401 protein-coding genes, 5 tRNA genes, 7 pseudogenes and 1 riboswitch (2 of these 414 only partly in view) are annotated in these 461373 nt (G+C 61.2%); of the genes and pseudogenes, 237 read left to right on the forward strand and 176 right to left on the reverse strand.

Features of this window, described 5'->3' with window-relative positions:
• From PDR5_RS00720 to PDR5_RS00760, 9 genes are all read left to right on the forward strand, one after another.
• On the forward strand, positions 1-577 hold the 3' portion of the coding sequence (locus tag PDR5_RS00720; protein WP_064592579.1) for a TauD/TfdA dioxygenase family protein. Its footprint begins 320 nt before the window's first position; only the last 577 of its 897 coding nucleotides appear in the window; the start codon falls outside the window, past its left edge; it ends in the stop codon at positions 575-577.
• 18 nt (positions 578-595) lie between these two features.
• Positions 596-1621, forward strand: a complete 1026-nt coding sequence (locus PDR5_RS00725; RefSeq protein WP_007957722.1) for an ABC transporter substrate-binding protein — start codon at positions 596-598, stop codon at positions 1619-1621.
• Between the two features lie 5 nt (positions 1622-1626).
• Positions 1627-2487: an ABC transporter ATP-binding protein gene (locus tag PDR5_RS00730; RefSeq protein ID WP_007957720.1), complete on the forward strand. Its 861-nt coding sequence runs from the start codon at positions 1627-1629 to the stop codon at positions 2485-2487.
• A gap of 20 nt (positions 2488-2507) precedes the next feature.
• A complete protein-coding gene (locus PDR5_RS00735) occupies positions 2508-3374 on the forward strand; it encodes an ABC transporter permease (RefSeq protein ID WP_064592581.1) in 867 nt (288 codons plus the stop codon).
• Between the two features lie 58 nt (positions 3375-3432).
• Positions 3433-4350, forward strand: a complete 918-nt coding sequence (locus PDR5_RS00740; protein ID WP_064592583.1) for a LysR family transcriptional regulator — start codon at positions 3433-3435, stop codon at positions 4348-4350.
• Between the two features lie 102 nt (positions 4351-4452).
• Positions 4453-5988: an MFS transporter gene (locus PDR5_RS00745; RefSeq protein WP_064592585.1), complete on the forward strand. Its 1536-nt coding sequence runs from the start codon at positions 4453-4455 to the stop codon at positions 5986-5988.
• Positions 5989-6006: 18 nt separating this feature from the next.
• Positions 6007-7077, forward strand: coding sequence for an HlyD family secretion protein (locus PDR5_RS00750; protein WP_064592587.1), 1071 nt, complete (start codon positions 6007-6009; stop codon positions 7075-7077).
• The gene (locus PDR5_RS00755) at positions 7074-8585 is read left to right on the forward strand and encodes an efflux transporter outer membrane subunit (RefSeq protein ID WP_237233774.1); all 1512 of its coding nucleotides are present in this window, start codon (positions 7074-7076) and stop codon (positions 8583-8585) included. Before PDR5_RS00750 ends, PDR5_RS00755 begins: the two co-directional genes overlap by 4 nt.
• A 55-nt stretch (positions 8586-8640) precedes the next feature.
• Complete coding sequence (locus tag PDR5_RS00760; protein ID WP_064592589.1) at positions 8641-10221, forward strand: glycosyltransferase family 39 protein; 1581 nt, start codon at positions 8641-8643, stop codon at positions 10219-10221.
• A 44-nt stretch (positions 10222-10265) separates the two neighbouring features.
• On the opposite strand, the gene PDR5_RS00765 is transcribed toward PDR5_RS00760, so the two are convergent.
• Together PDR5_RS00765 and PDR5_RS00770 are read right to left on the reverse strand one after the other, a co-directional pair.
• A complete protein-coding gene (locus PDR5_RS00765; protein ID WP_039773021.1) occupies positions 10266-11024 on the reverse strand; it encodes a slipin family protein in 759 nt (252 codons plus the stop codon).
• 2 nt (positions 11025-11026) lie between these two features.
• Positions 11027-11554 carry an NfeD family protein gene (locus PDR5_RS00770; protein WP_064592591.1) on the reverse strand — a complete coding sequence of 176 codons (528 nt, stop codon included), beginning with the start codon at positions 11552-11554 and terminating at the stop codon, positions 11027-11029.
• Between the two features lie 197 nt (positions 11555-11751).
• Between PDR5_RS00770 and PDR5_RS00775 the strand changes: the two genes are divergently transcribed.
• Together PDR5_RS00775 and PDR5_RS00780 are read left to right on the forward strand one after the other, a co-directional pair.
• Positions 11752-12213 (forward strand): aminoacyl-tRNA deacylase, encoded by a 462-nt coding sequence (locus tag PDR5_RS00775; RefSeq protein ID WP_007957669.1) that lies wholly within the window; start codon positions 11752-11754, stop codon positions 12211-12213.
• Between the two features lie 129 nt (positions 12214-12342).
• Positions 12343-12588 (forward strand): DUF2789 domain-containing protein, encoded by a 246-nt coding sequence (locus PDR5_RS00780; RefSeq protein WP_064592592.1) that lies wholly within the window; start codon positions 12343-12345, stop codon positions 12586-12588.
• A 3-nt stretch (positions 12589-12591) separates the two neighbouring features.
• Here PDR5_RS00780 and PDR5_RS00785 read toward each other — a convergent pair whose 3' ends face one another.
• Both PDR5_RS00785 and PDR5_RS00790 read right to left on the reverse strand, forming a co-directional pair.
• Positions 12592-12873: a type II toxin-antitoxin system RelE/ParE family toxin gene (locus PDR5_RS00785; RefSeq protein WP_064592594.1), complete on the reverse strand. Its 282-nt coding sequence runs from the start codon at positions 12871-12873 to the stop codon at positions 12592-12594.
• Positions 12870-13148 carry a hypothetical protein gene (locus tag PDR5_RS00790; RefSeq protein WP_007957667.1) on the reverse strand — a complete coding sequence of 93 codons (279 nt, stop codon included), beginning with the start codon at positions 13146-13148 and terminating at the stop codon, positions 12870-12872. Before PDR5_RS00790 ends, PDR5_RS00785 begins: the two co-directional genes overlap by 4 nt.
• Before the next feature lie 203 nt (positions 13149-13351).
• Here PDR5_RS00790 and PDR5_RS00795 point away from each other — a divergent pair, with 203 nt between their 5' ends.
• The 11 genes from PDR5_RS00795 to pgaD all read left to right on the forward strand — a co-directional run bounded on the left by PDR5_RS00795 (position 13352) and on the right by pgaD (position 27437).
• The gene (locus PDR5_RS00795; protein ID WP_011331882.1) at positions 13352-13780 is read left to right on the forward strand and encodes a MarR family winged helix-turn-helix transcriptional regulator; all 429 of its coding nucleotides are present in this window, start codon (positions 13352-13354) and stop codon (positions 13778-13780) included.
• Positions 13777-15840 carry an FUSC family protein gene (locus PDR5_RS00800; RefSeq protein ID WP_064592596.1) on the forward strand — a complete coding sequence of 688 codons (2064 nt, stop codon included), beginning with the start codon at positions 13777-13779 and terminating at the stop codon, positions 15838-15840. Before PDR5_RS00795 ends, PDR5_RS00800 begins: the two co-directional genes overlap by 4 nt.
• Positions 15837-16046: a DUF1656 domain-containing protein gene (locus PDR5_RS00805; protein WP_064592598.1), complete on the forward strand. Its 210-nt coding sequence runs from the start codon at positions 15837-15839 to the stop codon at positions 16044-16046. The genes PDR5_RS00800 and PDR5_RS00805 overlap by 4 nt, the downstream gene beginning before the upstream one ends.
• Entirely contained in the window at positions 16043-16930 is an 888-nt protein-coding gene (locus PDR5_RS00810) for an efflux RND transporter periplasmic adaptor subunit (RefSeq protein ID WP_064592600.1), read from the forward strand. Before PDR5_RS00805 ends, PDR5_RS00810 begins: the two co-directional genes overlap by 4 nt.
• The gene (locus PDR5_RS00815; protein ID WP_064382679.1) at positions 16927-18369 is read left to right on the forward strand and encodes an efflux transporter outer membrane subunit; all 1443 of its coding nucleotides are present in this window, start codon (positions 16927-16929) and stop codon (positions 18367-18369) included. Before PDR5_RS00810 ends, PDR5_RS00815 begins: the two co-directional genes overlap by 4 nt.
• Positions 18370-18462: 93 nt before the next feature.
• The gene (locus PDR5_RS00820) at positions 18463-19098 is read left to right on the forward strand and encodes a hypothetical protein (RefSeq protein WP_011331886.1); all 636 of its coding nucleotides are present in this window, start codon (positions 18463-18465) and stop codon (positions 19096-19098) included.
• Positions 19099-19297: 199 nt separating this feature from the next.
• On the forward strand, positions 19298-20803 hold the full coding sequence (locus PDR5_RS00825; RefSeq protein ID WP_064592602.1) for a YdgA family protein: 1506 nt from the start codon (positions 19298-19300) through the stop codon (positions 20801-20803).
• A gap of 256 nt (positions 20804-21059) precedes the next feature.
• A complete protein-coding gene (gene pgaA / locus PDR5_RS00830; RefSeq protein WP_064592604.1) occupies positions 21060-23540 on the forward strand; it encodes a poly-beta-1,6 N-acetyl-D-glucosamine export porin PgaA in 2481 nt (826 codons plus the stop codon).
• 12 nt (positions 23541-23552) lie between these two features.
• Complete coding sequence (gene pgaB, locus PDR5_RS00835; RefSeq protein ID WP_064592605.1) at positions 23553-25550, forward strand: poly-beta-1,6-N-acetyl-D-glucosamine N-deacetylase PgaB; 1998 nt, start codon at positions 23553-23555, stop codon at positions 25548-25550.
• A 1-nt stretch (position 25551) separates the two neighbouring features.
• The gene (gene pgaC, locus PDR5_RS00840; RefSeq protein ID WP_064592607.1) at positions 25552-26907 is read left to right on the forward strand and encodes a poly-beta-1,6-N-acetyl-D-glucosamine synthase; all 1356 of its coding nucleotides are present in this window, start codon (positions 25552-25554) and stop codon (positions 26905-26907) included.
• Positions 26904-27437, forward strand: a complete 534-nt coding sequence (pgaD, locus tag PDR5_RS00845) for a poly-beta-1,6-N-acetyl-D-glucosamine biosynthesis protein PgaD (RefSeq protein ID WP_039772993.1) — start codon at positions 26904-26906, stop codon at positions 27435-27437. The genes pgaC and pgaD overlap by 4 nt, the downstream gene beginning before the upstream one ends.
• Here the strand turns inward: pgaD and PDR5_RS00850 are convergent.
• Positions 27430-28959 carry an FAD-dependent oxidoreductase gene (locus PDR5_RS00850; protein WP_064592609.1) on the reverse strand — a complete coding sequence of 510 codons (1530 nt, stop codon included), beginning with the start codon at positions 28957-28959 and terminating at the stop codon, positions 27430-27432. The genes pgaD and PDR5_RS00850 overlap by 8 nt on opposite strands.
• A 139-nt stretch (positions 28960-29098) precedes the next feature.
• Here PDR5_RS00850 and PDR5_RS00855 point away from each other — a divergent pair, with 139 nt between their 5' ends.
• The 5 genes from PDR5_RS00855 to PDR5_RS00875 all read left to right on the forward strand — a co-directional run bounded on the left by PDR5_RS00855 (position 29099) and on the right by PDR5_RS00875 (position 32939).
• Positions 29099-29659, forward strand: a complete 561-nt coding sequence (locus tag PDR5_RS00855) for a YbhB/YbcL family Raf kinase inhibitor-like protein (protein ID WP_064592611.1) — start codon at positions 29099-29101, stop codon at positions 29657-29659.
• An 88-nt stretch (positions 29660-29747) separates the two neighbouring features.
• Entirely contained in the window at positions 29748-31439 is a 1692-nt protein-coding gene (locus tag PDR5_RS00860; protein WP_064592613.1) for a vWA domain-containing protein, read from the forward strand.
• 29 nt (positions 31440-31468) lie between these two features.
• Positions 31469-32050: an RNA polymerase sigma factor gene (locus PDR5_RS00865; protein WP_237233850.1), complete on the forward strand. Its 582-nt coding sequence runs from the start codon at positions 31469-31471 to the stop codon at positions 32048-32050.
• Positions 32047-32649 carry a hypothetical protein gene (locus PDR5_RS00870; protein ID WP_064592617.1) on the forward strand — a complete coding sequence of 201 codons (603 nt, stop codon included), beginning with the start codon at positions 32047-32049 and terminating at the stop codon, positions 32647-32649. The genes PDR5_RS00865 and PDR5_RS00870 overlap by 4 nt, the downstream gene beginning before the upstream one ends.
• A 20-nt stretch (positions 32650-32669) precedes the next feature.
• The gene (locus tag PDR5_RS00875; protein ID WP_232253888.1) at positions 32670-32939 is read left to right on the forward strand and encodes a hypothetical protein; all 270 of its coding nucleotides are present in this window, start codon (positions 32670-32672) and stop codon (positions 32937-32939) included.
• A 67-nt stretch (positions 32940-33006) separates the two neighbouring features.
• On the opposite strand, the gene PDR5_RS00880 is transcribed toward PDR5_RS00875, so the two are convergent.
• Positions 33007-33083: transfer RNA gene (locus PDR5_RS00880), tRNA-Arg, on the reverse strand.
• A 443-nt stretch (positions 33084-33526) separates the two neighbouring features.
• On the opposite strand from PDR5_RS00880, the gene gabD reads away from it, so the two are divergent.
• From gabD to PDR5_RS00895, 3 genes are all read left to right on the forward strand, one after another.
• On the forward strand, positions 33527-34969 hold the full coding sequence (gene gabD / locus PDR5_RS00885; protein WP_064592619.1) for an NADP-dependent succinate-semialdehyde dehydrogenase: 1443 nt from the start codon (positions 33527-33529) through the stop codon (positions 34967-34969).
• Between the two features lie 186 nt (positions 34970-35155).
• A complete protein-coding gene (gene gabT / locus PDR5_RS00890) occupies positions 35156-36433 on the forward strand; it encodes a 4-aminobutyrate--2-oxoglutarate transaminase (RefSeq protein WP_007957613.1) in 1278 nt (425 codons plus the stop codon).
• 141 nt (positions 36434-36574) lie between these two features.
• Positions 36575-37786, forward strand: a complete 1212-nt coding sequence (locus PDR5_RS00895) for a response regulator (RefSeq protein ID WP_064592621.1) — start codon at positions 36575-36577, stop codon at positions 37784-37786.
• A 27-nt stretch (positions 37787-37813) separates the two neighbouring features.
• Here the strand turns inward: PDR5_RS00895 and PDR5_RS00900 are convergent, their stop codons facing one another.
• Together PDR5_RS00900 and desA are read right to left on the reverse strand one after the other, a co-directional pair.
• Positions 37814-38803, reverse strand: coding sequence for a GGDEF domain-containing protein (locus tag PDR5_RS00900; RefSeq protein WP_064592624.1), 990 nt, complete (start codon positions 38801-38803; stop codon positions 37814-37816).
• Between the two features lie 145 nt (positions 38804-38948).
• On the reverse strand, positions 38949-40133 hold the full coding sequence (gene desA / locus PDR5_RS00905) for a delta-9 fatty acid desaturase DesA (protein ID WP_064592625.1): 1185 nt from the start codon (positions 40131-40133) through the stop codon (positions 38949-38951).
• 146 nt (positions 40134-40279) lie between these two features.
• Between desA and dibA the strand changes: the two genes are divergently transcribed.
• From dibA to PDR5_RS00950, 9 genes are all read left to right on the forward strand, one after another.
• Positions 40280-42199 (forward strand): phosphodiesterase DibA, encoded by a 1920-nt coding sequence (gene dibA / locus PDR5_RS00910; RefSeq protein ID WP_064592627.1) that lies wholly within the window; start codon positions 40280-40282, stop codon positions 42197-42199.
• Positions 42200-42389: 190 nt separating this feature from the next.
• On the forward strand, positions 42390-42572 hold the full coding sequence (gene oscA / locus PDR5_RS00915) for a sulfur starvation response protein OscA (protein ID WP_039772974.1): 183 nt from the start codon (positions 42390-42392) through the stop codon (positions 42570-42572).
• A 139-nt stretch (positions 42573-42711) separates the two neighbouring features.
• Complete coding sequence (locus PDR5_RS00920) at positions 42712-43725, forward strand: sulfate ABC transporter substrate-binding protein (protein ID WP_011331904.1); 1014 nt, start codon at positions 42712-42714, stop codon at positions 43723-43725.
• A gap of 155 nt (positions 43726-43880) precedes the next feature.
• A complete protein-coding gene (cysT, locus tag PDR5_RS00925; protein WP_007952818.1) occupies positions 43881-44699 on the forward strand; it encodes a sulfate ABC transporter permease subunit CysT in 819 nt (272 codons plus the stop codon).
• Positions 44700-44712: 13 nt separating this feature from the next.
• Positions 44713-45585: a sulfate ABC transporter permease subunit CysW gene (cysW, locus tag PDR5_RS00930; protein ID WP_011331905.1), complete on the forward strand. Its 873-nt coding sequence runs from the start codon at positions 44713-44715 to the stop codon at positions 45583-45585.
• A 3-nt stretch (positions 45586-45588) separates the two neighbouring features.
• Positions 45589-46578, forward strand: coding sequence for a sulfate/molybdate ABC transporter ATP-binding protein (locus PDR5_RS00935; RefSeq protein WP_064592629.1), 990 nt, complete (start codon positions 45589-45591; stop codon positions 46576-46578).
• A gap of 221 nt (positions 46579-46799) precedes the next feature.
• On the forward strand, positions 46800-48167 hold the full coding sequence (locus tag PDR5_RS00940; RefSeq protein ID WP_442963849.1) for a cytochrome C: 1368 nt from the start codon (positions 46800-46802) through the stop codon (positions 48165-48167).
• Positions 48164-48676, forward strand: a complete 513-nt coding sequence (locus PDR5_RS00945) for a hypothetical protein (protein WP_064592634.1) — start codon at positions 48164-48166, stop codon at positions 48674-48676. Before PDR5_RS00940 ends, PDR5_RS00945 begins: the two co-directional genes overlap by 4 nt.
• On the forward strand, positions 48673-50883 hold the full coding sequence (locus PDR5_RS00950; protein WP_064592636.1) for a GMC family oxidoreductase: 2211 nt from the start codon (positions 48673-48675) through the stop codon (positions 50881-50883). The genes PDR5_RS00945 and PDR5_RS00950 overlap by 4 nt, the downstream gene beginning before the upstream one ends.
• 44 nt (positions 50884-50927) lie before the next feature.
• On the opposite strand, the gene PDR5_RS00955 is transcribed toward PDR5_RS00950, so the two are convergent.
• Positions 50928-51452 carry an Mpo1 family 2-hydroxy fatty acid dioxygenase gene (locus PDR5_RS00955; RefSeq protein WP_064592638.1) on the reverse strand — a complete coding sequence of 175 codons (525 nt, stop codon included), beginning with the start codon at positions 51450-51452 and terminating at the stop codon, positions 50928-50930.
• An 85-nt stretch (positions 51453-51537) separates the two neighbouring features.
• Between PDR5_RS00955 and PDR5_RS00960 the strand changes: the two genes are divergently transcribed.
• Together PDR5_RS00960 and PDR5_RS00965 are read left to right on the forward strand one after the other, a co-directional pair.
• Positions 51538-52221: a Crp/Fnr family transcriptional regulator gene (locus PDR5_RS00960; RefSeq protein WP_064592639.1), complete on the forward strand. Its 684-nt coding sequence runs from the start codon at positions 51538-51540 to the stop codon at positions 52219-52221.
• Between the two features lie 300 nt (positions 52222-52521).
• The gene (locus PDR5_RS00965; RefSeq protein ID WP_064592646.1) at positions 52522-53484 is read left to right on the forward strand and encodes an IS110 family transposase; all 963 of its coding nucleotides are present in this window, start codon (positions 52522-52524) and stop codon (positions 53482-53484) included.
• A gap of 28 nt (positions 53485-53512) precedes the next feature.
• On the opposite strand, the gene uraH is transcribed toward PDR5_RS00965, so the two are convergent.
• Both uraH and PDR5_RS00975 read right to left on the reverse strand, forming a co-directional pair.
• Entirely contained in the window at positions 53513-53923 is a 411-nt protein-coding gene (gene uraH, locus PDR5_RS00970; protein WP_064592647.1) for a hydroxyisourate hydrolase, read from the reverse strand.
• A 16-nt stretch (positions 53924-53939) separates the two neighbouring features.
• Complete coding sequence (locus tag PDR5_RS00975) at positions 53940-54422, reverse strand: GlcG/HbpS family heme-binding protein (protein WP_064592649.1); 483 nt, start codon at positions 54420-54422, stop codon at positions 53940-53942.
• Positions 54423-54558: 136 nt separating this feature from the next.
• On the opposite strand from PDR5_RS00975, the gene PDR5_RS00980 reads away from it, so the two are divergent.
• Genes PDR5_RS00980 through PDR5_RS00990 form a run of 3 tightly spaced genes read left to right on the forward strand, consistent with a single transcriptional unit; the run spans position 54559 to position 57857 of the window.
• Entirely contained in the window at positions 54559-55239 is a 681-nt protein-coding gene (locus tag PDR5_RS00980; RefSeq protein ID WP_011331911.1) for a heavy metal response regulator transcription factor, read from the forward strand.
• On the forward strand, positions 55229-56641 hold the full coding sequence (locus PDR5_RS00985) for a heavy metal sensor histidine kinase (RefSeq protein ID WP_064592651.1): 1413 nt from the start codon (positions 55229-55231) through the stop codon (positions 56639-56641). The genes PDR5_RS00980 and PDR5_RS00985 overlap by 11 nt, the downstream gene beginning before the upstream one ends.
• Positions 56634-57857 carry a type II toxin-antitoxin system HipA family toxin gene (locus PDR5_RS00990; RefSeq protein ID WP_064592653.1) on the forward strand — a complete coding sequence of 408 codons (1224 nt, stop codon included), beginning with the start codon at positions 56634-56636 and terminating at the stop codon, positions 57855-57857. Before PDR5_RS00985 ends, PDR5_RS00990 begins: the two co-directional genes overlap by 8 nt.
• A 15-nt stretch (positions 57858-57872) precedes the next feature.
• Here PDR5_RS00990 and PDR5_RS00995 read toward each other — a convergent pair whose 3' ends face one another.
• On the reverse strand, positions 57873-58877 hold the full coding sequence (locus tag PDR5_RS00995) for an AraC family transcriptional regulator (RefSeq protein WP_064592655.1): 1005 nt from the start codon (positions 58875-58877) through the stop codon (positions 57873-57875).
• 100 nt (positions 58878-58977) lie between these two features.
• On the opposite strand from PDR5_RS00995, the gene PDR5_RS01000 reads away from it, so the two are divergent.
• Positions 58978-60051, forward strand: a complete 1074-nt coding sequence (locus tag PDR5_RS01000) for a fatty acid desaturase (protein ID WP_064592657.1) — start codon at positions 58978-58980, stop codon at positions 60049-60051.
• 236 nt (positions 60052-60287) lie between these two features.
• Here the strand turns inward: PDR5_RS01000 and PDR5_RS01005 are convergent, their stop codons facing one another.
• Genes PDR5_RS01005 through PDR5_RS01015 form a run of 3 tightly spaced genes read right to left on the reverse strand, consistent with a single transcriptional unit; the run spans position 60288 to position 64323 of the window.
• The gene (locus tag PDR5_RS01005) at positions 60288-61898 is read right to left on the reverse strand and encodes an arylsulfatase (RefSeq protein ID WP_064592659.1); all 1611 of its coding nucleotides are present in this window, start codon (positions 61896-61898) and stop codon (positions 60288-60290) included.
• 14 nt (positions 61899-61912) lie between these two features.
• Entirely contained in the window at positions 61913-62728 is an 816-nt protein-coding gene (locus PDR5_RS01010; RefSeq protein ID WP_064592661.1) for an ABC transporter ATP-binding protein, read from the reverse strand.
• A complete protein-coding gene (locus PDR5_RS01015; protein WP_064592663.1) occupies positions 62725-64323 on the reverse strand; it encodes an ABC transporter permease in 1599 nt (532 codons plus the stop codon). Before PDR5_RS01015 ends, PDR5_RS01010 begins: the two co-directional genes overlap by 4 nt.
• A gap of 310 nt (positions 64324-64633) precedes the next feature.
• Here PDR5_RS01015 and PDR5_RS01020 point away from each other — a divergent pair, with 310 nt between their 5' ends.
• Positions 64634-65647: an ABC transporter substrate-binding protein gene (locus PDR5_RS01020; protein ID WP_064592665.1), complete on the forward strand. Its 1014-nt coding sequence runs from the start codon at positions 64634-64636 to the stop codon at positions 65645-65647.
• Positions 65648-65686: 39 nt separating this feature from the next.
• Here PDR5_RS01020 and PDR5_RS01025 read toward each other — a convergent pair whose 3' ends face one another.
• A complete protein-coding gene (locus tag PDR5_RS01025; RefSeq protein ID WP_041475105.1) occupies positions 65687-66607 on the reverse strand; it encodes a LysR family transcriptional regulator in 921 nt (306 codons plus the stop codon).
• A gap of 180 nt (positions 66608-66787) precedes the next feature.
• Between PDR5_RS01025 and PDR5_RS01030 the strand changes: the two genes are divergently transcribed.
• Positions 66788-67696: a TauD/TfdA dioxygenase family protein gene (locus PDR5_RS01030; protein ID WP_064592668.1), complete on the forward strand. Its 909-nt coding sequence runs from the start codon at positions 66788-66790 to the stop codon at positions 67694-67696.
• A gap of 188 nt (positions 67697-67884) precedes the next feature.
• Here the strand turns inward: PDR5_RS01030 and PDR5_RS01035 are convergent, their stop codons facing one another.
• The 3 genes from PDR5_RS01035 to PDR5_RS01045 all read right to left on the reverse strand — a co-directional run bounded on the left by PDR5_RS01035 (position 67885) and on the right by PDR5_RS01045 (position 71799).
• Complete coding sequence (locus PDR5_RS01035; RefSeq protein WP_064592671.1) at positions 67885-69495, reverse strand: alkaline phosphatase family protein; 1611 nt, start codon at positions 69493-69495, stop codon at positions 67885-67887.
• A gap of 168 nt (positions 69496-69663) precedes the next feature.
• The gene (locus tag PDR5_RS01040) at positions 69664-70626 is read right to left on the reverse strand and encodes an IS110 family transposase (protein ID WP_064592530.1); all 963 of its coding nucleotides are present in this window, start codon (positions 70624-70626) and stop codon (positions 69664-69666) included.
• A gap of 228 nt (positions 70627-70854) precedes the next feature.
• Entirely contained in the window at positions 70855-71799 is a 945-nt protein-coding gene (locus PDR5_RS01045) for a LysR family transcriptional regulator (RefSeq protein ID WP_064592673.1), read from the reverse strand.
• 165 nt (positions 71800-71964) lie between these two features.
• Between PDR5_RS01045 and PDR5_RS01050 the strand changes: the two genes are divergently transcribed.
• The 13 genes from PDR5_RS01050 to PDR5_RS01110 all read left to right on the forward strand — a co-directional run bounded on the left by PDR5_RS01050 (position 71965) and on the right by PDR5_RS01110 (position 84895).
• Complete coding sequence (locus PDR5_RS01050; protein WP_064592676.1) at positions 71965-74325, forward strand: TonB-dependent receptor; 2361 nt, start codon at positions 71965-71967, stop codon at positions 74323-74325.
• A 23-nt stretch (positions 74326-74348) separates the two neighbouring features.
• Positions 74349-75692, forward strand: a complete 1344-nt coding sequence (locus tag PDR5_RS01055; protein WP_064592679.1) for an aryl-sulfate sulfotransferase — start codon at positions 74349-74351, stop codon at positions 75690-75692.
• A 181-nt stretch (positions 75693-75873) separates the two neighbouring features.
• The gene (locus tag PDR5_RS01060) at positions 75874-76200 is read left to right on the forward strand and encodes a hypothetical protein (RefSeq protein WP_039764506.1); all 327 of its coding nucleotides are present in this window, start codon (positions 75874-75876) and stop codon (positions 76198-76200) included.
• 380 nt (positions 76201-76580) lie between these two features.
• Complete coding sequence (locus PDR5_RS01065; protein ID WP_041475106.1) at positions 76581-77393, forward strand: energy transducer TonB; 813 nt, start codon at positions 76581-76583, stop codon at positions 77391-77393.
• 45 nt (positions 77394-77438) lie between these two features.
• Complete coding sequence (locus PDR5_RS01070; RefSeq protein ID WP_011331927.1) at positions 77439-78164, forward strand: MotA/TolQ/ExbB proton channel family protein; 726 nt, start codon at positions 77439-77441, stop codon at positions 78162-78164.
• 1 nt (position 78165) lies between these two features.
• Entirely contained in the window at positions 78166-78567 is a 402-nt protein-coding gene (locus tag PDR5_RS01075) for an ExbD/TolR family protein (protein WP_003220570.1), read from the forward strand.
• Between the two features lie 169 nt (positions 78568-78736).
• Positions 78737-79318: an alpha/beta hydrolase gene (locus tag PDR5_RS01080; protein WP_007952774.1), complete on the forward strand. Its 582-nt coding sequence runs from the start codon at positions 78737-78739 to the stop codon at positions 79316-79318.
• A 56-nt stretch (positions 79319-79374) separates the two neighbouring features.
• Entirely contained in the window at positions 79375-80307 is a 933-nt protein-coding gene (locus PDR5_RS01085; protein ID WP_064592681.1) for a sigma 54-interacting transcriptional regulator, read from the forward strand.
• A 164-nt stretch (positions 80308-80471) separates the two neighbouring features.
• Positions 80472-81269, forward strand: coding sequence for a MetQ/NlpA family ABC transporter substrate-binding protein (locus PDR5_RS01090; RefSeq protein ID WP_011331930.1), 798 nt, complete (start codon positions 80472-80474; stop codon positions 81267-81269).
• Positions 81270-81920: 651 nt separating this feature from the next.
• Positions 81921-82586, forward strand: coding sequence for an amino acid ABC transporter permease (locus tag PDR5_RS01095; protein WP_007918712.1), 666 nt, complete (start codon positions 81921-81923; stop codon positions 82584-82586).
• A complete protein-coding gene (locus tag PDR5_RS01100) occupies positions 82567-83226 on the forward strand; it encodes an amino acid ABC transporter permease (protein WP_007952770.1) in 660 nt (219 codons plus the stop codon). The genes PDR5_RS01095 and PDR5_RS01100 overlap by 20 nt, the downstream gene beginning before the upstream one ends.
• The gene (locus PDR5_RS01105; protein WP_064592683.1) at positions 83223-84020 is read left to right on the forward strand and encodes an amino acid ABC transporter ATP-binding protein; all 798 of its coding nucleotides are present in this window, start codon (positions 83223-83225) and stop codon (positions 84018-84020) included. Before PDR5_RS01100 ends, PDR5_RS01105 begins: the two co-directional genes overlap by 4 nt.
• Positions 84017-84895 (forward strand): transporter substrate-binding domain-containing protein, encoded by an 879-nt coding sequence (locus PDR5_RS01110; RefSeq protein ID WP_064592685.1) that lies wholly within the window; start codon positions 84017-84019, stop codon positions 84893-84895. Before PDR5_RS01105 ends, PDR5_RS01110 begins: the two co-directional genes overlap by 4 nt.
• Positions 84896-85155: 260 nt before the next feature.
• Here the strand turns inward: PDR5_RS01110 and PDR5_RS01115 are convergent, their stop codons facing one another.
• On the reverse strand, positions 85156-86316 hold the full coding sequence (locus tag PDR5_RS01115; RefSeq protein ID WP_064592687.1) for an AAA family ATPase: 1161 nt from the start codon (positions 86314-86316) through the stop codon (positions 85156-85158).
• A gap of 144 nt (positions 86317-86460) precedes the next feature.
• Between PDR5_RS01115 and PDR5_RS01120 the strand changes: the two genes are divergently transcribed.
• From PDR5_RS01120 to PDR5_RS01130, 3 genes are read left to right on the forward strand one after another with little or no spacing between them, the layout of a single operon-like run.
• A complete protein-coding gene (locus PDR5_RS01120; RefSeq protein WP_011331936.1) occupies positions 86461-87564 on the forward strand; it encodes an efflux RND transporter periplasmic adaptor subunit in 1104 nt (367 codons plus the stop codon).
• Positions 87561-88625, forward strand: a complete 1065-nt coding sequence (locus PDR5_RS01125; RefSeq protein WP_064592689.1) for an efflux RND transporter periplasmic adaptor subunit — start codon at positions 87561-87563, stop codon at positions 88623-88625. The genes PDR5_RS01120 and PDR5_RS01125 overlap by 4 nt, the downstream gene beginning before the upstream one ends.
• On the forward strand, positions 88622-91675 hold the full coding sequence (locus tag PDR5_RS01130; RefSeq protein WP_064592691.1) for an efflux RND transporter permease subunit: 3054 nt from the start codon (positions 88622-88624) through the stop codon (positions 91673-91675). Before PDR5_RS01125 ends, PDR5_RS01130 begins: the two co-directional genes overlap by 4 nt.
• Positions 91676-91701: 26 nt before the next feature.
• On the opposite strand, the gene PDR5_RS01135 is transcribed toward PDR5_RS01130, so the two are convergent.
• Complete coding sequence (locus tag PDR5_RS01135; protein WP_064592693.1) at positions 91702-92331, reverse strand: class I SAM-dependent methyltransferase; 630 nt, start codon at positions 92329-92331, stop codon at positions 91702-91704.
• A 169-nt stretch (positions 92332-92500) separates the two neighbouring features.
• On the opposite strand from PDR5_RS01135, the gene PDR5_RS01140 reads away from it, so the two are divergent.
• The gene (locus tag PDR5_RS01140) at positions 92501-93952 is read left to right on the forward strand and encodes a hypothetical protein (RefSeq protein WP_237233776.1); all 1452 of its coding nucleotides are present in this window, start codon (positions 92501-92503) and stop codon (positions 93950-93952) included.
• A gap of 30 nt (positions 93953-93982) precedes the next feature.
• On the opposite strand, the gene PDR5_RS01145 is transcribed toward PDR5_RS01140, so the two are convergent.
• The 11 genes from PDR5_RS01145 to PDR5_RS01195 form a co-directional block, all read right to left on the reverse strand.
• Positions 93983-94627 carry a methionine ABC transporter permease gene (locus tag PDR5_RS01145; RefSeq protein ID WP_064592698.1) on the reverse strand — a complete coding sequence of 215 codons (645 nt, stop codon included), beginning with the start codon at positions 94625-94627 and terminating at the stop codon, positions 93983-93985.
• Positions 94617-95741, reverse strand: coding sequence for a methionine ABC transporter ATP-binding protein (locus PDR5_RS01150; RefSeq protein ID WP_064592699.1), 1125 nt, complete (start codon positions 95739-95741; stop codon positions 94617-94619). The genes PDR5_RS01145 and PDR5_RS01150 overlap by 11 nt, the downstream gene beginning before the upstream one ends.
• Before the next feature lie 2 nt (positions 95742-95743).
• Complete coding sequence (locus PDR5_RS01155) at positions 95744-96553, reverse strand: MetQ/NlpA family ABC transporter substrate-binding protein (protein WP_064592701.1); 810 nt, start codon at positions 96551-96553, stop codon at positions 95744-95746.
• A 67-nt stretch (positions 96554-96620) separates the two neighbouring features.
• Complete coding sequence (locus PDR5_RS01160; RefSeq protein WP_064592703.1) at positions 96621-97973, reverse strand: LLM class flavin-dependent oxidoreductase; 1353 nt, start codon at positions 97971-97973, stop codon at positions 96621-96623.
• The gene (locus PDR5_RS01165; protein ID WP_064592705.1) at positions 97973-99166 is read right to left on the reverse strand and encodes an SfnB family sulfur acquisition oxidoreductase; all 1194 of its coding nucleotides are present in this window, start codon (positions 99164-99166) and stop codon (positions 97973-97975) included. The genes PDR5_RS01160 and PDR5_RS01165 overlap by 1 nt, the downstream gene beginning before the upstream one ends.
• 38 nt (positions 99167-99204) lie before the next feature.
• A complete protein-coding gene (locus tag PDR5_RS01170; protein ID WP_039764545.1) occupies positions 99205-100446 on the reverse strand; it encodes an SfnB family sulfur acquisition oxidoreductase in 1242 nt (413 codons plus the stop codon).
• A 266-nt stretch (positions 100447-100712) separates the two neighbouring features.
• Complete coding sequence (locus PDR5_RS01175; protein WP_064592706.1) at positions 100713-101477, reverse strand: hypothetical protein; 765 nt, start codon at positions 101475-101477, stop codon at positions 100713-100715.
• Between the two features lie 456 nt (positions 101478-101933).
• Positions 101934-102683: an L-cystine ABC transporter ATP-binding protein TcyN gene (gene tcyN / locus PDR5_RS01180; protein WP_064592708.1), complete on the reverse strand. Its 750-nt coding sequence runs from the start codon at positions 102681-102683 to the stop codon at positions 101934-101936.
• 4 nt (positions 102684-102687) lie between these two features.
• The gene (tcyL, locus tag PDR5_RS01185; protein WP_007952735.1) at positions 102688-103353 is read right to left on the reverse strand and encodes a cystine ABC transporter permease; all 666 of its coding nucleotides are present in this window, start codon (positions 103351-103353) and stop codon (positions 102688-102690) included.
• The gene (gene tcyJ / locus PDR5_RS01190; RefSeq protein WP_064592710.1) at positions 103353-104153 is read right to left on the reverse strand and encodes a cystine ABC transporter substrate-binding protein; all 801 of its coding nucleotides are present in this window, start codon (positions 104151-104153) and stop codon (positions 103353-103355) included. The genes tcyL and tcyJ overlap by 1 nt, the downstream gene beginning before the upstream one ends.
• Before the next feature lie 245 nt (positions 104154-104398).
• Positions 104399-105403 carry a D-cysteine desulfhydrase gene (locus tag PDR5_RS01195; protein ID WP_064592712.1) on the reverse strand — a complete coding sequence of 335 codons (1005 nt, stop codon included), beginning with the start codon at positions 105401-105403 and terminating at the stop codon, positions 104399-104401.
• 190 nt (positions 105404-105593) lie between these two features.
• Here PDR5_RS01195 and epsC point away from each other — a divergent pair, with 190 nt between their 5' ends.
• The gene (gene epsC, locus PDR5_RS01200; RefSeq protein ID WP_007952730.1) at positions 105594-106520 is read left to right on the forward strand and encodes a serine O-acetyltransferase EpsC; all 927 of its coding nucleotides are present in this window, start codon (positions 105594-105596) and stop codon (positions 106518-106520) included.
• A 471-nt stretch (positions 106521-106991) separates the two neighbouring features.
• Positions 106992-108953 (forward strand): choline transporter BetT, encoded by a 1962-nt coding sequence (gene betT / locus PDR5_RS01205; RefSeq protein ID WP_172829513.1) that lies wholly within the window; start codon positions 106992-106994, stop codon positions 108951-108953.
• Positions 108954-108976: 23 nt separating this feature from the next.
• On the opposite strand, the gene PDR5_RS01210 is transcribed toward betT, so the two are convergent.
• Positions 108977-109237, reverse strand: coding sequence for a hypothetical protein (locus PDR5_RS01210; RefSeq protein ID WP_007952727.1), 261 nt, complete (start codon positions 109235-109237; stop codon positions 108977-108979).
• 87 nt (positions 109238-109324) lie between these two features.
• Positions 109325-110362 carry a LacI family DNA-binding transcriptional regulator gene (locus PDR5_RS01215; RefSeq protein WP_064592716.1) on the reverse strand — a complete coding sequence of 346 codons (1038 nt, stop codon included), beginning with the start codon at positions 110360-110362 and terminating at the stop codon, positions 109325-109327.
• 206 nt (positions 110363-110568) lie between these two features.
• Here PDR5_RS01215 and PDR5_RS01220 point away from each other — a divergent pair, with 206 nt between their 5' ends.
• From PDR5_RS01220 to mgrA, 3 genes are read left to right on the forward strand one after another with little or no spacing between them, the layout of a single operon-like run.
• Positions 110569-112794 (forward strand): TonB-dependent receptor, encoded by a 2226-nt coding sequence (locus tag PDR5_RS01220; RefSeq protein WP_064592718.1) that lies wholly within the window; start codon positions 110569-110571, stop codon positions 112792-112794.
• 1 nt (position 112795) lies between these two features.
• On the forward strand, positions 112796-114115 hold the full coding sequence (locus PDR5_RS01225) for an LLM class flavin-dependent oxidoreductase (protein WP_064592720.1): 1320 nt from the start codon (positions 112796-112798) through the stop codon (positions 114113-114115).
• Positions 114116-114154: 39 nt separating this feature from the next.
• Positions 114155-115192 carry an L-glyceraldehyde 3-phosphate reductase gene (gene mgrA, locus PDR5_RS01230; RefSeq protein WP_008087334.1) on the forward strand — a complete coding sequence of 346 codons (1038 nt, stop codon included), beginning with the start codon at positions 114155-114157 and terminating at the stop codon, positions 115190-115192.
• Between the two features lie 268 nt (positions 115193-115460).
• Here the strand turns inward: mgrA and tauD are convergent, their stop codons facing one another.
• The 7 genes from tauD to PDR5_RS01265 form a co-directional block, all read right to left on the reverse strand.
• Positions 115461-116303 (reverse strand): taurine dioxygenase, encoded by an 843-nt coding sequence (gene tauD / locus PDR5_RS01235; RefSeq protein WP_064592722.1) that lies wholly within the window; start codon positions 116301-116303, stop codon positions 115461-115463.
• A gap of 57 nt (positions 116304-116360) precedes the next feature.
• Positions 116361-117200: a taurine ABC transporter permease TauC gene (gene tauC, locus PDR5_RS01240; protein ID WP_064592724.1), complete on the reverse strand. Its 840-nt coding sequence runs from the start codon at positions 117198-117200 to the stop codon at positions 116361-116363.
• On the reverse strand, positions 117197-117991 hold the full coding sequence (gene tauB / locus PDR5_RS01245) for a taurine ABC transporter ATP-binding subunit (RefSeq protein ID WP_011331959.1): 795 nt from the start codon (positions 117989-117991) through the stop codon (positions 117197-117199). The genes tauC and tauB overlap by 4 nt, the downstream gene beginning before the upstream one ends.
• A gap of 16 nt (positions 117992-118007) precedes the next feature.
• A complete protein-coding gene (gene tauA, locus PDR5_RS01250) occupies positions 118008-118985 on the reverse strand; it encodes a taurine ABC transporter substrate-binding protein (protein ID WP_007952702.1) in 978 nt (325 codons plus the stop codon).
• Positions 118986-119347: 362 nt separating this feature from the next.
• Complete coding sequence (gshA, locus tag PDR5_RS01255; protein WP_064592726.1) at positions 119348-120931, reverse strand: glutamate--cysteine ligase; 1584 nt, start codon at positions 120929-120931, stop codon at positions 119348-119350.
• A 317-nt stretch (positions 120932-121248) separates the two neighbouring features.
• Complete coding sequence (locus tag PDR5_RS01260) at positions 121249-121632, reverse strand: PaaI family thioesterase (RefSeq protein WP_064592728.1); 384 nt, start codon at positions 121630-121632, stop codon at positions 121249-121251.
• Positions 121632-123956, reverse strand: a complete 2325-nt coding sequence (locus PDR5_RS01265) for a Tex family protein (protein ID WP_064592730.1) — start codon at positions 123954-123956, stop codon at positions 121632-121634. Before PDR5_RS01265 ends, PDR5_RS01260 begins: the two co-directional genes overlap by 1 nt.
• Before the next feature lie 360 nt (positions 123957-124316).
• On the opposite strand from PDR5_RS01265, the gene ompR reads away from it, so the two are divergent.
• Both ompR and PDR5_RS01275 read left to right on the forward strand, forming a co-directional pair.
• Positions 124317-125057 (forward strand): osmolarity response regulator transcription factor OmpR, encoded by a 741-nt coding sequence (gene ompR / locus PDR5_RS01270; protein WP_007952694.1) that lies wholly within the window; start codon positions 124317-124319, stop codon positions 125055-125057.
• A gap of 114 nt (positions 125058-125171) precedes the next feature.
• Positions 125172-126485, forward strand: coding sequence for an ATP-binding protein (locus tag PDR5_RS01275; protein ID WP_039764576.1), 1314 nt, complete (start codon positions 125172-125174; stop codon positions 126483-126485).
• A gap of 69 nt (positions 126486-126554) precedes the next feature.
• Here the strand turns inward: PDR5_RS01275 and rimK are convergent, their stop codons facing one another.
• The 3 genes from rimK to rimA are packed head-to-tail and all read right to left on the reverse strand — an operon-like array spanning position 126555 to position 128732.
• Positions 126555-127460, reverse strand: a complete 906-nt coding sequence (gene rimK / locus PDR5_RS01280; RefSeq protein WP_007949201.1) for a 30S ribosomal protein S6--L-glutamate ligase — start codon at positions 127458-127460, stop codon at positions 126555-126557.
• Positions 127457-127936, reverse strand: a complete 480-nt coding sequence (gene rimB / locus PDR5_RS01285; RefSeq protein WP_064592732.1) for a retropepsin-like aspartic endopeptidase RimB — start codon at positions 127934-127936, stop codon at positions 127457-127459. The genes rimK and rimB overlap by 4 nt, the downstream gene beginning before the upstream one ends.
• A 16-nt stretch (positions 127937-127952) precedes the next feature.
• Positions 127953-128732, reverse strand: a complete 780-nt coding sequence (gene rimA / locus PDR5_RS01290) for a S6 modification regulatory phosphodiesterase RimA (RefSeq protein WP_064592736.1) — start codon at positions 128730-128732, stop codon at positions 127953-127955.
• A 116-nt stretch (positions 128733-128848) separates the two neighbouring features.
• Between rimA and PDR5_RS01295 the strand changes: the two genes are divergently transcribed.
• Positions 128849-129256 (forward strand): RNA-binding S4 domain-containing protein, encoded by a 408-nt coding sequence (locus PDR5_RS01295; protein ID WP_011331966.1) that lies wholly within the window; start codon positions 128849-128851, stop codon positions 129254-129256.
• Between the two features lie 66 nt (positions 129257-129322).
• Here the strand turns inward: PDR5_RS01295 and PDR5_RS01300 are convergent, their stop codons facing one another.
• Positions 129323-130123 (reverse strand): phosphatase PAP2 family protein, encoded by an 801-nt coding sequence (locus PDR5_RS01300; protein ID WP_064592738.1) that lies wholly within the window; start codon positions 130121-130123, stop codon positions 129323-129325.
• A 104-nt stretch (positions 130124-130227) separates the two neighbouring features.
• Here PDR5_RS01300 and hslO point away from each other — a divergent pair, with 104 nt between their 5' ends.
• The gene (gene hslO / locus PDR5_RS01305) at positions 130228-131130 is read left to right on the forward strand and encodes an Hsp33 family molecular chaperone HslO (RefSeq protein ID WP_011331968.1); all 903 of its coding nucleotides are present in this window, start codon (positions 130228-130230) and stop codon (positions 131128-131130) included.
• Between the two features lie 181 nt (positions 131131-131311).
• Positions 131312-132853 carry a phosphoenolpyruvate carboxykinase gene (locus PDR5_RS01310; RefSeq protein WP_007952682.1) on the forward strand — a complete coding sequence of 514 codons (1542 nt, stop codon included), beginning with the start codon at positions 131312-131314 and terminating at the stop codon, positions 132851-132853.
• A gap of 77 nt (positions 132854-132930) precedes the next feature.
• Here PDR5_RS01310 and PDR5_RS01315 read toward each other — a convergent pair whose 3' ends face one another.
• The 6 genes from PDR5_RS01315 to PDR5_RS01335 form a co-directional block, all read right to left on the reverse strand.
• Entirely contained in the window at positions 132931-134202 is a 1272-nt protein-coding gene (locus tag PDR5_RS01315; RefSeq protein ID WP_064592740.1) for a type II toxin-antitoxin system HipA family toxin, read from the reverse strand.
• Entirely contained in the window at positions 134199-134675 is a 477-nt protein-coding gene (locus tag PDR5_RS01320) for a helix-turn-helix domain-containing protein (RefSeq protein ID WP_064592741.1), read from the reverse strand. The genes PDR5_RS01315 and PDR5_RS01320 overlap by 4 nt, the downstream gene beginning before the upstream one ends.
• A gap of 149 nt (positions 134676-134824) precedes the next feature.
• Positions 134825-134989: a hypothetical protein gene (locus PDR5_RS29595; protein ID WP_156669305.1), complete on the reverse strand. Its 165-nt coding sequence runs from the start codon at positions 134987-134989 to the stop codon at positions 134825-134827.
• Between the two features lie 75 nt (positions 134990-135064).
• Positions 135065-135364 carry a hypothetical protein gene (locus PDR5_RS01325; RefSeq protein WP_064592743.1) on the reverse strand — a complete coding sequence of 100 codons (300 nt, stop codon included), beginning with the start codon at positions 135362-135364 and terminating at the stop codon, positions 135065-135067.
• 343 nt (positions 135365-135707) lie between these two features.
• Complete coding sequence (locus tag PDR5_RS01330) at positions 135708-136835, reverse strand: hypothetical protein (protein WP_064592745.1); 1128 nt, start codon at positions 136833-136835, stop codon at positions 135708-135710.
• Positions 136836-136937: 102 nt separating this feature from the next.
• A complete protein-coding gene (locus tag PDR5_RS01335) occupies positions 136938-137219 on the reverse strand; it encodes a hypothetical protein (RefSeq protein ID WP_064592747.1) in 282 nt (93 codons plus the stop codon).
• Positions 137220-137523: 304 nt separating this feature from the next.
• Here PDR5_RS01335 and PDR5_RS01340 point away from each other — a divergent pair, with 304 nt between their 5' ends.
• Positions 137524-138027, forward strand: coding sequence for a hypothetical protein (locus PDR5_RS01340; RefSeq protein WP_064592749.1), 504 nt, complete (start codon positions 137524-137526; stop codon positions 138025-138027).
• A 17-nt stretch (positions 138028-138044) separates the two neighbouring features.
• Here the strand turns inward: PDR5_RS01340 and PDR5_RS30275 are convergent, their stop codons facing one another.
• Positions 138045-138179: a hypothetical protein gene (locus PDR5_RS30275; RefSeq protein ID WP_257784437.1), complete on the reverse strand. Its 135-nt coding sequence runs from the start codon at positions 138177-138179 to the stop codon at positions 138045-138047.
• A 233-nt stretch (positions 138180-138412) separates the two neighbouring features.
• Between PDR5_RS30275 and PDR5_RS01345 the strand changes: the two genes are divergently transcribed.
• The 3 genes from PDR5_RS01345 to PDR5_RS01355 all read left to right on the forward strand — a co-directional run bounded on the left by PDR5_RS01345 (position 138413) and on the right by PDR5_RS01355 (position 142137).
• Positions 138413-140341 carry a RecQ family ATP-dependent DNA helicase gene (locus PDR5_RS01345; protein ID WP_064592751.1) on the forward strand — a complete coding sequence of 643 codons (1929 nt, stop codon included), beginning with the start codon at positions 138413-138415 and terminating at the stop codon, positions 140339-140341.
• Positions 140342-140450: 109 nt separating this feature from the next.
• Positions 140451-141674 (forward strand): 3-hydroxyacyl-CoA dehydrogenase, encoded by a 1224-nt coding sequence (locus PDR5_RS01350; RefSeq protein ID WP_064592753.1) that lies wholly within the window; start codon positions 140451-140453, stop codon positions 141672-141674.
• 31 nt (positions 141675-141705) lie between these two features.
• Complete coding sequence (locus PDR5_RS01355; protein ID WP_039764604.1) at positions 141706-142137, forward strand: acyl-CoA thioesterase; 432 nt, start codon at positions 141706-141708, stop codon at positions 142135-142137.
• Between the two features lie 65 nt (positions 142138-142202).
• On the opposite strand, the gene PDR5_RS01360 is transcribed toward PDR5_RS01355, so the two are convergent.
• The 4 genes from PDR5_RS01360 to PDR5_RS01375 all read right to left on the reverse strand — a co-directional run bounded on the left by PDR5_RS01360 (position 142203) and on the right by PDR5_RS01375 (position 147082).
• Complete coding sequence (locus PDR5_RS01360) at positions 142203-142682, reverse strand: YMGG-like glycine zipper-containing protein (protein WP_011331978.1); 480 nt, start codon at positions 142680-142682, stop codon at positions 142203-142205.
• 235 nt (positions 142683-142917) lie between these two features.
• Complete coding sequence (locus PDR5_RS01365) at positions 142918-145266, reverse strand: FdhF/YdeP family oxidoreductase (protein ID WP_064592755.1); 2349 nt, start codon at positions 145264-145266, stop codon at positions 142918-142920.
• Positions 145263-146102: a formate dehydrogenase accessory sulfurtransferase FdhD gene (gene fdhD, locus PDR5_RS01370; RefSeq protein WP_064592757.1), complete on the reverse strand. Its 840-nt coding sequence runs from the start codon at positions 146100-146102 to the stop codon at positions 145263-145265. Before fdhD ends, PDR5_RS01365 begins: the two co-directional genes overlap by 4 nt.
• A 92-nt stretch (positions 146103-146194) precedes the next feature.
• Positions 146195-147082 (reverse strand): LysR family transcriptional regulator, encoded by an 888-nt coding sequence (locus PDR5_RS01375; protein WP_064592759.1) that lies wholly within the window; start codon positions 147080-147082, stop codon positions 146195-146197.
• Between the two features lie 137 nt (positions 147083-147219).
• Here PDR5_RS01375 and lysM point away from each other — a divergent pair, with 137 nt between their 5' ends.
• Positions 147220-147660 carry a peptidoglycan-binding protein LysM gene (lysM, locus tag PDR5_RS01380; protein WP_039764611.1) on the forward strand — a complete coding sequence of 147 codons (441 nt, stop codon included), beginning with the start codon at positions 147220-147222 and terminating at the stop codon, positions 147658-147660.
• Between the two features lie 93 nt (positions 147661-147753).
• On the opposite strand, the gene yrfG is transcribed toward lysM, so the two are convergent.
• On the reverse strand, positions 147754-148416 hold the full coding sequence (gene yrfG / locus PDR5_RS01385) for a GMP/IMP nucleotidase (RefSeq protein WP_064592761.1): 663 nt from the start codon (positions 148414-148416) through the stop codon (positions 147754-147756).
• 88 nt (positions 148417-148504) lie between these two features.
• Here yrfG and nudE point away from each other — a divergent pair, with 88 nt between their 5' ends.
• Together nudE and cysQ are read left to right on the forward strand one after the other, a co-directional pair.
• Positions 148505-149074 (forward strand): ADP compounds hydrolase NudE, encoded by a 570-nt coding sequence (gene nudE, locus PDR5_RS01390; protein ID WP_064592763.1) that lies wholly within the window; start codon positions 148505-148507, stop codon positions 149072-149074.
• 1 nt (position 149075) lies between these two features.
• Positions 149076-149909, forward strand: a complete 834-nt coding sequence (cysQ, locus tag PDR5_RS01395) for a 3'(2'),5'-bisphosphate nucleotidase CysQ (RefSeq protein ID WP_064600651.1) — start codon at positions 149076-149078, stop codon at positions 149907-149909.
• 13 nt (positions 149910-149922) lie between these two features.
• Here the strand turns inward: cysQ and PDR5_RS01400 are convergent, their stop codons facing one another.
• The 4 genes from PDR5_RS01400 to rfbC all read right to left on the reverse strand — a co-directional run bounded on the left by PDR5_RS01400 (position 149923) and on the right by rfbC (position 154264).
• Positions 149923-150378 (reverse strand): YiiD C-terminal domain-containing protein, encoded by a 456-nt coding sequence (locus tag PDR5_RS01400; protein ID WP_064592765.1) that lies wholly within the window; start codon positions 150376-150378, stop codon positions 149923-149925.
• A 40-nt stretch (positions 150379-150418) separates the two neighbouring features.
• Positions 150419-151807, reverse strand: a complete 1389-nt coding sequence (locus PDR5_RS01405) for a sigma-54-dependent transcriptional regulator (protein WP_064592767.1) — start codon at positions 151805-151807, stop codon at positions 150419-150421.
• Complete coding sequence (locus tag PDR5_RS01410; RefSeq protein WP_064600652.1) at positions 151804-153612, reverse strand: sensor histidine kinase; 1809 nt, start codon at positions 153610-153612, stop codon at positions 151804-151806. Before PDR5_RS01410 ends, PDR5_RS01405 begins: the two co-directional genes overlap by 4 nt.
• A 106-nt stretch (positions 153613-153718) precedes the next feature.
• Positions 153719-154264, reverse strand: coding sequence for a dTDP-4-dehydrorhamnose 3,5-epimerase (gene rfbC, locus PDR5_RS01415; protein ID WP_064592770.1), 546 nt, complete (start codon positions 154262-154264; stop codon positions 153719-153721).
• A gap of 180 nt (positions 154265-154444) precedes the next feature.
• Here rfbC and PDR5_RS01420 point away from each other — a divergent pair, with 180 nt between their 5' ends.
• The 9 genes from PDR5_RS01420 (at position 154445) to PDR5_RS01460 (ending at position 164044) form a co-directional block, all read left to right on the forward strand.
• The gene (locus tag PDR5_RS01420) at positions 154445-157357 is read left to right on the forward strand and encodes an aminotransferase (protein WP_064592772.1); all 2913 of its coding nucleotides are present in this window, start codon (positions 154445-154447) and stop codon (positions 157355-157357) included.
• 178 nt (positions 157358-157535) lie between these two features.
• Entirely contained in the window at positions 157536-158642 is a 1107-nt protein-coding gene (gene aguA / locus PDR5_RS01425) for an agmatine deiminase (protein WP_007952634.1), read from the forward strand.
• A 245-nt stretch (positions 158643-158887) separates the two neighbouring features.
• Positions 158888-159100 (forward strand): hypothetical protein, encoded by a 213-nt coding sequence (locus PDR5_RS01430; protein ID WP_007952633.1) that lies wholly within the window; start codon positions 158888-158890, stop codon positions 159098-159100.
• 244 nt (positions 159101-159344) lie between these two features.
• A complete protein-coding gene (locus PDR5_RS01435) occupies positions 159345-160013 on the forward strand; it encodes a DsbA family protein (protein ID WP_064592774.1) in 669 nt (222 codons plus the stop codon).
• Positions 160014-160312: 299 nt separating this feature from the next.
• Positions 160313-161599, forward strand: a complete 1287-nt coding sequence (locus PDR5_RS01440; RefSeq protein WP_064592776.1) for an OprD family porin — start codon at positions 160313-160315, stop codon at positions 161597-161599.
• Between the two features lie 232 nt (positions 161600-161831).
• A complete protein-coding gene (locus tag PDR5_RS01445) occupies positions 161832-162578 on the forward strand; it encodes a 2OG-Fe dioxygenase family protein (RefSeq protein WP_011331995.1) in 747 nt (248 codons plus the stop codon).
• Between the two features lie 79 nt (positions 162579-162657).
• The gene (locus PDR5_RS01450; RefSeq protein ID WP_007952618.1) at positions 162658-163035 is read left to right on the forward strand and encodes a GNAT family N-acetyltransferase; all 378 of its coding nucleotides are present in this window, start codon (positions 162658-162660) and stop codon (positions 163033-163035) included.
• Positions 163032-163748, forward strand: a complete 717-nt coding sequence (locus tag PDR5_RS01455; RefSeq protein WP_011331997.1) for an AzlC family ABC transporter permease — start codon at positions 163032-163034, stop codon at positions 163746-163748. Before PDR5_RS01450 ends, PDR5_RS01455 begins: the two co-directional genes overlap by 4 nt.
• On the forward strand, positions 163727-164044 hold the full coding sequence (locus tag PDR5_RS01460; RefSeq protein ID WP_007952614.1) for an AzlD domain-containing protein: 318 nt from the start codon (positions 163727-163729) through the stop codon (positions 164042-164044). The genes PDR5_RS01455 and PDR5_RS01460 overlap by 22 nt, the downstream gene beginning before the upstream one ends.
• Here PDR5_RS01460 and PDR5_RS01465 read toward each other — a convergent pair.
• The gene (locus tag PDR5_RS01465; RefSeq protein WP_064592778.1) at positions 163961-164887 is read right to left on the reverse strand and encodes a LysR family transcriptional regulator; all 927 of its coding nucleotides are present in this window, start codon (positions 164885-164887) and stop codon (positions 163961-163963) included. The two genes, PDR5_RS01460 and PDR5_RS01465, sit on opposite strands and share 84 nt — an antisense overlap.
• Before the next feature lie 628 nt (positions 164888-165515).
• Between PDR5_RS01465 and PDR5_RS01470 the strand changes: the two genes are divergently transcribed.
• Genes PDR5_RS01470 through PDR5_RS01480 form a run of 3 tightly spaced genes read left to right on the forward strand, consistent with a single transcriptional unit; the run spans position 165516 to position 167119 of the window.
• Positions 165516-165734: a tautomerase family protein gene (locus PDR5_RS01470; protein WP_007952610.1), complete on the forward strand. Its 219-nt coding sequence runs from the start codon at positions 165516-165518 to the stop codon at positions 165732-165734.
• Complete coding sequence (locus PDR5_RS01475) at positions 165731-166375, forward strand: DsbA family oxidoreductase (RefSeq protein ID WP_064592780.1); 645 nt, start codon at positions 165731-165733, stop codon at positions 166373-166375. Before PDR5_RS01470 ends, PDR5_RS01475 begins: the two co-directional genes overlap by 4 nt.
• 33 nt (positions 166376-166408) lie before the next feature.
• Positions 166409-167119, forward strand: a complete 711-nt coding sequence (locus PDR5_RS01480) for an SDR family NAD(P)-dependent oxidoreductase (protein WP_064592782.1) — start codon at positions 166409-166411, stop codon at positions 167117-167119.
• Between the two features lie 58 nt (positions 167120-167177).
• On the opposite strand, the gene PDR5_RS01485 is transcribed toward PDR5_RS01480, so the two are convergent.
• Positions 167178-167444, reverse strand: coding sequence for a DUF3077 domain-containing protein (locus tag PDR5_RS01485; protein ID WP_064592784.1), 267 nt, complete (start codon positions 167442-167444; stop codon positions 167178-167180).
• Between the two features lie 455 nt (positions 167445-167899).
• Here PDR5_RS01485 and PDR5_RS01490 point away from each other — a divergent pair, with 455 nt between their 5' ends.
• Complete coding sequence (locus tag PDR5_RS01490; protein WP_064384144.1) at positions 167900-168082, forward strand: type II toxin-antitoxin system HicA family toxin; 183 nt, start codon at positions 167900-167902, stop codon at positions 168080-168082.
• Between the two features lie 31 nt (positions 168083-168113).
• The gene (locus tag PDR5_RS01495; RefSeq protein ID WP_064592786.1) at positions 168114-168539 is read left to right on the forward strand and encodes a type II toxin-antitoxin system HicB family antitoxin; all 426 of its coding nucleotides are present in this window, start codon (positions 168114-168116) and stop codon (positions 168537-168539) included.
• 292 nt (positions 168540-168831) lie between these two features.
• Here PDR5_RS01495 and PDR5_RS01500 read toward each other — a convergent pair whose 3' ends face one another.
• Together PDR5_RS01500 and PDR5_RS29600 are read right to left on the reverse strand one after the other, a co-directional pair.
• Positions 168832-170550, reverse strand: coding sequence for an anti-phage dCTP deaminase (locus tag PDR5_RS01500; RefSeq protein ID WP_064592788.1), 1719 nt, complete (start codon positions 170548-170550; stop codon positions 168832-168834).
• 37 nt (positions 170551-170587) lie between these two features.
• A complete protein-coding gene (locus PDR5_RS29600) occupies positions 170588-170737 on the reverse strand; it encodes a hypothetical protein (RefSeq protein WP_156669306.1) in 150 nt (49 codons plus the stop codon).
• A 169-nt stretch (positions 170738-170906) separates the two neighbouring features.
• On the opposite strand from PDR5_RS29600, the pseudogene PDR5_RS29025 reads away from it, so the two are divergent.
• The 6 genes and pseudogenes from PDR5_RS29025 to PDR5_RS29040 form a co-directional block, all read left to right on the forward strand.
• Positions 170907-171438 (forward strand): annotated as a pseudogene (locus PDR5_RS29025) (magnesium chelatase domain-containing protein); the annotation flags it as partial.
• A gap of 112 nt (positions 171439-171550) precedes the next feature.
• A complete protein-coding gene (locus PDR5_RS30365; RefSeq protein WP_082934348.1) occupies positions 171551-171946 on the forward strand; it encodes a recombinase family protein in 396 nt (131 codons plus the stop codon).
• Between the two features lie 146 nt (positions 171947-172092).
• Positions 172093-172338, forward strand: a complete 246-nt coding sequence (locus PDR5_RS30370) for a hypothetical protein (protein WP_442963857.1) — start codon at positions 172093-172095, stop codon at positions 172336-172338.
• Positions 172339-172503: 165 nt separating this feature from the next.
• On the forward strand, positions 172504-172740 hold the full coding sequence (locus tag PDR5_RS01520) for a hypothetical protein (RefSeq protein ID WP_064592796.1): 237 nt from the start codon (positions 172504-172506) through the stop codon (positions 172738-172740).
• 232 nt (positions 172741-172972) lie between these two features.
• Complete coding sequence (locus PDR5_RS01525; RefSeq protein WP_064592798.1) at positions 172973-175102, forward strand: hypothetical protein; 2130 nt, start codon at positions 172973-172975, stop codon at positions 175100-175102.
• 105 nt (positions 175103-175207) lie between these two features.
• A pseudogene (locus PDR5_RS29040) lies at positions 175208-175420 on the forward strand (ATP-binding protein); the annotation flags it as partial.
• Between the two features lie 22 nt (positions 175421-175442).
• On the opposite strand, the pseudogene PDR5_RS01530 reads toward PDR5_RS29040, so the two are convergent.
• The 9 genes and pseudogenes from PDR5_RS01530 to PDR5_RS01575 form a co-directional block, all read right to left on the reverse strand.
• Positions 175443-175779: pseudogene (locus tag PDR5_RS01530) on the reverse strand (nucleotidyltransferase family protein); the annotation flags it as partial.
• Positions 175780-176690: 911 nt separating this feature from the next.
• Positions 176691-178013: a tyrosine-type recombinase/integrase gene (locus PDR5_RS01540; protein WP_064592802.1), complete on the reverse strand. Its 1323-nt coding sequence runs from the start codon at positions 178011-178013 to the stop codon at positions 176691-176693.
• Positions 178014-178185: 172 nt separating this feature from the next.
• A tRNA-Thr gene (locus PDR5_RS01545) sits at positions 178186-178261 on the reverse strand.
• A gap of 76 nt (positions 178262-178337) precedes the next feature.
• Positions 178338-179153 (reverse strand): FkbM family methyltransferase, encoded by an 816-nt coding sequence (locus PDR5_RS01550; protein WP_064592804.1) that lies wholly within the window; start codon positions 179151-179153, stop codon positions 178338-178340.
• Between the two features lie 344 nt (positions 179154-179497).
• Positions 179498-180733: a methyltransferase gene (locus PDR5_RS01555; protein WP_064592807.1), complete on the reverse strand. Its 1236-nt coding sequence runs from the start codon at positions 180731-180733 to the stop codon at positions 179498-179500.
• Positions 180714-181403, reverse strand: coding sequence for an ABC transporter permease (locus PDR5_RS01560; RefSeq protein WP_007952568.1), 690 nt, complete (start codon positions 181401-181403; stop codon positions 180714-180716). Before PDR5_RS01560 ends, PDR5_RS01555 begins: the two co-directional genes overlap by 20 nt.
• Complete coding sequence (locus tag PDR5_RS01565; protein WP_064592809.1) at positions 181400-182095, reverse strand: ABC transporter permease; 696 nt, start codon at positions 182093-182095, stop codon at positions 181400-181402. Before PDR5_RS01565 ends, PDR5_RS01560 begins: the two co-directional genes overlap by 4 nt.
• A 78-nt stretch (positions 182096-182173) precedes the next feature.
• Positions 182174-182920, reverse strand: coding sequence for an ABC transporter substrate-binding protein (locus tag PDR5_RS01570; protein ID WP_064592811.1), 747 nt, complete (start codon positions 182918-182920; stop codon positions 182174-182176).
• A 13-nt stretch (positions 182921-182933) separates the two neighbouring features.
• Positions 182934-183707: an ABC transporter ATP-binding protein gene (locus PDR5_RS01575; protein WP_007897462.1), complete on the reverse strand. Its 774-nt coding sequence runs from the start codon at positions 183705-183707 to the stop codon at positions 182934-182936.
• Between the two features lie 552 nt (positions 183708-184259).
• Here PDR5_RS01575 and gabP point away from each other — a divergent pair.
• Positions 184260-185651, forward strand: a complete 1392-nt coding sequence (gene gabP / locus PDR5_RS01580) for a GABA permease (protein WP_007952562.1) — start codon at positions 184260-184262, stop codon at positions 185649-185651.
• 70 nt (positions 185652-185721) lie between these two features.
• Here the strand turns inward: gabP and PDR5_RS01585 are convergent, their stop codons facing one another.
• The 4 genes from PDR5_RS01585 to PDR5_RS01600 form a co-directional block, all read right to left on the reverse strand.
• Positions 185722-186174, reverse strand: a complete 453-nt coding sequence (locus PDR5_RS01585; RefSeq protein ID WP_039764661.1) for a hypothetical protein — start codon at positions 186172-186174, stop codon at positions 185722-185724.
• A gap of 6 nt (positions 186175-186180) precedes the next feature.
• Positions 186181-186594, reverse strand: coding sequence for a hypothetical protein (locus tag PDR5_RS01590; protein WP_064592813.1), 414 nt, complete (start codon positions 186592-186594; stop codon positions 186181-186183).
• 20 nt (positions 186595-186614) lie between these two features.
• On the reverse strand, positions 186615-187586 hold the full coding sequence (locus PDR5_RS01595; protein WP_064592815.1) for an alpha/beta hydrolase family protein: 972 nt from the start codon (positions 187584-187586) through the stop codon (positions 186615-186617).
• 69 nt (positions 187587-187655) lie between these two features.
• Positions 187656-188714: a PDDEXK nuclease domain-containing protein gene (locus PDR5_RS01600; RefSeq protein WP_064592817.1), complete on the reverse strand. Its 1059-nt coding sequence runs from the start codon at positions 188712-188714 to the stop codon at positions 187656-187658.
• A 260-nt stretch (positions 188715-188974) separates the two neighbouring features.
• On the opposite strand from PDR5_RS01600, the gene PDR5_RS01605 reads away from it, so the two are divergent.
• The gene (locus PDR5_RS01605; protein WP_064592819.1) at positions 188975-189424 is read left to right on the forward strand and encodes a hypothetical protein; all 450 of its coding nucleotides are present in this window, start codon (positions 188975-188977) and stop codon (positions 189422-189424) included.
• Here PDR5_RS01605 and PDR5_RS01610 read toward each other — a convergent pair.
• The 5 genes from PDR5_RS01610 to PDR5_RS01630 form a co-directional block, all read right to left on the reverse strand.
• A complete protein-coding gene (locus tag PDR5_RS01610; protein WP_064592821.1) occupies positions 189421-189759 on the reverse strand; it encodes a hypothetical protein in 339 nt (112 codons plus the stop codon). The genes PDR5_RS01605 and PDR5_RS01610 overlap by 4 nt on opposite strands.
• Positions 189760-189895: 136 nt before the next feature.
• Positions 189896-189971 (reverse strand) — tRNA-Phe (locus PDR5_RS01615).
• Positions 189972-190075: 104 nt separating this feature from the next.
• A complete protein-coding gene (locus tag PDR5_RS01620) occupies positions 190076-190348 on the reverse strand; it encodes an oxidative damage protection protein (protein ID WP_007952551.1) in 273 nt (90 codons plus the stop codon).
• The gene (mutY, locus tag PDR5_RS01625; protein WP_064592823.1) at positions 190345-191412 is read right to left on the reverse strand and encodes an A/G-specific adenine glycosylase; all 1068 of its coding nucleotides are present in this window, start codon (positions 191410-191412) and stop codon (positions 190345-190347) included. Before mutY ends, PDR5_RS01620 begins: the two co-directional genes overlap by 4 nt.
• A complete protein-coding gene (locus tag PDR5_RS01630) occupies positions 191409-193631 on the reverse strand; it encodes an AsmA family protein (RefSeq protein WP_064592825.1) in 2223 nt (740 codons plus the stop codon). The genes mutY and PDR5_RS01630 overlap by 4 nt, the downstream gene beginning before the upstream one ends.
• Before the next feature lie 354 nt (positions 193632-193985).
• Between PDR5_RS01630 and PDR5_RS01635 the strand changes: the two genes are divergently transcribed.
• From PDR5_RS01635 to PDR5_RS01665, 7 genes are all read left to right on the forward strand, one after another.
• Positions 193986-195650, forward strand: coding sequence for an OFA family MFS transporter (locus PDR5_RS01635; protein ID WP_039764668.1), 1665 nt, complete (start codon positions 193986-193988; stop codon positions 195648-195650).
• Between the two features lie 291 nt (positions 195651-195941).
• Positions 195942-196535 carry an imidazoleglycerol-phosphate dehydratase HisB gene (gene hisB / locus PDR5_RS01640; RefSeq protein WP_039764670.1) on the forward strand — a complete coding sequence of 198 codons (594 nt, stop codon included), beginning with the start codon at positions 195942-195944 and terminating at the stop codon, positions 196533-196535.
• Positions 196535-197173 (forward strand): imidazole glycerol phosphate synthase subunit HisH, encoded by a 639-nt coding sequence (hisH, locus tag PDR5_RS01645; protein ID WP_007952546.1) that lies wholly within the window; start codon positions 196535-196537, stop codon positions 197171-197173. Before hisB ends, hisH begins: the two co-directional genes overlap by 1 nt.
• Positions 197174-197434 carry a DUF2164 domain-containing protein gene (locus PDR5_RS01650; RefSeq protein ID WP_011332018.1) on the forward strand — a complete coding sequence of 87 codons (261 nt, stop codon included), beginning with the start codon at positions 197174-197176 and terminating at the stop codon, positions 197432-197434.
• A 42-nt stretch (positions 197435-197476) separates the two neighbouring features.
• Positions 197477-198214: a 1-(5-phosphoribosyl)-5-[(5-phosphoribosylamino)methylideneamino]imidazole-4-carboxamide isomerase gene (hisA, locus tag PDR5_RS01655; RefSeq protein ID WP_064363356.1), complete on the forward strand. Its 738-nt coding sequence runs from the start codon at positions 197477-197479 to the stop codon at positions 198212-198214.
• 9 nt (positions 198215-198223) lie between these two features.
• Entirely contained in the window at positions 198224-198994 is a 771-nt protein-coding gene (hisF, locus tag PDR5_RS01660) for an imidazole glycerol phosphate synthase subunit HisF (protein ID WP_011332020.1), read from the forward strand.
• Positions 198995-199067: 73 nt separating this feature from the next.
• Positions 199068-199823, forward strand: a complete 756-nt coding sequence (locus PDR5_RS01665; RefSeq protein WP_064592827.1) for a substrate-binding periplasmic protein — start codon at positions 199068-199070, stop codon at positions 199821-199823.
• On the opposite strand, the gene PDR5_RS01670 is transcribed toward PDR5_RS01665, so the two are convergent.
• The 5 genes from PDR5_RS01670 to gpmI all read right to left on the reverse strand — a co-directional run bounded on the left by PDR5_RS01670 (position 199804) and on the right by gpmI (position 206373).
• Positions 199804-201177: a Vps62-related protein gene (locus tag PDR5_RS01670; protein WP_082934350.1), complete on the reverse strand. Its 1374-nt coding sequence runs from the start codon at positions 201175-201177 to the stop codon at positions 199804-199806. The genes PDR5_RS01665 and PDR5_RS01670 overlap by 20 nt on opposite strands.
• 116 nt (positions 201178-201293) lie before the next feature.
• Entirely contained in the window at positions 201294-202070 is a 777-nt protein-coding gene (locus PDR5_RS01675; RefSeq protein WP_064592831.1) for a divergent polysaccharide deacetylase family protein, read from the reverse strand.
• A gap of 2 nt (positions 202071-202072) precedes the next feature.
• On the reverse strand, positions 202073-203392 hold the full coding sequence (locus PDR5_RS01680) for a S41 family peptidase (RefSeq protein ID WP_011332024.1): 1320 nt from the start codon (positions 203390-203392) through the stop codon (positions 202073-202075).
• A 31-nt stretch (positions 203393-203423) separates the two neighbouring features.
• Positions 203424-204710 (reverse strand): murein hydrolase activator EnvC family protein, encoded by a 1287-nt coding sequence (locus PDR5_RS01685; RefSeq protein ID WP_039764683.1) that lies wholly within the window; start codon positions 204708-204710, stop codon positions 203424-203426.
• Positions 204711-204846: 136 nt separating this feature from the next.
• Positions 204847-206373 carry a 2,3-bisphosphoglycerate-independent phosphoglycerate mutase gene (gpmI, locus tag PDR5_RS01690; protein ID WP_064592833.1) on the reverse strand — a complete coding sequence of 509 codons (1527 nt, stop codon included), beginning with the start codon at positions 206371-206373 and terminating at the stop codon, positions 204847-204849.
• Positions 206374-206525: 152 nt separating this feature from the next.
• Here gpmI and PDR5_RS01695 point away from each other — a divergent pair, with 152 nt between their 5' ends.
• The 3 genes from PDR5_RS01695 to secB are packed head-to-tail and all read left to right on the forward strand — an operon-like array spanning position 206526 to position 207734.
• Positions 206526-206939 (forward strand): rhodanese-like domain-containing protein, encoded by a 414-nt coding sequence (locus tag PDR5_RS01695; RefSeq protein ID WP_064592835.1) that lies wholly within the window; start codon positions 206526-206528, stop codon positions 206937-206939.
• A 1-nt stretch (position 206940) separates the two neighbouring features.
• Positions 206941-207195, forward strand: a complete 255-nt coding sequence (gene grxC / locus PDR5_RS01700) for a glutaredoxin 3 (RefSeq protein WP_007952522.1) — start codon at positions 206941-206943, stop codon at positions 207193-207195.
• A gap of 53 nt (positions 207196-207248) precedes the next feature.
• The gene (gene secB / locus PDR5_RS01705) at positions 207249-207734 is read left to right on the forward strand and encodes a protein-export chaperone SecB (RefSeq protein ID WP_007909233.1); all 486 of its coding nucleotides are present in this window, start codon (positions 207249-207251) and stop codon (positions 207732-207734) included.
• 131 nt (positions 207735-207865) lie between these two features.
• On the opposite strand, the gene PDR5_RS01710 is transcribed toward secB, so the two are convergent.
• A complete protein-coding gene (locus PDR5_RS01710) occupies positions 207866-208321 on the reverse strand; it encodes a tRNA (cytidine(34)-2'-O)-methyltransferase (protein WP_007952520.1) in 456 nt (151 codons plus the stop codon).
• Here PDR5_RS01710 and PDR5_RS01715 point away from each other — a divergent pair.
• The gene (locus PDR5_RS01715; RefSeq protein ID WP_064592837.1) at positions 208320-208760 is read left to right on the forward strand and encodes a hypothetical protein; all 441 of its coding nucleotides are present in this window, start codon (positions 208320-208322) and stop codon (positions 208758-208760) included. The two genes, PDR5_RS01710 and PDR5_RS01715, sit on opposite strands and share 2 nt — an antisense overlap.
• A 410-nt stretch (positions 208761-209170) precedes the next feature.
• Here PDR5_RS01715 and ntrC read toward each other — a convergent pair whose 3' ends face one another.
• From ntrC to glnA, 5 genes are all read right to left on the reverse strand, one after another.
• Positions 209171-210607, reverse strand: a complete 1437-nt coding sequence (gene ntrC, locus PDR5_RS01720; protein WP_007952518.1) for a nitrogen regulation protein NR(I) — start codon at positions 210605-210607, stop codon at positions 209171-209173.
• Positions 210604-211689 carry a nitrogen regulation protein NR(II) gene (gene glnL / locus PDR5_RS01725; protein WP_007952516.1) on the reverse strand — a complete coding sequence of 362 codons (1086 nt, stop codon included), beginning with the start codon at positions 211687-211689 and terminating at the stop codon, positions 210604-210606. The genes ntrC and glnL overlap by 4 nt, the downstream gene beginning before the upstream one ends.
• A 230-nt stretch (positions 211690-211919) precedes the next feature.
• Positions 211920-212543 (reverse strand): DUF4124 domain-containing protein, encoded by a 624-nt coding sequence (locus tag PDR5_RS01730; protein WP_064592839.1) that lies wholly within the window; start codon positions 212541-212543, stop codon positions 211920-211922.
• The gene (locus PDR5_RS01735; protein ID WP_064592841.1) at positions 212540-213049 is read right to left on the reverse strand and encodes a DUF4124 domain-containing protein; all 510 of its coding nucleotides are present in this window, start codon (positions 213047-213049) and stop codon (positions 212540-212542) included. The genes PDR5_RS01730 and PDR5_RS01735 overlap by 4 nt, the downstream gene beginning before the upstream one ends.
• A 286-nt stretch (positions 213050-213335) precedes the next feature.
• The gene (glnA, locus tag PDR5_RS01740; RefSeq protein WP_011332032.1) at positions 213336-214742 is read right to left on the reverse strand and encodes a glutamate--ammonia ligase; all 1407 of its coding nucleotides are present in this window, start codon (positions 214740-214742) and stop codon (positions 213336-213338) included.
• A 327-nt stretch (positions 214743-215069) separates the two neighbouring features.
• Between glnA and thiI the strand changes: the two genes are divergently transcribed.
• From thiI to PDR5_RS01755, 3 genes are all read left to right on the forward strand, one after another.
• Positions 215070-216524 (forward strand): tRNA uracil 4-sulfurtransferase ThiI, encoded by a 1455-nt coding sequence (gene thiI, locus PDR5_RS01745; protein WP_011332034.1) that lies wholly within the window; start codon positions 215070-215072, stop codon positions 216522-216524.
• A 139-nt stretch (positions 216525-216663) separates the two neighbouring features.
• Positions 216664-218484, forward strand: coding sequence for a translational GTPase TypA (gene typA / locus PDR5_RS01750; RefSeq protein WP_007952502.1), 1821 nt, complete (start codon positions 216664-216666; stop codon positions 218482-218484).
• 351 nt (positions 218485-218835) lie between these two features.
• A complete protein-coding gene (locus PDR5_RS01755) occupies positions 218836-219987 on the forward strand; it encodes an integrase core domain-containing protein (RefSeq protein WP_064592843.1) in 1152 nt (383 codons plus the stop codon).
• Positions 219988-220081: 94 nt separating this feature from the next.
• Here the strand turns inward: PDR5_RS01755 and PDR5_RS01760 are convergent, their stop codons facing one another.
• Positions 220082-220519 carry a YkgJ family cysteine cluster protein gene (locus PDR5_RS01760; protein WP_007952500.1) on the reverse strand — a complete coding sequence of 146 codons (438 nt, stop codon included), beginning with the start codon at positions 220517-220519 and terminating at the stop codon, positions 220082-220084.
• Positions 220520-220777: 258 nt separating this feature from the next.
• On the opposite strand from PDR5_RS01760, the gene PDR5_RS01765 reads away from it, so the two are divergent.
• The 5 genes from PDR5_RS01765 to PDR5_RS01785 all read left to right on the forward strand — a co-directional run bounded on the left by PDR5_RS01765 (position 220778) and on the right by PDR5_RS01785 (position 230099).
• Positions 220778-223228, forward strand: coding sequence for a glycogen/starch/alpha-glucan phosphorylase (locus PDR5_RS01765; RefSeq protein ID WP_039764697.1), 2451 nt, complete (start codon positions 220778-220780; stop codon positions 223226-223228).
• Between the two features lie 102 nt (positions 223229-223330).
• Positions 223331-226927, forward strand: a complete 3597-nt coding sequence (locus tag PDR5_RS01770; protein ID WP_064592845.1) for a DUF2339 domain-containing protein — start codon at positions 223331-223333, stop codon at positions 226925-226927.
• Complete coding sequence (locus PDR5_RS01775) at positions 226924-228288, forward strand: DUF3999 domain-containing protein (RefSeq protein ID WP_064592847.1); 1365 nt, start codon at positions 226924-226926, stop codon at positions 228286-228288. The genes PDR5_RS01770 and PDR5_RS01775 overlap by 4 nt, the downstream gene beginning before the upstream one ends.
• A gap of 194 nt (positions 228289-228482) precedes the next feature.
• Positions 228483-229493 carry a class 1 fructose-bisphosphatase gene (locus tag PDR5_RS01780; protein ID WP_007952492.1) on the forward strand — a complete coding sequence of 337 codons (1011 nt, stop codon included), beginning with the start codon at positions 228483-228485 and terminating at the stop codon, positions 229491-229493.
• 3 nt (positions 229494-229496) lie between these two features.
• Positions 229497-230099, forward strand: coding sequence for a DUF924 family protein (locus PDR5_RS01785; RefSeq protein WP_064592849.1), 603 nt, complete (start codon positions 229497-229499; stop codon positions 230097-230099).
• Positions 230100-230314: 215 nt separating this feature from the next.
• Here the strand turns inward: PDR5_RS01785 and PDR5_RS01790 are convergent, their stop codons facing one another.
• Positions 230315-232207, reverse strand: coding sequence for a methyl-accepting chemotaxis protein (locus PDR5_RS01790; RefSeq protein WP_218188770.1), 1893 nt, complete (start codon positions 232205-232207; stop codon positions 230315-230317).
• Between the two features lie 282 nt (positions 232208-232489).
• Here PDR5_RS01790 and PDR5_RS01795 point away from each other — a divergent pair, with 282 nt between their 5' ends.
• Positions 232490-232744 (forward strand): hypothetical protein, encoded by a 255-nt coding sequence (locus tag PDR5_RS01795; RefSeq protein ID WP_016772095.1) that lies wholly within the window; start codon positions 232490-232492, stop codon positions 232742-232744.
• Positions 232745-232775: 31 nt separating this feature from the next.
• The gene (locus tag PDR5_RS01800; protein ID WP_064592853.1) at positions 232776-233345 is read left to right on the forward strand and encodes a lipocalin family protein; all 570 of its coding nucleotides are present in this window, start codon (positions 232776-232778) and stop codon (positions 233343-233345) included.
• A gap of 48 nt (positions 233346-233393) precedes the next feature.
• Here PDR5_RS01800 and PDR5_RS01805 read toward each other — a convergent pair whose 3' ends face one another.
• On the reverse strand, positions 233394-234758 hold the full coding sequence (locus tag PDR5_RS01805) for a formimidoylglutamate deiminase (RefSeq protein WP_064592855.1): 1365 nt from the start codon (positions 234756-234758) through the stop codon (positions 233394-233396).
• Positions 234759-234903: 145 nt separating this feature from the next.
• Here PDR5_RS01805 and hutC point away from each other — a divergent pair, with 145 nt between their 5' ends.
• The 21 genes from hutC to PDR5_RS01910 all read left to right on the forward strand — a co-directional run bounded on the left by hutC (position 234904) and on the right by PDR5_RS01910 (position 260814).
• Positions 234904-235614: a histidine utilization repressor gene (hutC, locus tag PDR5_RS01810; protein WP_170844914.1), complete on the forward strand. Its 711-nt coding sequence runs from the start codon at positions 234904-234906 to the stop codon at positions 235612-235614.
• The gene (locus PDR5_RS01815) at positions 235611-236180 is read left to right on the forward strand and encodes a HutD/Ves family protein (protein WP_007952479.1); all 570 of its coding nucleotides are present in this window, start codon (positions 235611-235613) and stop codon (positions 236178-236180) included. The genes hutC and PDR5_RS01815 overlap by 4 nt, the downstream gene beginning before the upstream one ends.
• Before the next feature lie 420 nt (positions 236181-236600).
• The gene (hutU, locus tag PDR5_RS01820; protein ID WP_064382814.1) at positions 236601-238283 is read left to right on the forward strand and encodes a urocanate hydratase; all 1683 of its coding nucleotides are present in this window, start codon (positions 236601-236603) and stop codon (positions 238281-238283) included.
• Positions 238284-238432: 149 nt separating this feature from the next.
• On the forward strand, positions 238433-239905 hold the full coding sequence (locus PDR5_RS01825) for a purine-cytosine permease family protein (RefSeq protein WP_064592857.1): 1473 nt from the start codon (positions 238433-238435) through the stop codon (positions 239903-239905).
• Between the two features lie 70 nt (positions 239906-239975).
• Entirely contained in the window at positions 239976-240944 is a 969-nt protein-coding gene (locus PDR5_RS01830; RefSeq protein ID WP_064592859.1) for an ABC transporter substrate-binding protein, read from the forward strand.
• An 84-nt stretch (positions 240945-241028) separates the two neighbouring features.
• Positions 241029-241880: an ABC transporter permease gene (locus PDR5_RS01835; protein WP_007952475.1), complete on the forward strand. Its 852-nt coding sequence runs from the start codon at positions 241029-241031 to the stop codon at positions 241878-241880.
• Positions 241877-242707, forward strand: a complete 831-nt coding sequence (locus PDR5_RS01840) for a quaternary amine ABC transporter ATP-binding protein (RefSeq protein ID WP_011332047.1) — start codon at positions 241877-241879, stop codon at positions 242705-242707. The genes PDR5_RS01835 and PDR5_RS01840 overlap by 4 nt, the downstream gene beginning before the upstream one ends.
• A gap of 148 nt (positions 242708-242855) precedes the next feature.
• The gene (hutH, locus tag PDR5_RS01845; protein ID WP_064592861.1) at positions 242856-244379 is read left to right on the forward strand and encodes a histidine ammonia-lyase; all 1524 of its coding nucleotides are present in this window, start codon (positions 242856-242858) and stop codon (positions 244377-244379) included.
• A 117-nt stretch (positions 244380-244496) separates the two neighbouring features.
• A complete protein-coding gene (gene hutH, locus PDR5_RS01850) occupies positions 244497-246029 on the forward strand; it encodes a histidine ammonia-lyase (protein ID WP_064592863.1) in 1533 nt (510 codons plus the stop codon).
• 260 nt (positions 246030-246289) lie between these two features.
• Positions 246290-247495: an imidazolonepropionase gene (gene hutI / locus PDR5_RS01855; RefSeq protein ID WP_064592865.1), complete on the forward strand. Its 1206-nt coding sequence runs from the start codon at positions 246290-246292 to the stop codon at positions 247493-247495.
• A 10-nt stretch (positions 247496-247505) separates the two neighbouring features.
• The gene (gene hutG, locus PDR5_RS01860) at positions 247506-248309 is read left to right on the forward strand and encodes an N-formylglutamate deformylase (protein ID WP_064592867.1); all 804 of its coding nucleotides are present in this window, start codon (positions 247506-247508) and stop codon (positions 248307-248309) included.
• A 302-nt stretch (positions 248310-248611) separates the two neighbouring features.
• Positions 248612-249574, forward strand: coding sequence for an IS110 family transposase (locus PDR5_RS01865; protein WP_064592530.1), 963 nt, complete (start codon positions 248612-248614; stop codon positions 249572-249574).
• A 174-nt stretch (positions 249575-249748) separates the two neighbouring features.
• On the forward strand, positions 249749-250696 hold the full coding sequence (locus PDR5_RS01870) for a choline ABC transporter substrate-binding protein (protein WP_064592869.1): 948 nt from the start codon (positions 249749-249751) through the stop codon (positions 250694-250696).
• On the forward strand, positions 250696-251613 hold the full coding sequence (locus PDR5_RS01875) for an alpha/beta hydrolase (RefSeq protein ID WP_064592871.1): 918 nt from the start codon (positions 250696-250698) through the stop codon (positions 251611-251613). The genes PDR5_RS01870 and PDR5_RS01875 overlap by 1 nt, the downstream gene beginning before the upstream one ends.
• Positions 251614-251717: 104 nt before the next feature.
• Positions 251718-252689, forward strand: coding sequence for a prolyl aminopeptidase (pip, locus tag PDR5_RS01880; protein ID WP_007952436.1), 972 nt, complete (start codon positions 251718-251720; stop codon positions 252687-252689).
• Entirely contained in the window at positions 252686-253123 is a 438-nt protein-coding gene (gene dtd, locus PDR5_RS01885; RefSeq protein ID WP_064592873.1) for a D-aminoacyl-tRNA deacylase, read from the forward strand. Before pip ends, dtd begins: the two co-directional genes overlap by 4 nt.
• Before the next feature lie 321 nt (positions 253124-253444).
• Complete coding sequence (locus PDR5_RS01890; protein ID WP_011332055.1) at positions 253445-255259, forward strand: glucan biosynthesis protein G; 1815 nt, start codon at positions 253445-253447, stop codon at positions 255257-255259.
• Entirely contained in the window at positions 255252-257822 is a 2571-nt protein-coding gene (gene mdoH / locus PDR5_RS01895) for a glucans biosynthesis glucosyltransferase MdoH (RefSeq protein WP_064592875.1), read from the forward strand. Before PDR5_RS01890 ends, mdoH begins: the two co-directional genes overlap by 8 nt.
• 358 nt (positions 257823-258180) lie before the next feature.
• Complete coding sequence (locus tag PDR5_RS01900; RefSeq protein ID WP_039772466.1) at positions 258181-258978, forward strand: transporter substrate-binding domain-containing protein; 798 nt, start codon at positions 258181-258183, stop codon at positions 258976-258978.
• A gap of 149 nt (positions 258979-259127) precedes the next feature.
• A complete protein-coding gene (locus PDR5_RS01905; protein ID WP_007952431.1) occupies positions 259128-260087 on the forward strand; it encodes an amino acid ABC transporter permease in 960 nt (319 codons plus the stop codon).
• Positions 260080-260814: an amino acid ABC transporter ATP-binding protein gene (locus PDR5_RS01910; RefSeq protein ID WP_064592877.1), complete on the forward strand. Its 735-nt coding sequence runs from the start codon at positions 260080-260082 to the stop codon at positions 260812-260814. Before PDR5_RS01905 ends, PDR5_RS01910 begins: the two co-directional genes overlap by 8 nt.
• Positions 260815-260868: 54 nt before the next feature.
• Here the strand turns inward: PDR5_RS01910 and PDR5_RS30375 are convergent, their stop codons facing one another.
• The 11 genes and pseudogenes from PDR5_RS30375 to ubiE form a co-directional block, all read right to left on the reverse strand.
• Entirely contained in the window at positions 260869-261741 is an 873-nt protein-coding gene (locus PDR5_RS30375; protein WP_371850981.1) for a methyl-accepting chemotaxis protein, read from the reverse strand.
• Positions 261724-262785, reverse strand: a pseudogene (locus PDR5_RS30380) (methyl-accepting chemotaxis protein); the annotation flags it as partial. The gene PDR5_RS30375 and the pseudogene PDR5_RS30380, both read right to left, overlap by 18 nt.
• 92 nt (positions 262786-262877) lie before the next feature.
• Positions 262878-263585 (reverse strand): 16S rRNA (uracil(1498)-N(3))-methyltransferase, encoded by a 708-nt coding sequence (locus PDR5_RS01920; protein WP_039772460.1) that lies wholly within the window; start codon positions 263583-263585, stop codon positions 262878-262880.
• The gene (gene tatC, locus PDR5_RS01925; protein ID WP_007952425.1) at positions 263582-264370 is read right to left on the reverse strand and encodes a twin-arginine translocase subunit TatC; all 789 of its coding nucleotides are present in this window, start codon (positions 264368-264370) and stop codon (positions 263582-263584) included. The genes PDR5_RS01920 and tatC overlap by 4 nt, the downstream gene beginning before the upstream one ends.
• Positions 264367-264831 (reverse strand): Sec-independent protein translocase protein TatB, encoded by a 465-nt coding sequence (gene tatB, locus PDR5_RS01930; RefSeq protein WP_064592882.1) that lies wholly within the window; start codon positions 264829-264831, stop codon positions 264367-264369. Before tatB ends, tatC begins: the two co-directional genes overlap by 4 nt.
• A gap of 10 nt (positions 264832-264841) precedes the next feature.
• On the reverse strand, positions 264842-265120 hold the full coding sequence (locus PDR5_RS01935) for a twin-arginine translocase TatA/TatE family subunit (protein ID WP_007952423.1): 279 nt from the start codon (positions 265118-265120) through the stop codon (positions 264842-264844).
• A 25-nt stretch (positions 265121-265145) separates the two neighbouring features.
• Positions 265146-265478 (reverse strand): phosphoribosyl-ATP diphosphatase, encoded by a 333-nt coding sequence (locus PDR5_RS01940; protein ID WP_007952422.1) that lies wholly within the window; start codon positions 265476-265478, stop codon positions 265146-265148.
• Positions 265471-265872 (reverse strand): phosphoribosyl-AMP cyclohydrolase, encoded by a 402-nt coding sequence (gene hisI, locus PDR5_RS01945; RefSeq protein WP_007909357.1) that lies wholly within the window; start codon positions 265870-265872, stop codon positions 265471-265473. Before hisI ends, PDR5_RS01940 begins: the two co-directional genes overlap by 8 nt.
• An 80-nt stretch (positions 265873-265952) precedes the next feature.
• On the reverse strand, positions 265953-267557 hold the full coding sequence (gene ubiB / locus PDR5_RS01950) for a ubiquinone biosynthesis regulatory protein kinase UbiB (RefSeq protein ID WP_039772455.1): 1605 nt from the start codon (positions 267555-267557) through the stop codon (positions 265953-265955).
• On the reverse strand, positions 267554-268177 hold the full coding sequence (locus PDR5_RS01955; protein WP_064592884.1) for a ubiquinone biosynthesis accessory factor UbiJ: 624 nt from the start codon (positions 268175-268177) through the stop codon (positions 267554-267556). The genes ubiB and PDR5_RS01955 overlap by 4 nt, the downstream gene beginning before the upstream one ends.
• The gene (ubiE, locus tag PDR5_RS01960) at positions 268177-268947 is read right to left on the reverse strand and encodes a bifunctional demethylmenaquinone methyltransferase/2-methoxy-6-polyprenyl-1,4-benzoquinol methylase UbiE (protein ID WP_064592886.1); all 771 of its coding nucleotides are present in this window, start codon (positions 268945-268947) and stop codon (positions 268177-268179) included. The genes PDR5_RS01955 and ubiE overlap by 1 nt, the downstream gene beginning before the upstream one ends.
• A 165-nt stretch (positions 268948-269112) precedes the next feature.
• Here ubiE and PDR5_RS01965 point away from each other — a divergent pair, with 165 nt between their 5' ends.
• The 3 genes from PDR5_RS01965 (at position 269113) to PDR5_RS01975 (ending at position 270860) form a co-directional block, all read left to right on the forward strand.
• Positions 269113-269388, forward strand: a complete 276-nt coding sequence (locus PDR5_RS01965; protein WP_007952417.1) for a polyhydroxyalkanoic acid system family protein — start codon at positions 269113-269115, stop codon at positions 269386-269388.
• 160 nt (positions 269389-269548) lie between these two features.
• Complete coding sequence (locus PDR5_RS01970; protein WP_039772451.1) at positions 269549-269971, forward strand: phasin family protein; 423 nt, start codon at positions 269549-269551, stop codon at positions 269969-269971.
• Between the two features lie 10 nt (positions 269972-269981).
• Entirely contained in the window at positions 269982-270860 is an 879-nt protein-coding gene (locus PDR5_RS01975; protein WP_064592887.1) for a phasin family protein, read from the forward strand.
• Positions 270861-270930: 70 nt separating this feature from the next.
• Here PDR5_RS01975 and PDR5_RS01980 read toward each other — a convergent pair whose 3' ends face one another.
• From PDR5_RS01980 to PDR5_RS02025, 10 genes are all read right to left on the reverse strand, one after another.
• Positions 270931-271551 (reverse strand): TetR/AcrR family transcriptional regulator, encoded by a 621-nt coding sequence (locus tag PDR5_RS01980; RefSeq protein WP_007952414.1) that lies wholly within the window; start codon positions 271549-271551, stop codon positions 270931-270933.
• A 28-nt stretch (positions 271552-271579) separates the two neighbouring features.
• Positions 271580-273262, reverse strand: a complete 1683-nt coding sequence (gene phaC / locus PDR5_RS01985) for a class II poly(R)-hydroxyalkanoic acid synthase (protein ID WP_064592889.1) — start codon at positions 273260-273262, stop codon at positions 271580-271582.
• A 151-nt stretch (positions 273263-273413) separates the two neighbouring features.
• Positions 273414-274268 carry a poly(3-hydroxyalkanoate) depolymerase gene (gene phaZ, locus PDR5_RS01990; RefSeq protein ID WP_007952412.1) on the reverse strand — a complete coding sequence of 285 codons (855 nt, stop codon included), beginning with the start codon at positions 274266-274268 and terminating at the stop codon, positions 273414-273416.
• A gap of 156 nt (positions 274269-274424) precedes the next feature.
• Entirely contained in the window at positions 274425-276104 is a 1680-nt protein-coding gene (phaC, locus tag PDR5_RS01995) for a class II poly(R)-hydroxyalkanoic acid synthase (RefSeq protein WP_039772445.1), read from the reverse strand.
• A gap of 258 nt (positions 276105-276362) precedes the next feature.
• On the reverse strand, positions 276363-276740 hold the full coding sequence (locus PDR5_RS02000; protein ID WP_011332068.1) for a gamma-butyrobetaine hydroxylase-like domain-containing protein: 378 nt from the start codon (positions 276738-276740) through the stop codon (positions 276363-276365).
• A gap of 76 nt (positions 276741-276816) precedes the next feature.
• The gene (hslU, locus tag PDR5_RS02005; protein ID WP_064592891.1) at positions 276817-278154 is read right to left on the reverse strand and encodes an ATP-dependent protease ATPase subunit HslU; all 1338 of its coding nucleotides are present in this window, start codon (positions 278152-278154) and stop codon (positions 276817-276819) included.
• Positions 278155-278209: 55 nt separating this feature from the next.
• Positions 278210-278740 carry an ATP-dependent protease subunit HslV gene (gene hslV / locus PDR5_RS02010; RefSeq protein ID WP_003196958.1) on the reverse strand — a complete coding sequence of 177 codons (531 nt, stop codon included), beginning with the start codon at positions 278738-278740 and terminating at the stop codon, positions 278210-278212.
• 155 nt (positions 278741-278895) lie between these two features.
• Positions 278896-279612 (reverse strand): SPOR domain-containing protein, encoded by a 717-nt coding sequence (locus PDR5_RS02015; protein WP_007952404.1) that lies wholly within the window; start codon positions 279610-279612, stop codon positions 278896-278898.
• A gap of 1 nt (position 279613) precedes the next feature.
• Entirely contained in the window at positions 279614-281350 is a 1737-nt protein-coding gene (gene argS, locus PDR5_RS02020; RefSeq protein ID WP_064592893.1) for an arginine--tRNA ligase, read from the reverse strand.
• Positions 281351-281560: 210 nt separating this feature from the next.
• Positions 281561-283780, reverse strand: a complete 2220-nt coding sequence (locus tag PDR5_RS02025) for a primosomal protein N' (RefSeq protein ID WP_007952400.1) — start codon at positions 283778-283780, stop codon at positions 281561-281563.
• Between the two features lie 180 nt (positions 283781-283960).
• Between PDR5_RS02025 and rpmE the strand changes: the two genes are divergently transcribed.
• From rpmE to PDR5_RS02040, 3 genes are all read left to right on the forward strand, one after another.
• Entirely contained in the window at positions 283961-284179 is a 219-nt protein-coding gene (gene rpmE, locus PDR5_RS02030; RefSeq protein ID WP_064592895.1) for a 50S ribosomal protein L31, read from the forward strand.
• A 41-nt stretch (positions 284180-284220) separates the two neighbouring features.
• Positions 284221-285003, forward strand: a complete 783-nt coding sequence (locus tag PDR5_RS02035; RefSeq protein WP_064592897.1) for a thermonuclease family protein — start codon at positions 284221-284223, stop codon at positions 285001-285003.
• Between the two features lie 184 nt (positions 285004-285187).
• Positions 285188-286456 (forward strand): malic enzyme-like NAD(P)-binding protein, encoded by a 1269-nt coding sequence (locus tag PDR5_RS02040; RefSeq protein WP_007952395.1) that lies wholly within the window; start codon positions 285188-285190, stop codon positions 286454-286456.
• A gap of 145 nt (positions 286457-286601) precedes the next feature.
• Here the strand turns inward: PDR5_RS02040 and PDR5_RS02045 are convergent, their stop codons facing one another.
• Positions 286602-287753, reverse strand: coding sequence for an integrase core domain-containing protein (locus PDR5_RS02045; protein WP_064592843.1), 1152 nt, complete (start codon positions 287751-287753; stop codon positions 286602-286604).
• Positions 287754-288097: 344 nt separating this feature from the next.
• Complete coding sequence (locus tag PDR5_RS02050) at positions 288098-290542, reverse strand: penicillin-binding protein 1A (protein WP_371857896.1); 2445 nt, start codon at positions 290540-290542, stop codon at positions 288098-288100.
• A 220-nt stretch (positions 290543-290762) separates the two neighbouring features.
• Between PDR5_RS02050 and PDR5_RS02055 the strand changes: the two genes are divergently transcribed.
• The 11 genes from PDR5_RS02055 (at position 290763) to hemE (ending at position 306576) form a co-directional block, all read left to right on the forward strand.
• A complete protein-coding gene (locus tag PDR5_RS02055; RefSeq protein WP_064592901.1) occupies positions 290763-291827 on the forward strand; it encodes a pilus assembly protein PilM in 1065 nt (354 codons plus the stop codon).
• Positions 291827-292393 carry a PilN domain-containing protein gene (locus PDR5_RS02060; protein ID WP_064592903.1) on the forward strand — a complete coding sequence of 189 codons (567 nt, stop codon included), beginning with the start codon at positions 291827-291829 and terminating at the stop codon, positions 292391-292393. The genes PDR5_RS02055 and PDR5_RS02060 overlap by 1 nt, the downstream gene beginning before the upstream one ends.
• The gene (gene pilO / locus PDR5_RS02065; RefSeq protein ID WP_064592905.1) at positions 292390-293013 is read left to right on the forward strand and encodes a type 4a pilus biogenesis protein PilO; all 624 of its coding nucleotides are present in this window, start codon (positions 292390-292392) and stop codon (positions 293011-293013) included. Before PDR5_RS02060 ends, pilO begins: the two co-directional genes overlap by 4 nt.
• Positions 293010-293534 (forward strand): pilus assembly protein PilP, encoded by a 525-nt coding sequence (locus PDR5_RS02070; RefSeq protein ID WP_039766425.1) that lies wholly within the window; start codon positions 293010-293012, stop codon positions 293532-293534. The genes pilO and PDR5_RS02070 overlap by 4 nt, the downstream gene beginning before the upstream one ends.
• A gap of 14 nt (positions 293535-293548) precedes the next feature.
• Positions 293549-295627 carry a type IV pilus secretin PilQ gene (pilQ, locus tag PDR5_RS02075; RefSeq protein WP_039766429.1) on the forward strand — a complete coding sequence of 693 codons (2079 nt, stop codon included), beginning with the start codon at positions 293549-293551 and terminating at the stop codon, positions 295625-295627.
• Between the two features lie 4 nt (positions 295628-295631).
• A complete protein-coding gene (gene aroK, locus PDR5_RS02080) occupies positions 295632-296150 on the forward strand; it encodes a shikimate kinase AroK (protein WP_011332081.1) in 519 nt (172 codons plus the stop codon).
• A gap of 151 nt (positions 296151-296301) precedes the next feature.
• A complete protein-coding gene (gene aroB, locus PDR5_RS02085; RefSeq protein ID WP_064592907.1) occupies positions 296302-297402 on the forward strand; it encodes a 3-dehydroquinate synthase in 1101 nt (366 codons plus the stop codon).
• Positions 297403-297412: 10 nt separating this feature from the next.
• The gene (locus PDR5_RS02090; protein ID WP_064592909.1) at positions 297413-299014 is read left to right on the forward strand and encodes an AAA family ATPase; all 1602 of its coding nucleotides are present in this window, start codon (positions 297413-297415) and stop codon (positions 299012-299014) included.
• 350 nt (positions 299015-299364) lie between these two features.
• The gene (gltB, locus tag PDR5_RS02095; protein ID WP_064592911.1) at positions 299365-303810 is read left to right on the forward strand and encodes a glutamate synthase large subunit; all 4446 of its coding nucleotides are present in this window, start codon (positions 299365-299367) and stop codon (positions 303808-303810) included.
• Positions 303811-303843: 33 nt separating this feature from the next.
• Positions 303844-305262, forward strand: a complete 1419-nt coding sequence (locus PDR5_RS02100) for an FAD-dependent oxidoreductase (protein WP_007909438.1) — start codon at positions 303844-303846, stop codon at positions 305260-305262.
• 246 nt (positions 305263-305508) lie between these two features.
• Positions 305509-306576, forward strand: a complete 1068-nt coding sequence (gene hemE / locus PDR5_RS02105) for a uroporphyrinogen decarboxylase (RefSeq protein WP_007968321.1) — start codon at positions 305509-305511, stop codon at positions 306574-306576.
• A gap of 71 nt (positions 306577-306647) precedes the next feature.
• On the opposite strand, the gene PDR5_RS02110 is transcribed toward hemE, so the two are convergent.
• The gene (locus tag PDR5_RS02110; protein ID WP_064592913.1) at positions 306648-307922 is read right to left on the reverse strand and encodes an MFS transporter; all 1275 of its coding nucleotides are present in this window, start codon (positions 307920-307922) and stop codon (positions 306648-306650) included.
• A gap of 118 nt (positions 307923-308040) precedes the next feature.
• On the opposite strand from PDR5_RS02110, the gene PDR5_RS02115 reads away from it, so the two are divergent.
• Entirely contained in the window at positions 308041-308937 is an 897-nt protein-coding gene (locus tag PDR5_RS02115; RefSeq protein ID WP_039766450.1) for a LysR family transcriptional regulator, read from the forward strand.
• Here PDR5_RS02115 and PDR5_RS02120 read toward each other — a convergent pair whose 3' ends face one another.
• Entirely contained in the window at positions 308938-309375 is a 438-nt protein-coding gene (locus tag PDR5_RS02120; protein ID WP_064592915.1) for a hypothetical protein, read from the reverse strand.
• A 118-nt stretch (positions 309376-309493) separates the two neighbouring features.
• Between PDR5_RS02120 and PDR5_RS02125 the strand changes: the two genes are divergently transcribed.
• Positions 309494-309799, forward strand: coding sequence for a type II toxin-antitoxin system RelE/ParE family toxin (locus PDR5_RS02125; protein WP_039766452.1), 306 nt, complete (start codon positions 309494-309496; stop codon positions 309797-309799).
• Positions 309796-310083 (forward strand): addiction module antidote protein, encoded by a 288-nt coding sequence (locus tag PDR5_RS02130; protein WP_011332089.1) that lies wholly within the window; start codon positions 309796-309798, stop codon positions 310081-310083. Before PDR5_RS02125 ends, PDR5_RS02130 begins: the two co-directional genes overlap by 4 nt.
• A 48-nt stretch (positions 310084-310131) precedes the next feature.
• On the opposite strand, the gene PDR5_RS02135 is transcribed toward PDR5_RS02130, so the two are convergent.
• The 21 genes from PDR5_RS02135 to PDR5_RS02235 are packed head-to-tail and all read right to left on the reverse strand — an operon-like array spanning position 310132 to position 328582.
• On the reverse strand, positions 310132-310572 hold the full coding sequence (locus tag PDR5_RS02135; RefSeq protein WP_064592917.1) for a hypothetical protein: 441 nt from the start codon (positions 310570-310572) through the stop codon (positions 310132-310134).
• Positions 310573-310592: 20 nt separating this feature from the next.
• Positions 310593-311828, reverse strand: a complete 1236-nt coding sequence (locus PDR5_RS02140) for a beta-ketoacyl-ACP synthase (RefSeq protein WP_064592919.1) — start codon at positions 311826-311828, stop codon at positions 310593-310595.
• Positions 311828-312556, reverse strand: coding sequence for a 3-oxoacyl-ACP reductase FabG (fabG, locus tag PDR5_RS02145; protein WP_039766460.1), 729 nt, complete (start codon positions 312554-312556; stop codon positions 311828-311830). The genes PDR5_RS02140 and fabG overlap by 1 nt, the downstream gene beginning before the upstream one ends.
• Positions 312549-313028 carry a hotdog family protein gene (locus PDR5_RS02150; RefSeq protein WP_064592921.1) on the reverse strand — a complete coding sequence of 160 codons (480 nt, stop codon included), beginning with the start codon at positions 313026-313028 and terminating at the stop codon, positions 312549-312551. Before PDR5_RS02150 ends, fabG begins: the two co-directional genes overlap by 8 nt.
• Complete coding sequence (locus PDR5_RS02155; protein WP_064592923.1) at positions 313025-314221, reverse strand: beta-ketoacyl-[acyl-carrier-protein] synthase family protein; 1197 nt, start codon at positions 314219-314221, stop codon at positions 313025-313027. Before PDR5_RS02155 ends, PDR5_RS02150 begins: the two co-directional genes overlap by 4 nt.
• Entirely contained in the window at positions 314218-314700 is a 483-nt protein-coding gene (locus PDR5_RS02160) for a hypothetical protein (RefSeq protein WP_064592925.1), read from the reverse strand. The genes PDR5_RS02155 and PDR5_RS02160 overlap by 4 nt, the downstream gene beginning before the upstream one ends.
• Positions 314700-315425 carry a class I SAM-dependent methyltransferase gene (locus PDR5_RS02165; RefSeq protein ID WP_007952357.1) on the reverse strand — a complete coding sequence of 242 codons (726 nt, stop codon included), beginning with the start codon at positions 315423-315425 and terminating at the stop codon, positions 314700-314702. The genes PDR5_RS02160 and PDR5_RS02165 overlap by 1 nt, the downstream gene beginning before the upstream one ends.
• Complete coding sequence (locus PDR5_RS02170) at positions 315422-316669, reverse strand: NAD(P)/FAD-dependent oxidoreductase (RefSeq protein ID WP_064592927.1); 1248 nt, start codon at positions 316667-316669, stop codon at positions 315422-315424. The genes PDR5_RS02165 and PDR5_RS02170 overlap by 4 nt, the downstream gene beginning before the upstream one ends.
• Complete coding sequence (locus tag PDR5_RS02175; protein WP_064592929.1) at positions 316656-317816, reverse strand: hypothetical protein; 1161 nt, start codon at positions 317814-317816, stop codon at positions 316656-316658. Before PDR5_RS02175 ends, PDR5_RS02170 begins: the two co-directional genes overlap by 14 nt.
• Entirely contained in the window at positions 317813-320152 is a 2340-nt protein-coding gene (locus PDR5_RS02180) for an MMPL family transporter (RefSeq protein WP_064592931.1), read from the reverse strand. Before PDR5_RS02180 ends, PDR5_RS02175 begins: the two co-directional genes overlap by 4 nt.
• Entirely contained in the window at positions 320136-320738 is a 603-nt protein-coding gene (locus PDR5_RS02185) for an outer membrane lipoprotein carrier protein LolA (RefSeq protein WP_064592934.1), read from the reverse strand. Before PDR5_RS02185 ends, PDR5_RS02180 begins: the two co-directional genes overlap by 17 nt.
• On the reverse strand, positions 320735-321160 hold the full coding sequence (locus tag PDR5_RS02190; RefSeq protein WP_064592936.1) for an acyl-CoA thioesterase: 426 nt from the start codon (positions 321158-321160) through the stop codon (positions 320735-320737). Before PDR5_RS02190 ends, PDR5_RS02185 begins: the two co-directional genes overlap by 4 nt.
• Positions 321153-322697 (reverse strand): HAL/PAL/TAL family ammonia-lyase, encoded by a 1545-nt coding sequence (locus PDR5_RS02195; RefSeq protein ID WP_064592941.1) that lies wholly within the window; start codon positions 322695-322697, stop codon positions 321153-321155. Before PDR5_RS02195 ends, PDR5_RS02190 begins: the two co-directional genes overlap by 8 nt.
• On the reverse strand, positions 322678-323625 hold the full coding sequence (locus PDR5_RS02200; RefSeq protein WP_064592942.1) for an LpxL/LpxP family acyltransferase: 948 nt from the start codon (positions 323623-323625) through the stop codon (positions 322678-322680). The genes PDR5_RS02195 and PDR5_RS02200 overlap by 20 nt, the downstream gene beginning before the upstream one ends.
• Complete coding sequence (locus PDR5_RS02205; RefSeq protein WP_064592944.1) at positions 323622-324356, reverse strand: glycosyltransferase family 2 protein; 735 nt, start codon at positions 324354-324356, stop codon at positions 323622-323624. Before PDR5_RS02205 ends, PDR5_RS02200 begins: the two co-directional genes overlap by 4 nt.
• Positions 324349-326028, reverse strand: a complete 1680-nt coding sequence (locus PDR5_RS02210; protein ID WP_064592946.1) for an acyl-CoA synthetase family protein — start codon at positions 326026-326028, stop codon at positions 324349-324351. The genes PDR5_RS02205 and PDR5_RS02210 overlap by 8 nt, the downstream gene beginning before the upstream one ends.
• A complete protein-coding gene (locus PDR5_RS02215) occupies positions 326025-326570 on the reverse strand; it encodes a membrane protein (RefSeq protein ID WP_011332105.1) in 546 nt (181 codons plus the stop codon). Before PDR5_RS02215 ends, PDR5_RS02210 begins: the two co-directional genes overlap by 4 nt.
• Positions 326567-326821: an acyl carrier protein gene (locus PDR5_RS02220; protein WP_007947135.1), complete on the reverse strand. Its 255-nt coding sequence runs from the start codon at positions 326819-326821 to the stop codon at positions 326567-326569. The genes PDR5_RS02215 and PDR5_RS02220 overlap by 4 nt, the downstream gene beginning before the upstream one ends.
• A 9-nt stretch (positions 326822-326830) precedes the next feature.
• Positions 326831-327091 carry a phosphopantetheine-binding protein gene (locus PDR5_RS02225; protein WP_064592948.1) on the reverse strand — a complete coding sequence of 87 codons (261 nt, stop codon included), beginning with the start codon at positions 327089-327091 and terminating at the stop codon, positions 326831-326833.
• Positions 327072-327881: a lysophospholipid acyltransferase family protein gene (locus PDR5_RS02230; RefSeq protein WP_064592950.1), complete on the reverse strand. Its 810-nt coding sequence runs from the start codon at positions 327879-327881 to the stop codon at positions 327072-327074. Before PDR5_RS02230 ends, PDR5_RS02225 begins: the two co-directional genes overlap by 20 nt.
• Positions 327857-328582 carry a beta-ketoacyl synthase chain length factor gene (locus tag PDR5_RS02235; RefSeq protein WP_064592952.1) on the reverse strand — a complete coding sequence of 242 codons (726 nt, stop codon included), beginning with the start codon at positions 328580-328582 and terminating at the stop codon, positions 327857-327859. The genes PDR5_RS02230 and PDR5_RS02235 overlap by 25 nt, the downstream gene beginning before the upstream one ends.
• Positions 328583-328951: 369 nt before the next feature.
• Here PDR5_RS02235 and PDR5_RS02240 point away from each other — a divergent pair, with 369 nt between their 5' ends.
• Positions 328952-329722: a ParA family protein gene (locus tag PDR5_RS02240; RefSeq protein WP_007952339.1), complete on the forward strand. Its 771-nt coding sequence runs from the start codon at positions 328952-328954 to the stop codon at positions 329720-329722.
• Positions 329723-329729: 7 nt separating this feature from the next.
• Here the strand turns inward: PDR5_RS02240 and trxC are convergent, their stop codons facing one another.
• The 6 genes and pseudogenes from trxC to PDR5_RS30390 form a co-directional block, all read right to left on the reverse strand.
• The gene (gene trxC, locus PDR5_RS02245; RefSeq protein ID WP_064592954.1) at positions 329730-330164 is read right to left on the reverse strand and encodes a thioredoxin TrxC; all 435 of its coding nucleotides are present in this window, start codon (positions 330162-330164) and stop codon (positions 329730-329732) included.
• An 81-nt stretch (positions 330165-330245) separates the two neighbouring features.
• A complete protein-coding gene (selO, locus tag PDR5_RS02250; RefSeq protein WP_064592957.1) occupies positions 330246-331709 on the reverse strand; it encodes a protein adenylyltransferase SelO in 1464 nt (487 codons plus the stop codon).
• Between the two features lie 48 nt (positions 331710-331757).
• A complete protein-coding gene (gene mscK / locus PDR5_RS02255) occupies positions 331758-335111 on the reverse strand; it encodes a mechanosensitive channel MscK (RefSeq protein ID WP_064592959.1) in 3354 nt (1117 codons plus the stop codon).
• A 34-nt stretch (positions 335112-335145) separates the two neighbouring features.
• Complete coding sequence (locus tag PDR5_RS02260) at positions 335146-336888, reverse strand: potassium/proton antiporter (protein WP_064592961.1); 1743 nt, start codon at positions 336886-336888, stop codon at positions 335146-335148.
• Between the two features lie 344 nt (positions 336889-337232).
• Positions 337233-338105, reverse strand: a complete 873-nt coding sequence (locus PDR5_RS30385; protein ID WP_371857897.1) for a methyl-accepting chemotaxis protein — start codon at positions 338103-338105, stop codon at positions 337233-337235.
• Positions 338088-338966, reverse strand: a pseudogene (locus tag PDR5_RS30390) (MCP four helix bundle domain-containing protein); the annotation flags it as partial. The pseudogene PDR5_RS30390 and the gene PDR5_RS30385, both read right to left, overlap by 18 nt.
• Positions 338967-339137: 171 nt before the next feature.
• On the opposite strand from PDR5_RS30390, the gene PDR5_RS02270 reads away from it, so the two are divergent.
• From PDR5_RS02270 to PDR5_RS30400, 4 genes and pseudogenes are all read left to right on the forward strand, one after another.
• The gene (locus PDR5_RS02270) at positions 339138-339368 is read left to right on the forward strand and encodes a hypothetical protein (protein ID WP_064592964.1); all 231 of its coding nucleotides are present in this window, start codon (positions 339138-339140) and stop codon (positions 339366-339368) included.
• Complete coding sequence (locus PDR5_RS02275) at positions 339365-339667, forward strand: cell division protein ZapA (RefSeq protein ID WP_064592966.1); 303 nt, start codon at positions 339365-339367, stop codon at positions 339665-339667. Before PDR5_RS02270 ends, PDR5_RS02275 begins: the two co-directional genes overlap by 4 nt.
• 144 nt (positions 339668-339811) lie before the next feature.
• A pseudogene (locus PDR5_RS30395) lies at positions 339812-340837 on the forward strand (cache domain-containing sensor histidine kinase); the annotation flags it as partial.
• A 135-nt stretch (positions 340838-340972) separates the two neighbouring features.
• Complete coding sequence (locus PDR5_RS30400; RefSeq protein WP_442963858.1) at positions 340973-341704, forward strand: methyl-accepting chemotaxis protein; 732 nt, start codon at positions 340973-340975, stop codon at positions 341702-341704.
• 222 nt (positions 341705-341926) lie between these two features.
• On the opposite strand, the gene PDR5_RS02285 is transcribed toward PDR5_RS30400, so the two are convergent.
• Both PDR5_RS02285 and putA read right to left on the reverse strand, forming a co-directional pair.
• A complete protein-coding gene (locus PDR5_RS02285; protein ID WP_064592970.1) occupies positions 341927-343729 on the reverse strand; it encodes an acyl-CoA dehydrogenase in 1803 nt (600 codons plus the stop codon).
• A gap of 143 nt (positions 343730-343872) precedes the next feature.
• Complete coding sequence (gene putA / locus PDR5_RS02290) at positions 343873-347826, reverse strand: trifunctional transcriptional regulator/proline dehydrogenase/L-glutamate gamma-semialdehyde dehydrogenase (RefSeq protein ID WP_064592972.1); 3954 nt, start codon at positions 347824-347826, stop codon at positions 343873-343875.
• Positions 347827-348282: 456 nt separating this feature from the next.
• Between putA and putP the strand changes: the two genes are divergently transcribed.
• The 5 genes from putP to PDR5_RS02315 all read left to right on the forward strand — a co-directional run bounded on the left by putP (position 348283) and on the right by PDR5_RS02315 (position 354487).
• On the forward strand, positions 348283-349767 hold the full coding sequence (putP, locus tag PDR5_RS02295; RefSeq protein ID WP_064592974.1) for a sodium/proline symporter PutP: 1485 nt from the start codon (positions 348283-348285) through the stop codon (positions 349765-349767).
• A 227-nt stretch (positions 349768-349994) separates the two neighbouring features.
• A complete protein-coding gene (locus PDR5_RS02300) occupies positions 349995-352010 on the forward strand; it encodes a type VI secretion system Vgr family protein (protein ID WP_064592976.1) in 2016 nt (671 codons plus the stop codon).
• Complete coding sequence (locus tag PDR5_RS02305) at positions 351955-352707, forward strand: DUF4123 domain-containing protein (protein WP_156669364.1); 753 nt, start codon at positions 351955-351957, stop codon at positions 352705-352707. Before PDR5_RS02300 ends, PDR5_RS02305 begins: the two co-directional genes overlap by 56 nt.
• 319 nt (positions 352708-353026) lie before the next feature.
• Positions 353027-353344 (forward strand): hypothetical protein, encoded by a 318-nt coding sequence (locus PDR5_RS02310; RefSeq protein ID WP_064592980.1) that lies wholly within the window; start codon positions 353027-353029, stop codon positions 353342-353344.
• 303 nt (positions 353345-353647) lie between these two features.
• Complete coding sequence (locus PDR5_RS02315) at positions 353648-354487, forward strand: 23S rRNA (adenine(2030)-N(6))-methyltransferase RlmJ (protein WP_064592982.1); 840 nt, start codon at positions 353648-353650, stop codon at positions 354485-354487.
• 49 nt (positions 354488-354536) lie between these two features.
• On the opposite strand, the gene msrA is transcribed toward PDR5_RS02315, so the two are convergent.
• The 5 genes from msrA to aceE all read right to left on the reverse strand — a co-directional run bounded on the left by msrA (position 354537) and on the right by aceE (position 364548).
• On the reverse strand, positions 354537-355202 hold the full coding sequence (gene msrA, locus PDR5_RS02320; protein WP_039766523.1) for a peptide-methionine (S)-S-oxide reductase MsrA: 666 nt from the start codon (positions 355200-355202) through the stop codon (positions 354537-354539).
• A gap of 104 nt (positions 355203-355306) precedes the next feature.
• Positions 355307-358003: a putative bifunctional diguanylate cyclase/phosphodiesterase gene (locus PDR5_RS02325; RefSeq protein ID WP_064592984.1), complete on the reverse strand. Its 2697-nt coding sequence runs from the start codon at positions 358001-358003 to the stop codon at positions 355307-355309.
• Positions 358004-358241: 238 nt separating this feature from the next.
• Positions 358242-359639 carry an alkaline phosphatase D family protein gene (locus PDR5_RS02330; protein ID WP_064592992.1) on the reverse strand — a complete coding sequence of 466 codons (1398 nt, stop codon included), beginning with the start codon at positions 359637-359639 and terminating at the stop codon, positions 358242-358244.
• A 278-nt stretch (positions 359640-359917) separates the two neighbouring features.
• Positions 359918-361891 carry a dihydrolipoyllysine-residue acetyltransferase gene (gene aceF / locus PDR5_RS02335; RefSeq protein ID WP_064592994.1) on the reverse strand — a complete coding sequence of 658 codons (1974 nt, stop codon included), beginning with the start codon at positions 361889-361891 and terminating at the stop codon, positions 359918-359920.
• An 11-nt stretch (positions 361892-361902) separates the two neighbouring features.
• Entirely contained in the window at positions 361903-364548 is a 2646-nt protein-coding gene (aceE, locus tag PDR5_RS02340; RefSeq protein ID WP_064592997.1) for a pyruvate dehydrogenase (acetyl-transferring), homodimeric type, read from the reverse strand.
• A gap of 262 nt (positions 364549-364810) precedes the next feature.
• Here aceE and PDR5_RS30280 point away from each other — a divergent pair, with 262 nt between their 5' ends.
• The 17 genes from PDR5_RS30280 to PDR5_RS02420 all read left to right on the forward strand — a co-directional run bounded on the left by PDR5_RS30280 (position 364811) and on the right by PDR5_RS02420 (position 383690).
• Positions 364811-364936, forward strand: coding sequence for a hypothetical protein (locus tag PDR5_RS30280; protein WP_256574488.1), 126 nt, complete (start codon positions 364811-364813; stop codon positions 364934-364936).
• A complete protein-coding gene (gene glnE / locus PDR5_RS02345) occupies positions 364933-367872 on the forward strand; it encodes a bifunctional [glutamate--ammonia ligase]-adenylyl-L-tyrosine phosphorylase/[glutamate--ammonia-ligase] adenylyltransferase (protein WP_064592999.1) in 2940 nt (979 codons plus the stop codon). The genes PDR5_RS30280 and glnE overlap by 4 nt, the downstream gene beginning before the upstream one ends.
• Positions 367873-367923: 51 nt before the next feature.
• Entirely contained in the window at positions 367924-368958 is a 1035-nt protein-coding gene (gene waaF, locus PDR5_RS02350; protein WP_039766536.1) for a lipopolysaccharide heptosyltransferase II, read from the forward strand.
• 1 nt (position 368959) lies between these two features.
• The gene (waaC, locus tag PDR5_RS02355; protein WP_064593001.1) at positions 368960-370021 is read left to right on the forward strand and encodes a lipopolysaccharide heptosyltransferase I; all 1062 of its coding nucleotides are present in this window, start codon (positions 368960-368962) and stop codon (positions 370019-370021) included.
• Positions 370021-371142, forward strand: a complete 1122-nt coding sequence (locus PDR5_RS02360; protein WP_064593003.1) for a glycosyltransferase family 4 protein — start codon at positions 370021-370023, stop codon at positions 371140-371142. Before waaC ends, PDR5_RS02360 begins: the two co-directional genes overlap by 1 nt.
• Positions 371143-371949, forward strand: a complete 807-nt coding sequence (gene rfaP / locus PDR5_RS02365; protein ID WP_064593004.1) for a lipopolysaccharide core heptose(I) kinase RfaP — start codon at positions 371143-371145, stop codon at positions 371947-371949.
• Positions 371949-372683, forward strand: coding sequence for a lipopolysaccharide kinase InaA family protein (locus PDR5_RS02370; protein WP_064593006.1), 735 nt, complete (start codon positions 371949-371951; stop codon positions 372681-372683). Before rfaP ends, PDR5_RS02370 begins: the two co-directional genes overlap by 1 nt.
• Entirely contained in the window at positions 372680-373432 is a 753-nt protein-coding gene (locus PDR5_RS02375; protein ID WP_064593014.1) for a lipopolysaccharide kinase InaA family protein, read from the forward strand. The genes PDR5_RS02370 and PDR5_RS02375 overlap by 4 nt, the downstream gene beginning before the upstream one ends.
• Positions 373432-374883, forward strand: a complete 1452-nt coding sequence (locus PDR5_RS02380; protein WP_064593016.1) for a lipopolysaccharide kinase InaA family protein — start codon at positions 373432-373434, stop codon at positions 374881-374883. The genes PDR5_RS02375 and PDR5_RS02380 overlap by 1 nt, the downstream gene beginning before the upstream one ends.
• A gap of 159 nt (positions 374884-375042) precedes the next feature.
• Positions 375043-375378 (forward strand): YceK/YidQ family lipoprotein, encoded by a 336-nt coding sequence (locus PDR5_RS02385; protein WP_064593018.1) that lies wholly within the window; start codon positions 375043-375045, stop codon positions 375376-375378.
• Positions 375357-376175, forward strand: coding sequence for a DUF3800 domain-containing protein (locus tag PDR5_RS02390; RefSeq protein ID WP_064593020.1), 819 nt, complete (start codon positions 375357-375359; stop codon positions 376173-376175). Before PDR5_RS02385 ends, PDR5_RS02390 begins: the two co-directional genes overlap by 22 nt.
• A 225-nt stretch (positions 376176-376400) precedes the next feature.
• Positions 376401-378158 carry a carbamoyltransferase family protein gene (locus PDR5_RS02395; protein WP_007952261.1) on the forward strand — a complete coding sequence of 586 codons (1758 nt, stop codon included), beginning with the start codon at positions 376401-376403 and terminating at the stop codon, positions 378156-378158.
• Positions 378142-379272 carry a glycosyltransferase gene (locus PDR5_RS02400; protein ID WP_064593022.1) on the forward strand — a complete coding sequence of 377 codons (1131 nt, stop codon included), beginning with the start codon at positions 378142-378144 and terminating at the stop codon, positions 379270-379272. Before PDR5_RS02395 ends, PDR5_RS02400 begins: the two co-directional genes overlap by 17 nt.
• On the forward strand, positions 379272-380168 hold the full coding sequence (locus PDR5_RS02405) for an antimicrobial resistance protein Mig-14 (RefSeq protein ID WP_064593024.1): 897 nt from the start codon (positions 379272-379274) through the stop codon (positions 380166-380168). Before PDR5_RS02400 ends, PDR5_RS02405 begins: the two co-directional genes overlap by 1 nt.
• A gap of 8 nt (positions 380169-380176) precedes the next feature.
• On the forward strand, positions 380177-381622 hold the full coding sequence (locus PDR5_RS02410) for a PIG-L family deacetylase (protein WP_064593033.1): 1446 nt from the start codon (positions 380177-380179) through the stop codon (positions 381620-381622).
• Positions 381619-382773, forward strand: a complete 1155-nt coding sequence (locus PDR5_RS02415) for a glycosyltransferase (RefSeq protein ID WP_064593035.1) — start codon at positions 381619-381621, stop codon at positions 382771-382773. The genes PDR5_RS02410 and PDR5_RS02415 overlap by 4 nt, the downstream gene beginning before the upstream one ends.
• A 32-nt stretch (positions 382774-382805) precedes the next feature.
• The gene (locus tag PDR5_RS02420) at positions 382806-383690 is read left to right on the forward strand and encodes a glycosyltransferase (protein ID WP_064600654.1); all 885 of its coding nucleotides are present in this window, start codon (positions 382806-382808) and stop codon (positions 383688-383690) included.
• 49 nt (positions 383691-383739) lie between these two features.
• Here the strand turns inward: PDR5_RS02420 and PDR5_RS30005 are convergent.
• A pseudogene (locus PDR5_RS30005) lies at positions 383740-383868 on the reverse strand (acyltransferase family protein); the annotation flags it as partial.
• Positions 383869-383926: 58 nt separating this feature from the next.
• The gene (locus PDR5_RS02425; RefSeq protein WP_064593037.1) at positions 383927-385789 is read right to left on the reverse strand and encodes a bifunctional O-antigen ligase/aminoglycoside phosphotransferase family protein; all 1863 of its coding nucleotides are present in this window, start codon (positions 385787-385789) and stop codon (positions 383927-383929) included.
• 154 nt (positions 385790-385943) lie between these two features.
• Between PDR5_RS02425 and msbA the strand changes: the two genes are divergently transcribed.
• From msbA to PDR5_RS02450, 5 genes are all read left to right on the forward strand, one after another.
• Positions 385944-387746 carry a lipid A export permease/ATP-binding protein MsbA gene (gene msbA / locus PDR5_RS02430; protein WP_064593039.1) on the forward strand — a complete coding sequence of 601 codons (1803 nt, stop codon included), beginning with the start codon at positions 385944-385946 and terminating at the stop codon, positions 387744-387746.
• 200 nt (positions 387747-387946) lie between these two features.
• The gene (hldE, locus tag PDR5_RS02435) at positions 387947-389368 is read left to right on the forward strand and encodes a bifunctional D-glycero-beta-D-manno-heptose-7-phosphate kinase/D-glycero-beta-D-manno-heptose 1-phosphate adenylyltransferase HldE (protein WP_064593041.1); all 1422 of its coding nucleotides are present in this window, start codon (positions 387947-387949) and stop codon (positions 389366-389368) included.
• Positions 389369-389497: 129 nt separating this feature from the next.
• The gene (locus PDR5_RS02440) at positions 389498-390472 is read left to right on the forward strand and encodes a glycosyltransferase family protein (protein ID WP_064593047.1); all 975 of its coding nucleotides are present in this window, start codon (positions 389498-389500) and stop codon (positions 390470-390472) included.
• Positions 390473-390487: 15 nt separating this feature from the next.
• On the forward strand, positions 390488-391159 hold the full coding sequence (locus PDR5_RS02445) for a hypothetical protein (RefSeq protein ID WP_236188600.1): 672 nt from the start codon (positions 390488-390490) through the stop codon (positions 391157-391159).
• 13 nt (positions 391160-391172) lie between these two features.
• Positions 391173-391973 carry a hypothetical protein gene (locus PDR5_RS02450; RefSeq protein WP_064593051.1) on the forward strand — a complete coding sequence of 267 codons (801 nt, stop codon included), beginning with the start codon at positions 391173-391175 and terminating at the stop codon, positions 391971-391973.
• 4 nt (positions 391974-391977) lie between these two features.
• Here the strand turns inward: PDR5_RS02450 and PDR5_RS02455 are convergent, their stop codons facing one another.
• The 4 genes from PDR5_RS02455 to PDR5_RS02470 form a co-directional block, all read right to left on the reverse strand.
• Positions 391978-392943, reverse strand: coding sequence for a hypothetical protein (locus PDR5_RS02455; protein ID WP_064593054.1), 966 nt, complete (start codon positions 392941-392943; stop codon positions 391978-391980).
• A gap of 31 nt (positions 392944-392974) precedes the next feature.
• Positions 392975-393787 (reverse strand): aldo/keto reductase, encoded by an 813-nt coding sequence (locus PDR5_RS02460; protein ID WP_064593056.1) that lies wholly within the window; start codon positions 393785-393787, stop codon positions 392975-392977.
• Positions 393784-394959, reverse strand: coding sequence for an NAD(P)/FAD-dependent oxidoreductase (locus PDR5_RS02465; RefSeq protein ID WP_064593058.1), 1176 nt, complete (start codon positions 394957-394959; stop codon positions 393784-393786). The genes PDR5_RS02460 and PDR5_RS02465 overlap by 4 nt, the downstream gene beginning before the upstream one ends.
• Positions 394960-395163: 204 nt before the next feature.
• Positions 395164-395496: a DMT family transporter gene (locus PDR5_RS02470; protein WP_064593060.1), complete on the reverse strand. Its 333-nt coding sequence runs from the start codon at positions 395494-395496 to the stop codon at positions 395164-395166.
• A 102-nt stretch (positions 395497-395598) separates the two neighbouring features.
• On the opposite strand from PDR5_RS02470, the gene PDR5_RS02475 reads away from it, so the two are divergent.
• Positions 395599-396501, forward strand: a complete 903-nt coding sequence (locus PDR5_RS02475) for a LysR family transcriptional regulator (protein ID WP_064593062.1) — start codon at positions 395599-395601, stop codon at positions 396499-396501.
• Positions 396502-396512: 11 nt separating this feature from the next.
• Positions 396513-397793 carry a lipid IV(A) 3-deoxy-D-manno-octulosonic acid transferase gene (gene waaA / locus PDR5_RS02480; RefSeq protein ID WP_064593064.1) on the forward strand — a complete coding sequence of 427 codons (1281 nt, stop codon included), beginning with the start codon at positions 396513-396515 and terminating at the stop codon, positions 397791-397793.
• 31 nt (positions 397794-397824) lie between these two features.
• On the opposite strand, the gene PDR5_RS02485 is transcribed toward waaA, so the two are convergent.
• Positions 397825-399258 carry a TolC family outer membrane protein gene (locus tag PDR5_RS02485; protein WP_039766588.1) on the reverse strand — a complete coding sequence of 478 codons (1434 nt, stop codon included), beginning with the start codon at positions 399256-399258 and terminating at the stop codon, positions 397825-397827.
• A 196-nt stretch (positions 399259-399454) separates the two neighbouring features.
• Positions 399455-399560, forward strand: a riboswitch (TPP riboswitch).
• A gap of 146 nt (positions 399561-399706) precedes the next feature.
• Between PDR5_RS02485 and thiC the strand changes: the two genes are divergently transcribed.
• Positions 399707-401596 carry a phosphomethylpyrimidine synthase ThiC gene (gene thiC, locus PDR5_RS02490; protein WP_064593066.1) on the forward strand — a complete coding sequence of 630 codons (1890 nt, stop codon included), beginning with the start codon at positions 399707-399709 and terminating at the stop codon, positions 401594-401596.
• A 171-nt stretch (positions 401597-401767) separates the two neighbouring features.
• Complete coding sequence (gene cytX, locus PDR5_RS02495; RefSeq protein ID WP_064593068.1) at positions 401768-403060, forward strand: putative hydroxymethylpyrimidine transporter CytX; 1293 nt, start codon at positions 401768-401770, stop codon at positions 403058-403060.
• Here cytX and PDR5_RS02500 read toward each other — a convergent pair.
• A complete protein-coding gene (locus PDR5_RS02500) occupies positions 403029-403775 on the reverse strand; it encodes an RsiV family protein (RefSeq protein ID WP_064382905.1) in 747 nt (248 codons plus the stop codon). The genes cytX and PDR5_RS02500 overlap by 32 nt on opposite strands.
• A gap of 221 nt (positions 403776-403996) precedes the next feature.
• On the opposite strand from PDR5_RS02500, the gene PDR5_RS02505 reads away from it, so the two are divergent.
• From PDR5_RS02505 to PDR5_RS02545, 9 genes are all read left to right on the forward strand, one after another.
• Positions 403997-404614, forward strand: a complete 618-nt coding sequence (locus PDR5_RS02505) for an NUDIX domain-containing protein (RefSeq protein ID WP_064593070.1) — start codon at positions 403997-403999, stop codon at positions 404612-404614.
• Positions 404605-405057, forward strand: a complete 453-nt coding sequence (locus PDR5_RS02510; RefSeq protein ID WP_039766596.1) for a DUF1249 domain-containing protein — start codon at positions 404605-404607, stop codon at positions 405055-405057. The genes PDR5_RS02505 and PDR5_RS02510 overlap by 10 nt, the downstream gene beginning before the upstream one ends.
• A gap of 105 nt (positions 405058-405162) precedes the next feature.
• Positions 405163-405978 carry a 3',5'-cyclic-AMP phosphodiesterase gene (cpdA, locus tag PDR5_RS02515; RefSeq protein WP_064593072.1) on the forward strand — a complete coding sequence of 272 codons (816 nt, stop codon included), beginning with the start codon at positions 405163-405165 and terminating at the stop codon, positions 405976-405978.
• A gap of 168 nt (positions 405979-406146) precedes the next feature.
• On the forward strand, positions 406147-406755 hold the full coding sequence (locus PDR5_RS02520) for a YqiA/YcfP family alpha/beta fold hydrolase (protein ID WP_064382909.1): 609 nt from the start codon (positions 406147-406149) through the stop codon (positions 406753-406755).
• 42 nt (positions 406756-406797) lie between these two features.
• Positions 406798-408705 carry a DNA topoisomerase IV subunit B gene (gene parE, locus PDR5_RS02525; protein ID WP_039766602.1) on the forward strand — a complete coding sequence of 636 codons (1908 nt, stop codon included), beginning with the start codon at positions 406798-406800 and terminating at the stop codon, positions 408703-408705.
• Entirely contained in the window at positions 408705-409694 is a 990-nt protein-coding gene (locus tag PDR5_RS02530) for an esterase-like activity of phytase family protein (protein WP_064593073.1), read from the forward strand. Before parE ends, PDR5_RS02530 begins: the two co-directional genes overlap by 1 nt.
• Positions 409691-410215 (forward strand): retropepsin-like aspartic protease family protein, encoded by a 525-nt coding sequence (locus PDR5_RS02535; protein WP_007952204.1) that lies wholly within the window; start codon positions 409691-409693, stop codon positions 410213-410215. The genes PDR5_RS02530 and PDR5_RS02535 overlap by 4 nt, the downstream gene beginning before the upstream one ends.
• Positions 410216-410222: 7 nt before the next feature.
• A complete protein-coding gene (gene parC, locus PDR5_RS02540; protein ID WP_064593075.1) occupies positions 410223-412487 on the forward strand; it encodes a DNA topoisomerase IV subunit A in 2265 nt (754 codons plus the stop codon).
• Between the two features lie 231 nt (positions 412488-412718).
• A complete protein-coding gene (locus PDR5_RS02545; RefSeq protein ID WP_064593079.1) occupies positions 412719-413429 on the forward strand; it encodes a PqiC family protein in 711 nt (236 codons plus the stop codon).
• A 374-nt stretch (positions 413430-413803) separates the two neighbouring features.
• Here PDR5_RS02545 and PDR5_RS02550 read toward each other — a convergent pair whose 3' ends face one another.
• A complete protein-coding gene (locus PDR5_RS02550; RefSeq protein WP_064593082.1) occupies positions 413804-415312 on the reverse strand; it encodes an AhpA/YtjB family protein in 1509 nt (502 codons plus the stop codon).
• Positions 415313-415446: 134 nt separating this feature from the next.
• Here PDR5_RS02550 and serB point away from each other — a divergent pair, with 134 nt between their 5' ends.
• A complete protein-coding gene (gene serB, locus PDR5_RS02555) occupies positions 415447-416661 on the forward strand; it encodes a phosphoserine phosphatase SerB (RefSeq protein ID WP_039766615.1) in 1215 nt (404 codons plus the stop codon).
• Between the two features lie 118 nt (positions 416662-416779).
• Here serB and PDR5_RS02560 read toward each other — a convergent pair whose 3' ends face one another.
• Positions 416780-418534: a hypothetical protein gene (locus tag PDR5_RS02560; RefSeq protein ID WP_064593083.1), complete on the reverse strand. Its 1755-nt coding sequence runs from the start codon at positions 418532-418534 to the stop codon at positions 416780-416782.
• Between the two features lie 222 nt (positions 418535-418756).
• Here PDR5_RS02560 and PDR5_RS02565 point away from each other — a divergent pair, with 222 nt between their 5' ends.
• On the forward strand, positions 418757-419158 hold the full coding sequence (locus tag PDR5_RS02565; RefSeq protein WP_039766619.1) for a lectin OAA family protein: 402 nt from the start codon (positions 418757-418759) through the stop codon (positions 419156-419158).
• Between the two features lie 60 nt (positions 419159-419218).
• Here PDR5_RS02565 and asd read toward each other — a convergent pair whose 3' ends face one another.
• From asd to PDR5_RS02580, 3 genes are read right to left on the reverse strand one after another with little or no spacing between them, the layout of a single operon-like run.
• A complete protein-coding gene (asd, locus tag PDR5_RS02570) occupies positions 419219-420079 on the reverse strand; it encodes an archaetidylserine decarboxylase (RefSeq protein ID WP_064593085.1) in 861 nt (286 codons plus the stop codon).
• A gap of 18 nt (positions 420080-420097) precedes the next feature.
• Positions 420098-420913: a rhodanese-like domain-containing protein gene (locus tag PDR5_RS02575; protein WP_064593087.1), complete on the reverse strand. Its 816-nt coding sequence runs from the start codon at positions 420911-420913 to the stop codon at positions 420098-420100.
• 39 nt (positions 420914-420952) lie between these two features.
• Positions 420953-422491, reverse strand: coding sequence for an HDOD domain-containing protein (locus PDR5_RS02580; RefSeq protein WP_064593088.1), 1539 nt, complete (start codon positions 422489-422491; stop codon positions 420953-420955).
• 167 nt (positions 422492-422658) lie between these two features.
• On the opposite strand from PDR5_RS02580, the gene motA reads away from it, so the two are divergent.
• Positions 422659-423510: a flagellar motor stator protein MotA gene (gene motA / locus PDR5_RS02585; protein WP_007952169.1), complete on the forward strand. Its 852-nt coding sequence runs from the start codon at positions 422659-422661 to the stop codon at positions 423508-423510.
• A 3-nt stretch (positions 423511-423513) separates the two neighbouring features.
• A complete protein-coding gene (gene motB / locus PDR5_RS02590) occupies positions 423514-424578 on the forward strand; it encodes a flagellar motor protein MotB (RefSeq protein ID WP_064593090.1) in 1065 nt (354 codons plus the stop codon).
• Between the two features lie 56 nt (positions 424579-424634).
• Here motB and rsgA read toward each other — a convergent pair whose 3' ends face one another.
• Positions 424635-425666, reverse strand: coding sequence for a small ribosomal subunit biogenesis GTPase RsgA (rsgA, locus tag PDR5_RS02595; protein WP_039766628.1), 1032 nt, complete (start codon positions 425664-425666; stop codon positions 424635-424637).
• Positions 425667-425773: 107 nt separating this feature from the next.
• On the opposite strand from rsgA, the gene orn reads away from it, so the two are divergent.
• Positions 425774-426316 (forward strand): oligoribonuclease, encoded by a 543-nt coding sequence (gene orn, locus PDR5_RS02600; protein WP_064593092.1) that lies wholly within the window; start codon positions 425774-425776, stop codon positions 426314-426316.
• A gap of 83 nt (positions 426317-426399) precedes the next feature.
• A complete protein-coding gene (locus PDR5_RS02605) occupies positions 426400-427011 on the forward strand; it encodes a trimeric intracellular cation channel family protein (protein ID WP_064593093.1) in 612 nt (203 codons plus the stop codon).
• On the opposite strand, the gene queG is transcribed toward PDR5_RS02605, so the two are convergent.
• Positions 426993-428072 carry a tRNA epoxyqueuosine(34) reductase QueG gene (gene queG / locus PDR5_RS02610; protein ID WP_064593095.1) on the reverse strand — a complete coding sequence of 360 codons (1080 nt, stop codon included), beginning with the start codon at positions 428070-428072 and terminating at the stop codon, positions 426993-426995. The genes PDR5_RS02605 and queG overlap by 19 nt on opposite strands.
• Before the next feature lie 63 nt (positions 428073-428135).
• Here queG and PDR5_RS02615 point away from each other — a divergent pair, with 63 nt between their 5' ends.
• From PDR5_RS02615 to PDR5_RS02670, 12 genes are all read left to right on the forward strand, one after another.
• Positions 428136-429635, forward strand: a complete 1500-nt coding sequence (locus PDR5_RS02615) for a bifunctional ADP-dependent NAD(P)H-hydrate dehydratase/NAD(P)H-hydrate epimerase (protein ID WP_064593097.1) — start codon at positions 428136-428138, stop codon at positions 429633-429635.
• The gene (tsaE, locus tag PDR5_RS02620) at positions 429623-430093 is read left to right on the forward strand and encodes a tRNA (adenosine(37)-N6)-threonylcarbamoyltransferase complex ATPase subunit type 1 TsaE (protein WP_007950729.1); all 471 of its coding nucleotides are present in this window, start codon (positions 429623-429625) and stop codon (positions 430091-430093) included. The genes PDR5_RS02615 and tsaE overlap by 13 nt, the downstream gene beginning before the upstream one ends.
• A 51-nt stretch (positions 430094-430144) precedes the next feature.
• A complete protein-coding gene (locus PDR5_RS02625) occupies positions 430145-431524 on the forward strand; it encodes an N-acetylmuramoyl-L-alanine amidase (RefSeq protein ID WP_371857703.1) in 1380 nt (459 codons plus the stop codon).
• The gene (gene mutL / locus PDR5_RS02630; RefSeq protein WP_039766643.1) at positions 431521-433428 is read left to right on the forward strand and encodes a DNA mismatch repair endonuclease MutL; all 1908 of its coding nucleotides are present in this window, start codon (positions 431521-431523) and stop codon (positions 433426-433428) included. The genes PDR5_RS02625 and mutL overlap by 4 nt, the downstream gene beginning before the upstream one ends.
• A complete protein-coding gene (gene miaA / locus PDR5_RS02635) occupies positions 433428-434399 on the forward strand; it encodes a tRNA (adenosine(37)-N6)-dimethylallyltransferase MiaA (RefSeq protein WP_064593101.1) in 972 nt (323 codons plus the stop codon). The genes mutL and miaA overlap by 1 nt, the downstream gene beginning before the upstream one ends.
• A gap of 93 nt (positions 434400-434492) precedes the next feature.
• On the forward strand, positions 434493-434753 hold the full coding sequence (gene hfq / locus PDR5_RS02640; protein ID WP_007902656.1) for an RNA chaperone Hfq: 261 nt from the start codon (positions 434493-434495) through the stop codon (positions 434751-434753).
• A gap of 12 nt (positions 434754-434765) precedes the next feature.
• The gene (hflX, locus tag PDR5_RS02645) at positions 434766-436067 is read left to right on the forward strand and encodes a ribosome rescue GTPase HflX (protein ID WP_064593103.1); all 1302 of its coding nucleotides are present in this window, start codon (positions 434766-434768) and stop codon (positions 436065-436067) included.
• A 96-nt stretch (positions 436068-436163) separates the two neighbouring features.
• A complete protein-coding gene (gene hflK / locus PDR5_RS02650; RefSeq protein ID WP_039766653.1) occupies positions 436164-437333 on the forward strand; it encodes an FtsH protease activity modulator HflK in 1170 nt (389 codons plus the stop codon).
• Positions 437333-438202, forward strand: coding sequence for a protease modulator HflC (hflC, locus tag PDR5_RS02655; protein ID WP_007950723.1), 870 nt, complete (start codon positions 437333-437335; stop codon positions 438200-438202). The genes hflK and hflC overlap by 1 nt, the downstream gene beginning before the upstream one ends.
• A 313-nt stretch (positions 438203-438515) precedes the next feature.
• On the forward strand, positions 438516-439703 hold the full coding sequence (locus PDR5_RS02660; protein WP_011332186.1) for an ATP phosphoribosyltransferase regulatory subunit: 1188 nt from the start codon (positions 438516-438518) through the stop codon (positions 439701-439703).
• Positions 439704-439757: 54 nt separating this feature from the next.
• Positions 439758-441047 (forward strand): adenylosuccinate synthase, encoded by a 1290-nt coding sequence (locus tag PDR5_RS02665; protein ID WP_007950715.1) that lies wholly within the window; start codon positions 439758-439760, stop codon positions 441045-441047.
• A 141-nt stretch (positions 441048-441188) separates the two neighbouring features.
• The gene (locus PDR5_RS02670; RefSeq protein ID WP_039766777.1) at positions 441189-443123 is read left to right on the forward strand and encodes a methyl-accepting chemotaxis protein; all 1935 of its coding nucleotides are present in this window, start codon (positions 441189-441191) and stop codon (positions 443121-443123) included.
• A gap of 41 nt (positions 443124-443164) precedes the next feature.
• On the opposite strand, the gene PDR5_RS02675 is transcribed toward PDR5_RS02670, so the two are convergent.
• The 4 genes from PDR5_RS02675 to PDR5_RS02690 all read right to left on the reverse strand — a co-directional run bounded on the left by PDR5_RS02675 (position 443165) and on the right by PDR5_RS02690 (position 446285).
• On the reverse strand, positions 443165-444730 hold the full coding sequence (locus PDR5_RS02675) for an ABC transporter permease (protein ID WP_064593105.1): 1566 nt from the start codon (positions 444728-444730) through the stop codon (positions 443165-443167).
• Positions 444730-445740, reverse strand: a complete 1011-nt coding sequence (locus PDR5_RS02680; RefSeq protein ID WP_064593107.1) for an extracellular solute-binding protein — start codon at positions 445738-445740, stop codon at positions 444730-444732. Before PDR5_RS02680 ends, PDR5_RS02675 begins: the two co-directional genes overlap by 1 nt.
• A gap of 191 nt (positions 445741-445931) precedes the next feature.
• A tRNA-Leu gene (locus PDR5_RS02685) sits at positions 445932-446018 on the reverse strand.
• Positions 446019-446198: 180 nt separating this feature from the next.
• Positions 446199-446285, reverse strand: a tRNA-Leu gene (locus tag PDR5_RS02690).
• 224 nt (positions 446286-446509) lie between these two features.
• Here PDR5_RS02690 and rnr point away from each other — a divergent pair.
• The 7 genes from rnr (at position 446510) to dnaB (ending at position 453810) form a co-directional block, all read left to right on the forward strand.
• Entirely contained in the window at positions 446510-449140 is a 2631-nt protein-coding gene (gene rnr, locus PDR5_RS02695; protein ID WP_064593109.1) for a ribonuclease R, read from the forward strand.
• Positions 449137-449904, forward strand: a complete 768-nt coding sequence (rlmB, locus tag PDR5_RS02700) for a 23S rRNA (guanosine(2251)-2'-O)-methyltransferase RlmB (RefSeq protein WP_007950704.1) — start codon at positions 449137-449139, stop codon at positions 449902-449904. Before rnr ends, rlmB begins: the two co-directional genes overlap by 4 nt.
• 307 nt (positions 449905-450211) lie before the next feature.
• On the forward strand, positions 450212-450640 hold the full coding sequence (rpsF, locus tag PDR5_RS02710) for a 30S ribosomal protein S6 (protein ID WP_007950702.1): 429 nt from the start codon (positions 450212-450214) through the stop codon (positions 450638-450640).
• A gap of 28 nt (positions 450641-450668) precedes the next feature.
• The gene (gene rpsR, locus PDR5_RS02715; protein ID WP_002551829.1) at positions 450669-450899 is read left to right on the forward strand and encodes a 30S ribosomal protein S18; all 231 of its coding nucleotides are present in this window, start codon (positions 450669-450671) and stop codon (positions 450897-450899) included.
• A gap of 36 nt (positions 450900-450935) precedes the next feature.
• On the forward strand, positions 450936-451826 hold the full coding sequence (locus PDR5_RS02720; RefSeq protein ID WP_064593113.1) for a hypothetical protein: 891 nt from the start codon (positions 450936-450938) through the stop codon (positions 451824-451826).
• A 19-nt stretch (positions 451827-451845) separates the two neighbouring features.
• Positions 451846-452292 carry a 50S ribosomal protein L9 gene (rplI, locus tag PDR5_RS02725; protein WP_003186385.1) on the forward strand — a complete coding sequence of 149 codons (447 nt, stop codon included), beginning with the start codon at positions 451846-451848 and terminating at the stop codon, positions 452290-452292.
• Between the two features lie 120 nt (positions 452293-452412).
• Positions 452413-453810, forward strand: coding sequence for a replicative DNA helicase (gene dnaB / locus PDR5_RS02730; protein WP_011332193.1), 1398 nt, complete (start codon positions 452413-452415; stop codon positions 453808-453810).
• 9 nt (positions 453811-453819) lie between these two features.
• On the opposite strand, the gene PDR5_RS02735 is transcribed toward dnaB, so the two are convergent.
• The gene (locus PDR5_RS02735; protein ID WP_156669307.1) at positions 453820-456201 is read right to left on the reverse strand and encodes a hypothetical protein; all 2382 of its coding nucleotides are present in this window, start codon (positions 456199-456201) and stop codon (positions 453820-453822) included.
• A 357-nt stretch (positions 456202-456558) separates the two neighbouring features.
• On the opposite strand from PDR5_RS02735, the gene PDR5_RS02740 reads away from it, so the two are divergent.
• On the forward strand, positions 456559-458862 hold the full coding sequence (locus PDR5_RS02740) for a YgiQ family radical SAM protein (RefSeq protein WP_064593115.1): 2304 nt from the start codon (positions 456559-456561) through the stop codon (positions 458860-458862).
• 211 nt (positions 458863-459073) lie between these two features.
• A protein-coding gene (locus PDR5_RS02745; protein WP_064593117.1) for a transglutaminase family protein crosses the window boundary here: on the forward strand, positions 459074-461373 show its 5' portion. It continues 976 nt past the right edge of the window; only the first 2300 of its 3276 coding nucleotides appear in the window; its start codon is at positions 459074-459076; the stop codon falls past the right edge of the window.

Here is a 461373-nt window from a genome sequence, read left to right on the forward strand (position 1 = left end):
GAACATCGGCCTCGGCGATGCCGGCAAGTTCTGGCACTCGGACCTTTCCTATAAAGAACTGCCGAGCCTCGGCTCGATGCTGCACGCCCAGGAACTACCGTCCGAAGGCGGCGACACCCTGTTCGCCGACATGCACAAAGCCTGGGACAGCCTGCCCGACGCGCTGCGCAAAGCCGTTGAAGGCCGCTCGGCTGCGCATTCCTACACCGCGCGCTACAGCGAAACCAAATTCGAAGGCAACTGGCGCCCGACCCTGACCCCGGAGCAACTGGCCCAGGTCGCCGAGGTCGTGCACCCGGTGGTCCGCACCCATCCGGAAAACGGCCGCAAGGCGTTGTTCGTCAGCGAAGGCTTCACCACCCGCATCGTCGGCCTGCCGGAAGACGAGAGCAAACAGCTGCTCGACGAGCTCTACGCCCACAGCGTGCTGCCGCAGAACATCTATCGCCATCAATGGCAGCCCCACGACATGGTGTTCTGGGACAACCGCTCGCTGATCCACCTTGCCGCCGGTTGCCCTGCGCACCTGCGCCGCAAGTTGTATCGCACCACCATTCAGGGCGATGCGCCTTTCTGATTTGCCGGAGATCCGATCATGTCCAAACGTCTTCCATTCGCACCGCTGGCGGCGGCCATCGGCCTCGGTTTCAGCCTGATCGCCGGCAGCCTGGTGGCGCCGACCGTGGCCCACGCCGAAGGTGAGATCCGCATCGCCGAGCAGTTCGGCATTGTTTATCTGTTGCTCAACGTGGTGCGCGATCAGGGACTGATCGAGAAGTACGGCAAGCAGGAAGGGCTCGACATCAAGGTCGACTGGACCCAGCTGTCCGGCGGCGCGGCGGTCAACGATGCGTTGCTCTCCGGCTCCATCGACATTGCCGGCGCCGGTGTCGGGCCGTTGCTGACGATCTGGGATCGCACCCACGGCAAGCAGAACGTCAAAGCCGTGGCCTCGCTGGGCAACTTCCCGTACTACCTGGTGAGCAACAATCCCAAGGTCAAAACCATCGCCGACTTCACCGAGAAGGACCGCATCGCGGTGCCGGCGGTGGGCGTTTCCGTGCAGTCGCGCTTCCTGCAATACGCGGCGGCCAAACAGTGGGGCGACAAGGAATTCAATCGCCTCGACAAGTACACCATCGCCGTTCCGCACCCGGACGCCACCGCCGCGTTGATTGCCGGCGGCACCGAGCTGACCGGGCATTTCTCCAACCCGCCGTTCCAGGATCAGGCGCTGGAGAATCCGAACGTCCACGTTGTGCTTAACTCCTATGACGTACTCGGCCCGAATTCGCCGACCGTGCTGTTCGCCACCGAGAAATTCCGCAACGAGAACCCGAAAACCTACAAAGCATTCGTCGAAGCGCTGACCGAAGCCGCGCAATTTGCGCAGAACGATAAAGGCGCGGCGGCCGATACATACATCCGTGTGACCAAGGCCAAGATCGACCGCGCAGCGTTGCTGAAAATCATCGACAACCCGCAATTCGAATTCAGCGTCACGCCGAAAAACACCTACCCGCTCGCCGAATTCCTCTACCGCGTCGGCGCGATCAAGAACAAACCCGAATCGTGGAAGGACTACTTCTTCCAGGACGCCAAACCGTTGCAGGGGAGCTGATCGACATGAACGCCCCTTTGCAAGGCCACGCGGCCAGCAACCCGATCGCCACTGCGCAAGCGCTGTTGGCGGTCGATCAGGTCAGCCTCGAATACCGCACGCCGCAGCGCGTCGTGCGGGCCACCCACCAGGTCAGTTTCGAAGTCGATCAACAGGATCGCTTCGTGCTGCTCGGTCCTTCCGGCTGCGGTAAATCCACCTTGCTCAAAGCCGTCGCCGGGTTCATTGCACCGTGCGAGGGCGAGATCCGTCTGCAGGGCCAGCGGGTCGACGCGCCGGGACCGGACCGGATCGTGGTGTTTCAGGAGTTCGATCAACTGCCACCGTGGAAAACCGTCAAACAGAACGTGATGTTTCCGCTGCTGGCTTCGCGCACGCTGAAGAAAAAGGAAGCTGAAGAGCGTGCGCTGCATTATCTGGAGAAAGTCGGTCTGGCGGCGTTCGCCGATGCCTACCCGCACACCTTGTCCGGGGGCATGAAAGCGCGGGTGGCGATTGCCCGGGCGCTGGCGATGCAGCCGAAAATCCTGCTGATGGACGAGCCGTTCGCCGCGCTGGACGCCCTGACCCGGCGCAAGATGCAGGAGGAATTGCTGCTGCTCTGGGAGGAGGTGCGGTTCACCTTGCTGTTCGTCACCCACTCGATTGAAGAAGCGCTGGTGGTCGGCAATCGGATCCTGCTGTTGTCGCCGCATCCGGGGCGGGTGAGGGCGGAAGTGCACAGTCATCAATACGATTTGCACAGCCTCGGCGGTGTGGCGTTTCAGGAATCGGCGCGGCGCATTCACCGGTTGCTGTTCGATGAAGGCCAGTCGCCGGAAACCGAGCGCGAACTGGATTTCACCGATATCCGCATCGCTTATTGAGCCGCCTGGAGGATTGCCCGATGAGCCATTCATCATCCGTACGTCAAGAATTCGAAAACGATCTGCAACCGCTGACCAGCGTCCCGGTGGAGCGCGAGCTGGCGCTGGGCCAGCGCTTGTGGCAACAGGGCTGGTTGCGCAAAAGCGTGATTCTGATTTTGCTCGCAGTGCTCTGGGAGGTGGTCGCCCGGGTGCAGAACAACGATCTGCTGCTGCCGAGCTTTTTGCAGACCAGTCATGCGCTTTACGACGGCCTGCTCAGTGGCGAACTGTTGGGCAAGGTGTGGATCTCGCTGGTGGTGCTGATCAAGGGTTACCTGATCGGCATTGTCCTGGCCTTCGCCCTGACCACGCTGGCGGTTTCGACCCAGGTTGGTCGGGACTTGCTCAGCACCCTGACCTCGATGTTCAACCCGCTGCCGGCGATTGCCCTGTTGCCGCTGGCGTTGCTGTGGTTCGGGCTGGGCCAGAACAGCCTGATTTTCGTGCTGGTGCATTCGGTGCTGTGGGCGCTGGCGTTGAACACTTACGCCGGGTTTCTCGGCGTCTCGGAAACCCTGCGCATGGCCGGGCGCAACTACGGTTTGAAGGGCATGCGCTTCGTGCTGTTCATCCTGATTCCGGCGGCGCTGCCATCGATCCTCGCCGGACTGAAAATCGGCTGGGCCTTCGCCTGGCGTACCCTGATCGCCGCCGAGCTGGTGTTCGGTGCCACCAGCGGTAAGGGTGGTTTGGGCTGGTACATCTTCCAGAACCGCAATGAGTTGTACACCGACAAGGTGTTTGCCGGTCTGGCGGTGGTGATCCTCATCGGTTTGCTGGTGGAGAACCTGGTGTTCGACACGCTGGAGCGGGTGACGGTGAAGCGCTGGGGGATGCAGCGCTGATTTGTCGATCTGCTAGCATTGCGTGCGAATCAATCCTGATCGGTCACGAGTGCTCAGCATGCAACTCCCGGACATGAACCTGTTGGTCGCCCTCGACGCTTTGCTCGACGAGGGCAGCGTGGTCGGCGCCGCGCGGCGGATGAACCTCAGCCCGGCGGCCATGAGCCGCACGCTGACGCGGATCCGCGAAGCCATTGGCGATCCGATTCTGGTGCGCGCCGGTCGCGGCCTGGTGCCGACGCCCAAGGCCCTGGAGCTGCGCGAGCAGGTGCGCGATGTGGTCGAGCAGGCGGCGTTGCTGTTTCGCTCGGCCGATGCCGTGGAGCTGGGCACGTTGCGCCGGCGCTTCAGCATTCGTGCCAACGATTTTTTCGTCGGGGTGTACGGCGGCAAGCTGTTCGATACTCTCGATCAATTGGCGCCGCACTGTGAACTGCGCTTCGTGCCCGAAGGTGACGGTGACGATGAAGCCCTGCGCGAAGGGCGGATCGATCTGAGCGTGAGCAACACCCGCCCGGTGATGCCGGAAGTCAAAGTGCAGAACCTGTTTTCCACCCACTTTGTCGGTCTGGTGCGCGAGGATCATCCGCTGCTGGATGGCGAGATCACGGCCGAACGTTACGCCGGTTTTTCCCACATCAGCATGTCCCGCCGGGGCATCGCCCGTGGGCCCATCGACACCGCTTTGAATGCCCTGGGGCTGGAGCGGCGGGTGGCAGTGATTGCGCCGAGTTTCCACGCGGCGATGTTCGCCCTGCCAGACTCTGACCTGATCCTGCCAGTGCCCAAGGAAGCGCTGCTCAGCGTGCGGCGGCTGGGCTTGAAGCTGCGCTCGTTCAATCTGCCGGTCCCGTTGCCGACCCTGATGCTCACCCAGGCCTGGCACCCGCGCTTCGATAAGGATCCGGCCCACCGCTGGCTGCGTGAAACCCTCAAGACCTGCTGCGACGAAACCTGGCTGGCGGCACAGCCCTGACGATTGCATCTGGCGCACTTATAAGCTGCCAATAAGTCAATTTTCGTCAGCACTAAGCCCTACTAACATGCTCCGGTATTTTTCCCTCCGGAGTTTGCTTGCATGACATCCCTGACGGTCACGGCGCCGATTGCCGCTGCCGCTCCGATGGCAGCCGCGCCACCGGTGTTCGGGGCGCGAATCATCATCGGTCTGGTCGGTGTGCTGCTGGCGGTGCTGGTGTCGGGTCTCAACGAGATGGTGACCAAGGTCGCCCTGGCCGACATTCGCGGCGCCCTGAGCATCGGCTACGACGAAGGCACCTGGCTGGTCGCCGGCTACACCGCGACCTCGGTGGCGGCCATGGCGTTCGCGCCGTGGTGCTCGGTGACCTTTTCCCTGCGTCGCTTCACCCTGTGCGCCATCGGCGTGTTCACCCTGCTTGGGGTGCTCTGTCCGTTCGCCCCGAACTACGAAAGCCTGTTGCTGATGCGCATCCTGCAAGGCCTGGCTGGCGGCGCGTTGCCGCCGATGCTGATGACCGTCGCGCTGCGATTCCTGCCGGCCAACATCAAGCTTTACGGTCTGGCCGGTTACGCCCTGACCGCGACGTTCGGCCCCGGTCTCGGCACGCCGCTGGCGGGGTTGTGGACCGAGTACGTCGGCTGGCAATGGACGTTCTGGCAAATCATCGTGCCGTGCCTGATTGCCATGGCGATGGTTGCCTGGGGCATTCCACAGGATCCGCTGCGCCTGGAGCGCCTCAAGTCGTTCAACTGGAAAGGCCTGCTGCTGGGCTTTCCGGCGATCTGCATGCTGGTGATCGGCCTGTTGCAGGGCAATCGCCTGGACTGGTTCGAATCCAACCTGATCTGCGCTTTGCTCGGCGCCGGTTCGCTGTTGCTGGTGGCGTTTCTGATCAATGAATGGTCGCAGCCAATCCCGTTTTTCAAGTTGCAGATGCTCGGCATCCGCAACCTGTCGTTCGCGCTGATGACATTGGCCGGCGTGCTGGTGGTGCTGCTGGCGGTGGTGCTGATTCCATCGAGTTATCTGGCTCAGGTGCAGGGTTACCGGCCGGTACAGACTGCGCCGATCATGCTGATCGCGGCGTTGCCGCAGTTGATCGCGCTGCCGCTGGTGGCGGCGCTGTGCAACCTGCGCTGGGTCGATTGCCGCTGGGTGCTCGGCATCGGTTTGAGCATGTTGACCCTGTCGTGCCTGGGCGGCTCGCAACTGACCTCGGAATGGATTCGCGACGATTTCTACGTCCTGCAATGGCTGCAGATTTTCGGCCAGCCGATGGCGGTGCTGCCGCTGTTGATGTTGTCGACCGGCAGCATCCAGCCCCAGGACGGGCCGTTCGCCTCGGCCTGGTTCAACACCGTGAAAGGCTTGGCGGCGGTGGTCGCCACCGGCGTGATCGAAGCGCTGACTACTTCGCGCCTGCATTTTCATTCGACGATGCTGGTCGATCGCCTCGGCAACTCACCGCTGGCCGCAAGCAATGACCCCGGCCTCGCCCATCGTCTGCACGAACAGGCGGTGGTGCTGACTTCCTCGGATCTTTATCTGTGCATGGCCGGCGTCGCGGTGGCGCTGATCCTGCTGATTTTCTGGCTGCCGACGCGGATCTTTCCGCCGCGCGCGCCGACCTGACTGGAACAGAAGGTTTTTATGACGACTCAAGCAAAGCAAAAACTCGCGGTGGCCGTAGCCGCTGCGCTGGCGGTTGGTGTGCTGGTGTATCTGGCGATGCCCGGCCTGTTCGGCAAACGCACCCAGCAGAACACCAACGATGCATTCGTTTCTGCCGACTTCACCCTGGTGGTGCCGCGTGTGGCCGGATTCATCAAAGAGGTGCTGGTGGAAGACAACCAGCAGGTCAAGGCCGGGCAATTGCTGGCGCTGATCGATGACCGCGACCTGCGCGCCGCCGCCGAAGCCGCCGATGCGCAAACCCTGGTGGCCCGCGCTCAATTGCAGAACGCCAAGGCCACGCTGGAGCGCCAAACTTCGGTGATCGCTCAGGCGCAGGCGTCGGTGGTCTCGGCCAAGGCTGAAATGGCTTTCGCCCAGCAGGAATTGAACCGTTACAACCACTTGGCCGGCGTCGGTGCCGGCACCGTGCAGAACGCGCAGCAGGCGCGCACCCGGATTGATCAGGCTTCTGCGCGGCTGGACACGGCCACCGCGAAACTGGCGGCGGAACGTAAGCAGGTCGAGATTCTGACGGCGCAGCGCGATGCCGCCGAAGGCAGTTTGAAGCACGCTCAGGCCGCGCTGGAAATCGCCAGTTTCGAGCTGTCCTACACGCGCATCACCGCGCCCCAGGACGGCATGATCGGCGAGCGCGCCGTGCGGGTCGGCGCCTATGTGACGCCGGGCAGCAAACTGCTGGCGGTGGTGCCGCTGAAACAGGCCTATGTGGTCGCCAACTTCCAGGAAACCCAGCTCACCGACGTGCAGCCGGGGCAGGACGTGGTCGTGCGGGTCGACAGCCTCGGCGGCGAAGCCCTCACCGGCCGTGTCGAAAGCATCGCCCCGGCTACCGGCGTGACCTTCGCGGCGGTCAAACCGGACAACGCCACCGGCAACTTCACCAAAGTCGTGCAGCGGATTCCGGTGAAGGTCCTGCTGGATCCGGGCCAGCCGCTGGCCGAACGGCTGCGAGTGGGGATGTCGGTAGAGGCGAGCATCGACACCGAAAGCTCGGTCACCTCGGTGCGTGAGGTGCCGCAGCGATGAAGCGCTTTCAGTCCATGACGGTTGTCCTGAGTCTGTCGGCGTTGGCGGCGTGCACCGTCGGCCCGGACTTCCAGAAACCCGAAACCACCCGGATTGCCGAGTGGGCAAAACCGGCAAAAACCGCCGTCAGCCAGGCCGTCAGCGAACCGTTGAACGAGCGCTGGTGGGAAGTCTTTCACGACGCACAGCTCTCGGCCCTGACTCAGCGCGCCTTGCGCAGCAACCTCGATCTGCAACTGGCCAGCAGCCGTCTGCAACAAAGCCGCGCTGCCCGTCAGGTGATCAGCGCCGACCGCTATCCGACGACCGCCGCCACCGGCAGCTACGCCCGCAAACGCAACAGCGGCGAAGGCTTGAACGACCCATCCGGGCACAACGGCGATTCCGCCTTCAACCTGTGGGATGCCGGTTTCTTCGCCTCTTGGGAACTGGATTTCTGGGGCCGTGTGCGCCGGGAAACCGAAGCGGCCGATGCCAATCTCGAAGTCGCGGAAAACGACCGTCGCGGTGTGCTGCTGGCGGTGCTCGCGGACACCGCGCAGAACTACATCCAGCTGCGTGGTGTGCAGAACACCCGCGCGGTCACCGAGCAGAACCTCGACGTGGCGCGGCACAGCCTGAAGCTCTCGCAACTGCGCCTCAACGATGGCGTGGCCACCGATCTCGACGTCGCCGAAGCCGCCGCGCAAGTGGCGGCCATCGAATCGCGCCTGCCGGCGCTGGAGCAACGTCAGGCGCAACTGATCAACGCCATCAGCCTGTTGATGGGCGAACCGCCACAGGCCTTGGCTCAAGAGTTATCCACAGACGCGCCGGTGCCGCAGTCGCCATTGACCGTCGCCATCGGCCTGCCGTCGCAACTGGCCGAACGCCGCCCGGACATTCGCCAGGCCGAAGCCCGGTTGCATGCCGCCACCGCCAACATCGGCGTGGCCAAGGGCGATTTCTATCCGCGCATCACCCTGTCCGGCAACCTCGGCTCGCAAGCCATGCAACTCAGCGATTTCGGTTCCTGGGGCTCTCGCGCCTTCGGCATCGGCCCGCAGTTCAGCCTGCCGCTGTTCGACGGCGGCCGCTTGCGCGGCATGCTGCAACTGCGCGAAGCCCAGCAGCAGGAAGCGGCGATCGGTTATCAACAGACCGTCCTGCGCGCCTGGCACGAAATCGACGACCAGTTGACCGCCTACAACGCCAGCCAGCGCCGCCGCGACAGCCTCGCCGAAGCCGTGCGCCAGAACCAGATCGCCCTGCGCACTGCGCAACAGCAATACGTCGAAGGCGTGGTCGACTTCGTCAACGTCCTCACCTTGCAAGGCGCACTGCTCGCCACCCAGGAACAATGGGTGGAAAGCTCCACCGGCGTTTCACTGGCGATGGTCGGGCTGTACCGGGCGCTGGGTGGGGGATGGGAGTCGGTGTACCCAGACGAGAACCGGGCCGCCGTGTTGCCGGGTGTCGCGAAAGCGCCAGCCGGCGTCGACGGTTCTGCTGTGGCTGACCTAAAGTGATGAGCAGGTTGGCGCGTCATACTCTCGTGGCGCAACGGCGCGGCAAGAGGAAACAATGGCGGTTAACAGAGTCACGCCAATGGGCGACACGCAAGATCCCTTTGCCGCACCCGGCTCCTGGTTCGGCAGTCTGCGCTGGGTGCGCTGGGTAAAACACCATTGGCTGTGGCCGATCCTCGCGCTGGCGGCGTTCGTGCGTTTTTATGACCTGACGGCGGCGGCGATCTGGGGCGATGAAGGGTCCAGTCTGCTGTTGGCGCGCTATCCGTTGAGCGAAATCTGGAAGCACGCAGCCTTCGATGTGCATCCGCCGCTGTACTTCATACTGCTGCATGGCTGGATCGAGCTGTTCGGTGACGGCATCTTCGCGATCCGCTGCCTGAGTGCGCTGGCCGGCATCGCGGCGGTCGGGTTGGGCGTCTGGCTGGTGGATCGCCTGGCCACACGCCGGGCCGCCTTCATCGCCGGTCTGTTGCTGGCGCTGCTGCCGACAGCGGTGCGCTACAGCCAGGAAGTGCGCATGTACGCGTTGCTCGGAGGACTGTTGCTCGCCGCGAGCCTGGCGCTGGTTTACTGGATCAGGCGCCCCCAGCGAAACCGCTATCTGGTGATTTACGCGTTGTTGATGAGCGCGGCCTTCTACACCCACTACTTCGCCGTTCTCGCGGTTCTGTGTCACTGGCTCTACCTGATCGCGATCCGCGTACAGCGCGGTTATCGATTCCGCCATATCCAGCGCTGGAACTGGTGGCTGGCGAACCTGACCATCGTCGTGCTGTACCTGCCCTGGCTGCCCAATCTGCTCGACTTGATGCAGCACATGGAACAGCTCAGGGCCGGCGGCGATGTCGGCTGGGAGCCGGCCGTCACCTTGAGTTCGCTGCCGTCGATGATCTGGTCGTGGTTGATCCAGGACGATGGCGATACGTTACCGCTGCTGACGTTCGCAGCGTTGCCCCTGGCATTGCTGGCACTGGCGGCTGTCGCGGTGATGCGCGATCGCAGCGTGTCGCGCGGCAGTATGCTGTTGGCGCTGTACACCGGACTGCCGCTGCTGCTGGTATTTGCGGTGTCATTCATCACGCCGGTCTTCGTCGAGCGCTATTTGACGGCGTACGCCCTGGGGTTGCCGATGCTGGCGGCGTTGGCCGTTGACCGTTTGTACAGCCACGCACGGTTGCTCGCTTTGGCGGTGTTGTTCTCACTGATCGGCGTGGAACTGCTCGGCGTGAACAACAACGCCACCGTCGACAGCGATGATCAGTTCGACCGCGTGGTGAATTACGTCAATCAGCATTTCCTGCCGGGCGATCGTATCGTCACCAGCGACATGCTCTGGTACTTGAGCTACGTCTATTACGACCGCAGCGGTGCGCAGGTGCGCCTCTTTACTCCGCCGACAGCAGACGGCCGTTCGACACAACCGAATGAGTACGGCTTCGGCACACTGGTGAGCCGCGAGGTCTATCTGGACAGCCTCGCACAATTGCCGGGGCATGGACGGGTCTGGCTGGTCGGGACGTTCGGCGCTGCGGAAGAATTCTCACCCTTACCCGCCACCTGGCAGCCCGGCGCCGAAATCCATGCCGGCGGCGCCAACGCACGCCTGTTCATCCCCCAGCCACCACTCGACTAAAGCCGCACCTCTATAGACGCCGCTGCCGACTGCGAGCTTTTGCCTCAGGATTTACCTGACAAATCTGCCATGCCCTTGAGCAGTTCGATCGGCAACGGAAAGACGATGGTCGAGCTCTTGTCGCCGGCAATCGAACTCAAGGTCTGCATGTAGCGCAGTTGCATGGCGCCGGGCTGGCGACCGAGCATTTCGGCGGCCTGCATGAGTTTTTCCGAGGCCTGCAATTCGCCTTCGGCGTGGATCACCTTGGCGCGCCGTTCCCGCTCGGCTTCGGCCTGCTTGGCGATGGCGCGCACCATCGATTCGTTGAGATCGACGTGCTTGATCTCGACATTGGCGACCTTGATTCCCCAGGCGTCGGTCTGGGCGTCGAGCACTTGCTGGATGTCGATGTTCAGGCGTTCGCGTTCGGCCAGCAGTTCGTCCAGCTCATGTTTGCCGAGCACCGCGCGCAGGGTGGTCTGGGCCAGTTGGCTGGTGGCCATGAGGAAGTCTTCGACCTGGATGATCGCTTTCTGTGGATCGAGCACGCGGAAGTACAGCACCGCGTTGACCTTCACCGACACGTTGTCGCGGGTGATCACGTCCTGCGGCGGCACGTCGAGGACGATGGTGCGCAGATCGACCCGGACCATTTGCTGCACCACCGGAATCAGCAGGATCAGCCCCGGCCCTTTGACCTGCCAGAAGCGTCCGAGCTGGAACACCACGCCGCGTTCGTATTCGCGCAGGATGCGGAACGTCGAGCCGGCCAGGGCGATCAGCAACAGCAGCAGCGCGACAAAACCGATTTGCAGGCCCATGATCACTCTCCGAGCGGTGCCGCGTCAGTCGCGGCCACTTGCAGCAACAGGCCCTTGCGTCCGACCACCCGCACCGGTTGCCCGGTGTGCAGCGGCGTGGCGCTCAGTACCTGCCAGCGTTCTCCTTGTAATTGCACCCAGCCGTTGCGGCTGTCTTCCGGTTGCACCACCGTCACCGCCGTGACACTGCCGAGCAGGCCGGCATCGCCGCTGACCGGTTGGCGCGGTCGGGTTTTCAGGGCGCGGACCAGCAGCGCGATCAGCAACAGGGCGCTGACCAGCCCGAGGCCGATCATCATCGGTACCGGCAGTTCGGCGTTGCTCAGGATCAGCGCGCCGATCACAAACATGACGATGCCGCCGAGGCCGATCACCCCGTAGTTGGGCAGCGCGGCTTCGGCGATCAGAAACGCGATGCCCAGGGTGATCAGCCACAGACCGACCGGGCTGACAGCGGTAAACGGGGTGTCTGCCGCAACCACCGATCCACTCAGCAGCAACAGGGCAAACGCACAGCAACGGATGTTCACGTGACCCTCCGCGAGAGTCAGGGGTTGTTCTTACAGTCTAGTTGAGGCTGTGGCTGGATGAATTTTGATCAATTCTCTCCGCCCCGTCAGTGGGCGGATTTCCCGGTGTGCGCGGCCGACGGGACTAGACTTTGAAGGACAGCCACAGCGTTTCATTACCGTCCGCCGCGCAGCGTCGGCGGGCACCGAGGTGCATCATGCGTATGGCCAAGAAAGTGCAGAGCAGCCTCAACCGGGCGCAATGCGAATATGACATCGTCACCCACCCGCACTCGTCCAGCAGCCTGGAAACGGCGCGGGTCTCCGGGATTGCCGCAGAACGGGTGGCCAAATCGGTGATCCTGGACGACCGTCACGGGCACTACCTGATGGCGGTGCTGCCCGCCAGCCGACACCTGGACTTGAGCAAGGTGCGCAGCAGCGGCGAATGGCAAATCACCCGCGAAAGCAATCTGGCGCACATTTTCGACGACTGCGAACGCGGCGCCGTACCGCCACTGGGCGATTCCTATGGCCTGGACATGGTCATCGACCCGCTGCTGACCCGGCAGAAAGACATCTACCTGGAAGCCGGCAACCACAACAACCTGCTGCACATGAGCATGCCCGAGTTCCTGAAAATGGTGCCGCATGCGCAGGTGCGGGAGTTGAGTCAGTAGCTTTTTTAGCGTCTGTGCCGACGCCAATCGCGAGCAGGCTCGCTCCCACAGGTTCTGCGCTAAACCTGTGGGAGCGGGCTTGCTCGCGAAAAATCTTTCACACCCTACAAATCTCGCAGGAGTTCCGACATGGAAAACCCGACGCACAGCCTCCCATCCCTGTTCAAGCAACTCGGCCTGGACTACGACCCGGTCAGCATTGACCAGTTCATCGCCACCCATTCCCCGCTCAAACCCGAACTGCACCTGTGCGACGCGTTTTTCTGGAGCGAGAGCCAGGCGGATTTCCTGCGGGACGAAATTCTCGATGATGCGGATTGGGCGGAGGTGGTGGATCAGCTGGATGTGATGTTGAGGAAGGGGCGGGCGGGGTAGTAGTCATCGCGGTAGCGGCCATAACCGAGCTGTATGAACCAGCGCCAGGATCCAGGCTGCGTCGCCTTCCAATTGGTATACGAGCCGATAGCTTTGATGTGGAATGACTTCTCGCGTGCCGGCAATGATACCGGCTGGGCCGATTTCCGGATTCTGGGAAATTCGGATAACCGCTTCGCTGAAGCGGTTATCCATATCTACAGCGGCTTTTGGGTTTACGGAGTGAAGATAATCCCAAATCTTTTCACGTTCCTTTGTGGCGGTTTTCGTCCAGATAATCTTCATTCTTGATTGTCTGCCCGCCTGCGCCTTGCGGCGAATTCTGCTTCTACTTCTTCATTCGACAAGCCATCACCGTCGCGTATAGCGGCTCGTGCGATATCTACTTTCCGCTGTAGAAACGCCTCGTACTCGCGAGCCTCGCGTTGAGTCTGGACAAAGTGGCGCATCATTTCCCGAACGATTTGCGAGGCAGGGCGATGCGTTGCTTCAGCTTCAGCCATGAATTGCTCACGCAACTCAGGCTCCAGCTTCATCGTAAAAACGGCTTGTTTTGACATGTGAAACTCCTTCAAATGAGGCTTGGTACTGAAAAGGTATATACATCGTAAGTTCCAAAAATGGAACCAAGTGAACGATCCAGCGACAAGTGGGCAAAGTTGTTTCAAAACTTGACTGAATTTCCCCTCCAATGCGATATTGATAGTTAGCAAACTAACAGTGTGTGCATTCCCTCGTGCCGAATAACCTCGACGCTCTCCAGATGAACATCAGCAGTGCCATGGTGGTGGCCGCCAGGCATTGGCGGAAGATCTGCCAGACCACGCTGGTCAATTATGGAATTTCCGAAGCCTGCGCCGTCCCGTTGTTGATGATCGGGCGGTTGGGCGAGGGTGTGCGCCAGGTGCAGGTGGCGCAGGCGGCGGGGATGGAGTCGCCGTCGCTGGTGCGCCTGCTCGATCAGTTGTGTCACGCCGGGTTTGTCTGCCGCACCGAAGATGCCCAGGACCGTCGCGCCAAATGCCTGAGCCTGACCGACACCGGTCGTGAGCTGGTGCAAGCGGTGGAGGCGCAACTGGTGCGTCTGCGTCATGAAGTGCTCGAAGGCATCGACCAGCGCGATCTGGAGGCTACGCTTCGAGTACTGAGAGCTTTTGAGGCGGCCACTCCGCCAACGGTGATCAATCCGTGAACGGGTTCTTTTCCGGCATGCCCCCGGCGCGGGACTGGTTCTACGGGGTCCGCACGTTTGCGGCTTCGATGACCGCGCTGTACATCGCCTTGCTCATGCAGATGCCGCGTCCGTACTGGGCGATGGCCACGGTGTACATCGTTTCCAGCCCTTTCCTCGGCCCGACCAGTTCCAAGGCGTTGTATCGGGCGATCGGCACGTTTCTCGGTGCGGCGGCGGCGGTGTTGTTCGTGCCGATGTTCGTTCAGAGCCCTTATGTGCTGGTGGTGGTCATCGCCTTGTGGACGGGGATTCTGCTGTTCCTGTCCCTGCACCTGCGCACCGCCAACAACTACGCGCTGATGCTGGCCGGCTACACCTTGCCGCTGATCGCCCTGCCGGTGGTGGATAACCCGCTGGCGGTGTGGGACGTGGCCGAGTCGCGGACCGAGGAAATCTTTCTCGGTATCGCCGTGGCGGCGGTGGTCGGCGCGATGTTCTGGCCACGGCGCCTGGCGCCGGTGTTCAACGACGCCGTGGGCAAATGGTTCGCCGACGCCACGACCTACAGCCTGAAATTCCTCAGCCGCGACGTGCAGCCCGAAGAGGTCGCAGCCCTGCGCATGGCCATGGTCGGCAGTTTCAACAGCCTGGAGTTGATGATCGGCCAGTTGCCGCACGAAGGTGCGCGGCCGCAAACCGTACGCAACACCAAGGAACTGCGCGGCCGGATGATTCACCTGCTGCCGGTGATCGATGCCCTCGAAGATTCGCTTTACGCCCTCGAACGGCGCACGCCCGAGCTGGTGGAAAAGTTCGCACCACTGCTCACCGCGACTCGCGAATGGCTCAGCCACAAAGACGCCGATCTGGAACGCTGGCAAGCCCTGCGGGATCAGCTCGAAGCGCTGCAACCGAGCGCCGAAGCCCTGGAAGATCGCAGACAGTTGCTGTTTTCCAACGCGCTGTATCGCCTCGGCGAGTTCATCGATCTTTGGCAGGACTGCCGCAGTCTGCAGGACGCAATCCTGTGCGAGCGCCAGGACAGCTGGCGCGCGGTGTATCGTCACTGGCGCCTCGGTCGCCTGACGCCATTCATCGACCGCGGGCTGATGCTGTATTCGGTGGCCTCGACCATTCTGGCGATCATCGTTGCCTCGGTGTTGTGGATCCTGCTGGGCTGGACCGACGGTGGCAGCGCGGTGATTCTGGCGGCGGTGTCGTGCAGCTTCTTCGCCTCGATGGACGACCCGGCGCCGCAGATTTACCGGTTCTTTTTCTGGACCGGAATGTCGGTGCTGTTTGCCAGTCTGTACCTGTTTCTGGTGCTGCCGAACCTGCATGACTTTCCGATGCTGGTGCTGGCGTTCGCGGTGCCGTTCATCTGTGTCGGCACCCTGACGGTGCAGCCACGCTTCTACCTCGGCATGCTGCTGACGCTGGTCAACACCTCGTCGTTCATCAGCATTTCCGGTGCTTACGACGCGGACTTCTTTGCCTTCGTCAATTCCAACCTGGCGGGCCCGATTGGGTTGTTGTTCGCGTTTATCTGGACCCTGATCGCCCGGCCGTTCGGCGCCGAACTGGCGGCCAAGCGCCTGACCCGTTTCAGCTGGAAAGACATCGTCAGCATGACCGAACCGGCGAACCTCGCCGAACACCGACAGCTTGGCGTGCAACTGCTTGACCGTCTGATGCAGCACCTGCCGCGTCTGGCGTTGACCGGGCAGGACACCGGCATCGCCATGCGCGAAGTGCGCGTGGGGCTGAACCTGCTCGACTTGCTCGCCTACACACCGCGAGTGACGGGCGCGCCGAACGCGTTGCTCAAGCAAGTGGTGGCAGAGGTTGGCGAGTATTTCCGGGCCTGCCTCAAGGCCGGCGAACGCCTGCCAGCGCCAAGCGCCTTGCTGATGACCATGGATCGCACCCGCCGTGCGCTCAACGGCCACGGCGATGAAGAAACCCGGCTCAACCTGTTGCACGCCTTGAGCGGTTTGCGCCTGGCGCTGTTGCCCGGCGTGGAGTTCGTTTCCAACGCAGAGCCCGAAGAACCGCTGCCCGAAGGAGCGCCCCTATGATCGGTGATCTGGATATCAGCGGCATTTTCCTGCCGACCCTGCTGGTGTTGATGGGCATCACTTATGTGCTGTTTGTTTTGGTACACGGCGTGCTCACACGCCTGCATTTCTACCGTCTGGTCTGGCACCGGGCATTGTTCAACGTGGCTCTCTACGCCTTGATGCTGTACGGCGTGGATTCACTCAGTCGATACCTGATGACATGAAAAAACCGTTTCTGACCCTCGGTCGCGTCGTCCTGACGCTGCTGATCGTGACTTTCGCCGTCGTCGTGGTCTGGCGCATGGTGATGTATTACATGTTCGCGCCCTGGACCCGCGACGGCCACATTCGCGCCGACATCGTGCAGATCGCCCCGGACGTGTCCGGGCTGATCCAGCAGGTCGAAGTGAAGGACAACCAGTTGGTGAAACGCGGCCAGGTGCTGTTCAGCATCGACCAGGACCGTTTCAAACTGGCGTTGCGCCAGGCCAGGGCGGCGGTCGCTGATCGCGAAGAAACCCTGGCTCAGGCGCAGCGTGAAGCCAAGCGTAACCGTGGTCTGGGCAATCTGGTGCCGGCCGAACAGCTGGAAGAAAGCCTGTCGAAAGTGGCCCGCGCGCAATCGGCCCTGGCCGAAGCGCTGGTGGCGGTGGACAGTGCTCAGCTCAACCTCGATCGCTCGGTGATCCGCAGTCCGGTGGACGGCTACGTCAACGACCGTGCGCCACGCTCGCAGGAATTCGTCACCGCCGGGCGTCCGGTGTTGTCGGTGGTCGACAGCAATTCGTTCCACATCGACGGCTATTTCGAAGAAACCAAACTCGACGGCATCCACATTGGGCAATCGGTGGATATCCGCGTGATCGGCGACCGCGCCCGCCTGCGCGGACATGTCGAAAGCATCGTCGCCGGTATCGAAGACCGCGACCGTTCGAGCGGCAGCAACCTGCTGCCCAACGTCAATCCGGCGTTCAGCTGGGTGCGCCTGGCGCAACGGATTCCGGTGCGCATTGCCTTCGACGATGTGCCGGATGACTTCCGCATGATCGCCGGGCGTACCGCGACCGTGTCGATCATCGACGATCAACCGCAGGAGCCCGCCAAATGAGCAGGGCTCTGATGATCGCCGGTTTGGGCATGATGCTGTCGGCCTGCTCGATGGTCGGGCCGGACTACCACGTGCCCGAAGACGCGGCGATCCAGCGCAAGGATTTCCAGGGCGACCTGGCGGTGGCCGGCAAACCGGTGGTGTCGGCCCCGGTGCCGGCGGACTGGTGGCGGCTGTACCAGGATCCGCGTCTGGATCAACTGGTGCAGCAGGCCATGGCGTCCAACACCGATCTGCGAGTGGCGGCGGCGAACCTGTCGCGGGCCCGTGCGCAGGTCGATGAAGCCGAGGCAGCCGGTGGCTGGAGCGGCGGCGTGAAGATGGGCGCGCAACGCTTGCAGGAATCCGGCGAGGCGTTCCTGCTGCCGGAGAAAGTGCCAGTGGCCAACATTGGCGATATCGGCATCAGCGCGTCCTACCAGTTCGACTTGTGGGGCACCCTGCAACGCGGGATTGAAGCGGCAAAGGCCAACGCCGATGCGACTCAGGCCGCTGCCGACACCGCACGCATCACTCTGGTCGCCGACGTGGTGCGGGCCTACACCCAGGTCTGCGCGGCGAACGAGGAACGGGAAATCGCCCAGCATTCCCTCGACCTGCAATCCCAGAGCACCACCCTGATCCAGCGCCTGCGCGATGCCGGGCGTGGCGACGAAACCCAGGTCACCCGTTCGCAGACCCAATTCAAATCCCTGCGCGCCGACATGCCGCGTTATGAGGCGGCGCGGCAGGCCGGGTTGTTCCGGCTGTCGATGCTGCTGGCCAAGCCTGTCGATCAATTGCCGGCCGGCACCGCGACCTGTGCCGAGCTGCCGAAAATCGCGCAACTGGTGCCAGTCGGTGACGGCGCCGCGCTGCTCAAGCGTCGGCCGGACATCCGCCAGGCCGAGCGGCGTCTGGCGGCCGCGACCGCCGGGATCGGCATCGCCACCGGCGAGCTGTACCCGGACATCAGTTTCGGCGCGACAATCGGCACCGTCGGCATTCTCGACAACCTTGGCAAACCCTCCACCAACCGCTGGGGCTTCGGCCCGTCGCTGAGCTGGAGCGTGCCGACCAACGGCGCCCGGGCCCGCATCCGTGAAGCCGAAGCCACGACCCAGGGCGCGCTGGCGCATTTCGACGGCGTGGTGCTCAACGCCATCCGCGAAACCCAGACCGGCCTGTCCCAGTACTCCGCGCTGCTGCAACGCCGCGATGCACTGGCCGATGCCGAGCAGTCGGCGAAACTGGCGGCGGACCAGACGCACCGCTTCTTCCAGGCCGGCCGCGAGTCGTTCCTTGCCGACCTGCAGGCCACCCGCACTTACACCGACGTCACCGCGCAACTGGCCGCGGCCAACACCCAGGTTGCCATGAGCCAGATCGATTTGTTCCTCGCCCTGGGCGGCGGTTGGGAAAGCGGACGAACGCAAGCCTCGAGCGCCAGCAAACCCTGAGGCCGTTGCTATGCTTTGAAGTATTGAAAGGGCGCCCCGAACCAGGCGCCTTTTCAGTGCACATCGCTAGCGCAGGTCTAGGGGAAACCAATAATGAAAAACCCTTACGCTCTTGGCTTCTGGTGCGCCCTGGTAGCCCTGGTGCTGCTGTCGGCCACCTATTTCTACGGCATCATGCTGGCCCACCAGATCGACAAGGCAATGGTCTTTCTCGACAGCACCGTGGCGCTGATCGCGGTCATGGCGATCGTGGTCGTGGCGTCGGCGCTGGTGCAGACCCAGCGACTCAAGAAACGCCAGCTTGAGCAAAGCAAGACGCTGCTGCTGATCTGGGACACCAAGGTCGCGCTGCGCAAAGTCGAAACCGTATTCGACCGCTACTTCTGGGGCGGCTACTGGCAGCCGGGGCGTACCTTCGCCGAAGTCATGGGCGAGCTCACCGGCACGCCGCTGGAAAAAAGCCTCGAAGCCCTGAAAAAACAATGTCTGGCCCTCGACCGACAAGTCGCCGGCGACGGCTGGCACTGGCTCAACAACGCCCGCGAACTGTCGGACGTCGCCACAGCCATGGCCCGCGAGCGTTATCAACTGGATTTCTGCGACCCGCGCAGCGACGGGCCGGGCGGAGCGGTGATCGACCGGGATTTCGAAGTGCTGGTGTACACCTGGACCGCGCGGCTGAAAAGCTTCGACCATCAGCTGGACGAGATCGAGGTTCAATACTCCTGAGCCCGAAAAGATCGCCGAACCCGGCGATCTTTTTGTTTGTCCATGTCTTGTCGACATTCTTTAACCTTTAAACATTGGGCTGCCAGGCGCGCCCGGTGCTAATCTCCACCGCTAAATTCAGCGGAGTCGCGCCACGGCCCGGTCACGGGTTCAGGGAAGACGACCACACTTTCAGCCACGGAAATCGATCAGGTCATTCATGAATAAATCAGCAGGCGTGCTTCTCGGAATTGTTGTGGCCATTGGCGCCATCAGCGTAGGCGGGGCCTGGTACACCGGCACCAAAATCGAAGGCGTGCTGAACAACGCCGTCGCCAATGCCAACAGCGAGTTGCAGACCGCCATGGCCGGCTCCAACGGCAGTGCGTCGCTGGAACTGGTGTCGCTGGAGCGCAACACCTTCAGCAGCACCGCGCACTATCGCCTCAAGGGCGAGGGTGAAATGTTCGGCGAAGCGCCGGTCGAGCTGCTGTTCGTCGACCGCATCGAACATGGCCCGCTGCCGTTCTCGCGTCTGGTTTCGCTGAAATGGCTGCCGGTCATGGCCACCAGTCACTTTGAGCTGGAAAAGACCCCGATCACCGAAAAATGGTTTGCCGCCACCAAGGGCGCGGCGCCGCTCAAAGGTGTGGTCAACATCGGCTACGACCAGTCCACCACCGGCAACCTCGAACTGCTGCCACTGGAAACCGCGCTGGATGACAAGTCGAACCTGAAGTTTTCCGGCTTGAACATGGATATTTCCGCCAGCGCCCAGGCCCAGAAGGTCAAGGCCGACGGCTACATGGACAGCCTGCGCCTGACCACGGTCGCCGAAGACCAGACGCCGGTGCAGATCGAACTCAATGGCCTGACCCTGGCCAGCAACCTCGCCAAGAGTACCTACGGCTATTACACCGGCGAGAACACCCTGGAACTGACCAGCAGCAAGACCACCTTCGGCGCCAAGCAGTCAGTGCTGGGCGTGAAGAACTTCGAGATGAAGAACCGCACTGAAGAGAACGGCAGCAACGCCTCCGGCCGTGCCGACTACAAGGTCGCTGAAGTGACCCTCAACGACAAGAAGATCGGTTCGGCCAATCTGGCCATGAGCCTGAAAAACCTCGACATTCCGTCGGCGATGTCGCTGATGCAGATCTACCAGACCAAGCTGCAGCCTTACGAAAAAGCCGCTGCCGAAGCCACCGCCGCCGGCCTGCCGGCACCGGAGCTGAACCTGACCGAGGCCGAGTCGAACCAGGTCAAGGCCGACCTGCAGAAACTGCTGGCGGCCGGGCCGCAACTGGCGCTGGAAGACCTGTCGCTGAAAACCGCCAACGGCGAAAGCCGGGCGAATCTGGTGCTTGATCTGACCAAGCCTGCGTCGATGGACCTGCCACCGGATCAACTGGGCAAACAGTTGATCGCGCTGCTGGACATCAATGTGTTGGTGTCCAAGCCGATGCTGGTCGACCTGCTCAGCGTGCAGGCGCAAATCGATGGCCAGACCGATGCCAAGGCCATCGTCGACCAGGCCAGCGCTGGCGCCGACATGTTCGCCGGCATGGCCGTCGGTTCGCAGCTGGCGACCCTGGATGGCACCAACGTTGTCACCAAGCTGCATTACGCCGCTAATCAGGTGGAGTTCAACGGCCAGAAGATGACCGTCGAGCAGTTCGTGGGCTTTCTGATGAGCAAGTTCGGCAGTATCGAACAGCCTCAGTAAACGCCTCGCGCGTCACCGAAACGCCCGGCCTCTGCACCCGCAGACGCCGGGCGTTTTGCTGTCTGGCATCCGGGTCAACGGTCAGCCGGGGCCAGTCATCGTCACGAATCTGAACAATTATTGTGTTCTGAATATTGATCTACGCTTGCGTGCAAGACTGCTTGGATAGCTTGGCCAGGTGATCTACTTGGCCTCCGTTACGAAATGGGCAAGGGGGGGCACTGCTACCCGGCTGGCCATGTAAGGATGCTGACGAATGCCGCGTATTGATGGTCCTGTATTACATCGTGGTTTACGCCCTTTGTTTCGAGTCGCGCTGTGCAGCCAGTTGCTCTGGCCGGCGTTCGCGTTCGCCGCCACGGCCTACGATCAAATGGTGCTCGACGCCCGGGCCGGGCATTACACGCCCGCGCTGACCGTCTTGCGTCAGGTGCCGCCGGCCCAGGCCACCACCGGCCAGGTCAGCGATCACCTGCAAATCGCCGGTTGGGCCGGGCTCGACGCCGAAGTGGTGCAGGTCTACGAGACCCAGGGTCGTGGCCGCGCACTGCCGGTTCAGGCGCTGACCGCCACCGCCCGGGCCTACCGTAACCTCAAACGCTGGGATCAGGCGATCCAGGTCTACAACAAGGCCCTGACCCTGGAGCCGGATAACGCCGACCTGCAACTCGGTCTCGCGCTGACCCAGGCCGATTCCAGCAAGCCTGACGAAGGGGTGATCCGCGCCCGTTCGCTGGTCGCCGCCAAACCCGATGATCCTTCCCGCCGACTCGCGCTGGGCTACGCCCTGAATCGCGCGGGCAAGCCATACGACGCGCTGTTCGAATACGACCAGGCCTTCATGCGCGCCGGCAACAAACCCGAGGTCGCCCGCGAATACGTGGTCGCCCTGCAAAAGGCGCGTCTGCCGGAGCCGGCGCTGCGGCTTGCCAGGCTGCGTCCGGGGTTGATCGATCCGGTCACCTTGCGGCGTCTGGAAGGTGATCTGGCCGCCGAACGCGTGCGCCTGGCCGAACTGGCCACCCGCAGCGAAAAAGAACGCTACGTGATCGCCGACCGCGCCCTGGCCGACTACGACCAGTTGCTCGCCACCTGGACCCCGGACGCCAGCGCCCACGATGACGTGACCCGCTGGCGCATCGACCGCATGGGCGCACTCAAGGCCCGGGCGCGCACCGCCGAAGTCATCAGCGAATACCAGAAGCTGCAAGCCGAAGGCGTGAAGATCCCGACCTACGCCCTGCGCTGGGTGGCGGCGTCCTATCTGGATCAGCGCCAGCCGGAAATCGCCACCGATCTTTACCGTCAGGTGCTGGCGGCGCCGGACGCCGATGTCGGCGACCGACTCGAAGACACCACGGCGCTGTATTACTCGCTGCTGGAAAGCGACCGCGCCGAAGAGGCGCGCAAGGTTGCTGAGGATCAGGCCAAGGCGCAGAAGCCGCGTGTCGAACTCAAGGGCTTGCCGATCGGCAACCCCAACGACGAATGGATGGACGCCCAGCAACTGGCGGCACAGGCCGGCACCTATGGCTCCGACCTGCCTCACGGTGAAGAGCGTTTGCAGACTCTGGTGGATCAGGCACCGGGCAACATCGGCCTGCGCCTGGCCCAGGCAGACCTGTACCTGGCCCGCAACTGGCCGCGCCGCGCGGAAAACCAGCTCAAGGAAACCGAGAGCATCGCGCCGCGCGACATGGGCCTGGAAGTCGCGCAGGCCCGCACCGCCATGGACTTGCAGGAATGGCGGCAGATGGATGCGCTGACTGATGATGTGGTGGCGCGCTTCCCTGACAACCGTCAGGTCCAGCGTCTGGCCCGTGAACGCGAAGTGCACGACATGTCCGAGCTGCGCGTCGAGGCCTACGGCGGCAAGGCCAACGGCGGCAGCGGTGGCGATGCCGGCGCGGTCTCCGGCAGCCGGGATTTCGGTATCCAGACCACCCTTTACAGCCCGCCGATCGATGAGGACTGGCGAGTGTTCGCCGGGGCCGGATACGCCACTGGCGATTTTGCCGAGGGCACCGGCCACCACCGCTTCCAGCGTGTCGGCCTGGAGCGTCGCACCCGCGACATGACCCTCGAAGCCGAAGTATCGAATCATTCCTACGGTTTCGGCGACAAGCAGGGCGGGCGTCTGGCGATTGCCCGGGATATCAACGACCACTGGCAATACGGCGGCAGCCTCGAATACCTGTCGGCCGAGACCCCGCTACGGGCACTCAACAGCGACATCAAGGCCAACGGCGGCAGCGGTTTCATCCGCTGGCGCGCCAATGAGAGCCGCGAGTGGCGGCTGGCGGTCAGCCCGTCGCACTTCAGCGACGGCAACAATCGCGTCGAAGCCTTGCTGACCGGCAAAGAGGGCGTCTACAGCGCGCCGAACCTGCAAGTCGATGCGGGCCTGGAAGTGGGCACCAGCCACAACTCAAAGTCCGATGACGTGCCGTACTTCAACCCGAAGTCGGACTTCAGCGTCATGCCGCTGCTGAACGTCAATCACGTGCTGTACCACCGCTACGAAACCGCCTGGAGCCAGCAGTTCCAGGCCGGAGCGGGCACTTACAGCCAGCGTGATCACGGCACCGGCGGCATGGCATTGCTCGGTTACGGCCAGCGCTACGCCTGGAACGACGTGTTCGAGGTGGGCGGTTTGTTCAGCGTGATCAACCGGCCCTACGACGGTGACCGGGAAACCGATCTGCGTCTGCTCGTCGACCTCACTTTCCGCTTCTAGAAGAGTTTGAAGATGCCTTTGATTTCGCGTTTCTTCCTTCTGCTGGGAGTGCTGCTGGTCAGCGCCTGCGCCCAGCAAGCCCCGGCCTTCGTGCCGCCGTCCGAGCGACCGCTGGCAGCCAATGAAAAGCCCTGGCCGAAAAACCACGTGCTGGGCATTGCCTACCACGACGTCGAAGACCGAGACCCCGATCAGGCGGTAGTGGCGGTGCGCACCGAGCGCCTGCTCGAACAGCTCGCCTGGCTGCGGGAGAACAACTACAAACCGGTGACGGTCGACCAGATCATGGCCGCGCGCCAAGGCGGGCCGGAACTGCCGCCCAAGGCAATCCTGCTCAGCTTCGACGACGGTTACTCAAGCTTCTACACCCGAGTGTTGCCGGTATTGCGCGCCTACAACTGGCATGCGCTGCTGGCGCCGGTCGGTACCTGGATCGATACGCCGCTGAACCAACCGGTGGATTTCGCCGGCACGCCGCGTCCGCGCTCGGACTTCCTGACCTGGGCTCAGGTGCGGGAAATCTCGCAATCGGGCCTGGTGGAAATCGCCGCCCACACCGACGCCAGCCACAAAGGCATCCTCGCCAACCCGCAAGGCAACCTGCAGCCGGCGGCCGCGACCCGACGCTACGATCCGGTGAGCAAGCGCTACGAATCCGAAGCCGATTTCCAGGCGCGGATCCGCGCCGACGTGCAAGCGATCTCGGAGAAAATCCGCAAGAACACCGGTAAGAAACCGCGCGTCTGGGTCTGGCCTTACGGCACGGCGGACGGCACGTCGCTGACCGTGGTCAGCGAAGAGGGCTATGAAATGGCCCTGACCCTCGATGACGGCCTCGATGCCCTCGACAACCTGATGAGCGGGCCGCGTTTCCTGGTGGCTTCCGACCCTGACGGCGAGCACTTCGCCAACAGCGTGGTCGGCGTGCAATCGGATTTCACCATGCGCGTGGTCCACGTCGATCTGGACAACGTCTACGACCCGGACCCGGCGCAGCAGGAAATCAACCTCGGCAAACTGATCCAGCGCATGGCCGACATGGGCGCCAACACCGTGTTCCTGCAAGCCTTCGCCGATCCGAAGGGCGATGGGCTGGTGCATTCGCTGTACTTCCCCAACCGTCATCTGCCGATGCGCGCCGACCTGTTCGACCGCGTCGCCTGGCAATTGCGCACCCGGGCTCACGTGAAGGTTTTCGCGTGGATGCCGGTGCTGAGTTTCGAGCTGGATTCGAAGCTGCCACGGGTGACGCGCTGGGATCCGAAGACTGGCACGACCGCGGTCGACCCGGATCAATACAAACGCCTGTCGCCGTTCGATCCCGAAGTGCGACGAATCATCGGCGAGATCTACGAAGACGTGGCACGCCTAACTTCGGTCGACGGCATTCTCTACCACGACGACGCGGTGCTTTCGGACTTCGAAGACGCCAGCCCGCAGGCGCTGAAGGCCTATGCCGCCAACGGCTTGCCGGGCTCGATCGCCGCTCTGCGTGACGATCCGGCAGCGATGCAGCGCTGGACGCGCTTCAAGAGCCGTTACCTGATCGACTTCACCAACGAACTCACCGCCAAGGTGCGCGCGATTCGTGGCCCGCAAGTGCTCACCGCACGCAACATCTTCGCCGAGCCGGTGCTCAATCCGCACAGCGAAGCGTGGTTCGCGCAGAACCTCGACGACTTCCTCGTGACCTACGACTGGACGGCGCCGATGGCCATGCCGCTCATGGAAAAACAGACGTATGCGCAGTCCGGCCCGTGGCTCGAAGAACTGGTGGCGAAGATCAAACAGCGCCCCGGTGCGCTGAATCGCACGGTGTTCGAATTGCAGGCCCGGGACTGGACGAAAAAGGACCAGACCGACATTGACGGCGCGCAACTGGCCGACTGGATGAGCCGCCTCAAGCGTCAGGGCGCCACCAGTTTCGGCTACTACCCGGACAACTTTCTCGAGAACCTGCCGGACCTGAAAACCGTGCGGCCTGCGCTCTCCAACAAATGGAACCCATGACATGCTGGATAGACTGCTGGCCCTGCTTGTTCTGGCGATCGTCCTCGGCGTCCCGCTGGGGCTGATCTTCCTGGTCACCGGGCAATTCCTGATGGACTTCGTGTTCTTCTACCCGCTGTTCATGTCCGGGTTGTGGATTTCCGGTGGCCTGTATTTCTGGCTGCACTGGGAACGGCACTGGCCGTGGAAGGACGACACCCTGCCGCCACCGCTGGAAGGCGAACCGCTGATTTCGATCCTGATCCCTTGCTACAACGAGGGCGACAACGCCGCCGACACCATCCACGCGGCGCTGGCGCAGCACTACCCGAACATCGAAGTCATCGCGATCAACGACGGCTCCAAGGACAACACCGCGCAAGTGCTGGATGCGCTGGCCAAGGAAGATCCACGGCTGCGGGTGCTGCACCTGGCGGAAAACCAGGGCAAGGCCGTGGCCCTGCGCATGGGCGCCATCGCTGCGCGCAGCGAATATCTGGTGTGCATCGACGGTGACGCGCTGCTGGCGCCGAACACCGCCGCTTACCTTGTGGCGCCGATGCTCGACAACGCACGACTGGGTGCGGTGACCGGCAACCCACGAATCCGCACGCGTTCGACCCTGGTCGGTCGGGTTCAGGTCGGCGAGTTCTCGTCGATCATCGGGCTGATCAAGCGCACCCAGCGGGTGTTCGGGCGGATCTTTACGGTGTCGGGTGTGATCGTCGCGTTCCGCCGCACGGCGCTGAACCGGGTTGGCTACTGGAGCCCGGACATGATCACCGAAGACATCGACATCAGCTGGAAGCTGCAACTGGATCACTGGAGCATCTTCTACGAGCCCCGTGCCCTGTGCTGGATCCTGATGCCGGAAACCCTGCGCGGTCTGTGGAAACAGCGTCTGCGCTGGGCCCAGGGCGGCGCCGAAGTGCTGTTCAAGAACATTCGCGGGATCTGGCAGTACCGTCACCGTTACCTGTGGCCGCTGCTGTTCGAATACTGCCTGTCGACCGGTTGGGCGTTCACCTTCCTGTTGTCGGTGATCTTCTGGGCCGTCGGCAAGTTCGTGGTCATGCCTGAAGCGATTGCGGTCGATCACCTGATGCCCCCGGCGTTCACCGGTCTGCTGCTGGCGTTTGTCTGTCTGGTGCAGTTCGCGGTCAGCATCATCATTGACCGTCGTTACGAGCCGGGCCTGGGCAAGACCATGTTCTGGGTGGTCTGGTATCCGATTGCGTTTTGGTTCGTCAGCCTGCTGACCACGCTGGTCAGTTTCCCCAAAGTCTTGTTCGGCCAACACCAGAAGCGTGCGCGCTGGGTCAGTCCCGACCGGGGTATCAAGCCGCTCGGGGACGATGAAGAGGAGGTTATCAAATGAAAATCATCCGAACCCGCCAACGGCCGTTTCTGGTGGTGGTCGATGCGTTCTTCACCGTGCTGGCCTGGATCGGCCTGCTGTATCTGCTGGCGCGCGGTTTATGGCCGCTGATCGAGACCCACGAAGGCGGGCCGCGCATCGACAATTCGGCGTTCGAAGCCCTTGGCACCTTGCAGATTTACCTGTGGGTGGCGCTGGTCAACGCGGTGATCCTGATCGGCTGGGCGCGCTATCAGCAACGCAAGAGCCGAAGCTTCGCCCAGCGCCGCCTGCCGTCCCCGGTGGTCGACGATGAAGGGCTGAGCCGCAGCTTCAAATTGTGCGACGAGCGCTTTCAGAAACTGCGCGGGCCGGGCGTGATGACCATCCACAACGATCAGGACGGCGACGTCAGCCAAGTGGTGCCGCATCTGTGGCCGGTCCAGCCGCAGGAACTGCCGCCACCGCTGGCGCCTCTGGAACATCCTCGGGTGATATTTCTGCACGCCGAGGACGACGACAACCGCGAGCCGCTGAACCGGATCACCTGACGGCGCGAATCAGCCGCCAGGCTTCATCCATCGGCAGTGGTTGTTTCATGCGTTCGGCCAGCAGCGCCATCGCTCGCTCCTCTTCGCAGGCCACCGCCGCCACCACCACGCCCTTGCTCCCGAACAGCCCGATAAATGGCGGCTGTTCGGGTTCGCCGATAAATTCGACCGCATCCCACGCCTCGGCGTGACCGAGATAGTCGTAGTTGCGGCCGAAATGCCAGGTCCAGAAATACGGCACGTCGAGGTAATGCTCGTCGCCACCGAGCAGGTTGGCGGCGGCGATCCGCGCGTGCTGCTGGGCCAGGCGCCAGTGTTCGATGCGTTGTGGTTTGCCGTTCAACGGGAAGGTGGCGATATCGCCAATCGCCCACAGGCCGTCAGCCACGCGCAGGCTGGCATCGACCAACAGTGATTGATCCTCCTCGCGCGGCAGGTCGCCGAAGGCTTCGGTGGCCGGATGTACGCCGATTCCCGCCAACACCAGATCCGCCGACAGGCGCAGACCGTTGTCGAGCAACACCGCCTCGACCTTGCCGTCGCCGGTGATCTCCCTGGCTTCGTGATCGGTGATGAATTTCACGCCGTGTTCTTCATGCAGTGCCCGGATCGCCTTGCCCACGGCTTCACCGAATTGCGCCGCGAAGGGAATCTCGTGACGCGCCAGCACCGTCACCTCGAGACCGTGCTGGCGCAGGGCCGAGGCGCATTCGAGCGCAATGAAACTGTCACCGATGATCACCGCGCGCTGGCCTGGCTGGGCGGCGTCCATGATGGATTGCGCCTGGGCTTTGCAGCGCAGGACAAACACCTGGGGCAGGTCGGCGCCGGGTAACTCCAATGCGTTGGGCGTCGCGCCGGTGGCCAGCACCGCCGCGCTGTAATGCAGTGTGCGGCCATCGCTCAGGTGAAGGGTTTTGGTATCGGCATCGAGCCCTGTGACCTCGCCTGAAACCCGGTTGATGTGCTGTTCGCGGTAAAAATCGTCATCGCGCAGCGGCGGGGTTTCCGCCGACGGCATTTCCCCGGACAGCACGAATTTGCTCAGCACCGTGCGGTCGTAGCCGGCGTCCGGCTCGCGGTCGATCAGCACGATTCGCCCGCCGAAGCCTTTTTCCCGCAGGGCGGCGGCGCAGGCCGTTCCCCCGGCACCGGCGCCGACGATGACAAAGGTGCGCGGATCGTCCTGCGGCGGGGTGTGCGGATCCGGCAGCGGCTGGTCATCGACCCACACCTCGTCGCCGCGCAGTTCCAGCGGATAGCGCTTGAGGCTGTCCAGCGCCGGCGGCTCGCACAGCGCGCCATCTTCGGCACGAAAAGCTGCCTTGTGCCACGGGCAGATCAGCCGGCCGTGGCATAACGCACCTTCCGCCAGCGGCGCGCCGGCGTGCGGGCATTCGCCCTGAAAGGCGCGCAACTGGCCGGCGGCGCGCAGCAGGACGATCTTGCAGTCGCCGATCTGCACCTCCAGCCCACGGTCTTCAGGCACATCGGCGAAACGGGCGACACGGTGCAGGGTCATGGTCGTGCTCCTCACAGGCATTTCTCATACGAGTTTGGGCCGCATTGCGAGGTTCAGCCATTTGCCACTGCCACGGCACGAACGGTACGGCTATAGTTTGCAGGCCGACGAAGGCCCAACTGCACAAGGTGCTCCCGGAATGACCCGATTGACCTCTCTCAACCCTTGGCTGGCGGCCGTTGCCGTCGCCCTTTGCGTGCAGTTTCCGGCGCAGGCCCAGGAGCGTTTCACCCTCAGCATTCCCGGCGTGTCGGATAACCGCCTGTTCACCTCGGCGGCGGCCAGCGATGCGGCCGGCTGCGGCGGTAAGAACCAGTCGCCGGCCCTGAGCTGGAATGCCGGCCCGAGCGGAACCCTGAGCTACGCCATCGTCATGCACGATCCGGACGGCCAGAAAGGCGCGGGTGTCGATCACTGGATTCACTACGGCATCAAGGCCACGACCCGGCAGATTGCCGCCGGCGTTGGCGCCAAATCGGCCCTTGAAGGCGTCGGTGGCACCAACAGCAAAGGCACCACCAGCTACGTCGGCCCGTGCCCACCGGTTGGCGACAGCGCGCACCACTACATCATCCAGATCTACGCCCTGGATCTGGCCCCGGACGCCTTGCCCGCCGGCCTGACCCGCGCCCAGCTGATGGAAAAAATCAAAGGCCACGTGCTGCGCAACAGCAGTGCGGTGCGGCGTTATCACCGCTGAAAAAATTTTTGGCGAGGTTTAACCCGAACGCAAAGGGCTGCCCGTCTCAGGGGATGAATGGATCAATTCTTCCCCGAGGTCAGCCCCCATGTCCCTTCCTTCCACGCTTCTGCGCCCCCTTGCTGCCAGTGTGTTGCTGGTGGTTGCCGGTTGCGGTGTTTCCTCCAGCCCGGAAACCACCGTCGCGCCGCCGCCGGCGCAGACCGAACTGAAATCTTCCGTGCAGCCTGAAGCGGTCATGGCCGACAGCGCGATGGCCAAACGCAGTGTACGGGCAGCGCCGATTGCCAGTTTTGCACCGCTGCCGGCCGCTGAAAGTTATCCACAGGGCTATCGCGACGAGCAGCGCGAGCAGTACGCCAAGCTGGCCGACAACCCGATCCACAGCGTCGCCGAAACCCCGGTCTCGACCTTTAGCGCCGATGTCGACACTGGCGCCTATGCCAACGTGCGACGGCTGCTCAATCAAGGTCGACTGCCGCCGGAAGGCGCGGTGCGGCTGGAGGAGATGGTCAATTACTTTCCCTACGACTACGCGCTGCCGAGCGATGGCTCGCCCTTCGGCGTGACCACCGAACTCGCCGCCTCACCGTGGAACCCGCACACCCGCTTGCTGCGCATCGGCATCAAGGCCTCCGACCGCGCGGTGGCGGAACTGGACCCGGTCAATCTGGTATTTCTGGTGGATGTGTCCGGCTCGATGGACCGCCCCGAAGGCTTGCCGCGGGTCAAAAGCACCCTGAAGTTGCTGGTCGATCAATTGCGCGAGCAGGATCGGGTTTCGCTGGTGGTGTATGCCGGCGAATCCAGAGTGGTGCTGGAGCCGACTTCCGGACGGGAAAAAACGAAAATTCGCACAGCCATCGAGCAATTGACCGCCGGCGGCTCGACTGCGGGCGCTTCAGGCATCGAGTTGGCTTATCAGATGGCGCAGCAGGCGTTCGTCCCCAACGGCATCAACCGCATCCTGTTGGCCACCGATGGCGACTTCAACGTCGGCATCAGCGACTTCGACAGCCTGAAACAAATGGCTGTGGATAAACGCAAGACCGGCATTTCCCTGACCACCCTGGGTTTCGGTGTGGATAACTACAATGAACACCTGATGGAGCAACTGGCTGATGCCGGTGATGGCAACTACGCCTACATCGACAACCTGCGTGAAGCGCGCAAGGTGCTGGTGGATCAACTCGGTTCGACCCTCGCCGTGGTGGCGAAAAACGTCAAGTTGCAGGTCGAGTTCAACCCGGCGCAGGTCAGCGAATACCGGCTGCTCGGTTACGAGAACCGCGCGTTGAAGCGTGAGGATTTCAGCAATGACAAGGTCGATGCCGGTGAAATCGGTGCGGGCCATACGGTGACGGCGCTGTATGAAATTGTCCCGGCAGGCGAGAAGGGCTGGCTGGAACCGCTGCGCTATGGAAAAACCGATGCAGTGGTTTCCGAGAAGAAAGGAGAATTGGCAATGTTGCGCGTGCGATATCAAAAGCCTGAGGGTGGGAAAAGTCTGCTGATCGAGCGGCCGATTGCCAGTCAGGTTGCGTCCGCCAGTGAAGACCTGCGTTTCGCTGCCGCGGTCGCTGCGTTTTCCCAGCAACTCAAGGACGGCCGCTACACCGGCGAATTCAGCCTCAAGGACACCGAAGCCCTGGCCCGAGGTGCACGCGGCGATGACCGCTTCGGCCTGCGCAACGAGTTCGTGCAACTGGTGGAACTGGCGCAGAGCCTGCGTACGTCCACGGCCTCCAACACAATGTCCACCGAGCGACGGATTGAATAGTGAGCCGCCTCAAAGGCTTCATCACCCAGCTGTTTGCTTCTGCAGACAGCCTTGAGGCTAGCAGCGACGAATCGCTGCTGGCCCGTTATCGCGAGGGTGACGGCAAGGCGTTCGAGATCCTGTACGCCCGTCATCGCCAGAGCCTTTACCGGTTTCTGCTCGGTTTGAGCGGCAAACCGGAACTGGCCGACGAGGTGTTCCAGGTGACCTGGCTGAGCCTGATCCGCAGCGCCAGTCAGCCACAAGGCCGGGCGACCTTTCGTACATGGTTGTTCCAGATTGCCCGCAATCGCCTGATCGACCACTGGCGCAAACACGGCGCCCGGCAACCGCTGCATGACAGCTACGACGAGCAATTCCACGCCGTCAGCGACGACGCCTCCGATCCCGAACAACTGCTCAACCTCAGCCGCGACAGCCAGCGCCTGGAGAGCGCCCTGCAATCCTTGCCCGCCGACCAGCGCGAAGTGTTCCTGCTGCGCGCCCATGGCGACCTCGACCTGGCGCAAATCGCCAGCCTCACCGAAACACCGCTGGAAACCGTCAAGAGCCGCTTGCGCTACGCCCAGCAAAAACTGCGTCGGCTGCTGGCCGAGGAGGTACTGACATGACGGATACCCGCCTGACACCCGAAGAGCAAGTGCTCAAGCATGTGCGCGAACAGCACAACGCCGAGCCGCCGGCGCATCTCGATGCGCTGATCCTAAACGCCGCCCACCGTGAAACCACGGCGCCAAGGCAGAGCCTGTGGCAACGCTGGCTCAAGGCCTGCCAGAAGCCGCGCCACCAAGTGGCTTTTGCCAGTCTGGTCGGCATCGCGCTGATGCTGTCGCTGGTGCAGCGTGCGCCGGAACCCGTGGCTCAATTCGATTTCGCCCCTGCTGCCAAACCGGCTGCGCCTGGGGGCCGCCAGGAGGCCCGATCGCTGTCGGCTCCTGCCGGCGCACTTTCCGCACCAGCTCCCGCGCCGATTGCGGAAATGGCCGCGCCGATGCAGAGCGAATCGATCAGCGCCGACACGGCGGACGAAGCCAAGGTCAGCAAGCGCGCCGCCGCCCCGGTCAACGGTCTCGACGCGCAGTTGCGCGAAGTTCTGCGCCTGCGCGAGTCCGGCCAGTCGCAAGCGGCCGACAGCCTGTTCAACAACCTGCACAAGCGCTACCCGAACGTAAATCTCGACCTGCGACTGGAAAAAATCCGCAAGAACTGACTGTATCAGCCATCCGCCATTTGGCATTGACCCGCAAAAACGCGCACTATCGGGTCATTGCCGATGCGCTGGAGGATGCCGTGGCCCAAAAAATCGACCGCATCGCCCAAATGCTCAACTGCCCGGTCAAGGGTGAGGAACTGCGGCGGGCAGTGACGGAGAGTCGCAAGGAGTTTCTTCTGGCCAAGCAGGCAGAAGAGGATCTGGAGGACGACGTTCTCGATGATGACTTGATCGAGGACGAGGAAGACGATGATGAATATGACGAGTTTGACTGGACGACGGAGTGAGTCGCCCGTCAGCAGGCACAAAAAAGCCCCGGACCATCACAGTCCGGGGCTTTCTCGTTTAAATCAATGGCGCACCAGGCGGGATTCGAACCCACGACCCCTGCCTTCGGAGGGCAGTACTCTATCCAGCTGAGCTACTGGTGCAGCGGGCGACATCATACCTAGGTCGGCTCGGGGCGTCCATGCCGGGTTTTGGCGTGGTTTGTCAGTGCAAGTGTCGGTTTGAAAACCCTGCATTCCATAAAGCTGTAACGTCCTGCAAAAGGCTCGCTTGGCGCTTTGGGGAGGCTGTTCTATGGTTTCCCTGCGATCGGGGCTGTGGGTACGTTGATCTGAAATGTTCAGCAATTGCGGCGTTTTTGTTCTTTTTTTCGAACGCCCTATTGTCCTTCAACCCCTTTGAACCTAGGATTCGTTTGAGATTTCAAACGCTCCTGATCCAGGTGCTGAGCCGCACGCGTTTCGAGTCGTGCGCTATTCATGTGCCAGCCCGGTGAATGATTTCCCTGACGGCAGCCTTGCGAGGCGCCTTTCTACAATCATAATTTTGCTCCGCGCCTTGCGCGGTGCTGTTAAGGAAAGCCGACATGCAGCTTAAAGACACCCAGTTGTTCCGCCAGCAAGCCTTCATCGATGGCGCATGGGTCGACGCGGACAACGGTCAGACGATCAAGGTCAACAACCCGGCCACTGGCGAGATTCTGGGCACCGTGCCGAAAATGGGCGCTGCCGAAACCCGCCGCGCCATCGAAGCCGCCGACAAGGCGCTTCCGGCCTGGCGTGCACTGACCGCCAAGGAGCGTGCAGGCAAACTGCGTCGCTGGTTCGAACTGATGATCGAGCACCAGGACGACCTCGCTCGCCTGATGACCCTCGAGCAAGGCAAACCGCTGGCCGAAGCCAAGGGCGAAATCGTTTACGCCGCTTCGTTCATCGAGTGGTTCGCCGAAGAAGCCAAGCGCATTTACGGCGACGTGATTCCGGGCCACCAGCCGGACAAGCGCCTGATCGTGATCAAACAACCGATCGGCGTGACCGCTGCCATCACCCCGTGGAACTTCCCGGCGGCGATGATCACTCGTAAGGCAGGTCCTGCGCTGGCCGCCGGTTGCACCATGGTGCTCAAGCCGGCTTCGCAAACTCCGTTTTCCGCATTCGCTCTGGCCGAACTGGCCCAGCGCGCCGGCATCCCTAAAGGTGTGTTCAGCGTGGTCTCCGGCAGCGCCGGCGACATCGGCAGCGAGCTGACCAGCAACCCGATCGTGCGCAAACTGTCCTTCACCGGCTCGACCGAAATCGGTCGTCAGCTGATGTCGGAATGCGCCAAGGACATCAAGAAAGTCTCCCTGGAACTGGGCGGCAACGCGCCGTTCATCGTGTTCGACGACGCGGACCTGGATAAGGCCGTCGAAGGCGCGATCATTTCCAAGTACCGCAACAACGGCCAGACCTGCGTCTGCGCCAACCGTCTGTACATTCAGGATTCGGTCTACGACGCGTTCGCCGAGAAGCTGAAAGTGGCAGTCGCCAAGCTGAAGATCGGCAACGGTCTGGAAGAAGGCACCACCACTGGCCCGCTGATCGACGAGAAAGCCGTGGCCAAGGTGCAAGAGCACATCGCTGACGCGGTGAGCAAAGGCGCAACCGTTCTGGCCGGTGGCAAGCCGATGGAAGGCAACTTCTTCGAGCCGACCATCCTGACCAACGTGCCGAAAGACGCGGCGGTGGCCAAGGAAGAAACCTTCGGTCCGCTGGCGCCGCTGTTCCGCTTCAAAGACGAAGCCGAAGTGATCGCGATGTCGAACGACACCGAGTTCGGTCTGGCCTCGTACTTCTACGCTCGCGACCTGGGCCGTGTGTTCCGTGTGGCTGAAGCCCTGGAATACGGCATGGTCGGCGTCAACACCGGGCTGATCTCCAACGAAGTCGCACCGTTCGGCGGCATCAAGGCCTCGGGCCTGGGCCGTGAAGGCTCCAAGTACGGCATCGAAGATTACCTGGAAATCAAATACCTCTGCCTGGGCATCTAAGCCTCGGTAGAAGATCGCTGTAAACGCAAAGGGCACGAGAGCGCTGTCCCTTTGCGTCGTTTCAAACCGGAATTTTCTCTGCGGCCGGGAACGCCGTGGCAGTCGATCATCGCATGCTGCCACCGCCGATTCCTCCCGCTTTATCCTTGAACCACGCCGCCCGATGAGCGGCGAATGAGGACTGTAATGAGCAAGACTAACGCTGAACTGATGGCCCGTCGTACCGCAGCTGTTCCACGTGGTGTTGGCCAGATTCACCCGATCTTCGCCGAGTCCGCGAAGAACGCGACAGTGACCGACGTTGAAGGTCGTGAATTCATCGACTTCGCCGGCGGTATCGCCGTACTGAACACCGGCCACGTGCACCCGAAAATCATCGCCGCCGTGACCGAGCAGCTGAACAAGCTGACCCACACCTGCTTCCAGGTTCTGGCTTACGAGCCGTACGTCGAGCTGTGCGAGAAAATCAACGCTCGCGTACCGGGCGACTTCGCCAAGAAAACCCTGCTGGTGACCACCGGTTCCGAAGCCGTTGAAAACGCCGTCAAGATCGCCCGTGCCGCCACTGGCCGCGCTGGCGTGATCGCCTTCACCGGCGCTTACCACGGTCGCACCATGATGACCCTGGGCCTGACCGGTAAAGTCGTGCCTTACTCGGCCGGCATGGGCCTGATGCCAGGCGGCATCTTCCGCGCGCTGTACCCGAACGAACTGCACGGCGTGAGCATCGACGACTCGATCGCTTCCATCGAGCGCATCTTCAAGAACGACGCAGAGCCGAAAGACATCGCCGCGATCATCATCGAGCCTGTGCAGGGTGAAGGTGGTTTCTACGTCGCGCCGAAAGAATTCATGAAGCGTCTGCGCGCCCTGTGCGACCAACACGGCATCCTGCTGATCGCTGACGAAGTGCAGACCGGCGCTGGCCGTACCGGCACCTTCTTCGCCATGGAACAGATGGGCGTTGCTGCCGATCTGACCACCTTCGCCAAGTCCATCGCTGGCGGCTTCCCGCTGGCCGGTGTCTGCGGCAAGGCCGAATACATGGACGCCATCGCGCCAGGTGGCCTGGGTGGCACCTACGCCGGTAGCCCGATCGCTTGCGCCGCGGCCCTGGCCGTGATGGAAGTGTTCGAAGAAGAAAAACTGCTGGACCGCTGCAAGGCTGTCGGCGAGCGTCTGGTTACCGGCCTGAAAGCCATCCAGGCCAAGTACCCGGTGATCGGCGAAGTCCGTGCCCTGGGCGCCATGATCGCGGTCGAGCTGTTCGAAAACGGCGACAGCCACAAGCCAAACCCGACTGCCGTCGCGGCTGTCGTGGCCAAGGCGCGTGACAAGGGCCTGATCCTGCTGTCCTGCGGCACCTACGGCAACGTGCTGCGCGTCCTGGTACCGCTGACCTCGCCGGACGAGCAACTGGACAAAGGCCTGGCGATCATCGAAGAGTGCTTCTCGGAGCTGTAATCCGTAGCACCGTGTGATCGGATCGACAAAAAACCCGCTTCGGCGGGTTTTTTCATGCCGGGAGAAACACCTGTGCGGTTTTCAGGTTGTACCGAAACGCCAGCATTGGCTAAGGTTCAAGCATTGCAAGGGAGGGCGAGCATGACGGCCGTTGATTTACCCGCTGTACCGAGAGTCCTGATTGCCGAGGCCGACCCGTGGTCTCGTGACCTGCTCAAACAAGTGTTGCTGAATGTGCGCTGCGATGCGCGGCTGGATCTGTGCGCCGATGGCCAGGAGGCAATGACGCTGCTCAGCGAAGTGCCCTATGACCTGGCGATCGTCGACTGGGAGTTGCCCGGCGTCGATGGCTTGAACGTATTGCGCAGCGTGCGCCAGCGCAGACGCAATCCGCCGCTGCCGTTCATTCTGATGAGCAGCCGCAACGACAGCGCCAGCGTGCGCGAAGCCTTGCCGCTGGCACCGACCGCCTACCTGGCCAAACCCCTGAACATGGAAAGCCTGACCGAACGTTTGCAGGGACTGCTGCTGAACGCCGGCGAAGAAGTGTTCTGTGAAGTACCGGCGCTGGCGCCGGGCATGACATTGTCGGTGTTCCTCGAACGCCGCCGCGAGCAGGCCGACGGCGCGCCGCTGATGACCGACGTGCAGGTGGCGGTCAAGCGCAGCCTCAATCCCAACGGCCTGGATCTGAAGCTGCTGGAAGAGGAAATTCGCACCGACCCGCAGATCACCGCCGTGTTGATCGCCGCCGCCAACAGCGCCGCCCAGCACCACGGTGCGCCAGTGCAGACTCTGGCCCAGGCGCTGCATCGTCTGGGCACCGGTCAAAGCATGAACCTGATCCTTGGTTTGGCACTCAAGCGCAGCGCCCGGCTCAGCGACCCGTGTCTGGCCGACTACGCCGAGCGCTATTGGGGCCTGTCGCTGCACACCGCCGAGTACGCCCGCACGCTGGCGCGGCTGCTCGATCTGGATCAGGAGCGCTGCTATTGCGCCGGGATGCTCCATCGCCTCGGTGATCTGGCGTTGCTGCGTTGTCTGCAGGAGTGGAAGCAGGCCGGCGGCGAGCTGGATGAGCTGGAGGAAGTCGGCGATGCGCTGGCCGAATTCGGTGCGGCGTATGGCTCGGCGCTGCGCACTCGCTGGCGTTTGCCGTTGGAACTGCGCGAGCTGATTGCCTCGGTCTACCAGCTCGGTGGCGGGGTGTATTCCCGCGAGGCACTGGTGATGAACATGGCGGCGCAGATGGCGCGGCTGACCGAGCATGAAGGCGTCGAGGAACTGGCGAAGAGCCGCACGGCGCGCTTGCTCAAAATCGGCTTGCCGGAGCTGATACGGATGCGCAAATAGCGGTTTGATTGCGCATCCAGTCTTGAATCAGGCGGAAATGATCCGGTTCTTGCCCTGGCGCTTGGCCTCGTACATCGCCGCGTCTGCGCGGGCGAACAGGGTGTCGAGGCTTTCATCTTCCGGGGTGAGGCTGGTCAGGCCCTGGCTGACGGTGATACCGAACGTCTGTTCACCATGGTTGAAACTCAGCCGCTGGATTTCCCGTTGCAGCCGTTCGGCCACCTGCATCGCCATGTCCGGCGCACAGCCCGGGAAAACCGCAGCGAATTCCTCACCGCCAATCCGTCCGAACAGGTCTCCCCGGCGCAATGATGCTCGCCCGCATTCGGCGATCCGTTGCAGCACGTTGTCGCCCTCCGGGTGGCCGTAGGTGTCGTTGATCACTTTGAAGTCATCGATGTCCAGCAGCAGGAACGCCATTTGCGCGCCTTGCAGGCGGGCTTGTTCAAATTCCCGGTGGGCACATTCGAAGAAGTGTCGGCGATTGCTGCTCTGGGTCAGTACGTCGGTGGTGGCCAGGCGTTGCAACTCGGTTTCCATTTGCTTCTTGTCGGTGATGTCTTCGGCGATGCCGACGATGATCACCGGTTGCCCCGGTTCGTCCTGACGATTGATGAAGCACTTGTCGCTGACCCAGCGAACCTGGCCGTCGGCGGCGATGATCCGGTATTCGCGGTCTTCCACGGCGCCTTTGTGCAGCACTTCGGCGAGGCTGCGTTCGGCGTATTCCAGATCATCCGGGTAGATGCTGTCGCGCCACTGGTTGTAGTCGGCCAGCAACAGGCCGGCGGAACGACCGAAGATCCGCTCGTAAGCGGGGCTGACGTACAACACCTGACGGGTTTCCCAGTTGAAGGCCCAAAGCACGGCGTTGACGCTGACCAGCAGCGAACTGAACAGCTGCTCGCGTTCGCTGAGCCGGGCGACTTCGCCCTGGGCGTGCATCAATGCCATCAGGGTTTGCGCGGCCTCGGGCCACTGGGGAGGGGATGAGTCTTTTTGATTGTTGTTGACCATCGACACGAATCTCAAAGGGCGTGCCGATCAATCGACAACGGCCACGGGAAAACCCGCCGGGGGTGGCGAAGTGTCTTTGAGATAGGGGATCGACGGTGAAGTTCCGAAGGGTGCGCCCGGGAATGGGGCGCACCGATCAACGGCATCAGACGGCTGTTGGGCGCAGCGAGTAGGTTTTCAACTGGTCGGCGAATTCACGCAAGGACTGGATGCCGCTGGCCTCGGCCTCGTGTACCCATTCCTTGATGGCGGCGAGCATGTCGTGGCCATTTGCGCTGGTCTTGACCCAGATCTGCTGCAGGGCCAGACGTTTCTCGTAGATTACCTTCAGCGCCTGGCTGTGCTCGAGCATGTTCTGGATGCGCGCGTGGTGGCGATCTTCCAGCAGGCTGGTTTCCCGCGAGAGCAGGCGTTTGGCCCGGTGGAACTGGTGGCGTACCGAATGATCGACCTTGGCCAGTTCCTGCTTGACCAGCGGCCCGATCACCAGCTTGCGGTACTGGGCCATGATCTGGAAGCGGTTGTTGAGGATCGCCATGGCGGTGTCCATGTCCAGGCTGCCCTTGCCTTCGACGCGGTGGGCGATCGGCGCGACCCGCTGCACTTTGGCCAGTCGCAGGAAGCTGAAGACCTGGATCCACGCCCAACCGAGGTCGAACTCCCACTTCCTGACCGACAGCTTGGCCGAATTGGGGTAGGTGTGATGGTTGTTGTGCAGTTCTTCGCCGCCGATCAGGATGCCCCACGGCACCAGATTGGTCGCCGCGTCGCGGCATTCGAAGTTGCGGTAGCCAACGGCATGGCCCAGACCGTTGACCACACCGGCCGCCCAGACCGGAATCCACATCATCTGGATCGCCCAGATGGTGATGCCGATGGTGCCGAACAGCAGCAGGTCGACGACGGCCATGATCGCCACGCCCAGCAGCCGGTAGCGGCTGTAGAGGTTGCGCTCGATCCAGTCTTCGGGGCAGTTCTTGCCGTAGATGCGCAGGGTTTCCGGGTTCTGCGCTTCTTCGCGGTACAGCTCGGCACCTTTGCGCAGGACGGTGGACAGACCCTTGACGACCGGGCTGTGCGGGTCGTCTTCGGTTTCGCATTTGGCGTGGTGTTTGCGGTGGATGGCGGTCCACTCGCGGGTGTTCTGCGCCGTGGTCAGCCACAGCCAGAAACGGAAGAAATGCTTCAGGCCGGCATTCAGCTCCAGGGAGCGATGGGCCGAGTAGCGGTGCAAGTAGACCGTGACGGCAACGATCGTCACGTGGGTCATCACCAGGGTGACGGCGACCAGCGACCAGGCCGACAAGCCAAGAAAACCTTCGTACCACATAGGCTATAGGGCCCTCGATAAAGAAAAAACAGCCGTTGCATTATCACCAAGCACACAGATAAAACCAGTCGCCCTTTCAGATAAGAGATGGCTGGATGTTTCTTGACCTATAATCCCGACATTTTTGTAGGGACATGGACGGCCGAATGTCTGCCACATACCGCGATGCCTTGCGTGCAGCGCTGCTTTACCTGGTCCTTGCCGTGGTCTGGCTGCAAGGTACTGGTTATTTATTGAACAGTTTCTTCGATAGCTCTGACGAGTTGCTGCGCTGGCAACTGATCAACGGCTACCTGTTCGTGGCGCTCAGCGCCGGGTTGATCTTCCTGGCCCGGGCGCGGCTGTTCGAATGCCTGGGCATCGGCGCCCGATTGCGTGAACGCCAGGCAGATCGCGAACGCCTGCGTCAGGCCGCTGCGGTTTTCGATTGCACCCGCGAAGGCGTGCTGGTCACGGACCGGCAGGGGCTGATCGTGCACGTCAATCGCGCGTTCATGGAAATCACCGGTTATCAGCGCGATGAAGTCATCGGCCAGCAGCCCAGCCTGTTCAAGTCCGGGCATCATCCGCCGGGGTTCTATCAAGCGATGTTCGCTTCTTTACAGGCGCGGGACGAATGGAGCGGCGAGATCTGGAACCGGCGCAAGAGCGGTGAAATCTACCCGCAATGGCAGACGATCCGGGTCATTCGTGACGATGACAACCGGCTCAGCCATTACGTCGCGGTGTTTTCCGACATCAGCGCGATCAAGGATTCCGAGCACGAACTCAAGCACCTGGCCCACCACGATCCGCTGACCGACCTGCCCAACCGCCTGCTGTTCAGCGACCGCGCCGAACAGGCGCTGGCGTCGGCGCAGACCCACAAGCGCGGCTGCGCGCTGCTGATGATCGATCTGGACCATTTCAAACTGATCAACGACAGCCTCGGCCACACCATCGGTGACCGTTTGCTCAAGGCCGTCGCCGCGCGTTTGCAGGGGTTGTTCGGGCCGGGCATCACCCTGGCGCGGCTGGGCGGCGATGAATTCGCGGTTCTGCTGGAAAGTTGTCCACAGCCGGCACAGGCGGCAGCGCTGGCTCAGCGTATTCTCGATGCGCTCAAGGAGCCGTTCTGCCTCGACGGCCATGAACTGTTCATCAACGCCAGCCTCGGCATCAGCCTGTTTCCCAGCGATGCACTGAGCGCCGAACAGCTGTTGCGCAACGCCGATGCGGCGCTGTTCAAGGCCAAGAGCAGCGGCCGCAATGGCTACGCGCTGTACACCGAAGAGCTCACGGCTCACGCCCAGCAGCGGGTCGAAATCGCCTTCGAGTTGCGCCGCGCGCTGGAGCAGCAGGAACTGCGGGTCTACTACCAACCGGTGCACGACCTGCAAACCAGTCGCCTGATCGGCGTCGAGGCGCTGGTGCGCTGGGAGCATCCGCAGCGAGGCCTGGTGTCGCCGGCGGAGTTCATCCCGATTGCCGAGCGCACCGGGCTGATCTCGGAAATCGACGCCTGGGTCATGCAGCAGGCCTGCCGGCAGATGTGCCAATGGCAGCAGGCCGGGGTGGTGCTGTCGTTTGTCGCGGTGAACGTGTCCTCGCGGTTATTCGCTCGCCGCGAGTTGTATCAGCAGGTGGCGCAGGTGCTGCACGAGACCGGCCTGGATCCGGCCTATCTTGAGCTGGAAGTCACCGAAAGCGCGGTGATGGACGATCCGGAAGTCGCGCTGGAACAGATGCATCGTTTGCGCGAGCTGGGCATTCGTCTGGCCATCGATGACTTCGGCACCGGTTATTCGTCGTTGCTGCGGCTCAAGCGCCTGCCGGTGCAGAAGCTCAAGATCGATCAGGGTTTCGTCGCCGGCCTGCCGTGGGACGAGGACGATGCGGCGATCGTCCGGGTGATCATCGCCCTGGCCCGCAGCATGGGCATGCAGGTGCATGCCGAGGGCATCGAGCAGGTGGAACAGGCCGCGTTCCTACTGGAGCAGGCCTGTGATCTGGGGCAGGGCTACTGGTTTGGGCGGCCGGTCCCGGAAGCGCAAGTCGACTGGAACCGGGCGCCCTTGATCGGTTGATGACGGCGTACGGCGGGTTTGCCGGCGGGCAAATCCGCCGCAAACCCTTGCTGCATCACATAATGTTTTCCAGTTATATAAACATTCTTAAATAGTCTTTTTAAGAATATCCGCGCCTCTCTTATATTGCTCCCACGCCGAACGCAGTGCCGCCCACTGCCAGGCATATCCCATACAAAGGAGCAGCACCATGAGCGCATCCCTGCGTAGCGTTGACGGTCAGGACGAAAGCACCATCCTGCGTGAAATCCAGAGCGCCTTGCGCGACCTGCGTTTCGGCGCGGTGGAAATCACTGTGCATAACGCCCAAGTGGTCCAGATCGAACGCAAAGAGAAATTCCGCTTGCAGCAACCGGGCAACAAACCGAGCTGAACCCAGAAAGATTCCAGCCTGCGCCCGCTCTTGCCGGGGATCAATGCAAGAGTGGGCGCAGGCGGTGATCTTTACAGGCAACCCGATTTTCGCAATCCATAAGAAAAAGCCACCACCAAGAATTCCAGGAGCTTTCACCATGTCGTCGATTCGCCGTTACGCTTTGGCCGCCCTGGCCAGTGCTGTGTTTGCCGGTTCCGCGGTTGCCAAGGATTACGAACTGCTCAACGTGTCGTATGACCCGACACGCGAGCTGTATCAGGATTACAACGCCGAGTTCGTGAAGTACTGGCAGTCGGAGCACGCCGGCGACACCGTGAAAATCCAGCAATCCCACGGCGGTTCGGGCAAGCAGGGCCGTGCGGTGATCGACGGTCTGCGCGCCGACGTCGTGACCCTGGCCCTGGCCGGCGACATCGACGAAATCGCCAAGCTCGGCAAGACCCTGCCGGCCGACTGGCAGAAGCGTCTGCCGGACGCCAGCACTCCTTACACCTCGACCATCGTGTTTCTGGTGCGTAAGGGCAACCCGAAAGGCATCAAGGACTGGGGCGATCTGATCAAGAATGACGTCTCGGTGATCACCCCGAACCCGAAAACCTCCGGCGGTGCACGCTGGAACTTCCTCGCCGCGTGGGCCTACGGCCTGAAAGCCAACGGCGGCAACGAAGCCAAAGCCAAGGAATACGTACAAACCCTGTTCAAACACGTACCGGTTCTGGACACCGGCGCCCGTGGCTCGACCATCACCTTCGTCAACAACGGTCAGGGTGACGTGTTGCTGGCCTGGGAAAACGAAGCCTTCCTGGCGCTGAAAGAAGACGGCGGCAAGGACAAGTTCGACATCGTTGTGCCTTCGCTGTCGATCCTCGCCGAACCACCGGTGGCTGTGGTCGACAAGAACGCCGAGAAGAAGGGCAACGAGCAGATCGCCGAGGCCTATCTCAAGCACCTGTACAGCCCGGCCGGTCAGGAAATCGCGGCGAAGAACTTCTACCGCCCGCGTGACAAGGACGTGGCAGCCAAGTACGCCCAGCAGTTCCCGAAACTGGAACTGGTGACCATTGACAAGGACTTCGGCGGCTGGAAAACCGCACAGCCGAAATTCTTCAACGACGGAGGCGTGTTCGACCAGATCTATCAGGCGCAGTAATCTCAAATGAAACGAGCCTGATGCTCAGGCACGAAACATGTGGGAGCGGGCTTGCTCGCGAAGACGGTGTGTCAGACGACGTAAATGTTGAATGATAGGGCCCATTCGCGAGCAAGCCCGCTCCCACATTGATGCGTTTTTAACCAAGGACTTTTATGTCGCGTCGTATCTCCCCCGTCATACCCGGCTTCGGGCTGACGCTGGGCTACACCTTGGTGTACCTCAGCCTGATTGTGCTAATCCCGCTGGCGGCGATGTTCGTCCACGCCGCCCAACTCACCTGGGATCAGTTCTGGACGATCATCTCCGCGCCCCGCGTGCTCGCCGCATTGAAGCTGAGCTTCGGCACGGCGCTGTGCGCCGCGATCATCAACGGCATCATCGGCACGTTGCTGGCCTGGGTGCTGGTGCGCTACACGTTCCCGGGGCGCAAGGTGATCGACGCGATGATCGATCTGCCGTTCGCCCTGCCGACCGCGGTGGCCGGTATTGCGCTGACGGCGCTGTACACCCCGACCGGACTGGTCGGGCAGTTCGCCGCCGACCTCGGTTTCAAGATCGCCTACACCCCGCTCGGAATCACCCTGGCGCTGACCTTCGTGACCCTGCCGTTCGTGGTGCGCACGGTGCAGCCGGTGCTGGCGGACATTCCGCGTGAGGTCGAAGAAGCGGCGGCGTGCCTCGGTGCCAAACCGTTGCAGGTGTTTCGCCACATTCTGCTGCCGGCGCTGTTGCCGGCCTGGCTGACCGGTTTCGCCCTGGCGTTCGCCCGGGGCGTCGGCGAGTACGGTTCGGTGATATTCATCGCCGGCAACATGCCGATGAAAACCGAGATCCTGCCGCTGCTGATCATGGTCAAGCTCGACCAGTACGATTACACCGGCGCTACCTCCATCGGCGTGTTGATGCTGGTGGTTTCCTTCGTCCTGTTGCTGCTGATCAACTTGCTGCAGCGGCGCATCGAAACCCCATAAGGAGGCGCGAACCATGTCCCAATCGTCTATTGCGGCCGCGTCCTCGGCCAACGCCGCCCGCCGTGGCAGCGCCACTTCGCGCAGAATCCTGATCGGCCTCGGCTGGCTGATTTTCTTCCTGTTTCTGCTGCTGCCACTGTTCATCGTGGTGTCGCAGGGTTTGAAGAACGGCCTCGGCGCGTTCTTCACCGCGATCTTTGAACCGGATGCCTTGTCAGCCCTGAAACTCACCGTGATCGCGGTGCTGGTGTCGGTGCCGTTGAACCTGGTGTTCGGTGTCAGCGCCGCGTGGTGCGTGAGCAAATACTCGTTCCGTGGCAAGAGCATGCTGGTGACGCTGATCGACCTGCCGTTTTCGGTATCGCCGGTGATCGCAGGTTTAGTCTACGTGCTGATGTTCGGCGCCCAGGGCCTGTTCGGGCCGTGGCTGCAGGATCACGACATCCAGATCGTCTTCGCCCTGCCGGGCATCGTGCTGGCGACGATCTTCGTCACCGTGCCGTTCGTGGCCCGTGAGCTGATCCCGCTGATGCAGGAACAAGGCACTCAGGAAGAGGAAGCCGCGCGCCTGCTCGGCGCCAATGGCTGGCAGATGTTCTGGCACGTGACCGTCCCCAACATCAAATGGGGCCTGATCTATGGCGTGGTGCTGTGTACCGCGCGGGCCATGGGTGAGTTCGGTGCGGTGTCGGTGGTTTCCGGGCACATTCGCGGGGTGACCAACACCTTGCCGCTGCACGTCGAGATCCTCTACAACGAATACAACCACGTGGCCGCGTTCGCCGTGGCGAGCCTGTTGCTGATCCTGGCGCTCTTCATCCTGCTGCTCAAGCAGTGGAGCGAAAACCGTATCAACCGCCTGCGCGCCAGCGCCGCGGAGGAATAATTCATGTCGATCGAAGTGCGTAACGTCAGCAAGAATTTCAATGCGTTCAAGGCGCTGGACAACATCAGCCTGGACATCCACAGCGGTGAACTGGTGGCGCTGCTCGGCCCGTCCGGCTGCGGCAAGACCACCTTGCTGCGCATCATTGCCGGTCTGGAAACCCCGGATAACGGCAACATCGTGTTCCACGGCGAAGATGTGTCCGGCCACGACGTGCGGGATCGCAACGTCGGTTTCGTGTTCCAGCACTACGCCCTGTTCCGCCACATGACGGTGTTCGACAACGTCGCGTTCGGCCTGCGCATGAAACCAAAAAACCAGCGCCCGAACGAAAGCCAGATCGCGACCAAGGTTCACGAGCTGCTGAACATGGTGCAACTGGACTGGCTGTCGGATCGTTATCCGGAGCAACTGTCCGGCGGCCAGCGTCAGCGTATCGCCCTGGCCCGTGCCCTGGCGGTAGAGCCGAAAGTGCTGCTGCTCGATGAGCCGTTCGGCGCCCTCGATGCCAAGGTGCGTAAAGAGCTGCGCCGCTGGCTGGCGCGCCTGCACGAAGACATCAACCTGACCTCGGTGTTCGTGACCCACGACCAGGAAGAGGCGATGGAAGTGGCCGACCGCATCGTGGTGATGAACAAGGGCGTGATCGAGCAGATCGGCTCACCGGGCGACGTCTACGAAAACCCGGCCAGCGATTTCGTCTATCACTTCCTCGGCGACTCGAACCGTCTGCATCTGGGCGATGACAACCACGTGCTGTTCCGCCCGCACGAAGTGTCGCTGTCGCGGCATGAACTGGAGGATCACCACGCCGCCGAAGTCCGCGATATCCGGCCGCTGGGTGCGACCACGCGGGTGACGTTGAAGGTTGAGGGGCAGGCTGATCTGATCGAGGCGGAAGTGGTGAAAGACCACGATAGCCTGACCGGGTTGGCCAAGGGTGAGACGTTGTTCTTCAAGCCGAAGGTCTGGCAGAAAGTCGCCAGCCTTTGATGGCAAACACTTTGTTCCCCGCACTGTCGATGTCGACAGTGCGGGGGAGTTCTCAGGCTTAAAATAATGGCTAATCGCTATATTCTTTAGCCCGATTTGATCTAGCGCTTGCCCTGACGGTATTGATTTCTTACCTAATCTCCAAGCTGTGCCAGGAGGCGCAGTGAAGAGTCCATGACGGACCGGCGTATCTCCTGGACCCTGATGCCAAGGAGATAACGATGAGAATGGAAATCCTGCGGCCCGTGCCGTGGCTCGGTTGTGCGTTGTTCGGCGCAATACTGAGCCCGCTGGCATACTCCGCCCCCACGCTGTCGACGCAAATACCCTTCGATGTCACGGCTACCCCGCCATTTTCCCTGATCAGCCTGCAACAGAACTTCGATGAAATGTCGTGGCAGACTTTTATCGCGTTGAACTGGCCGGCGCTGGACAGCGGTGCCCCGAACACGGGTACGCAGATCGGCAAACAGGACGGCGCGACCGTCTGGGAGAGCTGGAAGGAGAGTTATCAAATCTTCCTGGCAAAAGGACAGAAGCCTAACCCCTGGGGCACAGCGGCGACTGTTCCCCCGGCCTGTGAGGGGCTGGGGTCAGGGCGCTTGTTGCAACAAATGGGCAAAGTGCCTGATGTGCTCGATGAATTTATCCAACCTTTCCAGAGCGGGCCGCTGGTGGATCAGAGCGGGGTTTATACGCGCAACGAAATCGTGGTGAACCAGCCAATGTTTGACGACATCGTCAACAACGGTCTGTACAGCATTCAGGGCCAGCAGGCTTTTTTTGCGGCGGATCCGAAGAATACGGTGGCGTTCAGTTGCGGCAATAACGACACCAGTCAGGTCGGTTCGCTGATGGTCAAGGCGTCGTGGAAAGTGCTCGATGGCAATGACCGACGGGAGAACTTCCACACCGTCGATGCGCTGGTCTACACCCCGGGCAACAGTGATCCGAGCAAAGGGCCGGTCGTGCCGGAATCATGCAAGGCCGAACCGGTAGGGCTGGTCGGTCTGCACATCGTGCACAAAACCAGCAGTGCGCCGCAGTGGGTCTGGTCGACTTTCGAGCACGTCGACAACGTGCCGGAGAAGTCCACCCCTGTGGCCGAGCGCAAAGGCCCCTATCTGTTTTACAACGCTAACAGCCAGGCAGAGATCAATCAGCCACCGCCGCGGCCGTGGAACCCGGCAGTGAAGGCCGAACCTTCACAGATTGTTCGCGAGGAGCCTCTGACAGCGGCCACGAAAACGATCAATGGCACTTATCAAACCCTGTTGCGTACGGTGAATCCGAACAGCGTCTGGGCCAATTATCAGTTGATCAGCACGCAGTGGCCGACGCTGACGCCGCAGCCACCGTGCCAGATTTCGAAAACCGAGCCTTTGGGCAGACCGGCACCGACGTTCCTCGCCAACGCGACACTCGAAACCTATATCCAGGGGACGGTGCCGCAAGCTTCTTCCAGCTGCATCGCTTGTCACGGCAATGCCGCGACCCATGTGACCCAGTCGCCGCGCACCAGTTTCGCGGACTTCACCTATCTGCTCGAACGCGCCCAGTCGACTGGCGCGACAAGGAGTCAGCCATGAGCACCGATCTGGACAATTTCGCCGGCCTGTCATCGGCCTTGACCGGCATCCCGCAAACGTTGCTGGCACCTGAAGTCGACCCGGTCGACCTGCCGACGCAGTTCCTGGCCTTCATTGAACCGCGTATCACTTCCTCGGTGTTGCAGGCGTTGTTGAACCAATACGCGACATTGCTGGCCGACAAAGTACCGCCGGATCAAATCGCCCAAGCCGTGCTGATGAACGGCGCGCAACCTGCCGCCACGCAAACGGCCCGGGCAGCCCGTTCGATCATGAAACTGTGGCTGCTGGGTGTCTGGTATCAACCTTATGACGTTGGCAGCAACAAGCAGGGAGATCAGGTGGTGGTCTCCGATCAGGCCTACATCCAGAGCTGGGCGTGGAAAATCGCCCAGGCCCATCCCATGGGTTACAGCGAGTTTTTCTTCGGTTACTGGAACAGCGAACCGCCCAGCCTCGAAGACTTCACCGGCGTCCCTGCCAGCGGACAACAAGGAGTGTCGTCATGAGTACCGAACAAGCAGATGTGGTCATCGTCGGTGCCGGTCTGGCCGGCAGCATCATTGCCTACCAGTTGGGTCTGGCCGGGGTGAAAGTGCTGGTGCTGGAATCCGGTCCGGAAATTCCCGCCAACCGTAATCAATATCTGGAGCGCTTCTATACCGCGACGTTGAAAACACCGGAATCGCCGTACCCGCCGGTCAGCACGCTGGATGCGCCGCGCAATCCGGCAGAACAAAATGCGCCACGCGCAACCATCGCCGATCTGATTCTGGGCTGGGATAAACCTGAAGTCAGCTATCTGGTGCAAAAAGGTCCACTGCCGTTTACCAGTACCTACGAGCGCGTTGGCGGCGGCACCACCTGGCATTGGGTGGCGACGTGCTTGCGCATGGTGCCCAACGATTTTCGCATCAAGACCCTGTATGGCGTGGGTGTCGACTGGCCGATCAGCTACAACGATCTGCAAAGCGCATATTGCCGTGCCGAAGCAGAGATTGGCGTCGCCGCGAATGTTGCGGATCAGGCGTATCTGGGCATGACGTTTCCGCAGAACTATCAATTCCCGATGGCCAGCATTCCGCTGTCGCTGGTCGATGGCAGCTTTGTCGCGGCGGTAAAGGGGCAGACGTTCGACGGATTGCCGCTGGTGGTCAGTCCTACACCGGCGGGGCGCAATTCGCAGCCGTATGCAGGGCGTCGAGTGTGTGCCGGCAACACCAACTGCACGCCGATCTGCCCGATCCAGGCCAAATACGATGCCACCGTCACGCTTAATAACGCCTTGAACACCGGCAATGTTCGGGTGCTCTACAAAGCCGTGGCAAGCAAGGTCACGGTGGCGGCGGACAAGTCCATCAGCGGCATCGAGTTCATTCAGTACCAATTGGGCGACGGTCCGCCGACCGGGACAGGTGTTGCGGTGGGCCAGCGTTATGTCATCGCGGCCCATGCCATTGAAACGCCAAAGTTGCTGCTCAACTCCACCAGCCCCGCGTGGCCCAACGGTGTGGCCAACAGCAGCGGACAGGTCGGGAAAAGTCTGGCCGATCACCCGATCTATCTGGCTTGGGGTTTGATGCCGGAAGGCAAGGCGGTGTTTCCATATCGCGGACCGGTGTCCACGGCGGGCATCGAAAGTCTGCGCGACGGTGCTTTCCGCAGCCAGCGCGCGGCGTGGCGGATCGAGATCGGTAACGAAGGGTTCAACTGGCCGGTCGGCGATCCCTACACCACCGTTGAGGATCTGATCGATGGCACCAACAAAAGCGCTACCAATCCGTTGCCACCGGCCAAAGGGCCGCAACAGGTGTTGTATGGCACGGCGCTGGTGCAAAAACTCAATGACTTGCTGACTCGCCAGTTCCGTATCGGTTTTCTGGTGGAACAGGTGGAGGACGATCCGGATAAAGCCAGGTGTTCCATCGTGCCGTCAAAGCAATACAAGGATCGGTTGGGTATCCCCCGTCCGGAAATTCACTACGACTTGTCCGACTACACCAAGGAGGGTTTCAGGCAGGCGAAGATTCTCGCCACGCACATCATCAAGGACCTGTTGGGCGCGACCGAGCTGACCAAGCCGCTGCCACCGGGCCTGTTCAATTACAAGGGCGTGGATTACAGCTATCAGGGCGCCGGTCATTTGATGGGCACCTACCGCATGGGCGACAACCCGAAAACCTCGGTGGTCGACAAGGATCAGCGCAGTTGGGACCACAAAAACCTGTTTCTGGTCGGTGACGGTGTGTTCCCGAGCACCGGTACTTCAAACCCGAGTCTGACTATCGCGGCGCTGTCGATTCAGGCCGGCGATACCCTGGCCAACGACCTGAAAGCCGTTACGGTGCAGGTTCAGGCCAATCAGCCGTGGCAGGGCACTGGTGTGCAGATCAACGGGCCGAGTCCGCGGCTGGTGCGTTATCTCAGCGGTCGTTGGTTAGCCAGTCCAGTGGGAGGCATGGTCGACGGCAATGGCAGTGCGGGGCTGATTGCCAAGCCCGGCTACACCTTGCCCGGCGCCAATGAGGGCGCTTTGATCGGTCGGATAGGCAGCACTGGCGCGCCGTTTCTGATCGGTGATCTGGCGCAGATTCCATCCGGGCAGCAAGGTGAGTTGCAGCTGTGTATCAACGATGACCTGGAGGGGCGCTACGGAGTCGGACTTGCCGATAATCAGGGATCACTGACGGTGCAGGTGACGTTCGGCGCGCTGTGAACCAAGCCGGGCGGCGTGCGAGAAGGGCACGTCGCCCGGTGTGCTCAGTGGACGGTTTTGTGTTCGCGCAAAACCACAGGCCCCGAGCGCTGTTCGATGGCTCGTTTCAATTCCTGGCGCATCCCGAGCAGGAACGCCAGTTCGGCCACCACAAACAGCGGCCCGACAATCAGTCCGCTCACGTCATCGACGAACGCCGGTTTGCGCCCCTCGTAATGGTGCCCGACAAACTGGATCACCCAGCCGATCACGAACATCGCCAGACCTGCACTCAGCCAGACCATGGTGCTCTGCTGCGCCAATACATGCCCGGCCCAGACCGACAGCCCCATCAACACGGTCATCAGAACACCCAGCTTCAGTTCCAGGCGCAGGTAAAACCACGCCGAAGCAAGGGCGGCAATCACCGCCGGGGAAATCCACAAACTGCCCACCGACCATTCCGGCCGCGACAACAGCACGGCCACCGCCACCACAATCAGCGGAATCCCGATAAAGTGGCTGGCGATGTTGCGCGGGTCACGGTGGTAAGCGGCGTATTGACTCAAATGATCGACGAGGCTTTTCATTGTTGTTCCTCCTGTAGGGTGATCGAATCATGCCCCGGGTTCACGGCTCGCTCTGTCAGGCAGGCGACAATCTTTCGGAGAACGCATGGATAAGGTCTGGCGCGAGCGCCTGCTGACCGGGCAATGGTTCAGTCATCTGCCCTCGTCCTTTCAGGATAGTCTGCTGGCGGCGGCCCGGGAGCGGCGGCTGACGACGGGGCAGCGGCTGTTCCAGCGCGGCGATGCGCCGTGCGGGCTGTACGCGGTGCTCGACGGCGCGGTACGCATCGGCGCGGTCAGCGAGCAGGGCAAGGAGGCGTTGCTGAGTCTGGTGGAGGCGCCGCACTGGTTCGGCGAAATCTGCCTGTTCGACGGCCAGCCGCGCACCCACGATGCCTACGCGGTCGGGCCCTGCACGCTGCTGAACATTCCCCAGGCCACACTGCTGCAACTGCTCGATGAGCGCCCCGTTTACTGGCGACATCTGGCGTTGTTGATGAGCCACAAACTGCGCCTGACCTTCATCAACCTCGAACAGCTGAGCCTGCTGCCGGCCCCGGCACGTCTGGCTCATCGCTTGCTGATGATCGCTGAAGGCTATGGCGAACTGGACCCGCCGCGCCGCGTGCTGCAACTGCCTCAGGAGCAGTTGGCGTCGATGCTGTCGCTATCGCGGCAGACCACCAACCAGATCCTCAAGGAGTTGCAGGGGCAGGGGATTATCGGCTTGAGTTATGGCGAGATCGAAATCCTCGACGCTGTGCGACTGCGCGCGCTGGCGACCCTCTGAAGAACACGGGTTCCCCTGTGGGAGCGGGCTTGCTCGCGAAGGCGGTGGGTCAGCTGACACATCATGAACTGACACACCGCCTTCGCGAGCAAGCCCGCTTGTATGTTTAGACTTGAAGGGGTGGGCGGGACTAAAAGCTCGATTCCGACTCTAGCCAGTACGGACCGTGGGAGACTTCTCGTCCCGCCCTTTCTACCTAAAGCGCCGATAAGGAATTCATCGGTAAAACCGACGATAGAGGCAAGCCAGCGCTACGGTAGACCCCGACAAGCTCTTAAACCCTAGCTCCGAGGATTCGTCATGACAATCCTTACCTCGCCAACGGTGATTGGTGTCGATGTGGCCAATGCCGAAATCGTCGCTTATCGCGAAGATCTGAAAAACATTCAGGTCATCAACAACGACCGTACGTCTATAGGTCGTTGGCTGAAGACCCTGCCCGCACAAAGCTCGATTTCCCTGGAAGCCACTAATCTCTACCACCTGGATACGGCCGAACTGGCCCATGGTATGGGGCATCGGGTTTACGTCGTGGACCCTTACCGGGTGAGCCATTACCGCGAAAGCATCGGTCAGCGTGCAAAAACCGACCCTTGTGATGCACGTCTTCTGGCGCGTTATCTAACCAGTGAACAGCACCGGCTGCGGGTCTGGAGCCCACCACCACGGCACTACACGGTGTTGAAAAGTCTGCTTAACAAGCGTGCGCAGCTGATGAAGGCCCGAGTCAGTATCATGCTGAGCTGGTCAAACGAACCTCTCCTTGAAGATCTTTTGGCCCATGGGTTGGAGCATTTCAAACAGCTTGATCAGGCCATTCAGGAATTACTTCGCAAAGTCAGCCAAGAGGCCGGCATTAGCGAAAACATCAGACGCTGCAAAGCGATTGAAGGGATTGGTGAACTCACGGCAACGGGACTGGCAACTACGTACATGCGAGGTGAGTTCGCCAGCGCCGATGCGTTCATCGCCTTTCTGGGAATGGATTTGAAGGCAAAGGACTCAGGCAAGAAACACAGTCCTCGCCACTTGAGCAAAAAAGGTGACGGGGAATTACGGCGTCTTGCACACAATGCAGCTATGGCAGCTTGTCGGTCCCCTGTTTGGAAACCGTTCTATGAATCCTATCTGGCAAGAGGTCTAGCCAGAACCCAGGCCTTGGTCATCCTCGCCCGTAAGCTTTGCCGGGTGGCATTCGCCCTCATGAAAAATCAGAGCGAATACCAACCCAATTTAAGGTTGCAGGGTTCCCCTGCAACATAGAATCTCCCACATTGGATCGATGTTGTTTTTACGAACCGCGATACGTCGAGAAGCCATAAGGGCTGAGCAGCAGCGGAATGTGATAGTGCTGGTCCGTCTGCTTCACTTTAAAGATCACCGGAATCTCCGGGAAAAACGTCTCGTGCTTCGCCTTCTCGAAGTACTCGCCAGTCTTGAACACCACCCGATACTCACCGGCCTCGAACGGCTTGTTCGCCGGGAACAGTTCGGCGATCCGTCCCTGTTCATTGGTGGTGCCCTGCGCCAGCGGCTGCCAGTCCTGGCCGACATGACGTTCCAGCGTCACGTTGATGCCCGGCGACGGCAGGCCGTTTTCCAGATTGAGTACGTGTACGCTCAGCGGGTTGCCGGCGGCCAGCGCCAGGCTCGAAAAGGCGCTCAATCCAAGCGCGGTGAAAGTCATGCGCAGTGGGGTCATGGTGATGTTCCTCGGTTCAAGTACGGTTGATGGACAGGCCGACGATTTCGGCGGCCTTGATTGCGCAGGTTTCGTCCTGTTCGCCACCGCCGGAACCGGCCACGCCCATGGCGCCGACCAGTTCTTTCCCGGCAAACAACGGGATGCCGCCGCCGAGTAACAGCAACTCATCAAGGGTGTTGAGGTTGGCGGTTTCCGGGTTGTTGCGGGCGCGCTCGGCGAACAGTCGAGTCGGGGTTTTCGTCGATAGTGCGGTGTAGGCCTTGCGTTGGCTGGCGGCGGTGTTGTGCGGGCCGATACCGTCGCCGCGCAAGGTCACCAGCAGGTTGCCGCCACGGTCGAGCACCGATACCGTGCCGGTGCAGTTTTCCAGTGCTGCGTCGGTCAGCAGCCGTGCGGTTTTCAGATCGAGATCGGCGTGACGGGGCAGCTCAGGCGTGGCGTGCGCCGCGCCGCTGAGGCCGATCGCGAGGCTGGCAAGCAGGTATTTGACGGTCATGGGCAGGCTCCAAAAGCGAAGGCCACCACCTTATCCGCCGGTCCCCGTCGAAACCTCGTCAGTCGGATTACAAGTTTGTAATGGGCAACACGGTCGAAGGAGCCTAGCCTGTGTCTCTGATCAATCGAGGTGTGCCATGCGTTTGCTGGTCGTAGAAGATGAAGCCAAAACCGCGAACTTCATCGCCAAAGGGCTGGGAGAGTCGGGTTTTGCCGTGGACGTGGCGCTGAATGGCCTCGACGGTCGCTACTTTATTGAGCAGCAGGAATATGACCTGATCATCCTCGACGTGATGCTGCCGGGCCTCAACGGCTGGCAACTGCTGCAGCTGATCCGCCAGCGCGGCGCCACGCCGGTGCTGTTCCTGACGGCGAAGGACGCCATCGAAGACCGCGTGCGCGGCCTCGAACTGGGGGCCGATGACTATTTGCTCAAGCCGTTCGCCTTCGCCGAATTGCTGGCGCGGGTGCGCACGTTGTTGCGGCGCGGCCCCCTGCGTGAAGCCGAGTCGTACAACATCGCCGATCTGGAAATCGACGTGCTGCGCCGCCGGGTCAGCCGGGGCGGCCAGCGCATCGCCCTGACCAACAAGGAATTCGCCCTGCTGCATCTGCTCGCCAGCCGTCAGGGTGAAGTGCTGTCGCGCACGCTGATCGCCTCGCAGGTGTGGAACCTGAATTTCGACAGCGACACCAACATGGTCGAAGTCGCGGTGCGCCGGCTGCGTTCGAAAGTCGATGATCCGTACATGCCCAAGCTGATCCATACCGTGCGCGGGGTCGGCTATCAACTCGAAGCGCCCGACGATGCGCGCTAGATCCATCGCCTGGCGCCTGGCCCTGGCGTTCGCCGCCGTCTGTGCGTTGGTACTCAGCGCGATTGGCGTGTTTCTGTATCGCTCGCTGGCCTCGGAAATCGCCTGGCGCGACGACATGGCGTTGCTCGGTCGTCTGGAACAGGTGCGCGCGCTGCTCGCCGACAGCGACAGCCTCGACGCCTTGCAGGCGCGGCCACGGCTGTACCAGAACATGCTGGGCAACCTCGACAGTCTGCTGCTGGTGCAACGCGCGGACGGCTCGAATGTGATCACGATCAACCCTCGCCAACGCGCACTGCCGCCCGTGCAGGCCATCCCCCGGGATCAACCGCCGCAACGCCGCGATGTGCTGACCTGGCAGGCGGCGGACGGTGTCGAGCTGGCCCTGTTGTCAGGTCAGGCCCAAGGGCCGAACGGTGAAGCGCTGATCGTGATCGCCGGCAAGGTCTTGAGCGAACGCGAGCAGATGCTCGGCAGCTATCGCCTGCGCTTGTATCTGGCCGTCGGACTGGGTGCCGTGCTCGCCTTCACGCTGGGCCTGGTGCTGTTGCGCCGAGGTTTGCGGCCTCTGCGCAAGCTGAGTGAAGCACTGCGCGGCATCGACCTGCGCAGCCTCGACCAACGCGTTCCCACCGCCGGCACGCCGGCGGAATTGCTGGAGCCGGTACACGCGTTGAACGGCATGCTCGTACGGCTGGACGACGGCTTCCAGCGCCTCTCACAGTTTTCCGCCGACCTCGCCCACGAAATCCGCACGCCCCTGCACACTTTGCTCGCGAGCAACGGCCAGGCACTGAATTACCCGCGCAGCAGCGCCGAGTATCAGGAAGTGCTGGCGTCGAACATGGAAGAATTCGAACGGCTCAAGCGCATGGCCGAGAACCTGATGTTTCTCGCCCGCGCCGAGCAGGCTGAGCGAGCGCTCGATCTGCGCACGCTGGAGCTGCACCAAATCGGCGAAGAGTTATGCGACTACTTCGAAGCCCTGGCCGACGACCGCGGAATCCGTCTGGAAAACACGTTCAGCGGAGAATTGCTGGCGGATCAGCAACTGCTGCAACGCGCCTTGGGCAACCTGTTGGCCAACGCCGTACGCCATGCTGATGCCGGCTCGGTCATCAGCCTGCGCCGACGCGATGAGCCAGGCCTGTGCTGGCTGCAAGTGCACAACCTCGGCCCGGTGATCGCGGATGAGCATCTGGGCAAACTGTTCGACCGCTTCTACCGCGTCGACCCGTCCCGCGCGGAGCGGGGAGACTCCGGCGGATTGGGACTGGCAATCGTGCAGTCGATCATGCAATTGCATGGTGGGCGGGTGCGGGTGAGTAGTGAAGTTGAGGGAACAGTTTTTGAGCTTGGTTTCCCTCTTGAGGTACCGAGGAGGGTGAATTCTCATGATTGATTTGATTCGGAGTTTGGAAATCACCGTCGCCGGTAGCTCCGTAGGGACACTCGTTCGTGGGCAGTCCGGCATGGAGAGCGTGTTCAGATACTGTGAGGGCGTGAACGCTGAGAATGCTGTTTCGCTAACGATGTCAGCTCGGATGGAAAACTACGGCTGGGAGCGAGGTGTTCATCCGATTTTCGAGATGAATTTGCCAGAAGGGGTATTGCGCGATGAATTGATTCGACGCTTCGGCGAAGCAGTTCGTGACTTCGATGCTTTTGCGTTGCTGGCAATAGTGGGTTCAAGTCAGCTAGGACGGCTGGCAGTAGCCTGCGAATCGGTCACAGATCATCAGCCCGAAACGTTATTGTCCGATCTTTTGATACATGACGGCGTTCATGGCTTGTTTGACAATCTGTTGCACAAACATGGCCAGTATTCCGGTGTTTCAGGCGTGCAGCCTAAGGTGTTGGTACGCGATGGTGTGACAGCCGCTCTTTACCCGATTCACCGAGGCTCCACACATCTGGTCAAAGCCTTCCGTCCCGAAGAGTTTCCTGAGCTGGCGACCAACGAGTACTTCTGTATGCGCGCCGCAGCGCTTAGCGGACTTGAAGTGCCAAAGTTTGAATTGAGTGAGCAGGGCAAGTTTCTGGTGGTCGAGCGTTTTGACCTGACTGAGCATGGCTATCTGGGTTTCGAGGACTTTTGCGTACTCAATGGCTGGCCTTCCAGAGCCAAATACGATGGTTCTTACGAAGGCGCTGCCCGACAGATCAAAGCCTTTGTTTCTCCTGCGCTGTTGAGTCAGGCGCTGGAAGCTTTTTTCAAGATCGTGGCGCTGTCAGCGGGACTGAAAAACGGCGATGCGCATCTGAAGAACTTCGGTGTGCTGTATGACCATTGCGGCGCGCAGGCTTCGATCCGGCTAGCCCCGGCTTACGACATCATCACCACATCGGTTTACATCAGGAACGACAGCCTGGCCTTGCTGTTGGGCGGGTCGAAGGCATGGCCCAAGTACAAGGCGCTGATGCGCTTCGGTCGTACGGCGTGCAATCTCACTGAAGGTCGCTGCAATGAACTACTGCAGCAGGTTGTTCATGGCATGCAGACGGCGATGGCGGAAATGCTTGAGCATTGCCGAACCCATCAGTCATTCGCCGAGGTGGGTACGGCAATGATCGAGCAGTGGGAGTCCGGGATTGAACGCAGTCTGACCAAGGGTTGAGCGACCCATTTGCGCTCAGCGCAACTGATCCCGAAACTGCCCCGGCGTCATCCCGGTCCAGCGTTTGAACGCACGGCTGAAGCTGCTGGTATCGGCAAATCCCAACAGGTAACTGACCTCGCTCAGCGAGCATTGCGGATCGCGCAGGTGCAGCAGCGCGAGGTTTTCGCGGCTTTCATTCAGCAGGGTGTCGAAGCGGCAACCCTCGTCCGCCAGATGCCGTTGCAGGCTGCGCAGGCTCAGGTGCAGGGCCTGGGCGATGCGTTCGGCGCTGGGTTCGCCTTCGGGCAGTTGTTCTTCGATGGCGTCGCGTACCTTGCGCTCCCAGGTCAGCGGTTTGAGCTGGGCGAGGGTGCGTTTGAGCACGGCTTCGTTGTGTTCGGCCAGCTCCGGGTTGGCGTCGTCGAGGTGACTGTCGAAGTCGGTGAGGGCGAATTCGATCCGGTCTTCTTCGGCGGAAAAGTGCACCGGCGAGCGGAACACCTTGTGCCATTGATGCGCATCGACCGGTTCCGGGCGACGCAGGTACACCGCCAATGGTGCGTAGTCGCGGCCCAGACGATTGCGGCAGGTGCGTACGTAGATGGCGGCAAAGGCGTCGATGGCTTCGAAGGCGGGTGCCGGATTGCCGGCCGGGATTTTCAGGCGAAAGCGGTAGCGGTCCTCGGTGCGGGTCAGCTCCAGTTCCAGCGCGTCGCTGACCACCTGGTGATAACGCACGATCCGCTCGAACACTTCCCGCAGGCTGCCGCTGGCCACCAACGCATAGCCCAGTGCGTGAAAGGTCGTGGGGCTGACGAACCGCGACACCCGCAAACCAATCGCCGGATCGCCGCTGACCTGCACCGCGATTTCCCACAGGCGCGTGGTGGCGGACAACGGATAGCGGGCGTTCGGGTCATCCATCAGTTGCGGATCGAGCCCGGCCTGCCGGCACAGGGCAGTGCTGTCCAGCCCCAGCGCGTCGAGTTGCTTGCGCAGGGCACGGGTCCAGCTGGCGAGAGAAGTCGGTTCCTTCATGCTGATTGGCGCTTCCGGTCAACAGGTTGGCGTTCTCGGCTACCGCGTTTGGAGTCCGCGCGAGGCAGGATGCGAACATCAATAACCAGAGGATGGAAGCATGGACCGTACTTCTGCAAGTCCCCAGCGACACAATGCTGCCCAGCGATCAGCGCATATTCGCGAAGTGGTGCTGGCCAAGGGCGTGGAGCTGCGCGAGCGCTACCCGATTCTCAAGCATCAGGATGCACTCGGCGCCGGGATTCTCGCCTTTGCCCTGGCCGGAATGATCGGTTCGGCGGCGCTGTATATCAGCGGGCACATGGCGTGGTGGGCGTGTCTGCTACTCAACGCGTTTTTCGCTTCGCTGACCCATGAGCTAGAGCACGACCTGATCCACAGCATGTATTTCCGCAAACAGCGCGTGCTGCACAACCTGATGATGGGCCTGGTGTGGCTGGCGCGGCCGAGCACGATCAACCCTTGGATCCGCCGTCATTTGCACCTCAATCATCACAAGGTGTCCGGCACCGAAACCGACATGGAAGAACGGGCGATCACCAACGGCGAGCCATGGGGTTTTGCGCGATTGCTGATGGTCGGCGACAACGTGATGTCGGCGTTCATCCGCATGCTCCGGGCCAGGACCTGGGCGCACAAGTTCAGCATCATCAAGCGCACGTTGAAGGTCTACGCGCCGCTGGCGCTGGTGCATTGGGGGGCGTGGTATGTGTTTCTCGGATTCCATGCGGCCAATGGCGTCGCTTACTTGATGGGCTCGCCGATTGAATGGTCGGCGACCACGCTTTCAGTGATGCAGGTGATCGACATTACCGCCGTGGTGATCATTGGCCCGAACGTGTTGCGTACGTTTTGCCTGCACTTCATCAGCTCCAACATGCATTACTACGGGGATGTGGAACCGGGCAATGTGCTGCAGCAATGTCAGGTGCTGAATCCTTGGTGGCTGTGGCCGTTGCAGGCGTTCTGCTTCAATTTCGGCAGCAGTCACGGGATTCATCATTTTGTGGTGAAGGAGCCGTTTTACATCCGTCAGCTGACGGTGCCGGTGGCGCATAAGGTGATGCGGGAGATGGGGGTTCGGTTTAATGATTTCGGGACGTTCGGGCGGGCGAACCGGTTTGTTCGCAAGGAGAATGAAGGGTTGGCGGGTAAGGCGATCGAGGTGAACTGACTTTGTGTTTTCGGCTGGATATCCAGCCCTCACCCTAACCCTCTCCCGGAGGGAGAGGGGACTGATTGGGGGATATTCGGGAGATACACCGACTTGAAAGTGCTTTACCGAATCCACAATCAACTCGGTTTCTCAGGTCGATGTATAGCGAAAGACACCTCGGTCAGCTCCCTCTCCCTCTGGGCGGTCCGACGTTTCGGGAGGGCTGGGGTGAGGGAGAGCTTTTGATCCTGCCCTCAATCCGGCTGAAACGGCGACTCACTCAAAATCACGCCGGTCTCCTCCACATACCGCTGCCAATGCTCGATCAGCGCTTCAAGCTTCTGCGGCTGACTCGACGCCAGGTCATGAATCTCCCCCGGATCACTCCCGAGATCGTAAAGCTGCCAGGTCGCCGGCCCCACCGGCCCGGGAATCCACACCGCCTTCCACTGACCCTGCCGAATCGCCCGGCGCCCGAACAATTCCCAACCGGTGACGGTGTGTTCGTCATGCACCTGCGCTGTCTCGCCGGACAAAAAGCCCAGCCACGATTTCCCGCGCAACGGCGCCACCGGTTTGCCGTGCCATTGCTTGCCCGGATGGCGCACGCCGGCCAGATCGAGGATGGTCGGCGTGATGTCCATCACCGTGCCGAAACCATGGCTGATCTGTCCCTTCAGCGGCAGTTGCGGATAGTGCAGCAGCGCCGGAACGCGAATGCCGCCCTCGGTGGTGAACGCCTTGAACAGGCGTGACGGCGCGGTCGCCACCTGCGCCCAGTTCGGCCCGTACCAGACATAGGAATTGGCGCGGCCGATGTTGTCGAGGCTGTTGTCGTAATGCTGGCTCAGATACGTCATCAGCTCCGGGCCGAATTTCGGAAAGGCTTCCAGCAGCGCACCTTCGGCACCGTTGTCGGACATGAACAGGATGAAGGTGTTGTCGAGCTGGCCCTGCTGACGCAGGTAGTCGACGACGCGGCCGATGTTCCAGTCCATGCGCTCGACCATCGCGGCGTAGACTTCCATCGCCCGGGCGGAAATGCGTTTTTGTTCATCGCTCAGCGCGTCCCATTGCGCGGTCAGCTGGATCAGCGGGTGCGGTTCGACATCCGGTTCGATCAGTCCCAGCGACTTGAGCTTTTCCAGACGCTCGAGGCGCAAGACTTCGGGGCCCGCGTCGTAGCGGCCACGGTATTTTTCGACGATGTCGGCGGGCGCCTGCAACGGCCAGTGCGGCGCGGAAAACGGCAGGTAGGCGAAGAACGGTCGGCTCTGATCGCGCTCCTTGAGGTACTGCAACAGCTTGTCGCCGAAGGCGTCGGAGGAATAGAAATCCTTGGGCAATTCGTCGATGAACGTGTCGTCCTCGATGTACAGCGCCGGGGTGGATTTCAGCAGGCCGGGTGTGTGTTCATCGTAGGTCGGTTCGAAGCCGTAGTGGTTGGCCGCGCCGGGCAGCAGCGAGAATGAACGCTCGAAACCACGGGCGTGGGGCGCCAGTTCGGCGGTCAGGCCCAGGTGCCATTTGCCGCTCATCAAGGTCTGGTAACCCGCTTCGCGCAGCAACTCCGGCAGCGCGACGACCCGATCGTTGAGGTAACCCTCGTAACCCGGTTTGCCGATCAGCTCCGGGGTCAGTGCTTCGGCCATGGTGCCGATGCCGGCGATGTGGTGATCGGTGCCGGTGAGCAGCATCGAGCGGGTCGGCGAGCAGGTCGGCGCAGTGTGAAAATCGGTCAGGCGCAGGCCATTGTTGGCCAGGGCATCGAGGTTCGGCGTGGCGATTTCGCCGCCGAACGCGCCGATGTCGGAGAAGCCGAGGTCATCGGCCAGAATCACCAGAAAGTTGGGACGTTGCGGCATCGACAGGCTCCTGTTCAGCAGGCAATGAACGACAGCGGCAGATCGCGGATCTGCACCGGTGCGCTCGGTTGGTAATGGTCGTCACTGGTCAGTTCATGCAGCAGTTCTTCGCGCAGCTGATGGAAGTCGAAACTGCTGCGCTGGCGCGGATGGGGCAGGGCGATGTCCACCACTCGCTTGATCCGGCCGGGGCGCGGTTCCATCACCACCACGCGGTCGGCGAGGAAAATCGCTTCCTCGACATCGTGGGTGACCAGAATCGTGGTGATCTTTGCCCGCTCGCGAATCGCCAGCAGTTCGTCCTGCATCTGCTGGCGGGTGAGCGCGTCGAGGGCGCCGAAGGGTTCGTCGAGCAGCAGGATTCGCGGGCTCGCCACCAACCCGCGAGCAATCGCCACGCGCTGGGCCATGCCGCCGGAGAGCTGATGCGGGTAGGCGCGGGTGAAGTCGCGCAGGCCTACCAGTTCGATGAAGTCGTTGATGCGTTGCTGCTTTTCGGAGGCAGCCAGCGGCTCGTTGACCAGGCCCAGGCCGATGTTGTCGGCCACCGTCAGCCACGGGAACAAACGGTGCTCCTGAAACACGATGCCGCGCTCGCCGCCGATGCCGCTGACGGCTTTGCCATCGACGCTGATCTGCCCGCGAAACTGCGTATCGAGGCCCACCAGCAAGCGCAGCAAAGTGGATTTGCCACAGCCGCTGGAACCGACAATGGCGACGAATTCGCCCTCGGCGATGTCGAGGTTGAATTCGCGAATCGCTTCCAGTTCGAAACCGTCGACGTCGAAGGATTTGCCTACATGGTTGAAGCTGACAATCGGTGCGTTCATGCGTGTCTCCAGCGGGTGGCGCGGATTTCCAGGCGTTGGCCAATGAGGTTGAGCAGGGCGCCGGTGAGGCCGACCAGCAGCATCCCGGCCATGATCAGGTCCATGCGCAGCAGTTGTTGGGCGCCGATCATCTGGCTGCCGATGCCGCCGTTGGACGGCATGAAGTATTCGGCGCCGATGGTGCCGAGCCAGGCGTAGATCAGGCTCAGGCGCAAACCGGCGAAAATTCCCGGCGCAGCGCCCGGCAGGACCAGTCGGCGCAGGCGCTGAGTGAGGCTCAGGCGCAGGACCTGCGCGGCTTCGTTGAGTTGCGGCGAGAGGTTGGCGACGCTGCGTTGAGTCGCGACAAACAATGGAAAGAACGCGGCGAGGGCGACGAACACCCATTTCGCCAGTTCACCTAGCCCGAACCACGCGGTGAGCAGCGGCACCCAGGCGAAAATCGCGATCTGGCGCAGGGCGGCGAGGGTCGGGCCGAGCACGCGTTCGCTGGTGCGTGACAGACCCAGCAGCAAACCCAGCACGAGGCCGAGGCCGCCGCCAATCAACAAGCCGCCGAGGGTGCGGCCCAGGCTCAGTGCCATGCCGGAGATCAACGTGCCGTCGAGCAATCCGTTTTTGGTTGCCTCAAGCACAACCCATGGGCTGACCAGAATGTTGGCATCGATCCATTGCTGGTCGACCGCCAGTTGCCACAACGCAAACAGCGCCAGTGGCAGCAGCCATGGCTGCACGCGCTGCCAGCCTTCGTAGCGTGGGCCGCGACGAATTTCCGCCGTGGCCGGGTGCGGCCAGTGCACCAGTTTTTTGTCCAGCAAACCGATGCCGCGATCCATCGCCACGCCGATCAGGCCGATTACGACGATGCACACGAAGACGATGTCGAGCATGAACAGCTGTCGCGCCCAGACCATCAGGTAACCGATGCCTTCGCTGGAGGCCAGCAGCTCGACGGCGAGCAACGAGGTCCAGCCAGCGGCCAGCGCCAGACGCACGCCAGCCATGAACGCCGGGAGGGCGGCGGGCAGCACCAGTCGGCGGATCAACAGTCGTGGAGGCAAACGTAAAACAGCGGCGGCTTCGCGCAGCTTGGGTTGCGCATCGCGCACGCCGACCAGCGTATGCAAGGTCACCGGCACCACGATGGCTTTGACCAGCACCACCAGTTTCAGCGTTTCGCCGATGCCGAAAAACACCATGAACAACGGAATCCACGCCAGCGTCGGCACCTGGGCCAGGCCGGCGAATGTCGGGAAGATCAGGCGCTCGAGGCGGCGGCTGAAGCCCAGCGCCGCACCGAGCACTGCGCCGGCGCTAACACCCGCCAGCAGTCCCCAGAACAACCGTTGCAGGCTGATCCACAAATGACTCCACAACTCGCCCTGGGACAATTCGATCGCGCTGCTCCACACCAGTGACGGCGCGGGCAGGATCTGTTCGCTCATCCATTGATTGCGCGCCGCCAGCCACCACATGGCGAACAGGGAGAGGGGCAGCAGCCACGGCAGCACACGCTGGCCAAGGCTTGGCCATGAGCGCAGTGCTTTCAGCGGTGGTGCGGGCAGCGGCAGGCTGAGCAGGGATTGTCGGGCCATGGGTGACCTCCGTTGTCGGGTTGCAGGCAGGCCTGCCTTCATGGAAGTGCGGTATGCAAATTGGATATATAAAAATTCAATTCAATTCTATTAGGAGATAAGCCAGACCATTTAAGGCCTCCAGCCCATGCGCATCCAATGCATTCGGAGAATATTTTCGATGCTCTGCATGCATATCGATCTACAGGCCCTGTGCACTCTGGCTTAGCGTTTAAAGCTATAAAAATGTGCTTTTTAAGTATTTAAACGTTAATGCGGAATGTGCCTACTTTCGGCTCCTCAACGCCCGTCGTGATCAGGAGCCGTACCCATGAACCTTCCCTTCAAACGTGTCATCAGTCTGTTTGCCGTGCCGGCGCTGGCAGGGCTGCTGGCGTTCTCTGCCCAGGCCGACGAGCTCAAGGAAATCAGGATTGCCGTGCCTGATCTGAGCGCGGGTACTCAACACAGCGGCGGGGGCATCGTGGACGTGCTGCGCGATCAGCAGATCTTCGAAAAGGCCTTCGCCGATCAAGGCATCAAGATTCAGTGGAGCTTCTTCAAGGGCGCTGGACCGGTGATCAACGAAGCGTTCGCCAACGGCCAGGTGGATCTGGCCTATCTCGGAGATCTGGCGGCCATCATCGGCAAGTCCAACGGTCTGGATACGCGCCTGCTCAGCGCCAGCGCCCGGGGCGTGAAGCAATACCTGGGCGTGGTGCCGGGTTCGGGGATCAAGACGCTGCAGGATCTCAAAGGCAAGCGCGTAGCGATCTTCCGCGGCACTGCGACCCAGTTGTCGTTCGATGCCGCGCTGGCCAGCGTGGGTTTGAGCGAGAAGGACGTGAAGGTGATCAACCTCGATTTCAACGCAGCGGTAGCGGCGCTGGCGGCGAAGCAGATCGATGCGTCGTGGGGCAGTTCCGGGCTGACCGCGTTGCAGGCCAAAGGCCTGGCCGAGTTGCCTCTGAATACCAAGGATCTCGGTGGCGCCGGCAGTGTGCAGTCGGTGCTGGTGGGCACCGGCAAGTTTGTCGACGGGCATCCGGAAGCCGTGGCGAAGCTGCTCAAGGCGCAGCAACAGGCAGTGCAGTGGTTGACGCAGGACAGCAACAAGGACGCCTATGTGCAGCTTGTGTCGGGGCTGGCGAGCTATCCACCGGTGATCCTCACCCAGGATCTGAAGGATCAGAACCTGAGCGAAGTGTTCCCGTCGACACTGGATCCGCTGTTCCTTCAGAACCTGCAGGGCAAGGTGGACCTGGCAGCGCAGCAGAAGCTGATTCGCAAGCCGTTCAAAGTGAACGAGTGGGTGGCGCCAGAGCTGGCGGCTGCAAAGCTATGAGTCATGTGGTCATTCCCGCGCAAGGCGTGGGAATGACCCTCAAACCGCGACGCTGATCGCCTGTTTATCCACCGCCACCAACGTCTCAATCATCGCCCGCGCTGCCGGCGACAGCCGGAATCCCGTCCGGCTGACAATCCCGCACCGCGCATTCATGCTCTCCAGGTTCTGCGGCAGATTGCGCCAGTGCAGCAGCGCCAGCGAGCCCTGGGCGATGTCCTCGACGAACGCCTCTTCAGTACCGACGCCGATCGCGTTGGATTGCAGCACCACTTTCACCAGCGCCGGAAAGTGCTCGGTCTCGATGGTCGGCGAAAAGTCGATCCGTCCGCTGAGATTCGCCAGCAGTTTGCGAATGCCTGGCGGGATCAGCGTGGTCGCCAGCGGATAGTCGAACATGTCGTTGGTCGACAGGCTTTCCTTGGCCAGCAGCGGATGCCCCGGCCGGCAGAAAAACACCCCGCGCTTGGGCGTCAGCGGCTGGGTCTGGAAGTTCGGGTCGGATTCGAAATGGCGAATGTCGGCGATAAAGAATTCGATCTCCTCGCGGCTCAGGGCGCGGCTGAGCTTTTCCCAGTTATCCACCTGAAAGCAGGTACGTACTTTCGGGTGCGCATTGATGAATTGCGCCACCGCGTCCGGCACCAGTTTCACCGCCGGCGCCGGGCCGCAACCGAAGTGCAGTTCGCCGGCATCGAGCTTGGTCATCTGCGTCACCTCGGCGCTGAGCAATGCCGCGCCTTGCACCAGGGTCAGGGCGTGTTGCAGCACCACCTGGCCTTCGGGCGTGGGGCGCAGATCCTTGTTGCCGCGATCCACCAGCACGCAGCCGAACTCCTGCTCCAGCCCTTGAATGCTGCGGCTGAACGCCGGTTGAGTGATGCCCATGGCGTCGGCCGCTCGGACAAAACTGCGGTGTTCGTTGAGGGCGATGAAGTAGCGCAACTGGCGAAGATCCATATGCTTTTCCGGCATCCTAAAAATAGCTCGAAGGCATTTGCGACGAGGTTGCTTGAGGTTTTAAATGCAAGCTCTTATTCCGTCAACGAAGCATGTGAATATCTATTAGATGTAAATGGAATATAGATAGAGCGTTGTTTCGCTGCCGTCCAACCGCAAGCAGTCGATGAGGGTCTACCCATGAGCAATGCCGCACTCGCTGTAAAACCCGCTGTCCACACGCTGGACATTCATCCGGTGGCCGGCCGTATCGGCGCCGAAATCCGTGGCGTGCAGCTGTCCGGTGAGCTGGATGCCGCGACGGTTGAAGCCATTCAACAGGCGCTGGTCCAGTACAAGGTGGTGTTCTTCCGTGAGCAGACCCAGCTCGACGATCAGCGCCAGGAAGCCTTCGCGCATCTGCTCGGCGAGCCCGTAGCGCATCCGACCGTGCCGTCCCGCGAGGGCACCCGTTATCTGCTGGAACTCGACGGCGCCGAAGGGCAGCGCGCCAACTCCTGGCACACCGACGTGACCTTCGTCGATGCCTACCCGAAAGCCTCGATCCTGCGCTCGGTGGTGGCCCCGGCGTTCGGCGGCGACACCCTGTGGGCGAACACCGCGACCGCGTACAACGAATTGCCGACCGAGTTGCGCGAGCTGGCGGACAAACTGGTGGCTGTGCACAGCAACGAATACGACTACGCCGCCGTGAAGCCGGACGTGTCGGCGGAGAAGCTCGAGCGCTATCGCAAGATCTTCACCTCGACCGTCTACGAGACCGAGCACCCGGTGGTGCGTGTGCACCCGATCAGCGGCGAAAAGAGCCTGCTGCTGGGGCATTTCGTCAAACGCATCAAGGGCTATTCCCAGGCCGATTCGGCGCACCTGTTCGGCTTGCTGCAGAGCCATGTGATCCGCCAGGAGAACGTCGTGCGCTGGCGCTGGAAGGCCGGTGATGTGGCGATCTGGGATAACCGTTCGACGCAGCATTATGCGATTGATGATTACGGCACTCAGGATCGGGTGGTGCGTCGGGTGACGCTCAAAGGCGAAGTGCCGGTCGGGGCGAATGGGCAGCGTAGCCAGACCATCAAAGGGCGCGATTAAGATCAAAAGCAACCCTCACCCCCCGCCCTCTCCCGGAGGGAGAGGGAGCCGATTGGGGGCTTTTTGAGCCTGAGTTCAACCCTGATATTTCAGGTCGGCGTCCTTCTAAAAAACAGCTCGGTCAGTCCCCTCTCCCTCCGGGAGAGGGTTAGGGTGAGGGGGCTCTTGCTCTTGCCTTCGCTTGATCTCTACCAAACGCCAATCTGAACGAGCTTCTCGGTCTCGGGTTCGCCATAGCGAAACCGCTGCCCGCGCAAATCAATCTCCTGATGACTGATCGTCGTGCGGCGCTTCAACCCGCGCACCCATTCGAACAGATACCCCGCATGCTCCTCGCGCACCGCCGCATACGCCGGGTCCGCGCCCAGATCCTGCAGCTCCTGCGGGTCATTCAACAGATCAAAAAGCTGCGGTCGGAAGCCGTCATACGCCAGGTATTTCCAGCGCTCGCTGCGCACCATGGTCATGCGGCAACGGTCGATCGGCTGGCCCAGCCGCTCCCGCGCCGGAGCCTGAAAGGCGTAGTCGTATTCGCTGATCGCATAGCGGCGCCAGTCAGGGTTTTCACCGTGCAGCAGCGGAATCAACGAGCGACCTTCCAGGCGATGCTCCGCCCCCGTCACGCCCAGCGCGTCGAGAAAGGTCGGCACGCCGTCGATGGTTTCCGCCAGGCGTTCATCGACCGTGCCCCGTGTGACATCCGCTGCCGCACGCGGGTCGCGCACGATCAATGGCACGCCCACCGCTTGTTCCAGCAAAAACTCCTTCTCACCCAGCCAGTGATCGCCCAGAAAGTCGCCGTGATCGCTGGTGAACACGATCAGCGTGTCCTCCCAGCGGCCGTTGCTTTGCAGGAAATCGAACAGCCGCCCCAACTGATCATCGACCTGTTTGACCAGGCCCATGTACGTCGGGATCACGTTCAGTCGTACCGGATCTTTGGAGAAATTCAGGCTTTCCTCATGCTGGCAAAAGGCCTGATAGACCGGGTGGTCGCTTGGAGAGGCATTACGTACCGGTTTGAGAATCGATTTCGTACTGTACAAGGTGTGGTACGGCGCCGGTACGATGTAGGGCCAGTGGGGTTTGATATAGGACAGGTGCAAAAACCACGGTTTTTCACCTTGCTCACCGATGAAGTCGATGGCCCGATTTGTAGTGTAGACAGTCTCTGAATGTTGCTCGGGAATTCGCGCTGGCAAATGGGCATTACGCATTTTCCAGCCGCTGAGGATTTCTCCGTTGTCCCCTTCGGCCGCGTTGGCCCAGTCATGCCAGGGGTTACGCCCTTCGAAACCCTGCTCGCGCAGGTAGTGGGTGTATGGCGCGGATTCGCGTTTGTCATCGAACAGCGGGTCGTCGGGGAAGATGCCGTCGTGACGAAAGTACGGCTCGAAGCCGACTTCGTTGAGCACTTCGGCCTGGGCGCTTTCAGGGTTGATCGCCAACCGCTGCAAGGCATCCACGTTGGCCGTGGCGTGGGTCTTGCCGACCAGCGCAGTGCGAATGCCGTGGGGTCTCAGATAATCGCCGATGGTCAGTTCTTCCAGCGGCAGCGGCACGGCGTTCCACGCCACTTGATGACTGCTGACATAGCGCCCGGTGTAGGCCGACATCCGCGACGGCCCACAAATCGTGCCTTGGGTGTAGGCACGGCTAAAGCGCACGCCGGCCGCAGCCAGGCGATCGATGTTCGGGGTGTGCAGGTGCGGGTGGCCGTAGCAGGACAGGTAATCGCGGCGCAGTTGATCGCACATGATGTACAGCACATTGCGCACAGGGTTTTGCGGGTTGGACATGGGGTTCACCAGTCAGGAAGACAGGCGAGGTTTTTCGCTTTCGGCGAGGGTGTTCGGCAAGTGCATTCGGGGAATGCTTTATATGCAGGAAATGCATCGGCGCCTGTACTGACGTCATCGCTGGCAAGCCAGCTCCCACAGGAGTACGCGTTTCAAATGTGGGAGATTCTATGTTGCAGGGGAACCCTGCAACCTTAAATTGGGTTGGTATTCGCTCTGATTTTTCATGAGGGCGAATGCCACCCGGCAAAGCTTACGGGCGAGGATGACCAAGGCCTGGGTTCTGGCTAGACCTCTTGCCAGATAGGATTCATAGAACGGTTTCCAAACAGGGGACCGACAAGCTGCCATAGCTGCATTGTGTGCAAGACGCCGTAATTCCCCGTCACCTTTTTTGCTCAAGTGGCGAGGACTGTGTTTCTTGCCTGAGTCCTTTGCCTTCAAATCCATTCCCAGAAAGGCGATGAACGCATCGGCGCTGGCGAACTCACCTCGCATGTACGTAGTTGCCAGTCCCGTTGCCGTGAGTTCACCAATCCCTTCAATCGCTTTGCAGCGTCTGATGTTTTCGCTAATGCCGGCCTCTTGGCTGACTTTGCGAAGTAATTCCTGAATGGCCTGATCAAGCTGTTTGAAATGCTCCAACCCATGGGCCAAAAGATCTTCAAGGAGAGGTTCGTTTGACCAGCTCAGCATGATACTGACTCGGGCCTTCATCAGCTGCGCACGCTTGTTAAGCAGACTTTTCAACACCGTGTAGTGCCGTGGTGGTGGGCTCCAGACCCGCAGCCGGTGCTGTTCACTGGTTAGATAACGCGCCAGAAGACGTGCATCACAAGGGTCGGTTTTTGCACGCTGACCGATGCTTTCGCGGTAATGGCTCACCCGGTAAGGGTCCACGACGTAAACCCGATGCCCCATACCATGGGCCAGTTCGGCCGTATCCAGGTGGTAGAGATTAGTGGCTTCCAGGGAAATCGAGCTTTGTGCGGGCAGGGTCTTCAGCCAACGACCTATAGACGTACGGTCGTTGTTGATGACCTGAATGTTTTTCAGATCTTCGCGATAAGCGACGATTTCGGCTTTGGCCACATCGACACCAATCACCGTTGGCGAGGTAAGGATTGTCATGACGAATCCTCGGAGCTAGGGTTTAAGAGCTTGTCGGGGTCTACCGTAGCGCTGGCTTGCCTCTATCGTCGGTTTTACCGATGAATTCCTTATCGGCGCTTTAGGTAGAAAGGGCGGGACGAGAAGTCTCCCACGGTCCGTACTGGCTAGAGTCGGAATCGAGCTTTTAGTCCCGCCCACCCCTTCAAGTCTAAACATACAAGCGGGCTTGCTCGCGAAGGCGGAGTGTCAGACGGCAAAATTCTCCAGTGAACACACTTCTTCATCCACCGCATCAATCGCCTTGATCTGCTCGATCATCGCCTCGGCCAACGGTGACAACCGATACCCGGCGCGGCTGACGATTCCATAACGGGTGTAAAGCTTCTCCAGATCATCCGCCAACCCTTCGACCTTCAAGCACACCAACTCACCCCGGGCTTGATGCAGTGCATCCGAATAGGCACCGACGATGCCGATCGCATCGGAGCGCAACACCACGCCGAGCAGGCTGGCGCTGTTCTCGCACTCCACGTTCGGAATGAAATCCGGGCGGCCACTGAGGTCGACGATGACCTTGCGCAGATTCGGCGGGCGAATGCTGACGGCCAGTGGATAACTCATCAATTGCTCGGCCGTGACCCGATCCGATGCGGCCAGCGGATGCCCGGCGCGGCAGCAGAAATGCCATTTGCGTGGTCGCAAGCGGTGGGTCAGATAATCCGGGTCCGCCTCGAAGTGCCGAGTGTCGGCGACGAAGAATTCGAACTCTTCGCTCAGCAGTCGTTTGCTCAGGCTTTGCCAGTCATCAACCTGGTAATGCACCCGCGCTTTCGGGTAGCGGCCGATGAAGCTACCGATGGCGCGCGGGATCAATCCTGCCGCCGGCGCCGGGCCGCAACCGAAGCGTAACTCTCCTGCCTCCAGCCCGTTGAACTGGCTGATCTCGTTGGCCATCTGCTGCGCACCGCTGACCAGTCGCCGCGCATGTTCAAGCAGCACCTGGCCCTGTTTGGTCGGCGGCAATTCCTTGCGCCCGCGATCCACCAACTGGCAACCGACGCTGTGCTCCAGCGCCTGAATGCTGCGGCTGAACGCCGACTGCGACAGGTTCACCGCCTGCGCGCCGGCGACGAAGCTGCGTTGTTCGGCAAGGGCGATGAAGTGTCTGAGTTGGCGCAAGTCGATATGCATTTTTCACATAAAAAATATCCGGGAAATGCATTGGATATGCATTAGGTCGACTCCTTATAAAGGCAATCTCTTATGCAGTAAATCTTTGTAAAAACATAAATAAATAACTTAAAAGAATATGCGGCACGGAAGATGTCTGCGTGTTTTTTGACCAGGAGCAGTCCCATGAGTCCGTTGAACCTCGCTTCACCGCCGCCGCCACGACGGCTCAAACGTCTGCCTCTGGCCCTGTTGCTGGCGGGGAGTGCCAGCTGGACCCACGGCTACGCTGCGGAAACGGAAACCCCTGTTTCGGCACCGGCAGGCAAGACAGCGACCGCCACTTCGCAACTGGAAACCGTGACCGTCACCACCCGCCGTCGCGAAGAAAGATCTCAGGACGTGCCGACGCCCATGAGCGTGGTCAGCGGCCAGACTCTGGAGACGCAGCGCGTCTACCGGATTCAGGATCTGCAGCAACTGGTGCCCAGCGTCAACGTCGCCTACATGCATGCACGCCAGTCCAGCGTGTCGATCCGGGGCCTGGGCAACAACCCGGCCAGCGACGGTCTGGAAGGGAGCGTCGGGCTGTACATCGACAACGTTTATCTGGGTCGCCCGGGGATGGCGGTGTTCGACCTGATGGACATCGAGCAGTTGGAAGTCCTGCGCGGGCCGCAAGGGACGTTGTTCGGCAAGAACACCACCGCCGGGGTGATCAACATCAGTACCCGCGCGCCGAGTTTTACCCCGGAGCGCAGCATCGAGACGTCGGTCGGCGAGGACGGTTACTTCCAGACCAAGGGCACGCTTTCCGGGCCGCTCAACGATCAGTTGGCCGGACGCATCTCTGCCTATCGCACCCGCAGCGACGGTGACATCAAGAACGAATTCAACGGGCATGACCTGAACGGCGGCTCCCGCGACGGCTTCCGGGCGCAACTGCTGTTCAAGCCCAACGAGAATTTCAACCTGCGCTGGATCGGTGACTACAACGAAGAGGATTCCAGCGCCGGCACCCGCGTGTTGTACAACACCGGGCCGACCATCAATGGCGTCAATCTCTACTCGGCCCGCGCCGCCGCTGCCGGCGCGACGCTGGTCAACGGCTCGCACCGCAAGGTCAATCTGGACAACGACCAGCACGTCACCGTCCATCAGGGCGGCACGTCGGTGGAGGCCAACTGGACCTTGCCGAGCGACTTCACCCTGACCTCGGTCAGCTCCTACCGCTTCTGGAATTTCACTCCGCGCAACGACGATGGCCTCAATGTGCCGGCGACCTACAACGCCGGGGTGTCGGTGGAAGACAAGCAGTACTCCCAGGAATTTCGCCTCGCATCGCCCAAGGGCGAGTTCTTCGATTACGTCCTCGGCGCCTACTATTTCGGCTCGGACCTGGACAACAAATCCTTCGCCTATTACGGCCCGCAGGCAGACATCTGGAACGGCACGCCACGGGGCGCGCTGGCCAACGTCAACAGCGTCGGCCGTGGCCATATCAAGACCGACAGCTTCGCGCTGTTCGCCCAAGGCACCTGGCACCTGACCCCACGTCTGGATTTCACCGCCGGGGTGCGTGGCACTTATGAAGAGAAGAACGCCTGGGTCAATCGTGATGCGCCGGTGGGTGGCGCCGCTGTCTCGGGTGCCGCCGCCACCGCGCGACGCGGCCGCACCGGCGCCTACGATTCCGGCGACCTGAATCAGTACAGCTCCAGCCCGTCCGGATTGCTCAACCTCAGCTATCGCTTCACCGATGATCTGCTCGGCTACGCCACGTTGTCTCACGGCGAAAAATCCGGCGGGGTCAACCTTGTGGTCGGCTCGGCACCGACCGCCGGCGCCGACTCTTTGCTGATCGGCACCGAGCGTGCCAACAACGCCGAACTCGGCTTCAAGAGCACGCTGTGGGATCGGCGTTTGCAGCTCAACGCCAACGTGTTCTGGACTCAGGTCAACGCCTACCAGACCAACGCCTACGACGACGTCAACCGTGTGCAATACCTGACCAACGCCGGTTCAGTGCGCTCGCGCGGCGTGGAGTTCGAAAGCACCCTGATCCCGCTGCGCGGCCTGACGCTGAACTTCAACGGCTCATACAACGACGTCAGTTACCTCTCGTACAAGGACGCGCCGTGCCCGCCGGAAGTCAGCCAGGCACCCGGTGCTCCGGCCTCTTGCGACCTCAGCGGCCATCAGGTGGTCGGCGCCTCGAAATGGATCGGCAATGCCAACGGCAAGTACGAATGGAATCTGGATAACGGTTTGCAACCTTACGTCACCGGCAGCTACGCATTCCGCTCCAAAGCGGTGGGCACGGTCGAAGATTCCGATTACGGCCAGATCCCGAGTTACGCGGTGGTCAATCTCTCCACCGGCCTGCGCGGCGATTTCAATCAGGGTCAGTGGGACGTCTCGCTGTGGCTGAAAAACGCCTTCGACAAAACCTACTACACGACCCTGTGGACCGGCGGCAACGGCGGCTATGAAGGTCTGCTCGGTACGCCGCGCACCCTCGGCGTCACCGGTCGCTATGACTTCTGATCGACCCTTCAAGGAGCTGCATCATGTTGCGCATCAAAACCGCTTTACCGGTGTTGTTGTCCGGCGCAGTGCTCAGTGCCGGGGCGCTCGCCGCGCCCAGCGTCTACCCCACCGGCGTCACCCGATACGATCCGGCCAAGGCCTTCAATCAATATGTGATCTTCAGCGGTGCCGACAAGCAGACGCACCTGATCGACATGAACGGCAACGAGGTGAAGAGCTGGCCACAGTCGGGTTTCCCGTCGGCGATCATCGACCCGCAACTGGTCGGTGGCGAGCGTGGCCATGTGTTGTTGCAACTGAGCGAAAAGGATCCGGGCAAGCTCGGCTCCGCCGGTAACGGCCTCGGCAATCAGAGCGTCGGCGAGCTGGACTGGAATGGCAAAGTCGTCTGGCAGTGGGGCGACAAGGCGCCCGGTGGCGCCGCGCAACAACATCACGATCAGCGTCGCCTGAGCAACGGCAACACCGTGGTGCTGGCGAACAAGGTGCACAAGGTCAAAGGCTTCAAAGTGCCCGAGGTGATTGACGATGCGATCTATGAAGTCAGCCCCGCCGGCGAGGTGAAATGGCAGTGGCTGGCGTCGGATCACTTGAACGAATTCGGCTTCACCGCCGAGCAGTTGAAGCTGGTTCGCGCCAGTGAAAATCCGGATTACCTGCACATCAACAACCTCAGCCTGGTCGGGCCGAACAAGTGGTTCGATGCCGGCGATAAGCGCTTCAACCCGGACAACCTGCTGATTGATTCGCGCAACGCCAACTTCATCGCGATCATCGACAAACACAGCGGCAAGGTGGTCTGGCGTCTGGGGCCGAATCTGCCACTGGCCAATCCGAAAACCGCGCAGAAAATCCCGCGCCCGGTGGACCAGTTCGTCGGCCAGCATGACGCGCACATCATCCCGGCCGGACTGCCCGGCGCGGGCAATTTGCTGGTGTTCGACAACCAGGGTTCGGCGGGGTACCCGAACGTCACGCTGGGGCTGATTTCCGGTTCGCGGGTGCTGGAGATCGACCCGGTGAAAAATGAAATCGTCTGGCAGTACAGCGCGGCGAATTCAAAGCAGCCGGGGTGGGCGTTCTACAGCTCGTTCATCAGCAGCGCGCGGCGCTTGCCCAACGGCAATACGCTGATCGACGAAGGCATGAACGGGCGGTTTTTCCAGGTGACGGCCAGCGGTGAAAATGTCTGGGAATACGTCAGCCCTTATCTGGGCAAGGCACCGGGCAGCGACGCGATCAGCAACTGGGTCTATCGGGCCCTTCCTGTGAGTTATGACTGGGTGCCGGCAGGAACGCCGCGCTCGGAAACGGCAGTGGTTGCGCCGGCCATTGGTGTGCAACAAATCAATGCCAGTCGTTAGTTATTAAGAGTCTTCCGAATCGAAATAAGTTATGAGCGACATGAATAGTGCATATAGCAATTTCGTTGAAAAGTCGCGTGGACAATAAATGAATGTCCAACCATCCTGAGTGTCGTGAGTTTCCAGGAGGAAACTTGCTCTCATCGGAAGACACTTATCCAACGATAAAGGAAATCTCGTTATGTCGAGCATTAATGGCACTTATGTAAATGCCAACTCTGGCGCCAAGCTGGTTATCACCGACGGTAATGATTCCAATGGCAGCTTCAGCGGCACCCTCAGCCAGGGTGGCGTGAATTACGACATCCGTTACGGGAACTATCACTTCCAGAACAGTACCGGCAACCCGACCACAATCGCGGTGCTGGCTCAGAACGGAAATAGTGGTTATCAGACCTGGACGCTGTTTTCGCCTGATCACAACTACGCGAAACTCCGGGCTACCGGCTCCCGCGTGAACTTCGATGGTGAAGTTGTGAACTTGGGTGGTGAGTTTCTGAAGCAATAAGAAATTCCGTAAATCGAAGGCCGATGCATTAAACATGCATCGGCCTTTTTGTTTGCCTTTTAAAAAGTCCGTCAACTATCACCTTGGAATTAGTTGTCACTGGATCCCGGGTCATCGATAACCCGATGCCTTGGATGAATACTTTTTATGCCGGGAAAGCATGTCGATTTCGGTGAATCGCTGGAAGCCTTGCGGGCCGTGGCTTTGGCGGAAATGACTGTTTCACATATTCCATAAACGTCTATTCATAACATGAAAGATTACTTTCGGAGATAAGCCGCTGGCCCAATGATTGACCCATCGATCACGCCGTGGGGGATTCAACAAGCGGCGAATCGGCTAAGCGAAAAAAACGCAAAGAGACCGCAGGGAGTAAATCAATGGGCAATGTCCAGACCGCCGCCAGCGCACAGGAGGTGCTGTGGCGCCAGGCGCCGAGCGGCGAGTTGGTCGATCTCGGCCGGCCCCATCGCGTGCCGTTGGGGCAGCTGCGTTTGCAGCGCGCGCCCAAGGGCATTCTGAGCCGCCGCGAAACGATTCTGCTCGGCGTTCTGGCGCTGGTGGTGCACGGCGCGGTGATCTACTGGATCAACCAGCATCCGACGCCGGCGCTGCCGATCGTGCCGCCGGAAATTCCACCGATGACCATCGAGTTTTCGCGCCCGGCGCCACCGGCACCACCTGTAGTTGTGCCGCCGCCACCGGCACCTGTGGTTGAGCCTCCGCCCCCGGTGGAGGACGAATTGGCAACCAAGCCGCCACCGAAGCCGAAGCCGATCCCCAAACCGAAACCGGTGGCCAAACCCGTACCAAAACCGGCGCCGAAAGCGGTCGAGCAACCACCGGCTCCGCCACAACCGGCCGCCCCGGTCGCCGCGCCCGCGCCACCTGCACCACCGGCGCCTGCTCCGGTGACGCCGGCCTCAGCCAACGCGGCGTACCTGAAGAACCCGGCGCCGGAATATCCGTCGCTGGCCCAGCGTCGCGGTTGGGAAGGCACGGTGTTGCTGCGGGTGCACGTGTTGGCCAGCGGCAAACCGGGCGAGATCCAGATTCAGAAAAGCAGTGGCCGGCAACAACTCGACGACGCGGCGCTGGACGCCGTGAAGCGCTGGAGCTTCGTGCCGGCCAAGCAGGGTGATGTCGCCCAGGACGGCTGGGTCAGCGTACCCATCGATTTCAAGATTCATTAAACCGAAACCAATTTCGCGCTAAACGTTTACACGAGGGAACACATCATGACGTTACTGGCATCTCCACTGGAATCCATCGAAAGCGCGGTGATCTGGCTGCTGGTGGTCTTCTCTGTCGCTACCTGGGGCCTGGCATTGCTCAAGGCTGTGCAGTTCGGCCGGTTGAAGGCGCAGGACCGCAAATTTCACAAGCGCTTCTGGGCGGCGTCGAGTCTGGACTCCGCCGCCGAGTTGAGCGAAACCCAACCCGGCGCCGCAGCGCGGGTGGCACAGGCCGGTTATGCGGCGATACAAGTGGGCGAGGCGCCGCAGGCCAATGACCTGAGCCAGGCGATCAACCATCAGGATCGCCTCGAACGTGCCTTGCGTCAGCAGATCGTTCGCGAGCGGCGTTCGCTGGAAACCGGTCTGGCGGTGGTCGCGAGTATTGGCAGCACCTCGCCGTTCATTGGTCTGTTCGGCACGGTGTGGGGAATCATGGAAGCGCTCAAAGGCATCAGCGCGGCGGGCTCGGCGAGCCTGGAAACGGTCGCAGGACCGATCGGTGCAGCGCTGGTCGCCACTGGTGTGGGGATCGCGGTCGCGGTGCCGGCGGTGCTGGTTTACAACTACTTTTTGCGTCGTCTGAAACTGACGGCGGCGGACCTGGACGACTTTGCCCACGACTTCTACAGCCTGGCGCAAAAAAGCTCGTTCCGCGTGCTGATCCACCCGACCGCGCACAAGGCTGCGGCCCAGGGCAACGCAACAAAAGTGAAGGAGGCGTCCTGATATGGCCTTCTCCACGCAAGACAGCGACGAGGTGCTGAGCGAGATCAACGTGACGCCGCTGGTGGACGTGATGCTGGTGCTGCTGGTGGTGTTCATCGTCACCGCGCCGCTTTTGACCAACGCGATACCGATCAACCTGCCGAAGACCGAAGCAGTGGCGCCGGTCGAGCAGAAAGACCCGTTGGTGGTGAGCATCGACGGTGCGGGAAAACTGTTTATCAACAAGGACGAAATCCAGCCGGATCTGCTGGAGTTCAACCTCAAATCGGCCAAGGCCAAGGACCCGGAAGTGCGCGTGCAATTGCAGGCCGACGACGGGGTGAATTACGGCGAAGTGGCGAGAGCCATGGCTTCGATTGAGCGGGCGGGCATCACCAAGCTGTCGGTGATCACTGCACGATAAGGGTTTCACGTTTTTCCGGGGCCGTCTCCTTGGCAGGGTGCGGCCCCTTTTTTTGCCCAATACTTAATATTCTTTTCGGGTCTTAATAAATAGCTTCTTATTCCTTAACGAATATAAATCCCATCCCTATACTCGTTCAGGAACAGACACGACGCAGGAGAGCTCCCCCATGCGCAACGAATCAATCCGCTATCTGATTGTGCCGGGCTGGCAAGGATCGCCAGAAGATCATTGGCAAACCCACTGGCAGAACAGCCTGCCCAACAGCGCGCGGGTGGAGCAGGCCGACTGGCTGACACCGCGTCGTGAAGACTGGGTCGCTGCGCTGGCCGAGGCGATTGCCGCTGACAGCTCGCCGGTGATTCTGATCGCGCACAGCCTGGGTTGCATCACCGTGGCGCACTGGGCGGCTACCGCGCCGCTGCATCACTTGCGTCAGGTGCGCGGGGCGCTGCTGGTTGCGCCGGCGGATGTCGAGCGCCCGGCCTGCGTGCCGGCGCTGCGCAATTTCGCGCCGATCCCGACCGATCTGTTGCCCTTCCCGAGCCAGGTCGTCAGCTCCGACAACGACGCCGCCGTCAGTGCGCCGCGTGCGCTGGAGCTCGCGCGCAACTGGGGCGCCGAGGCGGGGATTCTCGCCGGCGCCGGCCATATCAACGTGAAGTCCGGACATCAACGCTGGGAGCAGGGATTCGCTTATCTGTATCGCCTGCAAAACCGCATGGAACACCACGCCCGGCGCCGTGCCTGATCACTTTTATTTTTTCAACGCCCCCGTCTCCCGGCGATTTGGGGCGGGAGTCTGCCATGAGTTTTGAAACCTTTGGCCAGCCGTTGCTGACCTTTCCCGATGCGGAAAAAAGTCCCCTGAGCATCCGCGCCAAGGCGCTGGTGTTCGTCGATCCACGCTCGCGCCAGTTGCGCGAGGAAATGGCCCAACTCGCACCGCGCTCGATCTCGGTGTTGATTCGCGGCGAGACCGGCACCGGCAAGGAATTGCTCGCCCGCCACATTCACCGCGCCAGTGATCGCAGCGGGCTGTTTGTCTCGGTCAATTGCGGGGCGATCAGCCCGACCTACGCCGATGCGGAGTTGTTCGGCTACGCCGCCGGCAGCTACAGCGGATCGGCCAGCAGTCGCGCCGGCTGGTTCGGCTCGGCCAACGGCGGCACCTTGTACCTGGACGAGATCGGCGACCTGCCGCTGCCGATCCAGATCAAATTGCTTTCCGCCCTGGAAAACCACGAAGTCACCCGCGTCGGTGCGCATCAACCAAGCCCGGTGGACGTGCGCCTGGTGGCGGCGACCAGCATCGATCTGGCCCAAGCGGTGGCGGCGGGGAAATTCCACGAGCGGCTTTATCACTATCTCAGCGAAGGGCATCTGGAACTGCCGGCATTGCGTGCGCGGGTCGGCGACATTCTGTCGCTGGCCGAGTACTTCCTCGGCATCTACAGCCAGCGTCTGGATCTGCCGGTGCCGCTGATCAGCGAAGCGGCGCAGCAGGTGCTGGAACAACACAGCTGGCCGGGCAATACCCGGGAGCTGGAAAACGTCATTCACTTTGCGCTGCTGGTGAGCACCGGCGACGAAATCCTGCCGGAGCACCTGAACCTGCCCGAGGTGTCTGGGCCGCTGGTTCAGATCGAACGTCAGGTGGCGAGCGTGAGCCTCAACGGCACTGCCGACGAACGTAAGGCATTGAAAGAATTGCTGTTGAGCCTGAGCGAGGCGTTGTAACCATTTTGTTCAACATGAACAAAATGGAATATGAAGCTGAATAAACGTTATTGTCCGGGAATAAAAAATCCCGGTATTGTCCGCTTCACGCCAGCAGTAGCACATCGCTGGCACACGTATTAATGCCGTCGTCGATGACGACCGATTTTCGATAAGGACACTGCATGAAAAAGGTTCTGTTGTTTACCGCATTGGCGGCTGCTCTGACTGCTTCCCTGGCCCAGGCCGGCGAGAAACTGGTGGTTGCCGCGACGCCGGTGCCGCACGCCGAAATCCTCGAGCTGATCAAGCCGACCCTCGCCAAAGAAGGCGTGGATCTGGAAATCAAGGTCTTCACCGACTACGTACAGCCGAACGTACAGGTTGGCGAGAAGCGTCTGGACGCCAACTACTTCCAGACCAAGCCTTACCTGGACAGCTTCAACGCCGGCAAATACAAGGATGACAAGGCCAAGTACCTGGTGACCGTGCAAGGCGTGCACGTTGAACCGTTCGGTGGCTACTCGAGCAAGTACAAGACCCTGGCTGAACTGCCGGATGGCGCTACCATCGCCATTCCGAACGAAGGCAGCAACAGCGGTCGCGCTCTGATCCTGCTGCAGAAGGCTGGCCTGATCGAACTGAAAGATCCGAAGAACGCCCTGGCCACGCCGAAAGACATCGCCAAGAACCCACACAACTTCAAGTTCAAGGAACTGGAGTCGGCCCTGCTGCCGCGTGTTCTGAAAGAAGTCGACCTGGACATGATCAACACCAACTACGCGCTGGAAGCCAAGCTGAACCCGACCAAGGACGCCCTGGTGATCGAAGGCGCGGATTCGCCTTACGTGAACTTCCTGGTTGCCCGTGAAGACAACAAGAACAGCGACGCCATCAAGAAACTGGCCGCTGCCCTGACCAGCCCTGAAGTCAAAGCGTTCATCGAGAAGAAGTACAACGGCGCGGTACTGCCGGCGTTCTGATCCGACGCAGCAGCAACCCCCTTCAAGGTTGAAAAAAAACGCCGATGACCAGCGATGGTCATCGGCGTTTTTGTGTGTGCTTCAAAAGCCCCCTCACCCTAACCCTCTCCCGGGGGGAGAGGGGACTGACCGTGGGATGCTTGGGAATTACGCCGACCTGAAAGTGTTGTACCGAATCCATAATCGACGCGAACTTTCAGGTCGATGTATAACGCGAGACACCTCGGTCGGCTCCCTCTCCCTCCGGGAGAGGGCTGGGGTGAGGGGGCTCTTGATCTCAGGCCATTCCGGTTTTCAGCGCCCTGCGCAAAGCCACCAGCCATTTCACGAAATCCTGCGGGTCCGGTCGCTGCGGCACTTTTACGTCCATGTTCTCTTCCTTGTTATGGGTTTGGCCGGGGGAGTCTGGCCAAAAGCTGTTCGTCCTTGGAGGGCTTTTACGAAAAAAAGATCCGTCCTACAGCGAAAGGAAAAATAGCCTTCTTATTCTGTCGGGGCAAACCCGCAGGATAGTTTTTTGCGTGATATCAATATGCTTTAACGGTATTTAAATTCTTTTTCTTATACCTTTAAAGTCGGTGCCTGCCGGACAGTTACCCGCTGTCCATGGACTGCACCACCGCCGCTTACCGAGCGGCGTCAGGATGTTTCATGACCTTCGATTACGCATTTATCCTCAGCACCCTGCCGGCGTTTCTCAAGGCCGTGGGCGTGACGCTGCAGGTCGGTTTGATCGCCATTGGCACCTCACTGCTGGTGGCGCTGCTCAATGCGACGATTCTGGTATTCCGCACGCCTTACCTGCAAAAACTGGTCGGGCTGTATGTGGAGCTGGCGCGCAACACACCGCTGCTGATCCAGCTGTTCTTCGTCTACTTCGCGCTGCCGGCACTGGGGATCAAGGTTTCCGGTTTCACTGCGGCGATCATCACCATGACTTTTCTTGGCGGTGCCTACCTCACCGAAGTGCTGCGTGCCGGCGTCGATGCGGTGCCTCAGGCGCAACTGGAGTCCGGGCGCTCCATCGGTTTGTCCCACGGCCAGTTGCTGCGTTACGTGATCCTGCCGCAAGCCGGAATCCTCAGCCTGCCGTCGCTGTTCGCCAATTTCATTTTCCTGCTCAAGGAGACCACCGTGGTCTCGGCCGTGGCGGTGCCGGAAATTCTCTACACCACCAAGAGCTACATCGCGCTCTACTACAAGACCTACGAAATGCTCGCCGTGCTGACGCTGATCTGCGTGCTGCTGTTCCTGCCGCTTTCGCTGCTGTTGAGCCGTCTGGAAAGGAGGCTCCAGCATGGCCAGTTCGGGTCTTGAACTGCTCTGGGTGTCGTTGCCGCAACTGGCCAAAGGCGCCGGGCAAACCCTGTCGATCTCGTTCCTCAGCATCGCCATCAGCACCGTCGGCGGCGTGCTTTACGGTGTGCTGCGCACGCTCAACGTGACGTGGCTGAACGCGCTGCTGCGGATCTATCTGGAGCTGTTCCGGGCGATCCCGGTGCTGGTCTGGTTGTACCTGCTGTTTTTCGGCTTGCCGATTTTCTTCGGCCTGAGCCTGCCGAGCTTCTGGTGCGCGGTGCTGGTGCTGTCGCTGTGGGGCGCCAGCGAGGTCGGCGAAGTGGCGCGCGGTGCGCTGCATTCGTTGCCGCGCGGGCAGCGTGAAGCGGGGCTGTCGATCGGCCTGAACGCGGCGCAGCTCTACGGCTACGTGCTGTTGCCCCAGGCGCTGAAACGCATGACGCCGCCGACCATCAACGTCTACACGCGGATCATCAAGACCAGTTCGCTGGCGGTGCTGATTGGCGTGGTGGATGTGATCAAGGTCGGTCAGCAGATCATCGAGCGCACCTACGAATCGGTACTGATCTACGGCGCGCTGTTCCTGTTTTTCTTTTTCATCTGCTACCCGCTGTCGGCCGCCTCGCGCGTGCTGGAGCGGCGCTGGACGCAAGCATGAGCGCATTGATCGAGTTTCAGGGTTTCAACAAATTCTTCGGCGAACAGCAGGTGCTCAAGGGCATCGACCTGCAAGTGAAATCCGGCGAAGTCATCGTCATCCTCGGCCCCAGCGGCTGCGGCAAAAGCACCTTGCTGCGCTGCCTCAACGGTCTGGAAACCGCCCACAGCGGTCACCTGAAATTCGCCGGCCGTGAATTGCTGGACAAGGCCACCGACTGGCGCGAAGTGCGTCAGCAGATCGGCATGGTGTTCCAGAGTTATCACCTGTTCCCGCACATGAGCGTGCTCGACAACCTGCTGCTCGGCCCGCTGAAAGTGCAAAAACGCGAACGCCGCGAAGCACAGCAACAAGCCGAAGCGTTGCTCGCGCGCGTCGGCCTGGCGGACAAGCGCGACGCCTTCCCGCGCCAGCTTTCCGGCGGCCAGCAGCAACGCATCGCCATCGTCCGCTCGTTGTGCATGAACCCGCGGGTCATGCTCTTCGACGAAGTCACCGCCGCCCTTGATCCGGAGATGGTCAAGGAAGTGCTGGAAGTGATTCAGGGCCTGGCCCGCGAAGGCATGACCCTGTTGATCGTCACCCACGAAATGGCCTTCGCCCGCGCGGTGGCCGATCGCATCGTGTTCATGGATGGCGGGCGCATCCTTGAACAGAACCCGCCCGAGCTTTTCTTTACGAACCCGCAAACCGCACGCGCGCAGCAGTTCCTGGAGAAGTTCTCCTACGTCGAAGCGCTGACTTCAACGACTTCGCCCACAACGTCTCAAACCAAGGAACTGGAACTGCCATGAAAACTGCCAAAGCCTTATTCGCACTACCGCTGATCAGCCTCGCGCTGCTGGCCGGCTGCAACAAGACCGAAGAACCGGCCAAGCCGAAAGTCGCCAGCGAAAGCACCGCGCCGGCCGGTTACCTGGACAAGATCAAGGCCCGCGACAAACTGATCGTCGGCGTATTCACCGACAAGCCGCCGTTCGGTTTCGTCAACGAAGCGGGGCGTTACGTCGGCTTCGATACCGACATCGGCCGGCAATTCGCCAAGGATCTGCTGGGCGACGAAAACAAGGTCGAGTTCGTGGCCGTGGAGCCGGCGAGCCGCATTCCGTTCCTGCAAAGCGACAAGGTCGACCTGATCCTCGCCAACATGACCGTGACCCCGGAGCGCAAGGAAGCGGTGGAATTCACCAACCCAAACCTCAAGGTCGCGGTGCAGGCGCTGGTGCCGCAGGGCAGTGAAGTGAAGAAACTGGATGACCTGGCGAGCCGCACCACCATCGTCACCACCGGCACTACCGCCGATATCTGGCTGACCAAAAACCATCCGGACTGGAAACTGCTGAAGTTCGAGAAAAACTCCGAGTCCCTACAAGCCCTGGCCAACGGCCGCGGCGATGCCTACGCGCAGGACAATCTGGTGCTGTTCAGCTGGGCCAAGCAGAACCCGGGCTACCGTGTGCTGGACGAAAAACTTGGCGCCGAAGCGCCGATTGCGCCGGCGGTTAAGAAGGGCAACATCGAATTGCGCGATTGGGTGAACGCGGAGTTGGCCAAGCTGGGGGAAGAGAAATACCTGCTCAAGCTGTATGACCAATATGTGCGTAAAGAGCTGAGTGATGACACCAAGCCTGAGAGCGTGATTGTTGAGGGTGGGAAGTGGCAGGGCTGATTGCCTGACAGGTCGGCGGTGAGGATGCAGAGCAACCCCTCACCCCAGCCCTCCCGAAACGTCGGACCGCCCGGAGGGAGAGGGAGCCGACCGAGGTGTTTTGAGAGTTACATCGACCTGAGACACCGAGTCGATTATGGATTCACAGAAGCACTTTCAGGTCGGCGTAACTCTTGAGCATCCCCCGATCGGTTCCCTCTCCCTCCGGGCGGTCCGACGTTTCGGGAGGGTTAGGGTGAGGGGCTCTCCAACTGACACACCTAATCAGGCCAATTCCACGCAGGCTCATCCAAAACCCTCTGCCCGACGATCTCCGTCTGGCCGAGGGTTTTTTCCAGCACGATGCAATTGCATTCCGGGTCTTCCTGCAACGCCGAAATCAATCGTCGGGCGTGGGACACCACCCACACCTGACACTGCTCCGACACCCGGATGATCAGGCGCGCCAGCGCCGGCAGCAGATCTGGGTGCAGGCTGGTTTCCGGTTCGTTCAGCACCATCAGCGACGGCGGGCGTGGCGTCAGCAGCGCGGCGACCAGCAGCAGATAACGCAACGTGCCATCCGACAGTTCCGCTGCCGACAACGGCCGCAACAACCCTTCCTGAAAGAACTCGATGGCGAAGCGGCCGCCCGCCAGCGGTGCGATGTTCAGCCGTGCGCCGGGAAAGGCGTCGCTGATCGCCGCCTGCAACGCCTCGGGATCGCCGATCTCGCGGATGGTCTGCAACGCAGCCGCCAGATCGCGGCCATCGTGATGCAGCACCGGCGTGCGCGTGCCCAGTTGCGGCTGGCGCACCGGGGCGTCGGCGTCACTGCGAAAGTGATCGTAGAAGCGCCAGCGGCGGATGAACTCACGCATCTGGAACACTTCCGGCGAGGTGCGCAGGCTGCCGACCTGATCGAACAGACTGTCGAAGTTCGGCGTGTGCTGGGCCAACACATCCCAGCTGCGACCCTCACGGGTGCGGATCATCGGCCCGTCGCGATCCACCAGCAGACTGGCCGGACGATAGAGCGGCCCGGCCCAGATGCATTCCTTTTTGATTTCCGGGTCGAGGGAAAAGAACGAGAGGCTTGGCTCCGGCAAGCCCAAGGCGATCGAATAGCTGAAATCTTCCCCGGCAAAGCCCAGGCGCAGGCGTTTGACGCCCTGGCGCACGGTGGACTGGATCGGCACCTCGCCGTTGCGCATGCGCCGGCTGATGGTTTCCGGCCCGGCCCAGAACGTCGAGTCGAGCCCGCCCTCACGGGCCAGCGCATTGACTACGCCGCCCTGAGCGGTTTCCGCCAACAGCCGCAGCGCCCGGTACAGGTTGGATTTGCCGCTGCCGTTGGGGCCGGTGATCAGGTTCAGACGGCCCAGCGGAATCACCAATTTATTGATCGAGCGGTAATTGGCCACCGCGAGGGTCTTGAGCATGAAAATCCTTCCTGGGTGCCCCGAAATCCGGGTCAGGATACTCCCTGCACAGAAATGCATATATCGGCCGGACGAAGGTTGAACCCTGTTCTAAGCTCACAGTCGTATCGTCACTTGCACGTTCGTACACAGGAAGGAGTCTGCATGGCGAGTCCCGGATTGAAAACAGCGGTCATGCTGAGTCTGTTCGCTTTGTTGAGCGCGTGCGGCGAGAAAAAGGCCCCCGCCGAATACCTGCCCCGGGTCTTCGTGCAGGAGGTGAACCCCGCCAATTACGCCGCCGCCGTGACCCTCACCGGCGATGTTCAGGCCCGCGTGCAGACCGAACTGTCGTTCCGGGTCGGCGGCAAGATCATCCAGCGCATGGTCGATGTCGGTGACCGCGTCTCGGCCAAGCAAGTGCTGGCCAAGCTCGATCCGAAGGATTTGCAGACCAACGTCGATTCCGCCCAGGCTCAGGTAGTGGCCGAGCAGGCGCGGGTCAAACAGAGCGCCGCCGCGTTCGTCCGCCAGCAGAAACTGTTGCCCAAGGGCTACACCAGCCAGAGCGAATACGATTCGGCGCAGGCCGCATTGCGCAGCAGCCAGAGTGCCTTGAGCGCAGCGCAGGCGCAGTTGGCCAACGCCAAGGATCAATTGAGCTACACCGCGCTGATCGCCGATGCGCCCGGCGTCATCACCGAGCGTCAGGCCGAAGTCGGCCAGGTGGTTCAGGCCACGGCGCCGATATTCAGTCTGGCCCGGGACGGTGACCGCGACGCCGTGTTCAACGTTTACGAATCCCTGCTGGCCGAACGGCCGGCGGAGCGTTCGATTGTCGTCAGCCTGCTCGACAACCCCGCCATCAAGACCACCGGCACCGTGCGTGAAATCACCCCGGCGGTGTCCGCGCAGTCCGGCACGGTGCAGGTCAAGGTCAGCCTCGACAGCCTGCCGCAGGGGATGCAGCTGGGCTCGGTGGTGAGCGCCACGGCCAAGGGCACCGGCAAGTCGGCCGTTGAATTACCGTGGTCGGCGCTGACCAAGAACGTCAGCGATCCGGCGGTGTGGATGGTCGACGACAAAGGTGAAGCGCAGTTGCACAACGTCACCGTCAGCCGCTACCTGATCGGCAAGGTCATCATCAGCGAGGGCCTCAAGGGCGGGGAAAAAGTCATTGTCGCGGGTGGGCAGTTGCTGCATCCGGGCATGAAGGTCGAAATTGCCGAAAACACCTACAAGGATCTGCAGCCGGGAGCACAGCCATGAAGCGTCTGGCGCTGTTATCCATTGGCGTGTTGCTGGCCGCCTGTTCGAAAAGCGAGCCACCGCCGGAGCCGGTACGGCCGGTGTTGTCGGTCAAGGTCGAAGCGTTGAGCGAGGAAAACCTCGGGCGTTTCGCCGGCAGCATTCAGGCGCGCTATGAAAGCAACACCGGTTTTCGTGTCGGCGGGCGCATTGCCAGCCGCAACGTCGATGTCGGCACCGAAGTGCAGAAGGGCACGCTGCTCGCCACCCTCGATCCGTCCGATCAGCAGAACCAGCTGCGTTCGGCCCAGGGCGACCTGGCCAGGGTTCAGGCACAGCTGATCAACGCCCAGGCCAATGCCCGCCGTCAGCAAGCGCTGTTCGACCGGGGCGTGGGTGCGCAGGCGCAACTGGACATTGCGATGACGGACCTGAAAACCACCCAAGCCTCGCTGGATCAGGCGCGGGCGGCGGTCAACCAGAGCAAGGATCAACTCGATTACACCCAGCTACGCTCGGACCACAAGGCGGTGGTCACCGCGTGGAATGCCGAGGCCGGGCAAGTGGTGACGGCGGGCCAGCAGGTGGTGACCCTGGCGCAACCGGACATCAAGGAAGCCGTGATCGATCTGCCGGACACCCTGGTCGATGAGATCCCGTCCGACGTGGTGTTTCTGGTGGCCGGGCAGCTCGACCCGAGCATCAACACCACGGCCACCCTGCGCGAGATCGAACCCCAGGCACAAAGTGCGACGCGCACCCGCCGCGCACGATTGACCCTGGCCAATACGCCCGACGGCTTCCGCCTCGGCACGGCGATCAGCGTCACCCTCAGCTCGGCGATCAAACCGCGTATCGAATTGCCCGTCACAGCGTTGCAAGAGGTCGATGGCAAGCTGCGGATCTGGGTCATCGACACCCAAAGCAAAACCGTCAACCCGCGCGACGTCAGCGTGATCAGCCGTAACGACAGCAGTGTGGTGCTCGCGGGGGGCGTGAAGAACGGCGAGCGCGTGGTCAGCGCCGGCGTCAACAGTCTCAAACCCGGACAATCCGTGAAACTTGACGAGGACAGTCAATGAAAGGCTCTTTCAATCTCTCCGAATGGGCCCTCAAGCATCAGTCTTTCGTCTGGTATCTGATGTTCGTCGCATTGCTCATGGGGGTGTTCTCCTACTTCAATCTGGGGCGCGAGGAAGACCCGTCGTTCACCATCAAGACCATGGTGATCCAGACCAAATGGCCGGGCGCGACCCAGGAAGAAACCCTCAAGCAGGTCACCGACCGCATCGAGAAAAAACTCGAAGAACTCGATTCCCTCGACTATGTGAAAAGCTACACGCGCCCCGGCGAATCGACGGTCTACGTGTACCTGCGCGATACCACCAGCGCCAAGGACATTCCGGAAATCTGGTACCAGGTGCGCAAGAAGATCGACGACATTCGCGGGCAGTTTCCTCAAGGTATTCAGGGGCCGGGATTCAACGACGAGTTCGGTGACGTGTTCGGCTCGGTGTACGCCTTCACTGCCGACGGCCTGACCATGCGCCAGTTGCGCGATTACGTGGAACAGGCGCGGGCCGAGATCCGCAATGTCCCGGGGCTGGGCAAGATCGAAATGATCGGCCAGCAGGACGAAGTGATTTACCTGAACTTCTCCACCCGCAAACTGGCGGCGCTGGGCATCGATCAGCGTCAGGTGGTGCAGAGCCTGCAATCGCAGAACGCCGTGACTCCGGCCGGTGTGATCGAGGCGGGCCCGGAGCGGATTTCTGTGCGGACTTCGGGCCAGTTCGCTTCGGAGAGAGACCTGGCCGAGGTCAATCTCAAGCTCAACGACCGCTTCTATCGCCTGGCGGATGTTGCCGACATCACTCGCGGTTACACCGATCCGGCCACGCCGGAATTCCGCTTCGACGGCAAGCCGGCGATCGGTCTGGCGATTGCCATGCAGAAGGGCGGCAACGTTCAGGAATTCGGCAAAGCACTGCACAAGCGCATCGATGAACTGACCGCGGATCTGCCGGTTGGCGTGGGTGTGCACACGGTGTCCGATCAGGCCGTGGTGGTGGAGGAGGCCGTTGGCGGCTTCACCAGTGCCTTGTTCGAAGCGGTGGTGATCGTGCTGGTGGTCAGCTTCATCAGTCTCGGCGTGCGCGCCGGGCTGGTGGTGGCGTGCTCGATCCCGCTGGTGCTGGCGATGGTATTTGTGTTCATGGAATACAGCGGCATCACCATGCAGCGGATTTCCCTCGGCGCTCTGATCATTGCCCTCGGCCTGTTGGTGGACGATGCGATGATCACCGTGGAAATGATGGTCACGCGCCTGGAAATGGGCGAGAGCAAGGAGGAGGCTGCGACGTTCGCCTACACCTCGACCGCGTTCCCGATGCTCACCGGTACGCTGGTGACGGTCGCCGGTTTCGTCCCCATCGGCCTCAACGCCAGTTCTGCCGGCGAGTACACCTACACGCTGTTCGCGGTGATTGCCGTGGCGATGATCGTGTCCTGGATCGTGGCGGTGTTCTTCGCCCCGGTGATCGGTGTGCACATTCTCAGCACCAACGTGAAAGCCCATGAGGCTGAACCGGGGCGCGTTGGCCGCGCATTCAACGGCGGTTTGCTGTGGTGCATGCGCAATCGCTGGTGGGCCATCGGCATCACCGTGCTGTTGTTTGTGCTGGCGGTGTTCTGCATGCGTTTTGTGCAGAATCAGTTCTTCCCGTCCTCGGATCGACCGGAAATCCTGGTCGACCTCAACCTGCCGCAAAACGCCTCGATCGACGAGACCCGCAAGGCCGTCGACAAGCTCGAGGCCACGCTCAAGGGCGACGCGGACATCGTGCGCTGGAGCACCTACATCGGTCAGGGCGCGATCCGTTTCTACCTGCCACTCGACCAGCAATTGCAGAACCCGTACTACGCGCAACTGGTGATCGTCAGCAAAGACTTTGAAGCCCGCGAGGCCTTGAGCCAACGCCTGCGCGAACGGCTGCACAAGGATTTCGTCGGCATCGGCAGCTACGTGCAGGCGCTGGAAATGGGCCCGCCGGTAGGGCGTCCGATACAGTACCGGATCAGCGGCAAGGACATCGACCAGGTGCGCAAGCACGCCATCGACCTGGCGACTGAACTGGACAAGAACGAGCACATCGGCGAGATCATTTACGACTGGAACGAGCCAGGCAAAGTCCTGCGAATCGACATCGCCCAAGACAAGGCGCGCCAGCTCGGGCTGTCGTCAGAAGACGTGGCGAACCTGATGAACAGCATCGTCAGTGGCGCGCCGCTGACCCAGGTCAACGACGACATCTACCTGATCAACGTGGTCGGTCGCGCGGTGAGTTCGGAACGCGGTACGCCGGAAACCCTGCAGAACCTGCAGATCGTCACGCCCAACGGCACGTCGATCCCCTTGCTGGCCTTCGCCACGGTTCGTTATGAGCTGGAGCAGCCGCTGGTGTGGCGCCGTGACCGCTTGCCGACCATCACCATCAAGGCGTCGGTGCGTGACGAGATTCAGCCGACCGATCTGGTGAAACTGTTGAAGCCGTCCATCGACGCGTTCGCCGAAAAACTGCCCGTTGGCTACAAGGTCGCCACCGGCGGTACGGTCGAGGAGAGTGGCAAGGCCCAGGGGCCGATTGCGAAAGTGCTGCCGTTGATGCTGTTTTTGATGGCGACGTTCCTGATGATCCAGCTGCACAGCGTGCAGAAGCTGTTTCTGGTGGCCAGTGTCGCGCCGCTGGGACTGATCGGCGTGGTGCTGGCGCTGGTGCCAACCGGCACGCCAATGGGCTTCGTGGCGATCCTCGGGATCCTGGCGTTGATCGGCATCATCATCCGCAACTCGGTGATTCTCGTGACCCAGATCGACGAGTTCGAGCGCAAAGGCTATGCGCCGTGGGATGCGGTGGTGGAAGCCACCGAGCATCGACGGCGCCCGATCCTGCTGACCGCCGCCGCGGCGAGCATGGGCATGATCCCGATCGCCCGGGAAGTGTTCTGGGGGCCGATGGCCTACGCGATGATCGGCGGGATCGTGATTGCAACCCTGCTGACGCTGCTGTTTCTGCCGGCGCTGTATGTCGCCTGGTACAAGATTCGCGAGCCGAAGAAAGAGGCGCAGTAAGGCGAGCGCCTTGCGCTCATCGCCAACTACACGGTTTTGCGCCAGACACTCGCCAGCCAGGGCTGCTGCTCACGCGGCAGCCCCGCCGGCCGGTAGTAATGCTCAAGTTCCACGAACCCGGCAGCGGTCAACAACCCGCGCCAGGCTTCAAGATCGTGATACGAGCCGTAACGCGGTCCGTTCCAGCCCTCACGGTTATCCCCGTGCGGGTTGGAGCTGAACAACACGCCGCCCGGCTTCAATGTCCCGTGCAGCTGCTTCAGGACCCTTGGCAACTCCTGCAACGGCACATGAAACAGCACCGCATTGGCGAAGATGCCGTCGAAGCGTTCTGCCGGCAGATCCAGCTTCAGAAAGTCCTGGCACCACACTTCACAGCCACTGTCTTCCCGCGCCATCTGCGCGAATTTTTCCGCGCCATCAAGGCCGACGGCGACGTGTCCCATCCGGGTGAATGTCTGCAAATCCCGCCCCGGCCCGCAGCCGAAATCGAGAATGGAAAACGGCGCCTCACCCTGGATGTGCCGCAGCAGGGCGTCGATGTTCTGGCTGACATCGTGATCGCGGGTGCCTTCACGAAAACCCTCGGCCACCGAGTTGTAGTGGCCGAGGGTGGTAGAGGTGATCTGTTCAAGATCGGTGGGGGTCTGCTTCATGGTCGTCATGGGCTGAAAGGAAGATCGGCAGACTATAAGCGCTTTCGCGGTTCAGAGGATCCAGATCCGGACAAAGCACAAAACGCCGGCTCAAGTGCAATACATATTTACCGCACCTGACCGTTCCCGATCGGTTGCAATAGCGCCCACGCGATAGACGACTAGCGCGATGTCTGCCCGATTTTTTCAGGGGGATTTACTCAACAAGGATTTTTTCATGGGCAATACTCGAAAAACCTCCACCACGTCCTCCAGCCATAGCCTGGCAGACGCCATTGCACTGCGTAAAAGAACCGGTGCTGACTTTCCCGAGTACGAACCTGCGCACAAGAGTTTTCGGGACATGGATCAAACGGATGTGGAGGCCGTTCGCCAACCGGATATGCCAGACGCCGCAGTCATTGTTTCATCCCTGCCGACCGCCGAGATCCTGTCCGGTCGTTTCGGGGGCAGGACGCTTGCGGACTATCGCCTGAAAGCGCCGGCCACCCTGCCTGCGCCTGATGCCCTGGGGTTGAGGGTTATCAAGGGACGCACGTTCGTCGATGTCGCCCCCGGCGAGATTGTCCAGGTTCGGCAAACCGCAGCAGATGGTGAATATCGCGCGACCTTGATGTCCGAGTGGACGGCTTCGGGACCGGTCCTGTTCTTCGATCCGCACAGCAAGATATGGTCGCCGGAACGGGCTCGGTCATCCGGCGACGCAGGCAATGTCATCGATATCGACATCGATGAGCTCATCCGCAATATCAGGAAAGATTCGGAAAAGCACAGTCGGGTCCATACCGGTATTGATGACGCGATCGAGCACGAGACAGCAAAGGAAGCCACGCTGACTGCACGGGGGCTGAAGCAGTTTCCACTGGATCAGGCTGCGATGGTCCGCACTGAGTTGCGAGTGGTCGAAAGCGTTTTCGCTGATGCCGTTCACGCCATTGGCATGAAATACGACGGTGCGAGCGCGGTTTACGAAAGTTTTTTTGGGGCAGGGCACCAGGCCGTGGCGCAGCAGTTTTCTGACTCGGTGGCGCGAGGTCTTGCGCTTTCCAGGGAGTACCAAGGGACCTGGGGCGAGGAAAAATTCTTCGCAGTGGAGACTGAAAACAACAGCGCCGCCTGGATGTACAAGAAGGATTTTCATGGCCGGTTCTTCCTCAACCGCAAGTACATGCAGCAGGAGATTCTAGGCATGTCCCTGGGCCATGAAATGCTGCACACCAACCGCATCGACCGCTTCAGGACCATCGGTCCCAACGCCGCGGATTTCTTCTATCTGGGTGACAGCCAGCGTGGTTTGCTGAGTCTGGAGCCGCTGACCGTCTACGACATTCCGGAGCGCAGCGTTTCCGAAGTGATCATGCGCGGTGGATTGACAGTCGAGTACGTGAACGCTTTTACGGACGATCACGACAACCTGCTGTTCGGGATCAGTGATTATCTGGGGATCGGCGACGATCTGGATCTTCAGACGGCGGTCAGCCTGTTCAATGCAAATCCGGCGCTGCGCGCGCATTTGGCCGCGAACAACGCCGACAGCATTGTTTACGCGGCAAAAAGCATGCAGGCGCTGCATCGAAGCAAAACGGAATACGCGTGGCTCGACAGCCTGATCGATGATTGATGCCGGGGAGGGCAGCGCTCATCGATTGTTCTAGCGCTTGTTCAACCCACGTGCCAGACGATCGCCGCCCAGCTGAATCAGCGCCACCAGTGCCACCAGCAGCACGATCACGGTCAGCATGATCTGGCTGTCGAAGCGCTGATAGCCGTAGCGATAGGCGATGTCACCCAGACCGCCGGCGCCAATCGCTCCGGCCATCGCCGATGAGTTGATCATCGTCACCAGGGTGATGGTGAAGCCACCGACAATCCCCGGCAGCGCCTCGGGCAACAGCACATGCCAGACGATGTGCCAGCGCCGGCAGCCCATGGCCTGCGCGGCTTCGATCAGGCCGTAGTCGACTTCACGCAGGCTCACCTCGGCGATACGCGCGAAGAACGGCGTGGCCGCAATGGTCAACGGCACGACCGCCGCCCACACGCCGTAGGTGGTACCGACGATCAGTCGGGTGAACGGAATCAGCGCGACCATCAGGATCAGGAACGGGATCGAGCGAAACAGGTTCACGAACGCACCCAATGCGCGATTGAGCGCTGGCGCTTCGTAAATGCCGCCCTTGTCGCTGGTGACCAGAATCACTGCCATCGGAATACCCGCCAGCAATGCGATCAGCGACGACACTCCGACCATCAGAAACGTGTCGATAAAACCCTGCAGCAAGCGATCAAACCACATAACCCAGCACCTCCGTGCGTTGTGCCCATTGCCCGGCGCGCTCACGCAATTGCTCGGCATTCAGCTGCGAACCCGCGACCGCCAGCAACAGTTGCCCGAGCGCGTGGCCCTGAATCCGTTCCACGCCGCCCTGGAGCAATTTCACCCGGCCACCGAGCGCGGCAAACAGCGCGGCCAGATCCGGTTCGTCCTGTTGGCTGCCAGTGAACTGCAAGCGCAGCACCACGGCCGCATCGGACGACGACGGTTGTGCCTGCAAACGGCTTTGTAATTCTTCGGGCAAGGCGTGTTGCAGCGGCGCGAGCAAGGTCTGGCTGACCTCGTGCTGTGGGTTGCCGAACACTTCCCAGACCGGGCCTTGCTCGACGATGCGGCCATGTTCGAGCACGACGACGCGATCGCAGATTTCCCGGATCACCGCCATCTCGTGGGTGATCAGCACGATGGTCAGGCCCAGGCGTTTGTTGATTTCGCGCAGCAGGCCGAGGATCGATTGAGTGGTTTCCGGATCGAGGGCTGATGTGGCTTCATCGCAGAGCAGAATGTCCGGGTCATGCACCAGCGCGCGGGCGATGCCGACACGCTGCTTCTGCCCGCCGGACAGCTGCGCCGGATACGCCTTGTGCTTGGCTTGCAGGCCCACCAGTTCCAGCAGTTCGCGCACCTTGTTCTCCCGCTGTTCCTTCGGGACGCCGGCGACTTTCAGCGGCAGTTCGACGTTCTGCCACACCGTTTTCGCCGACATCAGGTTGAAGTGCTGGAAGATCATGCCGATCCGCCGGCGCAGGGCGACGAGGCGATCCTCGTCGTACTCGCCGATGTCCACCTGATCGATCAGCACCCGGCCCGAGGTCGGTTGTTCGAGGCGGTTGATGGTGCGGATCAGCGACGACTTGCCGGCGCCGCTGCGGCCGATGATGCCGAACACTTCACCGCGCTGGATCGCCAGGTCGATGCCTTGCAGGGCGGCGACCGGGCCTTGTTTGCCGTCGTAGGTCTTGCCGAGCCCGACGAAGCGCACATGAGCGCGGTTCAGTTCGGGATGCAGTTCGGTGCGCTGTGCCAGCGCGGGTGGCTCTGGAAGATCCAGTCGCCGTTGGATGGCCGCGGTCATCCTCAGCTTTCCCAACCGGCCTGGTACAGCTTGCCGTGGGCCTTATCCAGTGCGGCGCGCACGGCCGGCGAATGCTGGTAGATGTCGACGAACTTGATCAGGCGCGGGTCGGTCTTGCTCTTCGGCTGGATCACGAACTGGATCACGTATTCCTTGTGATCGAGGCCGTCGAACAGCAACGCGGAGCCGGCGTCGAAAGTCTTCGCCAGACGGATGTAGGCCGGGTAGCCCTGGACCAGATCGGCGTCATCGTAGGCGCGCACCAGTTGCACGGCTTCGACCTGGAGGATCTTGATCTTCTTCGGGTTGGCGACGATATCGTCTTCGGTGGCCTTGTAGCCGACGCCCGGTTTCAGGGAGATCAAACCGGCTTTGGCCAGCAGTTGCAGACCGCGTCCGCTGTTGATCGGGTCGTTGGCGATGGCGACGCTGGCGCCTTCCGGCAGCTCGTCGAAGCTTTTGTATTTCTTCGAGTACAGGCCGACATTGTTGATGATCCCCGGCGCGAACGGCACGAGGTCGAAACCGGAGGCAGCCTTGGCGTTTTCCAGGAACGGGATGTGCTGGAAGTAGTTCACGTCAATGTCACCGGCGGCGAGGCTGACGTTCGGTGCGATCCAGTCGGTGAATTCCACCAGCTCGACTTTCAGGCCCTGTTTGGAGGCCTCTTCGACGGCGGCTTCCAGCGGAATCGCGAAGGCGGCGGTGGTGCCGATTTTCAACGGGGCATCTGCGGCGAACACCGCCGAGCTGAACAGGCCGAAGGCCAGGGCCAGTGCTTTGACTGGGTGGGACAGGAGCTTCTTGGTCATGGTGGTTTTCCAGTCAGTGAAATTAGCCTGATTCCCAGGCCGAGCGTGGGAACGATGAGTGCCGGGGTTAGTGTCGGTAGTGGGCGCCGGTGTGTTGCGGCGGCAGGTGCGCTTCGCCGTGAAACAGTTTTTCCCGCAGGCTGCCGGTGTCGTACGCGGTCTTGTACGAGCCGCGCCGTTGCAGTTCCGGAATCACCAGATCGATGAAATCCACATAGCTTTCCGGGGTGACGATGCGGGTCAGGTTGAAGCCGTCGAGGCCGGTTTCGGCGATCCACGATTCCAGTTCATCTGCCACTTGTTGCGGCGAGCCGACCACCGTGATGTAGCGCCCGCCCAGAGCGTGCTGATCGAGCAACTTGCGCCGGGTCCAGTCGTTGTTCTGCAGGTTTTTGGTGGCGGACTGGATCGCGTTGCTCTTCACGTACTGGATCGGTTCGTCGATTTCGTACTGGGAAAAATCGATGCCAGTGGACGCCGAAAAATGCGCCACGCCCGCTTCGGCGCTGGCGTAGCTCAGGTATTCGGCATGCTTGGCCCAGGCCACTTCCTCGGTCTCGCCGACGATCACATTGAGGCCCATGAACACCTTGATGTCCTCAGGATTGCGACCCGCTTCGACGGCGCTGGCGCGGACCTTGTCCACCTGCACCTTGGTCGACGGTTTGTTCTGGCCGCTGATGAACACGCACTCGGCATGACGCCCAGCGAACAGCAAACCGCGATCCGAACTGCCGGCCTGGAACAGCACCGGCGTGCGCTGCGGCGACGGCTCGCACAGGTGATAACCCTCGACCTGATAGAACTCGCCCTTGTGTTCGACCTTGTGCACCTTGTCTGGCTGCGCGTAGATCCGCTGCTGTGGATCGTTGAGCACCGCACCGTTTTCCCAGCTGCCTTCCCAGAGTTTGTAGAGCACTTCGAGGTACTCGTCGGCCTGGTCGTAACGCCGGTCATGTTCGACCTGTTCACTGAGGCCCATGGCCTTGGCGGCGCTGTCCAGATAACCGGTGACGATGTTCCAGCCCACCCGCCCGCGGCTCAGGTGATCGAGTGTCGACATGCGTCGGGCGAACAGATACGGCGGCTCGTAGGTGAGGTTGGCGGTCAGGCCGAAACCGAGGTTTTTGGTCACCGCAGACATGGCCGATACCAGCAGCAGCGGGTCGTTGACCGGCAGCTGGATCGACTCTTTCAGGGTGACGTCCACCGAGTTTTGATAAACGTCGTACACGCCGACGATGTCAGCGATGAACAGCCCGTCGAACAGCCCCCGCTCCAGCAGTTGCGCCAGTTCGGTCCAGTATTCGATGGTCTTGTATCGGGTCGAGGTGTCGCGGGGATGCGTCCACAACCCGTGGTTGATGTGGCCGATGCAATTCATGTTGAACGCATTGAGCAGGATCTTTTTCTTGCTCATCAGATGGTCCCTCGCAGCGGAGGGTTTTCATCGTTGAGGTAGTAATTGCCGACCGCGTGATATTTCCAGCGCACCGGGTCATGCAGCGTATGTACCCGGGCGTTGCGCCAGTGGCGGTCGAGGCCATGCTCGCTCAGGGTGGCCTGGCTGCCGGCCAGTTCGAACAGGGTGCTGCCGGCGGCCAAGGAGATTTCGGTGCTGATCGCCCGTGCTTCGGCGACCGCAATCGAAGCCGCTGCCACCGTCTCGGCGTTGGTCTCGGCCTGGGCCGCGTCGAGGAATTCGCCGGCGCGTTCGAGCAGCGCTTCGGTGGCGTGCAGGCGAATACTCAGGTGGCCGAAGCTCTTGAGGGTCAGCGGGTCTTCGGTGGCCTTGTCGTTGCCCGAATCGATCCATGGGCGGGTCTTGCTGCGCACGAAGTGCAGCGCATCTTCGTAGGCGGCGCGGGCGATGCCGGTGTCGATGGCGGCGTGAAGGATCTGCGCCAGCGGGCCGACCGGGGTCGGGCGCTCGAAAGCGCTCTGGAACGGGATGACATCTTCGGCGGCGACATACACGTCTTCGAACACCACCGAACCGCTGCCGGTGGTGCGCTGGCCGAACCCGCTCCAGTCGTCGATCACGGTCAGGCCTTTGCTGTCGCGGGGGACGAAGGCCAGTTGCTGCACGCCGTTTTCATCGACCACGGACGTTGGAATGCGTTGGGCGTAAATCGCACCGGTCGCATAGAACTTGCGGCCGTTGATGCGATAACCGCTGCCGTCGCGTTCGAGGCGGGTGACCCGGTCGTGGGCGGTCCTGGTGCCCAGTTCTGCCAGGGCATTGCCGAAGCGCTGGCCGGCGAGGACTTCGGCGTACAGGCGTTGTTTCTGCTCGTGGCTGCCGTTCACCCGAAGCACTTCGAGGGCATAGAAATGGTTCTGTGGAATCTGCCCGAGCGAGCCATCGGCCCTGGCGATCAAAGCGATGACTTTGGCCAGGGTCACGTTGGACACACCGGCGCCACCGTACTCCTTGGGCACGCTGATGCCCCACAGGCCGGAGCGGGAAAACACGTCGAGTTCCGGCAGCGGCAGGCGGCGTTCGCGGTCGCGCAGGTTGCTGTCGCGCTGGAAATCTTCGGCCAGGTCGCTGGCGACGATCAGGGCTTGCTCGTCGCTGGTGATGAGCGCGACGGGATGGGAAAGAGTCATGTGTTTCTCCAGAGATCTGGTCAAAAGTGTTCGGGTCGTCAGATCCAAGAATGGCGAGCCGGCAACTTGCCGTTGAGGCGATAGGCGCCGACCGCGTGATACTTCCAGCGCACCGGGTCGTGCAGGGTGTGCACCCGGGCGTTGCGCCAGTGACGGTCGAGGTTGAATTCGGCGAGGGTGGCGCGGCTGCCGGCCAGTTCGAAGAGTTTTTCGCTGGCCAGCAGTGAGATCTCGGTGGTCAGCACCTTGGCTTCGGCCACGGCAATCGACGCGCGGGCGGCGGATTCGGCGGTCAGTGGCGCGGCGTGCACCTGATCCAGCACCTGACCGGCCTTGCGCAACAGCGCTTCGGCAGCGTGCAGTTCGATTTTCAGTTTGCCGATGTCGGCGATCACGTAGAGGTCATCGCTGGCCCGTTCGACGTTGGCGTCGATCCACGGCCGGGCGCGGGTCTTGACGAATTCGATGGCGTCATCGATGGCGCCACGGGCGATCCCGGCGTCGATCGCTGCCTGAATCAGCTGCGACACCGCGCCCTGGGTGTTGGGCTTTTCGTTGATCTTCCAGTTGTCCACCACGAGGCCGGCATCGACCCGCACGTTGTTCAACAGGATCGTGCCGCTGGCGGTGGTGCGCTGGCCGAAACCCGACCAGTCATCGACGATGCGCAATCCCGGCGTGCCGCGCCGGACGAAAGCCAGGACTTGCTTGCCGTCATCGTTGAGCGCCTTGACTGCGACCCAGTGGGCGAACAGGGCGCCGGTGGAGTAGAACTTCTGGCCATTGATCACGTAGTCATCGCCGTCGGCGGTGATGCGCGCCTTCAGTTCCAGGGTGTCCTTGGTGCCGCGTTCAGGCCCGGCGTTACCGATGCGCCAGCCTTCGAGCACGCTCTGCAGCAGATGCTTTTTCTGCTGCTCGGTGGCGCTGCCGAGGATCAGGTTGATGATGCCGAACTGGTTCTGCGGGATTTGTCCCAGCGCCGGGTCGGCGGCAGAAATGATCGCGAACACCTCGGCCAGGGTGACGAAGGAAACCTGCGGGCCGCCGTACTCGCGCGGAATCGCGATGCTGCCGAGGCCACTGCGGGTGAACTGTTCGATTTCCGACCATGGCAGCTTGCGCTGGCGATCACGTTTGGCGGCCTGCACGCGGGCGACCTGCGCCAGCTCATGGGCGGCCTTGATGGCTTGAGCGTCGTTGCGCAGCACTTGTGCGGGCAACAACAGCGGGGCGATGTCCAGGTCACTCTGGACGTTTGCGTCTGCCAGACTGGACATCAGTGCCGCTCCTTGGCTGCACGCAATGCCCTGGCGATCTGCACTGGGGTGATTGTGTTCCGGACCATGCTACCTACCTCACATCTCATGAAAAACGCCGCAAAGGTGCGGCGAACGAAAGAATGTCCGGTGGTCCGGTGTATATACCCTAAGCGCGTATAAAATTTAAATAAACTAACTTTTAGGAATATGTATAGAAGGGGGCGTGGTCTGGCTGGTTAAGCGTGCGGCGACGAGGGACGGCGTCCCTCATCGACCGTTTTGGCTCATTTCTTTTGTGGCTCTGCCGCCTTCAGCGTTTCCTTGAGCGGCACCTTGAGGTAGGGATTCACGCAACCGATCTTCAGCGTTCGCGGCGGTGCCCAACGCGAGTTGTTGCCGACCCGGTCGAGGATGCAATAGGTCACGTCCAGCCGCAGATCCTCGCCGGCCTCGGTGATGACTGCCGGCGGCACCCAGACCTGAATCGGCTTGCCGATATCGGCAGGGGTGATGCGTGCCAGATCCATCCGTACATCGCCCCAGCGCAAGGTGATGGCATCGCCTTCGGCCATGTTCAGATACGGCTCGATAGTCAGTGGCACGCCGCGTCTGATCTGGTTTGCGTTGACGCCCTGACGGCGAATGGTCTCGGGCAGGGTCACAGGAGCCAGTTGCTGGTTTTCGTCGCCACACAGCGCTGGAGGCTGTCCTCCGGGGCAGTCGAGCTTGACCGTGACCCGCGCCGCCGCCGACAGCGATGGCCCGTGCCCCACCCGCATGACCCGATAGTGGATGCGAGACGAGCCGCTGGCGATGAAGCTTTCCGGCACTCGCAGGCTGACTGGGGTTGCGACGTCCTGTGCTGTCAGCACGTGAGAGGCGACGTAGCAGTTGTTCCAGAACAGTTCGATCAGATCGCCGGTGTCCATGTCCGGATAAGGCGGCACATCGACCAGCAGATGAGCTGCTGCCGCGAGGTTGATGCCGTTGTTTCGGGATGGCGCCAGGCTCGGCGCGGCCAGTTCGGGAATGTGCGAAGTGCGGGTCATGAAATCCTCTCCTTGAAGCCTTGCAGCGAAATCCGTTTCTGAAAGTTCAAATGGCGTGAATTGCCCGGTAATAAAAACAGGGTCGTTCGGCCATTCGTTATCGGGTCTTGGTAATGTTGTGGGGCGCGATGAGTGACTAGATAAAAGTTCGCTGAATGGCGTGTCAACGGACAGGGTTAGTTAATTGGAGAATTACGGATTTATCAGAAGCTTCCTACGCAGATAAGGCACTCTACCTATTCTGCATGGCGAATCGAGCCACAGCTTTTGCCGGATTTTATCGTTCTGTCGTCGGTCGGTTTGTACAGCTGGAAATTTGGAGGGGGCGAACTTTAATCGCGGCGAGACTGTTGCAGGACATATATATGTAATGCAGTCACTTGATTAATTTTTTAGTGGGGAGGACGTAAGCGAAACTTCCATCCATGGAAGTTTGTATTCCGGAAAGTTTACAGGTCAGCTGTTGTTTCTGAACTTACTGAGGAACTGTCGAGTGCGTTCTTCTTTCGGATTGGCGAACAACGCTTTCGCTTCACCTTGTTCGACGATCACGCCTTTATCGAAAAACACCACGCGGTTGGCCACGTCACGGGCGAACGCCATTTCGTGGGTGACGATCACCATGGTGCGTTTCTCCTCGGCGAGGCCGCGGATGGTCGCCAGCACTTCACCCACCAGTTCCGGATCGAGGGCCGAGGTCGGCTCGTCGAACAGGATCACTTCCGGCTCCATCGCCAGCGCCCGGGCAATCGCCACGCGCTGTTGCTGGCCACCAGACAGGCGCCGTGGGTAGGCGTCTTCCTTGCCCGCCAGGCCAACCTTGGCCAGCAGCTTCTTGCCCAGGGCAATGGCTGCATCGCGAGGCGTCTTCTTGACCACGATCGGGCCTTCGATGACGTTTTCCAGGGCGGTGCGGTGCGGGAACAGGTTGAAGTTCTGGAACACGAAGCCCACATGCTGGCGCAGGTTGCGCACCAGGCTCTGCTGCTGGTTCAGCGGGCGGCTGGTATCGATCTCGATCTCGCCGACCTTGATCCGGCCGCTGGTGGGTTCCTCGAGGAAGTTCAGGCAACGCAGGAACGTGGTCTTGCCCGAGCCGCTGGGGCCGATGATTGCCACGACCTCGCCTTCCTTCACCTCCAGATCAATGCCGTTGAGCACGACTTGACCCTTGAACTGCTTTGTCAGTTTTTCCACGACAATCATGGGGTCAGGACTCCTGGTCGTGCCGATTGACCCGCTCTTCCAACTTGTTCTGGAAGTGCGACAGCACCGTGGCCAGAATCCAGTAGATCAGCGCGGCGGCAAGATACATGGTGAAGACTTCGAAAGTTCGGGCGGTAATCAGCTGCGCCTGACGGAACAGCTCCGGCACCTGGATGGTGGCGGCCAGCGCGGTGTCCTTGACCAGCGAAATGAAGCTGTTGCCCAGCGGCGGCAACGCCGTGCGCATCGCCTGCGGCAGGATGGCCCGGCGCAGGGTCTGCGCGCGGGTCATGCCGATGCTCGCAGCGGCTTCCCACTGGCCGCGTTCAATCGAGCCGATCGCGGACCGCAGGATTTCACAGGCGTAGGCGGCCATGTTCAGCGAGAAGCCGATCAGCGCCGCCGGCAGCGGGTCGAGTTCCATGCCCAATTGCGGCAAGCCGTAATAGATCACGAACAGTTGCACCAGCAACGGCGTGCCGCGAAAGAACGACACGTAGATGCGGGCCAGCCAGCTGACCGACTTGAAGCGCGACAGGCGCATCAACGCCAGGCCAAAGCCCAGCAGCAGGCCGAAGAACATGCCGCCCAGGCTAAGGATTACCGTGTAGTACGCGCCCTTCAACAGGAAGGGCGCGGAGTCCAGTGCGAGTTGGAAAGCTTCTTCCATTATTGGGTGACGTCAGCGTTGAAGTATTTCGTGGACAGCTTCTCAAGGGTGCCGTCGGCACGCAGTTCGTCGAGGGCCTTGTTCACGGCGGCCAGCAGTTCAGGCTCGCCTTTGCGCAGGGCAATACCGGCTTCCTGACGCGAGAAGGCTTCACCGGCGGCGACGGTTTTCGGCGCTTTCTTGGCGTATTCCAGCGCAGCCAGACGGTCGATCAGGATCGCGTCGGTACGGCCGTTGTTCAGGTCGGCGAACTTGGTCGGATCATCGTCGTAGGTGCGCACGTCGGCACCCGGCACGTTGGCGCGGACCCACTGTTCGTAGTTGGTGCCCAGGCCCACGCCGACTTTCTTGCCGGACAGGTCAGCGGCGGATTTGATGTTCAGCGCGGCGGCCTTGTCTTTCAGTACCAGCGCCTGAATCCCGGAAACGGTGTACGGCTCGGAGAAGTCATACTTCTTCTTGCGCTCGTCGGAGATGGTCACCTGATTGACCACGACGTCCAGACGCTTGGATTCCAGGGCCGCGAGGATGCCGTCCCATTTGGTCGGCTGAATCTTGGCCTTCACGCCCAGCTTCTTGGCCAGGGCTTCGGACAGTTCGACTTCGAAACCCGACAGCTTGCCGTCGGCATCGACGAAGCTGAACGGTGGGTAAGTGCCTTCCAGGCCGACGTTTATAACGCCTTTGTCCTTGATCTGTTGCAGTTGTTCACCGGCAACGGCGCTGCTGATCAGACCGGCGCTCAGTGCCAGGCCCAGCGAACCTACCAGCAGATTTCGACGTAGTGCGGAAAGAATCATGACAAGCCCCTGTGTTTTCTTATGGAAGACGCTTAAGGAAAGTTGGCGAATCCGGGAATTGGACGACAGCGCTATCCTGCCTTAAAGCAGCTTATGCGTCTCTCGCGAAATTCGCCTGCGGCGAGACTATATGACGGTTCTTTTAGAATGGAAAATAATGAATTTTCTGTTTGTTATTCATCTGTGGAATATGTGTTTTTCGTATTCCGGGATGCATTCCCACGCAGAGCGTGGGAACGAGCGCGTCAGAGAAAATCCTTGTACGCAAACAACGCCGGGGCGCCGCCGGTGTGCAGGAAGATGATCGGGCCGTCGTCGAAACGCCCGCGACCGATGCCGTCGAGCAGCCCGGCCATGGCCTTGCCGGTGTAGACCGGATCGAGCAGCACGGCGTCCTGACTCGCCAGCAGTTTCACCGCCGCCAGTGTCCCGGCATTCGGCTCGCCGTAGCGCGGGCCGAAGTATTCGTCCCACAACTCGACCTTGAAGCTGTCCGGCAGCGCCACGCCCAGCAGGTCGGCGGTGCGTTCGGCCAGGCTCTGGACTTTCGGGCGCTGATCTTCTTCGCTGCGCGACACCGTCACGCCGATCACCGGCAGTTGCGGCAGGGCTTCGCTCAACGCCAGCGCCAGACCGCTGTGAGTGCCGGCACTCCCCGAGGCCAAAACGACGGCGGAAAATTGCAGCCCGGTGTCCTTGATCTGTTCCGCCAGCTCCAGACCGGCGCGCACGTAACCCAGCGCGCCGAGGGCGTTGGAGCCGCCGATCGGCACCAGATACGGCTTCTTGCCGTTGCTGCGCAGGCGCACGGCGAGGGCGGCCAGTTGTTCGTCGGCGTTGTCGAGGTTGTCGACCAGCTCGACCTTGGTGTCGAACAGGTCCAGCAGCAGGCGGTTGCCGTTGCCGGTGTAGTTGCTGTCGTCGGTGCCCAGCGGGTTTTCCAGCAGCGCTACGCAACCCAGGCCCAGTTTGGCGGCCAGCGCGGCGGTCTGGCGAACGTGGTTCGATTGCAGTGCACCGGCGGTGATCAGGGTATCGGCGCCTTGGGCGAGGGCGTCGGCGGCGAGGTACTCGAGCTTGCGCAGCTTGTTGCCGCCCATGGCCAGCGGCGTCAGGTCATCGCGTTTGATGTAGACATCGCGGCCGAGCCAGGTGGACAGACGCTCGAGCTTTTCCAGTGGGGTCGGTTGGCCGAGCAGGTCGAGGCGGTTGAAGCGTTGCAGCTGTTGTTTGATCGGTTGTGTGGACATGGTTCCGTACTGGCGGAGGAAGATCACCGGACTATAGGCACGCCGATTTACCGGGGCAACCGTCAATCGCTTATATCCAAACGTGCTTAGGCCAGCACTATCGGTTCTTAATTCGCGCCCGTGGGCTTGCCGTAAAGTAGTCGCCGTTGACGCGGCCAGACAGTCCGGCCGCCCCTGAGGAGTCTTTACCGTGAGCGAGCGTTCCAGCCATTGGCAATTGCAGACCATCGTCAGCCAGCTGCGTACCGCGCGGGATCAGTGGCGTGCACAGAATGGCCGCGCGTCCGGCGAGCAGGGCGGGCGCGAATTGCCGTCCCGCGATGCGATGGCGCAGATCCTTGAAGCCCTGTGCGGCGCACTGTTTCCGATGCGGCTGGGGCCGGTGGATCTGCGTGAAGAGAGCGAGGATTTTTACGTCGGTCATACCCTCGATGTCGCGCTGAATGCGTTGCTGGCCCAGGCACGACTCGAGTTGCGTTACGTCGCCCGTCACAGTGCTCAGGCAGACACTGAAGTCGAGGCTCAGGCGATCAGGATCATCCAGGATTTCGCCCTCGCACTGCCGGGCCTGCGCAGCCTGCTCGACACCGATGTGCTGGCCGCCTACCACGGCGACCCGGCGGCGCGCAGCGTCGATGAAGTGCTGCTGTGCTATCCGGGGATTCTGGCGGTGATTCACCATCGTCTGGCTCACCATTTGTATCGCGCAGGCCTGCCGCTGCTGGCGCGGATCAGCTCGGAAATCGCCCACTCGGCGACCGGCATCGATATTCATCCGGGCGCGCAGATCGGCCGCAGTTTCTTCATCGACCACGGGACAGGTGTGGTGATCGGCGAGACCGCGATCATCGGCGAGCGCGTCAGGATTTATCAGGCGGTGACCCTCGGCGCCAAACGCTTCCCGGCGGATGAGGACGGCCAGTTGCAGAAGGGCCATCCACGCCATCCGATCGTCGAGGACGACGTAGTGATTTACGCCGGGGCGACGATTCTCGGGCGGATCACCATCGGCAAGGGTTCGACCATCGGCGGCAACGTGTGGCTGACCCGCAGCGTGCCGGCCGGGTGTAACCTGACCCAGGCCAACCTGCAGCATGATGACGGGACGCAGAAGTAAAACATCAAAAGCCACCCTCACCCCAGCCCTCTCCCGGAGGGAGAGGGAGCCGACCGAGGTGTCTGGCGCTGTACATCGACCTGAAACACCGAGTCGATTATGGATTCAGCGAAGCACTTTCACGTCGGCGTATCTCATGAATATCCCCCAATCAGTCCCCTCTCCCCCCGGGAGAGGGTTAGGGTGAGGGCGCTTTTGACTTTGATTTTTCCACTGAACGAATCCGCCCAAACCCCCGTCATACCCAACCTTGAGCTAGCGTACGAAAAGTACCGCTGAGCCCTGCGATTAGTCCTTGGCGCGCTATCCATGTTTAACTTGAACGTTCATTCAAGTTAAACCGGCGGTTCGCTGCCCGCTCACAACAGGAGGCTTGCCTTTGCTGAGTCCGATCATTTCAGCCATTTCCCAACGCCTTGAGGTGCACCGTTCATGAGTGCATCGTCCACCCCCGCCAGCGGTCTGGTGCGCATGAATCCGCCGGTGTTCTGGTTCGCCGCGACGGTGATTCTGCTGTTCGGCCTGACCGTCATCGCCATGCCGGAACAGGCCGGCGCCTGGCTTCTCGAAGCGCAAAACTGGGCGGCCAACACGGTCGGCTGGTACTACATGCTCGCCATGACCCTGTATCTGATCTTCGTGGTGGTTACCGCGTTGTCGGGCTACGGCAAGATCAAACTCGGTGCCGACCACGACGAACCCGAATTCAGTTACCTGTCCTGGGCCGGCATGCTGTTCGCAGCCGGGATCAGCATCACGCTGTTTTTCTTCTGCGTGTCCGAACCGCTGACCCACATGCTTCAGCCGCCGCAAGGCGAGGCCGGCACGGCGGACGCGGCGCGTCAGGCGATGCAGATTCTGTTTCTGCACTGGGGTCTGCACGGCTGGGGCGTGTTCGCTTTTGTCGGCATGGCGCTGGCGTATTTCGCGTATCGGCATAACCTGCCGCTGGCCCTGCGTTCGGCGCTGTACCCGCTGATCGGCAAGCGCATCAACGGTCCCATCGGCTACGCGGTGGACGGCTTCGGCATCATCGCCACGGTGTTCGGCCTCGGTGCGGACATGGGCTTCGGCGTGCTCCATCTCAACTCCGGTCTGGACTATCTGTTCGGCATCGCCCACACCCAGTGGATTCAGGTAGGCCTGATCACGCTGATGATGGGCGCGGCGATCATCGTCGCCGTCTCCGGTGTGGATAAAGGCGTGCGGGTGATGTCCGACATCAACATGCTGCTGGCCTGTGCGTTGCTGCTGTTCGTGTTGTTCGCCGGCCCCACCCAGCATTTGCTCAACACCCTGATCCAGAACCTCGGTGACTACCTCGGCGCTTTGCCGATGAAGAGTTTCGATCTCTATGCCTACGACAAACCGAGTGACTGGCTCGGCGGCTGGACGGTGTTCTACTGGGCCTGGTGGATTGCATGGTCGCCGTTCGTGGGCCTGTTCATCGCACGGATTTCCCGTGGCCGGACCATCCGCGAATTCGTCTTCGGCGTGCTGCTGATTCCACTGGGTTTCACCCTGGCGTGGATGTCGATCTTCGGCAACAGCGCCATCGACCAGGTGCTCAATCACGGTATGACGGCATTGGGCATGTCGGCCCTCGACAACCCGTCGATGACCCTTTACCTGCTGCTGGAAACCTACCCGTGGAGCAAAACCGTCATCGCGGTAACGGTGTTCATCAGCTTCGTGTTCTTCGTCACCTCCGCCGACTCCGGCACCGTGGTGCTCTCGACCCTGTCGGCCAAGGGTGGCAACCCGGATGAAGACGGGCCGAAATGGCTGCGGGTGTTCTGGGGCGCGATGACCGCGCTGGTGACCAGCGCACTGTTGTTCTCCGGCAGCATCGATGCGTTGAAGTCGGCGGTGGTGCTGACCTCGCTGCCGTTCTCGATGATCTTGCTGCTGATGATGTGGGGCCTGCACAAGGCGTTCTACCTGGAGTCGCAGAAGCAGATCGCGCAACTGCATTCCCTGGCGCCGGTGTCCGGTTCACGGCGTGGCAAGGGCGGCTGGCGTCAGCGTTTGAGCCAGGCTGTGCACTTCCCGTCGCGCGACGAGGTGTACCGCTTCATGGACACCACGGTGAAACCGGCCATCGAAGAAGTGACGGCCGTGTTCGCCGAGAAAGGCCTGAACGTGGTCACCCAACCGGACCCGGCACACGACAGCGTCAGCCTGGAAATCGGTCACGGCGAGCAGCATCCGTTCATCTATCAGGTGCAGATGCGCGGCTACTTCACGCCGTCGTTCGCCCGTGGCGGCATGGGTTCCAAGCAGCTCAACAATCGCCGCTACTACCGTGCCGAGGTGCACTTGAGCGAGGGCAGTCAGGACTACGATCTGGTCGGTTACACGAAAGAGCAGATCATCAACGACATCCTCGACCAGTACGAACGGCACATGCAGTTCCTGCATCTGGTACGTTGATCGGGGCAGGGCGCCGGGACGATTCAGGTCTCGGCGCTCAGCACCATGAACAACACCATCGCCGCCAGCGGCACACCATACACGGCGCTGCCGATCGCAATCTCCGACCCCAACGGCTGCCCGGCGTGGACCACGCCGACCGCACCATTGATCACCGTCAACGCCAGCCACAACGCCGCGAAACCATAGGCCAGCGTCTGCCGACTGAAGCCGATGCGCTCGCCGATGTAAAACATCAGCGCCAGCAGGATCAGGCCGAAGAAGATGATGATTGCGGTGTGCATGGGGAGGCCTGCGGCATAGTCGGTGTTTGGTCGGGCGCCTTCGCGGTTTCATTTAGAGCATAGCCAAACCAGCCCACGCCATATTCGTCAGGTACTTTCCCGCTCAATGACCGTGCACTGCAGCAGATTCAACCGCTGTACCTCATCGCTCGGCAACACGCCAAGGCTTTCCAGCACCCGCGTCGCTGCCAGTACGCCAATCTCCAGCGCCGGCGGTTTGATGGTGCTCAGGCTCGGCAGCAGCATCTCGGCGAACGGGTAGTCGCCGAAGCCGAGGACGGCGCAGTCTTCGGGGATTTTGAGGCCGGCGCGTTGTCCGGCCAGCAGGCCGCCAGCGGCGAGGTTGTCGTTGGCGAAGAGGATGGCGTCGGGGCGTGGGGAGGCGTTCATCAGCGCTTGCATCGCTTGTTTGCCGGCCTCGAACGGCGCGCGATCGGCGTCCGGTGCGAATACCCAGGGCTCCAGGCCCAACTCGCGGACGGTCGCCGCATAGCCGTCGCGGCGTTCCAGTGCGCTGAAGTCGCCGGGTGCGCTGTTCTGCACGAACGCGATGCGTCGATAGCCTTTGTTGTGCAGATAGCGAGCGGCGCTGACACCCACTTCAAAGTGCGAAAAACCGATCTGCATCGGCTCGCGATCCGGCTGGTAATCCCAGGTTTCGATCACCGGGATATCCGCTTCGGCAAGCATCTTTTCTGTGCCCGCGCTGTGGAAGTGACTGGTCACCACCAGCGCCGCCGGCGACCAGCCGAGGAAGGCCCGCACGGCGTTTTCTTCCTGTTCAGTGCTGAAGTAACTCGAGGCCAGAAGTAGCTGATAGCCGTGACGGCTAAGGGTGTCGCTGAAGCCCTGAATGGTGTTGGCGAAGATCGGCCCGGAAATGTTCGGGATCACCATGCCAACGATTTTTCCCCGTGCCGAGGCGAGTCCGCCGGCCACCAGATTCGGCACATAACCCAGCTCCGCGACTACCGCCGCGATCCGTTCGCGGCGTTCGGGCGAGACCTGTTCCGGCTGGTTGAAGTAGCGCGACACGGTGATCGCCGAAACACCGGCCTGGCGCGCCACCGCGTTGAGGGTCACGCGACCGGCGCCACGGCGTTTGCGGGGCTTTTCTTCGCTCAAGGCTCGATCCTTCTTGAAAACCAAAACGCATATAAAAGTAATTTTTCAGTATTGGACGATCTATGTCCGGTTTGCCAATACTGGTGATGTTAGCGCTAACAAAGCGCGTTGTCTGCTACTCGCTCGAGCGAATGCCCAAGACACCGAGACAGGCGCTGTCGTCGCAGAACGGCAGCGGTTCAGGGCAACTTTTCGAGCGGGCAAACATGCACAACATTCCTGGGGCGACACACAAACTGGCGCAATCGATCCGCGCTGCGGGCTGGCTACTCACCGGGCTAGCCGCGCTGCCGCTGCCCGTCGCGTTCGCCGCCGACAGCACCGATCAGGAGCCGACCCTCAAATCCGTCACGGTCACCGCCACCCGCCGCGAAGAGTCGCTGCAAAAAGTGCCGGTGGCGGTATCGGTGATCGACGGCGAGCAGCTGGAACGCGACAACCGCAACAGCGTGGCGAGCATCGTCCAGCAAGTGCCGTCGCTGAATTTCCGCACCGGCGCGTCGAACAAGGACACCTCGCTGTTCGTGCGTGGCGTGGGGACGATTTCCACCTCGCCAGGCGTCGAGCCGACCGTGGCCACGGTGATTGATGGCGTGGTCTACGCCCGTCCCGGCCAGTCGACCCTCGATCTGCTGGACCTGGAACGCGTCGAAGTTCTGCGCGGCCCGCAAGGCACGCTGTTCGGCAAGAACGCCTCGGCCGGCGTGCTGAACATCACCAGCAAGGCGCCGACCGCCGCGACCCACGGCTACATCGATCAGTCGTATTACAGCGGCAACGAAAGCCGCACCCGTTTCGGCATCGGCGGCAGCCTGATTCCGGACACGCTCAAGGGTTCGATCAGCACCTTGTTCGGCACTTACGACGGCAACGTCGACAACCAGCACAACGGTCAGGAGGTCAACGGCTACAACCATCGCGGCGTGCGCGGCAAACTGGAATTCACCCCGAACGACGACGTCACCTTTACCCTGATCGCCGACTACATGCAGTCCCACGATGACGGCCCCAACGGCGTCGTGACCAAGTCGTTGACCCCGGCCTTCGCCAATGCGTTGAGCCCGGTCAGTGCCACCAGCCACAATCGCGACATCAACACTGACACCCGCTCCCACGTCGAGGACACCAACAAGGGCCTGTCCGGCCAGCTCGACTGGCAACTGGGCGATTACACCCTGACGTCGATCACCGCGTGGCGTGGCTGGGACAACACCCAGTATCAGGACGGCGACCGTCTCGGCACGGTGACGGCGGCGTTCCCCGGCACGGCGGACAAGGGCGATCTGGCCTTCGACCAGTACTCGCAGGAGCTGCGTCTGGCCTCGCCGAAAGGCGAGTTCCTCGAATACGTCGGCGGCCTGTTCTACATGCACGGCAAGGATGACGAGACTTATCAGCGCACGCTAACTACAACAACCAGCATCAACCGTGGCGTCGCCGATTACAGCACCACCAGCGACAGCTATGCGGTGTTCGGCGAGAGCACGCTGAATTTCACCTCGGACTTGCGTGGCATCGCCGGCCTGCGCTACACCCACGACGATCTGGAATACGATCACCGTCGCGTTTCCACTTCCGCCACCACCGTCAGCGGCATTCAACCGGCCACCCGCAGTTCCGGGTCGGTGGATGAGGACGGCTGGTCCGGTCGGCTCGGTTTGCAGTACGACCTGAGCGATACCGTCACCACTTATCTGACCTATTCGCGTGGCTACAAAGGCCCGGCCTACAACGTGTTTTTCAACATGCAGCCGCGCGACACCGAAGCGCTGAAACCGGAAACCTCCAACACCTGGGAGGCGGGGATCAAGGCTTCGTCCTGGAACAATCGCCTGACCACCAACCTCGCGGTTTTCCACAGCGACTACGACAACTACCAGGCGAATTTTTTCGACACCGTCGCCGGGCAAGTCGTAACGCGCCTGATCAACGCCGGCAGCGTCAGCACCGAGGGTGTGGAACTTGATTTCGCCCTGCAGGCGACCCAGCAACTGAAGTTCTCCGGCGCGCTGGCCTACACCCGCGCCCGCATCGACGAGTTCGCCTGCCCGGCGGGCGCGGCGGCGTCGTGCAACGTCAACGGTAAACCGCTGCCGTTCAGCCCGGACTGGAAAAGCTATGTGCGGGCCGACTACACCATCCCGCTGGATAACGGCCTGGATATCGAACTCGGCACCGACTACAGCTGGCAGAGCGAAGTGCAGTACGACATCAGCCAGAACGCCGATACCAAACAAGGCGCCTACGGCCTCTGGAACGCCAGCGTGGCCCTGGCCGATTACACCAACGGCTGGCGCGTGGCATTGCTCGGCAAGAACCTCACCGACAAGTCGTATTCGCCATTGCTCGCCAGCGGGGGCAATTACATCTACCGCGCCGTGCCTCGCGACGACGAGCGCTACTTCGGCGTGCAACTGCGCAAGGACTTCTGAGATGAGCAGACAGCTGAAACTCGGCGCGTTCCTCATGGCCACCGGGCACCACGTCGCCGCGTGGCGTCATCCGGACGTGCCGGCCAACGCGGGACTGGATTTCGCCCATTACAAACGCCTGGCGCAGATTGCCGAGGCAGCGAAGTTCGACACCCTGTTCGTCGCCGACAGCGTCGCCGCGCCGACCCAGGACATCGCCAGCCGCATGGCCCGCTCCGATCATTTCGAGCCGCTGACCTTGCTCTCGGCATTGAGCGCAGTGACCGAACACATCGGCCTGATCGCCACCGCGACCACCAGTTACAACGAGCCGTACCACGTGGCGCGTAAATTCGCTTCGCTCGATCACCTGTCCGGCGGGCGAGCGGGGTGGAACCTGGTGACCTCGGACAATGCCGCCGAAGCGCAGAATTTCGGCCGCGACGAACACATCGGCCATGCCGAACGCTACAGCCGCGCCCGGGAGTTTCATCAGGTCGTCACCGGGCTCTGGGACAGTTGGCAGGACGACGCCTTCATTCGCGACAAGGCCAGCGGCGCGTATTACGACCCGGAAAAACTGCACGTGCTGAATCACGTTGGCGAGCACTTCCGGGTCAAAGGCCCGCTGAATGTCGCGCGTTCGCCACAGGGTCAGCCCGTGATCGTGCAGGCCGGCTCGTCGGAAACCGGACGTGAACTGGCTGCACAGACCGCCGAAGTGGTGTTCACCGCGCAGACTTCACTGGCCAGCGCCCAGGCGTTTTACGCCGACCTCAAGGGGCGCTTGCCGAAGTACGGACGCAGTGCCGATTCGCTGAAAATCATGCCCGGCGTGTTTGTCGTGGTCGGCCAGACGGAAGCCGAAGCACAGGAAAAATGTGAAACGTTTCAGCAATTGGTCGAACCCGAGGTGGGCATCGCTCTGCTTGGGCGTATGCTGGGCAACTTCGATCTGTCGAAGTACCCGCTGGACGGGCCGCTGCCGGAATTACCGCTGACCGACAGCGGCCAGCAGAGCCGACAGAAACTGCTGACCGAACTGGCCGGCCGCGAGCATCTGACCCTGGCCGAACTGGGGCGCAGAATCGCCGGCGGTCGCGGACATTACAGCGTCGTCGGCACTCCGGCGCAGATTGCCGACCGTTTGCAGGAATGGTTCGAGCAGGGCGCGGCGGACGGTTTCAACGTGCTGGTGCCACATCTGCCCGGCGGGCTCGAAGACTTCGCCAATGGCGTGGTCCCGGAACTGCAACGGCGTGGGCTGTTCAGAACCGAATACGAGGGCCGGACCTTGCGCCAGAACCTTGGCCTTGACCGGCCCGGCAACAGATTTGCGTAGCAATCGACACCCGATTCAAGACCGACAAGAGAGGATTCGATGACTTACACCGCTGCCGAAAACCGCTATGACTCCATCCCTTACCGCCGCGTCGGACGCAGCGGTCTGGTGCTGCCGGCGCTGTCCCTGGGCCTGTGGCACAACTTCGGCGACAGCACGCCGATCGACACACAGCGCTCGTTGCTGCGCACGGCGTTCGACTTGGGCATCAACCACTTCGACCTGGCCAACAACTATGGCCCGCCCTACGGCAGCGCCGAGATCAACTTCGGCCGTCTGCTGCGCGAAGACTTCAAGCAGTACCGCGATGAACTGATCATCTCCAGCAAGGCCGGCTGGGACATGTGGCCCGGCCCTTACGGTCAGGGCGGCGGCTCGCGCAAATACGTGCTGGCCAGCCTCGACCAGAGCCTGCAACGCCTGGGCCTGGACTATGTGGATATCTTCTATTCGCACCGCTTCGACCCGGACACCCCGCTGGAAGAAACCGCCAGCGCCCTCGCCACGGCGGTGCAGCAGGGCAAGGCGTTGTACATCGGCATCTCGTCGTACTCCGGGGTGAAAACCCGCGAGATCGCCGCACTGCTCAAAGAGTGGAAAGTGCCGCTGCTGATTCACCAGCCGGCGTACAACCTGCTCAACCGCTGGGTGGAAAAGGACCTGCTCGACACCACCGACGAACTCGGCACCGGCGTGATTGCGTTCACCCCGCTGGCGCAAGGTCTGCTGACCGATAAATACCTCAACGGCGTGCCGGCGGATGCGCGGGTCAATCGTCCGGGCGGTGGTTCGTTGCAGGCTTCGCACTTGTCCGAGGCCAACATCGCTCACGTGCGGGCGCTGAACGAGATCGCCAAGCGTCGTGGCCAGAGCCTGGCACAACTGGCATTGGCGTGGACGCTGCGCGATCCTCGAGTGACTTCGGCGCTGATCGGTGCGAGCCGGCCAGAGCAGATTATCGAGAACGTCGGGGCGTTGAAGAATCTGAGTTTCAGTGCGGAAGAGCTGGCGGAGATTGACCGGTTTGCTCAGGAGGGCGGGATTAATCTTTGGGAGAAGCCTTCGACGGCGGAGTGATCGAAATTGGGGTGGGTCAGATAGATCCACCCCCTCACCCCAGCCCTCCCGAAACGTCGGACCGCCCGTAGGGAGAGGGAGCCTACCGAGGTGTCTTGCGTCATACATCGACCTGAAAAATCCGGTCGATTATGGATTCAGCAAAGTACGATCAGGTCGGTGCATCTTTAAAGCATCCCCCAATCAGTCCCCTCTCCCTACGGGCGGTCCGACGTTTCGGGAGGGTTAGGGTGAGGGGGGCTCTTGATTTTGCTCTGGCGTTAAAGGCTCAACGAAAAAACGGCACATCCCCCAACACCGTAGCCCGCTGCATCACCCGCCGTGCCGGCCGGTAATCATCCACCGCGTAATGCTGCGTCACGCGGTTGTCCCAGAACGCAATGTCATCCTTCTGCCAGCGCCAGCGAATGGTGAATTCCGGCCGCGTCGCATGCGCGAACAAGAACTTCAATACCGCTTCGCTCTCGGTCTCCGACAGCTCATTGATCTTCGACGTAAACCCTTCACTGACGAACAGCGAACGCCGTCCGCTCACCGGATGCGTACGAATCACCGGGTGCGACAGCGGTGGGTTCTTGCGTCTCGCCGCCTCCCACTGGGCCAGCGCTTGTGGCGTGTTGCCGTAGCGCTCCAGCGGAAAAGAACGGGTGAAATCGTGAGTCGCGGTCAGCCCTTCGAGCAGCGCTTTCATCGGCGCCGACAGCGCCTCATATGCTGCAATCCCGCTGGCCCACAACGTGTCGCCACCGAACTCCGGCAACAGCTTGGCGCTGAGCACCGCGCCCATGGCCGGGGTCGGCAGGAAGGTCACGTCGGTGTGCCAGATCGCGTTGTCGCGCACGTCGGTGACGGCGGTGTCGAGGATCAGCACTTCCGGTTGTTCCGGTACGTTCGGGTAGATCGGGTGAATGTGCAGATCGCCGAAGTAGGCGGCGAAGCGCGCCTGTTGCGAAGGCTCGATCGGCTGATTGCGGAAGAACAGCACCTGGTATTTGAGCAGCGCCTGCTCGATGGCGTCGCGCTGCTCCAGGTTCAGCGGTTGGCTGATGTCGACGCCGCTGATCTGTGCGCCGAGGGCCGAGCTTAACGGGGTGATGTTCAGGCTGCTCATGGTGGTTCTCTTCAATTCTGGAGCCCCGAAACTGTCGGGGTAGTCAGTGCTGAAAAATCAGTGGGCCTGGCCGTGCCACGGCACCAGTTTGCGTTGCAGGGCGCGCAGGCCCATCTCCATAGCGAAGGCGATCAGGGCGATGACCAGAATCCCCAGCACCACCACATCGGTGACCAGGAACTGCGCAGCCGACTGCACCATGAAGCCCAGGCCGCTGGTGGCCGCGATCAATTCGGCAGCGACCAGGGTCGACCAACCCACACCCAGGCCAATGCGCACACCGGTCAGAATGTCCGGCAGCGCACTTGGCAAAATCACATGGCGGATCAGTTGTGCGCGGGTGGCGCCCAGCGACTGCGCGGCGCGCAATTTGGCCGGGTCGACGGTGCGCACACCGGTGGCGGTAGCAATCGCGATCGGAGCGAAAATCGCCAGGTAGATCAGCAGCACTTTCGACAACTCGCCGATGCCGCACCAGATCACGATCAGCGGCAAATAGGCCAGTGGCGGAATCGGGCGATAGAACTCGATCAGCGGATCGAGCACGCCACGGGCGATGCGGTTGGCGCCGATGGCAATGCCCACCGGCACCGCGGTCAGAATCGCAAAACCCAGGCCCAGGCCGATTCGGCTGAGGCTCGCGCCCAGGTGCTGCCACAACGTCGAATCCATGTAGCCCGTAGTCGCCAGCAACCAGCCTTTTTGCAGCACGGCGGACGGTGGTGGCAGGAACAGCGGTTCGATCAGGCCGGTAGCCGTGACGGCCCACCAGATCACCAGCAAGGCGAACAAGGTCAGCAGGCTGATCCAGCGGGTGCTGAGACGGCGGCGCACGGGAGTCGCCACTGACGTGGCGGCGGGTTTCACGGCGGTGGCGGAAACGTTGTAACTGCTCATGCGCGCTCCTGCCGCTGAACGGCACTGCGTTGCGAGAACACTTTAGCCAGCACGTGTTCGCGGGTTTCGATGAAGCGCGGATCGGACTTGATCGCCCGCGCCGATTCGCCGGCGGCGTAGCGCTGGCCGAAGTCGAGATGCAGACGCTCGACGATCTGCCCCGGATTCGGCGCCAGCAGAATCAGGTCAGTGGCGAGGAACACCGCTTCTTCAATGTCGTGGGTAATCAGGAACACCGGTTTGGCGGTGCGTTGCCAGACTTGCAGCAACAGCTCCTGCATCTGTTCGCGGGTGAAGGCATCGAGGGCGCCGAATGGCTCGTCCATCAGCAGCACGCGCGGGTCGGCGGCGAGGGCGCGGGCCAAGCCGACGCGCTGTTTCTGGCCGCCGGAAAGCTGCCAGATGCGACGGTGTTCAAAACCGGAAAGGTCGACCAGCGCGAGCATTTCCCGGGCGCGCTGTTCGCGTTTGTCCTTGGCCACTCCGGCCAGTTCGAGACCGAAAGCCACGTTGGCCAGCACGTCCTGCCAGGGCAACAGGGCGTCGTCCTGGAACACCACGCCGCGCTCGGCGCTCGGGCCTTTGACCGGCACGTTGTCGAGGGTGATGCGGCCGGCGCTCGGTTCGACGAAACCGGCAATCAGGTTCAACAGCGAAGTCTTGCCACTGCCGGACGGGCCGAGGGCTACCAGCAATTGCTGAGGGCCGAGGGTCAGGGAAATGTCGGACAGTACCGGTTCCGGGCTGCCGGGATACTGTGCGCTGATGCGCTCCAGCTGTAGCAAGGCCATCGCAATTAACTCCCGATCAGTTGGTGATGTACTTGGCGCTGACGTACGGCGCGTAGTCCGGCAGTACCGCTTCGACCTTGCCTTGCTCCTTGAGGAACGCAGCGGTGTCGGTGATGGCTTTGGTGGTCGGTGCGCCGAGGTCGCTGACCTGATCCGCCGCCAGTGGGTAGACGTTGCCTTGCAGCAGCAATGGGATGTCGCTGGCCTTGGCGCCGGACAGTTTCACCAGCTTGTCGACGTTGCTCTGATTGGCCAGCCAGGCTTTCGGATCCTTGCGATAGTCGGCGTAGGCGTCGAGGGTAACCTTGGCGAAGGCGGTGACGATTTCCGGGTGCTTCTCGGCGAAGTCCTTGCGCACGATCCAGGCATCGAAGGTCGGCGCGCCGAACTTGGCCAGTTCACCGGAAGTGATCAGCACTTTGCCGTTTTCCTTGGCCACACCCAGCGCCGGATCCCAAACGTAGGTGGCGTCGATGTCACCGCGTTTCCACGCGGCAATGATTGCCGGCGGGGCGAGGTTGAGCACGGTGACTTTCGAAGGATCGATGTTCCAGTGCTTCAGCGCGGCCAGCAGGCTGTAGTGACCGGTGGACACGAACGGCACGGCGATTTTCTTGCCGACCAGATCCTGCGGCGTTTTGATACCGGAGCCGTCACGGGCGACCAGTGCTTCGGCGGCGCCGATCTGGGTGGCGATGAGGAAGGTTTCCACCGGGACTTTGCGGGTGATTGCAGCGGTCAGCGGGCTGGAACCGAGGTAGCCGATCTGCACGTCGCCGGAGGCGATGGCGGCGATGATGTCGGCACCGTTATCGAATTTGCGCCAGTTGATGTCGGCCTTGGTGGCTTTTTCATAGGCGCCGTCGGCCTGGGCGACTTTCGCCGGGTCAACGGTGGTCTGGTAGGCGACGGTGAGGTCGGCGGCCTGAGCCAGAAAACTCGCAGCAGCCAGAGAGGCCACGGCCAGCAGGCGAAGCGGGAAATTCAGTTTCATTCAAGAGCTCCATATCAGGCGACCGAGCGTCGGCGTGAATGGAGACTAAATGATCTAAGAATCTAAAAATAAATAACTTTTTAGAATGAGCTTATGAGCGGAAAAATCTAAGGCTCGCTGGTGTTGGGGGCGTTTGAGTTTTGGGTATGGCTTGAGATTTTTTCCCCCTCACCCCCAACCCTCTCCCCCAGGGGGGCGAGGGGGAAAGGGAGCTGATCGCGGGCTTTTCAGATCCTGAGTTCGACTCGGTATTTCACGTCGACGTAGCTCTGATAAACACTGCGGTCAGTCCCCTCTCCCTCTGGGCGGTCCGACGTTTCGGGAGGGTTAGGGTGAGGGGGCTGCGATCCAACGCCGATCAATCAGTTACTGATCGCCAGAATGCTCGCCTGATACGACCCGACAAACACGTCGAAATCGCCCACCTCGTTCTGCTCCAGCTCCGCCTGTTGCGCCAGCGAAGACCGCGCCAGTTCTTCGAACTTCGCTTGCTCGTCAGCCGCCAACGGCTCGCTGCGGAAGAACTCGGCGTGAGCCTGGCTCTGGCGCAGGGAGAATTGCGCGAAGCTTTCCTTGTGCGTGGCCATCGCCGCCAGCACCTGGGCCGAAGGCGTCAGAGATGAATCCTTGACCTTCGCCAGCTGCGCATCGAGCGCCTTGCTATGGGCATCGCCGCCATGGCTTTGATCCAGCAATGCCGCCAGCGGAGCGATTTTTTCCAGCAGTTCGGCAGCCCATTCCTTCAGCTCGACCGGTTGGCCATCGCGCTGCAATTGCAGGCCCGGACGGCGACCTTCCTTGACCACGCTGAGGAAGTTGGAGGTGGCGTTGCCGCAGGAGTTGTTGGTCAGCAGCGGGCTTTCGTTCAGCGCGCAGTACAGCAGGAATGCGTCGAGGAAGCGCGACTCGGTGAGGTCGATGCCCATCGGCAGGAACGGGTTGATGTCCAGGCAGCGCACTTCGACATACTGGATGCCACGGGCCATCAAGGCCTGGATCGGCCGCTCGCCGGTGTAGGTCACGCGTTTCGGGCGGATGTTCGAGTAGTACTCGTTTTCGATCTGCAGGATGTTGGTGTTCAGTTGCACCCACTCGCCATTCTGGTGCGTACCGATTTCAACGTACGGCGCGTACGGCGTGGCCACCGCTTGGCGCAGGCTGTCGGTGTAGCTCGCCAGATCGTTGTAGCACGGGGTCAGGCCCGCCTGGGCGTTGCTCTGGTAACCGAGGTCGCTCATGCGCAGGCTGGTGGCGTAGGGCAGGTACAGGGTGTCCGGATCCAGTTGTTCCAACTGGTGCGAACGACCGCGCAGGAAACCCGCGTCCAGCGCCGGCGAAGCGCCGAACAGGTACATCAGCAGCCAGCTGTAGCGGCGGAAGTTACGGATCAGCGCGATATAGGACGACGATTGGAAATCCCGGTCAGTGCCAACGAAGCCTTCGGCTTCTTTCAGCAACGGCCAGAGCTTTTCCGGCAGGGAGAAGTTGTAGTGAATCCCGGCGATGCACTGCATGGTCTTGCCGTAACGCAGGGCCAGGCCCTTGCGGTAGACGTACTTGAGCTGACCGATGTTGGAGGTGCCGTAATAGGCGATCGGGATGTCTTCCTCGGCCGGCAACGGGCACGGCATCGATGGACTCCACAGGTACTCGTTGCCGAGCTTGCTGTAGGCGAAGCGATGAATCTTGTCCAGGCTGGCCAGGGTATCGGCCGGGTCCGGCAGGGCGGGCGTGATGAACTCCAGCAGCGACTCGGAATAGTCGGTGGTGATCTGTTCGTTGGTCAGCGCGGAACCCAGGGCTTCAGGGTGCGGCGTCTGGGCCAGGCGGCCTTCGCCGGTCACCCGCAGGCATTCACGTTCGATACCGTGAAGGCACTGCTCAAGCAGAGAGAGGTTAGCGCGCTCGCCGAGCAGAGCCAGGCGGCGGTTGAGAAGTTCGCTCAATTTGGATTCCTTCACGCGTCATTCGCCCCAATATGGGGGTGGGCAGGACGGTCTACAAGGGTGAAGTTGAAACTGGCGTTTTCGCCTGGTTTGTCGGGCTCTGAAGCCCCCGTTGAAACGCCAACTTCACTCCCTGAATCTGGCCGATGCACGCGAAGATTACGCGGTTCCTGTGGGAGCGGGCTTGCCCGCGAAGGCGTCGTGTCAGGCGAACTGATGCTGCCTGACACTCCCTCTTCGCGGGCAAGCCCGCTCCCCCAGAAACGCTCGACGCTGCGATCACAGCGCCGAAATTAACTCAAAATGATGAACAACATCTACAGGACAGCGAACGTGCCTTGCGCTTTTGCGACCAGTTTGTCGCCCTGCATCACGTCGGCTTCGACCACCAGCGTGCGCCGGCCCGGGTGGATCACCCGCGCCGTGCACAGCACCTCGCCATCAGAGACGGCGCGGATGTAGTTGATCTTGCACTCGATGGTCGCGCTCTGCTGGTCGAAGCCGTGGGTGCTGGAGCAGGCCAGCCCCATGGCGATATCGACCAGACTGAACAGCGCGCCGCCGTGCAGCTTGCCGCCGCGATTGCGCAGTTCGGGTTCCAGTGCCAGGGCGACTTGCGCCACCCCGGTTTCCAGGCTGTGCAGACGGCAGCCCAACAGCTTGAAAAACGCGCTCTCGACAAGCCCGGCCGGCATTTCCATCAGCGTTTCTTCAACTGCTTGGCGTTGGCGAACAGCGAGGCCATTGCGTTATTGACCGGAGCCGCCGGGGTGCTTTCCTTGCGCGGCGCCGAACCTTGCGACTGGCGTGGCGCCGAGCCCGGACGCGAGCCACGGGCACCGTCGATCTTCTCGCCCGGGGTGTCGCTCATGCGCATCGACAGGCCGACGCGTTTGCGCGGGATGTCGACTTCCATGACCTTCACCTTCACCACGTCACCGGCCTTCACCGCTTCGCGCGGATCCTTGATGAATTTCTCCGACAGCGCCGAAATGTGCACCAGACCGTCCTGATGCACGCCGATGTCGACAAACGCACCGAACGCGGTCACGTTGGTCACCACGCCTTCGAGGATCATCCCCAGTTGCAGGTCCTTCAGGTCCTCGACGCCTTCCTGGAACTCGGCGGTCTTGAACTCCGGACGCGGGTCACGGCCCGGTTTTTCCAGCTCCTGCAGGATGTCGGTGACGGTTGGCAGACCGAAAGTCTCGTCGGTGAATTTCTTCGGATCCAGACGCTTGAGGAACGCCGCATCGCCAATCAGCGAGCGGATGTCACGGTCGGTTTCAGCGGCGATGCGCTGCACCAGCGGATAGGCTTCCGGGTGAACGGCCGAGGAATCCAGCGGGTTGTCGCCATTCATCACGCGCAGGAAGCCGGCGGCCTGTTCGAAGGTTTTCTCGCCCAGACGCGCGACTTTCTTCAGCGCCGCGCGGGTCTTGAACGCGCCGTGCTCGTCACGGTGGGCCACGATGTTCTGCGCCAGAGTCGCGTTGAGGCCGGAGATCCGCGCCAGCAGTGCCACGGAGGCGGTATTCACGTCCACGCCCACGGCGTTCACGCAGTCCTCGACCACGGCGTCCAGACCGCGCGCCAGTTTCAGTTGCGACACGTCGTGCTGGTACTGACCGACACCGATGGATTTCGGGTCGATCTTCACCAGTTCGGCCAGTGGATCCTGCAGACGACGGGCGATCGAGACCGCGCCACGGATCGACACGTCCAGATCCGGGAATTCCTTGGCCGCCAGTTCCGAGGCCGAGTACACCGATGCGCCGGCTTCGGACACCATGACCTTGGTCATTTTCATCGCTGGATATTTTTTGATCAGTTCGATGGCCAGCTTGTCGGTTTCACGGCTGGCGGTGCCGTTGCCGATGGCGATCAGGTCGACCGAGTGCTTGGCGCACAGGGCGGCCAGGATGGCGATGGTCTGATCCCATTTGTTGTGCGGCACGTGCGGGTAAACCGTGGCGTGATCCAGCAGTTTGCCGGTGGAGTCGACCACCGCTACCTTGCAGCCGGTACGCAGGCCCGGGTCGAGACCCAGGGTGGCGCGCGGGCCGGCCGGGGCAGCCAGCAGCAGGTCGTGCAGGTTGTGGGCGAACACGTTGATCGCTTCGGTTTCGGCGCCGTCGCGCAGCTCGCCCAGCAGGTCGGTTTCCAGGTGGGTGTAGAGCTTGACCTTCCAGGTCCAGCGCACCACTTCGCTCAGCCATTTGTCGGCCGGACGGTTCTGGTTCTGGATGCCGACGTGCTGACCGATCATGCCCTCGCATGGGTGCAGGGTGCCCGGCAGTTCTTCGCCGACTTTCAGTGCAGAGCTGAGAATGCCTTCGTTGCGGCCACGGAAAATCGCCAGCGCGCGGTGCGACGGCATGCTTTTCAGCGGTTCGTCGTGTTCGAAGTAATCACGGAACTTCGCGCCTTCCTCTTCCTTGCCGGCGATTACGCGGGCACTGAGAGTGGCTTCCTGCTTCAGGTAGGTGCGCAGTTTTTCCAGCAGGTTGGCGTCTTCGGCGAAGCGCTCCATGAGGATGTACTTGGCGCCTTCCAGTGCTGCCTTGGCGTCGGCCACGCCTTTTTCGGCGTCGATGAAGCGTGCGGCTTCGGCTTCCGGGGTCAGCGACGGGTCGTTGAACAGATCGTCGGCCAGTTCGCCGAGGCCGGCTTCCAGGGCGATCTGGCCCTTGGTGCGGCGCTTCTGCTTGTACGGCAGGTACAAGTCTTCGAGGCGGGTCTTGGTGTCGGCGAGTTTGATTTCGCGCTCCAGCTCAGGGGTGAGTTTGCCCTGCTCCTGGATGCTGGAAAGAATGCTGATGCGCCGTTCGTCGAGTTCTCGCAGGTAGCGCAGACGCTCTTCCAGATGACGCAGTTGGGTGTCATCGAGGCTGCCGGTCACTTCTTTCCGGTAACGGGCGATGAAGGGAACGGTAGAGCCTTCATCGAGTAGCGCGACGGCCGCTTCGACCTGTTGTGGGCGTACGCCGAGTTCCTCGGCGATGCGGCTGTTGATGCTGTCCATAAAACCACCTGACAAATTGTGAAAGCAGGCTCGCAGGCGCGTAAATGAAGGCCCGGAGTCTGGTGGGGCGGCTTGATGCTGGCCGCTGCCTGGGTCAAAAGGCATCCCATTGACCCGTGAAATCGAACAATTACTGCGGCGCCCATGAAAATAAGGGACGGCCACCTGCGGTAACGATTCAGACGTTGCCTGACACAAAAGGCCGCGCATTATAACCAGCGTTCTGTCATTCGGGGGCGACACAGTCTGTAGGCACAAGCCCCGGTTTTCTGGCAGTGAAGGAAAAATCTGCTAACAATGCACACGGTGCGTATAACGGCAGCTACGCCATAATGCGCGCCGAGCTAAAAGGAGCATCCAATGAGCAGCACTGCACAAACTGCTGAAGGCGAAAAAATTCTCATCGTTGACGACGATCCGGGGCTGAGCAGCCTGCTGGAACGCTTTTTCGTCAGCAAGGGCTACCGTGCCCGCGCCGTGCCGAACACCGAGCAGATGGATCGTCTGCTGTCGCGTGAAGTGTTCAACCTGGTCGTCCTCGACCTGATGCTGCCCGGCGAAGACGGCCTGACTGCTTGCCGCCGCCTGCGTGGCGCGAACAATCAGATTCCGATCATCATGCTGACCGCCAAGGGTGACGAACTGAGCCGTATCAAGGGCCTGGAACTGGGGGCCGACGACTACCTGGCCAAGCCGTTCAACCCGGACGAGCTGATGGCCCGCGTCAAGGCCGTACTGCGCCGTCAGGCCGCACCGGTGCCGGGAGCACCGGGCAGTGAAGAAGAAAACGTCACGTTTGGCGATTACGTGCTGTCCCTGGCCACCCGCGAACTCAAACGCGGCGACGAAGTGCACATGCTCACCACCGGTGAGTTTGCGGTGCTCAAGGCCCTGGTGATGAATGCCCGTCAGCCGCTGACCCGCGACAAGTTGATGAACCTGGCCCGTGGCCGGGAGTGGGATGCCCTGGAGCGTTCCATCGACGTGCAGATTTCCCGTCTGCGCCGGATGATCGAACCCGATCCGTCCAAGCCGCGTTACATCCAGACCGTCTGGGGTGTCGGCTACGTGTTCGTGCCGGATGGCAACTCCACCAAGTGATGGGTGATTTGTAGGAGCGAGTCTGCGGGGAACGGTCGGAAACGCCGTCCACGCAGACTCGCAATCCGCAATATGCGAGCATTGCTCGCTCCTGCAAGTGTGTAGCGGTTATCCATGAAAACCCCCGTCTGGTTCCCCCAAAGTTTCTTCTCCCGCACCCTGTGGCTGGTGCTCATCGTCGTATTGTTTTCCAAGGCATTGACCCTGGTTTATCTGTTGATGAACGAGGACGTGCTGGTGGACCGCCAATACAGCCACGGCGTCGCCCTGACGCTGCGTGCCTACTGGGCCGCCGATGAAGAAAACCGCGCGAAAATCGCCGATGCCGCGACCTTGATCCGGGTGGTCGGCGCCGGTGTGCCGGAAGGCGAACAGCATTGGCCCTACAGTGAAATCTACCAGCGGCAGATGCAGGCGGAGCTGGGCGCCGACACCGAAGTGCGCTTGCGCATGCATTCGCCGCCAGCGTTGTGGGTGCGCGCACCTAGCCTCGGTGATGGCTGGCTGAAAGTGCCGTTGTACCCGCACCCTTTGCGCGGCCAGAAAATCTGGAACGTACTCGGCTGGTTCCTGGCCATCGGGTTGCTGTCCACGGCATCTGCCTGGATTTTCGTCAGCCAGCTCAATCAGCCATTGAAACGTCTGGTCTATGCCGCCCGGCAACTCGGCCAGGGCCGCAGCGTACGCCTGCCGATCAGTGACACCCCCAGCGAAATGGCCGAGGTTTATCGCGCCTTCAACCAGATGGCCGAAGACGTCGAGCAGGCCGGTCGCGAGCGTGAGCTGATGCTGGCGGGGGTCTCGCATGACTTGCGTACGCCGCTGACCCGTTTGCGGCTGTCGCTGGAGTTGATGGGGGACCGCACGGATCTGACCAACGATATGGTGCGCGACATCGAAGACATGGACGCCATCCTCGACCAGTTCCTCGCGTTCATTCGTGATGGTCGGGACGAGTCGGTGGAGGAAGTGGATCTCAGTGATCTGGTGCGTGAAGTCGCGGCACCGTACAACCAGAGTGAAGAGAAAGTGCGCCTGCGCCTGGAGCCGATCCAGCCGTTCCCGTTGCGGCGGGTGTCGATGAAGCGTTTGCTGAACAACCTGATTGGCAACGCGTTGAATCATGCCGGAGGGAGCGTGGACGTCGCGGCCTATGTATCCGGGGACACGAGTGCGCCGTACGTGGTGCTGAGCGTAATGGATCGTGGGGCGGGAATCGCCCCGTCGGAACTTGAGGCGATTTTCAACCCGTTCACCCGAGGTGATCGGGCGCGGGGCGGAAAAGGTACCGGCCTGGGGCTGGCGATCGTCAAGCGGATTGCTTCGATGCACGGCGGCAATGTTGAACTGCGCAACCGCTCCGGTGGCGGGCTGGAGGCGCGGGTTCGATTGCCGCTGGGGTTGATGCTGCCAAGAGATGCCGTTTAACGGCAGCTACAAGCTACAAGCCAAAGCTGCTTTCACTCGCCGCTTGCAGCTCGTAGCTCGTAGCTGCCCCTATCCCTTGCCTTTTGTGCGGGTCATGTTCGGCCCGCCATTCTTCTCAAGGTGTTCGATGATGATCCCCGCCACGTTCTTGCCCGTGGTGGTTTCGATCCCTTCCAGGCCCGGTGACGAGTTCACCTCCATCACCAGCGGCCCGTGGTTGGAGCGCAGGATATCCACACCCGCTACCGCCAGGCCCATGACCTTGGCCGCGCGCAACGCAGTCATGCGTTCTTCCGGAGTGATCTTGATCAGGCTGGCACTGCCGCCACGGTGCAGGTTGGAGCGGAACTCGCCGGGCTTGGCCTGACGCTTCATGGCCGCGATCACCTTGTCGCCGACCACGAAGCAGCGGATGTCGGCGCCGCCAGCCTCCTTGATGTATTCCTGCACCATGATGTTCTGCTTCAGGCCCATGAACGCCTCGATCACCGACTCCGCAGCCGTTGCGGTTTCGCACAGCACCACGCCGATGCCCTGGGTGCCTTCGAGCACTTTGATCACCAGCGGCGCGCCGTTGACCATGTCGATCAGATCGGGAATGTCGTCCGGCGAATGGGCGAAGCCGGTCACTGGCAAACCGATGCCCCGGCGCGACAGCAACTGCAGCGAACGCAGCTTGTCCCGCGAACGGGCGATGGCCACCGATTCGTTGAGCGGAAACACCCCCATCATTTCGAACTGACGCAACACCGCGCAGCCATAAAACGTCACCGACGCGCCGATCCGCGGGATCACTGCGTCAAAACCCTCCAGCGGCTTGCCGCGGTAGTGGATCTGCGGCTTGTGGCTGGCAATGTTCATGTAGGCGCGCAAGGTGTCGATCACCACCATTTCATGCCCGCGCTCGGTTCCGGCTTCGACCAGACGGCGGGTGGAATACAGACGCGGGTTCCGCGACAGCACAGCGATCTTCATGCAACACCTGTGGAGGAGGTAGATACCGGGAACACCGGCTTGTCTTGTACATATTTGATGCCCGGATTGACCACCAGATGGCCGTCGATCAGGGCTTTGGAACCTAGCAGCAGGCGATAGCGCATGGACTTGCGGCAGGCGAGGGTGAACTCGATCGGCCAGACCCGATCACCCAGGGCCAGGGTGGTGCTGATCACGTAGCGCACCTGGGCCTGGCCATTCGAACTCTTGATGGTCTTGCGGGCGACCAGCGGCGCTTCGCAGCGTCGATGGCGCAGCTGCACAACGGTGCCCAGGTGCGCGGTGAAGCGCACCCACTTCTCGCCGTCTCGTTCGAACGGCTCGATGTCGGTGGCATGCAGGCTGGAGGTGCTGGCGCCGGTGTCGATTTTTGCCCGAAGGCCGGCGACTCCCAGATCCGGAAGCGCCACCCACTCGCGCAAACCGATAACGGTCAAATGGTCAAATGTCTTCAATGGAAAAAACCAACAATTAACGCGTCCACGCTTCAGGGGATACCTGGGCCAACGCTTTGAATGCGGGCCTGGCGAACCAGTAACCCTGCATCAGAAATATTCCGCAGTCCGCCAGGAAATCCCGCTCACCAGCGCTCTCGATGCCTTCGGCGATGACTGTAACGTCCAACTCCGCACAGATTGTGACAATCCCCCGAACGATAGCCTGACGAACACGGTCATGGTCGATATCGCGAATCAGCGCCATATCGAGTTTGATCAGGTCCGGTTGGAAATCGGCCAGCAGATTGAGCCCCGAATAGCCGGCACCGAAATCGTCGATGGCCGTCTTGAAGCCGAATTCGCGGTATTCACGCAGAATATTGGTCAAATGGCGATAGTTATCTACATGCTCGCTTTCCAGTGTTTCGAAAATCAGCCGGTCGATCGGAAAATTGTGTTTCCTGGCGGCCTCCAGGGTGCTGCGAATGCACAACTCTGGACGATAGACGGCGTTGGGCATGAAGTTGATCGACAAGTGTGTCTGCATATTAAGTTCGGCCGCGCCTTCGATGGCGCGAGTCCGGCAGAGCTGGTCGAAACGGTAGCGGTTATCTTCTGTAACCTGATCCAGCACGATTAATGCGCCTTCACCGGCCACACCACGGACCAGTGCCTCGTAGGCGTACACCGACTTGTCACGCAGATCCACGATGGGCTGATACGCGAAGGAAAAGTCGAAGCCCAGCGGCTCACTTTGCTGGCAGCCCAGGCACCCGGATTTGGGCGAGGTCAATGAAGACGGAAATTTGGTCACTCGATCACTCCATGCCGTTGAACCGGCGAAGATCACAGTTTATCTGGAGGGCCGAGTTCTTGCGCCCGACAGAATCGGTAGTACAGTTCCGACTACTGGCTGAACGAGGAATTCATATGGCACAAAAAAGCGAAGAGGACGACAAGGTTCGTCTCGATAAGTGGCTGTGGGCCGCGCGTTTTTTCAAGACTCGCGCCTTGGCCAAAGCCGCCATCGAGAGTGGCAAGGTGCATTGTCGGGGAGAGCGCTGCAAGCCTGGCAAAGAACCACGCATTGGCGATGAATTCGAGATTCGCGCCGGCTTCGACGAGAAGACCGTTGTGGTTCAGGCCCTGTCGATCGTGCGTCGCGGCGCACCTGAGGCGCAGACGCTGTATGCCGAGACCGAGGCCAGCATTGCCAAGCGTGAAGCGGCTGCGGCGATGCGCAAGGCGGGCGCTCTGGGTGTCACCACCGACGGTAAACCGAGCAAGAAGCAGCGTCGGGATCTGTTTAAATTTCGTGGGAACAGTAGCGGCGAATAAAAAACGCAGCCTGCCGGCCTGGGTTCAAGACCCGCCGCCGGCTGCGTTTTTTTCAGTAACCGTTGATTACTGCGCGGACACTACACTCATCCGCGAAACCACCGGCAGCTTGCCCAGCAACCGGAAGACCGGTGCCGTGACCTTCAACCAGAAGTTCGCCGCGTGATAAGCAAACGGCGTGTAGTAACCCCAGCCCAGTGCCCACACCGCCAGCAGCATGCCGCCGATGTAATCGTCCTGGCCCCAATGAGCACCGGCGACCAGACGCGGCAGCATGAACAGCAGCGCCAGACCCCAGATCACCAGAAACTGACCAGCCGTACGGCTGAACACGCCCATGAACAGCGCCCAGATCAGCAGCACCGAGGCGTGGTCACCGGGGAAGCTCTGGCTCGAGCGATCTTTTAGCTCCCAGGTCTTCTCCAGATGCGGGAAGTAATCGCTGATATGCACGGCACCTTCGAGCACCATCGACGGGCTGCTGTGCTGCCAGCCCATGTGATCGGAGAACTTGGAAAACAGCGCGCGGATCACCACCATCAGCAGCAGGATCGAGAAAAAACCGAAAAAGGCGCGGCGCACGTCAATCGCCCTGAACACCCAGTCGCCCTTGATCAGCAGTGTCAGCAGAATCAGGCCGACGACGATGTCGAACGGTCGCAGACTTGCAATTGCCCAGATGTGGAGCCATATGGGGTTGCTGGCCAGCGGTGCGTTGAGTGAGCGGAACAGCCACTCGTCGAAAATCACACACAGCATCTGACCTGTAGGCCATAACCAGAAAGCCAGTAGTGCCAATGGCACAACGTTGCACAGAACCAGCCGGCCGAGGTTCCACCTTGATTGGAACAAACCCGGATTGTTCATAAAATGCCTCCCGTGGCTGAACATCGGCATCAAAAAGGATGCCAGAAGCGCGGGATTTTCATTCTTTGTAACCATTTTGTCATCACATTCAGATACCCAGACCTATGACCGATTTCCTCGATACCGATTACACCCAACGCTTCATCTTCGATGACAGCGACACGCGCGGCGAACTGGTGTCGCTGGAGCGCAGCTACGCCGAAGTGCTCGCCAAGCACCCGTACCCGGAACCGGTTGCGCAATTGCTGGGCGAACTGATGGCTGCCGCCTCGTTGCTGGTGGGCACCCTGAAATTCGATGGCTTGCTGATTCTTCAGGCCCGTTCCGAAGGCCCGATCCCGCTGTTGATGATCGAGTGCTCCAGCGAGCGCGAAATCCGCGGCCTGGCGCGCTATCACGCCGAGCAGATTCCTGCCGACGCGACCCTCGGCGACCTGATGCCGAACGGTGTCCTTGCCTTGACCGTCGACCCGATCGCTGGCCAGCGTTATCAGGGCATCGTTGATCTCGACGGCGAAACCCTGTCCGACTGCTTCACCAACTATTTCGTCATGTCCCAGCAGGTCGGCACTCGCTTCAAGCTGTGCGCCGACGGCCGTCGTGCCCGTGGTCTGTTGCTGCAGCAATTGCCGGCCGATCGCCTGAAAGACGAAGAAGAACGCGCCGCCAGCTGGCAGCACATCACCGCGCTGGGCAACACCCTGACCGCTGATGAACTGTTGAGCCTGGACAACGAAACGGTTCTGCACCGCCTCTACCACGAAGAGCAGGTTCGTCTGTTCGATGTGCAGAAACTGCGCTTCCACTGCAGCTGCTCCCGCGAGCGTTCGGGTAACGCACTGGTCAGCCTGGGTCTGGAAGATGCGCAGGCACTGGTGGCCGAGCAAGGTGGCCAAGTCGAGATCGATTGCCAGTTCTGCAACCAGCGCTACCTGTTCGATGCGGCAGATATCGCTCAATTGTTCGCTGGCGCGGGCGTCGAGACGCCGTCAGATACCCGGCACTAAAACGGTTCAGCGCAGGTAAATTCACTGCTCAACGACGGAATTACGCCGTTACGACGGGAGGGCCCTACTCTTTTTGGGCTTTTCTGGCATAATCCGGCCCACTTTTTTCGCGGTAGTAGTGCACGACTTTCTACTACAAAACGTTTGGAGCACACTCGGCCACTGGCCGACGGGGAACCTCATGACGCAAGCCAATAACGCCGTGTACACCGATCTGAGTGTTGATGATCTGGTAAAAGAAGCCCTGAACCGCGGTGAAGGCGAGCTTGCCGATACCGGCGCTCTGGTAGTTCGCACCGGTCACCGCACCGGCCGTTCGCCAGTCGACCGTTTCATCGTTGAAGAGCCTTCCACCCAGGCTGCCATTGCCTGGGGCCCGATCAACCGCAAGTTCCCGGCCGACAAATTCGACGCGCTGTGGGCTCGTGTTGAAGCATTCAACAACGCGCAAGAGCATTTCGTTTCCCACGTGCATGTAGGCGCGGCCGAAGATCACTACCTGGCCGTGAAAATGACCACCCAGACTGCCTGGCAGAACCTGTTCGGTCGTTGCCTGTTCATCAACCCGGCTCAGTACAACCCGGCCGGTCGCGAAGAGTGGCAAGTGCTGAACGTCGCCAACTTCGAGTGCGTGCCAGAGCGTGACGGCACCAACTCCGACGGTTGCGTGATCATCAACTTCGCCCAGAAGAAAGTGCTGATCGCCGGCATGCGTTACGCCGGTGAAATGAAGAAAGCCATGTTCTCCGTGCAGAACTTCCTGCTGCCGGCCGCTGACGTGCTGCCAATGCACTGCGCTGCCAACATCGGCGAAGAAGGCGACGTGACTCTGTTCTTCGGTCTGTCGGGCACCGGCAAGACCACCCTGTCCGCCGACGAAAGCCGTTACCTGATCGGTGACGACGAACACGGCTGGGGCGAAGGCGTTGTCTTCAACATCGAAGGCGGCTGCTACGCCAAGTGCATCGACTTGTCCGAGAAGAACGAGCCGGTCATCTGGAAAGCCATCAAGCACGGCGCGGTGCTGGAAAACGTCGTGATCGACGACGCTAAACACGCCGACTACGCCGATGTCAGCCTGACCCAGAACAGCCGCGCGGCCTACCCGCTGGAGCACGTTGCCAAGCGTTCCGAGAAGAACCTGGGCGGCGAGCCGAACGCTGTGATCTTCCTGACCTGCGACCTGACCGGCGTGCTGCCGCCAGTGTCGATCCTCAACGAAGAACAAGCGGCCTACCACTTCCTGTCCGGCTACACCGCTCTGGTGGGCTCGACTGAAATGGGTTCGGGCAGCGGCATCAAGTCGACCTTCTCCACCTGCTTCGGCGCACCGTTCTTCCCGCGTCCGGCCGGCGAATACGCTGAACTGCTGATCAAGCGCATCCGCGGCTTCGGCTCCAAGGTCTACCTGGTCAACACCGGCTGGACCGGCGGCGGCTACGGCGTCGGCAAACGCTTCAACATCCCGACCACCCGTGCGGTGATCGCAGCGATCCAGAGCGGCGCGCTGATCGGTGCAGCCACCGAGCACCTGGACACCATCAACCTGGACGTGCCACTGGCCGTACCGGGCGTCGAAACCAACCTGCTCAACCCACGCAACACCTGGGCTGACAAGGCTGCGTACGACGAAGCTGCCAAAGCACTGGCCGGTCTGTTCATCGAGAACTTCAAGAAGTTCGAAGTGAGCGATGCGATCAAGGCTGCCGGGCCTAAGTTGTAAGACTTAGTTCTGGTGAATGAAAAAGCCGCCTCTTGAGGGCGGCTTTTTTGTGGGTGATGGATTAGTTGCGGTCGCTGTTAATATGCCGACAGCTGGAATGCGGGGGCCATTCTTTCCTGTTCACGTCTCGGAATGCCGAGCGCACCAGCCAATTCCGGCCACTGCGTTAGGGTCTCTTTGAAGTCGTTGATGATTTTATCGGCATCCTCTCGGTCAAGCCGGAAGTTAATCGCCACTTCCCGAGCAAGGTCCAGATCCAGGGCGTTATCAGAGTCCGTGATGTTCAGTTTCAACCCATCCGCGTTCGCCACCGGATTCATGTCGTAAGCCTCAGACAACCTCCACCCGCGACCAGGATCGAGAAGGAATCCGTGGTTGCGCAAGTGGTCGTCGGTGTTCGAAACGAGGATGTTGAAAACGATTCGCGACCACAGCTCGCGCAGGTCGGTGTCGACTTCAGAGCCGTGTTCAATGATTACTCGAGCCAGTTCGATGTAGCTGGCGTCGTTCGAGGCATCGTCACCGTCGACGCGGTCGGTCATGGTCATGGCTGAGGCGAAGTGGAAGCGGCCACCGGATTTGCTTCGGTCAAAGCGCTTAACCATGAAGCAGTGGTGCTGGCTTGCGTAACGTTGAGCGGTGCCAGTCGCTACTCTTAACCCGCAGTGCTTGGCCAGAGCATTCACCACCATTTCCCAGGCACCGACGTCGTAGTCATCTCGAATGCTCGGAAACTTGGCGATCCACAGATGGCCGTGCCGATCTGCGACGCTGGCCTTGGGTCTTGCGCCACCCAGCGAGCCGCCGGGTGCGATCAGCATTTTCAACCACTCGCGTCCTTCAAGTGCTGTGTTGTCCGGATCGTTTTCCAGCGCGCGGCTCGCTTGCTCCAGTGCGCGCAACTCCAGAAACGGCGGGGCGGCTATGCCGTCGCGGTCATCAAGAAAGCTGCCTTCATCGTTGAGCTTGTAGCGCAGGCCTCCAACGCGAAAGAGGTCATGTACACCCAGTAGGCAGTCGGATTCGTAAAGCTTGCTGCCGCTTGGCAACAGCCCGTCGCGAATGTCTCGCTCCAGACGCCGTTTCATCAGTAAACGTCCCCAACGATCGGGGCTTGAGTCTGCAAACGCGCCGAACTGGGTTTGGTGCCCGCCGGGAAACTGGTGCCCTTCGAAAAGGTTGATACGGGGATCGAGCTTCATGAAGCTCAGTTCTGGATCGGCCAGTGCGGCTGGATCGTACTCAAACTCGAACACTTCGTTGGCACGGGCCTTTCTGGCATGCAGGAATCCGAGGCGTCTTGCACCATTCAAGGATTCCCAATCTGCATAAACCGCAATTCGCGTCATTCTTCACCTGTTTTGGAGCCGCTTTTTTTCTTGTTCAACAGTTCTGAAAGCGAGTGGGTGTTGAGAGGAAAGTCTTCGGTCAGGCTGGCGATGTAGGCGCTGTCCTCTACTCGTGTGCTTTTTTCGCCGACCAGAGGCGATTTCTTGATCCTGGAGGTTCCGCGTACTCGCTGGGGTTTTGCTCCAGGCAGCAATTGCGCGTCCTGCAATCGGCGCCCCATCTCATCGGCTTCGGCCAGTTTATTCAGATCCTTTTCCAGCCCGAGTACCTGCATGACTGACAGATAGGCACCGATGGTTACCCCCGAGCCTCCGGACTCCAGAGAGCGCAACGTTGTCAGCGACATGCCTGATCGTTCTGCGACTTGCTTGGCCGTCAGTTTGCGGCGCAGGCGAGCCAGCTTCAGGCGCTCGCCAAACTCGGAAAGCATTCTGGAAGTCGCGGGCAAGAGCGATGCTGTCTTATTAGCCATATGCCAATATTCCTTCATTTTTAAGCTTTAACTACCAGAATAGTAGCACTTAAGACTGAGAAGAATATTCGGTAAGACAAATGGAGGCAGAAATGCCTAATTGGAATTATTCCAGCTGTTTTTATGGCTAAATAGCAGAATTTTGGTACTTATTTGTCTTGGTCATTGTCAGGAAGCGGCGCGTTTTGGAGATGTTCTTCGATTTTCAGCGGCATCTTTGGAGCATGTTTCGAGTTGAGGTCTCCGTGCTCGCGGCGAAAGATTTCATCCGCCTGTTTGACGCTCTCCATCAGCTCATCAAAAAATTTGCTCACGAGAATCTCCATTGTTTGATTGCGTTTTTTCCATCGCTCTCAGGTAGCGCCTGAGAGCGATTCGTTCACTCAGCCTCAGGCCGGCGCTTTCCAGTTGAGCATTCGCTGCTGGGCGACCTGGAGCAGGTCATAGCCGTCTTTGGTGAGAAGGTAGAGCGCGTGGGTGATGTGCGGGATGTCTTCGACGTCGGCGTGTTTGAAGCAGAGGCAGTAGAGGGTTTGCAGCAGGTCGCTTGAGGCGCGCAGGCGCTGGACGGCGCATTCGAGGATGTCTTGCGGGTTGGCTTCGGTGTCGATGACCAGGGGCTTGGTGTCGGTGAGGTTGGAGTCGAGTGGACGGTAGCGATTGGGGTGGAGCTCGTTCCATGATTTCATTTTTTCTATCTCTGTAGGCATCAATGAACCGCTGCTACCGTGACCAAGCGGTGGAGGCGGACTGTGTTCAAGTTGGTCAAACCGGCAGAGATAACCCGGTACGCCGAAGCGTCCCAAACACAGCCCGCCATAAAGCGTGCCGACAGAAATAGGTCGGCAGCATACAAGGGCATGCATCAGTTATCTCTGTTTTTCAGGTGACCAAACCTGAATCGCTGATTGGGTAGCGATGCTCACAACTATAGATTTGGGCTAACAGGCGCCGATAGAAGACAAGGCGCCGCTGCGTGTAGGAACGGGATGCAGATTCGGGCAGTCCGTTCCTACAGATCAATCACGGTTTTCAACGAATAGCCCGATACCCCTCAACATCCAGCACACTCGTCGTCAGCCCGGTCGCCGGGGTGTAGATCGCGCCTTTCACCGTCGAGAACGGAACGCCTTTGCTGCCCAGCGATACGTAGCGTTCGCCTTGATCCAGTTCGGTGAACCAGGTGTAGGAACACTTTTCCATGGCCTTGTATTTCGCTGCCGCGTTGACGATGGCGGCGGTGTGGTTGCGAAGATCGGTGTCGCTGAGGTTGAGGTTCTTGTCGAGGACGGTGCCCCAGCGTTTCAGGCAGACCTCGGCAAAGTGACGGACGATGAGGCCGGGTTCGGCCAGCACTTTTGGACCACTGTTGCCGTCGGCGGAGGCGTTGCCGACCAGGGTGGCGTGACGGCCGGGCATGGGGAAGATGCTGGTCTTGGTGCCGGTCGCGGTTTGCGGAATGACACAACTGAAACCCTTGGAGCGCTCATCCCGCGCATAGAAACCCACATATTCTTTTACGTTGCTATTGAGCTTTACCCGGTGTTCCTGAAAGTTACCGATGCCCGGCACCGGGTCGATGGCAAAGATATTCACTGGAATGTTTTTCAGTGCACTGTCGTTAAACATGGCATTGGCCAGCATATGACAACTGATACCGCCACGGCTCCAGCCCACCAGATTGACTTTTGTTGGGATAACACCGTCCTTGCGAAAGGTTTTGATAATTTGCTCCTGTAACTTCTGTTGCGTGACGCTGCGATCGCCATAGTTATATTTACGCCACAGCCAGGAACCTTCGACTTTTACATCTTCAATCGGAATGCCGGCGGCTTTGAGGCGGTTGTATTCCGCTTCGGTCAGTTGTTCGCGCTGCCAGTCACATTGGCCTTTGATGATGTTCATCGCGTGCTGGACGTTTTCCTCCCAGCCCTTGCCGAACAAGGTGCCACTGAGGCCGTAGTCCTTGGACTGGGTGAACAGTTCATCGGCTTGCAGGTTGCTGGTGCCGGGGCCGTCGACCACGATCCAGTCGGCGAACTCGCGCCCGGTGTGGTGAGCGGCCAGTGTGGAGACCAATTCCCCATTCCAATAGTTAACGTGTGCATTATCAAACTTTGTAGAACCTGTACCGCAGAAGAAAATAGTTAACGTAGTCATGTTGTTGCTCTCGGTTGATATAAGAGCAATCAGGCTAGTTGTAAACTTTGTAGTAATGGAAGCGAAGGGTTGTTGCGAACTTTGTAAATGAGGCTGGCGGCGTTAGTTGTTTATTCGTTGTTTGGCAACTTCCAACAAGTCACAACCGTCTTGGGTCAATAAATAAAGCGCATTGACGATGTTGGGAATGTCTTTCACATCGGCCTGTTTGAAACACAAGCAGTAAAGAGTTTCCAGCAGATCGCTGGCCGCGCGCAGACGTTGATCGGCGGCATTGAGCAGGTCACCCGCTGTTGCAGCGGTGTCGATGACCATTACCGGGTTGTCGCCGTCGCAGGTCTTGAGAGGGCGAAAACGAGTATTCAGCGGTGTGAACATGTTCATGATTGAGGCGTGTCCTTTACGAAGTCGCTTCGGTGGGCCGACACAGTGTTTTCAGTCGCGCCGGCCACTATAGAAGGACGCCGTCGAGTGGGACAAGACGGCCGCAATGGACAGATTTCGTAAGGGTTTTTTCCACGATATGGGCATTTGCCCTACATGTTTTTTCGGTTTTTCAAAGCCAAACCCTTATTGGCGAATTTTCCGACGTGATTATCAGGCGTTTCAAAGTAAACCTCTGTATGGTGCGCGCCAGAATCCGTAGGGCGTTTCCAAATGTCCGACACACGCTTAAAGGGAATTAGGTATGCAGTGGCTACGAATGGCCTCGATCGTTTTGCTGTGGGTGAGTGGCTGTCGTTTGGCGTTGGCCTCCGACACGGGCAACGGGTTGCTGCTTGCCAACCTGGAGCGCACCGGTTGGCCCGACGCGCTTGCCACGCAGGCCGACATCGACACAGCTGCCCGTGCTGAAGTGCTGGTTTTCGGCAAGGCTCTGCTGGCGAGCGAAGCCCTGGACGAACCGGGACTCACGCAACGACTGGGCGTGCAGCCAATGCAGCTCAAGTCGATCAGACAAGTACGCGACGGTCTGTGGGATCGCTTGCTCAACACCTACCGCAATGCCAGCACTCACTGCGACGAGAAAGCATTTTGCCCCCGGGTGCGCAGCGTTGCCGACTTGCGTCAACTGGCGGCAGCCTTCACCGGCGATATCAGCCCGGCTCATGCACGATGGGCGAGCCAGAGCCTCGATGTGCATGAACGGGTACTGGATGAGCAATTGCGGGTAGCCGTATTGCGGCCCTGACACAGCGCTTGCGGGGGTTAAGTCGAGGGCGCTGCGGTGACGGTCACGGCGCTGGCCAGGATCGGCGGAAAGTCGTCGGGAGAGGGGGTGCAGCCTCCCAGCAGCAGGGAGGCAAAGATCAGGGCGAGGGGCAGTTTCAAGTTGTTCGACATGTTCACTCCTTGGTAAAAATCCATGCGCATGGGCCGTCCTGCTCAAGGCGTGACGGACATTACCCTCGGATCGCTTCACCCGGCGATGAACAAAGTGTTTCATTTGTTTGATCCCTTGACCGTGCCGTCGACGCTGTATCATCCCGTATCGATTTGACCCCCGACCTATTCTCGACGCGCTGCGATCGCCCGCTAGGCTGTTGGCATCACAGCGGTCAACGGAGTGACAGCGAATGCACAACACCCTGGAACAGGTTTTCGGTTATCCACAGTTTCGACCCGGGCAGGAGGACGCGATCAGCGCTGTTCTCGCCGGGCGCTCGGCAGCCGCGATATTTCCCACGGGCTCCGGCAAATCCCTTTGTTACCAGGTCCCGGCACTCTTGCTGCCGCACCTGACGCTGGTGGTCTCACCGTTGCTGGCGCTGATGCAGGATCAGCTCGAGTTCTTGCGCCGGCACGGGATATCCGCAGGCAGCATCGATTCGGCGCAGAGCCGCGAAGACGCCAACGATGTGATGGCCCGCGCCCGTTCGGGCGAACTGAAGATCCTGATGATTTCCGTGGAGCGTTTGAAGAACGAGCGCTTTCGCAACTTTTTGCAGCAGGTGCCGATCTCGCTGCTGGTGGTGGACGAGGCGCACTGCATCTCCGAGTGGGGCCACAACTTCCGCCCCGACTACCTCAAGCTGCCGGACTACCAGCGCCAGTTCAACATCCCGCAAACCCTGCTGCTGACCGCCACTGCAACGCCAAAAGTCATCGCCGACATGCAGGCGAAATTCGCCATCGCGGCAGACGATGTGGTGACCACCGGTTTCTATCGGCCCAACCTCAATCTGCTGGTCGAGCCGGTGCGTGGGCAGGACAAGCGCCGGCGTCTGGTGGAGTGGATGAACGAGCGCGCAGGTCAGCCGAGCATCGTCTACGTGACCCTGCAGAAAACCGCCGAGCAGATTGCTGAACATCTGGAGCGCAATGGCATTCAGGCCGAGGCTTATCACGCCGGTTTGCCCCATGAGCAACGGGACGCGATCCAGAAGCGCTTCATGGGCGGGCAGTCCGATTGCATCGTCGCCACCATCGCCTTCGGTATGGGCATCGACAAGAGCGACATCCGCAACGTGGTGCATTTCGACCTGCCCAAATCCATCGAAAACTACAGCCAGGAAATCGGCCGTGCAGGGCGTGACGGGCAACCGTCTGATTGTCTGGTACTGGCCAACCGCGACAGCCTCAACGTGCTGGAAAACTTCGTGTATGGCGACACGCCGGAACAGGAGGGCATTCGTCATGTGCTGGACGAGCTGCAGGCCGCCGCGCCGGAAGGCCAATGGGAGTTTCTGCTCGGGCCGCTGGCGGATCAGAGCAACATTCGCGCGTTGCCTTTGAAGACGTTGTTGGTGCAGTTGGAGCTGCGAGGACTGATTGCCCCGCGCTACGCGTACTACGCCGAGTACCGTTTCAAATACCTGCTGGAGCCCGAGGCGTTGCTCGAGCGTTTTGAAGGTGAACGCAGGGATTTCGTCACCGCGATCATCCAGACCTCAAGCCGCGCGCGTACCTGGGCCACGGTGAATTTCCAGGCGATGTACGAGCAGTATTCCGCCGAGCGCAACCGCGTGGTGAAGGCGCTGGATTATTTCCAGGAAAAGGGCTGGGTCGAGCTTGAGAGCAAGCAGATGACCGAGGTCTACAACGTCCTGCGCGGCGATTTCGACAGCCAGGCCCTGAGCGCTGACCTGCACGACTATTTCACCCGCCATGAGCAAACCGAAGTGGCGCGGATTCACGCCATGCTCGAGCTGTTCGCCACCGAGCGATGCCTCGGATATCGGCTGGCGGAATATTTTGGCGATCACAATGCGCCGCAGCAGTGCGGACATTGCTCGGTGTGTCACGGGCACATCGCCCGGCTCCCGGCGCCTCCGGAATTGCCGGCGCTTGTGGATAAAAATTTTGCGGCGTTGTGTGGCGATTTTATCCACAGGCATCAGCAGCACGCTGGCAGCGCTCCGTCGGCCGAGCGGCTGACCCGGTTCCTCTGCGGAATCAGTGTGCCGCTGTTTACCAAACTCAAGGCGCGGGCCATTTCCGGGTTTGCAGCGCTGGAGGAATATCCCTACGCCGAGGTCCGGGCCTGGGCTCAGACGCATCTTTGAGATTCCGAATCCATCTGCTGAATGTCGATCATCACGGCAATGAACTTCAAAAATGCCCGGTGGCTGACTATGGTGATGGCTGTCTTCGGATCGCCAACAAGAGAACAACATGAGCCAGACATCCTTCGCTATTCAGCAGGCCGCCGTGATCGGCGCCGGCACCATGGGCCGCGGCATTGTCATGTGCCTGGCCAACGCCGGTGTGTCAGTGCAGTGGGTCGATAACAATCCACAGATGCTTGAGCAGGCGCTGTCCACCGTGGCCGAGACCTACGCGCACAACGTGCGACAGGGGCGGATCGATCAGGCCGAAGCCGATGCGCGGATTGCCCGTGTCAGCGCGGCGGCGGACTATGTGGCAATCCGCAACGTCGACCTGGTGATCGAAGCGGTGTACGAGAACCTCGAGCTCAAGCAGAAGATCTTCCGTGAACTCGATGGCGTGTTGAAACCCGAGGCGCTGCTGGCGAGCAATACTTCGGCGCTGGATATCGACGCCATTGCCGCCGCGACACGGCGACCGGCTCAAGTGCTGGGCCTGCATTTCTTCAGCCCGGCGCACATCATGAAGTTGCTGGAAATAGTCCGTGGCGCACAAACTTCTCCGGCTGTGCTTGAAGCCGCTCTGGAGCTGGGCAAGCGCATGGGCAAGGTCAGTGTGGTGTCGGGCAACTGCCACGGTTTTATCGGCAACCGCATGCTGCATCCGTATGTGCTCGAAGCGCGCAAGATGTTGCTTGAAGGGGCGTACCCACATCAGGTCGATGCGGCGTTGCAGAGTTTCGGTTTTGCCATGGGGCCGTTTCGCATGTACGACGTGGTCGGCATCGATCTCGAGTGGCGTGCCCGTGAACTGGCGGGCAAGGGGCAGGATGCACCGGAGGTTCAAGTGGATAACCGTCTGTGCGAGTTGGGCCGGTTCGGTCAGAAGTCCGGCAACGGTTATTACCACTACGAGCCGGGCAGTCGACAGGCCGAGCATGATCCCGAGGTCGATGCGCTGGTGTTGAACGTCAGCGAAGGCCTGGGGTTTCATCGCCGGGATATTGGCTCGGAGGAGATCCTTGAGCGGTGCCTGCTGGCGTTGGTCAACGAGGGCGCGAAGATCCTGCAGGAAGGGATTGCCGAGTCGGCGTATGACATCGATCAGGTTTATCTGAATGGCTACGGCTTCCCGGCAGAGAGAGGCGGGCCGATGGCCTGGGCGGATGATCAGGGGCTGGCCGACATTCACAAGCGATTGCTGGCACTGGAGACCCGGCAGGGTGATCACTGGCGGCCGGCGCCATTGATTGGCGAGCTGGCGGCGCGCGGCAAGGGTTTTTATCTTTAGACTGAGCAGATCACTCCAGGAATCGACACTGATGTCCAACCCGATGCCGCAACGCAGCGATTACCCGCACTTCCAGCCGATCACCACGCGCTGGCATGACAACGACGCCTACGGTCACGTCAACAACGTCACCTATTACAGCTTCTTCGACACGGCGGTGAACACCTATCTGATTCAGGTCGGGGGGCTGGATATCCATGACGGCGAGGTGGTGGGGTTTGTGGTGAGTTCGTCCTGCGACTACTTCGCCTCGATCGCTTTTCCGGATCGAATCGAGATCGGCTTGCGGGTTGGCAAGCTGGGTAATAGTTCGGTGCAATACGAACTGGCGGTGTTCAAGGCCGAAGAAGACGAGGCCTGTGCCGCCGGGCGCTTCGTGCATGTGTTTGTCGACCGGGCGTCCAATCAGCCGGTGTCGATTCCAACCCGATTGCGCGAAGCGCTGGAACGCCTGGCGATGTGACAGGCAAAAAAAATCGCAGCCCGGGGGAGCTGCGATCTGGATGTATCGGCTAAAGAGGCCAGGCCTCAGTCGCGATAGTAGCGGTGATGCTTGCGATGGCCATAGGCATGGCCACGACCTGGGTGACGGTCACGGTAGTAGCGACGATCATCGTGGCGACGATCGTAATGACGATCATCGTCATCGCTCTTGTTGCCCATGTAGTTGCCCAGCGCGCCACCCGCGCCACCGCCGGCTGCTGCGCCGATCAGGCTGCCGGTGGTGCCGCCCATGCTGCGGCCTACCACGTTGCCGCCGGCTGCGCCCAGCGCACCGCCAATGGCTGCTTCACCACGGCTGCGCTTGTCGGCGCCCACCGCACTACCACCCGCGCCGCCCAGGGCTGCGCCGATGGTTGAACCTGTACTGCCGCCTAACGATTGACCGACGACCGAGCCAAGAACCCCGCCCAATGCGCCGCCCACACCTGCTTCGGTGGTGCCTCCGGCAGAAGCGAAGCCACTGACCAGGCCAAGGGACAACAAGAGAATCGAGGAGAACTTCATAGAGGAGCCTCAAAGGGATGACGGCGCGATCCTGAGGCTCTGGAATGGGCGTGACAATCGAAATCCGACGAATAGCACGACCTGTATACAATTCTGCAAGTTGCTGATTTTTGGGCGGAACTTAACTGATTTTCGCCGGTCTTTAACTACTTCGGACAGGCCGCTTTGATCACAAAGCGGCCTTTTTTGTGGGCGTTCGAAAAGTGCTCGCGAAGGCGCCCGTTCAGGCGCCGTATCAGGCCGATCTGGCCATGATCAGCCCCGTTTCGCTCGCCGCTTCCAGGCGAATGGCAATGAACTTCGACGTCGGCGTATGGCTGCCATCGCCGGTGCTCTCCAACGGCACCAATGGATTCACCTCAGGGTAATAAGCCGCTGCCTGCCCTGCAGGAATATCGAACGCCAAGAGCGTGAAGCCCTTCACCCGACGCTCACGACCATCGTCCCACAGCGACACGATGTCAGCCTTCTGCCCCGGCTTGAAGCCCAGACGGATGATGTCGGCTTCGTTGGCGAACAACACATCGCGCTGTCCCTTCACCCCGCGATAACGATCGTCGAGACCATAAATCGTGGTGTTGTACTGATCGTGAGAGCGCATCGATTGCAGGATCAGATCCGGCAGTTTGCCGGTGGCGCGGGTGCGTTCGTGGATCAGGTCCTTGGGCAGCATGTTCGGCTTGAAGTTGGCCCGACCGGATGTGGTGTTCCACTTGCGCGCGCCGGCGCTGTTGCCGAGGTAGAAGCCGCCCGGGTTCTTGACCTTCTCGTTGAAGTCCTTGAAGCCCGGAATGGTGTCGGCGATCAACTCGCGGATGCGCCGGTAGTCGGCCACCAGCCAGTTCCAGTCCACCGGTTTGCTGCCCAAGGTCGCGGCGGCAATGCCGGCGATGATCGACGGCTCCGAGCGCATCTGGTTCGACAGCGGCTGCAACTGACCGTTGGAGGCGTGCACCATGCTGAACGAGTCTTCCACGGTGACGGCTTGCGGGCCTTCGGTCTGGATATCGATGTCGGTACGACCCAGGCACGGCAGGATCAGCGCGTCCTTGCCGTGGGCCAGGTGGCTGCGATTAAGCTTGGTGCTGATCTGCACCGTCAGGTCACAGTTGCTCAGGGCCTGGAAGGTGCGCGGGCTGTCCGGCGTGGCCTGGGCGAAGTTGCCGCCCAGACCGATGAACACCTTGGCGCGACCTTCGGCCATCGCGTGAATCGCCTCGACCACATTGTGCCCGTTGTGACGTGGCACCTTGAACTGGAAGCGGCGCTCAAGGGAATCAAGGAACGCCACCGGCGGACGTTCGTTGATGCCCATGGTGCGGTCGCCCTGCACGTTACTGTGGCCGCGCACCGGGCACAGACCGGCGCCGGGTTTGCCAATGTTGCCGCGCAGCAGCATCAGGTTGGCGATCTCCTGGATGGTCGGCACCGAGTGGCGATGCTGGGTGATGCCCATCGCCCAGCACATGATCACGTTCTTGCCTTTGGCGTACATGCGCGCCGCTTGCTCGATTTCCACCAGGGTCAGGCCGGACTGAGTGACGATCTGCTCCCAAGGGGTATCGTCGACGACACCAATGTACTCGAGCACATTGACGCTGTGCTCATTGAGGAAATCGTGATCGAACACGGCCGGTGCGCCAGCCTTCTGCGCATCGCGCTCCCATTGCAGCAGGAACTTGGCCATGCCGCGCAGCACCGCCATGTCGCCGCCCAGCGCCGGGCGGAAATACGCGGTGTTGGTCGGCTTGTCGCCGTTGGTGAGCATTTCCAGCGGATGCTGCGGATGCTGGAAGCGTTCCAGGCCGCGTTCTTTCAGCGGGTTGACGCACACCACCTGGGCACCGCGTTTCACCGCTTCACGCAGCGGCTCGAGCATGCGCGGGTGGTTGGTGCCGGGGTTCTGGCCCCAGACAAAAATCGCATCGGCATGTTCGAAGTCGTCGAAGGTCACGGTGCCTTTGCCGACGCCGACACTTTGCGCCAGGGCCACGCCGCTGGCCTCGTGGCACATGTTCGAGCAGTCGGGGAAGTTGTTGGTGCCGAAGGCGCGCACGAACAGTTGATACAGGTACGCCGCTTCGTTGCTGGCGCGGCCCGAGGTGTAGAACTCGGCCTGATCCGGGCTCGACAGCGCTTGCAAGTGTTTGCCGATCAGCGCGTAGGCATCGTCCCAGCTGATGGGTTTGTAGCGGTCGGTTTCGGCGTCATACACCAGCGGTTCGGTCAGACGACCTTGATATTCAAGCCAGTAGTCGCTCTGCTCCAGCAACGAGGTGACGCTGTGTTTGGCGAAGAACTTGCCGTCGACCCGACGCTTGGTCGCTTCCCAGTTCACCGCTTTGGCGCCGTTCTCGCAGAATTTGACCATGCCGCTTTCCGGCGAGTCGCCCCAGGCGCAGCCCGGGCAGTCGAAGCCGCCGTTCTGGTTGGTCTTGAGCATCATGCGCAGGTTTTTCAGCGCGTTGTCGCTGGTCAACCAGGCCTGGGCCACGCTGATCAGGGCGCCCCAGCCACCGGCCGGGCCCTTGTAAGGCTTGTAGCGCGGAACGGGTTTCTGGTCGGCTTGATGATGTTGGCTCACGGGTGTTTCTCCATTTCTGGGCTATACACCCGCGGCGCGTTTTTCTGCGGCAGGTGAATGAGATTGAGGTTATGGCGTCGGGCCCATTGCACGGCGAGGCCGGTGGGCGCGGACAGGCTGACCAGGGTCTGAATCCCGGCCCGCAGGACTTTCTGGATCAATTCGAGGCTGCAACGGCTGGTGACAATTGCCAGGCCGCCGGCTGTGGATATCTTTTGCCGGATCAGACCGCCAATCAGCTTGTCGAGGGCGTTGTGCCGGCCGATGTCTTCGCGGCCCAGCAGCAATTCACCGCTGGCGTTCATGAACACCGCCGCGTGCACTGCGCCGCAATGCTGACCCAGCGGTTGGAATGCGCCGATACGCTGGCGCAAACCATCGAGCCATTCGGCGGGCGGCAAAGGTGCGCCGGGCAAGACCTTGAGGTCAGGCAGCGCCTGCTCCACCGCTTCCACGCCGCACAGTCCGCAACCGCTGGTGCCGGCCAGTTGCCGCCGCTGCTGCTTGAGGTTCCAGAAGGCGCGGTTGGCGATGGTCACTTGCGCGTATTGCGCCGAGCCCGAACCGCTCAGTTGCAGGTCGTAGATGTCCGAGGCGTCTTCGATGATGCCGCTGCCGAGGCTGAAGCCGACGATGAAGTCTTCAAGGTCGGTCGGCGTCACCAGCATCACGGCCTGACTGATGCCGTTGTAGGCAATCGCCAACGCGACTTCTTCGGCCAGCGCGGTGCTGGCCGATTCCGCGAGGGGGAGATTGCTGTAGCTGTAGGTCTGACTGGCGGCTGGCGCGGGCGTTTCGAGAGCAGGCGCCGCGCAGGCCGGGCGCTTGGCGTTCATGGCATCACCGACGGATTGATCAACGTTAAGACTAGGCGCGGCAAGATGTCGCGTCTAATCGCTAGTGTCGATCCTTCGATAGATGCCGTCGATCAAGTGTCCGTGGGTGATTTTTGATAGAGCGCGAAACAGGCCTCGGCCAGCGCCGAGCGTGGGGCGCCGCGACGCATGATCAGGCCCAGTCGGGCGAGGGTCTGGGCGTTTTCGATGGGTTGCAGGCGCAGGTTATCCGTGAGGTTTTCCAGGCCGCCGTCCAGTGGCATCACCGCGCAGCAAAGGCCGCCGTGCACAGCCTGCAACAATTGGTGAACGGCATCGGTTTGCAGCAAGGGTTGTGGGGTCAGGCCACGACTGTGAAAGTTATGGTCGATGGACTGGCGAAAGTGCATGCCGCTGGTGAGCATGCCCAGGGGCAGTTCGATCAGGGATTCCCAACTCAGCGGTGCCTCACCAAAGTTGAAGAACCGCTGGTCGTAGAGCAGGCCCATCTGCGTTTCGCTGAAGGCCAGGGATTCAAACCGCTCGCCGTCGAGGCGGTCCAGATAAGACACGCCAATGTCGATGCGGTTGTTCGCCAGTTGCTCCAGAACCTGTTCGGAGCTCAGCGAGGACAGTTCGAAGCGCAGGTTTGGATGTTGTGCGTGCAGGCGTTGCATCAACGGCAGTGCATCGAAACTCGACAACGGCACCACGCCCAGGCGCAGGGTGCCGATCAGATTGCCGCGACAGGCCGCCGCTTCCGCCTGCAAGCCGTCGTAGGCCGCCAGTACCGTGCGTGCCCAGGCCAGCACCCGTTCCCCCGGCGCGGTGAACCCTTCGAAGCGCTGGCCACGGTTGACCAGTGGCAGGTCGAGTTCTTCTTCGAGGCTGCGCAGGCGCATCGACAGGGTGGGCTGGGTGATGTGGCAGCGGGCGGCGGCCTGGCCGAAGTGGCGGGTTTCGTCGAGGGCGATGAGGAATTTCAGCTGCTTGATGTCCATCTTCGCTCCGGGGCGCTGGCAGGGGTGGGCGATTCTACCGCTTGAGTGACGGCAGGGTCATTGGTCGGCTTGGAACCGGGTTTGTCCGGGGTGGTCTAGGCTTGGGCGTCTGGAACCCAAATCAAGGAGTGTGCGCCATGAGTCTTTTGAGCTTTGTGAAAGAAGCGGGTGAGAAACTGCTCGACCTGCTGACCCCCGGCAACGCCAATGCCAGCGAGCAATTGAAGGAACACATCAGCAAGGTCGGGCTGGGTAACCCGAATGTCCAGGCAACCGTGGACGGGGACAAGGTGACCGTTACCGGTGAAGTGGCGAGTCAGGAAGAGAAAGAGAAGATTCTTCTGGCAGTGGGCAACATTGCCGGTGTCGGCAGCGTCGATGACCAGATCACCGTGACCGGGCCGGTTGTGGCGGCGGCGCGTTTTGTGGTCGTGAAGAAGGGCGACACCCTCAGCGCGATTTCCCTGGCGGTGTATGGCAACGCCAACCAGTACAACAAGATCTTCGAGGCCAACAAGCCGCTGTTGTCACATCCGGACAAGATTTATCCGGGGCAGACGCTGCGTATTCCCGAGTAACCGCATATACCGCTATCGCGAGCAGGCTCGCTCCCACATTGGAATACATTTCAGTTGTGGGAGCGAGCCTGCTCGCGATGGGGACGATGCGGTCTACAGGCCCGCAATCAAATCCCGATAATCCTCGACCGCCGCGAACTCCCCGGTGTCCTTCGGCCCTTTGCGGCTGTCCGGCTCTTTCACGGCCAACAGATGCGCCACGCCGAAATTCCGTGCACTGCGCAGGATCGGCAAGGTGTCGTCGATGAACAGACTACGCGCCGGGTCAAAACCGATGTCGGCCTGCAAGGCGTCCCAGAATTGCGGGTTCTCCTTGGGAAAGCCGTAGTCGTGGGAGCTGATCAGCCGTTCGAAGTACGGCGCCAGTTCGATGCGTTCCAGTTTCAGCGACAGTGAATCGCGGTGGGCGTTGGTGATCATCACCACGCGTTTGCCGGCGCGTTTGATCGCCTCAAGAAAAGTGTCGGCGTCCGGGCGCAGGGCGATCAGGTGGGCGGTTTCCCGTTTCAGTTCACGCACCGACAGCTTCAGCTCCGCGCTCCAGAAGTCCAGGCAGTACCACTGCAACTGACCGGAATGGCGCTCGAACAACGGCTGCAATTCCATTTCCGCCATGGCCCGGCTCACGCCATGCAGTTCGGCGTAGCGCTGCGGCAGGTGTTCGAGCCAGAAGTGGTTGTCGAAGTGCAGGTCCAGCAACGTGCCGTCCATGTCGAGCAGAACGGTGTCGATGTCGGACCAGGGTAATGAAGGCATGGCAACGTCTCGAGCGGTAGAAGGATATCCGACGCAAACAATCGGAAAAGCCGCGTTATAGTAGCGCGTTCACGCCAAGGAGCTTTGCATGCGCCAGAAACCCACCGTACTTGCCCGCGAGATCGTCGCCACCAGCCGGCTGTTCTGCGTCGAAGAGCTGAAGCTGCGTTTCTCCAATGGCGTGGAACGCACCTACGAGCGACTGGTCGGCAAGGGCGCCGGCTATGGAGCGGTGATGATCGTGGCAATGCTCGATGCCGAGCACGCGGTGCTGGTCGAAGAATACTGCGGCGGTACCGACGAATATGAACTGTCGCTGCCCAAAGGCCTGATCGAGCCTGGCGAAGATGTGCTGGCTGCCGCCGAACGCGAGCTCAAGGAAGAAGCCGGTTATGGCGCGCGACAGCTGGAGCATCTGACCGAGTTGTCGTTGTCCCCCGGTTACATGAGCCAGAAAATCCAGGTGGTGCTGGCCACCGACCTGTACGAAGAGCGTCTCGAAGGCGACGAACCCGAGCCGATGCGTGTAGACAAAGTCAATCTGCGACAGCTGTCGGCACTGGCGCAGAATCCGAATTTCAGTGAGGGCCGCGCCCTGGCGGCGCTGTACCTGACCCGCGATCTGCTGACCCAGCGCGGATTTTTCAGTCATGAGTGAGATATCGATGAATTTTCCCCATCCGTTGATGGCGCCGGTGGTTGAACTGGCCCTGCGGGCCGGCGAGGCGATCCTGCCATTCTGGCGTGCCGATGTGGCGGTCACCGCCAAGTCCGATGATTCGCCGGTGACGGCGGCGGACATGGCCGCTCACCACGTGATCGTGGCGGGCCTGACGGCGCTGGACCCGAGCATTCCGGTGCTGTCCGAAGAGGACGCCAACATCCCGCAAAGCGTGCGCGCAGGCTGGCAGCGCTGGTGGTTGGTGGACCCGCTGGATGGCACCAAGGAGTTCATCAGCGGCAGTGAGGAATTCACCGTCAACATTGCGTTGATCGAAAACGGCCGGGTGGTGTTCGGTGTGGTGTCGATGCCGACCACTGGGCGGTTCTACGTCGGCGGTGCGGGACTCGGTGCCTGGCGCGGCGACACGGGCGGCACACCGGTGGCGATTCAGGTTCGTGACGTACCGGGGCCTGGCGAAGCGTTCACCGTGGTTGCCAGCCGCCGTCATTCGAGTCCGGAGCAGGAACGCTTGCTGGCCGGTTTGAGCGCCAGCCTTGGCGAGTTGCAGCTGGCCAACATCGGCAGTTCGCTGAAGTTCTGTCTGCTGGCCGAAGGTGCGGCGGATTGTTACCCGCGACTGGCGCCGACTTCGCAATGGGACACGGCGGCGGCGCAGGGCGTTCTGGAAGGGGCGGGCGGTGAAGTGCTCGACCTGAGTGGCGCAGCGTTCTGTTACCCAGCTCGGGAGTCTTTGTTGAACAGTTTCTTCCTGGCGTTGCCGGCGAAAGCCGCATGGCGGGCGAAGCTGCTCGAACTTGCCCGCTCGTAAGCGTGTTCAGTCTTCAGCGGTGCAGGACGTACTGCCCGCTGAACGTCACTGCATCTTCATTGCTCCCGGCATTGACGATCCGCGTGTGCAGCGTCAGTCGCGCCCGCCCGTAGCGCTGATACATTGTCAGAAATTTCTTCCACTGCGCTGCGCTCGGTGACGGGCAAATCGCAATGGCATCACCGGTCACCGGCAGTGGATAACTGATCTGCCCCTCCTGGATCACGATGTGGCCGTCGGTGATGCCTTCTTCCTTCAATCGCAGATGCAGCCAGCCCCAACCGGCCAGCACCGCGCCGCAATACAGGCTGCCGCCGAACATGGTGCTCTTGTGATTGACGTTGGCGTCCAGCGGCAAGTGCAGGCGTAGTTGCTGTTCCTGCCAGTCGAGCACCTTGAGGCCCATGTCCCGGGTCAGCGGGATGTCGTGGTGAAGAACGGATTCCAGATAGCGACTGTCGTGCTTCATGCCCGGACCTCTTGCGGCAGAAAAGTGAATTGAGCGTGCTTCATTCGGATTCGTCGGAATGGCCGCCGCTGCCAGCGAAATTCAGCCCGTGCTTGCGCAGTTTGTCGTGCAGGGTCTTGCGCGGAATGCCCAGGGCTTCGGCGAGACTGCGCACGGAACCGTGAGAGCGGGCCAGTTCGGCGGCGATCAGGGATTTCTCGAAATTTTCCACTTGTTCGCTGAGCCCGCCCGCCGTGATCTCGACGGTGGTGCCGGGGCTGCCATCGGGCTGCGTGTTGTCCAGGGCCAGCTCCAGGCCGAGGGCAAAGCGCTCTGCCGCGTTCTGCAATTCCCGCACGTTGCCCGGCCATGAATGGCGCAGCAGCAACGCCCGTTGCGCCGGTTGCAGTTCGTGAGGTGGCAGTCCGTGGCGGGCACTGGCTTCGTCGGCGTAATGCTGGAACAGCATCAACGCGTCTTCGCCTCGTTCGCGCAACGGCGGAATGCGCAGCGGTGCCACGTTGAGGCGGTAATACAGGTCGGCACGGAAACGTCCCTGATCGGCGGCCTGGCGCAGGTCTTCCTTGGTGGCGGCGATGACGCGGATGTCCAGCGGGATCAACTGATTGCCGCCCAGACGCTCGACCACTCGCTCCTGCAACATGCGCAGCAGTTTGACCTGGACGTCCATGCTCATGCTCTCGATTTCGTCGAGGAACAGCGTGCCGCCATTGGCGAATTCGAATTTGCCGATCCGGCGCTTTTGCGCGCCGGTGAAGGCGCCGGGTTCGTGGCCGAACAATTCGCTCTCGACCACCGACTCGGCCAGCGCCCCGGCGTTGATCGCCACGAACGGGCCGTTACGCCGGCTCGACAGGTCATGCAGGGCGCGGGCGACGACTTCCTTGCCGGCACCGGTTTCGCCGAGGATCAAGACATCGGCCTTGGTCGCCGCCAGCGCGCCGATTTGCTCGCGCAGGCGCGACATCGGTGCAGACTGACCGACCAGCCGTGCGCTCAACTCGTTGCGATCACTCAGGGCCATGCGCAGGCTGCGGTTGTCCAGCACCAGGCGCCGCAGGGCCAGGGCGCGGCGCACGCTGTCGAGCAGGGCGTCGCTGGCGAAGGGCTTTTCCAGAAAGTCGTAGGCACCCGCGCGCATGGCTTGTACGGCCAGCGGCACATCGCCGTGGCCAGTGATCAGCAGCACCGGCAACTCGGGATCCTGAGCGTGCAACTCGCTCAACAGTTCCAGGCCATCAATGCCGGGCATGCGGATGTCGCTGACCACCACGCCCGGCCAGTCGCGCTCCAGTTGCGCGGCCAGACCCTTGGCCTCGGACAGCGGAAGAATTTTCAGGCCGGCCAGATCCAGAGTCTGGCCAAGGGCCTGACGCAGGTGCGGATCGTCGTCGATCAGCACCACCTGAATGCGGTTGTCGATGGTCATGCGCTTCGATCCTCGGACGGTTGCAGGCTGACCCCGGGCGCGCCGGCGCGCAGCCGCAGGGTGATCAAGGCGCCACCTTGCTTGTGGTTGGCGAACGACAGTTCACCGCCGAAGGCGCGCATCAGGGTTTCGCAAATGGCCAACCCCAGACCCAGACCCTGGGTGCGGGTCTTGGTCGTGTAAAACGGTTCGCTGGCACGGCCCAGGGCTTCCATGCAGAAACCCGGGCCATTGTCGCGAATGTACAGATTGACGCCTTCGTCGGTGGATTCGGCACTCAGCCACAATTTGCGCGGCGGGCCTTTTTCAGTCAGAGCGTCGAGGGCGTTGGCCAGCAGGTTGCCCAGCACCTGGCGCAGACGGGTTTCCCCGGCCTCGACCCAAAGGGTGGCGGCCGGCAGGTCGCGGATCAGTTCGACATCCATGCTCCGGCGACGTTTGGCCAGCAAGGCAAGTGCGTCGTCCAGCGCCGGTTGCAGGGCCACGCTTTCCGGGGCGTGGCGGTCACGGCGGGCGAAGGCGCGCAGGTGGGCGATGATCGAGGCCATGCGCCCGGTCAGCTCGCTGATCAGTTTGAGGTTGCCTCGTGCGTCTTCGGTGCGTTCATGGTCGAGCAGCACTTCGGCGTTTTCGGCGTAGCTGCGGATCGCCGCCAGCGGCTGGTTGAGTTCGTGGCTGATGCTCGCCGACATCGTCCCCAGCGCCGAGAGTTTGCCGGCCTGCACCAGATCGTCCTGGGCGCGCACCAGTTCCTGCTGGGCCTGTTCGCGTTCCAGCACTTCCTGTTTCAGGCGGCGGTTGAGGCCTTCGAGATCGCTGGTACGTTCGGCAACCCGGCCTTCGAGTTCCCGTCGGGCCTTGGCTTCGAAGGCGATCCGTTCCAGGTAATGACGACGACGCTGCATCATCAGGCCGAGCAACAGCATCACCACCAGCAAGGTGGCGCCGCCGATCGCCACCACCGTGCGCACAGGTCGGTCGATCAACGTACGCGGGGCGAGGATGCTGACGCTCCAGCCGGTTTCCGCGATCTCCTGAGTCTGTGGCAGCCACGCGGTCGGGCTCAGGTTCAGCGGGCGTGGCTCGCGGGTCGGGTAGGGCTGGATTGCGGTGATCGCCGCGCGCTCGGTATCACTCAGGGTGCGCGTTGCGCGAAAACGCCATTCCGGGCGGGAGGTGAGGATGACCACACCGTTGTGGTCGGTCACCAGCAGTTGTTCCGGGGTTTTGCCCCACAGGCTTTCGGTGTGGTCGAGGTCAACCTTGATCACCAGCACGCCGATGATTTTTTCGCCGTTGCGCACGGCGGCGGCGAAGAAGTAGCCGCGCTTGGCAGAGGTAGTGCCCAACCCGAAGAAGCGCCCGAGGCGTCCGGCCATGGCTTCGCTGAAGTACGGCCGGAATGAGAAATTACGCCCGACGAAACTGTCGTGCTTGTCCCAGTTCGACGCTGCGAGCGTCTGGCCGTTGGTGTCCATCAGGTACATGACTTCGGCGCCGGTCTGCGCGGCGATGTTTTTCAACAGGCGGTTGGCGTTGCCCTGGGTCACGCCATCGTCCGGCGCCCCGAGTACAGCGCGCAGGGCGGGCAGGTCGCCGAGGATTTGCGGCAGCACTTCATAGCGATGCAGCGTGCCCAACAGGTTGGCGACGTAGAGGTCGAGGGTCTGGCGGTTCTGACCGGCCAGTTCGCTGCGGTAATAGCGCTCGGCCAGGTGTTCCAGCGGCCACAGCAACGGCGCCAGGCACAGGGCCAGCAGGGCAAGACTGCGCCAGCGGGGGCGACGGGGAAGGGTCGGAGTCATGAGCATCGAGCGCCTGTGGGTACAGGCGCATTATGCCTAGGCTTGCCGGCGCAGTCTGCGCACCCGTGGCCGGGTATGCAGCGGCGCTGAAGATTCACACAGGACTTCAGGAAAAGACGTCAGCGTCCTTGAGGAAAGCGGCTGCCTGATCCTTGGCCGACAGTTTCGGCGCTTCGTCCAGCTGCCAGTCGATGCCCAGGTCCGGGTCATTCCAAAGAATGCTGCGCTCGGACGACGGGTTGTAGTAGTCGGTGGTCTTGTAGAGGAATTCGGCGAACTCGCTCAGCACCACGAAACCGTGGGCAAAACCTTCCGGTACCCACAGTTGGCGATGATTGTCGGCGGACAGGCGCACCGCCACCCACTTGCCGAAATGCGGCGAGCTGCGGCGGATATCCACGGCGACATCGAGGACTTCGCCGGCGGTGACGCGGACCAGTTTGCCCTGGGTATTTTCCAGCTGGTAATGCAGCCCGCGCAGCACGCCTTTCTGCGAGCGCGAGTGGTTGTCCTGCACAAACTGCGTGTCGAGGCCGGTGGCGTCCTGAAAGGCCTTGGCATTGAAACTTTCGTAAAAGAACCCGCGCTCATCACCAAACACCTTGGGTTCGATGATCAGGACGCCAGGCAGGTCAGTGGGGATTACATTCATGGGGATATTCCAGTGGCAGGTTTGAATGGCCGACATTCTTGCGCAAAGTGCCGGTGGGTGCGAGAGGGGCATGCAAATCCCCCTGCTTCGCAACCTGTCAGGGGACGGATGGTCTGGGGGTTGCTTATCGCCTGAAGCAATGGCGATATAGGCGCCTAATAAAATTTCAGGGGTCGCTCCATGTCGTTCGCCACGTTGATTCATCGCGCCAGTTTGCCCAGCCCTCAGGTTTCGCTGGAGCAGGCACGGCATCTGCTGGCGCAGCATTACGGCTTGAACGGCACGTTGCAGGCCCTGGGCAGCCAGCAGGATCTCAATTACCGGGTCGACAGCGAGCGTGGGCGGTTCGTGCTGAAGATCTGCCGGGGCGATTATTCGCTGGTCGAGCTGCAAGCCCAGCATGCGGGCCTTAAGTACCTGGCCGAGCACGGCGCGGTGAAGGTGCCTCGGGTGATTGCGGCCAGTAACGGTGCTGACCTGCTGACCCTGGACGTCGAGGGCGAATCGGTGCATGTGCGGCTGCTCGATTACATCGAGGGCCAGCCACTGACGGCTCTCGATCATCTTGGCCACGAAGTTGTTGCCGGGTTCGGCCGGCTCTGCGGCGAAATGGATCTGGCCCTGGCCGGGTTCGACCATCCGGGACTCGAGCGCACGCTGCAATGGGACGCGCGCCACGCCAGCGCACTGATCGAGCACCTGCTGCCGGTCATCGAAGACGAACGCCAGCGCGCGCTGATCGCCGAGGCTGCCGAACAGGCCAGACTTCGTTTGCAGCCGCTGGTGGAGAAGCTGCCGGTGCAGGCGATCCACATGGACATCACCGACGACAACGTGGTCTGGCAACGGGATGCCCGGCGGCACTGGCAGTTGCAGGGCGTTATTGATTTCGGCGACCTGGTGCGCACCTGGCGCATCACCGATCTGTCGGTCACCTGCGCCGCGCTGCTGCATCACGCCGCAGGCGATCCGTTGGTGATTCTGCCGGCCGTGCAGGCCTATCACGCGGTCAATCCGCTGCAGCACGAAGAACTGCTGGCGCTGTGGCCGCTGATCGTGGCGCGGGCGGCGGTGCTGGTGCTCAGCGGCGAGCAACAGGTCAGCATCGATCCGGGCAACACCTACAGCCGCGACAACCTGACCCACGAATGGGAAATCTTCCGGGTCGCCACCTCGGTGCCGCTGGCATTGATGGAGGCGGCGATTCTTACGGCGGTCGGCCAGACATTGCCGGCCATCGACAGTGAAGGTTTTGCGCCGCTGTTGCCCGATCTGGTCGGGCGCGAATTCGCGTTGATCGATCTGGGTGTGTTGAGCGCGCACTTCGAAGCAGGGAACTGGGAGCAGCCTGGCATCGATCAGCGTCTGTTGAACGAGGCCGCTGTCATCCATGGTCTGGCGGCCAGTCGCTATGGACAATACCGTCTGTCCCGCACTCGGCCCGACAGCGCCGATGAGCCAGAGACTTTCCCGCTGCACGTCGAATTGCATGTCCCCCAAGGTTCGACGGTGGAGGCGCCGTTCGCTGGCGTACTGCACCTGTCGGCCGACGGCGCACTGCGACTCGACGGCCCGCAACTGAGCCTGCGTCTGTGGGGCGTGAAACCTTCGTTGCACAGCGGCGCTGCGCTGGTGAAAGGTCAGGTGCTGGGTTCGGTGGACGGTCCGTTGATCGTGCAATTGATTCGCGGCGCACAGCTTGAGGCGCCGCTGTTCTGCACGCCGAGCCGTGCGGCTGCTTGGCAAGCACTTTCCCCATCACCGGCCGCGCTGCTGGGCCTGGCCTGTGACGCCGAACCCGAGCTGGACGCAGCAACCCTGCTGGCGCGTCGCGACGCCAGTTTCGCCCGCACCCAGAAACACTATTACGTCGACCCGCCGCGCATCGAGCGCGGCTGGCGCAATCACCTGATCGACATGCAGGGCCGTTCCTACCTCGACATGCTCAACAACGTCGCGGTGCTCGGCCACGGTCACCCGCGCATGGCGGCGGTGGCGAGCCGGCAGTGGTCGCTGCTCAACACCAACTCGCGGTTCAACTACGCGGCCGTCGCCGAGTTCTCCGAGCGCTTGCTGAAACTGGCGCCGGAGGGCATGGATCGGGTGTTCCTGGTCAACAGCGGCAGCGAGGCCAACGATCTGGCGATCCGCCTGGCGTGGGCCGCCAGCGGTGGCCGCGACATGATCAGCGTGCTGGAGGCTTATCACGGCTGGACGGTCGGCGCGGACGCGGTCTCGACCTCTATTGCCGATAACCCGCAGGCCCTGAGCAGTCGCCCGGACTGGGTGCATGCGGTCACCGCTCCAAACACCTATCGCGGCGAATTTCGCGGCCCGGATTCGGCGCCGGATTATGTGCGCAGCGTCGAGCATCATCTGGCGAAGATCGATGAGCAGAAGCGGCAACTGGCCGGGTTCATCTGCGAGCCGGTCTACGGCAATGCGGGCGGGATTTCGCTGCCGCCGGGCTACCTGAAAAGGGTCTATGAATTGGTGCGCGCCCGTGGCGGCGTGTGCATCGCCGATGAGGTGCAGGTCGGTTACGGCCGTATGGGCCATTTCTTCTGGGGTTTCGAAGAGCAAGGCGTGGTGCCGGACATCATCACCATGGCCAAAGGCATGGGCAACGGCCAGCCGCTGGGCGCGGTGATCACCCGCCGGGAAATCGCCGAGGCGCTGGAGGCCGAGGGCTATTTCTTCTCGTCCGCCGGCGGCAGTCCGGTGAGCTGCCAGATCGGCATGGCGGTGCTCGATGTCATGGAAGAAGAAAAGCTCTGGGAAAACGCCCAGGTGGTCGGCGCCCACTTCAAGGCGCGACTGGAAGCGCTGATCGATCAATATCCGTTGGTCGGCGCAGTGCACGGTTCGGGGTTCTATCTGGGGGTCGAGCTGATCCGCAATCGGGAAACCCTGGAGCCGGCAACCGAGGAAACCACGCTGTTGTGTGATCGCCTGCGCGAGCTGGGGATCTTCATGCAGCCGACCGGCGATTACCTGAACGTTCTGAAGATCAAACCGCCGATGGTCACCTCGCGTCAGAGCGTGGATTTCTTTGTCGACATGCTGGCGAAGGTGCTTGAAGAAGGGCTTTGAGGCGATCCGCAACCTTCAAATACCGATTTGTATCGGTATTTGAAGGGGTTAATTCAGATTGTTTTTCATTGTTGGCTTCTAAAGCCGATATTTATCGTTTATAAAGTCGCCATAGTCCGTCGTCCAACCCTGTACGGCGTGTTGAAAACCCTCGACGGTTCCCTGGAGTCTGATCGACATGACCACATTGAAAAGTACACCACGCGCCGATGGCTTCTACATGCCGGCCGAATGGGCACCGCAAACCCAGACCTGGATGATCTGGCCCGAACGTCCGGACAACTGGCGTCTGGGCGGCAAGCCAGCGCAGGCCGCTCACGCCGCCGTGGCCAAGGCCATCGCGCGTTTCGAACCGGTAACCGTGGCGGTGTCCGCCGGCCAGTACGAAAACGCTCGCGCTCGCCTCGACGTGCCGAATATCCGCGTGGTCGAGATGTCCAGCGATGACGCCTGGGTTCGCGACAGCGGCCCGACTTTCGTGATCAACAACAGCGGCGAAGTGCGCGGTGTGAACTGGGATTTCAACGCCTGGGGCGGTTTTGACGGTGGCCTGTATTCGCCGTGGAATCGCGACTCCCAGGTCGGCGGCAAGATCCTCGAAATCGAGCGCAGCCCGCGTTATCGCACCGAAGGCTTCGTGCTCGAAGGCGGCTCGATTCACGTCGACGGCGAAGGCACCCTGATTACCACCGAAGAATGCCTGCTCAACCGCAATCGCAACCCGCACCTGGGGCGCGAGGAAATCGAAGCGGTGCTCAGTGAAAACCTGTCGGTGGACAAAATCATCTGGCTGCCGGATGGCCTGTTCAACGACGAAACCGACGGCCATGTGGATAACTTCTGCTGCTACGTGCGTCCGGGCGAAGTGCTGCTGGCCTGGACTGACGATCCGCAGGATCCGAACTACCCGCGCTGCCAGGCCGCGATGAAAGTGCTGGAAAGCAGCACCGACGCCAAGGGCCGCCCATTCACGGTGCACAAGATGCCGATTCCGGGGCCGCTGTTTGCCACCGAAGAAGAATGCGCGGGTGTGGACCCGGTGGACGGTACTCAGGAGCGCAACCCGAGCGTGCGCCTGGCCGGTTCCTACGTGAACTTCCTGATCGTCAACGGCGGGATCATCGCGCCAAGCTTCGACGACCCGATGGACGCTCCGGCTCGGGAGATACTGCAGAACCTGTTCCCGCAACACGAAGTGGTGATGGTGCCGGGGCGCGAACTGTTACTGGGCGGCGGCAATATTCACTGCCTTACCCAACAGCAGCCCGCGCCGCACAAAGAGTGAGTGCGGATGTAACAGCTTGAGTTGATTGGGAAATCGACCGGGCAGTCGTTTGTTGCCCACGCTTGAAGAGAAACCCGCAACCCGTCAGGACTGCGGGTTTCTTTATGTCCGCTGGTCGACAATTGCCAGACATTGGCATAGCTCTTGTATCGCTCATGGTGCACTAGGGAGGGGGGAGAACTTCAACAGTTCTGTCATAAACCTTGGATAACGTAGCCGCTCATGAACGGGGAGAGAGCGCTGAAATGAACGCCGAAGTGAACGTAATCAGCGAGCGGACGTTGCATCCCATGGCTGTAAATAGTGAGTCGCTCCAGATTGTCGCGCACTGGTTGAAGTCCAATGGAACGCGTCAGATCAGGGAACCTGATCCGCGCCGGATGATGATCGAGCGTTACCCCGCTGGCCTGTTCAGCGAGGCCGAACTGGAAGCACTCTGGGATGTGATGGAAGGATAAGAAGAACAAACAGGGATTGTAAAAAGCGCTGCCGGGATGGCAGCGCTTTTTTTATGGGCGCGATATCAGAAGCTGCAGGTGCCAATGCCCACCAGGTTGTCTGCCTGATCTGGAAGTGGCGGCTGCCGGTCTCGATTTGACCGATTGCCGAAACACACTGAAAGGCATTCCGGCGTTTTTCTGCAACGACCGAGGGACTAATGTGCCGACATCATTTTTCCCACCTTCCAGCCGGAGTTTTCCGATGACTCTTCATTACATCTACGACCCGCTGTGCGGCTGGTGCTATGGCGCCAAACCGCTGGTGCACGCCGCACAGCAAGTGCTGCCGGTGATCGCCCACGCCGGCGGCATGATGACCGGTGCCAACCGCCAGAACGTTTCACCGCAACTGCGCAATTATGTGATGCCTCATGACCGACGCATTGCCGAATACACCGGTCAGCCGTTTGGCGAAGCCTATTTCGAAGGCCTGTTGCGCGATCACACCGCGGTGTTTGATTCGGCACCGCCGATTGCCGCTGTGCTGGCAGCGGAGAAAATCGACGGCCGTGGCCTGGAGCTGCTGGGGCGTTTGCAGACGGCGCACTATGTCGAGGGGCGCCGAATTGCCGACGAAAGTGTGCTGTTGGAATACGCGGTGCAGCAGGGTTACGACGCCGCTACTTTCTTGAACGCCAAGCAGTCCGTCGACACCGAGCAACATATGAAGAACAGCCGCGCTCTGTTGGCGAAACTCGGCGGGCAGGGTTTTCCGACTCTCGCACTGGAGCAGGATGGTCAGTTCACAGTGGTGGATATCGGCCCGTGGCTCGGTAAACCGCAGGCCTTCGCTCAATGGTTGAGTGAGTCGTTTACGCCTGCGACAGCGGCGCATGCCTTGCCGGTCTGTGGCCTCGACGGATGTGCGTGACTCGGCATTAAAATCCCTGATTACAGGCGTTTCCCTGCACGAAGCCACCGCAAAATTTACTTTTTTTAGACGTTTTTCGCCTATTTAAAGACGATTCTTGAAATTGACACATTGTTGAGGGCGCGGCTACGATTCGGCCCAACGCCTGTGGCTAACCGCCATGACTCAAAATCAGGAGCAGGCCCGCCATGACATTGTCTTGAGCGGGTCTTTTTGTTTCGGGGTGAATAAAAGAGTGCAATAAGCGCCGTTTCAGCCGTTCGACACAGCGCGTTTCAACCCGTAATAAGGAAAACAAAATGTTGAACAAGCGAATCAGTTTGATCGCACTGGGGATGTTGAGTGCCACTTCGGCCATGGCTAACGACCAGGCCGAGTCCAAGGGTTTTGTTGAAGACAGCAGCCTCAAAGTGCTGCTGCGCAATGCCTACATCAATCGTGACTACAAAGATGGCAACCAGGACAAAGCCGAATGGGGCCAAGCGGCCATCGGTACGTTCTCGTCCGGTTTCACTCAAGGCACCGTGGGTGTGGGTGTGGATGCCTTCGGTCTGTACGCACTGCGCCTGGACGGCGGCAAGGGCCGCAGCGGTGCCGGTGGTATCGACTTCTTCAAACAGGGTGACAGCGGCAACGCGGCTGACGACCTGTCGAAGGGTGGCGCAGCGGTAAAATTCCGTATCTCCAACACCGTACTGACTTACGGTGACCAGATGCCGGCCCTGCCGGTGCTGAGCTATGACAACGTGCGTCTGCTGCCGGAAAGCTACACCGGTACTTTGATCACTTCCAAAGAGATCAAAGGCCTGGAGCTGAACGCCGGCCGTTTCACCGCCGAATCGCGCAAGAGCGCTGAAGGCCGTGACAGCGGTGGTCTGAAGTCGATCAACGTGTTGGGCGGTAGCTACCAGTTCACCGAACAGTTCAAGGCAGCGCTGTACGCTTCCGACGTCGAAGACGTGCTGAAGAAACAATACGTGAACGCCAACTACGTGTTCCCGATCGACAAGGATCAGTCCCTGACCCTGGATTTCAACGGTTACCGCACCAAGCTGGACAACTCCTACGTCCGCGAAAACGGTGTAACCGGCGACGACAACAAGATCTGGAGCCTGGCAGCGACCTTCGCCACCGGCCCGCACTCGTTCACCGTGGCGCACCAGCGCTCCACCGGCGACAGCAACCTGGGTTACGCCTACGGCGGTTATCAGAAAGGTCAGGGTCGCGTGGGTGACGGTGGCAACACCATTTACCTGGCCAACTCCTACTGGTCCGACTTCAACGCTGAAGACGAGCGCAGCTGGCAGTTGGGCTACGGCCTGGACTTCAGCGCATTCGGCGTACCGGGTCTGAGCTACAACTTCGCGTACGTGCGTGGCGACAACATCACCACGTCCACCAGCGAAGGCGGCACCGAGCGTGAGATCTTCAACCAGTTCAAGTACGTCGTGCAAAGTGGCCCGGCCAAAGACCTGAGCATCAAGCTGCGTAGCTCGATCCTGCGTGTTTCGCAGAAATCCAGCGAATACAACGTCAGCGGCAACGAACTGCGTGTATTCGTGGATTACCCGATCAATATCTTCTGATGATCGGTTGACCCGCAAAACGCGACAGAAAAACCCCGACTGGTTCGGGGTTTTTTTTTGACGCTTTTTGAAAAAACAGCATAAAAACCCGTGTTTTTGTCATTTGAAATGCACTTTCAAGCCGTTTCAAATCGCGTTTCAAACAGGGCTTTAAATGCCTGAAATTCTTTCTCATGGACGCAAATTCTCCACCTAATAGATTAGGCCGCTCAATGCAGCGGAGAATTTGGTAATGATCGTTTTAACCAGAGAAGTGGGCGAATCGCTACGGCGCGACAAGTACGCCAATGTGCAGGGTGCTGACTTCAATCTCTACGGTCATTTCGCCGACTTCGTCAGACTGACCAAAAGTTGGGAAAACATGGAGCCTGACAGTTACTACGGTCAGGCCGAAGCCGGCATGCGTTACCGTCGTTACAGCGACTTTGAGTACAACCCCAAGACTCGCGAACTGAAGCAACTGGAACATCGCGCGTACGTGCAGTCCAAGGCCAACAACAGCTATGTGGGCGGTGTGGTTCGGCACTTCCAGGACTTCTCGGACGAAGTCATCAGCTCGCCGGTGATGCGCAGCCTGATCGACACCGATTTCGAAGTGTACAAAAGCGTGTTGCCGGAAGAGCTGCACGATGAAATCTGGCAGTGCCAGATCCATCAGATCCGCATCGAGATCAAGCCCGGCAAACAACTGGAAATCACTCCGGAAGGGATTCACTGCGACGGTTACCCGTTCAGCGGCGTGCACTTCTGGGGGCGCAACAATGTCGAGGGCGCCGAAAGCCGCCTGTACGACATCCATGAGCAGCAACTGGCGTCGACCACTTACCAGGAAATCCTCGACACCACCTATTTCCTCGACCGTGACATGCGTCACTACGTGACACCGGCACGCAACACCCACTCCCACGCCATGGCGTACCGGCAGATCCTGGCGATTTCCTTCTCGCGGCCCGGGACCGCTTTCGACATTGTTCGCTAATCAGATCACCCCAATCGACGGCGTCGAATGCTCGACGCCGGTGGTGCTGCGGCGCGCGACGGCCAAGGACGCGCAGCGCATGGAGCGCTTCTTCCGCCAGTTCGACGAAGTGTCGTTCTGTGAATGGCAGGACGCCAAATGCCTGCGCGGCGTGTTGATCCAGAAAACCACCACGGCCTATCTGGCGTTCGACGTCGAAGGCGAGATCGTCGGCGCGGTGCTGGGCGGCATGCTCGGCAGCCGTGGCACGATCAACCATCTGGCGGTCAGCCTGCGCTATCGCAGCCAGGGCGTGGGCCAGCGGCTGGTGGAAGCGGCGTCGGCCGACATGAAACGGGTCGGAGTGCTGCGGATGTTCCTGTTCGTCGATGATGCTAACCTCGCGGGCAAGCGTTTCTGGACGGCCCAGGGTTTTTGCGAACCTCACGGCGAGCGGACATTTGAGAGGGATCTATGAATGAAACATCCGGCAGTGCGCCGCTGATGGTCGACCGTCAGCCATCGCGCACCTTTGCCGAAGCCAGCCCGGTGGTCGCTGGTTACTTTACCGTGTCGTTCGTGTTCGGGCTGATGGCGGTCAATGCCGGGCTGCCACTGTGGCTGCCGGTGGCGATGTGTCTGTTCGTGTATGCCGGGGCTTCGCAGTTTGCGGCGCTGGCGCTGATCAGCAGCGGTGCGTCACTGACCACCATCGTGCTGACCACATTTCTGATCAACGCGCGGCACATGTTGATGTCGGTCTACATGGCGAAAGCCCTGCGAGCGCTGGGCCTGAGCCGCATGGAGCGCTGGTGCTATGCCGGCGGGCTGACCGATGAGTCGTTCGCCTTTCACAGCGTCAAACTGGGCACCGGGGCACCGGTGAACGTTCGCTATCTGATCGGCTTCAACCTGTTCTGCCACACCTCCTGGGTGATCGGCGGATTGCTCGGCGCCCTCTGCGCGCAGTACGCCTCGCACCTGATCAAATACCAGCTCGACTACGCGCTGACCGCGATGATGCTCTACGTGCTGGTCTCGCTCTGCAACACCCGCAATAAACTCATCGCCGCTTTGGCCGCAGTCGTCTGCATGGGCGCACTGAGCCTGGTGGGCAGCTCGCCATTCAACGTTTTCATCGCCACGTTTGTGGGCTGCGGAGTGGGTGTATGCCTGACCAAACGTTCCTGATCCTGGTGGTCGCGCTGATGATGGCCGTGACCTTCCTGCCACGGGCCTTGCCGCTGCAGGTCAACACCGAGCACTGGCCGCCCTTCGTCGCCCGCGCGCTGGAGTACCTGCCGGTGGCGATCGTCGCTGCGATCAGCCTGACACCCTTGTTGATCAAGGATCAGCACATACAGCTCGATCGCCCGGAATTCTATGCAGCGATTCCGACGCTGTTATGTGCGTATTTCAGCAAAAACCTCTTTCTCAGTGTGGCGGTTGGGACGGCTGCGTACATTGCGCTCGGCTCGTTCATGTAGCGGCAGATCGACCACGTCGTTCAACGCCTGGCCGGACAGATCCGGATTGTTCACCGCCAGGCGCACTTCGAGGAAATCCTCGAACCCGGGGAAGATCGTCAGGCCGTTCTTCTGCGCGGCCTCGCGGGAGACCATGCCGACCGCATCCATTTGGGTGATGAGCGACAGGGTCAGCGTTTCGCTGCAGGAATAAATCGTGCGCTGACTGTTCTCGTGATTGCCCAGCCCGGCGTCGAGAAAACGCAAAAAGCTGTGGGAATACGGACAATCTTCTGCGGGACGCACCTGAAACTTGTTGCCAAGCAAGGTCAGCGGATCGTTCTCCTGACCACAGTGCGCGCCGACCACCTGCACCTGTACTTCAGGCAGGACAATGCTCGGCAGACCCGGACGCTGCGGACCGATCAGCACCGCAAGGTCAAAGTCCTCGTTCTTCAGCTTGCTGAGGTTTTCCATCGACTCGGCGTAGCTGAATTCCATCTGGTAATCAGGAAACACCTCGATCAGGCGCCCGATCAGTCGCCGGTTGAAATCCGGGTCCAGCGTGGTGTTCAACGCCACTTTCAACGTGCGCTGTCCCGGCACCTTCAACGCTTCGACTTTCGCTTCCATCTGCCGCGTGGCGATCAGCACTCTGTCCATATAGGGCGTCAGCTCGGTGCCTTGCGGCGTCAGCGTCAGCCCCTTGTTGGATCGTCTAAACAAGCGGAAACCGAACTGCTCTTCGACCTTGTTCAACTGTGCGGCCAGGGCCTGCACGGTCAGGCACGAATGCTCGGCTGCGGCCGACAACGAGCCGGTCTGCACGATGCGCATGAGGTTGCGTAAGGTTCTGCTATCCATGGGTAATGCCCTCTGAAGTGGGCTGGGTATTGTTGTGTACGTGACGGCCTGAACGGCGCCATTTGCCGGCTATATTCCTGTACCTGAGCATAGTTGTCGCGCAATTAGTAGCGAATCGATGTCTCCGCCGATGGCTGGAGGCTGACACAGGATCGGGTTTTTTGGTGACGTGGGGGTGATTGGGGTCAAAAAAAGTGCACGGTTTGGGTGCGTCTGCGGAGATTTTTCAAGGGAAACGACTGACAGGGTAAGCGCGTTATGCCAGCAATTGAGCAGGCGTATCTCAAAGGAAGTTCAAATAACGCTCATAAAAAAGCCGACATAACTGTCGGCTTTTTTGTCGAAATCACTCGAAATTGTGCTCCCTCAAGCAGGGGAGAAGAGGTCTCACCCGAACGCTAATTTTCAGGTCATCAACGGGGTTCCTAACGCCGACTATCGCCACCTGATGGCAGCCGGTTTCGCGCTCTTGGAGGGATTCTCTGTCACTGAACCTCGGCTTGTCAATTCATTACACCACCTCACAAATGAAGTACCCCACCCCTACTTTTTCCCCTCCCGGCACACGCCTAAATTGAGCTCCAACACCTGACCATCATCCCGAGGGCAGGTCACTGGAGTAGTCGTCATGCCATTTGTCAGCGTACGCATCACCCGCGACGGCGTTACCCGTGAGCAGAAAGCTCAGGTGATCGCCGAAATCACCGAAACCCTGGAGCGCGTCCTCAACAAACGCCCGGACCTGACCCACATCGTGATCGAAGAAGTCGACACCGATAACTGGGGCTACGCCGGCATCACTACCACCGAGTACCGCCGACAGCTGGCGGAACGGGGTCAGTCATGACCCCGACCGTGACCATCGATTTCATTTCCGACGTGGTGTGCCCCTGGTGCGCACTCGGGGCGACAGCGCTGGAGCAGGCGATCGGCAATCTGGCCGGCGAGATTTCGGTGAAGCTGACTTACAAGCCCTTCGAACTCAACCCGGACATGCCCGCCGAAGGCGAACCGGCCGTGCAGCACCTGATGCGCAAATACGGCCGCACCGCCGAAGACGTCGCCGCCGGCAAGAAGATGCAGATCGAACGCGGCAAGGCCATCGGTTTCGAGTTCGACCTGGAGAAACGCACGCACTTTCACAACACCTTCGATGCCCATCGCTTGCTGATGTGGGCGGCGCAGGAAGGGCGGCAGATCGCGCTGAAAAAGATCCTGCTGCGCGCTTACTTCCGCGACGGCGACAACCCCAACGATCACCCGACGCTTATACGTCTGGCGACCGAAGCAGGACTGGATGCGGCGAGGGCCCGCAAGGTGCTGGCCAACGATGAATTCGCCAGCGAAGTGCGGCAACTGCAGGCGTTCTACCGGCAGCACGGGATCAACTCGGTGCCCGCGCTGATCCTGAACGGCAAGCACCTGGTGTCCGGTTCGCAATCGGTCGAGTACTACGAACAAATGCTGAAACAACTGGCTAGCGCCTGATTCAACACCCACTTATTGATTGAGGATTTCATCATGAGCAATTCGAAAAAAACTGTCGTTATCACCGGAGCTTCCCAAGGTCTGGGCGAAGGCATGGTCAAGGCCTTCCGCGAACTGGGCTACAACATCGTCGCCACCTCGCGCTCGATCAAACCGTCGAACGACCCGCAGATCCTGACCATCGCCGGCGACATCGGCGACCCGGCCACCGCACAACGCGTGATCAGCGAAGGCGTGGCCCGCTTCGGTCGCATCGACACCCTGGTCAACAACGCCGGCATCTTCGTCGCCAAACCGTTCACCGCCTACACCCCGGAAGACTACGCCGCAATGCTGTCGGTCAACCTCAATGGCTTCTTCTACATCACCCAACTGGCCATCGCCGAGATGGAAAAACAGGGCAAGGGCCACGTGGTCAACATCACCACCAGCCTGGTCGACCACGCCATCGACGGCGTACCCTCGGTCCTCGCGTCGCTGACCAAGGGCGGCCTCAACGCCGCGACCAAATCCCTGGCCATCGAATACGCCAAACGCGGAATCCGGGTGAACGCGGTATCGCCGGGCATCATCAAGACACCGATGCACGGCGAGGAAACCCACGCGGCACTGGGCGCGCTGCATCCGGTTGGACACATGGGCGAGATCGACGACATTGCGCAGGCGGTGGTGTATCTCGATAACGCGAATTTTGTGACCGGCGAGATTCTGCATGTGGATGGTGGGCAGAGCGCTGGGCATTGATTGATGCGGTAACACAAAGCCCTTGCAGCGATGCGAGGGCTTTTTTGTGGGCGACGATTTACGGATCCGGACTCAACACTTTGACCGCGTCATCGACCAGCGCCTTGCTCAGCTCCTGCAAATATTGCGAGGCGCAGGCGTGGAGTTCTGGATCGTTGGCGGCAGAGGTATCTGATGTGAGCAGTTTGGAAATGTGCAGCAGGTGGGAGGCGTGGGAGAGGGCGGTGGCGACCGGGACGCCGGGGGTGGTGCGAAAGAGTGCGTGGTTGGACTGGAAGGAAAAATGGGTGAGACCGAGGGTTTTTAGGTCGTGGGGGTTGGTCATGGCTTCACCTACCGTTGGCTGGTTGGTGGAAAGGGCAGACTTTGGACGGATCGATGCTAATCATTTGTGAAACTCCCTGTATCAAATGAGGCTGCCAATTCGTTCTCAGGCGAAAGGGTGGCAGCTATGCGCAGGCTGAGAAACCGGAGATACAGGAACCCGGCAGGCTCGAAAGCCTCCCACGCACAGCCGCCATTGCACGGAAATGCAGGCACAAAAAAACGCCGGCAAACGTGGGTTGGGGCGCTGGTGCGCCTGCATCTTACGCGGGTTCTCAGGCCCGGTCGCTGGATTGGCAGCGACGGGTTTGACGGTAGCGTGGAGGAGGATTGAGCGCAATCGTGGCCAGGTGGTGGCGGAGGCTAGCGATGTTCCAGATGTGTGGTGCAACAGTTATGTTGCATGCGTAACAGATATGTTGCACATTCGCTCTACCGAAACAGCGAGTGATGCACATGAAGTACAGCGAGTTTCGGCGATGGTTGAAAGCCCAAGGCGTTGAGTTCCAAACCGGCAAGGGCAGCCATTTCAAGGTTTCCTTGAATGGCCGATCAACTGTCTTTCCCGACCACGGAGCCAAGGAGATGGGCGAAGGGTTGAGAAAATCGATAATCAAACAGCTGGGCCTCAAGGATTGAGGCCCAGCTGTACCCCATGAGAGGAAACGTGATGTTCGAATATGCGTTGGAAGTCCACGAGGAGCCGAGCAGTGTCTGGTTGTCCTGCGCAGAAATTCCAGAGATGCACGCCGCTGGCGACACCCTCAAGGAAGCGCTCGACGGCGCCATAGATGCAATGGAGACGGCCTTGTCGATTTACGTTGATGATCGTCGGTTGATTCCGACAGGTGATGCGGGAGAGCAGGAAAGTGACGCTGTTTTGCGTCTGCCTGCACTGACTGCCGCAAAGGTCGGGTTGTGGAATACCCTTCTCGAGTCTGGGGTGAGCAAGGCTGAACTGGCACGGCGCTTGGGTGTGCAACGACCCCAGGTAGATCGGTTAGTCGATTTCCTGCATCACTCCAAGATAGAGAATGTCGAGCGTGCATTGCAGCAGCTTGGACGGCGGATTTTGCTTTCGGTTGAGGCTGCTTAAGATTGGAGAAAAGCCCCCGACAGCGATCGCTGTCGGTGGCTTTTCATTTGGGGTGGAAAAAACCAATCCCAGAAACAACAAAGCCCCTGCATTTCTGCAGGGGCTTCGTTTTGTATGGTGCCGGCACCAGGAGTCGAATTCTCGGCTAATACATTCTTAAAAAAGAAATTTAATCGTTTTGTAAAGTATCTCTATCTCAAAGATTACCCTTTATGTGTAAATCTGCGTTGAGGGTCAGTTCTAGGTGAGCTTGTGAACGATAAAAAAGCACCGCAATCTGTGAGGCTTTTCTTCACGCCGCTGGTTCTGGGTCGGGCGGCTCTATTAGAGCCGGTGGTGGTTGCGGTCCGTTCGCCGATTGATGCCCCGTAGGGAAAGCATTAGATGGCCCAACGAGGCCGCCGGGTGTGTTCCAAGCAGGTGAGGCCGGTGGAACTCCTCCGGGACCTGATGGTGGCGGTGGAGTAAACGCGCCTACCTTGGTCAACAAGTCCTGAACAACCTTTCCTTCGATAGTCTGGTATGGGTCCAGATACTGAGTTCCGATATGCAAGGCATCCGTCTTGATGATGTCCACGGCCTGACCAGTCTTATCCTTTTTATCGCCTCTAGACATAAAGAAAGCTGCGTATTTGCTCGGCGGAACACCAGAAAACGTCTCAAATAATGTCTTATCTGGAGTCCAGGCATCGGTGGTGATGGCGTCCTCGTGCAGATCCAGCGCCAGGCTTTTTTCATACGGTTCGATGTAGACAACTCGCTTAATTCCGGCAGCGATGATGTGCCGAGCGCAGTTATGGCAAGGAAATGTTGTTGTGTACAAGACGCAAGAGTCGGTCGAGTTCCCGTGAGAGCGCGCTAATCCGAGAATAGCTTCCATCTCCGCATGGATGGCGCGGGAGAACTCGATGATTGACCCTGCTCTGGTTTCTTTCTGGATCAGCCGGGCAAGCTCGTCTTTGGTCTCTTGTGTGACAGTCACTTTTTTGCTGACGATATTCACAATATCTTCAATGAGATGAGATTTGTGTATGTCGTTGTAGCATTTGCCACCATGAAAAATGCACCGCTGATCGTTGGTACTGTCCGACGTGTATAGGCCGCCACCAAATTTCGGAACATCGTTCCAGCCAAGAGAAATAACATTCCCTTCTTTGTTGACGATGGCTGCACCTACTTGCCTGCTAAGGCATGCGGACTTCAGCGAAGCGGAATACGCGGCGTACATTCCCGACTCATCGGCGGTCGGTGTAATTCCATTTTTACCATGGACCAACGCAGCAAATCGCTGACAGGGAGCGGTGAGGTTGGAGACCGAGTCCTGATTGTTTCGAATGAAGAAGTCAGCAAGCTGTAGTGTTTTCTCTAGCTTCTGCCCGTGGGTTGCATTCAGTTCGTTCCGGTCACGGTCAATGAGGTATTGCGCTTCGTGCTTAGGAATTCTTTCTGTGCGAGTCAGATAGTTGAATCTGATTTTTTCAGGGCTGAGGACGCCTATCAGATAAAAAATATCTCCATAGACGAGCTTGAAGAGTTCTACCTCTTCTGGATGTTTGAGCTGGTCGATGATGTAAACAGTTTTGGGGGCCTTGCTATCTTGGCCTTTTGCGATGGTGCGCTTGACTGCAATTTCCTGCATGGCCAAAGCTGCAAGAATCGGAGGATCAAACTTTTTTCTGAGCTCGTTGCCTAGGTCCTGAAGTGTTGTGTAGCGGTCCTTGCCTAAGGACACATCCAATGAGAGAGCCTTCAACTCGGGCGGCAGTCCATGAGTTCTAAAGTGCCCCCTGATGATATCGCTGACCTTCACATGTTCAGTGATATATCCGTATTCCTCGAACTGAAGACGGATAGAGCGAATAACGTCTGCCAAATTGCAGCCGACCGGGCCACAAAAAGCAATGATGATCTCATCGGTGCGTCGACCTTCGATTCGTTGACGCATGCTCGTTGTGGAGGATTTTGCATCCGCACTTTTAGCAATTCGTTCCTTGGGGGCGGGCGCGGCCATCTTCAGTTCCTTGAAGCATTATTGAAATATTTCGGAGCTACCAATCGGCCTTTTGAGCGTTAGCAACAACCATCTCCAGAGCCTTTCTGTACTCCTCAGTTGCCTGCCGTTCCTTGAACTGAGCGAAGCCGATCACGTTCGAGCGCTGATCCATGGCGCCCTTGGCGAGCTTCGCGGATTGCTGCACGTTTGACTCCTCAGTTTTTTTCATCTCGGCTTCATCCCCTGGTGGTGACGGTCAAAAACAGGCCCGCATTCTACAGGCGCGCATGCTCAAGTTAAACCTCAGATTGGGGATTAGCATAGCCCTATTTGCGAAGACGACAAGCGGTATAAAAGCCTGTGGTTGTGGCTACGGACTCGCGCTACGCGCGGTGAAAGAGAGCAAGGATCGGGTGCGCAATGCGATTCTCAATTGTCGGCTGAAGTTTCCGGCGCGCCGCATCACATTGAATCTGGCGCCCGCTGATCTGCCCTAAGACGGCGTTCGATCTGGCGATTGCTTGGGCTACTGGCGGCCAGTGTGCAGGTTCCTGCATTGACGCTGGAGGGTATCGAGTGTCTGGGCGAGCTGGCGTTGTCGGGTGCGTTCGGCCAGTCCAGGGCGAGTTACCAGGAGATTTGGCGGCCCGGGAGACTGGGCATACGCTGATTGTGCCGGCAGCGAATGCCGAGGAGGCCTGTCTGGCGTCGGGGTTGAAGGTGATTGCGGTGAATCACCTGCTGGAGCTGGTCTCGCACCTGAATGGGCACGCCGTGATTGAACCGTTCAAATCTAATGGTTTGATTTTGCAGACCTGGCCTTATCCTGATCTCGATGAGGTACAGGACCAGACCGCCGCCAAGCGTGCATTGCTGATGGCGGCGGCTGGCGCGCATAACCTGCTTAGATTGTGTGGTAATGCACCAAAAGCATGACGGCGCGACCGATGAAGCCTAAAGCGTACAGCTATATCCGCTTCAGCAGCCCCGAACAGGCGAAGGGGGTAGCTACCGACGGCTGCGAACGGCGGCTCTTAAGTACTGTGCGGAAAATGGTCTGGAGCTGGCGGATACCAAGGAGTACCGGTTCTTCGATTCGGGCAGGTCTGCTTACACGGGTAAGCGCATCAGTGACGAAGGCGAGTTCGGCCGCTTCCTGAGCTTGGTTAACGACGCTCAGATCAAAACCGGCTCGTACCTGCTTGTCGAGTCACTGGACCGCCTGTCCGGTGACAGGGTGAACATTGCCCTTGCGCAGCTCCTGAATCTCTTAAGGACCGGCATCAAGGTCGTAACCCTCTCGGATGAGCGAACCTATTCAAACGACTCACCCGACTTTGCCACCGAATTGATCGTCAGCATCGCGGTGATGGTGCGGGCACACAATGAGTCCAGCGGAAAAGCAAACGGGTAGCAGATGCTTGGCGGGAGAAGCGTGGACTTGCCCGCAGCGAGAAGAAGGTTCCCCTTGGTGCAGCCTGCACATACTGGTTGAAGCTAGTGAATGGCGCCTACGTTGAAATAGTCGAACGCGTCGAAGTAGAACGCCGCATCTTCGATATGACAATCGCAGGTTACGGCCCAGCGGTCATTCCACGCCGCCTGAACGAAGATGGTGTACCCGTCTTTGGCAGCACGCGGTCGACAAAGGAAAAACTGAGGAACAAAAGCGGGTTGTGGGGCTTCAGCTCCGTACAGAAGATTCTGCATACACCTACCTGCAATGTTACTCGACCAATAAGGGCAAGTGCGGCAACGGCAGCATTCGGATCGAGCAGACAAAAGCCTTCTTCAAGGAAATCCTAACCAACATGGAAAGCATGTCGCTGATTCTCGGCAAGAGTGCAGAGATTCGCAAGAGCCTTGAGGTTGCAGAAGGCCACTTCCGGGTCGTAGCCGATAAGCTGCAACAGGGCCACTGAGGTTTACACGGCCGTCGCTACGCTTGCTGTCGCCAAGCGGATACAAGAGTTGGAAAGCGAACACGCCCAATGCCTTGCCACAAGGGACGAACTCAGGGGGCAGCTTGCATCGCATCGCGTGATCAATAAAGAAGACTATCTCAAGCAGCTGGACCTTGTGACCTACGAAGGTAGAGCTGCCGCCAACAGTCTGCTAAAACGACTGGGCATACAGGTCCAGTTCAAGCGAGACAACCCGAGTCGTTTTCAAGTTCTCGATGAGAACGCTCAGAGCGATATCAGTTGAGTAACGGTTTCTAGCTGGGGAATCAGCAGCTGCGGAACTGAGGTAGGTGGCTACAGGTATGTGGGGATGACGCATTATCGGTTAGAGTAGACGATCAAAAGTGGCTAATGGCCGCCACTCAAGTCAATACCGATCTGGTTAGAGCAGGGCGGGAAACTTGAAATCAAGTAAAAATCGCATACCAAGATTCCCATCTGTCACCCCCCCAAAAAAATCAAGAAGGAGCTTGTAATTGATTTCTGAAGCTGAAATTCATGTAGAAGTCGAAAGAATTATCCGCAGTGGCGATCTCACGTCTCGCATAAGCAAAGATGATTTGGATTTCCTAGAACACACGATCTCCATAAACCCCGACCTTCTACCTGCATTTTCTATAGATGAGTATGTTAGAACCCGCTTTGCGGAATCAGCGTCGACTGTAATCGGCTCACTCAAGTCAGTCGAAGTACTAACCTCAAACAACAATATATCGATCACAAAAAACGAAATCCTCAAGCCAGACCTTGTATGCATCAACCCCGAAACTAACCAGCTGATAATATTCGAACTTAAAAAGTCCAACCAAACCGGACGCCAGGCCCTTACTGAACTTCTTGCTTACGAGCATGAGTTAAAGAACCACTTACCTTTCCTTTCGAACTACGACGCTACGTTTGTCTTAATCTCCACAGAGTGGTCAACACTTCTAGAGCATGCGGCCACTAGCGCAGTTATGTGGTCAAACAAGAACCTGCTATGCCTGCATTTAGAGCCCACACCTAATAACTACCAATTCAAGGTCCACAAGCCGTCCACTTGGAATATTACAGGCACACCTTTCTTTCCGGATGACAGTGTATCAACAATAACAATTTCATTCGAAATCCCTTCAACTATGGATGACGAAGAAGCAGATCACTGCCTTTACAATGCGTTGAGTTTCTACGCCAGAGAAGCAGAGCAGACGGGCCTACATGGATTCGGCTTGTTGAGCAAAAACTTAAACAAGGAAAGCTCTCGCGAAATAACCCTTTGCGCTGCTAGCCCATTCGCATTTTTTGATGCAATGTTAACCAAAGGTAAAATCGATACAGATAAAGGGCATCTAGCTTCAAAGCTCATCAGTCATATAGAAAGCAAAGGCAAGAACTCTGGCATACACACCCTACTAAGGCTTAAGTCAAAAGTACTGGACCCTAGATTAAAAGGCTTCGAGAACATTGAGGTCGGCAAGGTCTCAAACTGGAACATCGTACGCAATGAAATCCAAGAGTCCCGCTTTCCGTTCATGACGGAGTTCTGGGGGCTTCCGGGGGGGTACGCTAGGAGCTACATATCAAACCCTGCAGTACAGAAAGCTCGTTCAAGCATTTTCCCAGCTGGAACTTCGCACTGGCACGACCCGAATGTCGGAATCTGGTTGATCAGAAATCTTTTTGAACAGAAATTCACAAGCGACGGGTTTGTCCGTCCATCGGACTCGCTGAGACTGGGAGTAGCGATTGGACGCCATCTATTCCTGACTGATTTAGCTCGGAAATCTACACAAAAACCAAAGAACCTGTACGCGTTGATGTTCTGGAACTTCGCAAGTTTGGCTGGTTTCATTGATGAAATATTCATTCTAGCGAGAACGGCTAATGATGTCGAACCGCCTACTTCGAGGTTCGATTTCTCGGCTCATGGCAACGAGCCGTTCGATCCAGAACCAGTAGTTAAGTGGATAAAAAGCCAGATACTTCATGACACACCGTTCCATACTGCAACATTTGATTTAGGCTTTAAATTAGCACCCGCGATCACCCCCGAAGACCTAAGCAGGTCTCAATTCAGCAGCATCTATAAATCCGACATGGCACTCATCCATGAGACTGCCGGATACCTTGCAAGCATTATCAAACATGCCATTACTGAAACAGCCTATTGCGAAGATCACAAAAAAGAATTGATCGCTGAAATCAGCAATAAGCTGTGCATCCCTTTAATTAAAAAATCAACAGACTTACGAGCATTTGAAAATCGCTCAATTGATACGCTCTGCGACTTGCTTGCCGTTACTATGCAGCTAGCCAACTCAGTAGTGCCGGCCGTAACGCATCTCTATGACGACCTTCCCCCTATGGTTATTGATTGGGATAATCTCAAGCGTGGGGTAGATGGAATGTATCAGGATGGCAAAAAACGCCCTGCGGTATATATACTGGCCAACGGCATGATTGGGACAGCATCATACGACGACAACTTATATGCCAAATTCATTATGGATATTAAAAACCGTGATGAAGAAGTTTACTTAATGGATGTTTCTAGAGGAATTGAAATGTTCCGAATAGTAAAATGGGAAGAGCTCCGGAACGGATCGGTAATACCACTACCAAAGTAGAGAAGTAGTAAAGCTTGGAGGGCGGTGATTTATCTGTGCGATCAATGCATCTCACGCTGCCCTAAAGGCCACTTAGAAAAATCCTGCAAATTTGGTGTAAGAGATCACAACCTGCTGTTCAGCGGGCATCCGGGCACCGGTAAGACATTGCTTGCCAGCCGTCTGCCTGGTTTGTTACCGCCACTGGATGAGCGTGAAGCGCTGGAGGCGGCGGCGATTCAATCGGTGGCCAGCCATTCGCCGCTAACTAGCTGGCCGCAGCGCCCGTTTCGGCAGCCGCATCATTCGGCGTCAAGTCCGGCGTTGTTCGGCGGTGGCTGTGACATTTCACAATAGATGCAACATACGGATCACCACGAAGCGCTGCCATGGTTCGGTTGACGCCGGACAATCGGTTTTGCGCAGTCGCGATGGCAAGCTCACCGTGTTTCAACCTGCTAGTGCAGGTATCAGGCGTAGTCCAGCAAGGTCTGCCGATTGATCTTCCTCGCATCGTTGAATCCCGGCCCACCTTCGGACCGACACCAGCGCACAAAAGCTTGCCAGCGATCAGTATGGGCTTTGACAGTCCCGTCATTCCCACCGCCAAACAGGTCGAGGAGGGCCAGCGGCCCGGCATAGCTCAATTGCCAACCATAGCCAAAATTGCGCCCATCTCGTCTACCGACAAATGCCATGATCAATCTCCTCTCGAAGCCAAAACCTTTGAAACTTTCCCCACGTCATCCCGCCAAGAATGCTGAGTGTTATCAGGGATCAAGGCCCCTGCGACCTGTGAGGGTTGTCCACTAACGCGGGACTGGCGGCTCTTTACGACCGGGAGCTTGGGCATCTCATGATCTGGCCTCCTGAACACTTCCGAGGAAGTGGGCGGGTGGTGGCTGCATCGGCTGACGAATCCAACGCCGCGAGATCCTGAGTCAGGTAAAAGCAGTGATGCGATGACCGGGGCATGCCTGACTGTCAGTCAGGTGCAGTCCATTCCCTGGGCTGCGGCACCATCATCTGCGTCGCTGTTGCTGGTGACTTCGGTTTTTGTCACGCCGATTGTCACGAGGGGAAATGCCGCAATGCCTTGTACGAGTTGGGCTGCAGCAGCGGTAGGAGCGCCCGTCTCTTTCCGGAAGAAAGAGACGGGCGCAGGTTGGCGCAAGGAAATGGCCAAGCGGATAGGTTGCTGCAGGGCAGCTATGAAAGGGAATGAGTTGCCGCAGTGGGCACGCTGGTAAAAGTAGGCATCCATCACATCGCTGTGACCGTGCGAGCCGCCGGACGCTAATCGCACTTTGGGAGAACCACCACGGTGTGGCGTAGCCTTAAAGGTTCTGGCTACCTGGGTTGCTGTCAACGACAGCGCTTTGCCCGATCTTTTCTACGCCTGTGGATAATTCGGGTCAAGGCACGAATTTTCGGGAGTTCTGCGGCTGTGGATGAAATTATCCACCGGTGGAAATCCGTGGTTTTCCACAGACAGTTGCGTGGGCTTTAGATTTTTTAAGTGAGGTCCATCCAAGCAGGGCGGCTTTGCAGCCCTGTTTGGATGGACCCGCGTGGACAAGCGGATCACTGAAATATGAAGACCGAGCGCTTACTCAGTTGCGCCGCGTTTTGCTTTTAAGCGAGTGACGTTCGGTCCGGTCTGATTCGCGAATTCGTGTGGAGTGACATGCTCCTGCCGGTTGGCCTCCAGGTACCGGTTCCACCAGTTCATGATCAGCCTGCGCTCCTCGATGAACTCGGCCTTGTGGATGTAAGCGGCGCGGACGTTGTTGCGCTCCTTGTGGCTCATCTGCCGTTCAATGGCTGTCTCCGACCACAATCCTGACTCGATCAGTGCGCTGCAGGCCATCGAACGAAATCCATGCCCGCAGATATCGGTTTTGGTGTCGTATCCCATCGTCCGAAGCGCGTTGTTCACGGTATTTTCGGACATGGGCTTCCAGGGTTTGGCATCCCCTGCGAAGACCAATGCGAATTTGCCTGTGAGTGCATGGATTTTTTCGAGTAGCGCCACTGCTTGCGGCGATAAGGGTACTAAATGGATATCCCCTGCCATCTTCGTACCCCTTGTGGAAAAGGGTACTCCCTCCAACGCTGGCCGAGTGTCCGGGATTTCCCAGACGCCGCGCTTGAGGTCGAACTCGCTCCAGCGGGCGAAGCGCAGCTCGCTGGAGCGTACAAACACATGCAGCGACAGCATCACCGTCAGACGGGTAAGTGCCCGGCCTTTATAGGTGTCGATCCGCTCCTGCAGTTCCGGCAGTCGCGATAAGGGTAGAGCGGGGCGATGGACCACCCGCGGGGCCTTGATCGAGCCCTCGAGATCGTAAGCAGGGTTTATGGTGATAAGCCGGAGGCGCTTTGCCTCGCGCATGATGCTCTGCAGGTAGTTTTGTACCCTTAAAGCAACGTCGATCGTTCCGCGCTTCTTGATCGCTTCCAAGGGCTGCATGAGGTCATGGGTGTCGAGGTCGACAATGGCGCGGGCGCCGATCAGCGGGAATACGTGGGTTTTGAGGCGACTCATCACAGTCTTGGAATGGCCTGGTGCCCACTTGGCCGACATTTCCGTATGCCAGTCGAGCGCAACGCTTTCAAAGGTTCTGCCTTTGATCACGGCTTCCGCCTTGGCTTGGTGCTTGGTCTCTATGGGATCAATGCCATCCGCCAGCATTCGCTTGACCTCCAAGCGCTTGCGGCGCGCATCGGCGAGGCCGATGACGGGGTAGTTGCCGAACGAGGTCAGTCCTTCGCGTCCGTCAGGTTTGACGTAACGGAGCCGCCAGCCTTTGCGGCCATTGGGTTGGACTAGGAGGTAGAGGCCATCGCCGTCGAAAAGCTTGTAGGCGCGGTCTGTAGGTTTTGCCAAGCGGCAAGCTGCGTCGGAGAGCGGAGCTGTGGTGCGCGACATAAGGGTACTCCCTTTTATCGAAGTGACCTGTATCCCAAACTCTACCCCTAAAACGGATGGAATCCACCAGTTTCTGACGGAAACCGACGGAACGCCAAAACGAAAAAACCCGCCAGAAGGCGGGTTTTTCGGGGGTTCCAGAGATTTTTAAAGCCTTCTCTGGAACCTTGTATGGTGCCGGCACCAGGAATCGAACCCGGGACCTACTGATTACAAGTCAGTTGCTCTACCATCTGAGCTATACCGGCGTGTGGGCGACGATTATAGCGACTCGGGTGCTTCTGTAAACCCCTGAATTCAGACTATTTTTGCGCCCTCTGCGAATCACGCCCGGCGCAGGACGTTGCGCAGTTTTTGTACAGCGCGCCAGGCGCGGCTGTTTTGCATGGCGCGCAGTTGGGCTTCGGCTTGTTCGGCGCGTTGCAGGGCGGTTTCCAGTGCAGGGTTTACCGGGTGGGCGAGGTTGTGGCCTTTGCACAGCTGGAAGTTGTCGAGGTTGCACGGTGGCAGGTCGAACGCGGGTTTGAGGTTGATGTGTTCGTTGGCGAGGAAGAAGCTGTTGAGGCCGTCGAACAGGACGTTGGTATAGCCGGCGTCGGTCACCAGGTGTTCCCAGGTGTGGTCGCGCTCCCATGGGGTTTCGATGAGGATGATCCAGGGGCGGAAGCGGCTGAAGTCCATGCCGCGCAGGACGGTTTCTTCGTGGCCCTCGACGTCGATTTTCAGGAAGTGGATTGGCCGCTCGGCGGCGTGCTCTTCGCAGATCGAGGTCAGTGTGCGTGCGTTGACAGTGAAGCTTTGCACGTCCATGCCGAGGTTTTTGCGTTCTTGCGCAACGACCGGGTCAGCGGTGGACAGGCCGGTGTCGGCAATGCCGTAGAAAGTCAGTTCGCCCGGCTGGTCGCTGGCCACGCATTGCAGCGTGGTGTCGCGGGGGCGATGCTGGTGGAGTGCGTCGTAGTAGTTCTGCATCGGTTCGACGTTGATGCCTTGCCAGCCGCGATCATAAAAGGCCTTGGTGACCGAGTCGTGGATCGGGTCATTGGCGCCGACGTCGATATAAAAACCGTTTTCAAAATACTGCAGGGCGCGCCAGAGGCGAACGTCCTCGAAATTCTGTGCGTAAGAAATGAACGTCACGGTCGCTTCCTGTCGGTCAGATTTTTCTTGTTCGGGCGTGCGCTACCTGCACGGCACAGGTCTGTATAGCAAGGGCAGATGGCCGGTGCAATTGTCCATTGCCGGCGTTCGCGATTCGGCGGTTATGTCCTTTTGGTCGAGGGCTTATGCACAACAGGCTTTGAAGAGGACGGGCTTAGAGGGGATTTTGTGGACGGGTTCTCATTTGAATCGCAAATCCCTGTTTTGCCAGTTTTTTATTCATATGAACAAAAAATGACCAGCGCTGTTAGTGGCCTGAAACAGCCGTGGATATTGGATCCACGATAATTCCATCAACAGAGTTATCCACAGGCTGTGGAAGATTAAACGCGTTCGGCCAGCAACAGGAAATTGCGCGGTGTGAGCGGCGCTTCGCAGAAGGTGCCGAGACGTACGACGTATCCCTGTTCGTTGAGGAAAAGTGCCCGATCCAGATTCAGCCAAAGCTCCAGCGGCCGTCGGAACAGTCCACGCAGCAGTTCCAGGTTGCGAACTTCGGCTAACCGCTGCCAACCGGCAGCTTCCAGTGCTACCCAATCTGGCGCGCCAACTGTGGATAACTCTTTCAACGCTGCCAGATCGCGGCAGTAATCAGCGAACGGTTTGTCCAGCCAGGCGCTCGGCAGGGACGGCGTCGGCAAGTATTCGTCGACGCCACGCACTTGCCGTTGCAACAGATCGAAAGCCAGTCGGCGGGCCATGGAGGTGTCACGCTGACGTCGGACGCGGGCACCGGCGGTGACGGTTTCGCTCATCGGCAGGGACAGATCTTCCAGCGAGAGCTGTAGGGCGGAGGATGAACCTGCGGAGGACAACGCCTGATATTCAGTGCGACTGATCCGGTTGTAACAGCACGGTGCAATTGCCAGTTGTCGACAGCCAGCGGCGGAGGCCAATTGCATCAGGCGTACATGCAGATCGCCACAAGCATGCAGGGCGACAGGCGTGTGCTCGGCGTGCAGCAATGACGCGGTATTCGCCGCGAGCACATCCTGCTCGACATGCAGCGCATGCAGGTGATGACGCTGACTCAGTGCCTGGCCGCTGGCGACCAACGCCGAGTCGTATTCCAGACAGGTGAGTTGCTGGCCAGTGCCGAGCAGGCGCCGGCCCAAATGGCCTTTGCCCGAACACCAATCCAGCCAGTGCTTCGGTTGCGAGGCAAACGACAAGCGGCTGGCAAAGGCCTCGATCTGCTGCCATTTGCGCCCCGGCACATCGACATTCAAACGATGCCCGGCGGCTTCCAGTGAATGCGCAGGCAATTCACCCACCGCACTCAACTCAAGCGACAGCGCCGCCAATGAAGCAAACGGCTCCGGCGCATCCAGGAGTTCGGCAGGTTGGTTGTGGGCGTTTTCCGCATCTTCCAGCGACCGCCCGCGTAGCCACGAGGCCAGTTCCGGGTAGGACGCTTCCCAGGGAAGTTGCAGATGAATGAACGGGCGGGGCTTCCATAGCGCCTGATGCGCTGTGAGAAATGTATCCAGTGCCGTGAAACGGGCGAGCAGGGCCTCGCCCGTCAACACGTCGGAAGAATCAGCGCCCCTGGCACGCATCGACGCGCAGCCAGCGTTCCAGCAGCTTGAAGCCGCGAACCAGCACGTAGGCCATCACCAGATAGAACACGCCAGCGGCGAAGAAAATCTCCACCGGCAGGTAGGTGCGGGCAATGATCGTGCGCGCCATGCCGGTCAGTTCCAGCAGGGTCACGGTGCTGGCCAGGGCGCTGGCCTTGAGCATCAGGATCACTTCGTTGCTGTAGGCTGGCAGGCCGATACGCGCGGCACGCGGCAGGATGATGTAGAACAGCGCTTTCGGCCGGGACATGCCCAGCGCCCGCGCCGCTTCGATCTCGCCCGGCGGAATCGCCTGGATCGCCCCGCGCAGGATCTCGGCGATGTACGCCGCGGTGTGCAGGGTCATGGTCGCAGTGGCGCACCAGAATGGATCGCGCAGGTACGGCCACATCGAGCTGTTACGCACCGCGTCGAACTGCGCCAGACCGTAATAGACCAGGAACAGTTGAACCAGCAACGGCGTGCCACGGAAAAAGAAGATGTAGGCGTAGGGCAAAGCGCGCACGTACCACAGCTTCGAAGAGCGGGCGATGCCCAGCGGAATCGCCAGCAACAAACCGGCGATCACGGCGATGGCCACCAGTTCCAGGGTCAGCGTTGCGCCTTGGGCCAGTTTCGGCAGCCACTTGATGATGACTTCCCAATTCATTGAGCGCTCCTCGCGAAGCCGCGTGCGGCGCGTTTCTCCAGCAGGTGCATGCCGATCATCGCCAGTACTGTCAGGCACAGGTACATGAGCGCCGCCACCATATAGAAGGTGAATGGCTGCTTGGACACGGTCACGCCGATCTGCGCGTGACGCATGATCTCTTCCAGGCCGATGACCGACACCAGCGCGGTGTCTTTCATCAGGATCATGAACAGGTTGCCCAGGCCGGGCAGGGCGATGCGCCACATCTGCGGCATGATCAGTTTGGTGAAGATCCGCCATTTCGACAGGCCCAGGGCCACGCCAGCCTCGCGGTGGCCTTTGGGAATGGCGAGGATCGCGCCGCGAAACACTTCCGTGGCGTAGGCGCCGAAGCACAGGCCCAGCGCAATGACGCCGGCGGCGAAGGCGCTGAGTTCCAGTCCGGGATTGCCGAAAAACTCACCGAGCGCGCGCATGGCGTTGACCGTACCGAAGTAGATCAACAGCACCCAGAGCAATTCCGGGACGCCGCGCACCAGGGTCGAATAGGTTCCGCCAAGCCATTGCAGCGGCTTGTACGGGGAAGTCTTGGCCAAGGCGCCGAGCAGACCGAGCACCAGCCCCAGGCACAGGGCCGAAAGTGCCAGTTTGACGGTCATCAGCGCGCCGGCGAAGAGCGCCGGGCCGAATCCGTAGAGGTCGATAATCATGGATTTCTTTTCAAATCGCGGCAGGCAAGGCCGGGGATCGGCACCGTCATGTGACGGCGCCGATCCGGCAGGTCAGGATCAGTAGATGCTGAACGGGAAGTACTTGTCGTTGATCTTCTTGTAGGTGCCGTCGGCAACGATTTCCTTCAGCGCAGCGTTCAGCTTCTCGCGGATCGGGTCGCCTTTACGTACAGCGATACCGATCTTGTCGCTTTCTTCCACCGGATCGCCCTTGAATTCATAGGCTTTGCCGGCGTCGCTTTTCAGCCACTCGTAGTTGACGTATTTGTCGGCGAGGATGCCGTCCAGACGACCGGAAGTCAGGTCGAGGTAGGCGTTTTCCTGGGTGTCGTAGAGTTTCACTTCGACGCCCGGCATGTTGTCTTCCATGAAGGTGCCGGCGAGGGTCGCGCGCTGGGCGCCGATCACTTTGCCTTTGAGGGAGTCCTTGTCGGTCTTGAACTCTTTATCCTTCGGCGCGATGAATTGCAGCTTGTTGGAGTAGTACGGGTCGGTGAAGTCCACCGCTTGCTTGCGCTCGTCGGTAATGGACATCGAGGAGATCAGGAAGTCGAACTTCTTGGCGTTCAGGGCCGGGATGATGCCGTCCCAGTCCGAAGTGACGACGGAGCATTCAACTTTCATCTTGGCGCACAGGGCGTCGCCGATGTCTTTGTCGAAGCCGACGACGTTACCGCTGGCGTCTTTGTTGTTGAACGGCGGGTAAGCCGCTTCGATGCCCATCTTCAGGGTCTCGGCCATGGCACCGGCGCTGAACGCGAGGGTGACGGCGGCGGCCAGGAAGACCTTTTTGTAGTTCTGCATGCGGGTAGCTCCGTTAGCGGTTGCTGGACATGAATTGTTTGCAGCGCGCCGAAAGCGGGTTTTCGAACACCTGCTGTGGCGATCCTTGCTCTTCTACCAGGCCCTGGTGGAGGAACACCACTTCGCTGGAGACCTGACGGGCAAAGCCCATCTCGTGGGTCACGAGCAACATGGTGCGGCCTTCTTCGGCCAATGCGCGGATGACATTAAGTACTTCCTGGACCATTTCCGGGTCAAGGGCGGAGGTGGGCTCGTCGAACAGGATCACCTTGGGCTGCATCGCCAGCGTGCGGGCAATCGCCGCGCGCTGTTGCTGGCCGCCGGACAGTTGCGCCGGATAGGCGTGGCGCTTGTCGGCGATGCCGACCTTGGCCAGCAGCGCTTCGGCGACTTCGATGGCTTCGGCCTTGCTCTGGCCGAGCACGCGGCGCGGGGCTTCGATGATGTTGTCGAGCACGCTCATGTGCGGCCACAGATTAAAGTTTTGAAACACAAAACCAATCTCGGAGCGCAGGCGGTTGATCTGCTTGCCGTCTGCGGCAACCAGTTCGCCATTCTTGGCGGCCTTGAGCTTGAGTTCTTCCCCGGCCACCAGGATCTGGCCCTGATGCGGGTTTTCCAACAGGTTGATGCAACGCAGGAACGTGGACTTGCCGGAACCGGAGGAACCCAGGATCGAGATCACATCGCCGTCGCGGGCGGTCAGCGAGATGCCTTTGAGCACCTCAAGCTGTCCGTAGCGTTTGTGCAAGTTGCGGATTTCAAGCGCGGGCGTGGCCTCAGCCATGTGCGTTCCTCATATATGTTGCGCTCCTGCTGTTGGTTGGCCTTCCTGGCGAGGCGGCCAAGCTAGCATAGCGTTTCAATGGCAGCCAACAGCGCTACGAGCGGTAAACGGATGGCGTGTGGCAGGTTGTCGCATCGGCGCAGCAGACTGTCGCCCCATCAACAACCGAACGGGTGTTTGAACGTTGATTCCCGTGGGTGTCGCGTAAAAAAAGGCGCGATGTTGCCACCTTTGGCGGGGTGTTGGAAGCGCTATCCGGCCGATCGTTCCTCATTCGCCCTTTTATTGTGCATCCCGCACTTTTTCAGTGTGTTTCTGGTGCGCTCGTTCGTTTGAAAAGTGAGTCGCAGGGTAACGCTTTGGCGAAAGGCCATTATTCTCAAGGACTTGCGATGACTGTCCGGTCGCGCGGAAAACCGCAGAGCAGAAGAGTTTGAAACATTTTGGCGCATTTATTGCGTGCAGAATCCGGAACGCCCCGTTGGATTCTTTTTACGAGAAGGAACGCCAGACGGGCCGGACGCAATCGCTTTCCTCGCAAAGGTAGTTCCAATGAGCAGTACCCAAAGCTCCAATGGCCTCGAACAGGGGCTCAAACCGCGTCATGTGACCATGCTGTCGATCGCCGGGGTGATCGGTGCAGGTCTGTTCGTCGGCTCCGGCCACGCCATCGCCGCTGCCGGTCCCGCTGTTCTGCTGGCTTACGCCGCTGCTGGCGCGCTGGTTGTGTTGGTGATGCGCATGCTCGGCGAAATGGCGGTTGCCTCGCCTGACACTGGCTCGTTCTCGACTTACGCCGACCGCGCTATCGGTCACTGGGCCGGTTTCACCATCGGCTGGCTGTACTGGTGGTTCTGGGTTTTGGTGATTCCGCTGGAAGCCAACGCCGCCGCAACCATCCTGCATGCGTGGTTCCCGGGTGTGGATATCTGGGCGTTCGCGCTGATCATCACCATGCTGCTGACGGTGACCAACCTGTTCAGCGTGAAAAACTACGGTGAGTTTGAATTCTGGTTCGCCCTGCTCAAAGTCGTGGCGATCATCGGTTTCATCATTCTTGGCGTCGCGGCCATTTTCGGCTTCCTGCCGAACAGCCAGGTCAGCGGCGTGTCGCACATCTTCGACACCCAGGGCTTCCTGCCGAACGGCATGGGCGCAGTGCTGGGCGCGATCCTGACCACCATGTTCTCCTTCATGGGTACCGAGATCGTGACCATTGCGGCCGCGGAATCGAAGAACCCGGGCAAGCAGATCTCCAAGGCCACCAACTCGGTGATCTGGCGAATCGGCCTGTTCTACCTCGTTTCGATCTTCATCGTTGTGGCCCTGGTGCCATGGAACGACCCGGTTCTGGCCAGCGTCGGTTCCTACCAGACCGTACTTGAGCGCATGGGCATCCCGAACGCCAAGATGATCGTCGACATCGTGGTTCTGGTCGCTGTAACCAGCTGCCTGAACTCGGCGCTGTACACCTCTTCGCGCATGCTGTTCTCCCTCGGCAAGCGCGGCGATGCCCCGGCCATGGCGACCCGCACCAACAAAAGCGGCACCCCTTACTGGGCGGTAATGCTGTCCACTGGCGCGGCGTTCCTGTGCACCTTCGCCAACTACGTAGCCCCGGCGGCGGTGTTCGAGTTCCTGCTGGCCAGCTCCGGCGCGATCGCGCTGCTGGTGTACCTGGTGATCGCGATTTCGCAACTGCGCATGCGTAAACAACGCATGGCTCGCGGCGAGAAAATCGTCTTCAGCATGTGGCTGTTCCCGGGCCTGACCTACGCGGTGATCGTGTTCATCGTGGCGGCCCTGACCATCATGCTGTTCCAGGATGCCCATCGCGTGGAAATCCTCGCGACCGGCCTGCTCAGCCTGCTGGTGGTCGCGGCCGGTCTGCTGGTGGCTCGCCGCCGCAATCTGGAAAAGCGTGGCGCCGCGGTGCTGAACTGATCCGCAACGTGTAACGCAAAACGGCCGCTGTCAGTGATGACAAGCGGCCGTTTTTGTTACTGCGAGCGGTTTATTCGCTCTTCTCTTCCTGCGCTTCCACCGACTGACCGTAGGTGTCCAGCGCAATCCCGAAATCGCTGATGAACTGCGGTTCGCTCAGCCACGCCTGGGCGGTCTCGCGATCCATGCCATCGGCCCACATGCGGTAGTCGATCAGCATGTCGGCGGCCAGGTGAGTGGCGGCCATGCCTTCGTTCTCGGCGTTTTCCATGTCCAGCAGTTCAGGATGGTCGACGATGATGAACGCCAGTTCACGCAGCAGCGTCAGGAGCATTTCGTTGCGGCTGACGGCTTCGGCGTCGCGCATCTTGCTGAACATCGCCAGGGTGTATTCCGGGATCGGCTCGGCGAGGTGGCCGAGGTCATCGTCCTGCGCCAGGGGTTTGCGACCGACCATGCGGATCTGCTTGGCTTTGGCCTTGGCGCGTTTGGCGCGTTTCTGTTGCTTGTTCAGGGATGCCATGGGAACTCAGTTTTTCTGTTGGGTTTGTGCGGCGATTGCGTCGGACGCGGCCACATAGTCTTTCTGGAAATCCGGCGATTCGATCCACGCCAGAGCGCCAGCCTCGTCAGTCTCGGTGGCCCACTGGCGGTACTCGATCAGCGCGGCGAGGATGAAATCCATCGCGCCTTCTTCGCCTTCCTGCTCGTACACCAGCTCCAGCAGCGGGTCTTCGAGGAACGCGGTGCACAGGGCCTGCTGGCTGATCTTCTCGGCGTCGATCATTTTCTTGAACAGTTCGGTCAGGTCCACCGATTCGAAATCGATGCGGTCGTCGTTCGGGTCCAGCTCGACCGGCGCCTCGGCACGTTTAGTGCGGTTCTGCTTGGCCTTGGTCTTGGCCCGGGCGGCGCGTTTTTGCTGTTTGTTGGCGGAAGCCATGGTGTGTGTTCCGTGGTGCGTTAAAGGGCTTGGCTGCGTGGGATTTCGCACCCCGGTGTGTCGGAGGCCAGTTCGCCGGTCTGCAGCCAGGTCAGAGCGATGGGCCATAGTGTGGCTTGGTATGCGCTGCGAAAAAAGGCGAAATGTCCGACTTGCTGTTCGCCGATGTCCTGCGGCTCGATTCGCAGGTGGGTCTTTTGTGCATTGTGGAAGTAAGCCAGCAGGCGTTCGATGGCGGGAATCGTGCCGTAGGGATCGTCACTGATGCTGATTGCCAAGGCTTTGGCCCGGACGTTGGCGAAGGGCAGGTTGCGGATCGTTCTACCGCTCGGACGCCGCTCATAACGTGCGGCAGGTGTGCTCCAGTCGCGCACCACGCCGGCGGGCGTGTCTTCCAGCCAGCCAAGTCGCTTGCCCGGAAAATATCCACAGAACAGCGTGACCAGCGGCATCAGCAGATGCCATTTGCCGAACATCCGCCAGCGATGCCCGGGCGCGTAATCGCGCCAGTAAGCGAACTGCGCGCCAACCGTCACCAGTCGTCGGATTACCTGTCCGGACGCCCCCAGGCCTGCTGCGCAGCCGCCGAAGCTGTGCCCGACCACATCGATCGGCTGACCGGGAAACTCCCGCTGTGCGCGTTTTAGCATCGCCTCGAAATCCAGCGCGCCCCAATCCGTCCACGAAGCCTGCAAATGCCTCATCGACTTTGGCCGCGACTCGCCAATGCCGCGGTAGTCGAAAATGATCACGTCAAAGCCTTTGGCGAACAGGTACGCCGCGAAGCGCGAGTAGTGGCGGCAACGCACGGATGTGGCGGCGTTGATGATGACCACCGGGCGCTGTAGGTCCGGCGAAGGGTGACGCCAGGTGAAACCGCCGAGCAGATAGCCGTCGGCGGCGGGCTCGTGGAAGGGTGCGTCCTGAACATCGCTGGCGAGCGCGGTTCTGTTTTGGGGATCTTCCAGTGCGTGCGTCTCTTGAAAACCCATGGCTCTCGACCTTCGCGGAGTAGCTGCCAACGATAGTCCCAGCCAGCTCGGTGAACAATCCGTCGACGGTCAATCAGCCGTCTGTTCGCTCAAGCGCTCTTCCAGCCGCGTGTGTTCACGGTTCAACTCCGCGCGTAACTCCTCTTCGCTCGGCAGCACCAGTTTGTAGCTGCTGGCGAACAGTTGTTCATTGCCCTTGAGGATCGTGTAGCGCGCAACCGATTCATTTTGCTGTGCGCAGAGGATGATCCCCACCGTTGGCCCGTCGCCCTCGCTGCGTTTGAGGTCGTCGTACATGCGGATGTACATATCCATCTGGCCCACGTCGCGGGCGCTGAGTTTGCCGCGCTTCAAATCGAGGATGACGAAGCATTTGAGCAGGTAGTTATAGAACACGAGGTCGATGTAAAAGTCATCGTCGCCAGCGCTGATGCGTTGCTGGCGACCGACAAAAGCGAAGCCTTTGCCCAGCTCAAGGAGAAATCCCTGGAGCTGGTCGATCAAGGCCTGTTCCAGTTCGGATTCCTGAAGTTTGCCCGGTGATGGCAGGCCGAGAAACTCCAGAAGGACGGGGTCGCGGATGAATTCCCGGGGATTGCTTTTCATCGCGGCAATGTTGGTCGCGGCCTCTGCATAGACGTCGGTTTTGTCTCGGCTCAGCAACAGGCGTTCGTAGTAGAGCGTGTTGATCTGGCGATCAAGGGCGCGGCTTGACCAGTTTTGTGCAGCGGCTTCGTTCATGTACCACTGCCGGGCCGGTTCGCTTTCGACCTGCAATATCCTGCGGTAATGGGTCCAGCTCAATTCGAGACGCAGTGCGTCTCGAATTGGAAAGAGCTGATAAAACTGCCGCATTTTTCGAAGATTGGTAACGTCGAAGCCTTTCCCAAAGTCCGCAGTCAGTTCCTTTGCCAACGTAGCCAGAAGCTGTTTTCCATACCCCGCGCGCCGGGCACCCTGTTGCTCGAACTCGACAATGTGTCGCCCGATCTGCCAGCAGGTCTGGACCTGAATCGTGTCGACCGTTCGCAGCACTTTCTGCCGCGCCTCTCGTATCAGTTCGCCCAGGTTGCCCAGCAGCGAATCAATTTTTGGATCTTGCGTGTCAGCAGGTTGTAGTTGGCTCATCAAGTCTTCCGGCTCAGGGGGAACAGAAGCAAGAGCATGCCAATTGCCTTGGCCTGGGGATGCCGGCCGCATCTGATGCCACTGAAGGAACAGTGGGCGGGTTTTGCGAGATCAGGCTGACGAAGTCTGCGAACGAGGAGTACGGCGTGTAGTCCTTTTCGTATCAACCGCAACTCCCAATCGTTCTAAAACCCACCCCGCAAGACAAAATCTAAACAGAGGTAACGATTGGGTTCCGCGAGAACCCGGGAGTCGTCCTCATGAAACGCGTTCTTTCATTCGTGCTGCCCGTCGCCGCTGCGGCGATATTGCTGTTTCCGCTCATGGCGCAGGCTGCGAGTCTGGAGCCGATCAACAATTCCGCTGTGCAGGTTCAGCAGCAAGAGCAAAACGGTGTTCGTTATCTGGCCGGCGGGATTGGTGAAGATGAGTCGAAAGCCATTCAGCAATCCGCGGGCTACAACCTGCACATGACCTTCGCTGTCGGTACGCAAAACGAATACACCGCCGATGTCGACGTGATGATTCAGAAAGCCCCCGGCCAGACCGTGCTGACGCTGAATCAGACCGGGCCATTGGTCTACGTGCAGTTACCGCCCGGCAAATACACGGTCGTCGCGACCCGCAATGGTGAAACGCGCCGGGATGCGGCGGAAATTGGCGGCGGTGCTGCGCGTAATCTGGTGTTCCACTGGAACGACAACAGCTAGGGACGTTGCCGGTCGCGCCGGGATGGCGCGACCGTTGCCGTGCGGCCCAGCCAGATCAATAACCACGCGGCGCCCGACAGGAAGAGGGCGAGGAGGCAATGCGTGGCGACGGCGAACCAGAAATTCACCGGTTGTGCGGCCAGCGAATACACGGCGAAGCGTTTGCCGCGTGCCATGTTGCCGATGCGGCCCTGAATCAGGCCGTTCACCGTTTCATAAGTGATCAGGCCTACGCAGAGGGTCAGTACGATGCCGAGAGCGATCATCAGCCAGTCGGTGCGTTTTACGGGTGGCGCAGGATGGGGCAGGGGGACGCGGGTTCTTTTCTGGTTCATCGCGGTGATGACCCTCTTCCGTAAGGGTTGAGCAACGTATCGCCAATTCCGGCCTGCAAGAAGGGCGGAATCGGGCCGTGATCAAATCGCAGGCATAAAAAAACCCTGAATCTTGCGATTCAGGGTTTTCGGTATTTGGTGCCCAGAGACGGAATCGAACCGCCGACACGGGGATTTTCAATCCCCTGCTCTACCGACTGAGCTATCTGGGCAACGGGGCGCATTAAAAGGGTTTTTCGGATTTACGTCAAACACTTTTTTAAAATTTCTTAAATTAATTCCGTCGCTTACGATCCGACCCCCGATTTCGCGGGGTTTACTCTGCAGGCGGAACGTAGCCTTCGGCCTGAGCGTATTCCTCGCCGGAGAAGTACTTGTCCATTTCGCCCTGAAGAAATTTGCGGTCTTCGGCGTTCATCATGTTCAGGCGTTTTTCGTTGATCAGCAGGGTCTGGTGTTTCTGCCAGTCGGCCCAGGCCTTGGCCGAGACGTGTTCGAAAATATCCTGGCCCTTGGCGCCCGGGTACGGTGGGCGCTCCAGACCTTCGAGTTGTTCTTTGTACTTGCGGCACATTACGGTGCGGGTCATGTCGACTCTCCTGCATTCAAGACGGTGGCCGCGCGTTCGAGCAAGGTCTTGACCGGGGCGGCGAGGCCCAGGCGCGGCGGGGTGGCGAGGTTATACCAGAGCCAGTCGGCCTCGGCCACGTGACCGCCGGCCTCCTGCACCTGAACCAGCCAGGGTTCTATGGACAGCTGGAAGTGGCTGAAGGTGTGGACAAGGCTCGGCAGTGCCTGCTGCTCGCCCAGTTCCAGTGAGTGCTGCGCGGCGAGGTGTTGCAGATCGTCGAGGTCGTCGAGTTCCGGCAGACTCCACAAACCACCCCACAATCCGCTGGACGGGCGGCGATAAAGCAGAATCGCGCCGTCCTCGTTGGCCAACATCGGCATCAGCGTGCGTTTCTGCGGAATGGCTTTGCGCGGCTTGGGGATCGGGTAGCGCGTTTCCAGCCCCAGCATGTGCGCTTCACAGCCCTTTTTCAGCGGACACAGCAGGCAGCTCGGTTTGCTGCGGGTGCAGAGCGTGGCGCCCAGGTCCATCATCGCCTGGGTGTAGGCGTTGACCCGATCCTGCGGCGTGAAGCGCTCGGCGTTGGCCCACAGTTGCTTGGCGACCTTCGGCTCGCCGGGGTAACCCTCCTGCGCGGTAAAACGCGCCAGCACCCGTTTGACGTTGCCGTCGAGGATCGGCGCGCGCAGGCCCATGCTGATGCTGGCGATCGCACCGGCGGTGGACAGGCCGATGCCCGGCAAGTCCGTGAGTTTCTCGACATCCCGGGGAAACTCGCCACCGTACTGGCTGACGACGATCTTCGCGGTCTTCTGCAGATTGCGCGCGCGGGTGTAGTAACCGAGCCCGGTCCACAGGTGCAGCACTTCGTCTTCCGGCGCTTCGGCCAGGGCTTCGACCGTCGGCAGGGCGGCCATGAAGCGGTCGAAGTAATTGAGCACGGTGCTGACCTGGGTCTGCTGCAACATGATCTCGGACACCCACACCCGATATGGGTTGATGTTCTGTTGCCAGGGCAAGTCATGGCGACCGTGGCGGTCGAACCATTCCAGTACCGCCGTGGAAAACTGCTCTGCTCTCATCGCTTGAACAGCCCCTTCAATGCGTTTTTCAGTTCCGGGCTGACTTTGTCGCCCAGTTTTTCGTCGATTTTTTCGCTGAGCTTGTCGCCGGCCAGTTTGCTCGCGACCTGGCCCATGCGTTCGTTGTCCACGCGGCAGGCCTTGGCGCCCAGTTCCAGTGGGCCACGGCAACGCAGCGGCCATTCGATGCCGACGAATTTGTCGCCGACCTGGCAGGCCGGATCCGGCATGGCACTGGTGTCGCCTTCGACGATGATGCCGACGCGGTAGTCCATGCCCAGCACCTTGAGGTCGATATCGCCGTCACCGTTAACGCTCATGCCGGGGATGCGCACTTTCAGGTCCGGGTTGCTGGCCACCCCGTTGCGGAACGTGAGGTTGCCCTTGAGCTCCTGGAACGGTGTGTCCTTGCCACGCGGTTCGCCGCTCAGGGATTTACGGTTGAGGGTGGCGATGCCTTTGCACAGTTGCTGCTCAAGGTTGGCGTTGAGCAGCACGCCGTTGTTGATCACGAAACTGGCGTTGCCGTTGAGGGTTTCGATCAGCGCCTGCTGGCTGTTGCCGCTGCCGGTGACCGTGCTGGTGAGATTGACCAGACCTTTGACCGGAGGATTCTTGCCCTGGCTTTCGAGGATTTTCTCCACCGGCACCCGGTTGATCCGGGTTTGCAGGTTCAGCACCGGCGCGGTCTGGCGCACATCCAGCGTGCCCTTGGCTTCGAAGTCGCCGTTGTACAGCTCGCCGCGCAGGTTCTCCAGGGTCAGCAGGCCGCCCTGGCCGGTGGCTTTCAGTGCGGCGTTCTGGATCGGTAACTTGTCGAGGGTCAGCTGGCCGAAGGTCAGGTCGGCGTTGACGTCGAGCTTGCTAAGGCGCTCGACAGGGAACAGGCGCTCGGTGCTCCAGGCGCTTTTGCTCGGTTTTTCCGGCAGCGGGGTGCTGCCGGCCCCGGCCATCGCATCGGCTTCGGTGCTGGCGACTTCGGCCTGACGGACCTGGGTAGCGGTGTTGGCTTTTTCCGATTTCGGCGGCAGGTAGCGGTCGACGTTGAAGGTGTCTGCCTTGAGGACCGCCCGCAGCGATTGTTTGGCGAAATCTTCGACGGCGATACGGCCGCTGAAGCTGCTGTCGTCGAGTTTCAGGTTGATGTTGTCCAGCGCCAGGCTGGTCGGCGTCGCGGCGACACGGCTGACCAGTTCAACCTTGCTCAAGCTGCCTTCAGCCATGGCCGGCAAAGTCTGGCCGATGCTGTCGACGAATTTCGCCAGGTCGAACTGGGCAATGGAAATTCCGCCGCTGATCTGTGGCGTCTTGTCCAGATCGTTGACCTTCAACTCGCCCAGAGCACGCAATTGGTTCACCGAAAGCTTGATGCCGGTCCATTCGGCGACGTTGGCGGCTTTGTCCAGCAACAATTGCCCTTGCGCGGCGAAGGTCACGGTCTTGCCTTGCAGCGGATCGCCGGCGACTTCGCCGGAAAGCTTCAGGTCTTCGAACTTGTAGCGTTGCAGGGCGCGCTCGAAGCGCAGCTCGCCGTTGAGCTCGGTGCGCACCCGCAGCACTGGCTGGTTGGTGCCGAGGAACGCGGTGGCCTTGACCGGGATGTTGGTCGAATCGTGAACCGCGCCGGTGCTCAACTGGATGCTTTCGGCGCTGAATTGCTTGCCGGTCAGCTCGTCGTTGTACTCCACGCGGGCGTTGTTGACGGTCAGGCTGTCGATGTCGAGGCGAATCGGCTGGGCCGGTTTTTCCACCGGGGCCGGTGTTGCTGGAGAGGCTTCCCCGGCGGTCGCAGGCGGTGTGCTTCCGGCGGGAGCCGGCACCTTGCCGATGTCTTCCCAGTTGCCGTGACCATTCTTGTCACGGTTCAGGCGCAGGTTCAGGCCTTCGACGCGCACGTCGCTCATTTGCACCTCGCGGCGCAGCAGCGGCAGCACGCGCACGGACAGGCCGAGCATCTGCAGGTCGGCGAACGGTTCGGCAGGCTTGGCCAGGGTCGCGACGCTGGCCTCGTGCAGTTCCAGGCCCAGCCACGGGAACAGGCTCCAGCCAATGTCGCCATTGAGCGTCAGCTCGATGTGGGCCTTGTCGCGGGCTATCTGGCGGATCTCGTCCTTGTAGTCGTTGGGATCAAACAGGTGGGTCAGGGCGAAGCCCGCCGCCACAATGATCAGCAACAGCCCGAGAAGTACCAGACCCAGGATTTTGCCGAACGCTTTCATGGGCGAGTCCTTGTAAGTAGTCGAATTCGTAATTTAGCCGGGGAGTATAGCGCTGCATCAACCCTCGCTGTCGCGGTGCCCCGTCAAGGCTGTTGAACCGCGATATACAGCGCTTCGACAACGATCGGCATCGGGGTTCCCGGGCGTCCTGAGATCAGATGACATGAAAAAGGTGATATCAGTTTGGTTTTTCTGTCACGTGCAAATGGTAACCTTCGCCCGTTCGTCCGCCCATCTGCGACTTAACGTCGCGCTTTCAAGGAGCTTCACCCGCAAAAAACGGTCATGCCTGCGTGCATAAAGGCCGGGGTGGGCAGTGGCTGGCGAACCATACTAATAATTGGGGGATACACAATGAGCACGACCATTACGGCGGACGGCTTCAAAGCCGATCAGCCCGGGTTCCTGTCCAAGGAACGCATCATCGCCAAGCCCGGTTTCAACCGTTGGCTGGTCCCGCCGGCCGCTCTGGCCATTCACCTGTGCATCGGCATGGCCTACGGCTTCTCGGTGTTCTGGTTGCCGCTGTCCAAGGCGCTGGGCGTCACTGCTCCGGTGGCTTGCGCACCGGACATGAGCTTCATCGCACAAGTCTTCTCGTCGCAATGCGACTGGCCGATCTCCATGCTCGGCTGGATCTACACCCTGTTCTTCATCTTCCTCGGCTGCTCGGCAGCGATCTGGGGCGGCTGGCTCGAACATGCAGGTCCTCGCAAGGCCGGTGTTGTATCGGCACTTTGCTGGTGCGGCGGTCTGCTGATTTCTGCGCTGGGTATTTATACCCACCAGATCTGGCTGATGTGGATCGGCTCCGGCGTGATCGGCGGTATCGGTCTGGGCCTGGGCTACATCTCGCCAGTGTCGACCCTGATCAAGTGGTTCCCGGACAAGCGCGGCATGGCGACCGGCATGGCGATCATGGGTTTTGGCGGTGGCGCGATGGTCGGTGCGCCACTGGCGACCGCTCTGATGAGTCATTTCGCTTCGCCAACCGGTGTCGGCGTGTGGCAGAGCTTCGTGGCCATGGCCGCGATCTACTTCGTGTTCATGATCGGTGGCGCGCTGGCGTACCGCGTACCGCCAACCGGCTGGAAGCCTGAAGGCTGGACCGCTCCGGCGAAGAAAGCGTCGAATGCGATGATCACCCACCGTCACGTTCACGTGAATGTGGCTTGGAAAACTCCGCAATTCCGTCTGGTGTGGCTGGTGCTGTGCCTGAACGTGTCCGCCGGTATCGGCATCCTCGGCATGGCTTCGCCACTGTTGCAGGAAGTGTTCGGCGGCAAGCTGCTGGGTAACGATCTGCCGTTCGGTCAGTTGGACGCCGGTCAACTGGCTTCGATCGCTGCAATTGCGGCCGGTTTCACCGGTCTGCTGAGCCTGTTCAACATCGGCGGCCGTTTCTTCTGGGCCTCGTTCTCGGACTACCTGGGCCGCAAGAACACTTACTTCGTGTTCTTCGCACTGGGTTTTGCGTTGTACGCGCTGATCCCGAACCTCGGTCACCTGGGCAACGTTGCGCTGTTCGTGGCGGCGTTCTGCATCATCCTGTCGATGTACGGCGGTGGTTTCGCCACCGTTCCGGCGTATCTGGCCGACCTGTTCGGTACGCAAATGGTCGGCGCGATCCACGGTCGTCTGCTGACGGCCTGGGCTGCCGCTGGCGTGCTGGGTCCGGTGCTGGTGAACTACCTGCGTGAGTATCAGCTGAGCATCGGCGTTGAACGCGCCGCCGCTTACGACATCACCCTGTACATCCTCGCCGGCCTGCTGGTGCTGGGTTTCCTGTGCAACCTGCTGGTGCGCCCGGTGGCCGACAAGTACTTCATGACCGACGCTGAACTGGCGGCCGAACAGGCGCTGGGCCACGACAAGGGTGCTGACGGCAGCACCGTGCTGGAGTGGAAAGCCGCGCCGGGCAGCAAGCCGTTGGCGATCGCTGCGTGGCTGGTGGTGGGGATTCCGTTGGCGTGGGGTGTGTGGGTGACCCTGCAGAAGACGGCGGTTCTGTTCCACTAAGTAGCCAAGCGCTGGCCTGAAAATCTTCAGGTCAGCGCCAAATCCTGTGGGAGCGAGCCTGCTCGCGATAGCGGTCTGACAGTCGACAGTGATGTTGAATGTACGACCCTCATCGCGAGCAGGCTCGCTCCCACAGTTGTTTTGGGCTGTCCGAAATGGCTTGTATGGACATGTCTATCCCCGACAGCACGGGGTTCTATCCGTCAGTCATTCCACCTATCGTGTTTCTGTTTCGGCCCCGCGCCCCTATAATGGCTGCCTTTTTCGCCCAATGATTTTGCGGAGCTGGTGATGGCCGAACGTAAGGCGTCTGTCGAGCGCGACACTCTGGAAACCCAGATCAAAGCCTCGATCAACCTTGATGGCACCGGAAAGGCCCGATTCGATATCGGTGTTCCTTTTCTTGAGCACATGCTGGATCAGATCGCCCGTCACGGGCTGATCGACCTGGATATCCAATGCAAGGGCGATCTGCATATCGACGACCACCACACGGTGGAAGACGTCGGTATCACCCTCGGCCAGGCCTTCGCGCAAGCCATTGGCGACAAGAAAGGCATCCGTCGCTACGGCCACGCCTACGTGCCGCTCGATGAAGCGCTGTCGCGCGTGGTGATCGACTTCTCCGGCCGTCCGGGTCTGCAGATGCACGTGCCGTACACCCGCGCCACCGTTGGCGGCTTCGACGTCGACCTGTTCCAGGAATTCTTCCAGGGCTTCGTCAACCACGCGCTGGTCAGCCTGCACATCGACAACCTGCGCGGCACCAACACTCACCACCAGATCGAAACCGTGTTCAAGGCTTTCGGCCGCGCGTTGCGCATGGCCGTAGAGCTGGACGAGCGCATGGCCGGCCAGATGCCTTCGACCAAAGGCGTCCTGTAATGCAGACGGTTGCAGTTATCGATTACGGCATGGGCAACCTGCACTCGGTGGCCAAGGCCCTCGAGCACGTCGGTGCCGGCAAGGTGCTGATCACCAGCGATGCGGCAGTGATCCGCGAAGCTGACCGCGTGGTGTTCCCCGGTGTCGGTGCGATTCGCGATTGCATGGCGGAGATCCGTCGCCTCGGTTTCGATTCGCTGGTGCGTGAAGTCAGCCAGGACCGTCCGTTCCTCGGCATCTGCGTCGGCATGCAAGCGTTGCTCGACTCCAGCGAAGAAAACGACGGCGTCGACTGCATCGGCCTGTTCCCGGGCGCGGTGAAGTTCTTCGGCAAAGACCTGCATGAAGACGGCGAGCACCTGAAAGTCCCGCACATGGGCTGGAACGAAGTGAAGCAGGCGGTGGATCACCCGCTGTGGCACAACATTCCGGACCTGGCGCGTTTCTACTTCGTGCACAGCTACTACATCGCCGCCGGCAACCCGCGGCAGGTGGTCGGCAGCGGTCATTACGGCGTCGATTTCGCTGCGGCACTGGCCGAAGGTTCGCGTTTCGCCGTGCAGTTCCACCCGGAGAAGAGCCATACCCATGGCCTGCAATTGCTGCAGAACTTCGCGGCGTGGGACGGTCGCTGGTAAATGGCCGTCAAGAAATCCAAGCCGCCGATTCTGACCCTCACTCCCGAGCAGGAGAGCGAGGCCAACCGCAAGATTCAGCGGTTCATGGAGGATCGTTTCGAACTGGACCTGGGTTCGTTCGAGGCGGCGGAAATTCTTGAGCTGTTTACCCGCGAAATTGCTCCGCACTATTACAACAGGGCGATTTTCGATGTGCAGACCCACCTCAAGGAGCGGTTTGAAAGCATCGAAAGCGACCTGTGGGCGCTCGAGAAAAACTGATTTCCGAGCCAAGCTGAACATTCAAATTTGAAGGTTTGCCAGATGCTGATTATTCCCGCTATCGATCTCAAAGACGGTGCCTGCGTACGTCTGCGCCAGGGCCGCATGGAAGATTCCACAGTGTTCTCCGATGACCCGGTGAGCATGGCTGCCAAGTGGGTGGAGGGCGGCTGCCGTCGTCTGCATCTGGTCGATCTGAACGGTGCTTTCGAAGGCCAGCCGGTCAACGGCGAAGTGGTGACCGCGATCGCCAAGCGCTACCCGACTCTGCCGATCCAGATCGGCGGCGGCATCCGTTCGCTGGAAACCATCGAGCATTACGTCAAGGCTGGCGTCAGCTACGTGATCATCGGCACCAAAGCGGTGAAGGATCCGGCGTTCGTTGCTGAAGCCTGCCGTGCGTTTCCGGGCAAGATCATCGTTGGTCTGGATGCCAAAGACGGTTTTGTCGCCACCGATGGCTGGGCTGAAATCAGCACCGTGCAAGTCATCGACCTGGCCAGGCAGTTCGAAGCCGACGGCGTGTCCTCGATCGTTTATACCGACATCGCCAAAGACGGCATGATGCAGGGCTGCAACGTGCCGTTCACCGCTGCGCTGGCTGCTGCCACGAAGATCCCGGTGATCGCATCCGGCGGCATTCACAACCTGGGTGACATCAAGTCGCTGCTCGACGCCAAGGCACCGGGCATCATCGGTGCCATCACCGGCCGGGCGATTTACGAAGGCACTCTCGACGTCGCTGAAGCGCAAGCTTTCTGCGACTCGTACCAAGGCTGAGGACTGACCATGGCGCTGGCCAAACGCATCATCCCTTGCCTGGACGTGGACAACGGCCGGGTCGTCAAAGGTGTGAAGTTCGAGAACATCCGTGACGCCGGCGATCCGGTGGAAATCGCCCGTCGCTACGACGAGCAGGGTGCCGACGAGATTACCTTTCTCGACATCACCGCCAGCGTCGATGGCCGTGACACCACCCTGCACACCGTCGAGCGCATGGCCAGCCAGGTGTTCATCCCGCTGACCGTCGGCGGCGGCGTGCGGACCGTGCAGGATATCCGCAACCTGCTCAACGCCGGTGCGGACAAGGTGTCGATCAACACCGCTGCCGTGTTCAACCCGGAATTCGTCGGCGAAGCGGCGCAGCATTTCGGCTCGCAATGCATCGTCGTCGCCATCGACGCCAAGAAGGTTTCGGGCCCGGGCGAAACCCCGCGCTGGGAGATCTTCACCCACGGCGGCCGCAAGCCGACCGGCCTCGACGCGGTCGAGTGGGCGAAAAAAATGGAAGGCCTGGGTGCCGGTGAAATCCTCCTGACCAGCATGGATCAGGACGGCATGAAAAACGGCTTCGACCTCGGTGTGACCCGCGCCATCAGCGATGCGCTGGGCATTCCGGTGATCGCTTCCGGTGGCGTCGGCAACCTGCAGCATCTGGCTGACGGCATCCTTGAAGGCCACGCCAGCGCGGTGCTGGCGGCGAGTATTTTCCACTTCGGCGAATACACCGTTCAGGAAGCCAAGGCTTACATGTCTAAACGCGGCATCGTGATGCGTTAAACAATACAGGCCAGTGGACAGCATGGCGTACCCAAGGCACTCTTGGGCACGCCATGGATTTCGGTAGCCCGACATGATCAAACGCCTGCTTCTCGCCCTCGCCAGTGCCTCCGTGTTGTTGATCAACAACGGCCACGCCGAAGAAAGTCCCGACACCGATCTGGTGCTCCTCACCGAAAACTTCCCGCCGTACAACATGGCGAAGAACGGCAAGAATTTCGCCCAGGAAGAAAACATCAACGGCATCGCCACGGACATCGTGCGCGAGATGTTCAAGCGTGCCGGCATCACTTACAGCCTGACCCTGCGTTTCCCCTGGGAGCGGGTCTACAAGCTGGCACTGGAGAATCCCGGTTACGGTGCGTTCGTCATGGCGCGTCTGCCGGACCGCGAAAAACTCTTCAAATGGGTCGGCCCGATCGGCCCGGACGACTGGGTCATGCTGGCCAAGGCCGACAGCAAGATCACCCTCGAAACCCTCAACGACGCGCGCAAATACAAGATTGGCGCCTACAAGGGCGATGCGATTGCCGAGACCCTGACCAAGCAGGGGCTGAAGCCGGCAGTGGTCCTGCGCGATCAGGACAACGCCAGAAAACTGGTCAGCGGCCAGATCGACCTGTGGGCCACCGGCGACCCGGCCGGACGCTATCTGGCGCGCCAGGAAGGGGTAGCCGGGCTCAAAACCGTGTTGCGTTTCAACAGTGCCGAGCTTTATCTGGCGCTGAACAAGGACGTGCCGGACGAAGCCGTTGCCAAGCTTCAAGCCGCGCTCGATCAGATGCGCAAGGAAGGCGTGGTCGACGAAATCATGGGGCGCTATCTGTAGCAGTCGACGAGCCCGGCGACGACTGCGCAACAACGCCGGCGCCGCTCGTGATGGTTTCTGTCGATGGGTTTGCCGCCATGACAGGCATTGGGGTTGCTGTCTCGACGGCTTCTGGCGGGTATTCACTCATGACCAGGCGGGTGTCATCGGTGTAACCAAGCGGGACGGTGACTTCAGTGCCATCCTCCCGGACCAGCTCGTAGTGACTTTCCATCTGATACACCGCGACCGATTTGAGTTTCGCCGCCATGGCGATGACGACCCGAGAGCCTGATTCGCTCCACTCGCTGGAGGACGTTTCGGTGTGAGTGAAATCCCGCGGCAGGCACGCCGAGAACTTTGTTGCCCGGATATCACTGGGCATCGCAGCCGGCCAGGCTTTGGTGAATTCCACGGCGGTATGGCGATTGAATAGCCGCATGGCCGCGGCATTTTGCGCCCTTGGCGCTTTCCATTTGATCGACTGAGCCTGCTCCGTGGCATTTCGGCCGTACCCGACCAGCACATATTGGTCGGTTCTTTTCAGATCGTAGTAACGCGAATGGTGAAATCCATCATTGGGTTGAGCGTAATCCCTGACTGCAAACCACGGCAGGCGGGCAGTCTGCGTGACCCTCGCCACTGCACTTTCGGGATTCATGTGTGCAGTCAGTACCGGAGCTTCTGCAGGTACGCTGACTTGAACCGGAATCGGTATCCGTAATGCATACGCGAAAGGGCCGGTTGCCGGTTTGTTGTGGCTCGGGGCGCCGATGAAGGTGCCGGGCGCAAAGCAGATTTCGCCCGCCGCGGCGGTCGGGGGATCAATGCTCCAGGCGCTGAAGTTCAGCTTTGCACCACTGCCTTTGTCATCCCAGAGCAGATCGCCGAGGTCGGCAGCAACGACCAGATCGGCCCTGACGCAACGGATGGCGTTGAGTGAGGGTTTGCCGTGATCGCTGGAGCAGGTCATACCCAGCGCGACATAGCCTTGCGGCGCGATCGGGCGCCAGATCGAAGTGCGCGTGGCGGCTCCCGATCCGGATTCTTTCCAGACAAGTTCGAAGTCGGTGGGGCGGCTGAGTGCTTTGCCCCTGATGTTACCGTCGTCTTGTAACGTTGCCTCGCAGACCACTGCGGCGACAATTTCGCCGTTGATGGAGGTGGTGTTGGGGATGAGGATGTCTCCCAGCGGAAAGTATCCCGGCAGAAGATCGGGGGCCGGCGCAGGGCGCCAGAAGGTGGCGGGCCTGGCCCGTGTGCCGTTGCTGTTCCAGATACGGTTGAATTCGCTGGTGAAGTTGATCAGCAGGTTGTCGAGCCTGATCGGCTCCATTGGCCTGTCTCGCAATGAAGCATTGTCGTTGGTAGTCATAGTCAATCCTGATAATTGAATGGCAGCTCGAAAGAGTTGCGACCTGTGGCAGGTCTGACTATCCGGAAAGAGGGCAGGCGTCAGGCGGTAACTATTTATGGGCGTGTGTCGGTTTGTTACCGATAAATCCCGTCTTTGCCATGCGCGGCCGTGGCGCGATTGCTGCGCACACTGATCATCTGCTTGATGTCGATCCACTCGATGCCTTGGGCTTTCAGCTTCGGCAGTTCCCGCTCCAGCACTGCCAGCGTCTGTGGATAAGGGTGCCCGATCATCACGGCCGAACCCTGTTTGTGCGCCAGACTGATCGCTGTCTGCAATTGAGTCAGGATCGCCGCTTCTGTGCGCTCGTCATCGAGAAACACATCCCGCGAAACACTCGCCAGATCGATCTTTTGCGCTTGCTGCGCTGCCACAGTCTGCGCGCTGGTGCGGCTGTCGACGAAGAACTTGTGGCGGCGCTGCAACTCGCCCATCAACCACGCCATGGCCACCGGCTGTGCGGTCATGCGACTGCCCATGTGGTTGTTGATACCGGCGGTGTAGGGGACCATTTTGAACGCGGCATTCAGCCTTTTTTCGAGTTCTTCGATGGGCAGTTCGGGATGCCAGGCGAACGGGCCGGTGGCCGGGTCCATCGGCATGTGCAGGATCACGACCTTGCCGGCGCGATGGGCTTCGCGGGCGAATTCGGTGGCGTGCGGGGTGTCGGGCATGATCGCTGTGGTGACCGGGCCGGGCAGGGCCAGCACGCGGCGATCCCGGGGCAGGTTCTGCCCCAGGTCGTCGATGATCAGCGTCAGGTAGGCTTTTTGAGGTGTGGTTCCGGCAGGTTCTGCGTGAGCAGCACCCGCCAGACAGCACAGCAGGACAAAGAGGAAACGCAAAGACATCCTCAACGGCCGGACGTGATGCTCAGGCCTTTGAGCAGGCTCAGGGCCTGGGCCAACTGGTAGTCGTCATCCTGCGGCATCGCCTTGGCCTTGCCGCCAGAGCCGGTCGGTTTGTCCGCGCCGCCGTTACCGTTGCCCAGATGACCTTGCAGGTCGGCTTCCTTGAAGTAGTCGCTGTCCGCCTCGTTGGTGATCTTGGCGCGGCGCACTTCGATGTCCGGGACGATGCCCTGGGCCTGGATCGAGCGGCCGTTCGGCGTGAAGTACAGCGCCGTGGTGATCTTCAGCGCGCGGTCGTTGTTCAGCGGCAGCACGGTCTGCACCGAGCCCTTGCCGAAACTGGTGGTACCCATGACCACGGCGCGTTTCTGATCCTGCAGGGCGCCGGCGACGATTTCCGAAGCCGAGGCACTGCCACCGTTGATCAGCACGACCATCGGCACCGCTTCGCTTTCATCCTTGCCGGTGGCGGAGAAGCGCAGTTCGGAATTGGCGATTCGGCCCTTGGTGTAGACGATCAGGCCTTTGGTGATGAAGTGATCGACCACTTCCACCGCCGCTTGCAGCACACCACCCGGGTTGTTGCGCAGGTCGAGGATGATGCCGTTGAGCTTCTTGCCGTTGTCCTTGCGCAGCTTGGCCAGGGCCTTGGAGACCTCCTCGCCGGTCTTGACCTGGAACTGGGTGATGCGGATCAGGCCGTAACCCGATTCCAGCAGTTGCGCCTTGACGCTCTTCACCTGAATCACCGCGCGGGCCAGGGTCACGTCGAACGGCGTGCCGCCGTCGCGCACCAGGGTCAGGGTGATCTTCTGGCCGATCTTGCCGCGCATCTTGTCCACGGCTTCGGTCATGGTCTGGCCGCGGGTCGGCGCCCCGTTGATCTTGACGATGAAGTCGCCGGCCTGGATGCCGGCCTTCGACGCCGGGGTGTCGTCGATTGGCGACACGACCTTGATGAAGCCGTCTTCGGCGCCGACCTCGATGCCCAGACCACCGAACTCACCGCTGGTGCTTTCCTGCAACTCGGCGAAGTCTTCAGGGCCCAGGTAGGCGGAGTGCGGATCAAGGTTGCTGAGCATGCCCTTGATCGCGTTTTCCAGCAGGGTCTTGTCGTCCACCGGTTCGACGTAGGCGGCCTTGATCCGGTCCATGACCTCGGCAAAGGTGCGCAGCTCTTCCAGCGGCAACGGCGCCTTGGAAGTCGCGGCAGTACCTGCCGGAGCGACGGCCGGAGCCGGTTGAGCGGCAAACGCCAGAGGCGCGCCGATCACCAGGGCGATCGTCAGGGCCAGCGAGGTAAGGCGGGACAAATGCAGCATGTCGAACGAACTCCTGAATTAGATGGCGTGCTTATCCTTGCGCACGGCACCATTGCGCCGGATCACTCGGGTGACCCTGCTGACGAATTGCGAAATACAGCGCTGGTGTGTCCTGGCCGCCACTGTTACCCACAGTGGAGATGGACTCACCGGCTTTTACCACGTCACCTGCCGACTTCAGTAGCGTCTGGTTGTGACCGTAAAGACTCAGAAAACCGTTGCCGTGATCGAGGATCACCAGCAGCCCGGCGCCGCGCAGCCAGTCGGCAAACACCACGCGCCCGCCGTGTACGGCATGCACCTGGCTGCCGGCGGAGGCGCTGATCATCACGCCGTCCCACTTGGTGCGGGCATCGTCGCCACGGGTTTCGCCGAAGCGTGCCAGCAGTCGACCATCAACCGGCCATGGAAGTTTTCCCCGACTTGATGCAAAAGGGCCACCGAAGGTCTCGCCGCCGCTGGATACCAAGGCGCCGGGTGTCGATCTGACCGGCTTGCGTGGGGCGTCGGAGTTTTCCGCCTCGGCCTCACGCAAGCGCTTTTTTTCGGCTTCCTGCTGGGCGATGAGCGCTTTCTGCCGCGCTTCTTCTGCCTCACGAGCCTGGCGGGCCAGGGTTTCTTCAATGGTTTTAAGGACTTTAGACAGGTCTGCCTGATCCTGCTCGCGGGCGGCCAGTTTCTGGTCTCGGGCTTTCACGTCGTCATTGAGCTTGGCAAGGGCCTGCTGGCGCTCCTTGCGGACCTTGTCGAGCGCTTCGCGCCGAGTGTCGAGATCGCTTTGCTGCGCCAGCAACTGCGCCTGCTGCACGCCGATGTCCTTTTCGACATTGGCCAATTGGCGCAAGGTTTCGTTGAAGCTCTTCAGCTGTTCCAGGCGAGCCTGGCTCAGGTAGTCGTAATAGGTGAGGGTGCGGGCGAATTTCTCGGGATTCTGCTGGTTGAGCAGCAGTTTGAGGTATTCCTGGCGACCGTTCTGGTAGGCGGCGCGGGCCTGGATGGCGATCAGTCGCTGCTGTTCAGTGCGCGCGCTCTGGAGTTTTTTTTTCTCCGCATCGAGCCGCTGCAGCTCAGACTCGCTCTTCTTGAGCTCTTTCTGCAGGGCTTCGACCTGCTTCTCGAGCTTGCCCATTTCGGTTTCGGTGCCCTTGAGCTCCTTTTGTACCCCGGATTTTTCCTCCTGGAGCTTGCCCAGCAGTTTTTTCAGCTCGGCAATGTCCTGGCGCGTGGCGTCCAGTTGCTGTTGGGTTTGCGCGCGCTCATCCGCGAAGGCCGGTTGGAGCAGGCATGTCAGAGCGAGGGCGATCAGGACGCGAAGCATAGAGGCGGGCGGCACCAGGGTAAGGGACGGCCTAGTATGCCCGCCCGACGCGGCAAAAAAAACGCCTCAAAGCCAACTGCTTTGAGGCGTTCGTCATAAAAAGCCGTTTCAGGCTGATTACAGGGCGTTTTTGATATCAGACCAGAATCGAAGTGCCAGTCATTTCCGCCGGTTTTTCCAGGCCCAGCAGTTTCAGCATGGTCGGCGCCACGTCCGCCAGCACGCCGCCTTCGCGGACTTTCAGGTCACGCTTGCCGACATAGATGAACGGCACCGGTTCGGTGGTGTGCGCGGTATGCGCTTGCCCGGTGGATTCGTCGGCCATCTGCTCGACGTTACCGTGGTCGGCGGTGATCAGCGCTTCGCCGCCGACTTTTTCCAGGGCTTCGACGATGCGGCCGACGCAGGTGTCCAGGCATTCCACGGCTTTCACTGCGGCTTCGAACACGCCGCTATGGCCGACCATGTCGCCGTTGGCGTAGTTGACCACGATCACGTCGTAGCGCTGGTTCTCGATGGCCTCGACGATGCGATCAGTGACTTCCGGTGCGCTCATTTCCGGCTGCAAGTCGTAGGTAGCGACTTTCGGCGACGGGATCAGGATGCGTTCTTCGCCCGGGAACGGTTCTTCGCGACCGCCGGAGAAGAAGAAGGTCACGTGGGCGTACTTCTCGGTTTCGGCGATGCGCAGCTGGGTCTTGCCGTTTTTTGCCAGATAGTCGCCGAGCACGTTTTCCAGGCTGCCGGGGGCAAAGGCTGCGGGGGCCGGGATGCTGGCGGCGTACTGGGTCAGGCCCACGTACTGCACTTTTGGCTGGCGTGCGCGCTCGAATTCCTTGAAACCGTCTTCGACAAACACGCGGCTCAGCTCGCGGGCGCGATCGGCGCGGAAGTTCATGAACACCACGGCATCGCCGTCTTCGACTTTCACCGGCTCACCGATGCTGGTGGCTTTGACGAATTCGTCGCTCTCGCCACGGGCGTAAGCGGCTTCCAGCCCTTCCTGGGCGGTGGCGGCGTTGAATTCGCCCTTGCCGTCAACGATCAGATTGTAGGCCTGGGCCACGCGATCCCAGCGGTTGTCGCGGTCCATGGCGTAATAGCGGCCGATCAGGCTGGCGATGCGTCCCTTGCCGAGGGCCTGGAAGGTCGCGTCGAGCAGTTCGATCGACGAGGCGGCGCTTTTCGGCGGCGTGTCACGGCCGTCGAGGAAGGCGTGCAGGTAGATCTTTTCGGCGCCGCGCTTGAAGGCCAGTTCGGCCATGGCGATCAGGTGATCCTGGTGGCTGTGAACGCCGCCATCCGACAGCAGGCCCATGAAGTGCACGGCCTTGCCGGCGGCCACGGCCTTGTCCACGGCGGCGCAGATAGTCGGGTTCTCGAAGAACTCGCCGTCGCGGATCGCTTTGGTCACACGGGTGAAGTCCTGATACACCACGCGGCCGGCGCCGAGGTTCATGTGGCCGACTTCAGAGTTGCCCATCTGGCCGTCCGGCAGACCGACGTCCATTCCGCTGCCCGAGATCAAGCCGTTCGGCACGGTGGCCCACAGGCGATCCAGCACAGGCTTTTTGGCCGCATAGACGGCGTTGGATTCGGGGCTGTCGCTGTGACCGAAGCCGTCGAGAATCATCAGGACCAAAGGTTTAGGCGTGGTAGTCATGGAATCCACTCGTGGCTAATAAGAAGAGGGCGATGGAAAAGGGAGTTGGAGTTTAAAGCGAAGTTCCGGCGGCGTCACCGCCGGACGGGGTTTGGCCGACCATAGTGGCTGTGTATACTGGCCGACATTTTAACGCCCTGGAACCTCCTTCGATGGTTGCTCACCTGATTGAATTTGCCACTAACCACTACATTCTTGTCGGTATCTTCGTCGTACTGCTGGCTTTGCTGCTGGCGCATACGGTGCAGGGCGGCGGTAAAAGCCTGAGCACGGGCGAGCTGACCGCACTGGTCAACAAGGAAGCCGGCGTGGTGGTGGACATCCGTCCGAGCAAGGACTACGCCGCCGGTCACATCGTTGGCGCGGTGAACATTCCCCAGGACAAACTGGCCGCCCGCATCGGCGAGCTGGAAAAACACAAGTCCAAGACCATCATTCTGGTCGACGCCCTGGGCCAGACCGCCGGCACCCACGCCCGCGAGCTGATGAAGGCCGGCTTCACCGCCGCCAAGCTGTCCGGCGGGATTTCCAGCTGGAAAGGCGACAACCTGCCGTTGGTGAAGTGACATGAGCGACGTCATCGTCTACTCCAGCGATTACTGCCCTTACTGCTCGCGCGCCAAGTACCTGCTCGCGAACAAAGGCGTGGCCTTCGAAGAGATCAAGGTCGATGGCAAGCCGCAGGTGCGCGCCGCCATGGCCCAGAAGGCCGGACGCACGTCCGTGCCGCAGATCTGGATCGGCGACACCCACGTCGGCGGATGTGATGATTTGTATGCCCTGGAGCGCGCCGGCAAGCTCGACGCGCTGCTCAAGGCCTGACCTGCTGCACACGTAAAGAACCCTAAAAGACCCAAGATCAGAAAGGATCTGAGATGACTGACCAACAGAACACTGCAGCCAGCGAAGAAGAAACCGCACCGCAATTCTCCTTGCAGCGCATCTACGTACGCGACCTGTCCTTCGAAGCCCCGAAAAGCCCGGCGATCTTCCGCCAGCAGTGGGACCCGGCGGTCGCTCTGGATCTGAACACCCGCCAGAAAGCCCTGGAAGGTGATTTCTACGAAGTCGTGCTGACCCTGTCCGTCACCGTGAAAAACGGTGAAGAAGTGGCCTTCATCGCTGAAGTGCAACAGGCCGGTATCTTCCTGATCAAAAACCTGGACGCGGCTTCCATGAGCCACACCCTGGGTGCGTTCTGCCCGAACATCCTGTTCCCGTACGCTCGCGAAACCCTGGACAGCCTGGTGACCCGTGGTTCGTTCCCGGCCCTGATGCTGGCCCCGGTGAACTTCGACGCCCTGTACGCGCAAGAGCTGCAGCGCATGCAGGAATCCGGCGAGACCCCTACCGTTCAGTAAATGATCTGAGCGTTGACGCAAGTCCAATGTGGGAGCGGGCTTGCTCGCGAAAGCGGTGTGTCAGGTGGCATAAATGTCATCTGATGCGGCCCCTTCGCGAGCAAGCCCGCTCCCACATTTGTTATGCGGTGTTATTTGAAGTCGTTCTGCCGCCACGCTTCGTAAACGGCCACTGCCACGGTGTTGGACAGGTTCAGGCTGCGGCAGCCTTCGCGCATCGGCAGGCGCAGGCGCTGTTCGCCGGGCAAGGCGTCGAGCACTTCCGGCGGCAGGCCACGGCTTTCCGGGCCGAAAATGAATGCATCGCCGGGGACGAACGCGGCATCGTGAAACGGCCGCGAACCCTTGGTGGTGAAGGCGAACAGCCGTGGATGACCGAGGCTTTCCAGGCAACTGGCGAGGTCGGCATGGCGCTGCAAGGTGGCATACTCGTGGTAGTCGAGACCGGCGCGGCGCAAGCGCTTGTCGTCCATCTCGAAACCCAGCGGTTCGATCAAATGCAGGTGGCAGCCGCTGTTGGCGCACAGCCTGATAACGTTGCCGGTGTTCGGCGGAATTTCCGGTTGAAAAAGGATGACGTGAAACATGCACGGCTCCGAAGGTAAAGATGACGCGCATTCTACGCCGCAAGCGGATCCGCGTTCGAAACTATTCCCGCGGGTGATGGCCTCACTGGCGATCGTCGGTGTGATGGTCGGGATGATGATCGGCCGTTTGACCACGCCTGACCCGACCGTTTTGCAGCAGGTCGAGGTGATCGATGGCGGGCTGGCGGTCTGGTTCAACAACGAGCCGAAGCTGCATGGCGAGATCGTCGATGGCAGCGTTGCGCTGTTGTTCGAGGCCGAAGGCCAGGCGCAGAAAGGCCAGCTCAAGTTCAACGGCAAGGACGTGAACTGGCGGACGCGGTTGAGTGACGGGGGATTGTTGCTGACGCTGGTGGCGGCGCGGCCGCTGCAGGGCGACTGGGCCGGCCAGGCGGTCGATGACCGCTGGCGGCTGGAGATCCATCTCCGGGAGCAATAAAAGAGGGAATCCCCGGCCTGCCTGTACCAAGGTTCCCGAAACGGGCGGGCTCATCGCATCGCGTTCTGAGCCGGTGTAAAGAAGGAACCCCTGACCTGCCTGTATCAAGGGCCCCAAAAGGGTGGACTCGATGAGTCCGGTGTAAAGAGGGGAATCCCCGGCCTGCCTGTACCAAGGCCCCCGAAAGGGTGGGTGAATCGAATCACCTGATGGAGTTATTGCAGGGGGCGTGCCAGTTTTTCTCGTTTTGAAACAAAAAATCCCGACACAACGACGAAGGCCCCGTAATACGGGGCCTTCGTCTTTTCACAGGATAGGATTTTCAGCTGTTTACAGTGCAAGCCTGGGCCAATGATCGTGCCCGATTAAGGGTCACGGTGCCTTGCAGCGGTGCAGGCTGGCGCTGAATCTCAGCCTTCATCACCCTCATCGTCATCCCCGCCATCGACCTTCATGCCGAGTTCCTTGATCTTGCGGGTCAGGGTGTTCCGGCCCCAGCCCAGCAGCACGGCAGCGTCGCGACGACGCCCGGCGGTGTGCTTCAGAGCCGTTTCGATCATGATTCGCTCGAACGCCGGCACCGCGCTGTCGAGCAGGCTCGACTGCCCGCGTGCCAGGGCCTGATCGGCCCATTGGCGCAGCGCCTGTTCCCAGTTGGTCACCGGCGCCGAGTCCTGCGGCAGGCTCAGCAGTTCCGGCGGCAGGTCGCTGATATGCACCTCGCGCCCGGACGCCATCACGGTGATCCAGCGGCAGGTGTTTTCCAGCTGGCGCACGTTGCCAGGCCACGGCAGGTTCTTCAGGTATTCCTCGGTCTCGCTTTTCAGCAGCTTCGGCTCCACCGCCAGTTCTTGCGCGGCGCGGCTGAGGAAGTGCTTGGCCAGGGTCGGGATGTCTTCGCGACGGTCCGACAGGCGCGGGATGTGGATGCGGATCACGTTGAGGCGGTGGAACAAGTCCTCACGGAATTTCCCGGCGTGAACCAGGGTTTCCAGATTCTGGTGGGTCGCCGCGATGATCCGCACATCGACTTTGACCGGTACATGCCCGCCGACGCGATAAAACTCGCCATCGGCCAGCACCCGCAGCAGTCGGGTCTGGGTGTCCGCCGGCATGTCGCCGATTTCATCGAGGAACAGCGTGCCGCCGTCGGCCTGTTCGAAACGGCCGCGACGCAGGTTGGCCGCACCGGTGAACGCGCCTTTTTCGTGGCCGAACAGTTCGGATTCCATCAGGTCTTTTGGGATCGCCGCCATGTTCAGCGCGATGAACGGCGAGGCCGCACGCGGGCTGTGGCGGTGCAGGGCATGGGCCACCAGTTCTTTGCCGGTGCCGGATTCGCCGTTGATCAGCACGGTGATGTTGGAGTGGCTCAAGCGCCCGATGGCGCGAAACACTTCCTGCATCGCCGGCGCTTCGCCGATGATTTCCGGGGTGCGAGTCAGGGTCGGGGCGACTTCCAGGCCCTGTTGTTCCTGAGCATGCTGATTGGCGCGTTTGACCAGCGAAACCGCCTCGTCAACGTCGAACGGCTTGGGCAGGTATTCGAACGCGCCACCCTGATAGGAGGCGACAGCGCTGTCCAGATCGGAATGAGCGGTCATGATGATCACCGGCAGCCGCGGGTGCTGCTCGCGGATCCGTGCCAGCAGGTCCAGGCCGCTGGCACCCGGCATGCGGATGTCGGAGATGATCACGTCCGGCTGCTGGCGCGCGAGGCGGCTCATCACGCCATCGGCGCTGTCGAAGCTCTGGGTGGTCATGCCTTCCTGTTGCAGGGCTTTTTCCAGAACCCAACGGATAGAACGGTCGTCATCGACGATCCACACGGTTTCACTACGGCTCATGTCGATGTGGCTCCTTGTTCCAGTGGCAGAAAGATCGAGAACGTGGTGTGGCCTGGATGGCTGTCACACTCGATCAGGCCCTGGTGCTGGCTGATGATGTTCTGGGTGATGGCCAGGCCGAGCCCGGTACCGTCCGGACGGCCGCTGACCATGGGAAAGAAGATGGTTTCCTGCAGTTCCGCCGGAATGCCCGGACCGTTGTCGATGATCTCGATCTTGGTCACCAGGCGATGACGGACGTGGCCGATGGTGAACTGGCGCATGGCGCGGGTGCGCAGGCTGATGCGGCCCAGGCGCAGCTCGTTCTGGCTGCTGATGGCCTGCATCGCGTTGCGCACGATGTTCAGCACCGCCTGAATCATTTGTTCACGATCGATCAGGACATCGGGGATGCTCGGGTCGTAATCGCGCACCAGTGTGATGCAACCCTGGCTTTCGGCCTCGACCAGTTGGCAGACCCGCTCCAGCACTTCGTGGACGTTGCACAGGGCCAGCGACGGCAATTTGTTCGAGCCGAGCATGCGGTCGACCAGATTGCGCAGGCGGTCGGCCTCTTCGATGATCACGTTGGTGTAGTCGCGCAGGCTGTCTTCCGGCAGTTCCCGGGCCAGCAGTTGCGCAGCGCCACGAATGCCGCCGAGCGGGTTCTTGATCTCGTGGGCCAGGCCGCGCACCAGCATCTTGCTGGTTTCCTGCTTCGACAACTGCGCCTCTTCCTTGGTGATCCGTAGCAGACGGTCACGGGGATGGACTTCCAGCAGGAGCAGGGTCGCGCCGTTGCTGAGGATCGGCGTTACCGCGTAATCCACGGTCAGGGTCTGGCCGGTGAGGGCGGTGAGCATCGCTTCGCGCTTGGTGAACGGGTGCGCCTGCTCCACCGCCTGACGCAACGAGTTGAGCGCCTCGGTGGACTCGGTGAACAGCTCGCTGATGAACTGCCCATGGCTGCGCTGACCGCTGATGGCCAGCAGCATCTCCGCCGCCGGGTTCATGTACTCGAGGCGCAATTCGCTGTCGAGCAGGATGGTGGCGGTGGTCAGGTTGTCGAGTAGCAAGCGATGCAGTGCGTCACTGATGGTCATGAGGACCTCTTTTGGAGCATGGCGCGCGCAGGGATACAGCGCTGATGCGAGGAAAATGCAAAAACCAAACCAAGGCTCCGAAAAGAAGCGTTCAACCCCTGAAACGGGCGTTTGACGCTCGTTTGCGTGGCAGTCAAACCGCTCTGGCGGGTACTTTCGAACCAAAATGGGTTGGAATGTGAGTACGGTGCAGCGTATTGCACCAATATAGTGCGCAAAGCTGAACGGCGTCAGAAGAAACGCAGGAAAGGATTTTTCGGTTCGGCGGGTTTGTCTTTCAGCGGGCATTCCGGGCGAACGCCGTAGTCGGCGCTGACGCAGGGTTTGACCTGACGCTTCTGTGCCAGGGAAATGCGCTGCATGTGGAACGGCTGGTTGGCGGTTTTCTCCACCGTTCGACCCTGAGCATCCAGGATCTCCACCGACAGGTTGTGGCTGCCACGATCGATGTTGCTCAGCGGGAACACCGGGCTCAGGCCGGGTTCGCCGACGGCCTGGCCATCCAGCAGCAGGCGATACCGATGACCTTTTTGCAGGCCCGGCTCGCTGGTGACGCTGACGATCAGCTCTCCGGCGCTGCTGCGAATGGTCGCGTCCGGCTCGGGGATCAGCACCCGCAGCATGTCGTAGTGGAACAGCGGCGGCTCTGCTGATTGCTTCGACGGCGTGACCGGTGCAGCGGCGGTCGGGTTCGAAGCCATGCGATTACTGGTGGCCAGCGGCACACGCTTGGCGTTGCCCCGTGGTTGATCGGTGTAGACCCGATTGCCCTGTGCGTCGACGTAAGTGAACACCTCGGCCGATGCGCCAAACGCGATCAGCGACAGGCACAAGGCAATCAATCCTCGCATCATGGCCTGTGCACCCGCTGCACGGTGAACACCACCGCCGGACTCTGCTGAATGATCGCCTCGCCATTGATTACCTGCACCGCGAGCCGATGCTCGCCCCGGTCAACGTTCACCAGTTGCAGGATCGGCACATTGCTCGGTTGGCCATAAGGCGCGTCGTCCAGCAGCAGGCGCAATTGATGCGGCGGTTGCAGGCGCGGCTTGATCAGCACGCTGACCGTGAAGGTACCGTTGTTGGCGCGCAGGGCCTCTTCGGTGGGCAGGCCGGTCAGCTCAAGCACTTCATAGGCATTGCGTGCTGGCGCAGGGCTGGGGGGGTCTGAAGAGGGCGGGCTCGGTGCCTGGGGCTGAACGCTGTTGAGCGGCGGCAACTCCACCGGCTGCGCCTGTACGCCGTCCGGTGCGTGATCGCTGTACACCGTGTTGCCGCTGGCATCGGTGTACTTGTAGATCTGCGCGGCGGCGGGCAGGGCGATCAGCAGCAAAATACAGAGAAGGGTGCGACCCATGAAATCGACCGGAAACGAAAACGATGGGTTGCAGCATAGGCCAGTCGCGGCGGTTGGCCCAACTTGCTGCACATCCAGAAATGTATTCAAGCACCACAAGTCCCTTTGGGAGCAGGCTTGCTCGCGAAAGCGGCGGATCATTGGAGATGATGCTGACTGATACGACGCCTTCGCGAGCAAGCCCGCTCCCACAGGGTGGTGCATCGCCAACAAATTCCGGCCAATAAAAAAGGCCTCCCGAAGGAGGCCTCTCTTTTGTCACGCCGCGTAGCGCGGCGCTACCGGATCAGCAGCTGTAGTACAGCTCATATTCCAGTGGGTGTACGAAGGTGCGGACCTTGATTTCTTCTTCGGATTTCAGCGCGATGTAAGCGTCGATGAAGTCGTCGGAGAACACGCCGCCCTTGGTCAGGAACGCACGGCCCTTGTCCAGCTCTTCCAGGGCTTCTTTCAGGCTGCCGCAAACTTGCGGGATCTCTTTCGCCTCTTCAGGCGGCAGGTCGTACAGGTTCTTGTCGGCAGCATCGCCTGGGTGGATCTTGTTCTGGATACCGTCCAGACCTGCCATCAGCAGCGCTGCGAAAGCCAGGTACGGGTTGGCAGCCGGATCCGGGAAGCGGGCTTCGATACGACGGCCTTTAGGGCTGTTGACGTAAGGAATACGGATCGAGGCGGAACGGTTGCGAGCCGAGTAGGCCAGCATCACTGGAGCTTCGAAGCCTGGCACCAGACGCTTGTAGGAGTTGGTGGCCGGGTTGGTGAAGCCGTTCAGGGCCTTACCGTGCTTGATGATGCCGCCGATGAAGTACAGGGCGGTGTCGGACAGGCCGGCATAACCTTCACCCGCGAAGGTGTTCTTGCCATCTTTGGAGATGGACATGTGAACGTGCATGCCCGAACCGTTGTCGCCGTACAGAGGCTTCGGCATGAAGGTTGCGGTACGGCCGTAGGCGTCGGCAACGTTGTGCACAACGTACTTCAGGGTCTGGGTTTCGTCGGCTTTCTTCACCAGGGTGTTGAACTTGACGCCGATTTCGTTCTGGCCGGCAGTTGCCACTTCGTGGTGGTGAACTTCAACGGTCAGGCCCATTTCTTCCAGTGCGTTGCACATGGAGGTACGGATTTCGTGGTCGTGGTCGAACGGCGGAACCGGGAAGTAGCCGCCTTTCACGCCTGGACGGTGGCCTTTGTTGCCGCCTTCCACGTCCTGGTCGGACATCCACGAGCCTTGCTCGGAGTAGATCTTGAACATCGAACCGGAGATGTCGGACTTGAACTTCACTTCGTCGAAGATGAAGAACTCAGGCTCTGGACCGGCGAATACGGTGTCACCGATACCGGTGGTCTTCAGGTATTCCTCGGCGCGGCGGGCGATGGCGCGCGGGTCGCGATCGTAACCTTGCATGGTCGAAGGTTCGATGATGTCGCAGACCAGGATCAGGGTCGGCTCTTCGGTGAACGGGTCCAGAACGGCGGTTTCGTCGTCCGGCAGCAGGATCATGTCGGAGGCTTCGATGCCTTTCCAGCCAGCGATGGAGGAACCGTCGAACATCTTGCCAACTTCGAAGAAGTCGTCTTCCAGCGCATCGCGAGCCGGCATGGTCACGTGGTGCTGAGTGCCTTTGGTGTCCGTGAAGCGCAGATCAATCCACTTGACGTCATGATCTTTGATGAGTTGAACCGACTTCGACATAGTGTCCTCCGGGTGAATTAGGGCGGGTAGTGGATGCCCTTAATAGTGGTGATGCCGGCGCGAATACTCTGCCAAGGCAACCTGCCTCACAAGGGAGCAAATTACATGCCAGTGCCCCAGCATGGGTTTTTTGCCCCAAATTCACGCTTCTAAAGGTCGAAAGTGCCTTAAAGGCGAAAATCTCGCCCTTTAATGTAGCGCTCAAATCGAAAAATGATCCGTTTTGGTGCGTGCAAAACCTTCTGCACATTAACTGGTTAAACCTTGAGCAATTTCCGCTATAATCCGCGCCCCCCTTTTTCGGCTGGCCCAGCGCGCGCTGTTTTCATGAAACTAATCGTAAAAGTCTTCCCCGAGATCACCATCAAAAGCCGACCTGTCCGGACGAAATTCATCCGCCAGTTGGCCAAGAACATCCGCACCGTGCTCCGCGACCTGGACCCGGCCGTGGTGGTGAACGGTGTGTGGGACAACCTCGAGCTGGAAACCCGCGTCACCGACCCCAAGGCCCTGAAAGAGATGGGCGAGCGCCTGACCTGCATGCCGGGCATCGCGCACTTTCTGCAGATCGACGAGTACCCGCTGGGCGACTTCGACGACATCACCGAAAAGTGCAAGCAGCACTACGGCGATGCGCTGGCCGGGAAGATTTTCTCGGTGCGCTGCAAGCGTGCGGGCAAGCATGCGTTCAGCTCGATGGACGTCGAAAAATACGTCGGCAGCAAGCTGCGCCGTGAGTGCGGCGCTGCCGGAATCGACCTGAAACAGCCGGAAATCGAAGTCCGCATCGAGGTTCGCGACAAACGGTTGTTCGTGATTCACAGCCAGCACAATGGCATCGGCGGCTACCCGCTCGGTGCGCTGGAGCAGACGCTGGTACTGATGTCCGGTGGCTTTGACTCGACGGTTGCCGCGTACCAGATCCTTCGTCGCGGCCTGATGACGCACTTCTGCTTCTTCAATCTGGGCGGTCGTGCCCACGAATTGGGCGTAATGGAAGTCGCGCATTTCATCTGGAAGAAGTACGGCAGCTCGCAACGCGTGCTATTTGTCAGTGTTCCATTCGAAGAAGTCTTGGGCGAAATTCTCGGCAAGGTCGACGACAGTCATATGGGCGTCGTATTGAAGCGTATGATGTTGCGCGCAGCGTCGAGCATTGCCGAACGCCTGCACATCGATGCGCTGGTCACCGGCGAAGCGATTTCCCAGGTATCGAGCCAGACGTTGCCGAACCTGTCGGTCATCGATTGCGTCACCGACAAACTGGTCCTGCGGCCGCTGATCGTCGCCCACAAGCAGGACATCATCGACACGGCCGACCAGATCGGTACCGGTGATTTCGCCCGGCACATGCCGGAATACTGCGGCGTCATCTCGGTCAACCCGAAGACCGCCGCCAAGCGTGGCCGGGTCGAGCACGAAGAGCAGGAATTCGACATGGCGGTGCTTGAGCGTGCGCTCGCAAACGCCAGACTGGTGCCGATCGATCGGGTGATCGACGAATTGGGCCAGGATTTGCAGATCGAAGAAGTCAGCGAAGCGCTGGCCGGTCAGATCGTCATCGACATCCGTCACCCGGATGCCGCCGAGGATGACCCGCTGGAACTCGCCGGCATAGAGGTACAGACGATGCCGTTCTACGCAGTGAACGCTCGTTTCAAGGAACTGGACCCTACTCGCCAGTACCTGCTGTATTGCGACAAAGGCGTGATGAGTCGCCTGCATGCCCACCATTTGCTCAGTGAGGGGCATGCCAATGTGCGCGTTTATCGACCGAGCTAAGTGCCCGGGGCTGTTTGCCTGTGGCCTGCGTCACCGGCCCCCCGACACCGCCGTCAAGCTGTAACGGCCATGCCGGACACTACTGTCAATCGCTGCCAAGACTTGTCAGCAAACCGAATCCTCTGATCGAGATACACAAGTGATCGAAAATCTACGCAACATCGCCATCATTGCCCACGTTGACCATGGTAAGACCACCCTGGTAGACAAACTCCTGCGTCAATCCGGCACCCTGGAGCGCAACGAGCTCAACGACGAGCGCGTGATGGACTCCAACGACCAGGAAAAAGAGCGCGGCATTACCATTCTGGCGAAAAACACCGCCATCAACTGGAACGGCTACCACATCAACATCGTGGACACCCCGGGCCACGCCGACTTCGGCGGCGAAGTTGAACGTGTAATGTCCATGGTTGACTCCGTGCTGCTGCTGGTCGACGCCCAGGACGGCCCTATGCCGCAAACCCGTTTCGTGACCAAGAAGGCTTTCGAAGCCGGCCTGCGTCCAATCGTGGTCATCAACAAGGTTGACCGTCCGGGCGCGCGTCCTGACTGGGTTCTGGACCAGATCTTCGATCTGTTCGACAACCTGGGCGCCACCGAAGAACAACTGGACTTCCAGGTTGTTTACGCTTCGGCCCTGAACGGCATCGCCGGTCTGGACCACACCGCCATGGGCGAAGACATGACCGCGCTGTACCAGGCGGTAGTCGACCACGTTCCGCCTCCGGCTGTTGACCGTGACGGTCCGTTCCAGATGCAGATCTCTGCTCTGGACTACAACAGCTTCCTGGGTGTTATCGGTGTTGGCCGTATCGCTCGTGGTCGCGTCAAGCCGAACACTCCGGTTGTCGCTATCAGCGCCGACGGCAAGCGCCGCAACGGTCGTATCCTGAAGCTGATGGGTCACCACGGTCTGCACCGCGTTGACGTTGAAGAAGCAGCGGCCGGCGACATCGTCTGCATCAGCGGTTTCGACGAGCTGTTCATCTCCGACACCCTGTGCGACATCAACAACGTCGAGGCGATGAAGCCACTGACCGTTGACGAGCCAACCGTTTCCATGACCTTCCAGGTAAACGACTCGCCATTCTGCGGTAAAGAAGGCAAGTTCGTGACCTCCCGTAACATCAAGGATCGTCTGGACAAAGAGCTGCTGTACAACGTTGCACTGCGCGTTGAAGAAGGCGACTCGGCTGACAAGTTCAAGGTTTCCGGCCGTGGTGAGCTGCACCTCTCGGTACTGATCGAAACCATGCGTCGCGAAGGCTTCGAGCTGGCCCTGGGCCGTCCTGAAGTGATCATCCGTGAAGTTGACGGCGTGAAGCAGGAACCGTTCGAAAACGTGACCATCGACATCCCTGAAGAATCCCAGGGCAAGGTCATGGAAGAGATGGGTCTGCGTAAAGGCGACCTGAGCAACATGGTGCCGGATGGCAAGGGCCGTGTTCGTCTGGAATACAACATCCCTGCTCGCGGTCTGATCGGTTTCCGTAACCAGTTCCTGACCCTGACCAACGGTGCTGGCATCCTGACCTCGATCTTCGACCGTTACGCTCCAGTGAAGTCGGGCCACATGTCCGGCCGTCAGAACGGCGTTCTGGTTTCGGTTGAAACCGGCAAGGCACTGACCTACTCCCTGGAAACCCTGCAGGCTCGTGGCAAGCTGTTCGTAGAACACGGCCAGGAGATCTACAACGGTCAGATCGTTGGTCAGAACTCCCGCGACAACGACCTGGGTGTGAACCCGACCAAAGGCAAGAAGCTCGACAACATGCGTGCTTCGGGTAAAGACGAAACCATCGCTCTGGTCCCACCTGTTCGCTTCACCCTGGAGCAGGCTCTGGAATACATCCAGGAAGACGAGCTGTGCGAAGTCACTCCTAAGTCCATCCGTCTTCGCAAGAAGATCCTGGACGAAAGCGAGCGTACCCGCGCTGCCAAGAAAGCCAAGGCGTAAGATTTAGCCAAGGCTGAAAAAAACGCCCCCGGTCGAGAGACCGGGGGCGTTTTTGTTTGTCTGGGGAAAATGTGGAATAGGCCTTGAAGATCAAGAGCCCCTCACCCTAGCCCTCTCCCGGAGGGAGAGGGAACCGATCGGGGGATGCTCAAGAGATACGCCGACCTGATCGGGCTGTGCCGAATCCATAATCGACTGGTTGTTTCAGGTCGATGGATGACGCAAGACACCTCGGTCGGCTCCCTCTCCCTCCGGGAGAGGGCTGGGGTGGGTAAAGACCGGGTACATCCTTTACGTTTGAGACCGGGGACATGGTTTACAGGTATCAATCATGGTCAGGAGGTGCTGACCATGCCCTGGAATCAAGAGTCCCCGATGGATCAACGAGTGAAATTAGTCAGTGACTGGCTCAGTGGCAGCTACACCAAGAGCCAATTGAGCCGGCGTTATGGGGTCAGCCGGCCAACCGTCGATAAATGGCTGGATCGGTATGCAGCGCTCGGTGTGGATGGCTTGAAAGAGCAATCCCGCAAGCCTTTGAACTGCCCTCATCAAACCCCGGATGAAATCATCGCCACATTGCTGGCCAGGAAAAACGAGCATCCCGATCGAGGCCCCAAACAGATCATTGATCGCCTGCGAAAGTCCGATCCACAGATCCCATGGCCGGCCGCGAGCACTGCTGGTGAGTGGTTGAAGAAGGCTGGCTTGGTCATTGCGCGGCGCCCTTATCCTTTGCGCCCGCGTGCTCCGACGCATTTACGCCCGGCCGATGAACCCAACCAGACCTGGTGTGCCGACTTCAAAGGGCAGTTCAGGATGCAGGACGGCAATTGGTGCTATCCGCTGACCATTACCGATCAGATGAGTCGCTATCTGCTGCTCTGCCGGGCGCTGCCCGGCACGCACAGCGAGCCGACGCGACAGGGATTCGAATGGGCTTTCCGGGAGTTTGGATTGCCGGACGTAATCCGCACAGATAACGGGGCGCCTTTCGCATCGACCGGTTTGTCGCGGCTGTCGAAGCTGTCCGTCTGGTTCATCAGGCATGGCATCCATATCGAGACAATCACACCAGGGCGTCCTGACCAGAACGGTCGACACGAACGGATGCACCGCACCCTCAAAGCAGCGGTACTGCGAACACCGGCGGAAAATCTCGTACGCCAACAGCTGGCCTTTGAAGAGTTCGTTCAGGACTTCAACCATGATCGACCACACACCGCACTGGGCATGAAACCGCCGGCTTCCGTCTACAGACCTTCGTTGCGCCCGTATCCGGGCTACTTGCCCGCGGTCGAATATGGCCCTGAGGTTGAGGTACGCAAGGTTCGCTCGAACGGCGAGTTCAAGTGGAAGGGGCAACGAATGTTTTTGGGCGAGGCGCTGATCGGCGAGGACATCGCGCTGAAGGAAGTGGCTGATGACGTGTGGGAGCTGTACCTTTGCAACTTCTGTTTAGGCAGGCTTGAGCGCGGTGCCAACCGCGTATCAAGCCTGTAAAAGGTGTAAACGATGTCCCCGGTCTAATGTGTAAAGGATGTACCGGTCTCTACAGTGAGGGGCGAGGTTCGAGGGTTGGAGTGAGGGTCGGCTTTTAGAAGCGCTCGATCGACCGCGAATTCTGCACCCGCTCCACTTCCTTCGGCTTGTACGCGCAATAACCCGGGCGCGGGCCGATCTTCGGGTGGTTGCGGCAGGTGTCCGGGCGCTTGTCATAAATGGTGCACAGGCGGCTCTTACGATCCAGGTAGTAGCAATCGTTGTTGCTCATGCGCTGCAGGGTGAAAATCCCCGACTTCTGGTTGAAGCGCTCGACCAGACCTTCCTTTTGCAGGCGCTTGGCGATGTTCTTCGGCGGGTCGCCCAGTTCGAACTCGTCGACCACACCGATGCGCACCAGATCCTTGATCTTGACCTCGACCGGCAGCGTGCAGCAGCTGGAAACGCACGAGCCGCACATCGGGGCCGAATATTTGGCCCAGGTATCGAGACGGTCGATCTCGGCTGCGGCGATCAGGTTGGGCTTCATCATCGGTGGTTACCAGGCGTGTGCGTCAGGGCGCGCGATCATACCGGGACTGGTGGATTTTTGAACAACCTTTCGCCAGATTTTTTCTTCATGCACCCGCATCGTCCGACAATTCGGCACGGCCCCTGCATTCATTGAGGCATTCGCCAGAGTATTGCCGGTCGATCTCACACTCTCGGTAAAAACTGCCGAACCAGAGCCCTTACCGTCGGTCAGACCGTCTAGGCTCTGACAACTCCCCGCTCGCTCGAGGTCCTATCGATGACTCAAGAACCACTAGTTCGCGAAGCAGAGGTGGCCGCATTCCGCGACGCCGTCCTGACCAAACTCACCTATGCGGTGGGCAAAGACCCGGATCACGCCTTCGACCATGACTGGTTCGAAGCCATCGCCCTGGCGGCGCGCGATCACATGGTCGAGCACTGGATGGACCACACCCGGCAGATTTACCGCAAAGGCCAGAAGCGGGTGTATTACCTCTCGCTGGAATTTCTCATCGGCCGTTTGCTGTACGACAGCCTGAGCAACCTCGGTTTGCTGGACGTCGCCCGTGAAGCCTTGACCGAACTGGGCGTCGATCTGGAGCGCATTCGCATCCTGGAGCCGGACGCGGCGCTGGGCAACGGTGGCCTCGGACGATTGGCGGCGTGCTTCATGGAAAGCATGTCGACCCTCGGTATTGCCGGCCACGGCTACGGCATTCGTTATGAGCACGGGTTATTCCGTCAGGCCATCGTCGATGGCTGGCAACAGGAGCAGACCGAGCACTGGCTGGATTTCGGCAACCCCTGGGAGTTCGAGCGGCCGGAGGTGGTCTATCCGATCGGCTTTGGCGGCAGCGTCGAGACCGTCACCGACGCCAGCGGCAAGTCCCGGCAAGTCTGGCACCCGGCGGAAACCGTCCGGGCCATTGCCTACGACACCCCGGTGGTCGGCTGGCGCGGGGCGAGCGTCAACACCTTGCGCCTGTGGCGGGCGCGGGCGATGGAAGACCTGCACCTGGAGCGCTTCAACGCCGGTGACCACCTGGGCGCCGTCGCCGAAGTAGCCCGGGCCGAAAGTATCTCCCGCGTCCTCTATCCGGCGGACAGCACCGAGGCCGGGCAGGAACTGCGCCTTCGTCAGGAATACTTCTTCGTCGCTGCGTCGCTTCAGGACTTGCTGCGCCGTCATCGCAACATGCACACCTCGGTGCTGACCCTCGGCGATCACGCGGCGATCCAGCTCAACGACACCCACCCTTCGATTGCCGTTGCCGAATTGATGCGTCAACTGGTCGACGTCTACGACGTGGCCTGGGACGCGGCGTGGCAAGTCACCGTCGACACGCTGTCGTACACCAACCACACGCTGTTGCCCGAAGCCCTGGAGACCTGGCCGGTGGGTTTGATGGAGCGCATGCTGCCGCGGCACATGCAGATCATTTACCTGATCAACGCCCAGCACATCGATTCGTTGCGGGCCAAGGGCATCCACGATTTCGACGTGCTGCGCGCGGTGTCGCTGATCGAGGAAGACAACGGCCGTCGGGTGCGCATGGGTAACCTCGCGTTCCTCGGCTCGCACAGCGTCAACGGCGTGTCCGGGCTGCACACGCAGCTGATGCGCAAAACCGTATTTGCCGAACTGCACAAGCTGTATCCGGAGCGGATCAACAACAAAACCAACGGCATCACCTTCCGTCGCTGGCTGTACCAGGCCAATCCGGAGCTGACATCGATGTTGGTCGATGCCCTTGGCGCCGACGTGCTGGACAACCCTGAAGAGCGTCTGCTCGATCTTGAGCCGTTCGCCGAAAAACCCGCCTTCCGCAAAGCCTTCGCCGAGCAGCGGCTGCACAGCAAAAAAGCCCTGGCTTACCTGATCCATGAACGGCTGGGGATCGCGGTCAACCCGGCGGCGATGTTCGACGTGCAGGTCAAACGGATCCATGAATACAAACGTCAGTTGCTCAATTTGATGCACACCGTCGCGCTGTATCAGGCGATCCGCGCCGAGCCGGAAATCGACTGGGTGCCACGCGTGAAAATCTTCGCCGGCAAAGCCGCGGCCAGTTATCACCAGGCCAAGCTGATCATCAAGCTGACCAACGACATCGCCCGGGTGGTGAATAACGACCCGACCGTGCGTGGCCTGCTCAAAGTGGTGTTCCTGCCCAACTACAACGTCAGCCTGGCGGAGAGCATCATTCCGGCGGCGGACCTGTCGGAGCAGATCTCCACCGCCGGTTTCGAAGCCTCGGGCACCAGCAACATGAAGTTCGGCCTGAACGGCGCGCTGACCATCGGCACCCTCGACGGCGCCAACGTGGAAATGTGCGAGAGCATCGGCGCCGAGCACATGTTTATCTTTGGCCTGAGCGCTCAACAGGTCGAAGCGCGCAAGCAGAACCACGAGTTCAGCGCGGTGCCGGACATTGCCGCGTCCCATCGCCTCAATGATGTGTTGCAGGCGATTCGCAGCGGGGTGTTCTCGCCGGACGACACGTCGCGCTACACCGGGCTGATCGATTCGCTGGTGGATTACGACCGGTTCTTCGTCTGCGCCGATTTCGACTCCTACTGGGAGGCGCAGATGCGCGTCGATGCGCTCTGGCACGACGCCAATAACTGGTGGCGTTCGGCGGTGCTGAATACTTCGCGCATGGGCTGGTTCTCCTCCGACCGGACGATCCGCGAGTACGCCACGGATATCTGGAAGGCACTGGAGTAACTTTTAGCGACAAATGTGCGCCCGGCCCCACGATTGTTGGGCCGGGCCGATATACTGAGCCTTGGTTCCGCCCCGCCACGGGGCTGCTCAGGGATATCGACCATGCAATGGATGTTCATGTTGATCGGGCTGCTGCTCGGCTGGCTGCTCGACGAGTCGTTCAGCGATGCGCTGTTGGGCGCCTTGCTCGGGCTCGCCATCGGCCAGGCGATGCGTATCGCGCGGCTCGGTTCACAGGCTGCCGAGCAACAGCGTCAGCTGGATCACGCGAAGATCGCGTTGCAGGGCGTCGAACAGCGACTGTTTCTGCTGGAGGGTGCTCCGGCGTATTCGCCAGCGCCGCCGAGTGTCGCCCCGGCCAGCGCAACGGTCGTTGAGCCCGTCACGGTAGTTGAACAACCCTCTGCCGCAGAACCCGAGCTGGTCTGGGAACTGCCACCCGAACTCGAACCTGTTGCCGTCGCCGCCAGCGAATCCAGCCAGCCGCTGCCGGTCGATGTCTGGCGTCTGGACGCCGTTACGCCTGAACCTGAACCCCGACAACCCGCCGAGCCCCGTGGCCCGAACCTCATCGAGCGCGGTATCAGCGCTGCGCGAAACTGGCTGTTCGGGGGCAACACTGTGCTGCGGGTCGGCGTGGTGCTGTTGTTCTTCGGTCTGGCGTTCCTGCTGCGCTACGCCACCGAAGGCATGGTGGTGCCGATCGAATTGCGTTACGCCGGAGTTGCGGCAGCAGCGTTGGGCTTGCTGGCGCTGGGCTGGTGGTTGCGCCATCGCAACAACAGCTACGCCTTGATGCTCCAAGGCACGGGGATCGCGGTGCTGTACCTGACGGTGTTTGCGGCGATGCGTCTGCATCCGCTGCTCGATCCGTCTGCCGCGCTGGGCTTGCTGGTGGCGGTGACGGTGTTTTCGGCCATTCTGGCCATCACCCAGGATTCCCTGGCCCTGGCCTGCGTCGCCGCACTGGGCGGTTTCGCCGCGCCGATCCTGACCTCCACCGGGGCCGGCAACCACGTCGCGCTGTTCAGTTATTTCGCGCTGCTCAACGCCGGCATTCTGGCCATCGCCTGGTTCAAGGCCTGGCGCCTGCTCAACCTGATCGGCTTCGTGGGCACCTTCGGCATCGGTTTCGCCTGGGGCCTGCGTTCGTACACGCCGGAACTGCTGTGGAGCACCGAGCCGTTCCTGATTCTTTTCTTCCTGATGTACCTGGCCATCGGTCTGCTGTTCGCCCGGCGCAAGTTGCTGGACATGCCGGACGCCCCGGCGGACGACGATCGCGAGGCGCTGCTGCACTGGTCGGCGCGCAAGGGCGACTACGTCGACGGGACGATGCTGTTCGGTCCGCCGCTGGTGGGTTTCGGCCTGCAATTCGCGCTGGTCCAGCATCTGGAATTCGCTGCCGCGTTCAGTGCGCTGGCGCTGGGCATGATCTACATGGCCCTGGCCAAAGTGCTGATGGGCGGTCGGGCGATGTTGCTGGGCGAGACTTGCCTGGCGCTCGGGGTGATTTTCGCCAGCCTGGCTATCCCGCTGGGGCTGGATGCACGCTGGACGTCCGCGGCCTGGGCGGTGGAGGGCGCGGGGATTTTCTGGCTGGGTTTGCGTCAGCAACGACCGTTGGCCCGGGCCTTCGCATTGCTGCTGCAACTGGGTTCGGCGCTGGCGTTTCTCAGTCAGTTGCGCGTTGGCGAAAGCAGCCTGCTCGACGCTGCGCCGCTGGGCGCATTGATGCTCGGCGCGGCCTTGTTGTTCAGCTTCTATCAATTGCGCAAGGCGTCGCCGGAGCAAACCTCGCTGTGGGAGCGTCAGGGCTTGCCGGTGCTGGCGTGCCTGGGGCTGACCTTCCTGTATTTGCTGGCGCCGCTGTTCTTCTTCATCCAGGGCACGGCGATCAGTTGGGCATTGGCCGGGCTGGCGACCTTGTTCGTCGGCTTGCGCCTGCAATCGCGCACGTTCCTGTTCACCGCGTTTGCCGTGCAACTGCTCGGCGGAGCGTTGTTCCTGTTGCGCCTGCAAGGGGCGGGCGAGGATTCGGCGGCCGTGTTCAGCGCTGGCTGGAGCGGTTTGCTCAGCGCCTCGTTGATCGGTCTGGCGCTGATCGCCGGCATGCTGCTGGCGGCGCGCGACGAGATGGTGCGCAGCGATGTTCGCCTGCTGCGCGGGTTGTCGGTGGTGCTGCTGGCGGGTCTGGTGCTGATCAATCTGGCGGTGTTGTTTGTGCTGCCGTGGCAGACCGCGAGCGCAGTGTGGGCGGCCAGTGGCTTGCTGATCATCTGGCTCAGTCTGTACCTCAAGCAGCGCGTGAGTTTTGTGTTCGGTCTGCTGTTGCAACTGATCGGCGGCGCGGCGTTTCTGCTCGCCGGCCCCGAGTTGCTCGGGCCGTTGTCCAGCGAGGGGCTGCGACCGCTGGCCCATGGCGGATTCTGGACGCCGCTGGTGCTGGGTCTGGCGGCGATGATCGGGGCGTGGCGCCTGCAATTGGGCAATCACGCTTCGGCGTTCGATGTTCTGAGCCTGCAGCGACTGTCCGAGGTGTTGCTGGTGTGGGGCGCCGGTTGGTGGGCGCTGGCGTGGGTCAGCGAAGTGCTGCGGTTTGCGCCGCTGAATCTGCAGGGGCCACTGTTGCTGCTGGTCGCTGCGCTGAGCGCCGCGTTGTGGGCACTGCTGGCCTCGCGCCTGAAATGGCCGTCGCTCGGGTTGCTCTGCACCTTGCTGATTCCGGCGGCCGGGCTGGTGTTGCTGGCCGCGTGGCATTCGCGTTATCACCCGGCGGCGGATTTCGGCTGGCTGGCGTGGGCGGCGGTGTTCGTTGTGCATTTCATCTGCCTGCGACGTCTGGCACCGATGCTGTCGGCGCGGGCCCTGAGCACGGCCCATGTGCTCGGTTGCTGGCTGCTGATCGGCGTGCTGGCGCTGGAGTTGCGCTACGGCCTGCTGCTGTTGTCCGAGCAATACAACGCCTGGCGCTGGCTGGGCTGGGCGATTCTGCCGAGCGTGTATCTATTGCTGATGGCCGCACCGCGTCAGTGGCCATGGCCGGTGGCAGCGTTCCCTCGTGAATATCGCCTGTACGCGGCGGCGCCGCTGGCGGTGCTGATGCTGGTCTGGTTCTGGCTGGCCAATGGCATCAGCGATGGCAATGCCGAGCCGCTGCCTTATGTGCCGCTGCTCAACCCGCTGGAATTGGGTCTGCTGTTTGCGCTGTTCGGTGTCTACGTCTGGTCGCGCAGCGCCGTTGCCGAGCTGTCGATCCGCCAGGATTACGCGGCATACGCGACGCAACTGATTGCCGGCGTTTCCCTGTTCGCGTTCTGCACCGCGCTGGTGACCCGCGCCGCGCACCATTGGGCGGGCATTCCGTTCGAGCTGGATCTGTTGCTCGACTCGATGCTGGTGCAGGCCGGCTTGTCCATCGTCTGGACGCTGATGGCGCTCGGGCTGATGATCGGCGGGCACCTGCGCCATCGCCGCGAAGTGTGGCTGATCGGCGCGGCGCTGATTGCGCTGGTGGTGGCCAAACTGATTTTTGTCGAATTGAGCAACCGTGGCGGACTGGCCCGGATCGTCTCGTTCATCGGCGTCGGCGTGTTGCTGCTGGTGGTGGGCTACTTTGCGCCGCTGCCGCCCAAACGCGTTGAAGCTGCACCGGCGGCGGACCAACCGGCCCCGGAAACCGAAGGAGTGTCGTCTTGAGTCGCAAGCTTAATCTCGGGTGGCTGTTGCTGGGCGTGGCCATGGCGGCCGGCGCCCAGGAAAAACCGGCGGACTTCGCCGCGCAGGTGCCGTTGTCGGTCAGCGGTTCCGGCCCGTGGTATCGCCTCGAACTGCCGCTGAGCGTGCAGTTGCAGGCGCGCCAGACTGATCTCAGCGATCTGCGAGTGTTCAACGCCGCCGGAGAACCGCAGGCCTATGCGCTGGCCCGGGAATCAGCGCAGACCCGCGACGACGGCCAATTGCATGAGGTGAAGTGGTTCCCGCTGTACAACTCGGCGGATGCCACCGAGCGCGCGCCGAGTGTGCGCGTGCAATCCACCACCACCGGTACGCTGGTGGAAGTGCAGCCGTCCAGCCAGCTCGAAGCCGGTGAAGAAGTGCTGCGCGGTTGGCTGCTCGACGCCAGCGCGATCAAGGCGCCGTTGCAGCAGTTGATTCTCGACTGGACCAGCGAGCGCGACGGCTTCCAGCGTTTCAGCATCGAGGCCAGCGACGACTTGCAGCACTGGCAGGCCTGGGGCGAAGGTCAGGTGGCGCGCCTGACCTTTGCCGACGAACGGGTCGAGCAGCATGAAGTGGCGCTGCCCGGGCAATCGGCGCGCTATCTGCGTCTGCTGTGGGATTCGCCGGCCTCGGCGCCGGTCCTGACGTCGGCGCAACTGAAAAGCAGCGACCCGCGCAACCTGCCGCTGCCATTGGTCTGGTCGCCGGCACTGGCCGGCAGCAGCGGCAAGGCCGGGGAATACACCTGGCAGTTGCCGATGGGGCTGAACATCGAGCGGGTGCAGGTCGAACTGAAACAGGCAAACAGCCTCGCGCCGGTGACGTTGTCGGGGCGTCGCGAAAGCAGCCTGCCGTGGCAACCGCTGAGCAGCGGCTTGCTCTATCGTCTGACCCAGAACGGCCAGGACGTGGTGCAGAACGAATTGCAGCTCTACGGCCAGACCGTGCAGCAGTTGAAACTCATGGTCGACGAACGCGGCGGCGGTCTCGGCGAACAGGCGCCGAGCGTGAAATACGCGGTGCGCGCCACGCAGGTGATCTTCCTCGCGCGCGGCGACGGGCCTTACAGCCTGGCACTGGGCAATCCGACCGTGAAAACGGCGAACCTGCCGCTGACCACGCTGATCCCGGATTTCAAACCGGAGAAACTGGCCACGCTGGGCAAGGCCACGGTGCAGGGGGAAGCGCTGGCGACTCAGACCTCGACGGCCACCACGGCTGCGACCACCGATATCAACTGGAAGAAATTCGGCCTGTGGGCGGTGTTGCTGCTCAGTGTGCTGTTTCTGGCAGCGATGGCCTTCAGTCTGCTGCGCAAGCCGTCGGCCAAGTCGTGAATATAACGGGTGTGACCTCCACACCCGTCGGGTTTGCATCTACGCTGAATCCGGTGCCTGAACTCTCTCGGTTCGATCACGTCTGATAGCAGGAATTGCCCCCGACGCACGTTACCGGCGTCATTGCTCGCTACGGTTTCAGACTCCCTGTAAACTGCGCGGGTTTTTAGCCCCCCATTCCACCGGAGCCGTCCATGTCCCGCGTTACCCTGAGTCGCTATTTGATTGAGCAGACCCGCAGCAACAACACTCCTGCCGATCTGCGTTTCCTGATCGAAGTGGTGGCGCGCGCCTGTAAAGAGATCAGCCACGCCGTGTCCAAAGGCGCCCTGGGCGGTGTTCTGGGCAGCATGGGCACGGAAAACGTGCAAGGCGAAGTGCAGAAGAAGCTCGACGTGCTGTCGAACGAAATCCTGCTCGAAGCCAACGAGTGGGGCGGTCACCTGGCCGGCATGGCGTCCGAAGAAATGGACAATGCCTACCAGATCCCGGGCAAATACCCGAAAGGCGCCTACCTGCTGGTATTCGACCCGCTGGACGGTTCGTCGAACATCGACATCAACGCCCCGGTCGGCACCATCTTCTCCGTGCTGCGTTGCCCGAACGAATACCTGAGCCAGAACGAAGCGCTGGATGAAAAGGCCTTCCTGCAGCCAGGCACTCAGCAGGTTGCCGCCGGTTATGCGATCTACGGCCCGCAAACCATGCTGGTGCTGACCCTGGGCCACGGCGTCAAAGGCTTCACCCTGGACCGCGAAATGGGCAGCTTCGTCCTGACTCACGAAGACATCACCATTCCTGAATCCACTCAGGAATTCGCCATCAACATGTCCAACCAGCGTCACTGGGAAGCTCCGGTACAGCGCTACGTTTCGGAACTGCTGGCCGGCGAAGAAGGCCCGCTGAAAAAGAACTACAACATGCGTTGGGTCGCGGCGATGGTTGCCGACGTGCACCGCATCCTGACCCGTGGCGGTCTGTTCATGTACCCGCGCGACAGCCGCGAGCCGTCCAAACCGGGCAAACTGCGCCTGATGTACGAAGCCAACCCGATGTCGTTCCTGGTGGAACAGGCGGGCGGCGCTTCCACCGACGGCCACCAGCGCATTCTCGACATCAAGCCTGAAGGCCTGCACCAGCGCGTAGCGGTGTTCCTCGGCTCGAAAGAAGAAGTCGCCCGCGCCACGGCTTACCACAAGGAATAAACCATGACCGCGCCCTGGCAGCCGTTGCTCGATTGGTGGTTCGGTCATGCCGAATCAGCCACTGAAGTTTCGGCGCAACAGGGCAAGTTGTGGTTCGGCAAGAAAGACAGCCAGGACCTCGAAGCGCGTGAGCGTTTCGGGGTTTTTGTCGATCAGGCCCTCGCTGGCGAATTGACCGAGTGGACGCAACATCCCGAAGGTTGGCTGGCGCTGGTGCTGCTGCTCGACCAACTCCCGCGAATGATCTTTCGCGATACGCCCAAGGCTTTTTCCGGCGATCTACGGGCACAGAAACTGGTGGCTCAGGGGATTGCTGCAGACTTCGATCGGCAGTTGAAACCGATCCAGCGACTCTTCATTTACCTCGTCTTCGAACACTGCGAAAACCTCGCGGTGCAGAATGAAGCGGTCTCACGATTCATCGAACTGGTGGCTGAACAGCCGGAGGCGGAGCGCGGAGTGTTTGCCGACAATCTGGATTATGCCGAGCGGCATCAGAAGGTGATTGCGCGGTTTGGACGGTTTCCGCATCGCAATGTGGTGTTGGGGCGGGAGTCTACGGTTGAGGAGTTGGCGTTTTTGAGAGAGCCGGGTTCGCGTTTTTAGGGCGATTTTCGGCAATCTCAAAAACCAGCCCTCACCCTAACCCTCTCCCGGAGGGAGAGGGGACTGACCGAGTTGGATGTTCGAGTTACGCTGACTTGAAATACCGAGTTGAACTCAGGTCTGGAAAGCGACAGAGATCGGCTCCCTTTCCCCTCGCCCCCTTGGGGGAGAGGGATGGGCGGGCGGCGTTCCGATGAGGGGGTTGCTCTTGATCTTCAGATTCTGAAGCTACCCACCAACTGCTTCAACCGCGCCGCCTGCTGCTCAAGATCCGCACAAGCCCGCAAAGTAGCCTGCAAGTTCTCCACGCCTTCCTGGTTCAGCGTGTTGATCTCGTTGATATCAACGTTGATCGACTCGACCACTGCCGTCTGCTCTTCCGTTGCCGTCGCCACCGACTGGTTCATGCCGTCGATCTCGCCGATGCGCTGGGTCACGCTGCCCAGGCGTTCGCCGGCCTGGTTGGCGATGCCGACGCTGCTTTCGCTCTCACGCTGGCTCTCGGTCATGATGCCGACCGCCTGACGTGCGCCGACTTGCAGCTCTTCGATCATCTTCTGCACTTGCTGCGCCGAATCCTGGGTGCGGTGCGCCAGGTTGCGGACTTCGTCGGCGACCACGGCGAAACCACGACCGGCCTCACCGGCACGGGCCGCTTCGATCGCGGCGTTGAGCGCCAGCAGGTTGGTCTGCTGGGAGATGCTGGTGATCACTTCCAGAATCTGCCCGATGTTCACGGTGTTGCTGTTCAGGGTTTCGATGTTGCCGCAGGAGTCGCTGATCTTCGCCGACAGTTGCTGCATCGCGTGGATGGTTTTATCCACAACCTGCTGGCCGTCTTCGGCCAGGCTTCGCGCGTCGCTTGAGTGCTGGGAGGCGAGGGCGGCGTTCTGGGCGATTTCCTGGGCGGCGGCGCCGAGCTGGTTGATCGCGGCGGCCACGCTGTTGGTGCGCGAAGCCTGCTGGTCGGAGTTGAACATCGACGAGTTCGACGCCGCGACCACGCGCAGCGCGACTTCGTTGACTTGCCCGGTGGCGGACGATACTTCGCGGATCGAAGTGTGGATGCGCTCGACGAAACGGTTGAACGACAGCCCCAGCGCACCGAATTCATCGTGGCCGTGGATGGTCAGGCGTTTGGTCAGGTCGCCTTCGCCTTCGGCGATGTCATGCATGGCGCGGCCCATGGTCAGCAGCGGCTGCATCAGGACGCGGATCAGCATGCCGAGCAGGGCGATGATGATCACCACGGCGATGACCATGGCGATCAGCGCCGAGGTGCGGAATTCGCTGAGCATCGAGAACGCGGTGTCCTTGTCCAGCACCAGCGCCACGTACCAGTCGGCCGACGGCACGCCGTTGACGCGGGTGAAGGAGATCAATTGGGTCTTGCCGTCGAACTCGACTTCTTTCAGACCCGGGCTGACTTTCGGCGCGCCGTTGGGGTAGGCCTCGGCCAGGGTCTTGAGCACCAGCTTGCTGTCCGGGTGGATCAGGATCTTGCCGTCGGCGCTGACGATGAACGCATGGCCGTGACCGCCGAAGTTCAGCGAGTTGATGATCGCGCTGACGCTGGACAGATCAATGTCGGCACCGGCTACACCAATCATCTGGCCCTGGCGCTGCACCGGGGTGGCGACCGTGATCACCAGCTTGCCCGATGACGCGGCGATGTACGGTTCGGTGACGATGGTCTGTTGCGCAGCGTTGGCGGCCTTGTACCAGCCACGGGCGCGCGGGTCGTAATCCGGCGCGCGGTTGCCGGCCGGGACCGAGAACATCACGCCGTCGGCGCCGCCGAAGTAGCTGAGCTGGAAATTGCCGGTGTAGGCGGGCAGGTCGATGATGCGTTTCAGGCTGGTCGGGGCGGTGCCGTCGGCGACAACCTGCTGCGCCATCGATTGCAGCAACTGGATGCGGCTTTCCAGCCAGGTCTGGATATTGCTGGTGGTCAGGCTGCCCAGTTCCTGCATCGACGCTTCGGTGCTGCTTTGAAGGGCTTCGCGCTGGCGATAGTCGTTGAACAAAATGAAACAGGCGAATGCAACGGCCACCACGAGGGCGGCAGCCAACAAGATCTTGTGGCTGAATTTCATGTTTCTGGTCATTAAGTGAGCTACCGCGAAGGGGCTGGTCAAGAAAGGGCGGCAATTTGCCACACTATCGGGCTTTGCGCTGCTCTTATTTCGACCGTGGCGCGCCAAAGATTAGGCGGCTTTTGTGAAAGTCGACGAAATGCTCAATAGCCCCACAAAGTGTCTGATTTACCGACGAATGCCGGACGAGCGGGCGAACAAATAGCCGGTCTGTCAGGGAACCAGACAGGGGTTTTCTCTTCTAAGCTTCTGGTTGGCGCCATGCCATCCCCCTTCCGCTCCAGGAGTTACACCATGTCGCTGCGATCTATCGCCCTGCTGTCGTTTTGCGTGCTGTTGGCCGCATGCAGCAAGGTCAATCAGGAAAACTATTCGAAGCTCTCGGCCGGCATGGCCAAGTCCGAAGTCGAGACGCTGCTCGGCAAGCCCACCGATTGCTCGGGTGCGCTGGGCATGTCCAGTTGCACCTGGGGCGACAAGAACAGCTTTATCAGCGTGCAGTACGCCGGTGACAAAGTGCTGATGTTTTCCGGCCAAGGCCTGAAGTAAACCGGGGCTACGCGCCCACGGGAGAAAAACAATGAAGCGGTTATTGCTTGTCCTTTTGGCCGGCCTGGTATTGGCCGGCTGCGCCACGTCCGGTGAAGATCCGCTGGCGCCGAAGACGGTCAACAGTGTCAATCTCAAGCGTTACCAGGGCACCTGGTACGAGCTGGCCCGTCTGCCGATGTATTTCCAGCGCAATTGCGCGCAATCCGAAGCCCGTTACTCGCTCAAGCCCGACGGCAATATCGCGGTGTACAACCGCTGTCTGACGGCAGACTGGAAGTGGGAAGAGGTCAAAGGCACGGCTTATCCACAGGTGCCGGGCAAGACCGACAAGCTGTGGGTCGAGTTCGATACCTGGTTCTCGCGCCTGATTCCGGGTGTGGCGAAGGGTCAATACTGGGTGCTGTACGTCAGCGATGACTACAAGACCGCCCTCGTGGGCGACCCGAGTCGTCGCTATCTGTGGCTGTTGTCCCGCACGCCGACCGTCAACGGTGTGGTGCGTGAGGAACTGCTGAGCAAGGCGCGCCAGCAGGGTTACGACACCACGCGCCTGATCTGGCGGGCGTCGGATCAGCAGATGGCCAAGACGTCCAACTGACGCGCAACAAAAAACCTGTGGAGGTCGCCCTCCACAGGTTTTTTTATGTCAGCCCAAAAGCTCTCGCAGAACCTGGGTGAAGGCGCGATTGCTGTCCTCTTCCCCGGCATGTCGCCCCTCCCGCACGACCCACTGACCATTGACCAGCACATCGCGCACCTGACGGTCGCCGCCGGCAAACAGCCAGCGATTGAGAATCCCGTCACCGCTGGCCGTGGCCAGGTACGGATCGCTGCCATCGAGCACAATCCAGTCGGCACGCTTGCCGACTTCCAGCGCACCGATCGGCTGGCCCAGCGCCTGAGCGCCACCGTCCAGCGCCGCGTCATACAACGTGCGGCCAACCATCGGCTGATCCGCGCCATACAAGCGGTTGCGCCGCTGATCCCGCAGACGCTGGCCGTATTCCAGCCAGCGCAGTTCTTCCACCACGCTCAACGACACATGGCTGTCGGAGCCGATCCCCATGCGCCCGCCCTGAGCGAGGAAATCCACCGCCGGGAAAATCCCGTCGCCGAGGTTGGCCTCGGTGGTCAGGCACAGGCCGGCGATGGCGCGACTCTTGGCCATCAGCGTGACTTCTTCCGGATTGGCGTGAGTCGCGTGCACCAGGCACCAACGCTGATCGACTTCGGTGTTTTCGTACAGCCATTGCAGCGGGCGACGTCCGCTCCAGCTCAGGCAGTCATCGACTTCCTTCTGCTGCTCGGCGATGTGGATGTGCACCGGGCATTGCTGGTCGCTGGCCGCCAGTACTTCGCTGATCTGCTGCGGTGTGACCGCGCGCAACGAGTGGAAGCACAGGCCCAGCGACTGCGCCTTTTGCTGCGCCAGCAGGGGTTGCAGGCGCGATTGCAGCTTCAGGTAACTTTCGGTGCTGTTGATGAAACGGCGCTGGCCTTCGTTCGGGGTCTGGCCGCCGAAACCGCTGTGGCTGTAGAGCACGGGCAGCAAGGTCAGGCCGATGCCGGCCGAGCTGGCCGCCTGGCTGATGCGTAACGCCAGCTCGGCCGGGTCGGCGTAAGGCTGGCCGTTGTTATCGTGGTGGACGTAATGGAATTCGGCGACCGAGGTGTAACCGGCCTTGAGCATTTCGATGTACAGCTGACGGGCAATCACACCGAGCTGGTCGGGGCTGATTTTTCCGACGAGCCGGTACATCAGATCGCGCCAGGTCCAGAAACTGTCGTTGGGATTGCCGGCCACTTCCGCCAGTCCCGCCATCGCTCGCTGGAACGCGTGGGAGTGCAGATTCGGCATCCCCGGCAGCAGCGGACCGCTCAGCCGTTCGGCGCCGTCTGCAGTGGAATCGGCCTGGATTCGGGTCAAAACGCCATCGGCGCTGACCTCGAGACGTACATTGTTGGCCCATCCGTTAGGCAGCAGCGCGCGTTCGGCAAAGAAGGCGGACATGGTTCAGCACCCCATCGTGTGTTATTTGTATATACATATACAGACGTTTGCCTGCCCGGTAAACTCCGGCAAGCTAGCCACTTTCACCAATGAACAGGGATCCACCGTGCCGACTCCGCCTCCAGTCTCCCCGTTGGCCGCGAACATGGGCGACAGTCCGGCGCCCTTGTACGCCCGTGTCAAACAGATGATCACCCAGCAGATCGACAGCGGTAACTGGCCGCCGCATTACCGCGTGCCGTCGGAAAGCGAGCTGGTCAGCCAGCTGGGTTTCAGCCGCATGACCATCAACCGCGCGCTGCGGGAAATGACCGCCGACGGTCTGCTGGTGCGCATGCAAGGCGTCGGCACTTTCGTTGCTGAACCGAAGAGCCAGTCCGCGCTGTTCGAAGTGCACAACATCGCCGACGAAATCGCCTCCCGTGGCCATCGCCACACCTGCCAGGTGATCACCCTGGAAGAGGAGGCCGCCGGTTCCGAGCGCGCGCTGGCGCTGGACATGCGCGAAGGGCAGAAGGTCTTTCACTCGCTGATCGTGCATTACGAAAACGACATTCCGGTGCAAATCGAAGACCGCTTCGTCAATGCGCTGGTCGCCCCGGAATACCTCAAGCAGGACTTCACCCTGCAGACGCCTTACGCCTATCTGAACCAGGTCGCGCCGCTGACCGAAGGTGAGCACGTGGTCGAAGCGATCCTTGCCGAAGCGTCCGAATGCAAATTGCTGCAGATCGAAAAAGGCGAGCCTTGCCTGCTGATCCGCCGCCGCACGTGGTCGGGTCGTCAGCCGGTGACGGCGGCGCGCCTGATTCACCCCGGTTCTCGTCATCGTCTGGAAGGTCGGTTTCATAAATGAAAGAGTTGAAGGTATTACGCGCCGAAGGCTACCCGCGCATGCCGTGGAAAAACGGCGGCGGCAGCACCGAGGAAATCACCCGTGACGCCGGCGCCGGCCTCGACGGTTTCGGCTGGCGTCTGTCGATTGCCGACATCGCCGAATCCGGCGGCTTTTCGACCTTCGCCGGTTACCAGCGGGTCATCACGGTGTTGCAGGGCGACGGCATGACTCTGTGTGTCGACGGCGACGATACCCGGCCGTTGTTACCTCTCGACCCGTTTGCCTTCAGCGGCGAAAGCCAGGTGTCCTGCACCTTGCTCGGCGGCGCGATCCGCGACTTCAACCTGATCTACTCGCCCCAGCGTTACAGCGCACGCCTGCAATGGCTGGACGGCGAGCAGCGGTTTTTCAGTTCGGCGAGCACCGTGCTGGTCTTCAGCGTCAGCGAGCTGCTGGAGGTCACGGTCGGTGACAGCGCCTCGCAACTCGGCCGCCATGACTGCCTGCAACTGGACGGTAACACCGGGCTGACCGAGATCGCCGTGAATGCCGGCTGCTGCGTGATCGAACTGTCCCCGCGCTGATCCTTCACACGTTCTTCGTGGGAAACGATCAAAAACCGCTGCTTTGAAAGCAGCGGTTTTTTTTCGTCCCGACGTTCCCGAAATGCGCACCAACTTGTTACCGAACGCCCCAGCGTGGCGCAGAACCACGTTTCCGTAACAACCTCTCGCCACCCTCTATCCACCCCGCGAAAAATTTCATGGACGCCAGAGCCCTTGATTCAGGCGCTCTGCAGCCCTGTTCGGAATTTTTATTGAACAGCCCTCCAACAAGTTGGCCGCTCGATTGCATATGCTTGTATGTACAAGTAAAGACGTATGCGTATGAGTCGATCGAGACTCTCCGCAGCGTCCACTGATTCGCTTGTCGCGCACTGAGGCGCACAGGCTGCTTGCCCACTGCCAGGGTTGGTTTGAATTGATCGCTGAGGAGTCTTTTTCGTGACTGACAACAACCGCACTAAATTCCGTGACGTCGAAATCCGTGCCGCCCGCGGCAACAAGCTGACCGCCAAGAGCTGGCTGACCGAAGCGCCGCTGCGCATGTTGATGAACAACCTCGACCCGGAAGTCGCCGAGAACCCGAAAGAGCTGGTGGTCTACGGTGGCATCGGTCGCGCTGCGCGTAACTGGGAGTGCTACGACAAGATCGTCGAGAGCCTGACCAACCTCAACGAAGACGAAACCCTGCTGGTGCAATCGGGCAAGCCGGTCGGCGTGTTCAAGACCCACAGCAACGCCCCGCGCGTACTGATCGCCAACTCCAACCTGGTGCCGCACTGGGCGACCTGGGAACACTTCAACGAACTCGACGCCAAAGGCCTGGCCATGTACGGCCAGATGACCGCCGGCAGCTGGATCTACATCGGCAGCCAGGGCATCGTCCAAGGCACCTACGAAACCTTCGTTGAAGCCGGTCGCCAGCACTACAACGACAACCTCACCGGCAAGTGGGTCCTGACCGCCGGCCTCGGCGGCATGGGCGGTGCCCAGCCACTGGCCGCAACCCTCGCCGGTGCCTGCTCGCTGAACATCGAATGCCAGCAGATCAGCATCGATTTCCGCCTCAAGACCCGCTACGTCGACGAGCAGGCCAAAGACCTCGACGACGCGCTGGCCCGCATCGCCAAATACACCTCCGAAGGCAAGGCTGTTTCCATCGCCCTGTGCGGCAACGCCGCTGAAATCCTCCCGGAACTGGTCAAGCGCGGCGTGCGCCCGGACATGGTCACCGACCAGACCAGCGCCCACGATCCGCTCAACGGTTACCTGCCGGCCGGCTGGACCTGGGACGAATACCGCGCCCGCGCCAAGACCGAGCCAGCCGCTGTGGTCAAGGCCGCCAAGCAATCGATGGCCGTGCACGTCAAAGCCATGCTCGACTTCCAGAAAATGGGCGTGCCGACCTTCGACTACGGCAACAACATCCGTCAGATGGCTCAGGAAGAAGGCGTCGAAAACGCATTCGATTTCCCTGGCTTCGTACCGGCCTACATCCGTCCGCTGTTCTGCCGTGGCATCGGCCCGTTCCGCTGGGCTGCGCTGTCGGGTGATCCGCAGGACATCTACAAGACCGACGCCAAGGTCAAAGAGCTGATCCCGGACGACGCGCACCTGCACAACTGGCTGGACATGGCCCGCGAGCGCATCAGCTTCCAGGGTCTGCCGGCGCGTATCTGCTGGGTCGGCCTGGGCCTGCGCGCCAAGCTCGGTCTGGCGTTCAACGAAATGGTGCGCAGCGGCGAGCTGTCGGCGCCGATCGTGATCGGTCGCGACCACCTCGACTCCGGCTCGGTCTCCAGTCCGAACCGTGAAACCGAGTCGATGCAGGATGGCTCCGATGCCGTCTCCGACTGGCCGCTGCTCAACGCGCTGCTGAACACCGCGAGCGGTGCGACCTGGGTGTCCCTGCACCACGGCGGCGGCGTCGGCATGGGCTTCTCCCAGCACTCGGGCATGGTGATTGTCTGCGACGGTACTGACGAAGCGGCCGAGCGTATCGCTCGCGTGCTGCACAACGACCCGGGCACCGGGGTCATGCGTCACGCCGATGCCGGTTACCAGATCGCCATCGACTGCGCCAAGGAACAAGGGCTGAACCTGCCGATGATTACCGGCAAATAAAGAATCTATGGGAGCTGGCTTGCCAGCGATGGCGGCGGCACTGCCGGAATTGATGTTGCAGGTGCCGACGTCATCGCGGGCAAGCTCCGCTCCCACAGGAATCGCGTAAACCGTACAGAGCAATTAAAACAATCCACAGAGGTTGAATCATGGCGGGCAACACCGATCGTGCAGGCAGTAAACCGTTGATCGAAAGGCGTTCGATCGACTACATCCCGGAAGCGGAAAGACACGGTCGTCTGTTCAGTCAGTTCACCCTGTGGATGGGTGCCAACCTGCAAATCACCGCGATTGTCACCGGGGCCCTGGCCGTGGTGCTGGGCGGCGATGTGTTCTGGTCGTTGATCGGTCTGCTGATCGGTCAACTGCTGGGCGGCGGGGTGATGGCGCTGCACGCGGCGCAAGGGCCCAAGCTTGGCCTGCCGCAGATGATTTCCAGCCGGGTGCAGTTCGGCGTCTACGGCGCGGCGATTCCGATCGTGCTGGTGTGCCTGATGTACCTCGGCTTCACCGCCACCGGAACGGTGTTGTCGGGTCAGGCGCTGGGCCAGTTGTTCGGGGTCAGCGACACCGTCGGCATCCTGCTTTTCGCCAGCGTCATCGTCGTGGTCACGGTGCTCGGCTATCGGGTGATTCACTGGATCGGCCGCATCGCCAGTGTCATTGGCGTGATTGCTTTCGTGTACCTGTTCAGCCGTCTGATGAGTCAGGTGGACGTCGGCGCACTTCTGGAAATCCGCCACTTCAGCTGGAGCAGTTTCCTGCTGGCGGTGTCGCTCGCGGCCTCCTGGCAGATCGCTTTCGGCCCTTACGTGGCGGATTACTCGCGTTACCTGCCAAGCAAGGTGTCTTCGGTGAAAACCTTCTTCGCCGCAGGCGCCGGTTCGGTAATCGGTGCGCAGGTGGCGATGATCCTCGGTGTGTTCGCGGCCGCTTCGGCCAACGGGCAATTCGCCGGTCATGAAGTCGCCTACATCGTCGGTCTGGGCGGGACCGGTGCCACCGCCGCGCTGCTGTATTTCAGCATCGCGTTCGGCAAGGTCACCATCTCCACCCTGAACTCCTACGGCAGCTTCATGTGCATCGCGACCATCATCAGCGGCTTCCGTGGCCACCTGACGGTTACCCGCATGCAGCGTCTGGTGTTCGTGCTGGGGATCGTCGGCGCGGCGACCCTGATCGCGCTGCTCGGCCAGCACTCGTTCCTCGGTGCGTTCAAGTCCTTCATCCTGTTCCTGCTGGCGTTCTTCACGCCGTGGAGCGCGATCAACCTGGTGGACTACTACTGCATCACCCGCGAGCGCTATGACGTACCGGCGCTGGCGGATCCGAACGGTCGCTACGGCCGCTGGAACATCCTCGGTATCAGCGTTTACGTGTTCGGGGTGCTGGTGCAACTGCCGTTCATTTCCACCAAGTTCTATACCGGTCCATTGGTAGCAGCTCTGGGGGATGTGGATATTTCCTGGATCATCGGTCTCGTGCTGCCCGCAGCGCTGTACTACGTCTGCGCGAAAAAATGGCACGGCACCGTACCCGATCGACTGATTCTGCCCGTCGAGCAGGACAGCGTTGTACAACCTAAAACAAGCGGGGCCGGTCGCGCTGCGGCGCAGGCCTGATTTGGACGTGGACAGGGCTGGATGCCTCTTGACTGCCGTAAGCCAATTCATGATTAGGAGCGTCACAACAATGAAATCGAACAAGACCCTGCTGACCACATTGCTTTCCATGGGCCTGCTGGCCAGCGCCGGCGCGACCCAGGCCGCCGGCTGGTGCGAGTCCGGCAAACCGGTGAAATTCGCCGGCCTGAACTGGGAAAGCGGCATGCTGCTGACCGACCTTCTGCAAGTGGTGCTGGAAAAAGGTTACGACTGCAAGACCGACAGCCTGCCGGGCAACTCCATCACCATGGAAAACGCCCTGAGCAGCAACGACATCCAGATCTTCGCCGAAGAATGGGTTGGCCGCAGCGAGGTCTGGAACAAGGCCGAGAAGGCCGGCAAGGTCGTCGGTGTCGGCGCGCCGGTGGTCGGTGCGGTGGAAGGCTGGTACGTGCCGCGCTATGTGATCGAAGGCGATGCCAAGCGCAAGATCGAAGCGAAGGCACCGGACCTGAAAAACATCGCCGATCTGGGCAAATACGCCGCCGTCTTCAAAGACGCCGAAGAGCCTTCCAAGGGCCGCTTCTACAACTGCCCGGCCGGCTGGACCTGCGAGCTGGACAACAGCGAAATGCTGAAAAGCTACGGCCTGGAAAACAGCTACACCAACTTCCGCCCGGGCACTGGTCCGGCGTTGGATGCGGCCGTGCTGTCGAGTTACAAACGTGGCGAGCCGATCCTGTTCTACTACTGGACGCCAACCCCGCTGATGGGCCAGATCGACGCAGTCAAACTGGATGAGAAACCGGGCGTCGACAAGACCGTGACCATCAAGGTCGGTCTGTCCAAGACCTTCCACGAACAAGCGCCGGAGCTGGTGGCCGTGCTGGAAAAGGTCAACCTGCCGATCGACCTGCTGAACCAGAACCTGGGCCGCATGGCGAAGGAACGTATCGAGTCGCCAAAACTGGCGAAAATCTTCCTCAAGGAACATCCTGAGGTCTGGCATGCGTGGGTCAGTGAAGACGCTGCCAAGAAAATCGACGCGGCGCTGTAGGTCGAATTCCTCCCGGCCAACCGAGAGGCTGGCCGGGGTGTTCGCCGCAATCGCTTGATTGAGTTTCCTGATTGAGAGCCGCTTATGTTTCCCGAAAGCTTTACCTTTTCCATCGCCGACTGGGTCAACGGTTGGGTCGATGCGCTGGTCACCAACTATGGCGATGTGTTCCGCCACATCTCCGACACCCTGCTGTGGGCCATCGTCAATCTTGAAGGCCTGCTGCGCGCCGCACCGTGGTGGTTGATGCTGGCCATCGTCGGCGTCGTGGCCTGGCATGCAACGCGCAAAGTCGTGACCACCGCCGTGATCGTCGGTCTGTTGTTCCTGGTCGGCGCCGTCGGTCTGTGGGACAAGTTGATGCAGACCCTCGCGCTGATGATGGTGGCAACGGTCATTTCGGTGCTGATCGGCGTACCGCTGGGGATTCTCTCGGCGCGCAGCAATCGCCTGCGTTCGGTGCTGATGCCGCTGCTCGACATCATGCAGACCATGCCGAGCTTCGTGTACCTGATTCCGGTGCTGATGCTGTTCGGCCTGGGCAAGGTGCCGGCGATTTTCGCCACCGTGATCTACGCCGCGCCGCCGCTGATCCGCCTGACCGATCTGGGCATCCGCCAGGTCGACGGCGAAGTGATGGAAGCCATCAACGCCTTCGGCGCCAACCGCTGGCAGCAACTGTTCGGCGTGCAACTGCCGCTGGCCCTGCCGAGCATCATGGCCGGGATCAACCAGACCACCATGATGGCCCTGTCGATGGTGGTAATCGCCTCGATGATCGGCGCCCGTGGCCTGGGTGAAGATGTGCTGGTGGGCATTCAGACCCTCAACGTCGGACGCGGCCTGGAAGCCGGTCTGGCGATCGTGATTCTCGCAGTGGTCATCGACCGCATTACCCAGGCGTATGGTCGGCCACGGCATGAGGTGAGCAAATGAGCAACGCAACCGTGAGCAAGATCGAAGTCAAAAACGTCTTCAAGATTTTCGGCAACCGCGCCAAGGACGCTCTGGCGATGGTCGGCCAGGGCAAGACTAAGGATCAGGTGCTGAACGAAACCGGTTGCGTGGTCGGGGTCAACGACTTGTCCCTGAGCATCGGCACCGGCGAGATCTTCGTGATCATGGGCCTGTCCGGCTCCGGCAAATCGACCCTGGTGCGCCACTTCAACCGCCTGATCGACCCGACCAGCGGCGCGATCCTGGTGGACGGCGTGGACATCCTGCAATACGACATGGACGCCTTGCGCGAATTTCGTCGGCACAAGATCAGCATGGTGTTCCAGAGCTTCGGCCTGCTGCCGCACAAGACCGTGCTCGACAACGTCGCCTACGGCCTGAAAGTGCGCGGCGAGAGCAAGCAACTGTGCGCCGAACGCGCGCTGCACTGGATCAACACCGTGGGCCTCAAGGGCTACGAAAACAAATACCCGCACCAGCTCTCCGGCGGCATGCGCCAGCGTGTAGGTCTGGCCCGGGCATTGGCGGCGGACACCGACATCATCCTGATGGACGAAGCGTTCAGCGCGCTGGATCCGCTGATCCGCGCCGAGATGCAGGACCAGTTGCTGGAGCTGCAAAAGACCCTGCACAAGACCATCGTCTTCATCACCCACGACCTCGACGAGGCCGTGCGCATCGGCAACCGCATCGCGATCCTCAAGGACGGCCGCCTGATCCAGGTCGGCACGCCGAAAGAGATCCTGCATTCGCCGGCGGACGAATATGTCGACCGCTTCGTGCAGCGGCGGGCGGCGGTGGTTTAAACAGATTTGTGTTGGCTGGGCCGGCCCCATCGCGAGCAGGCTCGCTCCCACAGTTGGAATGCGGTCTCCTGTGGGAGCGAGCTTGCTCCGGGCGGCGATCCGACGATAGCGTCGGCAAAGCTGGATCAATGTTCGGGTGAGGTTTTAGATGTCCCAGGCTGAAAAAATCGTTATCGCCGACGCCCCGATGCGTTGGCAGGATGTGGTCGCAGTCGCTCGTCATGGCGCGCAGCTCGAGCTGTCGGCCCAGACCTGGGCGCGCATTGAAAACGCGCAGGGCATCGTCCAGCGCATCGTCGCCAGCGGTGAGCGCGCCTATGGCGTGAACACCGGGCTCGGTGCGCTGTGCAACGTCTCGCTGAAAGACGAACAGCTCAGTCAGCTTTCGCGCAACACCTTGCTCAGCCATGCGTGCGGCGTCGGTCCGGTGCTGGCCGATGAGCAGACCCGCGCCATCCTGTGCGCTGCGATCCGCAACTACAGCCACGGCAAATCCGGCATTCATCGCCGGGTGGTCGAAGCGCTGCTGGCGCTGCTCAATCGCGGTATCACCCCACAAGTACCGTCCCAGGGTTCGGTGGGTTACCTGACCCACATGGCGCACATCGGCATCGCGCTGCTGGGCGTGGGCAATGTCAGCTATCGCGGGCAGATCGTGTCTGCACAGCAGGCGCTGGCCGAAGAGGGCCTGCAACCGGTGCAGCTCGGGGCGAAGGACGGTCTGTGTCTGGTCAACGGCACGCCGTGCATGACCGGCCTCGGTTGCCTGGCGATTGCCGACGCCACGCGTCTGCTGCAATGGGCCGACGTGATCGGCGCCATGAGTTTCGAAGCCCAGCGCGGTCAGATCGCCGCGTTCGATGCCGAGATCATTGCGCTCAAACCGCATCCGGGCATGCAGCAGGTCGGCGTCAATCTGCGCGCCTTGCTCGATGGCAGCGAAGTGATCGCCGCGAGCAAAGGCATTCGCACCCAGGATGCCTTGAGCATCCGCTCGATCCCGCAGGTGCACGGTGCCGCCCGCGATCAACTGGAACACGCGATCAAACAGATCGAAACCGAACTCAATGGCTGCACCGACAACCCGTTGCTGCTGGGCACACCGGACGACTTCCGGGTGATGTCCCAGGCCAACCCGCACGGGCAATCAGTGGCGCTGGCGGCGGATCTGCTGGCGATTGCGATGGCCGAAATCGGCTCGATTGCCGAGCGGCGTCTGGATCGCCTGATCAACCCGCACGTCAGCGGCCTGCCGGCGTTTCTGGTGGCCAATCCGGGGGTGAACTCCGGGATGATGATCGTGCAATACGTCGCCGCGTCGCTGTGCGCGGAAAACCGCCAGTTGGCGCAGCCGGCGGTGCTCGACAACTACGTCACCTCGGGCTTGCAGGAAGACCATCTGAGCATGGGCACCAACGCCGCGCTGAAGCTGCACCGCGCGCTGGAAAACTGCACGCAGATCCTCGCCATCGAGTACCTGCTGGCGGCCCAGGCGTTTGAATTTCTCAAGGAACAGCGCTTCGGCGCGGGCACCGATACCGCTTGGCGACTGCTGCGCGAAAAGATCCCGGCCTACGATCAGGACCGCTGGCTGGCGCCGGATATCGCCGCTGCCGCAAGCGTTCTGAAAGACCCGGATCTGCTGCACAACGCATTACCGAATTTGCACTGAAAAACTACCCACGCCAGCGTGCCAAGGCGCGGCTCCCCAAAAGGGCAGACGCGACGGACAACGGACATCTCCGGAGCGTCTGGCGAGTTAACAATAAACTCTCAAAAGGAGCACAAAATGACTGCGCTGAACCTGATCCCCGGCCAACTGAGCCTGGCCCAACTGCGTGACGTTTATCAGAACCCGGTCAAGCTGACCCTCGACAACAGCGCCAGCGCGCAGATCGAGGCCAGCGTGGCCTGCGTCGAGCAGATCCTTGCGGAAAACCGCACCGCCTACGGCATCAACACCGGTTTCGGCCTGCTGGCCTCGACCCGCATCGCCAGCGAAGACCTGGAAAACCTCCAGCGTTCGCTGGTGCTGTCCCACGCCGCCGGTGTCGGCCAGCCGATCAGCGATGAGCTGGTGCGCCTGATCATGGTGCTGAAGGTCAACAGCCTCAGCCGTGGTTTCTCTGGCATCCGTCGCGTGGTGATCGATGCGCTGATCGCGCTGATCAACGCCGAGGTCTATCCGCACATTCCGCTGAAAGGCTCGGTCGGTGCATCCGGTGACCTGGCACCGCTGGCGCACATGTCGCTGGTGCTGCTGGGCGAGGGCAAGGCGCGCTACAAGGGCGAGTGGATGGAAGCGACCGAAGCGCTGAAAGTCGCCGGTCTGACCCCGCTGACCCTGGCGGCGAAAGAAGGTCTGGCGCTGCTCAACGGTACTCAGGTTTCCACCGCATTCGCGCTGCGCGGCCTGTTCGAAGGTGAAGACCTGTTCGCCGGCGCGCTGGCGCTGGGCGGTCTGACGGTGGAAGCGGTGCTCGGTTCGCGTTCGCCATTCGATGCGCGCATCCACGCCGCCCGTGGCCAGAAAGGCCAGATCGACGCCGCTGCCGCTTACCGCGATCTGCTGGGCGAGCGCAGCGAAGTCTCCGACTCGCACCAGAACTGCGAAAAGGTTCAGGACCCGTACTCGCTGCGTTGCCAGCCGCAAGTCATGGGCGCGTGCCTGACCCAGTTCCGTCAGGCCGCCGAAGTGCTAGCCATCGAAGCCAACGCCGTGTCCGACAACCCGCTGGTGTTCGCGGCCGAAGGCGACGTGATTTCCGGCGGCAACTTCCACGCCGAACCTGTGGCCATGGCCGCTGACAACATGGCGCTGGCCATTGCCGAAATCGGTTCCCTGAGCGAGCGCCGCATCTCGTTGATGATGGACAAGCACATGTCGCAGCTGCCGCCGTTCCTCGTCGCCAACGGAGGCGTGAACTCCGGCTTCATGATCGCCCAAGTGACCGCTGCGGCCCTGGCCAGCGAGAACAAGGCGCTGTCCCATCCGCATTCGGTGGACAGCCTGCCGACTTCTGCCAACCAGGAAGACCACGTGTCGATGGCCCCGGCTGCCGGCAAGCGTCTCTGGGAAATGGCCGATAACACGCGCGGGATTCTCGCGGTGGAATGGCTGGCGGCGGTGCAGGGCCTGGACCTGCGCAACGGCCTGAAGACCTCGACCAAACTGGAACAGGCCCGCGGGATTCTGCGTCGCGAAGTGCCGTTCTACGAGAAGGACCGCTTCTTCGCACCGGACATCAATGCGGCGACCGAACTGCTGGCTTCGCGGGTGCTGACTGAACTGGTTCCGGCGAAGTTGCTGCCTAGTTTGTAAGCGTTTTTTCAGGGGGATTTTTGTCGTCCGGGAAACCGTTCCCCCTCACCCCAGCCCTCTCCCCCAGGGGGAGAGGGGAAAGGGAGCCGATCTTCATCGTTTTCAGAACCTGAGTTCGACTCAGGAATTTCAGGTCGATGTACCTCGAAAGAACAACGCGGTCAGTCCCCTCTCCCTCCGGGAGAGGGTTAGGCGGGCGGCGTTCCGATGAGGGGGCTTTTGAAGGCTGCCCACCGAACAGAATCCAACGGAGGCTCACAGTGAAAACCCTCTGGCAACACTGCCACGTCGCAACCATGGCGCAAGGCGTCTACTCGATCATCGAGGATGCGGCCATCGTGACGTCCGGTGCACTCATCGAGTGGATCGGCCCGCGCAGCCACTTGCCGTCAGGCGAATACCCGGCGGTCAATGACCTGCAAGGCGCGTGGGTCACTCCCGGCCTGATCGACTGCCACACCCACACCGTGTTCGGCGGCAACCGCAGCGGCGAGTTCGAGAAGCGCCTGCAAGGCGTCAGCTATGCCGAAATCGCAGCGGCCGGCGGCGGCATCGCCAGCACTGTGCGGGCCACGCGCGAAGCCTCGGAAGACGAGCTGTTCGCCAGCGCCACCAAACGCCTGAAAAGCCTGATGCGCGACGGCGTGACCACGGTCGAAATGAAATCCGGCTACGGCCTCGATCTGGCCAGCGAGCGCAAGATTCTGCGGGTCATCCGTCGCCTCGCCGCCGAGCTGCCGATCAGCGTGCGCAGCACCTGTCTGGCTGCCCACGCCTTGCCGCCGGAATACCAGGACCGCGCCGACGATTACATCGATCACATCTGCGCCGAGATGCTCCCGGCGCTGGCCGCCGAAGGCCTGGTGGATGCGGTGGATGCCTTCTGCGAATACCTGGCGTTTTCGCCGGAGCAGGTCGAGCGGGTGTTCATCGCCGCGCAAAAACTCGGTCTGCCGGTGAAGCTGCACGCCGAGCAATTGTCGTCGCTGCACGGCTCCAGCCTCGCTGCGCGCTACCACGCACTTTCCGCCGATCACTTGGAGTTCATGGACGAAGCCGACGCCATCGCCATGGCCGAGTCCGACACCGTCGCGGTGTTGTTGCCGGGCGCGTTCTACTTCCTGCGCGAAACCCAGTTGCCGCCGATGGAAGCCCTGCGCAAACACAAAGTGAAAATCGCCATCGCCAGCGACCTCAACCCCGGCACCTCGCCGGCGCTGTCTTTGCGCCTGATGCTGAACATGGCCTGCACCTGTTTCCGCATGACCCCGGAAGAAGCCTTGGCCGGCGCCACGATTCACGCGGCGCAAGCCTTGGGCATGGCCGAGACCCACGGTTCGCTGGAAGTCGGCAAGGTCGCCGATTTTGTCGCCTGGCAGATCGACCGCCCGGCGGACCTGGCGTACTGGCTCGGTGGTGAACTGGACAAACGCGTCGTGCGTCACGGCGTTGAATCAAGTCTGTAGGAGAGTGGTTGTGGATAAGGTTCTGAACTTCAAACAAGGTCGCGTGCCGCTGCTGATCAGCATGCCCCACGCCGGTGTGCGCCTGACCCCGGCGGTCGAGGCCGGGTTGATCCCGGACGCGAAAAGCCTGCCGGACACCGACTGGCATATTCCGCAGCTCTACGATTTCGCCGCCGAACTGGGCGCCAGCACCCTGGCGGCCGAGTACTCGCGATTTGTCATCGACCTGAACCGGCCGTCCGACGACAAACCGCTGTACGCCGGCGCCACCACCGGGCTGTACCCGGCGACGCTGTTCGATGGCATTCCGTTGTTCAAGGAAGGTCAGGAGCCTTCGAAAGCAGAACGTGCGATCTATCTGGAGCAGATCTGGACGCCGTATCACCGCACCTTGCGGGAAGAGCTGGCGCGGCTGAAAGCCGAGTTCGGTTACGCACTGCTGTTCGATGCGCATTCGATCCGCTCGATCATCCCGCACCTGTTCGATGGCAAGCTGCCGGACTTCAATCTCGGCACTTTCAACGGCGCCAGTTGCGATCCGCAGTTGGCCACGCAACTGGAAGCGATCTGCGCACGCCATGGCGATTACAGCCATGTGCTGAACGGACGCTTCAAGGGCGGCCACATTACCCGTCACTACGGTAACCCGGCCGAGAACATCCACGCCGTGCAACTGGAACTGGGCCAGTGCACCTACATGGAAGAGTTCGAACCGTTCCGCTATCGCGCCGATCTGGCGGAGCCGACGCGGGTGGTGCTCAAGGAGTTGCTGCAGGGGCTGCTCGCCTGGGGCGCGACTCGCTACAAATCCTGAATACACACCAGGAACCCTGTGGGAGCGAGCTTGCTCGCGATGGCGTCGTGTCAGTCGACATCAATAGTGACTGAACCACCGCCATCGCGAGCAAGCTCGCTTGTATGTTTAGACTTGAAGGGGTGGGCGGGACTAAAAGCTCGATTCCGACTCTAGCCAGTACGGACCGTGGGAGACTTCTCGTCCCGCCCTTTCTACCTAAAGCGCCGATAAGGAATTCATCGGTAAAACCGACGATAGAGGCAAGCCAGCGCTACGGTAGACCCCGACAAGCTCTTAAACCCTAGCTCCGAGGATTCGTCATGACAATCCTTACCTCGCCAACGGTGATTGGTGTCGATGTGGCCAAAGCCGAAATCGTCGCTTATCGCGAAGATCTGAAAAACATTCAGGTCATCAACAACGACCGTACGTCTATAGGTCGTTGGCTGAAGACCCTGCCCGCACAAAGCTCGATTTCCCTGGAAGCCACTAATCTCTACCACCTGGATACGGCCGAACTGGCCCATGGTATGGGGCATCGGGTTTACGTCGTGGACCCTTACCGGGTGAGCCATTACCGCGAAAGCATCGGTCAGCGTGCAAAAACCGACCCTTGTGATGCACGTCTTCTGGCGCGTTATCTAACCAGTGAACAGCACCGGCTGCGGGTCTGGAGCCCACCACCACGGCACTACACGGTGTTGAAAAGTCTGCTTAACAAGCGTGCGCAGCTGATGAAGGCCCGAGTCAGTATCATGCTGAGCTGGTCAAACGAACCTCTCCTTGAAGATCTTTTGGCCCATGGGTTGGAGCATTTCAAACAGCTTGATCAGGCCATTCAGGAATTACTTCGCAAAGTCAGCCAAGAGGCCGGCATTAGCGAAAACATCAGACGCTGCAAAGCGATTGAAGGGATTGGTGAACTCACGGCAACGGGACTGGCAACTACGTACATGCGAGGTGAGTTCGCCAGCGCCGATGCGTTCATCGCCTTTCTGGGAATGGATTTGAAGGCAAAGGACTCAGGCAAGAAACACAGTCCTCGCCACTTGAGCAAAAAAGGTGACGGGGAATTACGGCGTCTTGCACACAATGCAGCTATGGCAGCTTGTCGGTCCCCTGTTTGGAAACCGTTCTATGAATCCTATCTGGCAAGAGGTCTAGCCAGAACCCAGGCCTTGGTCATCCTCGCCCGTAAGCTTTGCCGGGTGGCATTCGCCCTCATGAAAAATCAGAGCGAATACCAACCCAATTTAAGGTTGCAGGGTTCCCCTGCAACATAGAATCTCCCACAGTTTTTGTGGTGACCACAGGTTTGTGCACGGCTTGGGTCGCCACCGTGCAAATCCCGGTCGCCACAGTTCGCTTTTCCCGCTCGTCTGCTGCGTAATGTTTCGGCCACGGTGCAAGAAGACACCGATCCGAACAATAACCGCTGCCGCACGAGACGATCCCACATGAAAAGACTGTTCACTCGTTGTGCGTTAATCCTCACCGGCAGTGCGCTGCTCAGCGCCGGCGCCATGGCTTCCGATGATGCTTCCTGCAAAACCGTGCGCATGGGCGTGGTCAACTGGACCGACGTGATCGCCACCAGCGGCATGGCCGACGTGCTGCTCAACGGCCTCGGCTACGAAAGCAAACAGACCAGCGCCGTGCAGCAAATCATCTTCGCCGGCATCCGCGACAAGCGCCTCGATATCTTCCTCGGCTACTGGAAACCGGCGATGGACAAGAACATCGCGCCGTTCCTCGCCGCCAATCAGGTCAAGGTCATGGACAAGCCCAGCCTGGCCGACGCCCAGGCGACGTTGGCAGTGCCGGATTACGTAGCGGCGGCGGGGCTGAAAACCTTCGGCGACATCGCAAAGTTCAAGGATCAGCTCGGCGGCAAGATTTACGGCATCGAGCCCGGCAGCGGCGCCAACACCACGATCAAGACGATGATCGAAACCAACCATTTCGGCCTGAAGGATTTCAAGATCGTCGAATCCGGTGAGGCCGGCATGCTCGCCGCCGTGCAGCGGGCGGTGAACCGCAAGGAGTTCGTGGTGTTCGTCGGCTGGACCCCGCACCCGATGAACATCAACATGAAAATCACCTACCTGACCGGCAGCGAAGACGTCTACGGCCCGAACGAAGGCGCCGCCACCGTTTCCACGGTCACCGCGCCGGACTACGCCGAGCGCTGCCCGAACGTTCATCGACTGCTGGAAAACCTGACCTTCACCGCCGCCCAGGAAAGCCAGTTGATGGTGCCGATCATGGAGCGCAAGACCCCTCAGGAAGTGGCGAAGACCTGGCTGCGTGAGCATCCCGAAGACCTGCAACGCTGGCTGGCGGGTGTCAGCAGTTTCGATGGCAAGGACGGCGTGGCCACGGTTCAGGCCAGCCTGAAAAACTGATGGGCACTTATCCACTTTCGCCGTCGATGGCAGCCTTCGTTTCCAGAACCGAAGGCTTTGCCAGCGAGGACAGCAGCCTCGGCGGATTGCGCAAATCCTATGACGATATGTGCCGCGCCTTCACGCCCGAACGGCCGGTGGGTCTGGAGGTGGTGGATTTCCAGTTGAGCGGGGTGGCGGTGCGTTCGTATCGCCCGCCTGTCCGGCCATCGGCCAGTGGCTGGCCGTGCGTGTTGTACCTGCACGGCGGCGGTTGGGTGGTCGGCGGGCTGGATTCCCATGACTTCATCTGCTGCGAGCTGGCCATGGCGCTTGGGGCAATGGTGGTGGCGGTGGATTACCGGCTGGCGCCGGAGCATCCGTTCCCCGCCGGTTTCGAGGATTGCCTGAGCGTCTGGCGCGCGTTGCGCAGTGGGCCCTTCTGGTTCGACCCCGGACGGATGCTGGTGGCGGGCGACAGCGCCGGCGGCAATCTGGCGGCGGCGCTGTGCCTGGCACTGCGCGATGCCGGCGAGCCGCTGCCGGGTGCGCAGGTCTTGATCTATCCGGGGCTGGGAGGCGACGAGCAGTTACCGTCGCGCAGCGAATGCGCCGATGCGCCGTTGCTCGCCAGCAGCGATGTCGATTGCTATCACGCCCTGTACCTGCGTGGCACCACAAAGCCGAGCTCCTATGCGATGCCGTTGCTGGCCCGGGATTTCAGCGGTCTGCCCCCGGCCTGGATCGCCGTGGCGCAGTTCGATCCGCTGCGTGACGACGGCGTGTGCTACGCCGAACGGCTGAACGCGGCGGGCGTCGACGCGGCGCTGTATTACGGCGAAGGGCTGGTTCACGGCTGCCTGCGGGCGCGGCATCAGGTCGCCGAGGTCGATCGTCTCTTTGAGAACCTGCTGGGGTTCATGGCTGACAAAATGTGACAGCGCACGGGCATGCTCATTGACGTAAATCGGGTTTATGATGCCGGACGGCAGAATAATAGAAGTCCCCCCAGGGATGACCTCGACCCCTTACGGAGCGCGCAATGCAGACTTTGTTTCCGCAGATCAAACCTCACGCACGGCACGATCTGGCCGTCGATGACACCCATACGCTGTACGTCGACGAAAGCGGTTCACCGGAAGGTTTGCCGGTGGTGTTCATCCACGGAGGTCCCGGCGCCGGGTGCGACGCCCAGAGTCGCCGCTACTTCGATCCGAACCTGTATCGCATTGTCACCTTCGATCAGCGCGGCTGTGGTCGTTCCACGCCTCACGCCAGCCTGGAAAACAACACCACCTGGGATCTGGTCGAAGACCTCGAGCGCATCCGTAAACATCTGGGCATCGACAAATGGGTGCTGTTCGGCGGTTCCTGGGGTTCGACCCTGGCGCTGGCCTACGCGCAGACCCACCCGGAGCGCGTGCATGGGCTGATCCTGCGCGGGATCTTTCTCTGCCGTCCGCAGGAAATCGAATGGTTCTACCAGGCCGGCGCCAGCCGTCTGTTCCCCGATTACTGGCAGGACTACCTCGCGCCGATCCCGCTGGACGAGCGCGACGACCTGCTCAGCGCGTTCCACAAACGCCTGACCGGCAACGACCAGATCGCCCAGATGCACGCGGCCAAGGCCTGGTCGACCTGGGAAGGGCGCACCGCGACCCTGCGTCCGAACCCGCTGGTGGTCGACCGTTTCTCCGAGCCGCAGCGCGCCTTGTCGATCGCGCGGATCGAATGCCACTACTTCACCAACAATGCCTTCCTTGAGCCAAACCAGCTGATCCGCGACATGGGCAAGATCGCCCATCTGCCGGGCGTGATCATCCATGGTCGCTACGACGTGATCTGCCCGCTCGACAACGCCTGGGAACTGCATCAGGCCTGGCCGAACAGCGAGCTGCAGGTGATCCGCGATGCCGGCCACGCTGCCTCGGAACCGGGCATCACCGATGCATTGGTGCGCGCCGCCAGCAAAATGGCCCGTCGTCTGCTCGACCTGCCGCCCGAAGAAGCATGAAGGGGCTGTTGCAGCGCGTGAAAGGCGCGCGGGTCGAAGTGGCGGGCGAGGTGGTCGGCAGTGTCGATCAGGGTTTATTGGTGCTGGTGGCGGTCGAACCCGACGACACGCCGGCCAGCGCCGACAAACTTCTGCATAAGCTGCTTAACTATCGAGTGTTCAGTGACGCCGAGGGCAAGATGAATCTGTCCTTGGCGGATGTGGGCGGCGGGTTGCTGCTGGTCTCTCAGTTCACCCTCGCTGCCGACACCAAAAGCGGGTTGCGCCCGAGTTTCTCGACCGCCGCCCCTCCGGCGCTGGGCGAAGAATTATTCGACTATCTATTAAGCAAAGCGAAACAGATGCATGGCACAGTGGCATCAGGTAGATTCGGCGCGGATATGCAGGTGCACCTGGTCAACGATGGCCCGGTAACCTTCCTGTTACAGACATGAAAGCGCTTGAAACATCTTTTTAAGGGCTTTTCGACTGAAAACAGGGAATTTTCGCGATAAATACTTTGTTACCCCTGATGCGTTGTCACGCGGGCTACTAGATAATCGCGCGCTACGGGGATCAGCGTTCGTTGGTCCATTTTGACTTAGGTAGAGACTTGTCCGGATCCGATTGGGGAATCATTTTGACCCAGCGGAGTCGGAACAATGCTCGCCAACTTGGCAAGGGTGTCCTGCAAGGTCGGTTTTTTTGTACCGAATCCCTCACAGGCACTTCATCTGGCCGTTGGTTTATTGATCTGTTTTCGGCGAGGGTTGCTCGTGATTGTTAGTCCCTGTAATGCAGCAAAATTGTCTGCCAAACGCTTGCGCAGCGCTCTGGTAGCGGGCTCGGCAGTACTCTGCCTGCTCAGCGCCGGCCAGCTTTGGGCATTCAATCTTGACGATGTGTCGGCCAAGGCCAAAGAGCTGGCCGGGCAGAAGTTCGAAGCCCCGCGCAGCAACCTGCCGAACGAATTCCGTGAAATGAAATTCGCGGACTATCAGAAGATTCGTTTCCGCACCGAAAAAGCCGAATGGGCCGACCAGAAGACCCCGTTCAAGCTGTCCTTCTATCATCAGGGCATGCACTTCGATACGCCGGTGAAAATCAACGAAATCACCGCGAACACCGTCGAAGAGATCAAATACGATCCAAGCCGTTTCGATTTCGGCGACCTGCAGTTCGATCCGAAGGCCACCGAACAACTGGGCTACGCCGGTTTCCGTGTGCTGTACCCGATCAACAAGGCGGACAAGCAAGACGAAATCATGACCATGCTGGGCGCGAGCTACTTCCGCGTCGTCGGCAAGGGTCACACCTACGGTCTGTCGGCCCGTGGCCTGGCGATCGATACCGCTTTGCCGTCCGGCGAAGAATTCCCGCGTTTTCGCGAGTTCTGGATTCAGCAGCCGAAGCCGGGCGACAAGCACCTGGTGATCTTCGCCCTGCTGGATTCGCCACGTGCGACCGGCGCCTACCGTCTGATCCTGCGTCCGGGCAGCGACACCATTGTCGACGTCAAGGGCCAGATGTACCTGCGTGACAAGGTTGGCAAGCTCGGCATCGCGCCGCTGACCAGCATGTTCCTGTTCGGCGCCAACCAGCCGTCGAAAGTGCTCAACTACCGTCGTGAACTGCACGACTCCAGCGGTCTGTCGATCCATGCCGGCAACGGCGAGTGGATCTGGCGTCCGCTGAACAACCCGAAACACTTGGCTGTCAGCCAGTTCAGCGTCGAGAACCCGCGTGGTTTCGGTCTGCTGCAACGTGGCCGTGACTTCAGCCACTACGAAGACCTCGACGACCGCTACGACAAGCGCCCAAGTGCCTGGATCGAGCCGAAGGGCGACTGGGGCAAGGGCACCGTTGATCTGGTCGAGATCCCGACTGCGGACGAAACCAACGACAACATCGTTGCGTTCTGGAACCCGGAAAAACTGCCGGAGCCTGGCCAGCCGCTGGACTTCGCCTACCGTATGCACTGGACCATCGACGAAGCCGCGCTGCACGCGCCGGACAGCGCCTGGGTCAACCAGACCCTGCGTTCGACCGGTGACGTCAAGCAATCGAACCTGATCCGTCAGCCGGATGGCAGCGTTGCCTACCTGGTCGACTTCGAAGGCCCGTCTCTGGCCGCTTTGGCTCCGGATGCGGACGTTCGCAGCCAGGTCAGCGTCGGCGACAACGCCGAACTGGTCGAAAACAGCGTGCGCTACAACCCGGAAACCAAAGGCTGGCGCCTGACCCTGCGGATGAAGATCAAGGACCCGAGCAAGTCCACCGAGATGCGCGCAGCCCTGGTGCAGCCAGTGGTGACCGCTGATCTGGCCAAGTCTTCGGTACCGACGTCCAATTCGTCGGTGGCCAAGGCCGACAAGGTTGCCGCCAAGCAACAAGAGAAAGCCGACAAGGAAGCCAAGGCCGCCGAGGCCAAACAGGCCGACGCCAAGCCGGTTGCAGATGCCAAGGACAAGGCCAACAAAGACGCCAAGCAGCCAGCCGCTGCGGACGCGGCCCCAGCCACACCGGAATCGGCACCGACTGAAGAAGTCCTGACCGAGACCTGGAGCTATCAGTTGCCTGCCGATGAGTAACTCTCAAGTACAGCCAGAGACTCTGTCCGAGTACCTGGCGCATCTGCCGATGACCGACGAGCAGCGCGCGGAACTCGCGGGCTGCCAGTCCTTCAGCGAATTGCATGAACGCCTGTCGTCCAAGACCTTTGACGCACCGACCGAAGCCGCCCAGGCTTCGGTGGGCAAGCGCCTGATCCTGAGCACCGCCGAAGAGCTGCAAGACGCGGAAATGCTGGTGCTCGACGCCAGCGGCCGGGTCAGCATGAAGGCCACGCCGCCGATCCGTCGGACCAAGGTCGTGCCGGAGCCGTGGCGCACCAACATACTGGTGCGTGGCTGGCGCCGCCTGACCGGCCGGACCAACCCGCCGCAACCGCCGAAGGACGCCAACGTGCTGCCGGCGGCGCGCTGGCGCACGGTCGGTTCGATCCGTCGCTACATTCTGCTGGTGCTGATGCTGGGTCAGACCATCGTCGCCGGCTGGTACATGAAAGGCATCATGCCGTACCAGGGCTGGTCGTTCGTCGATCTGGAAGAAGTCCTGCATCAACCGCTGCTGCAAACCGCCACGCAAGTGCTGCCGTATGCGCTGCAAACCAGCATTCTGATCATGTTCGGGATTCTGTTCTGCTGGGTGTCGGCCGGTTTCTGGACCGCGCTGATGGGCTTCCTCGAATTGCTCACCGGCCACGATAAATACCGGATCTCCGGTAAAAGTGCCGGCAACGAGCCGATTCCGAAAGACGCGCGCACCGCACTGGTGATGCCGATCTGCAACGAAGACGTGCCTCGGGTGTTCGCCGGTCTGCGCGCGACCTTCGAGTCGGTCGCCGCTACCGGTGACCTGGACCGTTTCGACTTCTTCGTCCTCAGCGACAGTAACGACACCGACATCTGCGTTGCCGAGCAGCAGGCCTGGCTGGACGTCTGCCGCGAAGCCAAGGGTTTCGGCAAGATCTTCTATCGCCGCCGTCGCCGTCGCGTCAAACGCAAGAGCGGCAACCTCGACGACTTCTGCCGTCGCTGGGGCGGTGACTACAAGTACATGGTCGTACTCGACGCCGACTCGGTCATGAGCGGCGAGTGCCTGACCAGTCTGGTGCGCCTGATGGAGGCCACGCCGGACGCCGGTATCATCCAGACCGCGCCGCGCGCTTCGGGCATGGACACGCTGTATGCACGCATGCAGCAGTTCGCCACTCGCGTGTACGGTCCGCTGTTCACCGCCGGCCTGCACTTCTGGCAACTGGGTGAATCCCACTACTGGGGTCACAACGCGATCATCCGCATGAAGCCGTTCATCGACCACTGCGCCCTGGCGCCGTTGCCGGGCAAGGGTGCGTTCTCCGGTGCGATTCTCTCTCACGACTTCGTTGAAGCTGCGCTGATGCGCCGTGCCGGCTGGGGCGTGTGGATTGCCTACGATCTGCCGGGCAGCTACGAAGAACTGCCGCCGAACCTGCTCGACGAGCTCAAGCGTGACCGTCGCTGGTGCCACGGCAACCTGATGAACTTCCGTCTGTTCCTGGTCAAAGGCATGCACCCGGTGCACCGCGCGGTGTTCCTGACCGGCGTGATGTCTTACCTGTCGGCGCCGCTGTGGTTCTTCTTCCTGGTGCTGTCGACCGCGCTGCTGGCGGTGAACACGCTGATGGAGCCGCAGTACTTCCTCGAACCGCGTCAGCTCTATCCGCTGTGGCCGCAATGGCACCCGGACAAGGCGATCGCGCTGTTCTCGACGACCATCGTGCTGCTGTTCCTGCCGAAGCTGTTGAGCATCATCCTGATCTGGGCCAAGGGTGCGAAAGAGTTTGGCGGCAAGTTCAAGGTGACCGTGTCGATGCTGCTGGAGATGCTGTTCTCCATGCTGCTGGCGCCGGTGCGGATGATTTTCCACACCCGTTTCGTTCTGGCCGCGTTCCTCGGCTGGGCCGCGACCTGGAACTCGCCGCAGCGTGACGACGACTCCACGCCGTGGAGCGAAGCGGTCAAGCGTCACGGTCCGCAGACCCTGCTGGGCTTCTTCTGGGCGCTGCTGGTGATCTGGCTGAACCCGAGCTTCCTGTGGTGGCTGGTCCCGATCGTCGGTTCGCTGATGCTGTCGATTCCGGTGTCGGTGATTTCCAGCCGCGTCGGTCTGGGCCTCAAGTCCCGTGACGAGAGCCTGTTCCTCATCCCCGAGGAATACAATCCGCCACAGGCGCTGCTGGCCACCGATCAGTACACCCACGAAAACCGCTGGCACGCACTGAATGACGGCTTCATCCGCGCCGTGGTCGATCCACAGCAGAACGCCCTGGCGTGCTCGCTGGCGACCTCGCGTCACGGTCAGGCCGAGCCGATCGAATGGCTGCGCCAGGAACGTGTGCGTCACGCGATCAAGGTCGGCCCGGCCGGGCTGAACAACCATGATCGCCTGCAACTGCTGAGCGATCCGGTGGCCCTGGCCCGTCTGCACGAGCAGGTGTGGGCCGAAGGTCACGCCGAGTGGCTGGACGCCTGGCGGGCTTCGGTGAAAGCCGATCCCCACGCGCCGCTGCTGCCGCTCAAGCCGGTAAGCTTGCAGGCGCAACCGGCCTGATGAAGAAACCCCGCGAAAGCGGGGTTTTTTTTGCCTGCCGAAAAGCCCCTCACCCTAGCCCTCTCCCGGAGGGAGAGGGGACTGACTGAGTTGTTCTCTCGAAATACATCGACCTGACAGATCTCGGTCGAACTCAGATTTGAAATTCACAGAGATCGGCTCCCTTTCCCCCTCGCCCCCCTTGGGGGAGAGGGTTGGGGTGAGGGGGTAAATCTTGAATGTTAAACAAATCGTCCATTAAACCTTGTGCAAAAAATCGAGTGCGTTAGCATCCGTCCCCGAATTGGCGCACCCGGACAATCTTGTCCATTTCTGTCGGTTTTCGCGCCGCAAACGCAATGGTTTTGGGGACTTGAAGATGAAGAAGTATCTGTCGATGCTGCTGGTCGGCGTCACGGCACTGGTTGCAGTCAATGCGGCGCAGGCCGGCGCAATCGACGACGCGGTCAAGCGTGGCTCGTTGAAGGTCGGCATGGATCCGACCTACATGCCGTTCGAAATGACCAACAAGCGCGGCGAAATCATCGGTTTCGAAGTCGACATCCTCAAAGCCATGACCAAGGCCATGGGCGTCAAACTGGAGCTGGTCTCCACCGGTTACGACGGGATCATCCCGGCGCTGATGACCGACAAGTTCGACATGATCGGCAGCGGCATGACCCTGACCCAGGAACGCAACCTGCGCCTGAACTTCAGCGAACCGTTCATCGTGGTCGGCCAGACCCTGCTGATCCGCAAGGAACTGGAAGGCACCATCAAGTCCTACAAAGACCTGAACACCGCCGACTACCGCATCACCTCCAAGCTCGGCACCACCGGCGAGATGGTCGCCAAAAAACTGATCTCCAAGGCCAAGTACCACGGCTACGACAACGAGCAGGAAGCTGTGCTCGACGTGGTCAACGGCAAGGCTGATGCCTTCATCTACGACGCGCCGTACAACGTGGTCGCGGTGAACAAGGTCGGCGCCGGCAAACTGGTGTTTCTCGACAAGCCGTTCACCTACGAGCCACTGGCCTTCGGTCTGAAGAAGGGTGACTACGACAGCATCAACTTCATCAACAACTTCCTGCACCAGATCCACGAAGACGGCACCTACGATCGAATCCATGACAAGTGGTTCAAGAGCACCGAGTGGCTCAAGGACATGGAATAAGCCCGGTCAGATAGACCGAGTCACCCCATTCGCGAGCAAGCCCGCTCCCACATTGGAATGCGTTCCCTGTGGGAGCGGCGGTGCGACGATTCGACTTGCCCGCGAAGGCGGCCTCCCCGGCGACATAACTTTCGGATTTCGCTAAACCCATGAAACAGAAAAAAGCCCAATGGCCTTGGCACGTTCTGACCGTGCTGGTGCTGGTCGGCCTGGCCGGCGCGCTGTATTACGCCACGTCGCTGATGTCCTACGAATGGCGCTGGAACCGCGTGCCGCAGTACTTCGCCTATCAGGCTGAGGAAACCCAGCGCGCGACCGACATTTCCACCGTCAGCGAACTGGTGCGCAAGGGTGGCAGCGCGCAGGTCACCCTGCGCAACGATGCCGGTGACGAGCAGCACCTGACCGTCGACGAAAACAGCCTGCAATTCGCTCAGGGCGACGATGTGGCCGAAGGCGACGTCGTGGGCGTGACGCGGCATTGGGCGGCGGGTCCGCTGTTGTGGGGTCTGTGGACCACGCTTTGGCTGTCGGTGGTGTCCGGCGTGCTGGGTCTGCTGATCGGTCTGGCCACCGGACTGTGCCGGCTGTCGAGCAACCCGACCCTGCGCGACCTGTCGACGATCTATGTCGAGCTGGTGCGCGGTACGCCGCTGCTGGTGCAGATCTTCATTTTCTATTTCTTCATCGGCACGGTGATGAACCTGTCCCGGGAGTTCGCCGGGATTGCCGCGCTGTCGCTGTTCACCGGCGCCTACGTGGCGGAAATCATCCGTTCCGGTGTGCAGTCGATTGCCCGCGGCCAGAACGAAGCGGCGCGTTCGCTGGGTCTGAGTGCCGGCCAGTCGATGCGTCATGTGGTGTTGCCGCAGGCATTCAAGCGCGTGCTGCCGCCGCTGGCCGGGCAGTTCATCAGTCTGGTCAAAGACACTTCGCTGGTGTCGGTGATCGCCATCACCGAGCTGCTGAAAAGCGGCCGTGAAGTCATCACCACGTCGTTCTCGCCGTTCGAGATCCTGTTCTGCGTCGCCGGCCTGTACCTGTTGATCAACCTGCCGCTGTCGAAAATCGCCAGCCGGCTTGAGCGGAGGCTCGCGCAAAGTGATTGAAGTCCGCGATCTGGTAAAAGTCTTCGACACCCGTGGGCAAGTGGTGCGCGCGGTGGATAACGTCAGCACGTCCGTGGCCAAGGGTGAAGTGCTGGTGGTGATTGGCCCGTCCGGTTCCGGCAAATCGACCTTTCTGCGTTGCCTTAATGGTCTGGAAGAATTCGATTCCGGCTCGGTAAGCATCGACGGCCTGCAACTGGCTGACCCGAAAACCGACGTCAACGCCTACCGCCGCGAAGTCGGCATGGTGTTCCAGCATTTCAATCTGTTCCCGCACATGACCGTGCTGGAGAACCTGTGCCTGGCGCAGAAAGTCGTGCGCAAGCGCGGCCAGAAGGAAAGCGAAGCCAAGGCTCTGGCATTGCTGGAGAAGGTCGGCATCGCCCAGAAGGCCCGCGAGTACCCATCGCGCCTGTCCGGCGGTCAGCAGCAGCGCGTGGCGATTGCCCGGGCGCTGGCGATGGATCCCAAGGTCATGCTGTTCGACGAACCGACCTCGGCTCTCGACCCGGAAATGGTCGGTGAAGTGCTGGACGTGATGAAGAACCTGGCCGTGGAAGGCATGACCATGGTCTGCGTGACCCACGAAATGGGCTTCGCCCGGGAAGTGGCGGATCGGGTGCTGTTCTTCGATCACGGCAAACTGCTGGAGGACGCCTCGCCGGCGGAGTTCTTCGATGCGCCGAAGGATCCGCGAGCCCAGGCGTTCCTGCGGCAAGTCCTCTAAACACAGGACAAAAAAAATCGCAGCCAATGGCTGCGATTTTTTTGTGTGCGCGGTTTACACCTTGAACCGGCCCACCAGCGTTTGCAGGTGAGTGCCCAAACGCGCCAGCTCGACGCTGGAGGCCGCCGTCTCTTCACTGGCCGCCGAGGTCTGGTCCGAGACATCCCGCACGTTCAGCACGCTACGGTTGATCTCTTCAGCCACGGCGCTCTGCTGCTCGGCCGCCGCGGCGATCTGCTGGTTCATCGCCTGAATTGCCGAAACGGTACGGGTGATGCTCTCCAGCGAGCCACCGGCACGCCGGGTCAGCTCGACACTGCTGTCGGTCAAGGTGCGGCTGTTGTCCATAATCGTCGCCACTTGCTGGGTGCCGTTCTGCAGGCCGACGATCAGCTCTTCAATCTCTTCGGTGGACTTCTGGGTGCGCTGGGCGAGGCTGCGGACTTCGTCGGCAACCACCGCAAAGCCGCGACCGGCTTCACCGGCACGGGCGGCTTCGATGGCGGCGTTGAGGGCCAGCAGGTTGGTTTGCTGGGCCACGGACTTGATCACGTCGAGCACGCTGCCGATCTTGTCGCTTTCGCGCTTGAGCTCGCCCATGGCCTCGGTGGAATGGCCGACTTCGGCGGCCAGACGTTCGATCTGGGCGATGGCCTCGCCAACCACCTTGTCGCCTTCACGGGCCTGCTGGTCGGCGGCGACCGCTGCTTCCGAAGCTTCCTCGGCGTTACGCGCGACTTCCTGCACGGTGGCGGCCATTTCGTTCATGGCGGTGGCGACCTGGTCGGTCTCGATTTTCTGATTGTTGACCCCGGCGCTGGTCTGCTCGGTCACCGCGGACAACTCTTCGGCAGCGCTGGCGATCTGGGTCACGCCGTCGCTGATGCCGCCGATCAATTCGCGCAGGCCCTGGGTCATGCTCTGCATCGAGCGCTGCAATTGACCGAGTTCGTCACGGCGCAGGGACACCAGATTGTGGGTCAGGTCACCGGCGGCCACGCGTTCGGCGACTTTCAGGGTCTGCTCCAGCGGAATGATGATCTGCCGGGTGATCGCCCAGGCCGCGAGCAGACCGAAGGCCAGGGCCAGCAGGGTGGCGATCATCAGCATGTTTTTGGCATGCGCGGCATCGGTGTCGCGGACGATGGTCTGGGATTCGGTGAGTTTCTTGCTGACGTCGAGCAGGATGTCGCCTTGGGCCGACATGCGAGCCAGCGCCTTGGCGTTGTTCACCTGGGAGTCGCGGAACTGGCTGACGGCGGCGCGATAAGCCTTCAGCGATTCGGTGGCCTGTTGCAGGTTGGCGATGTGTTGCTCGGGCAGTTTGCTCGGCAGGCTTTCCAGATTGTTCAGGGCGGCGGCGATGGCATCCAGCGCCGGTTGTTCGGCTTCGGCCTTGCCGCTGTAGGTGTAGCCGCGCACCTGATAGCGCGCCTGCTGCAGCAGTTTGCTCAGCTCGATCACGCTGTTGAATTGCGCGACGCTGTCGCCTTGCAGCAGGGATTTCTCGACTTCGCTGACCTTGGCCACCGCGTTATCGGCGCTGGCGCCGAGTTTGCTGCGAGCGTCTTCACGCTGCACGGTGGCCTGGGTCATGTCGCCAAAGGCGCGTTTGTACTCGGCAACCGCCGCCAGTTGCTGATCGATCATGGCCACGTCGGACGGTTGCTCGATCATGCCGCGGGCGCTTTGCAGGCCGGCGTCGAGTTTGCCGAGCAGGTCGTTGACCGCGCCGGGGCCCTGTTCGCCACGGCGGGCTTCATAGTCCAGACGCGCCAGACGCAGGTCCTTGGTCAGCTCGTTGAGGCTGGAGATGAAGCCGAGCTTGTCGCCCCGGCTGATGATCCCGCTCATGCCGGTCCAGCCGGTGAAGGTGATCAACAGGGTCAGCAGCAGCACCAGGCCGAAACCGATTCCAAGCTTACGTTTAACGCTGACGTTTCCAAGACTCTCGGCTAACCAACGGTACATGCGACGACTCCCCTCGGACCACTAATTGGACTTATGGGGAGGGTATCGGCCGCATGATGGCAATCTGTAACGCCTTTTGTCCGGAGAAGACTTCAGAACAGCCGGGCGAGCAGCGCGGTGACGGCGGTTTCGACCCGCAGGATTCGCTCGCCCAGTTGCACCGGTTGCAGCCCGGCCTTGGCCAGCAGATCGATTTCGTAGGGAATCCAGCCACCCTCGGGGCCGATGGCCAGGGTCACTGGTTCGTTCAGGGCGCGGGGGCAGGGCGGGAAGTTGCCCGGATGACCGACCAGACCGAGGGTGCCGTCGGTGATGGCCGGCAGTCGATCTTCGACGAACGGCTTGAAGCGCTTCTCGATGATGATCTCCGGCAGCACCGTATCCCGAGCCTGTTCGAGGCCGAGGATCAGTTGTTCGCGAATCGCTTCCGGCTCCAGGAACGGTGTTTGCCAGAAGCTTTTCTCGACCCGGTAGCTGTTGACCAGAATCACCTTCGACACGCCCATGGTCGCCACGGTCTGGAACACCCGGCGCAGCATCTTCGGGCGGGGCAGGGCGAGCACCAGGGTCAGCGGCAGTTTGGCCGGCGGCGGTTGATCGAGGGTGACCCGCAGCTCGGCTTCGCCCGCGTCAAGGCGCAAAAGCTCGGCCGAGCCCATCAGCCCGCCAATGCGCCCGACCCGCAGGCTGTCGCCGACTTCCGAACGGTGGACTTCCTGCATGTGGGTCAGGCGGCGATCACGCAGCACGACGCGGTCGGCCGCAATGAAGTCGGCCTCTTCGAGCAGCAGCAGGTTCATGGCTGAGTCGCTGGCGGCTGGTCGTTGTGATCGTCGGCGGTTTCTTCCGGGCGCTCGCGTTTGCTGACCAGACTGCCGAACAGGATGCCGACTTCGAACAGCATCCACATCGGCACGGCCAGCAGGGTCTGGGAGAAGATGTCCGGCGGGGTCAGGATCATGCCGACCACGAAGCAGCCGATGATCACGTACGGACGGATCTTCTTCAGGTATTTGACGTCGACCACGCCGATCCAAACCAGCAGCACCACGGCCACCGGGATTTCGAACGCCACGCCGAAGGCGAAGAACAGCGTCATGACGAAATCGAGGTAACTGGTGATGTCGGTCATCATTTCCACGCCGGCCGGGGTAGCCGAGGCGAAGAACTTGAAGATCAGCGGGAACACGAAGAAGTAGGCGAACGCCATGCCGGTGTAGAACAGCAGGATGCTGGAGATCAGCAACGGCACTGCGACACGCTTCTCGTGCTTGTACAGGCCCGGTGCGATGAAGCCCCAGATCTGATGCAGGATTACCGGGATCGCCAGGAACAGCGAGACCATCATCGTCAGCTTCAGCGGCGTCAGGAACGGCGACGACACGTCGGTGGCAATCATCGTCGCGCCCGCCGGCAGGTATTCGCGCAGCGGCGTCGAAACGAAGGTGTAGATCTGCTGGGTAAAGGCAAACAGCCCGGCGAAGATGATGAAGATCGCCGCCACGCAACGCAGCAGGCGGGTGCGCAACTCGGTGAGGTGCGAAACCAGCGGCATGTGCTGGTCGTTTTCGGGGAGATCGCTCATGGGGCTCGCGGCGGCAATGTTGGGTCGTGAGGGGCCGGCGTTGTTGGCGCGGCAGCTGGAGCAATGGGTTCGACAGGCTTCATGATCGGCGCAGTTTCAGCGGCTGCGGCAGAGACGTGCTCGATGCTCGCCGTCGGCGCATGAATTGTTTGTTCCACAACCGGAGGCACTGGCGTCTGATCTGCCACTGGCTGTACCGGCGTCGGCTCCTGCTGAACCGGCGTGAAAATCTTCCGCGCCTCCTGTTCCAGCGACAGGATGTGCTCGTTGTGCAGTTGCCGACGGATTTCGTCGGCACCGATTTCACGCTCAACTTCCTGTTTGATCGCGTTGAAGCTGCGCTTCAGCCGTCCGACCCACAGGCCGGCGGTGCGTGCAGCGCCCGGCAGACGCTCGGGGCCCAGCACCAGCAGGGCGACGAGGCCGACGAGCAGCAGTTCAGAGAAGCTGATACCAAACATTAGTCAGTGCTCACACGTCTTTGCGGATCGGCTCTTCGACTTTCTGCGCCTGCACGTCGATGGTGTGCGGCGGGTTGGCCTGAGCGGTGGCTTGCGGCTGTACCGGCGGTACCGGTTGCGCAGGCGTTACGGTCGGATCGGCCGGTTTTTCGTCGTCGTTCATGGCTTTACGGAAGCCCTTGATCGACTCGCCAACGTCGGTGCCGAGGTTCTTCAGTTTCTTGGTACCGAACACCAGTACCACGACCACCAGGATGACGATCCAGTGTTTCCAGTCAAAAATGCCCATGTTGCTGTTCCTCTTTTGAAGTTGTTCAGGCGGACGGGCGCGAGGCTTTCTCGACGTGTCCGGACAGGCCGAAACGGCGATCCAGTTCATCCAGCACCGCCTGCGGATGCTGCCCCAGCTGGGCAAGCATGACCATGCTGTGGAACCACAGGTCGGCGGTCTCGTAGATCACGTCGCTGCAGTCGCCGCTGACGGCGGCGTCCTTGGCGGCGATGATCGTTTCGACCGATTCTTCGCCGACCTTTTCCAGAATCTTGTTCAAGCCCTTGTGATACAGACTAGCCACATACGAACTGTCGGCTGCAGCGCCCTTGCGCTCTTCCAGCACCTGAGCGAGGCGGGTCAGGGTGTCACTCATGTTTGTGTCCTGCGGAATAGATGGCGTGCGGGTCTTTCAGGACCGGGTCGACCGTTTTCCAGTCGCCGTTTTCGAAGACGCGGTAGAAGCAGCTTTGACGGCCGGTATGGCAAGCGATGTCGCCGATCTGTTCGACCATCAGGATGATGACGTCGGCGTCGCAGTCCAGACGCATTTCATGCAGCGTCTGTACGTGGCCGGACTCTTCGCCCTTGCGCCACAGCTTGCCACGGGAACGTGACCAATAGATGGCACGGTTTTCCGCCGCGGTCAGCTCCAGGGCTTCGCGGTTCATCCAGGCCATCATCAATACGCGTCCGGTCTTGTGATCCTGAGCAATCGCCGGCACCAGGCCATCGGCGTCCCACTTGATCTCGTCCAGCCAGTTTTTCATCTTCGACTCCGACAGCGAACCCACACTTCAATAGTCGGGTTCAGGCGTTGAAACAGTGTGCCAGCCGATCACGGAACTGGCTATCGGCGAACGACCAGATACAAGCCGACGGCCACCATGATCCCTGCGGGCCAATGCCCCAGTTCGTGCATCGGGCCCCCGGCAGCGAGGATCGTACCGCCCGCCAGATGGGCGCTGCCGAGCAGGCGCAGGAACCAGTCGTCCTTGCGTTTTTTCCACGGTGGCGGCGGGTCGTTGGCGTGGGGCTGGGACATGCGTTCGAGCAGATCGCGGGCCATGTTGGCCAGGTGCGGCAGTTGTTCGAACTGGCTCTGGACGTTGCCGAGCAAGGCTTTCGGGCTGACGCGCTCGCGCATCCAGCGTTCGAGGAACGGCTGCGCGGTGTTCCACAGATCGAGGTCCGGGTACAGCTGACGGCCCAGGCCTTCGATGTTCAGCAGGGTCTTTTGCAGCAATACGAGTTGCGGCTGCACTTCCATGTTGAAGCGGCGCGCGGTCTGGAACAGGCGCATCAGCACCTGGCCAAATGAAATATCTTTTAATGGTTTTTCGAAGATCGGCTCGCACACGGTACGGATCGCCGCTTCGAATTCATTCAATTTGGTTTCCGCCGGCACCCAGCCCGAATCGATGTGCAATTGCGCCACGCGGCGGTAGTCGCGCTTGAAGAAGGCGAACAGGTTGCGGGCCAGATAATCCTGGTCTTCCGGGGTCAGGCTGCCGACGATGCCGCAGTCGATCGCGATGTACTGCGGGCTCCACGGGTTGACGGTGCTGACGAAGATGTTGCCCGGGTGCATGTCGGCGTGGAAGAAACTGTCGCGGAACACCTGGGTGAAGAAGATCTCCACGCCGCGCTCGGCGAGCATTTTCATGTCGGTGCGCTGGTCGGCGAGGGTCGCCAGATCGGTCACCTGAATCCCGTAGATGCGCTCCATCACCAGCACTTTCGGCCGGCACCAGTCCCAATAGACTTGCGGCACGTAGAGCAGCGGCGAGCCTTCGAAGTTGCGTTTCAACTGGCTGGCGTTGGCCGCCTCGCGCAACAGGTCGAGTTCGTCGTAGATGGTTTTTTCGTAGTCGCTGACCACGTCCACCGGGTGCAGCAGACGGGCGTCGGCGGAGACTTTTTCGGCGGCGCGGGCGAGGATGAACAGCCACGCCAGATCCTGGGCGATGATCGGTTTCAGACCCGGGCGGATCACCTTGACCACCACTTCTTCGCCAGTCTTCAGTTGCGCGGCGTGTACCTGTGCCACCGAAGCCGAGGCCAGCGGTTCGACGTCGAAGCGGCTGAACACTTCGCTGATCTTCTTGCCCAGTTGTTCTTCGATCAGTTTGACCGACAGCTGCGAATCGAACGGCGGCACACGGTCCTGCAGCCGCATCAGTTCATCGGCGATGTCTTCCGGCAGCAGGTCGCGGCGGGTCGAGAGGATCTGCCCGAACTTGATGAAGATCGGCCCCAAGTCCTGCAAGGCCAGGCGCAGGCGTGCGCCACGGCTCAGGTCCAGCGGCTTGCGCGGGAACCAGCGCCACGGCAGGACGTAGCGCAGCGCCAGCAGGAACCACGGCAACGGCAGATCGAACAGCAGGTCATCGAGGCGGTAGCGGATCACGACGCGCTGGATGCGCAACAGACGGCGGACGGCGAGCAGCTTCATGCGTTATCGCTTGGGTCGAGGGATCGGGAAAGGCGCTCGAAGCGCGCCTCGAGACGTTCCAGATCGAGTTTGATCCGGTCCAGTTCGCTGAAGCGGGCTTCGGCTTCGCGCTGCCCGACGAGGGTGCGCGATTCTTCGGCCAGGTATTCGGCGAGGTTCTGGTTGAGGCTGGCAAATCCTTGTTGATACCAGCGGGCGCGGCTGCGCAGGTGGCCGCCGACCAGTTGCGTGGCGACAGGTCCCAGCCAGCGCGAGAGTTCGTACTCCCAGTCCAGCTTCAGGTCCTGCAGCACGCCCGCCAGCTCCAGCAGCACGCCGCTGTCGCCGTCGAGTTCGACTTCCGGCGCGTGCAGCACCGCCGTCTTGTCCTTGCTCAGGGCCAGTTTCACCAGACTCGAGGCCGGGGCGCGCAGGGTGCAGTCGACGCCGGTTTCCCAGTGGGACGCCAGCATCAGGCCTTCGTCGCTCGGCAGAATGAACAGTTGCAGCGCCGGGCTGCGGCAATCCACGGCAATCACTTTGCCGGTCAGGTGCGCCAGTCGCGGCAGCGCCGTGCTGTCGAGACGCAGCACGCGGTTCAGGCCGAGTTCGACGCTGGCGAGCAGCCCGGTCAGCAGCATCAGGGTTTGATGCCGCGGTGCAGGGCGACGATGCCTGCGGTCATGTTGTGATAGGTCACGCGGTCGAAACCGGCGTCGACCATCATCGACTTCAAAGTTTCCTGATTCGGGTGCATGCGGATCGATTCAGCCAGGTAGCGATAGCTTTCCGAGTCGTTGGTGATCAGCTTGCCCATCAGCGGCATGAAGGCGAACGAGTAGGCGTCGTAGGCCTTGGACATCAGCGCGTTGGTCGGCTTGGAGAATTCCAGCACCAGCAGGCGGCCGCCCGGCTTGAGGACGCGCAGCATCGAGCGCAGGGCGTCTTCCTTGTGCGTCACGTTGCGCAGGCCGAAGGCGATGGTCACGCAGTCGAAATGGTTGTCCGGGAACGGCAGCTTTTCAGCGTCGGCCTGGACGAACTCGACGTTGCCCGACACGCCGACATCCAGCAGGCGGTCACGACCGACCTTGAGCATGGATTCGTTGATGTCGGCCAGCACCACCTGACCGGTCGGGCCGACCAGGTGCGAGAATTTCTTGGTCAGGTCACCCGTACCGCCGGCGATGTCCAGCACGCGGTTGCCGGCGCGTACGCCCGACAGTTCGATCGCGAAACGCTTCCACAGACGGTGCATGCCGCCCGACAGAAGGTCGTTCATCAGGTCGTACTTGGTGGCCACGGAGTGGAACACCTCAGCGACTTTTTCCGCTTTCTGGCTTTCCGGAACGTTTTTGAAGCCGAAGTGAGTGGTGGGTTCGGCATCGCTGCCTTTGCGCTGATCAGTCATATCGCTGTCACCAAAAGAGAATGCGCGACATTCTAATCCCCAAGCCATGCTTTGTCTTGGAATGGCTAAAGGTAAGATGGGCAACCTTCGGGACGATTTGCCGCAGTGGCGGTCAAGATTCGTTGCAGGCATTCATAGCCCCATTCAAAAAGCAGGAGTCATTCAATGGCCCATATCAGTGTTGAGCGTGCCCACAGTCTGGGCAAGGAAGCGGCCCGCGAGAAAGCCGACAAACTGGCGCAGAAACTCTCCGATCAATATGGCCTGGAGCCGCAGTGGTCGGGCGATGTCCTGAACCTCAAGCGTTCGGGCGTGAAGGGCGCGGTGCACGTGGCCGAGGATTCGATCCGGGTCGACGTGGAACTGGGCCTGATGATGTCGGCCATGAGCGGCATGATCAAAGCCGAGATCGAAAAGGCGCTGGATAAAGCGCTGGTCTGATCAGGACAAACGGGGAGCTTCGGGCTCCCCGTTTTTTTCTCCTGCACCTGCCTTTTATGTCAGTTGTTAGGGTGCCGTTTCTAATTTTTCTCCCTACTTTGTGCCTGAGCCCGACACTCGTCAGGGCAGTTCCTCAAACCTTCTGCGCGTGAGGTGCACCATGGCCAAAGTCATTTTGAAGAAAAAAATCGACGCTTCGACTTCCGCTCTGAGCGACGTCAAATCCTATGCCCGCAAGATCTGGCTGGCAGGCCTGGGTGCCTACACCAAGGTCGGTCAGGAGGGCAGCGAGTACTTTCAGGAGTTGATCAAGGCTGGTCAAACTGTTGAAAAGAAAGGCAAAAAAGCCGTCACCGAAAAACTCGAAGCGGCCAACGCCGAGATTGATGAAGCCAAGAGCGAAGTCAGCTCTTTCAAAGGCCGGGTCGAAGTTCAGCTCGACAAGGTCGAGAAGGCGTTCGACACACGTGTCGCCAGTGCCTTGAATCGTATCGGCATTCCGTCTAAACATGACGTTGAGACACTCTCTGCTAAGCTCGATGAGCTGACGGCATTGCTCGAACGCGTCGCGCGTAAATCTTAAGGAGAACGGGATGGCTGGTAAAAAGAACACCGATAAAGAAGGCAGCTCGTGGATCGGAAAAGTCGAAGACTATTCCCGCAAGATCTGGCTGGCTGGTTTAGGCGTGTACTCGAAGATCGACACTGACGGCAGCAAGCTCTTCGATACATTGGTCAAAGACGGCGAGAAAGCCGAGAAGCTCACCAAGGCTGCAGTCGGCAAAAAAGTCGATGCTGCCAAGGACTCTGCAAGCTCGGCAAAATCGCGCATCAGCGGCGTGAAAGATCGCGCACTGGGCACCTGGGATCAGCTGGAGGGGGCTTTCGACAAGCGCCTGAACAGTGCGATTTCGCGCCTGGGCGTACCGAGCCGCAACGAGGTGAAGGATCTGCACAAGAAGGTCGATACCCTGACCAGGCAGATCGAAAAACTCACCGGCCTGAAAGCTCAGCCTGTCGCGGCCAAAACCGCAGCAGCCAAGCCTGCGGCCAAAACCGCTGCCAAGCCACTGGCTAAAGCCGCCGCCAAACCGGCCGCAAAACCAGCAGCCAAAACCGCTGCCGCCAAGCCAGCAGCGAAAGCCGCGGCCAAACCGGTTGCCGCCAAGGCCGCCGCCAAGCCAGCTGCAAAAACGGCAGCAAAACCAGCTGCCAAACCGGCGGCCAAGCCAGCAGCGAAAACCGCGGCCGCCAAACCCGCTGCCAAGCCTGCCGCCAAACCGGCTGCGGCGAAAAAACCGGCAGTGAAAAAACCGGCCGCGCCGAAAGCCGCTGCGCCGAAAGCTGCTGCTCCAAAACCGGTGACCACACCGCAAGCACTGGCAAGCACGTCGAACTCGGCCTCGGCTCCAACCCCGGCGCCTGCTCCGACTGCTGCATCGACGCCGTCGACGCCAACCAGTCAGTCCTGATTTTTCAGAGCTCAAAAAAACGCCCGGCCTGTGAAGGTCGGGCGTTTTTGTTTGGGTAAAAGCCGTCGGATTACTCGTGATCTTCGAGGTACTGCAAAGCCATCCTCTCCGTCGCCACCTTCACCGGCGGCAACAGATGCGGCGCTACCAGCATCATGATCTGGTACACCACCAGCCGCACTTCTCCTTCGCGATCAAGAATCCGCTGATAGTCCAGCGAGAACAGCAGCGTCATGGTGATCTGCTCCACCAGTTGCCCCAGCGCCTGGGTGTCGCTGACCAGTTGCCCCGACGCCTTCAACCGCGCCAGCAATGACGCCAGCGTGCGCTTGAGCACGTTGAGGAACTGGCGAATGCCCTTGGCCAGTTTCGGCAGGCGGCCGGCCAGGTTCGACAGGTCCTGGAACAGGAAGCGGTACTGCGCCAGCCGTTCGACGATCAGGTGCAGGAACAGCCAGTAATCCTCAGGCGCCAGTTCGACATCGGCGGGCGGGTCGAGCAGCGGGGCGAGGTCGTTCTGGAAGCGCTCGAACAGTCCAAGAATCAGCGGTTCCTTGCCGTGGAAGTGGTAGTAAAGGTTGCCGGGGCTGATCCCCATTTCATTGGCAACCTCCATGGTGGAGACGTTCGGCTCGCCCTTTTCATTGAACAACTGCAGGGCACATTCGAGGATCCGTTCGCTTGTTTTCATCCAGTCTTCTTAAAAGGGCTTGAGTCAGTCAGCGCACACGCACATAGGTGCCGGGTGCCGCTTCCATCGGTGGGTAATTGGCGTTGCCGAGGGTCATCTGGGTTTCGTGCAGGGTGCCGGAGCGCTGCTGCACCCACTCCAGCCATTGCGGCCACCAGCTGCCGTCGACTTTCTTGGCGTCGTAGTACCAGGCGCGCGGATCGCCGCTGAGCTTTCCGTTCTCCACGTAATGGGCTTTCGGGTTGCCCGGCGGGTTGAGGATGCTCTGCACGTGGCCGCTGTTGGACAGCACGAAGCGCCGCTCGCCGCCCAGCAACAGTGTCGAGCGATACACCGCGTCCCACGGCGTGATGTGGTCGTTCATACCGGCCACGCTGAAGCTGTCGACCGTGACCTTCTGCAGGTCGATCGGCGTGCCGCACACTTCCAGGCCCCCCGGATGGGTCAACGGGTTGTGCTTGAAGAAGTCCAGAATGTCGCCGTGAAACGCGGCGGGCAGGCGGGTGCTGTCGTTGTTCCAGTAGAGGATGTCGAACGCCGGCGGCTCCTTGCCCAGCAGGTAGTTATTGACGAAATAACTCCAGATCAAATCGTTGGGGCGCATCCAGGCGAACACCTTGGCCATGTCGCGACCGTCCAGCACGCCTTTCTGATAGGAGCGCCGCTTGGCCGCTTCGAGCGTTTGCTCATCGGCGAACAGGGTGGCCGGGGTGTTCATTTCACTGTCGAGCAGGCTCACCAGATAGGTGGCGCTGGAGACCCGCCGCAACTGCCGCTTGGCCTGCAGATGCCCCTGCAGTGCCGCAATGGTCAGGCCGCCGGCGCAGGCACCCATCAGGTTGACCTCACGGGCGCCGGTGATCGCCCGGCAGATGTTCATCGCTTCTTCCACGGCTTCGACGTAGGTCGACAGGCCCCATTCGCGATGCCGTACATCCGGGTTGCGCCAGCTGATCATGAAGGTCTGCAAGCCGTTCTTCAGCGCAAACTGGACGAAGCTGTTGCTCGGGCTGAGGTCGAAAATGTAGTACTTGTTGATTTGCGGCGGCACCACCAGCAGCGGTTTCGAATACTGTTTTTCGCTCATCGGCCGGTACTGGATCAGCTCGAGCATTTCGTTGCGAAACACCACTGACCCTGTGGTGGTGGCGACGGTCTTGCCGACTTCGAAAGCCTGTTTGGTGACCTGGCGTGGCAGGCCGTCGTTGTGCAGCAGGTCATCAATCAGATGGCTGAGGCCGCGCACCAGACTGTGGCCGCCGGAGTTGAACAGCTCCTTGACCGCCAGCGGATTGAGCAGTGTGTTGGAGGGCGCCACGGCGTCGTTGAGCAGGGTGAAGGCGAAGTGCGCGCGGGCGCGGTCGTCGTCGCTCATGCTGCTCTCGTCGATCCAGCTCTTGACCTGTTTTTGCCAGGCCAGATAGGCCTGAAGGCTGCGCCGATAAAACGGATTGAGGCTCCACGCCGGATCGGCGAAGCGGCTGTCCTGCGGATTGGTCGGATGCAGGGTTTCGCCGAGCAGCACGCGTCCGAGCGCGCCCCCCAGCTTCAAGGCGTGTTTTGCACTGTGGATCGGATTGCGCAGGCCGTGGGCCGCGACGCTGCGCAAGGTCGAGATCAGGTCCCGGCCGCGCAGACCGGTCATGGCACTCTGTGCATTGATGAACACGGCGGGGCTGGGCACGACGCCCGTCGCTGGTTTGTCACGCATGACTCAACACTCCTTCGTCTTCAGGCCAAAAACAAACACACCGAACCAGAACACCATAGACGCTGTTGCGGGTTGTTGCCCGCGTGGCTTCCTGCCACGCACCTGTGCGGACACGTTGCAAGACGCTGTCCAGAAATCCGTGCCGGGACGGTTATCCGCCCAGCGGTGTCGGGTGCGGATGCATCACCGCACGCTGACGTTCCTCCTGGAGGAATTTCATGATGATCGGCGCCACCGCCTCGGCCCGGGTAATCAGGAACAGATGCCCGTCGTCGATGATGTGCAGCTGCGCGTTGGGGATTCGCCAGGCGAGCATGCGCATGTTGATCAGCGGGATCAGCGGATCGTCATCTCCAGCCAGCACCAGCGTCGGCTGGTGGATCTTGTGCAGCCAGTGAATGCTGGTCCAGCCCAGGCCCGCGAACAGTTGCCAGTAGTAGCCGAGTTTGCCCGCCGAACGCACCTTGGCCGCATGGCTGGCGGCGAGTGTCGGGTCGCGGCGGAACGAGCCGCCGTAGATCATCGGGGCGATGCGGATCACATGGGACGGCTGGATGTAGCGCCGTGGGCTGGCCATCATCCACAGCACCTTCGGCTTGCCCGGCACCATCACCGCGCCGGCGGCGGTCGCCGCCAGCACCAGCTTCTTGCAGCGCTCGGGATAGTCGTAGGCGAACTGCTGCGCCAGTGCGCCACCCCAGGACACGCCGATCACGTTGACCTGTCCGTAGTCGAGGTAATCGAGCATCCGCGCGGTAAGCTTCGCCAGCCCGGGAAAGCGATATGGACGGCTCGGCGTCGAGGAACCACCGACACCGGGCACGTCGAAGGCGATCACTTCCAGGTCCGGATCCAGCGCCGCGACAAAAGGAAACACCAGCTCCAGGTTGGCGCCGATGCCGTTGAATATCAGCAAGGGCGTCAAGTGAGGCTTGCCGGGGCGGACCGCCGTGCGGATGGTCTGGCCATCCAGCTCGACAGTTCGAAAGATGAACGGGTGCGGCATGCTTCAAGGCCCTGTGGGTCAATCTCAATGTCACCTCGTACCCGTTGTGGGAGCGGGCTTGCTCGCGAAGGCGTCGTGTCAGTCGCCATTGATGTTGGCTGATCAACCGCTTTCGCGAGCAAGCCCGCTCCCACATTGTGGGGCGAGGTGTGTCGGTTACCGCTCGTGTACGTAAGTGCCCGGTGAAGCTTCGCCTGCCGGATACGCTTTGTTGCCCAGCTTGGTCGGCGCCTTTTTCAGCTCGCCCGACCGCGCGGCCTGCCACGCCTGCCAGTACAGCCACCAGGAGTCGGCGTGCTTGGTCGAGTTTTCCTGCCAGTCATCGGCATTGGCGGTCATTTCATCGCTGGTCATGTAGCGCGATTTCGGGTTGCCCGGCGGGTTCAGGATGCTCTGGATATGCCCGCTGCTGGACAGCACGAATTCGACCTTGCCACCAAACAGCTGCGCCGACTTGTAGCAGGACTTCCACGGGGTGATGTGGTCGTTGGTGCCGGCCAGCGAGAAGATGTCGGCGGTCACCTGCTTGAGGTCGATCGGCGTGCCGCACACTTCCAGTGCATTGGGGCGGATCAGTGGGTTGTTTTTGAACATCTCGATCAGGTCGCCGTGGAACGCGGCCGGCAGTCGAGTCGTATCGTTGTTCCAGAACAGGATGTCGAACACTGGCGGTTCGTTGCCGAGCAGGTAGTTGTTGACCCAGTAGTTCCAGATCAGGTCATTCGGGCGCATCCAGGCGAAGACCTTGGCCATGTCTTTACCTTCGAGCACGCCGGCCTGATACGAATGGCGCTTGGCGGTCTCCAGGGTCTGCTCGTCGACGAACAGGGCGACGTCGCTGTCCAGCGTTGTATCGAGCACGCTGACCAGCAGGGTCAGGGCGTTGACCTTGTTCTCACCGATCGCCGCGTAGTGGCCGAGCAGGGCGGTGCAGGTGATGCCGCCGGAGCAGGCACCGAGCATGTTGACGTCTTTGCTGCCGGTGATCGCGGTGACTACGTCGACCGCTTCCTTCAGGGCCTCGATGTAGGTGGAAAGGCCCCACTCGCGCTGTTCCTTGGTCGGGTTGCGCCAGCTGACGATGAAGGTCTGCACATTGTTGCGCAGGCAAAAACGCGCCAGGCTCTTGTCCGGGCTCAGGTCGAATACATAGAACTTGTTGATCTGCGGCGGCACCACCAGCAGCGGGCGCTCGTGCACTTGTTCGGTGATCGGCTTGTACTGGATCAGCTCCAGCACGTCGTTGCGAAACACCACCGCACCTTCGGTCACGCCCAGGCTCTTGCCGACCTCGAACGCGCCCATGTTGACCTGGCTCGGCATGCCGCCGTTGTGCACCAGATCCTTGGCCAGGTGCGAGAGGCCGTCGAGCAGGCTCTTGCCACCGGTCTCGAAGAAACGTTTGACCGCCGCCGGGTTGGCCGCGGTGTTGGTCGGCGCCATGGCTTCGGTCATCAGGTTGATCACGAAGTGGCCGCGCGCGATGTCCTTGGGCGAGAGGCTGCTGTCGTCGATCCAGGCATGGAGTTCCTTGCGCCACGCCAGGTAGGTCTGCAGATAACGTTTGTACAGCGGGTTCTGACTCCACGCCGGATCGACGAAGCGACGGTCATCGCCCGCCGGTTGCAGGTCGGATTTGCCGAACAGCACGTTCTTCAGTTCAAGGCCGAACTGGGTGACGTGTTTGACACTATGGATCGGTTGTTTGATGGCCTGGGTCAGCACCATTCGAGCAGAGGCCAGCAGATCCTTTCCGCGTAGCCCAACGACAGGATTCAGCCCCAGGGTGTTCTCCGAGGCCTGGTACTTCAAATCATCGTTATTCTTGTTACTCATCTACGACGCTCCATTGTCCTGAGACGAGTACCCGGTTTTCTGCTGTGCAGTTCCACAGCCAATGCCAGGTACTACTGCTCGGGTGACCGTTGATTCTGCATAGCTGCTTTACAGTCGTAGAGCATTGCAGGGAACTTGCCAGTTCCATTGGTTACCCGAGATTGATTTTTTTCGCAAGCAGCCGATCCCGGGCCGCTTTAGCGGAGCATTCAAACAGATGAATCTAGAAAATGCCCTCTAAACAGTCCGAGCCGCGGACTAGAGCATCAGCTTGACGACGGACTGGTCCGGGTCGCGGGTTTTGCCGGCGGCTTTGAGTTCGGCCAAATAATCCGCCCAGAGTGCGTCATGACGTCGCCCCAGCTCGTACAGGTAATCCCAGGTGAACAGACCGCTGTCGTGACCGTCGTCGAAGGTCAGTTTCAGTGCGTACTGACCGGCCGGTTCTACCTTGGTCAGGCCGACGTGCAGCTTGCCGAATTGCAGGATCGGTTTGCCGTGGCCCTGGACCTCGGCGGAGGGGGAATGCACGCGCAGGAATTCGGCGGGCAGGGTGTACTCCTCGCCGGACGCGTATTTGAGCGACAGGGTTTTCGAGGCTTTGTGCAGTTTGATGTCGGTGGGGAGTTGGGTCATCGCCGGCGTTCCGTCAGGTGGAAAAAATTGTGGGAGCCGATGGCTCCCACAGTTTCACGACCACTGTAAGTATGGCTTACAGGATATAACGGGACAGGTCTTCGTTCTGCGCCAATTCGCCCAGGTGGCTGTTGACGTACTCGGCGTCGATCTCGATCGCCTTGTCATCGTGGGCGCTGGCCAGATCGCCGGCACTGAACGACACCTCTTCCAGCAGACGCTCGAGCAGCGTGTGCAGGCGACGGGCACCGATGTTCTCGGTCTTCTCGTTGACCTGCCAGGCAATCTCCGCCAGACGCTTGATGCCTTCCGGCTGGAACTGGATGTTCAGGCCTTCGGTTTTCAGCAGCGCGCAGTATTGCTCGGTGAGCGAGGCGTGCGGTTCGCTGAGGATGCGTTCGAAGTCCTGCGGGCTCAGGGCCTTGAGTTCCACACGGATCGGCAGACGGCCTTGCAGCTCCGGCACCAGATCGCTCGGCTTGCTCAGGTGGAACGCACCGGAGGCGATGAACAGGATGTGGTCGGTCTTGACCATGCCCAGCTTGGTGTTGACGGTGCAGCCTTCGATCAGCGGCAGCAGGTCACGTTGCACGCCTTCGCGGGACACATCAGCGCCGCCGACATTGCCCCGCTTGGCGACCTTGTCGATCTCGTCGATGAACACGATGCCGTGCTGCTCGACGGCTTCCAGGGCCTTGGCCTTCAACTCTTCTTCGTTGACCAGGCGACCGGCTTCTTCGTCGCGCACCAGTTTCAGCGCTTCCTTGACCTTGAGCTTGCGCGACTTCTTCTTGCCCTTGCCCATGTTGGCGAACAGGTTCTGCAACTGGTTGGTCATTTCTTCCATGCCCGGAGGCGTGGCGATTTCGATGCCGGCCATTTCGGCGACTTCGATCTCGATTTCCTTGTCGTCCAGCTGACCTTCGCGCAGGCGTTTGCGGAACAGCTGGCGGGTGTTGGAATCCTGGGTCGGCGCTTCTTCATTGCTGAAGCCCATGCGTGCCGGCGGCAGCAGGGCATCGAGGATTCGGTCCTCGGCGGCGTCTTCGGCGCGGTGGCGAACGCGGGTCATTTCCTGCTCGCGCAGCATCTTGATCGCAGCATCGGCCAGATCACGGATGATCGATTCGACGTCACGGCCGACATAGCCGACTTCGGTGAACTTGGTCGCTTCGACCTTGATGAACGGCGCGTTGGCCAGTTTGGCCAGGCGACGGGCGATCTCGGTTTTACCGACGCCGGTCGGGCCGATCATCAGAATGTTCTTCGGGGTCACTTCAACGCGCAGCTCTTCAGGCAGCTGCATGCGGCGCCAGCGGTTGCGCAGGGCAATCGCGACAGCGCGCTTGGCATCGTCCTGGCCGATGATGTGGCGGTTGAGTTCGTGGACGATTTCGCGGGGAGTCATGGACATAATAATTGACGGTCCTCAAGCAGAAACAAGCCGTGGCACAGGGGCCGCGTCAGGCTCATTCAGCGAGATCCTGCTCCTCAATGGTCTGGGTGTGGTTGGTGAATACACAGATGTCGCCGGCGATGCCGAGAGCGGTCTCGACGATTTCGCGGGCCGACAGGTCGGTCTTCTTCAGCAGGGCGCTGGCGGCGGCTTGCGCATAGGCGCCACCGGAACCCATGGCGATCAGGCCGTCTTCGGGTTCGACCACGTCACCGTTGCCGGTGATGATCAAGGATGCGTCCTTGTTGGCGACCGCGAGCATCGCTTCGAGGCGGCTCAGGGAGCGGTCGGTGCGCCATTCTTTGGCGAGTTCGACGGCGGCGCGAACCAGATGACCCTGGTGTTTTTCAAGCTGGCCTTCGAAACGTTCGAACAGGGTAAAGGCGTCGGCGGTGGCACCGGCGAAACCGGCGATGACTTCGCCGTGGTACAGGCGACGAACTTTCTTCGCGTTGCCTTTCATCACGGTGTTGCCGAGAGAAACCTGGCCGTCGCCGCCCATGACGACTTTGCCGTGGCGGCGGACTGAAACGATGGTGGTCAAGGGAAGAGTCTCCACACTGCAGGGCGAAAATGCCTTATGCCCATTCATATGGGGGTGGTGGAGAGGATTTCAACTGCGGGGCGGGAGAGGGGACGAGCGGTGATTTGTGCATGATCGTTCCCACGCAGAGCGTGGGAACGATCAGTGGGGAGCTGTCAGCGGCTCTGGCGTTGTTGTAACAGCAGGTTGCTGAAGCCGGCGCCCGCCAGTTGTTTCTGGGCGGTGGTCAGCTGTTCGCGGTTGCTGAACGGGCCGACCAGTACGCGATACCAGGTTTCGTCCTTGACCGTCCCGGATTCAACCGCTACCGCCTGGCCTAGCAGAATGATCTGCGCCCGTACCTTGTCGGCATCCGTCTCTTTGCGGAACGAGCCGGCCTGCAGGAAGAACTTGGTCACCGGTGCAGCCTTGGTCACCGGCGGCGCTGGCGGCGGGGTGATTCCGGCCAGTGCAGCCTGCGCCCGTGCGGTGTCGATCTTCGCCGCTTCGGCCGGGGTCACTGGCGTGGTCGGGATGGCCGGCACCTGTGGCGTCGGCAGGGTTTTCTCCGGCACCGCGTCCGGCGGCACGATCACTTCCGATTCCGGCAGCAGGGTGTAGAAGTCGTACTTCGGCTTCACCGGTTGCGTCGGGCTCGGCGGGGTCTTGTTGGCCTCGGCGATCTTGCTGGCTTTCTGTTGTTGCTGTTGCTCGATCTTCTCGCGCTTGACCGTGTCGCTGCCCTTGCCCGGCTCCAGCTTCATCAGGAACACGATGAACGCGCCGACCGTCAGGCCGATGGCCATCCACAGCCAGCCCGGGATCGGCTGCTTCGCTGGAGCCTGGTAACGGCTGGCGCCACGCTTGGGTGCAGGTTTTTTCTTGGCAGCCAACTTACATGCGCTCCAGGGTTTCCAGGCCGAGCAGTTCCAGGCCTTGCTTGAGGGTACGGCCGGTCAACGCGGCAAGGCGCAGACGGCTTTGCATTTGTGCCGGGGTGTCGGCGGCGAGGATCGGGCAGTTCTCGTAGAAGCTGGAGAACAGGCCGGCCACGTCGTAGAGGTAAGTGCAGAGAGTGTGTGGCGTGCCCTTTTCCGCAACGTTGTTCAGCACTTCACCGAACTGCGCCAGTTTCGCCGCCAGTTCCTGTTCGTGCGCCGCTTCGAGGACGATCTGGCCGTCGACTTCGCTGAAATCCTTGCCCAGTTTGCGGAACACGCCGGCCACGCGGGTGTAGGCGTACAGCAGGTACGGCGCGGTGTTGCCTTCGAAGTTGAGCATCAGGTCGAAGTTGAAGCTGTAGTCGCTGGTGCGGTGTTTCGACAGGTCGGCGTATTTCACCGCGCCGATGCCGACTACTTTGGCGATGGCGCGCAGTTCGTCTTCGGCCAGCGTCGGGTTCTTTTCCTTCACCAGGCTGTAGGCACGTTCCTGCGCTTCGGTCAGCAGGTCGATCAGCTTCACGGTGCCGCCATCACGGGTCTTGAACGGACGGCCGTCGGCACCGTTCATGGTGCCGAAGCCCATGTGCTCCATTTCCATCGGATGGGTGACGAAACCGGCCTTGCGCGCCACGGCGAACACTTGCTGGAAGTGCAGGGCCTGACGCTGGTCGACGAAGTACAGCGCACGGTCGGCCTTCAATTTGCCGCTGCGGTAGCGCACAGCCGCCAGGTCGGTGGTGGCGTACAGGTAGCCGCCGTCGGCCTTGACGATGATCACCGGCAGCGGCTCGCCTTCGGCGTTCTTGAATTCGTCGAGGAACACGCACTGAGCGCCGTTGCTTTCGACCAGCATACCGGCGGCTTTCAGGTCGTTGACCACGTTGATCAGGTCGTCGTTGTAGGCGCTTTCGCCCATCACGTCGGCCATGGTCAGTTTGACATTGAGCAGTTCGTAGATCTTCTGGCAGTGCGACAGCGAGATGTCCTTGAACCTGGTCCACAGCGCCAGGCATTCAGCGTCGCCGGCCTGCAACTTGACCACCAGGCCACGGGCGCGGTCGGCGAACTCCGGGGACTCGTCGAAGCGCTGCTTGGCGGCGCGGTAGAAGTTTTCCAGGTCCGACAGCTCGTCGCTGGTGATCGGGTTTTCCTGCAGGTACGCCATCAGCATGCCGAACTGGGTGCCCCAGTCGCCGACGTGGTTCTGACGGATCACGGTATCGCCGAGGAATTCGAGTACTCGCGCCACGCCGTCGCCGATGATGGTCGAGCGCAAGTGGCCGACGTGCATCTCTTTGGCCAGGTTCGGCGCCGACAGATCGACCACGGTGCGTTGCGCCGGGCCGGCCTTGCGCACGCCAATGTGATCGTCGGCCAGGGCGGCGTCGAGGCGCGAGGCCAGCGCTTGAGTGTTCTGGAAGAAGTTGATGAAGCCGGGGCCGGCGATTTCGGCCTTGGTGACGTTTTCGTCAGCCGGCAGGGCGGCGATGATTTTTTCCGCCAGATCGCGTGGCTTCATGCCCGCAGGCTTGGCCAGCATCATGGCGATGTTGCTGGCAAAGTCGCCGTGGGTCTTGTCCCGGGCGTTTTCCACCTGGATCGCCGGCGTCAGGCCTTCAGGCAACACACCTTCGTTGACGAGTTGGGTGAGGGCTTGTTGGATCAGCTGGCGAATGGTGTCTTTCATGGTCTTCTCTTTCGACCGCAAGCGCGGCGGCGCATCGATGCGCGGGTGGAAAAACTGGGCATTATCCGTTGCGAAGACGGGCTTGCCAACCTTAGCAGGCAGGATGTGGATGTGTGGTGACAAATAGACTGCTTTCGCGAGCAGGCTCGATCCCACAGGTAAAGCGCAGTCCTTGTGGGAGCGAGCCTGCTCGCGAAGGCGATCTTCAGATCAATACAAATCGACAGGATCGACATCCAGCGACCAGCGCACCGCCCGGCCGCTTGGCATCTGTTCCAGCACCAGCAGCCAGCTCGCCAGCAATCGGTGCAGCGGCGCCCGGGCCGTGGCCTGCAACAGCAGCTGCGCGCGGAAGCGCCCGGCCCGGCGTTCCATCGGCGCCGGCACCGGCCCCAGCAGTTCAATGCCGGTCAGATTCTGTTCGGCCAGCAAACGCTCGGCCTCGCTGCAGGCTTCATCAAGAAAGCCTTCGGCCTGCCCCGGCTTGTGCGCTTCGGCGCGCAGCAGGGCGAGATGGGCGAACGGCGGCAGGCCGGCTGCGCGGCGTTCGCTCAGGGCCTGCTCGGCGAAGGCGAAGTAACCCTGCTCGGTCAGTTGCACCAATAAAGGATGGTCGGCCAGATGCGTCTGGATGATCACCTTGCCCGGTTCTTCCGCCCGCCCGGCGCGGCCGGCGACCTGCACGATCAGTTGCGCCATGCGCTCGCTGGCGCGGAAGTCGCCGGAGAACAGCCCACCGTCGGCATCGAGGATCGACACCAGCGTCACCCGAGGGAAGTGGTGTCCCTTGGCCAACATCTGGGTGCCGACCAGAATGCACGGCTGGCCTTTCTGGATCGTGGCGAACAACTGATTCATCGCATCCTTGCGTGACGTGCTGTCACGGTCGACGCGCAACACCGGATAGTCCGGGAACAGAATTGCCAGCCGTTCTTCGGCCCGCTCGGTGCCGGCGCCCACGGGGCGCAGATCGACCTTGTTGCACTTCGGGCACTGGCGCGGCACGCGCTCGACGTAACCGCAGTGGTGGCAGCGCAGTTCGCCGTAACGCTGGTGCACGGTCATCCGCGCATCGCAGCGCTGGCACTCGGACATCCAGCCGCAGTCGTGGCACAGCAGCGTCGGGGCAAACCCCCGGCGGTTGAGGAACACCAATACCTGCTGGCCGGCGGCGAGGGTCTGGCCGATGGCCTGCTGCATCGGCCCGGAAATGCCGCTGTCCAGGGGACGACTTTTCACATCCAGGCGCAGGAAGCGTGGCTGCTTGGCGCCACCGGCCCGCTCGTTCAGTCGCAGGAGTCCGTAGCGACCGGTGTAGGCGTTGTGCAGGCTTTCCAGGGATGGCGTCGCGGAACCGAGCACGATCGGGATGTTTTCCTGCCGCGCCCGCACCAGCGCCAGATCCCGCGCGTGGTAGCGCAGGCCTTCCTGCTGTTTATAGGAGCCGTCGTGTTCTTCATCGATGATGATCAGCCCCGGATTCTTCATCGGGGTGAACAGCGCCGAGCGGGTGCCGATAATAATGTCGGCCTCGCCGTCACGGGCGGCGAGCCAGGCATCCAGACGATCACGATCGTTGACCGCCGAGTGCAACAGGGCGATGCGCGCATTGAAGCGTTGTTCGAAACGGGCCAGGGTCTGCGGGCCGAGGTTGATCTCCGGGATCAGCACCAGCGCCTGTTTGCCGGCCTCGAGGGTTTCGCGGATCAACTGCAAATAGACTTCGGTCTTGCCGCTGCCGGTGACCCCGGCCAGCAAGAACGCATGATAACTGTCGAACCCGGCGCGAATTGCCTCATACGCGGCGCGCTGTTCGCTGTTGAGCGGCAGCTCGGGTTGGGCCAGCCAGTGCTCATGGCGCGCGCCGGGGGCGTGACGGCGCACTTCGACCTGCACCAGATCCTTGGCCAGCAACAGATCGAGGCTGTCCTTGCTCAGCATCAGTTTGCTCAGCAACTGATGGGCGACGCCGTGGGGATGCTGGGCCAGCGTCGCCAGGGCTTCACGCTGGCGCGGGGCGCGGGCGATGCGCGGGTCATCGAGGCTGGCGCCGGGAGCGGCGGACCAGAAGCGCTCCTGACGAGCCTCGGCCAATTCGCCCTGACGCAGCAGCACTGGCAACGCCCAGCTCAGGGTGTCGCCGAGGCTGTGCTGATAATACTGGGCGGTCCACAGGCACAGCTTGAACAGCGCCGGCGGCAGCGGTGCGGTGGCGTCGAGCAGGGCCAGCGCCGGTTTGAGCTTTTCCACCGGCACTTCACTGGTGTCAGTGACTTCCACCAGAATCCCGATCATCTCCCGTCGGCCGAACGGCACTCGCAGGCGCATGCCCGGTTGCAACTGCGAACGCAGCACGCCGGCCGGGGCCCGATAGTCGAACAGGCGGCGCAGGGGCGAAGGCAGGGCGAGGCGCAGAATGGCGTCGGGCACGCGGGATCTCGATAAGAAGCTAACAAGCAGCGGGGATGATGTTTGGGCCGGGAGCCTAGCAGACGGTCGGTCTCAGTGACAGCTTGCGTGATCGGGATTGTCTGGTAGAATCCGCGGCCTAATTACGTGCGGTATTCAACAATCGTGTTGGATGGCGGCACGCCAGCTGAGGAAAACACCATGAAAGCCGATATCCACCCGAATTACCCAGAAGTTGCAGTAACTTGCAGCTGCGGCAACAAGTTCGAAACCCGTTCGACCTTCGGCAAAGCCTTGTCGATCGACGTTTGCAACGAGTGCCACCCGTTCTACACCGGTAAGCAGAAGACTCTGGACACCGGTGGTCGCGTTCAGAAGTTCGCCGACCGTTTCGGTGCTTTCGGCGCGAAAAAGGCCTAAGGCCCTTCATTCTGGAAAACCTCAGCGGCTTTTCCGGTCTGATGAAAAAGGCGTCCCTTGCGGGCGCCTTTTTTGTGTCCGCGATTTGGCTCTCCGCCGCCCAGGCCTTCTGCCCGGCACCTGTAGGGCTGGACAGCGCCACGGTGCAGCGTGTGGTCGACGGCGACACCCTGCGCCTGAGCGACGGGCGCAATGTGCGGATGATCGGCCTCAATACGCCCGAGCTCGGCAAGCAGGGCCGCAGCGACGAGCCGTTTGCAGTGGCCGCGCGCAAGCGTCTCGAAGCCCTGGTCTCCGAAAGCGACGGGCGGGTTGGCCTGCGCCTTGGCGCCCAGTCCAAAGACCATTACGGCCGGACCCTGGCCCATGTTTTCAGCGCCAAGGGTGAGAATCTCGAAGCGCAAATGCTCGCCGATGGCCTCGGTTTCCAGGTCGCGGTGGCGCCGAATGTCGAGCTGGTCGATTGCCAGCAAGCTGCCGAACGCCGCGCGCGACAGGCCGGGCTCGGTCTTTGGAAGCGCTCGCCTGTACTGAAAGCGGAGCAGATCGAGCGCTCGGGTTTCGCGGTGGTCAGCGGTCGTGTGAGCAAGGTTCAGCGCAATCGCGGTGGAATCTGGATCGAGTTGCAGGACAAGCTTGTACTGCGCGTTGCACCCAATCTGCTGGATCGCTTCGACGCCGCTTCTCTGCAGGCGCTGAATGGCAGACAGATCGAGGCCCGTGGCTGGGTGGTCGACCGTTCTCGGCGTGGTGGATTGAAATCAGGTCAGGCGCGCTGGCTGTTGCCGCTGACCGATCCTTCGATGCTCCAGTCGTCCCGCTGAAGAAAAAATTGTAGACATTTTTTCTGTCGATTGTGAACAGTCCAGCCCTTGTGCGCCGTGGCTCTTGGCCCAAAGTCTTAGGGCAGGGCGCTTGACAGGGGTGACCGGGCAGTCTTGTGGGGACTTTGCGAGGCGCGTATCCTCGCTGACCAGTCTGTCCAACAGTAAAAAGCGGAATGCCAAAATGTCTGATCTGAAAACTGCCGCTCTCGAATATCATGCCAATCCTCGTCCAGGAAAGCTGAGTGTCGAGCTCACCAAGGCCACTGCTACCGCCCGCGACCTGTCGCTGGCCTACAGCCCCGGCGTAGCTGAACCAGTGCGCGAGATCGCCCGCGATCCTGAACTGGCCTACAAGTACACCGGCAAGGGCAACCTGGTTGCAGTCATTTCCGATGGCACCGCGATTCTGGGCCTGGGTAACCTCGGCCCACTGGCCTCCAAGCCAGTGATGGAAGGTAAAGGCGTGCTGTTCAAGCGCTTCGCCGGTATCGACGTCTTCGACATCGAAGTCGACTCCGAAAGCCCGCAAGCCTTCATCGACACCGTAAAACGCATTTCCATCACCTTCGGTGGCATCAACCTGGAAGACATCAAGGCGCCCGAGTGCTTTGAGATCGAACGCGCTCTGATCGAGCAGTGCGACATTCCGGTATTCCACGATGACCAGCACGGCACCGCGATCGTGACCGCTGCGGGCATGATCAACGCCCTGGAAATCGCTGGCAAAACCCTGGCCGACGCCAAGATCGTCTGCCTGGGCGCTGGCGCAGCCGCCATCTCCTGCATGAAATTGCTGGTGAGCATGGGCGCCAAGGTCGAGAACATCTTCATGGTTGACCGTACTGGCGTGATCCACGCTGGCCGTGACGACCTGAACCAGTACAAGGCTGTGTTCGCTCACCCTACCGAGAAGCGCACCCTGGACGACGCCATCGAAGGCGCTGACGTATTCGTCGGCCTGTCGGGCCCGAACCTGCTGAGCGCCGAGCAACTCAAGCGCATGGCCGCCAACCCGATCGTCTTCGCCTGCTCCAACCCTGATCCGGAAATCTCCCCGGAACTGGCTCACGCCACCCGTAACGACGTGATCATGGCCACCGGCCGTTCGGACTACCCGAACCAGGTCAACAACGTACTGGGCTTCCCGTTCATCTTCCGTGGTGCCCTGGACGTTCGCGCCAAGCGCATCAACGAAGAAATGAAGATCGCTGCCGCCAACGCCCTGCGCGAACTGGCCAAGCTGCCGGTCCCTCAGGAAGTCTGCGACGCCTACGGCGGTATCTCCCTGGAATTCGGTCGTGAGTACATCATTCCGAAGCCAATGGACAAGCGCCTGATCACCGTGATCTCCGACGCCGTGGCCAAGGCTGCGATCGAGACCGGTGTGGCGACCCTGCCGTATCCGAAGAACTACCCGCTGAAAAGCGTGGATGACGTGTTCAACGGCTAAGTCGTTGTAGCGCTTCATGAAGAGCCCCGCTTTTTAAGCGGGGTTTTTTTTGGTCGTGAAAATGCGTTCCGGCTTCAAGGGCGGCCCTCACTGTAGAGACCGGTACATCCTTTACACATTAGACCGGGGACATCGTTTACACCTTTTACAGGCTTGATACGCGGTTGGCACCGCGCTCAAGCCTGCCTAAACAGAAGTTGCAAAGGTACAGCTCCCACACGTCATCAGCCACTTCCTTCAGCGCGATGTCCTCGCCGATCAGCGCCTCGCCCAAAAACATTCGTTGCCCCTTCCACTTGAACTCGCCGTTCGAGCGAACCTTGCGTACCTCAACCTCAGGGCCATATTCGACCGCGGGCAAGTAGCCCGGATACGGGCGCAACGAAGGTCTGTAGACGGAAGCCGGCGGTTTCATGCCCAGTGCGGTGTGTGGTCGATCATGGTTGAAGTCCTGAACGAACTCTTCAAAGGCCAGCTGTTGGCGTACGAGATTTTCCGCCGGTGTTCGCAGTACCGCTGCTTTGAGGGTGCGGTGCATCCGTTCGTGTCGACCGTTCTGGTCAGGACGCCCTGGTGTGATTGTCTCGATATGGATGCCATGCCTGATGAACCAGACGGACAGCTTCGACAGCCGCGACAAACCGGTCGATGCGAAAGGCGCCCCGTTATCTGTGCGGATTACGTCCGGCAATCCAAACTCCCGGAAAGCCCATTCGAATCCCTGTCGCGTCGGCTCGCTGTGCGTGCCGGGCAGCGCCCGGCAGAGCAGCAGATAGCGACTCATCTGATCGGTAATGGTCAGCGGATAGCACCAATTGCCGTCCTGCATCCTGAACTGCCCTTTGAAGTCGGCACACCAGGTCTGGTTGGGTTCATCGGCCGGGCGTAAATGCGTCGGAGCACGCGGGCGCAAAGGATAAGGGCGCCGCGCAATGACCAAGCCAGCCTTCTTCAACCACTCACCAGCAGTGCTCGCGGCCGGCCATGGGATCTGTGGATCGGACTTTCGCAGGCGATCAATGATCTGTTTGGGGCCTCGATCGGGATGCTCGTTTTTCCTGGCCAGCAATGTGGCGATGATTTCATCCGGGGTTTGATGAGGGCAGTTCAAAGGCTTGCGGGATTGCTCTTTCAAGCCATCCACACCGAGCGCTGCATACCGATCCAGCCATTTATCGACGGTTGGCCGGCTGACCCCATAACGCCGGCTCAATTGGCTCTTGGTGTAGCTGCCACTGAGCCAGTCACTGACTAATTTCACTCGTTGATCCATCGGGGACTCTTGATTCCAGGGCATGGTCAGCACCTCCTGACCATGATTGATACCTGTAAACCATGTCCCCGGTCTCAAACGTAAAGGATGTACCCGGTCTTTACCCACCCTAACCCTCTCCCAGGGGGAGAGGGGACTGACCGTGGGATGCTTGAGAGGTACGCCGACGTGAAGGCCTTGCTGTGAATCCATAATCGACTCGGTTATTCAGGTCGACGTACAGCGCCAGACACCTCGGTCGGTTCCCTCTCCCCCTGGGAGAGGGCTAGGGTGAGGGCCGCTCTTGATGTGAAATGCCATTCTCCGTACGACAGAAAACAAAAAGCCCCGCACTTCTCACGAAGGCGGGGCTTTTTGGCAGTTGCGGATCAGAACAAATCGATCGGCGCCTGTTCATCCGCCGGCAGCGGACTGCCCGGCACGGTGCCATTGCCGATCTCGTTGACCGACGGAGGCGTGTCTTCGGCCTTGAACAGCTCGAAATAGGCGCCCGGCGTGCTCGGCGATGCCGCGCGACCGCTGACCGGATCCACCCGCAGGCTGAGGATGCCTTCCGGCTCCGGCTGGACATGCGGTGGCTTGTCCTTGAGCGCGGCGGCCATGTAGTTCATCCAGATCGGCAGTGCCACAGTGCCGCCGAACTCCCGGCGACCGAGGCTTTCCGGCTGGTCGAAACCGGTCCACACGGTGGTCACGTAGTCGGCGTTGTAGCCGGAGAACCACGCATCCTTGGATTCGTTGGTGGTACCGGTCTTGCCGGCGATGTCGCTGCGGCCCAGGGCCAGTGCGCGACGGCCGGTGCCGAGCTTGATCACGTCCTGCAACATGCTGTTGAGGATGTAAGTAGTACGGCCATCGACGATGCGCTCGGCAACTGCGGGGGCTTGCGGTACAGCGGCGTTGCCTGGCGCCTCCCCTGGAACCGGCGCTGCGTCGACGGTGATCGATTGCGTTGCCGGTGCCGCGATACCGTCGGTGGCCGCGCCGCCCTGCGGTACGGTCGGCGGGTTGGCGACGAACAGCGTGTCGCCATTGCGGCTTTCGATCTTGTCGATGATGTACGGAGTGATCTTGTAGCCGCCGTTGGCGAAGGTGCTCCAGCCGGTGGCGATCTCCATCGGAGTCAGGGTCGCGGTGCCCAGCGCCAGAGACAGGTTTGGCGGCAGGTCCTGCTTGTTGAAGCCGAAGCGGGTGATGTAATCGATGGTCTTGCCCACGCCCATCGCCTGCAACAGGCGGATCGACACCAGGTTGCGCGACTTGTACAGCGCCTCACGCAGACGGATCGGGCCGAGGAAGGTGTTGGTGTCGTTCTTCGGACGCCAGACCTTGTCCAGGTACTCGTCGACGAACACGATCGGCGCGTCGTTGACCAGGCTGGCGGCAGTGTAGCCGTTATCCAGTGCGGCGCTGTAGACGAACGGCTTGAAGCTCGAGCCCGGCTGACGCTTGGCCTGCATCGCACGGTTGTAGTTGCTCTGCTCGAAGGCGAAGCCGCCGACCAGCGAGCGGATCGCGCCGTTCTGTGGATCCAGCGACACCAGTGCGCCCTGCGCCTGTGGAATCTGGCTGAACTTCAGCGAATTGTTCGGCTGGCGCTGCACGCGAATCAGATCGCCGATCTGTGCCACATCCGACGGCTGACGCGGCGCGGCACCCATACTGTTGGTATTGAGGAACGGTCGCGCCCATTTCATGGTGTCCCACGCCACGTGCTCTTCGCCGGTGCGGGTCAGCACTTGCAGGCCATTTTTGTCGACCTGGGTGACGATGGCCGGCTCAAGGCTGCTGATGGTGCGTTGCTTGGTCAGTTCGGTGGCCCAGGCTTCGCGGGTCTTGCCCGGCAGACGCGATTCAGGGCCACGGTAGCCGTGACGCTGGTCGTAGGTCATCAGACCTTCGTGCAGCGCGGTGTTGGCCATTTCCTGGAGGTTGCTCGGCACCGTGGTGGTGACGCGGAAACCTTCGGTATAGGCGTCGCTGCCGTAGCGGCCGACCATTTCCGCGCGAGCCATCTCGGCGATGTACGGCGCGTTCACTTCCGGGGTCGGCACGTGATAACTGGCGTTCAGCGGTTCGTTGATCGCAGCGGTGTAGTCGGCCTCGGTGATCTTGCCGAGCTTGTACATGCGGCCGAGGATCCAGTCGCGACGCTCCTTGCTGCGCGCCGGGTTGGCCAGCGGGTTGAAACGCGACGGGGCTTTCGGCAGGCCGGCGATCATCGCCATCTGCGCCAGGCTGACTTCGCGGATCGACTTGCCGTAATACACCTGCGCCGCCGCCTCGATGCCGTAGGCGCGGTTGCCCAGATAGATCTTGTTCACGTACAGCTCAAGGATCTCGTCCTTGGTCAGCTGGCGTTCGATCTGCAGGGCCAGAAGGATTTCCGTGGTCTTGCGCGAGAAGCTGCGTTCGCTGGTCAGGAAGAAGTTCTTCGCCACCTGCATGGTGATGGTGCTGCCGCCGGACTGGATGTGACCGCTCTTGACCAATTGGGTCGCGGCACGCATCAGGCTGCTCGGATCGACGCCATAGTGGTTGGCGAAGTTGTCGTCTTCAGCACTTAGTAACGCATTGATGAAATTGGGGGGAATGTCGGCGAAACGGATCGGTGTGCGGCGCATTTCGCCAAATTCTGCGATCAACTTGTTGTCGCTGCTGTACACCCGCAGGGGAATCTGCAACTGAATGCTTCTCAGCGCCTCCACAGATGGCAAACCCGGACTAAGGTAAAGAAACGCGCCGCTGAGACCTAGAAGCAGTCCGCAGAAAACGGCGACGATGGACCAACCGAAAAATTTCAGCAGACGAATCAAGGCTTTTGGACATCCACGGCAAAGAATGAATTGGGCGACAGGGTTCCGGGTAACACACAGAACGACCCGCGCCGGCAGTAAAAGGCGGAAAAAATCGCTGGGCATTATAAGCACTTTTCCGCAGGGGGCGTCATTTGCGCTTCTGTCAAGACGGGGCGAGGGAACGCAATGCGCATTACAGAGTCCGTAACTCACGGAAAGTCATAGGGAATTGGTAGTGCTAGGACTCTTCAATAAAAAGGCCAATACGTTACTGGGGATCGACATCAGCTCCACGTCGGTGAAGCTGCTGGAGTTGAGCCGTCAGGGGGAGCGCTACCGGGTCGAGGCGTATGCGGTGGAGCCGTTGCCGGCGAGTGCCGTGGTCGAAAAGAACATCGCCGAACTCGAGGGTGTTGGCCAGGCGCTGTCCCGGGTGTTGGTCAAGGCGCGTACCGGGTTGAAAACCGTGGCGGTGGCCGTGGCCGGCTCGGCGGTGATCACCAAGGTCATCGAGATGGACTCCGGGCTGTCCGACGATGAACTGGAAAACCAGCTCAAGATCGAGGCCGATCAATACATTCCCTACCCGCTGGACGAGGTCGCCATCGACTTTGAAGTCCAGGGCGTTTCGCCGCGCAACCCCGAGCGGGTCAACGTACTGCTGGCCGCCTGTCGCAAGGAAAATGTCGAAGTCCGCGAAGCGGCGCTCGCTCTCGCCGGGCTGACCGCGCGGGTGGTAGATGTAGAGGCGTATGCGCTGGAGCGCTCGTTCGGCCTGCTGGCCACGCAACTGGCCGCGTCCCAGGATCGGTTGACGGTGGCGGTGGTCGACATCGGCGCCACCATGACCACCCTCAGCGTCCTGCACAACGGCCGGATCATCTATACCCGCGAACAGCTGTTCGGCGGTCGACAGCTGACCGAGGAAATCCAGCGCCGTTATGGCCTCACCCTTGAACAGGCGGGACTTGCCAAGAAGCAGGGCGGCCTGCCGGACGATTACGTCAGCGAGGTGCTGCAGCCATTTCGTGAGGCGCTGGTGCAGCAGGTGTCGCGCTCCTTGCAGTTCTTTTTTGCCTCCGGCCAGTACAACGCTGTCGACCACATTCTGTTGGCCGGCGGCACGGCGTCGGTGCCCGGCCTCGACCGGCTGATCGAAGAGCGCCTGAACACCCCGACCCAGGTTGCCAACCCGTTTTCCGACATGGCCTTGAGCAGCAAGGTCAACGCCGGGGCTTTGGCGAGCGATGCGCCGGCCCTGATGATTGCCTGCGGGCTCGCGCTCAGGAGTTTCGACTGATGGCGCGGATCAACCTTTTACCCTGGCGCGAGGAGCGCCGCGAGGAGCGGCGCAAACGCTTCCTGCTGGTCTTGATCGGTGTGGTGGTCGGTTCGGTGGGGGCGGTGCTCATCGCTGATCAGATCATCAGCGGCGCCATTGCCCGGCAGGTGGCGCGCAATGACTACATCGGCAAGCAGATCGCCGTGGTCGACGAGAGGATCAAGCAGATCAGCGACCTCAAGGCCCATCGCCAGCAACTGGTGGAGCGCATGCGCATCATCCAGGACTTGCAGGGCAACCGGCAGATCAGCGGGCGGATCTTCGATCAACTGGCGCGCACCTTGCCCGACGGGGTGTATTTCACCGACGTGAAAATGGTCGGCAAGACCCTGTCGATCAGCGGCGCGGCGGAGTCCAACAATCGGGTGTCCGACCTGATGCGCAATCTTGATGCTTCGGACTGGTTCGATGCGCCCAACCTCAATGAAGTGAAAGCCACCACTGCCGGACAAGTGGATCAGGCCAACGTCTTTCAGCTGACCGTTCGCCAGACTCGACCCCGGCTCGAGGAGGACGACCAATGAAGCCGTCCGAGTGGCTGGACAGCCTGCGCAATGTCGATTTCAACGACCTCGACACCAGCAACATCGGCTCCTGGCCGCCAGTGGTCAAAAGCCTGGCCGGCGGGCTGTTGATGGTGCTGGTCCTGGCGCTTGGCTATAACTTTTTCATCAGTGACCTGGAGAACCAGCTCGAACTCGAACGTGAGGAGGAAATCACCCTCAAGGAGCAGTTCGCGAGCAAGGCGCGCATGGCGGCCAATCTGGAGCTGTACACCCAGCAGATGAAAGAGATGGAAAACTCGTTCGGCGTGCTGTTGCGACAACTGCCCAGTGACACCGAAGTGCCGGGGTTGCTGGAAGACATCACCCGCACCGGACTGGGCAGCGGCCTTGAGTTCGAAGAGATCAAACTGCTGCCGGAGGTTACCCAGCAGTTCTACATCGAGTTGCCCATCCAGATCACCGTGACCGGGGCCTATCACGACCTCGCGACCTTCGTCAGTGGCGTGGCCGGGCTGCCCCGCATCGTCACCCTGCACGATTTCGAGCTGGCGCCAGCCAATCCTGAAGGCGGGCCGAAGCTGCGCATGAGCATCCTCGCCAAGACATACCGCTATAACGACAAGGGGCTGCAGAAATGAGCCCGATCCGTTTTATCGCCCTGTCGGCATTGTTATTGGTGCTCGGTGGCTGTGGCGGCGATGACTTCAGCGACCTCGACGCCTACATGAATGAAGTGCGCCTGCGTCCGCCGGGCAAGATCGAGCCGACTCCGACCTTCCGCTCCTACCCGACGTTCACCTACAGCGCCGCCAACCTGCGCAGTCCGTTTTCGCGCCAGCTGCGGGTCGATCTGGCCGGGCAGAAACATGGCTCGCGCGACGTGAAACCCGATCCCAACCGGGTCAAGCAATACCTCGAAGGTTTCAACATCGAGCAGTTTGAAATGGTCGGCACGATTGCCAACGCCTCCGGTTCCTTCGCCCTGCTGCGAGGCGCGGGCGGCGTCCATCGGCTCAAGGTCGGCGACTATCTGGGGCGCAACGACGGGCGCATCGTCGCCATCAGCGCTTCACAGGTCGAAGTGGTGGAAATCGTTCCCGATGGCCAGGGCGCCTGGCTTGAGCGGCCGCGCACCATTCCTTTGAAAGAGCATTCATAAGTGGAAGTCGAACAATGAACAGGATTTTCTCCACCCTCGGTTTTTCGCTATGGATAGCGCTGCTTTCGCCGATGGTACAGGCAGCCAATCTGAAGGCGCTGGACGTCGCGGCACTGCCGGGCGACCGGGTCGAGCTGAAGCTGTCGTTCGATGGCCCGCCTCCGCAGCCCAAGGGCTACACCACCGATTCGCCGGCGCGGATCGCACTCGATCTGCCGGGTGTCGCCAGTCAGCTGGCAAGCAAGACCCGTGACCTGGGCAGTGGCAATGCCCGCACGGCCACGGTGGTCGAGGCCAATAACCGGACACGGCTGATCATCAGCCTGACGCAACTGGCACCGTACGACACCCGGGTCGAAGGCAATACGGTGTTCGTGGTGGTCGGGCAAGGCAGCAAAGCCGCTGCCCCACGTACGGCGGCTCGTGCCCCGCGTGCAGCACCGGCGGCAGCGCCGGTCCGCACGTTTACGCCGACCGCCAGAGCCATTCGCGGCGTGGATTTCCAGCGTGGCACGGCGGGCGAGGGCAACGTGGTCATCGACTTGTCCGACCCGGCTATCGCCCCGGACATCCAGGAGCACGACGGCAAGATCATCCTCAATTTCGCCCGTACCCAATTGCCAGAACCGCTGCGGGTGCGCCTCGACGTCAAGGACTTCGCCACCCCGGTGCAGTTCGTCAATGCCGGGGTCAGCGGTGATCGGGCGACGATCACCGTCGAACCCAGCGGTACTTTCGACTATTCCACTTACCAGACCGACAACAAGCTGACCGTCAGCATCCGGCCGTTGACCGTCGATGACCTGCAAAAACGCAACGCCGATCGCAACAGCTATAACGGCGAAAAGCTCTCGCTGAATTTCCAGGACATCGATGTGCGTTCGGTGCTGCAACTGATCGCCGACTTCACCAACCTCAATCTGGTGGCCAGCGATACGGTGCAGGGCGGAATCACCTTGCGCCTGCAGAACGTGCCGTGGGATCAGGCGCTGGATCTGGTGCTCAAGACCAAAGGCCTGGACAAGCGCAAGGTCGGCAACGTGTTGCTGGTGGCGCCGGCGGATGAAATTGCTGCGCGCGAGCGGCAGGAACTGGAATCGCAGAAGCAGATCGCCGAACTGGCGCCGCTGCGTCGTGAGCTATTGCAGGTGAACTACGCCAAGGCCGCCGACATCGCCAAGCTGTTCCAGTCTGTCACCAGCGCCGAGGCGAAGGTCGACGAGCGGGGTTCGATCACCGTCGATGAGCGGACCAATAACATCATTGCCTACCAGACCCAGGATCGTCTCGACGAACTGCGGCGGATTGTGGCGCAGCTGGATATTCCGGTGCGTCAGGTGATGATCGAAGCGCGGATCGTCGAGGCCAACGTCGACTACGACAAGAGTCTGGGCGTGCGCTGGGGCGGTTCGATTCAGAACAAGGGCAACTGGAACACTTCCGGAGTCAGCAACGGTTCGTCGACCACCATTGGCACGCCGGGCAGCACTAGTACCAACTCGCCGTTCGTCGATATGGGCACGGTCAACAACACCTCCGGGATCGGCATCGCCTTTATCACCGACAACGTCTTGCTCGACCTTGAGCTGACCGCCATGGAGAAGACCGGCAACGGCGAAATCGTCTCGCAGCCCAAGGTGGTCACCTCCGACAAGGAGACCGCGAAGATCCTCAAGGGCACCGAGATTCCGTACCAGGAAGCCAGCTCCAGCGGCGCTACGTCGGTGTCCTTCAAGGAGGCGTCGCTGTCGCTGGAAGTGACGCCGCAGATCACCCCGGACAACCGCATCATCATGGAGGTGAAGGTCACCAAGGACGAACCGGACTACCTGAACAAAGTGCAGGATGTACCGCCGATCAAGAAAAACGAGGTCAATGCCAAGGTGCTGGTGAACGACGGCGAGACCATCGTGATTGGGGGCGTGTTCTCAAATACTCAAAGCAAGGTTGTAGATAAGGTGCCATTTCTTGGCGATGTGCCGTATCTTGGCCGCCTTTTCCGGCGTGATGTGGTTTCGGAGAAAAAATCCGAGCTGCTGGTATTTCTCACTCCGCGTATCATGAATAACCAGGCGATTGCTGTGAGTCGTTGATTCTGTGCGAAATTTGATTCTTGTAGGACCGATGGGGGCTGGAAAAAGCACCATCGGCCGATTACTGGCCAAAGAGCTGCGCCTGCCGTTCAAGGATTCCGACAAGGAAATTGAACTGCGTACGGGCGCCAATATTCCGTGGATCTTCGACAAGGAAGGCGAGCCCGGCTTTCGTGACCGTGAGCAGGCGATGATCGCAGAGCTGTGCGCGTTCGACGGCGTGGTGCTGGCGACCGGCGGCGGCGCGGTGATGCGCGATGCCAACCGCAAGGCCCTGCACGAGGGCGGGCGGGTGGTGTATCTGCACGCCTCCGTCGAACAGCAAGTCGGCCGCACCTCTCGCGACCGCAACCGGCCGTTGTTGCGCACTGCCAATCCGGAGAAAACCTTGCGCGATCTGCTGGCGATCCGTGATCCGCTTTATCGGGAAATCGCCGACTTGGTGGTGGAAACCGACGAGCGGCCACCGCGCATGGTCGTGCTCGATATTCTCGACCGCCTGGCGCAGCTTCCGCCCCGTTAAAGCATTGCTCGAAATGCGCTATCCTCGGCGTCCTGTCACGCCCGCCGAGGTTGTGGCGGATGGCGTGCGAGCGGCGTCATACCCGCTACAGGCTGCAGACAACCAATAATTCAGGGCAGGACGCCTGCTTCCATCTTCACTGTGGGGACACATGCAGACACTCAAGGTCGACCTAGGCGAGCGCAGCTACCCGATTCACATTGGCGAGGGACTGCTGGACCAGCCAGAGCTGCTGGCCCCGCATATCCATGGGCGGCAGGTGGCAATCATCTCCAACGAGACCGTTGCGCCGCTCTATCTCGAGCGTCTGACCCGCAGCCTGGCGCAGTTCTCGGTGGTTTCCGTGGTGTTGCCCGACGGCGAAGCCTTCAAGAACTGGGAAACCCTGCAGTTGATTTTCGACGGACTGCTGACCGCCCGTCATGACCGCCGCACCACAGTGATCGCCCTCGGTGGCGGCGTGATCGGCGACATGGCCGGTTTCGCGGCCGCCTGCTACCAGCGCGGCGTCGATTTCATCCAGATTCCTACCACGCTGCTGTCCCAGGTCGATTCGTCGGTGGGCGGCAAGACCGGGATCAACCATCCGCTGGGCAAGAACATGGTTGGCGCGTTCTATCAGCCGAACGTGGTGCTGATCGATACCGCGTCCCTGAAAACCTTGCCGGCGCGTGAGCTGTCGGCAGGGCTGGCGGAAGTCATCAAGTACGGCCTGATCTGCGACGAGCCGTTCCTGACCTGGCTCGAAGACAACGTCGACGCCCTGCGTGCACTGGATCAAACGGCCCTGACCTATGCCATCGAGCGCTCCTGCGCCGCCAAGGCGGCGGTGGTCGGCGCCGATGAGAAGGAAACCGGTGTACGGGCCTCACTCAACCTCGGCCACACCTTTGGCCACGCCATCGAAACCCACATGGGCTATGGTGTCTGGTTGCATGGCGAAGCGGTCGCTGCCGGCACCGTGATGGCGCTGGAAATGTCCGCGCGTCTGGGCTGGATCAGCGAGCAGGAGCGTGATCGCGGCATCCGGCTGTTCCAGCGTGCCGGTCTGCCGGTGATTCCGCCGGAAGAGATGACCGAAGCCGATTTTCTTGAACACATGGCAATTGACAAAAAAGTGATCGACGGTCGCTTGCGCCTGGTGCTGCTGCGCCGGATGGGCGAAGCGGTGGTGACCGACGATTATCCGAAAGAGGTTCTACAGGCCACGCTGGGAGCGGATTACCGCGCTCTGGCTCAGCTTAAAGGTTAATAAGATTCCGATGACTAGTTTGCATGCCGACGAGGCGTTCCTCGGCCATTTCCAGTTAAGTCACGACCCTTTCGCACCGCGGGTGCCGGGCTTCAAATTCTTCCCGGCCCAGCGCAAGCCGGTGCTGGGTCAACTGCATCACTTGGCTCGTTACAGTCAGTTGCTGCTGGTGGTCACCGGCCCGCAGGGCAGCGGCAAGACCCTGCTGCGCCAGGCGCTGGTTGCCAGTACCAACAAGCAATCGGTGCAGAGCGTCGTCGTTTCCGCCCGTGGCGCCGGCGATGCAGCCGGTGTGCTGCGCCAGATCGCCCAGGCGCTGGACGTGGCTCAGGCCGAAGTCGGGGCGATCCTCGATCAGGTCGTACAACTGGCGCTGACGGGGCAGGAAGTCTATCTGCTGGTGGACGATGCCGAGCAGCTCGACGAGTCCGCCCTTGAAGCCCTGATGGCGCTGGGCGCCGGCGCGCCGGAAGGTCGCCCGCATGTGTTCCTGTTCGGCGAGTCGTCGCTGATCGCGCAGCTCGAGGCTTTGCACCTTGAGGAAGAGCGCTTTCACGTCATCGAACTGCAGCCGTACACCGAAGAAGAAACCCGCGAGTATCTTGACCAGCGGCTCGAAGGTGCCGGCCGGGGTGTCGAACTTTTCACCGCGGATCAGATCTCTGATATTCACGAAAGCTCCGAGGGTTGGCCGGGCAACATCAACCAGGTCGCTCGCGATGCTCTGATCGAAGTCATGATTGCCAGCCGCTCTGCGGTCAAGCGTCCAAGTATGGGGTTCAACATGCCGAAGAAACACGTATTGGCGATTTCCGCCGTCGTTGTGGTCGCGGTCGCTGCCGCCTGGCTGATGCCGGGTCGCAACAAGGCACCGACCACCGGTGCGCCGGCCAACGAGCAGGCGCAACTGCCATTGGGCCAGGGCACGCCGCAGGCGGGTGGCGCGCCGTCCGTCGAATTCAACGGCAATACCCAGCCGATGCCGCTGCCGCTGGTCGGCAACTCGCAGCCGGTAATGCGCGGTCCGTTGGCTGAAGCGGCGGGTGGCATCACCGAAGGCGACGACGGCGTGCCGGTCGAAGGCTCCAGCAACACGCCACCGACCGTGACCACTACCGCGCCACCCGCGGGCGTTCAGGCCGGCCCTGCGCCGACCCCGGTTCCGGTTCCGGCCCCGGCGGCCAAACCGACCCCGGCACCGACCCAGGTCGCTACCGCCAAGCCTGCTCCGGCCGCTCCAGTGGCCAAACCGGCTCCGGTGCCTGCCAAGCCTGTTGCCGCCGCGAAACCTGCCGAGAAGCCGGTCACCGTCGCCAAGGCTGCCGGTGGCAGCTGGTACGCCGGTCAGCCGACCAGCAACTACGTGGTGCAGATCCTCGGCACCAGCTCCGAAGCGACCGCGCAAAACTTCGTCAAGGAGCAGGGCGGCGAGTACCGTTATTTCAAGAAAGTCCTCAACGGCAAGCCTCTCTACGTGATCACCTACGGCAACTTCGCCAATCGTGATGCAGCCGTTTCTGCCATCAAGGCCTTGCCAGCGAAGGTTCAGGCTGGTAAACCTTGGCCTCGCACTGTCGCCAGCGTCCAACAGGAACTGGCAACAACTCGCTGAAGATTCGGCGGCCTTACCCAGGCCGCCTCTCCAAGCACCTCAAAATTTCTACAAGTGCGCGCCGCCCTTACGGGCCGCGTGCCTTGTGGTGTCTGCGTCACAGTAGTCTTTGAGTCGTTGCGGTCAAAATTAAAAAAGTTTTGACTAGCACAGCAGATCGCTTTAAACCTTTCACAAATGCGACATGAATTTGCGACATTTCGTCGTCAAATTTGTGAGCCTCTGTGTCGCTGTGTACAATGACCACCCTTTTGCTCCCGCAAAGCCGGCGTACGTTCGGCGCGGCAAGCAAGTGGTTGAATTGAAAAGAAATTTGCCTCGTTAAGAGGCAGCCTGGTGAGAAAGTGTCTATGAAAGCAGGTCTGTACCAACCAGATGAATTCAAGGATAACTGCGGTTTCGGCCTGATAGCCCATATGCAGGGCGAACCCAGTCATACCCTTTTGCAAACGGCCATCGAGGCCCTGACCTGCATGACCCACCGCGGTGGGATTAATGCCGACGGCAAGACCGGTGACGGTTGCGGTCTGCTGATTCAAAAACCCGACGCCTTCCTGCGTGCCATTGCCCAGGAAGCCTTCAGCGTCGAGCTGCCCAAGCAATACGCCGTGGGCATGGTCTTCTTCAATCAGGATCCGGCCAAGGCCGAAGCCGCTCGCGAGAACATGAACCGCGAGATCCTGGCCGAAGGCCTGCAACTGATCGGCTGGCGCAAAGTGCCGATCGACACCAGCGTCCTCGGCCGTCTGGCCCTTGAGCGCCTGCCGCAGATCGAGCAGGTGTACATCGGCGGCGAAGGCCTGAGCGATCAGGACATGGCGGTCAAGCTGTTCAGCGCCCGTCGTCGCTCGTCCGTGGCCAATGCCGCCGACACCGACCACTACATCTGCAGCTTTTCCCACAAGACCATCATCTATAAAGGCCTGATGATGCCGGCCGACCTGGCCGCGTTCTATCCGGACCTGGGTGACCAGCGCCTGCAAACCGCAATCTGCGTGTTCCACCAGCGCTTTTCCACCAACACCCTGCCGAAATGGCCGCTGGCTCAGCCATTCCGCTTCCTCGCCCACAACGGCGAGATCAACACCATCACCGGCAACCGCAACTGGGCGCAGGCCCGTCGGACCAAGTTCACCAACGATCTGATGGATCTGGAAGAACTCGGCCCGCTGGTCAACCGTGTCGGTTCCGACTCTTCGAGCATGGACAACATGCTCGAACTGATGGTCACCGGCGGCATCGACCTGTTCCGTGGCGTGCGGATGATCATTCCGCCAGCGTGGCAGAACGTCGAAACCATGGACCCGGATCTGCGTGCGTTCTACGAGTACAACTCGATGCACATGGAGCCGTGGGACGGCCCGGCCGGCGTGGTCATGACCGACGGTCGCTACGCGGTGTGCCTGCTCGACCGTAACGGTCTGCGCCCGGCGCGCTGGGTCACCACCAAGAACGGTTTCATCACCCTGGCGTCGGAAATCGGCGTCTGGAACTACCAGCCTGAAGACGTGCTCGCCAAGGGCCGTGTCGGCCCGGGCCAGATCTTCGCCGTGGACACCGAAACCGGGCAGATCCTCGACACCGACGCGATCGACAATCGTCTGAAATCCCGTCATCCGTACAAGCAATGGCTGCGCAAGAACGCCCTGCGCATCCAGGCGACCATGGAAGACAACGATCACGGTTCGGCTTTCTACGACGTCGATCAGCTCAAGCAATACATGAAGATGTATCAGGTCACGTTCGAAGAGCGCGATCAGGTACTGCGTCCGCTTGGCGAGCAAGGCTACGAAGCCGTCGGCTCGATGGGCGACGACACGCCGATGGCGGTGCTGTCCCAGCGCGTGCGCACGCCGTACGACTATTTCCGTCAGCAGTTCGCACAGGTGACCAACCCGCCGATCGACCCGCTGCGTGAAGCGATCGTGATGTCGCTGGAAATCTGCCTCGGTGCCGAGCGCAACATCTTCCAGGAATCGCCGGAACACGCCTCGCGCGTGATCCTCAGCTCGCCGGTCATTTCCCCGGCCAAGTGGCGTTCGCTGATGAACCTCGACCGCCCGGGTTTCGAGCGGCAGATCATCGACCTCAACTACGACGAAAGCGTCGGCCTCGAAGCGGCAATCCGCAACGTCGCCGATCAGGCCGAAGAAGCCGTGCGTGCCGGTCGTACCCAGATCGTCCTGAGCGACCGTCATATCGCTCCGGGCAAGCTGCCGATCCACGCCTCGCTGGCCACCGGCGCGGTGCACCACCGCCTGACCGAAAAAGGCCTGCGCTGCGACTCCAACATCCTGGTTGAAACCGCCACCGCACGGGATCCGCACCACTTCGCGGTGCTGATCGGCTTTGGCGCCTCGGCGGTCTATCCGTTCCTGGCCTACGAAGTGCTGGGCGACCTGATCCGGACCGGTGAAGTGCTGGGCGACCTCTACGAGGTGTTCAAGAACTACCGCAAAGGCATCACCAAAGGTCTGTTGAAGATCCTGTCGAAGATGGGCATCTCGACCATCGCCTCGTACCGCGGTGCGCAGCTGTTCGAAGCGATCGGTCTGTCCGAAGAAGTCTGCGAGCTGAGCTTCCGTGGCGTGCCGAGCCGAATCAAGGGTGCGCGTTTCGTCGACATCGAAGCCGAACAGAAAGCACTGGCCACCGAAGCCTGGAGTCCGCGCAAGCCGATCCAGCAGGGCGGTCTGCTGAAGTTTGTCCACGGTGGCGAATATCACGCGTACAACCCGGACGTGGTCAACACCCTGCAAGCCGCCGTGCAGCAGGGCGACTACGCCAAATTCAAGGAATACACCTCGCTGGTGGACAACCGTCCGGTGTCGATGATCCGCGACCTGTTCAAGGTCAAGACCCTCGACACGCCGCTGGACATCAGTGAAGTCGAGCCGCTGGAATCGGTGCTCAAGCGCTTCGACTCCGCCGGTATCTCGCTGGGCGCCCTGTCGCCGGAAGCTCACGAAGCCCTGGCCGAAGCCATGAACCGCCTCGGTGCGCGTTCCAACTCCGGCGAAGGCGGCGAAGACCCGGCGCGCTACGGCACTATCAAGAGCTCGAAAATCAAGCAGGTTGCGACCGGCCGTTTCGGGGTGACCCCGGAATACCTGGTCAACGCCGAAGTGCTGCAGATCAAGGTCGCCCAGGGCGCCAAGCCGGGCGAGGGCGGGCAACTGCCGGGCGGCAAAGTGAACGGGCTGATCGCCAAGCTGCGTTACGCAGTGCCGGGCGTGACCCTGATTTCGCCACCACCGCATCACGACATCTATTCGATTGAAGACTTGTCGCAGCTGATCTTCGACCTGAAACAGGTCAACCCGAAGGCGCTGGTTTCGGTGAAACTTGTGGCAGAAGCGGGCGTCGGCACCATCGCCGCCGGTGTGGCCAAGGCCTACGCGGACTTGATCACCATCTCCGGCTACGACGGCGGTACCGGTGCATCGCCGCTAACCTCGATCAAATACGCGGGCGCTCCGTGGGAACTCGGCCTGGCCGAAACCCACCAGACCCTGCGCGGCAACGACCTGCGCGGCAAGGTTCGGGTACAGACCGACGGCGGCCTGAAAACCGGCCTCGACGTGATCAAGGCTGCGATCCTCGGCGCCGAAAGCTTCGGCTTCGGCACCGCGCCGATGATCGCGCTGGGCTGCAAATACCTGCGTATCTGCCACCTGAACAACTGCGCCACCGGCGTCGCGACCCAGAACGAGAAGCTGCGCAAGGATCACTACATCGGCACCGTCGACATGGTGGTGAACTTCTTCACCTACGTCGCCGAAGAAACCCGTGAGTGGCTGGCCAAGCTGGGCGTGCGTTCCCTCGAAGAGCTGATCGGCCGCACCGATCTGCTGGAAGTCCTCGAAGGCCAGACCGCCAAGCAGCATCACCTGGATCTGACCCCGCTGCTGGGCAGCGATCACATCCCGGCGGACAAGCCTCAGTTCTGCGGCGTCGAGCGCAACCCGCCATTCGACCAGGGCCTGCTGGCCGAGAAAATGGTCGAGATGGCGACGTCGGCGATCAACGACCTCAGCGGCGCCGAGTTCGATCTGGACATCTGCAACTGCGACCGTTCGATCGGCGCACGGATCTCCGGCGAAATCGCGCGCAAGCACGGCAACCAGGGCATGGCAAAAGCGCCAATCACCTTCCGCTTCAAGGGCACTGCGGGTCAGAGCTTCGGCGTGTGGAACGCCGGCGGTCTGAACATGTATCTGGAAGGCGACGCCAACGACTACGTCGGCAAAGGCATGACCGGTGGCAAGCTGACCATCGTGCCGCCGAAGGGCAGCGTTTATAAGACTCAGGAAAGCGCCATCATCGGCAACACCTGCCTGTACGGCGCCACGGGCGGCAAGCTGTTCGCCGCCGGCACCGCAGGCGAGCGTTTCGCCGTGCGCAACTCTGGTGCCCACACAGTTGTGGAAGGTACTGGCGATCACTGCTGTGAGTACATGACCGGTGGTTTTGTCTGCGTTCTGGGCAAGACCGGTTACAACTTCGGCTCTGGCATGACCGGCGGTTTCGCCTACGTGCTCGACCAGGACAACACCTTCGTTGACCGGGTCAACCACGAACTGGTGGAAATCCAGCGGATCAGCGGCGAGGCGATGGAAGCCTATCGCAGCCACCTGCAGAACGTGCTGAACGAGTACGTCGCGGAAACCGACAGCGAGTGGGGTCGTGAACTCGCCGAGAACCTCGATGACTACTTGCGCCGTTTCTGGTTGGTCAAGCCGAAGGCTGCCAACCTGAAGTCGTTGCTTTCCAGCACCCGTGCCAACCCGCAGTGATATGCGCCTGAAGAGTTTGATGAGGTTTTAACAATGGCTGAACGTCTGAATAACGACTTCCAGTTCATCGATGTCGGGCGCAAGGATCCGAAGAAGAAACTGTTGCGTCAACGCAAGAAAGAGTTCGTGGAAATCTACGAACCGTTCAAACCCCAGCAGTCGGCCGACCAGGCCCACCGCTGCCTGGGTTGCGGCAACCCGTATTGCGAATGGAAGTGCCCGGTGCACAACTTCATTCCGAACTGGCTGAAGCTGGTGGCCGAGGGCAACATCCTCCAGGCCGCCGAGCTGTCGCACCAGACCAACACCCTGCCGGAAGTCTGCGGCCGGGTGTGCCCGCAGGACCGTCTGTGCGAGGGTGCCTGCACCCTCAACGACGGCTTCGGTGCGGTGACCATCGGTTCGGTCGAGAAGTACATCACCGATACCGCGTTCGCCATGGGCTGGCGCCCGGACATGTCCAAGGTCAAGCCGACCGGCAAGCGTGTCGCGATCATCGGCGCGGGCCCGGCGGGTCTGGGTTGTGCCGACGTGCTGGTGCGTGGCGGCGTGACGCCGGTGGTGTTCGACAAGAACCCGGAAATCGGCGGTCTGCTGACCTTCGGCATCCCCGAGTTCAAGCTCGAGAAGACCGTGCTGAGCAATCGCCGCGAAGTCTTCACCGGCATGGGCATCGAATTCCGCCTCAACACCGAGGTCGGCAAGGACGTGACCATGGAGCAACTGCTCGCCGAATACGATGCCGTGTTCATGGGCATGGGCACCTACACCTACATGAAGGGCGGTTTTGCCGGTGAGGACCTGCCGGGCGTTTATGACGCACTGGATTTCCTGATCGCCAACGTCAACCGCAACCTGGGCTTTGAAAAGTCGCCGGAAGATTTCGTCGACATGAAAGGCAAGAAGGTCGTGGTGCTGGGCGGCGGCGACACGGCGATGGACTGCAACCGCACGTCGATCCGCCAGGGCGCCAAATCGGTGACCTGCGCCTATCGTCGTGACGAAGCAAACATGCCCGGCTCGCGCAAAGAGGTGAAGAACGCCAAGGAAGAAGGCGTGAAATTCCTCTACAACCGTCAGCCGATCGCCATCGTTGGCGAGGACAAGGTCGAAGGCGTGAAAGTGGTCGAGACCCGTCTCGGCGAGCCGGACGCCCGTGGCCGTCGCAGCCCCGAGCCGATCCCGGGCTCCGAAGAGATCATCCCGGCCGACGCTGTGGTCATCGCTTTCGGTTTCCGTCCAAGTCCGGCGCCGTGGTTCGAGCAGTTCGAGATCCAGACCGACAGCCAGGGCCGCGTCGTCGCGCCCGAGCAAGGTCAGTACAAGCACCAGACCAGCAACCCGAAAATCTTCGCCGGTGGCGACATGGTGCGCGGTTCCGACCTGGTGGTGACGGCGATCTTCGAAGGCCGCAATGCGGCTGAAGGGATCCTGGATTACCTGGGCGTCTAAACCCGGTTCGAAACTGCACCGCAATACCTGTGGGAGCTGGCTCGCCAGCGATGCAGACACCTCGGTCTAACTGGTCAACCGAGGTGTCTGCATCGCTGGCAAGCCAGCTCCCACAGTGTTTTGTGGTGTTGCAAAGCCTGCAATTCAGCGCGACAAATTGACCCGATAGACAAAAGGCTGACCTGCATCCGTGCCTTTTGCGTCGCGCTCTGAGAAAATGCCCGCACTTTTTTTCCGGATGCCGACATGACTGCCCTGAAGAACGACCGTTTCCTCCGCGCCCTGCTCAAGCAACCCGTAGACGTCACCCCTGTGTGGATGATGCGCCAGGCCGGCCGCTACCTGCCGGAATACCGCGCCAGTCGCGCCCAGGCCGGTGATTTCATGAGCCTGTGCATGAATCCGGAATTCGCCTGCGAAGTCACGCTGCAACCGCTGGACCGCTATCCGCAACTGGATGCGGCGATCCTGTTCTCCGACATCCTCACCATTCCCGATGCCATGGGCCAGGGCCTGTACTTCGAGACCGGTGAAGGTCCGCGCTTCAAGAAAGTTGTCAGCACCCTGGCCGACATCGAAGCCCTGCCGATCCCCGATCCGCACAAAGACCTCGGTTACGTGATGGACGCGGTGAGCACCATCCGCCGCGAACTGAACGGCCGTGTACCGCTGATCGGTTTCTCCGGCAGCCCGTGGACTCTCGCCACGTACATGGTCGAAGGCGGCTCGTCGAAAGACTTCCGCAAGACCAAGGCGATGCTCTACGACAACCCGCAAGCCATGCACCTGCTGCTGGACAAGCTGGCGCAATCGGTGACTTCGTACCTGAACGGCCAGATCCAGGCCGGTGCGCAAGCGGTGCAGATCTTCGATACCTGGGGCGGCAACCTGTCGGCGGCGGCGTATCAGGAATTCTCCCTGGCCTACATGAAGAAAATCGTCAGCGGCCTGATCCGCGAGCACGACGGTCGCAAAGTGCCGGTGATCCTCTTCACCAAGAACGGCGGCCTGTGGCTGGAAAGCATCGCCGAGGCCGGCGCTGACGCACTGGGCCTGGACTGGACCTGCGACATCGGCAACGCCCGCGCCCGCGTCGGTGACAAGGTCGCGCTGCAAGGCAACATGGACCCGACCGTGCTCTACGCCAAACCTGAAGCGATCCGCACCGAAGTCGGGCGCATCCTCGCCAGCTACGGCAAGGGCAGCGGCCACGTGTTCAACCTCGGCCACGGCATCACCCCGGAAGTCGACCCGGAACACGCCGGCGCCTTCCTGCGTGCTGTGCACGAGTTGTCGGCGCAGTATCACGAGTAATCGGCGCTCAGCTCTAAGGGTAGAAAACAAAAACGCCCGGCTAATGCCGGGCGTTTTTTTGTGGGCGTGAATCAGGCTTTGACGCCACCCAGCGGCGGCAACTTCGCCAGCTTCAACGCCACCAACAGTGCCACCAGCAACAGCGCGCCGATAAACAGCCCAATCCCGTTCCACCCGGCCATGTGCCAGAACACCCCGCCCGCCGTCCCGGCGATGCTCGACCCGGCGTAATAGCTGAACAGGTACAACGACGACGCCTGGCCCTTGGCCTTGAGCGCCCGGCGGCCGATCCAGCTGCTGGCGACCGAGTGGGCGGCGAAGAAGCCGAAGGTGAAGATCAGCATGCCGATGATCACCAGCGGCAGCGGTGTGAACATCGTCAGGGCGAGGCCGGCGAACATCAGGGCGATGGTCGCCCAGAGCACTTTGCGGCGGCCCAGTTTGTCGGCCAGCGAACCGATTTTTGCCGAGCTGTAGATACCCGAGAGGTACACCACCGACAACAGCCCCACGAACACTTGATCCATGTGGTACGGCGCGGCCAGCAGGCGGTAACCGATGTAGTTGAACAGGGTGACGAACGCGCCCATCAGCACGAACGCTTCGAGGAACAGCAGCGGCAGGCCGGCATCGCGAAAGTGCATGGTGAAACCGTCGAGCAGGCTGCGCGGGTGCAGCGAGCGGGAGCGGAAGTTGCGCGACTCCGGCAGGATCTTCCAGAACACCGCCGCCGCAATCAACGCCAGGCCGCCGATCACCATCATCGCCGTGTGCCAGCTGACGAAGTCGATCAGCACCCCGGTGATCAACCGCCCGCTCATCCCGCCAATCGCGTTGCCACCGATATACAAACCCATCGCCAGACCGATGTGCTGGGGATGGATTTCCTCGCTGAGGTAAGTCATTGCCACCGCCGCCAGGCCGCTCAATGACAGCCCGATCAACGCACGCATGATCAGCACGCCGTGCCAGCTCGGCATCATCGAACTGGCGATGGTGCACAGCGCCGCGGCGAACAGTGCGGCGACCATCACCGGTTTGCGCCCGACCCGATCGGAAATCGGGCCGGTGATCAGCAGACCGAACGCCAGCATGCCGGTGGCCACCGACAGGATCAGGCTGCTCTGCGCGGCGTTGATCGAATATTCGTGGGACAGCAGCGGCATCATCGGCTGCACGCAGTACAGCAGGGCGAAGGTGGCGAAGCCGCCGCTGAACAGCGCGAGTACCGTGCGCATGAACGCGGGCGTGCCTTTCTCGATGTAGATCTCTTGCAGTTCGGTCAGCACATCGTCCGCCGCAGCGGGCGGGACTTCATGGGCCAGTGGAGCGACGGCGGTTTTCACATCAGACCTCGGAGGGCGCGGGCAGGCAGGCAATGAAAAAATCATATAGCTGGCTAATGTTTCTATCCAATATATTGTTCGACCTGTTTGATAGCTTTCACGACCTAATGGGGTGTTCATGGAATTGCGTCATCTGCGCTACTTCATCGCCGTCGCCGAAGAACTGCACTTCGGCCGGGCCGCACAGGTGCTGGGCATCTCCCAGCCACCGCTGAGCCAGCAGATTCAGGCGCTGGAACAGGAAGTCGGCGCGCGGCTTTTCGAGCGTACCAATCGTCGGGTCGAGCTCAGCGAGGCCGGGCGACTGTTTCTGGAGGAAGCGCGGCTGGTGCTCGCCCAAGTCGATAAAGCGGCGGACGTGGCCCGCCGGGCGCAACTCGGTGAACTAGGGGAGTTGAAGATCGGCTTCACCTCGTCGGCGCCTTTCAACTCGACCATTCCCCAGGCGATTTTTTCCTTCCGTCAGCGCTTCCCGGCTGTGCACCTGAACCTGCGCGAGATGAGCAGCACCATGGTGGCCGACGCGTTGGTGGACGAATCGATCGAGGTCGGCATCATGCGCCCGCTGGGTTTGCCGGATTCGCTCAGCGTGGTCGAACTGATGCGCGAGCCCTTGGTGGCGGTGCTCAGCTCCAAACATCCGCTGGCGCAGGGCTCCGAAGAGGGGCTGTTCCTCTCGGCGCTGGCCCTCGAACCGTTCGTGTTCTTCCCGCGCAGCTACGGGAGCGGTCTGTATTCGCAACTGATCAGCCTAGCCCGCGATGCCGGGTTCAGCCCGCACTTCGCCCAGGAGGCCGGCGAAGCCATGACCATCATCGGTCTGGTGGCAGCCGGTTTGGGCGTGTCAGTGATGCCGGCGTCGTATCAGCGGATGCGCATCGACGGCGTGGTCTATCGACCGCTGCTCGATCCCGAGGCCGTGACGGCGGTGTGGCTGGTGCAGCGCAAGGATCAGAAATCACCGATGGCCAAGGCATTTGTCGAACTGCTCACGCGCAAGGTCGAAGCCGGTTGATCAGGGCAGCCGCACCAGATCACCCTTCAACGCCACTCGTGTGACAAAGATGCCGGCCCGACATTCGTAAGTGTTCAGATCCTTGCGCACATGCTGGTCGTAGTAGCTGACGATGTTGGTCACCGCATTCGCCCCGACACGCTTGGCCTCGGCCTGCAGCGCAATCAGATTCGACTGCAACACCCACTCGCAGGAGTCGTGATCGCTCTTGTTGAAGCCGTTGGTCTTCAAGTCACTGATCACCCCGCGCCGCAACAACCGCTGAGTGCCCTGAGGCCCGTTGCCGACCAGATAAAACTTCACACTGCCATCCAGCCGCCCGGCGCGCATCGCATCCGACACGACGGTTTCGAACGGCATGTACATCAGATTGGTGGCGTGGCTGGCACTGGGGAGCAGGCTGAAAAGGGCGGCAGCGATCAGGGCTTTCGCTTGCATGGTCGTCTCCTTGACGTAACGCGCAGCAAATCACGGGTATGACGAGTGTAGACGCCGTATATCGGACAGAGAGAAGTCCATGTAGAGTACGTGTAGCTCAACGGCTACACTTGCGACCATGACTGAGATACTTCGAAGCTCCACATTCTCGAGCTGGCTTGTGAAGCTGGCTGATAGTCGCGCCAGGATGCGTATTCAGGTGCGAATTGATCGTATGGCTGAAGGAAACTTCGGTGATGTCAAAGCCATTGGCGAAGGGATCAGCGAAGCCCGAATTGACTATGGCCCGGGATATCGGGTCTATTTCATGCAGCAAGGTCGTCAGCTGGTCATCCTCCTTTGTGGTGGAGACAAGAGCAGTCAATCTCGAGACATCAAGCAAGCCAGGCTCATCGCGGAATCCTGGCAGGAGCAAAACCCATGACCGAACAATTCACTCGTTGGGACTCAGCCGAGTACCTCAAGACAGAAGAGGACATGGCCAACTATCTGGATGCCTGCATGGAAGAGGCGGGGGATGACCCGGCTTTTATTGCCAAGGCACTTGGCACAATTGCTCGGGCGCGTGGCATGACCCAGGTCGCGCGGGATGCGGGGCTATCAAGGGAAAGTCTTTATCGCGCACTGTCAGGCGAGGTAAATCCCGAGTTTGGAACGATCCTCAAAGTCATGAAAGCGCTGGGGCTGAAGTTGCATGCCAGCACATGATCTGAATTGAAAAGGGCGCCGAAAGGCGCCCTTTGTCGTTTCCGGCCGTTACTTAACCGTCGCCAGATCGCCCTTCAACGCTACGCCCGCCATGATGGCGCCCGCGTGGCATTCGTAGGTTTTCGCATCCTTGCGCTCGTTGCTCTTGTAGAAGCTGACGATGTTGGTCACGGCGTTGGCGCCGGCGTTTTTTGCGGCCTGGTGCAGGCTGATGATCGCCGATTGCACGACCCACTCGCAGGCTTCCTGATCGGTCTTGTTGAAGGCGTTGGTCTTTTTGTTGGTCACGGCGCCGGGGCTGACAACGGTAACTTTGCCGGCCGGGGCGTTGCCCGCCAGATAGAACTTCACGCTGCCATCGATCTTGCCGGTGCGGGTCGCTTCGGCGACGGCCTTGTCGAACGGCAGATAGACCGCCGTGTCACGGGCCTGACTGACGGCCGGCAAGGCGCAGATGAGCAGGGTGGCAGCGAGTTTCTTGAAGTGCATGGAGGTCTCCTTGACCTGGATTAATTCGGTTGGGGCCAGCGGCGGAAGATCAGCGAGGTGTTGACCCCGCCGAAAGCGAAGTTGTTGTTCATCACGTATTCGTGGCTCATCTGGCGGAATTCGCCGCGCAGGTAGTCGAGCTTGCCGCAGTGCGGGTCGACCTCGTCGAGGTTGAGCGTGTGCACGTACAGGTCGCGGTTGAGCATCTCGATACTGAACCACGATTCCAGCGCCCCGCAGGCGCCGAGGGTGTGGCCCAGGTAGCTCTTTTGCGAACTGATCGGCATGCGCTCGCCGAACAGGGCACTGGTGGCCAGGGTTTCAGCGACATCGCCCTGTTCGGTGGCGGTGCCGTGGCCGTTGACGTAGCCGATGGCGTCCGGCGCAAGGCCTGCGTCTTCCAGCGCCAGTTCCATTGCCCGGCGCATGGTGATCTGTTCCGGGCGGGTGGTGTGCTGGCCGTCGGCGTTGCTGCCGAAGCCAACGATCTCGGCGTGAATGTGCGCACCGCGTGCCAGGGCGTGTTCCAGCTCTTCAAGTACCAGCATGCCGCCGCCCTCGCCGATCACCAGACCGTCGCGGCCCTTGTCGTACGGGCGTGGCGAGGTGTGCGGCGCATCGTTTTTCAGGCTGGTGGCGTACAGCGCGTCGAACACCATGGCCTCGGTCGGGCACAGCTCTTCGGCGCCGCCGGCGAGCATCAGCGGCAGGCGTCCGAACTTGATCGCTTCGTAGGCGTAGCCGATGCCTTGGCTACCGCTGGTGCAGGCGCTGGAGGTCGGTATCAAACGGCCGGTGAGGCCGAAGAAGATGCTGATGTTCGCCGCCGTGGTGTGCGGCATCATCCGCACGTAGGAGTTGGCGTTGAGGCCTTCTGCCACCGAGTTGAGCAGCATGTTGCCGAACGCCTTGATTTCGTCGGTGCTGCCGGTGGACGAACCACAGGCCACGCCCATGCGCCCGTCCTTGATCGATTCGTCGCCGAGCAGGCCGGCATCGGCCAGCGCTTTTTCCGCTGCGCCGACGGCCAGCCGCGAAACACGGCCCATGCTGCGCAACTGTTTGCGGGTCCAGTGCGCCGGCACCTGGAAATCGTCGATAGGCCCGGCCAGACGGGTGTTGAGCTCGCTGAAGCGATCCCACTCGTCCATTCGGCGGATGCCGCTGCGGTTGGCGGCGAAATTGCCGGCGATGGTGTCCCAGTCGCTGCCCAGCGAGGTAATGCCGGCCATGCCGGTGACGACGACGCGCTTCATCAGCACAAGCCTCCGTTGACCGCCAGCACCTGGCGGGTGATGTACGACGCTTCCGCCGACATCAGGAAATTCACCGCACCGGCCACCTCTTCAGGCGTGCCCATGCGTTGTGCGGGGATCATTTTCATCAGTTCTTCCACCGGCACGTTTTCATCGAGCATGGCGGTATCGATCAGACCGGGCGCGACGCAATTCACCGTGATTTTGCGCTTGGCCAGTTCGATCGCCAACGCCTTTGCCGCGCCGATCACGCCGGCCTTCGAGGCGCTGTAATTGACCTGACCACGGTTGCCGATCAGCCCCGACACCGAGGTAATGCACACGATGCGACCCGCGGCGCGGCGGCGGATCATCGGCATCATCACCGGGTGCAGGACGTTGTAGAAACCGTCAAGGTTGGTGCGCAACACCACGTCCCAGTCATCGTCGCTCAGGGCCGGAAACGCGCCGTCGCGGGTCAGGCCGGCATTGAGCACAACGCCGTAGTAGGCGCCGTGGGCTTCAACGTCGGCTTCGAGGATGGCTTTGCAGGTTTCGCGATCAGCCACGTCGAATTGCAGGATGCGCGCTTGGCGGCCCAGGGCCTGGATTTCAGCCTGCACCGCCTGCGCGTCGCTCAGACCACTGCGGCAATGCACGACGATGTCATGCCCGGCCTGAGCCAGACGCAGGGCGATGGCGCGGCCGATGCCACGGCTGGAGCCGGTGACCAGGATGGATTCAGTCATCGTTCGACTCCTTGTTGGTTGCGTCGCGGGATTGTTCCAGATAGTCCGCCGCCTGCGGCGGGCGGAACACGTTCAGCCGGGCGCTGGCCTCGATGCCGGGCGCGTTGATATGGCATTCGAATACGCCCATGCCGTTGTCGTCTTCCAGCGAGCGCAAGCCATGGATGGTCAGTTCGCTGCCGACCGGAAAGGCTGCGACATTGCATTCGAACTTGCGTGTGCCGAGCAGAAAGCCCAGCTCCACCGGGTTGCCTTTCTGCCGCGCATGGCAGCCGGCGAACGCGGCGACGCTTTGCGCCATCAGCTCGACGCCGACCCAGGCCGGCAGGCTGCCGTCGGGCAGGCTGAACAGGCCGCCGGTGCGGACGGTGAGGGTGGTGTGGATCTGTTCGTCGTCAAAGCTCAGGATCCGGTCGATCAGGATCATGTCGCCAGCGTGGGGCAGCAGTTCGGCGAGCGGCCAGTGGCTCATGGGGCGTCTCCGATAATCAGGCTGACGTTATTGCCACCGAAGGCAAACGAGTTGCTCATCAGGTAGCGGGGTGCAATGGACGCCAGGCGTTCGCTTGCGGTCACCCACTTCAGCGCTGGCAGGTCGGGATCGGCCTGGCCATCCCAGACGTGCGGCGGCAAGGCGTGGTCGGGGTTGTCGGCAGTCAGGCTCAACCAGCAGAACGCCGCTTCCAGTGCGCCGGCGGCGCCGAGGGTGTGGCCGGTCATCGGTTTGGTCGAGGAACACGGCACGCCTTCGGGAAACAGGGTGGCGACGGCCAGACTTTCCATCGCGTCGTTGTGCTGGGTCGCGGTGCCGTGCAGGTTCAGGTAACTGATGTCGCCGGCTTGCAGATGGGCTTGGTCGAGCGCCTTCTGCATCGATTGCAGGGCGCCACGGCCAGTCGGTTCCGGTGCGGAAATGTGGTGCGCGTCGGAGCTGGCGCCGGCGCCGAGCAGGGCGATGCCCGGCCCAGCACCGCGCTGTTTGCTCATCACGAACAGCACCGCCGCTTCGCCGATGTTGATGCCGTTGCGGTTGGCGGAAAACGGATTGCAGCGCTGGTCCGACACCGCTTCCAGCGCACTGAAACCGTTGAGGGTCAGTTTGCACAGACTGTCGACACCGCCGCACAGCACCGCGTCGCACAGGCCCAGATCGAGCAGGCGTCGGGCGCTCATCAGCGCGCGTGCGCTGGAGGTGCAGGCAGTGGAAATCACATAGGTCGGGCCGCTCAGTTGCAGCCAGTCGGCGAGGAAATTCGCCGGGGCGCCGAGTTCCTGTTGCCGGTAGTCGTAATCGGCCGGGAACTGTTGGTCGCGAATGTAGTGCGCAAGGCCTCGGCTGGCTTCGTCGATGCCCGAAGTGCTGGTGCCGAGCACCACGCCGATGCGCTCGCGACCGTAAGTCTGGATCGCCTGCTCGATGTCATCGCGAATCTGCAACGCCGCTTCCAGCAGCAGTTGGTTGTTGCGGCTGCGCTGGTCGGCCAGCGCCTCGGGAATCGGCGCCAGATCGCCGTGCACGGCGGCCACCGGCAGCTCGCGCTCCGGCACCCAGCCGGACTCGCGGCGCATGCCCGAACAGTCGCCGGCAAACAGGTTGCGTGCCACGGCTGGCTTGTCGCGCCCCAGGGCGCAGATCACGCCGAGGGCATTGAGGTAGGCGGTCATGACGTCGGTTCACCGAGTGGCGTTACGCGATAGTGCGGGCCTTGTGGCAGGTTCAATTCGAAGCTCAAGGGTTGGGTGTAACGGATGTCCCAGCGCGCCGGCAGGGAACGTTGGCCGCCCTGTTGCTGCGCCTCGGGGTAGTTGCGCGATAGCTCGCCCGCCGGGGTCAGGGCGAACAGCAGCGCGGCGAACAGCTCCCGTGCTTCCGGGTTGGGCGGCAGCAGGCCGTCGGCCTGCCAGTGCCCGTCGATCAACTGCTGACGGGCCTGGGGAATGCCCAGCGGATCCATCATCGACCAGCGGATGCCGGGGCCTTCGCGCTGGATCACCAGCAACCAGTCTTGCTGTTGCCCGGCCAGGTGACGTTCGATATGCAGTTGCATCGGCAGCGGCAGGCTCGGGTTGCCGGCCGGCAGCGGTGCCTGACTGGCGCAGGCACCGAGCAGCAGGACGCAGGCGAGCAGCAGAATACGCAACATCAGACAGCCTCGTTCAAGGGTTTGCGGGCCACCACGTTGACCAGGGTTTCTTCCCGCTGGCCAAAGGGCTTGGGCTGGCGCAGACCAAAACGCTCGAGCAGACCGAAATCCTTCGACCGGCTCCACCACAGATACGGGTACGAAACGTTCTGTTCGGCAAACTCGAAACCCTGCTGGCGAATCATCTCCAGGTACTGCGCCGCGCTCTTTTGCACGTGCATCGGATGCCGGAACAGCCAGCGAATCACCCACGTATCAATGTAAGCCTCGGTGGACTCGGCGAACAGCAGGTAACCGCCCGGCTTGAGCACCCGATAGAACTCGGCGAGGGCTTTTTCCTGCTCCACCAGATGATGGAAGGTCTGGTGACAGAACAGTAGGTCGACGCTGGCGTCCGGCACATTGAGGGTCGCGCAGTCGCTGCCGATCAGCTCGACGTCGAAGCCCAGACGCGCGGCCTCGGCGGCGCTCAGTTCAAGGCTGTGCGGGTCGGCATCGACGCCGATCAGGCGCTGTGGCGCGAAGGTCTGGCGCAGATGGCCGAACGACTTGCCCTGACCGCAGCCGGCATCCAGCAGCACCGGGTTGGCGGGCAATGATTCGCTGAACAGCCCGCGCAGATCGTTGATTGCCACGCGCAGCACATGGTGCTGCCAGGTGTGGCTGCGCAGGAACCAGAAGCCGAAGCGGGTTTCCTCGACGTAGTTGTCGCTCAAGTAATTCAAGTGTCGTCCCTTGCACAGAGTTCGGAGATCGTCTTCAGCCGACGGCGCGCTTCACTGACGAACGGGTTGCCTTCGTCCCAGGCGTAACCGGCGAGGATCGAGCAGATCATGCGGCGGATTTCCGGGGAGCCTTGCTCGTGGAAAATCACGTCCTGAAAGGTGCCGGCGTACCAGCCTTCGACGTAGCAGCGGAACGTGTCGACCCCGCGTTTCAGCGGCTCGGCGAATTCCCGTTGCCAGTCCACCGTTTCGCCCTGCAACTGTCGATGCAGCACAGCGGCGGCCATGCTCGCCGAACGCATGGCAATGGTCACGCCCGAGGAGAACACCGGGTCGAGAAATTCCGCCGCGTTGCCCAGCAGCGCAAAGCCCGGGCCGTGCAGGGTTTTGACGTTGGCCGCATAGCCACCGAGCGTGCGCGCCGGGGTGTCCCACACGGCGTTGCTCAGAACCTTGGCCAGGCTCGGGGTTTCGGCGATGAACCCGCGCAAACAGGCGTCGAGGTCGGCATCACGACCTGCGAAATGTTCAGCGGCAGCCACCACGCCTACCGAGCAGCGACCGTTGCTGAACGGGATCGACCAGAACCAGATGTCGCGGTGCTGCGGATGGGTGGTGATGAGGATTTTTTCACGGTCGAAGCCGGGGTAATCAATGTGGTCTTCAACGTGAGTGAAGACGGCCTGGCGAACCGGGAAGTTCGACGGCGCTTCCAGGTCGAGCAGGCGTGACAGCACGCGGCCGTAGCCGCTGGCATCGAGGACAAAATCGGCTTCGACGCGGTACTCGCTGGCGTCTTCGCGGCGCACATTCAACTGCGGTCGCGGACGTTCGAAATCGACGCTGACAATCGCGTCGCCATAGCGGATTTCCGCGCCCTGCAATGCCGCCTGATCGGCCAGCAACTTGTCGAAGTCGGCGCGTTGCACCTGCAGAGTCGTGGGCTTGCCGGCGGTGAAGGTGTCGCCAAAATCGAAGGCGCTGTAGCGCTCGCCCCAGGCGAACGCCGCACCGTTCTTGCGTTGGAAACCGGCGGCATTCACCGCCTCGAGCATGCCGGCCTCTTCGACGAAATCCAGGCAATGGCAGAGCAGGCTTTCACCGATGGAGAACCTCGGGAAATGCTGACGCTCGATCACCAGCACGTCGTGCCCCTTGCGCTTGAGCAATGCGGCGGCGATGGCGCCGGAGGGGCCGGCGCCGATGATCACGACCTGACGGGATTCCATTTCAACGATTGGCACGTGAGCTCCTGGGTACGGCAATAGGGTTCAGTGACGCCCGGTGCAGGCCGATGAAGGCCGGCAACAGCGTCGCGATCAGCCCCATCAGCATCAGCGCAAAGTACAGCGCCGGGCTGATGAGTTGTTGTTGCAACAGCAGGTTGAGAAAGACGATTTCGCTCAAGCCGCGAATGTTCAGCAGCACGCTCTCGCGCCAGCGGCTGGCGCCTTCGAACGACGCGCCGGCCCAGCCGAGGCCGAGCCAGTTACCCAGGATTTTGCTGGCGACCGGCAACAGCAGCAGCGCCGCCCATTGCACGGCGCCGAGGCTGGCGAGGGCGCTGTGCACGTCGATCTGGACGATGCCGAAAGTGAGGATCAGCGGAATCGCCACCCAGGTCTGCAAGCGGTTCATCCAGTGCGCCGGCAGCGGCAACACCAGTGGCACCTTGAGCGCGGCCATGCACAGCAGATAGCCGATGCCAAAAATCAGCGCGTTGAGTTTGTAGTGTTCGGCCAGCACCAGCAGCGCAAAAAAGCCGAGGCTGTAGGTCAATGGCCGGCGTATGCCGAACACCCGCAGCAGCACCGGCACGCAGGCCAGCCCCAGCGGCAGCAACAGACTGCTCAGGTGCAGGCTGCCCTGGGCGAGGCCGAACAGCGTCCAGCAGGTCAGGTCGATCAGGATCGCGGTCTGCACCAGACGCCGGGTGGCGGCGGGCGGGTAGTCGATGTGGCGCAGGTACAGGTACAACACCGGGATCGCGGTGATGGCGAACACCAGACCGATGGCCAGCGAGTTGATCCACGGTTGTGTCGGCAGCAGCCAGTACGTCGTCGCCAGGCCGCAGGCGAACGGTACGGCGAAACTCGGCAGGGCGATCTTCACGCTCTGACGGTCCAGGCGCAGGTCGATCACGTCGCTGAGGATGTGCCCCAGCAACAGGGCGAAGCTCAGGCTGTAGAGATTTTTCAACCAGCCCGGCGCGATCAGTGCGGCGCCGTTGAGTTGCCAGCCCGGTTCGATCCAGAAGTACATCAGCAGCGGCAGGCCGAAGCTGGCCAGCAGCAATTGACTGACGATCGGGATCAGCCCGAAATGCCGGCCGACCCGGGTGGCGACGAAGAACAGCGCCAGGGCCATCAGCCAGAAAATCACCACCATCATGCTGCAGGCTCCGTGACGGAAACCGCATGGGTCTGACGCCCGGCCCACGGCGCGAGCATGAAGCTGAACGCCAGGCCGAGGCTCACCGACAGGCCGAAGTTACTCACCGCCGGGGTGCTCGACACCGCCAGCAGGCCGAACGACAGCCAGGTGGTGGCGGCTGCGAGCAAAGTGCCGAGCAGGCTGACGGCCGCGCCGCCGACTTGTTCGCGCATGAGGATCGCGTAGTCGACGCTGATCGCCGTCACCAGCAACAGGCCGAACAGGCTGAACAGGGTCAGCGGCTGACCGAGCCAGCCCAGGCTGGCCAGGCTGCACAACGCAGCGAGCAGCGGCAGGGCGACGATCCGCAGCGCGCCGCCGAGACCGAACGGCAGCATCAGCACCAGCACGATCAACACGCAGGACGCGAGTTTCAGTTCCGCGGCGCTGATCTGGGTCTGGGCGAACACCTTGTTCAGATCGCCGAGCCGATCCACCAGCATCACTCCCGGCAGATCCAGCGCCTGCACCCGCAGCAGCGAAGGATTGTTCAGGCCTTGCAGGCTGACCATCGCCGCCACGCCATCCTCGGTCGGGCCGAGCCACAGCGTTCGGTAGGGCTCGCCGAGCGGGCCGGCCAGCGCCGCATCGATGTCCTCGGCGGGCAGGGCCTGCAACTGTTGCAGTTCGGTTTGCAGCGCCGCCAGCGGTACGCCGACCTCCAGCAACGGCTGCCAGAATTGCGGCAACTTGCTCAGCGCTTCCCGCACCTGTTGCTGCTGAGCCGGCGGGCTGACCAGTTGATTGAGCGCCAGATAACCCTGCAACTTGTCGAGATTGACCAGTTGATCCAGCCGCTCGCTCAGGGCTGCTTGCCGTTCCAGCAATTGCTGCTGATCGGCGGCGCGCACCAGGAAGAATTGGCTGGTCGGCTGATAGCCGGTAATCCGCGCGATGCTCTGCGCTTCATCGGTCAGGCGTTGCGGCGCACCGACCCACTGGCGGATGTCATTCTTGCTCTCCAGTTGCAGCAGGCCGCCGACGCAGAAGGCGATCAGCAGGGCCAGCAATACCGGCGTTCTGACGTGGTCGAGCAGGTTTTCCCGCAGTCGCACCAGACGCTCGGCCAGTTGCAGCGGCCATTGCGCCGGGCGCAGTTCGACGTTTTTCAGCAGCGCCGGCAACAGGCACACCGCCGACAGGTAGGCGCCGAGCAAACCGGCGGCGGAGAACACGGCGATTTGGGTCAGGGCCGGGAAGGGCGTCCAGGCCAGCGCCAGGTAACCGATGGCGCTGGTGATCAGGCTCAACGTCAGCCCGGACAGGGTCAGGCGCAACGCCGGCCAGCTGTGCCAGGGCTTGAGGCTCCAGCTCTTGGACAGATAGTGCAGCGGGTAATCCACTGCCACGCCGATCAGGCTGGAACCAAGCACAAGCGTCATCACGTGCATGTGCCCGAACAGCGCCACACAAGCCACTGCACCGAACAGCATGCCCACCAGCACCGGAATGAATGCCAGCAGCACCCGCCAGCGGCGGAAGGCGAGCAGCAACAGCAACAGGATGCCGATGGTGGCGCCGCCGCCGACCCAGGTCATTTCCCGGGTCGCCTGCTGCTGACCGTTGGCGGCGTACAGCAGGCCGCTGGCGGCCAGCAGTTGCACGTCGGCACTCGCCGCTTGCTCGCGGCTGTGTTGCAACAGGGCGGCGACTTGCAGCGGTTGATTCATGTCGAAGGCGCTGCCGGTGGTGCGTGCGCGCAGCAGCACCCAGCTCTTGCCATCGGCGTCGGCGATCAACGCGCCGCTGCCGATGTCCAGTTGCACCGCGCCATGTTGTGGCTGGCTGTTCTGGATGCGTCCGGTCAGGCCCAGCCAGTCGTCCTGGCTCGGCACCAGACTGAACCCGGTGAAAGGGTCGAACAGCGTCTGTACCCGTTGCTGGATAAAGGCGTCGGGATGTTCGATCAGCAGTTGTCGGTCATCCGCCGAGAGCATCGCCAGCCGTCCTTGCAGCAGTTGCGTGCGCAGGGCCGGCAGATCGGCTTGCAGGTTCCACTGGACCTTTTCGAACAGCCCGCTGGCCTGCCATTGCTCGCCCAGGGTCTGGGCCATGGCGACGGCTTGCTGGCGATCGGCGTGGCCGACCAGCACCAGCATGTCGCGGTTGAGCGGTTCCTGCATGCGTTGTTCTGCGCGCAGTTCGAGGGCGTCCGGGTGGGTGCCGGGCACCAGTTCCATCAGGTTGGCCGACAGCGGCGCACCGTTGCGCCACTGCCAGGCGCCGAGTGCGACGACGGCCAGCAGCAGGATCAGGAACAGCCAGGGCAGCCTGCGTTCACTCGGCAAAGTCATGTTGCTCCGCGTCGCTCAGAGGTTGGCCGGCGGTGCTATCCTGCATGCGCAGCACGGTGCTGTCGCCCTGGGTTTCCAGCAGTTCGATGGTGTTCACCAACGTGCCGCCGCTGATGTTGATCTGGTTGAAGACCTGCTTGAGCAGCACCGAGCGTGGGGTCAGGGTCAGTTGCCATTGCTGCGCATCGCCGCTCAGGGCCAGTTCGAAATCCCGTTGCAGACCGCTGCTGTCGCCTTGCAGCACCGCCAGGAACAAGCGGTTCTGCTCGGCCCCGGCGCTCTTGTTCGGCAGCAGTTGCCAGCCGGTGGCATCACGCCGGGCGATGCCCTTGGCGCTGATCCGGTAATCCTGTTGCAGCGGGGTTTTCAGCAGCCACAGCAGGCCGTGGTTTTTCGCCAGCACGAAGCTGCCCTTGCTGATCAGCGGCTGGGGCAGGGCGCGCAGGTGTTTTTCCTGGGTGAACTGGCCGTGGATCACGTCCGGCTTCGCCAGTTGCTCGCTCAACTGTTGCAGGTCGAAGGCGTTGGCCAGCGACGACAGCGTCAGTAGCGCCAGGGCCCCAAGGGATTTCAACCACACATTCATCGCAACATCCTTTCCACGGCATCGGTGAAGACTTTTGGCGAAGCCAGTTGCATCTCGCGGCTGCTCACTTCGACGGCGACCTGCACGGAACTGGCGCGGGTCAGGCGCTCGCCGGTCTCGGCGTCGGTGATGAGGTAGTTAATCTTCAGGCGGTTTTCCCACTCCACCAGACTGGCGCGCACGTTCAACCGTTGACCGAACACCGCGCCGCGCACATAGCGCAGTTGCAGGTCGATCACCGGCCAGGCATAGCCCGAGTCGACCATCTGGTTGTAGTTGTGGCCGATCTTGTCGAGCAATGCGCAACGCGCCACTTCCAGGTATTTCACGTAATGGCCGTGCCAGACGACGTGCATGGTGTCGACGTCAAAGAACGGCACGAGGATTTCCGTATCGGCGTGAAGCACTCCGGCACTACGCATGCAGCCTCCAGTGTTGCTCGGCGATGCGTTGCAGGCACAGGCGCAATTCGCCTTCCAGGGCGCGGTCTTCGATCACTGGCGGGAAGTCCTGGGCCAGTTGTTCATGCATGGCGGCTAGCGATGGTGGCAGTGGTCGTGCATCTTCATCGCGGCCGCGCAGCCATACGCCTTGATTGGCCGCGAGCAGCGTGGCGGCGGCGACCTGTTCGGTCAGCTCCAGCACGCGAATGGCGTCGCGTGCGGCGATGGTGCCCATGCTCACCTTGTCCTGGTTGTGGCACTCGGTGGAGCGTGAGAAGACGCTGGCCGGCATGGTGTTTTTCAACGCTTCGGCGGTCCAGGCGCTGGCGCCGATCTGCACGGCCTTGAAGCCGTGGTTGAGCATTGCGCGGTCGACGCTGGCGCCGGACAGGTTGCTCGGTAAGCCGTGGTTGTAACGTTCGTCCACCAGCAGCGCGAGTTGTCGGTCGAGCAGGTCGGCGACGTTGGCCACGAGGTTTTTCAGGCTGTCCATGGCGAACGCGATATGCCCGCCGTAGAAGTGTCCGCCGTGCAGCACGCGCTCGGCTTCGGCGTCGATGATCGGGTTGTCGTTGGCGCTGTTCAGTTCGGTTTCGATGAACGAGCGCAGCCAGTTCAGGCTGTCGGCCAGCACGCCGAGCACGTGCGGTGCGCAGCGCAGCGAGTAGCGATCCTGCAAACGGTGCAGCGGCGCGGTCGGCGCTTCGATCGCCAGATCCTTGCGCAGCCACGCGGCGACCTGCATTTGCCCCGGATGCGGCTTGGCGGCGAACAGGCGCTCGTCGAAGTGCTCCGGATTACCTTGCAGCGCCACCACGTTCAGCGCGGTGATGCGAGTGGCCAGTTGCAGCAGGTAATCGGCGCGGGCGTAAGCCAGGCAGGCCAGACCGGTCATCACGGCGGTGCCGTTCATCAATGCCAGCGCTTCTTTTGGGCGCAGCACCAACGGTGTCCAGCCCAGTTCGCGGTGCACGTCCGCAGCCTGGCGACGCTCGCCACGGAACATCACTTCACGCTCGCCGGACAGCGTCGCGGCGACGTAGGACAACGGCGTCAGATCGCCGCTGGCGCCCACCGAACCCTCTTCGGGGATCAGTGGCAGAATGTCGTGTTCAAGAAACGCATGCAGGCGTTCCAGCAGTTCGATGCGCACCCCGGACACGCCGTGGCACAGCGACTGCAAACGCGCCGCCAGCACCGCGCGGGTGGCCTGGGCGTCGAGCAGTTTGCCCAGTCCGCAACCGTGGAACGTGTAGAGATGACGCGGCAGCGCCTCGACGTGATGCAGCGGCACCGCGACCACGCAGGAATCGCCGTAACCGGTGGTCACGCCGTAGATCACGCCTTCCTTGTCCAGCAGCGAGTCGAGGAACCGCGCGCCCTTGGCGATGCGTTCGCGATAAGGCGCGTCGCTCTGCAACTGCACGGGCGCCTGACGGTTGGCCAGGGCCAGCACGTCTTCGATGCGCAAAGGGCGTTCGCCGAAGGTGACCGGCTCAGGAGTTGGCGTTGTCATCGGTTTTCCAGAATGGGTAAAAGTTGAACCATTGGCACGGTGCTTCGAGGCAATAGTGACTCAGGCGTTGCGCATAGTGGGTCGCCCACTGATGAATGACCTGTTCGCGCTCGCGGCGTGACCACACCACGGCGTCGGCGAAGGGTTCGAGGGTCAGTCGATAGTGGCCGTCGGGCTGTTTCAAGCACATCAGCAGGTTGACCGGGCATTTCAGCAGGCCGGCCAGCAGCCACGGCCCTTGCGGGAACGGCGCCGGGTGGCCGAGAAAGTCCACGGTCACGCTGCGCCCGCCATGCAGCGGCACGCGGTCGCCGGCAATCGCCAGCCACTCGCCGCGCTCCAGGCGTTCGTGCAGTTGCAGCATGATCACCGGGTCCAGTTCGCTGACCTGGATCAGCCGCAGGTTGGTCGCGCCGGCCTCGCCCAGCAGGCGATTGAATTGCTCGGCGTGCTTGGTGTGCACCAGCACGTTCATGGTGACCTTTTCGCCCAGCTCCGCCAGCGCCCGGCACACCTCGAGGTTGCCCAGATGTGCGCCCACCAGCAGTTGCCCGCGACTGCCGCGCAACTGATTGCGCAACAGCGCCGGGTCGATGATTTCGATCTGCTCGATCTTCAGCTTGCCGTTCCACACGTCGAGCTTGTCGAGCAGCGAATCGGCGAATGCCATGAACTGGCGGAACACCCGCCACCGGGTCGGGCGCAATTCGTGGCGACCGCTCCAGTCGGCGAGGCGCTGCTGATACTGCCAGGCACTGCGCCGGGCGGTGCGGCCGAACAGGAAAAAGTACAGGACGATGCCGTACAGCAGCGGGCTCAGCAGGCGTCGGCCAAGGACTTTGGCGGCGAACGCGGTGAATTTCATCAGCAGGAAACTGCCGCGCTCTTCGCGGTCGGCCCAGTGCTTCTTGTCGGTCTCGACGGTCATGGACGCCACCGTCGCCAGAGGATCACGGGCAGGCGCAGCAACATGCCAAAGAACAGGCGCGTGTGCATGCTCGAGATCAGCACGTTGTCGTGGAACAGGCGAAAGTGCGACACGCCGTCCAGCGGGTAATGCACGCTGGTCTGCAACCAGCGCATCGGCTGATTGCGCCAGGCCAGGCGCACCAGAATGTCCGAGTCGAAATCCATGCGCTTGCCGATCCGCGCCGAGTCGATCACGCCCAGCGTCGGTTCCAGCGGATACACCCGGAAGCCGCACATCGAATCGCGAATCTGCAGCGACAAGGTGTTGATCCACACCATCACGTGGGTCAGATAACGCGCATACAAACGGCCCTTGGGCACGCTGGCGTCGTACAGCGGATAACCGCAGATCAGCGACTTGGGGTGAGCGCGGGATTCTTCGATGAACCGCGCGACATCCTGCAGGTCATGCTGACCGTCGGCGTCGACCTGCAAGGCATGGCTGAAACCCAGCCGCGCCGCTTCACGCAGACCGGTCATCACCGCGCCGCCCTTGCCTTGGTTTGCGGTGAGACGCACCAGATGAACCCGCTCGCGCTCGGCCAGCGCATCCAGCACCGCCGCACAGGATTTGCTGCTGGCATCGTCCACCAGAATGCATGGCAGATCCTCGGCGAGCAGGGCGTCGACCACCGTGCCGATGGCGGTTTCGTGGTTGTAGACCGGGATCACGGCGCAAGGGTTATGCATCGCCAGCCCCCAGCAGAATCCGCCCGCTGGAACAGGTGGCGGTTTCGTTGCGGTAGGCGAAATACAACTTGCCGCGTTCCGGATCGAAGCGCAGGTGCAACTGGACTTCATCGCCGGGGCGCACCAGTTGCTGGAACTTCAGCACTTCCATGCCGGCGAACGCGCCGGGCAGGTTCAGCAGTTGCCGACCCAGGTTCAGTGCCCATTCGACCTGTACCACGCCGGGCAGCACCGGAGCCTTGGGGAAGTGGCCGCTGAAATAAGCCAGATCCGGCGGAACGCTCAACTGCAGGTTCCATTCGCCCTCGGTTTCGGCCTGCTCCAGAATCTCCGGCGCTTTCGGCCGTGGTGCCAGCAGCAGGGCTTCGACGTCGGCCTGAGGCAACTTGCCCTGCGAGTTCAGCGGCAACTGTCGCAGCAGGCGCCAGCGGCGGGGCAGGGCCAGGGCTTCGCAGTGGTCGCCGAGATGACGGCGCAGGGTTTCGGTCAGGCTGCGCCGACCGTGTTCGCGCAGGGCAAACAGGCCCGATTCGCTGAGCACCAGCAGAGCGCCGAGGGACGCGCGGTTTTCCTGTACCACGCCCAGACGCGCTTCGGCGACCCAGTCGTGGGCCACCAGCGCCTGTTCAAGCATCGGCAGAGAAATACGTTTTTCTTCGAGTTTGACGATCCGGTCGAGCCGTCCGAGCAATTCAAAGCGGCCATCGGCCTGAATGCGTGCCGCATCGGCGGTGTGTTCGACATGCCCGGCGGGCAGATAAGGCGAAGCGATCAGCAGGGCGCCGTCGCTGTCCTGGCTCAACTCGACACCGGCAAACGGCTGCCACAACGATTCGCCCTGACGCCAGGCGATGCCGCCGGTTTCCGAGCTGCCGAGGATTTCTGTCGGCCATTGTCCCAGGCGCTGATGCAAACTTTGCGCGGCGTCTGCCGGCAGTGCGCCACCGGAGGAAAACACCCGGCGCACGGCGCTCAGGGCCGGCCAGTCGAGGTTGTCGCCCATACGTTTGAGCAGCGCCGGACTGGCGACCCAGGCAAAGGTCGGGTGTTCGCGGCTGGCGCGTTGCAGGTCTTCCGGGAAGGCCAGTTGCTTGCGCAGGAACGGACGCCCGGCGCACAGCGGCCACAGCACGCGGAACAGCAAACCGTAAATGTGCTGGGTGGCGACGCTGCCAAGAATGCAGGCCTCACCGAGATCGGCGCCCCAGAGTTGCTCAAGGGCTTCGACTTCGTTGGCCAGTTGCTGCAGGGATTTGTCGATGCGCTTTGGCTCGCCGCTGGAGCCGGAAGTGCACAGGCTCAGGCGGCACTGGTCGAGGTCCAGTTCGGCAGCGGGCAATGCCGGTTGCTGCAGATCGCTCAGGCGAGCGTCACCGGCATGGTCGGTCAGCCACAGATCGACGTCGTTCGACCAGCGCTGGCGGGTTTGCGCTTGCAGATCCGAAGGCAGCAATACGCTGACCCCGGCGCGCCAGGCACCGAGCAGGGCGATAGCCAGATCGGCGGCATCTTCAAGATGCACGGCCAGACGCTGCACGCCCTTGGCTTGCAGACCGGCGGCCAGGCCCAGGGCCTGTTCGCGCAGTTGTGCGTGATCGAGTGCCGGTGCGCTTGTTACAGCACGCGCCGGCAGGGCCTTGAGCAACAGCTGCTCAAGTTTTATCCAATTCATGGGCGACCTCTTACCCGTTGTCGTATCAGCCATTCAATGGCAAACATCAGGCCGATCAATCCGTAGGAGATCAGGCCGGTGTACAACATCCACCAGTTCAGCGGCGCCCACAGTGTCAGCAGGGCGGCGCACAAACCGTTGCAAAAGAAAAACACGCTCCAGGCCACGGTGACCTGGCGGGTGTAACGAATCGCCTTGGGCGGCAGTTGCGGTTCACGCAGGCGCGCCAGACGCTCGACCATCGGCGGGCCGTATTTCAGGCTCAGGCTGAACAGCACCAGCATGAAGCCGCTGATCAGCACCGGGTACCAGCGCAACAGCAAAGGGCTGTCGAACACTGCCAGCAGCAGGCAGAACACGATCGCCACAAAGGCCATCCACAGGCTGCCGGGCTTGCGTTCGCCGGTCAGCGCCCGGGCCAGCCACAGGCCGCCCAGCAGCAGGCCGAACTGCCATGGCGCGAAATGCTCCATGCCGAAATACACCGCAAAGGGGTAAAGCAGGCCTGCCAGCAGCAGGCCGAGGCCGATCAGTCGGCTCATGCGGCGGGTTGAACCAGACGGTAGACCGCCTCGACCACGTCGCTGACGGTGCGCACCGACTTGAATTCCTCGGCGGCGATTTTCTTGCCGGTCTGGCGCTTGATGTGATCGATCAGGTCGACGGCGTCGATGCTGTCGATTTCCAGATCCTGATACAGGTTGGATTCCAGGCTCACGCGGGCCGGGTCCAGTTCGAACAGCTCGACCAAGGCATCGCGCAGGGTGTTGAAAATGTCGTCACGAGTTTGCATGGTCCGGTCTCAAGCTGCCTGTTTTGCCGTGACGAACGCCGCAAGGCTCGCCACGTTGGTGAAATGGTTGCGGGTGTCCTTGGCGTCGGCATCGATTTTGATGCCGTACTTTTTCTGGATCGCCAGGCCGAGCTCCAGGGCGTCGACGGAGTCCAGGCCCAAGCCTTCGCCGAACAGCGTCTGGTCGTCGCCGATGTCCTCTGGGCTGATGTCTTCGAGGCCCAGGGCGTCGATGATCAGCTCTTTTATGTCACGGTTTAGATCGCTCATCTTCGGCGAGCTCCTTGATAAAGAATTGGTGCAAATAGTCGTTGAGCTTGCGCGAAGCCTGGGGCGGGGGGCCCTGCGCGGCGAAAGTCTGTGGGTCTATATCGGCCCCGACGTGAAAACTGAAGTGCACGCGGCGACTGGGAATGCGATACCAGGGCTCGGCTTTGGTCAGGGTGGTCGGATTGACCTTGATCACCACCGGGGTGAGGATTTTCGCACCGCGCAGCGCGATGGCCGCCGCGCCCCGATGAAAGGCCGGCGCCTGACCTGGCTGGGTGCGGGTGCCTTCGGGAAAAATGATCAGGGTCTGCCCGCTCTGCAATGCGCCGGCGGCGGCGTCGAGCATGTCCATGCTGCCGTCGTTGCTGATGTATTCGGTGCTGCGCAGCGGGCCGCGGGTGAAGGGGTTTTCCCACAGGCTTTTCTTCACCACGCAATTGGCCCCGCGCACCAGGCCGATCAGGAATACCACGTCGATCAGCGACGGGTGGTTGGCGATGATCATCTGCCCCGGACGGCCGAGCCGTTCGGCGCCCTGGATGTCGTAGGTCAGCACGCCGGTACGGGCCATGAACCGGACGAAAAACCAGAACAGCCGACTGACGGTCTGGCGTGCCCGCTCGCGATGCGCAATGGCGTCGCCCGGCAGGCAACCGAGCAATGGAAATACCAGCAGACGCAGGCACAGACCACCGAGCCCGAACAGAGCGAAGCTGGTGGCGGTGGCCAGCAGACGCCAGTAATAGGCGTCGCGGTTTTTTCCGATCACGGGTTGCGTTGCCAGGTCCATAGACGATTCTTCCAGGCATGTTGGCAATGGGGTTGCTGACCGAGCAGGGTTCGCAGCAGATTCAGTGCGTGGGGCCACTGCGGTTTTGACCGTGCTTGCGGGGCGCTGTTCAGGGTCAGCCGCCAGTCGGTACCGGGGGTGAGCAACAGCCCGACCGCGTAGGGAAACGGTACGTCGTCGATCCAGGTCGAATAGGCTTCGGGCGGTTGTTCCTCGGTGATCACCAGCAGCACGGCGGGGGCCCCTTCGTTCAACAACGTCGCCGCTTCGAGCATGCCGTGTTCGAGGCCGTCGCCGGCCGCGGCGAGTGCGGTCATTTCGCTGGTTTCGCCGCGCATGATCGACCACAGGCCGATGATCGCGTTGTGCACCGACAGGCTGAACTGGGTCGGCGACAGCGGCTGTTCGTTGGCCAGATCACTGAGAATTTCAAAGGTGCGCGGGGTTTCGCCGTGCCGGGAGACGAACACCAGCGGCAGATTTTCCCGACCGTCGGCCAGCGGCCAGCCGACACTGAACGCCATCCGCGCCAGACGGCTGAGACGACGGCGCTGCATGGCCGGCAGAAACGACACATCGGGTGCGGCATCGCTGCCTTCGAGCACGACCGGCTGTCGGCTCCAGGCTTGCCAGGCTTCCACACTGTCGAGCCCGGGAGCCCAGGCGCGCCATTGGGCGATGTTGAAGTTGATCACGGACATTTATCCCGCCCCTGCGGGCTGAGTTGACGCGGTTTCGCCAACGTCGCCGCTGAGCTGATTTAGCCTGAAATGGCATGGCGCGTGGCGCCGGGTGGCGCGCATTATCCCGGTGCGACGAGTGTGTAGCAAATGCTGGTTACGTTTTGAACGACGAAATGAACCGAATGGTACGCGGCAAGAGCTGTCACTTGGCCATTATCCAGATTGTCGGGTGTCTGTCTGTCAGGCGAATCCGCAATCAAGGAGTGTCTTTGCGCCGTATTCATTGGGAGATTTGCGCCTGACTTTGTAGTCCGCGTCCATCGAGGTAGCGAACCGGCACCGGGCACCACTACACTCGGTCATTCTTTGATACACGGAGGTTTTGTCATGCGGCGCGTGGTGTTCAATCAGAAAGGTGGCGTGGGCAAATCCAGTATTGCCTGCAATCTGGCGGCGGTAAGCGCCAGCGAGGGTTATCGCACGCTGTTGGTCGACCTCGATGCCCAGGCCAATTCCACTCAGTATCTGACCGGGCTCACGGGTGATGACATTCCGATGGGCATTGCCGATTTCTTCAAGCAGACCCTGTCTTCCGGACCATTCTCGAAAAAGAACCAGGCGGATATCTACGAAACGCCCTTCGACAACCTCCACATCATTACCGCCACCGCCGAGCTGGCCGACTTGCAGCCCAAGCTCGAGGCCAAACACAAGATCAACAAGCTGCGAAAGCTGCTCGACGAGTTGTCGGAGGATTACGACCGGATCTATCTGGATACGCCGCCAGCGCTGAATTTCTATGCGGTCTCGGCACTGATTGCCGCCGATCGGGTACTGATTCCCTTCGACTGCGACAGCTTCTCGCGTCAGGCCCTCTACGGTCTGATCGCCGAAATCGACGAGTTGAAGGAAGACCACAACGAAGGCCTGGAAGTCGAAGGCATTGTGGTCAACCAGTTCCAGGCCCGGGCCAGCCTGCCGCAGCAGATCCTCGACGAACTGATCGCCGAGGGCCTGCCGGTGCTGCCGGTCTACCTCGCCAGTTCAGTGCGCATGCGCGAATCGCATCAGGCCAACACGCCGCTGATTCACCTCGACCCACGGCACAAGCTGACGCAACAGTTCGTCGAGCTGCATAACCTGCTCGAAGACGCCTGAAGCCTTGTCAGATGCCCTGGCTGCGCAGCCAGGCCATCAACTGTGGCAACGGGAAGGCCCCGCTCTGACGGGCCACTTCCCGGCCGTTACGGAACAGAATCAGGCTCGGAATCGAACGAATCCCCAACTGCGCCGACAACTGCTGATTGGCCTCGCTATCCAGCTTGGCCAGCCGGCACTTGCCCGCCAACTGCGCAGCCGCCTGCTCGAACACCGGCGCAAACGACTTGCACGGCCCACACCAGTCCGCCCATACGTCCACCAGTAACGGCAGATCACCCTTGATCTGACTGGCGTAATCGCCTTGCTTGAGTTCGAACGGCTTGTTCAACAGCACCTCGGACTTGCAGCGCCCGCACTTCGGGTGGTCGTTGAGGCGCTCGGCGGGGATGCGGTTGAGGCCGTTGCAGGAGGGGCAGGGGATGAGGAGTGGGTCGGTCATGATCAGCTCAATGGATAAAACGGGATCGTACGACTGATCTGGAGCCGTACGGATCGATTATCAAGGTTCAGTCGTTCCCGCTTACGACGAGCAACTGATCTCCAAATGCTTGCCCCACTCCGGCGGCCGTTGCGCGTAACTCTCCATTCCAGGTTGTTCCTCGAATGGATTGCTCAACACCGCGTGCAATCGGCGCACTTCTGAATAGTCACCCTGCTCGGCAGCATCGATTGCCTTCTGCGCCAGGTAATTGCGCAGGATGTACAGCGGATTCACCGCATGCATCCGCGCACGGCGTTGATCCTGATCGGTCGCGCCATCGCGTGCGACACGGGCGACATAGCGTTCGCCCCAGGCATCGAAACCTTTGATATCGACGAAGTCATCGCGCAGTCGGGCGACGGCCTGTTCGGCTGACTCTTCGCCCAGACGACGGAAGAACAGCGTGTAGTCGACGCCGCTGTTCTGCATCAGTTGCAGCAGTTGTTCCAGCAGTTGCTGGTCGTCGTCCTCGGCGGTGGTGAAGCCGAAGCGGCGGCGCATCAGGTCAAGGTAATGGGCCTGGAACAGCGGCAGGTACAAACCGAGGGTTTCGCGCAGGGCTTCAACGCTGATGAACGGCGTCAGGGCCTGGGCCAGGGCGCTGAGGTTCCACTGGCCGACCGGCACCTGATTGCTGAACGAGTAGCGGCCCTGATCATCGGAGTGGTTGCAGATGAAGTTCGCGTCGAAATCGTCGAGGAAGGCGAACGGGCCGAAGTCGAAGGTGATGCCGAGGATCGACATGTTGTCGGTGTTCATCACCCCGTGGCAGAAACCGTAGGCCTGCCACTTGGCGATCAGTTCGGAGTTGCGCTCGACGATCTCGCGGAACATCGCCAGATACGGTTCCGGCTGCTCCAGGCACTCGGGGTAGTGCATCGCCAACACGTGTTCGCCGAGTTGCTTCTGCTGTTCGGGACGCTTGGTGTAATAGAAGTATTCGAAGTGGCCGAAACGGATGTGGCTCGGCGCCAGGCGCAGCACCATCGCGGCGCGTTCCTGTTTCTCACGCCAGACCGGGGTGTCGGAGCCGATCACGCAGGCGGCGCGCGAAGACGGGATGTTCAGCGCATGCAGCGCTTCGGAAGCGAGAAACTCGCGGATCGACGAGCGCAGCACCGCACGACCATCGCCCATGCGCGAGAACGGCGTCTGCCCGGCGCCCTTCAGATGCAGGTCCCAGTGCTCGCCGGCCGCGTTGTAGACCTCGCCCAGCAACAACCCGCGACCGTCGCCCAGTTGCGGGGTGTAACCGCCGAACTGATGCCCGGAATAGACCATCGCCCGCGGCTCGGCATCGGCCCACAACTTGTGGCCGCCGAACAGTTCGGCAAATTCCTGGGTGTCGGCCACCGCCGGGTCGAGATCCAGCAGCGCCAGGGCCGCAGGGCTGGCCACGACCAGTCGCGGATTGTCGATCGGTTCGGGCAACACGTGGGCCGAGAACGCATCGCCCAGGCGGGCGAAGCGGTTGTCGAAGGTCAGTTCGTCGAGGGCTTTCAAGGACCGGCTCCAGCAGAATGTCCGAGCATTCTGCTGGGATTAGCCGGGTTAGTCGAGTTTGGCCGGCGGCGGTTCCTGCAACGGTTTCTGGTCGTCGCTGACCGGCACGATGGTTTTGGTTTCCGGCTCGATCGGCACCATCTTGTATTCCTGGCCGTGAAGGTTCTTCAGGTAAACCTCCATCTGGCGGAACGAGATGTTGATGTGCTGCTTCTTGAACTCACGGTTGATGAAGCGGTTGACCTCGTCGAGTACCGGGTTGCGGTCGCCGAGATCACGCACATGCATGCGCAGTTCGTGGTCGAGGGTGCTTTCGCCGAAATTGAGGAAGTACACATGCGGCTCGGGTTCCTTGAGCACGCGCGGGTTTTCCCGGGCGGCCTTGAGCAGCAGTTCCTTGACCAGATCCAGATCCGAACCGTAATCGACGCCCAGTTTCAGGGTCACCCGGGTGATGGTGTCGGTCAGCGACCAGTTGATCAGTTGCCCGGTGATGAACGTCTTGTTCGGGACAATGATGTCCTTGCGGTCGAAGTCGGTGATGGTCGTGGCGCGGATGCGGATCTTGCTCACCGTACCGGACAGGTTGCCGATGGTGATGGTGTCGCCGATCCGCACCGGGCGTTCGAACAGGATCATGATGCCGGAGATGAAGTTCGCGAAGATCTCCTGCATACCGAAACCGAGGCCCACCGACAGCGCCGCCACCAGCCATTGCAACTTGTCCCAGCTCACGCCGAGGGTCGACAGGGTCGAGACGAAACCGACCCCGGCGATCACGTACGACAGCAGCGTCGTGGTCGCGTACGCACTGCCCTGGGCCAGATTGAGTTTCGACAGTACGAACACTTCAAGCAGGCCCGGCAAGTTGCGGGCGAGGGCAAAGGTGATGCCGATGATGATCAGCGCGCCGAGCATGTCGCCGATGCTGATCGGCACCATGCTCATATTGGCGCCGGTGCCGCTGGTGTATTCGTAGAGGGTGATGTTGTCGAGGTACGAGAACACCGTAATCAGGTCGGCCCACACCCAGTACAGCGCGGCGATGAAACCGCCGAGCAGCGCCAGACGGATCAGGCGCAGGGACTGTTCGTTGACCTTTTCGATGTCCAGGGTCGGCTCTTCGATCACCGCTTCGCCGTCGCCGGCTTCTTTCGCGGCCTGACGTTTGGCCAGGGCGCGCTGGTAGGCCAGGCGACGTGCCGCGACCGCTAGGCCACGGACGAACGTGGCTTCGATCACCAGCCAGAACATCAGCAGGTACAACGTGTTGATCAGGCGGTCGCTGAGCTTCAGCGCGGTGTAGTAGTAGCCGAAGCACACGGCGACGAACAGCGCGATGGGCAGCAGGGTGAACATCACGCCCACGGCCTTGCGGAACAGCGAGGCGTTTTCGTGGGTCGGGCTGCTGATCAGCAAGCGGCTGAGCAGCCACGCCATCAGCGCATAGCAGGTCAGCACCACCGGCATGCCCAGTACATCGTCGGCCAGCGCCGCCGGTTGCAGTTCGGCAACCGCCACCACGGCCACCAATGCCATGACCACCAGTCCGAGGCGACGGACCCAGCCTTGCAGGAATTCGACCTGCGGCTTTTCCCAGCGGAAGTGCAATTCGGCCACGCCACCCGGCGCGAGGATCCGGTAAGCGGTGTAGAACACCAGCCACGCCTGGGCCATTTGCAGCAGCGCCGCGCCCATGTTCGCGTTCTGCCCACGGGCGTCGATCTGCAACGCCAGCCCGCACAGGGCCAGGCCCAGCGCCACCGGCATCGCCAGCAGAATATTGATCAGGATCGCCTGCGGCGTGTGCCACTGGCTGTCACGCTTGAAGTGACCGATGTCCTGGTGAACCTTGTTCAGGCGCGAATAGAGTTGCTTGCGCCGCCACAGCAGCGCGCCGATCAGCAGCGCCAGCGGCAGGAACAACAGCGGTCGCTGGGTCAGGCCGTCGGTCAGTTCGCTGAAGCTCGAGGCCAGCGGCAAAGTGTCGATCTGACGCTTCAGGCGCTCCGGCACGCCGCGCATCCATTCGGTGTCCAGCGGCTTGTTGCTGGGAATCCAGAACATTTGCTCGTCGAGAGTTGCGCGCAGGCTTTGCGCGGTGCTCAGCAGTTGTTTCTGGTTCAGTTGCAGGGTGATCGACTCGTTAAGCATCGCGCTCAGTTCGCGACTCAGTCGTTCCAGCAGATCCACGCGGGTGTTGGCCAGTTCCAGCAGGCTCTTGCGCAGTTGTGGCGTGACTTGCTCCGGCGGCTGGGTGGACAGCAGGTTGTCGACGTAAGTCGCCGGATTGCTCAGTTGTTCGCGCTGTTGGTTGATTTCGAACTGGTACAGGCGAATGTCGGCGATCTGGTCCGCCAGGTCGCGGTCGACCTTGAGGCGCGGCAGCGCTTGCTTCTGCTTATAGAGAATCTTCGACAGCAGCAGGCTGCCCTTGAGCACGTTGATCTGCTCGTCGAGGGCCGAGTCGCTCTGGGTCACGCTGTCCAGTTGCTGCTTGGTCTGCAGGTTCTGCTGGGTGAGTTCGTTGAGACGGTCGGTGCTTTTGAGCAGGTAGTCGGAGAGCTTGAGGTTGGCCGCGCTTTCCGTGGCGAGCAGGGCGCTGCTGCCGGACTTTTGGGCCTCGATCGACTGCTGCGTCACGGTTTCCTGCGACAGGGTCAGACGTTTCTGGTTGATCAGGGTTTGCAGTTCCTGGATCTCGCGATCCAGACGGTCGGACTTTTCCGAGAGCAGGTCATGCTGACTGTTGCCCAGATCCTGCAACTGGTTGTTGCCGGCCAGTTCCTGACGGCGCAGCGGGATCAGCGCATTGAGCGCCGCCAGTTCGGCGTTGAGCAGGTCGCGCTGCTCGGCGCTGACGGTCTTACCGGCGTCCTTGCCGGTCTTGAGGATGTTGTTGATCTGCTGGATGCGCGTCTGGCTGCTGGAAATCTCGGCCTGGGCGCGCTCGGGACGCGTCTGGGCGGTGATGATCAGGCTGTTGGCGTCGGCCAGGGCTTTCTGCAGATCGCTTTGCTGGGTCGAGCGCTCGGTGAGCATCTGCTCCAGCTGCTGGATGTTTTCCTTGGGGAAGCGCTGTGCTACCGGTACCACGGCGCTGGCCTTGAGGCGGGTCAGTTCGCGCGAATTCTCGATGGTCTGCTTCGGCGCAGTGGCCAACTGCTGCTTGAGGTCGATCAGCTTCTGCTCGTAATCACGCCGGTTGTTGAGCTGGTTCAGCGTGTTTTGCAGGACCGTCTGCAGGGCCTTCTTGTCGGCCTCGGGCAGTTTGCTGTCGGTGAGCTTGTCCAGGCTGGCCTGCACGGCGTCGCTGGACGGTGGTTCGGCGGCTTGCAGCGGGCCGACGGAAAGACTCAGGCCCAGCAGGGCCGCGAGGAAAAAGGAGCGCAGGGTAGGCATAGAGACCGGTCAAGCAAGTGAGAGTGGACGCAGTTTAGAGGAAGAGTCCGGGGCCCGGGCGACTTCCTTCGGGGAATCTGACGCCCACTTTGCCGATCTTGTTCCCGTCCATGACCGCAACCGTCCAGTGGGTGTTGTTCCATTCCACCTGGTCGCCAACGATCGGTGCACCGCCGACTTTCTGGGCAATGAAGTGGCCCAGGGTCATGTCCGGATCGATGCCTTCGGCGGGCAGGCCGTACAGGGCGGCAACCGCTTTGAGCTGGGCGTCTCCTTCGAGTACGAAGTCGCCGAAGAAGCGCAGATCGAGGCCGCGTTGCGGCGCCTGGCTGAACAGCTTTCCGAGGGCCGGAAGGTTGTGTTCATGGCCGATAACACACAGCAAATCATCGACTTCCAGCACCGTACTACCCGACGGATGGAGCAGTTGCTGACCGCGAAACAGGGCGGCGATACGGGTGCCTTCGGGCATTTTCAGTTCGCGCAGGGGCGAACCGATGCACCATTTTTCCGCGCCGAGTTTGTAGACGAACAGCTCCCACTCGCTGGTGACGTGCACTTCGAGGGCGGCGCGGGAGATCGGCGCCGGCTCCGGCGGTACGGTCACCTTGAGCAGCTTGGCCACCCACGGCAGGCTCGTGCCCTGCACCAGCAGCGACACCAGCACGATAAAGAAGGCGAGGTTGAAATACAGCTGCGCATTCGGCAGCCCGGCCATCAGCGGGAACACCGCCAGAATGATCGGTACCGCGCCACGCAGGCCGACCCAGGAAATGAAGGCTTTCTCGCGACCGTGGAAGGCCTTGAAGGGCAACAGCCCGACCAGCACCGACAGCGGCCGTGCGAACAGAATCATCCACAGCGCCAGACCCAGCGCCGGCAGGGCGATCGGCAGCAAGTCATGCGGCGTGACCAGCAGCCCCAGCACCAGGAACATGCCGATCTGCGCCAGCCACGCCATGCCGTCGAGCATGTGCAGGATGCCGTGACGGCTGCGCACCGGGCGGTTGCCGATCACCAGACCACACAGGTACACGGCGAGGAAGCCGCTGCCGTGCAGGGCGTTGGTCAGGGCGAACACCACCAGACCGCCGGCGATCACCAGAATCGGATACAGACCGGCGGCGAGATTGATCCGGTTGACCAGTTGCAGCATCAGCCAGCCACCGCCCAGACCGATCACACCGCCAATGCCGAACTCGCGGATCAGGTGGGTCAACAGGCTCCAGTGCGGGCCGGTCTGGCCGCTGGCGAGCATGTCGATCAGGGTCACGGTGAGGAACACCGCCATCGGGTCGTTGCTGCCGGATTCGATTTCCAGGCTGGCGGTCACCCGCTCGTTCAGGCCCTTGCCGCCGAGCAGCGAGAACACCGCCGCGGCGTCCGTGGAACCGACGATGGCGCCGATCAGCAGGCCTTGAATCAGATTGAGGTCGAACAGCCAGGCGGCGGCCATGCCGGTGAGGCCGGTGGTGATAAGAACGCCGACCGTGGCCAGCGACAAGGCCGGCCACAACGCCACGCGGAAACTGGACACCCGGGTGCGCAAGCCGCCGTCGAGCAGGATCACCGCCAGCGCGAGGTTGCCGACCAGATAAGCCGTCGGGTAGTTATCGAAAATGATCCCGCCGCCGTCGACCCCGGCAGCCATGCCGACCGCGAGGATGATCACCAGAATCGGGATGCCGAGACGGGAAGACAGGGAGCTGACAAGAATACTTGCGCCTACCAGCAACGCGCCGATCAAGAACAGGCTGTTGATGGTCGTCGCATTCAAAGGCAGTACTCCAGAAGCGGAAAGACGGGCACAAACTGACCATGCAGTCTGCGTGCCAGCGATTCTAACCTGTTGAAATGTGATGCTGTCAAAAAGCTTTTTCAGCGGGGGATTCGGGATTTGGGTTCGGCTTGCGATTGCTGCCCTCACCCTAGCCCTCTCCCGGAGGGAGAGGGGACTGACCGAGTGGCTCTCTCGAGTTACATCGACCTGAAATAGCGAGTCGAACTCAGGTCTTGAAACGCACGAAGATCTGCTCCCTTTCCCCCTCGCCCCCTTTAGGGGGAGAGGGCTGGGCGGGCGGCGTTCCGATGAGGGGGTAGCTTTTGATCTTTATCTCAAAATTACAGGCTGAACCGCCCAACCATATTGTTCAGATCCAGCGCCAATCGCGACAGCTCATTACTAGCCGCACTGGTCTGATTCGCCCCGGTCGCCGATTGCACCGACAGATCGCGGATGTTTACCAGGTTGCGATCCACTTCCCGTGCGACTTGCGCCTGCTCTTCGGCGGCGCTGGCGATCACCAGATTGCGCTCGTTGATTTCGACGATGGCGTTGTTGATGGTGTCCAGCGACAGGCCCGCGCCACGGGCAATGTTCAGGGTCGACTCGGCGCGCTCGGTGCTGTTGCGCATCGAGTCCACGGCGTGTTCGGTGCCGCTCTGGATGCTGCCGATCATGCGCTCGATTTCGCTGGTCGACTGCTGGGTGCGGTGCGCCAGGGCACGGACTTCGTCAGCCACCACGGCAAAACCACGACCGGCTTCACCGGCACGGGCCGCTTCAATTGCCGCGTTGAGCGCCAGCAGGTTGGTCTGGTCAGCCAGGCCGCGAATCACGTCCAGCACCTTGCCGATGTCACGGGATTCGTTGGCCAGATCGCCGATCAGGGTCGCAGTGCTCTGCACGTCGGCGCTCATGCGTTCGATGGCGCTGACGGTCTCCTGCACCAGATCGCGGCCGTCGCCGGCGGAGGTGGTGGCGTTCTTCGAGGCTTCCGAGGTGCTGACCGCGTTGCGCGCTACTTCCTCAACGGCGCTTGTCATCTCGTTGACGGCGGTGGCGGCCTGCTCGATTTCGTTGTTCTGCTGGGTCAGGCCACGGGCGCTTTCGTCGGTGACGCTGTTCAGCTCTTCGGCGGCGGAGGCCAGTTGGGTGGCCGAGCCGGAAATCCGCTGCAGCGTGTCGCGCAGCTTCGACTGCATCTTGGCCATGGCCACCAGCAGGCGTCCGGCTTCGTCGGTGCCGTCAACGTGGATCGGCTGGGTCAGGTTGCCCTCGGCGATGGTTTCCGCTGCATCCAGCGCCTTGGCGATCGGCTTGGTGATGCTGCTGGTCAACAGCCAGGCGAACAGCAAGGTCAGGCCGGTGGCAATCACCAACAGGGTCACCACCAGATTGAACGACATCGAATACTGATCAGTGGCGCCCTGATTGGTCTCGGCGATCTGTTGGGTGTTGATCTCCAGCAAACGCGCGAGGGCGGTATTCACCGCTTCGGAGTTGGCGAGCAAATCGGTGTTGAGCATCTGTCGCAATTCGTCGACCTGATTGTTGCGCGACAGGGTTTTCATGCGGTCTTCGAGTTGACGGTACTGCGCCAGCAACTGCACGTACTGATCGTAAGCCGCGCGTTCTTGCGGGCCATCGATCAGCGGCTCGTAGGCGCGTTGCGCGTCGGCGATCTGCCGGTTGCGCAAATCGAACAGTTCGATGGTTTTTTGCTGGACGTCTGGCTCTCGGTTGATCAGCAACCGATACGACAGCACGCGCAGGCGCAGGGTCAACTGGGTGAATTCGTCGAGGGCCTTGATCGAAGGCACGCTGGCGGTGGCAATGTCTTCGCCTGCTGCGCGGATCTTGCTCATCTGATTCAGGGCGAACACGCCGAGAATCAGCATCAGGCCGCCGATCAGGGCGAAACCGGTGAACGCCCGGGGGGCGATGTTCATATTGCGAAGGGACATGGAGGCGGATACCAGGGAAGGGCCGCATCCGTGCGGGCTGAGACTGCTGTTGGGTGACTTATCGGTCATACGACTAAAGTCTTGAGGCAGTGTGCGTATTTGTCGCATGGGGCGTCGGGCGACGAAGTGCAGGAACCAGATCGGCAGATGACAGTCTCTAACACTCGCAAGAACGGTCGGCCGCCAGGAAAATCAAGGCCTTGCGCCGGTTTAACCCTGGCGTCAACGACGACTTTTCTTTATCGTACGCGCCCTTTGAAAAAGCCCTGGAAGATCAAAATGTTGGAAGCATCCCTCAGCCAATTGGAACAGCTCGTCAGCGACCTGGTGCAACAAAACCAGACCCTGTCGCAAACCAACCAGACCCTGTCCACGGAACTGGCCCAGGCCAAGGATGAAAACGAAAGCCTGCAACTGAGCCTGATGGAACAGGAAGAAAAGCACGGCGCCACCGCCGCGCGCATCCAGGCCCTGGTTGATCGCGTCAACGCAGGTCCTGTCAGCGCATGAACCATGGCACAGCAGGGGTAAAAGTCATCTCCATCATGGGGGAGGACTATTCGATCAAGGCACCGGCCGGGGAAGAACAGACCCTGCTGGACGCTGCGTTGATGCTCAAGGCCGCACTGGCCGACACCAAGAAGAAATACCCGACCCTGATCGGTGACCGCCTGCTGGTGCTGGCGGCGATGAATCTGTGCTCGCAGCAGATTGAAATGAAGAAGCAGCATCAGGAAGAACTCGAGCGTTACCAAGAGCAAGTCAGCGCCACGGTCGAGACCATCGCCAAGACCATCAATCAGGGTTGATGGGTTGCGCACAACCAAAGAATAAGATTGTCGATTGCGCTGTATACAATCGGCACGGCTGTTGCAGTGTTTCAGCCTCTTATTCTTTGGGGGTGCTCCATGCAGTTCTGGCGTCGCAGTATTCAATGGCAGCTGATCCTCGGTATGGGCACCGCCCTGCTGGTCAGCATTCTGATCGTGGTTGGCATTTATACCCTGGTGGTCAACCGCCTCGCCCAGAGCTATCTGGTCGAACAGGCGCTGCCGTCGAGCATCGAAGCGACGCGCAACGACATCGAACGAATCCTCGTTCAACCTCTCACCGCCGCCAAGGACATCGCCAGCAACACCATGGTCCGCGACTGGCTGGCCAATGGTGAAGACTCCGGCAAAACGGCGGGCTTCGCGCAGTATCTGGAGGGCATCCGCGCCGAACACAAGGCGTTTACCGCGCTGATCATCGGCACCGAATCCAATCACTACATCACCGAGAAAGGCCTGGATCGCACCCTGAGTCGCGACAAACCGGCCGATGCGTGGTTCTACTCCTTCCTCGACGGCAATCAGCCGCGAACCCTGAACATCGACAACGACGGGGCCACCGGAGAGCTGGCGCTGTTCATCGATTTGAAGGTGGAGCAGGCCGGCAAAGTGGTCGGCGTCGCGGGACTCGGGTTGAGCATGAAAGAGCTGTCGGAGCTGATCCACAACTTCAGCTTCGGGGAGCGCGGCAAGGTCTATCTCGTGCGTTCCGACGGCTTGATCCAGGTCCATCCCGAAGCACAGTTCAGCGGCAAGCGCACCTTGAGCGAGCAGATCGGCGAATCTGCAGCACAAGCGGTCATGGGCCATAAAGCGGCGAGCAACAGCAGCTTCCAGCGCGACGGCGAAGATTTCCTCGCCTTCAGCCTGCCTTTGCGCGACCTCGGCTGGACCCTGGTGGCCGAAGTGCCACAGTCGCAGATCTACGCCGAAGCCCGCCGGGCGATGTGGATGAGCAGCGGCATCGGTCTGGCGGTGGCGCTGGTTTGCCTGGCGCTGGTGATCTGGCTGGCTCAGGGATTGGTGCGACCGATTCGTCAGGTAACAGCGGCGCTGGTAGCAATCGGTAGCGGTGGTGGAGATTTGACCCATCGGTTAGATTCCAGCCGCGCCGATGAACTGGGCGACCTCGCCCGGGGCTTCAACCGTTTCCTCGACAGCCAGCGCGGGATGATCGGCGAAGTGCTGACCACCAGCGAGCGTCTGCGTGTCGCGGTCGGCCAGGTGGCCAGGGTTGTGGATAACACCGCCGAACGCTCCGGTCGCCAGCAGGAAATGACCGACATGGTCGCCACTGCCGTCCACGAAATGGGCCTGACCGTGCAGGAGATCGCGCAGAACGCCGGCAACGCCGCGCTCGCCTCGCAAACCGCCCGCGATGAAGCGATGCAGGCGCGGGAAGTGGTCGGCGGTTCGATTCGCCATATAGAAAGCATGTCCGATGAAATTGGCGTCGCGGCCGGCGCGGTGGGTGAGTTGGCGCATCAGGTGGCGTCGATCGATCAGGTGCTGGCGGTGATTCGCGGGGTGTCGGAGCAGACCAATCTGTTGGCGCTGAACGCGGCGATTGAAGCGGCGCGGGCCGGGGACATGGGGCGTGGTTTTGCGGTGGTGGCCGATGAAGTGCGAACTTTGGCGCGCCGGACTCAGGCGTCTACCGACGAAATTCAGCAGATGATCGGCAGCCTCAAACAGGGTGCGGAGAATGCGGTGTCGTCGATGCGCACCGGGCAGGCTGCGACGGGTACTGGAGTCGAATCGAGCCAGCGTACCGGGGCGTCTTTGACTGCGATCACCGGGCAGGTCGAGCGCATCAGCGACATGAACCATCAGGTGGCGACGGCGACCGAGGAACAGTCGGCGGTGACCGAGGAGATCAACCGCAACGTGCAGGGCATTTCCGATCTGGCCCGGGCGACGGCGGGGGAGGTCCGCGCCTGTCGTGAGGATTGTCAGATGTTGCAGAAGCTGGCGGATGATCTGGCGCGGCAGATGGGTGGGTTCAAGTTGAGTTGAGTTAAGTGCCAAGATCCAAAGAGCCCCTCACCCTAGCCCTCTCCCAAAGGGAGAGGGGACCGATTGGGGGATGCTCTGGAGATGCGTCGACCTGAAAGTGCTTTGCCGAATCCATAATCAACTCGGTTTTTCAGGTCGATGTACGGCGCAAGACACTTCGGTCGGCCCCCTCTCCCTCCGGGAGAGGGCTGGGGTGAGGGCCGGGTTTCGCTCGGTCAATGATCAGAACCACGCATCCTGCATCCCCAGACACGTATCATCCCGCGCCTCCAGCAACGCCAGCTCATGCTTGCACCCCGGCACTTCCCACGTCAGGAAATACCGCGCCGCCTGCAACTTGCCCTTATAGAAGTCGGCATCCGCCGCGTTCCCCTTGGCCAACCCTTCCTCGGCGCGAATCGCCTGCTCCAGCCAGCGCCAGCCAATCACCGCGTGCCCGAACACCTTCAGGTACAGCGCCGAATTCGCCAGACTGCTGTTGACCTTGCCCTGAGCCAGGTCGGTCAGCAGACCGATGGTCACCGTCTGTAGGCGCGCCACCAGTTTCTCCAGTGGCTCACGCAGTGCGGTCAACGATTCGTACGCGACTGCGCGCTCGGCGGTGTCGGCAATCAGGCGAATCAGTTGCTTGAGCCCGGCGCCACCGTTCTGCGCCAGTTTGCGTCCCAGCAAGTCCAGCGACTGAATGCCGTGGGTGCCTTCGTGGATCGGGTTCAGGCGGTTGTCGCGGTAGTACTGCTCCACCGGGTACTCGCGGGTGTAACCGTGGCCGCCGAGAATCTGGATCGCCAGTTCGTTGGCCTTGAGGCAGAACTCGGAGGGCCAGGATTTGACGATCGGTGTCAGCAAATCCAGCAGTTCATGGGCCTGTTTGCGCTCGGCTTCGGTCTCAAGCGTGGTGGTGTCGTCGAACAGCCGCGCCGCGTACAGACCGAGATCGAATGCCCCTTCGACGTAGGATTTCTGCGTCAGCAGCATGCGTCTGACATCCGCGTGCTGAATGATCGCTACCGGCGCCGTCGTCGGATCCTTGCTGTCCGGCACTCGGCCCTGCGGACGTTCGCGAGCGTATTCCAGCGAGTACAGATAACCGGCATAACCGAGCATCACCGCGCCCATGCCGACGCCGATCCGCGCCTCGTTCATCATCTGGAACATGTAGCTCAAGCCGTGATGCGGCTTGCCCACCAGATAACCGACGCACTCGCCGTTATCGCCGAAGTTCAGCGCCGTTGACGTGGTGCCGCGCCAACCCATCTTGTGGAACAGCCCGGCCAGCAACACGTCATTACGTTTGCCCAAACTGCCGTCATCGTTGACCAGAAACTTGGGCACGATAAACAGCGAAATACCTTTCACCCCGGCCGGCGCGTCCGGCAGTTTGGCCAGCACCATGTGCACGATGTTTTCCGAGAGCGGGTGATCACCGCCGGAGATGAAGATCTTGTTGCCCTTGAGGCGATAAGTGCCGTCGGACGAAGGCTCGGCGCGGGTACGAATATCCGACAGCGACGAGCCGGCGTGGGGCTCGGTCAGGGCCATGGTGCCGAAGAAGCGGCCGTCGATCATCGGTTGCAGGAAGCGTTGCTTCTGCTCTTCGGTGCCGAAGCTTTCGATCAGGTTGGCCGCGCCCATGGTCAGGAACGGATAGGAAGTCGACGCCGCGTTGGCCGATTGGAAGTGGGCGAAGCAGGCCTGGGACAACAATGTAGGAAGTTGCATGCCGCCGGCGTCGAAACTGCGCGCCGCGTTGAGGAATCCGGCTTCGAGGAACGCATCCACCGCCGGTTTCACCTCGGGAATCAGAATCGCCTGACCGTTCTCATAGCGCGGTTCGTTCTCGTCGCCCTTGCGGTTGTGCGGCGCGAAGTACTTCTCGGCAATGTTGCGCGCTGTACCGATGGCGGCATCGAAGGTTTCGCGATTGTGCTCGGCAAACCGCTCGCGCCGGGTCAGGCCCTCGGCATCGAGGACTTCGTACAGCTCGAAAGCCAGATTGCGGGAACTGAGCAGCGTCTCGGACATGGCGGCCTACCTTTTTTTGGAATGGGCTGAGTCTAGGCGTGCGAATAAAGGCTGAACAGGAAGATTGATAACGGTGATGGAGAGGCCAAAAAAATGGGCGCCGGTGAGGGCGCCCATTTTTATGTTGCTGACAGAGTTGCTGATTAACCGATGGTCATCAGGCTGGCGTTACCGCCCGCCGCCGCGGTGTTGACGCTCAACGCGCGCTCGATCACCAGACGCTCCAGCGCAATGTTGGTCTCGCCCTGGGACAGGCCCTGAACCCCGACGATGGCGCCGGGACGCTTGGCAATCTGCTGGCAGACCGCACGCAACTGGTCGGAATGGCCGTGATGCAGAACCGCATCGAACACCACGTCGTCCTTGTTCCAGTCGGAAACCAGTTTGATCCGCGCCTGAATTTCCTTCGGCAGGCGTGCGAACAATGCCTTGCTGGTGTCGGATTCCGGCCAGACCGCCGAACCGCCCACCGCCAGCACCGCAGCGAGCTGGGTCAGCAGATCACCTTCGATGTCCGCCAGGCACAGCACGTGTTCGCGTGGCAGGATGGCGTAGCTGTTCTTCTCGCCGGTCGGGCCGGCCAGCACGCGGGTGATACCGCTTTGCGACTGGGCTGCGTACTGCACGCACAGAGTGCTCAGATCGGCGAACTTGTTGCTATCGGCCCATGCTTTCAGGGCGGTCAGCGGTTTGCTCATGGCGTCGCGCAGACGAACGTCCGGCGCCACGGCAGCATCACCACGAGCGAAGGACTGTTCGATGGCATCGGTAGGACGTGTCGACAACAGACGGTACAGGTACAGCGGGCCACCGGCTTTCGGACCCGTACCCGACAGGCCTTCACCACCGAATGGCTGGACGCCAACCACAGCACCGACGATGTTGCGGTTGACGTAGACGTTACCGGCGTTGACGTTGTCGATCACCTTGGCGATGGTCTCGTCGATACGGGTGTGCACGCCGAGGGTCAGGCCGTAACCGGAGGCGTTGATCTGGGCGATCAACTGGTCGATCTCTTTACGCTTGTAGCGCACCACGTGCAGCACCGGGCCGAAGATCTCGCGTTGCAGCTCGTCGAAGCTTTCCAGTTCGATCAGGGTCGGCATGACGAAGGTGCCGCGTTTGACTTCCTCGGTGTCGGCGATGGCCACCTGGTACACGTTGCGACCTTTGTCGCGCATGCCCTGGATGTGCTTCTCGATACCGGCCTTGGCTTCGGCGTCGATCACCGGGCCGATGTCCACGGACAGGCGCTCCGGGTTGCCGAGACGGCTTTCAGCCATCGCGCCCTTGAGCATTTCGATGACGCGATCAGCGGAATCTTCCTGCAGGCACAGGACGCGCAGGGCCGAGCAACGCTGACCGGCGCTGTCGAAGGCCGACGACACCACGTCGATCACCACCTGTTCGGTCAGTGCCGAAGAGTCGACGATCATCGCGTTCTGGCCGCCGGTTTCGGCGATCAGCGGAATCGGACGGCCCTGGTTGTCGAGGCGACCGGCGATGTTGCGTTGCAGCAGGCGCGCGACTTCGGTGGAGCCGGTGAACATCACGCCTTTGACGCGCTCATCGCCGACCAGGCCGGCGCCGACGGTTTCACCGCGCCCCGGCAGCAGTTGCAGCACGCCTTCCGGAATCCCGGCTTCGAGCAGCAGACGCACGGCTTGTGCGGCGACCAGCGGAGTCTGTTCGGCCGGTTTGGCCAGCACCGGGTTACCGGCGGCCAGTGCGGCGGCAACCTGACCGCTGAAGATCGCCAGCGGGAAGTTCCACGGGCTGATGCACACCACCGGGCCCAGTGGGCGGTGGGCGTCGTTGCTGAAATCGTTGCGTGCCTGCACCGCGTAATAACGCAGGAAGTCGACCGCTTCGCGGACTTCGGCGATGGCGTTGGCGAAGGTCTTGCCGGCCTCGCGGGCCAGCAGACCCATCAGCGGCTGGATCTCGCCTTCCATCAAGTCAGCGGCACGTTCCAGAATCGCGGCACGTTCGGCGGGCGGGGTGGCCTGCCAGATCGGTGCGGCGTTCAGGGCGCATTGAATGGCGTTGTCGACGTCTTCGACCGTGGCTTCCTGCACATGGCCGACCACGTCACGCAGATCGGACGGGTTCAGCACCGGTGCCGGCGCTTCGTTGCTGGAGGCGCAACCGAGCATCGGCGCGGCTTTCCAGTTGTTGTGCGCAGTGGCCAGCAGGGCGCAGGACAGCGAGGCCAGACGATGTTCGTTGGCCATGTCGATGCCGGCGGAGTTGGCGCGCTCGGAACCATACAGGTCACGCGGCAGCGGAATGCGCGGGTGCGGCAGGCCGAAACCACCTTCCACGGTTGCCATCTGCTCGATCTGCGCAACTGGATCGGCGACCAGTTCCTGAATCGAAATCGACTGGTCGGCGATGCGGTTGACGAACGAGGTGTTGGCGCCGTTTTCCAGCAGGCGACGTACGAGGTACGCCAGCAGGGTTTCGTGGGTGCCGACCGGAGCGTACACACGGCACGGACGGTTCAGCTTGCCTTCGGAAACCTTGCCTACAACCTGCTCGTACAACGGTTCGCCCATGCCGTGCAGGCACTGGAATTCGTACTGGCCCGGGTAATAGTTCTGACCGGCAATGTGATAAATCGCCGACAGCGTGTGGGCGTTATGCGTGGCGAATTGCGGGTAGATGACTTCCGGCACCGACAGCAGTTTGCGCGCGCAGGCGATATAGGAAACGTCGGTGTACACCTTGCGGGTGTAGACCGGATAGCCTTCCAGGCCTTCGACCTGGGCGCGCTTGATTTCGCTGTCCCAGTAAGCGCCTTTCACCAGACGGATCATCAGGCGATGACGGCTGCGGCGAGCGAGGTCGATCACGTAGTCGATCACGTACGGGCAGCGCTTCTGGTAAGCCTGGATCACGAAACCGATGCCGTTCCAGCCGGTCAGTTGCGGCTCGAAGCACAGACGCTCGAGCAGATCCAGCGACAGCTCCAGGCGGTCTGCTTCTTCGGCGTCGATGTTCAGGCCGATGTCGTATTGCTTGGCCAGCAGGGTCAGCGACAGCAGGCGCGGGTACAGCTCGTCCATCACGCGCTCGTACTGGGCGCGGCTGTAACGCGGGTGCAGGGCCGACAGTTTGATCGAGATGCCCGGGCCTTCATAAATCCCACGGCCGTGGGACGCTTTGCCGATCGAGTGAATGGCTTGTTCGTACGAGGCCAGGTACTTCTGGGCGTCGTGCTCGGTCAGCGCCGCTTCACCAAGCATGTCGTAGGAATAGCGGAAGCCCTTGGCTTCGAACTTGCTCGCGTTGGCCAGGGCTTCGGCGATGGTTTCGCCGGTGACGAACTGCTCGCCCATCAGGCGCATGGCCATGTCGACGCCCTTGCGGATCATCGGCTCGCCGCTCTTGCCGATGATGCGGCTCAGGGAAGAAGTCAGGCCGGCTTCGTTGTGGGTGGAGACCAGTTTGCCGGTCAGCAGCAGGCCCCAGGTTGCGGCGTTGACGAACAACGACGGGCTGTTGCCCAAGTGCGGCTGCCAGTTGCCGGTGCTGATCTTGTCGCGGATCAGCGCATCGCGAGTGCCTTTGTCCGGGATCCGCAGCAGTGCTTCGGCCAGGCACATCAGCGCCACGCCTTCCTGGGACGACAGGGAAAATTCCTGCAACAGGCCCTGAACAATGCCTGCACGACCGCCGGCACTCTTCTGGTTACGCAGTTTTTCCGCGATGGTTGCGGCGAGTTTGTTGGTAGCTTCGGCCATCGGCGCCGGCAGGCGCGCCTGCTCGATCAGCATCGGCACCACTTCCGGCTCGGGGCGACGGTAAGCGGCGGTGATCGAGGCGCGCAGCACCGATTGCGGCAGGATGCTTTCAGCAAATTCGAGGAAGCATTGGTGCGCGTGATCGGTGTGGACTTCACCTGCGTCGTCGGTGTCCTTGGCGGACAAACCGTTCAGCTCGGTCAGGGTTGCACCACCCTCGAGTTTTTCCAGGTAATTGAAAATTGCCTGCTTGATCAGCCAGTGCGGTGTGCGATCAATCGAGGTCGCGGCGGCCTTCAGGCGCTCGCGGGTCGGGTCGTCAAGTTTGACCCCAAGGGTGGTGGTAGCCATATTTTTATCCTCATAGGTGCCGCAGTTGCGCGACAACAGCTGGCGGCAAGATTAGCCGCGAGCCGGAACAGGTGCAACCGGGTGCAACCCTTTTTTGTCGGAATATTCTGCAGCTCGTCAGGAAATAATTTCTGGTACGAAAGTGCTGCTCTTGCTTGGTGCTTTTGCTTCTAGAAAAGCGTTGTCACTGCGTTAAAAGGGAGCAAAAAGCCACTTCCGTAGGATAAATCCGACTGGGTGCAACTAATTCTCAAGAAACTGGTTGCACCTGTTTTGCTTTGTTGCATAGGATTCGCGCCCAAGGTGCAACCGGGGAAACCCGACGCACCGGCCAATGGCTTTCCTGGGGAAACATTGGTCATAAATGCGCGGCCGTGCGAATCGTCTGTCAGGCATCAGTCTGCAAACGGTGCAACCGCCGCCGCTACATAAAAACAAAGCCAGGGCACGTACGTAATGAGCGCAAGCAATCCAACCCTGATCACGTTCGTGATCTACATCGCAGCAATGGTGCTGATCGGCTTCATGGCCTATCGCTCCACCAACAACCTTTCTGACTACATTCTCGGTGGCCGCAGCCTGGGCAGCGTGGTGACGGCATTGTCCGCCGGCGCTTCCGACATGAGCGGCTGGTTGCTGATGGGCCTGCCGGGCGCCATCTACATGTCCGGCCTGTCCGAAAGCTGGATCGCCATCGGCCTGATCGTCGGTGCCTACCTGAACTGGCTGTTCGTCGCCGGCCGTCTGCGTGTTCAAACCGAGCACAACGGCGATGCGCTGACCCTGCCGGACTACTTCTCCAGCCGTTTCGAAGACAAAAGCGGTCTGCTGCGCATCATTTCGGCGGTGGTGATTCTGGTGTTCTTCACCATTTATTGCGCTTCCGGCATCGTGGCCGGTGCCCGCCTGTTCGAAAGCACCTTCGGTATGTCCTACGAGACCGCGCTGTGGGCCGGTGCTGCGGCGACGATTGCCTACACCTTCGTCGGCGGTTTCCTCGCGGTGAGCTGGACTGACACCGTACAAGCCACCCTGATGATCTTCGCCCTGCTGCTGACGCCGATCATCGTGCTGCTGGCTACCGGCGGCGTCGACACCACGTTCCTGGCCATCGAAGCACAGGACCCGAGCAACTTCGACATGCTCAAAGGCACCACTTTCATCGGCATCATCTCGCTGATGGGTTGGGGTCTGGGCTACTTCGGCCAGCCGCACATCCTGGCGCGCTTCATGGCTGCTGATTCGGTGAAATCGATCGCCAACGCCCGTCGCATCTCCATGACCTGGATGATCCTGTGCCTGGGCGGCACCGTGGCCGTGGGCTTCTTCGGTATCGCCTACTTCTCGGCGCACCCGGAAGTCGCGGGTCCAGTGACCGAGAACCACGAGCGTGTGTTCATCGAACTGGCGAAGCTGCTGTTCAACCCGTGGATCGCCGGTGTGCTGCTGTCGGCCATTCTGGCTGCCGTGATGAGCACCCTGAGCTGCCAGTTGCTGGTGTGCTCGAGCGCCCTGACCGAAGACTTCTACAAGGCTTTCCTGCGTAAATCCGCTTCGCAAGTCGAGCTGGTCTGGGTCGGTCGCGCCATGGTGCTGCTGGTTGCACTGATCGCCATCGCGATGGCCGCCAACCCAGACAACCGCGTGCTGGGCCTGGTGTCCTACGCCTGGGCCGGTTTCGGTGCAGCGTTCGGTCCTGTGGTGCTGATCTCGGTGATCTGGAAGAAGATGACCCGTGACGGCGCACTGGCCGGCATCCTGGTCGGCGCGATCACCGTGATCGTGTGGAAGCATTTCGAACTGCTGGGCCTGTACGAAATCATCCCGGGCTTCATCTTCGCCAGCCTGGCGATCTACCTGGTCAGCCTGATGGGCCAGCCGAGCGCCGGTATGGTTCAGCGCTTTGAAGCGGCCGAGAAGGACTTCCATCTGAACAAGTGATGGGAATGAGCTGAGGCTCACAAGAAAACGGCCCGCGTCCTACAGGAAGCGGGCCGTTTTTTATTGCCTGCGATTTTTCTGAAGGCAAAGTCTGTAGTCGAATGCGCTGATTCTTGAAGGGGAGATCGAAGTTTCAAGTAGGGAAAATCTGATTTTTCAGTCACCCAACCTGCACCCCTTGCCCCTCATGCAGAATCGCCCGCCCTCAATCTGCAGAGAGACATCGGATGTTCGCGCCTGCCAATCAACCGCGTTTCACGTTGACCGTCGAAGGCGCCCAGTTTGACCTCAAAGTCCTTGAGTTCACGGGCAAGGAAGCCATCAGCCAACCCTTCCGTTTTGACCTGGAGCTGGTCAGTGAACGGCCGGATCTGGATCTGGAAAGCCTGCTGCACTGTCAGGCTTTTCTGAGTTTTGATGAAGACGGTTCCGGTATCCACGGTCAGATCTATCGGGTTGGGCAGGGGGATTCCGGCAAGCGTCTGACCCGCTATCACGTCAGTCTTGTTCCGCGTCTGGCCTATCTGGGTCACCGGATCAATCAGCGAATTTTCCAGCATCAGAGCGTGCCGCAGATCGTGACGCAGATCCTCAAGGATCACGCGATCCTGCGCGATGCCTTTGAGTTTCGCCTCGGCAGTGATTACCCGGCGCGTGAATATTGCGTGCAGTACGCCGAGAGCGATCTGGCGTTCATCCAGCGGCTGTGTGCCGAAGTCGGCATTCATTTCCATTTTCAGCACAGTCCCGATGGGCATCTACTCGTGTTCGGCGACGATCAAACGGTATTCCCCCGTCTGGCCGAGCCGACGCTGTACCTGCCGGGCAGTGGCATGGCTGCGGCGGCGCCGGCGATCAAGCGCTTCACCGTTCGAGTGGAAACCCGCACCAGTGTGGTCACCCGGCGTGATTACGACTTCACCAAACCCCGGCTGGCGCTGCAAAGTCGCGCCGAAAGCGAGCAGCGCCCGGTGCTGGAGGATTACCACTTTCCCGGCCAGTTCACCGAGCGCGAAACCGGCAAGCAACTGGCCCAGCGCACCCTTGAGCGGCATGTCGCCGACTATCGTCAGGCCGAGGGCCGCAGCGATCAATCCGCTCTCGTCAGTGGACATTTCCTGCAACTGACCGAGCATCCGCGCCAGGATCTGAATGACCTCTGGCTGCTGACCGCGATCGAGCACCGTGGCCGACAGCCGCAAGTGCTGGAGGAATCGGTCACCAGCGAGGGTGACGAATTCCAGGGTTACCGTAATACCTTTCTCGCCACGCCGTGGGACGTGTTCTTCCGCCCGCCGATGGGCCCGGAAAAACCACGGATGCTCGGCTATCAACCCGCCGTGGTCACCGGCCCGCAAGACAGTGAAATCCATTGCGACGAGTACGGCCGGGTCAAGGTGCAACTGGCCTGGGATCGCGACGGTGAGCTCAATGAGCATTCCAGCTGCTGGCTGCGGGTCGCCAGCGGCTGGGCCCATGACCGTTATGGCAGCGTGCTGATACCGCGGGTCGGCATGGAAGTGCTGGTGGGGTTCATCGATTCCGACGCCGACAAACCGCTGGTCATGGGTTGCCTGCCGAACGCAGCGACGCCGGTGCCGCTGGATCTGCCGGCCGACAAGACCCGCAGTATTTTCCGCAGCCAGAGTAGTCCCGGCGGCGGGGGCTATAACGAATTACGCATCGAGGATCGCAAAGGCGCCGAGGAAATCTACCTGCGGGCCCAGCGAAACTGGACCCAGCACGTATTGAACGATCAGCAGGTGCAAGTGGATAACCAGCGCAGCGTTGTCGTCACCGGTCTCGCCAAACACGAGCTGAAAGCCGATGAGCAGCGCATCACCCACGGCCAGCGCCAGACCGAGGTGAGGCAGGACGACCATCTCACGGTGACCGGCGACCGGCACATCCGTGTGAGCAATCAGGCGATCAACGCCAGTGCTCAATTCCACGTCAGCGCCGGCCAGCAAGTGGTGATCGACGGCGGGGCGAGCGCGACGATTCAGGCGGGCGGGCAGTGGATCAACATCGGCCCGGGCGGGATCTTCAGCAGCGTGCCGATTGTGGTGGGTGGTGCGCCGATGGCGACGATGAGTGCGGCGCCGACGGTGCCGGGGTTGCCGGAAAAACTGGCGGCAGCCCCGGCTGCGATTCTGACTGCTGCGCAAATCATGAGCCTGAAAGGTGATGCGCCCTTCTGTGAAGAATGCGAGCGCTGCAAGGACGGTGTCTGTGCGGCCTGATCAATGGTTGAAGGATCAGCCGCTGAAACCCTCGGAGCAGTTGTTCGCGGTTTTCAGCAGCTCGAGTGCGGTAGAACCGCTGAAATCCTGGCCGCTGAAAGCGCAGATGCCGAAACCAGTCTGGGCGGAAACGATCTATGCCGAGTGGGATGCGGTGATGCCCTACGTGGGAATCGTCGACGCGGGCAGTGAGTTTCTGGATTGGGTCGCGGCCATCGAATCCCGTGACTGGGGTTGGCTGGCGGTTTCTTCGGCGGGGCTTGAGGCGGTGGTCGAGCACTTTCGCAGCTTGACCCAAGTGCTGATGCCGGACGGGAAAGCGGTGTTCTTCCGGTTTTGGGATGGGCGGTTTTTGTTGCCGATCCTTGAGTCGTCCGAGGTGGATGCCGGGCAATTGCTGCCGGTTCTCACGCGAGGATTGATCAACGGTCAGACCGTCGAGATCGGGGGCAGGGCGCGGGTCTCGGGTCGGGAGTTTCCTTGGTGGCAGGTGCCGGAAAAGCTGCTGGCGCAATTCGGCGGCGACGCCCGGATCAACAACGCCTTGCAGTGGTTGAGCGAGGAACAGCCGGCGTTGTTCGAGGCGTTTCCCGCCGATGTCTTGCGCTGCAAGGTTGTCAGGTTTTTTGCGGTTTCAGCGTCGGACGAATCGTCGGCTTCGGCACTGCTGGACTACTTGCGGGACGAGTCAGAGTGAAATTTCCGGGCAAAGGCTTCGGACGTTTCCTGCGAGTTGCGGCGGTTTGCGTGAACTGGTGGGCGCGGAGATGCGGGGATAGTCTTTTGGCTGTCACCGCAAATTCGGTGACAGGGCGTGGAAGCCCTTTTATCGTTAGGCGCGTCAAGCTGCACCAGTCAGACGTTTTTGTCGTTTGAGTTTTTGGTGGCTGTGCGCGGGGCGCTTTCGAGTGCGCCGGGTGCCTAACGTCCCGGTCTTCCACACCTGCGTACAGCCGCCACCTAATGCGTGGAAGTGAGAGTTGGCGGCACCGCCCAATACGTTAGGAGTCATTCCAGTGCCAACATTGAAACCCGATCCACCCTACGAACCCTTCATCCCCCACCCCGACAACCGCCTCATGGCGCTGACCAGCAACTGCAACGACATGCCCACTCTGTTCATCGACACCCACGCCCCGCTCGACATCCTGATGGACGCCGCCAACTACCGCATCCGCGCCGTGATCCAGGTCCTGGAAAACATGTGCATGCGCGGCTCGGTCGAGTGCGACTCGGTCGTCCTCAGCGACTTCGCCCAACTCTGCGTGATTCCGCTGCGTGACGGCTGTGATGTCTTGGATGTGATTGGCCGCAGGTTGCGTGACCGGCCTTAGATCCCATCCCCTCACCCTAGCCCTCTCCCCGAGGGAGAGGGGACCGACCAAGGTGAATAGGTGACGTACGCCGACCTGCAACTTCGGTGGTGAACTTGGCTTGGCCAAGCCTTAGGTCGCGGTGATTTTTCAGGTCGATGCAAACCGAAAGATCACCTCCGTCAGTCCCCTCTCCCTTTGGGAGAGGCTTAGGGTGAGGGGTTTCTCAAGGATGTACCCGACAGCAAGACCACCCACTCAGCCCCCAACCCCTGACTTGCCGCCCGGTAAAAGGTAAACTTCACGGCCCTCGCAGGAGCAGCCATGAATTATCGTCACGCCTTCCATGCCGGCAATCACGCCGATGTGTTCAAACACCTGACCTTGACCCGCCTCATTGCCCTGATGTCGCGCAAGGAGCAGCCGTTTGCCTATCTCGACAGCCACGCCGGCATCGGTCTGTATGACCTGCAGGGCGATCAGGCCAACCGTACCGGCGAGTACCTGGAAGGCATCGCGCGGTTGTGGGATCAGCCGGATCTGCCGGCGCTGACCGCCGACTACATGAAAGTGCTGCACGAGATGAACCCGGACGGCCAGTTGCGTTATTACCCGGGTTCGCCGGAGCTGGCGCGGCGTCTGACTCGTTCCCAGGATCGTGTGTTGCTCAACGAGAAGCACCCGGAAGACGGCGTACTGCTCAAGGACAACATGAAGGGCGACCGCCGTGTGGCCGTGCATCTGGGCGAGGGCTGGCACGTGGCGCGGGCGCTGCTGCCGGTGACCGAGAAGCGTGCGGTGATGCTGATCGATCCGCCGTTCGAGAAGCTCGACGAGATGCAGCGTTGTGCGGCGTCGCTGAAAGAGGCGATCTCGCGGATGCGCCAGACCGTCGCGGCCATCTGGTATCCGGTGAAGGATCAGCGTGCATTGCGTCGTTTCTATCAGGATCTGGCCGGCACCGGTGCGCCGAAGTTGCTGCGGGTCGAGTTGCTGGTGCATCCACTGGATACGCCGAACAGCCTTAACGGCTCTGGCCTGGCGATTGCCAATCCGCCGTGGGGGCTGGAGGAAGAATTGCGTGAGCTGCTGCCGTGGCTGTCCAAGAAACTTGGGCAGACCCAGGGCGGATGGCAGATGGATTGGTTGATCGCCGAGAGCTGATCAACCGTCAATCGCTCCCGCACATAGCGCGGGAGCGATCAGGGCGGACTTAGTTCCCCGCCAGACTCGGCGGCATGCACACGCCAGTGCCGCCAATCCCGCAATAGCCTTCCGGATTTTTCGCCAGATACTGCTGGTGATAGGCCTCGGCGAAGTAAACGGTCGGCGCCTGTTCAATCTCGGTGCTGATTTCACCCAGACCCGCCTTCGACAGCTCAGCTTGATAAACAGCCTTGCTCTTCAACGCCGCCTCCAGTTGCTCCGGATGGGTCGCGTAGATCACCGAACGGTACTGGGTGCCGATGTCATTGCCCTGGCGCATGCCCTGCGTCGGGTTGTGCAATTCCCAGAACATCGCCAGCAGCTCTTCGTAGCTGACCTTGGCCTTGTCATACACCACGAGCACCACTTCAGCGTGGCCGGTCAGGCCCGAGCAGACTTCTTCGTAGGTCGGGTTCGGCGTGTAACCGCCGGCGTAACCGACCACGGTGCTGACCACGCCTTCGCGCTGCCAGAAGCGGCGCTCGGCACCCCAGAAGCAGCCCAGCCCGAAGATTGCGAAGTCGACGTCCTGAAAGAACGGGCCCAGCAACGGCGTCTCGGTGAAAACAAAGTGTTTTTCAGGCAGGGCCATCGGGGTTTCGCGGCCAGGCAGAGCTTGTTCTTTAGTCGGTAGCACGTTTTTGTTCACCAGAATTTCCGAGCGCAGAACCATGATCGTTCCTCTCAGTCAGGATGGGATGTAAAAGTCTGACCGCCAGTGTGCCCAATGATGCCCCGTTAATCACTAGGCAAAATGTGCGGGTACTGCCTTGGGATTTACAGGCAGAGCGGACCGCGCGGGTAGCGCTTGAGCGCCTGGATCAGCTCGCCGCCCGGAATCGGCCGGTCGAACAGGTAGCCCTGGCCGACGTCGCAGCGGTGCCGACGCAGGAACGCCAGCTGCTCGGCGGTCTCGATGCCTTCTGCCACGACCTTGAGTTTCAGGTTGTGGGCCATGGCGATCACGGCAGAGGTGATTTCCATGTCGTCCTGATTGTCCGGGATTTCATGGATGAAGCTGCGATCGATCTTGATGATGTCGATCGGGAATTTCTTCAGGTAGCTGAGCGACGAGTAACCGGTGCCGAAGTCGTCCATGGCCAGGGTCAGGCCCAGACGCTTGAGCTGGTCGAGCTGCAAGTGGGTATCTTCAGTGGCTTCCAACAGCAGGCCTTCGGTCAGTTCCAGCTCCAGCAGATTGGCCGGCAGCGCTTCTTCCTTGAGGATGTTGGCGATCGAGGCCACCAGATCCGGGTCGGAGAACTGTTTGGGCGACAGGTTGATCGCCACCTGCAGATTGCCCATGCCCGCAGCGGTCAGCGCTTTGCTCATGCGGCAGGCCTGGCGGGCGATCCACTTGCCGATCGGAATGATCAGGCCGGTTTCTTCGGCGACGCTGATGAACTGGTCCGGCCGGATCATGCCGCGCTCCGGGTGATTCCAGCGCAGCAGCGCTTCCATGCCCAGCAGACGACCGCTGCGCAGGCACAGCTTGGGCTGGTAGAACACGTCCAATTCATTCTGGGTCAGAGCGCGGCGCAGGTTGTTCTCAACGAACAGTTTGTAACTGGCCTCGGCGTTCAGCGCTTCGGTGAACACCTGCACCTGATGTTTGCCGTTGGCCTTGGCCTTGTGCAGAGCGAGGCCGGCGTTGCGCATCAGGGTCTGCGGGTCGCGGCCGTGCAGTGGCGCGCAGGCCAGGCCCACGGAGCCGGTGACGCTGATCAACTGGTTGTCGACGAACATCGGTTTATCCAGCGTCGCCAGCAATTGGTTGGCGATCTGCTGCCCGGTGGCAAGGTCAGTGTCGTCGAGCAACACCGCGAATTCGTTACTGGCGAATCGCGCCAGGCTGCCGCTCGGGCTCAGGCTGTTACGCAGGCGCCGGGCCAGGCTGATCAACAGTTTGTCGCCGGTCTGGTGGCCGAGGCTGTCGTTGATCCGCTTGAAGTTGTCGATGTCCACCAGCAGCAGGCTGATCGGGGTATCGCTATCCCGGGCGAAGCGTTCATCCAGATTGCGGATAAATGCAGGCCGGTTGCCGAGGTTGGTCAGGTTGTCGGTGTACGCCAGGCGCTCGATGCGCTGCTGCGCCAGCTTGGTCTGGGTGATGTCTTCGTAGATGCCGATGTAATGCGTCAGCTCACGGTTGTCGCCGTAGACCTTGGAGATCGACAGTTGGCCCCAGTAGGGTTCGAGGTTCTTGCGGCGGCTCTTGAACTCGCCCTGCCAGCTGTTGCTCTTGGCCAGCGCCGACGGCGCGTCGAACAGCAGCTCGCTTAAGTTTTCCAGGGCTGGCAGCTCCGACAGGCGCTGGCCATGGACTTCCTCGGTGGTGTACTGGGTGATCGCGGTGAAGCTCGGGTTGACGTACTCGACCACTCCGTCGCAGTTGACCAGCAAGAAGGCGTTGGCACTCTGCTCGACCGCGCGCTGGAACAGGTGCAGCGCGCTGGTGGCGGTACGGCGGTTGTGGTTGTTGATGACCTGGGCGAACTGGTCGGCCAGCTCGCCGGCAAAGGCGATTTCGTCGGACTGCCAGGCGCGGGTGACGCCGGTCTGCTCCAGGCACAACACGCCGACCACCTGGCCGTCGACGCGGATGCTGGCGTCAAGCATCGCGTTGACGTCGCGCGGGCGCAGGGCTTCGGCCATTTCCCGGGTACGCGGGTCGCGCATCGCGTTATGCGCGTCGATGGCGCGGCTGCCGTGCAGGGCTTCCATGTAATCGGGGAAGCCGCTGACGTCGATCACCTCCGGCAGGATGTATTCCTGGGTGGCGCGGTGGTAAGCCGAAATCGGCACCAGCTTCTGGCCTTCGAGGTTCCACAGGCTGGCACAGTCGATTTCGTAGATATCGCAGGCGCAGCGGGTGATCAGCTCGGCAGCTTCCTGCAGGGAGTTCTGGCTGCTGTAGCGCTGGCGGGCCAGTAACAGGATCAAATCCTGTTGGGCGCGCACCCGTTCCAGATGCTGCAGTTGTTCCTGCTGGGCACGCTGATTGAGCTCCAGGGCGATTTGCAGGCGTGAATTCTGGGTTTCAAGGTCGACGGACGGCAGCGAAGGTGCCTCGTCAAACACGTTGTCGACCGCCAGCAGGTAACCGCGCAGCAAGTGGCGGTTGTGCTGTCTGTAGGCTTCACCGAGTTCGAGAATGCTCAGCGCACCGGCGGCGGTGTGCAGGGTGTAGCGCACCAGATAATGCGGGCTGTGGCCGAGTTGTTGCTGGATCGCGTCGTGCAGTTGATAACGCGCTTCGGGCTCCATCAGGCTGGCATAGGGTGAGCCAACCAGAGCGCAAAGTTCGACGGCGGGCTGGCCGAACTGGCGTTCACAGTTGGGATCGAGAAACAACATGGCCCAACTGGCTTCATTCAAGCGCTCGAAACGCAGCATGCCGAGCCGCGAGGGCACAGGCAACTGCGTCACTACCTCGGCCACCATACGGCTGGCGGCATCGGGTTGGCTCTTCATGAAGGGAACTCGCTTGGAAATTTGCTGAACGCGCCGGGCTCGCGCCCTCTTTACTGTTGCCTGCGGCAAGGTTGCATCATTGCGGCACTGACTGACAAGAGACATGAAGGCCAAGTGCTATAAGAATATGTCGGCTGCAGTGAACATTTCTCCAGCACCCGCCGGAAACTAATGCTACCAAGCGTGAAAATGGCCGTTCCAGAGCCTTCCGGCATCCGGAACGGTCGTACCGCTGGATTCAGCGCAACGGAATATCGATGGATTGCAGGTGCCTGCCATCCCGATCGTGATAGTTGACCTGGATTCGCCCGGCTTCAACCACCATGTGCGCGAAGTTGTCCTGGCTGACGACCTCGCTGGTCAGTTCGTGCCGGTATTCGCCTGCCTCGGTCTGCGCCAGCGGCTGGTCGAGCGTGAAGGTCGCGGCGGTGGCGTAGGGCAGCAGTTTGCTGTTGCTCAGCGGTGAGGAAACGACCGTATGCACTTCAAAGTCCGGGTCTTCGCTGTGGGTCAGGCGACTGGTCAGCGAGCCATGCACATCGCCGGAAATGAACACGACGTTCCTGATCCGATGCTGGCGGATGGTTTCCAGCAGGCGCAGACGCTGTTCGGGAAAGCCCATCCAGGCATCATCGCCGTTCATTTTGCGGTCGGGATAGAACATGACGCTGGTGACTACAAACTTGACCCGCGCCGGGCTATTGATCAACCACTTGCACAGCGCCTGTTCCTGTTCTTCATCGAGGATGCGCCGGTTGTCATTCGACAAGTTGCGGCGAGTTCGACTGTCCGTCACAAACCATTCGATATCGCCATCGCTGAATTGATACCAATAGTGCTTCAGTGTCGTGCGATCAATTGTTCCGCTAGTTGTTGTTGAACAGATCGGGCTATGACTCGCTTGATAAATATCGTAAGTCGCCATTGCGTTGCGATAGAGCGTTTTATCGGAATCATGGGCGTTCATTGGCCAGTTATCTTCTATTTCGTGATCGTCCAGGATCATGTAGGTCGAAGTGCCGGACATCAATCGTCGAATATTAGGCAGGGAAAACGCCGCGCGATACTTTGCAATGAACTCGTCATAGTCGCGATCCGGGGCGAACAGGTTCAAGTCGTCGGCGTAGATCTGATCGCCACACATCATGATTGCGCTGATTGCCGGTTGTGCACCCTCGATCAACTGGCTGATGGACGCGAAGATCCGGTCGCCCAGATGCGGGAGCACCGGGACGCCGGCGGTCATGCGCAGGTAACGGCAGGAGCCGAGGATGTAAGCGCGCGGCTGCAAAGGCTGGCTGCTGCGGGTGCGCAGGCGGTAAATCTCCCGTGGCCATTGCAGCGGCAACTCCGCCACGCTGTGGATGGTGTGGACGGGACTCATCGGGCTGAACCAGCCGGTCTGGTATTCGTATTCGGTGTCTGCCTTCAGATGATCGATTACGAATACTTCCGTCATGTCGCGGGTTGAATCAAGTTTGAAAAATTGGGCGGGTTGCCATTGTTTCGAATCCAGTAGCCGGTAACGAATGCCGGCAAATACGGACGCATTATGTTGCAGTCCGCCACGAATGAAAATTCGCGCCTGGTTAGTTGTGGTGTGGCCAATGATCGGGCCGACAGTAGGTTTAAGCATGTTCGAATCCATTCGAATAAGTGTTGGTGAGTAATAAAGTTGCCTGGCTTGTTGGTGCAACTTTGATGCGCCAAGGTTAGTTGCCTGTCGCTGAAAAATATTGACAGGAAGTGGACTAAAGTCGTGGCCTATCTCAGCGCAAGTTGTGGGAAAAGTTCAGGTGGCAGTTGTTTCAGGCAAAAAAAAGCCCCGCCAAACTGACGGGGTTGAGGTACGAGCGTGTGGCGCTCGAAAACGTGGAACGCAGTCGGCCCTCCGTTGCCGGAGGGCCGAACGCTTTACAGCAGGATGGTGCGGATGTCCGCCAGCAGGTCGCTCAGACGCTTGGTGAAGCGTGCAGCAGCGGCGCCGTTGATCACACGGTGATCGTAGGACAGCGACAGTGGCAGCATCAGTTTCGGCTGGAAGGCTTTGCCGTCCCAGACTGGCTGGATGGTTGCCTTGGAAACACCGAGAATCGCCACTTCCGGCGCGTTGACGATCGGCGTGAAGCCGGTGCCGCCAATGTGGCCGAGGCTGGAAATGGTGAAGCAGGCGCCTTGCATCTCGTCCGACGAAAGCTTCTTGGTCCGGGCTTTTTCAGCCAGGGAAGCGGCCTCGGCGGCCAGTTGCAGCAGGCTCTTCTGGTCGACGTTCTTGATGACCGGTACCAGCAGGCCATCCGGGGTGTCGACGGCGAAGCCGATGTTCACGTATTTCTTGCGGATGATCGCCTTGCCGCTTGGTGCCAGCGAGCTGTTGAAGTCCGGCAATTCCTTGAGCAGGTGTGCGCAGGACTTGAGCAGCAGCGGCAGGATGGTCAGCTTGACGCCGGCCTTCTCTGCGACAGCTTTCTGTGCGGTGCGGAACGCTTCCAGCTCGGTGATATCCGCCGAGTCGAATTGCGTTACGTGCGGCACGTTCAGCCAGCTGCGGTGCAGGTTGGCAGCACCTACCTGCATCAGGCGGGTCATCGGCACTTCTTCGATTTCGCCGAAACGGCTGAAGTCGACGACCGGAATCGGCGGGATGCCCGCGCCACCGGTTGCGCCAGCAGCAGCGGCCGGTGCTTCCTTGGCCTTCTGCATCATGGCTTTGACGTAAACCTGCACGTCTTCTTTCAGGATGCGACCGTGCGGACCGCTGGCGCCGACAGCGCTCAGCTCGACGCCGAACTCGCGAGCCAGTTGACGCACGGCAGGGCCGGCGTGAACTTTCGCACCAGGCTTGGCTGGAGCAGCGGCCGGAGCGGCCGGAGCGGCAGCAGCAGGTGCAGCGGCAGCCGGAGCAGCAGCGGCTGGCGCCGGAGCGCTCGGAGCAGCGGCGGCAGCTGGAGCCGGGGCAGCAGCCGGGGCGGCGCCTTTGACTTTCAGCTTGAGGATCAGGTCGCCGGTGCCGACTTCGTCGTCCAGCTTGATGGAAACGCTTTCCACCACGCCAGCGGCAGGCGACGGGATTTCCATGCTCGCCTTGTCGGATTCCAGAGTGATCAGCGACTGATCGGCTTCAACGCTGTCGCCAGCCTTGACCAGCACTTCGATGATCTTGGCTTTGCCGGCCGAGCCGATGTCCGGAACGTGGATGTCCTGAACGCTGTCGGCAACCGGTGCGGCTGGCGCGGCGGCCGGAGCCGGCGCAGCGGCAGCGGCTGGAGCAGCAGCCTGGGCCGGAGCGGCAGCAGCAGGGGCCGCAGCACCCGCCACTTCCAGGTCCAGGATCAGGTCGCCGGTGCCGACTTCGTCGTTCAACTTGACGCTGATGGCCTTGACCACGCCAGCGGCAGGCGACGGGATTTCCATGCTCGCCTTGTCGGATTCCAGGGTGATCAGCGACTGATCAGCCTCGACAGTGTCGCCGACCTTGACCTGGATCTCGATGATCTGGGCCTTGCCCGACGAACCGATGTCCGGCACGTGCACTTGCTGAACCGAAGCGGCAGCCGGAGCTGCGGCAGGCGCAGCCGGTGCAGGAGCGGCAGCCGGTGCAGCTTCGGCCTTGGCGGCAGGCGCAGCAGCCGCAGCAGGGGCCGCTTGCGCGGCGCCCTCGACTTCCAGCTCCAGCAGTTCGTCGCCTTCTTTCAGGCGATCGCCCAGCTTCACTTTCAGGCTCTTGATGACGCCGGCTTTCGGGGCCGGCACTTCCATGCTGGCCTTGTCCGATTCCAGAGTCAGGATGCTCTGGTCGGCTTCGATACGGTCGCCGACCTTCACAAACAGTTCGATTACTTCACCTTCACCGCTGCCGATGTCAGGTACGCGAATGAGTTCGCTCACAGAGTTTCTCCTCAGCAGTCCAGTGGGTTGCGTTTTTCCGGGTCGATGCCGAACTTGGTAATGGCCTCGGCCACGACTTTAGGTTCGATATCACCACGGTCAGCCAGTGCTTCCAGGGCTGCCAACACCACGAAATGACGGTCGACTTCGAAGAAATGACGCAGTTTCTTGCGGCTGTCGCTGCGGCCGAAACCGTCGGTGCCCAGGACTTTGAATTCCTTGGACGGTACCCACTGACGGATCTGTTCGGCGAACAGCTTCATGTAGTCGGTCGATGCGATGACCGGACCCTTACGGCCGCTCAGGCATTCTTCGACGTAGCTCTGTTTAGGCTTCTGGCCAGGTTTCAGACGGTTGCTGCGCTCTACGGCCAGGCCGTCGCGACGCAGTTCGTTGAAGCTGGTGACGCTCCACACATCGGCGCCGATGTTGAACTCTTCACGCAGGATCTTCGCCGCTTCACGGACTTCACGCAGGATGGTGCCGGAGCCCATCAGCTGTACGTGGTGCGCCGCATCGCGGGTGTCTTCTTCCAGCAGGTACATGCCCTTCTTGATGCCTTCTTCGGCACCGGCCGGCATGGCTGGCTGCTGGTAGGACTCGTTCATCACGGTGATGTAATAGAAGATGTCCTGTTGCTCTTCGGTCATCTTCTTCATGCCGTCCTGAATGATCACCGCCAGCTCGTAGCCGTAGGTCGGATCGTAGGTGCGGCAGTTCGGGATGGTGGCAGCCAGCAGGTGGCTGTGACCGTCTTCGTGCTGCAGGCCTTCACCGTTCAGGGTGGTACGGCCGGCGGTGCCGCCGATCAGGAAGCCACGGGTACGGCTGTCGCCAGCGGCCCATGCCAGATCGCCGATACGCTGGAAGCCGAACATCGAGTAGAAGATGTAGAACGGCAGCATTGGCTGGTTGTGGCTGGAGTACGAAGTACCGGCGGCGATGAAGGAGCTCATGGCGCCTGCTTCGTTGATGCCTTCTTCAAGGATCTGACCTTTCTGGTCTTCCTTGTAGAACATCACCTGGTCTTTATCGACTGGCTCGTAGAGCTGGCCGACGGACGAGTAGATGCCCAACTGACGGAACATGCCTTCCATACCGAAGGTACGGGCTTCGTCCGGGATGATCGGAACGATGCGCGGGCCGATTTCCTTGTCCTTGACCAGTTGCGCGAGGATCCGCACGAAGGCCATGGTGGTGGAAATTTCACGGTCGCCGGAACCGTCGAGGATCGCCTTGAGGGTGTCCAGGTCCGGGGTCGGTACGCTGAAGCTCTGGGCGCGACGCTGAGGCACGAAACCGCCCAGTGCGGCACGACGCTCGGCCAGGTAACGGGCTTCGGCGCTGTTTGGCTCTGGCTTGAAGAACGGCAGGTTTTCCAGCTCTTCGTCTTTCACCGGGATGTCGAAGCGGTCGCGGAACAGCTTCAGGCTGTCGACGTCGACTTTCTTGGTGTTGTGCGCGGTGTTCTTCGCTTCGCCCGCACCGGTGCCGTAACCCTTGATGGTCTTGGCCAGGATGACGGTCGGTTGTTCTTTGTGATTGACCGCTTCGTGGTACGCCGCGTAGACCTTGTACGGGTCGTGGCCGCCACGGTTGAGTTTCCAGATCTCGTCGTCGGACAGATCAGCAACCATCGCCTTGAGTTCTGGCGTGTTGAAGAAGTGTTCACGCACGAACGCGCCGTCTTTGGCTTTGTAGTTCTGGTACTCGCCGTCGATGACTTCGTCCATGCGACGTTGCAGGATGCCGTCGACGTCTTTGGCCAGCAGTGGGTCCCAGAAACGGCCCCAGATGACTTTGGTCACGTTCCACTGAGCACCGCGGAACACGCCTTCGAGTTCCTGGATGATCTTGCCGTTGCCGCGAACCGGGCCGTCGAGGCGCTGCAGGTTGCAGTTGATGACGAAGATCAGGTTGTCCAGCTTCTCGCGGCCGGCCAGGGAGATCGCGCCCAGGGATTCCGGCTCGTCGCACTCGCCGTCGCCCAGGAAGCACCAGACTTTCTGTTTGCCCGGCTGGATGAAGCCGCGGTGTTCCAGGTACTTCATGAAGCGTGCCTGGTAGATCGCCTGGATCGGGCCCAGACCCATGGATACGGTCGGGAACTGCCAGAAGTCAGGCATCAGCCAAGGGTGCGGGTAGGACGACAGGCCCTGACCGTCGACTTCCTGGCGGAAGTTGTTCATCTGGTCTTCGGTGATGCGGCCTTCCATGAATGCGCGGGCGTAGACGCCTGGCGAGGTGTGGCCCTGGAAGTAGATCAGGTCGCCGCCGTGTTCGTCGGTCGGGGCCTGGAAGAAGTAGTTGAAGCCGATGTCGTACAGGGTCGCACTGGAAGCGAAGCTGGAGATGTGACCACCCAGGTCAGAATCTTTCAGGTTCGTACGCATTACCATGGCCATCGCGTTCCAGCGTACCAGCGAGCGAATGCGGCGTTCCATGAACAGGTCGCCAGGCATGCGTGCTTCGTGGGTAACGGGGATCGTGTTGCGGTAAGGCGTGGTGATGGCGTAAGGGAGCTGCGAACCGCTGCGGGTCGCCAGTTCACCCATACGGGTCATCAGATAGTGAGCACGGTCTTCGCCTTCTTTGTCGAGAACCGATTCCAGGGCGTCCAGCCATTCCTGGGTTTCGACGGGATCGAGGTCTTGCATGGCTTGCTCCAGGGCGGAAAGGCTTCCAGAATCGGTTGCCTGAGTTTGCGACTGGCCTTGTGGGCAGACGATTTAAAATTCTTGGATTGCCGACAGGTTGTTCCGGCGGCGTGTAGTTTTACTACAAATCATCCGGCATTTCAGCCTCTCGAATGTATAGACGAGTAGTAAAACTACAGATGAAAGGCTTGTGGCCTCCAGCTGCGTTGTGAGAATAATCGTTAAGGTTGGTCTTTAGCCATCCGAAAAAGGTGAAAGTTTGATGCTGGCTGCCAAAGAAAAAGAAATTTCAGCTATTTCTCACTTTTGTTCGACAGTCCTTCGCGTAGCGGTTTTTCATTCATCACTACAAGCGGCCATTTACACGCCGATCAAGGATAGACCATGACCCTGCCCGCGCTTGCCGAACTGCCCGCCATTCTCCTGCCGTTGGTCAGCCGATCGGAGCAGTCGTTCCGTGCGGCCGTCGCGCAACTGGAAGACGATCACGGCTTCTCGTCCTGGACGCCGGAACGCTGGGCGCAGTTCGCCCGCGTCAGCGCCGCCAGCGATTTCGTCATTGAACAGAGCGTTCGTGACCCTTTGATGTTGTTGTCGCTGGTGCAGTCCGGCGAACTCGACCGGGCATTCGCTCCCGGCGAGCTGTGCGGGCAGATGGCGGCTGCGGTCGGTACCGCGCAGACCGAAGACGAATTGGGCCGCGTCCTGCGCCGTCAGCGCACCCGGCATCAGGTGCGGATCATCTGGCGCGACCTCAACCGCCAGGCCGATCTGGTGCAGACCTGCCGCGATCTCTCGGACATGGCCGACGCCAGCATCGATCAGGCCTATCAATGGTTGTACCGCCGCCATTGCGACCAGTTCGGCACGCCGACCGGCCGACGCAGCGGCGAACCACAGCAAATGGTCATCCTCGGCATGGGCAAGCTCGGCGCGGTCGAGCTGAACCTGTCTTCGGACATCGACCTGATCTTCGCCTACCCCGAGGGCGGCGAAACCGTCGGCGTGAAACGCCCGCTGGACAACCAGGAATTTTTCATCCGCCTCGGCCAGCGCCTGATCAAGGCCCTCGACCCGATCACCGTCGACGGTTTCGTGTTTCGCGTCGACATGCGCCTGCGCCCGTACGGCTCGTCCGGCGCGCTGGTGCTGAGCTTCAATGCGCTGGAGCAGTATTACCAGGATCAGGGCCGCGACTGGGAACGCTACGCGATGATCAAGTCGCGGGTGGTGGCTGGCGATCAGGTGGCGGGCGAGCAGTTGCAGGAAATGCTGCGGCCGTTCGTTTACCGGCGCTATCTGGACTTCTCGGCGATCGAAGCGCTGCGCACCATGAAGCAGCTGATCCAGCAGGAAGTGCGGCGCAAGGGCATGGCCGACAACATCAAGCTGGGCTCCGGTGGTATCCGTGAAGTCGAGTTCATCGCCCAGGCTTTTCAATTGATTCACGGTGGTCGCGACCTGAGTCTGCAACAGCGCCCTCTATTAAAGGTGTTGAGTACGCTCGAAGGGCAGGGCTATCTGCCGCCGGCGGTGATCAGCGAGCTGCGCGAAGGTTACGAATTCCTGCGTTACACCGAACACGCGATCCAGGCGATTGCCGACCGCCAGACCCAGATGCTCCCGGACAGCGCTCAGGATCAGGCGCGAATCGCGTTCATGCTCGGTTTTGCCGACTGGGAGGCGTTCCACGAGCAGCTGATGTTCTGGCGCGGCCGAGTAGCCTGGCACTTCGCGCAAGTGATCGCCGATCCGGATGAGGACGAAGGCGTCGAGAGTGAAGTGGTGGTCGGCGGTGAATGGCTGCCGCTGTGGGAAGAGGCTCAGGACGAAGAGGCGGCCTGTCGTCAGCTGGAAGAGGGCGGTTTCGCTGACGCGACCAAGGCCTTGAAGGCATTGGCGAGCCTGCGCGCCAGCCCGCAGTTGCGAGCGATGCAGCGTCTGGGGCGCGAACGTCTCGATGCCTTTATTCCGCGCCTGCTGGCTCAGGCGGTGGAGCACGAAAATCCCGATCTGGTGCTGGAGCGGGTGCTGCCGTTGGTCGAAGCGGTGGCCCGGCGTTCGGCTTATCTGGTGCTGCTGACCGAAAACCCCGGCGCGCTGCGGCGTTTGCTGACGCTGTGCGCCGCCAGCCCGTGGATCGCCGAGCAGATCACCCGTTTCCCGCTGCTGCTCGATGAACTGCTTAACGAAGGCCGGCTGTTCAAGCCGCCGCTGGCGCCGGAGCTGGCCGCCGAGTTGCGCGAGCGCCTGACCCGGATCCCGGAAGACGACCTCGAACAACAGATGGAAGCGCTGCGTCATTTCAAACTGGCGCACCGCTTGCGCGTCGCCGCCTCGGAAATCGCCGGCAGCCTGCCGTTGATGAAAGTCAGCGATTACCTGACCTGGCTGGCCGAGGCAATTCTGGAGCAAGTGCTGGCCCTGGCCTGGCGTCAGACCGTGGCCAAATACGGCACGCCGCTGCGCACTGACGGCACGCTGTGCGATCCCGGCTTCATCATTGTCGGTTACGGGAAAGTCGGCGGGATCGAGTTGGGGCATGGTTCGGATCTGGATCTGGTGTTCATCCACGATGGCGATCAGCAGGCCGAAACCGATGGCCCGAAACCGATCGATGGCACGCAGTTTTTCACCCGGCTTGGCCAGCGGATCATTCACTTGCTGACGGCGCAGACCAACTCCGGTCAGCTGTACGAAGTGGACATGCGCTTGCGGCCGTCCGGGGCGTCCGGGTTGCTGGTCAGTTCGCTCGGCGCGTTTGCGCGCTATCAGGAAAATGAAGCCTGGACCTGGGAACATCAGGCCCTGGTGCGGGCGCGGGTGCTGGTGGGCAGCCAGGATGTCGGCCAGGCCTTCGAGAGCGTGCGGGCCCAGGTGCTGGGCAAGGCTCGGGATCTGGCGAAACTGCAACAGGAAGTGAGCGAGATGCGCGCCAAGATGCGCGACAACCTCGGCAGCAAGAGCACCGCCGCCGGCACCGGGGCGAATGCCTTCGAGGCCACGGCGCCGTTCGACCTCAAGCAGGACGCCGGAGGTATCGTCGATATTGAATTTATGGTGCAATACGCGGCCCTGGCGTGGTCGCAGACCCACCCGCCGTTGCTGCGCTGGACGGACAATATCCGCATTCTGGAAGAGCTGGAGCACGAAGGGCTGATGCCGGCCGAAGACGCCAGCCTGTTGCGCGAGGCCTACAAGGCCTATCGTTCCGCCGCCCACCGGCAGGCCTTGCAGAAGGACGCCGGGGTGATACCGGGCGATCAGTTCGCGGACGAACGGCGGCAGGTGATGCGGATCTGGCGTGAGCTGGGGCTAAGCTGATTCTCGAGACGGGGAGGCGTGAAGCCTCCCCGGTTCGTTTATGGAAACCACATGAATATTCTGATCGTTGGGCCCAGTTGGGTCGGTGACATGGTGATGGCGCAGACACTGTTTCAGTGTCTCAAGCAGCGCCACCCGCAGTGCGAAATCGACGTGCTGGCCCCGGAGTGGAGCCGGCCGATCCTCGAACGCATGCCCGAAGTGCGCAAGGCCTTGAGCTTCCCGCTCGGCCACGGCGCGCTGGAGCTGGCGACCCGTCGGCGGATCGGCAAATCCCTGGCCGGCCAGTACGACCAGGCGATCCTTCTGCCGAACTCGTTGAAGTCGGCGCTGGTGCCGTTCTTCGCCGGCATCCCGAAACGCACCGGCTGGCGCGGCGAATTCCGCTACGGCCTGCTCAATGACGTGCGCACGCTGGATAAAGAGCGTTATCCGCTGATGATCGAGCGTTTCATGGCGCTGGCTTACGAGCCGAACGCCGAACTGCCGAAACCTTATCCGCGCCCGAGCCTGCAGATCGACCCGGTCACCCGCGAGGCTGCATTGGCGAAGTTCGGCCTGACCCTCGATCGCCCGGTGCTGGTGTTGTGCCCCGGCGCCGAATTCGGTGAAGCCAAGCGCTGGCCGTCCGAGCATTACGCCAAGGTCGCCGAGGCGCGCATCCGTGAAGGCTGGCAGGTCTGGCTGTTCGGTTCGAAGAACGATCACGCGGTGGGCGAAGACATTCGCGCGCGGCTGATTCCGGGCCTGCGCGAAGAGTCGGTAAACCTCAGCGGCGGCACTTCGCTGGCCGAGGCCATCGACCTGATGTCCTGCGCCGACTCGGTGGTCTCCAACGATTCCGGTCTGATGCACGTGGCTGCCGCGTTGAATCGCCCGTTGGTGGCGGTCTACGGTTCGACCTCGCCGGGTTTCACCCCGCCGCTGGCCGAGCACGTGGAAATCGTCCGCCTGGGTCTCGATTGCAGCCCTTGCTTCGATCGCACCTGCCGTTTCGGCCATTACAACTGCCTGCGCCAGCTGATGCCGGACGCGGTCAACGATGCCTTGCAGCGTTTGCAGGGCTCTGTGGTCGAGGTCCATTAACTTGCGGGTATTGCTGATCAAGACTTCATCGCTGGGCGACGTGATTCACGCGTTGCCGGCGCTGACCGACGCCGCCCGGGCGATTCCCGGGATCAAGTTCGACTGGGTGGTGGAAGAAGGCTTCGCCGAGATTCCGACCTGGCATCCGGCCGTAGGCAAAGTGATTCCGGTGGCGATCCGCCGCTGGCGCAAAAACATCTGGAAAACCATCTCCAGCGGCGAGTGGAAGCGCTTCAAGCAGTCCGTTCGGGCGAACAAATATGACCTGGTGATCGACGCTCAAGGCCTGCTGAAAAGCGCCTGGCTGACCCGCTATGTCAAAGCCCCGGTGGCCGGTCTCGACAAGGGCTCGGCCCGCGAGCCGATCGCCGCGCGCTTTTATGACCGCAAACTGGCGGTGGCCCGTGGGCAGCACGCCGTCGAACGTGTGCGCCAGTTGTTCGCCATTGCCCTGGGTTACGACTTGCCGAAGGGCCTGGGCGATTACGGCCTTAACGTCGAGCGTCTGGTCGAGCTGCCGCGCAAGAATGCCTACGTGGTGTTCCTGCATGGCACCACCTGGGACACCAAGCACTGGCCGGAAGCCTATTGGCGCGAGCTGACCGAACGGGTCGGCTACCTCGGCGTCGGGATCAAGTTGCCGTGGGGCAACCCGCTGGAGAAGGCCCGGGCCGAGCGCATCGCCGCCGGTTTCAAACACGCCGAAGTGCTGCCGAAGCTGAACCTGGCCGGGGTCGGCAAGGTATTGGCCGGCGCCCAGGCTTGCGTCGCGGTGGACACCGGTCTCGGTCACCTCGCCGCCGCTTTGGATGTGCCGACGATTTCCCTGTTCGGCCCGACCAATCCGGGCCTGACCGGCGCCTACGGCAAGCTGCAGATTCACCTCGGCAGCGATTTCCCGTGCGCGCCGTGCCTGCAAAAGAAATGTACGTATCAACCGACCGCGCAGGATGCCCGTCAGTTTGACCTGAAACGCGAGTGGCCCCTGTGCTTCACGCGTCTGAATCCCGAGCGTGTTGCCAGCCGACTGAGCACGTTGTTGATGGCTGAGGAGCTGCGCTGATGCAATTGGCTTTTGTCCTGTACAAATATTTCCCGTTTGGTGGCTTGCAGCGCGATTTCATGCGCATCGCCCTCGAATGCCAGAAGCGCGGGCACCAGATCCGCGTCTACACCCTGATCTGGGAAGGTGACGTGCCGCCCGGTTTCGAAGTGCTGGTGGCGCCGGTCAAGGCGTTCTTCAATCACCGCCGCAACGAAAAGCTCAGCGCGTGGATGGAAGCGGACCTGGCCAAGCGCCCGGTGGATCGCCTGATCGGCTTCAACAAGATGCCGGGGCTGGACGTCTACTACGCCGCCGACGGCTGCTTCGAAGACAAGGCGCAGAACCTGCGCCATTCGCTGTATCGCCGCTGGGGCCGCTACCGCCACTTCGCCGAATACGAGCGCGCGGTGTTCGCCAAGGATGCGAAGACCGAAGTGCTGATGATTTCCGAAGTGCAGCAGCCGCTGTTCATCAAGTATTACGACACACCGCTGGAGCGCTTCCACCTGCTGCCGCCGGGCATCGCCCAGGATCGTCGCCGTCCGGCGGATGCCGACCGGATTCGCGCCGGTTTCCGCGCCGAATTCAATCTGAAGGACGACGAACTGCTGCTGGTGCAGATCGGCTCCGGATTCAAGACCAAGGGCGTCGATCGCAGCCTGAAAGCGCTGGCCGCACTGCCCGCCGAGCTGAAGAAACGCACCCGGCTGTTTGTAATCGGCCAGGATGACCCCAAATTGTTCCAGATGCAGAGTGCGACGCTGGGCCTGGGCGACAACGTGACGTTCCTCAAGGGGCGCAGCGATATCCCGCGTTTCCTGCTCGGCGCCGACCTGTTGATCCACCCGGCGTACAACGAAAACACCGGTACGGTGCTGCTTGAAGCGCTGGTCGCCGGGTTGCCGGTACTGGTCAGCGCGGTCTGCGGTTATGCCCATTACATCGCCGAGGCCGACGCCGGGCGAGTGCTGGACGAACCGTTCGATCAGGCGCAACTGACGCAATACCTGACCGACATGTTGAACGACGACGCTGCGCGGGCGGCCTGGAGCCGCAACGGTCTGGCCTTCGCCGAGACGGCCGACCTCTACAGCATGCCGCAGCACGCGGCCGATGTGATTCTGGCGGAGCACGCTTAAATGAAGTTGATGCTGGCTGAACCGTTCAAGAGCCTGTGGGCCGGACGCGACCCGTTCGCCGAGGTCGAGGGCTTGCAGGGCGAGGTGTACCGCGAGCTGGAAGCCCGCCGGACGTTGCGCACGGAAGTCGACGGCAATGGCTTTTTCGTCAAAATTCACCGCGGCATCGGTTGGGGCGAGATCTTCAAGAACCTGCTGACCGCCAAGCTGCCGGTGCTCGGCGCGGGCCAGGAATGGAAAGCCATCCAGCGCTTGCAGGAAGTCGGCGTGCCGACCATGACCGCCGTCGCGTACGGCGAGAAGGGCAGCAACCCGGCGGATCAGCATTCGTTCATCGTCACCGAAGAGCTGGCGCCGACCATCAGCCTCGAAGACTTCAGCATCGACTGGGTCAAGCAACCGCCGCAGCCAAGACTCAAGCGAGCGCTGATCGCCGAGGTCGCGCGCATGACCGGCATGATGCACCGCGCCGGGGTCAACCACCGCGACTGCTACATCTGCCACTTTCTGCTGCACACCGACAAACCGGTCACCCCGGAAGATTTCAAACTCTCGGTGATCGACCTGCACCGTGCCCAGACCCGTGCGGCGATCACCCAGCGCTGGCGTAACAAGGATCTGGCGGCGCTGTACTTCTCAGCGCTGGACATCGGCCTGACCCGCCGCGACAAATTGCGCTTCCTCAAAGGCTACTTCCAGCAACCGCTGCGCCAGATCCTGGCTGAAGAAGCGCCGTTGCTGAGCTGGCTCGAAGGCAAGGCCAACAAGCTCTACGCGCGCAAGCAACGTTACGGGGATGCGCTCTGATGGCGGGTTGGAATCTGGAGCCTGAGTACAGTGAACTTGCGCAGTATTTCGGTAGCCTCGAAGCGGTATTCGCCCTTCAGGGCGAGCGCCTGACCCGCGATCCCTTGTCCGAAGTCATTCGCGTGCAGCTCAGCGGCGTCAACTATTACGTGAAGCGCTACAGCGGTGCCGGCAAGGGCCTGCGGCGTTATCTGGGCAAGCCCCGGGTGAAGATGGAATGGCAGAACCTCAAGCGCTTCGCCAAGTGGGGCATTCCCACCGCCGAAGTGGTGGCGTGGGGTCTGGAGCGCAACGGCATGGCCTACGATCGCGGGGCGATGATCACCCGTGAACTGCCGCGCACCGAAGACCTGTCGGCACTGGCCGAGCGCAACGATCCCAAGCTCAGGGATCGTGCCTGGGTCGACGGCGTCAGCCGGCAACTGGCCGGTTATACGCGTGTGATGCACGACCACCGCTTTACCCATAACGATCTGAAGTGGCGCAACCTGCTGATCGACGATCAGGCGCAGTTGTATCTGATCGACTGCCCGAACGGCGATTTCTGGCGCGGTTTCTGGCTCAAGTACCGGATCACCAAGGATCTGGCCTGCCTCGACAAGGTGGCCAAGTATCACCTGTCGAACACCCAGCGCCTGCGCTTCTACCTGCAATACCGCCAGCGTGACCGGCTGAATGCCGCCGACAAGCAACGGATTCGCCACGTGGTGAGATTTTTCGAGGGACGTGAATGACTGATTTTCTCGCCGAAGAAGACCGTGCACTGCTTGAGCGCCACGGTCTAGGTACTTTTGACGCCCTGTGGGCCAAGCAGCTTGAGGCTGTAGATGAACCCAACACCGCCCGTGGCGGCTGGAGCAGCGTGTTTCGTCTGGAGCTGGAAGGCCAGGGTTACTACCTCAAGCGCCAGAGCAATTACCTGACCCGCACCTTGCATGCGCCGTTCGGCGAACCCAGTTTCGCCCGCGAATTTCGCAATATCAGCCGATATCGCAAACTCGGCATTCCTGCGCTGCAAGCGGCTTTTTTCGGTGAGCGCAAAGTCGACGGCGAAATCCGCGCGATCCTGCTGACGCGCGCGCTGGATGGCTGGAGCGACCTTGAGTCGCTGCTGGCGCGCTGGTCGCAACTCGGTGCAACGCAACAAACGGCGATCCTCAAGGCCTGCGGGCTGCTGGCTCGGCATCTGCACGGCGTACGCCAGGTGCACGGCTGTTTCTATCCCAAGCACATTTTTCTGCGGGCCAACGGTGACGAGTACCAGGCGCAACTGATCGACCTGGAAAAAACCCGACCGTTATTGTTCGGCATGCGTGACCGGATCAAGGACCTGGAGCCGCTGCAACGCCGCGCACCGGAGTGGAGCGACGCGCAATTGCGTGAGTTGCTGGCGGCTTATCTCGATCAGCCCGCCGACAGCTCGCTGCTCGACAGCTGGCTCGCCCGGCTGACCGCACGACGTAGTCACAAGGAGACCCGCTGATGCAGCTGTCCGAGCTGACCGGTGTCGGGCGAACCCCGCCACTGCCACTGTCGGTAGCCCTCGCCGATGCGGCCGGTCCTGCGGACTTGCAATTGTTGAGTCTGTTGCGCGTGTTGCCGGGGCAGCGTTATGTCGGTGCCGGTGTGTGGCGCGGGCGTCCGGTGCTGGCCAAGTTACTGGTCGGCAACAAGGCAGCGCGACATTTTCAGCGTGAACTGGAGGGCGTGAAACTGCTCGCCGCCCAAGGCATGACCACGCCGTTGCTGCTGGCTGATGGTCTGAAGGATGGCGAAGGCGGCTGGTTGCTGTTCGAGTTCCTTGAAGGCGCCGAGAGTCTGGGCGATGCCTGGAGCAAGGTCGAATCCCTGCCGGTGCTGGCCGACGAACAATCGGCGGTGCTGGCCGAAGCGCTCGGCGCCATCGGTCAATTGCACGGCAAAGGCCTGTGGCAGGAAGACCTGCACCTGGACAACCTGCTGCGCCACGGCGGCCAACTTTATCTGATCGACGGCGCCGGTATCCGTGTGGAAACTGCCGGCCAGCCATTGTCCCGGCAAAAAGTGCTGGAAAACCTCGGGGTGTTTTTCGCCCAGTTGCCCAAATCGCTCGAGCCGTTCACCGAAGAATTGCTGGTGTATTACCTGCTGAGCAACAGCGAGCACGCATTGCCGCTGGAAGCCCTGCAAAAACAGATCGACAAGGTGCGCGCCTGGCGCTTGAAGGATTACCTGATCAAGGTCGGTCGTGAATGCACGCTGTTCAGCGTCAAGCGTGGTGCATTTGCTCTGCGGTCGATTCGCCGCGAGGAAGAGTCCGCGATGCTGTCGGTACTGGAGCAGGCGGATGCCCTGCTCGATCAAGGACATCTGTACAAGACCGGCGGCGCGGCCAGTGTCGGCAAGGTCGAGGTCGCGGGGCGTGCGCTGGTGATCAAACGCTACAACATCAAGAATTTTGCCCACTGGCTCAAGCGCTTCTGGCGTCCGAGCCGTGCCTGGCACTCCTGGCGCGAAGGCAATCGTCTGGCGTTCCTCGGCATCGCCACGCCAAAACCGCTGGCGGTGCTGGAAACCCGGTTTTTCTGGTTGCGCAGCAAGGCTTATCTGATCACCGAGTACCTGGCCGGGCCGGACATCATCGAGCGCTTTGCGCCTTATGTCGAAAGCGGCGCGGCGCCGGAAAACGAGTTGCAGGCACTGGACCGGCTGTTTGCACGGCTGATCGCCGAACGCATCAGCCATGGCGACTTCAAGGGGCACAACCTGTTCTGGCAGGAAGACCGCTGGGCGCTGATCGATCTGGACTCGATGTGTCAGCACGGCTCGGTGGGCAGCTTCGCCCCGGCTTATGCCCGGGACCGTGCGCGGTTCATGCGCAACTGGCCTGAAAGCAGTGCGCTGTATCAGGTGATTGATCAGCGCTTGCCCAGGGATGTAGCGGGCACTGCGTGATTATTTTCGCCAGCGCGTAAGACGTTTCTGCAGTTGGATCCGGGTGAGGCATGTGGCGACAAATCCTTGTGACTTGTCCTACGGCCTTCCCGGAACCCATGAACTGCCACTCGCAAAACCCCGATGTTAGTTTGCCCCGACGTTCCCGGAGGGCAAATCTTGACCATCAAAAACGCTATCACGATCGGCGCATTTTCCCTGGCACTGTCCGGCTGCGGCACCGCCGTCACGGTGTTGCAGGACGATGAAGATGCCACGCGCGGCCTGCGCAAACAGAAGACCTACTGTCAGTCGATTCCGCGCATCTACAGCGGACTCGCCCATGATTTCTGCCTGCTGCACGCGCCGCCCGACCCTACTGGCATTCTGGTGCCGGTCGTCCTGCTCGACCTGACCCTGTCCGGCGTCTTCGACACGGCTTTTCTGCCTTACACGATCTATCGCCAGGCGGTGGACGGGAATATCAGTGTTTATTGGCGATCAAGCCGGGGGTAATTACCTTGCCCCCAACCAGTGAATACAGCGATGTCATCGTTTATGTCGATGAGAGCGGTGATCATGGGATGCAGACACTGGATCCCAACTATCCAGTCTTCGTGCTCGCGTTTTGTGTCTTTCATAAGAGGCATTACTGCGAGAAAGTCATTCCTGCTCTACAGAAATTCAAGTTTGCCCATATGGGACACGATCTGATCGGTCTGCATGAGCTCGAAATTCGTAAAGAAAAAGGAGCGTTTTCTGGCCTCTTCATGTCCAGAAAGCACAAGAATGCTTTTCTCGAGGAGCTGACTTGCATCATTGAAGCCAGCAACTTCGTTCTGATCAGTTGCGTCGTAGACAAGGCTTCCCTTCGTGAAAAACAAGGCACGGGACACAATCCATATCACATCGCTCTCGGCTTTTGTCTGGAAACGCTCTATGAGTTTTTGCAGGAGAAGAATCAACAAGGGGCACAGACGCATGTGATTTTCGAGCGCCGAGGAAAGCGAGAGGATAACGAGCTTGAGTTGGAATTTCGCAGGATGTGTGGTGGGGCGAATCGATGGGGTATTCAACTGCCGTTTGACATCGTTTTTGCAACCAAACAGGTGAATTCCACCGGCCTGCAGCTAGCCGATCTTGTTGCGAGGCCCATTGGCATGAGCGTGTTGAGGGCGGGTCAGGGAAACCGTGCTTTTGACGTGCTCAAGCGCAAGTTCTATTGCAGCGGGGGGCGGAGCAAAGTTGGAGAGGGTTTCGAGAATTGGGGTTTGAAGATTTTCCCATCCCCAGAAAGCGAAAAGCCCCGATGATCTCACCGAGGCATTAGCGCCGACCGGGATCTCCCAGTCCATTTGTGCTGGAGTCTATGTCGATGCCACTCGAGTGTCAACGCACCGGCCGACCAGTTCCGCTAGAGGTTTGTCGGCGCTTTTAAGCTATAATCCCGCCCTTTAGCTGTCTCTCGCCCGGTGCGAGGGCACATCATTTTTCAAGGCGCATCGCGCCTGAATGCAGACTAAAGAGGCTAGACCCCTGTGGCATTGACGATTCTTGGCCTGTCCGGCGCCCTTAGCCATGATCCTTCAGCAGCCTTGTACATCGACGGCAAGCTGGTCGCGGCGGCCGAGGAAGAGCGCTTCGTGCGCGATAAACATGCAAAGAACCGCATGCCCTACGAATCGGCGAAGTTCTGCCTTGAGCAGGCAGGCATCAAGCCGTCCGACGTTGACGTGGTCGCGATTCCGTTCGCTCCGATCAGCATTTTCGGCAAGGCCCGCTGGCAGTACGCCAAGCGTTACTGGTACGCCCCGGACCGTGCACTCGACGCGATCCTGATGGGCAACCGTCGCTACAAGCGCTATCGCAACAAGATCGTCTGGTGCCTGGAGCAACTGGGCTTCGATCCGAAGAAAATCAAGATCGAGCCGGTTGAACACCACCTGGCCCACGCTTCCAGCGCCTATCACTGCTCGGGTTTCAAAGAGAAAACCGCGATCCTCGGCATCGACGGCAAGGGCGAGTACGCCACGACCTTCTTCGGTTATGGCGAGAACGGCAAGATCCACAAGATCAAGGAATTCTTCGATCCGGACTCCCTCGGCGGCCTGTACGGCGCGATCACCGAGTTCCTCGGTTTCGACATGCTCGACGGCGAGTTCAAGGTCATGGGCATGGCGCCGTACGGCGACGCCAGCAAATACGATTTCTCGCGCCTGGCTTCATTCGAAAACGGCGAGCTGGTGATCAACACCGACTACGCCAACGTGATCGGCCTGCGTCGCTATAAAGAGAAGGGCAAGGGTTACTACTTCTCGCCGAAGCTGATCGAGTGGCTGGGTCCGAAGCGCGAAGGCGACATCGCCGACGAGCCGTACATCCACTACGCCGCCAGCATTCAGGCGCTGTTCGAAAAAATCGCGCTGCAGATGATCGACTACTATCTGGGCGACGTGCTTAAGGAAACCGGCAAGCTGGCCTATGCCGGTGGCTGTGCGTTGAACGTCAAGCTCAACCAGAAAATCATCGCCCGCGACGACGTCAAGGAACTGTTCGTGCAGCCTGCCTCCGGCGATGCCGGCACCGCAGTCGGCGCAGCGGCCTATGTGTCCAACGCCCGTGGCGTGCCGGTCGAGAAGATGGAACACGTCTACCTCGGCCCGTCGTACAGCAACGAAGACGTGATCGCCGCATGTGCCCGTCACGAGAACAAGCCGACCTGGCGCAAGCTCGACAACATGCCGGAGCAGATCGCCAAAATCATGGTCGATGGCAACCCGGTGGCCTGGTTCCAGGGCCGCATGGAGTTCGGTCCGCGCGCGCTGGGCGGTCGTTCGATCATCGGTTGCCCGAGCGTGGCTGGCGTGGCTGACCGCATCAACCACCAGATCAAGTTCCGCGAGCGCTGGAGGCCTTTCTGCCCGTCGATGCTCGACACCGTTGCGCCACAGATGATCAAGATCGATCACCCGGCGCCGTTCATGACCTTCACCTTCGAAGTGGCGGAAGAGTGGAAAACCCGCGTGCCGGAAGTCGTCCACGAAGACGGCACGTCCCGGGCCCAGGTGCTCAAGCGCGAATACAACCCGCGCTACTATGACATGATGAAGGCGCTGGAAGTGCTGACCGGCAACGGCGTGTCCCTGAACACCTCGCTCAACCGCCGTGGCGAACCGATGATCTGCTCGCCGACCGACGCACTGAACATGTTTTTCGGCTCGGATCTGCAGTACCTGATCATGGAAGACATCCTGGTGGTCAAAGAAGGCGCAAACGCTTATGACACGCTCGGCTGAACGCCATGTGCTGCAGTTCTCCCACGGCTATGATGGCCCGTTCTTGGACTGCGCGCGGCAGTACGCCAGCCTGTTCGCAGGCACCGGTTATCGGGTCACCACGGTCTTTCTGACCGGGGCCGCCGATAGCGAGGTGGCCGCAGCCTGCGCCTCCGATGAGGTGTTGTTCATGGAATACAGCTCCAAGGCCATTCGTGGCCTGAAGCTGGGCGCCATCGGCGATCTGCGCAAGATCGCCGCTTCCCGCAATTTCAGTTTCTGCATCGCCCATCGCTTCAAGCCGATCTACATCGCCTTGCTCGGTACTTCCCTGCCGGTGATTGGCGTGCATCACGCGTTTGGCGATTACCAACGCGGCACGCGCAAACTCTTTGCGCACATTTTCCGCAAGCGTCTGAGCCTGCTCGGCGTGTCCGATGCGGTGCGCGACGACATGCGCCGTTGCCTGCCGAAATGGCCGGCAGCGCGCATCCAGACCCTCTACAACCGCATCGATATCTCCGCGTTGCAGATGAGTCAGGTGTCCGCCCGTGAAGCCCGCGAAACCCTTGGTCTGTCGGCGGATGCCTTCATTGTCGGCAATGTCGGTCGTCTGCACCCGGACAAGGATCAGGCCACGCTGCTGCACGGTTTTGCCGCGGCGCTGCCCGGTCTGCCGGCCAACAGCCAACTGGTGATTCTCGGCGAGGGGCGGCTTGAGGATGAACTCAAGACACTTGCCCGTGAGCTGGGCGTCGGGGATCGGGTGCTGTTTCTCGGCCAGGTGCCGGACGCGCGCAATTACTTCAGGGCGTTCGATGTGTTTGCTCTGAGCTCCGACAATGAGCCGTTTGGCATGGTGCTGCTGGAGGCCATGGCCGCCGGCGTGCCGTTGCTGGCCACGGCGTGCGGCGGGGCGAAGGAAGTGGTCGAAGGCGTCGGGATCCTGTTTCCGCTGGGCGACGCCGAGCATCTGGCCCAAGGCCTGAAACATCTGGCCGGCATGGACGAGCAGCAGCGTCGTCAGTGCGCCGAGATGATGTTCGACCGCCTGCGCGAGCGCTTCTCCGACCGCGCCGTACGCGACACCTTCTGGCATTTGCCGCAAGTTATCGATCTGGCACCGAGGGGCTGATGCTCAACCGATTTCAAGGCTGGCGCGAACGTGGCTGGTCGCCCGTTGACGCCTCAACTTATGCACAGGCCTGGCAACGTTTCGGCGGCAGCGTCGCGACTCATCCCATGGTGGTCGAGCGTCTGGCGAATCTGGCGGGCATCCCCGTGCGTTATCTGGCCTGGGAGCAACAGGGCGAAGTCAAAGCCGCGATCCCGACCTGGGGCCGCGACCTGGCCTTGTCCAAGGACGTGCTCAAGCGCAACGGCAAGAAAGGCCTGTTCGACCTGGGCAACGCCGAGCTGATCCTGCCGGCCGCCGCCGATGCCCAGGCCCCGCTGCGCCATCGTGGGCGCTACCTGTCGGCGCTCAACGAAAACCGCTTCAGTGGCCTCAAGTTGCAGACCGAGCAACTGGCCATGGCCCGTACGCCCGAAGAACTGTCGAAGAAGTTTCGCTACAACCAGCGCCGTGAACTGCGCCTGCTGGAAGAGGCGGGCGGCGTGGTGCGGCCGGTCAGCGACTTCTGCAGTGCCGAACTGGCGGCGATCTACTGCGACCTGTTCCAGCGCCGCTGGGGTTTCCCGGCCACAGGTGCGGCGTGCATGGCCGAAGTCATCGAACTGCTGCGCGAGTTGTTGATCGGCTCGGTGATCTTCCTCAACGACGCGCCGATCGCCATCCAACTGGTGTACCGCGTCGAAGCCCCGGAGTGGATCAGCGTCGAATACATCAACGGCGGCGTCGACCCTGAAACCCGCGAGTTCAGCCCTGGCAGCGTTCTGAGTTTCCTCAATACGCAATCTGCCTGGGAACATGCCCGGGCCCTGAACAAGCCGCTGCGCTTTTCCTTCGGTCGCGCCGACCGTGAATACAAGGATCGCTGGTGCAATCCTGTGCCGGTCTTCACTGTATGAGTCAACCCATGAGCCGCAAACAGCAACTGCTCAAGCGTCACCGGCGCAATAAACGAATCGGCCTGCTGATCGCACTGGTCGTGTTGATCGCCCTTGGCTTGCTGGTGGCCTGGTGGCTGCCGCTGGTGCTGGCGGTCATTGGCTGGATTGCCCATGAGGCGTGGTTCGCCGATCACCTGTTCTATTCGCCGAAAGACGATTACCAATACAGTTTTCCGCCGTTCACCCCGCAGCCAAAAGTGCATTTGAGCGGTGAGCAATTGCGCCTTGACGAGGGCGTGATGCTGGTGGACGACGCCACGCTGATCCTCGCCGTGAAGGTTAAAAGCAGCTTCCTGGGACGCTTCTTTGATCCTCGGGTCGAGTTGGCCGGTGGCCCCCATCCCGACGTGCAGACGTTCGAGCGCGGCGTCAACGGTCTGCGTTATCTGAACCTCAGTGGACAGGCGCAGGCGCTGTCGCAAGGCCAGTTGCGTCTGCGCGGGCGCTTTTGCCAGGTGTCCGGCGAGCCGCTGCTGTGGGCGCTGGAGCAACCGGACTACCGCCAGCAGCGGGTGATGGTGATCGCCCCGCACGCCGACGATGCCGAGCTGGCCGCCTACGGTCTCTACAGCCAGGCCAAAGAAGCCTGGATCGTGACCCTGACCGCTGGCGAGATCGAAGCCGAACACTATCAACAGATGGGCCTGAACAAGGTCGAGGCGGCGCGGCTCAAGGGCCGCTTGCGTGTCTGGGACAGCCTGGCCGTACCGCGCTGGGCCGGTGTGCCGCAGGAACATTGCGTGCAGCTCGGGTATTTCTGCCTGCAACTGGCGGCGATGCAGGCTGCGCCGAATCAGCCCATTGGTTCGCGGGAAGCGGATCTGAGCGACACGCGAATGTTCCGTCAGTTGAATCCGTTTGCCTTGCCCGGCGATGCCGACGGCGCACCGACCTGGAACAATCTGCTGGCCGACCTGCGTGACGTGCTGTCGCGCGCGCGCCCGGATGTGATTGTGCTGCCGCACCCGACACTGGATCCGCATCCCGATCACATCTGCGCCCAAGAGGCGGTGCTGGAAGCCTTGCGCGGTCTCGATTACCAACCGACGCTGCTCGGTTACGCCAACCACTTGCACGACAACGACCGATGGCCGATGGGCGACAGCGGGCAGGGCATTGCCCTGCCGCCGACGTTCGATGCGACCCTCGCGATGCAGCCGCTGTGCCTGCCGCTGTCGCTCGAACTGCAACGGGACAAGGCCATGGCGCTGGGCATGATGCATGACCTGCAGCCACCGGCCCCGTTCAAGCGTCGCCTGCGCCGGTTGTTTCAGCGACTGCTGGCCGGTCGGCGTCCGTCGGTTTATGGCGAGAACGAATTTTTCCGCAAAGCAATCAGACGCCAGGAGTTGTTCTGGGTACTGAGGCAGAGCGAAACAGGGGCGACGGCATCGCACCGGGGAGAGGTATGAGTCAACGCGCAAAGGTGCTGCAGCTGCAGCCCGATTACAACGTCAAATCCCATGATTTCGCCGACCTCGCCGAACAGATCGTCAAGGCGCTGCCGACCGACCGTTACGAAGTGACCGCCGCCTTCCTGCGCGGCAAACCCGGACCGGGCGAGGCGGTCAGCCGTGCCGACCGTTCGGTGTATTTCGAGTTTTCCGACAAGTCCCTCAAGGGCATGCGCCTGCGGGCGATGTGGCAGCTGTACAAGTTCTGCCGCCGGGAAAAATTCGACGTGGTGATCTGCAACCGCTTCAAACCGGTGAACATGATGCTGACGCTCAACCGCTGGTTGAAGGTGCCGTTGTGCATCGGTATTTCCCACGGCTTCGGCGAGTACGACCGCTTCTACCGTCGTCGCCAGACTCAGCGCCTGATTGATCGGCACTGGCGTTTCGTCGGCGTGTCGCCGGCGGTCAAACAGTACCTGCTGGACTGCGATTGCGGTTTCACTGACCAGAACACGTACGCGATCACCAACGCCATCGACATCGAGCAGGCCGAGGGTTTGCAGCACAGCCGCGAACGCGCGCGCGAAATGCTGGGGATCGACCCGGCGGTGCGCCTGATCGGGGCACTGGGGCGGCTGGTGTCGGTCAAGGGCCACACTTACCTGTTGCAGGCTTTCGCCCAACTCAAAGACAAATACCCGAATACCCAACTGGCAATCATCGGTGCCGGACGCCTGCAGGCGCCGCTGGCGGCCGAGATCGAACAGTTGGGCCTGACTGGCCGGGCGCATTTGCTGGGCTTCAAGGAAAACGCACTGCAATACGTGCGCGCGTTCGATATCTGGACCATGCCGTCGCTGGCCGAAGGCCTCGGTCTGGCCTTGCTGGAAGGCATGAGCGGGCACCTGCCGGTGATCGCCTCGAACGTGCCGGCCATGCTGCCGCTGATCGAAGGTGCCGGTGGCCTGTCGATCACGCCCAAGGACGTGCCGAGCCTGGTGGCGGCACTGGACACCTACCTCGCGCTGTCGGATGTCGAGCTCAAGGCCAAGGGCGAGCAGGCTTACCGCTACTTGCAAGAACAGCACGACATCGAGGTCTTCCGCCAGGAATACCTGAACCTGATCGACTCCGGCCTGGAGCAGGCCCGCAAGGAACAGCCATGAGCGAAGAAAGAGCCATGAGCGAGTCAGCAGCGATGAGCGATGCGCAACCCCTCGTCACCGTTATCATCGCGTCCTATAACCATGGGCCGTACATCGAGGAAAGCATCCTCAGCGTCATCAACCAGAGCTACCGGAACATCGAGCTGCTGGTGATCGACGACGGTTCGAAGGACGACAGCGTCGAGCGCATCAAGGCCTTGCAGGAAAAGCACGGCTTCGATTTCCGGGTGCAGCAGAACCAGGGCCTGACCAATACGCTCAATGGCGCGATCGCGCGGGCCAAGGGCAGCCTGATCGTGCCGTTCGGTTCCGACGACATCATGTACCCGGACCGGATCGCAACACAGGTCGCCTACATGGACGGCAAGCCGGAAGTGGGCATCTGCGCCGGCAACATCGAGTTGATGGATGCCGACGGCAATCTCTATCCGGAGAAACGTCAGCGCCGGGACGTGCCGTTCCGGCGCCTGGATTTCGATGACATGTTTCTGGAGCGCAAGCCGTACCCGCCGGCGCCGACCCTGATGATCCGCCGCGAAGCACTGGACAAGGTGGGCGGGTTCGATCCGACGATTCGTCTGGAGGATCTGTACATCGAACTGAAAGTGACCCGCGCCGGGTACTTCATCGATGGGTTGAACGTGGTGATGGCGCGCTATCGCAAGCACGCCACCAACTCCTACAAGAACCACCGTTTCATGATCGAAAACATCCTGCGCACCTACGCGCGGTTCAGCGATCATCCGCTGTACGACGAAGTGCGCTACAAGTCGCTCAATTCGATGTTTCTGAAGACCGCCAACCGCGACCGCAAACTGGCGCGGGAGCTGCTGGCGCAGATTCCTTTCAAGGCCTGGAACAAGAAGACCTGGCGCGGGCTGGGCCGGTTACTGTTTTTGCCGCTGGAAAAAGACTGAGGTCGTTGTCGCTCGCACTCGGCGAGCGACTTTTTCCGCCAGTTGCTTGCACGAAGCCATGGAGCAGATAGGTGCTGTAGCTGATTTCCCTCAGCCAGCGGATGCTGCGTGGTTTCAAGGCACCGAACAAAGTGTTGTCAGAAGCCACGATCACGAAAAACAGCGACAGCAGAAACAGCGGCGGTGACGATGGCCGGCAGAGGCGGCCAGCGTAATGAACGGACTGGTCTGAATCATCAATGAACCCGAGCCGGCGCGTTGCCGGCCAGCACTTGCTTGTGCAGATTCTCTACGGCGGATTTCGACGCTGTTACGGCGTACCCCTGGAGCAGCGCCTCGAGGTGATCCTCGAACAGCCAGCGCTTGTCGACGGTGTAGCGTTGCATGTGGCGCAGATTACGCTGACGCAGTGACAGGCTGAGGGGCGAAGGGTAGATCCGCAGGTCGGCCAGATCGATCAGCCCGAACTCGCCATCCTCCAGCACCAGCACATTGCCCAGGTGCAGCGAGCGGAAATACACGCCTTGCTCATGCAGGCCGGCCATGAATTTGCCGAAACGTTCCACCAGCGCCTGTCGCACGGCTGGCGCGGTGATTCCCTGCAAGACCTGGCGCAGGGTGTGGCCCGGCAGCGGCGTGTAATGCACGGCGCTGCTGCCGTCGTCGAGGCGATACAGGTTCAGCACCTGGGGCGTGGGAATGCCCATTCGGCGCAATTGCTCGCTGTTGACGGCAAACCGCTCGGAATACGGATTGAAACTGCCCGAGGTGTACCAGCGGCGGCGGCGAAACAGCTTGAGAAAGCTGCCATCGGCCAGGCGCAGGACCTTCGGCCCGAGTCCGTCTTCCTCGATGACCTGGGCGCCGTTGCCGAGCTGTTGCAGAGCGGATGCCGAAAGCTTCTGTACCGGCATTGTCAAAAGACGTCGGGCCCGTTGATTGATGCTCAGGGCTGCAATCAGCGCCAAAGGAATCCACAGCAGGAACCAGTGCTCCTTGGGGCGCGAAATGATCCCGCCACCCTCGGTCAGCCCGGCACCGATGCCGAACACCAGCCAGGTCGAGGCGATGATCAGCAGCGGCTGCACGCGCTGGCGCCAACTGCTCAGCAAGCCCCAGGCCTGAAAGAACAGCCACGGCAGCATGCCGAGGATGCCGACGTAATAAAGCACGCCCAGCGCAAAGCTGTGGGGTTCCTGGAAGTTGTAACCGACACCCGGGTCAATCGCCAGTGTGGCGTTGTAGCCGTGGCCGATCCATGGGTGTTCGGCGATTTTTTCCAGGGCTTGCTGCCAGATTTCGAAACGGTAGGAGTCACCGCGTTCGATGATCATCTTCGAGAACAGCACCGACATGGTTGCGCCGCCGACCGCCAATGTCCCCAGCAGCACCAGCGAGCGACGGTTCCAGCAAATCAGGCTCAGCCACAATGCCGCCATGGTCAGCGCCACCAGCGGGGTGCGCGAGCCGGTTCCGATCACGGCCATGAACATGATCAGCATCGCGGGAATGCTGAGCCAGTACAGCCGGCGATTCTTGCAGGTCATGCTCAGACTGAGCCAATAGGCGCAGAAAAATCCGAACAGATGGGAGCTGAGCAAAGGGTTGTCGAACGCGCCACCACCGATCAGGCGCTCGCCGGGTTCAGAGTGGAGCACGAATGGAATCAGGAAACTGATCGTTGCGACCAGGGCCACCAGCGCGGCGCCGAACAGCAATGGCGAAAGAATGTCGCTGCGGTAACGAACCAGCAGGAAACACCCGGCGAACAGCATCAGGGTATGCAGCGGAGGTTTGAACATGCCGCCTATCGGCTCGCCCTGCGGCCCCCAGCAAAGGCTCAGCAGTGCCCAGGCGGCAAACAGCAGCAACGCAATGAACACCGGCTCACGCAGCACTTCCTTGAGTTCCCGCGGGCGCAGGCACAGTGCAATCAGCGTCGGAATGCTGAACAAGCCGTAAAACAGCTTGTGATGAACACTGCGACCCGGCAGGAAAAACAGCGCGCACAAGAGCAGGAAGTAGCCGACGGGAAGTATCCACAGGCTGATGAAGTCGAAAATTCGATTGGACGTACTGCTGAAGCCGCGAAGTTGCATGCTGAGAGATTCAATCCTGAAGTTGATCGGCCATTTCGATGATGGCTATTTGACGCAGAAAAAGACGCCTAACAATAACAGCCTTTGGCCGATTGCCAGAACCCTGAAGAAGCTGTGCTAAAGTCAGCGTCCTTTTTATCGACTTTCGCGTGATATGACCGACTCCAGTCCCGCCGCAAGCCCTTCGAGCTTGAAAATCTACTTCCGCCTGCTCGGCTACGTCCGGCCGTACATCAGTCTGTTCCTGATCAGCATCGTCGGTTTTCTGATTTTCGCCTCGACCCAGCCGATGCTCGGCTACATCCTCAAGTACTTTGTCGACGGTCTGTCCAATCCCGAGGCGGTGCTGTTTCCCACCGTGCCTTACCTGCGGGATCTGCAACTGTTGCAGGCCGTACCGCTGCTGATCATCCTGATCGCCGCGTGGCAGGGGCTGGGATCCTATCTGGGCAACTATTTCCTGGCCAAGGTTTCGCTGGGCCTGGTGCACGATCTGCGGGTGCAGTTGTTCAACAACTTGCTGGTGCTGCCGAACCGGTATTTCGACAAGCATAACTCCGGTCATCTGATTTCGCGTATCACCTTCAACGTGACGATGGTCACGGGGGCGGCAACAGATGCGATCAAGGTCGTAATCCGTGAAGGCATGACGGTGATCTTCCTGTTCGCCTCCCTGCTGTTCATGAACTGGAAGCTGACGCTGGTGATGGTTGCGATTCTGCCGCTGATTGCCGTCATGGTGCGTACCGCGAGCAAGAAATTCCGCAAGCAGAGCAAGAAAATCCAGCTGGCCATGGGCGACGTGACGCACGTGGCGTCGGAAACCATCCAGGGCTATCGCGTGGTACGCAGCTTTGGCGGCGAAGCCTACGAGGAAAAGCGCTTCCTCGATGCCAGCCAGGGCAATACCGACAAGCAGTTGCGCATGACCCGCACCGGGGCCATCTATACGCCGCTGCTGCAACTGGTGATCTACAGCGCCATGGCGATCCTGATGTTCCTCGTGCTGTACCTTCGCGGCGACGCATCGGCCGGTGATATGGTCGCCTACATCACGCTCGCGGGCCTGCTGCCCAAACCGATCCGTCAGTTGTCCGAAGTCAGTTCGACCATCCAGAAAGGTGTGGCCGGGGCCGAAAGCATTTTCGAGCAACTGGACGTCGAGCCGGAAGTCGATACCGGCACGGTCGAGCGTGACTCGGTCAGCGGTCGCCTCGATGTACGCAACCTGAGCTTCACCTACCCGGGCACCGAGCGGCAGGTGCTCGATGACATCAGTTTCTCGGTCGAGCCGGGGCAAATGGTGGCGCTGGTGGGGCGTTCGGGCAGCGGCAAGTCGACCCTCGCCAACCTGATTCCGCGCTTCTATCACCACGACAAGGGCGAAATCCTGATCGACGGCGTGGAAGTCGAACAGTACAAGCTGCTGAACCTGCGCCGCCATATTGCCCAGGTCACCCAGCACGTCACGCTGTTCAGCGACACCGTAGCCAACAACATCGCCTATGGCGATCTGGCCGGGGCGCCGCGCGAAGACATCGAGAAAGCCGCGCGTGATGCCTACGCGATGGACTTCATTTCTCAGCTGCCTGAAGGCCTGGATACTCAGGTCGGCGAAAACGGCGTGCTGCTTTCCGGCGGCCAGCGCCAGCGTCTGGCGATTGCCCGTGCCTTGCTCAAGAACGCGCCGTTGCTGATTCTCGACGAGGCCACCTCGGCCCTCGACACCGAGTCCGAGCGACACATTCAGGCGGCGCTGGATCAAGTGATGAAGGGCCGCACCACGCTGGTGATCGCTCATCGCCTGTCGACCATCGAGAAGGCCGACCTGATTCTGGTCATGGACCAGGGCCGGATCGTCGAGCGCGGCACCCACGACAACCTGCTGGCACAGAACGGCTACTACGCGCGTCTCAACGCCATGGGTCTCGACGCTCCGGCCGAAGACATCGCCTGATCCGGCCTCGATAACGCCGGGCGCGCAATATGCGTCCGGCGTTTTTTCTCGCTGCACCGGTCTGTCGTCGGTTGAGAGCCTCCTTGCTTAAAAAATGCACAAAAAGGCCTGTGGTTTAATCCTGTTGCAGCCGCCGCACAAGCCTTCGCCAACCCTGTGTTAATATCGCGCCCCTGTTCATTTTGTATGTGGGTTGCTCCATGAAGTTGTCCATGCCGCGATTCGATCAAGCCCCTGTCTTGGTGGTCGGCGATGTCATGCTCGACCGTTACTGGCATGGTGGTACCTCACGGATTTCCCCTGAGGCGCCGGTTCCTGTCGTTAAAGTCGAGCAAATCGAAGACCGCCCGGGCGGTGCCGCCAACGTTGCCTTGAACATTGCCGCGCTGGGTGCGCCGGCGTCGCTGGTCGGTGTGACCGGTGACGACGAAGCCGCCGACAGCCTGAGCAACAGCCTCAAGGGTGCGGGCGTACGAGCCTTGTTCCAGCGCATCGCGCACCAGCCGACCATCGTCAAGCTGCGGGTCATGAGCCGGCACCAGCAATTGCTGCGTATCGACTTCGAAGAACCGTTCGCCACCGACGCACTGGCCCTTGGCGCGCAGGTCGACGACCTGCTGGAAGGCATCAAGGTGCTGGTGCTGTCCGACTACGGCAAAGGTGCCCTGAAAAACCATCAGGCGCTGATCCAGGCTGCGCGTGCCAAAGGCATTCCGGTGCTGGCCGACCCGAAGGGCAAGGATTTCTCGATCTACCGTGGCGCGAGCCTGATCACCCCGAACCTCAGCGAATTCGAAGCCATCGTCGGCGGTTGCGCCGATGAGCACGAGCTGGTGGCCAAGGGCGCGACGCTGATGCATGACCTGGATCTCGGCGCGCTGCTGGTCACCCGTGGCGAACACGGCATGACCCTGTTGCGTCCGGATCATCCGGCGCTGCATTTGCCTGCGCGGGCCCGTGAAGTGTTCGACGTGACCGGTGCCGGCGACACGGTGATTTCCACCCTGGCGGCCGCGATTGCCGCTGGCGAAGAACTGCCGCACGCGGTAGCGCTGGCCAACCTGGCGGCGGGCATCGTGGTCGGCAAGTTGGGTACGGCGGCGATCAGCGCCCCGGAACTGCGTCGCGCCATTCAGCGTGAAGAAGGTTCCGAGCGCGGTGTGTTGGGCCTGGAGCAGTTGCTGCTCGCGGTGGCCGATGCCCGTGCACACAACGAAAAAATCGTTTTCACCAATGGCTGCTTCGACATCCTGCATGCCGGTCATGTGACCTACCTGGAGCAGGCGCGGGCTCAAGGCGATCGTTTGATTGTCGCGGTCAACGACGATGCTTCGGTCAGCCGCCTCAAGGGGCCTGGCCGTCCGATCAACAGCGTCGACCGGCGCATGGCTGTGCTGGCGGGGCTTGGGGCGGTGGACTGGGTCATCAGTTTCCCTGAAGGCACGCCAGAAAACCTGCTGCGCGAGGTCAAGCCGGACGTGCTGGTCAAGGGCGGGGATTATGGGATTGACCAGGTGGTCGGCGCCGACATCGTGACGGCTTATGGCGGCACCGTGAAAGTGCTGGGACTGGTGGAAAACAGTTCGACGACCGCGATTGTCGAAAAAATCCGCAGTCGTTGATAGATGGATCTTTATCGTTTTGTACTGCGTGTGAACGGATTTTGCCTTGGGGATCTAACCGTTTCCGTTGATGTTGGCAGGTTTGAATCCGCTGCGCTTGCCTGCTTACGTCGTGTGGTCATTTAACCTATGAAAGTCATGCTCCTGGTGATGAACGAACAGCGGGTCATTCTCGACCGGCTCTACGACATCGTGCAGCAGAACTGTGATGAATGCGTCATCTATCGACTCAGCAAACAGCAACAGATGAACCTGGGGCCTTTTTTGGCCTCGGTTGATTACCAGACCTTTGATCGTGTCGTGATCTTCTCCAGGGTCAAGCGCCTGGTCCCGCAGTTGCGGGTGCTCAAGTGCATTCCCGGGCTGGTCTTTCTCGAACACGACGCCTACCAGAACTACATGCCCGCCAGTAAATATCGTGGCGTTTATTCGCGTCTCTACAGGCGCCTGCCGAGTTGCCGGGCGCTGGTATCCGGGGCCGTGGTCGCACGCAAGATGCTTGCTGAAGGCATCGACACGGTGTTCGTCTCCAAGGGTTATGACGAGCAGATGCTGCGCAACACCGGGTCCGAGCGCGACATTCCCATCGGTTTTCTCGGCAGCCTGAAGAGCACCGAGTACGCCCAGCGCAAGGCTCTGCTCGAATCGCTGGCGCAGCGTACCGGTATGCTGGTGACCCGCACCCGCTCCGGCTCCGAATACCTGGAAACGCTCAATCGCATCAAGATTTTCGTCAGCGCCGACATCGGCATGAACGAGTTCATGATCAAGAACTACGAGGCCATGGCCTGCGGTTGTGTGCTGCTGGCCTGGAGTCAGGGCGAAGAAGACAAGTTGCTCGGTTTCGAAGACATGCACAACACCGTGTTCTATCGCAGCGAAGACGAGGCGGTGGAAAAGATCAAACTGTTGCAGGGCGATCCGGAGCTGTCGCAGCGTATCGCCAGCAATGGTCAGGCCTTTGCAGAAAGTCGCTATTCTTTCGCCCGTGTCGGCCAGGCCCTCGCCACTGAAATACAGCGCGAGATGCGCCCATGGCAGCCGCCGTCAGCATTCACGCGGTTCTGGGTGAAACTGCGTTTCGGCATGAAGGTGCCGGTCTGAATGAAGGATGAACACATGGCGCTGGATGCGCTCCCCGGCGGTAACCAGTCGGTGCTGGGCGCGTTGCCCGAGCCATTGCGCGAATGCCTGAGCCGCGCGCACCGGGTCGTCCTGATCGCGAATAACCCGGCCATCACGGCGGCGGATTTTCAGGCACTGAATATCAGCGCCAATGACGTCGTCGTCAGTTTCAACACCTGCATCAAGGCGCCGCTGCTCAACGAGCAAAGCTTGAACGTCTTCGTGCATGGCTATAACGCGCCGGACGCCTATTTTTTTGGTCTGCCTTACGGCCCGGACGTGCAACGGTTGTTCGAGCATGCGGGCGAGCGTTGTTTCACCATGCTGGTCGGCTGCGCCGCACCGATGTGTCCGTTGCCACGGGTGGCCATGTATTGGGATCGCATCCCGCTGCCGCCCCTGTGGAACTATCCGGTCGACCGTCCGGGCGGCAAGCGCTACGTTGGGCCTTCGACCGGTTTCAATACGCTGGTGGTATTAGACTGGTTGCGCGGTCACGCTGGTTATTCCTATCAGCTCATGACCCTGGGGTTTTCCAACGAATCGGGGAAACTGTGGGGTGGGCATGCCTGGGATTACGAGCGCGACTGGCTGCAGCAGTCGGACGTCATTGTGGTGCCTTTGCAACCCCGTCGCTGGTGGCAAAAGCTCTTTCGCCAAAAATAAAAGGTGCTGTTGAGTGTTGAAAATTGCCGTCGCTTTTTTCGGGATCCCGAGAAATTCGCAGATTTGCTTCCCTTCCATTGAACAGAACGTTCTGGCGCAGTTTCCGGCGGGCAGCGACGTACAGTGCTTCTATCATTTGTACAAAATCGATGAAGTACAGAACTTGCGCTCAGGCGAAAAAGGCGAGTTGGCGGCTGACAACTATCAGCCGTTCGAACCGATGATCGGGGCCCTGACTTCGACTGACGGGGTGCTGGAGCGTTGGGATTTCGAGCAGGTCAAAGCGCAGGGCGATACCTGGGCCGATGACTATGCGTCGCTGCGCAACCTGATCTATCAGCTCAATTCACTGCACACCGTGACCAGCATGATCGAAACCTTCAATCCCGATTTCGTCGTGTTCGTGCGCCCGGACATTTTCTTCCACAACCCGCTGCCCGCCTATGTCTTCAATCATCCAGAGGCTCGGAGGCACTCTGCCTACATTCCGGACTGGCAGTGGTGGGGCGGGTTGAACGACCGCTTTGCCATTTGCGGGCGCGATACCTATGTCGCCTATGGCAAGCGGATCGAGCGCATTTTCCAATTCTGCAAAGCGACGGGAAGAAAGCTGCACTCCGAGCGCTTGCTCAAGTACGCGCTACAGCAGACCGGTGCCAAAGTCTGCACGCTACCGACCCAAGCCTCTCGGGTGCGAATCACCGGCGCTTTTGCCGAAGAGTCGTTTTCGCCCAAACGCGGCATGGGCAAGCGTGAAAACCGTTATTTCCATTTCTTCGCGACCTTGCGCACCTGGATCGATCGTCGGCGCTAATCGGCTATTTGCTCGCGCGTTTCTTGCCAATACCAACCAGACGCAGCGCCTTCAGACTCAATTGCTTGAGTCCCGCGCGAGGGGGCTTCGCCGGTTGCAGGCCCTGTTGCACGACCCAGTCTTTCCAGCGAATCCGCTCTTCACGTACGACCCAGCCCGTCTGGGTCGCAAAGCTTTCGGCCAGATATAGCCCGCGGGTGCTGGCCGGCAGGAGCTTGTCGCGCTTGAGGGTATACAGCTCGGCCAAGGGCGCGCCGTCCTTGAGCGGCATCAGGTAGAGATCGGGGCGCTTGCGGTCCAGCCGAGCCACCAGTTGATCTCCCTCCAGACGCTCGTCGACGTGGAACAGGCTCAGGGATTTTGCCTCCTTGGGCACGTCCAGCCGCAGGTCGTAGATCAACTGCAGGGACGCGGTCGGCAAATGCACGTAGGCCCGTGGCCGTTCGAGCAATTGCAGATTGGCGCAGCGCACCGGCCGTGCCGAGCCGGACAGCGGCGTCAGGCGAAAGGGCAGGGCCTCGCGATAATGCAGCGCCGATGCGTACGGCGCCGGCAGCCAGGTGTCGTTGAAACGCCCGCCGAGCCAGCCTTCCGGGGTTTCCAGCAGGCACTCCTCGGCGATTTCCTGAATCGCCGTGTGCAGTGGGATATTCAGCTCATGGGCTGGCACGTAGCCGGAAATCAGTTTGAGCACCACGTCGCCGCGATCCTGCCGGCGCTGGCGTACCAGCACCCAATAATCGCGATTCTGCCAGTGCAGGGTCAGGCGCACCGAGACGCCGAGGTTGGCCAGCTCCAGCGCAAAACGCTCGGCATCGGCCACGCTGACCGGTTTGCGCCGCTGCAGGGTCTGGGCGAAATTCAGCGGCATGCCCACGCTCTGGTAGGTCAGGCCTTCCGGGGTGGCTTCGACGAACAGCGGCAGCGTCTTGAAGTTGCTCGGGTTCTTTCTGATGAGCGTACGCGGCATGTCGGCTCCTGCTTAAGGCCGCGAGGCGGCGTCATTGTCCACGTAGGACCTGGGCAACGGTCGCAACGTTATGGGCGAGGTGCAGCGGATTGATTGTCCCGACGATGGCACTGGCCACACCGGGCTGGGCGAACAGCAACTCGAAGCTGGCACGCACCGGATCCACACCGGGACTCAGGCACACATGACCGCTGGCCAGGGCCTTCTTCACCAGAATGGCTTTACCGTGGGCAGCAGCATAGTCAATGACCGCCTTCTCGTTTTGTTCGTTCAGATTGTAGGTGACCATCGCGCAGTCGCCTTGCTCCAGTGCTTTCAAACCACCATCGACGGTTTTGCCGGAAAAACCGAAGCCGCGAATCTTGCCCTCGGCCTTCAGCGCCGCGAGGGTTGCGTAGACTTCGCTGTCGTTGAGGATCGCCAGATCGTTGCCATCGGAGTGCACCAGCACCAGGTCGATAAAATCGGTTTCAAGACGTTGCAGACTGCGCTCCACCGACATCCGGGTGTGAGCGGCGCTGAAATCGTGGGTCGACTGGCCGTCGACGAATTCTTCGCCGACCTTGCTGACGATCACCCAGTCCTGACGCTGACCGCGCAGCAGTGGGCCGAGGCGTTCTTCGCTGCGGCCATAGGCCGGGGCGGTGTCGATCAGGTTGATGCCCAGCTCCCGCGCCTGTTTGAGCAACATGCGCGCAGCGTCATCGTCGGGGATCTGGAAGCCGTTGGGGTATTTCACGCCCTGGTCGCGGCCAAGTTTGACGGTGCCCAGGCCCAGCGGCGAGACCAGCAGCCCGGTGCTGCCCAGCGGGCGATGCAAATCGTGCAGGGTCGGCAGGCTCATGGCAGCAGTTGATCCCAGGCGGGAACGCCCATCGGTGGTTTTGGCAGCTCGGGTAACGGAGCCGCGTGGCTTGGCTGGATGCCGTCGCGTTCCAGGGAGGCAATCACCCGGTCAGCGAAGTCCGGGGCCAGGGCCAGTTTGGTTGGCCAGCCGACCAGCAGGCGACCTTCTTCGGCGAGGAACGCGTTGTCCGGACGGGTCAGGCCGGTTTGCAACGGTTCGGCACGATCGACGCGCAGTGTCGCCCATTGCACGGTGCTCAGGTCGATCCAGGGCAGCAGCTGTGCGATTTCCTTTTGTGCAGTGGCGATCTGCTCGGCGGGCTCACGGGCCACGCCTTCGGATTCGGCAATGTCGCCGCCCAGATACCAGACCCACTGACCGTCGGCGGCCGGGTGGGTGGTCACGGTAATACGCGGCTTGGTGCCGCCACCGAGGCAGTGCGCGTACAGCGGCTTCAGGCCCGGGCCCTTGGCGATGATCATATGCAGCGGCCGACGTTGCATGGCCGGATGAGTCAGGCCCAAGGCAGTCAGCAGGTCGGCAGTACCGGCGCCGGCGCTGAGGACAATGCGCTGGGCGCGGATCTCACGGCCATCGACTTTCAGGCCAACCAGCACGCCGCTTTCCAGCAACGGCTCGATGTTCTGGCCGGCGAGCAGACCGTCGCCCGACAAATCCGCCAGACGCTGAATCAGGCTCGGCACGTCGATCACCAGTTCGGCGAGGCGGTAGACCTTGCCCTTGAAGCGCTTGTCTTGCAGGGCCGGTGGCAGTTGATCGCCCTTGACCTGATCGACCCGGCCACGCACCGCTTTGCTGGCGAAGAAACTGGTGAGGTTGCCGGCCAGGGTGCCCGGCGACCACAGGTAGTGGGCCTCGGACAGCAGGCGCACGCCGGTCAGATCCAGTTCGCCGTTGCCGGCCAGGGCTTCACGCCAGCGGCGCGGCATATCGGCGATGGCTTCCGAGGCGCCGGTCAGCGCACCGTGCAGCGCGTACTTGGCGCCGCCGTGGATGATGCCCTGGGACTTCACACTCTGCCCGCCGCCGAGGCTGGCGCTTTCCACCAGCACGGTCGAGAAACCCTGGCGACGCAGGCGCGCGTTCAGCCAGAGACCGGCGACACCCGCGCCGACAATCAGCACGTCGGTGGAAATTGGAGATGGCATGCAACGACCTCAGTGTTCAAGACGAGGGCGCAGTATACAGACTCGGGGAAAAGGGGATTTGTCGATGATCAACAGAGGGGAAGGTGTCGGGCAATGTGGGAGCGGGCTTGCTCGCGAAATCGGTCTATCAGTTAACAACAATGTTGCCTGACACACCGTCTTCGCGAGCAAGCCCGCTCCGACAGGGGGTTATGCATTAATCAGTTAATGGCCGGCGGTTTTGGAAAAGAGTTGAATCACCACCACACCGAGCACGATCAGCGCCATTCCGAGCATCGCCGGGATATCCAGTTTCTGCCCATAGATGAACAGCGCGGCGACGCTGACCATCACGATGCCCATGCCGGCCCATACCGCATAGGCCACGCCCACCGGCACGCTGCGTACCACCAGGGTCAGCATCCAGAACGCAATGGCGTAGCCGACGATGACCAGCAGCAGCGGCAACGGCGTGCTGAAGCCTTTGACGGCTTTCATCGAAACGGTCGCGATCACTTCGGCACAGATGGCGATGGCCAGATAGACGTAAGCGTTCATGTTCAAATCCTCGTGTGTAGCATTGCTTTCTGAGGCGGCATTCTAGTGACTCCCCAGATGGGGTAAAGTCATTACCTATCTGTTTACAAGATGGGTTGGCCGATGAGCATGCAGTGGAATCTGGAGCAGTTGCGGGTGTTCGTCGCGGTGGCCGAACAGCGCTCGTTTTCCGCCGTGGCGCGTCAGCAGCGCAAGGCGCAGTCGGCGATCAGCAGCGCGATTGCCATGCTCGAGGACGACCTCGGTGTCAGTCTGTTCGAGCGTAGCAGTGGTCGCCAGCCGAGTCTTACCGAAGCAGGGGAGGCGTTGCTGGAGGAGGCGCGTGAAGTGTTGCGCCAGTGCGAGCGCCTGAACGGCCGGGCCGTGGCCATGATGCGCGGGCAGGAGGCGCAGCTGCGGGTGGCCCAGGACGAAGCGATGCCCTATCAGGCGCTGGTGGAAAGCTTTGCCGCGCTGGCCGAGCAATTCCCGAGCCTGGAAGTCCAACTGACCAGCGCCGCCCAAGGTGAGGTTTCGCGCAAACTGGTGGAGCGCCGGGCCGATCTCGGGCTGTTGTTCTATCACGATGAAATCCCTGAAGCGCTGGAGCGCCGGGTGCTGGGCAGTGTGGAAATGGTCACGGTCTGCGGCGTCAACCATCCCTTGGCAGCGCAGGCTTACGTCACCTGCCAGCAATTGGCGCAGCATCGGCAGTTGTTGATGTCGACCCAGACCAGTATTTATCCCGGCAATGAACCGGCCAGTCCGCAGGTCTGGCGCGCCGACAGTTTCTACGTGATGGCTGAATGGCTGGTGCGCGACCTCGGCTGGGCCTGGCTGCCGCGCCACGTGGTGCAGTACTCGGCGTATCAGGGCCTGATGGTGGAACTGGACAGCGAATGGACGCCGCCGGCGCTGGTGGTGGAACTGGTCTGGCGCCGTGATGAACCGCTCGGGCCGGCGGCGCGTTGGCTGGCGGAGCGATTTGCCATACACCTGCGGGCGATCGGCGGCAAAAGCCGATAAACTCCGCCGCCATGAATAGAACTCTCTACACCGCGCTGTTTTACCTGGGGCTGCCATTGGTGGCGATTCGGCTGTGGCTGCGTTCGCGCAAGGCGCCGGCGTATGCCAAGCGGATTGGCGAACGTTTCTCCTATGGCCTGCCGACCTTGCAGCCCGGAGGTATTTGGGTTCACGCCGTGTCGGTGGGCGAAAGCATCGCCGCCGCGCCGATGATTCGCGCGCTGCTGCAACGTTATCCACAGCTGCCGATCACCGTGACCTGCATGACGCCGACCGGTTCGGAACGCATTCACGCAATGTTCGCCAACGAGCCACGCATCCAGCACTGCTATTTGCCGTATGACTTGCCCTGCGCGGCGGCGCGTTTTCTGGATCGCGTGCAGCCGAAACTGGCAGTGATCATGGAAACCGAACTCTGGCCCAACCACATTCACCAATGCGCCAAACGCGGGATTCCGGTGGCATTGGCCAACGGACGCCTGTCCGAGCGTTCGGCCAAAGGCTATGGCCGGTTCAGCAAGCTGACCGCGCCGATGCTCGCCGAAATGAGTCTGTTCGCCGTGCAGACCGAAGCCGAAGCCCAGCGCTTCCGCGATCTCGGTGCGCGCCCGGAGACAGTCGAAGTCACCGGCTCGATCAAGTTCGACCTGACCATCGACCCGCAACTGCTGCAACGCGCCGCTGAACTGCGCGGCCAATGGCAGGCGCTGGAGCGCCCGGTGTGGATCGCTGCCAGCACCCATGAAGGCGAAGACGAGGTGGTGCTGAATGCTCACCGTCGTTTGCTGGCCAACCATCCCGATGCGCTGCTGATTCTGGTGCCGCGTCACCCCGAGCGTTTCAACTCGGTGTTCGAGTTGTGCCAGCGTGAAGGCTTTGCCACGGTGCGTCGTTCCACTGGTGCGCGTGTCGATGCGCAGACTTCGGTGCTGCTCGGCGACACCATGGGCGAGCTGCTGTTTCTCTATGCCCTGGCCGACAGCGCGTTCGTCGGCGGCAGTCTGGTGCCCAACGGCGGCCACAATCTGCTGGAACCGGCAGCGCTGGCTAAACCGGTGATCAGCGGCCCGCATCTGTTCAACTTCCTCGATATCGCAGCGCAACTGCGCAGCGCCGGGGCCTTGGCCGAGGTGGATGACGCCGAAGGTCTGGCGACAGAGGTGCAGCGTCTGTTCGAACTGCCGCGCGACGCACAGCGCATGGCCGACGCCGGGCTGAGCGTGATGCGCCGCAATCAGGGCGCGTTGCAGCGCTTGCTCGATGGCCTGGGAAGGTTGATCGACCGCCCATAAAAAACGCAGCCTCAGGGCTGCGTTTTTTTGTTCAAGGCCGGGCCTTTAGCTGGGCTTCGGCAGCCTTGGCCAGATCCGGCGGCAGGAAATCCTTGTCCGGGTTGTAGTCGGCTTTCAGATAACGCGTCAGATCCTGCAGGTCGCCCGGGTTCAATGTCCCCGCCGCCTGCTTCAGGCGCAGGTTGTCGAGGATGTAGTCGTAGCGGGTGTTGTTGTAGTTGCGCACCGAGGTGTAGAGCTGACGCTGGGCGTCGAGCACATCGACGATGTTGCGCGTCCCCACCTGGTAACCGATTTCCGTGGCTTCCACCGCGCTCTGGTTGGAGATGATCGACTGGCGGCGCGCCTGCACCTGCTCGACGTCGGTGTTCACCGCGCGGTGCAGGTTGCGGGTGTTCTCCACCACTTGCCGGCGCAGGCCTTCACGCTGCTGCTCGGTCTGGTCCAGCCGAGAGTACGACTCGCGCACTTGCGAGCTGGTCAGCCCGCCGCTGTAGATCGGGATGTTCAGTTGCAGGCCCACGGTGCTCTGCTCGACGTTGCCACTGTACGGCGTACCGAACGCGTTCGGGTTGGAGAAGCCGAGGGCGTCGTTGTCGCCTTTTTCGTATTTGGCCACGGCGTCGAGGGTCGGCAGGTGCCCGGCCTTGCGCTGTTTCAGGGTCTGTTCGGCGGAGCTGACCGCGTAGTTGCTGGCCAGCAGATTGAGGTTCTGTTTCGCGGCGGTATCGACCCAGGCCTTGGCGTCGTTCGGCGCCGGCGGCAGGATCGGCAACGTGTGGACGATGCCCTGGATCGAGTTGTACTGGCGGTTGGTCAGGGTGATCAGCGCTTGGAACGCATCATCGACCTGACGCTGGGCGACGATCCGGTTGGCCCGTGCGGTGTCGTAACTGGCTTGCGATTGCAGCACGTCGGTCTTGTCCGACAGGCCCACGTCGAAGCGCTCGTTGGACTGGTCGAGCTGGCGCTTGAACGCGGCTTCCTCGGCCTTGGTCGAGGCCAGGTTGTCCTGGCTGCGCAGCACGTTGAAGTAGCTTTCGGCGGTTTGCAGGATCAGGTTCTGCTCGGTGGCCGAAAGTTGCAGCGCGGCCTGCTCGTTGACGTCCTTGGCGGCCTGGTACTGGAACCAGCGATCGGCGCGGAACAGCGGTTGCGCCAGCGTCGCCTGATAGGAGTGCGCGCTGCGATTGGCGATGGCCGAGGGCTGGTCGATCGAAGTGCGCACGTTGGCGACTTCAGCGCCGCCGGACAGGTTCGGCAGCAGCCCGGCGCGGGCCTGGGGCACCACTTCTTTCTGCGCACCGTACTGGGCGCGGGCGGCGGCCAGGTCGGCGTTGTTGTCGACCGCTTCCTGGTAGACGCTGACCAGATCGGTCCTGGTCGATAAAGGCGCTTCTGCTGCCCAGGCCGTTGCGGTGGACGCACAAGACACGGCGACAGCCAGTGAGAGTTTGCGCAGCATGAGGCGATCCCTAGCATGAATATTATGGAAGTAATCCGGGCGCCAAAGGTAAGGCGCGGCCCATGCAGCGTCAAGGCGCAGCATGGCGTAGCGAGTGTAGTAGCGCCGACGGCAGGCAACAATCTGCCAATTGCGCCATTCATCATGGTGTTTGCCGCGGTGTTGGCGTTCTTTGCCGGTTGTGTCTAGACTGGCCGGGTTCTTGTCGGGGTGCCTTGCTATGAGGCTGAGATCGAATAATTTCGGATCCCGTTGAACCTGATCAGGTTAGCGCCTGCGTAGGGAACAAGATTTCTCGTCACCCGGCGAGTCCTCTTGTGCTTCGTCCGGGAAATTGTTCGACAATCGAACGCTCGACGACGATGCACAGCACCAGTCCTGGTGCGTCCGTGCCTTTCAGGTTCTGCTCCGACAATCCACTGCCTGGATGCTGTCTGGAGAGCCCGTGATGACTACAAAATCTAAAAGCGCGATCAACCTGAGTGACTCGGCCAAGGTCGACGAGCAGTCGGTTCAACCGTTCACCCGTTCGCAAAAAGTCTACGTTCAGGGCTCCCGCCCGGACATCCGCGTGCCGATGCGCGAAATTACCCTTGATGTGACCCCGACCGACTTCGGCGGCGAAATCAACGCGCCGGTCACCGTCTACGACACCTCGGGCCCGTACACCGATCCGAACGTGGTGATCGACGTGCGCAAAGGTCTGGGCGACGTGCGTTCGGCGTGGATCGACGACCGTGGCGACACCGAGCGTCTGCCAGGCCTGAGTTCGAATTTCGGTCAGGAACGCCTGGCCGATCCAGAGCTGACCAAGCTGCGTTTCGCCCACGTCAACAACCCGCGCCGCGCCAAGGCCGGGGCCAACGTCAGCCAGATGCACTACGCGCGCAAAGGCATCATCACTGCCGAGATGGAATACGTCGCCATCCGCGAAAACATGAAGCTGCAAGAGGCCCGCGCTGCCGGTCTGTTGAAGCAGCAGCACGCCGGCCACAGCTTCGGCGCGAGCATTCCGAAAGAAATCACCCCTGAGTTCGTGCGCGAAGAAATCGCCCGTGGTCGCGCAATCATTCCGGCCAACATCAACCACGTCGAACTCGAGCCGATGATCATTGGCCGCAACTTCCTGGTGAAGATCAACGGCAACATCGGCAACAGCGCGTTGGGTTCGTCCATCGAAGAAGAAGTGGCGAAACTGACCTGGGGCATTCGCTGGGGCTCGGACACCGTGATGGACTTGTCCACCGGCAAACACATTCACGAAACCCGCGAGTGGATCATCCGCAACTCGCCGGTTCCGATCGGCACCGTGCCGATTTATCAGGCACTGGAAAAAGTGAATGGCGTCGCCGAAGACCTGACCTGGGAGCTGTTCCGCGACACGCTGATCGAGCAGGCGGAGCAGGGCGTCGACTACTTCACCATCCACGCCGGCGTGTTGCTGCGCTACGTGCCGCTGACCGCCAAGCGTGTGACCGGCATCGTGTCCCGTGGCGGTTCGATCATGGCCAAGTGGTGCCTGGCGCACCACAAAGAGAACTTCCTCTACACCCACTTCGACGAAATCTGCGAAATCATGAAGGCCTACGACGTCAGCTTCTCGCTGGGCGACGGCCTGCGTCCGGGCTCGATTGCCGACGCCAACGACGAAGCGCAATTCGGCGAACTGGAGACCCTCGGCGAGCTGACCAAGATCGCCTGGAAGCACGACGTGCAATGCATGATCGAAGGCCCCGGCCACGTGCCGATGCAGTTGATCAAAGAGAATATGGACAAGCAGTTGGAGTGCTGCGACGAGGCGCCGTTCTACACTCTCGGCCCGCTGACCACCGACATCGCACCGGGTTACGACCACATCACCTCGGGTATCGGTGCGGCGATGATCGGCTGGTTCGGTTGCGCCATGCTCTGCTACGTGACGCCGAAGGAACACCTGGGTCTGCCGAACAAGGATGACGTGAAGACCGGGATCATCACCTACAAGATCGCGGCCCATGCGGCGGATTTGGCCAAAGGGCACCCGGGCGCGCAGATCCGCGACAACGCCTTGAGCAAGGCGCGTTTCGAATTCCGCTGGGAAGACCAGTTCAACCTCGGTCTGGACCCGGACACCGCCCGTTCGTATCACGATGAAACCCTGCCGAAGGACTCGGCGAAGGTCGCGCATTTCTGCTCGATGTGCGGGCCGAAATTCTGCTCGATGAAGATCACTCAGGAAGTCCGCGAATACGCGGCCAACCAGCGGATCGACGCGGTCGACGTGGACGTCGCCCAGGGCCTGGCGGAACAGGCCGAGCGGTTCAAGAAGGAAGGCAGTCAGCTGTACAAAAAAGTTTGATCCCGCACTGATCGTTCCCACGCTATGCGTGGGAATGCCTCTAGGGACGCTCCGCGTCCAGTGACGCGGAGCGTCGCGGGCTGCATTCCCACGCGGACGGTTCGACGCCTCGACGTGGGAACGATCGCAACGGGTCAGCACAACAACAAATGTCCCTCTGAGATAACACCCTTGAGCATTCAACCCGGTACTTATTCCCCCGACCTCGCCGTGCCCGCCGACAAGCGTGTATTCGGCGGTCGCGATCTGTTTTCCCTGTGGTTTTCCCTCGGCATCGGCCTGATGGTGTTGCAGACCGGCGCGTTGCTGGCGCCGGGGCTGGGCCTGTCGGGATCGCTGCTGGCGATTTTCCTCGGCACCCTGGTCGGCGTCCTGTTGCTGGCCGCCGTTGGCGTGATAGGCAGTGACACCGGCCTGTCGTCGATGGCCGCGCTGAAACTCAGCCTCGGCAGCAAAGGCGCGAGCCTGCCGGCGCTGCTCAACCTGCTGCAACTGATCGGTTGGGGTTCGTTCGAAATCATCGTCATGCGCGATGCGGCCAGCCTGCTCGGCACCCGTGCGTTCAGCGAAGGTTCGCTGTGGGCCAGTCCGATGCTGTGGACGCTGTGCTTCGGCGCATTGGCGACATTGCTCGCGGTCAGCGGGCCGTTGACATTCGTGCGCAAGATCCTGCGCAAGTGGGGCATCTGGCTGATTCTGGCCGCGTGCATCTGGCTGACCTGGAACCTGTTCGCCAAGGCCGATCTCGCCGCCTTGTGGGCTCAGGCCGGGGATGGCTCGATGCCGCTCGCCGTGGGTTTCGACATCGCCATCGCGATGCCGCTGTCGTGGCTGCCGCTGATTGCCGACTACTCGCGTTTCGGCAAACGGGCGAAGAACGTATTCGGCGGCACGGCGATCGGTTTCTTCATCGGCAATTTCTGGCTGATGAGTCTTGGCGTCGCCTACACCCTGGCCTTTGCGCCAAGCGGTGAAGTCAACGCGCTGCTGCTGGCACTGGCTGGCGCTGGTCTGGGCATTCCGCTGCTGCTGATTCTGCTGGACGAGTCGGAAAACGCTTTCGCCGACATTCACTCGGCAGCGGTGTCCAGCGGGATTCTGTTGCGTCTGAAAGTCGAGCATCTGGCGCTGGCCATCGGTGTGATCTGCACCCTGATCGCCTTGTTCGCGCCGTTGGCGCAGTACCAGAATTTCCTGCTGCTGATCGGCTCGGTGTTCGCGCCGCTGTTCGGCGTGGTGCTGGTGGATCACTTCATCCTGCGCAAGCGCAGTGCCCAAGTGGCGTCGGCCGCCTTGCGCTGGCCGGCACTATTGGCCTGGCTGGGTGGCATCAGCACCTATCACTTGCTGGCCAATCTGTATCCGGATGTCGGCGCGACCCTGCCGGCGCTGGTGCTGGCAGGGCTGCTGCAACTCGTGCTCGGCCGGGCTTTCAGTTACGGCCGGGAAACAGCTCGGGCTTGAGAATGCCGTTCAGGCGCGGGTAAGGGATCTTCAGTTCGACGTGGCCCAGCGCATAAGGCGCGATGGTGGTCACGTCGTACTTGAGGATCACGCCGCCGTAGGTCAGCGCCACGTTCGGGGTTTTGACGAACGGCCAGCTCTTCACGAATTCCGGTTCCTGATCGAGCTTGGTGCTGATCAGCCAGCTGTTGTGCGCCACTTGCGCCGCTTTCCAGAACGCCTCTTCCTGACCCGGCAGCAACATGTCCGCCAGGGTCAGCACCTTGTGCTGCTGACGCGAATAGTTGATGAAACCGCGTCCCGGCGTACCGTGGGCACCGCCGGTGTCCAAATAGCTCGAGGTTTCGATGATCACCAGACCGTCATGCTGCTCGCGTACTTTCGCCTGCAAATAGCTGCTGTTGCGCGGGCCGGCGTTGGCCAGGAACTGCTCGCGATACGCTGCCAGCGTCGGCGCCACCGGGGCGTTCGGTGTGGTGCGGGTCATTTGCAGCAGGCGTTTTTCGATGATGCCGTCCAGCGCCGGTTCTGCCGGGAAGCGCAACGTATCGATGTTTACCAGCGGGCAGTCCTGGTTGGAGCAACCCGGTTTCAGCGTTTCCGAGGCGTCGCGGGTGGTTTCCAGCGGCGTGCGGTAGTTGGGCTGGAACAGGCTGGCGCAGGCGCCCAGGGTCAGGGCGATGGCGGCCACGGAGGCGATTTTGAAAAGCGACATGGGCGTCCTTTCTGAAGCAGGGGAAGGCAAAAAGTTACCGCTTCGACTCTCAACGAAGCGGTCAGTTCGCCACTAAGCTAATTAGAGTGGGTTTCGCCTCCACCGTCCATCCCGCTGACAGTAAAGGGGCTGCATCAAACGTCACGGGCGCGTTAGGATGGCGCGAAGTCGAGGTCGCAGGTAAGGCGCCTCGTATTGGATTTGCAGTAAAGAGGATGCTCATGACCGATTTTGCCAAAGCCATTCCGAGCGCCGTCGATATCGTGCGACGCGAGCAGTGCTACAAGGGCTTCTACAAGCTCGACCGTCTGCACTTGCGCCACGAACTGTTCGCCGGTGGCATGAGCCGCGAAATCAATCGTGAAGTGTTCGTGCGCCACGATGCGGTGTGCATGCTGCCCTACGATCCGCAGCGCGATGAAGTGGTGCTGATCGAGCAGTTTCGCGTCGGGGCTCTGGGCAAGGCGGACAACCCGTGGCTGGTGGAACTGGTCGCCGGTCTGATCGACAAGGACGAACAGCCGGAAGAAGTTGCTCACCGCGAGGCGCAGGAGGAAGCTGGGCTGGACATCAAAGCCCTGTGGCCGATGACCAAATACTTTCCATCGCCGGGCGGCAGCAACGAATTTGTGCATCTGTATCTGGGGCGTTGCAGCACCGAAGGCGCAGGCGGCCTGCATGGGCTGGAGGAAGAAGCTGAAGATATTCGCGTTACGGTCTGGGCCTTTGAAGATGCCTTGCAGGCCGTACGTGACGGACGGATTGCCAATGCGGCGAGCATCATCGCCTTGCAGTGGCTGGCGCTCAATCGCGCCGAAGTGAGGGGGCTATGGTCGTAAACAAGTTGCGCGATCGCTACCGCGTCGACCTCGCAGGGCTGCAAGCCGCCTGCGAGGCGAACTACGCGCGCCTGATGCGACTGTTGCCAGACATGCGCAGCGACCCCGAAGCGCGGCGCATCGCGGTAACCCAGGGCGACCAGATGCTCGGCGTGCTGACTCTGGAAGTGCTGCAGGCCTGTCCGTACACCACGACTCTGCAGGTGCGTCAGGAACACAGCCTGCCATGGCTGCCGGTGCCGCAACTGGAGGTGCAGGTCTATCACGACGCGCGTATGGCCGAGGTGATCAGTGCCGAGCATGCGCGACGCTTTCGCGGCGTCTATCCTTACCCGAATGCGGCCATGCACCAGCCGGACGAAAAAGCCCAGCTCAATCTGTTCCTGGGTGAATGGCTGAGTCATTGTCTGGCGTGCGGACACGAATACGCGGCAGTCCGATAACCAGCGCAAGTTGTGAACTGCGTCCGGTTCGCCGGTTTCTCTTTGTGGTGTCCCCCCGCATAATTGCCGCACCTATCCAGTCCCGCGATCCCGGGGGAGAACGCCTTGCCGAGCGTATCGACTTTGACCACCGCCGACACGGCGTTGCTGGTGCAACTCTCTGACAGCCATCTGTTCGCCGAGGCGGACGGAACGCTGCTGGGCATGAACACCCGCGAGAGTCTGCAAAAAGTCATCGAGCTGGTGCTCGAACAGCAACCGCGGATCGACCTGATCGTTGCCAGCGGCGACCTGTCCCAGGACGGTACGCTGGAGTCCTACCAGCAATTCCGGCAGATGACGGCGCAGATCGACGCACCGGCCCGCTGGATCCCCGGCAATCACGACGAACCGCAGATCATGGCTCAAGCGACTGTGAAGAGCGCGTTGCTGGAGTCCGTGGTGGATGTCGGCAACTGGCGAGTGACCCTGCTCGATTCGGCGGTGCCCGGATCGGTGCCGGGGTATTTGCAGGATCACCAACTGCAACTGCTCGCCGGCTCCCTGAGCGAAGCGCCGGATCGCCATCATCTGGTGTGCTTCCACCACCATCCGGTGTCGATCGGCTGCCCCTGGATGGAGCCGATCGGCTTGCGCAATCCGGAAGCGTTTTTCGAGGTGCTCGATCGGTTCCCGCAGGCCCGCGCGGTACTGTGGGGGCATGTGCATCAGGAAATCGACCGCGAACGTAACGGCGTAAGGCTGATTGCCTCGCCGTCGACCTGCATCCAGTTCGAGCCGGGAAGCGAAGGCTTCAAGGTCGGCGAGCAGGCGCCGGGGTATCGCTGGTTGCGATTGTTGCCGGATGGACGTCTGGAGACTGGCGTCGAGCGCGTCACCGACTTCGAGTTCACCGTCGATTACGGCTCTGAAGGCTACTGAAAACCGAGCCGCGTCCTTCGCGAGCAAGCTCGCGCCCACCATGGATTTGCCAACGGCACAGATCCCTTGTGGCAGCGAGCCTGCTCGCGAAGGCGTCCTTACAGACACCCACGACCCCCTGACTCCCTGTAAACTCCGCTTTCTTAAGCCGACGCCCAGGGAGCTCAAATGTCCGGTTCGATTCTCTATATCCATGGTTTCAACAGCGCGCCGGCCTCGAAGAAGGCCTGTCAGCTGGTCGAGGTGATGGAACGGCTGGGTCTGAGCGATCAACTGCGTGTGCCGGCGCTGCATCACCACCCGCGTGAAGCCATCGGTCAGCTGGAACAGGCAATCGCCGAACTCGGCCGGCCATTGCTGGTGGGAAGCTCGCTCGGCGGCTACTATGCGACTCACCTGGCCGAGCGCCATGGCCTGAAAGCCCTGCTGGTCAACCCGGCCGTCAGCCCGCACCGGATGTTCGACGGATACCTGGGCACCCAGAAAAACCTGTACACCGACGAAACCTGGGAGCTGACACACGACCACGTGACGGCCCTGGCCGAGCTGGAAGTGCCGGCGCCGCAGGATCCGCAGCGATATCAGGTATGGTTGCAGACCGGGGATGAAACGCTGGATTATCGCCTCGCCCAGCAATATTACCGGGCGTGCGCCTTGCGCATTCAGGCCGGCGGCGACCACAGTTTCCAGGGATTTGTTACACAATTGCCGGCATTGCTCAGCTTTGCCGGGATTGGCGCCGATACCTATCAGGCAATCGATTTCACCGCACTGTGAAGTCTTGCCCCATTTTCATTGAATCACTGACGACGAGACCCTATGGCCACTCCCAGCGCTAGCTCCTATAACGCCGACGCCATCGAAGTCCTCTCGGGCCTCGACCCGGTGCGCAAACGCCCCGGCATGTACACCGACACCAGTCGGCCGAACCACCTTGCCCAGGAAGTCATCGATAACAGCGTCGACGAAGCCCTGGCCGGCCACGCCAAATCGATCCAGGTCATCCTCCACGCCGACCACTCGCTGGAAGTCTGCGACGACGGCCGTGGCATGCCGGTCGACATCCACCCGGAAGAGGGTGTGTCGGGCGTTGAACTGATCCTCACCAAGCTCCATGCGGGCGGCAAGTTTTCCAACAAGAACTACCAGTTCTCCGGCGGTCTGCACGGGGTGGGTATTTCCGTGGTCAACGCCTTGTCGACCCAAGTGCGGGTGCGGGTCAAGCGTGACGGCAACGAATATGAAATGACCTTTGCCGACGGCTTCAAGGCCACCGATCTGCAAGTGATCGGCACCGTCGGCAAGCGCAATACCGGGACCAGCGTGTACTTCGCGCCGGACCCGAAATACTTCGATTCGCCAAAATTCTCCATCAGCCGCCTCAAGCACGTGCTCAAGGCCAAGGCCGTTCTGTGCCCGGGGCTGCTGATCAGCTTCGAAGACAAAGGCACTGGCGAGAAGGTCGAGTGGCACTACGAAGATGGCCTGCGCTCCTACCTGGTGGATGCGGTCAGCGAATTCGAGCGCCTGCCGGATGCGCCGTTCTGCGGCAATCTGGCCGGCACCAAGGAAGCGGTCGAGTGGGCCCTGCTTTGGCTGCCGGAAGGCGGCACTTCGGTCACCGAAAGCTACGTCAACCTGATCCCGACGGAGCAGGGCGGCACCCACGTCAACGGCCTGCGTCAGGGCTTGCTCGACGCAATGCGCGAGTTCTGCGAATTCCGCAGCCTGCTGCCGCGCGGCGTGAAGCTGGCACCGGAAGACGTCTGGGAACGCATCGCTTTCGTCCTGTCGATGAAGATGCAGGAACCGCAATTCTCCGGTCAGACCAAGGAACGCCTGTCGTCCCGTGAGGCGGCCGCGTTTGTCTCCGGTGTGGTCAAGGACGCGTTCAGCCTGTGGCTCAACGCCAACCCGGAAACCGGTCTGGCCCTGGCGGAACTGGCGATCAGCAACGCTGGCCGGCGCTTGAAAGCCAGCAAGAAAGTCGAGCGCAAGCGCATCACTCAGGGCCCGGCACTGCCCGGCAAACTGGCCGATTGCGCCGGGCAGGACCCGATGCGTTCCGAGCTGTTCCTGGTGGAAGGTGATTCCGCCGGCGGTTCGGCCAAGCAGGCGCGAGACAAGGAATTCCAGGCGATCCTGCCGTTGCGCGGCAAGATCCTCAACACCTGGGAAGTCGACGGCAGCGAAGTGCTGGCCAGCCAGGAAGTGCACAACATCGCCGTGGCCATCGGTGTCGATCCGGGCGCCGAGGACATGAGCCAGCTGCGCTACGGCAAGATCTGCATCCTCGCCGACGCCGACTCCGACGGTCTGCACATCGCAACCTTGCTCTGCGCCTTGTTCGTCCAGCATTTCCGCCCGCTGGTGGATGCCGGTCATGTCTATGTGGCAATGCCGCCGCTGTACCGCATCGATCTGGGCAAAGAAATCTACTACGCCCTCGACGAAGCCGAGCGCGACGGGATCCTCGACCGTCTGGTGGCCGAGAAGAAGCGCGGCAAGCCGCAGGTCACCCGATTCAAAGGTCTGGGTGAAATGAACCCGCCGCAACTGCGCGAAACCACCATGGACCCGAACACCCGGCGCCTGGTGCAGTTGACCCTCGGGGACGACTTCGCACAGACCTCGGAAATGATGGACATGTTGCTGGCGAAAAAGCGCGCCGGCGACCGCAAGACCTGGCTCGAATCCAAGGGTAACCTCGCCGAGGTTCTGGCCTGATGCGGTTTGGCTGGGCCTTGGCGGGTGCATTGCTGCTGGGTTCGATGACGGTGTCGGCAGAGCCTGTGCAAGAGCTGCGCGTGCTCGCCGAACACCCGGTCGAAGGCATGCGCGGCGGCAACCTGTCGGGGCTGGCCTTGTGCGGCAATGACCTGTGGACGGTTTCGGACCGCGACGATGATCAGATCTACCGTCTCGATATCCGCGACCGGGTCTGGCAGGCCACGGCCGTGCGCATCGATCCGCCGAAAGTGCCGGACAGCGGCCTACCGTGGGGCATCAGTTCGCGCACCTGGGCGGCGTCGTTCATTCGGGGCGGCGATCTGGATTTCGAAGGCATCAGCTGTGACAGCGCCGGCAACCGCTATATCGTCAGCGAAGCTCACGCGGCCGTGCTGCAAGTGCCGCCGCAGGGGCCGTCGTCGTGGCTGAAAATCTCGCCGATGATGGTACGCGAAGCGCGGGCCAGTGGGATGTTGCTGCAATTCAACGCGATCTTCGAAGGTCTGGCGATCAATCCGACGGGCGATCAGATGTGGCTGGCTGCCGAACGGCAGAGTCGCGGCTTGTTGATGATCAAGCGTCAGCAGACGGTGTGGGATTGTGACGGTCGCTGCGTATTGCTCAGCGAAGGCGGCATGGAAATGCAACCGCCGCAGTTTCCCAAGGCCCGTCCGGTCAATCGCGATTTTTCCGACGTGTCATTGTTCGACGGCAAACTGTTTACCCTTGAACGCAACGCCTACCAGATCTGTCGTCGCGATGCGCAGACAGCCAAGGTCGAGCTCTGCTGGTCGTATGCGGCCGAGCTGTTGCAGGCCAATCGGCGTTATTCGCAGAACTTCGGGCTGGAAGAGGCGCTGGTCGTCGATGCTCAAGGTGCCTGGATCGGCGTCGACAACAATTTCGGCCCGCGCGCCGATGGCGAGGTTCGCCCGATCATCTGGCGTTTCGCCGCGCCTGAGGGTGGCTGGAGCGCCAAGCCGTGAGCCAGCAACCACCGGGCAAGCGCGCCGGTCGGGTGCTGATGATTCTGGCGTGGTGCGCGGCGCTGTTTCTGGCCACGCGGTTTTTCGGCCAGTGGGAAGAGCGCCAGCGCAATCCCAATGTGGAAGTGGCTTCGCAGCAGGGTAACGGCTTTATCGAAGTGAAACTGATCGGCAACGCCCAGGGACATTTTGTCGCCAGCGGCCTGATCAACGGTCGGCCGGTGGAGTTCATGCTCGACACCGGCGCGACCGACGTGGCAATCCCGGCCGAGGTGGCGAAAAACCTCAGGCTGGAAGAAGGTTTCGGTGTGACCCTGAGCACGGCCAATGGCCTGAGCCAGGGCTATCGCACCCGTATCGACCGCCTGCAACTGGGCGACATCGTGTTGCGGGATGTCCGCGCACTGGTGGCGCCCGGCCTGCATGGCGATCAGGTGCTGCTCGGCATGAGCGCCCTGAACAAACTTGAATTTACCCAGCGCGGTGGCACCATGCTGCTGCGCCAGACAACGAACCGATGAGGCCCGCATGAGCGACTCCCTTGATCTCAGCCTGGACGGTGTAGAACGCCGCTCGCTGGCTGACTTCACCGAAAATGCCTACCTCAACTACTCCATGTACGTGATCATGGACCGTGCCCTGCCGCATATCGGCGACGGTCTGAAACCGGTACAGCGGCGTATCGTCTACGCCATGAGCGAGCTGGGGCTGGATGCCGATTCCAAGCACAAGAAGTCGGCGCGTACCGTCGGCGACGTGCTCGGCAAGTTCCACCCGCACGGCGACTCGGCGTGTTACGAAGCGATGGTGCTGATGGCCCAGCCGTTCAGCTATCGCTACACGCTGGTGGACGGCCAGGGTAACTGGGGTGCGCCGGACGATCCGAAGTCTTTCGCCGCCATGCGTTACACCGAAGCGCGGCTGTCGCGTTATTCCGAAGTGCTGCTCAGCGAACTGGGCCAGGGCACCGCAGACTGGGGCCCGAACTTCGACGGCACCCTGCAGGAACCTCTGGTGTTGCCGGCACGTTTGCCGAACATCCTGCTCAACGGCACTACTGGCATCGCCGTGGGCATGGCCACCGACGTACCGCCGCACAACCTGCGCGAAGTCGCCACTGCGTGCGTGCGTCTGCTTGATGAGCCGAAAGCCACGGTCGAACAGCTCTGCGAACACATTCAGGGCCCGGACTATCCGACCGAAGCGGAAATCATCACCCCGCGCGCCGACCTGCTGAAAATGTACGAAACCGGCAAGGGCTCGGTGCGCATGCGCGCCGTGTACCACGTCGAGGACGGCGACATCATCGTTACCGCGCTGCCGCACCAGGTCTCCGGGGCCAAGGTGCTGGAGCAGATCGCCGCGCTGATGCAGGCCAAACCGTCGAAAGCGCCGCAGATCGCCGACCTGCGTGATGAATCCGACCACGAAAACCCGTGCCGTATCGTGATCATCCCGGTCAACAGCCGTGTCGATCACGAAGCACTGATGCAGCACCTGTTTGCCAGCACCGAGCTGGAGTCGACCTACCGGGTCAACGTCAACATCATCGGTCTGGACGGCAAGCCGCAGTTGAAAAACCTCCGTACGTTGCTGGTGGAGTGGCTGGAATTCCGCGTGCTGACCGTGCGTCGCCGCTTGCAATTTCGCCTCGACAAGGTCGAGCGTCGCCTGCACCTGTTGGACGGTTTGCTGATTGCCTACCTCAACCTGGATGAAGTGATCCACATCATCCGTACCGAGGAGCATCCGAAAGCCAAACTGATCGAGCGTTTTGCCCTCAGCGAAATCCAGGCCGACTACATCCTCGACACCCGTCTGCGCCAGTTGGCGCGACTGGAAGAGATGAAGCTGCGCGACGAGCAGGACGAACTGCTCAAGGAACAGGCCAAGCTGCAAGCCCTGCTGAGCAGCGAAGCCAAGCTGAAAAAACTGGTTCGCAGCGAACTGCTGAAAGATGCCGAAACCTACGGCGACGACCGTCGGTCGCCAATCGTCGAGCGCGCCGAAGCCAAGGCGCTGACCGAACACGATCTGCTGCCGAACGAGAAAGTCACCGTCGTGCTGTCGGAAAAAGGCTGGATCCGTTCGGCCAAGGGCCACGATATCGACGCCACCGGCCTGTCGTACAAGGCCGGGGACGGCTTCAAGACTTCGGCGGCGGGGCGTTCGAACCAGTCGGCCGTGGTCATCGACTCCACGGGGCGCAGTTACTCGCTGGCCACCCACACCCTGCCATCGGCGCGGGGCCAGGGCGAGCCGTTGACCGGCCGTCTGACGCCGCCGCCGGGTGCAACGTTCGAATGCGTGCTGATGCCTGAAGAGGACTCGCTGTACGTGATCGCCTCCGACGCCGGCTACGGTTTCGTGGTGAAAGGCGAAGACCTGCAAGCCAAGAACAAGGCCGGCAAGGCGCTGTTGAGCCTGCCGAACAATGCCAAGGTGATCGCGCCGCGTCCGGTCGCCGACCGCGAGCACAACTGGCTGGCCTCGGTGACGACCGAGGGTCGCCTGCTGATCTTCAAGATCAGCGATCTGCCACAATTAGGTAAGGGCAAGGGCAACAAGATCATCGGTATTTCCGGTGAGCGTGTGGCCAGTCGCGAAGAATATGTCACGGACATCGCCGTTCTTCCGGAAGGCGCCACCTTGGTGCTGCAGGCCGGAAAACGCACCTTGTCGCTGAAGGCCGACGACCTCGAACACTACAAAGGTGAGCGTGGTCGCCGTGGTAACAAACTGCCACGTGGCTTCCAGCGGGTGGATGCGCTGCTCGTCGAAAACCTCAATTAAGCGGCCAGGAAGCGGTCGCACTCATTTCTCCTTCGGAGAAAATGACTGAGAACGCCTCTCTAGAGCGTCCGATCTACGATTTAACCCGTAGATCGGCGCTTTGGCGCTGGAGTCGGAACGCATATTCACGGATGATATGGCCTTTCCAAGCGCCGGCGTGGCCGAGCGTTATTCATATTTATTGAGTATTTTCACTGTGGTCAGCCTTGTGGCGGCCACCTGGACGGGATGATGACTTCTCTGCGCCCCCTTATTTTCCTGCTCGCCGGCGTTCTTGGCCTGGCGGGTTGCAGCGTTCACCAGCCGGTGTCGCTGTATCAGCTGGACAGCGGAAGTCCGGCCCAGCCTGCGCAAAGCGCGGGCATGGCAGTTTTGCTGGGCCCTGTGATCGTTGCCGATTACCTGCAACGGGAAACCCTGTTGCAGCGTCAGCCGGACGGCAGCCTGCAAGCCTCGGTCGATGGCCGCTGGGCCGGCAGCCTGTCTTCGGACATCGATCAGTTGCTGTTGCGTCAGGTTGCCGGGCATCTGGACAGTCAGCGTGTGGTGCTGGCGCCAGCGACCCTGGGCTTCACCCCGGATGTGCAGGTGCTGTTGACCATCACTCGTCTGGATTCCGGTGCCAAGCAACCGGCGATTCTGGACGCGCAATGGCGCCTGATCGACCGCCGTGGCCAGGTGCGTGACAACCGCATCGTCCATCTGCAGGAGCAACATGCCGGTACCACCGCCGCACAGGTGCAGGCGCAAGGCGTGTTGTTGCAGCGTCTGGCCGAGCAACTGTCGGTAGCGCTCAAACCGTTGGCCAATCAGCCACCGGTCGCCGAGGCGCCACGCAAGTCGGCACCGAAACCGGCAGCGCCGGCGGCGGAAGCCGAAAAGCAGCCGAAGATACCGATGGCTTCGCCGATTCGTACGGATATGGAAGTGTTCCGCTTTTAAGGCTGGAATGAGTCAGGACAGAGCCCGCCTTGTGCGGGCTTTGTTGTGTCTAGAGCTGTGAAAAGTCAAAAGCCCCTCACCCCCGCCCTCTCCCGGAGGGAGAGGGAGCCGACCGAGGTGTCTGGCGTTATCCATCGACCTGAAAGATCTTGGCGATTATGGATTTGGCGCAGTGCGGTCTTACGATTGTGGATTCGGCACGGCACGTTCAGGTCGGTGTAGATACCCAATATTCCCCTATCAGTCCCCTCTCCCTCTGGGAGAGGGCTAGGGTGAGGGGGCTCCAAAGCCTGGCGCAATCACGAAAACACCACGCACAAAAAAGCCCGCAGACAATCACTCGTCTGCGGGCTTGTTTGTAACTGGCTTAAGGCTTAAGCCCGGCGCTCATGCATCCGCGCCAGTTGCCGCTCAAGCATTGACGGATAAGGCTCCATCAACCGCTCCACACAGCAAGCCCCCTCAGGGCTGGCAATCGGCCGGATTCGTGCGCGCTGGCGAATCAGCGCGTCGTCACCGACCTTGCGCTCCACCAGCAGCAGGTTGCGGCTGTGTTGCGACAGGGCCAGGGCGTCCTGGGCGGAATCGGTCAGCAACAGGTCGATCTGGCTCAGGCCGAACAGTTCGTCGCCGAGTGTCAGGCCCAGCTGCAATTGCAGGGTGATGCCGCTGTCGGCGACTTCGATCTGCAACTGGTGGCCCAGCGCCCGCAGCAGCTCGCCGCAGCAGATGGCGTTGGTCAGGTAATCGTCGCCGCTGTCTTCGGTATGGAACAGCATCAGGGTGCTGCCGTCGTTCAGGGTTTCGATTTCGCCCTGATACAGCGAAGCGGCCTGCTCCAGACAGTCGCGGTAGCGATCCTGCAACTCTTCCAGACGTGCACGCGGCAAACGGCGCAGTTGTTCCTGCGAGCCCAATTGCACCGCCAGCACCGCCGTGTGTTGCGGCACGCTCGGGGTCGGTCGGCGCACGGCCGGTTGCGCGGTATCGCTCAGCGATTCGTCACGCAGGTCGGCGAACGGGTCCTCGTCATCGTCGTCTTCAACGGTGCTGACCACATGGCGTGGCGCAGGCTTCTGCGCAGCCATCGGGCGGCTTTCGTCGAAACTCGGATCACGCAGGTTGCGCACTTCGAATTCCGGCTCGTCGTCCTCGAACTCGGGTTCCGGCTCGGGCTCTGGTTCGGCCGGCTCCGGGGCGTAGTTGGCGTGCAACTGGCGGGCAAGATCGCCGATCTCGTCCTGACGCTCGATACCCGGCGTGTATTCGTCGATACGGCGCAGCCACACGCGCAATTGCAGCAGCGGTGTAGAGATGTGCCGGCCCAGACGCAGGCTCAGGGCCAGGGACAGTGCCAGCAGGATCGCACTCAGGATGCCCATGCTTTGCAGGCTGATGGTCATCGGCTGCTGGAACTGATCCATGTCCAGGCTGATGCGCAGTTGTCCGGCGGTCACGTCCTGAAAGGTGATCTTGCTCTCGTACATGCCCTCGGCTTCGCCGAGCAGGCCGTGCTTGGGCCGCTGACCGGACTCGGCGAGGATGCGGTTGTCCACACTGTAGATGGCGGCGTGGGCCACCAGTTTGTTCTTGGTCAGGTTGTTGAGCAGCACGTTGAGGCTGAGGATGTCGTTGGACACCAGCAGTTCGGTGGCAGAGGTGGCGGTCTGCGTAGTCAGGCTTTCGCCCAGCGCATCGGCCTGCTCGTGCATGGCCTGCTTGAACTGCAGGCCCATCACGCAGGCATAGATCACCAGGGCCAGGGCGACCAGGATCACGTTATGGCTGGCGATGCGCAATGCAATCGGTACACGGCGGTGGCGCAGTGCACGGAAGATCAGCAGAAAGAAGTTATCGGTTTTAACTGGCGTGGGCCGGTTCACTGAGCTCGGCTCTTTTGTCCGTGAAGTTGACGCGCAGTATAGCGACAGGCCCTAGACCGGCAAAGCGCTGGCGGTGCCCGATGGTCACTGAAAGTGGGTAGAATGCGGTTTTTTTCCAGTTGCGGGGGTGCGCGTTGCGCGAAATCGTCCTGATTAACATCACGGGAGTCGACCGTCCGGGTCTGACAGCGGCCATTACCGGTGTTCTGGCCCAGGGTGGTGTGAATATCCTCGACATCGGTCAGGCGGTGATCCACGACATGCTGTCGTTCGGCATCCTCGTGGAAATCCCCGACTCCGAGCAAGGCAAGTCGGTTCTCAAGGACATCCTGTTCAAGGGCTATGAGCTCGACCAGCAGGTGCGCTTCACCCCGGTGTCCGAAGAGGATTACCAGCAATGGGTGGGCAATCAGGGCAAGAAACGCCACATCGTTACCCTGCTGACCCGCAAGGTCACTGCCGGCCAGTTGCAGGCCGTGAGCTCGATCACCGCCAAATACGGCCTGAACATCGACCATATCGACCGTCTGTCGGGTCGCATGCCGCTGGACACTCCGGCTGACAAGGGCAAGGGCTGCATCGAGTTCTCCGTGCGTGGCGAAGCCGCCGATCCGCAGGCCCTGCGCGCCGAGTTCCTCAGCGTGGCTCAGGAGCTGAACGTCGACATCGCCTTCCAGGAAGATTCGCTGTTCCGTCGCAACCGTCGTCTGGCGGTGTTCGACATGGACTCGACCCTGATCGAAGCCGAGGTCATCGACGAACTGGCCAAGGCCGCCGGCGTCGGCGACCAGGTTTCGCAAATCACCGAGCGGGCGATGGCCGGCGAGCTGGACTTCCGCGCCAGCTTCAAGGAGCGTCTGGCGCTGCTCAAGGGCCTGGATGTTAGCGTGCTCGATTCGATCGGCGCCTCGCTGCGCCTGACCGAGGGCGCCGAAACCCTGTTCGCCGAACTCAAGCGCCTGGGCTACAAGACCGCGATTCTGTCGGGCGGCTTCACCTACTTCGCCAAGCAATTGCAGGCCAAACTCGGCATCGACTACGTGTTCGCCAACGAACTGGAAGTGGTCGACGGCAAGTGCACCGGCGTGGCGATCGAGCCGATCGTCGATGCCCAGCGCAAGGCCGATCTGCTGAAGCAGCTGGCTGAAAAAGAAGGCTTGCGTCTGGAGCAGACCATCGCCGTGGGCGACGGCGCCAACGACCTGCCGATGCTGGCGATTGCCGGTCTGGGCGTGGCGTTCCGCGCCAAACCGCTGGTCAAACAGTCGGCGAAGCAGGCGATTTCCACCCTCGGGCTGGATGGCGTTCTGTACCTGCTGGGCTTCCGCGATCGCGACGGACAGCTCTGAAAGCTCTGTCGCCTGAGCTGGCCCCTTCACGAGCAAGCCCGCTCCCACAATTGAAATGCATTCCACTGTGGGAGCGGGCTTGCTCGCGAAAGGGGCGCCCAGGATTATCCGATTCCACTCAAAGGGATTTCCACAACGAGTCGAAATCTTCCTCGCTTCCGCCATTCTGCGCGGCCTCCAGCGAGCGATAGGCAAACTGATTGAAGCTGTGGGTGCTGGCCACCCGCCGATCCAGCCCGGCGCGGTGCTCTTCACCCTGGGTGTTGATCAGCACTTTATTGCCTTCCTGAAACGGCAGCCGTGGCGCCAGTAACGTCGCCGGCAAGTCGATCGCACTGATTTCCGGCAATAACAACCCTCGCAGGTAATGGCTGTGATCATCCCGGGTGCGCACCAGCTGCAAGCCGCAGGGCTGAGCGTGGGGCGCCACCAGTTCGATGCCCATTTGCGTACCGGCGCCGCGCACCTGGCGGATCCAGCGCACCACGGCAATGCTCCAGCCCTGATTGAGGCTGTCCTGAATCCCGACCATTTCCCCGGCCTGCAATTCGGCAGGTACTTCTTTTGGCCAGGCCAGGCAGTAACCGCCGGGGCTGTGGTTGATGACGGGCAAGGCATAGGTCGGATAATGCGGCGGGCTGTCGGTGCCGCTTTCGTCGTCGGCCAGCGGTTCGTAGCGGATTTCTTCGTAGGGCAACAATTCGTCGGACGTACCCTGTGGCGCGGCATCGAACGCCTGGCTCCAGCTGTCCTTTTCGCCTTGAACCACTGCGCGGCTGAAATTTGCCGCCCGGGTGCCGGGGTGCTTGAGCAATTCGCTGAAAGTGCGTTCGCCGCCGAGGTAAAAGTGCAGGGCGCTCATGCCGACGCACACGGTCAGGTTGCCCTGGCCGACGGTGCGCTGAAAGCTGCGCTCGGCGGCTTCGCCCCAGGTCGCGTGCAGGTGTTGCAGGGTGTCGAAGGTCAGGCCGGCCGGCACGGGCAGCGGCGTCGTTGTGTCCTGATGCTGAAGGTGGGCCTCGATGGCATTCACCAACGGTTGCGGATCGAAACCGAGCAACCCTGCCTGTTGCTCGCTGCGAAACTGCGAGCGGTAACGCGGGCCGGCGTCGATGTCTGCCGAGACCGCGAACAAGCCCGCGCCCGGATTGGCGGGCTGCAGCTTCAGCCACGCGCTCCAGGGCTCGACCACTTGGGCCAGGCGCGCGATCTGGTTCTGGCGCAACTGATTGCAGCGGGCACTGCCCAGCAACAGGGCCGCGAGGTAGGTCTGTTCGACACTCAACTCGCCGGTCAGACTGGCGAGGTCGTCGCGTACCCGGCGATGCTGCAGTTGCAGCTCGCAGGCGCAGCGAAACAATTGATGCAGTTCGAACCACAGCTGTTCCGGCGCCGGGCTGTACAGCTGCGTGGCGCGAACCAGTTGCCCTTTCAGCGCGTGGGCCGCCCGCTGCAGCGCTTCGCTCACCAGGGCTGCGCGATCCCGGGAGTACTTGGGCGCGATCCGCAGAATGATGTGTTTGTAACCGATGGCCAGCTGACTTTGCAGGGCCTGGCACAGATTGCTGATCTTGCGTGAGCGCTCATCGAGCATGATCGCCTGATGCAGAAAATGCCGTTCCAGATGCTGGCAGACGAAATACACCTCGGGCCGCAACAGCTCAAGTAAATGCAGACGGTTGTCGCTGGGGGTCAGCAGTTGATTGAGTTCGTTGAGGCCTTGGTACAGCAGGCGCGCGGTTTCGCCGATGTTGGCCTTGGGCAGGTCGGCGATCCAGCGTTTGAGGTCGCGCGGGGTGGCTTCACAGAAGGACAGGCGCAACTGCGTGGGCGTCGGGGCGCTCAGTGGTGGTCGGGATCGTGGCTCACTCATGCCGTGACAAGCTCCGGCGGCGAATAGGGCAATGCCAAAAACTCTAGCAGTTGTGGTCTGTTTCGCAGGTGTTTGTCAGGGTTTTTTACCGTTGGTCTGCTGGCCTGGTGCCATTCCCGCAGGCGCTACTAGTCTCTCAGACGTGCGATCGGAAACGCACGGTTGCACGGCCTGCCGTCAACGTCGGGGCAGGTCTCCCGAAACTTCAAGGAGATGAGGTTCATGTCTAAATACGCAGTGGCAAATCAATGGGGCGGTAGTTCGGCACCTTGGCATCCGGGTGGAACCTGGGTGCTGGGCGCGCGGGACAACCAGAACGTCGTCGCGATCGAGATCAAGTCCGGCGACGGTGGCAAAACCTTTACCGGCACCATGACCTACGCCGGCGAAGGCCCTATTGGCTTCAAGGCTCAGCGCACTGGCCAGAACCAGTACAACGTCGAAAACCAGTGGGGTGGCAACGATGCCCCCTGGCATCCAGGTGGCAAGTGGGTGATCGGCGGGCGGGATAACCAGAACGTTATCGCGTTGAGCGTCACGTCGAGTGACGGCGGGAAAAACCTCAGTGGCACCAATACCTACGCCAACGAAGGGCCGATCGGCTTCCGTGGGCAGATAGAGTAACGGCGCCACCCAGGTTGTGTCCGCCCCTTCGCAGACGTGCGAAAGGGCGGATCAACCGGTTCAGGCGTTCGACAGTGCCAAGGCCTGACCCATCTGTACCGGCGAGCCGGCCTTCAGTTCTTCAACCCACTTCACCTGATCCGGCCCGAACAGCACGATCGCGGTCGAACCCAGTTTGAAGCGCCCCAGTTCCGCACCTTTTTCCAGATGAATCGGCGCACGGGCGGCTTCGTCGTAACGGAAGGTTTTCAGTTCGCGCTTCGGTGGCGTGACCAGACCGGCCCACACGGTTTCAATCGACGCCACGATCATCGCGCCCACCAGCACCACGGCCATCGGCCCGCGCTCGGTGTCGAAGATGCACGCTACGCGCTCGTTACGGGCGAACAGTTCCGGAACGTTTTCAGCGGTGGTCTGGTTGACCGAGAAGATTCGGCCCGGAATGTAGACCATTTCGCGCAGGGTGCCGGCCAGCGGCATGTGCACGCGGTGGTAGTCCTTCGGCGACAGGTAAACAGTCGCGAATTCACCGCCCATGAACGGCGCCGCATTGGTCGCGTCGCCGCCCAGCAGTTCCAGCACGCTGAAGCTGTGGCCCTTGGCCTGGAAGATGCGGCCGTGTTCGATCGGGCCGAGCTGGCTGATCGCACCGTCGGCCGGGCTGAGGATCGCGCCCGGGGTCTGGTCCAGTGGACGTGCGCCGTCTTTCAGCGCGCGGGTGAAGAAGGCGTTGAAATGCTCGTAAGCGGTCACGTCTTCAACCAGTGCCTGCGACATGTCCACTTGATAACGCTTGGCGAACCAGGTGGTGAAGGCATTCTTGAACCAGCGCACGCGGCACTCGGCGACGCAGCCGGCCAGGCGCGACAGCAAGTGATGGGGCAGCAGGTACTGGCTGATGATAAACAAACGCTCTTTCATGACTGTCCTTAAAAATCCTTAAAGCTCGACGGGGGTGTCGGGGTGGTTGCCCCATTCGCCCCAGGAACCGGCGTAGCCCTTGACCCGCGGATAACCGAGGGCCTTGGCCACCAGATAAGTGAAACCGGACCGGTGATGGGTCTGGCAGTGGGTAATGATTTCTTTGTCTTTGGTGATCCCGAGGCTTTCCAGGATCTGCGGCATGTCGGTACGGATGCGCAGCTGGCGCGCCTGATCCATGCCCGCCGTCCATTCGAAATTGACCGCGCCGGGGATGTGTCCACCCTTGGCCGCCAGGACCTTTTCGCCGGAATACTCCAGCGGCCCGCGAGCGTCCCAGATTGCCAGGTCAGCGGCGCCGAGACGACTTTGCAGGTATTCGCGGGTGGCGGTCGGTTCCTCGTGCAGGGTCAGGGCAACCGGGTCGCCCGCCGCCGGAGGAATCTGGATCGACATCGGCGAACCTTCCGCCAGCCACGCCGGCAGACCGCCGTCGAGGTAGTGGTACTTGTCGTGACCGATCACGTCGAGCAGCCAGATGAAGCGCCCGGCCCAGCCGCCGCCTTCGTCGTCATAGACCACGTAGACCGCATCCTTGCGATGACCCAGCTCACCGAACAGTTCTTCGAGTTTTTCCTTGCTCGGCAACAGCCCCGGAGCCGGCGCCTGACCCAGCTGGGTGCGTTTCGGATCGACGAAGCGTGCGCCGGGAATGTGTCCCTCGGCGTAGCGGGCGGCACTGGTCAGATCCACCAGAATCAGATCGCGGGATTCGAGGCGCGGCAGCAGGTCGCTCGGCTCGATCACCAGGGCCAGGCCAGAGAAATCAGACATGCGAGGTCTCCAGAGCACAAAGGGGAAGGATTGTAGCTGTCATTGGCCGCGCTGGCTAAAACTGTGCAGGGCTTTCTCGATGCACTGCGCGGTTTTGCCGAAGGCTTGCACAGTGATGTCGGCGAACAGCCCGCCACCCTGGTCGGCGACCACGATCATGATCACCCGGCCGTTGTTTACCAGCGAGCGCAGGAACAGGTGTTCGCCGCGAAACAGCGTGCGCAGCGAAGGCGGCAGCAGGGCGGAAAACTGGGCGTTGTTGTCCGGGGTGATGCGCACTTGCGCCTGCTGCGCGAGCAAGCGTTGCAGCACCGAACTCTGGCTGACGACGAAATTCAGCGCAGCGGCTTCCTTCGGCAACCCCGAGGTTTGATGGACGCGCAGATTGGCGTGGCTGCGGTCGGCCATCAGGATCATCACCCGGCGCATGCCGCTGGCGACCAGCGCATCGCGGGCGGCGACGGTCAGGCTCATGGCGTTGGTGAAGCGGCTTGGCACGGCCAGCAGCTCGGCGCATTGCCGGCGCCACTGGCTCAGGTCGTCAGCGGACGGCGCCGCAGCCGGCAGCATTCCGGCGGGCAGGCGACGGGTGCCCCACGGCCACAGCAGCGAAACCGCCGGGTGCCAGAGGTCGGGCATGAAATGATGACGAGCGCTGACGGCGGCCTGCTGGTGCAACTGTTGTTGTACCTCGTCCATCGAGATTTGCAGGTAGAGGCTGGTCAGGTACTGCCAGCGCTCACTGTGCGGACTGTCCCAGGCTTGTTGCGCCGAGAGTGCCAGGCCGTTGGCCAGCAACACGGTGTTGGCCGGCTGATTGAGCCAGCGGCGCAGGGTCGGGTCGTCGTCGAGGCGGTTTTGCTGGCGCAACGGATGATCCACATCGCGGGCAATGCGCAGGACTTTGACCAGTTCGCGCTGTTCGGTCAGCAGCAGCCGATAGCCTTGCTGGACCCAGATCGGCAAACGCCAGGCTTCCACCAGCGCTTCGCCGATTTTCAGCAAGCGCACGCCGAACAATTGTTTCTCGACATCGCAGGCCGATTCGCCCTTGTGGATAACCCGTACTTCCCACTCTTCAAGCAGTTTGGGAAAGGTCAGCGCCAATGGCCACAGCGGCGACAGAAACAACAGGCTGCCCCAATGAATGTCCTGCCACAGTCGCGCCAGGCGACCGGCGAAAAAACCGTTGGCCTGTTGCGTGGCGTGCTGGCTGATCATCTGCAACTGGCGCAGGGCCTGGGGGATCTGTGCGGCAGGTTCGGCGGGCAGGCGAGCCAGCAGTTCTTCGGTGCGGGCAAGGCCGAGACGATTGATCGCTACTTCGAGGTTTTCCGCCGGCGCGCTCATGTTGCCGTGGGTGTGGCGGTTGGCTTCGCGGATGATGCTCAGGGCCAGCGCCGGGCTGTCCTGCATCAGGTCGGCGATGTCGCGCAGCGAGCTGCGGTCATCGCGAATCGCCCGGCAGACCCGGTCATGGGCGTCTTGCGGCACCGGCAGGCGAACGCTGTCGAGCAGCTTCACCCAGCCATCGAGTGTGGTCGGTTTTACGTGTGGGACGTTCGTTTCATTAGCCATGTCTGGACGAGATCTTCACTGACTGTAGACGCGCCCGGCATGGGCTAAATTGGCTTTTCGCCTGAACTGGCTATAGTCTGGCGCAGTTTTGCCGATAAGTAGAAGAAGAGATTTTTTAACTTCCGAATATGACCTTGAACCCGACTTAAACAAGTACCTTTCTACCTATGGCTAAAATTATCGGCATCATCGTCGTATTCGCGAGCGTGCTCGGCGGATACGTGCTCTCCCACGGCAAGATTGCCGCCCTGATCCAGCCTTTCGAGGTAATGATCATCGGCGGTGCGGCACTCGGAGCATTCCTCCAGGCCAACCCCGGCTACATGACGATGCACGTGCTCAAGAAATCCCTGAGCATGTTCAGTTCGCGTTTCAGCCACACGTTCTATCTGGAAGTGCTGGGCCTGATCTACGAGATCCTCAACAAGAGCCGCCGCGAAGGCATGATGGCCATCGAAGGCGACATCGAAGACGCCGCCGCGAGCCCGATCTTCGCCAAGTACCCGGCGGTACTGAAAGACGAACGCATGACCGCGTTCATCTGCGATTACCTGCGCATCATGTCGTCCGGCAACATGGCTCCCCACGAGCTGGAAGGCCTGTTCGACATGGAACTGTACAGCCTGAAGGAAGACCTCGAGCATCCGTCCCACGCGGTGAACGGCATTGCCGACGCCATGCCGGGTTTCGGTATCGTCGCGGCGGTACTGGGTATCGTGGTGACCATGGCCTCCCTGGGTGAAGGCGATCAGAAGTCCATCGGTCTGCACGTAGGTGCGGCACTCGTGGGTACCTTCTTCGGTATTCTCGCGGCATACGGTTTCTTCGGTCCGCTGGCGCACTCCCTGGCTCACGATGCCAAGGAAGAGCTGAACGTCTACGAAGCCATCAAGGCCTCGCTGGTGGCTTCGGCTTCCGGCATGCCGCCGTCGCTGGCTGTCGAGTTCGGTCGCAAGGTGCTGTACCCGGCTCACCGTCCAAGCTTTGCCGAGCTGGAACAAGCCGTTCGCGGTCGCTAAGTCATGGAAAATAACCAGCCGATAATCATCAAGCGCGTCAAGCGCATCGCCGGCGGGCATCACGGCGGGGCGTGGAAGATCGCCTTCGCCGACTTCGCGACGGCGATGATGGCGTTCTTCCTGGTGTTGTGGCTGCTGTCCACCGCGACCCCGGAACAGAAGATCGCCATCGCCGGTTACTTCAAGGACCCGGTCGGTTTCTCCGAAAGCGGCACGCCGTACATCATCGATCTGGGCGGCACGCCGACCCTGGCACCGGAAAACACCCTCAACCCTGAAGTGAAGTCGCAGCCGCAACCGGACAAGGTCACGGTCGACACCGAACAGGTTGAAGGCATGGCCGAGCAGGTCGAGAAGGAACGTCTGGAACTGTTGCTGCAAGAACTGCAGAACAAGGTCGACGAGAACCCGCAACTGCAGAAGTTCAAGGACCAGATCCTCTTCGAAATCACGCCGAACGGCTTGCGCATCCAGATCATGGACGCCGAGAACCGGCCAATGTTCGACTCCGGTTCTGCACGCCTGAAACCGTACTTCGAAGACATCCTGCTGGCCATGGCCGACACCATCAAGGCGGTGCCGAACAAGATCAGCATCAGCGGTCACACCGACGCCAAGCCTTATGTAGGCAATGGCGACTTCGGCAACTGGGAGCTTTCGGCCAACCGCGCCAACGCCGCCCGGCGTGCGCTGGTGGCGGGCAGTTACCCGGACTCGCAAGTGGCGCGTGTGGTGGGTTACGCCTCGTCGGCGCTGTTCGACAAGGAGAACCCGTTCAACCCGGTCAACCGCCGCATCGACATCGTGGTGCTGACGAAGAAAGCCCAGGCGGCCATCGAAGGTGCGCAAGGCGCCGACCCGTCGAAACCGGCAGATCAAGGCCAGAACGGCGCCGCGCCGGCTACCCCGGTCGACCCGAACGCCTTGCCGGCGGATCAGCAACCGGTACCGGCCCACGAGTTGCGCGAACGGCTGAACCTGTTCGACGACCCGCTGCCGAAACCGACCGAGCCGGGCGCAGCGGCACCAGCACCGACGCCTGCACCGGCCCCCGCGCCGAAACAGTGACCCACAAAAAAGCCGCGAGATGATCGCGGCTTTTTTGTGTCTGGTTACTTGAAAGTCTAGTAACCGTTTTCCGGCAGGCTGGCGATGATCGAGCGGTAGCTGTTCATTCGCTGCTGCTGCACGCGGCCGTCTTCCAGGGCCTTGAGCAGCGCGCAACCGGGTTCGCGGTCGTGCTTGCAGTCGCGGAAGCGGCAGGTGCCGAGCAGGTCGTTGAACTCGATGAAACCGGCTTCGACGTCGGCGCGGCTGACGTGGCCGAGGCCGAATTCGCGGATGCCCGGGGAGTCGATCAGTTCGCCGCCGCCGGGGAAGTGGAACAGACGTGCGGTCGTCGTGGTATGCGTACCTTGACCGGACAGCTCGGACAGCGGGCCGACGCGGGTTTCGACTTCCGGCAGCAGGCTGTTGACCAGCGACGACTTGCCGACACCGGACTGGCCGACGAACACGCTGATGCGCCCGTCGAGCTGCTTCTGCAATTGCTCCATGCCGTTGCCGTGGTGCGCCGAGACTTCCAGCACCGGATAGCCCAGCGTGCGGTAGACCGCCAGCAGGGCATTCAGCGCCGGGGCGTTCTGCTCGTCGATCAGGTCGAATTTGTTCAGCAGCAGCAACGGGCGAATGCCGGCGTGTTCGGCGGCGACCAGATAACGGTCGATCAGGTTGGCATGGGGCTCGGGCAGCGGGGCGAAGACGATGACGATCATGTCGACGTTGGCGGCCACCGGCTTGAGCTGGCCACGGCTGTCCGGACGGCACAGCTCGGTGGTGCGCGGCAGTTGCGCGACGATCACGCCGATGCCCTGGTTGCCGGCGCGCCATACTACCCGGTCGCCCGTCACCAGCGCCGGCAGGTTGGCCCGCAGGTGGCAGCGGAAGACCTGGCCGGCCAGCTCACCGTCAACGGCCTCGACCTCGACCTGCACACCGAAGTGGGCGATCACCAGGCCGTGCTGTTCCGGGCCGAGGTCGCCGCCTTCGAGCGCCTCGACGGCCGAGGACTCGCGTTTGGCGGCGCGGGCGGCGCGCTCGCCCTGAATCTTTTCGATGCGCCAGTTTTGACGACGATTGAGTTGGCGTTTGGCCATGGGTGTTCCGTCTGAAGAATACAGCGATTAGGTAAAACGGCCGCGAGTTTAGCACGCCCGGCAGGCTGCCTAGGCTAAACTGCGCAGCATTGCTCAGGAGCCGAAAAATGCAAAACCCGCAGAATCTGATCTGGATCGACCTCGAAATGACCGGTCTGGATCCGGAAAACGACGTCATCATCGAAATGGCCACCATCGTCACCGACAGTGACCTGAACACCCTGGCCGAGGGCCCGGTGATCGCCATCCACCACAGCGACGAAGTCCTCGCCCGCATGGATGAGTGGAATACCCGCACCCACGGCAACTCCGGCCTGACCCAGCGCGTACGCGACAGCCGCATCAGCATGGCCGAGGCCGAGGCTGAAACCATCGCCTTCCTCGAAAAGTGGGTGCCGAAGGGCAAGTCGCCGATCTGTGGCAACAGCATCTGCCAGGATCGCCGCTTCCTTTATACCCATATGAAGTCGCTGGAAAGCTACTTCCACTATCGCAACCTGGACGTCTCCACGCTCAAGGAACTGGCCGCGCGCTGGGCGCCGGACGTGCGTGACAGCTTCAAGAAGGGCAGCACTCACCTGGCGCTGGACGACATCCGCGAATCCATCGCCGAGCTGCAGCATTACCGCAAGCATTTCATCAAGTTCTGAGATCGGCACCCACGCCGAGGCGCCCTCTTTTGGTGCCTCGGTGAAGTGAGTAGACTGCGCGCCTTCCTGCCAGGATCGCCACCATGTTGCTGATGCTCTACCTCGTCGCCATTACTGCCGAAGCCATGACCGGCGCCCTGTCTGCGGGCCGTCGCGGCATGGACTGGTTCGGCGTGGTGCTGATCGCCTGCGTCACGGCGTTGGGCGGCGGTTCGGTGCGCGATGTGCTGCTCGGGCACTACCCGCTGACCTGGGTCAAACACCCGGAGTACCTGGTGCTGACCACGGTCGCGGCGATGATCACCGTGTTCACCGCACGGTGGATGCGTCACCTGCGCTCGCTGTTTCTGGTGCTCGACGCGGTCGGTCTGGTGGCATTCACCCTGATCGGCTGCATGACCGCCTTGGAAATGGGCCACGGCATGCTGGTGGCCTCGGTCAGCGGAGTGATCACCGGCGTGTTTGGGGGCATCCTGCGCGATATTTTCTGCAACGATATTCCGTTGATCTTCCGCCGTGAGCTGTATGCCAGCGTCTCGTTCGCTGCCGCGTGGTGCTACATGCTCTGTCTGTTCCTGAATGTGCCGAGCGAGCAGGCGATTCTGATCACCTTGTTCGGTGGCTTTCTGTTAAGGCTGTTGGCGATTCGCTTCCATTGGGAAATGCCGAAGTTCGTTTATAACGACGAGCATTGACGGTCGGCGTGCTGTTTCAGCGCCCACTCCACATGTTCTCGCACCAGCTCTGACGGGTATTCGCGCCGCGCCTTGAGTGCTTCCAGCACTGGAATGCTTGACGGTGCATTTCCCAGTCCCACCGCCAGATTTCGCAGCCAGCGCTCGTAACCGGCCCGACGCAGCGGCGAACCTTCGGTGCTGCTGAGGAATTTGTCCTCATCCCACAGAAACAGTTCGGCCAGTTCTGCGTTGTCCAGATTGTGCCGTGGCTTGAAGTCGCTTTCGCCGGACGGGCGGGCGAAGCGGTTCCACGGGCAGCAGATCTGGCAGTCGTCGCAGCCGAACACGCGGTTGCCGATCAGCGGCCGCAGGTCTTCGGGAATGGCATTTTTCAGCTCAATGGTCAGGTAGGAAATGCAACGTCGCGCGTCCAGCACGTAGGGGCCTACGAAAGCGTTGGTCGGGCAGGTGTCGAGGCATGCGGTGCAGCGGCCGCAATGTTCGGTGCTATGCGGTTCATCCACCGGCAACGGCAGATCGACGAACAGTTCGGCGAGAAAGAAATAACTGCCGGCCTTGCGATTGAGCACCAGAGTGTTCTTGCCGATCCAGCCCAGCCCCGCCTGCTCGGCGATGGCTTTTTCCAGCACCGGAGCGCTGTCGACGAAGGCTCGGAAACCGAACGGACCGATTTCGGATTGAATCCTGTCCGCCAGTTGTTGAACGCGTTTACGGATCAATTTGTGATAATCGCGGCCCAAGGCATAACGCGAGATGTAGGCTTTTTCCGGTTTGCCCAGCAATTGCGCCATTTGTGTGTCGCCCGGCAGGTAGTCCATGCGCAGCGACACCACGCGCAAGGTGCCCGGCACCAGCTCTTCGGGGTGCGAGCGTTTGCTGCCGTGGGCGCCCATGTAATCCATTTCGCCGTGGTAGCCGGCCTCGAGCCAGCGTTGCAGGTGCTGTTCGTGCTCGGCCAGGTCCAGACCGCTGATGCCGACTTGCTGGAAGCCCAGCTCGCGGCCCCAGTCCTTGATGGATTGGGCGAGGGCGGGCAGATCTGTGGTGATGGCGGACATGAGGCGAGAGAAACCGGAGCTGAGGTGCGTATAATTCTGCCAGACATCGGAGCCCGAAGACGCATGCCGCACACTAAAGATCAATTACCCGACGCGCTGTACCGCGCCACGCAGGTGCGGGCACTCGATGCGCGGCTGATCGCTGCCGGCACTCCGGGCTTCGAATTGATGCAGCGCGCGGCCCATGCCACATGGCGCGCGCTGGTTCGACATTGGCCATCTGCTAACGAATTGACGGTGCTGGCAGGGCACGGCAACAACGCGGGTGACGGATACCTGGTGGCAGCGCTGGCGCGTCGGGCCGGTTGGCAGGTTCGGGTAGTGGCCGTGGGTGATCCACAGCGATTGCAGGGTGATGCGGCCGTAGCGCATGCCGACGCCGTGGCCGAAGGCGTGGTGATAGCCCCCTGGCATCCTTCCTGCGAGTTGCGCGGAATCGTCGTTGACGGGTTGCTCGGTACCGGTCTGAGCGGTGAAGTGCGTGAGCCTTACGCCGCTGCGATTGCGGCAATCAATGCCAGTGGATTGCCGGTGGTGGCGGTCGATATCCCTTCCGGGTTGTGCGCCGACACCGGTCATGCGTTAGGTCATGCGGTGCGCGCTGACCTCACCGTGACCTTCATCGGCCTGAAGCTCGGGCTGTTTACGGGCTCGGCGGCGGATCATGTCGGGGAACTGCTGTTTAACGATCTGCAGGCCACGGCCGAAAACTTCAGTGACATTCCTGTCGCCGCTCGCCGACTGAACGTGACTAACCTTCCGCGTCTGGCTGCACGTGCGCCGACTGCGCACAAGGGGCGTTTCGGTCATGTGCTGCTGATCGGCGGCGATCATGGTTTTGGCGGGGCGATCCTGTTGAGCACCGAAAGCGCGCTGCGCAGTGGCGCCGGGATGGTATCGCTGGCGACTCGCCCGGAACATGTACCAGCGGCATTGAGCCGGGTGCCGGAAGCCATGGCGTTGGGCGCCTCTTCGGCCAATCAATTGATGGGGCTGCTGGAAAAGGTGTCGGTGCTGGTCGTCGGGCCGGGGTTGGGCCAGGCCGCTTGGGGGCGGGCACTGTTGTCGGCCGCCGCCAATGCGGCGCTGCCGCAGGTGTGGGATGCCGATGCGCTGAACCTGCTGGCCTCAGGTTTTGTCAGTTTGCCCAAGGATTGCGTGATCACGCCGCATCCGGGGGAAGCAGCACGTTTATTGGGGATCAGTACCGCCGAAGTGCAGGCTGATCGTCCGGCGGCGGCGCTGGCATTGAGCAAAAAATACACAGCGGTGGTGGTGCTCAAGGGGGCGGGCACTTTGATTGCTCATCCCGATGGTCGTCTGGCGCTGTGTCATCAAGGCCATCCGGCGATGGCCACTGCCGGGCTCGGCGATGTGCTGGCGGGCCTGATCGGCGCGCTGCTGGCCCAGGGCATGGACGGTTTTGACGCCGCGAGTCTGGCAGTCTGGCTGCACGCCAACGCCGGTCTGCACCAAGGTAAATTCGGCCGTGGGCTGGCGGCCAGTGATCTGATTCCAGCCATTCGTCAGTTGTTGGAGGAGCATGCACCGTGTCTGAAGTAACCCTGTACCTGGCCGATGAACAGGCCATGAGCGACTTTGGCGCACGCATCGCCCGTATCACCCAGGGCCATGGCCTGATCTTTCTCGAAGGCAACCTCGGGATGGGCAAAACCACGCTGTCGCGGGGCATCATTCGCGGTCTGGGGCATGTGGGAGCGGTGAAAAGTCCGACCTTCACGCTGGTCGAGCCCTACGAGATCGGTGACGTTCGCGCGTTTCACTTCGACCTGTATCGTCTGGTCGATCCGGAGGAACTGGAGTTTCTCGGCATCCGCGACTATTTCGAAGACGACGCCCTGTGCCTGATCGAATGGCCCGATAAAGGTGCAGGCTTTTTGCCAAAGCCTGACCTGACCATTACCATTAGCCCGCAAGACAGCGGACGTTCGCTGACCATTTTATCCCAGGGCTCGCGCGGCGAGGCCTGGTGTGCCGCTTTGGCATTGGAAACCAATTGAATGATGGGGTTAGGTATGCGCTTTCGCGCGTTGGTGGCTGCCGTTGGACTGATGTTGATGGCAGTTACCGTCAACGCTGTGGCCGAGACGAAGGTCAACAGCGTGCGCCTGTGGCGGGCGCCGGACAACACGCGACTGGTGTTCGACCTGACAGGCCCGGTGCAGCACAGCGTCTTCACGCTGACCGCGCCGGATCGTCTGGTGATCGACATCAACGGCGCCACCCTCGGCGCGCCGCTCAATGTGCAGACCGCCAATACGCCGATCACTGCGATGCGTTCGGCCCAGCGCACGCCGACCGACCTGCGGGTGGTCATCGACCTGAAAAAAGCGGTCACCCCGAAAAGCTTCTCGCTGGCGCCGAACGCCCAGTATGGCAACCGTCTGGTGGTCGATCTGTTCGACAACCCGGCAGACGCGGCGCCACCGCCTGCGCCGACGCCGTCGGTCGCTACCGTACCGGCGGTGCCTGTCACGCCGGCTGAACCTGCGATCAAACTGCCACCGGCCCCGGCCGGAAAGCGCGACATCATCGTGGTCATCGACGCCGGTCACGGCGGTGAAGACCCGGGCGCATCGGGTTCTCGCGGCCAGCGCGAAAAAGACGTGGTACTGCAGATCGCCCGCGAGTTGCAGCGTCAGGTCAACGGCATGAAAGGCTTCCGCGCCGAACTGACCCGTACCGGCGACTACTTCATCCCGCTGCGCGGCCGTACCGAGATTGCCCGCAAGAAGGGCGCCGATCTGTTTGTCTCGATCCACGCCGACGCCGCGCCTTCTGCGGCCGCGTTTGGTGCGTCGGTGTTCGCCCTGTCCGATCGTGGCGCCACCTCGGAAACCGCCCGTTGGCTGGCCGACAGCGAAAACCGTTCCGACCTGATCGGCGGTGCCGGCAACGTCAGCCTCGACGACAAGGACCGCATGCTGGCCGGCGTTCTGCTCGACCTGTCGATGACCGCCTCGCTGACCTCCAGCCTCAACGTCGGCCAGAAGGTTCTGACCAATATTGGCCGGGTCACCCCGCTGCACAAGCAGCGCGTGGAACAGGCCGGGTTCATGGTGCTGAAATCGCCGGACATCCCGTCGATCCTGGTGGAAACCGGCTTCATCTCCAACGCCAACGAAGCGAACAAGCTCTCGGCAGCGAGCCACCAGCAGGCGCTGGCGCGTTCGATCAGCAGCGGCGTGCGTCAGTTCTTCCAGCAAAATCCGCCACCGGGCACTTACATCGCCTGGCTGCGTGATTCGGGCAAGATCGCTCAGGGGCCGCGTGATCACCGGGTAGGTCCGGGTGAGACCGTGGCGATGATTGCCGTGCGTTATCAGATTTCGCCGGCCACACTGCGTAGCGCCAACAATCTGAAAAGCGATGATCTGAAAGTCGGCCAGCACCTGACCATTCCCGGCACCGAACTGGCGTCCAAAGAATGAATCAGGTCCTGAACGCTGCCCGCATTGAACTGCTCAGCCCGCGGCTGGCGAACCAGATCGCCGCCGGTGAGGTGGTCGAACGCCCGGCCTCGGTGATCAAGGAGCTGCTGGAAAACAGCCTCGACTCCGGCGCCAAGCGTATCGACGTCGATGTCGAGCAGGGCGGTGTCAAACTGCTGCGAGTGCGCGACGACGGCAGCGGTATTTCCGCCGATGACCTGCCGCTGGCCTTGGCCCGTCACGCCACCAGCAAGATCCGTAACCTGGAAGACCTTGAACAGGTGATGAGCCTGGGTTTCCGGGGCGAGGCTTTGGCTTCGATCAGCTCCGTGGCGCGTCTGACCCTGACCTCGCGCACCCGCGACGCCGATCAGGCCTGGCAGGTCGAGACCGAAGGCCGCGACATGGCGCCCCGCGTGCAGCCGGCGGCGCACCCGGTCGGCACTTCGGTGGAAGTCCGTGACCTGTTCTTCAACACCCCTGCGCGACGCAAATTCCTCAAGACTGAAAAAACCGAATTCGATCACCTGCAGGAAGTGATCAAGCGTCTGGCGCTGGCGCGTTTCGACGTGGCTTTCCATTTGCGCCACAACGGCAAGACCATCCTCAGCCTGCACGAAGCCCACGATGATGCGGCCCGCGCCCGGCGTGTGGCGGCGATCTGCGGTTCAGGCTTCCTCGAGCAGGCGTTGCCGATCGAGATCGAACGCAATGGCCTGCATTTGTGGGGCTGGGTCGGTCTGCCGACCTTCAACCGCAGTCAGGCGGACTTGCAGTATTTCTTCGTCAACGGCCGTGCGGTGCGCGACAAACTGGTGGCCCACGCGGTGCGTCAGGCCTATCGCGATGTGCTGTTCAACGGCCGGCATCCGACGTTTGCGCTGTTTTTCGAGGTCGACCCGGCAGCGGTCGACGTCAACGTGCACCCGACCAAGCACGAAGTGCGCTTCCGTGACGGGCGCATGGTGCATGACTTCCTGTATGGCACCTTGCACCGTGCCCTCGGCGATGTGCGGCCGGAAGATCAGCTTGCCGGTTCGGTCACCACCGCGATCGTCCGGCCGACCGGCCTTGAAGCCGGTGAATTCGGGCCGCAGGGCGAAATGCGTCTGGCGGCCAATGCGTTGCTGGAGCAACCGCAGGCGCAACCGGCGTTCAATACCTCGTCGGGCGCCAGCGCTGGCGGCGCTTATCAGTATCAATACACGCCACGTCCGCAATCGACCGTGCCGGTAGCCGAGGCCCAGGCCGCGTACCGCGAGTTTTTTGCGCCGCTGCCCGAGGCCAATGCCAATGCATTGCCAGCCGGTCAGGAAGACATTCCGCCGCTTGGCTACGCGCTGGCTCAGCTCAAGGGCATTTACATTCTGTCCGAGAACGCCCAAGGCCTGGTTTTGGTGGACATGCACGCCGCTCACGAGCGGATCATGTATGAGCGCCTGAAGATCGCCATGGCCAGCGAAGGCCTGAGCGGCCAGCCGCTGCTGGTGCCGGAATCGCTGGCGGTCAGTCAGCGCGAGGCCGATTGCGCCGAAGAACATGCGGCATGGTTCCAGCGCCTCGGTTTTGAATTGCAGCGCCTTGGCCCCGAAACCCTGGCCATCCGGCAGATTCCGGCCCTGCTCAAACAGGCCGAAGCCAACCGACTGGTGGGCGATGTGCTGTCGGACTTGATGGAATACGGCACCAGCGACCGGATTCAGGCGCATCTGAACGAACTGCTCGGCACCATGGCCTGCCACGGCGCGATCCGCGCCAACCGCCGCCTGGCCTTGCCGGAAATGAACGGCCTGCTGCGCGACATGGAAAATACCGAGCGCAGCGGTCAGTGCAACCATGGCCGACCGACCTGGACCCAACTGGGCCTGGACGATCTGGACAAACTGTTCCTGCGCGGTCGTTGATGAGCCAGCTTCCTCCAGCGATTTTCCTGATGGGCCCGACCGCTGCGGGCAAGACCGATCTGGCCATCGAGCTGACCAAGGTGCTGCCGTGCGAGCTGATCAGTGTCGATTCGGCGCTGGTTTATCGCGGCATGGACATCGGCACCGCCAAGCCTTCCAAAGAACTGCTGGCCGAATTCCCTCATCGACTGATCGACATTCTCGATCCGGCCGAAGCTTATTCGGCAGCGGATTTCCGTCGCGATGCGCTGGAGGCCATGGCCGAGATCACCGCACGTGGAAAAATTCCGCTGCTGGTGGGCGGCACGATGCTCTATTACAAGGCTTTGATCGAAGGTCTGGCGGACATGCCGGCGGCCGATCCCGAGGTTCGCGCGCAGATCGAAGAAGAGGCCGCGCGCCTTGGCTGGCAGGCCCTGCACGATCAACTGGCGGTCATCGATCCGGAGTCGGCGGCACGCATCCATCCGAACGATCCACAACGGCTGAGTCGTGCGCTGGAAGTTTACCGGGTCAGCGGTCAGAGCATGACTGCGCTGCGCCTGCAACAATCTGCGCAAAGTGCTGAAGCGGCCGCATCGGGACTGCAACAATTGCCCTATACTGTCGCGAACCTGGCGATTGCTCCAACTAATCGGCAGGTATTGCACGAGCGCATTAAACAAAGATTCACAAATATGCTGGAACAGGGATTCATCGACGAGGTCGTAGCCCTGCGTAATAGAAGTGACCTGCATGCCGGGTTGCCGTCTATACGTGCGGTAGGCTACCGCCAGGTCTGGGACTACCTGGATGGCAAGCTGACGTCGGCCGAGATGCAGGAACGGGGCATCATCGCCACGCGCCAATTGGCCAAACGCCAGTTCACCTGGCTGCGCAGCTGGAAAGATTTACACTGGCTCGACAGTCTGGATTGCGACAATCTGCCACGCGCCTTGAAATACCTTGGGACGATCTCCATATTGAGCTGAGTCCTTGCAATTGCCGTCTATCCTTGGGGGTGTGGCGGCAAAAGCCATCTGTTTACCTATTTTTTATATTGAATCCTTAAAGGAGTGCGGCACATGTCAAAAGGGCATTCGCTACAAGACCCTTACTTGAATACTTTACGTAAAGAGAAAGTGGGGGTTTCCATCTACCTGGTGAACGGGATCAAACTGCAAGGCACGATCGAGTCGTTCGACCAGTTCGTTATCCTGCTGAAGAACACCGTCAGCCAGATGGTTTACAAACACGCTATCTCTACAGTCGTGCCGGTTCGTCCAATTCGTCTGCCAAGCGCAACCGAATCCGAAGCAGGTGACGCTGAGCCAGGTAACGCCTGATAGGAGTCTCCTTTGTTCTTTGAGCGCCACGGTGGTGGTGAACGAGTCATCCTCGTTCACTTGGATGGACAGGACCCTGAGGCGCGCGAAGATCCGCAGGAGTTTCAGGAACTGGCAAATTCGGCTGGCGCCGAGACCGTTGCGTTTTTTAACGTGCCGCGTCATCGGCCAACCGCCAAATACCTGATTGGCAGCGGCAAGGTCGAGGAACTGCGCGACCTGGTCCACGCCGAAGAAGCCGATCTGGTCATCTTCAATCACACCCTTACGCCCAGTCAGGAACGTAACCTCGAACGTGTTTTCGAGTGTCGCGTGATCGACCGTACCGGTCTGATTCTCGATATTTTCGCCCAACGCGCCCGTACCCATGAGGGCAAGCTCCAGGTCGAACTGGCCCAGCTTGACCACATGAGCACCCGGCTGGTTCGCGGCTGGACTCACCTTGAGCGTCAGGGTGGCGGTATCGGCATGCGCGGCCCGGGTGAAACCCAGCTCGAAACCGACCGGCGACTGCTGCGGGTTCGCCTGCGCCAGATCAAGGGCCGTCTGGAGAAAGTGCGCAGCCAGCGCGAACAGTCGCGTCGCGGCCGCTCGCGTGCGGATATCCCTACCGTATCTCTGGTGGGATATACCAACGCCGGTAAATCCACGCTGTTCAATAACGTGACCAAGTCCGACGTGTACGCGGCTGACCAGCTGTTCGCCACGCTCGATCCGACCCTGCGCCGTCTGGATCTGGACGACCTGGGGCCGATTGTCCTGGCCGACACCGTGGGCTTCATCCGCCACTTGCCGCACAAACTGGTCGAGGCATTTCGGTCTACGCTCGAAGAGTCGAGCAACTCCGATCTGCTGTTGCACGTGATCGATGCGGCCGAACCGGATCGCATGTTGCAGATCGAGCAGGTGATGGTGGTGCTGGGCGAGATCGGTGCCCAGGACTTGCCGATCCTCGAGGTCTATAACAAACTCGATTTGCTTGAAGGCGTTGAGCCACAAATCCAGCGCGATGAAAACGGCAAGCCCCAGCGGGTCTGGCTGTCGGCGCGTGATGGCACCGGTCTGGAATTGCTCGAGCAGGCGATTGCCGAGTTGTTGGGCAGTGACCTGTTCGTGGGAACCTTGCGCCTGCCTCAGCGGTTCGCGCGTCTGCGTGCACAGTTCTTCGAACTGGGCGCGGTACAGAAAGAAGAACACGACGAAGAAGGGGTCAGCTTGCTGGCCGTTCGATTGCCACGCTCGGAGCTCAATCGACTGGTCAGTCGTGAAGGCGTTGTGCCGACGGAGTTCATCGAGCAACACACTTTGCAATAAAAGCCTGGCAAAGCGGTTGTGCCGCAACGGCAGGCATTCTGTAGCATTGGTCGGCGCGCCGTGGGTGCGTCTTTGCTTTATCAGATGGAGAGCGCTATGGCTTGGAATGAGCCGGGTGGCAACTCGAACAATCAGGATCCTTGGGGTGGCAAGCGTCGCAACAACGGCGACCGCAAGGGACCGCCGGATCTCGACGAGGCCTTCCGAAAGCTGCAGGAAAGCCTGAACGGGTTGTTCGGTGGTGGAAAAAAACGCGGTGATGACGGTGGTGGCTCGGGCAAGAGCGGCGGCTTCGGCGGCCTGCTCGGCATCGGCCTTGTCGTGCTGGCGGCCGTCTGGCTGTACAGCGCGGTGTACGTTGTGGACGAGCAGGAGCAGGCCGTGGTGCTGCGCTTCGGCAAGTACTACGAGACTGTCGGTCCCGGCCTGAACATCTACTTCCCGCCGATCGACAAGAAGTACATGGAGAACGTCACGCGTGAGCGTGCCTACACCAAGCAGGGCCAGATGCTGACCGAAGACGAGAACATCGTCGAAGTGCCGCTGACCGTGCAGTATAAGATCAGCAACCTGCAGGACTTCGTGCTGAACGTCGACCAGCCGGAAATCAGCCTGCAACATGCTACCGACAGTGCGCTGCGCCATGTGGTGGGTTCCACCGCGATGGACCAGGTGCTGACCGAAGGTCGTGAGCTGATGGCCAGCGAGATCAAGGAGCGTCTGCAACGTTTCCTCGATACCTATCGCACCGGTATCACCGTTACCCAGGTCAACGTACAAAGCGCAGCGGCACCGCGTGAAGTGCAGGAAGCCTTCGATGACGTGATCCGCGCCCGTGAAGACGAGCAGCGTTCGCGCAACCAGGCTGAAACCTACGCCAACGGCGTGGTGCCGGAAGCCCGTGGTCAGGCCCAGCGTATCCTTGAAGATGCCAACGGTTACCGTGACGAAACGGTCTCGCGCGCCAAGGGTGAGGCAGATCGCTTCACCAAACTGGTTGCCGAGTATCGCAAGGCGCCCGAGGTCACTCGCCAGCGCCTGTACCTGGACACCATGCAGGAAGTCTTCAGCAGCACCAGCAAGGTGCTCGTGACCGGCAACAAGAACGGCCAGAGCAACCTGCTTTACCTGCCGCTGGACAAGATGATTCAGAACAGTTCGGGCAGCAATGCACCGGTCACCGGTTCGGCTGCCGCCAGCAACAACACGGACGTCACGCCGCATGTCACTGACGTGCCGCAGTCGCGTACAAGGGAGACCCGCTGATGAGCAATAAATCGCTGATCGCCCTGATCGTTGGCGTTGTCGTGGTACTGGTTGGCTGGAACTGTTTCTACATCGTGGCTCAGACCGAGCGTGCGGTGTTGCTGCAGTTCGGTCGCGTGGTTCAGGCTGATGTTCAGCCGGGTCTGCATGTGAAAGTGCCTTACGTTAACCAGGTGCGTAAATTCGACGCACGTCTGATGACGCTGGATGCACCGACACAGCGCTTCCTGACGCTGGAAAAGAAAGCCGTGATGGTCGATGCCTATGCCAAGTGGCGCGTGAAAGATGCCGAGCGCTTCTACACCGCAACGTCCGGCCTCAAGCAGATCGCTGACGAGCGTCTGTCCCGTCGTCTGGAATCGGGTCTGCGTGACCAGTTCGGTAAGCGCACCCTGCACGAAGTGGTGTCGGGTGAGCGCGATGCGCTGATGGCTGACATCACCGCGTCGCTGAACAAGATGGCTGAAAAAGAGCTGGGTATCGAAGTGGTCGATGTCCGGGTCAAGGCCATCGATCTGCCGAAAGAAGTGAACCGCAGCGTGTTCGAACGTATGAGCACCGAGCGTGAGCGTGAAGCTCGCGAGCACCGCGCCAAGGGTAACGAGCTGGCCGAAGGCATCCGTGCCGACGCCGATCGTCAACGCCGTGTGCTGCTGGCTGAAGCCTATCGTGAATCCGAAGAGATTCGCGGTGACGGTGATGCCCAGGCCGCTGCGATCTACTCCAAGGCCTACGGCCAGGATCAGGAATTCTACGGTTTCTACCGTAGCCTGCGTGCCTACCGTGAAAGCTTCGCGAACAAATCCGACGTCCTGGTCCTCGACCCAAGCAGTGACTTCTTCCGTTATCTGGAAAAGTCCAAGCCTTGATACGACGTTGACCTGAATCATTCCGCCCGGCGGCTAATACCTCGGGCGGGGTGATCCTTTGGGAAAACGTGTGTATGATGCGGCAGCCGGGAAATTCCCGGCTTTTTTGCGTCTGCACGTTTGATTGCTGTTTTTGTTGCAGAAGATCGGGTTGAATGGCCCGACAGTTTTTCGAGGAAAGTGATGGGCGAAGCCGGTAACAGGCCTTTCGCCGCGTCGTTCATGCGCGTGCGTTTTGAACGGGCCGGTCATTTTCTGCTTCACTCAAGGCTCGCCCTCGGGCTGGCCGCCCGGATCTAAGGGGAATGGCGTAATGGCAACGGTAGACCGCTGGCTGCTGCCAGATGGCATCGAAGAAGTACTGCCACCGGAAGCGGCGCGCATTGAAGTCGCGCGTCGTCAGGTGTTGGATCTGTTCCAGAGCTGGGGTTACGAGTTTGTCGTGACTCCCCATATCGAGTACCTGGAATCCCTGCTGACCGGCGCGGGCCAGGACCTGGATCTGCGTACCTTCAAGGTCATCGACCCGCAATCGGGCCGGCAGATGGGTTTCCGTGCCGACATCACGCCGCAAGTGGCGCGCATCGATGCGCACACCCTGCGTCGCGAAGGCCCGAGCCGTCTGTGCTACGCCGGCAGCGTGCTGCATGCCCAGCCGCGTGCCTTGTCGTCCTCGCGCAGCCCGATCCAACTGGGCGCCGAGTTGTACGGCGATGCCAGCCCGAGCAGCGACGTTGAAGTCATCAGCCTGATGCTGGCCATGCTGCAACTGGCCGACGTGCCGGACGTGCACATGGACCTCGGGCATGTCGGCATCTACCGCGGTCTGGCCCAGGCGGCCGGTCTGTCGGGTGAAGTCGAGCAGCAGTTGTTCGATGCATTGCAACGCAAGGCCATCGACGAGGTCATTACCTTGACCGAAGGCCTGCCGGCCGATCTGTCCGGCATGTTGCGCGCGCTGGTCGACCTGTGCGGCGGCCGTGAAGTGCTGAGCGCTGCCCGCGAGCGTCTGGCCAATGCGCCAGCGCCGGTACTGGCGGCGCTGGAAGATTTGCTGGCGATCGCCGAGCGTCTGTCGGTGCGCTTCCCGGAGCTGCCGCTGTACTTCGATCTGGGCGAACTGCGCGGTTATCACTACCACACCGGTGTGGTGTTTGCGGTATTCGTGCCGGGTGTTGGCCAGTCCATCGCCCAGGGCGGTCGCTACGACGACATCGGCGCCGACTTCGGTCGCGCCCGTCCGGCCACGGGCTTCTCCACCGATTTGAAAACCCTGGTGACCCTGGGGCGTGCTGAGATCGAGCTACCGTCTGGCGGTATCTGGATGCCTGACAGTACGGATGCGGCACTCTGGCAGCAGGTTTGCCAGTTGCGCAGTGAGGGTCAGCGTGTCGTTCAGGCGTTGCCTGGACAACCTTTGGCCGCCGCCCGTGATGCGGACTGCGACCGGCAATTGATCCAGCAGAACGGGCTTTGGCAAGTATCGCCACTGGCTTCTTGAGTTTTCCTGCCGGCTGACGCCGGCACCAAGTTTGCGCGAATGAGGACAAGTGTTATGGGTAAGAATGTCGTAGTCCTGGGCACCCAATGGGGTGATGAGGGCAAAGGCAAGATCGTTGATCTGCTGACCGAACATGCTGCCGCCGTAGTGCGCTACCAGGGTGGCCACAACGCCGGTCACACTCTGGTGATCGACGGTGAAAAAACCGTCTTGCACCTGATCCCGTCGGGCGTGCTGCGCGAAGGCGTGCAGTGCCTGATCGGCAACGGCGTGGTGGTTGCACCTGACGCCCTGCTGCGCGAGATCACCAAGCTGGAAGAGAAGGGTGTACCGGTGCGCGAGCGCCTGCGCATCAGCCCTTCCTGCCCGCTGATCCTGTCCTTCCACGTGGCGCTGGACCAGGCCCGTGAAAAGGCCCGCGGCGAGCTGAAGATCGGTACGACCGGTCGCGGCATCGGCCCGGCTTACGAAGACAAGGTTGCACGTCGTGGCTTGCGTGTTGGCGATCTGCTCAACATGCCGCGCTTTGAAGACAAGCTGCGTGAACTGGTGGACTACCACAACTTCATGCTGGTCGGTTACTACAAAGAGCCTGCCATCGAGTACGAAAAGACTCTGGCCGAGTGCAAGGAATACGCCGAGCTGCTCAAGCCGCTGATGCTGGACGTGACTGCCGAGCTGCACGACCTGCGTCGCGCCGGCAAAGACATCATGTTCGAAGGCGCCCAGGGTTCGTTGCTCGACATCGATCACGGCACCTATCCGTACGTGACCAGCTCCAACACCACCGCGGGTGGCGTGGCGACCGGTTCGGGCGTTGGTCCGATGTTCCTGGACTACATCCTGGGCATCACCAAGGCTTACACCACTCGCGTAGGTTCGGGCCCATTCCCGACTGAGCTGTTCGACGAAGTCGGTGCGCACCTGGCCAAGCAAGGTCACGAGTTCGGCGCTACCACCGGCCGTGCCCGTCGTTGCGGCTGGTTCGACGCCGTTATCCTGCGTCGTGCTATTGATGTGAACAGCATCTCGGGCATCTGCCTGACCAAGCTGGACGTACTCGACGGCCTGGAAACCATCAACATCTGCACCGGCTACAAAGACGCGCAGGGCAATGCCGTTGCTCCGACTGACGCTGACAGCTACGTGGGTCTGCAGCCTGTGTACGAAGAAGTGCCAGGCTGGACCGAATCGACCGTGGGCGCCAAGACCCTGGAAGAGCTGCCGGCTAACGCTCGTGCCTACATCAAACGCGTTGAAGAATTGATCGGCGCGCCGATCGACATTATTTCGACGGGTCCGGACCGCAACGAAACCATCGTTCTGCGTCATCCGTTCGCTTGATAAGTCGTTGATGTAAAAACACAAAGGCCCCTTCATCGGGGGCCTTTGTCGTTTATGCCTGTTGGACGGCATGACCTTTGCTGTGATTCTGTCTACAAGAGTGCCATCAAATTAATGGCGTCAGACGTAGAGGGATTCAAAGTGTCAGCCGTTCTCTCACTGTTACAAAGCCGTCTGTTGCGGCCCGTGTTCGTTACCCTCGGTATCGCCCTTTTGGTGCAAGTGCTGGTGGCCGTCGCCCTGACGCGGAGCACCGTCACCGCGCTGGAAGCCGATCTTGGCACTCGCCTGGGCGCCGACAGCCAGAAGTTGTCCGGTGAGCTGGAGCAGGCCGGACGTGAAGTCACGTCGAGTCTCGACAACCTTTCCTCAAGTACCCGTCAGCGCCTTACCGCCGGTCTTTCCTCGCGTCTGAAGGAAGAGCAGGCGCAACTGCGTGCGACTCTGGAAAAAGACCTGAAGGATTCGGCCAATGACATGGCCCAGTTGCTGGCCTCGGTGGCGCCCCGTGCCATGTGGGACAGCGACGTGCCGACCCTCTCCGAATTCGCCCGTCGGGCCCAGCGCAATCCCAACGTGCTGTTCGTGGTGTATGACGACGCCACCGGCCAGCATCTGACCCGCTACCTCAACCGCGAAAACCCGATCAACAAGGCCCTTTTGGAAAAAGGCCAGGGCGAGCGGGCGCTGGACAAGGTGCTGGATGCGGCGAAGAACGACCCGTCGGTCTACTACCTCGAAGCCTCAATCAACCCCAATGGCGTGGAAATCGGCAAGGTGCTGATGGGTGTCTCGACCGCCTCGGTTGAAACCGATCTGGCGGCGCTCGATCAGCGCTTCACGGCGTTGATTGCCAGCAGCGATCAACTGGTCGGTGACAGCCTCAAGGGCGCCGCTGCCGACAGCGCCACCGCCATGCAGGCTCGCCTGCAATCGGCGCAGTCCACAGCTGCCGAGATGAAAGCCAACACCACCAGTACCGTGCAGGATGCTGCTGCAACGCTGCGCTGGCGCATCGGTATGGGCTTGGCGCTGGTCGGTGCCGGGGTGCTGTTGCTGCTAGCGGTGGTGCTCGGTCATCGAGTGGTCAATCGCCTGAAAATGCTCAACGCCGCCATGGATGATCTGGCAGCAGGCGAGGGCGATCTGACCAAACGCGTGCAGATCAACAGCAAGGACGAAATCGGCGACATGGCCTCGGCGGTCAACCGCTTTGTGGACAAGTTGCAGCCGATCGTGCGCGAGGCCGGGGATGTGGCTCAGCGCACCGGTGTGGAAATCGGCGCCATGACCCTGCGCAACGCCGGGGCCGACGCAGCGGCCGGGATGCAGCGTGATGAAGTGGCCGAAAGCCTGCGAGCGCTGTCGCAAATGGCCGATGAGGCTCAGTCGGAAAGCCATGCGATGCAGGCGGCGTTGAAGCAGGTGGTCGATATTCGTCAGGCTACCGACGAGAACACTCGCACCTCGGCCAAGGTCGGCAGCCTGATCGAGGCGCTGGCGGGGCAGGTCGATACCGGGGCGAAAGTCATTGAGCGGCTGGCACAGCAGAGCGAGCAGATTGAAGTGGTGCTGACCGTGATTCACGGCATCGCCGAGCAGACCAACCTGCTGGCGCTCAACGCGGCCATCGAAGCGGCCCGTGCCGGCGAGACCGGTCGCGGGTTTGCAGTGGTGGCGGATGAAGTCCGGGCGTTGGCGAGCAAGACCCAAAGCTCGACCGGCGATATTCAGGCGCACATCGTGGCCTTGCAGCAGGGCGCCCGTGAGGCGGTGGAGGCGATTGGTCAGGCTGGGCGTCAAGCGAGCGAAGGTCTGCTGGTGCTGCGTGACAGCGCGCGACTGCAGCAGTCGGTGCAGGCGTCGGTCGAGCAGGTGCATGCGGCGATTGGCCTGGCGACTCAGGCAGCGGCGCATCAGGCGCAGGGCGCGCAGGCTGTGCGTGGGCGGGTCGAAACGATTCATGCCCAGGCCGAGAAAGCCGCTCAGGCGGTGGTCGAGACCACCGCCAGCGGCAAGGTGCTGGATGGTCTGGCGGCGCAACTCAAGGCCAGTCTGGGGCAGTTCCGGGCCTGATAGTGCGGGCAAAAAAAATCGCAGCTTCGGCTGCGATTTTTTTATCGGCTCAAATACATCCGGGTTGTCAGCAGGTAGACGGGCAATCCCGACACCACAATCAACAACGCCGCATAAGGCGCTGCGGCTGCGAACTCGACATTTGCGGTATGCGCCCAGACTTCAGTCGCCAATGTGTTGAGCCCGGTCGGACTCAGCAGCAATGTAGCCGTCAGTTCTTTCATGGCATCCAGAAACACCAGCGCAAACGCTGCGCCCAGTGCCGGGAAGATGATCGGTAAAGTCACCCGGCAGAACGCCGTGAACGAAGAGGCTCCGAGGGTGCGGGCGGCTTCTTCGAGTTGCGGCGCGGCCTTGTTCAACGCCGTGCGGATCGGCGCCTGAGCCAGCGGCAGAAACAGCAGGGCATAGGCGATCAGCAATAGCGCGGAGGTCTGGTACAGCGCCGGCACGTAATGCAGGGCGAAATATACCAGCGTCAACGCGATCACCAATCCCGGCAGGGCGTGCAGCAGATAGGGCAGGCGTTCGGCCCAGATCGCCAGTTGGCCCTTGTAGCGCACCACCAGCAATCCGACCGGCACTGCCAGCACCAGACACAATCCCGCGCCACCCAGCGATAGCGCCAATGAAGACAGCAAGGCTTCAGTGATCGCCGCAACCGGGAATGCCGCTGACGATCCCACGGCGAGCCAGTAGGCCAGCATGCCGAGCGGAATCCCGCTGCCGACAATCGCCAGCATCAGGCAATACAGCTGACCGGCGATCGCCCAAGGGCCCAGTCGCACTTGTTCAGCTCGACGCGCCGCACCTTGGCCGGTACGTACATGTCGTCCCTTGCCGCGCACCCGCAACTCCAGCCACAACAGCATCAGGCACAGCGCCAGCAATACCGCCGACAGCATCGCCGCGTTGGCATTGCTGAATTCCAGTTCGAATTGCTGATAGATCGCGGTGGTGAAAGTTTGCAGGCCGATGATCGACAGTGCGCCGAATTCCACCAGCATGTGCAGTGCAATCAGCAGCGAACCGGCCAGCAAGGAAGGCCAGAGCAGCGGCAGGGTGACGCGGAAAAACACGCCCCAGCGATTCTGCCCCAGGGTGCGAGCGGACTCCTCAAGAGAAGGATCAAGATTGCGCAGCGTAGCGGCCACCGGCAGAAAGATCAGCGGGTACTTCGACAGGCTCATCACCAGGATCGCTCCACCAAGGCCTTCAAACTGTGCGCTCAGCGACACCCAGGTGAAGCTGCTGACAAACGCTGGCACTGCGAACGGCAGGCAAAGAATCACGCCCCACAGTCGTCGCCCCGGCAAGTTGCTGCGCTCCAGCAGCCACGCCAGCGACAGGCCGATCACGCCACAGGTCACGGTCACGCCAACCATCAGCGCCAGCGTGTTGCGCAGCAGGCCGAACACATAGGGGCGCCACAGTAAATGCAGCGCTTCGGTCCAGCCCGCCTGCCAGGCTTTGAGCCCGACGTAGGCCAGCGGCAACAGGCTCATGACCACCAGCAGCAAAACCGGCAGCACCAGCCAGATCGACGGCCGTTTGCGCCGTGGAACGTAACCCCCGCGTGTAGCGGGGGCGGATAACGATGCGGTCATCAGTTCAGGCCAACTTCGCGTTCCAGCTCCAGCGCCTCTTCGGCATTACCCAGATCGGCCGGCGTGACATCCGGCGCTTCCAGTTCGCTGAATGGCTTGAGGCCGCGATCCGATTCCATGCCTTTGTGCAGCGGGTATTCGGCGGTGGTCTGGGTGATCACGCGCTGGCCTTCTTCGCTGGCCATGTAGGCGAGAAATTGCTGGGCTTCTTTTGGATGTTTGCTGGATTTCAGCACGGCTGCGCTGGACACGGTGATCAGGCCACCCACATCGCCGCCGGTGAAGTAATGCAGTTTGGAATCAAGCTGGCCTTTCTCCCGCTGCAGGGCGAACCAGTAGTAGTTGTTCACCAGCACGGTGGCGACTTCGCCGTTTTCCACCGCCTTGAGGGCGACCATGTTGTTGCTGTAGGTCTTGCCGAAGGCGCGCAGGCCGGTCAGCCATTCTTCGGCGGCTTCGCGACCGTGCTTTTTGATGATGGCCACGGCCTGTTCCTGGAACGCGCCGCTGGTCGGGACGAAGCCGACCTTGCCTTGCCACTGCGGATCGGCGAAATCCAGCACCGATTTGGGCAGATCTTTTTCGTCGATCAGTTTCGGGTTGAAGGCCACCACGCGAACCCGGGCGGTGACGCCGATCCAGGTGCCGTTGCCGGCGACGTATTTTTTCGGCAGAACGGCCAGGGTCGCATCGTCAGCCTTGGCCAGCAGGCCTTGCTCGCCGAGGTTGTTCAGCGGCGGGGATTCTTCGGTGTAGATGACGTCGGCAGGTGAGCGGTCGCCTTCTTCGATGATCTGGCTGGCGAGCTGGTTGCTGCTACCCTTGCGCACATTGACGTGAATGCCGGTCTTGGCTTCGAAGGCTTTGGCGATCGCGTCGCCGACTTCCTTGTGTTGACCGTTGTAGAGCGTCAGGGAAACCGTGTCGGCAGCCTGGGCGAGGGGAGTGGCGAGGGCCAGGCCGAGCAGGGTGAAGGTCAAGCCGCGGCGCAGGGTATTTCGAAACATCATTCGCAGGGTTCCTCACTGTCGCATTGCAAAAACTTGCAACAATGATAAACGATATTGTTTCTCAAGTGCGCCTTGCAGGGGAGGGGTGGGTCTGATAGGCGTTGGGATTCAGGTTTTCCAAACCCCGGAAACGCAAAAACCCGCTTTCGCGGGTTTTTGTGAGATTCAAGATCGTGACCTTGAATTTGAATTGGTGCCCAGAAGAAGACTCGAACTTCCACGACCGTAAGGTCACCAGCACCTGAAGCTGGCGTGTCTACCAATTTCACCATCTGGGCTTCATCTTCAGCGTCGCCGCTGTTGATGTGGCGCACTATACGGAGCGCCTTTTGATCTGTAAACCCCTGATTTGATTTTAATAAATCAATTTCAGAAAAAGCGGGGCGCGGAATGCAAAAAACCCGCTTTCGCGGGTTTTTGTGTGAGTCTTGAAACTGATCTAGTCTCAAACTCGAAATTGGTGCCCAGGAGAAGACTCGAACTTCCACGACCGTAAGGTCACCAGCACCTGAAGCTGGCGTGTCTACCAATTTCACCACCTGGGCATCTCGTCAACGTGTGTACGTCGTCGATGGCGCGCACTATACGGAGCGACTTTTTAACTGTAAACCCCTGCCGGCAAAAAAAATGATTTTTTTTACCAGCGGTGTTCAAAACGGCTTTCGAACGTCGATAGAGGGCTTTAGAAAGGCCTTTATAGTCTGAAATTTCCCGTTTGATGGCGCCTATGCCAAACTAACCCGCATATAGACAAGGTGAAAACTCTCTAATGGCCGATTGGCAGTCCCTCGATCCCGAGGCCGCTCGTGAAGCGGAAAAATATGAAAACCCTATTCCCAGCCGCGAACTGATCCTTCAGCACCTTGCTGATCGAGGTTCGCCTGCTGCCCGCGAGCAACTGGTCGAAGAGTTTGGTCTGACCACAGAAGACCAGATCGAAGCCCTGCGCCGCCGCCTGCGCGCCATGGAGCGCGACGCTCAACTGATCTATACCCGCCGTGGCACGTATGCGCCGGTGGACAAGCTCGACCTGATCCTCGGTCGCATCAGCGGTCACCGCGACGGCTTCGGCTTCCTGGTGCCGGATGATGGCTCCGACGACCTGTTCATGAGCCCGGCGCAAATGCGTCTGGTGTTCGACGGCGACCGTGCCCTGGCCCGTGTCTCCGGCCTGGACCGTCGCGGTCGTCGCGAAGGCGTGATCGTCGAAGTGGTGTCCCGTGCCCACGAAAGCATCGTCGGCCGCTACTTCGAAGAAGGCGGTATCGGCTTCGTCGTCGCGGACAACCCGAAGATCCAGCAGGAAGTGCTGGTGACGCCGGGCCGTAACGCCAACGCCCAGATCGGTCAGTTCGTCGAGGTGAAAATCACTCACTGGCCGACTCCGCGCTTCCAGCCGCAAGGTGATGTGATCGAAGTGGTCGGCAACTACATGGCGCCGGGCATGGAAATCGATGTCGCCCTGCGCACCTATGACATTCCGCACGTCTGGCCTGAAGCCGTTCTGAAGGAAGCCGGCAAGCTCAAGCCGGAAGTCGAAGAAAAAGACAAAGAGAAGCGCGTCGACCTGCGCCATCTGCCGTTCGTCACCATCGACGGCGAAGATGCCCGCGACTTCGACGACGCGGTCTACTGCGAAGCCAAGCCGGGCAAACTGCGCCTGTTCTCCGGCGGCTGGAAGTTGTACGTGGCGATTGCCGACGTTTCCAGCTATGTGAAGATCGGTTCGGCTCTGGACAACGAAGCCCAGGTGCGCGGCAACTCGGTGTACTTCCCCGAGCGCGTGGTGCCGATGCTGCCGGAGCAGCTCTCCAACGGCCTGTGCTCGCTGAATCCGCATGTTGATCGTCTGGCCATGGTTTGCGAGATGACCATCTCCAAGTCCGGCGAAATGACCGACTACTGCTTCTATGAAGCAGTGATCCATTCCCACGCCCGTCTGACCTACAACAAGGTCAGTGCAATGCTGGAAACTCCGAAGGCGACCGAAGGGCGCAAGCTTCGCGGTGAATACACCGACGTCTTGCCGCACCTCAAGCAGCTCTACGCGCTGTACAAGGTATTGCTGGCTGCCCGTCATGTACGTGGCGCGATCGATTTCGAAACTCAGGAAACCCGGATCATCTTCGGTTCCGAGCGCAAGATTGCCGAAATCCGTCCGACCACCCGTAACGACGCGCACAAGCTGATCGAGGAATGCATGCTGGCGGCCAACGTGGCCACCGCCGAATTCCTGAAGAAGCACGAGATCCCTGCGCTGTACCGTGTCCACGACGGCCCGCCACCGGAGCGTCTGGAAAAACTGCGCGCGTTCTTGGGTGAGCTCGGTCTGTCCCTGCACAAAGGCAAGGATGGCCCGTCGCCGAAGGACTATCAGGCACTGTTGGCCAGCATCAAGGACCGTCCGGATTTCCACCTGATCCAGACCGTGATGCTGCGCTCCCTGAGCCAGGCGGTGTACAGCGCCCAGAACGAAGGCCACTTCGGCCTGAATTACGAAGCCTATACCCACTTCACCTCGCCGATCCGTCGTTACCCGGACCTGCTCACGCACCGGGCGATCCGCAGCGTGATCCATTCGAAACAGGACACCCCGCACGTTCGACGTGCCGGTGCGATGACCATTCCGAAGGCGCGCATCTATCCGTACGACGAAGCAGCGCTGGAGCAACTCGGCGAGCAGTGCTCGATGAGCGAGCGCCGTGCCGACGAAGCGACCCGCGACGTGGTGAACTGGCTCAAGTGCGAGTTCATGAAAGACCGCGTGGGCGAATCGTTCCCGGGCGTGATCACTGCCGTGACCGGTTTCGGGCTGTTCGTCGAGCTGACCGATATCTACGTCGAAGGTCTGGTGCACGTCACCGCACTGCCGGGCGACTACTACCACTTCGACCCTGTGCACCACCGCCTGGCGGGCGAGCGTACCGGTCGCAGCTTCCGTCTTGGCGATACCGTTGAAGTGCGCGTCATGCGCGTCGATCTCGACGAGCGCAAGATCGACTTCGAGATGGCTGAAAAAACCATCAGCGCGCCGATCGGCCGCAAGAAGCGTGGCGCCGAGACGACCACTCCTGCAGCCAAGGTTGTGGAAGAAAAGGCTCCGGCAAAAACCGCCAGCCGTCGTCCGGCCAAGGAGAAGGCTGTCGAGGCCTATCGTCCGAGCGATGCCGTGGCGAAAAACGCCGAGCTGCGCAAAAGCCGTGAATTGAAGAAGGCCTTGCTGGCCGATGCCAAAAACGGTGGTAAAGCGGCGTCCGGGGGAAAGGCCGGACGGTCGGCGCCTGACAAGGCTTCCGGCGGCAAGCCAGCCAAACCGAGCAAACACCGTAAAGGCCCGCCGAAAGCGGGTTCCGCTCCAGCCAAAAGTGGCGGGGCGCGTAAACCGAAGGCGAAGTCATGAGTCAGTTGGAAAAAATCTACGGCGTTCACGCGGTAGAAGCGTTGCTGCGTCACCACCCTAAACGCGTCAAGCAGATCTGGCTGGCCGAGAGTCGCAACGATCCGCGCGTGCAAACGCTGATCGAGTTGGCCAACGAAAACCGGGTCCAGATCGGTCAGGCCGAGCGCCGCGAAATGGACGCCTGGGTTGAAGGCGTGCACCAGGGCGTGGTGGCGGACGTCAGTCCGAGCCAGGTCTGGGGCGAGGCGATGCTCGACGAGCTGCTCGATCGCACCGAAGGCGCGCCGCTGTTGCTGGTGCTCGACGGCGTGACCGACCCGCACAACCTCGGCGCCTGCCTGCGTTCGGCGGACGCTGCCGGTGCGCTGGCGGTCATCGTGCCGAAAGACAAGTCGGCCACCCTGACGCCTGTCGTACGTAAAGTGGCTTGCGGCGCGGCGGAAGTGATCCCGCTGGTAGCTGTCACCAACCTTGCGCGCACCCTGGAAAAACTCCAGCAGCGTGGGTTATGGATTGTTGGTACGGCGGGTGAGGCCGAAGTCAGCATCTATGACCAGGACCTGACCGGCCCAACCATCCTGATCATGGGTGCCGAAGGCAAAGGCATGCGCCGCCTGACCCGCGAGCATTGCGATTACCTGGTGCATTTGCCGATGGCCGGTAGCGTCAGCAGTCTCAATGTCTCGGTTGCGACCGGCGTGTGCCTGTTCGAAGCCCAGCGTCAGCGCGGTGCCAAGGCCAAGGCGGCTGCCAAAAAGGCTTAAGCCTTATGCGGTCATAAATGTGGGAGCGAGCCTGCTCGCGATAGTGGTGAAACATTCAGCATAAATGTCGAATGTTAAGCCTTCATCGCGAGCAAGCTCGCTCCCACAGTGTTTTCTGGTGTGGCAGAAAGTGTGGCTGTTCAAATAATCACCAATTGCCTTGCACCTCTTCAGTCCCTTCTCTACAATTGCGCCCCTTGCTGTGGCGGCAGGCATGCATGTGCCCCGCGCCAGCAAGTCCATAAGTGTCATTCACTCCTTGTCTGACCGTTTTTGAGCGGCAGGCTACAACCCGTAAGGAGCATTCATGCGTCATTACGAAATCATCTTTCTGGTCCACCCTGACCAGAGCGAGCAAGTCGGCGGCATGGTTGAGCGTTACACCAAGCTGATCGAAGAAGACGGCGGCAAAATCCACCGTCTGGAAGACTGGGGCCGTCGTCAACTGGCCTACGCAATCAACAATGTTCACAAGGCTCACTACGTGATGCTGAACGTTGAGTGCACCGGCAAGGCCCTGGCCGAGCTGGAAGACAACTTCCGCTACAACGATGCTGTGATCCGTAACCTGGTCATCCGTCGCGACGAAGCCGTTACCGGCCAGTCCGAGATGCTCAAGGCTGAAGAAAACCGCAGTGAGCGCCGTGAGCGTCGCGAACGTCCTGAGCACGATGGCAGCGCCGATGGCGATGACAGCGATAGCGACAGCGACAACAGCGATAACGCTGACGAGTAATCCACGGACCTTTTAAGGAGCCTATCAAATGGCACGTTTCTTCCGTCGTCGTAAATTCTGCCGCTTCACCGCTGAAGACGTGAAGGAGATCGACTACAAAGATCTCAACACTCTGAAAGCCTACGTATCCGAGACCGGCAAAATCGTTCCAAGCCGCATCACCGGTACCAAAGCTCGTTATCAGCGTCAGCTGGCCACCGCTATCAAGCGCGCCCGCTTCCTGGCCCTGCTGGCCTACACCGACAGCCACGGCCGCTGAGACCGGGCAGTCGACAAGTAGCAAAGGATTGAATGCATGCGTGCCTTAGCTGAGTTCATCATGCGCGGCCGTATGCAGGCCACTCTCGTAGTGGCCGGGTGTGCAACATTGCCGTTGTTGTATTGGTTGGGTGCCGCCGCCGGGAGCCTGGTGCTTCTGCGGCGCGGATTGGCCGACGCCCTGGGCGTCGTGTCGCTGGGACTGCTGCCGGCATTGATCTGGTGGTTGTATGCCGATGACCCACGGGCGCTTCTGGTGCTGCTGGGGTCTTCGGGGCTTGCGCTGGTGTTGCGCGCAAGCGAGTCCTGGGTCCGTACGCTGCTGGTCAGCGTAGCCATGGGGCTGGTGTTTTCAGTGGTGCTCGGGGCGGTGTTTGCGCCCCAGATCGAGATGCTGGCGCAGGCCTTGGTAAAGGTCATGCCCGCGCTTCTCGGTGATGCCTACCAACAATTGTCGGTAGACGAGCAGGCGCGTTTCGCGTCGCTGATCGCACCGGTCCTGACCGGCCTGATTGCGGCCTTGTTGCAGATCGTCAGCGTGCTGAGCCTGATTGTAGGGCGTTATTGGCAGGCGTTGTTGTACAACCCGGGTGGTTTTGGTCGCGAGTTTCGCGCCATCCGGATCCCGCTGGGACCGGCGATGTTGCTGCTGGCGTTGATGCTTCTGGGCCCGAATCTCGGTGCACAGATGGCCATGTTGACGCCGTTGTGCAGTGTGCCGCTGGTGTTCGCCGGGCTGGCCCTGATTCACGGGCTGGTGGCGCAAAGGCGACTGGCCGGTTTCTGGCTGGTGGGGTTGTACGTGACGCTGTTGCTGTTCATGCAGCTGATCTATCCGTTGCTCGTGGTTCTGGCCATTGTCGACAGCCTGATTGATTTTCGCGGTCGGGTGTCGAAAGACACCGATAACGCGAACGGTGAAGGTTAAAAGTTAAGAGGATTTCCACATGCAACTGATCCTTCTGGAAAAAATCGCCAACCTGGGCAACCTGGGCGACAAAGTAAACGTTAAGGCCGGTTACGGCCGTAACTACCTGCTGCCTTTCGGCAAAGCCACCGCTGCGACCGCTGCCAACCTGGCTGCGTTCGAAGAGCGTCGCGCTGAGCTGGAAAAAGCCGCCGCAGACCGTAAAGCATCGGCTGAAAGCCGTGCTGCCCAACTGGCCGAGCTGGAAGTGACCATCACTGCCACCGCTGGCGACGAAGGCAAGCTGTTCGGTTCGATCGGTACTCACGACATCGCTGACGCACTGACCGCCTCCGGCGTTGAAGTGGCGAAAAGCGAAGTTCGTCTGCCGAACGGCACCATCCGCAACGTAGGTGAATTCGACGTGGCTGTGCACCTGCACGCCGAAGTTGAAGCCACCGTGCGCGTTGTCGTGGTAGCAGCTTAAGCAACACCCTGATCGACTGGCGGCCTGTCCGTCAGACGGTTAACATCGGGCACGATCCTGTTTACAGGTCGTGCCCTTTGTCTTTCTGCACTCCCTGCTTTTCCTGATTAAAAAGTGGCCATGAACGAAATCTCCGCTCCCGAGCAATACGATCTGCAAACTGCCGCGCTGAAGGTGCCGCCGCATTCCATCGAGGCCGAACAGGCCGTGCTCGGTGGTCTGATGCTGGACAACAACGCCTGGGAGCGCGTGCTCGATCAAGTCTCCGACGGCGATTTCTACCGGCATGACCACCGTCTGATTTTCCGTGCGATCGCCAAACTGGCCGATCAGAACCTGCCGATCGACGTCGTGACCCTTGCCGAGCAACTGGACAAGGAAGGACAGACTTCGCAGGTCGGCGGCCTCGGTTACCTTGGCGAACTGGCAAAAAACACGCCGTCCGTCGCCAACATCAAGGCCTATGCGCAGATCGTCCGCCAACGCGCGACATTGCGTCAGCTGATCGGCATCAGCACCGAAATTGCCGACAGCGCCTTCAACCCCGAAGGTCGCACCGCCGAGGAAATCCTCGACGAAGCCGAGCGGCAGATCTTCGCGATTGCCGAAGCCCGGCCGAAAACCGGCGGCCCGGTGGGGGTGAATGACCTGTTGACCAAGGCCATCGACCGCATCGATACCCTGTTCAACACCGCCGACTCGATCACCGGCCTGTCCACCGGCTACACCGACCTCGACGAGAAAACCAGCGGACTGCAACCGGCCGACTTGATCATCGTCGCCGGCCGTCCTTCGATGGGTAAGACGACTTTCGCGATGAACCTGGTGGAAAACGCCGTGTTGCGCAGCGACAAGGTCGTGCTGGTGTACTCCCTCGAGATGCCAGGCGAATCGCTGATCATGCGTATGCTGTCGTCCCTCGGTCGTATCGACCAGACCAAGGTGCGTTCCGGCCAGCTGGAAGACGACGACTGGCCGCGCCTGACCTCGGCGGTCAACCTGCTCAACGACCGCAAGCTGTTCATCGATGACACCGCCGGCATCAGCCCGTCGGAGATGCGTGCCCGGACCCGGCGTCTGGTGCGCGAGCACGGCGACATCGGCCTGATCATGATCGACTACCTGCAGCTGATGCAGATCCCGGGTTCCAGCGGCGACAACCGGACCAACGAGATTTCCGAGATCTCCCGATCCTTGAAAGCCCTGGCCAAGGAATTCAACTGCCCGGTAGTTGCTCTGTCGCAGCTCAACCGCTCCCTGGAACAACGTCCCAACAAGCGCCCGGTGAACTCCGACTTGCGGGAATCCGGAGCGATCGAGCAGGACGCCGACGTGATCATGTTCGTGTACCGGGACGAGGTGTATCACCCGGAAACCGAACACAAGGGCATTGCCGAAATCATCATCGGCAAGCAGCGGAACGGCCCGATCGGCTTCATCCGCCTGGCCTTCATCGGCAAGTACACCCGCTTCGAAAACCTCGCGCCGGGCAGTTACAACTTCGACGACGACGAGTAACGCAATTGATCACGCCAGATGATCAAACAGTTTCCGGGCAACCCTTGGGCTGATGAGTTCTCGCCAGATCCGTTGGTGGGGCCGCCCAGCCTGTTCTTCGCGCTGTTGAAACGAGCTGCCGAGCAGGCGCTGCTCCAGCGTTTTCAGATGTGCACCCTTGACGGTGTAATCCAGCGCAGCGCGGTCTTGCCTGTCGTAATGAAAGTGGGCCTCCCACAATGGTGTGTTGTCCGAGCGGTCCATGATCGAATAGACGTCGAGAAATGACCTGTCTTTGCCCTTGCCCAGTTGCTTGCGCGCCACCGTTTTGACCACCTTGAGCTGGGCGTGATCGAGCAGGAAGCTCAGGCGCGGGACGTCCAGCACATCCTTGTTTTTATACATCCGTATCAGAATGTCCTGGCCTTCGGCGTCCATTGAGTCGCCGGCAGCTTTCAGACGCCCGATCAAACCTGTGGTTTCAGCGTCTACTGCCATTTGATCGAGGGTCTCGAGGCGTTTCGCCAGATCTGTGAGTCGATCCACCTCGGCCCCCAGGTATTCGACAATGGTGGTCGGGTTGTCCCTTCGGTTTTCCATCATCCTTGCCTGGGCAAGATGCGCCTCCACGTTGCCAAGGCGTGCTGTGGCTTCGTTCATCAGCTGAGGTTTGGGAACCGGTGCCGGGGAGGGGCGCACTGGCCGCCATTCACCCTCTCTCTTCTCGTACCGTTGAGGTGGATCGTTCGGTTTGAAGATGTCGGGAACATTGAGCGTGACACTGCCGTCCGCAGCGGTGTCCTGAACGCCCACCAGTACCCGGTAGGTGCCATGTTGACGGGTTCGGAACAACTTTCGCGGCGCTGCGATTTCGGCGGCTCCTGAAGGTTGCGCCGGGAGGAAGTCGAAGTCGATATCATGATCGTCGCCAGGCAGTTCGTTGTTGCTGCCAACCCGATCATAGATTTCATTCAGCCGGGTTTCGATTTTCGATTCGAAGGTATCCATCAGTGACAGTGCCTGATTGACGTACTCTGCCTTTGTAGGGGGTGTCGAAGTGATCAATGCCAACAATCCGGCCCTGTCGCTTTTGATGCTCTCGATCGCCAGTTGCAGCGCGAGAGGTTCGGGATATCCGGAAACTTCGTTCAGGTCATGTTTGAGCAAGTGCATCGACATGGCAGTGCGCATGCCATGATTTGACGGGTTTTGTGGATCGTCGGAAATCAGGCGCAGGAAAATGTTGTATTTACTGGTGTTGATCTGGTCAACAGTGGGGATTCCGCGATTCATGTCATCCAGCTCCCCTTGGGCGCTACGATCAGCTTTTAGAATCTGATCCATCACAGCCTGGCGATCGTCCATGATCTTCAGCTTTTTGTTGAGATGGACAAGGTTGCGCTTCAGCGACTCGACGGTAATCACATCCAGGGTTGGCAGAACCCTGCGATCCATGACAGCAATCAATTTGTTGAGGTAGTCGATTCTGTTGATCTGCTGAGCATGAAGCTCGGTTTTGTAGAGCCCGCCAGCCTTGAGCAGTAGCAACCAGTCCTTGTTATCGATCAGTGATTTGACGTAATCGGCCTGCATTCTTGTGTGTTTGATCACATGCACTTCGAGTTCGATCAGCGCGGCTTTCTCGGCGTCACTTCCCTCAGGCAGGTGTTCGGCGCTGGCCCAGAGTTCGCCATAGCGCCTGTTGGATGCGGCCAGGGCATCGAAGGCGTTCCTGATGAATTCATGCCGTTGAAGCAGATAGGCTTTGCTGTCCTGAGCTTGCGCGTTGCGACGCATGCCACCCTTTAGTCCGTCGAGACTGAAACCCCAAAAACCGTCGGACGTGCGGGCAATGGCCAGCGTTTCACCGCCCCGACTGGCGCGGTAGATGTTTTCGCTGTCAGTGGCGACAGGATCTTTCGGCTTGACCACCCGCCAGACCTTGTGTGCGGGAGAGGATGCATCGACATCCTGCATTACTTGATAGGCCTGGCTGTCGATGATCACGTAGCGCTTACCTTCGAAGCTGTGCAGACCGTCACTGTCCGGCGCGACACCGACGAAATTCAGAGGCGTCCTGAACGCTTCCAGTCGACTGGAAGTCAACGCAATGGGTTCAGCCTCGAAATCATCCACCGGATGCCATCGCTTGTTTTGGGGATCCTGAACGAGAACAGGGCCCGAGGGATTCAATTCACTGCTCAGCCTTGCCCGGTAAAGTCGGCTGTCAGGGTCCAGGCCAACCTGCAGGACGCTGCCATCGTACGCATCGACGAACAGCCGCCCCTTGAAGTTTCTGAAGCCTTGCGCATCGGCCTCTGGCAGTTGCGACCCGAAACGGATGCGATAGGTATCAAACGAAGGACGTACCGGTGTTGCCCTCGGGGAGGAATGGATTTCGTCGAAGGTCACGGCTGGTGCGGGAGAGATTGTGTCCGGGTCTGCAAATGCCGGAGTCCTGTCCGGTGCAGGTTGAGAAGGGGGGCGGCGTACGACCGGGGGAGTTAGAGGCGAAGCGGGGGTCTGTGGTGAACGGTTGGTCGCTGAAGTCGAAGGTGGATTGTGAACTTCGACGGTGGTGACGCCTCTGGAGGGTGGTTTTACAGGCATGTGTATTCATCCTTGAATAAGTCGTGAACCCATTTGTTGAACAAAGTGCTTGGCCGTGGACGAGGCTGAGAGAAACCGACCACAGTCGTCGGAATTGGTCAAAATTTGTGCTATATTCCGCGCCCGCGAATTCAATGAAAGCCAACACCGGTTATCGACATGCAAGCAGCCAAGCCGTTATTTGACTATCCAAAATATTGGGCCGAATGTTTCGGGCCAGCGCCGTTCCTGCCGATGAGCAGGGAGGAGATGGATCAGCTTGGCTGGGATTCCTGCGACATCATCATTGTTACGGGAGATGCCTACGTCGATCACCCGTCGTTCGGCATGGCGATCATCGGCCGGCTGCTGGAGTCGCAAGGCTTCCGCGTCGGGATCATCGCGCAGCCGAACTGGCAGTCCAAAGACGACTTCATGAAGCTCGGCGAGCCGAACCTGTTCTTCGGCGTCGCGGCCGGCAACATGGACTCGATGATCAACCGTTACACCGCGGACAAGAAAATCCGTTCCGACGACGCCTACACCCCGGGCGGCATGGCCGGCAAACGTCCGGATCGAGCGAGCCTGGTCTACAGCCAGCGCTGCAAGGAAGCCTACAAGCACGTGCCGATCGTGCTCGGCGGTATCGAAGCCTCCCTGCGTCGCATCGCCCACTACGATTACTGGCAGGACCGCGTGCGCAACTCGATCCTGATTGACGCCAGCGCCGACATCCTGCTGTACGGCAACGCCGAGCGGGCGATTGTCGAAGTCGCCCAGCGTCTGTCCTACGGTCACAAGATCGAAGACATCACCGATGTGCGCGGCACCGCGTTCATCCGTCGCGACACACCGACGGGCTGGTACGAAGTCGACTCCACGCGCATCGACCGTCCGGGCAAGATCGACAAGATCATCAACCCGTACGTCAACACCCAGGACACTCAGGCTTGCGCGATCGAGCAGGAGAAGGGCCCGGTTGAAGACCCGGAAGAAGCCAAGGTCGTACAGATCCTGGCCAGCCCGAAAATGACCCGCGACAAGACCGTGATCCGCCTGCCGTCGATGGAAAAGGTGCGTAACGACCCGGTTCTGTACGCCCACGCCAACCGCGTGCTGCACCTGGAAACCAACCCGGGCAACGCCCGTGCGCTGGTGCAGAAGCATGGCGAGATCGACGTCTGGTTCAACCCGCCGCCGATTCCGATGACCACTGAAGAAATGGACTACGTGTTCGGCATGCCTTATGCACGTGTTCCGCACCCTGCGTACGGCAAGGAAAAAATCCCTGCCTACGACATGATCCGTTTCTCGGTGAACATCATGCGTGGCTGCTTCGGTGGCTGCACCTTCTGCTCGATCACCGAGCACGAAGGCCGGATCATCCAGAACCGCTCCGAAGAGTCGATCATTCGCGAAATCGAAGAGATCCGCGACAAGGTGCCGGGCTTCACCGGCGTCATCTCCGACCTCGGCGGCCCGACCGCGAACATGTACCGCATCGCCTGCAAGAGCCCGGAAATCGAATCCGCGTGCCGCAAGCCGTCCTGCGTGTTCCCGGGCATCTGCCCGAACCTGAACACCGACCACTCGTCGCTGATTCAGCTGTACCGCAGCGCCCGTGCGTTACCGGGTGTGAAGAAGATCCTGATCGCCTCCGGCCTGCGTTACGACCTTGCGGTCGAGTCGCCGGAGTACGTCAAGGAGCTGGTGACCCACCACGTCGGCGGTTACCTGAAGATCGCCCCGGAACACACCGAGGAAGGTCCGCTCAACCAGATGATGAAACCGGGGATCGGCACCTACGATCGCTTCAAGCGCATGTTCGAGAAGTACACCAAGGAGGCGGGGAAAGAGCAGTACCTGATCCCGTACTTCATCGCCGCGCACCCGGGCACCACCGACGAAGACATGATGAACCTGGCCCTGTGGCTCAAGGGCAACGGCTTCCGCGCCGACCAGGTGCAGGCGTTCTATCCGTCGCCGATGGCTACCGCCACCGCGATGTACCACTCGGGCAAGAACCCGCTGCGCAAGGTCACCTACAAGAGCGACGGCGTGACCATCGTCAAGAGCGAAGAGCAGCGTCGTCTGCACAAGGCGTTCCTGCGTTATCACGACCCGAAAGGCTGGCCGATGCTGCGTGAAGCGCTGACCCGCATGGGCCGTGCCGACCTGATCGGGCCGGGCAAGAACCAGTTGATCCCGCTGCACCAGCCGGCTACCGACAGCTACCAGAGTGCCCGTCGCAAGAACTCGACGCCGGCCGGCAGCCACAAGGTCGCGAAAGAGAAGACCACCAAGATCCTCACGCAGCACACCGGTCTGCCTCCGCGCGCCAGTGACGGCGGCAATCCTTGGGACAAGCGTGAACAGGCCAAGGCCGCGGCATTCGCCCGCAACCAGCAGGCCGCCAAGGAGCGCAAGGAAGCGGCGAAGGGCAAAGGCCCGAAACCGGCACGCAAGCCGGTCGTACCGCGCTGAAATGCACTTGAGCTGAACAGAACGCCAACCTTCGGGTTGGCGTTTTGCGTTGTGCCTCGCAACATTTGCGTGCAACTGTGCCAAACCATTTCACCGCATCGCCCGATTTTGGTGCTGTACTGCCCTAAGCATTCCGGGAAAGCGCCCAAGCCTCTGCATGGCATAAGTCTTGCGCGCTTTCGAATACGCTTGGGCTCGCAGGAGGCACGCCGTGTCGATTCATGTCGCATTGCATCACGTCACGCATTACCGCTACGACCGCGCTGTCGAACTCGGCCCGCAGATCGTGCGTCTGCGCCCGGCTGCCCACAGCCGTACGCGGATTCTGTCCTATTCACTGAAAGTCTCGCCCGAGCAGCACTTCATCAACTGGCAGCAGGACCCTCAGGGCAACTACCTCGCCCGGCTGGTGTTCCCCGAGAAAACCGCCGAACTGCGGATCGAGGTCGATCTGCTGGCCGAGATGGCGGTGTTCAACCCGTTCGACTTTTTCCTCGAGCCCTACGCCGAGAAAATCCCCTTCGCCTACGCCGCCGATGAGCGCAAGGAACTGGCGCCGTACCTCGAAACCCTGCCGCTGACGCCGACATTCAAGGCCTATCTGGACGCCATCGACCGCACGCCGTTGCCGGCCGTGGATTTCCTGGTGGCGCTCAACCAGCGTCTGAGCGAAGACATCAATTACCTGATTCGCATGGAACCGGGTGTGCAGACTCCGGAGCACACCCTCGAACATGCCTCCGGTTCCTGCCGTGATTCGGCGTGGTTGCTGGTGCAACTGCTGCGCAACCTCGGGCTGGCGGCGCGTTTCGTCTCCGGCTACCTGATTCAATTGACCGCCGACGTGAAAAGCCTCGACGGCCCGTCCGGCACCGAAGTGGACTTTACTGACCTGCACGCGTGGTGCGAGGTGTATCTCCCCGGCGCCGGCTGGATCGGCCTCGACGCCACCTCCGGACTGTTCGCCGGGGAAGGGCACATCCCGTTGGCCTGCAGTCCCGATCCGTCCTCGGCGGCGCCGATCAGTGGTCTGGTGGAGCCTTGCGAGTGCGAGTTCAGCCACGAAATGTCCGTAGAGCGGATCTGGGAAGCACCCCGGGTTACCAAGCCCTACACCGATGAGCAATGGCTGGCGATCCAGGCGCTGGGCCGGCAAATCGATGCCGATCTGCTGGAAGGCGATGTGCGCCTGACCATGGGCGGCGAACCCACCTTCGTGTCCATCGACGACCCCGACGGCGCCGAGTGGAACACCGCCGCGCTGGGTCCGGACAAGCGCCGGCTCTCCGCCGAACTGTTCCAGCGCATGCGCAAGCATTACGCGCCCAAGGGGCTGGTGCATTTTGGCCAGGGCAAATGGTATCCAGGCGAGCAACTGCCGCGCTGGTCACTGAATTGTTACTGGCGCCGCGACGGTGTGCCGATCTGGCACAACAACGCACTGATCGCCGATGAGCAGCAGGATTACGGCGCTACGGGTGAGCTGGCCGGGCGCTTTCTGGCGAGTGTCGCCGAGCGCCTGAAACTGCCGACACGCTTCGTGTTCCCGGCCTACGAAGACAACTTCTATTACCTCTGGCGCGAGGGCGCCTTACCGAGCAACGTCAGCGCCGAAGACTCGCGTCTGGAGGAGCCGCTGGAACGTGCGCGACTGCGCAAGGTGTTCAGTCAGGGGCTGGACAAGATCATCGGCCAGGTGTTGCCGCTGGCGCGCACCGCCAAGGGCGATCAGTGGCAGAGCGGGCGCTGGTATCTGCGCGATGAGCATTGCCGGCTGGTGCCGGGGGATTCACCGCTCGGCTATCGCCTGCCGCTGGGCTCGCAGCCCTGGGTGAAGGCAGCGGAGTATCCGTTCATTCATCCGAACGACCCGAACCAGGATTTCCCCGAGCTGCCCGAAACAGCGCAGCTCAACGACCACCGTGAGCCGGCTCCGGCAGACGAGCGTGTACCGAAGATCGATGAGTCCGCCGACTGGCTGACCCGCACCGCCTTGTGCGCCGAGGCCCGGGAAGGCCGGTTGTACCTGTTCATGCCGCCGCTGGAGCGGGTCGAGGATTATCTGGAACTGGTCGCGGCCATCGAAGCCACCGCCGAAGAGCTGCATTGTCCGGTGTTGCTGGAAGGCTACGAGCCGCCGAGCGATCCGCGCCTGAGCAATTTCCGCATCACCCCGGATCCCGGCGTGATCGAGGTCAACGTGCAGCCGTCCGCGACGTGGGACGAGTTGGTCGAACGCACCGAGTTTCTGTACGAAGAAGCGCGCCAGACCCGACTGTCCACCGAGAAATTCATGGTCGACGGGCGGCACACCGGCACCGGCGGTGGTAACCATTTCGTGCTCGGCGGCGCGACACCGGGCGACTCACCGTTTCTGCGCCGTCCGGACCTGCTGCGTAGCCTGATCAGTTACTGGCATAACCATCCTTCACTGTCGTACCTGTTTTCCGGTCTGTTCATCGGCCCGACCTCTCAGGCGCCACGGGTCGACGAAGCGCGCAACGACGCGCT

It is taken from the genome of Pseudomonas sp. DR 5-09 (assembly GCF_001655595.1).
Lineage (GTDB): Bacteria > Pseudomonadota > Gammaproteobacteria > Pseudomonadales > Pseudomonadaceae > Aquipseudomonas > Aquipseudomonas pharyngis.

Excerpts from the sequence above, each read along its gene's own strand:
- PDR5_RS02215 (WP_011332105.1), bottom strand. The coding sequence starts at position 326,570 with ATGAGCCGACTGATCGGCCTCGGCCTGCTGCTGGCAGGCCTGCTTTAC.
- PDR5_RS00820 (WP_011331886.1), top strand. The coding sequence starts at position 18,463 with ATGAAAAACCCTTACGCTCTTGGCTTCTGGTGCGCCCTGGTAGCCCTG.
- PDR5_RS01275 (WP_039764576.1), top strand. The coding sequence starts at position 125,172 with ATGAAAACCCCCGTCTGGTTCCCCCAAAGTTTCTTCTCCCGCACCCTG.
- PDR5_RS01325 (WP_064592743.1), bottom strand. The coding sequence starts at position 135,364 with ATGAAATCATGGAACGAGCTCCACCCCAATCGCTACCGTCCACTCGAC.
- PDR5_RS01755 (WP_064592843.1), top strand. The coding sequence starts at position 218,836 with ATGCCCTGGAATCAAGAGTCCCCGATGGATCAACGAGTGAAATTAGTC.
- msrA (WP_039766523.1), bottom strand. The coding sequence starts at position 355,202 with ATGGTTCTGCGCTCGGAAATTCTGGTGAACAAAAACGTGCTACCGACT.
- PDR5_RS01975 (WP_064592887.1), top strand. The coding sequence starts at position 269,982 with ATGGCTGGTAAAAAGAACACCGATAAAGAAGGCAGCTCGTGGATCGGA.
- PDR5_RS01040 (WP_064592530.1), bottom strand. The coding sequence starts at position 70,626 with ATGACAATCCTTACCTCGCCAACGGTGATTGGTGTCGATGTGGCCAAA.
- PDR5_RS02400 (WP_064593022.1), top strand. The coding sequence starts at position 378,142 with ATGACACGCTCGGCTGAACGCCATGTGCTGCAGTTCTCCCACGGCTAT.
- PDR5_RS01635 (WP_039764668.1), top strand. The coding sequence starts at position 193,986 with ATGAGCACGACCATTACGGCGGACGGCTTCAAAGCCGATCAGCCCGGG.
- PDR5_RS01440 (WP_064592776.1), top strand. The coding sequence starts at position 160,313 with ATGTTGAACAAGCGAATCAGTTTGATCGCACTGGGGATGTTGAGTGCC.
- msbA (WP_064593039.1), top strand. The coding sequence starts at position 385,944 with ATGACCGACTCCAGTCCCGCCGCAAGCCCTTCGAGCTTGAAAATCTAC.
- PDR5_RS01710 (WP_007952520.1), bottom strand. The coding sequence starts at position 208,321 with ATGTTTCACGTCATCCTTTTTCAACCGGAAATTCCGCCGAACACCGGC.
- rpsR (WP_002551829.1), top strand. The coding sequence starts at position 450,669 with ATGGCACGTTTCTTCCGTCGTCGTAAATTCTGCCGCTTCACCGCTGAA.
- PDR5_RS30385 (WP_371857897.1), bottom strand. The coding sequence starts at position 338,105 with ATGGCCAAGATGCAGTCGAAGCTGCGCGACACGCTGCAGCGGATTTCC.
- PDR5_RS02175 (WP_064592929.1), bottom strand. The coding sequence starts at position 317,816 with ATGATGGTGGTGATTTTCTGGCTGATGGCCCTGGCGCTGTTCTTCGTC.
- PDR5_RS02150 (WP_064592921.1), bottom strand. The coding sequence starts at position 313,028 with ATGAGCCACTGGCCGCTCGCCGAACTGCTGCCCCACGCTGGCGACATG.
- hflC (WP_007950723.1), top strand. The coding sequence starts at position 437,333 with ATGAGCAATAAATCGCTGATCGCCCTGATCGTTGGCGTTGTCGTGGTA.
- PDR5_RS01140 (WP_237233776.1), top strand. The coding sequence starts at position 92,501 with ATGTCTGCCCGATTTTTTCAGGGGGATTTACTCAACAAGGATTTTTTC.
- PDR5_RS00740 (WP_064592583.1), top strand. The coding sequence starts at position 3,433 with ATGCAACTCCCGGACATGAACCTGTTGGTCGCCCTCGACGCTTTGCTC.
- PDR5_RS01760 (WP_007952500.1), bottom strand. The coding sequence starts at position 220,519 with ATGATGAAGCCCAACCTGATCGCCGCAGCCGAGATCGACCGTCTCGAT.
- rplI (WP_003186385.1), top strand. The coding sequence starts at position 451,846 with ATGCAACTGATCCTTCTGGAAAAAATCGCCAACCTGGGCAACCTGGGC.
- tauD (WP_064592722.1), bottom strand. The coding sequence starts at position 116,303 with ATGAGCAGCCTGAACATCACCCCGTTAAGCTCGGCCCTCGGCGCACAG.
- PDR5_RS00775 (WP_007957669.1), top strand. The coding sequence starts at position 11,752 with ATGCGTATGGCCAAGAAAGTGCAGAGCAGCCTCAACCGGGCGCAATGC.
- fdhD (WP_064592757.1), bottom strand. The coding sequence starts at position 146,102 with ATGAACGCCAAGCGCCCGGCCTGCGCGGCGCCTGCTCTCGAAACGCCC.
- parC (WP_064593075.1), top strand. The coding sequence starts at position 410,223 with ATGAGCGACTCCCTTGATCTCAGCCTGGACGGTGTAGAACGCCGCTCG.
- PDR5_RS01785 (WP_064592849.1), top strand. The coding sequence starts at position 229,497 with ATGACCGCGCCCTGGCAGCCGTTGCTCGATTGGTGGTTCGGTCATGCC.
- PDR5_RS02405 (WP_064593024.1), top strand. The coding sequence starts at position 379,272 with ATGCTCAACCGATTTCAAGGCTGGCGCGAACGTGGCTGGTCGCCCGTT.
- PDR5_RS02220 (WP_007947135.1), bottom strand. The coding sequence starts at position 326,821 with ATGCAAACTCGTGACGACATTTTCAACACCCTGCGCGATGCCTTGGTC.
- hisH (WP_007952546.1), top strand. The coding sequence starts at position 196,535 with ATGCAGACGGTTGCAGTTATCGATTACGGCATGGGCAACCTGCACTCG.
- PDR5_RS02520 (WP_064382909.1), top strand. The coding sequence starts at position 406,147 with ATGTCCGGTTCGATTCTCTATATCCATGGTTTCAACAGCGCGCCGGCC.
- PDR5_RS02565 (WP_039766619.1), top strand. The coding sequence starts at position 418,757 with ATGTCTAAATACGCAGTGGCAAATCAATGGGGCGGTAGTTCGGCACCT.
- PDR5_RS02510 (WP_039766596.1), top strand. The coding sequence starts at position 404,605 with ATGGTCGTAAACAAGTTGCGCGATCGCTACCGCGTCGACCTCGCAGGG.
- PDR5_RS01765 (WP_039764697.1), top strand. The coding sequence starts at position 220,778 with ATGACTCAAGAACCACTAGTTCGCGAAGCAGAGGTGGCCGCATTCCGC.
- PDR5_RS02440 (WP_064593047.1), top strand. The coding sequence starts at position 389,498 with ATGAAAGTCATGCTCCTGGTGATGAACGAACAGCGGGTCATTCTCGAC.
- PDR5_RS02665 (WP_007950715.1), top strand. The coding sequence starts at position 439,758 with ATGGGTAAGAATGTCGTAGTCCTGGGCACCCAATGGGGTGATGAGGGC.
- PDR5_RS01485 (WP_064592784.1), bottom strand. The coding sequence starts at position 167,444 with ATGACCAACCCCCACGACCTAAAAACCCTCGGTCTCACCCATTTTTCC.
- gltB (WP_064592911.1), top strand. The coding sequence starts at position 299,365 with ATGAAAGCAGGTCTGTACCAACCAGATGAATTCAAGGATAACTGCGGT.
- motA (WP_007952169.1), top strand. The coding sequence starts at position 422,659 with ATGGCTAAAATTATCGGCATCATCGTCGTATTCGCGAGCGTGCTCGGC.
- PDR5_RS01445 (WP_011331995.1), top strand. The coding sequence starts at position 161,832 with ATGATCGTTTTAACCAGAGAAGTGGGCGAATCGCTACGGCGCGACAAG.
- PDR5_RS01400 (WP_064592765.1), bottom strand. The coding sequence starts at position 150,378 with ATGAAGCACGACAGTCGCTATCTGGAATCCGTTCTTCACCACGACATC.
- PDR5_RS02560 (WP_064593083.1), bottom strand. The coding sequence starts at position 418,534 with ATGAGTGAGCCACGATCCCGACCACCACTGAGCGCCCCGACGCCCACG.
- PDR5_RS01260 (WP_064592728.1), bottom strand. The coding sequence starts at position 121,632 with ATGGAAATGCCGGCCGGGCTTGTCGAGAGCGCGTTTTTCAAGCTGTTG.
- PDR5_RS02270 (WP_064592964.1), top strand. The coding sequence starts at position 339,138 with ATGTTGGAAGCATCCCTCAGCCAATTGGAACAGCTCGTCAGCGACCTG.
- PDR5_RS01495 (WP_064592786.1), top strand. The coding sequence starts at position 168,114 with ATGTTCGAATATGCGTTGGAAGTCCACGAGGAGCCGAGCAGTGTCTGG.
- PDR5_RS02210 (WP_064592946.1), bottom strand. The coding sequence starts at position 326,028 with ATGAATTGGATAAAACTTGAGCAGCTGTTGCTCAAGGCCCTGCCGGCG.
- PDR5_RS01060 (WP_039764506.1), top strand. The coding sequence starts at position 75,874 with ATGTCGAGCATTAATGGCACTTATGTAAATGCCAACTCTGGCGCCAAG.
- PDR5_RS01005 (WP_064592659.1), bottom strand. The coding sequence starts at position 61,898 with ATGCCGCAACGTCCCAACTTTCTGGTGATTCTGGCCGATGACCTCGGC.
- PDR5_RS01650 (WP_011332018.1), top strand. The coding sequence starts at position 197,174 with ATGGCCGTCAAGAAATCCAAGCCGCCGATTCTGACCCTCACTCCCGAG.
- rlmB (WP_007950704.1), top strand. The coding sequence starts at position 449,137 with ATGAGTCAGTTGGAAAAAATCTACGGCGTTCACGCGGTAGAAGCGTTG.
- PDR5_RS02240 (WP_007952339.1), top strand. The coding sequence starts at position 328,952 with ATGCGGCGCGTGGTGTTCAATCAGAAAGGTGGCGTGGGCAAATCCAGT.
- PDR5_RS00980 (WP_011331911.1), top strand. The coding sequence starts at position 54,559 with ATGCGTTTGCTGGTCGTAGAAGATGAAGCCAAAACCGCGAACTTCATC.
- PDR5_RS01835 (WP_007952475.1), top strand. The coding sequence starts at position 241,029 with ATGTTTCCCGAAAGCTTTACCTTTTCCATCGCCGACTGGGTCAACGGT.
- cysT (WP_007952818.1), top strand. The coding sequence starts at position 43,881 with ATGTCGCGTCGTATCTCCCCCGTCATACCCGGCTTCGGGCTGACGCTG.
- PDR5_RS00750 (WP_064592587.1), top strand. The coding sequence starts at position 6,007 with ATGACGACTCAAGCAAAGCAAAAACTCGCGGTGGCCGTAGCCGCTGCG.
- secB (WP_007909233.1), top strand. The coding sequence starts at position 207,249 with ATGACTGACCAACAGAACACTGCAGCCAGCGAAGAAGAAACCGCACCG.
- PDR5_RS00765 (WP_039773021.1), bottom strand. The coding sequence starts at position 11,024 with ATGGGCCTGCAAATCGGTTTTGTCGCGCTGCTGCTGTTGCTGATCGCC.
- PDR5_RS02425 (WP_064593037.1), bottom strand. The coding sequence starts at position 385,789 with ATGCAACTTCGCGGCTTCAGCAGTACGTCCAATCGAATTTTCGACTTC.
- PDR5_RS01295 (WP_011331966.1), top strand. The coding sequence starts at position 128,849 with ATGGCACAAAAAAGCGAAGAGGACGACAAGGTTCGTCTCGATAAGTGG.
- PDR5_RS01160 (WP_064592703.1), bottom strand. The coding sequence starts at position 97,973 with ATGAGCAAGAAAAAGATCCTGCTCAATGCGTTCAACATGAATTGCATC.
- PDR5_RS00810 (WP_064592600.1), top strand. The coding sequence starts at position 16,043 with ATGAAAAAACCGTTTCTGACCCTCGGTCGCGTCGTCCTGACGCTGCTG.
- hutH (WP_064592861.1), top strand. The coding sequence starts at position 242,856 with ATGTCCCAGGCTGAAAAAATCGTTATCGCCGACGCCCCGATGCGTTGG.
- PDR5_RS02740 (WP_064593115.1), top strand. The coding sequence starts at position 456,559 with ATGCAAGCAGCCAAGCCGTTATTTGACTATCCAAAATATTGGGCCGAA.
- PDR5_RS01965 (WP_007952417.1), top strand. The coding sequence starts at position 269,113 with ATGGCCCATATCAGTGTTGAGCGTGCCCACAGTCTGGGCAAGGAAGCG.
- orn (WP_064593092.1), top strand. The coding sequence starts at position 425,774 with ATGCAAAACCCGCAGAATCTGATCTGGATCGACCTCGAAATGACCGGT.
- uraH (WP_064592647.1), bottom strand. The coding sequence starts at position 53,923 with ATGACCCCACTGCGCATGACTTTCACCGCGCTTGGATTGAGCGCCTTT.
- PDR5_RS30400 (WP_442963858.1), top strand. The coding sequence starts at position 340,973 with ATGGTCGCCACTGCCGTCCACGAAATGGGCCTGACCGTGCAGGAGATC.
- PDR5_RS01605 (WP_064592819.1), top strand. The coding sequence starts at position 188,975 with ATGAAACGCGTTCTTTCATTCGTGCTGCCCGTCGCCGCTGCGGCGATA.
- PDR5_RS02000 (WP_011332068.1), bottom strand. The coding sequence starts at position 276,740 with ATGACCCAACTCCCCACCGACATCAAACTGCACAAAGCCTCGAAAACC.
- phaZ (WP_007952412.1), bottom strand. The coding sequence starts at position 274,268 with ATGCCGCACCCGTTCATCTTTCGAACTGTCGAGCTGGATGGCCAGACC.
- PDR5_RS30275 (WP_257784437.1), bottom strand. The coding sequence starts at position 138,179 with ATGTCGAACAACTTGAAACTGCCCCTCGCCCTGATCTTTGCCTCCCTG.
- hutH (WP_064592863.1), top strand. The coding sequence starts at position 244,497 with ATGACTGCGCTGAACCTGATCCCCGGCCAACTGAGCCTGGCCCAACTG.
- PDR5_RS01225 (WP_064592720.1), top strand. The coding sequence starts at position 112,796 with ATGAGCAGACAGCTGAAACTCGGCGCGTTCCTCATGGCCACCGGGCAC.
- aroB (WP_064592907.1), top strand. The coding sequence starts at position 296,302 with ATGCAGACACTCAAGGTCGACCTAGGCGAGCGCAGCTACCCGATTCAC.
- PDR5_RS01940 (WP_007952422.1), bottom strand. The coding sequence starts at position 265,478 with ATGAGTGACACCCTGACCCGCCTCGCTCAGGTGCTGGAAGAGCGCAAG.
- PDR5_RS01450 (WP_007952618.1), top strand. The coding sequence starts at position 162,658 with ATGGAGCGCTTCTTCCGCCAGTTCGACGAAGTGTCGTTCTGTGAATGG.
- PDR5_RS01825 (WP_064592857.1), top strand. The coding sequence starts at position 238,433 with ATGGCGGGCAACACCGATCGTGCAGGCAGTAAACCGTTGATCGAAAGG.
- PDR5_RS02100 (WP_007909438.1), top strand. The coding sequence starts at position 303,844 with ATGGCTGAACGTCTGAATAACGACTTCCAGTTCATCGATGTCGGGCGC.
- PDR5_RS02305 (WP_156669364.1), top strand. The coding sequence starts at position 351,955 with ATGCGCCCTTCTGTGAAGAATGCGAGCGCTGCAAGGACGGTGTCTGTG.
- PDR5_RS02035 (WP_064592897.1), top strand. The coding sequence starts at position 284,221 with ATGAAAAAGGCGTCCCTTGCGGGCGCCTTTTTTGTGTCCGCGATTTGG.
- PDR5_RS02155 (WP_064592923.1), bottom strand. The coding sequence starts at position 314,221 with ATGACCGCCTACCTCAATGCCCTCGGCGTGATCTGCGCCCTGGGGCGC.
- PDR5_RS00950 (WP_064592636.1), top strand. The coding sequence starts at position 48,673 with ATGAGTACCGAACAAGCAGATGTGGTCATCGTCGGTGCCGGTCTGGCC.
- PDR5_RS02420 (WP_064600654.1), top strand. The coding sequence starts at position 382,806 with ATGAGCGATGCGCAACCCCTCGTCACCGTTATCATCGCGTCCTATAAC.
- PDR5_RS02455 (WP_064593054.1), bottom strand. The coding sequence starts at position 392,943 with ATGCCGCGTACGCTCATCAGAAAGAACCCGAGCAACTTCAAGACGCTG.
- PDR5_RS02330 (WP_064592992.1), bottom strand. The coding sequence starts at position 359,639 with ATGCTTAAACCTACTGTCGGCCCGATCATTGGCCACACCACAACTAAC.
- nudE (WP_064592763.1), top strand. The coding sequence starts at position 148,505 with ATGCGCCAGAAACCCACCGTACTTGCCCGCGAGATCGTCGCCACCAGC.
- PDR5_RS01030 (WP_064592668.1), top strand. The coding sequence starts at position 66,788 with ATGAGCAATGCCGCACTCGCTGTAAAACCCGCTGTCCACACGCTGGAC.
- pip (WP_007952436.1), top strand. The coding sequence starts at position 251,718 with ATGCAGACTTTGTTTCCGCAGATCAAACCTCACGCACGGCACGATCTG.
- putA (WP_064592972.1), bottom strand. The coding sequence starts at position 347,826 with ATGGCTACCACCACCCTTGGGGTCAAACTTGACGACCCGACCCGCGAG.
- PDR5_RS01315 (WP_064592740.1), bottom strand. The coding sequence starts at position 134,202 with ATGACGCGAATTGCGGTTTATGCAGATTGGGAATCCTTGAATGGTGCA.
- PDR5_RS00825 (WP_064592602.1), top strand. The coding sequence starts at position 19,298 with ATGAATAAATCAGCAGGCGTGCTTCTCGGAATTGTTGTGGCCATTGGC.
- PDR5_RS00860 (WP_064592613.1), top strand. The coding sequence starts at position 29,748 with ATGTCCCTTCCTTCCACGCTTCTGCGCCCCCTTGCTGCCAGTGTGTTG.
- aceE (WP_064592997.1), bottom strand. The coding sequence starts at position 364,548 with ATGCAAGACCTCGATCCCGTCGAAACCCAGGAATGGCTGGACGCCCTG.
- PDR5_RS01165 (WP_064592705.1), bottom strand. The coding sequence starts at position 99,166 with ATGACTCTTTCCCATCCCGTCGCGCTCATCACCAGCGACGAGCAAGCC.
- PDR5_RS02475 (WP_064593062.1), top strand. The coding sequence starts at position 395,599 with ATGAGCATGCAGTGGAATCTGGAGCAGTTGCGGGTGTTCGTCGCGGTG.
- PDR5_RS01130 (WP_064592691.1), top strand. The coding sequence starts at position 88,622 with ATGAAAGGCTCTTTCAATCTCTCCGAATGGGCCCTCAAGCATCAGTCT.
- PDR5_RS02360 (WP_064593003.1), top strand. The coding sequence starts at position 370,021 with ATGCAATTGGCTTTTGTCCTGTACAAATATTTCCCGTTTGGTGGCTTG.
- PDR5_RS01665 (WP_064592827.1), top strand. The coding sequence starts at position 199,068 with ATGATCAAACGCCTGCTTCTCGCCCTCGCCAGTGCCTCCGTGTTGTTG.
- PDR5_RS02120 (WP_064592915.1), bottom strand. The coding sequence starts at position 309,375 with ATGCAAGCGAAAGCCCTGATCGCTGCCGCCCTTTTCAGCCTGCTCCCC.
- hisB (WP_039764670.1), top strand. The coding sequence starts at position 195,942 with ATGGCCGAACGTAAGGCGTCTGTCGAGCGCGACACTCTGGAAACCCAG.
- PDR5_RS01265 (WP_064592730.1), bottom strand. The coding sequence starts at position 123,956 with ATGGACAGCATCAACAGCCGCATCGCCGAGGAACTCGGCGTACGCCCA.
- PDR5_RS02140 (WP_064592919.1), bottom strand. The coding sequence starts at position 311,828 with ATGAAGCGCGTCGTCGTCACCGGCATGGCCGGCATTACCTCGCTGGGC.
- hfq (WP_007902656.1), top strand. The coding sequence starts at position 434,493 with ATGTCAAAAGGGCATTCGCTACAAGACCCTTACTTGAATACTTTACGT.
- PDR5_RS01135 (WP_064592693.1), bottom strand. The coding sequence starts at position 92,331 with ATGAAGCAGACCCCCACCGATCTTGAACAGATCACCTCTACCACCCTC.
- PDR5_RS01035 (WP_064592671.1), bottom strand. The coding sequence starts at position 69,495 with ATGTCCAACCCGCAAAACCCTGTGCGCAATGTGCTGTACATCATGTGC.
- tcyJ (WP_064592710.1), bottom strand. The coding sequence starts at position 104,153 with ATGATTCTTTCCGCACTACGTCGAAATCTGCTGGTAGGTTCGCTGGGC.
- glnA (WP_011332032.1), bottom strand. The coding sequence starts at position 214,742 with ATGTCGAAGTCGGTTCAACTCATCAAAGATCATGACGTCAAGTGGATT.
- mgrA (WP_008087334.1), top strand. The coding sequence starts at position 114,155 with ATGACTTACACCGCTGCCGAAAACCGCTATGACTCCATCCCTTACCGC.
- PDR5_RS00850 (WP_064592609.1), bottom strand. The coding sequence starts at position 28,959 with ATGACCCTGCACCGTGTCGCCCGTTTCGCCGATGTGCCTGAAGACCGT.
- PDR5_RS01480 (WP_064592782.1), top strand. The coding sequence starts at position 166,409 with ATGAGCAATTCGAAAAAAACTGTCGTTATCACCGGAGCTTCCCAAGGT.
- hisA (WP_064363356.1), top strand. The coding sequence starts at position 197,477 with ATGCTGATTATTCCCGCTATCGATCTCAAAGACGGTGCCTGCGTACGT.
- ubiB (WP_039772455.1), bottom strand. The coding sequence starts at position 267,557 with ATGAAGCTGCTCGCCGTCCGCCGTCTGTTGCGCATCCAGCGCGTCGTG.
- PDR5_RS01595 (WP_064592815.1), bottom strand. The coding sequence starts at position 187,586 with ATGGGTTTTCAAGAGACGCACGCACTGGAAGATCCCCAAAACAGAACC.
- PDR5_RS01695 (WP_064592835.1), top strand. The coding sequence starts at position 206,526 with ATGGTTGCTCACCTGATTGAATTTGCCACTAACCACTACATTCTTGTC.
- argS (WP_064592893.1), bottom strand. The coding sequence starts at position 281,350 with ATGAAAGACACCATTCGCCAGCTGATCCAACAAGCCCTCACCCAACTC.
- PDR5_RS02465 (WP_064593058.1), bottom strand. The coding sequence starts at position 394,959 with ATGCCATCTCCAATTTCCACCGACGTGCTGATTGTCGGCGCGGGTGTC.
- hisF (WP_011332020.1), top strand. The coding sequence starts at position 198,224 with ATGGCGCTGGCCAAACGCATCATCCCTTGCCTGGACGTGGACAACGGC.
- PDR5_RS00745 (WP_064592585.1), top strand. The coding sequence starts at position 4,453 with ATGACATCCCTGACGGTCACGGCGCCGATTGCCGCTGCCGCTCCGATG.
- PDR5_RS02605 (WP_064593093.1), top strand. The coding sequence starts at position 426,400 with ATGTTGCTGATGCTCTACCTCGTCGCCATTACTGCCGAAGCCATGACC.
- rfbC (WP_064592770.1), bottom strand. The coding sequence starts at position 154,264 with ATGAATGTAATCCCCACTGACCTGCCTGGCGTCCTGATCATCGAACCC.
- oscA (WP_039772974.1), top strand. The coding sequence starts at position 42,390 with ATGAGCGCATCCCTGCGTAGCGTTGACGGTCAGGACGAAAGCACCATC.
- PDR5_RS00895 (WP_064592621.1), top strand. The coding sequence starts at position 36,575 with ATGACGGCCGTTGATTTACCCGCTGTACCGAGAGTCCTGATTGCCGAG.
- PDR5_RS02190 (WP_064592936.1), bottom strand. The coding sequence starts at position 321,160 with ATGCGTAGTGCCGGAGTGCTTCACGCCGATACGGAAATCCTCGTGCCG.
- phaC (WP_039772445.1), bottom strand. The coding sequence starts at position 276,104 with ATGAGTAACAAGAATAACGATGATTTGAAGTACCAGGCCTCGGAGAAC.
- pilQ (WP_039766429.1), top strand. The coding sequence starts at position 293,549 with ATGAACAGGATTTTCTCCACCCTCGGTTTTTCGCTATGGATAGCGCTG.
- PDR5_RS01790 (WP_218188770.1), bottom strand. The coding sequence starts at position 232,207 with ATGACCAGAAACATGAAATTCAGCCACAAGATCTTGTTGGCTGCCGCC.
- ompR (WP_007952694.1), top strand. The coding sequence starts at position 124,317 with ATGAGCAGCACTGCACAAACTGCTGAAGGCGAAAAAATTCTCATCGTT.
- gabD (WP_064592619.1), top strand. The coding sequence starts at position 33,527 with ATGCAGCTTAAAGACACCCAGTTGTTCCGCCAGCAAGCCTTCATCGAT.
- PDR5_RS01405 (WP_064592767.1), bottom strand. The coding sequence starts at position 151,807 with ATGACCATCGACAACCGCATTCAGGTGGTGCTGATCGACGACGATCCG.
- cysW (WP_011331905.1), top strand. The coding sequence starts at position 44,713 with ATGTCCCAATCGTCTATTGCGGCCGCGTCCTCGGCCAACGCCGCCCGC.
- PDR5_RS01570 (WP_064592811.1), bottom strand. The coding sequence starts at position 182,920 with ATGCAGAACTACAAAAAGGTCTTCCTGGCCGCCGCCGTCACCCTCGCG.
- PDR5_RS01045 (WP_064592673.1), bottom strand. The coding sequence starts at position 71,799 with ATGCATATCGACTTGCGCCAACTCAGACACTTCATCGCCCTTGCCGAA.
- desA (WP_064592625.1), bottom strand. The coding sequence starts at position 40,133 with ATGTGGTACGAAGGTTTTCTTGGCTTGTCGGCCTGGTCGCTGGTCGCC.
- rimK (WP_007949201.1), bottom strand. The coding sequence starts at position 127,460 with ATGAAGATCGCTGTGCTGTCGCGGAACCCGCGTCTGTATTCCACCCGC.
- PDR5_RS02285 (WP_064592970.1), bottom strand. The coding sequence starts at position 343,729 with ATGTCCGAGACGCTGCTCAGTTCCCGCAATCTGGCTTTCGAGCTGTAC.
- PDR5_RS01055 (WP_064592679.1), top strand. The coding sequence starts at position 74,349 with ATGTTGCGCATCAAAACCGCTTTACCGGTGTTGTTGTCCGGCGCAGTG.
- PDR5_RS01670 (WP_082934350.1), bottom strand. The coding sequence starts at position 201,177 with ATGACTACCAACGACAATGCTTCATTGCGAGACAGGCCAATGGAGCCG.
- PDR5_RS00785 (WP_064592594.1), bottom strand. The coding sequence starts at position 12,873 with ATGAAGATTATCTGGACGAAAACCGCCACAAAGGAACGTGAAAAGATT.
- parE (WP_039766602.1), top strand. The coding sequence starts at position 406,798 with ATGGCCACTCCCAGCGCTAGCTCCTATAACGCCGACGCCATCGAAGTC.
- PDR5_RS01685 (WP_039764683.1), bottom strand. The coding sequence starts at position 204,710 with ATGCTTCGCGTCCTGATCGCCCTCGCTCTGACATGCCTGCTCCAACCG.
- betT (WP_172829513.1), top strand. The coding sequence starts at position 106,992 with ATGAATCCGCCGGTGTTCTGGTTCGCCGCGACGGTGATTCTGCTGTTC.
- PDR5_RS02060 (WP_064592903.1), top strand. The coding sequence starts at position 291,827 with ATGGCGCGGATCAACCTTTTACCCTGGCGCGAGGAGCGCCGCGAGGAG.
- PDR5_RS01360 (WP_011331978.1), bottom strand. The coding sequence starts at position 142,682 with ATGAAGTTCTCCTCGATTCTCTTGTTGTCCCTTGGCCTGGTCAGTGGC.
- PDR5_RS01780 (WP_007952492.1), top strand. The coding sequence starts at position 228,483 with ATGTCCCGCGTTACCCTGAGTCGCTATTTGATTGAGCAGACCCGCAGC.
- mutL (WP_039766643.1), top strand. The coding sequence starts at position 431,521 with ATGAATCAGGTCCTGAACGCTGCCCGCATTGAACTGCTCAGCCCGCGG.
- PDR5_RS01435 (WP_064592774.1), top strand. The coding sequence starts at position 159,345 with ATGACTCTTCATTACATCTACGACCCGCTGTGCGGCTGGTGCTATGGC.
- hemE (WP_007968321.1), top strand. The coding sequence starts at position 305,509 with ATGACTGCCCTGAAGAACGACCGTTTCCTCCGCGCCCTGCTCAAGCAA.
- PDR5_RS01935 (WP_007952423.1), bottom strand. The coding sequence starts at position 265,120 with ATGGGCATTTTTGACTGGAAACACTGGATCGTCATCCTGGTGGTCGTG.
- trxC (WP_064592954.1), bottom strand. The coding sequence starts at position 330,164 with ATGACCGACCCACTCCTCATCCCCTGCCCCTCCTGCAACGGCCTCAAC.
- yrfG (WP_064592761.1), bottom strand. The coding sequence starts at position 148,416 with ATGCCTTCATTACCCTGGTCCGACATCGACACCGTTCTGCTCGACATG.
- PDR5_RS02485 (WP_039766588.1), bottom strand. The coding sequence starts at position 399,258 with ATGCTGCGCAAACTCTCACTGGCTGTCGCCGTGTCTTGTGCGTCCACC.
- PDR5_RS01540 (WP_064592802.1), bottom strand. The coding sequence starts at position 178,013 with ATGTCGCGCACCACAGCTCCGCTCTCCGACGCAGCTTGCCGCTTGGCA.
- PDR5_RS00755 (WP_237233774.1), top strand. The coding sequence starts at position 7,074 with ATGAAGCGCTTTCAGTCCATGACGGTTGTCCTGAGTCTGTCGGCGTTG.
- PDR5_RS01815 (WP_007952479.1), top strand. The coding sequence starts at position 235,611 with ATGAAAGAGTTGAAGGTATTACGCGCCGAAGGCTACCCGCGCATGCCG.
- PDR5_RS01630 (WP_064592825.1), bottom strand. The coding sequence starts at position 193,631 with ATGAAAGCGTTCGGCAAAATCCTGGGTCTGGTACTTCTCGGGCTGTTG.
- waaA (WP_064593064.1), top strand. The coding sequence starts at position 396,513 with ATGAATAGAACTCTCTACACCGCGCTGTTTTACCTGGGGCTGCCATTG.
- PDR5_RS00985 (WP_064592651.1), top strand. The coding sequence starts at position 55,229 with ATGCGCGCTAGATCCATCGCCTGGCGCCTGGCCCTGGCGTTCGCCGCC.
- PDR5_RS01715 (WP_064592837.1), top strand. The coding sequence starts at position 208,320 with ATGCACGGCTCCGAAGGTAAAGATGACGCGCATTCTACGCCGCAAGCG.
- mscK (WP_064592959.1), bottom strand. The coding sequence starts at position 335,111 with ATGCCTACCCTGCGCTCCTTTTTCCTCGCGGCCCTGCTGGGCCTGAGT.
- tatB (WP_064592882.1), bottom strand. The coding sequence starts at position 264,831 with ATGTTTGGTATCAGCTTCTCTGAACTGCTGCTCGTCGGCCTCGTCGCC.
- tcyL (WP_007952735.1), bottom strand. The coding sequence starts at position 103,353 with ATGGAAGAAGCTTTCCAACTCGCACTGGACTCCGCGCCCTTCCTGTTG.
- PDR5_RS01050 (WP_064592676.1), top strand. The coding sequence starts at position 71,965 with ATGAGTCCGTTGAACCTCGCTTCACCGCCGCCGCCACGACGGCTCAAA.
- PDR5_RS00780 (WP_064592592.1), top strand. The coding sequence starts at position 12,343 with ATGGAAAACCCGACGCACAGCCTCCCATCCCTGTTCAAGCAACTCGGC.
- pgaA (WP_064592604.1), top strand. The coding sequence starts at position 21,060 with ATGCCGCGTATTGATGGTCCTGTATTACATCGTGGTTTACGCCCTTTG.
- PDR5_RS02530 (WP_064593073.1), top strand. The coding sequence starts at position 408,705 with ATGCGGTTTGGCTGGGCCTTGGCGGGTGCATTGCTGCTGGGTTCGATG.
- mdoH (WP_064592875.1), top strand. The coding sequence starts at position 255,252 with ATGAGTAACTCTCAAGTACAGCCAGAGACTCTGTCCGAGTACCTGGCG.
- PDR5_RS01350 (WP_064592753.1), top strand. The coding sequence starts at position 140,451 with ATGAGCCAGACATCCTTCGCTATTCAGCAGGCCGCCGTGATCGGCGCC.
- PDR5_RS01155 (WP_064592701.1), bottom strand. The coding sequence starts at position 96,553 with ATGACCAAGAAGCTCCTGTCCCACCCAGTCAAAGCACTGGCCCTGGCC.
- PDR5_RS01345 (WP_064592751.1), top strand. The coding sequence starts at position 138,413 with ATGCACAACACCCTGGAACAGGTTTTCGGTTATCCACAGTTTCGACCC.
- PDR5_RS02235 (WP_064592952.1), bottom strand. The coding sequence starts at position 328,582 with ATGTCCGTGATCAACTTCAACATCGCCCAATGGCGCGCCTGGGCTCCC.
- PDR5_RS02720 (WP_064593113.1), top strand. The coding sequence starts at position 450,936 with ATGCGTGCCTTAGCTGAGTTCATCATGCGCGGCCGTATGCAGGCCACT.
- PDR5_RS01970 (WP_039772451.1), top strand. The coding sequence starts at position 269,549 with ATGGCCAAAGTCATTTTGAAGAAAAAAATCGACGCTTCGACTTCCGCT.
- hflK (WP_039766653.1), top strand. The coding sequence starts at position 436,164 with ATGGCTTGGAATGAGCCGGGTGGCAACTCGAACAATCAGGATCCTTGG.
- PDR5_RS30370 (WP_442963857.1), top strand. The coding sequence starts at position 172,093 with ATGACAATCGCAGGTTACGGCCCAGCGGTCATTCCACGCCGCCTGAAC.
- PDR5_RS01430 (WP_007952633.1), top strand. The coding sequence starts at position 158,888 with ATGAACGCCGAAGTGAACGTAATCAGCGAGCGGACGTTGCATCCCATG.
- thiI (WP_011332034.1), top strand. The coding sequence starts at position 215,070 with ATGAAACTAATCGTAAAAGTCTTCCCCGAGATCACCATCAAAAGCCGA.
- phaC (WP_064592889.1), bottom strand. The coding sequence starts at position 273,262 with ATGCGTGACAAACCAGCGACGGGCGTCGTGCCCAGCCCCGCCGTGTTC.
- PDR5_RS01870 (WP_064592869.1), top strand. The coding sequence starts at position 249,749 with ATGAAAAGACTGTTCACTCGTTGTGCGTTAATCCTCACCGGCAGTGCG.
- PDR5_RS01600 (WP_064592817.1), bottom strand. The coding sequence starts at position 188,714 with ATGAGCCAACTACAACCTGCTGACACGCAAGATCCAAAAATTGATTCG.
- PDR5_RS01075 (WP_003220570.1), top strand. The coding sequence starts at position 78,166 with ATGGCCTTCTCCACGCAAGACAGCGACGAGGTGCTGAGCGAGATCAAC.
- PDR5_RS00960 (WP_064592639.1), top strand. The coding sequence starts at position 51,538 with ATGGATAAGGTCTGGCGCGAGCGCCTGCTGACCGGGCAATGGTTCAGT.
- PDR5_RS00760 (WP_064592589.1), top strand. The coding sequence starts at position 8,641 with ATGGCGGTTAACAGAGTCACGCCAATGGGCGACACGCAAGATCCCTTT.
- PDR5_RS01920 (WP_039772460.1), bottom strand. The coding sequence starts at position 263,585 with ATGAACCTGCTGCTGCTCGAAGAGGCCGACTTCATTGCGGCCGACCGC.
- lysM (WP_039764611.1), top strand. The coding sequence starts at position 147,220 with ATGAGTCTTTTGAGCTTTGTGAAAGAAGCGGGTGAGAAACTGCTCGAC.
- pgaB (WP_064592605.1), top strand. The coding sequence starts at position 23,553 with ATGCCTTTGATTTCGCGTTTCTTCCTTCTGCTGGGAGTGCTGCTGGTC.
- PDR5_RS01335 (WP_064592747.1), bottom strand. The coding sequence starts at position 137,219 with ATGAACATGTTCACACCGCTGAATACTCGTTTTCGCCCTCTCAAGACC.
- PDR5_RS02230 (WP_064592950.1), bottom strand. The coding sequence starts at position 327,881 with ATGGACCTGGCAACGCAACCCGTGATCGGAAAAAACCGCGACGCCTAT.
- PDR5_RS01840 (WP_011332047.1), top strand. The coding sequence starts at position 241,877 with ATGAGCAACGCAACCGTGAGCAAGATCGAAGTCAAAAACGTCTTCAAG.
- PDR5_RS01830 (WP_064592859.1), top strand. The coding sequence starts at position 239,976 with ATGAAATCGAACAAGACCCTGCTGACCACATTGCTTTCCATGGGCCTG.
- PDR5_RS02625 (WP_371857703.1), top strand. The coding sequence starts at position 430,145 with ATGTTGATGGCAGTTACCGTCAACGCTGTGGCCGAGACGAAGGTCAAC.
- PDR5_RS00730 (WP_007957720.1), top strand. The coding sequence starts at position 1,627 with ATGAACGCCCCTTTGCAAGGCCACGCGGCCAGCAACCCGATCGCCACT.
- PDR5_RS01875 (WP_064592871.1), top strand. The coding sequence starts at position 250,696 with ATGGGCACTTATCCACTTTCGCCGTCGATGGCAGCCTTCGTTTCCAGA.
- hutC (WP_170844914.1), top strand. The coding sequence starts at position 234,904 with ATGGGCGACAGTCCGGCGCCCTTGTACGCCCGTGTCAAACAGATGATC.
- miaA (WP_064593101.1), top strand. The coding sequence starts at position 433,428 with ATGAGCCAGCTTCCTCCAGCGATTTTCCTGATGGGCCCGACCGCTGCG.
- PDR5_RS02445 (WP_236188600.1), top strand. The coding sequence starts at position 390,488 with ATGGCGCTGGATGCGCTCCCCGGCGGTAACCAGTCGGTGCTGGGCGCG.
- PDR5_RS02580 (WP_064593088.1), bottom strand. The coding sequence starts at position 422,491 with ATGGCTAATGAAACGAACGTCCCACACGTAAAACCGACCACACTCGAT.
- tatC (WP_007952425.1), bottom strand. The coding sequence starts at position 264,370 with ATGAGCGATCTCCCCGAAAACGACCAGCACATGCCGCTGGTTTCGCAC.
- pgaD (WP_039772993.1), top strand. The coding sequence starts at position 26,904 with ATGAAAATCATCCGAACCCGCCAACGGCCGTTTCTGGTGGTGGTCGAT.
- PDR5_RS01575 (WP_007897462.1), bottom strand. The coding sequence starts at position 183,707 with ATGGCTGAGGCCACGCCCGCGCTTGAAATCCGCAACTTGCACAAACGC.
- PDR5_RS30280 (WP_256574488.1), top strand. The coding sequence starts at position 364,811 with ATGCTGGCTGCCAAAGAAAAAGAAATTTCAGCTATTTCTCACTTTTGT.
- PDR5_RS01620 (WP_007952551.1), bottom strand. The coding sequence starts at position 190,348 with ATGACCCGCACCGTAATGTGCCGCAAGTACAAAGAACAACTCGAAGGT.
- PDR5_RS00735 (WP_064592581.1), top strand. The coding sequence starts at position 2,508 with ATGAGCCATTCATCATCCGTACGTCAAGAATTCGAAAACGATCTGCAA.
- waaF (WP_039766536.1), top strand. The coding sequence starts at position 367,924 with ATGAATATTCTGATCGTTGGGCCCAGTTGGGTCGGTGACATGGTGATG.
- PDR5_RS00995 (WP_064592655.1), bottom strand. The coding sequence starts at position 58,877 with ATGAAGGAACCGACTTCTCTCGCCAGCTGGACCCGTGCCCTGCGCAAG.
- rnr (WP_064593109.1), top strand. The coding sequence starts at position 446,510 with ATGGCCGATTGGCAGTCCCTCGATCCCGAGGCCGCTCGTGAAGCGGAA.
- PDR5_RS01100 (WP_007952770.1), top strand. The coding sequence starts at position 82,567 with ATGGCCAGTTCGGGTCTTGAACTGCTCTGGGTGTCGTTGCCGCAACTG.
- PDR5_RS01585 (WP_039764661.1), bottom strand. The coding sequence starts at position 186,174 with ATGGCATCCCTGAACAAGCAACAGAAACGCGCCAAACGCGCCAAGGCC.
- PDR5_RS02275 (WP_064592966.1), top strand. The coding sequence starts at position 339,365 with ATGAACCATGGCACAGCAGGGGTAAAAGTCATCTCCATCATGGGGGAG.
- PDR5_RS01955 (WP_064592884.1), bottom strand. The coding sequence starts at position 268,177 with ATGCTGCTGACCGGGCTGCTCGCCAGCGTCGAACTCGGCCTGAACCGC.
- PDR5_RS01065 (WP_041475106.1), top strand. The coding sequence starts at position 76,581 with ATGGGCAATGTCCAGACCGCCGCCAGCGCACAGGAGGTGCTGTGGCGC.
- PDR5_RS01220 (WP_064592718.1), top strand. The coding sequence starts at position 110,569 with ATGCACAACATTCCTGGGGCGACACACAAACTGGCGCAATCGATCCGC.
- tcyN (WP_064592708.1), bottom strand. The coding sequence starts at position 102,683 with ATGATTGTCGTGGAAAAACTGACAAAGCAGTTCAAGGGTCAAGTCGTG.
- PDR5_RS00805 (WP_064592598.1), top strand. The coding sequence starts at position 15,837 with ATGATCGGTGATCTGGATATCAGCGGCATTTTCCTGCCGACCCTGCTG.
- PDR5_RS02375 (WP_064593014.1), top strand. The coding sequence starts at position 372,680 with ATGACTGATTTTCTCGCCGAAGAAGACCGTGCACTGCTTGAGCGCCAC.
- tauC (WP_064592724.1), bottom strand. The coding sequence starts at position 117,200 with ATGAGCAGTTACAACGTTTCCGCCACCGCCGTGAAACCCGCCGCCACG.
- PDR5_RS01175 (WP_064592706.1), bottom strand. The coding sequence starts at position 101,477 with ATGACCCGCACTTCGCACATTCCCGAACTGGCCGCGCCGAGCCTGGCG.
- PDR5_RS00815 (WP_064382679.1), top strand. The coding sequence starts at position 16,927 with ATGAGCAGGGCTCTGATGATCGCCGGTTTGGGCATGATGCTGTCGGCC.
- PDR5_RS01590 (WP_064592813.1), bottom strand. The coding sequence starts at position 186,594 with ATGGCTTCCGCCAACAAACAGCAAAAACGCGCCGCCCGGGCCAAGACC.
- PDR5_RS00940 (WP_442963849.1), top strand. The coding sequence starts at position 46,800 with ATGAGAATGGAAATCCTGCGGCCCGTGCCGTGGCTCGGTTGTGCGTTG.
- rpmE (WP_064592895.1), top strand. The coding sequence starts at position 283,961 with ATGAAAGCCGATATCCACCCGAATTACCCAGAAGTTGCAGTAACTTGC.
- PDR5_RS01025 (WP_041475105.1), bottom strand. The coding sequence starts at position 66,607 with ATGGATCTTCGCCAGTTGCGCTACTTCATCGCCCTCAACGAACACCGC.
- PDR5_RS01735 (WP_064592841.1), bottom strand. The coding sequence starts at position 213,049 with ATGGGTCGCACCCTTCTCTGTATTTTGCTGCTGATCGCCCTGCCCGCC.
- PDR5_RS01560 (WP_007952568.1), bottom strand. The coding sequence starts at position 181,403 with ATGAATTGGGAAGTCATCATCAAGTGGCTGCCGAAACTGGCCCAAGGC.
- tauB (WP_011331959.1), bottom strand. The coding sequence starts at position 117,991 with ATGGCCTTGCTACAGCTGGAGCGCATCAGCGCACAGTATCCCGGCAGC.
- PDR5_RS01110 (WP_064592685.1), top strand. The coding sequence starts at position 84,017 with ATGAAAACTGCCAAAGCCTTATTCGCACTACCGCTGATCAGCCTCGCG.
- PDR5_RS02180 (WP_064592931.1), bottom strand. The coding sequence starts at position 320,152 with ATGACTTTGCCGAGTGAACGCAGGCTGCCCTGGCTGTTCCTGATCCTG.
- dibA (WP_064592627.1), top strand. The coding sequence starts at position 40,280 with ATGTCTGCCACATACCGCGATGCCTTGCGTGCAGCGCTGCTTTACCTG.
- PDR5_RS01150 (WP_064592699.1), bottom strand. The coding sequence starts at position 95,741 with ATGACCGCGGCCATCCAACGGCGACTGGATCTTCCAGAGCCACCCGCG.
- glnL (WP_007952516.1), bottom strand. The coding sequence starts at position 211,689 with ATGACCATCAGTGACGCACTGCATCGCTTGCTACTCGACAACCTGACC.
- queG (WP_064593095.1), bottom strand. The coding sequence starts at position 428,072 with ATGTCCGCCATCACCACAGATCTGCCCGCCCTCGCCCAATCCATCAAG.
- PDR5_RS01170 (WP_039764545.1), bottom strand. The coding sequence starts at position 100,446 with ATGTCCAGTCTGGCAGACGCAAACGTCCAGAGTGACCTGGACATCGCC.
- PDR5_RS01865 (WP_064592530.1), top strand. The coding sequence starts at position 248,612 with ATGACAATCCTTACCTCGCCAACGGTGATTGGTGTCGATGTGGCCAAA.
- PDR5_RS01115 (WP_064592687.1), bottom strand. The coding sequence starts at position 86,316 with ATGCTCAAGACCCTCGCGGTGGCCAATTACCGCTCGATCAATAAATTG.
- rsgA (WP_039766628.1), bottom strand. The coding sequence starts at position 425,666 with ATGGCCAAACGCCAACTCAATCGTCGTCAAAACTGGCGCATCGAAAAG.
- dtd (WP_064592873.1), top strand. The coding sequence starts at position 252,686 with ATGAAGGGGCTGTTGCAGCGCGTGAAAGGCGCGCGGGTCGAAGTGGCG.
- PDR5_RS02045 (WP_064592843.1), bottom strand. The coding sequence starts at position 287,753 with ATGCCCTGGAATCAAGAGTCCCCGATGGATCAACGAGTGAAATTAGTC.
- PDR5_RS02125 (WP_039766452.1), top strand. The coding sequence starts at position 309,494 with ATGACTGAGATACTTCGAAGCTCCACATTCTCGAGCTGGCTTGTGAAG.
- asd (WP_064593085.1), bottom strand. The coding sequence starts at position 420,079 with ATGAAAGAGCGTTTGTTTATCATCAGCCAGTACCTGCTGCCCCATCAC.
- hldE (WP_064593041.1), top strand. The coding sequence starts at position 387,947 with ATGAAGTTGTCCATGCCGCGATTCGATCAAGCCCCTGTCTTGGTGGTC.
- PDR5_RS01125 (WP_064592689.1), top strand. The coding sequence starts at position 87,561 with ATGAAGCGTCTGGCGCTGTTATCCATTGGCGTGTTGCTGGCCGCCTGT.
- PDR5_RS02660 (WP_011332186.1), top strand. The coding sequence starts at position 438,516 with ATGGCAACGGTAGACCGCTGGCTGCTGCCAGATGGCATCGAAGAAGTA.
- PDR5_RS00870 (WP_064592617.1), top strand. The coding sequence starts at position 32,047 with ATGACGGATACCCGCCTGACACCCGAAGAGCAAGTGCTCAAGCATGTG.
- PDR5_RS01010 (WP_064592661.1), bottom strand. The coding sequence starts at position 62,728 with ATGAACGCACCGATTGTCAGCTTCAACCATGTAGGCAAATCCTTCGAC.
- ntrC (WP_007952518.1), bottom strand. The coding sequence starts at position 210,607 with ATGAGCCGTAGTGAAACCGTGTGGATCGTCGATGACGACCGTTCTATC.
- PDR5_RS00725 (WP_007957722.1), top strand. The coding sequence starts at position 596 with ATGTCCAAACGTCTTCCATTCGCACCGCTGGCGGCGGCCATCGGCCTC.
- PDR5_RS02185 (WP_064592934.1), bottom strand. The coding sequence starts at position 320,738 with ATGAATGTGTGGTTGAAATCCCTTGGGGCCCTGGCGCTACTGACGCTG.
- PDR5_RS01195 (WP_064592712.1), bottom strand. The coding sequence starts at position 105,403 with ATGTCCACACAACCGATCAAACAACAGCTGCAACGCTTCAACCGCCTC.
- PDR5_RS01020 (WP_064592665.1), top strand. The coding sequence starts at position 64,634 with ATGAACCTTCCCTTCAAACGTGTCATCAGTCTGTTTGCCGTGCCGGCG.
- PDR5_RS01490 (WP_064384144.1), top strand. The coding sequence starts at position 167,900 with ATGAAGTACAGCGAGTTTCGGCGATGGTTGAAAGCCCAAGGCGTTGAG.
- PDR5_RS01085 (WP_064592681.1), top strand. The coding sequence starts at position 79,375 with ATGAGTTTTGAAACCTTTGGCCAGCCGTTGCTGACCTTTCCCGATGCG.
- PDR5_RS30375 (WP_371850981.1), bottom strand. The coding sequence starts at position 261,741 with ATGCAGAGCATGACCCAGGGCCTGCGCGAATTGATCGGCGGCATCAGC.
- PDR5_RS01565 (WP_064592809.1), bottom strand. The coding sequence starts at position 182,095 with ATGATTATCGACCTCTACGGATTCGGCCCGGCGCTCTTCGCCGGCGCG.
- PDR5_RS02615 (WP_064593097.1), top strand. The coding sequence starts at position 428,136 with ATGCCGCACACTAAAGATCAATTACCCGACGCGCTGTACCGCGCCACG.
- PDR5_RS01805 (WP_064592855.1), bottom strand. The coding sequence starts at position 234,758 with ATGTCCGCCTTCTTTGCCGAACGCGCGCTGCTGCCTAACGGATGGGCC.
- PDR5_RS01080 (WP_007952774.1), top strand. The coding sequence starts at position 78,737 with ATGCGCAACGAATCAATCCGCTATCTGATTGTGCCGGGCTGGCAAGGA.
- motB (WP_064593090.1), top strand. The coding sequence starts at position 423,514 with ATGGAAAATAACCAGCCGATAATCATCAAGCGCGTCAAGCGCATCGCC.
- PDR5_RS01355 (WP_039764604.1), top strand. The coding sequence starts at position 141,706 with ATGTCCAACCCGATGCCGCAACGCAGCGATTACCCGCACTTCCAGCCG.
- PDR5_RS02300 (WP_064592976.1), top strand. The coding sequence starts at position 349,995 with ATGTTCGCGCCTGCCAATCAACCGCGTTTCACGTTGACCGTCGAAGGC.
- PDR5_RS01210 (WP_007952727.1), bottom strand. The coding sequence starts at position 109,237 with ATGCACACCGCAATCATCATCTTCTTCGGCCTGATCCTGCTGGCGCTG.
- ubiE (WP_064592886.1), bottom strand. The coding sequence starts at position 268,947 with ATGACTGATCAGCGCAAAGGCAGCGATGCCGAACCCACCACTCACTTC.
- PDR5_RS01795 (WP_016772095.1), top strand. The coding sequence starts at position 232,490 with ATGTCGCTGCGATCTATCGCCCTGCTGTCGTTTTGCGTGCTGTTGGCC.
- PDR5_RS02090 (WP_064592909.1), top strand. The coding sequence starts at position 297,413 with ATGACTAGTTTGCATGCCGACGAGGCGTTCCTCGGCCATTTCCAGTTA.
- PDR5_RS01680 (WP_011332024.1), bottom strand. The coding sequence starts at position 203,392 with ATGCTGCATTTGTCCCGCCTTACCTCGCTGGCCCTGACGATCGCCCTG.
- PDR5_RS01555 (WP_064592807.1), bottom strand. The coding sequence starts at position 180,733 with ATGCGTGCCAGGGGCGCTGATTCTTCCGACGTGTTGACGGGCGAGGCC.
- PDR5_RS01465 (WP_064592778.1), bottom strand. The coding sequence starts at position 164,887 with ATGGATAGCAGAACCTTACGCAACCTCATGCGCATCGTGCAGACCGGC.
- PDR5_RS01300 (WP_064592738.1), bottom strand. The coding sequence starts at position 130,123 with ATGAACAATCCGGGTTTGTTCCAATCAAGGTGGAACCTCGGCCGGCTG.
- PDR5_RS01455 (WP_011331997.1), top strand. The coding sequence starts at position 163,032 with ATGAATGAAACATCCGGCAGTGCGCCGCTGATGGTCGACCGTCAGCCA.
- PDR5_RS00955 (WP_064592638.1), bottom strand. The coding sequence starts at position 51,452 with ATGAAAAGCCTCGTCGATCATTTGAGTCAATACGCCGCTTACCACCGT.
- gpmI (WP_064592833.1), bottom strand. The coding sequence starts at position 206,373 with ATGACTACCACGCCTAAACCTTTGGTCCTGATGATTCTCGACGGCTTC.
- PDR5_RS02070 (WP_039766425.1), top strand. The coding sequence starts at position 293,010 with ATGAGCCCGATCCGTTTTATCGCCCTGTCGGCATTGTTATTGGTGCTC.
- dnaB (WP_011332193.1), top strand. The coding sequence starts at position 452,413 with ATGAACGAAATCTCCGCTCCCGAGCAATACGATCTGCAAACTGCCGCG.
- PDR5_RS02225 (WP_064592948.1), bottom strand. The coding sequence starts at position 327,091 with ATGAGCGATCTAAACCGTGACATAAAAGAGCTGATCATCGACGCCCTG.
- PDR5_RS00935 (WP_064592629.1), top strand. The coding sequence starts at position 45,589 with ATGTCGATCGAAGTGCGTAACGTCAGCAAGAATTTCAATGCGTTCAAG.
- PDR5_RS01500 (WP_064592788.1), bottom strand. The coding sequence starts at position 170,550 with ATGGCCGCGCCCGCCCCCAAGGAACGAATTGCTAAAAGTGCGGATGCA.
- gabP (WP_007952562.1), top strand. The coding sequence starts at position 184,260 with ATGAGCAGTACCCAAAGCTCCAATGGCCTCGAACAGGGGCTCAAACCG.
- PDR5_RS01730 (WP_064592839.1), bottom strand. The coding sequence starts at position 212,543 with ATGATGCGAGGATTGATTGCCTTGTGCCTGTCGCTGATCGCGTTTGGC.
- PDR5_RS01610 (WP_064592821.1), bottom strand. The coding sequence starts at position 189,759 with ATGAACCAGAAAAGAACCCGCGTCCCCCTGCCCCATCCTGCGCCACCC.
- tauA (WP_007952702.1), bottom strand. The coding sequence starts at position 118,985 with ATGAAACTGAATTTCCCGCTTCGCCTGCTGGCCGTGGCCTCTCTGGCT.
- PDR5_RS00975 (WP_064592649.1), bottom strand. The coding sequence starts at position 54,422 with ATGACCGTCAAATACCTGCTTGCCAGCCTCGCGATCGGCCTCAGCGGC.
- PDR5_RS01375 (WP_064592759.1), bottom strand. The coding sequence starts at position 147,082 with ATGGACATCAAGCAGCTGAAATTCCTCATCGCCCTCGACGAAACCCGC.
- PDR5_RS02460 (WP_064593056.1), bottom strand. The coding sequence starts at position 393,787 with ATGAGCCTGCCGACCCTGCACGATTTGCATCGCCCGCTGGGCAGCACC.
- PDR5_RS01105 (WP_064592683.1), top strand. The coding sequence starts at position 83,223 with ATGAGCGCATTGATCGAGTTTCAGGGTTTCAACAAATTCTTCGGCGAA.
- PDR5_RS01410 (WP_064600652.1), bottom strand. The coding sequence starts at position 153,612 with ATGACTCCGACCCTTCCCCGTCGCCCCCGCTGGCGCAGTCTTGCCCTG.
- grxC (WP_007952522.1), top strand. The coding sequence starts at position 206,941 with ATGAGCGACGTCATCGTCTACTCCAGCGATTACTGCCCTTACTGCTCG.
- thiC (WP_064593066.1), top strand. The coding sequence starts at position 399,707 with ATGACTACAAAATCTAAAAGCGCGATCAACCTGAGTGACTCGGCCAAG.
- PDR5_RS02200 (WP_064592942.1), bottom strand. The coding sequence starts at position 323,625 with ATGACCGTCGAGACCGACAAGAAGCACTGGGCCGACCGCGAAGAGCGC.
- PDR5_RS01120 (WP_011331936.1), top strand. The coding sequence starts at position 86,461 with ATGGCGAGTCCCGGATTGAAAACAGCGGTCATGCTGAGTCTGTTCGCT.
- PDR5_RS00920 (WP_011331904.1), top strand. The coding sequence starts at position 42,712 with ATGTCGTCGATTCGCCGTTACGCTTTGGCCGCCCTGGCCAGTGCTGTG.
- PDR5_RS00965 (WP_064592646.1), top strand. The coding sequence starts at position 52,522 with ATGACAATCCTTACCTCGCCAACGGTGATTGGTGTCGATGTGGCCAAT.
- PDR5_RS02040 (WP_007952395.1), top strand. The coding sequence starts at position 285,188 with ATGTCTGATCTGAAAACTGCCGCTCTCGAATATCATGCCAATCCTCGT.
- PDR5_RS01460 (WP_007952614.1), top strand. The coding sequence starts at position 163,727 with ATGCCTGACCAAACGTTCCTGATCCTGGTGGTCGCGCTGATGATGGCC.
- PDR5_RS01475 (WP_064592780.1), top strand. The coding sequence starts at position 165,731 with ATGACCCCGACCGTGACCATCGATTTCATTTCCGACGTGGTGTGCCCC.
- PDR5_RS01095 (WP_007918712.1), top strand. The coding sequence starts at position 81,921 with ATGACCTTCGATTACGCATTTATCCTCAGCACCCTGCCGGCGTTTCTC.
- PDR5_RS01015 (WP_064592663.1), bottom strand. The coding sequence starts at position 64,323 with ATGGCCCGACAATCCCTGCTCAGCCTGCCGCTGCCCGCACCACCGCTG.
- gabT (WP_007957613.1), top strand. The coding sequence starts at position 35,156 with ATGAGCAAGACTAACGCTGAACTGATGGCCCGTCGTACCGCAGCTGTT.
- PDR5_RS02135 (WP_064592917.1), bottom strand. The coding sequence starts at position 310,572 with ATGCACTTCAAGAAACTCGCTGCCACCCTGCTCATCTGCGCCTTGCCG.
- PDR5_RS02160 (WP_064592925.1), bottom strand. The coding sequence starts at position 314,700 with ATGTTGCGTATTCTGCTGCTCGCCTGCGTCCTGCTGCTCGGTGCCTGC.
- PDR5_RS01420 (WP_064592772.1), top strand. The coding sequence starts at position 154,445 with ATGTCGTTCGCCACGTTGATTCATCGCGCCAGTTTGCCCAGCCCTCAG.
- PDR5_RS01905 (WP_007952431.1), top strand. The coding sequence starts at position 259,128 with ATGAAACAGAAAAAAGCCCAATGGCCTTGGCACGTTCTGACCGTGCTG.
- hslO (WP_011331968.1), top strand. The coding sequence starts at position 130,228 with ATGACCGATTTCCTCGATACCGATTACACCCAACGCTTCATCTTCGAT.
- PDR5_RS01145 (WP_064592698.1), bottom strand. The coding sequence starts at position 94,627 with ATGTGGTTTGATCGCTTGCTGCAGGGTTTTATCGACACGTTTCTGATG.
- PDR5_RS00790 (WP_007957667.1), bottom strand. The coding sequence starts at position 13,148 with ATGTCAAAACAAGCCGTTTTTACGATGAAGCTGGAGCCTGAGTTGCGT.
- mutY (WP_064592823.1), bottom strand. The coding sequence starts at position 191,412 with ATGAGAGCAGAGCAGTTTTCCACGGCGGTACTGGAATGGTTCGACCGC.
- PDR5_RS01320 (WP_064592741.1), bottom strand. The coding sequence starts at position 134,675 with ATGGCTAATAAGACAGCATCGCTCTTGCCCGCGACTTCCAGAATGCTT.
- hslU (WP_064592891.1), bottom strand. The coding sequence starts at position 278,154 with ATGTCCATGACTCCCCGCGAAATCGTCCACGAACTCAACCGCCACATC.
- fabG (WP_039766460.1), bottom strand. The coding sequence starts at position 312,556 with ATGACTGAATCCATCCTGGTCACCGGCTCCAGCCGTGGCATCGGCCGC.
- PDR5_RS01900 (WP_039772466.1), top strand. The coding sequence starts at position 258,181 with ATGAAGAAGTATCTGTCGATGCTGCTGGTCGGCGTCACGGCACTGGTT.
- PDR5_RS02675 (WP_064593105.1), bottom strand. The coding sequence starts at position 444,730 with ATGACCGCATCGTTATCCGCCCCCGCTACACGCGGGGGTTACGTTCCA.
- PDR5_RS01090 (WP_011331930.1), top strand. The coding sequence starts at position 80,472 with ATGAAAAAGGTTCTGTTGTTTACCGCATTGGCGGCTGCTCTGACTGCT.
- PDR5_RS02205 (WP_064592944.1), bottom strand. The coding sequence starts at position 324,356 with ATGCATAACCCTTGCGCCGTGATCCCGGTCTACAACCACGAAACCGCC.
- PDR5_RS02130 (WP_011332089.1), top strand. The coding sequence starts at position 309,796 with ATGACCGAACAATTCACTCGTTGGGACTCAGCCGAGTACCTCAAGACA.
- PDR5_RS02115 (WP_039766450.1), top strand. The coding sequence starts at position 308,041 with ATGGAATTGCGTCATCTGCGCTACTTCATCGCCGTCGCCGAAGAACTG.
- aguA (WP_007952634.1), top strand. The coding sequence starts at position 157,536 with ATGACCACATTGAAAAGTACACCACGCGCCGATGGCTTCTACATGCCG.
- PDR5_RS00795 (WP_011331882.1), top strand. The coding sequence starts at position 13,352 with ATGAACATCAGCAGTGCCATGGTGGTGGCCGCCAGGCATTGGCGGAAG.
- PDR5_RS00990 (WP_064592653.1), top strand. The coding sequence starts at position 56,634 with ATGATTGATTTGATTCGGAGTTTGGAAATCACCGTCGCCGGTAGCTCC.
- PDR5_RS02315 (WP_064592982.1), top strand. The coding sequence starts at position 353,648 with ATGAATTATCGTCACGCCTTCCATGCCGGCAATCACGCCGATGTGTTC.
- PDR5_RS02575 (WP_064593087.1), bottom strand. The coding sequence starts at position 420,913 with ATGTCTGATTTCTCTGGCCTGGCCCTGGTGATCGAGCCGAGCGACCTG.
- PDR5_RS02680 (WP_064593107.1), bottom strand. The coding sequence starts at position 445,740 with ATGATGTTTCGAAATACCCTGCGCCGCGGCTTGACCTTCACCCTGCTC.
- PDR5_RS02545 (WP_064593079.1), top strand. The coding sequence starts at position 412,719 with ATGACTTCTCTGCGCCCCCTTATTTTCCTGCTCGCCGGCGTTCTTGGC.
- PDR5_RS01000 (WP_064592657.1), top strand. The coding sequence starts at position 58,978 with ATGGACCGTACTTCTGCAAGTCCCCAGCGACACAATGCTGCCCAGCGA.
- PDR5_RS01070 (WP_011331927.1), top strand. The coding sequence starts at position 77,439 with ATGACGTTACTGGCATCTCCACTGGAATCCATCGAAAGCGCGGTGATC.
- PDR5_RS00900 (WP_064592624.1), bottom strand. The coding sequence starts at position 38,803 with ATGGTCAACAACAATCAAAAAGACTCATCCCCTCCCCAGTGGCCCGAG.
- PDR5_RS02380 (WP_064593016.1), top strand. The coding sequence starts at position 373,432 with ATGCAGCTGTCCGAGCTGACCGGTGTCGGGCGAACCCCGCCACTGCCA.
- PDR5_RS01310 (WP_007952682.1), top strand. The coding sequence starts at position 131,312 with ATGACGCAAGCCAATAACGCCGTGTACACCGATCTGAGTGTTGATGAT.
- PDR5_RS01800 (WP_064592853.1), top strand. The coding sequence starts at position 232,776 with ATGAAGCGGTTATTGCTTGTCCTTTTGGCCGGCCTGGTATTGGCCGGC.
- glnE (WP_064592999.1), top strand. The coding sequence starts at position 364,933 with ATGACCCTGCCCGCGCTTGCCGAACTGCCCGCCATTCTCCTGCCGTTG.
- PDR5_RS01675 (WP_064592831.1), bottom strand. The coding sequence starts at position 202,070 with ATGTCTTTGCGTTTCCTCTTTGTCCTGCTGTGCTGTCTGGCGGGTGCT.
- PDR5_RS00945 (WP_064592634.1), top strand. The coding sequence starts at position 48,164 with ATGAGCACCGATCTGGACAATTTCGCCGGCCTGTCATCGGCCTTGACC.
- PDR5_RS01770 (WP_064592845.1), top strand. The coding sequence starts at position 223,331 with ATGCAATGGATGTTCATGTTGATCGGGCTGCTGCTCGGCTGGCTGCTC.
- PDR5_RS02500 (WP_064382905.1), bottom strand. The coding sequence starts at position 403,775 with ATGTCGCTTTTCAAAATCGCCTCCGTGGCCGCCATCGCCCTGACCCTG.
- PDR5_RS02195 (WP_064592941.1), bottom strand. The coding sequence starts at position 322,697 with ATGACAACGCCAACTCCTGAGCCGGTCACCTTCGGCGAACGCCCTTTG.
- PDR5_RS02415 (WP_064593035.1), top strand. The coding sequence starts at position 381,619 with ATGAGTCAACGCGCAAAGGTGCTGCAGCTGCAGCCCGATTACAACGTC.
- rpsF (WP_007950702.1), top strand. The coding sequence starts at position 450,212 with ATGCGTCATTACGAAATCATCTTTCTGGTCCACCCTGACCAGAGCGAG.
- PDR5_RS01470 (WP_007952610.1), top strand. The coding sequence starts at position 165,516 with ATGCCATTTGTCAGCGTACGCATCACCCGCGACGGCGTTACCCGTGAG.
- pgaC (WP_064592607.1), top strand. The coding sequence starts at position 25,552 with ATGCTGGATAGACTGCTGGCCCTGCTTGTTCTGGCGATCGTCCTCGGC.
- pilO (WP_064592905.1), top strand. The coding sequence starts at position 292,390 with ATGAAGCCGTCCGAGTGGCTGGACAGCCTGCGCAATGTCGATTTCAAC.
- PDR5_RS02370 (WP_064593006.1), top strand. The coding sequence starts at position 371,949 with ATGGCGGGTTGGAATCTGGAGCCTGAGTACAGTGAACTTGCGCAGTAT.
- PDR5_RS02410 (WP_064593033.1), top strand. The coding sequence starts at position 380,177 with ATGAGCCGCAAACAGCAACTGCTCAAGCGTCACCGGCGCAATAAACGA.
- PDR5_RS02505 (WP_064593070.1), top strand. The coding sequence starts at position 403,997 with ATGACCGATTTTGCCAAAGCCATTCCGAGCGCCGTCGATATCGTGCGA.
- PDR5_RS01980 (WP_007952414.1), bottom strand. The coding sequence starts at position 271,551 with ATGAAAACAAGCGAACGGATCCTCGAATGTGCCCTGCAGTTGTTCAAT.
- rfaP (WP_064593004.1), top strand. The coding sequence starts at position 371,143 with ATGAAGTTGATGCTGGCTGAACCGTTCAAGAGCCTGTGGGCCGGACGC.
- PDR5_RS01330 (WP_064592745.1), bottom strand. The coding sequence starts at position 136,835 with ATGACTACGTTAACTATTTTCTTCTGCGGTACAGGTTCTACAAAGTTT.
- PDR5_RS01340 (WP_064592749.1), top strand. The coding sequence starts at position 137,524 with ATGCAGTGGCTACGAATGGCCTCGATCGTTTTGCTGTGGGTGAGTGGC.
- PDR5_RS02470 (WP_064593060.1), bottom strand. The coding sequence starts at position 395,496 with ATGAACGCTTACGTCTATCTGGCCATCGCCATCTGTGCCGAAGTGATC.
- putP (WP_064592974.1), top strand. The coding sequence starts at position 348,283 with ATGAGCGCAAGCAATCCAACCCTGATCACGTTCGTGATCTACATCGCA.
- hisI (WP_007909357.1), bottom strand. The coding sequence starts at position 265,872 with ATGAAAAACTGGCTGGACGAGATCAAGTGGGACGCCGATGGCCTGGTG.
- PDR5_RS00855 (WP_064592611.1), top strand. The coding sequence starts at position 29,099 with ATGACCCGATTGACCTCTCTCAACCCTTGGCTGGCGGCCGTTGCCGTC.
- PDR5_RS02325 (WP_064592984.1), bottom strand. The coding sequence starts at position 358,003 with ATGAAGAGCCAACCCGATGCCGCCAGCCGTATGGTGGCCGAGGTAGTG.